This is a genomic window from Martinezella sp. CNPSo 3957, assembly GCF_057784395.1.
In genome coordinates, this window is the sequence record NZ_JBXSOU010000003.1 from 230,687 (window position 1) to 607,143 (window position 376,457).

At 60.2% G+C, this 376,457-nt stretch carries 368 protein-coding genes, 3 tRNA genes, 1 pseudogene and 1 riboswitch (1 of these 373 cut by a window edge); of the genes and pseudogenes, 181 read left to right on the forward strand and 191 right to left on the reverse strand.

Annotated features, from left to right (window positions below; genetic code table 11):
* The 5 genes from mltG to fabD form a co-directional block, all read right to left on the reverse strand.
* Positions 1-1,100: the 5' portion of an endolytic transglycosylase MltG gene (gene mltG / locus AC13QE_RS09555; RefSeq protein WP_112410674.1), read on the reverse strand. 115 nt of this gene lie to the left of the window's left edge; only the first 1,100 of its 1,215 coding nucleotides appear in the window; it begins with the start codon at positions 1,098-1,100; the stop codon falls past the left edge of the window.
* Between the two features lie 212 nt (positions 1,101-1,312).
* On the reverse strand, positions 1,313-2,575 hold the full coding sequence (fabF, locus tag AC13QE_RS09560) for a beta-ketoacyl-ACP synthase II (protein ID WP_488483468.1): 1,263 nt from the start codon (positions 2,573-2,575) through the stop codon (positions 1,313-1,315).
* A 114-nt stretch (positions 2,576-2,689) separates the two neighbouring features.
* On the reverse strand, positions 2,690-2,926 hold the full coding sequence (locus AC13QE_RS09565; RefSeq protein ID WP_004122114.1) for an acyl carrier protein: 237 nt from the start codon (positions 2,924-2,926) through the stop codon (positions 2,690-2,692).
* A 286-nt stretch (positions 2,927-3,212) separates the two neighbouring features.
* Positions 3,213-3,950 (reverse strand): 3-oxoacyl-[acyl-carrier-protein] reductase, encoded by a 738-nt coding sequence (gene fabG / locus AC13QE_RS09570; protein WP_015339359.1) that lies wholly within the window; start codon positions 3,948-3,950, stop codon positions 3,213-3,215.
* A gap of 25 nt (positions 3,951-3,975) precedes the next feature.
* The gene (gene fabD, locus AC13QE_RS09575) at positions 3,976-4,920 is read right to left on the reverse strand and encodes an ACP S-malonyltransferase (RefSeq protein ID WP_488483469.1); all 945 of its coding nucleotides are present in this window, start codon (positions 4,918-4,920) and stop codon (positions 3,976-3,978) included.
* Positions 4,921-5,114: 194 nt separating this feature from the next.
* On the opposite strand from fabD, the gene AC13QE_RS09580 reads away from it, so the two are divergent.
* Positions 5,115-6,158 carry an aldo/keto reductase gene (locus AC13QE_RS09580; RefSeq protein ID WP_488483470.1) on the forward strand — a complete coding sequence of 348 codons (1,044 nt, stop codon included), beginning with the start codon at positions 5,115-5,117 and terminating at the stop codon, positions 6,156-6,158.
* Between the two features lie 50 nt (positions 6,159-6,208).
* Here the strand turns inward: AC13QE_RS09580 and AC13QE_RS09585 are convergent, their stop codons facing one another.
* Together AC13QE_RS09585 and AC13QE_RS09590 are read right to left on the reverse strand one after the other, a co-directional pair.
* Positions 6,209-7,399 carry a hypothetical protein gene (locus tag AC13QE_RS09585; RefSeq protein ID WP_488483471.1) on the reverse strand — a complete coding sequence of 397 codons (1,191 nt, stop codon included), beginning with the start codon at positions 7,397-7,399 and terminating at the stop codon, positions 6,209-6,211.
* A 157-nt stretch (positions 7,400-7,556) separates the two neighbouring features.
* Positions 7,557-8,300 carry a histidine phosphatase family protein gene (locus tag AC13QE_RS09590; protein ID WP_488483472.1) on the reverse strand — a complete coding sequence of 248 codons (744 nt, stop codon included), beginning with the start codon at positions 8,298-8,300 and terminating at the stop codon, positions 7,557-7,559.
* A gap of 391 nt (positions 8,301-8,691) precedes the next feature.
* On the opposite strand from AC13QE_RS09590, the gene rpsF reads away from it, so the two are divergent.
* The 4 genes from rpsF to rplI all read left to right on the forward strand — a co-directional run bounded on the left by rpsF (position 8,692) and on the right by rplI (position 11,137).
* Positions 8,692-9,138: a 30S ribosomal protein S6 gene (rpsF, locus tag AC13QE_RS09595; RefSeq protein ID WP_015339354.1), complete on the forward strand. Its 447-nt coding sequence runs from the start codon at positions 8,692-8,694 to the stop codon at positions 9,136-9,138.
* 12 nt (positions 9,139-9,150) lie between these two features.
* A complete protein-coding gene (rpsR, locus tag AC13QE_RS09600) occupies positions 9,151-9,399 on the forward strand; it encodes a 30S ribosomal protein S18 (RefSeq protein WP_004122103.1) in 249 nt (82 codons plus the stop codon).
* 165 nt (positions 9,400-9,564) lie between these two features.
* Positions 9,565-10,539 (forward strand): DUF2232 domain-containing protein, encoded by a 975-nt coding sequence (locus AC13QE_RS09605; protein ID WP_488483473.1) that lies wholly within the window; start codon positions 9,565-9,567, stop codon positions 10,537-10,539.
* 19 nt (positions 10,540-10,558) lie between these two features.
* Positions 10,559-11,137 (forward strand): 50S ribosomal protein L9, encoded by a 579-nt coding sequence (gene rplI / locus AC13QE_RS09610; RefSeq protein WP_015339352.1) that lies wholly within the window; start codon positions 10,559-10,561, stop codon positions 11,135-11,137.
* 95 nt (positions 11,138-11,232) lie between these two features.
* On the opposite strand, the gene AC13QE_RS09615 is transcribed toward rplI, so the two are convergent.
* The 3 genes from AC13QE_RS09615 to AC13QE_RS09625 are packed head-to-tail and all read right to left on the reverse strand — an operon-like array spanning position 11,233 to position 14,416.
* A complete protein-coding gene (locus AC13QE_RS09615; protein WP_488483474.1) occupies positions 11,233-12,300 on the reverse strand; it encodes an HlyD family secretion protein in 1,068 nt (355 codons plus the stop codon).
* 17 nt (positions 12,301-12,317) lie between these two features.
* Positions 12,318-13,964: an MFS transporter gene (locus AC13QE_RS09620; protein WP_488483475.1), complete on the reverse strand. Its 1,647-nt coding sequence runs from the start codon at positions 13,962-13,964 to the stop codon at positions 12,318-12,320.
* An 8-nt stretch (positions 13,965-13,972) separates the two neighbouring features.
* Positions 13,973-14,416 (reverse strand): MarR family winged helix-turn-helix transcriptional regulator, encoded by a 444-nt coding sequence (locus AC13QE_RS09625; protein ID WP_112607325.1) that lies wholly within the window; start codon positions 14,414-14,416, stop codon positions 13,973-13,975.
* 349 nt (positions 14,417-14,765) lie between these two features.
* Between AC13QE_RS09625 and AC13QE_RS09630 the strand changes: the two genes are divergently transcribed.
* Positions 14,766-16,262, forward strand: coding sequence for a replicative DNA helicase (locus tag AC13QE_RS09630; RefSeq protein WP_112337927.1), 1,497 nt, complete (start codon positions 14,766-14,768; stop codon positions 16,260-16,262).
* Between the two features lie 67 nt (positions 16,263-16,329).
* Here AC13QE_RS09630 and AC13QE_RS09635 read toward each other — a convergent pair whose 3' ends face one another.
* The 3 genes from AC13QE_RS09635 to AC13QE_RS09645 form a co-directional block, all read right to left on the reverse strand.
* Complete coding sequence (locus AC13QE_RS09635; protein ID WP_488483476.1) at positions 16,330-16,632, reverse strand: AzlD family protein; 303 nt, start codon at positions 16,630-16,632, stop codon at positions 16,330-16,332.
* Complete coding sequence (locus AC13QE_RS09640; RefSeq protein ID WP_488483477.1) at positions 16,629-17,333, reverse strand: AzlC family ABC transporter permease; 705 nt, start codon at positions 17,331-17,333, stop codon at positions 16,629-16,631. Before AC13QE_RS09640 ends, AC13QE_RS09635 begins: the two co-directional genes overlap by 4 nt.
* A gap of 194 nt (positions 17,334-17,527) precedes the next feature.
* A complete protein-coding gene (locus AC13QE_RS09645; RefSeq protein ID WP_488483730.1) occupies positions 17,528-18,349 on the reverse strand; it encodes an AraC family transcriptional regulator in 822 nt (273 codons plus the stop codon).
* A gap of 224 nt (positions 18,350-18,573) precedes the next feature.
* Between AC13QE_RS09645 and AC13QE_RS09650 the strand changes: the two genes are divergently transcribed.
* Both AC13QE_RS09650 and alr read left to right on the forward strand, forming a co-directional pair.
* Positions 18,574-19,074 carry a GFA family protein gene (locus tag AC13QE_RS09650; RefSeq protein WP_488483478.1) on the forward strand — a complete coding sequence of 167 codons (501 nt, stop codon included), beginning with the start codon at positions 18,574-18,576 and terminating at the stop codon, positions 19,072-19,074.
* Positions 19,075-19,394: 320 nt separating this feature from the next.
* Entirely contained in the window at positions 19,395-20,558 is a 1,164-nt protein-coding gene (gene alr / locus AC13QE_RS09655) for an alanine racemase (RefSeq protein ID WP_488483479.1), read from the forward strand.
* A 21-nt stretch (positions 20,559-20,579) separates the two neighbouring features.
* Here alr and AC13QE_RS09660 read toward each other — a convergent pair whose 3' ends face one another.
* Entirely contained in the window at positions 20,580-21,215 is a 636-nt protein-coding gene (locus tag AC13QE_RS09660; RefSeq protein ID WP_488483480.1) for a LysE family translocator, read from the reverse strand.
* A 153-nt stretch (positions 21,216-21,368) separates the two neighbouring features.
* Between AC13QE_RS09660 and radA the strand changes: the two genes are divergently transcribed.
* The 12 genes from radA to rarD all read left to right on the forward strand — a co-directional run bounded on the left by radA (position 21,369) and on the right by rarD (position 33,231).
* Positions 21,369-22,772, forward strand: a complete 1,404-nt coding sequence (gene radA, locus AC13QE_RS09665) for a DNA repair protein RadA (protein ID WP_015339338.1) — start codon at positions 21,369-21,371, stop codon at positions 22,770-22,772.
* A 91-nt stretch (positions 22,773-22,863) separates the two neighbouring features.
* On the forward strand, positions 22,864-23,469 hold the full coding sequence (locus tag AC13QE_RS09670; protein ID WP_112337935.1) for a CvpA family protein: 606 nt from the start codon (positions 22,864-22,866) through the stop codon (positions 23,467-23,469).
* Between the two features lie 164 nt (positions 23,470-23,633).
* Positions 23,634-25,118 carry an amidophosphoribosyltransferase gene (gene purF / locus AC13QE_RS09675; RefSeq protein WP_132716232.1) on the forward strand — a complete coding sequence of 495 codons (1,485 nt, stop codon included), beginning with the start codon at positions 23,634-23,636 and terminating at the stop codon, positions 25,116-25,118.
* A 71-nt stretch (positions 25,119-25,189) separates the two neighbouring features.
* On the forward strand, positions 25,190-25,930 hold the full coding sequence (locus AC13QE_RS09680) for an SDR family NAD(P)-dependent oxidoreductase (protein WP_488483481.1): 741 nt from the start codon (positions 25,190-25,192) through the stop codon (positions 25,928-25,930).
* 221 nt (positions 25,931-26,151) lie between these two features.
* Positions 26,152-27,543 (forward strand): cysteine--tRNA ligase, encoded by a 1,392-nt coding sequence (gene cysS, locus AC13QE_RS09685; protein WP_488483482.1) that lies wholly within the window; start codon positions 26,152-26,154, stop codon positions 27,541-27,543.
* Between the two features lie 200 nt (positions 27,544-27,743).
* Positions 27,744-28,112, forward strand: coding sequence for a DUF559 domain-containing protein (locus AC13QE_RS09690; RefSeq protein WP_132716229.1), 369 nt, complete (start codon positions 27,744-27,746; stop codon positions 28,110-28,112).
* Positions 28,109-28,591, forward strand: a complete 483-nt coding sequence (locus AC13QE_RS09695; protein ID WP_488483483.1) for a GFA family protein — start codon at positions 28,109-28,111, stop codon at positions 28,589-28,591. The genes AC13QE_RS09690 and AC13QE_RS09695 overlap by 4 nt, the downstream gene beginning before the upstream one ends.
* On the forward strand, positions 28,588-29,079 hold the full coding sequence (locus tag AC13QE_RS09700) for a GFA family protein (protein ID WP_488483484.1): 492 nt from the start codon (positions 28,588-28,590) through the stop codon (positions 29,077-29,079). Before AC13QE_RS09695 ends, AC13QE_RS09700 begins: the two co-directional genes overlap by 4 nt.
* A complete protein-coding gene (locus AC13QE_RS09705) occupies positions 29,072-29,548 on the forward strand; it encodes a GFA family protein (RefSeq protein ID WP_488483485.1) in 477 nt (158 codons plus the stop codon). Before AC13QE_RS09700 ends, AC13QE_RS09705 begins: the two co-directional genes overlap by 8 nt.
* Positions 29,545-30,504, forward strand: a complete 960-nt coding sequence (pip, locus tag AC13QE_RS09710) for a prolyl aminopeptidase (RefSeq protein ID WP_488483486.1) — start codon at positions 29,545-29,547, stop codon at positions 30,502-30,504. The genes AC13QE_RS09705 and pip overlap by 4 nt, the downstream gene beginning before the upstream one ends.
* Positions 30,505-30,594: 90 nt before the next feature.
* A complete protein-coding gene (cimA, locus tag AC13QE_RS09715; protein WP_132716224.1) occupies positions 30,595-32,211 on the forward strand; it encodes a citramalate synthase in 1,617 nt (538 codons plus the stop codon).
* A 108-nt stretch (positions 32,212-32,319) separates the two neighbouring features.
* Positions 32,320-33,231: an EamA family transporter RarD gene (gene rarD, locus AC13QE_RS09720; protein WP_488483487.1), complete on the forward strand. Its 912-nt coding sequence runs from the start codon at positions 32,320-32,322 to the stop codon at positions 33,229-33,231.
* A gap of 38 nt (positions 33,232-33,269) precedes the next feature.
* Here rarD and AC13QE_RS09725 read toward each other — a convergent pair whose 3' ends face one another.
* Together AC13QE_RS09725 and AC13QE_RS09730 are read right to left on the reverse strand one after the other, a co-directional pair.
* Positions 33,270-33,611 (reverse strand): hypothetical protein, encoded by a 342-nt coding sequence (locus AC13QE_RS09725; RefSeq protein WP_488483488.1) that lies wholly within the window; start codon positions 33,609-33,611, stop codon positions 33,270-33,272.
* 98 nt (positions 33,612-33,709) lie between these two features.
* Positions 33,710-34,333: an LOG family protein gene (locus tag AC13QE_RS09730; protein ID WP_132716222.1), complete on the reverse strand. Its 624-nt coding sequence runs from the start codon at positions 34,331-34,333 to the stop codon at positions 33,710-33,712.
* 155 nt (positions 34,334-34,488) lie between these two features.
* Here AC13QE_RS09730 and AC13QE_RS09735 point away from each other — a divergent pair, with 155 nt between their 5' ends.
* From AC13QE_RS09735 to AC13QE_RS09760, 6 genes are all read left to right on the forward strand, one after another.
* The gene (locus AC13QE_RS09735; RefSeq protein ID WP_488483489.1) at positions 34,489-36,540 is read left to right on the forward strand and encodes a LysM peptidoglycan-binding domain-containing protein; all 2,052 of its coding nucleotides are present in this window, start codon (positions 34,489-34,491) and stop codon (positions 36,538-36,540) included.
* Positions 36,541-36,744: 204 nt separating this feature from the next.
* A complete protein-coding gene (locus AC13QE_RS09740) occupies positions 36,745-38,631 on the forward strand; it encodes an ABCB family ABC transporter ATP-binding protein/permease (RefSeq protein WP_488483490.1) in 1,887 nt (628 codons plus the stop codon).
* A gap of 129 nt (positions 38,632-38,760) precedes the next feature.
* Entirely contained in the window at positions 38,761-39,459 is a 699-nt protein-coding gene (locus AC13QE_RS09745) for an acid phosphatase (protein ID WP_132716220.1), read from the forward strand.
* Between the two features lie 306 nt (positions 39,460-39,765).
* Positions 39,766-40,464, forward strand: a complete 699-nt coding sequence (locus tag AC13QE_RS09750) for a phosphatidylserine decarboxylase (protein ID WP_132716218.1) — start codon at positions 39,766-39,768, stop codon at positions 40,462-40,464.
* A gap of 122 nt (positions 40,465-40,586) precedes the next feature.
* Positions 40,587-41,447, forward strand: a complete 861-nt coding sequence (pssA, locus tag AC13QE_RS09755; protein WP_015339321.1) for a CDP-diacylglycerol--serine O-phosphatidyltransferase — start codon at positions 40,587-40,589, stop codon at positions 41,445-41,447.
* A gap of 327 nt (positions 41,448-41,774) precedes the next feature.
* Positions 41,775-41,915 carry a hypothetical protein gene (locus AC13QE_RS09760; protein ID WP_015339320.1) on the forward strand — a complete coding sequence of 47 codons (141 nt, stop codon included), beginning with the start codon at positions 41,775-41,777 and terminating at the stop codon, positions 41,913-41,915.
* A gap of 75 nt (positions 41,916-41,990) precedes the next feature.
* Here the strand turns inward: AC13QE_RS09760 and AC13QE_RS09765 are convergent, their stop codons facing one another.
* Positions 41,991-42,755, reverse strand: coding sequence for an SOS response-associated peptidase (locus AC13QE_RS09765; RefSeq protein WP_488483491.1), 765 nt, complete (start codon positions 42,753-42,755; stop codon positions 41,991-41,993).
* 43 nt (positions 42,756-42,798) lie between these two features.
* Complete coding sequence (locus tag AC13QE_RS09770; protein ID WP_488483492.1) at positions 42,799-43,119, reverse strand: YnfA family protein; 321 nt, start codon at positions 43,117-43,119, stop codon at positions 42,799-42,801.
* A gap of 163 nt (positions 43,120-43,282) precedes the next feature.
* On the opposite strand from AC13QE_RS09770, the gene AC13QE_RS09775 reads away from it, so the two are divergent.
* The 7 genes from AC13QE_RS09775 to AC13QE_RS09805 all read left to right on the forward strand — a co-directional run bounded on the left by AC13QE_RS09775 (position 43,283) and on the right by AC13QE_RS09805 (position 47,513).
* Positions 43,283-43,702 (forward strand): NUDIX domain-containing protein, encoded by a 420-nt coding sequence (locus AC13QE_RS09775; RefSeq protein WP_112337949.1) that lies wholly within the window; start codon positions 43,283-43,285, stop codon positions 43,700-43,702.
* A 94-nt stretch (positions 43,703-43,796) separates the two neighbouring features.
* The gene (locus AC13QE_RS09780; RefSeq protein WP_488483493.1) at positions 43,797-44,231 is read left to right on the forward strand and encodes a TIGR02301 family protein; all 435 of its coding nucleotides are present in this window, start codon (positions 43,797-43,799) and stop codon (positions 44,229-44,231) included.
* A gap of 104 nt (positions 44,232-44,335) precedes the next feature.
* Positions 44,336-44,593: a hypothetical protein gene (locus AC13QE_RS09785; RefSeq protein WP_015339315.1), complete on the forward strand. Its 258-nt coding sequence runs from the start codon at positions 44,336-44,338 to the stop codon at positions 44,591-44,593.
* Between the two features lie 16 nt (positions 44,594-44,609).
* The gene (locus AC13QE_RS09790) at positions 44,610-45,368 is read left to right on the forward strand and encodes a hypothetical protein (RefSeq protein ID WP_488483494.1); all 759 of its coding nucleotides are present in this window, start codon (positions 44,610-44,612) and stop codon (positions 45,366-45,368) included.
* Between the two features lie 176 nt (positions 45,369-45,544).
* A complete protein-coding gene (gene ygfZ / locus AC13QE_RS09795; RefSeq protein WP_488483495.1) occupies positions 45,545-46,384 on the forward strand; it encodes a CAF17-like 4Fe-4S cluster assembly/insertion protein YgfZ in 840 nt (279 codons plus the stop codon).
* Positions 46,381-46,998: a YfbR-like 5'-deoxynucleotidase gene (locus AC13QE_RS09800; RefSeq protein WP_488483496.1), complete on the forward strand. Its 618-nt coding sequence runs from the start codon at positions 46,381-46,383 to the stop codon at positions 46,996-46,998. Before ygfZ ends, AC13QE_RS09800 begins: the two co-directional genes overlap by 4 nt.
* Positions 46,995-47,513: a tyrosine phosphatase family protein gene (locus AC13QE_RS09805; protein WP_488483497.1), complete on the forward strand. Its 519-nt coding sequence runs from the start codon at positions 46,995-46,997 to the stop codon at positions 47,511-47,513. Before AC13QE_RS09800 ends, AC13QE_RS09805 begins: the two co-directional genes overlap by 4 nt.
* A 116-nt stretch (positions 47,514-47,629) precedes the next feature.
* On the opposite strand, the gene AC13QE_RS09810 is transcribed toward AC13QE_RS09805, so the two are convergent.
* Positions 47,630-48,142: a superoxide dismutase family protein gene (locus AC13QE_RS09810; RefSeq protein ID WP_015339310.1), complete on the reverse strand. Its 513-nt coding sequence runs from the start codon at positions 48,140-48,142 to the stop codon at positions 47,630-47,632.
* A 151-nt stretch (positions 48,143-48,293) separates the two neighbouring features.
* A complete protein-coding gene (locus AC13QE_RS09815; protein WP_015339309.1) occupies positions 48,294-48,632 on the reverse strand; it encodes a hypothetical protein in 339 nt (112 codons plus the stop codon).
* 295 nt (positions 48,633-48,927) lie between these two features.
* Here AC13QE_RS09815 and AC13QE_RS09820 point away from each other — a divergent pair, with 295 nt between their 5' ends.
* The 5 genes from AC13QE_RS09820 to AC13QE_RS09840 all read left to right on the forward strand — a co-directional run bounded on the left by AC13QE_RS09820 (position 48,928) and on the right by AC13QE_RS09840 (position 57,376).
* Positions 48,928-51,672, forward strand: coding sequence for a DUF2339 domain-containing protein (locus tag AC13QE_RS09820; RefSeq protein WP_488483731.1), 2,745 nt, complete (start codon positions 48,928-48,930; stop codon positions 51,670-51,672).
* A gap of 70 nt (positions 51,673-51,742) precedes the next feature.
* Positions 51,743-52,396 carry an HD domain-containing protein gene (locus tag AC13QE_RS09825; RefSeq protein ID WP_488483498.1) on the forward strand — a complete coding sequence of 218 codons (654 nt, stop codon included), beginning with the start codon at positions 51,743-51,745 and terminating at the stop codon, positions 52,394-52,396.
* Positions 52,397-52,405: 9 nt separating this feature from the next.
* Entirely contained in the window at positions 52,406-53,254 is an 849-nt protein-coding gene (locus AC13QE_RS09830) for an MOSC domain-containing protein (protein WP_488483499.1), read from the forward strand.
* Positions 53,255-53,376: 122 nt separating this feature from the next.
* On the forward strand, positions 53,377-56,622 hold the full coding sequence (locus tag AC13QE_RS09835; protein ID WP_488483732.1) for an adenylate/guanylate cyclase domain-containing protein: 3,246 nt from the start codon (positions 53,377-53,379) through the stop codon (positions 56,620-56,622).
* Between the two features lie 73 nt (positions 56,623-56,695).
* Positions 56,696-57,376 (forward strand): peroxiredoxin-like family protein, encoded by a 681-nt coding sequence (locus AC13QE_RS09840; RefSeq protein WP_132716207.1) that lies wholly within the window; start codon positions 56,696-56,698, stop codon positions 57,374-57,376.
* 73 nt (positions 57,377-57,449) lie between these two features.
* Here AC13QE_RS09840 and recO read toward each other — a convergent pair whose 3' ends face one another.
* The 11 genes from recO to rpoZ form a co-directional block, all read right to left on the reverse strand.
* Positions 57,450-58,217 (reverse strand): DNA repair protein RecO, encoded by a 768-nt coding sequence (gene recO / locus AC13QE_RS09845; RefSeq protein ID WP_488483500.1) that lies wholly within the window; start codon positions 58,215-58,217, stop codon positions 57,450-57,452.
* Between the two features lie 58 nt (positions 58,218-58,275).
* A complete protein-coding gene (locus tag AC13QE_RS09850) occupies positions 58,276-58,647 on the reverse strand; it encodes a response regulator (RefSeq protein WP_015339302.1) in 372 nt (123 codons plus the stop codon).
* A 329-nt stretch (positions 58,648-58,976) separates the two neighbouring features.
* Positions 58,977-59,732: a Crp/Fnr family transcriptional regulator gene (locus AC13QE_RS09855; RefSeq protein WP_488483501.1), complete on the reverse strand. Its 756-nt coding sequence runs from the start codon at positions 59,730-59,732 to the stop codon at positions 58,977-58,979.
* Positions 59,733-59,815: 83 nt separating this feature from the next.
* Positions 59,816-60,760 (reverse strand): GTPase Era, encoded by a 945-nt coding sequence (gene era, locus AC13QE_RS09860; RefSeq protein ID WP_488483502.1) that lies wholly within the window; start codon positions 60,758-60,760, stop codon positions 59,816-59,818.
* Between the two features lie 20 nt (positions 60,761-60,780).
* Positions 60,781-61,500 carry a ribonuclease III gene (gene rnc / locus AC13QE_RS09865; RefSeq protein ID WP_015339299.1) on the reverse strand — a complete coding sequence of 240 codons (720 nt, stop codon included), beginning with the start codon at positions 61,498-61,500 and terminating at the stop codon, positions 60,781-60,783.
* Complete coding sequence (lepB, locus tag AC13QE_RS09870) at positions 61,497-62,243, reverse strand: signal peptidase I (protein WP_015339298.1); 747 nt, start codon at positions 62,241-62,243, stop codon at positions 61,497-61,499. The genes rnc and lepB overlap by 4 nt, the downstream gene beginning before the upstream one ends.
* Before the next feature lie 114 nt (positions 62,244-62,357).
* The gene (gene acpS / locus AC13QE_RS09875; protein WP_488483503.1) at positions 62,358-62,762 is read right to left on the reverse strand and encodes a holo-ACP synthase; all 405 of its coding nucleotides are present in this window, start codon (positions 62,760-62,762) and stop codon (positions 62,358-62,360) included.
* Between the two features lie 40 nt (positions 62,763-62,802).
* Positions 62,803-63,390: a DUF2062 domain-containing protein gene (locus AC13QE_RS09880; protein ID WP_488483504.1), complete on the reverse strand. Its 588-nt coding sequence runs from the start codon at positions 63,388-63,390 to the stop codon at positions 62,803-62,805.
* A 222-nt stretch (positions 63,391-63,612) separates the two neighbouring features.
* Positions 63,613-63,762, reverse strand: a complete 150-nt coding sequence (locus AC13QE_RS09885; protein ID WP_015339295.1) for a DUF3563 family protein — start codon at positions 63,760-63,762, stop codon at positions 63,613-63,615.
* 181 nt (positions 63,763-63,943) lie between these two features.
* A complete protein-coding gene (locus AC13QE_RS09890; protein ID WP_132716200.1) occupies positions 63,944-66,175 on the reverse strand; it encodes a RelA/SpoT family protein in 2,232 nt (743 codons plus the stop codon).
* 100 nt (positions 66,176-66,275) lie between these two features.
* Positions 66,276-66,674 (reverse strand): DNA-directed RNA polymerase subunit omega, encoded by a 399-nt coding sequence (rpoZ, locus tag AC13QE_RS09895; protein WP_015339293.1) that lies wholly within the window; start codon positions 66,672-66,674, stop codon positions 66,276-66,278.
* A 311-nt stretch (positions 66,675-66,985) separates the two neighbouring features.
* Between rpoZ and AC13QE_RS09900 the strand changes: the two genes are divergently transcribed.
* Positions 66,986-67,570, forward strand: a complete 585-nt coding sequence (locus AC13QE_RS09900) for a LabA-like NYN domain-containing protein (RefSeq protein ID WP_015339292.1) — start codon at positions 66,986-66,988, stop codon at positions 67,568-67,570.
* A gap of 262 nt (positions 67,571-67,832) precedes the next feature.
* Here AC13QE_RS09900 and smpB read toward each other — a convergent pair whose 3' ends face one another.
* Positions 67,833-68,312: an SsrA-binding protein SmpB gene (gene smpB, locus AC13QE_RS09905; RefSeq protein WP_015339291.1), complete on the reverse strand. Its 480-nt coding sequence runs from the start codon at positions 68,310-68,312 to the stop codon at positions 67,833-67,835.
* A gap of 132 nt (positions 68,313-68,444) precedes the next feature.
* Positions 68,445-69,329 (reverse strand): 4-hydroxy-tetrahydrodipicolinate synthase, encoded by an 885-nt coding sequence (gene dapA, locus AC13QE_RS09910; protein ID WP_015339290.1) that lies wholly within the window; start codon positions 69,327-69,329, stop codon positions 68,445-68,447.
* A 330-nt stretch (positions 69,330-69,659) separates the two neighbouring features.
* Between dapA and AC13QE_RS09915 the strand changes: the two genes are divergently transcribed.
* Positions 69,660-71,597: a lytic transglycosylase domain-containing protein gene (locus AC13QE_RS09915; protein ID WP_488483733.1), complete on the forward strand. Its 1,938-nt coding sequence runs from the start codon at positions 69,660-69,662 to the stop codon at positions 71,595-71,597.
* A 76-nt stretch (positions 71,598-71,673) separates the two neighbouring features.
* The gene (locus AC13QE_RS09920; RefSeq protein WP_488483505.1) at positions 71,674-72,567 is read left to right on the forward strand and encodes an alpha/beta fold hydrolase; all 894 of its coding nucleotides are present in this window, start codon (positions 71,674-71,676) and stop codon (positions 72,565-72,567) included.
* Positions 72,568-72,688: 121 nt separating this feature from the next.
* Here AC13QE_RS09920 and AC13QE_RS09925 read toward each other — a convergent pair whose 3' ends face one another.
* The 4 genes from AC13QE_RS09925 to AC13QE_RS09940 all read right to left on the reverse strand — a co-directional run bounded on the left by AC13QE_RS09925 (position 72,689) and on the right by AC13QE_RS09940 (position 76,860).
* On the reverse strand, positions 72,689-73,756 hold the full coding sequence (locus tag AC13QE_RS09925; RefSeq protein ID WP_132716197.1) for a porin: 1,068 nt from the start codon (positions 73,754-73,756) through the stop codon (positions 72,689-72,691).
* A gap of 462 nt (positions 73,757-74,218) precedes the next feature.
* Positions 74,219-75,268: a porin gene (locus AC13QE_RS09930; RefSeq protein WP_015339286.1), complete on the reverse strand. Its 1,050-nt coding sequence runs from the start codon at positions 75,266-75,268 to the stop codon at positions 74,219-74,221.
* Between the two features lie 540 nt (positions 75,269-75,808).
* On the reverse strand, positions 75,809-76,132 hold the full coding sequence (locus tag AC13QE_RS09935) for an Atu4866 domain-containing protein (RefSeq protein ID WP_488483734.1): 324 nt from the start codon (positions 76,130-76,132) through the stop codon (positions 75,809-75,811).
* On the reverse strand, positions 76,132-76,860 hold the full coding sequence (locus AC13QE_RS09940; protein WP_488483506.1) for an SDR family oxidoreductase: 729 nt from the start codon (positions 76,858-76,860) through the stop codon (positions 76,132-76,134). Before AC13QE_RS09940 ends, AC13QE_RS09935 begins: the two co-directional genes overlap by 1 nt.
* A gap of 118 nt (positions 76,861-76,978) precedes the next feature.
* Between AC13QE_RS09940 and AC13QE_RS09945 the strand changes: the two genes are divergently transcribed.
* Complete coding sequence (locus AC13QE_RS09945; RefSeq protein ID WP_488483507.1) at positions 76,979-77,890, forward strand: LysR family transcriptional regulator; 912 nt, start codon at positions 76,979-76,981, stop codon at positions 77,888-77,890.
* A gap of 67 nt (positions 77,891-77,957) precedes the next feature.
* Here AC13QE_RS09945 and AC13QE_RS09950 read toward each other — a convergent pair.
* The 3 genes from AC13QE_RS09950 to AC13QE_RS09960 all read right to left on the reverse strand — a co-directional run bounded on the left by AC13QE_RS09950 (position 77,958) and on the right by AC13QE_RS09960 (position 80,656).
* Positions 77,958-78,047 (reverse strand) — tRNA-Ser (locus AC13QE_RS09950).
* Between the two features lie 129 nt (positions 78,048-78,176).
* A complete protein-coding gene (locus tag AC13QE_RS09955) occupies positions 78,177-79,394 on the reverse strand; it encodes an NAD(P)/FAD-dependent oxidoreductase (RefSeq protein ID WP_488483508.1) in 1,218 nt (405 codons plus the stop codon).
* Between the two features lie 143 nt (positions 79,395-79,537).
* On the reverse strand, positions 79,538-80,656 hold the full coding sequence (locus AC13QE_RS09960) for a Gfo/Idh/MocA family protein (protein ID WP_488483509.1): 1,119 nt from the start codon (positions 80,654-80,656) through the stop codon (positions 79,538-79,540).
* A gap of 233 nt (positions 80,657-80,889) precedes the next feature.
* Here AC13QE_RS09960 and AC13QE_RS09965 point away from each other — a divergent pair, with 233 nt between their 5' ends.
* The 5 genes from AC13QE_RS09965 to iolB all read left to right on the forward strand — a co-directional run bounded on the left by AC13QE_RS09965 (position 80,890) and on the right by iolB (position 87,604).
* A complete protein-coding gene (locus AC13QE_RS09965; protein WP_132716191.1) occupies positions 80,890-81,762 on the forward strand; it encodes a MurR/RpiR family transcriptional regulator in 873 nt (290 codons plus the stop codon).
* A gap of 179 nt (positions 81,763-81,941) precedes the next feature.
* Positions 81,942-83,876: a bifunctional 5-dehydro-2-deoxygluconokinase/5-dehydro-2-deoxyphosphogluconate aldolase gene (locus AC13QE_RS09970; RefSeq protein ID WP_488483510.1), complete on the forward strand. Its 1,935-nt coding sequence runs from the start codon at positions 81,942-81,944 to the stop codon at positions 83,874-83,876.
* 25 nt (positions 83,877-83,901) lie between these two features.
* Positions 83,902-85,752 (forward strand): 3D-(3,5/4)-trihydroxycyclohexane-1,2-dione acylhydrolase (decyclizing), encoded by a 1,851-nt coding sequence (iolD, locus tag AC13QE_RS09975; RefSeq protein ID WP_488483511.1) that lies wholly within the window; start codon positions 83,902-83,904, stop codon positions 85,750-85,752.
* Positions 85,753-85,818: 66 nt separating this feature from the next.
* On the forward strand, positions 85,819-86,736 hold the full coding sequence (gene iolE, locus AC13QE_RS09980) for a myo-inosose-2 dehydratase (RefSeq protein WP_488483512.1): 918 nt from the start codon (positions 85,819-85,821) through the stop codon (positions 86,734-86,736).
* A gap of 70 nt (positions 86,737-86,806) precedes the next feature.
* Positions 86,807-87,604: a 5-deoxy-glucuronate isomerase gene (gene iolB / locus AC13QE_RS09985; protein WP_488483513.1), complete on the forward strand. Its 798-nt coding sequence runs from the start codon at positions 86,807-86,809 to the stop codon at positions 87,602-87,604.
* Between the two features lie 62 nt (positions 87,605-87,666).
* On the opposite strand, the gene AC13QE_RS09990 is transcribed toward iolB, so the two are convergent.
* Entirely contained in the window at positions 87,667-89,034 is a 1,368-nt protein-coding gene (locus tag AC13QE_RS09990) for an MATE family efflux transporter (RefSeq protein WP_488483514.1), read from the reverse strand.
* Positions 89,035-89,099: 65 nt separating this feature from the next.
* Positions 89,100-89,534, reverse strand: coding sequence for a glyoxalase superfamily protein (locus tag AC13QE_RS09995; RefSeq protein WP_310229199.1), 435 nt, complete (start codon positions 89,532-89,534; stop codon positions 89,100-89,102).
* Between the two features lie 310 nt (positions 89,535-89,844).
* On the opposite strand from AC13QE_RS09995, the gene AC13QE_RS10000 reads away from it, so the two are divergent.
* Positions 89,845-90,243: a PilZ domain-containing protein gene (locus AC13QE_RS10000; RefSeq protein ID WP_488483515.1), complete on the forward strand. Its 399-nt coding sequence runs from the start codon at positions 89,845-89,847 to the stop codon at positions 90,241-90,243.
* Between the two features lie 16 nt (positions 90,244-90,259).
* Here the strand turns inward: AC13QE_RS10000 and AC13QE_RS10005 are convergent, their stop codons facing one another.
* Positions 90,260-91,168, reverse strand: coding sequence for an AraC family transcriptional regulator (locus AC13QE_RS10005; RefSeq protein ID WP_488483516.1), 909 nt, complete (start codon positions 91,166-91,168; stop codon positions 90,260-90,262).
* 97 nt (positions 91,169-91,265) lie between these two features.
* Between AC13QE_RS10005 and AC13QE_RS10010 the strand changes: the two genes are divergently transcribed.
* Positions 91,266-92,018, forward strand: a complete 753-nt coding sequence (locus AC13QE_RS10010) for an SDR family oxidoreductase (protein ID WP_488483517.1) — start codon at positions 91,266-91,268, stop codon at positions 92,016-92,018.
* A 127-nt stretch (positions 92,019-92,145) separates the two neighbouring features.
* On the opposite strand, the gene purN is transcribed toward AC13QE_RS10010, so the two are convergent.
* The gene (gene purN / locus AC13QE_RS10015; protein WP_488483518.1) at positions 92,146-92,745 is read right to left on the reverse strand and encodes a phosphoribosylglycinamide formyltransferase; all 600 of its coding nucleotides are present in this window, start codon (positions 92,743-92,745) and stop codon (positions 92,146-92,148) included.
* A 178-nt stretch (positions 92,746-92,923) separates the two neighbouring features.
* Here purN and AC13QE_RS10020 point away from each other — a divergent pair, with 178 nt between their 5' ends.
* The gene (locus tag AC13QE_RS10020) at positions 92,924-94,036 is read left to right on the forward strand and encodes a pyridoxal phosphate-dependent aminotransferase (protein WP_488483519.1); all 1,113 of its coding nucleotides are present in this window, start codon (positions 92,924-92,926) and stop codon (positions 94,034-94,036) included.
* A gap of 131 nt (positions 94,037-94,167) precedes the next feature.
* Here the strand turns inward: AC13QE_RS10020 and AC13QE_RS10025 are convergent, their stop codons facing one another.
* Complete coding sequence (locus AC13QE_RS10025) at positions 94,168-94,431, reverse strand: sel1 repeat family protein (RefSeq protein WP_015339268.1); 264 nt, start codon at positions 94,429-94,431, stop codon at positions 94,168-94,170.
* A 464-nt stretch (positions 94,432-94,895) separates the two neighbouring features.
* Between AC13QE_RS10025 and AC13QE_RS10030 the strand changes: the two genes are divergently transcribed.
* The 3 genes from AC13QE_RS10030 to AC13QE_RS10040 all read left to right on the forward strand — a co-directional run bounded on the left by AC13QE_RS10030 (position 94,896) and on the right by AC13QE_RS10040 (position 97,238).
* The gene (locus AC13QE_RS10030; RefSeq protein WP_112335671.1) at positions 94,896-95,234 is read left to right on the forward strand and encodes a DUF2147 domain-containing protein; all 339 of its coding nucleotides are present in this window, start codon (positions 94,896-94,898) and stop codon (positions 95,232-95,234) included.
* A 205-nt stretch (positions 95,235-95,439) separates the two neighbouring features.
* On the forward strand, positions 95,440-95,616 hold the full coding sequence (locus AC13QE_RS10035) for a hypothetical protein (protein WP_015339266.1): 177 nt from the start codon (positions 95,440-95,442) through the stop codon (positions 95,614-95,616).
* 119 nt (positions 95,617-95,735) lie between these two features.
* On the forward strand, positions 95,736-97,238 hold the full coding sequence (locus AC13QE_RS10040; protein ID WP_112335670.1) for an AMP nucleosidase: 1,503 nt from the start codon (positions 95,736-95,738) through the stop codon (positions 97,236-97,238).
* A gap of 17 nt (positions 97,239-97,255) precedes the next feature.
* Here the strand turns inward: AC13QE_RS10040 and AC13QE_RS10045 are convergent, their stop codons facing one another.
* A complete protein-coding gene (locus tag AC13QE_RS10045; RefSeq protein ID WP_488483520.1) occupies positions 97,256-97,486 on the reverse strand; it encodes a hypothetical protein in 231 nt (76 codons plus the stop codon).
* Positions 97,487-97,641: 155 nt separating this feature from the next.
* Here AC13QE_RS10045 and AC13QE_RS10050 point away from each other — a divergent pair, with 155 nt between their 5' ends.
* The 4 genes from AC13QE_RS10050 to AC13QE_RS10065 are packed head-to-tail and all read left to right on the forward strand — an operon-like array spanning position 97,642 to position 100,024.
* On the forward strand, positions 97,642-98,001 hold the full coding sequence (locus tag AC13QE_RS10050) for a YciI family protein (protein ID WP_488483521.1): 360 nt from the start codon (positions 97,642-97,644) through the stop codon (positions 97,999-98,001).
* A 10-nt stretch (positions 98,002-98,011) separates the two neighbouring features.
* Complete coding sequence (locus AC13QE_RS10055; RefSeq protein WP_488483522.1) at positions 98,012-98,374, forward strand: YciI family protein; 363 nt, start codon at positions 98,012-98,014, stop codon at positions 98,372-98,374.
* Positions 98,375-98,391: 17 nt separating this feature from the next.
* Positions 98,392-98,772, forward strand: a complete 381-nt coding sequence (locus tag AC13QE_RS10060) for a YciI family protein (protein WP_488483523.1) — start codon at positions 98,392-98,394, stop codon at positions 98,770-98,772.
* A 10-nt stretch (positions 98,773-98,782) separates the two neighbouring features.
* Positions 98,783-100,024, forward strand: a complete 1,242-nt coding sequence (locus tag AC13QE_RS10065) for an RNA polymerase sigma factor (RefSeq protein ID WP_488483735.1) — start codon at positions 98,783-98,785, stop codon at positions 100,022-100,024.
* Between the two features lie 15 nt (positions 100,025-100,039).
* On the opposite strand, the gene AC13QE_RS10070 is transcribed toward AC13QE_RS10065, so the two are convergent.
* Positions 100,040-101,008 (reverse strand): lysylphosphatidylglycerol synthase domain-containing protein, encoded by a 969-nt coding sequence (locus tag AC13QE_RS10070; protein ID WP_488483524.1) that lies wholly within the window; start codon positions 101,006-101,008, stop codon positions 100,040-100,042.
* Positions 101,009-101,104: 96 nt separating this feature from the next.
* Here AC13QE_RS10070 and AC13QE_RS10075 point away from each other — a divergent pair, with 96 nt between their 5' ends.
* Both AC13QE_RS10075 and AC13QE_RS10080 read left to right on the forward strand, forming a co-directional pair.
* Positions 101,105-102,124 carry a glycosyltransferase family 2 protein gene (locus AC13QE_RS10075; protein WP_488483736.1) on the forward strand — a complete coding sequence of 340 codons (1,020 nt, stop codon included), beginning with the start codon at positions 101,105-101,107 and terminating at the stop codon, positions 102,122-102,124.
* 50 nt (positions 102,125-102,174) lie between these two features.
* Positions 102,175-102,789, forward strand: a complete 615-nt coding sequence (locus AC13QE_RS10080; protein ID WP_488483525.1) for an NUDIX hydrolase — start codon at positions 102,175-102,177, stop codon at positions 102,787-102,789.
* Here AC13QE_RS10080 and AC13QE_RS10085 read toward each other — a convergent pair whose 3' ends face one another.
* Positions 102,790-104,157 (reverse strand): aspartate aminotransferase family protein, encoded by a 1,368-nt coding sequence (locus AC13QE_RS10085; protein ID WP_488483526.1) that lies wholly within the window; start codon positions 104,155-104,157, stop codon positions 102,790-102,792.
* Positions 104,158-104,445: 288 nt separating this feature from the next.
* On the opposite strand from AC13QE_RS10085, the gene AC13QE_RS10090 reads away from it, so the two are divergent.
* Positions 104,446-105,786 (forward strand): glutamine synthetase family protein, encoded by a 1,341-nt coding sequence (locus AC13QE_RS10090; protein ID WP_488483527.1) that lies wholly within the window; start codon positions 104,446-104,448, stop codon positions 105,784-105,786.
* Between the two features lie 5 nt (positions 105,787-105,791).
* On the opposite strand, the gene AC13QE_RS10095 is transcribed toward AC13QE_RS10090, so the two are convergent.
* A complete protein-coding gene (locus tag AC13QE_RS10095) occupies positions 105,792-106,739 on the reverse strand; it encodes a diacylglycerol/lipid kinase family protein (protein WP_132716170.1) in 948 nt (315 codons plus the stop codon).
* Positions 106,740-107,058: 319 nt separating this feature from the next.
* Here AC13QE_RS10095 and AC13QE_RS10100 point away from each other — a divergent pair, with 319 nt between their 5' ends.
* Positions 107,059-108,276: an MFS transporter gene (locus AC13QE_RS10100; protein ID WP_132716169.1), complete on the forward strand. Its 1,218-nt coding sequence runs from the start codon at positions 107,059-107,061 to the stop codon at positions 108,274-108,276.
* Here the strand turns inward: AC13QE_RS10100 and AC13QE_RS10105 are convergent.
* The gene (locus AC13QE_RS10105) at positions 108,241-108,645 is read right to left on the reverse strand and encodes a winged helix-turn-helix transcriptional regulator (protein WP_488483737.1); all 405 of its coding nucleotides are present in this window, start codon (positions 108,643-108,645) and stop codon (positions 108,241-108,243) included. The two genes, AC13QE_RS10100 and AC13QE_RS10105, sit on opposite strands and share 36 nt — an antisense overlap.
* Positions 108,646-108,749: 104 nt before the next feature.
* On the opposite strand from AC13QE_RS10105, the gene AC13QE_RS10110 reads away from it, so the two are divergent.
* Both AC13QE_RS10110 and mgtE read left to right on the forward strand, forming a co-directional pair.
* Complete coding sequence (locus AC13QE_RS10110) at positions 108,750-109,763, forward strand: zinc-binding alcohol dehydrogenase family protein (RefSeq protein ID WP_488483528.1); 1,014 nt, start codon at positions 108,750-108,752, stop codon at positions 109,761-109,763.
* 354 nt (positions 109,764-110,117) lie between these two features.
* Entirely contained in the window at positions 110,118-111,491 is a 1,374-nt protein-coding gene (gene mgtE, locus AC13QE_RS10115; RefSeq protein ID WP_488483529.1) for a magnesium transporter, read from the forward strand.
* 51 nt (positions 111,492-111,542) lie between these two features.
* On the opposite strand, the gene AC13QE_RS10120 is transcribed toward mgtE, so the two are convergent.
* Positions 111,543-112,016 (reverse strand): Lrp/AsnC family transcriptional regulator, encoded by a 474-nt coding sequence (locus AC13QE_RS10120; RefSeq protein WP_488483530.1) that lies wholly within the window; start codon positions 112,014-112,016, stop codon positions 111,543-111,545.
* 144 nt (positions 112,017-112,160) lie between these two features.
* Between AC13QE_RS10120 and AC13QE_RS10125 the strand changes: the two genes are divergently transcribed.
* The gene (locus AC13QE_RS10125; protein ID WP_488483531.1) at positions 112,161-113,075 is read left to right on the forward strand and encodes a DMT family transporter; all 915 of its coding nucleotides are present in this window, start codon (positions 112,161-112,163) and stop codon (positions 113,073-113,075) included.
* An 83-nt stretch (positions 113,076-113,158) separates the two neighbouring features.
* Here the strand turns inward: AC13QE_RS10125 and AC13QE_RS10130 are convergent, their stop codons facing one another.
* Positions 113,159-113,686, reverse strand: coding sequence for a GNAT family N-acetyltransferase (locus AC13QE_RS10130; protein ID WP_488483532.1), 528 nt, complete (start codon positions 113,684-113,686; stop codon positions 113,159-113,161).
* Positions 113,687-113,692: 6 nt separating this feature from the next.
* Positions 113,693-115,357 (reverse strand): electron transfer flavoprotein-ubiquinone oxidoreductase, encoded by a 1,665-nt coding sequence (locus AC13QE_RS10135; protein WP_488483533.1) that lies wholly within the window; start codon positions 115,355-115,357, stop codon positions 113,693-113,695.
* A 291-nt stretch (positions 115,358-115,648) separates the two neighbouring features.
* On the opposite strand from AC13QE_RS10135, the gene AC13QE_RS10140 reads away from it, so the two are divergent.
* From AC13QE_RS10140 to AC13QE_RS10170, 7 genes are all read left to right on the forward strand, one after another.
* Positions 115,649-116,437, forward strand: coding sequence for an SDR family oxidoreductase (locus AC13QE_RS10140; protein ID WP_488483534.1), 789 nt, complete (start codon positions 115,649-115,651; stop codon positions 116,435-116,437).
* A gap of 426 nt (positions 116,438-116,863) precedes the next feature.
* The gene (locus tag AC13QE_RS10145) at positions 116,864-118,093 is read left to right on the forward strand and encodes an efflux RND transporter periplasmic adaptor subunit (RefSeq protein WP_488483535.1); all 1,230 of its coding nucleotides are present in this window, start codon (positions 116,864-116,866) and stop codon (positions 118,091-118,093) included.
* Positions 118,090-121,209: an efflux RND transporter permease subunit gene (locus tag AC13QE_RS10150; protein WP_132716159.1), complete on the forward strand. Its 3,120-nt coding sequence runs from the start codon at positions 118,090-118,092 to the stop codon at positions 121,207-121,209. The genes AC13QE_RS10145 and AC13QE_RS10150 overlap by 4 nt, the downstream gene beginning before the upstream one ends.
* Positions 121,210-121,426: 217 nt before the next feature.
* Positions 121,427-122,716 carry an Hsp70 family protein gene (locus AC13QE_RS10155; RefSeq protein ID WP_488483536.1) on the forward strand — a complete coding sequence of 430 codons (1,290 nt, stop codon included), beginning with the start codon at positions 121,427-121,429 and terminating at the stop codon, positions 122,714-122,716.
* A 54-nt stretch (positions 122,717-122,770) separates the two neighbouring features.
* On the forward strand, positions 122,771-123,658 hold the full coding sequence (locus AC13QE_RS10160; RefSeq protein WP_488483537.1) for a uracil-DNA glycosylase: 888 nt from the start codon (positions 122,771-122,773) through the stop codon (positions 123,656-123,658).
* Between the two features lie 140 nt (positions 123,659-123,798).
* A complete protein-coding gene (locus tag AC13QE_RS10165; RefSeq protein ID WP_488483538.1) occupies positions 123,799-123,990 on the forward strand; it encodes a hypothetical protein in 192 nt (63 codons plus the stop codon).
* Between the two features lie 60 nt (positions 123,991-124,050).
* Positions 124,051-124,206, forward strand: a complete 156-nt coding sequence (locus tag AC13QE_RS10170; protein ID WP_488483539.1) for a hypothetical protein — start codon at positions 124,051-124,053, stop codon at positions 124,204-124,206.
* A 9-nt stretch (positions 124,207-124,215) separates the two neighbouring features.
* Here the strand turns inward: AC13QE_RS10170 and AC13QE_RS10175 are convergent, their stop codons facing one another.
* Positions 124,216-125,073, reverse strand: a complete 858-nt coding sequence (locus AC13QE_RS10175) for a hypothetical protein (RefSeq protein ID WP_488483540.1) — start codon at positions 125,071-125,073, stop codon at positions 124,216-124,218.
* Positions 125,074-125,543: 470 nt separating this feature from the next.
* Here AC13QE_RS10175 and pepN point away from each other — a divergent pair, with 470 nt between their 5' ends.
* Both pepN and AC13QE_RS10185 read left to right on the forward strand, forming a co-directional pair.
* A complete protein-coding gene (gene pepN / locus AC13QE_RS10180; RefSeq protein WP_488483541.1) occupies positions 125,544-128,192 on the forward strand; it encodes an aminopeptidase N in 2,649 nt (882 codons plus the stop codon).
* Positions 128,193-128,421: 229 nt separating this feature from the next.
* Entirely contained in the window at positions 128,422-130,737 is a 2,316-nt protein-coding gene (locus AC13QE_RS10185; protein WP_488483542.1) for a PAS domain-containing sensor histidine kinase, read from the forward strand.
* Here the strand turns inward: AC13QE_RS10185 and AC13QE_RS10190 are convergent, their stop codons facing one another.
* From AC13QE_RS10190 to AC13QE_RS10250, 13 genes are all read right to left on the reverse strand, one after another.
* On the reverse strand, positions 130,738-133,698 hold the full coding sequence (locus AC13QE_RS10190) for a bifunctional [glutamine synthetase] adenylyltransferase/[glutamine synthetase]-adenylyl-L-tyrosine phosphorylase (RefSeq protein WP_488483543.1): 2,961 nt from the start codon (positions 133,696-133,698) through the stop codon (positions 130,738-130,740).
* A gap of 152 nt (positions 133,699-133,850) precedes the next feature.
* Positions 133,851-135,266 (reverse strand): sensor histidine kinase, encoded by a 1,416-nt coding sequence (locus AC13QE_RS10195; protein ID WP_488483544.1) that lies wholly within the window; start codon positions 135,264-135,266, stop codon positions 133,851-133,853.
* On the reverse strand, positions 135,263-136,021 hold the full coding sequence (locus AC13QE_RS10200) for a response regulator transcription factor (protein WP_488483545.1): 759 nt from the start codon (positions 136,019-136,021) through the stop codon (positions 135,263-135,265). Before AC13QE_RS10200 ends, AC13QE_RS10195 begins: the two co-directional genes overlap by 4 nt.
* Before the next feature lie 103 nt (positions 136,022-136,124).
* Positions 136,125-137,678: a Do family serine endopeptidase gene (locus AC13QE_RS10205; protein ID WP_488483546.1), complete on the reverse strand. Its 1,554-nt coding sequence runs from the start codon at positions 137,676-137,678 to the stop codon at positions 136,125-136,127.
* A gap of 168 nt (positions 137,679-137,846) precedes the next feature.
* Complete coding sequence (locus AC13QE_RS10210; RefSeq protein ID WP_488483547.1) at positions 137,847-138,353, reverse strand: cytochrome c-type biogenesis protein; 507 nt, start codon at positions 138,351-138,353, stop codon at positions 137,847-137,849.
* Positions 138,350-140,338, reverse strand: coding sequence for a heme lyase CcmF/NrfE family subunit (locus AC13QE_RS10215; protein WP_488483548.1), 1,989 nt, complete (start codon positions 140,336-140,338; stop codon positions 138,350-138,352). The genes AC13QE_RS10210 and AC13QE_RS10215 overlap by 4 nt, the downstream gene beginning before the upstream one ends.
* Entirely contained in the window at positions 140,335-140,784 is a 450-nt protein-coding gene (ccmE, locus tag AC13QE_RS10220) for a cytochrome c maturation protein CcmE (RefSeq protein WP_132716150.1), read from the reverse strand. Before ccmE ends, AC13QE_RS10215 begins: the two co-directional genes overlap by 4 nt.
* Positions 140,781-141,923, reverse strand: a complete 1,143-nt coding sequence (gene ccmI, locus AC13QE_RS10225; protein WP_488483549.1) for a c-type cytochrome biogenesis protein CcmI — start codon at positions 141,921-141,923, stop codon at positions 140,781-140,783. The genes ccmE and ccmI overlap by 4 nt, the downstream gene beginning before the upstream one ends.
* A gap of 95 nt (positions 141,924-142,018) precedes the next feature.
* Positions 142,019-142,450 carry an RT0821/Lpp0805 family surface protein gene (locus AC13QE_RS10230; protein WP_488483550.1) on the reverse strand — a complete coding sequence of 144 codons (432 nt, stop codon included), beginning with the start codon at positions 142,448-142,450 and terminating at the stop codon, positions 142,019-142,021.
* A gap of 91 nt (positions 142,451-142,541) precedes the next feature.
* On the reverse strand, positions 142,542-143,939 hold the full coding sequence (locus AC13QE_RS10235) for an ATP-binding protein (protein WP_488483551.1): 1,398 nt from the start codon (positions 143,937-143,939) through the stop codon (positions 142,542-142,544).
* Positions 143,929-144,600 (reverse strand): response regulator transcription factor, encoded by a 672-nt coding sequence (locus AC13QE_RS10240; RefSeq protein WP_015339225.1) that lies wholly within the window; start codon positions 144,598-144,600, stop codon positions 143,929-143,931. The genes AC13QE_RS10235 and AC13QE_RS10240 overlap by 11 nt, the downstream gene beginning before the upstream one ends.
* Before the next feature lie 123 nt (positions 144,601-144,723).
* Positions 144,724-144,978 carry a hypothetical protein gene (locus tag AC13QE_RS10245; protein ID WP_015339224.1) on the reverse strand — a complete coding sequence of 85 codons (255 nt, stop codon included), beginning with the start codon at positions 144,976-144,978 and terminating at the stop codon, positions 144,724-144,726.
* A gap of 566 nt (positions 144,979-145,544) precedes the next feature.
* Positions 145,545-145,853: a Dabb family protein gene (locus AC13QE_RS10250; protein WP_488483552.1), complete on the reverse strand. Its 309-nt coding sequence runs from the start codon at positions 145,851-145,853 to the stop codon at positions 145,545-145,547.
* Between the two features lie 126 nt (positions 145,854-145,979).
* On the opposite strand from AC13QE_RS10250, the gene AC13QE_RS10255 reads away from it, so the two are divergent.
* On the forward strand, positions 145,980-146,339 hold the full coding sequence (locus tag AC13QE_RS10255) for an MmcQ/YjbR family DNA-binding protein (protein ID WP_488483553.1): 360 nt from the start codon (positions 145,980-145,982) through the stop codon (positions 146,337-146,339).
* Here the strand turns inward: AC13QE_RS10255 and AC13QE_RS10260 are convergent.
* Complete coding sequence (locus tag AC13QE_RS10260) at positions 146,317-146,805, reverse strand: YcgN family cysteine cluster protein (RefSeq protein WP_488483554.1); 489 nt, start codon at positions 146,803-146,805, stop codon at positions 146,317-146,319. The genes AC13QE_RS10255 and AC13QE_RS10260 overlap by 23 nt on opposite strands.
* Positions 146,806-146,968: 163 nt before the next feature.
* Here AC13QE_RS10260 and AC13QE_RS10265 point away from each other — a divergent pair, with 163 nt between their 5' ends.
* The 3 genes from AC13QE_RS10265 (at position 146,969) to AC13QE_RS10275 (ending at position 150,532) form a co-directional block, all read left to right on the forward strand.
* The gene (locus AC13QE_RS10265; RefSeq protein ID WP_488483555.1) at positions 146,969-149,188 is read left to right on the forward strand and encodes a transglycosylase domain-containing protein; all 2,220 of its coding nucleotides are present in this window, start codon (positions 146,969-146,971) and stop codon (positions 149,186-149,188) included.
* 215 nt (positions 149,189-149,403) lie between these two features.
* The gene (locus AC13QE_RS10270) at positions 149,404-149,991 is read left to right on the forward strand and encodes a DUF1214 domain-containing protein (protein WP_488483556.1); all 588 of its coding nucleotides are present in this window, start codon (positions 149,404-149,406) and stop codon (positions 149,989-149,991) included.
* Positions 149,984-150,532: a DUF1254 domain-containing protein gene (locus AC13QE_RS10275; protein ID WP_488483557.1), complete on the forward strand. Its 549-nt coding sequence runs from the start codon at positions 149,984-149,986 to the stop codon at positions 150,530-150,532. The genes AC13QE_RS10270 and AC13QE_RS10275 overlap by 8 nt, the downstream gene beginning before the upstream one ends.
* 163 nt (positions 150,533-150,695) lie before the next feature.
* Here AC13QE_RS10275 and AC13QE_RS10280 read toward each other — a convergent pair whose 3' ends face one another.
* Complete coding sequence (locus AC13QE_RS10280; protein ID WP_015339217.1) at positions 150,696-150,863, reverse strand: hypothetical protein; 168 nt, start codon at positions 150,861-150,863, stop codon at positions 150,696-150,698.
* 523 nt (positions 150,864-151,386) lie between these two features.
* On the opposite strand from AC13QE_RS10280, the gene AC13QE_RS10285 reads away from it, so the two are divergent.
* On the forward strand, positions 151,387-151,593 hold the full coding sequence (locus tag AC13QE_RS10285; protein ID WP_015339216.1) for a hypothetical protein: 207 nt from the start codon (positions 151,387-151,389) through the stop codon (positions 151,591-151,593).
* Positions 151,594-152,022: 429 nt separating this feature from the next.
* On the forward strand, positions 152,023-153,042 hold the full coding sequence (locus AC13QE_RS10290) for a DUF2336 domain-containing protein (protein WP_132716143.1): 1,020 nt from the start codon (positions 152,023-152,025) through the stop codon (positions 153,040-153,042).
* A gap of 7 nt (positions 153,043-153,049) precedes the next feature.
* Here AC13QE_RS10290 and AC13QE_RS10295 read toward each other — a convergent pair whose 3' ends face one another.
* The 3 genes from AC13QE_RS10295 to AC13QE_RS10305 form a co-directional block, all read right to left on the reverse strand.
* Entirely contained in the window at positions 153,050-153,409 is a 360-nt protein-coding gene (locus AC13QE_RS10295; RefSeq protein ID WP_488483558.1) for a DUF1491 family protein, read from the reverse strand.
* Positions 153,410-153,503: 94 nt separating this feature from the next.
* Positions 153,504-154,529, reverse strand: coding sequence for a peptidoglycan-binding domain-containing protein (locus AC13QE_RS10300; protein ID WP_488483559.1), 1,026 nt, complete (start codon positions 154,527-154,529; stop codon positions 153,504-153,506).
* Positions 154,501-156,054, reverse strand: a complete 1,554-nt coding sequence (locus tag AC13QE_RS10305) for a sensor histidine kinase (RefSeq protein ID WP_488483560.1) — start codon at positions 156,052-156,054, stop codon at positions 154,501-154,503. The genes AC13QE_RS10300 and AC13QE_RS10305 overlap by 29 nt, the downstream gene beginning before the upstream one ends.
* 452 nt (positions 156,055-156,506) lie before the next feature.
* Between AC13QE_RS10305 and AC13QE_RS10310 the strand changes: the two genes are divergently transcribed.
* Both AC13QE_RS10310 and AC13QE_RS10315 read left to right on the forward strand, forming a co-directional pair.
* A complete protein-coding gene (locus AC13QE_RS10310; protein WP_488483561.1) occupies positions 156,507-156,971 on the forward strand; it encodes a DUF5330 domain-containing protein in 465 nt (154 codons plus the stop codon).
* Between the two features lie 130 nt (positions 156,972-157,101).
* Positions 157,102-157,524, forward strand: a complete 423-nt coding sequence (locus AC13QE_RS10315) for a SufE family protein (protein ID WP_132716139.1) — start codon at positions 157,102-157,104, stop codon at positions 157,522-157,524.
* A gap of 71 nt (positions 157,525-157,595) precedes the next feature.
* Here the strand turns inward: AC13QE_RS10315 and AC13QE_RS10320 are convergent, their stop codons facing one another.
* The 8 genes from AC13QE_RS10320 to AC13QE_RS10355 all read right to left on the reverse strand — a co-directional run bounded on the left by AC13QE_RS10320 (position 157,596) and on the right by AC13QE_RS10355 (position 164,515).
* A complete protein-coding gene (locus AC13QE_RS10320; protein ID WP_015339209.1) occupies positions 157,596-158,027 on the reverse strand; it encodes a Ros/MucR family transcriptional regulator in 432 nt (143 codons plus the stop codon).
* Positions 158,028-158,558: 531 nt separating this feature from the next.
* On the reverse strand, positions 158,559-158,918 hold the full coding sequence (gene mnhG / locus AC13QE_RS10325) for a monovalent cation/H(+) antiporter subunit G (RefSeq protein WP_488483738.1): 360 nt from the start codon (positions 158,916-158,918) through the stop codon (positions 158,559-158,561).
* Between the two features lie 5 nt (positions 158,919-158,923).
* Positions 158,924-159,298 carry a cation:proton antiporter gene (locus tag AC13QE_RS10330; RefSeq protein ID WP_488483562.1) on the reverse strand — a complete coding sequence of 125 codons (375 nt, stop codon included), beginning with the start codon at positions 159,296-159,298 and terminating at the stop codon, positions 158,924-158,926.
* Complete coding sequence (locus tag AC13QE_RS10335; protein WP_488483563.1) at positions 159,295-159,768, reverse strand: Na+/H+ antiporter subunit E; 474 nt, start codon at positions 159,766-159,768, stop codon at positions 159,295-159,297. Before AC13QE_RS10335 ends, AC13QE_RS10330 begins: the two co-directional genes overlap by 4 nt.
* Complete coding sequence (locus tag AC13QE_RS10340) at positions 159,765-161,321, reverse strand: Na+/H+ antiporter subunit D (protein WP_488483564.1); 1,557 nt, start codon at positions 161,319-161,321, stop codon at positions 159,765-159,767. Before AC13QE_RS10340 ends, AC13QE_RS10335 begins: the two co-directional genes overlap by 4 nt.
* 4 nt (positions 161,322-161,325) lie before the next feature.
* Positions 161,326-161,703 carry a Na+/H+ antiporter subunit C gene (locus tag AC13QE_RS10345; RefSeq protein ID WP_132716135.1) on the reverse strand — a complete coding sequence of 126 codons (378 nt, stop codon included), beginning with the start codon at positions 161,701-161,703 and terminating at the stop codon, positions 161,326-161,328.
* The gene (locus tag AC13QE_RS10350; protein ID WP_132716134.1) at positions 161,703-162,122 is read right to left on the reverse strand and encodes a Na+/H+ antiporter subunit B; all 420 of its coding nucleotides are present in this window, start codon (positions 162,120-162,122) and stop codon (positions 161,703-161,705) included. Before AC13QE_RS10350 ends, AC13QE_RS10345 begins: the two co-directional genes overlap by 1 nt.
* The gene (locus AC13QE_RS10355; RefSeq protein WP_488483565.1) at positions 162,119-164,515 is read right to left on the reverse strand and encodes a putative monovalent cation/H+ antiporter subunit A; all 2,397 of its coding nucleotides are present in this window, start codon (positions 164,513-164,515) and stop codon (positions 162,119-162,121) included. The genes AC13QE_RS10350 and AC13QE_RS10355 overlap by 4 nt, the downstream gene beginning before the upstream one ends.
* 359 nt (positions 164,516-164,874) lie before the next feature.
* Between AC13QE_RS10355 and AC13QE_RS10360 the strand changes: the two genes are divergently transcribed.
* Positions 164,875-165,390, forward strand: coding sequence for a hypothetical protein (locus AC13QE_RS10360; protein WP_488483566.1), 516 nt, complete (start codon positions 164,875-164,877; stop codon positions 165,388-165,390).
* Here the strand turns inward: AC13QE_RS10360 and trhA are convergent.
* Complete coding sequence (gene trhA / locus AC13QE_RS10365; RefSeq protein WP_015339200.1) at positions 165,365-166,033, reverse strand: PAQR family membrane homeostasis protein TrhA; 669 nt, start codon at positions 166,031-166,033, stop codon at positions 165,365-165,367. The genes AC13QE_RS10360 and trhA overlap by 26 nt on opposite strands.
* A 321-nt stretch (positions 166,034-166,354) precedes the next feature.
* Here trhA and AC13QE_RS10370 point away from each other — a divergent pair, with 321 nt between their 5' ends.
* Both AC13QE_RS10370 and AC13QE_RS10375 read left to right on the forward strand, forming a co-directional pair.
* Entirely contained in the window at positions 166,355-167,221 is an 867-nt protein-coding gene (locus tag AC13QE_RS10370; RefSeq protein ID WP_488483567.1) for a VOC family protein, read from the forward strand.
* A 101-nt stretch (positions 167,222-167,322) separates the two neighbouring features.
* On the forward strand, positions 167,323-168,492 hold the full coding sequence (locus tag AC13QE_RS10375) for an AI-2E family transporter (protein WP_488483568.1): 1,170 nt from the start codon (positions 167,323-167,325) through the stop codon (positions 168,490-168,492).
* Between the two features lie 41 nt (positions 168,493-168,533).
* On the opposite strand, the gene AC13QE_RS10380 is transcribed toward AC13QE_RS10375, so the two are convergent.
* Complete coding sequence (locus AC13QE_RS10380) at positions 168,534-169,325, reverse strand: polysaccharide deacetylase family protein (protein WP_488483569.1); 792 nt, start codon at positions 169,323-169,325, stop codon at positions 168,534-168,536.
* Positions 169,326-169,576: 251 nt separating this feature from the next.
* Here AC13QE_RS10380 and AC13QE_RS10385 point away from each other — a divergent pair, with 251 nt between their 5' ends.
* Together AC13QE_RS10385 and AC13QE_RS10390 are read left to right on the forward strand one after the other, a co-directional pair.
* Entirely contained in the window at positions 169,577-170,488 is a 912-nt protein-coding gene (locus AC13QE_RS10385; protein ID WP_488483570.1) for a DnaJ C-terminal domain-containing protein, read from the forward strand.
* Between the two features lie 3 nt (positions 170,489-170,491).
* On the forward strand, positions 170,492-170,824 hold the full coding sequence (locus AC13QE_RS10390; RefSeq protein WP_488483571.1) for a chaperone modulator CbpM: 333 nt from the start codon (positions 170,492-170,494) through the stop codon (positions 170,822-170,824).
* Between the two features lie 77 nt (positions 170,825-170,901).
* Here AC13QE_RS10390 and AC13QE_RS10395 read toward each other — a convergent pair whose 3' ends face one another.
* Positions 170,902-171,291, reverse strand: coding sequence for a DUF930 domain-containing protein (locus AC13QE_RS10395; RefSeq protein ID WP_488483572.1), 390 nt, complete (start codon positions 171,289-171,291; stop codon positions 170,902-170,904).
* A gap of 283 nt (positions 171,292-171,574) precedes the next feature.
* Between AC13QE_RS10395 and AC13QE_RS10400 the strand changes: the two genes are divergently transcribed.
* From AC13QE_RS10400 to AC13QE_RS10415, 4 genes are all read left to right on the forward strand, one after another.
* Positions 171,575-173,668: a S9 family peptidase gene (locus AC13QE_RS10400; protein ID WP_488483573.1), complete on the forward strand. Its 2,094-nt coding sequence runs from the start codon at positions 171,575-171,577 to the stop codon at positions 173,666-173,668.
* 21 nt (positions 173,669-173,689) lie between these two features.
* Positions 173,690-174,217, forward strand: coding sequence for a DUF1697 domain-containing protein (locus AC13QE_RS10405; RefSeq protein ID WP_488483574.1), 528 nt, complete (start codon positions 173,690-173,692; stop codon positions 174,215-174,217).
* Between the two features lie 70 nt (positions 174,218-174,287).
* Positions 174,288-175,793 (forward strand): protein adenylyltransferase SelO, encoded by a 1,506-nt coding sequence (locus AC13QE_RS10410; protein WP_488483575.1) that lies wholly within the window; start codon positions 174,288-174,290, stop codon positions 175,791-175,793.
* A 73-nt stretch (positions 175,794-175,866) separates the two neighbouring features.
* Entirely contained in the window at positions 175,867-176,400 is a 534-nt protein-coding gene (locus AC13QE_RS10415) for a hypothetical protein (protein ID WP_488483576.1), read from the forward strand.
* A gap of 83 nt (positions 176,401-176,483) precedes the next feature.
* On the opposite strand, the gene bla is transcribed toward AC13QE_RS10415, so the two are convergent.
* The 3 genes from bla to dmeR all read right to left on the reverse strand — a co-directional run bounded on the left by bla (position 176,484) and on the right by dmeR (position 178,881).
* Entirely contained in the window at positions 176,484-177,485 is a 1,002-nt protein-coding gene (gene bla, locus AC13QE_RS10420) for a class A beta-lactamase (RefSeq protein WP_488483577.1), read from the reverse strand.
* A gap of 85 nt (positions 177,486-177,570) precedes the next feature.
* On the reverse strand, positions 177,571-178,575 hold the full coding sequence (dmeF, locus tag AC13QE_RS10425; RefSeq protein ID WP_488483578.1) for a CDF family Co(II)/Ni(II) efflux transporter DmeF: 1,005 nt from the start codon (positions 178,573-178,575) through the stop codon (positions 177,571-177,573).
* A 33-nt stretch (positions 178,576-178,608) separates the two neighbouring features.
* Positions 178,609-178,881 (reverse strand): Ni(II)/Co(II)-sensing transcriptional repressor DmeR, encoded by a 273-nt coding sequence (dmeR, locus tag AC13QE_RS10430; protein WP_488483579.1) that lies wholly within the window; start codon positions 178,879-178,881, stop codon positions 178,609-178,611.
* Between the two features lie 192 nt (positions 178,882-179,073).
* Here dmeR and AC13QE_RS10435 point away from each other — a divergent pair, with 192 nt between their 5' ends.
* Entirely contained in the window at positions 179,074-179,487 is a 414-nt protein-coding gene (locus AC13QE_RS10435; RefSeq protein ID WP_132716119.1) for a MerR family transcriptional regulator, read from the forward strand.
* 199 nt (positions 179,488-179,686) lie between these two features.
* On the forward strand, positions 179,687-180,175 hold the full coding sequence (locus AC13QE_RS10440) for a GNAT family N-acetyltransferase (RefSeq protein WP_112340329.1): 489 nt from the start codon (positions 179,687-179,689) through the stop codon (positions 180,173-180,175).
* Positions 180,176-180,277: 102 nt separating this feature from the next.
* On the opposite strand, the gene AC13QE_RS10445 is transcribed toward AC13QE_RS10440, so the two are convergent.
* The gene (locus tag AC13QE_RS10445) at positions 180,278-180,847 is read right to left on the reverse strand and encodes a C39 family peptidase (protein ID WP_488483739.1); all 570 of its coding nucleotides are present in this window, start codon (positions 180,845-180,847) and stop codon (positions 180,278-180,280) included.
* Between the two features lie 156 nt (positions 180,848-181,003).
* Here AC13QE_RS10445 and AC13QE_RS10450 point away from each other — a divergent pair, with 156 nt between their 5' ends.
* Entirely contained in the window at positions 181,004-181,783 is a 780-nt protein-coding gene (locus tag AC13QE_RS10450; RefSeq protein WP_488483580.1) for a class I SAM-dependent methyltransferase, read from the forward strand.
* 12 nt (positions 181,784-181,795) lie between these two features.
* Here AC13QE_RS10450 and AC13QE_RS10455 read toward each other — a convergent pair whose 3' ends face one another.
* The 3 genes from AC13QE_RS10455 to AC13QE_RS10465 form a co-directional block, all read right to left on the reverse strand.
* Positions 181,796-182,710, reverse strand: a complete 915-nt coding sequence (locus AC13QE_RS10455) for a c-type cytochrome (RefSeq protein WP_488483581.1) — start codon at positions 182,708-182,710, stop codon at positions 181,796-181,798.
* 152 nt (positions 182,711-182,862) lie between these two features.
* A complete protein-coding gene (locus AC13QE_RS10460; RefSeq protein ID WP_132716115.1) occupies positions 182,863-183,306 on the reverse strand; it encodes a cytochrome c in 444 nt (147 codons plus the stop codon).
* Positions 183,307-183,472: 166 nt separating this feature from the next.
* Positions 183,473-184,108, reverse strand: coding sequence for a LysE family translocator (locus AC13QE_RS10465; protein ID WP_488483582.1), 636 nt, complete (start codon positions 184,106-184,108; stop codon positions 183,473-183,475).
* A 128-nt stretch (positions 184,109-184,236) separates the two neighbouring features.
* Here AC13QE_RS10465 and AC13QE_RS10470 point away from each other — a divergent pair, with 128 nt between their 5' ends.
* A complete protein-coding gene (locus AC13QE_RS10470; protein ID WP_488483583.1) occupies positions 184,237-184,938 on the forward strand; it encodes a helix-turn-helix transcriptional regulator in 702 nt (233 codons plus the stop codon).
* Between the two features lie 32 nt (positions 184,939-184,970).
* Here AC13QE_RS10470 and AC13QE_RS10475 read toward each other — a convergent pair whose 3' ends face one another.
* Complete coding sequence (locus AC13QE_RS10475) at positions 184,971-185,753, reverse strand: SDR family NAD(P)-dependent oxidoreductase (protein WP_488483584.1); 783 nt, start codon at positions 185,751-185,753, stop codon at positions 184,971-184,973.
* 163 nt (positions 185,754-185,916) lie between these two features.
* Between AC13QE_RS10475 and AC13QE_RS10480 the strand changes: the two genes are divergently transcribed.
* Positions 185,917-186,813 (forward strand): AraC family transcriptional regulator, encoded by an 897-nt coding sequence (locus tag AC13QE_RS10480; RefSeq protein ID WP_488483585.1) that lies wholly within the window; start codon positions 185,917-185,919, stop codon positions 186,811-186,813.
* A gap of 3 nt (positions 186,814-186,816) precedes the next feature.
* On the opposite strand, the gene AC13QE_RS10485 is transcribed toward AC13QE_RS10480, so the two are convergent.
* Both AC13QE_RS10485 and AC13QE_RS10490 read right to left on the reverse strand, forming a co-directional pair.
* On the reverse strand, positions 186,817-187,659 hold the full coding sequence (locus AC13QE_RS10485; RefSeq protein ID WP_488483586.1) for a metallophosphoesterase: 843 nt from the start codon (positions 187,657-187,659) through the stop codon (positions 186,817-186,819).
* Between the two features lie 124 nt (positions 187,660-187,783).
* Positions 187,784-188,386 (reverse strand): superoxide dismutase, encoded by a 603-nt coding sequence (locus tag AC13QE_RS10490; protein ID WP_488483587.1) that lies wholly within the window; start codon positions 188,384-188,386, stop codon positions 187,784-187,786.
* A 271-nt stretch (positions 188,387-188,657) separates the two neighbouring features.
* On the opposite strand from AC13QE_RS10490, the gene AC13QE_RS10495 reads away from it, so the two are divergent.
* Complete coding sequence (locus tag AC13QE_RS10495) at positions 188,658-189,308, forward strand: aspartate/glutamate racemase family protein (RefSeq protein WP_488483588.1); 651 nt, start codon at positions 188,658-188,660, stop codon at positions 189,306-189,308.
* A 4-nt stretch (positions 189,309-189,312) separates the two neighbouring features.
* Here the strand turns inward: AC13QE_RS10495 and AC13QE_RS10500 are convergent, their stop codons facing one another.
* Positions 189,313-189,657 carry a nuclear transport factor 2 family protein gene (locus AC13QE_RS10500; protein WP_015339175.1) on the reverse strand — a complete coding sequence of 115 codons (345 nt, stop codon included), beginning with the start codon at positions 189,655-189,657 and terminating at the stop codon, positions 189,313-189,315.
* Between the two features lie 176 nt (positions 189,658-189,833).
* Here AC13QE_RS10500 and AC13QE_RS10505 point away from each other — a divergent pair, with 176 nt between their 5' ends.
* The 5 genes and pseudogenes from AC13QE_RS10505 to AC13QE_RS10525 form a co-directional block, all read left to right on the forward strand.
* Positions 189,834-190,649: a helix-turn-helix domain-containing protein gene (locus AC13QE_RS10505; RefSeq protein ID WP_488483589.1), complete on the forward strand. Its 816-nt coding sequence runs from the start codon at positions 189,834-189,836 to the stop codon at positions 190,647-190,649.
* A gap of 96 nt (positions 190,650-190,745) precedes the next feature.
* Positions 190,746-191,432 (forward strand): YbhB/YbcL family Raf kinase inhibitor-like protein, encoded by a 687-nt coding sequence (locus AC13QE_RS10510; RefSeq protein ID WP_488483590.1) that lies wholly within the window; start codon positions 190,746-190,748, stop codon positions 191,430-191,432.
* Positions 191,429-192,658: an MFS transporter gene (locus AC13QE_RS10515; protein ID WP_488483591.1), complete on the forward strand. Its 1,230-nt coding sequence runs from the start codon at positions 191,429-191,431 to the stop codon at positions 192,656-192,658. The genes AC13QE_RS10510 and AC13QE_RS10515 overlap by 4 nt, the downstream gene beginning before the upstream one ends.
* A 126-nt stretch (positions 192,659-192,784) precedes the next feature.
* Complete coding sequence (locus AC13QE_RS10520; protein WP_488483592.1) at positions 192,785-193,324, forward strand: GNAT family N-acetyltransferase; 540 nt, start codon at positions 192,785-192,787, stop codon at positions 193,322-193,324.
* A gap of 39 nt (positions 193,325-193,363) precedes the next feature.
* Positions 193,364-193,495, forward strand: a pseudogene (locus AC13QE_RS10525) (MFS transporter); the annotation flags it as partial.
* Between the two features lie 63 nt (positions 193,496-193,558).
* Here AC13QE_RS10525 and AC13QE_RS10530 read toward each other — a convergent pair.
* Entirely contained in the window at positions 193,559-194,170 is a 612-nt protein-coding gene (locus tag AC13QE_RS10530; RefSeq protein ID WP_488483593.1) for a TetR/AcrR family transcriptional regulator, read from the reverse strand.
* 116 nt (positions 194,171-194,286) lie between these two features.
* Between AC13QE_RS10530 and AC13QE_RS10535 the strand changes: the two genes are divergently transcribed.
* Complete coding sequence (locus tag AC13QE_RS10535) at positions 194,287-194,970, forward strand: glutathione S-transferase N-terminal domain-containing protein (protein ID WP_488483594.1); 684 nt, start codon at positions 194,287-194,289, stop codon at positions 194,968-194,970.
* 42 nt (positions 194,971-195,012) lie between these two features.
* Here the strand turns inward: AC13QE_RS10535 and AC13QE_RS10540 are convergent, their stop codons facing one another.
* A complete protein-coding gene (locus AC13QE_RS10540) occupies positions 195,013-195,900 on the reverse strand; it encodes a branched-chain amino acid aminotransferase (RefSeq protein WP_488483595.1) in 888 nt (295 codons plus the stop codon).
* 308 nt (positions 195,901-196,208) lie between these two features.
* On the opposite strand from AC13QE_RS10540, the gene AC13QE_RS10545 reads away from it, so the two are divergent.
* The 3 genes from AC13QE_RS10545 to zwf all read left to right on the forward strand — a co-directional run bounded on the left by AC13QE_RS10545 (position 196,209) and on the right by zwf (position 199,874).
* Positions 196,209-197,249 carry a zinc-dependent alcohol dehydrogenase family protein gene (locus AC13QE_RS10545; RefSeq protein ID WP_488483596.1) on the forward strand — a complete coding sequence of 347 codons (1,041 nt, stop codon included), beginning with the start codon at positions 196,209-196,211 and terminating at the stop codon, positions 197,247-197,249.
* Between the two features lie 57 nt (positions 197,250-197,306).
* Positions 197,307-198,077, forward strand: a complete 771-nt coding sequence (tam, locus tag AC13QE_RS10550) for a trans-aconitate 2-methyltransferase (protein ID WP_488483597.1) — start codon at positions 197,307-197,309, stop codon at positions 198,075-198,077.
* Between the two features lie 276 nt (positions 198,078-198,353).
* Complete coding sequence (gene zwf / locus AC13QE_RS10555; protein ID WP_488483598.1) at positions 198,354-199,874, forward strand: glucose-6-phosphate dehydrogenase; 1,521 nt, start codon at positions 198,354-198,356, stop codon at positions 199,872-199,874.
* Between the two features lie 137 nt (positions 199,875-200,011).
* Here the strand turns inward: zwf and AC13QE_RS10560 are convergent, their stop codons facing one another.
* Positions 200,012-200,407, reverse strand: a complete 396-nt coding sequence (locus AC13QE_RS10560; RefSeq protein ID WP_132716098.1) for a hypothetical protein — start codon at positions 200,405-200,407, stop codon at positions 200,012-200,014.
* Positions 200,408-200,830: 423 nt separating this feature from the next.
* Between AC13QE_RS10560 and AC13QE_RS10565 the strand changes: the two genes are divergently transcribed.
* Positions 200,831-202,345, forward strand: a complete 1,515-nt coding sequence (locus AC13QE_RS10565) for a helicase HerA-like C-terminal domain-containing protein (RefSeq protein ID WP_488483599.1) — start codon at positions 200,831-200,833, stop codon at positions 202,343-202,345.
* A gap of 160 nt (positions 202,346-202,505) precedes the next feature.
* On the opposite strand, the gene AC13QE_RS10570 is transcribed toward AC13QE_RS10565, so the two are convergent.
* The gene (locus AC13QE_RS10570; protein WP_488483600.1) at positions 202,506-203,282 is read right to left on the reverse strand and encodes a VOC family protein; all 777 of its coding nucleotides are present in this window, start codon (positions 203,280-203,282) and stop codon (positions 202,506-202,508) included.
* A 218-nt stretch (positions 203,283-203,500) separates the two neighbouring features.
* Positions 203,501-204,229, reverse strand: coding sequence for a DUF899 domain-containing protein (locus AC13QE_RS10575; protein WP_488483740.1), 729 nt, complete (start codon positions 204,227-204,229; stop codon positions 203,501-203,503).
* A gap of 68 nt (positions 204,230-204,297) precedes the next feature.
* Between AC13QE_RS10575 and AC13QE_RS10580 the strand changes: the two genes are divergently transcribed.
* A complete protein-coding gene (locus AC13QE_RS10580) occupies positions 204,298-204,744 on the forward strand; it encodes a MarR family winged helix-turn-helix transcriptional regulator (RefSeq protein WP_112335582.1) in 447 nt (148 codons plus the stop codon).
* Here the strand turns inward: AC13QE_RS10580 and AC13QE_RS10585 are convergent.
* The 5 genes from AC13QE_RS10585 to AC13QE_RS10605 form a co-directional block, all read right to left on the reverse strand.
* Complete coding sequence (locus AC13QE_RS10585) at positions 204,731-205,501, reverse strand: RES family NAD+ phosphorylase (RefSeq protein ID WP_488483601.1); 771 nt, start codon at positions 205,499-205,501, stop codon at positions 204,731-204,733. The genes AC13QE_RS10580 and AC13QE_RS10585 overlap by 14 nt on opposite strands.
* Entirely contained in the window at positions 205,461-205,844 is a 384-nt protein-coding gene (locus AC13QE_RS10590) for an antitoxin Xre-like helix-turn-helix domain-containing protein (protein ID WP_488483602.1), read from the reverse strand. The genes AC13QE_RS10585 and AC13QE_RS10590 overlap by 41 nt, the downstream gene beginning before the upstream one ends.
* A gap of 131 nt (positions 205,845-205,975) precedes the next feature.
* Positions 205,976-206,398 (reverse strand): organic hydroperoxide resistance protein, encoded by a 423-nt coding sequence (locus AC13QE_RS10595; protein WP_132716091.1) that lies wholly within the window; start codon positions 206,396-206,398, stop codon positions 205,976-205,978.
* 278 nt (positions 206,399-206,676) lie between these two features.
* Complete coding sequence (locus tag AC13QE_RS10600) at positions 206,677-207,408, reverse strand: L,D-transpeptidase family protein (protein ID WP_015339157.1); 732 nt, start codon at positions 207,406-207,408, stop codon at positions 206,677-206,679.
* A 160-nt stretch (positions 207,409-207,568) separates the two neighbouring features.
* Positions 207,569-208,372: a L,D-transpeptidase gene (locus tag AC13QE_RS10605; RefSeq protein ID WP_488483603.1), complete on the reverse strand. Its 804-nt coding sequence runs from the start codon at positions 208,370-208,372 to the stop codon at positions 207,569-207,571.
* A 171-nt stretch (positions 208,373-208,543) separates the two neighbouring features.
* On the opposite strand from AC13QE_RS10605, the gene AC13QE_RS10610 reads away from it, so the two are divergent.
* Together AC13QE_RS10610 and scpA are read left to right on the forward strand one after the other, a co-directional pair.
* The gene (locus AC13QE_RS10610; RefSeq protein ID WP_488483604.1) at positions 208,544-209,893 is read left to right on the forward strand and encodes a methylmalonyl-CoA mutase family protein; all 1,350 of its coding nucleotides are present in this window, start codon (positions 208,544-208,546) and stop codon (positions 209,891-209,893) included.
* Positions 209,894-209,960: 67 nt separating this feature from the next.
* On the forward strand, positions 209,961-212,093 hold the full coding sequence (gene scpA, locus AC13QE_RS10615; RefSeq protein ID WP_488483605.1) for a methylmalonyl-CoA mutase: 2,133 nt from the start codon (positions 209,961-209,963) through the stop codon (positions 212,091-212,093).
* Between the two features lie 56 nt (positions 212,094-212,149).
* Here scpA and AC13QE_RS10620 read toward each other — a convergent pair whose 3' ends face one another.
* The 3 genes from AC13QE_RS10620 to AC13QE_RS10630 all read right to left on the reverse strand — a co-directional run bounded on the left by AC13QE_RS10620 (position 212,150) and on the right by AC13QE_RS10630 (position 215,870).
* The gene (locus AC13QE_RS10620) at positions 212,150-213,133 is read right to left on the reverse strand and encodes an alpha/beta hydrolase family protein (RefSeq protein ID WP_488483606.1); all 984 of its coding nucleotides are present in this window, start codon (positions 213,131-213,133) and stop codon (positions 212,150-212,152) included.
* Positions 213,134-213,222: 89 nt separating this feature from the next.
* On the reverse strand, positions 213,223-214,860 hold the full coding sequence (locus AC13QE_RS10625; protein WP_488483607.1) for a cisplatin damage response ATP-dependent DNA ligase: 1,638 nt from the start codon (positions 214,858-214,860) through the stop codon (positions 213,223-213,225).
* Positions 214,860-215,870, reverse strand: a complete 1,011-nt coding sequence (locus tag AC13QE_RS10630; protein ID WP_488483608.1) for a ligase-associated DNA damage response exonuclease — start codon at positions 215,868-215,870, stop codon at positions 214,860-214,862. The genes AC13QE_RS10625 and AC13QE_RS10630 overlap by 1 nt, the downstream gene beginning before the upstream one ends.
* Positions 215,871-216,118: 248 nt before the next feature.
* Here AC13QE_RS10630 and AC13QE_RS10635 point away from each other — a divergent pair, with 248 nt between their 5' ends.
* On the forward strand, positions 216,119-217,489 hold the full coding sequence (locus AC13QE_RS10635) for a TIGR03808 family TAT-translocated repetitive protein (protein ID WP_488483609.1): 1,371 nt from the start codon (positions 216,119-216,121) through the stop codon (positions 217,487-217,489).
* Positions 217,490-217,538: 49 nt separating this feature from the next.
* On the opposite strand, the gene AC13QE_RS10640 is transcribed toward AC13QE_RS10635, so the two are convergent.
* The 7 genes from AC13QE_RS10640 to AC13QE_RS10670 all read right to left on the reverse strand — a co-directional run bounded on the left by AC13QE_RS10640 (position 217,539) and on the right by AC13QE_RS10670 (position 227,983).
* On the reverse strand, positions 217,539-218,327 hold the full coding sequence (locus tag AC13QE_RS10640) for a crotonase/enoyl-CoA hydratase family protein (RefSeq protein WP_488483610.1): 789 nt from the start codon (positions 218,325-218,327) through the stop codon (positions 217,539-217,541).
* Positions 218,324-219,193, reverse strand: a complete 870-nt coding sequence (locus AC13QE_RS10645) for a hydroxymethylglutaryl-CoA lyase (protein ID WP_488483611.1) — start codon at positions 219,191-219,193, stop codon at positions 218,324-218,326. Before AC13QE_RS10645 ends, AC13QE_RS10640 begins: the two co-directional genes overlap by 4 nt.
* Complete coding sequence (locus AC13QE_RS10650; protein ID WP_488483612.1) at positions 219,190-221,178, reverse strand: acetyl/propionyl/methylcrotonyl-CoA carboxylase subunit alpha; 1,989 nt, start codon at positions 221,176-221,178, stop codon at positions 219,190-219,192. Before AC13QE_RS10650 ends, AC13QE_RS10645 begins: the two co-directional genes overlap by 4 nt.
* A 9-nt stretch (positions 221,179-221,187) precedes the next feature.
* Positions 221,188-221,571, reverse strand: coding sequence for a RidA family protein (locus AC13QE_RS10655; protein ID WP_488483613.1), 384 nt, complete (start codon positions 221,569-221,571; stop codon positions 221,188-221,190).
* Positions 221,572-221,581: 10 nt separating this feature from the next.
* Positions 221,582-223,189, reverse strand: coding sequence for a carboxyl transferase domain-containing protein (locus AC13QE_RS10660; RefSeq protein WP_488483614.1), 1,608 nt, complete (start codon positions 223,187-223,189; stop codon positions 221,582-221,584).
* Between the two features lie 34 nt (positions 223,190-223,223).
* Entirely contained in the window at positions 223,224-224,387 is a 1,164-nt protein-coding gene (locus AC13QE_RS10665) for an isovaleryl-CoA dehydrogenase (RefSeq protein WP_488483615.1), read from the reverse strand.
* Between the two features lie 86 nt (positions 224,388-224,473).
* Complete coding sequence (locus AC13QE_RS10670; protein WP_488483741.1) at positions 224,474-227,983, reverse strand: indolepyruvate ferredoxin oxidoreductase family protein; 3,510 nt, start codon at positions 227,981-227,983, stop codon at positions 224,474-224,476.
* 273 nt (positions 227,984-228,256) lie between these two features.
* Between AC13QE_RS10670 and AC13QE_RS10675 the strand changes: the two genes are divergently transcribed.
* On the forward strand, positions 228,257-228,916 hold the full coding sequence (locus tag AC13QE_RS10675; RefSeq protein WP_488483616.1) for a glutathione S-transferase family protein: 660 nt from the start codon (positions 228,257-228,259) through the stop codon (positions 228,914-228,916).
* 6 nt (positions 228,917-228,922) lie between these two features.
* Here AC13QE_RS10675 and AC13QE_RS10680 read toward each other — a convergent pair whose 3' ends face one another.
* On the reverse strand, positions 228,923-229,819 hold the full coding sequence (locus AC13QE_RS10680; protein ID WP_488483617.1) for a LysR substrate-binding domain-containing protein: 897 nt from the start codon (positions 229,817-229,819) through the stop codon (positions 228,923-228,925).
* 150 nt (positions 229,820-229,969) lie between these two features.
* On the opposite strand from AC13QE_RS10680, the gene AC13QE_RS10685 reads away from it, so the two are divergent.
* Together AC13QE_RS10685 and AC13QE_RS10690 are read left to right on the forward strand one after the other, a co-directional pair.
* Entirely contained in the window at positions 229,970-230,155 is a 186-nt protein-coding gene (locus AC13QE_RS10685; RefSeq protein ID WP_488483618.1) for a hypothetical protein, read from the forward strand.
* Between the two features lie 26 nt (positions 230,156-230,181).
* Positions 230,182-230,538, forward strand: coding sequence for an MmcQ/YjbR family DNA-binding protein (locus AC13QE_RS10690; protein ID WP_488483619.1), 357 nt, complete (start codon positions 230,182-230,184; stop codon positions 230,536-230,538).
* A gap of 4 nt (positions 230,539-230,542) precedes the next feature.
* Here the strand turns inward: AC13QE_RS10690 and AC13QE_RS10695 are convergent, their stop codons facing one another.
* Together AC13QE_RS10695 and AC13QE_RS10700 are read right to left on the reverse strand one after the other, a co-directional pair.
* Positions 230,543-231,163: a glutathione S-transferase family protein gene (locus AC13QE_RS10695; RefSeq protein ID WP_488483620.1), complete on the reverse strand. Its 621-nt coding sequence runs from the start codon at positions 231,161-231,163 to the stop codon at positions 230,543-230,545.
* Positions 231,164-231,317: 154 nt separating this feature from the next.
* Positions 231,318-231,674, reverse strand: a complete 357-nt coding sequence (locus AC13QE_RS10700) for a DUF4406 domain-containing protein (RefSeq protein WP_488483621.1) — start codon at positions 231,672-231,674, stop codon at positions 231,318-231,320.
* A gap of 126 nt (positions 231,675-231,800) precedes the next feature.
* On the opposite strand from AC13QE_RS10700, the gene AC13QE_RS10705 reads away from it, so the two are divergent.
* Positions 231,801-232,556, forward strand: coding sequence for a DeoR/GlpR family DNA-binding transcription regulator (locus tag AC13QE_RS10705; RefSeq protein ID WP_488483622.1), 756 nt, complete (start codon positions 231,801-231,803; stop codon positions 232,554-232,556).
* A 79-nt stretch (positions 232,557-232,635) separates the two neighbouring features.
* A complete protein-coding gene (locus AC13QE_RS10710; RefSeq protein ID WP_488483623.1) occupies positions 232,636-233,124 on the forward strand; it encodes a DUF2127 domain-containing protein in 489 nt (162 codons plus the stop codon).
* Between the two features lie 13 nt (positions 233,125-233,137).
* On the opposite strand, the gene AC13QE_RS10715 is transcribed toward AC13QE_RS10710, so the two are convergent.
* The gene (locus AC13QE_RS10715) at positions 233,138-234,145 is read right to left on the reverse strand and encodes an asparaginase (protein WP_488483624.1); all 1,008 of its coding nucleotides are present in this window, start codon (positions 234,143-234,145) and stop codon (positions 233,138-233,140) included.
* Positions 234,146-234,245: 100 nt separating this feature from the next.
* A complete protein-coding gene (locus AC13QE_RS10720) occupies positions 234,246-234,872 on the reverse strand; it encodes a helix-turn-helix transcriptional regulator (protein WP_488483625.1) in 627 nt (208 codons plus the stop codon).
* Positions 234,873-234,973: 101 nt separating this feature from the next.
* Between AC13QE_RS10720 and AC13QE_RS10725 the strand changes: the two genes are divergently transcribed.
* Positions 234,974-236,398 (forward strand): MFS transporter, encoded by a 1,425-nt coding sequence (locus AC13QE_RS10725; protein ID WP_488483626.1) that lies wholly within the window; start codon positions 234,974-234,976, stop codon positions 236,396-236,398.
* Here AC13QE_RS10725 and AC13QE_RS10730 read toward each other — a convergent pair.
* The 4 genes from AC13QE_RS10730 to AC13QE_RS10745 all read right to left on the reverse strand — a co-directional run bounded on the left by AC13QE_RS10730 (position 236,379) and on the right by AC13QE_RS10745 (position 240,500).
* Positions 236,379-237,377: an NAD(P)H-quinone oxidoreductase gene (locus tag AC13QE_RS10730; RefSeq protein ID WP_488483627.1), complete on the reverse strand. Its 999-nt coding sequence runs from the start codon at positions 237,375-237,377 to the stop codon at positions 236,379-236,381. The two genes, AC13QE_RS10725 and AC13QE_RS10730, sit on opposite strands and share 20 nt — an antisense overlap.
* A gap of 79 nt (positions 237,378-237,456) precedes the next feature.
* Positions 237,457-239,262 carry an EAL domain-containing protein gene (locus tag AC13QE_RS10735; RefSeq protein WP_132716068.1) on the reverse strand — a complete coding sequence of 602 codons (1,806 nt, stop codon included), beginning with the start codon at positions 239,260-239,262 and terminating at the stop codon, positions 237,457-237,459.
* Between the two features lie 204 nt (positions 239,263-239,466).
* Complete coding sequence (locus AC13QE_RS10740; RefSeq protein WP_488483628.1) at positions 239,467-239,724, reverse strand: ribbon-helix-helix domain-containing protein; 258 nt, start codon at positions 239,722-239,724, stop codon at positions 239,467-239,469.
* Positions 239,725-239,951: 227 nt separating this feature from the next.
* Positions 239,952-240,500: an HdeD family acid-resistance protein gene (locus tag AC13QE_RS10745; protein ID WP_488483629.1), complete on the reverse strand. Its 549-nt coding sequence runs from the start codon at positions 240,498-240,500 to the stop codon at positions 239,952-239,954.
* Positions 240,501-240,653: 153 nt separating this feature from the next.
* Between AC13QE_RS10745 and betI the strand changes: the two genes are divergently transcribed.
* The 3 genes from betI to betA all read left to right on the forward strand — a co-directional run bounded on the left by betI (position 240,654) and on the right by betA (position 244,551).
* Positions 240,654-241,268: a transcriptional regulator BetI gene (gene betI, locus AC13QE_RS10750; protein WP_015339127.1), complete on the forward strand. Its 615-nt coding sequence runs from the start codon at positions 240,654-240,656 to the stop codon at positions 241,266-241,268.
* Positions 241,265-242,734, forward strand: coding sequence for a betaine-aldehyde dehydrogenase (gene betB / locus AC13QE_RS10755; protein WP_488483630.1), 1,470 nt, complete (start codon positions 241,265-241,267; stop codon positions 242,732-242,734). The genes betI and betB overlap by 4 nt, the downstream gene beginning before the upstream one ends.
* A 167-nt stretch (positions 242,735-242,901) precedes the next feature.
* Positions 242,902-244,551: a choline dehydrogenase gene (betA, locus tag AC13QE_RS10760; RefSeq protein WP_488483631.1), complete on the forward strand. Its 1,650-nt coding sequence runs from the start codon at positions 242,902-242,904 to the stop codon at positions 244,549-244,551.
* A gap of 69 nt (positions 244,552-244,620) precedes the next feature.
* Here betA and AC13QE_RS10765 read toward each other — a convergent pair whose 3' ends face one another.
* The gene (locus tag AC13QE_RS10765; RefSeq protein WP_488483632.1) at positions 244,621-245,103 is read right to left on the reverse strand and encodes a cupin domain-containing protein; all 483 of its coding nucleotides are present in this window, start codon (positions 245,101-245,103) and stop codon (positions 244,621-244,623) included.
* A gap of 279 nt (positions 245,104-245,382) precedes the next feature.
* Between AC13QE_RS10765 and AC13QE_RS10770 the strand changes: the two genes are divergently transcribed.
* A complete protein-coding gene (locus AC13QE_RS10770) occupies positions 245,383-246,744 on the forward strand; it encodes a chloride channel protein (protein WP_488483633.1) in 1,362 nt (453 codons plus the stop codon).
* 59 nt (positions 246,745-246,803) lie between these two features.
* Here AC13QE_RS10770 and AC13QE_RS10775 read toward each other — a convergent pair whose 3' ends face one another.
* Positions 246,804-247,250, reverse strand: coding sequence for an RrF2 family transcriptional regulator (locus AC13QE_RS10775; protein WP_152093573.1), 447 nt, complete (start codon positions 247,248-247,250; stop codon positions 246,804-246,806).
* Positions 247,251-247,739: 489 nt separating this feature from the next.
* On the opposite strand from AC13QE_RS10775, the gene AC13QE_RS10780 reads away from it, so the two are divergent.
* The 3 genes from AC13QE_RS10780 (at position 247,740) to cysN (ending at position 251,052) form a co-directional block, all read left to right on the forward strand.
* Entirely contained in the window at positions 247,740-248,480 is a 741-nt protein-coding gene (locus AC13QE_RS10780) for a phosphoadenylyl-sulfate reductase (RefSeq protein WP_488483634.1), read from the forward strand.
* A gap of 126 nt (positions 248,481-248,606) precedes the next feature.
* On the forward strand, positions 248,607-249,560 hold the full coding sequence (cysD, locus tag AC13QE_RS10785; RefSeq protein WP_132716059.1) for a sulfate adenylyltransferase subunit CysD: 954 nt from the start codon (positions 248,607-248,609) through the stop codon (positions 249,558-249,560).
* A 1-nt stretch (position 249,561) separates the two neighbouring features.
* Positions 249,562-251,052 carry a sulfate adenylyltransferase subunit CysN gene (gene cysN / locus AC13QE_RS10790; protein WP_488483635.1) on the forward strand — a complete coding sequence of 497 codons (1,491 nt, stop codon included), beginning with the start codon at positions 249,562-249,564 and terminating at the stop codon, positions 251,050-251,052.
* Between the two features lie 116 nt (positions 251,053-251,168).
* Here the strand turns inward: cysN and hisC are convergent, their stop codons facing one another.
* Complete coding sequence (gene hisC, locus AC13QE_RS10795; protein WP_488483636.1) at positions 251,169-252,227, reverse strand: histidinol-phosphate transaminase; 1,059 nt, start codon at positions 252,225-252,227, stop codon at positions 251,169-251,171.
* A 165-nt stretch (positions 252,228-252,392) separates the two neighbouring features.
* Entirely contained in the window at positions 252,393-253,316 is a 924-nt protein-coding gene (locus tag AC13QE_RS10800) for a LysR family transcriptional regulator (RefSeq protein ID WP_488483637.1), read from the reverse strand.
* 180 nt (positions 253,317-253,496) lie between these two features.
* Here AC13QE_RS10800 and AC13QE_RS10805 point away from each other — a divergent pair, with 180 nt between their 5' ends.
* From AC13QE_RS10805 to AC13QE_RS10820, 4 genes are all read left to right on the forward strand, one after another.
* A complete protein-coding gene (locus tag AC13QE_RS10805; protein ID WP_488483638.1) occupies positions 253,497-255,047 on the forward strand; it encodes an MFS transporter in 1,551 nt (516 codons plus the stop codon).
* Positions 255,048-255,273: 226 nt separating this feature from the next.
* Positions 255,274-255,615, forward strand: a complete 342-nt coding sequence (locus AC13QE_RS10810) for a hypothetical protein (RefSeq protein ID WP_488483639.1) — start codon at positions 255,274-255,276, stop codon at positions 255,613-255,615.
* Between the two features lie 419 nt (positions 255,616-256,034).
* Positions 256,035-257,096, forward strand: coding sequence for a porin (locus AC13QE_RS10815; protein ID WP_132716053.1), 1,062 nt, complete (start codon positions 256,035-256,037; stop codon positions 257,094-257,096).
* A 416-nt stretch (positions 257,097-257,512) separates the two neighbouring features.
* Positions 257,513-258,595: a 3-deoxy-7-phosphoheptulonate synthase gene (locus AC13QE_RS10820; RefSeq protein WP_488483640.1), complete on the forward strand. Its 1,083-nt coding sequence runs from the start codon at positions 257,513-257,515 to the stop codon at positions 258,593-258,595.
* A 31-nt stretch (positions 258,596-258,626) separates the two neighbouring features.
* On the opposite strand, the gene AC13QE_RS10825 is transcribed toward AC13QE_RS10820, so the two are convergent.
* From AC13QE_RS10825 to AC13QE_RS10850, 6 genes are all read right to left on the reverse strand, one after another.
* Positions 258,627-259,043, reverse strand: coding sequence for a DUF6314 family protein (locus AC13QE_RS10825; RefSeq protein WP_488483641.1), 417 nt, complete (start codon positions 259,041-259,043; stop codon positions 258,627-258,629).
* Positions 259,040-259,567: a peptide-methionine (S)-S-oxide reductase MsrA gene (msrA, locus tag AC13QE_RS10830; protein WP_112335537.1), complete on the reverse strand. Its 528-nt coding sequence runs from the start codon at positions 259,565-259,567 to the stop codon at positions 259,040-259,042. The genes AC13QE_RS10825 and msrA overlap by 4 nt, the downstream gene beginning before the upstream one ends.
* Positions 259,564-260,013, reverse strand: a complete 450-nt coding sequence (gene msrB, locus AC13QE_RS10835; RefSeq protein ID WP_488483642.1) for a peptide-methionine (R)-S-oxide reductase MsrB — start codon at positions 260,011-260,013, stop codon at positions 259,564-259,566. The genes msrA and msrB overlap by 4 nt, the downstream gene beginning before the upstream one ends.
* A gap of 181 nt (positions 260,014-260,194) precedes the next feature.
* Positions 260,195-260,692 carry a GAF domain-containing protein gene (locus AC13QE_RS10840; protein ID WP_488483643.1) on the reverse strand — a complete coding sequence of 166 codons (498 nt, stop codon included), beginning with the start codon at positions 260,690-260,692 and terminating at the stop codon, positions 260,195-260,197.
* Between the two features lie 38 nt (positions 260,693-260,730).
* Positions 260,731-261,441, reverse strand: a complete 711-nt coding sequence (locus AC13QE_RS10845; protein WP_488483742.1) for a pentapeptide repeat-containing protein — start codon at positions 261,439-261,441, stop codon at positions 260,731-260,733.
* Positions 261,442-261,861: 420 nt separating this feature from the next.
* Positions 261,862-261,938 (reverse strand) — tRNA-Pro (locus AC13QE_RS10850).
* 302 nt (positions 261,939-262,240) lie between these two features.
* On the opposite strand from AC13QE_RS10850, the gene AC13QE_RS10855 reads away from it, so the two are divergent.
* A complete protein-coding gene (locus tag AC13QE_RS10855) occupies positions 262,241-262,666 on the forward strand; it encodes a hypothetical protein (protein ID WP_112412411.1) in 426 nt (141 codons plus the stop codon).
* Positions 262,667-262,853: 187 nt separating this feature from the next.
* Here AC13QE_RS10855 and AC13QE_RS10860 read toward each other — a convergent pair.
* Positions 262,854-262,928: transfer RNA gene (locus AC13QE_RS10860), tRNA-Gln, on the reverse strand.
* A gap of 158 nt (positions 262,929-263,086) precedes the next feature.
* Between AC13QE_RS10860 and AC13QE_RS10865 the strand changes: the two genes are divergently transcribed.
* A complete protein-coding gene (locus AC13QE_RS10865; RefSeq protein ID WP_132716048.1) occupies positions 263,087-263,383 on the forward strand; it encodes a cupin domain-containing protein in 297 nt (98 codons plus the stop codon).
* Between the two features lie 2 nt (positions 263,384-263,385).
* Complete coding sequence (locus AC13QE_RS10870; RefSeq protein ID WP_488483644.1) at positions 263,386-264,294, forward strand: MBL fold metallo-hydrolase; 909 nt, start codon at positions 263,386-263,388, stop codon at positions 264,292-264,294.
* 6 nt (positions 264,295-264,300) lie between these two features.
* Here AC13QE_RS10870 and AC13QE_RS10875 read toward each other — a convergent pair whose 3' ends face one another.
* Complete coding sequence (locus AC13QE_RS10875; protein WP_488483645.1) at positions 264,301-265,233, reverse strand: DUF1499 domain-containing protein; 933 nt, start codon at positions 265,231-265,233, stop codon at positions 264,301-264,303.
* A 241-nt stretch (positions 265,234-265,474) separates the two neighbouring features.
* Between AC13QE_RS10875 and AC13QE_RS10880 the strand changes: the two genes are divergently transcribed.
* Positions 265,475-265,891: a hypothetical protein gene (locus tag AC13QE_RS10880; protein ID WP_112606081.1), complete on the forward strand. Its 417-nt coding sequence runs from the start codon at positions 265,475-265,477 to the stop codon at positions 265,889-265,891.
* Positions 265,892-265,982: 91 nt separating this feature from the next.
* On the forward strand, positions 265,983-266,264 hold the full coding sequence (locus tag AC13QE_RS10885) for a hypothetical protein (protein WP_488483646.1): 282 nt from the start codon (positions 265,983-265,985) through the stop codon (positions 266,262-266,264).
* A 25-nt stretch (positions 266,265-266,289) separates the two neighbouring features.
* Here AC13QE_RS10885 and ppdK read toward each other — a convergent pair whose 3' ends face one another.
* The 5 genes from ppdK to AC13QE_RS10910 form a co-directional block, all read right to left on the reverse strand.
* On the reverse strand, positions 266,290-268,956 hold the full coding sequence (gene ppdK / locus AC13QE_RS10890; protein ID WP_488483647.1) for a pyruvate, phosphate dikinase: 2,667 nt from the start codon (positions 268,954-268,956) through the stop codon (positions 266,290-266,292).
* Positions 268,957-269,124: 168 nt separating this feature from the next.
* The gene (locus AC13QE_RS10895; protein WP_488483648.1) at positions 269,125-270,450 is read right to left on the reverse strand and encodes a hemolysin family protein; all 1,326 of its coding nucleotides are present in this window, start codon (positions 270,448-270,450) and stop codon (positions 269,125-269,127) included.
* A gap of 139 nt (positions 270,451-270,589) precedes the next feature.
* Positions 270,590-274,051, reverse strand: coding sequence for a chromosome segregation SMC family protein (locus AC13QE_RS10900; protein ID WP_488483649.1), 3,462 nt, complete (start codon positions 274,049-274,051; stop codon positions 270,590-270,592).
* 186 nt (positions 274,052-274,237) lie between these two features.
* Complete coding sequence (locus tag AC13QE_RS10905) at positions 274,238-274,927, reverse strand: DsbA family protein (RefSeq protein WP_015339097.1); 690 nt, start codon at positions 274,925-274,927, stop codon at positions 274,238-274,240.
* Positions 274,928-275,095: 168 nt separating this feature from the next.
* Positions 275,096-275,590: a DUF721 domain-containing protein gene (locus AC13QE_RS10910; protein ID WP_488483650.1), complete on the reverse strand. Its 495-nt coding sequence runs from the start codon at positions 275,588-275,590 to the stop codon at positions 275,096-275,098.
* Positions 275,591-275,685: 95 nt separating this feature from the next.
* Between AC13QE_RS10910 and mutY the strand changes: the two genes are divergently transcribed.
* From mutY to AC13QE_RS10925, 3 genes are read left to right on the forward strand one after another with little or no spacing between them, the layout of a single operon-like run.
* Complete coding sequence (mutY, locus tag AC13QE_RS10915; protein ID WP_488483743.1) at positions 275,686-276,801, forward strand: A/G-specific adenine glycosylase; 1,116 nt, start codon at positions 275,686-275,688, stop codon at positions 276,799-276,801.
* Entirely contained in the window at positions 276,798-277,412 is a 615-nt protein-coding gene (locus AC13QE_RS10920; RefSeq protein WP_488483651.1) for an HAD family hydrolase, read from the forward strand. Before mutY ends, AC13QE_RS10920 begins: the two co-directional genes overlap by 4 nt.
* Before the next feature lie 4 nt (positions 277,413-277,416).
* A complete protein-coding gene (locus AC13QE_RS10925) occupies positions 277,417-277,782 on the forward strand; it encodes a nuclear transport factor 2 family protein (RefSeq protein ID WP_015339092.1) in 366 nt (121 codons plus the stop codon).
* Between the two features lie 173 nt (positions 277,783-277,955).
* Here the strand turns inward: AC13QE_RS10925 and AC13QE_RS10930 are convergent, their stop codons facing one another.
* The 3 genes from AC13QE_RS10930 to AC13QE_RS10940 all read right to left on the reverse strand — a co-directional run bounded on the left by AC13QE_RS10930 (position 277,956) and on the right by AC13QE_RS10940 (position 279,917).
* On the reverse strand, positions 277,956-279,086 hold the full coding sequence (locus AC13QE_RS10930) for a site-specific DNA-methyltransferase (protein ID WP_113232078.1): 1,131 nt from the start codon (positions 279,084-279,086) through the stop codon (positions 277,956-277,958).
* A gap of 157 nt (positions 279,087-279,243) precedes the next feature.
* The gene (locus AC13QE_RS10935; protein WP_488483652.1) at positions 279,244-279,591 is read right to left on the reverse strand and encodes an antibiotic biosynthesis monooxygenase family protein; all 348 of its coding nucleotides are present in this window, start codon (positions 279,589-279,591) and stop codon (positions 279,244-279,246) included.
* Positions 279,588-279,917 carry an NIPSNAP family protein gene (locus AC13QE_RS10940; protein ID WP_488483653.1) on the reverse strand — a complete coding sequence of 110 codons (330 nt, stop codon included), beginning with the start codon at positions 279,915-279,917 and terminating at the stop codon, positions 279,588-279,590. The genes AC13QE_RS10935 and AC13QE_RS10940 overlap by 4 nt, the downstream gene beginning before the upstream one ends.
* A gap of 72 nt (positions 279,918-279,989) precedes the next feature.
* Here AC13QE_RS10940 and AC13QE_RS10945 point away from each other — a divergent pair, with 72 nt between their 5' ends.
* Positions 279,990-280,694, forward strand: a complete 705-nt coding sequence (locus AC13QE_RS10945; protein WP_488483654.1) for an ArsR/SmtB family transcription factor — start codon at positions 279,990-279,992, stop codon at positions 280,692-280,694.
* A 426-nt stretch (positions 280,695-281,120) separates the two neighbouring features.
* Positions 281,121-281,669, forward strand: a complete 549-nt coding sequence (locus tag AC13QE_RS10950; protein WP_488483655.1) for a hypothetical protein — start codon at positions 281,121-281,123, stop codon at positions 281,667-281,669.
* A 298-nt stretch (positions 281,670-281,967) separates the two neighbouring features.
* On the opposite strand, the gene AC13QE_RS10955 is transcribed toward AC13QE_RS10950, so the two are convergent.
* From AC13QE_RS10955 to AC13QE_RS10965, 3 genes are all read right to left on the reverse strand, one after another.
* Entirely contained in the window at positions 281,968-282,393 is a 426-nt protein-coding gene (locus AC13QE_RS10955) for a DUF1284 domain-containing protein (protein ID WP_488483656.1), read from the reverse strand.
* Complete coding sequence (locus tag AC13QE_RS10960) at positions 282,390-282,980, reverse strand: biotin transporter BioY (protein WP_488483657.1); 591 nt, start codon at positions 282,978-282,980, stop codon at positions 282,390-282,392. The genes AC13QE_RS10955 and AC13QE_RS10960 overlap by 4 nt, the downstream gene beginning before the upstream one ends.
* A gap of 263 nt (positions 282,981-283,243) precedes the next feature.
* A complete protein-coding gene (locus AC13QE_RS10965) occupies positions 283,244-283,912 on the reverse strand; it encodes a GntR family transcriptional regulator (RefSeq protein ID WP_488483658.1) in 669 nt (222 codons plus the stop codon).
* A gap of 243 nt (positions 283,913-284,155) precedes the next feature.
* On the opposite strand from AC13QE_RS10965, the gene AC13QE_RS10970 reads away from it, so the two are divergent.
* Positions 284,156-284,848, forward strand: a complete 693-nt coding sequence (locus AC13QE_RS10970; RefSeq protein ID WP_015339084.1) for an HAD family hydrolase — start codon at positions 284,156-284,158, stop codon at positions 284,846-284,848.
* Positions 284,849-284,957: 109 nt separating this feature from the next.
* On the opposite strand, the gene AC13QE_RS10975 is transcribed toward AC13QE_RS10970, so the two are convergent.
* A complete protein-coding gene (locus AC13QE_RS10975; RefSeq protein ID WP_132716030.1) occupies positions 284,958-285,578 on the reverse strand; it encodes a hypothetical protein in 621 nt (206 codons plus the stop codon).
* Positions 285,579-285,891: 313 nt separating this feature from the next.
* Here AC13QE_RS10975 and thrC point away from each other — a divergent pair, with 313 nt between their 5' ends.
* Genes thrC through AC13QE_RS10995 form a run of 4 tightly spaced genes read left to right on the forward strand, consistent with a single transcriptional unit; the run spans position 285,892 to position 292,182 of the window.
* Positions 285,892-287,289 carry a threonine synthase gene (thrC, locus tag AC13QE_RS10980; protein WP_488483659.1) on the forward strand — a complete coding sequence of 466 codons (1,398 nt, stop codon included), beginning with the start codon at positions 285,892-285,894 and terminating at the stop codon, positions 287,287-287,289.
* A gap of 20 nt (positions 287,290-287,309) precedes the next feature.
* On the forward strand, positions 287,310-288,608 hold the full coding sequence (locus tag AC13QE_RS10985; RefSeq protein WP_488483660.1) for a M16 family metallopeptidase: 1,299 nt from the start codon (positions 287,310-287,312) through the stop codon (positions 288,606-288,608).
* Positions 288,609-288,658: 50 nt separating this feature from the next.
* Entirely contained in the window at positions 288,659-289,273 is a 615-nt protein-coding gene (locus AC13QE_RS10990; protein ID WP_132716027.1) for a GNAT family N-acetyltransferase, read from the forward strand.
* Positions 289,270-292,182 (forward strand): EAL domain-containing protein, encoded by a 2,913-nt coding sequence (locus AC13QE_RS10995; RefSeq protein WP_488483661.1) that lies wholly within the window; start codon positions 289,270-289,272, stop codon positions 292,180-292,182. The genes AC13QE_RS10990 and AC13QE_RS10995 overlap by 4 nt, the downstream gene beginning before the upstream one ends.
* 8 nt (positions 292,183-292,190) lie before the next feature.
* On the opposite strand, the gene AC13QE_RS11000 is transcribed toward AC13QE_RS10995, so the two are convergent.
* From AC13QE_RS11000 to AC13QE_RS11010, 3 genes are all read right to left on the reverse strand, one after another.
* Complete coding sequence (locus AC13QE_RS11000; RefSeq protein WP_488483662.1) at positions 292,191-293,246, reverse strand: zinc-binding metallopeptidase family protein; 1,056 nt, start codon at positions 293,244-293,246, stop codon at positions 292,191-292,193.
* 133 nt (positions 293,247-293,379) lie between these two features.
* Positions 293,380-293,571, reverse strand: coding sequence for a CsbD family protein (locus AC13QE_RS11005; RefSeq protein WP_112397964.1), 192 nt, complete (start codon positions 293,569-293,571; stop codon positions 293,380-293,382).
* 94 nt (positions 293,572-293,665) lie between these two features.
* Positions 293,666-294,271, reverse strand: coding sequence for a YqgE/AlgH family protein (locus AC13QE_RS11010; protein ID WP_015339076.1), 606 nt, complete (start codon positions 294,269-294,271; stop codon positions 293,666-293,668).
* A 140-nt stretch (positions 294,272-294,411) separates the two neighbouring features.
* Between AC13QE_RS11010 and AC13QE_RS11015 the strand changes: the two genes are divergently transcribed.
* Positions 294,412-295,239, forward strand: a complete 828-nt coding sequence (locus AC13QE_RS11015) for a protein-disulfide reductase DsbD domain-containing protein (protein ID WP_488483663.1) — start codon at positions 294,412-294,414, stop codon at positions 295,237-295,239.
* A gap of 82 nt (positions 295,240-295,321) precedes the next feature.
* Complete coding sequence (locus tag AC13QE_RS11020; protein ID WP_112335510.1) at positions 295,322-295,807, forward strand: peroxiredoxin; 486 nt, start codon at positions 295,322-295,324, stop codon at positions 295,805-295,807.
* An 85-nt stretch (positions 295,808-295,892) separates the two neighbouring features.
* On the opposite strand, the gene AC13QE_RS11025 is transcribed toward AC13QE_RS11020, so the two are convergent.
* Positions 295,893-296,261: a VOC family protein gene (locus AC13QE_RS11025; RefSeq protein ID WP_488483664.1), complete on the reverse strand. Its 369-nt coding sequence runs from the start codon at positions 296,259-296,261 to the stop codon at positions 295,893-295,895.
* A gap of 46 nt (positions 296,262-296,307) precedes the next feature.
* Between AC13QE_RS11025 and AC13QE_RS11030 the strand changes: the two genes are divergently transcribed.
* Genes AC13QE_RS11030 through AC13QE_RS11045 form a run of 4 tightly spaced genes read left to right on the forward strand, consistent with a single transcriptional unit; the run spans position 296,308 to position 299,177 of the window.
* Positions 296,308-296,607, forward strand: coding sequence for a hypothetical protein (locus tag AC13QE_RS11030; protein ID WP_488483665.1), 300 nt, complete (start codon positions 296,308-296,310; stop codon positions 296,605-296,607).
* Positions 296,604-297,386, forward strand: a complete 783-nt coding sequence (locus AC13QE_RS11035; RefSeq protein ID WP_488483666.1) for a metal ABC transporter ATP-binding protein — start codon at positions 296,604-296,606, stop codon at positions 297,384-297,386. Before AC13QE_RS11030 ends, AC13QE_RS11035 begins: the two co-directional genes overlap by 4 nt.
* Positions 297,383-298,255 carry a metal ABC transporter permease gene (locus tag AC13QE_RS11040; protein WP_488483667.1) on the forward strand — a complete coding sequence of 291 codons (873 nt, stop codon included), beginning with the start codon at positions 297,383-297,385 and terminating at the stop codon, positions 298,253-298,255. Before AC13QE_RS11035 ends, AC13QE_RS11040 begins: the two co-directional genes overlap by 4 nt.
* Before the next feature lie 19 nt (positions 298,256-298,274).
* Entirely contained in the window at positions 298,275-299,177 is a 903-nt protein-coding gene (locus AC13QE_RS11045; RefSeq protein ID WP_488483668.1) for a metal ABC transporter solute-binding protein, Zn/Mn family, read from the forward strand.
* 48 nt (positions 299,178-299,225) lie between these two features.
* Here AC13QE_RS11045 and AC13QE_RS11050 read toward each other — a convergent pair whose 3' ends face one another.
* Positions 299,226-299,534: a Dabb family protein gene (locus tag AC13QE_RS11050; protein ID WP_488483669.1), complete on the reverse strand. Its 309-nt coding sequence runs from the start codon at positions 299,532-299,534 to the stop codon at positions 299,226-299,228.
* 222 nt (positions 299,535-299,756) lie between these two features.
* Positions 299,757-300,656: a LysR family transcriptional regulator ArgP gene (locus AC13QE_RS11055; protein ID WP_488483670.1), complete on the reverse strand. Its 900-nt coding sequence runs from the start codon at positions 300,654-300,656 to the stop codon at positions 299,757-299,759.
* A 100-nt stretch (positions 300,657-300,756) separates the two neighbouring features.
* Here AC13QE_RS11055 and AC13QE_RS11060 point away from each other — a divergent pair, with 100 nt between their 5' ends.
* From AC13QE_RS11060 to AC13QE_RS11070, 3 genes are all read left to right on the forward strand, one after another.
* Entirely contained in the window at positions 300,757-301,365 is a 609-nt protein-coding gene (locus tag AC13QE_RS11060; protein WP_488483671.1) for a LysE/ArgO family amino acid transporter, read from the forward strand.
* 111 nt (positions 301,366-301,476) lie between these two features.
* Positions 301,477-302,367 carry a dihydrodipicolinate synthase family protein gene (locus AC13QE_RS11065; RefSeq protein ID WP_488483672.1) on the forward strand — a complete coding sequence of 297 codons (891 nt, stop codon included), beginning with the start codon at positions 301,477-301,479 and terminating at the stop codon, positions 302,365-302,367.
* A gap of 195 nt (positions 302,368-302,562) precedes the next feature.
* Positions 302,563-303,228, forward strand: a complete 666-nt coding sequence (locus AC13QE_RS11070; protein ID WP_488483673.1) for a YiiX/YebB-like N1pC/P60 family cysteine hydrolase — start codon at positions 302,563-302,565, stop codon at positions 303,226-303,228.
* Between the two features lie 50 nt (positions 303,229-303,278).
* Here AC13QE_RS11070 and AC13QE_RS11075 read toward each other — a convergent pair whose 3' ends face one another.
* The 6 genes from AC13QE_RS11075 to AC13QE_RS11100 all read right to left on the reverse strand — a co-directional run bounded on the left by AC13QE_RS11075 (position 303,279) and on the right by AC13QE_RS11100 (position 307,640).
* Complete coding sequence (locus tag AC13QE_RS11075; RefSeq protein WP_488483674.1) at positions 303,279-303,779, reverse strand: GNAT family N-acetyltransferase; 501 nt, start codon at positions 303,777-303,779, stop codon at positions 303,279-303,281.
* Between the two features lie 81 nt (positions 303,780-303,860).
* On the reverse strand, positions 303,861-304,301 hold the full coding sequence (gene rnhA, locus AC13QE_RS11080; protein WP_095434161.1) for a ribonuclease HI: 441 nt from the start codon (positions 304,299-304,301) through the stop codon (positions 303,861-303,863).
* Positions 304,298-305,263, reverse strand: a complete 966-nt coding sequence (locus AC13QE_RS11085) for a homoserine kinase (protein WP_488483675.1) — start codon at positions 305,261-305,263, stop codon at positions 304,298-304,300. Before AC13QE_RS11085 ends, rnhA begins: the two co-directional genes overlap by 4 nt.
* 33 nt (positions 305,264-305,296) lie before the next feature.
* A complete protein-coding gene (gene ispH, locus AC13QE_RS11090; protein ID WP_112412432.1) occupies positions 305,297-306,304 on the reverse strand; it encodes a 4-hydroxy-3-methylbut-2-enyl diphosphate reductase in 1,008 nt (335 codons plus the stop codon).
* A gap of 162 nt (positions 306,305-306,466) precedes the next feature.
* Complete coding sequence (locus AC13QE_RS11095) at positions 306,467-307,228, reverse strand: SURF1 family protein (protein ID WP_488483676.1); 762 nt, start codon at positions 307,226-307,228, stop codon at positions 306,467-306,469.
* Complete coding sequence (locus AC13QE_RS11100; RefSeq protein ID WP_488483677.1) at positions 307,221-307,640, reverse strand: DUF983 domain-containing protein; 420 nt, start codon at positions 307,638-307,640, stop codon at positions 307,221-307,223. The genes AC13QE_RS11095 and AC13QE_RS11100 overlap by 8 nt, the downstream gene beginning before the upstream one ends.
* A 153-nt stretch (positions 307,641-307,793) precedes the next feature.
* Here AC13QE_RS11100 and AC13QE_RS11105 point away from each other — a divergent pair, with 153 nt between their 5' ends.
* Positions 307,794-308,444, forward strand: coding sequence for a chloramphenicol phosphotransferase CPT family protein (locus tag AC13QE_RS11105; protein ID WP_488483678.1), 651 nt, complete (start codon positions 307,794-307,796; stop codon positions 308,442-308,444).
* A 62-nt stretch (positions 308,445-308,506) separates the two neighbouring features.
* On the opposite strand, the gene AC13QE_RS11110 is transcribed toward AC13QE_RS11105, so the two are convergent.
* The 6 genes from AC13QE_RS11110 to coxB form a co-directional block, all read right to left on the reverse strand.
* Entirely contained in the window at positions 308,507-309,385 is an 879-nt protein-coding gene (locus AC13QE_RS11110; RefSeq protein WP_488483679.1) for a cytochrome c oxidase subunit 3, read from the reverse strand.
* A 63-nt stretch (positions 309,386-309,448) separates the two neighbouring features.
* The gene (locus tag AC13QE_RS11115; protein WP_041677261.1) at positions 309,449-310,060 is read right to left on the reverse strand and encodes a cytochrome c oxidase assembly protein; all 612 of its coding nucleotides are present in this window, start codon (positions 310,058-310,060) and stop codon (positions 309,449-309,451) included.
* 9 nt (positions 310,061-310,069) lie between these two features.
* On the reverse strand, positions 310,070-310,207 hold the full coding sequence (locus AC13QE_RS11120; RefSeq protein ID WP_085999192.1) for a hypothetical protein: 138 nt from the start codon (positions 310,205-310,207) through the stop codon (positions 310,070-310,072).
* Positions 310,207-311,166 carry a heme o synthase gene (locus AC13QE_RS11125; RefSeq protein ID WP_488483680.1) on the reverse strand — a complete coding sequence of 320 codons (960 nt, stop codon included), beginning with the start codon at positions 311,164-311,166 and terminating at the stop codon, positions 310,207-310,209. The genes AC13QE_RS11120 and AC13QE_RS11125 overlap by 1 nt, the downstream gene beginning before the upstream one ends.
* A gap of 58 nt (positions 311,167-311,224) precedes the next feature.
* Positions 311,225-312,919, reverse strand: a complete 1,695-nt coding sequence (gene ctaD, locus AC13QE_RS11130; protein ID WP_488483681.1) for a cytochrome c oxidase subunit I — start codon at positions 312,917-312,919, stop codon at positions 311,225-311,227.
* Positions 312,920-312,932: 13 nt separating this feature from the next.
* The gene (coxB, locus tag AC13QE_RS11135) at positions 312,933-313,820 is read right to left on the reverse strand and encodes a cytochrome c oxidase subunit II (RefSeq protein ID WP_132716688.1); all 888 of its coding nucleotides are present in this window, start codon (positions 313,818-313,820) and stop codon (positions 312,933-312,935) included.
* Positions 313,821-314,160: 340 nt separating this feature from the next.
* On the opposite strand from coxB, the gene AC13QE_RS11140 reads away from it, so the two are divergent.
* Together AC13QE_RS11140 and tldD are read left to right on the forward strand one after the other, a co-directional pair.
* The gene (locus AC13QE_RS11140) at positions 314,161-314,784 is read left to right on the forward strand and encodes an invasion associated locus B family protein (RefSeq protein WP_488483682.1); all 624 of its coding nucleotides are present in this window, start codon (positions 314,161-314,163) and stop codon (positions 314,782-314,784) included.
* Positions 314,785-314,847: 63 nt separating this feature from the next.
* Positions 314,848-316,263 carry a metalloprotease TldD gene (gene tldD / locus AC13QE_RS11145; RefSeq protein WP_488483683.1) on the forward strand — a complete coding sequence of 472 codons (1,416 nt, stop codon included), beginning with the start codon at positions 314,848-314,850 and terminating at the stop codon, positions 316,261-316,263.
* An 18-nt stretch (positions 316,264-316,281) separates the two neighbouring features.
* On the opposite strand, the gene AC13QE_RS11150 is transcribed toward tldD, so the two are convergent.
* Positions 316,282-316,587, reverse strand: coding sequence for a pyrophosphatase (locus AC13QE_RS11150; protein ID WP_488483684.1), 306 nt, complete (start codon positions 316,585-316,587; stop codon positions 316,282-316,284).
* A gap of 108 nt (positions 316,588-316,695) precedes the next feature.
* A complete protein-coding gene (locus tag AC13QE_RS11155; RefSeq protein ID WP_488483685.1) occupies positions 316,696-318,003 on the reverse strand; it encodes a serine hydrolase in 1,308 nt (435 codons plus the stop codon).
* A 227-nt stretch (positions 318,004-318,230) separates the two neighbouring features.
* Between AC13QE_RS11155 and AC13QE_RS11160 the strand changes: the two genes are divergently transcribed.
* Entirely contained in the window at positions 318,231-319,289 is a 1,059-nt protein-coding gene (locus AC13QE_RS11160) for a polysaccharide deacetylase family protein (protein WP_488483686.1), read from the forward strand.
* A 3-nt stretch (positions 319,290-319,292) separates the two neighbouring features.
* On the opposite strand, the gene pdxH is transcribed toward AC13QE_RS11160, so the two are convergent.
* A complete protein-coding gene (pdxH, locus tag AC13QE_RS11165) occupies positions 319,293-319,913 on the reverse strand; it encodes a pyridoxamine 5'-phosphate oxidase (protein WP_015339042.1) in 621 nt (206 codons plus the stop codon).
* 64 nt (positions 319,914-319,977) lie between these two features.
* Between pdxH and AC13QE_RS11170 the strand changes: the two genes are divergently transcribed.
* From AC13QE_RS11170 to AC13QE_RS11185, 4 genes are all read left to right on the forward strand, one after another.
* Positions 319,978-320,436: an RT0821/Lpp0805 family surface protein gene (locus tag AC13QE_RS11170; RefSeq protein WP_015339041.1), complete on the forward strand. Its 459-nt coding sequence runs from the start codon at positions 319,978-319,980 to the stop codon at positions 320,434-320,436.
* A 314-nt stretch (positions 320,437-320,750) separates the two neighbouring features.
* Positions 320,751-321,914 (forward strand): DnaJ domain-containing protein, encoded by a 1,164-nt coding sequence (locus tag AC13QE_RS11175; protein WP_488483687.1) that lies wholly within the window; start codon positions 320,751-320,753, stop codon positions 321,912-321,914.
* Positions 321,915-322,035: 121 nt separating this feature from the next.
* Positions 322,036-322,854, forward strand: coding sequence for an enoyl-ACP reductase FabI (gene fabI, locus AC13QE_RS11180; RefSeq protein ID WP_015339039.1), 819 nt, complete (start codon positions 322,036-322,038; stop codon positions 322,852-322,854).
* Between the two features lie 17 nt (positions 322,855-322,871).
* On the forward strand, positions 322,872-323,468 hold the full coding sequence (locus tag AC13QE_RS11185) for a histidine phosphatase family protein (RefSeq protein ID WP_488483688.1): 597 nt from the start codon (positions 322,872-322,874) through the stop codon (positions 323,466-323,468).
* 110 nt (positions 323,469-323,578) lie between these two features.
* Here AC13QE_RS11185 and AC13QE_RS11190 read toward each other — a convergent pair whose 3' ends face one another.
* Positions 323,579-323,839, reverse strand: a complete 261-nt coding sequence (locus AC13QE_RS11190; RefSeq protein WP_015339036.1) for a DUF1344 domain-containing protein — start codon at positions 323,837-323,839, stop codon at positions 323,579-323,581.
* A gap of 307 nt (positions 323,840-324,146) precedes the next feature.
* Here AC13QE_RS11190 and aroC point away from each other — a divergent pair, with 307 nt between their 5' ends.
* Positions 324,147-325,244, forward strand: a complete 1,098-nt coding sequence (gene aroC, locus AC13QE_RS11195) for a chorismate synthase (protein WP_488483689.1) — start codon at positions 324,147-324,149, stop codon at positions 325,242-325,244.
* A gap of 10 nt (positions 325,245-325,254) precedes the next feature.
* Positions 325,255-326,358 (forward strand): 3,4-dihydroxy-2-butanone-4-phosphate synthase, encoded by a 1,104-nt coding sequence (gene ribB, locus AC13QE_RS11200; RefSeq protein WP_112605961.1) that lies wholly within the window; start codon positions 325,255-325,257, stop codon positions 326,356-326,358.
* Positions 326,359-326,474: 116 nt separating this feature from the next.
* On the opposite strand, the gene AC13QE_RS11205 is transcribed toward ribB, so the two are convergent.
* The 3 genes from AC13QE_RS11205 to AC13QE_RS11215 all read right to left on the reverse strand — a co-directional run bounded on the left by AC13QE_RS11205 (position 326,475) and on the right by AC13QE_RS11215 (position 329,420).
* A complete protein-coding gene (locus tag AC13QE_RS11205) occupies positions 326,475-327,020 on the reverse strand; it encodes a GNAT family N-acetyltransferase (protein ID WP_488483690.1) in 546 nt (181 codons plus the stop codon).
* Positions 327,021-327,097: 77 nt separating this feature from the next.
* Complete coding sequence (locus AC13QE_RS11210) at positions 327,098-328,156, reverse strand: dipeptidase (RefSeq protein WP_488483691.1); 1,059 nt, start codon at positions 328,154-328,156, stop codon at positions 327,098-327,100.
* Between the two features lie 73 nt (positions 328,157-328,229).
* Positions 328,230-329,420 carry a winged helix-turn-helix domain-containing protein gene (locus AC13QE_RS11215; RefSeq protein WP_488483692.1) on the reverse strand — a complete coding sequence of 397 codons (1,191 nt, stop codon included), beginning with the start codon at positions 329,418-329,420 and terminating at the stop codon, positions 328,230-328,232.
* A gap of 208 nt (positions 329,421-329,628) precedes the next feature.
* On the opposite strand from AC13QE_RS11215, the gene AC13QE_RS11220 reads away from it, so the two are divergent.
* From AC13QE_RS11220 to AC13QE_RS11230, 3 genes are read left to right on the forward strand one after another with little or no spacing between them, the layout of a single operon-like run.
* Positions 329,629-330,306 (forward strand): energy-coupling factor ABC transporter ATP-binding protein, encoded by a 678-nt coding sequence (locus AC13QE_RS11220; RefSeq protein WP_488483693.1) that lies wholly within the window; start codon positions 329,629-329,631, stop codon positions 330,304-330,306.
* Positions 330,306-330,908, forward strand: a complete 603-nt coding sequence (locus tag AC13QE_RS11225) for an energy-coupling factor transporter transmembrane component T family protein (protein ID WP_488483694.1) — start codon at positions 330,306-330,308, stop codon at positions 330,906-330,908. Before AC13QE_RS11220 ends, AC13QE_RS11225 begins: the two co-directional genes overlap by 1 nt.
* A gap of 28 nt (positions 330,909-330,936) precedes the next feature.
* Positions 330,937-331,494 (forward strand): biotin transporter BioY, encoded by a 558-nt coding sequence (locus tag AC13QE_RS11230; protein ID WP_488483695.1) that lies wholly within the window; start codon positions 330,937-330,939, stop codon positions 331,492-331,494.
* Positions 331,495-331,502: 8 nt separating this feature from the next.
* Here AC13QE_RS11230 and AC13QE_RS11235 read toward each other — a convergent pair whose 3' ends face one another.
* Positions 331,503-331,904, reverse strand: a complete 402-nt coding sequence (locus AC13QE_RS11235; protein ID WP_112397994.1) for an acyl-CoA thioesterase — start codon at positions 331,902-331,904, stop codon at positions 331,503-331,505.
* Between the two features lie 168 nt (positions 331,905-332,072).
* Between AC13QE_RS11235 and AC13QE_RS11240 the strand changes: the two genes are divergently transcribed.
* From AC13QE_RS11240 to dxs, 4 genes are all read left to right on the forward strand, one after another.
* Complete coding sequence (locus tag AC13QE_RS11240) at positions 332,073-333,014, forward strand: histone deacetylase family protein (protein WP_488483696.1); 942 nt, start codon at positions 332,073-332,075, stop codon at positions 333,012-333,014.
* Between the two features lie 2 nt (positions 333,015-333,016).
* Positions 333,017-333,268 carry an exodeoxyribonuclease VII small subunit gene (locus AC13QE_RS11245; protein WP_095434136.1) on the forward strand — a complete coding sequence of 84 codons (252 nt, stop codon included), beginning with the start codon at positions 333,017-333,019 and terminating at the stop codon, positions 333,266-333,268.
* A 71-nt stretch (positions 333,269-333,339) separates the two neighbouring features.
* On the forward strand, positions 333,340-334,263 hold the full coding sequence (locus AC13QE_RS11250) for a pirin family protein (RefSeq protein ID WP_488483697.1): 924 nt from the start codon (positions 333,340-333,342) through the stop codon (positions 334,261-334,263).
* 125 nt (positions 334,264-334,388) lie between these two features.
* Complete coding sequence (gene dxs, locus AC13QE_RS11255; RefSeq protein WP_488483698.1) at positions 334,389-336,305, forward strand: 1-deoxy-D-xylulose-5-phosphate synthase; 1,917 nt, start codon at positions 334,389-334,391, stop codon at positions 336,303-336,305.
* Positions 336,306-336,505: 200 nt separating this feature from the next.
* On the opposite strand, the gene AC13QE_RS11260 is transcribed toward dxs, so the two are convergent.
* The gene (locus AC13QE_RS11260) at positions 336,506-338,452 is read right to left on the reverse strand and encodes a methyl-accepting chemotaxis protein (RefSeq protein ID WP_132715991.1); all 1,947 of its coding nucleotides are present in this window, start codon (positions 338,450-338,452) and stop codon (positions 336,506-336,508) included.
* Positions 338,453-338,769: 317 nt separating this feature from the next.
* The gene (locus AC13QE_RS11265) at positions 338,770-339,771 is read right to left on the reverse strand and encodes a DUF4424 domain-containing protein (protein ID WP_488483699.1); all 1,002 of its coding nucleotides are present in this window, start codon (positions 339,769-339,771) and stop codon (positions 338,770-338,772) included.
* A 111-nt stretch (positions 339,772-339,882) separates the two neighbouring features.
* Here AC13QE_RS11265 and AC13QE_RS11270 point away from each other — a divergent pair, with 111 nt between their 5' ends.
* Positions 339,883-340,623, forward strand: coding sequence for a TlyA family RNA methyltransferase (locus tag AC13QE_RS11270; RefSeq protein ID WP_488483700.1), 741 nt, complete (start codon positions 339,883-339,885; stop codon positions 340,621-340,623).
* Positions 340,620-341,870, forward strand: coding sequence for a class I SAM-dependent RNA methyltransferase (locus tag AC13QE_RS11275; protein WP_488483701.1), 1,251 nt, complete (start codon positions 340,620-340,622; stop codon positions 341,868-341,870). The genes AC13QE_RS11270 and AC13QE_RS11275 overlap by 4 nt, the downstream gene beginning before the upstream one ends.
* Positions 341,871-341,874: 4 nt before the next feature.
* On the opposite strand, the gene AC13QE_RS11280 is transcribed toward AC13QE_RS11275, so the two are convergent.
* Positions 341,875-342,627, reverse strand: a complete 753-nt coding sequence (locus AC13QE_RS11280) for a crotonase/enoyl-CoA hydratase family protein (protein WP_132715987.1) — start codon at positions 342,625-342,627, stop codon at positions 341,875-341,877.
* A 9-nt stretch (positions 342,628-342,636) separates the two neighbouring features.
* On the reverse strand, positions 342,637-344,415 hold the full coding sequence (locus AC13QE_RS11285; RefSeq protein ID WP_488483702.1) for an acyl-CoA dehydrogenase family protein: 1,779 nt from the start codon (positions 344,413-344,415) through the stop codon (positions 342,637-342,639).
* Positions 344,416-344,703: 288 nt separating this feature from the next.
* Here AC13QE_RS11285 and AC13QE_RS11290 point away from each other — a divergent pair, with 288 nt between their 5' ends.
* Entirely contained in the window at positions 344,704-345,705 is a 1,002-nt protein-coding gene (locus AC13QE_RS11290; protein ID WP_132715985.1) for a transporter, read from the forward strand.
* 171 nt (positions 345,706-345,876) lie between these two features.
* Here AC13QE_RS11290 and AC13QE_RS11295 read toward each other — a convergent pair whose 3' ends face one another.
* The gene (locus tag AC13QE_RS11295; RefSeq protein ID WP_488483703.1) at positions 345,877-346,347 is read right to left on the reverse strand and encodes a BA14K family protein; all 471 of its coding nucleotides are present in this window, start codon (positions 346,345-346,347) and stop codon (positions 345,877-345,879) included.
* Positions 346,348-346,594: 247 nt separating this feature from the next.
* Between AC13QE_RS11295 and AC13QE_RS11300 the strand changes: the two genes are divergently transcribed.
* Positions 346,595-347,605, forward strand: coding sequence for a glycoside hydrolase family 25 protein (locus tag AC13QE_RS11300; RefSeq protein WP_488483704.1), 1,011 nt, complete (start codon positions 346,595-346,597; stop codon positions 347,603-347,605).
* 109 nt (positions 347,606-347,714) lie between these two features.
* On the opposite strand, the gene AC13QE_RS11305 is transcribed toward AC13QE_RS11300, so the two are convergent.
* Positions 347,715-348,803 carry an FAD-binding oxidoreductase gene (locus tag AC13QE_RS11305; RefSeq protein WP_488483705.1) on the reverse strand — a complete coding sequence of 363 codons (1,089 nt, stop codon included), beginning with the start codon at positions 348,801-348,803 and terminating at the stop codon, positions 347,715-347,717.
* Between the two features lie 2 nt (positions 348,804-348,805).
* A complete protein-coding gene (locus AC13QE_RS11310; protein WP_488483706.1) occupies positions 348,806-350,050 on the reverse strand; it encodes an aromatic ring-hydroxylating oxygenase subunit alpha in 1,245 nt (414 codons plus the stop codon).
* Positions 350,051-350,147: 97 nt separating this feature from the next.
* Positions 350,148-350,351, reverse strand: a riboswitch (cobalamin riboswitch).
* A 349-nt stretch (positions 350,352-350,700) separates the two neighbouring features.
* Here AC13QE_RS11310 and AC13QE_RS11315 point away from each other — a divergent pair.
* The 3 genes from AC13QE_RS11315 to AC13QE_RS11325 are packed head-to-tail and all read left to right on the forward strand — an operon-like array spanning position 350,701 to position 353,806.
* On the forward strand, positions 350,701-351,318 hold the full coding sequence (locus AC13QE_RS11315) for a DUF6656 family protein (protein WP_488483707.1): 618 nt from the start codon (positions 350,701-350,703) through the stop codon (positions 351,316-351,318).
* A gap of 59 nt (positions 351,319-351,377) precedes the next feature.
* Entirely contained in the window at positions 351,378-352,352 is a 975-nt protein-coding gene (locus tag AC13QE_RS11320; RefSeq protein ID WP_132715979.1) for an L-threonylcarbamoyladenylate synthase, read from the forward strand.
* 23 nt (positions 352,353-352,375) lie between these two features.
* Positions 352,376-353,806: an FAD-binding oxidoreductase gene (locus AC13QE_RS11325; protein ID WP_488483708.1), complete on the forward strand. Its 1,431-nt coding sequence runs from the start codon at positions 352,376-352,378 to the stop codon at positions 353,804-353,806.
* Between the two features lie 3 nt (positions 353,807-353,809).
* Here AC13QE_RS11325 and phnF read toward each other — a convergent pair whose 3' ends face one another.
* On the reverse strand, positions 353,810-354,544 hold the full coding sequence (gene phnF, locus AC13QE_RS11330) for a phosphonate metabolism transcriptional regulator PhnF (protein ID WP_488483709.1): 735 nt from the start codon (positions 354,542-354,544) through the stop codon (positions 353,810-353,812).
* A gap of 72 nt (positions 354,545-354,616) precedes the next feature.
* Here phnF and AC13QE_RS11335 point away from each other — a divergent pair, with 72 nt between their 5' ends.
* Positions 354,617-355,168 carry an MOSC domain-containing protein gene (locus tag AC13QE_RS11335; RefSeq protein ID WP_132715976.1) on the forward strand — a complete coding sequence of 184 codons (552 nt, stop codon included), beginning with the start codon at positions 354,617-354,619 and terminating at the stop codon, positions 355,166-355,168.
* Between the two features lie 283 nt (positions 355,169-355,451).
* Here the strand turns inward: AC13QE_RS11335 and AC13QE_RS11340 are convergent, their stop codons facing one another.
* Together AC13QE_RS11340 and AC13QE_RS11345 are read right to left on the reverse strand one after the other, a co-directional pair.
* Complete coding sequence (locus AC13QE_RS11340; protein WP_488483710.1) at positions 355,452-358,409, reverse strand: DNA translocase FtsK; 2,958 nt, start codon at positions 358,407-358,409, stop codon at positions 355,452-355,454.
* A 219-nt stretch (positions 358,410-358,628) separates the two neighbouring features.
* Entirely contained in the window at positions 358,629-361,145 is a 2,517-nt protein-coding gene (locus tag AC13QE_RS11345) for a DUF1217 domain-containing protein (protein ID WP_488483711.1), read from the reverse strand.
* 318 nt (positions 361,146-361,463) lie between these two features.
* Here AC13QE_RS11345 and AC13QE_RS11350 point away from each other — a divergent pair, with 318 nt between their 5' ends.
* Complete coding sequence (locus AC13QE_RS11350) at positions 361,464-362,030, forward strand: DUF6101 family protein (protein ID WP_015339003.1); 567 nt, start codon at positions 361,464-361,466, stop codon at positions 362,028-362,030.
* A 76-nt stretch (positions 362,031-362,106) separates the two neighbouring features.
* Here the strand turns inward: AC13QE_RS11350 and AC13QE_RS11355 are convergent, their stop codons facing one another.
* From AC13QE_RS11355 to AC13QE_RS11365, 3 genes are all read right to left on the reverse strand, one after another.
* The gene (locus tag AC13QE_RS11355; protein ID WP_488483712.1) at positions 362,107-362,553 is read right to left on the reverse strand and encodes a GNAT family N-acetyltransferase; all 447 of its coding nucleotides are present in this window, start codon (positions 362,551-362,553) and stop codon (positions 362,107-362,109) included.
* Between the two features lie 39 nt (positions 362,554-362,592).
* Positions 362,593-363,555: a 4-hydroxybenzoate octaprenyltransferase gene (gene ubiA, locus AC13QE_RS11360; protein WP_488483713.1), complete on the reverse strand. Its 963-nt coding sequence runs from the start codon at positions 363,553-363,555 to the stop codon at positions 362,593-362,595.
* Between the two features lie 74 nt (positions 363,556-363,629).
* Positions 363,630-364,415, reverse strand: a complete 786-nt coding sequence (locus AC13QE_RS11365; RefSeq protein ID WP_488483744.1) for a MipA/OmpV family protein — start codon at positions 364,413-364,415, stop codon at positions 363,630-363,632.
* Between the two features lie 296 nt (positions 364,416-364,711).
* On the opposite strand from AC13QE_RS11365, the gene AC13QE_RS11370 reads away from it, so the two are divergent.
* On the forward strand, positions 364,712-365,146 hold the full coding sequence (locus AC13QE_RS11370) for a hypothetical protein (protein ID WP_488483714.1): 435 nt from the start codon (positions 364,712-364,714) through the stop codon (positions 365,144-365,146).
* A gap of 88 nt (positions 365,147-365,234) precedes the next feature.
* On the opposite strand, the gene AC13QE_RS11375 is transcribed toward AC13QE_RS11370, so the two are convergent.
* Entirely contained in the window at positions 365,235-366,494 is a 1,260-nt protein-coding gene (locus AC13QE_RS11375) for a cyclopropane fatty acid synthase (RefSeq protein ID WP_488483715.1), read from the reverse strand.
* 144 nt (positions 366,495-366,638) lie between these two features.
* Positions 366,639-368,948, reverse strand: coding sequence for a Tex family protein (locus AC13QE_RS11380; protein WP_488483716.1), 2,310 nt, complete (start codon positions 368,946-368,948; stop codon positions 366,639-366,641).
* A 246-nt stretch (positions 368,949-369,194) separates the two neighbouring features.
* Here AC13QE_RS11380 and purD point away from each other — a divergent pair, with 246 nt between their 5' ends.
* The 3 genes from purD to AC13QE_RS11395 all read left to right on the forward strand — a co-directional run bounded on the left by purD (position 369,195) and on the right by AC13QE_RS11395 (position 373,188).
* Positions 369,195-370,466: a phosphoribosylamine--glycine ligase gene (gene purD, locus AC13QE_RS11385; protein WP_488483717.1), complete on the forward strand. Its 1,272-nt coding sequence runs from the start codon at positions 369,195-369,197 to the stop codon at positions 370,464-370,466.
* A 112-nt stretch (positions 370,467-370,578) separates the two neighbouring features.
* Complete coding sequence (locus AC13QE_RS11390; protein ID WP_488483718.1) at positions 370,579-371,007, forward strand: plant virulence effector HPE1-like domain-containing protein; 429 nt, start codon at positions 370,579-370,581, stop codon at positions 371,005-371,007.
* A gap of 363 nt (positions 371,008-371,370) precedes the next feature.
* Entirely contained in the window at positions 371,371-373,188 is a 1,818-nt protein-coding gene (locus AC13QE_RS11395) for a methyl-accepting chemotaxis protein (RefSeq protein WP_488483719.1), read from the forward strand.
* 72 nt (positions 373,189-373,260) lie between these two features.
* Here the strand turns inward: AC13QE_RS11395 and AC13QE_RS11400 are convergent, their stop codons facing one another.
* The 3 genes from AC13QE_RS11400 to AC13QE_RS11410 are packed head-to-tail and all read right to left on the reverse strand — an operon-like array spanning position 373,261 to position 376,341.
* The gene (locus AC13QE_RS11400; protein WP_488483720.1) at positions 373,261-373,755 is read right to left on the reverse strand and encodes a 2-thiouracil desulfurase family protein; all 495 of its coding nucleotides are present in this window, start codon (positions 373,753-373,755) and stop codon (positions 373,261-373,263) included.
* Positions 373,756-373,769: 14 nt separating this feature from the next.
* Entirely contained in the window at positions 373,770-375,884 is a 2,115-nt protein-coding gene (glyS, locus tag AC13QE_RS11405; RefSeq protein WP_488483721.1) for a glycine--tRNA ligase subunit beta, read from the reverse strand.
* 1 nt (position 375,885) lies between these two features.
* On the reverse strand, positions 375,886-376,341 hold the full coding sequence (locus AC13QE_RS11410; RefSeq protein WP_488483722.1) for an endonuclease domain-containing protein: 456 nt from the start codon (positions 376,339-376,341) through the stop codon (positions 375,886-375,888).
* Positions 376,342-376,457: the final 116 nt, after the last annotated feature.

A 376,457-nucleotide genomic window follows, 5' to 3' on the forward strand; every position in this document is an offset into this window, starting at 1 on the left:
CGCCAACGCCTGACATTGGCGTTGTGCTCGTCCAGTGTCGCGGCGAAGACGTGTCCGCCCGTGCCGTCAGCGACGAAATAAAGGTCCTGCGTCTTCCACGGATTGGCAACAGCCTCCAGGGCGTCTCTCCCAGGATTTGCGATCGGCGTCGGCGGCAAACCCTTGATGAGGTAAGTATTATAAGGCGTGTCCTTCTTCAGGTCGGACTGATAGATCGGACGATCGGCCGGCTTCCCTTCGCCGCCGAAGAGGCCGTAAATGACGGTAGGGTCAGATTGCAGACGCATGCCCTTGCCGAGGCGGTTCAGGAAGACGGACGCGACGTGCGCACGCTCATCGGCAAGACCGGTTTCCTTTTCCACGATGGAGGCCAGCGTGACGAAATCCTGCTTATTCGCCAACTGCACGCTGGAGTCGCGCTTTTCCCAGATCTGCTCGACCAGCTTCGTCTGCGCGGCCTCCATCTGCTGAATGATTTCCGTGCGTTTGGTGCCGCGCGTGAACTTATAGGTGTCGGGCCTCAGGCTGCCCTCCGGCGGCAGCGCCGACGGCAGATCGCCTTCGAGCACGGTATCGGCCTGCAGCTTGTTGAACATCTGCCGAATCGTCAGGCCCTCAGGCAGGGTAACGGAATAGAGGATCGACTTGCCGGACTTCAGCAGTTCCATGATGTCCTTCATGGAAGCGCCAGCCTTGATCTCATATTCGCCGGCGCGAAGAGTTTCGCCGTCATGGAGATAGGTGGCCGTCAGCCACCGGAAAATGCGCTGATCGCTGATGATGTTATTGGATTCAAGGCGATTGGCGATCTCGCCGAGACCGGCACCATTCCGAACGATGAAATTCGTATTGGTCGTCAGCGGACCGGGGCCTTGATAGATCGAAAACGCGTAATAGGCGCCGCCGATCGCAACGACGGCAACAAAAACTGCCAGCGTCATCAGGAAGTTCAGGAAGATAACCATCTGGCTGCGGGCTTTGCGCGAACGCTTCGGCGGGTCCGGAACACGCTCCGGACGCAAGGCTTCATTGGCCGACTTCGGGATGATCGGCCCTTTCTGCCCGTTCGGAGTTCCATTGCTCTGGTTCGTATCGCTCACCGGCAATCCCTTCCCTTTTGTGATTGCCTGCTCTTTGGCCAAGCAATGCGGCAAAAAACAGGTTCAGAAGATAAGGCGGAACGCGAGCTCCGACTTCGACCGATCAGGCGTTCCCGCACCGCATTCCCGAAAAAGACGAAGGCGCAGCAACAATCAAGAATGCGGGCGAGGTTGCCAAAAGGCATCCCCGCTCTCATAGTTACGCGTTGTTATTAAGCCTCATAGCGACGCAGAACAAGCGACGCATTCGTGCCGCCGAAGCCGAAGGAGTTCGACAGCGCGACATTGATTTCGCGCTTGCGGGCCTTGTGCGGAACGAGATCGATGGCGGTTTCGCGTTCCGGATTGTCCAGATTGAGCGTCGGCGGGGCGATATTGTCGCGGATGGCGAGCGTGGCGAAGATCGCCTCGATCGCACCGGCGGCGCCGAGCAGATGGCCAGTGGCCGACTTGGTGGACGACATGGAGATCTTCGACGCGGCATTGCCGACCAGCCGCTCAACGGCGCCGAGCTCGATCGTATCCGCCATGGTCGAAGTGCCGTGGGCGTTGATGTAGTCGACATCATCAGGCGTCAGGCCGGCACGCTTCAGAGCCGACGTCATGCAGCGGAATGCGCCTTCGCCGTCTTCGGACGGAGCGGTGATATGATGAGCGTCGCCCGAGAGGCCGTAGCCAACGACTTCGGCATAGATCTTGGCGCCGCGTGCCTTGGCATGTTCGAGCTCTTCGAGCACGACGATGCCGGCACCCTCGCCCATGACGAAGCCGTCACGGTCGCGATCATAGGGGCGCGAAGCCTTCTGCGGTGTATCGTTGAAGTCCGTCGACAGCGCCTTGCAGGCGGCAAAGCCGGCAAGCGAAATGCGGCAGACCGGAGCTTCGGCACCGCCGGCAACCATGACATCGGCATCGCCGAGCATGATGAGGCGGGCGGCATCGCCGATCGCGTGCGCACCGGTCGAACATGCCGTGACGACGGCATGGTTCGGGCCGCGGAGCTTATGGCGGATCGAGACTTGCCCCGAAACGAGATTGATGAGACGCCCTGGGATGAAGAAGGGCGAGATGCGGCGCGGACCCTTGTCGCGCAGCGTATAGCCGGCTTCGACAATGCCTTCGAGGCCGCCGATGCCCGAGCCGATCATCACGCCCGTTGCAATCTGATCCTCGTCCGTTTCCGGGTGCCAGCCGGCATCGGCCAGCGCCATATCGGCGGCGGCCATGCCATAGATGATGAAGGGATCGACCTTGCGCTGTTCCTTCGGCTCCATCCAATCGTCAGCATTGAACGTACCGTGGGTGCCGTCGCCTACGGGAATTCGGCAGGCAATCTTTGCCGCAAGATCCTCGACCTCGAATTCAGTTACGAGGCGGGCGCCGTTGTGCCCAGCGAGCAACCGCGCCCAAGACACCTCGGTGCCACAGCCCAAAGGTGATACCATGCCGGTACCCGTGATAACGACACGTCTCATCGCCCGCAGACCCCCGTCTTTTTATGATGATATGCGTATAAATGGGTTTCGGCCGGCTTCGCCGGACGAAATAGGGCGGACTCTTCAGCCCGCCCTGTCAAAAAGCGCGAAAGATTAGGCCTGGGCCTTCTCAATGAACTTTACCGCGTCGCCGACCGTCAGGATCGAGTCGGCAGCATCGTCCGGAATTTCGACGCCGAATTCTTCTTCGAAGGCCATGACCAGTTCGACGGTGTCGAGCGAGTCCGCACCCAGATCGTCGATGAAGCTTGCGCTTTCAACAACCTTGTCGGCGTCAACGCCAAGATGATCAACAACAATTTTCTTTACGCGTTCTGCGATATCGCTCATGTCGGTTTCCTCGACCTTATATCCTGATGAGAATGCCTTGTGACATCCCTACCCTAATTCAAACCTGCAGCATCTGTTCCGACGCCGCTGGCAAACCCGTTCAATCCGGCATTGAGATCCGGCCCAGCGCCTTGAATATGGCCCAGTCCGCCTGAATTTTCCGGACGACTGTTCACAGTCATGGCCCGCTTAACACGGTTTAAGTCTGTCGCAAAGCCAGAAAATAGCCGGCTCCGGGTTGCTCAACATGCTATTGGCGGGAAAGCACCCTCCAACAGCAATTCCTTTAGATCATCGCCATGCCGCCATTGACGTGGATCGTCTGACCCGTGACGTAGCTGGCTTCCGAAGATGCAAGATAGGCGACGGCGGAAGCGACTTCCGCGCCAGTGCCCATGCGCTTCATGGGAATGGCACCCATGATGGCTTCCTTCTGCTTGTCGTTCAGCTTGCCCGTCATCGCGCTTTCGATGAAACCCGGGGCAACGCAGTTGACCGTAACGTTGCGCGTCGCGATTTCCTGGGCCAGCGACTTGGTGAAGCCGATCATGCCGGCCTTGGAGGCGCAATAGTTCGCCTGGCCCGGATTGCCGGTCACGCCGACGACCGAAGTGATGTTGATGATGCGGCCATAGCGGCGGCGCATCATCGGATGGGTCAGCTCGCGCGTCAGGCGGAAAACGGCCGTCAGGTTGACTTCCAGAACGGCGTCCCAGTCCTCGTCGCTCATGCGAACGAACAGGCCGTCCTTGGTGATGCCGGCATTGTTGACGAGAATATCGACGCCGCCAAGTTCCTCTTCGGCCTTGGCGCCGAGCGCCTTGACTTCGTCGCGGTCCGACAGGTTGGCCGGGAAGATCTTGACGCGATCGCCGAGTTCGGAGGCCAGCGTCTCGAGTTTTTCGACGCGCGTGCCGTGCAGGCCGACGATTGCGCCCTGCTTATGCAGGAGCCGGGCAATTTCTTCGCCGATGCCACCGGATGCACCGGTTACCAGGGCCTTGCGGCCGGTCAAATCAAGCATGTGTGTCCCTCGTTCCTTGAATATGTCAGGCAAGCAATGCGGCAAGCGCCGTATCTATATCTGCAGCGTTGTTGACGGCGATGCCGTTGACCGACTTGTCGATGCGGCGGGCAAGACCCGTCAGCACCTTGCCGGCGCCAATTTCATACAATGTCGTCACGTTGTTGGCGGCAAACCATTCCACCGTCTCGCGCCAGCGCACCTGTCCGGTGACCTGCTCAACGAGCAACCGCGCGATCTCATCGGCGTCGGCAACGGGAGCCGCCTTCACATTGGCGATAACAGGCACGACCGGGTTGCTCTTGGCGACGCCGGCAAGCGCTTCCCGCATGGCGTCCGCAGCAGGCGCCATCAATGCGGAATGGAACGGCGCGGAAACCGGCAGCAGGATCGCGCGTTTCGCGCCCTTGCCGGTCGCAAGTTCCGCTGCTTTTTCGACCGGGGCTTTCTCGCCGGAGATCACGATCTGGCCGCCGCCATTGTCATTGGCGATCTGGCAGGCGCCAAGCGTGGAAGCTTCTTCGCAAACCGCGATGACATCGGCATGTTCAAGGCCGATGATCGCAGCCATCGCGCCGACGCCGACCGGAACAGCCGCCTGCATGGCGTTGCCGCGGATACGGAGAAGCCGCGCCGTGTCGGCAAGCGAGAAGGTGCCGGCGGCACAGAGAGCGGAATATTCGCCGAGCGAATGACCAGCCACATAGGCGACCTTGCTCTTCAGATCGAGGCCACGCGCCTGCAGTACACGGATAACTGCCAGCGACACTGCCATTAGCGCAGGTTGCGCATTGGCCGTCAGGGTCAGCTTATCTTCCGGGCCGTTGAAGATAACGTCGGAGAGCTTTTCACCCAGCGCATCATCGACTTCCTCGAAGACGGCGCGCGCCTCGGCGAAATTGTCGGCAAGGTCCTTGCCCATGCCGACAGCTTGGCTGCCCTGGCCAGGAAATGTGAAAGCAACAGTCATTATAAAGCGTCCTTTTGGGGGTCGTTTTGCTTCCCAATGACATTGTTTGCAGCGGAGTCAATAGTGCAAGCCCCGCAGCCCCGCGCTTTTGCGCCTGCGAAGTGCAATGATTTTTTTCTTGCGCTCGCTCAGATCGGGCCTAAATTTGCGCGACCTCGTTCATTTTGACCTTCTCCCATCCCCAAGGTTTTCCCATGAAATATAAGAGATTAGGCCGCACCGATATTTCCGTTTCGCAGATCTGCCTGGGCACGATGACCTGGGGCACGCAGAATAGCGAAGCCGAAGCCCATGAACAGATGGACTATTCCGTCAATAAAGGCATCAATTTCTTCGACACCGCCGAAATGTATCCGACGACGCCCGTCGGACCAGAGACTCAAGGCCGCACCGAAGAATATATCGGCACCTGGTTCGAGAAGAGCGGCAAGCGCAAGGATGTCGTGCTCGCCACCAAGGTCGCCGGTCCGGGCCGCGAATATCTGCGCGGCGGACAAGGCCCGGATGCCGCCAATATCAATGCAGCTGTTGATGCCAGCCTGAAGCGATTGAAGACCGATTACATCGATCTCTATCAGGTTCACTGGCCGAACCGCGGCCATTTCCATTTCCGCCAGAACTGGCGTTATAACCCCTTCAACCAGGATCGCGAGAAAGTCATAGCCGAGATCACCGAGATCCTGGAAACGATGGGCGAACTGGTGAAGGCCGGCAAGATCCGCGCCGTCGGCCTTTCGAACGAGACGACTTGGGGCATCCAGAAATATCTGACGATTGCCGAGCAGAAGAGCCTGCCGCGCGTCGCCACCACGCAGAACGAGTACAACCTGCTCTACCGCCATTTCGACCTCGATCTGGCCGAACTGTCGCATCACGAAGATGTCGGCCTGCTCGCCTATTCGCCGCTCGCCGGCGGCATCCTCACCGGCAAATACGTCGGTGGCGCAAGGCCGGCCGGCTCGCGCGGCTCGATCAATCTCGATATCGGTGGCCGCCTGCAGCCGCTGCAGGAACCGCCGGTAAAGGCCTATCTCGAAATTGCCGCCAAATACGGTATCGATCCTTCGAAACTGGCGCTAGCCTATTGCCTCACCAAGCCCTTCATGACCTCGGTGATCATCGGCGCGACGACGATGGCGCAACTCGAGACCGATGTGGCCGCCGCTTATGTGACGCTGCCGGAAGAGGCACTTTCCGAGATCGAGCAGGTGCATCGCAAGTATCCGATGCCGATGTGAGGAAGCCTGCCGGTAGGATTCAAAACGGATAAGCGGGCAAGTTTGTCCGTTTATTCGGCCGTCGTGGTGGAAGCGCGGCAGCAGATTTCGCGAACGTAGTTGTTGCCGTGAGTGAGGATGGCACTGAGGGCGATCTTTTTACTCCCCGTGAGGTGCTGATACACCAGCGGCGCGATGTTTTTGTCATATGCGTCCTTAACGGTAACAGCATACCTGCCTTGTACAGTCAAATGGACCGCCATGGGAAGGTTTGACTCCCTGGCCAACTGCAGAGCTGTCTTCAACACCGGATCGACGGTTATTTCGATATATTGTTTGCCAAACCGGTTCTCTTCGAATTCGCGCACCCACACCGACGTCTGAAGCATATAGCCGGATTTCTTGCCGATCGACACACGATACCAGTCGCCAATGCTCTTATTGATCGTCAACTGGCTCCCATTCGGGAAAGTTGCAATCGTCTTGGCGCTCATGTTTCGGCTTGTCTTCAGCAGGGCTGCCCCTGCGTCGTTTTGAACAATGCCATTTCTGGGGATTGGAACTTGTAGAAGCGGCGATTCCTCGCTCGTTGGCTGAGCCGCCTTACGCGCTTCAGCACTCGCCGTCGGAGCGTTGTTAGATGACGACTTTGCCTCGAACTCCTGAAGCTCCTGATATGACACGGTCGTTACCCGAAACTGCGTCATTTCGCTCGAGGACAGGTAGCGCATATCGTTTCTGTCGTACTTGAGCGTGAGTTGCAGCAAACCTGGATCGACGCCCATTTCATTCATGTAAGCAATCACATCAGCGGTCTGTTGCTGAACGGCTGCAACAGCAGCCTCGACGTCCATCCCTCTTGTATCGCTGAACGAAGATTTGTGAACGCCGATCGAACCCGGGTGGGCAAAGCGGCCTACTCCGCCAAGAAATGACAGGGAACAAGCCGAGGAGCATTCGGCGCTTCTTACAGCGAGTGTGCTGAGCCCTAGAGACCTAATCAGCCGGCCGAGTTCCAATGCCTTGTAGACATTTCCACCGCCGCTATTGAAGCCAACGTAAATAGCATGGCTTGAAACAGCCTTATTGCGGAACAGGCTCAAATCATCGTCAGCCTCGAAGCTGCCAATTACCGTAATATAGGTAACGCCATCATCCGCAGTTCGAACGTCGTAGCTCAGCCGCGCCGCTGCATCTTGCGCAAGCAGGGCGAAGCCCAAAGCAAAACTCAGCAAAGCAAAGCTTTTCTTCACAGTCTTCACAGCCCACCCCCAATTGCAGCCAAGCCATGAATTCCATAGCTCCAGGCGCTTCACAAGCCATGATTGCAGCACACGTTCGAAAGATTCGGCCTTGCCGCCGGAATAAAAGCAGGCCTACACGGCAGCGGGAAGAGTCATACCTGCGGCAAGCGGCCGATTACTCCGCCTTCGGTGCAATCGCCAATTCGGAGCCATGGGGCCAGCGCAACGCGTCCTGCCCTTTTACACGGTCCGTGGACTTGTGAAGCAGGATCGACCGGTAACCTTCCGAACTCCGCCCTTCGATCAGGGTGACATCGGCATTTCCCGGATTGTCCGAGCGCTCGAACCAATCGACCGGGTGGTGCAGGCAGTTCATCTCGAAAGCGCGATTGGTGACGCCGTGGCCGACGATGATGACATTGTTTCTGCCGTTTTCGGCGTCATGCATGACGGTCTGCAGGAACAGACGGACGCGCTGGGCGACATCGGCGCGGCTCTCGCCATCCGGCGGACGCGCGTAGAACTTGCCGTTGTTGTTGCGCAGCCTGGCCCATTTCTCGAATTCGTCAGGGAATTTCCGCTTCTGTTCGGCGTGATCGTAGATTTCGGTGAAGAGCCCGAAATCCTGCTCGCGCAGCAGATAATCCTCTCTGGTATCCCCGATGAGCTCGACAGGCAGAACCTCCAGCAGGGCATCCTTGCTCTGCCGCGTTCTCAGGAAAGGCGAGTACCAGACGCTCAGCTTGCGCAATTCGGCTGATGGCAATGCCTTCAGATAGGCTGATATCGCCTCACCCGCCTCCAGCACCTGTCGATAGCCCCATTCCGTCAAGGGCACATTATGATCGCCGAACTGCCGATAGGCCCGGTCGTCGATATTACCAAGGGATTCGCCGTGCCGAACGAGAAAGATGCGCATGAACCATCCCTGTTGCTGCAATTCGCATGCTATCATATGGGAGAGTGCGGCTGGCGCAACGCTGCGGCGAACGGGAGCTCACGATTTGGCCCGAGCATCAACGCCGCTCACGGGCAAAACGGCATAATTTCGCCCGCACCCTTGCCTTTCGGAGAAAAATCCGTATAAGCCGCCCTGTTCGCAACCCGGTCTTCTGGCTGGTGGCTGAACGGAGGGCCGGTTTTCCGCAAGGGGAATCGTTCGGAACGGAAGCGTTCCAGCCTCCCGTGTCTCCGCTCTCGACCGTCTCGGAAACGCTTTTCTTGCTTGGGTTTACCCTCTCAGGAGCAGTCGTTGAGGCTTAGCCGCCGAATATCGGGTTCAGACCAACGCAAGAAAGGCAAAGCTATCCATGGCTCTTTACGAACATGTATTCCTTGCCCGGCAGGATATTTCCGCTCAGCAGGTCGACGCCCTCGTAGAACAGTACAAGGGTGTCATCGAAGCTCACGGCGGTAAAGTCGGGCGTATCGAGAACTGGGGCCTCAAGTCCCTCACCTACCGCATCAAGAAGAACCGCAAGGCTCACTACGCCCTGATGGACATCGATGCTCCGGCCGCTGCGATCCAGGAAATGGAACGCCAGATGCGCATCAGCGAAGACGTCCTGCGTTACATGACGATCGCTGTCGAGAAGCACGAAGACGGCCCGTCGGCCATGATGCAGAAGCGCGACCGTGACGACCGTCCGCGCCGCGATGGCGACCGTCCGGAGCGCAGCTTCGGCGATCGTGGTCCGCGCCCGGATCGTGGTGACCGCGAAGACCGTCCGCGCCGACCGCGCGAAGACCGCGTATAAGGAGATTTGAGAATGTCTGAAGTTTCCTCCGCACCGGTCCGCCGTCCGTTCCATCGCCGCCGCAAGACCTGCCCGTTCTCGGGCGCCAATGCGCCGCGCATCGACTACAAGGACGTTCGTCTCCTGCAGCGCTACATTTCCGAGCGCGGCAAGATCGTTCCGTCCCGCATCACGGCCGTTTCCCAGAAGAAGCAGCGCGAACTCGCCCAGGCGATCAAGCGCGCCCGTTTCCTCGGCCTGCTGCCTTACGTCGTCGCTTAATATAAGCTGACGCCGACTGAATTAGAGGGAAGGCAGCGATGCCTTCCCTTCTCCCTTTCGCGATGGGCGCGGATCGGAACCTTGAAACCCCATGTTGGGGATAAGCTTTCACGCCCGAGTGGCGAAGGCATCCTCTAACTGCTCGATACGAAGCAGGACAGCGACGTGAAAAAGTTGAACGCAAAAGAGCTTGGCATCGGCGCGCTCGCCGGTCTGACCGCCGCCTTACTCGTGTATGGCGCATTACGTCAGCCATTTCTTGCTATCGTGTTCATCAGTGCTTCCGCTCTCCCTATTTTGATCGTTGGTCTCGGCTGGGGAAATATTGCTGCCGCAACGGCGGTCGTTGCTGCCGGTATTTTGGGCAGCGTTATCGGTCCGCTGCCATTTGCAATGATCGCAATAGTCCTCGCCGCCGTCCCAGCTTGGCTCAGCCATCTTGCAAGTCTGGCGCGCCCGGCATCCGAGCTTGGTGGCCCGGATAATCTAATGGCGTGGTATCCGCTCTCGGACATCATGCTGCATCTCTGTGCAGTTGCCTCCGTCGCAATCGTCGTCGCGGGCATTCTTATGGGCTACGGTCCAGATCTCATCGGCAAGACGATCGCTTTCAATCTCGAACTGCTGAACGATCAGCAGCAGCAAGCGTTGGATGCTGCCTCGATCGAAAAGTTGAAGACTATCCTGCTCTACGCGGTCCCTTTCGCTTGGGGCGTGTGCTGGGTGTCCGCTGTTTTTGCAGCCTATTATTTTGCAACGCGTATTGTTGTCGCCTCTGGCCGCAGCCAGCGTCCGCGCGAAGACATTCCCTCGTCGCTGCGTATGAACCGCAATGCGATCTTCGTCTTTCTCGTGGCGATCGTCGCGATCTTCTTCGGTGGCATTCTCGGCCTCATCGCCGCCGCCGTGCTCGGTGCCTTCGGCGCTGGCTTCATCGTTTCCGGCTTTGCCTCGCTGCACTACCGGACGCGGGGCAAGGACTGGCGTCTGCCGGTTCTGATCATCTGCTACCTGGTATGCTTCTTTGTGACGCTGCCGCTCTTCATCATCCTTGTTCTCGGCCTCTACGATACTCGCAAGGCGATATCGCTCACCCCGAACAAGAATGCCGACACACCCAAACAAGACACGAAAATCTGACATCGAAAGGAACAAGAAAATGGAAGTCATTCTTCTCGAACGCATCTCCAAGCTCGGCCAGATGGGCGAAACCGTCAAGGTTCGCGACGGCTTTGCCCGTAACTACCTGCTGCCGCTCGGCAAGGCGCTGCGCGCCAACGCCGCCAACAAGGCTCGTTTCGAAGCCGAGCGCGCAACGCTCGAAGCCCGCAACCTTGAGCGCAAGAGCGAAGCCCAGAAGGTTGCCGACGTTCTCGGCGGCAAGTCCTTCATCGTCGTTCGCTCGGCTGGCGAAACCGGCCAGCTCTACGGTTCGGTCGCTGCTCGTGACGTCGTCGAAATCCTCGCCGCCGAAGGCTTCAACATCGGCCGCAGCCAGGTTCACATGAACACGCCGATCAAGGCTATCGGCCTGCACGATGTTGCCATCGGGCTTCACGCCGAAGTCGAAATCAAGGTTGAGCTCAACGTTGCCCGTTCCGCTGAAGAAGCCGAGCGTCAGGCCAAGGGCGAAACCCTCACCTCCGCAGACGCCATCTACGGCGTTGACGAAGACGCGCTGCGTCCGGAAGATTTCTTCGATCCGGAAGCTGACCGCGACGGCGAAGAAGAAGCTTGATCCTCAAGCCTTCTCCAAGACTGTGAATGAAAGAAAGCCTGGGTCCTCGACCCAGGCTTTTTGGTTATTGGCAGACGATAAAGCGAACGCCTCTGTCAGTCATTATTCCTAGGCTCCGGCAGCGGAGCCGAATCCTTGTCAATCGAAACGACGACGGACATGCCAGGCGCCAACTGGTCGGCGAGTGGCTGTCCATCCTCGATCTTGATCCTTACACCGAGACGCTGGGCGACCTTGGTGAAATTGCCCGTGGCGTTGTCGGGCCTGATGACAGCAAATTCGGAACCTGCTGCCGGGGAAAAGCGCTGGATGCGGCCCTTGATCTCGCGATGCCCCAGCGCATCCACGGAGATCGTGGCGGGCTGATCGAGCTTCATGCCATCGAGCTGCGTTTCCTTGAAATTGGCTATGACCCAGACGTCCTTCGGCACCAGGTTCATCAGCTGCGTACCTGGTGTCACATATTGGCCGAGACGTACGCCAACCTCCCCAATGCGGCCGTCCTGCGGCGCCCTGATGGTCGTGTTGTCGAGATCGATATCGGCAAGCTGCACGGCAGCCTCTGCGCCGCTGACGCCAGCTTCGAGCGAGGCGCGGTTAACAATGATCGTCGTCAGGTTCTGCTGAGAGACATCGAGACCTGCTTTCGCCTGATTGACCGATGCCTGAGCCTGCTGCAGCGTCGCTTGCGCCTGTTCGGAATCGCTCGTGGTCGAGACACCTCTGGAAACCAGTGTCGTGACGCGATCGAAGGCAAGCTGGGCACGCTTCAGGGCTGCGTTGGCGCTGTCGATCTGCGCCTGGCTGGAGGCGATGCCGGCCTTGGCGGCCTGCTCCTGCTGCTGCGAATTGGCAAGTGCCGCCTTCTGCCCGTCCAGCGTCGCGTGGGCCTGCGCGACCTTTTGCTTGTAGATACGATTATCGATCTGGGCGAGCACGTCGCCCTCCTTGACGAGCTTGTAGTCCTTGATCGGCACGTCGGTGATATAGCCGCTGACCTGCGGGCTGATGGTCGTGACATAGCCTTTGACGTAGGCGTCGTCCGTGGTCTCGACCGCGGTTTTGAACGGCGGCAGATGCCAGGCATAGAGAACCAGCATGACGCCGCCGATGCCGGCGAGAACCGCGATGACTTCGATGGGGGAGCGAACGAGCCTCGACATGGAGCTATTTCATATCCTCATGGGTTGGATGTCACGACCTCAGCCCGATCGTCGGCCAGGCGAGCCCTGACGAAGCGGAAGAAGACATGGATTGAGAGGCCGGCAAGCGACAGGAAAGCGATTACGGCGGCGACGAAGAACGCATCTCCATAGGCGAGCATATTGGCCTCGCGGCTGACCTGCGCGCCGAGCAGCGCCAGCCCCTCCCCCTTCAGGAGCACGCTATCCCCGATCACCTTGCCATAGGAGGATGAAAGCTGGCTGACGCGTGTGGCCACATGCGGATCCGTCAGCAGCACGCGCTCGGTCAGGACGGCAGAATGGAACTTCTCGCGAATGGTGATCAGCGTGCCGTAGAAGGCCGAGCCGATCAGGCCGCCGATGCTCTGCGTGAAGGTGAAGACGACAAAGAAGGTCACCAGATAGGGGGGACCCTTGGATATAGCCTCCTTGAAGCCTTGCGACATGGAGGGTGGCAGGAACAGGGCCGCGCCGGCTGCGACCAGCGCCTGGCTGAAATACATCTGTTCGGGACGGGTGAGGTTCGTCACCTGCGAATCCATCAGCGCGCCCACGCCCATCAGGATGAGCGCAACGAACTGGATCTGCCAGCTAAAGCCGTAGCTCATGAACACGGTGCAGATGAGGCCCCCGATGATGGAGAAGGCCAGGATGATCCAGTACAGAACGGAAAGCTGATCATAGAGCAGCCCGACCGCGTTCTGATAAAAGGTCATGATGACGGAGGTCTGCTCGGCGGCAATGATGCGAAAGACCAGCAGGATCGCCGTCAGATGCAGAATTTCCGGCCGGAGCAGCCAGCGAACGTCTATCAGTGGCGTTGCCCGTCTCAGGTCGACGACGATTGCGGCGGTGATCGAGGCGATGCCGACCGCCAGCACGACGCCGAGCCAGGGCACTTCCAGCCACCAATAAAGGCGACCGACCGACAGCGCGACAGCCAGACAGCCGAAACCGATCGCCACGAGAAGATAGCTGAAGATATCGCCCAGCACGATGACCTTGACGCGCGGCGGCGGTGCCAGCGGCAGCAGATAGATGATCGGCATGACGAGCAGCGCCAATGCCATCTCGAGCGTGTAGAGGCCACGCCATTCGCCATAGTCCAGCAGCGATGGCGACACGAGGCGCGTGATGGGAGCGGCAAGCAGCGTGTTCATCATCGCCAGGCTGACGCCGACAGTCATCTTCTTCGCCGGCTCGAAGGCCTCCAGCATATAAAGGAAGCCGAGCGTCGATAGCGGCGCGCCGGCAATCCCGCTCAGGAAGCGGACGACGATCGCAGAATGCAGGTCGGAGACGAAGAGATTGAGCAGCGAGGCGAGCACGAAGCCGAGAATGCTGACCTCGGCGAAATTGCGCACGCCATATTGAAGGCGAATCTTCACCAGCGCGATGGCGAGGCTGACATTGGGCGCCATATAGGCAGCAGATAGCCACGCCGACTCTGTGGTCGTCGCCGCAATGGTTCCCTGGATCTGCGTAAGGTTGGCGAAGGCAAGATTAAGACCCAGACCCTGGGTCAGGAAGAACAGAACGGATGCCGCAATATAGAGCGGCACTTTCCAGCCCGGCATAGGCGGTGGAGCGGGCGGGACGGCGTTAGCTTGCGCATTGGCGACCGGGCCCGGATCCCCGCTCATGCATTACCTCATGATTTGCCGATATTCTGAAGATTGGCAGTCATGGCGCGAATAACCTTCAGCGCCATGCCGACATCCTCGTCCGAAATCCCCTCCAAGATATCCGCGCGCACACCGGTGGCAAGAGCTTCGACTTCCGCGGCAACGACTTTTCCGGATTCCGTTATGAAGATCTGCTTGGCGCGGCGATCGGATACGGCGGCCCGACGTTCGATGAAATTCTGCGCCTCCATCGCATCGAGGATGCGTACGAGCGTCGGCGTTTCCAGCTCCAGCTCGTCGGCGAGCTCTCTCTGGTTTATCCCATCCCGGCGGGAGAGCTTGCGAAAAACCCTCGCGCGGGAAAGGGTCATGCCGTGCTCGCGAACGAGGGCGTCAAAAGCCGCCCTCAGCTTGCGATTGAACGAAGAGAGGTCGTCGAAGAGTTCTTGTCTTGATGGCGCACCTGGCATTATTGCAGCTTTATATAATTAGCGTCCTACCCTAATTTAAAGGGAATACCCGGATTTCCCCAGCTTTTCAAGCAGGATAGCCGCACCAATTGATGCATACGGCGAAAGACCCAGCTAAGATATTCCCCACAGATGGTTTGCATATGTGATTCGTGTGTCGATCTTTTCGTTGCAAAGTGGCCACAAGAGATTTTTTACGTGGCGGCAATCTGCGCCTGTGGACGAGTGGAAAAACGTTGATAGGCCGGACCTATTCGCCCCACTTCGGGTGGCTGTCCATTTGCCTGGTTGACCATGACATCGGAACGTCGCAAACCAGTCGACACCCTAAAGTACGAAGAGATGGAAAATGAACGAAGCTGCGCGCAAGCTCGCCGCCATTGCTCCCGCCGACCAGCATTATCGTGAAGCGCCCAATAACATTGAGGCGGAACAGGCTCTGCTCGGCGCCATCCTCGTCAACAACGATGCCTATTACCGCGTCTCCGACTTCCTGAAGCCGATTCATCTTTACGAACCGCTGCACCGCAAGATCTTCGAGGTCGCCGGCGACATCATTCGCATGGGCAAGACTGCCAACCCCGTCACCATCAAGAGCTTCGTGCCGGCTGACGAGAAGGTCGGCGACATGACGGTCGCGCAATATCTCGCGCGGCTTGCCGTCGAAGCCGTGTCGATCATCAATGCGGAAGACTATGGCCGCGCCATCTACGATCTGGCGCTGCGCCGCGCGCTGATCACCATCGGCGAGGATATGGTCAATATCGCCTATGACGCACCGCTCGACATGCCTCCGCAGACGCAGATCGAGGATACGGAGCGCCGGCTGTTCGAACTTGCCGAGAATGGCCGCTACGACGGCGGTTTCCAGTCCTTCAACGATGCCGTGGCGCTCGCAATCGACATGGCGGCCGTCGCCAAGGAGCGTGACGGCGGCCTCTCCGGCATCTCCACGGGCATCCACTCGCTTGATAGCAAGATGGGCGGCCTGCAGCGCTCCGACTTGATCGTCCTTGCCGGTCGCCCCGGCATGGGTAAGACCTCGCTTGCGACCAACATCGCCTACAATATCGCCGCCGCTTACGAGGGCGAAGTCCAGGCGGATGGCTCGATGAAGGCGAAGAACGGCGGCGTCGTCGGCTTCTACTCGCTGGAAATGTCGTCCGAACAGCTGGCTACCCGTATCATCTCCGAGCAGACGGAAGTCTCCTCGTCGAAGATCCGACGCGGCGATATCAATGACGCCGATTTCGAAAAGCTCGTTGCCTGCTCGATGATGATGCAGAAGGTGCCGCTTTACATCGACCAGACCGGCGGCATCTCCATCGCCCAGCTTTCCGCGCGTGCCCGACGCCTGAAACGCCAGCGTGGCCTCGACGTTCTGGTGGTCGACTACGTGCAGCTGATGACCGGCTCCGGCAAATCGAACGAGAACCGTGTTCAGGAAATCACCCAGATCACCACCGGCCTGAAGGCGCTCGGCAAAGAATTGAACGTGCCGATCATCGCGCTCTCCCAGCTCTCGCGCGCGGTCGAAAGCCGCGACGACAAGCGGCCTCAGCTTTCCGACCTGCGTGAATCCGGTTCGATCGAGCAGGACGCCGACGTGGTACTCTTCGTGTTCCGCGAGGAATATTACGTCAAAAACCAGGAGCCGCGCGATCCGAACGACCCGAAATATGGGGAATGGGAAGCCCTGTTCGACCGCGTCAAAGGCACGGCCGACGTCATCATCGCCAAGCAGCGCCACGGACCGACGGGTACGGTGAAGCTCGCCTTCCAGTCGGAATTCACCCGCTTTGCCGATCTCGCCGACCCGTCTTTCACGCAGTATGAGGAACATTGACACGAAGCTTGACGCGTCAATGTTTCGCTGAGACGAAGAAACGCTTCGCACTTTTCCCGGAGACGCTTCACAGTCCCGCAGCTCGCAGCAAAGCCACCGTCGTAACACCAACAACAACGCTTGCCAGCATCGGCAAGCGGCGGGAGGCGATTGCGGTGGCCGCGCAGGCCAGCGCCTCCGCCCAGCCGGTAGCAAAAGCTGTCGGGGCAATGACGGCCATCAGCACCGCCGGTGGAATGGCTTCGATTGCGGTTCGCCGGCGCTCGTCGATCTTCACGTAGCGAATCAAGACAAGACCGCCAACACGGGTGAAAATCGTTGCGGCAGCCATGGCGAGGACGGCGAGCAGCGTGTTGAGATCGAGCGTCATGCCGCCTGCTCCCGCGCCCTGCCTTTCCAGAAAGCCATTGCCAGCCCCGCCAGTGCGCCGGCTGCAATATGCCAGACACCGGGCACGAACTGGTGGACAGTAACGGCTGCAATTCCGCTTGCGGCAAGCACCGCGCCGGTTTCCGGTCCTTTCCAAAAGCCCATGACCAGCACGATGAAGACAGCCGGAAAGGCGAAGTCGAGACCGATGACAGCGGGATCGCCGAGAAAGGCGCCAAGCAGAGCACCCGCAAGCGACGAGCCGACCCAGGCCAGGTAGAAGGGCGTGGCGATGCCCGCATACCAGGCGGGTGTGAGCCGCGTTGCGCCGGCGCGGAATTCCGCCATGGCCCAAATCTCGTCGGCGAGAAACAGCATGGCGATATAGCGTTTGATGCCGGAGAAAGACTCCATCTTCGTGCCGATCGAAGCGCTCATCAGCAAGTGCCTGACATTGATGAGCAAGGCCGCGAAGCCGGCGCCAATCCAGCTTGCGGGATGTGTCCAGATATCCATCGCCACGAATTGCGAGCCGCCGGCGAAGACGAACGCGCTCATCAGTGTAGTCTCCAGCGGCGAAAGCCCCTTGGTCGCCGAAACCGCGCCAAACACGAGGCCGATCGGCAGGACGGCGACGATCAGCGGAAAAATGGCACGCATCCCGGCTTTGAATTCGCCGGCCGGCCGGCTTTGCTGCAACATGGGCAACCTCCACTTCAACAATGACGAAGAGGTAGCCGACGGCATCTGGCGCTGTATTGAACGAAAGTGACCAGAGCTCCATCCAGAATCAGCAAGGCGTTTTCACTGCTCGCGGAAAAGCGAAAATGCTCCATGTTCTTATTTCCCGGCGCATTCCGGATGGAAAACCGCTGCGCACTTTTCCTGGGGATGCTCTAGCCGACGCGGAATTGACCGGGGGTGATGCCGGTGCGCGATTTGAAGTGGCGCGTGAAATGAGCCTGATCGGCGAAACCGCATTCCATGGCGACATCGGCCGGCATGCGGCCTTCCCTGAGCAATCGGCGGGCAACGATGACGCGCCGGTCGGTCAGAAAGGCATGGGGCGTGATATGATACTCCCTGCGGAAAGCGCGGATCAGGTGCGTGCGGCTCAGTCCGGCGACCTTTGCCAACTCCTCCAATCCGATATCGCTGTCGAAATTCTCCGTGAGATAATCGCGGGCGCATGCAACGGCGCTACGTTCCTTGGTATCGACGGGAAGGATGGTCGTGCTACCGTAGCGCGCAAAGAGGGCGGCCAGCACCGTGAACATGCTTTCATCGGATTCCAGCGCGCCGGCGCCGCTCTCGAGTGTGCGATGCGCCTTGTGGAAGGCGTCGGCAAGCTGCGGATCGCGCAACAACGAACTGGCGAAAGATGGCGTCGCGTTGAAGGCTTTGCCCGTGACGTCTTCCAGAATGTCGACGAAGAGCTTCGTGTCCGGGTAGATCATGCGGTAGCGATAGCCCCCGCCGCCCGGAGCGCCGTCATGCACGATGCCAGGATTGATCAGATAGAGATCGCCCGGCCCGGTTTCTTCGCGCCTGCCGCGCAGTGTGGCGATCTGGCTACCGCTTTCGATCGCCCCGATACTGAACGTGTCGTGCGCATGCGGCGCATATTCATGCGTCACGAAGCTTGCGCTCAGGCATTCCATGCCGCGAAAGCGACCGTCCCGCCAGAAGCGGGTCGATTCCACCTTGGCAAGCGGCATGGCATCAGCCGCCTCTTTCTGCGAAACGTTCTGCATGTCAGCACATTATCGAGCCGGCTGCCGCGCGTCTTGAACAAAAGTGATCGCATGTGGGAAAGGCTGGTATCTGCCTGTCCGCGCTTTCTTGAGAAGGCGTGATCGGACCCGTCGTTCTGCTGGACGATCCAAAGATGAAAACCTAAAAAGCGTTAAGTCCAAACCCGCCCCTTGAAGGAGAAGACAAATTGAAACGCATCGAGATGAAGGTGAGCGGCGGCTGCCAGTGCGGTGCCGTGCGCTATCACGCAACTGCCATGCATGATAATTCGCATCTCTGCCATTGCCGTATGTGCCAGAAAGCCTCGGGTAACATCTTTGCCGCGCTCGTCGCCGCGCCCGATGATGCGCTCACCTGGACACGAGGCAAGCCGAGTGTCTGGAAGAGCTCGGAGCTTGTCGAGCGGGGCTTCTGCGCCAATTGCGGCACGCCATTGTTCTTCCATCACCTCGAAAACGGCCGCACCAACCTGATGATCGGTTCGCTGGACGATCCCCACGCCTTCCCGCCGCATGCCAACACCTGCACCGAGAACATGGTTAGATGGTTCGATACGATTACGGGCCTAGAAAATACCGGCGTGACTGAAAATAACGGCGCCGATTGGGCTGCGGCGATCAAGACGAGCAACAACCAGCACCCTGATCGCGATACCGCCTCATGGGCGGTGAGATGGCCTGACGACTGAGCCTATTCCGGCGATCGTCAGCGAGGCACTACTCGATGCCGCTATTTCGAAACAGCCGTCATCCCGGAAACTAAAGCCTACGACAGACTACCTTCAAGATGATGCGCGCAGCGTGCCTGAAGGCCAGCCCTTCAGCTAATTCGTGCCTCGAAGCAGCCTGTTGGCTTCCGATCCTCAGCCGGGAGCTGTCGTCAGAAATGTGGTGGCAGTTTTTGCCCGGTCCCGCATACATGCCTCGCAGCACTTTTTCTTTTCATCAACGATCAGTATCCTGACCCAAGCCAAATCACCTCCGGCCACTTCCTTATTCAGGGCGCCCCATGACAGATAATTTCAATGACGATGATGCTTTCGCTTCCGCCGGCCTGCGGCTGACGGTGGATCTCGGCGCGCTCGTCGAAAACTGGCGCGACCTCGCGCGCCGCTCGGGAAAGGCCCGCACGTCGGCCGTGGTCAAGGCCGATGCCTACGGGCTCGGGATCGAGGACGTCGGTGAAACGCTTTATGGCGCCGGCGCACGCGATTTCTTCGTTGCGACAGCGGATGAGGGCGCGACCTTGCGGCTCTATGCCCCCGAGGCCCGCATCTTCGTGCTCAGCGGCATCTGGCCGGGCATGGAGCGGCGGTTCTTCGAAAACGATCTCGTGCCCGTCATCGCTTCGGAGGAGCAGCTGACCTTCTGGATGTCCGTACTATCCGACTATGGCGACTATCCCTGTGCGCTGCAGGTCGACACTGGCTTCAACCGGCTCGGTCTGCCGATGGACGATGCGATCGCGCTGGCCGATGACGTTTCCCGCCCGGCAAGCTTTGCGCCAGTGCTTGTCATGAGCCATCTCGCCTGCGGCGACGATCCTTCCAATGCAATGAACAGGCAGCAGCTCGAGGCCTTTCGCAAGGTCAGCGCTGCCTTCGAAGGCATCGAGGCAAGCCTTGCCAATTCGGCCGGCATCTTTCTCGGGCCGGATTATCATTTCGATCTTACCCGCCCCGGTATCGCCACCTACGGCGGCGAGGCGGTGCCCGGCTTGGCCAATCCGATGCGCCCGGTGGCAACGGCGGAGGCTCGGGTCATCCAGACCCGATCGGTCAAATCAGGCGAGACGGTGGGATACGGTCGCGCCCTGCAATTGACCCGCGACAGCCGGCTGGCGATCGTCTCGGCAGGTTACGCTGACGGCTATATGCGCAGCCAGTCGAGCGCCGGTGTGCCATTGCGCCAGACCGGCATCCCAGGCGGTCATGGCTTTATCGCCGGTCATAAGGTGCCTGTTGCCGGCCGCATCACCATGGACCTGACCATCTTTGATATCACCGACCTGCCGGAAAACCTGGTCAGAGCCGGTGATTATGTCGAGCTTTTCGGCAGCAACATCTCGGTCGACGAGGCCGCAAGGGCGGCAGGCACGATCGGCTACGAGATGCTGACCAGCATGGGGCTGCGGCACGAGCGCCGGTATATCTCGGAGGAGACCGAAGAATAGCCTGACTACTCCTCAAAATATTTAGCGAACGCTGATCGCCAGCCGGACGCCAAGGGCGACGAAGAGCGTGCCGAGGCCGCGATCAAGCCACAGGCCGAGGCTCCGATTGCGCCGGAGCGCCTCGCTCAGACGGCCGCCGAGCAGGATGAGCGGCGGCTCAATGAAAGCGGCGACGACAATGATAAGGCTGCCATGCAGAAGAAGCTGCGCCCAGACTGGGCCGGCGCCTTCGACGACGAATTGCGGTAGAAAGGCCAGGAAGAAGATGGCAACCTTTGGGTTGAGCAGCGAGACCAGGATGCCTTGGCGATAGATGCGGCCAGAGGACAAGGTCTTGCCCGCCTCCTTGATCCATGCCGCCTCGCCCTTCGAGCGCAGGGCCTGGATGCCGAGCCAGATCAGATAGGCGGCACCGATCCATTTGACCGTCGAGAAGGCCAACGCGGAGGCAGCAAGGATCGCCGAAAGACCGGCAGCCGCCATCAGCACATGCAGGCACGCGCCGCTCCAGATGCCAAACAGCGCCGCAAAGCCGGAGCGCATGCCGCTTCTGATCGTATGGCCGAGAATGAAAGCGATATCCGGCCCCGGCGAAAGATTGAGAAGGGTTGCAGCGGTGAGAAAGGCGATCCAGTGCGCAAGCGAATAGTCAAACATCGGTCATCGTCCATAAAAACCCGGCATAAAACCTGACACGATCGCCATTGATACGGAAATCATTAGTTTTGATAGGCCGGGAAAGACATTATCTGTCAGCCGATCGCGATTCGTCGCGAAGAGCGAAGCATTTGAACTTGAGAACAGCATCCGATGGCTAAGGCCCGTACACAATTCATCTGCCAGAACTGCGGCACGGTCCACAATCGCTGGGTCGGCAAATGCGACAGTTGCGGCGCATGGAACACCATCGTCGAGGAAGATCCGATGGGCGGGATCGGCGGCGGACCGGCCAAGACACCCCGCAAGGGCAAGCCGGTGACGCTGACGACGCTTTCGGGCGAGATCGAAGAGGCGCCGCGCATCCATACCGGTATATCCGAGCTCGACCGCGCGACAGGCGGCGGCTTCGTGCGCGGCTCGGCCGTCCTTGTCGGCGGCGATCCCGGCATCGGCAAGTCGACTCTGCTGATGCAAGCCGCGGCCGCCCTCGCCCGGCAGGGGCACAAGATCGTCTATGTCTCCGGCGAAGAAGCCGTGGCGCAGGTTCGCCTGCGCGCCCAACGTCTGAAAGCGGCTGATACGGAAGTGCTGCTGGCCGCCGAGACCAATGTCGAGGACATTCTCGCGACGCTTTCCGAAGGCAAGCGGCCGGATCTCGTCATCATCGATTCCATCCAGACGCTGTGGAGCGAGCTTGCCGAGTCCGCGCCCGGCACGGTGACGCAGGTGCGCACCGGCGTGCAGGCGATGATCCGTTTCGCCAAGCAGACCGGCACGGCCATGGTGCTGGTTGGCCACGTCACCAAGGATGGCCAGATTGCAGGGCCGCGCGTCGTCGAGCACATGGTCGATGCCGTTCTCTATTTCGAAGGCGATCGCGGCCATCATTACCGCATCCTGCGCACGGTGAAGAACCGCTTCGGCCCCACCGACGAGATCGGCGTGTTCGAAATGTCCGATGCCGGCCTGCGCGATGTGCCCAATCCGTCCGAGCTCTTTCTCGGCGAGCGCAACGAAAAATCGCCCGGTGCGGCCGTCTTCGCCGGCATCGAGGGGACACGTCCGGTGCTGGTCGAAGTGCAGGCGCTGGTCGCGCCGACATCGCTCGGCACCCCGCGCCGCGCCATCGTCGGCTGGGATTCGGCGCGCCTCTCGATGATTCTGGCCGTTCTGGAAGCGCATTGCGGCGTGCGGCTCGGCCAGCACGATGTTTACCTCAATATTGCCGGTGGCTACCGCATTTCCGAGCCGGCTGCGGACCTTGCCGTCGCTTCTGCACTGGTTTCCTCCCTAGCCGGTCTTGCTCTGCCCGCCGATTGCGTCTATTTCGGCGAAGTCAGCCTGTCGGGCGCCGTCCGGCCGGTTGCGCACACCGCCCAGCGCCTCAAGGAAGCCGAGAAGCTGGGATTTTCCGGGGCTGTTCTGCCTGCCGCTTCCGCCGATCTGCCGAAGGTCAACGGCGGACGCTGGAGCGAGATCGACAGCCTGCCGGATCTGGTGGCGCGCATTGCCGGATCGAAGGGCGCGCTGAAACGCGCGGAAGATGAAGACTGAGCCTTACTTCAGCCGTTCTTGGCGAAGAAGAGGCTCCTGATTGAGGCCGATGCCGACCAAAAGGTCTGGCAAGTCTTGAAGTGGATTATAAATGCCCATTACGATTTTCGACGGTATTGTTATCGGCGTTATTCTCTTCTCCGCCGTTCTGGCGATGGTTCGTGGCTTCTCGCGCGAAATCCTCTCGATTGTCAGCTGGGGCGGCTCCGCAGTCGCCGCTTATTATCTTTATCCGCTGCTCGTTCCCTATGCCCTGCAATACAAGGCCGACACCAAGATCGCGACGATCGCGTCAGCCGCCGTCATCTTCCTGCTGGCGCTCATCATCATTTCCTTCATCACCATCCGGATCGCCGATTTCATCATCGACAGCCGCATCGGCGCGCTCGACCGCACGCTCGGCTTCCTCTTCGGCGCCGCTCGCGGCCTGCTGCTGATGGTCGTCGTCGTTGCCTTCTGGAACTGGCTGGTGGCACCGGCCGCACGTCCGGACTGGGTCAACAACGCCAAGTCGAAGCCATTCCTCGATTCGATGGTCGAGAAGCTGACCGCAGCGCTTCCGCAGGACATTCAGGCGAGGCTGCCAGCCGAGATCCTCAACAAGATCGCGCCGAAGCAGCAAGGAAATGGCGATAACGCCGCGCCGAACGATACCGCGCCCTCGGATGACGCACCGGCGCCGCAGACAAACAATTGACGGTGCGTTTACAGGCTTGACCTGCCGCTCGAGAAACTCCATTTGAGCGGCGTGACAATAGAAGATCCGACCGGATATTTTTTCCGGCCGGATTTTGAGCTATTTTAATGGTTACTCGTGACGCCGCCCCGATCCGCCCACGTTGAGAGCAAAGGCCCGCAGCCATGAATCATTCCCTTTCCTTCGAGGACGATATCGACGGCGACACGCTGCATGAAGAATGCGGCGTCTTCGGCATTCTGGGACACCCGGACGCGGCAGCGCTGACGGCGCTCGGCCTGCATGCCCTGCAGCATCGCGGCCAGGAAGCGGCCGGCATTGTTTCTTTCGATGGTCAGCGCTTCCATTCCGAGCGACGGATGGGTCTCGTCGGCGATCACTACACCGATCCCGCGACGCTTGCCCGCCTGCCCGGCGACCGATCTATGGGCCATGTGCGTTATTCGACGACGGGCGATGCCGTACTTCGCAATGTGCAGCCGCTATTCGCCGAACTGGAAGTCGGCGGCATCGCTATCGCTCACAACGGCAATTTCACCAACGGCCTGACCATGCGGCGGCAGCTGATCGCCGACGGTGCCATCTGTCAGTCGAATTCGGATACCGAAGTCGTCCTTCATCTCATTGCCCGCTCCAAGCAGGTTTCCTCTTCCGACCGCTTCATCGATGCCATCAGGCAGATGGAGGGCGGGTATTCGATGCTCGCCATGACGCGCACGAAGCTGATCGCCGCCCGAGACCCCATCGGCATCCGGCCGCTGGTCATGGGTGAACTCGACGGCAAGCCGATCTTCTGCTCGGAAACCTGCGCGCTCGACATCATCGGCGCAAAATATGTCCGCGATGTCGAAAACGGTGAGGTTGTCATCTGCGAGATCCAGCCCGATGGCTCGATCACCATCGATGCCCGCAAGCCCGACGCTCCGAAGCCCGAGCGGCTCTGCCTCTTCGAATACGTCTATTTCGCCCGCCCCGATTCCGTCGTCGGCGGCCGCAACGTCTATGTTGCCCGCAAGAACATGGGCATCAACCTCGCCAAGGAAGCGCCTGTTGCGGCCGACGTTGTCGTTCCCGTGCCGGACGGCGGCACGCCTGCTGCCATTGGCTTTGCCCAGGCGAGCGGCATTCCCTTCGAACTCGGCATCATCCGCAACCATTATGTCGGCCGTACCTTCATCGAGCCGACGCAACAGATTCGCGCCTTCGGCGTGAAGCTCAAGCATTCCGCCAACCGTGCCATCATCGAGGGCAAGCGCGTCGTGCTGGTCGACGATTCCATCGTGCGCGGCACGACGTCCGTGAAGATCGTGCAGATGATCCGCGATGCCGGCGCCAGCGAAGTGCATATCCGCGTCGCCAGCCCGATGATCTTCCATCCAGACTTCTACGGCATCGACACGCCGGACGCCGACAAGCTGCTCGCTAACCAGTACAGCAGCCTGAAGGCCATGTGCGATTTCATCGGCGCGGATTCGCTGGAATTCCTGTCGATCGATGGGCTCTACCGAGCCGTCGGCGGCGAGCCCCGCAACAACGCGCAGCCGCAGTTCACCGATCATTATTTCACCGGTGACTATCCGACGCGTCTGCTCGATAAGGAAAGCACCAGCAACGTGCGCAAGCTTTCCGTTCTCGCCAGCAACGGCTGACACGCCTAAGTAACGGCCGAGAGGGGCATTTCGCTCCTCTTCCTTCCCTTACATATCCGGATCCAGGCAGCATGAGCGTCAATCTCAAGGACAAGATCGCCCTCGTCACCGGCGCATCGCGCGGTATCGGCTATTTCACGGCACTGGAGCTGGCCAAGGCCGGCGCGCACGTGATCGCCTGCGCCCGCACGGTCGGCGGGCTTGAAGAGCTTGACGATGCCATCAAGGCTGCCGGCGGCTCGGCAACTCTCGTTCCTTTCGACCTTGCCGACATGAACGCCATCGACGCGCTCGGCGCCTCCATCTACGAGCGGTGGGGCAAACTCGATATTCTGGTCGCCAATGCGGGTGTCCTCGGCGTGATCTCGCCGATCGGCCATGTTGAGGCCAAGGTGTTCGAGAAGGTGATGACGATCAATGTCACCGCCACATGGCGGCTGATCCGTTCCGTGGAGCCGCTGCTGATGCGCTCCGATGCCGGTCGCGCCGTCATCCTCTCCTCGGCCGCCGCTCATCGCTGCCGGCCCTTCTGGGGTCCCTATTCCGCCTCCAAGGCGGCTGTCGAAGCTTTGGCCCGCACCTGGGCCGGGGAAACGCAGAGCACGCCGTTGCGCATTACCAGCGTCGATCCCGGTGCTACCCGCACCGCCATGCGCGCCCAGGCGATGCCCGGCGAAGATCCGGATACGCTGCCGCATCCGCGGGAGGTCGCCCAGGCGATCGTCCCGCTCACCGGCCCGGACGTCACTGAAACCGGCAAGCTTTTCGTCGTGCGCGAGAACAAGCTCGTCGACTATCGGATGCCGGAATAAAAACACCTCCTCCCCGTACCGGAGAGGCGCTGCCCCACTTGACCAAATTCATCCGGCGCGCGATAAAGCCGCCCATGAAAACGGTTATCTGCATTATCTGCCGGAAGATTATTCGCTAGCGTTTCGCTGGCCTGGCCGTTTTCGTCTCCCAAAATCCAAGATGACAAACGTCCGGCCTGCCGGTGACGGTATTTTTCGGATTTATGCCTTGGGAGAATGATATGGCCGCCGAGCCGCAATTGAAGTTCTACAACACGCTGACGCGCGAAAAGGTCGATTTTCAGCCGATCGACCGCAACAACGTCCGCATGTATGTCTGCGGTCCGACGGTCTATGACTTCGCTCATATCGGTAATGCCCGCCCGGCCATCGTCTTCGATGTACTGTTCCGGCTGCTGCGGCATGTCTACGGCGCGAGCCACGTCACCTACGTCCGCAACATCACCGACGTCGACGACAAGATCAACGCGCGCGCGCTGCGCGATCACCCCGGTCTGCCGCTCAACGATGCGATCCGGTTGGTGACGGAAAAGACCGAGCGGCAGTACCGCCAGGACACGACTGATCTCGGCTGCCTGGAACCGTCGGTACAGCCGCGGGCGACCGACAACATCGCGCAGATGATCGCGATCATCGAAACGCTGATCGACAAGGGCCATGCCTATCGGGCGGCCGGCGAGGTGCTGTTCGACACCAAGTCGATGGCCGACTACGGTCAACTTTCGAAGCGCAATCTCGACGAGCAGCAGGCTGGCGCCCGCGTCGCCGTCGACGAACACAAGAAGAGCCCCGGCGATTTCGTGCTGTGGAAACTGTCGGACGAGAACGAGCCCGGCTGGGAAAGTCCCTGGGGCCGCGGCCGTCCGGGCTGGCATATCGAATGCTCGGCCATGAGCGGACGCTATCTCGGCGATGTCTTCGACATTCACGGCGGCGGCCTCGACCTGATCTTCCCGCACCATGAAAACGAAATCGCCCAGTCGCGTTGCGCGCATGGCACGCATGCGATGGCGAATGTCTGGATGCATAACGGCTTCGTGCAGGTCGAAGGCCGCAAGATGTCGAAGTCGGAAGGCAATTTCGTCACCATCCACGAGCTGCTGCAGACGGAAAAGCTCGGCGGCCGGAGCTGGCCGGGTGAGGTGCTGAGGCTTGCCATGCTGATGACGCATTATCGCGAGCCGATCGACTTTTCCGTCAAGCGCCTCGAGGAAGCCGAACGGCTAATCGCGAAATGGCCGGCTGCCGACGTAAGTGGGGCGGCTCCGGATGAAACAGTGCTTGCCGCACTCGGCGACGATCTCAACACGGTCGCCGCCATCCAGGCACTGCATGCCCTGGCACAGGCCGCCAATGCCGATGCCAGCCTCCTGTCGGTCTTCGCGGCCAGCGCCGATCTTCTCGGCCTGCTGCCGAAGAAGGCGGAGATCGACGAAGCTGTGGTCGCAGAGATCGAGGCCAAGGTGCGCCAGCGTCTGGAGTTGCTGAAGGCGAAGAACTTCGCCGAGGCTGACAAGCTTCGCGAGGAGCTGACGGCAAGAGGTGTTCAGCTCAAGGACGGGAAGGATGCGGCGACGGGTGAGCGCATCACGACTTGGGAGATCAAGCGGTGAGTTTTTATACCCCCCTCTGTCACTTTCGTGACATCTCCCCCACAAGGGGGGAGATTGGGGGGAGTTTGCCGCTCTTGTGCACGCAAACACGAAGCCTAGTCTCTGCAAGTTCGATGTCCATTTGGGCCGAGCGAGCGCTGCGGGTTAACAATCTCCCCCCTTGTGGGGGAGATGTCCCGACAGGGACAGAGGGGGGTAACTTGCCGCATACTCCAGTCCCACCCAAAATCCGCAGCAATGCCCGCCGCATGCGCAAGGTCATGACGGACGCGGAACTTCGGCTCTGGAATGAATTGCGCGCACATCGCCTCATGGGTCTCGGCTTCCGCCGGCAATTCCCCATCGCCGGCTACATTGTCGATTTTGCTTGCCCGACCGAAAAGCTCATCGTTGAGGTCGATGGCTCGCAACACGGCAATGCGAGTGATCAAACCTATGACCGGGTCCGCACCCTACGCCTTCAAGCAGACGGCTGGACTGTTCTACGTTTCTGGAACGACGATGTCCTGAAGGATATCGATAACGTCTGCATGCATATTCTCATCGTCGCCGGAAAGGATAGATCATGACCGTCTCGACCTACACCGGCGGCTGTCAATGCGGCGCGGTTCGCTTCCGGGTGCGGGGCGAACTGAAGGATGCGTCGATCTGTCATTGCCGCATGTGTCAGAAAGCCTTCGGCGCCTATTATGCGCCCCTAGTCTCGACGCGTGGTGCCGAACTCGCATGGACGCGTGGCGAGCGGAAGGTGTTTCAATCATCCAACTATGTGAAGCGCGGCTTCTGCGGGGATTGCGGCACGCCGCTGACCTATGAGGCGCCCGATGGCATTGCAGTCGCGGCCGGCGCCTTCGACGATCCCTCGCAACTGCCGCCCGTCGTGCAATATGGTACGGAAGCCAAGATCGGCTTCATCGATCGGCTGCATCTGCTGCCTGGACACTCGACGGAGGAAGACGCTGCGCAAGCGCCCTTCGTGCTGAACATCGTGTCCAACCAGCATCCTGACTACGACACGGCGGCATGGCCACTGGAGAGCACCAAATGACAATGGTTGCAGGGCATAGTGGCGGATGTCAATGCGGCGCGGTTCGTTATCGCGCCGCCGGAGCGCTCGGCTATCCGCATCTTTGCCATTGCCGCATGTGCCAGAAGGCATCCGGCAATTACGCCCTCCCACTCGGGAGTACTAAGCGCGTCGATTTCGAACTGACACGCGGCGAACCCTCCTGGTTTCATTCGTCCGGTCTTGTGCGTCGCGGCTTTTGCGGCACTTGCGGTACGCCCTTGTTCTATGATGTGCCCGGCTCGGATTCCATCAATGTGACACTTGGCTCACTGGATGAGCCAGCGCTGGTCCAACCCGTCGCGCAATCGAACCGCGCAGGAAAGATGCCCTGGTTCCAGGCGCTCGATGCACTGCCGATGGAACCGGATGAGGATAGCTCGGATCGTGCGATATCGATCAAGCTCTCCAATCATCAGCACCCCGATTACGATACCCAAAGCTGGCCAGAGGAGAAGCACGATGAGTGAAGCTATCAGAAGCGGAGGATGCCAATGCGGTGCGGTGCGGTTTCGCATTCGCGGCGAGCTTGGCCGCCCGTCGATCTGCCATTGCCGCATGTGCCAAAAGCAGTTCGGCAACTTCTTCTCCGCCCTCGTTACGGCACCTGAAGATGGCCTGGAATGGACGCGCGGCGAACCGACCTATTTCCAGTCCTCCGTCAATATCGACCGCGGCTTCTGCAAGAACTGCGGCACACCGCTGACCTACCGTCATCCGGGCGGCCTCGAAATTGCCATCGGCGCCTTCGACGAGCGCGACGATCTCGCTCCGCAGATCCAGGTCAACCACGCCTATCGCCTGCCATGGGTGGAGACGATCTTCGAAAAACCCGTCTATCAGGATCCGGATTTCTATTCGCGGCAGGAGCAGATCATTTCCTTCCAGCATCCCGATCACGATACCAATGTCTGGCCGGCGGAGGGACTGAAAATATGACCGAAGTCCTGCGCACATTCTATCCGGAAATCGAACCCTATGCTTCCGGTCACCTCGATGTCGGCGACGGGCATGTGATCTATTGGGAACGGGTGGGAACGCCCGGCGCCAAGCCCGCCGTCTTCCTGCATGGCGGTCCGGGCGGCGGCATCTCGCCGAGCCATCGCCGCGTATTCGATCCCAGGCTCTACGACGTGACCCTGTTCGACCAGCGCGGCTGCGGGCGCTCGACGCCGCATGCGGGCCTGGAAGCCAACACCACCTGGCACCTCGTTGCTGACATCGAGCGGCTGCGCGAAATGGCCGGCGCGGAAAAATGGCTTGTATTCGGCGGCTCCTGGGGCTCGACGCTGGCGCTCGCCTATGCCGAAACGCATCCGGAGCGTGTTTCTGAGCTGGTCGTGCGCGGCATCTACACGCTGACGAAAGCCGAGCTCGACTGGTATTATCAGTTCGGCGTCTCCGAAATGTTCCCCGACAAATGGGAGCGTTTCATCGCCCCGATCCCGCCGGAAGAGCGTCATGAAATGATGGCCGCGTACCATCGGCTGCTGACGCATCCGGACAAGGCTGCCCGACTGGAAGCCGCCAAGGCATGGTCGATCTGGGAGGGAGAGACGATTACGCTGCTGCCGGAGCCGGCCACCAGCGACCACTTTGCCGATGCGGAATTTGCCCACGCCTTTGCCCGCATCGAAAACCATTTCTTCGTCAATGCCGGCTGGCTCGAAGAGGGCCAACTGCTGCGCGACGCCTACAAGCTGAAAGACATTCCCGGCGTCATCGTCCATGGCCGATACGACATGCCCTGCCCGGCCAAATATGCCTGGGCGCTGCACAAGGCTTGGCCGAAAGCGGAATTTCATCTGATCGAGGGCGCGGGCCATGCCTATTCGGAACCGGGCATTCTCGATCAGCTGATCCGCGCGACGGACAAGTTTGCTGGGAAAGTGTAGGCCGAATAACGCCCCTCACCCTAACCCTCTCCCCGCACGTGGGGAGAGGGAGCGACTGAGCAAGAAAACCGGTTCGCCGGAGGAAACAGTATGACACGCGAAAAAATCTATCTCTTCGACACGACGCTCCGCGATGGCCAGCAGACGCCCGGCATCGATTTCTCGGTCGAGGACAAGATTGCGATTGCGACCATGCTGGATGAGTTCGGCCTGGACTACATCGAAGGCGGTTACCCCGGCGCCAACCCGACCGATACGGCCTTCTTCGATGAGAAGCGCACGAGATCGGCCAGCTTCGTCGCCTTTGGCATGACGAAGCGCGCCGGGATCTCTGCCTCCAACGATCCCGGCCTTGCGAGCCTGCTGCAGGCGAAATCCGACGCGATCTGTTTCGTCGCCAAGAGCTGGGACTACCACGTCAAGGTGGCGCTCGGCTGTACCAACGAGGAGAACCTCGAAAGCATCGCCGAAAGCGTCAAGGCAGCCATCGCCGCGGGCAAGGAAGCTCTGGTCGATTGCGAACACTTCTTCGACGGTTACAAGGCCAATCCGACCTACGCGCTCGCCTGCGCCAAAACGGCCTATGATGCCGGAGCGCGCTGGGTCGTGCTCTGCGACACCAATGGCGGCACGCAGCCGCCGGAGGTCCGCGCCATCGTCGAGGCCGTCATCGCCTGCGGCGTTCCCGGGCACTGTCTTGGCATCCATGCTCATAACGACACCGGCCAGGCGGTTGCAAATTCGCTTGCCGCAGTCGAGGCGGGCGTTCGGCAGATCCAGGGCACGCTGAACGGCATCGGCGAGCGCTGCGGCAATGCCAACCTGATCACGCTGATCCCGACGCTGGCGCTGAAAAGAGCCTACAGCGAACGCTTCGAAACCACGATCGACGCCGAGCGGCTGGTTGGCCTGACCGGCCTTTCGCACGCCTTCGACGAGCTGCTGAACCGCTCGCCGGATCATCAGGCGCCTTATGTCGGCGCTTCGGCCTTTGCGACCAAGGCCGGCATCCACGCTTCGGCGCTGCTGAAGGATCCGCGCACTTACGAGCATGTGCCGCCGGAGAGCGTCGGTAACTTCCGTAAGGTCATGGTTTCCGACCAGGGCGGAAAGTCGAACTTCATCAACGCCCTGAAACGGCGCGGCATCGAGGTCGGCAAGGACGATCCTAAGCTCGACCAGCTGATCCAGATCGTCAAGGAGCGTGAAGCGACGGGCTATGCTTACGAAGGTGCGGATGCGAGCTTCGAACTTCTGGCGCGCCGCACGCTCGGCACCATCCCGGAATTCTTCGCAATCGACGGTTTCCGCGTCATGGTCGAACGCCGTTTCGATTCCCACGGCCGGGTGAAAATCGTCTCGGAAGCGGTGGTCAAGATCATCATCGATGGCGAGACCATTATGTCGGTTGCCGAAGGCGATGGCCCGGTCAACGCGCTCGACCTGGCGCTGCGGAAGAATTTCGGCAAATACCAGCACGAGATCGACGATCTGGAACTGGCCGACTTCAAGGTGCGTATCCTCAATGGCGGTACGGAGGCCATAACCCGAGTCCTGATCGAATCCACCGATAGCGACGGCGTACGCTGGTGGACTGTCGGCGTGTCCGAGAACATCATCGACGCATCGTTCCAGGCGTTGATGGATTCCGTGATCTACAAGCTGATGAAGAACCGGCACATGGCAGGCAGAATAGCGGCGGAGTAATCCGCCGCCCATCAAAAAGCTTGACGATGCCGTCAATGAAATGAATTAGCCATGCCGCATGCATTGGGGTAATCCCGTCTCAAATAACAGAGAATGACGGGAAAATTCATGGCCACCGACGCGGTCAAACCTGAAATCAAGAACAACGACGCAGTCCGGGGCTTCGGCTTCGCGATGACGGCCTATCTCTTCTGGGGCATTCTGCCACTCTATATGAAGGCGCTGGCGCATATCCCGGCTTTCGAGGTCATCGCCCATCGCATCGTCTGGTCGGTTCCCGTCGCGGGCATCGTGCTGCTGGCGCTGGGGCGCCTGGGTGACGTGAAGGCGGCGTTTCGTAATCCGCGCACGATCGCCATGGCATCGCTGACGGCAGCGCTCGTCACCATCAACTGGGGAACCTATGTCTGGGCGATCGGCGCCGGCCATTCGCTCGATGCTGCCCTCGGCTACTTCATCAATCCGCTATTCAGCATTGCGCTCGGCGCCATCCTGCTCAAGGAAAAGCTTGCGCCGACGCAGATCGTCGCGATCTGCCTTGCAGCCGCCGCCGTCATCATTCTGACGGTGAAAGCCGGCACCCTGCCCTGGGTCGCGTTGTCGCTGACCTTCTCCTGGGGCTTCTATGCCTTTTTCCGCAAGACCCTGCCTGTGGGAGCCAATCAGGGCTTCTTCATCGAGGTGCTGCTCCTCTGCATCCCGGCAGCATTTTACATCCTCTATCTGGAAGCGCGCGGCGAAGGCCACTTTTACCAGACCGGCATTTCGGATACCGCGCTTCTGCTCGGCTGCGGGCTCGTGACGGCGCTGCCGCTGATGATCTTCGCCAATGGCGCGAAGCTTCTGAGGATGTCGACCATCGGCATCATGCAATACATCGTGCCGACCATGGTCTTTCTGATCGCCGTCTTTCTGTTCAAGGAGCCCTTCGGCACGACGCAGCTGATTGCATTCTCGCTGATCTGGGCCGGTCTCATACTCTATAGCTGGTCGATGCTGCGTCAGAGCAGAGGGCGCTAGACATCAGGCAGAGCAGCTAAACAGCGCTTTGACAGCAATTATGCGATTTCGTTAGCGTCGCTATCCGAGGCACTCTCGCGAGCCTCCTGATATTTGCGCGCGAACTCGATGCACTCATTCAAGCTATCGCGAAGTCTGATGGCCGTATCAACATCGAAGTTGATATAATTTTTGACAGAGCCTTCCGGTCCCGCATAGCTGTCAGGTCGCATTTTAACGGCGATAAAGACGTCGGATTTATCAATGGCTTCTTTGACACGCCATTCGAAAAACGAGTGGCGAGAGATGCCGCTTTCTTGTGAAGTAGTGAGAATGACCTCGCCGGCCGTTACGTTTAACAACTTCGAGCCAGATAACAACGTCCTGAAGATCGGCCACATACTAGATCTCTCATCTTGAGATAGAACTGATCCGTATGTTACCCGATCGCATTCGGTCAGCAAGCTTTGATACTTGGCGGCAAAGTCCTGTTCTACAATCAAAGCTTGGAAATGACGGCCTCTTCGCCGCCGCGATCTCCGGGCACCTCCGCAGCGTGCTTGCGGATGGCGGGGATAATGTCGGCGATCTTGTCGATAACCAGCGGCTGGACGCGGTGGGCGGTATGGACGAAGCCCTCTTCCGTCATATGGCGGATGAGCTCCATCATCGGGTCCCAAAAACCGTTGATATTGGCGAAGACCATCGGCTTTTCGTGACGGCCGAGCTGACCCCAGGTCATGATCTCGACGATCTCTTCCAAGGTGCCGATGCCGCCTGGCAATGCCACGAAGGCGTCGGCGCGCTCGAACATGCCGTGTTTGCGCGCATGCATATCAGGCGTTATGATGAGCTCGTCGAGCTGCCCGAGCGAATGGCGCGTCGCTTCCATATCGACGAGGAATTCCGGAATGATGCCGGTAACCTGACCGCCGTGCGATAGCACGCCGCTCGCGACAGCGCCCATGATGCCCTTCGTTCCGCCGCCATAGATCAGGCGCAGGCCGTTTTCGGCAATGCTTTTGCCCAGTTCGCGGCCGGCAGCCATGTGAGAGGGATCGCGCCCCGGCCGTGAGCCGCAATAGACGCAAATGGTTCGAATTGGCGTGGATTCGTCGGTCATGGATGCAAACAACTATGCTGCAGATGCTCAGTCAAGATTTTTCAAAGGAAAACTTGTGCCGGGACATGCGAAAATGGCTGAGAAAGCTTGTAAAAGCAGCCGAAATCGCTAGCAATTTTAGGAGTTGCGACGACTTCGCCGCGTGGAGATGAATGATGATGAAGAACCGTGCCGGGTGGCTGGCTCTGTTGGTGTTGGCAATTGCGACCCTGTTGATGGTCTTCTTCGTGATGCCGCGCATCAACGGTGACAAGACCCCGATCGGCGATGCCGTCAATCAAGCCAGCAACACGGTTAAGAACACCATCGACGAGAACGCGCAGAAGGCCGGCGAGACTGCACAGAACGCGACGAAGACCGCGCAGAATGCCCTCAACACCGCAGATCTCACCAAGAAGCTGACCGAGCTGACGGGTGCGGCAACCACCTCGCTTGCCGATCTCAAGGCGCTGTTCAAGGATGGCAACACACCATCTCAGGATACCTTCACGGCCGCAAAGACGAAGGCAACCAACGCCCTGCAATCGATCGTCGGCTTCGCGCTTCCTGAGGGAATCGACGCAGCGACGACGGGGCTTGTGAAGAAGGTACAGGACGGCGCTGGCAAGGCGCTCACCATCATCCAGTCTCTCCCCGACAATACCGCCGAAGCGAGTGCAGCAATCGACAAGGCTTTCGCAGCGCTAACCGGCCAGCCGGCGCCTACGACGGCTTCTGCAGCCAATCCTCGCGTACCATCATTCGACGTGTTGCGCGTCGAGCCGGATGGCTCCACCGTCATCGCTGGTTCGGCCGAGCCGAATGCCAAGCTGGAAATCGTCGACGGCGAAAAGGTCGTCACCACCACCAATGCCGGCCCGAGCGGCGACTTTGCCGCCGTGCTCGACAATCCGCTGCCGCCTGGGGACCACGAACTGGTGCTGCGCGCCATCGGCAAGGACGGCAAGGCCGTCAATTCCGAGGAAGTCGCCACTGTCTCCGTGCCGAAAGACAATTCCACCCAGGTCCTTGCGATGGTGTCCAAGCCAGGCACTGCAAGCCGCATTATAACCGCGCCTTCCGCCAAGCAGGGCCGCGTGACCGCCGGCGAACAGGACGCGTCAGCAGCCGACGCACAGGCCAAGGCGACGGACAAGCCGGCAGCCACGGCAGACGCCAAGCTGCAACAGGATGGTACGGCGGTCGCATCCGCCAATCCGGCAGCCGGCACGGCAACGCCGCCGGCAGCAAAGGCGGAAGCGGATCAGGACGTCATGGTCAATGCGGTGGAGATCGAAAACGACCACATCTTCGTTGCCGGCACCGCGAAGCCGAATGCCAAGGTCCGCGCCTATGCCGACGACAAGCTCATCGGTGAGAACGTCGCGGGTGCGGATGGTCATTTCGTTGTGGACGGACCCATGCCTCTTGCCGTCGGCGATCACAAGATCCGCGTTGACGTGCTTGACGGCGCCGGCAAAGTCGTGGTGCGGACCAGCGTCAACTTCACGCGCCCCGAGGGCAATCAGGTGACGGTTGCGGCGCAGACGCCCGCCGCCAATGGTCAAGCGCAAGCGACCACGGCAAACATGGTACCGCTCGACGAGGGTGAGCTTGCCAAGCTCAAGGAAGGCGCCGGCAAGGCTTTTGCGCTGCTGAAGGGCCTGTTTACCGACGGTAAGCAACCGAATACGGAACAGCTCGCAGCCGCCCGCTCCGGCACGGAAATCGCGTTGAAGTCGCTCTCCGAATTCCGGCCGACCATCAACGCCAGCGCCGCGCTCAAGAAGGCGGCAGCCGATGCCTCCAGCGTGGCCGGCAAGGCGCTAGCTGCTCTCGTCGCCTTGCCGAAGGACCCGAAGTCGGTCGGCGCCGCCCTGCCTGGACTCGAACAGATGATCGCCGTTATCACGGAGCCTGCTCAGACAGCACCGGCACAGCCGAACACAGAGGTCTCATCCAACGACAGCGGCCCGAAGACGCTCGAGCAGGCGCCCCTCTCGCAAGATAGCAATGCCGTCATCATCCGTCGCGGCGATACGCTGTGGCAGATTTCGCGCCGCATCTACGGCGCGGGTGTGCGCTATACGACGATCTATTTGGCCAATGAGGACAAGATCAACAATCCGGACCGGATCCTGCCGGGTCAGGTCTTCGGTCTGCCGAAGGACGCATTGCCGAATGCCGAGGCGCTTCATCGCAAGCGGCTTTCGGGCGAGCATCTCTAGCAGCAACGACGGTCCATCGTGAACATTGACAGCGGCCAGGCTCATCAGCGCCTGGCCGCTGCTTTTATAGGGCATGAAAATAGTATAAGCGTCCCCCAACCTTTATAGCCTTCGCACGACAGCCAGTCTTGGCTGGGAAGGCTCGCCAGCCGGCTGGGCAAACATTGCCACGCCCGGCGGCCCAATCATTCGCCGGAGACGGACATGGCAGGCCAGAAGAAAACCATATCGGCGGATTCCAGCAATCCATTGAATACGATCGTCAATCTCTGGCCCTATATGTGGCCGAGCGGGCGTATGGATCTGAAGATGCGGGTGGTTTGGGCGACCGTCTTCCTGCTGGTCTCGAAATTCTTCCTGCTGCTGGTCCCCTACTTCTTCAAATGGTCCGTCGATGCGCTGAACGGCAAGCTCGACATGCAGGGCATACTGCCTGCCTTCCTGGTCGGCGCTGTCGCCTTGATCATCGCCACGAACGCGACGCGCCTGATCCAGCTCGGCCTCAACCAGCTGCGCGACGCGCTGTTTGCGAGTGTCGGCCAATATGCGGTGCGCCAGCTCGCCTACCGAACCTTCGTGCACATGCACGAGCTATCGCTGCGCTTCCATCTGGAGCGCAAGACCGGCGGCCTCTCGCGCATCATCGAGCGCGGCACCAAGGGCATCGAGACGATCGTCCGTTTCACGATCCTCAATACGTTTCCGACCTTCATCGAATTCCTGCTGACCGCCATCATCTTCTGGCGCGGCTACGGCTTTTCCTATCTCGCAGTCACGGCCGTCACGGTCTGGCTCTACATCTGGTTCACCGTCAAGGCGAGCGACTGGCGCATCTCCATCCGCCGGACGATGAACAACAGCGACACCGACGCCAACACCAAGGCGATCGATTCGCTGCTGAACTTCGAGACGGTCAAATATTTCGGCAACGAGGAGATGGAAGCCAAGCGCTTCGATCAATCGATGGAACGATACGAAAAGGCGGCCACCAGCGTCTGGACGTCACTTGGCTGGCTGAACTTCGGTCAGGGTCTGATTTTCGGCCTCGGCACGACAGTGATGATGGTCATGTCCGGCTGGTCGGTCCTCAACGGTCAACACACGGTCGGTGACTTCGTCTTCATCAATGCCATGCTGCTGCAGCTCTCCGTGCCGCTCAACTTCATCGGCTTCGTCTATCGCGAAATACGCCAGGGCCTGACCGATATCGAGGAGATGTTCGATCTGCTCGAGGTCAAGCCCGAGGTGGTCGATGCGCCTGACGCCAAGGAACTTGTCATCGGTAATGGCGCGATCGCGTTCAAGGACGTGCATTTCGCCTATGATCCGGCCCGGCCGATCCTGAAGGGCATTTCTTTCGAAGTTCCGGCCGGCAAGACCGTCGCTGTCGTCGGGCCTTCAGGCGCCGGGAAATCGACCCTGTCGCGCCTACTTTATCGTTTCTACGATGTGCAGAGCGGTACGATCACCATCGACGGCCAGGATCTGCGAACCGTGACGCAGAAGAGCCTGCGTAAGGTCATCGGCATGGTGCCGCAGGATACTGTGCTTTTCAACGACACCATCGCCTACAACGTCCGTTATGGCCGGCCGGGCTCAAGCGAGGCGGAAGTGACGGCGGCCGCGGAGATCGCGCAGATCGGCGACTTCATCCGCCAATTGCCGGAAGGCTTCGAGACCAAGGTCGGCGAACGCGGCCTCAAATTGTCCGGCGGCGAGAAGCAGCGCGTGGCGATCGCGCGCACCGTTCTTAAATCGCCGCCGGTTCTGATCCTCGACGAGGCGACCTCTGCGCTCGACACGACGACCGAGCGCGAAATACAGGCCGCCCTCGATGTCGTCTCCAAGAACCGCACGACACTTGTGATTGCTCATCGTCTGTCGACCGTCATCGGCGCGGATGAAATCATCGTGCTGAAAAGCGGTGTGATCGCCGAGCGCGGCACACATGCCGAACTGCTGGCACGGAACGGGCTTTATGCGTCCATGTGGAACCGCCAGCGCGAGGCGACGCAGGCCGAGGAGCATCTGAAGCAGGTGCGCGAGAACGACGACCTGGGCGTTATCGACCGGCTGGCGCCGGCGAGGTGAAAAACTGCGGATGCATTGAATTATGTCCCCACGGCAACGTCGAGTGCATAGTGTTTATGCACCGATTGCTGTCACGAGACTGAGATGACAGCTTGCTAGGTACGAGGGTCTTTTGAACGGAGCCCCCAAATGCGTACTTTTGCCAAAGCTTTAAGCCTGTTGCTCGTCGTCGGCCTGGCCTCGCCGGTTTTCGCCGAAGATGCCAAGCCTTTCGCCGATGCCAAGGAGATCAACCTTCTCGATCTGTTGCCTCCGCCACCCGCCAATGATTCCGCGCAGATGAAGGCGGAGCTCGGCGAAATCCTAACGATTCAGGTGACCCGCACGCCGGAAATGGCGGCTCGCGCTGTGGCCGATGCCGAAGAGAACGTCTGGCGCTTCTCCGACGTCATCGACAATCCGAAATTCACCAAGGAAAGCCTGCCGAAGTTTTCGGCCTTCTTCGATCGCGTCGTCGAGACCGAAGGCGCCGTCGTCGATCCAGCCAAGGACGTCTGGAAGCGTCCGCGCCCGCATCTCTACAGTGATCTCGTCAAGCCGATCGTACCGCTCTCCAAATCCGGCTCGTATCCGTCCGGCCACGCCACGGTCGGCACGCTGATGGGCATCGTGCTCGCGAACATGGTACCGGAGAAGCGCGCCGTCATCATGGCGCGTGCCTGGGAATACGGCCATAATCGCATCGTCGGCGGCATCCACTACGCCTCCGATATCGAAGCTGCCCATATTGCGGGTACCGTCATCGCCGAAACCATCATGACGCATGACGACTACAAGACCGAGTATGAAGGCGCCAAGGCTGAGCTACGCGCCGCCCTCGGCCTCTGATTTCCTGTCGACCGACGCAGAACATAGGAGGCCGCCGTCATCGGCGGCCTTTTCATTGCGTCCTACAGGGGTTTCTACAGGCTACACTTTTCAACTCCGGGGAACGTTGGCATCTTGCTCGACACGGATTGCGTTGAGGACGAGCGTGCGAAAGCATTGCCCATGACAGAGTTTGCCTGTAGTCACGCTCGACTGGTATTCAGAGCAAGACCGCTTATCTTGTTCTCATTCTTTTGACTGGCATGATCTTGACGGAGAACCGGAGCCTGGTTCCTGGCGGGAATGCCCTAACGGAGTAGGCCATAGATGAGCTTGATGAACAGCGTACGCAATGTCATCGTTCCCGTACACAAGGAAGGCTATCCCTTCGTTGCAGGTTTCTTCGTCGCGTCGCTGGTGCTCGGTTGGATCTTCAAGCCGCTCTTCTGGATCGGCCTGATCCTGACGCTGTGGTGCGCCTATTTCTTTCGCGATCCCGAACGCATGACGCCCCAGGACGATGATCTGGCGATATCGCCGGCCGACGGCAAGGTTTCGAGCGTGCAGATGGTGACGCCGCCGGCCGAGCTCAACCTCGGCAGCCAGCCGATGCTGCGTATCTCGATCTTCATGAACGTCTTCGATTGCCATGTGAACCGCTCGCCGATGCGCGGCCGCATCACCAACGTCGCCTATCGCCAGGGCAGCTTCCTCAATGCCGAACTCGACAAGGCCAGCGAACAGAACGAGCGCAACGGCCTCGTGATCGAAACGAAGCATGGCGAAATCGGCGTCGTGCAGATTGCCGGCCTCGTTGCCCGGCGCATTCTTTGCTTTGTCCATCCGAACGAGCCGCTGGATGCCGGCGAGCGCATCGGCCTCATCCGCTTCGGCTCGCGCCTCGATGTCTTCCTGCCGGAAGGTGCTTCGTCGCGCGTTGCCGTCGGCCAGCGGGCGATCGCCGGCGAAACCGTCATTGCCGAATTCGGTTCGGCCAAGGGCGCAACCCTTAGCCGCCGCAGCTGAAGCCGAGAGTATTTCCGCCCTAAACGGAGGTACGGAAATACTCTACACCATTGTTTTCACGCAATTTCGGACGCAAAGCTGCTTCGCACTTTTGCTGGAATTGCTCTAGGAACACGAGCGAGATGAAGACGCCTTTTCCGCCTTTCGAGCCACACGGGCCTAATGACGAAGCGCGCGGACCGCGTCTCCGGGAAATTCCGTTGCGGCTGATCGTGCCGAACATGATCACCGTGCTGGCGATCTGCTCGGGCCTGACGGGCATTCGTCTCGCTTTCGAAAATCGCTACGAACTCGCCGTCGTGGCCGTGCTGGTCGCCGCCTTCCTCGACGGCATCGACGGGCGCGTCGCGCGGCTGATGAAGGCCACCTCGAAGTTCGGCGCGCAGATGGATTCGCTCGCCGATATCGTCAACTTCGGCGTTGCGCCGGCGCTCGTCGTCTATGTGTTCCTGCTCGACCAGGCCCGCTCGCTGGGCTGGATCGCGGCACTGATCTACACGATCGCTGCCGGGCTGCGGCTCGCCCGCTTCAACGTCATGGCCGAGCGCGAGCACAAGGCCTCCTGGCAGTCGGAATATTTCGTCGGCGTCCCTGCGCCTGCCGGCGCCATGCTGGTGCTGCTGCCTGTTTATCTCGGTTTTCTCGGCCTGACGCCGGACCGCACCTTCGCCTTATGGGGTGCAGCCTACACCGTCCTCATCGGCTTTCTCCTGGTCAGCCGTCTGCCGGTATGGTCCGGCAAATCGGAAGGCAATGGCGTAAGACGTGATCTGGTGCTGCCGATCATGCTCGGTCTTGTCGTCTATGTCGCGCTGCTGATGAGCTATACGTGGCATGTCATGGTCGTGACCGTCGTCATCTATTTGCTGTCCCTGCCCTTCGGTGCGCGCTCCTGGGCGAAGAAATACGGCACCTACACCATTAACGGCCCCGCCGATCCCAATGTCGATGACTCCAACGACGACATAGGCCGGCATATCTAACGACGGCATATTAAATCGCCGCGCGGCAGCCCTTCGGCAGCTTCGCTGCGCTGCAACCACAAGTCTGCAAGTCTTCCTTATCAATCAAAGACATGGTGATCGCTCAGCGGCGCAATGGGGAGCCGGCGCGGCGCGATATTTCCGCAGATTCAAACGTTGCGGCAGTGCGGATTCTACACGAGGTTTTGGCGCTAATCTCTCGAAATATGGTCGTTGTTTACAAAAGCTGATTGGAAAACGCCTTCGATTTGTCATGATTTGCGACAAAAACCGCTACTCGACTGTGAATCGAAAAATGCTCCAGGGGAGCATGGTGAGGAGTGAAACATGACGCAGAAGAAAGACCAGCCGGCACAACCGCAGGCAAAGATCGACCCCAGTAAGCATTATCGCCCGCTGGGCCTGAAAGCCGTTCTTGCAGCACATCTGATGCTGAAGACGAAGCCTCTCAAGAAGAAGATCGCCTGAGACTACAGTTCTACCCGCCGCCGACCAATACCGGCAGGCAGCATTTCCGATCACTGGCCCCCGAATGGCGGCCGCTCAGAGAAGGCTTAGCTGGCCATCGTCCGGATCCGCCTTCTTCGGTGGTTTTCTGACCGGATCGTGCACTACGGGTGTCTGCACATCCGGCCCCATATTGGCAACTTTGTTGACGCGATCCGAAACCGGGATCGCCTCGAAAAAATCCTCCTGGACCGGCTTCATCAGATCAAGGACATCGCGCGGTTCCTGCGTCTTGCAATCGAGCCAGCGGGCGAAATCCTCCGGCTTGATGACGACGGGCATGCGGTCATGGATGGATCGGATAGCGCTGTTTGCCGCCGTCGTCAGGATCGCACCCGTATCGACCTCGGAACCGTCGGCCGACGACCAGGTTTCCATCAGCCCGGCAAAAGCGATGACGCCGCCACTGCGGGGCCGAATCCAGTAGGCTTGCGGCTTTTCGCCGCTTTCCTTCGGCGGTCGATGCCATTCGTAGAAACCGGATGCCGGGATGAGGATACGGCGATGGCGCATGGCCGCGCGAAAGGAGGCCTTGCCGATGGCCGTTTCCGCTCGCGCATTGATCAGCAGCGGGAAATCCTTGGGGTCCTTCACCCAATCGGGCATAAAGCCCCAGCGTACGAGCAGAGCACGGCGATCCGGCAGGTTGCTGCCCGGCCTCTGCCTGTCGCCCGATATCACGACAAGGATCGGCTGCGTCGGCGCGATATTGTAGCGCGCGGGAAAAGCCTCGTTCAGCAGGACGCCGAGCGCTTCCCCCACGTGATCTGCCGTCGATATCAAAGCGAAACGTCCGCACATGAGGCCTGTGTTGCACCCGAGAAGCGGGGGGTCAAGTCTGATGTCAGCCGCGCGGACCAAAGAGAATGATCCCCGCACCGGCAAGGCAGATGACGGCGCCCGAAATATCCCACCGGTCCGGCAGCCGCCCTTCGGCGAGCCAGAGCCAGAGAATGGAGGCAATGATATAGACACCGCCATAGGCAGCAAAGGTGCGCCCCGCCGCCTCGCTCGGCACCAGTGCCAGCAGCCAGGCGAAGAGCATCAACGACATCAGGCCAGGCGCCAGCCACCAGACGGGCTTCGACAGACGCAGCCACGCCCAGAAGGCAAAGCAGCCTGCAATTTCGGCAATAGCCGCCAAAGCATATAGCCCGTAGATCATCCCGGATCGGTCCCATATTCGGCGTTTTCAAAATCGCGGCTTCCGCGAGAAGCGAGTTAAGGGGCTTTCCCGCGGGACAGCAAGCGGCGTTTTCTGTAGAGATTGCTCGCCGATGACCTAGCATCCTTGCACCCCAACTTTCCATCCAAATGCAAAGCAACCTATGACTTCCAATCCTCGCCCTGCCTCCTCTGCCATTCTCGAGCGCAACGGCCGCTTCCTGCTTGTCTTGCGCAGCAATCCGCCGTCCGCCGACATGTATGCCTTTCCGGGCGGGCGGGCCGAAGACGGAGAGACGCCGGCCGACGCGGCACTGCGCGAGTTCAAGGAGGAGACCGGCATCTCAGCCCGCAATCCTCGCTTGTTCGAAACTTACGATCTCCGCTCCCATGCTGCAGACGGAACGCTGACGAGCCACTTCCTGCTCTCGGTCTTCCTCGTGGACGCCGATGAGGATGCCGTCGCCGAGGCCGCCGACGATGCGGCTGCCATCGGCTGGTACACCGTGGAGGAGGTGCGCGCCCTGCCCGTTCCGGCCAGCGTGCTCGAATGCGTGGAACGGCTTGCTGCAGAAAACGCATAGCTCAGCGCCGAAATTAACGATGCTGAGCAATATCGGGGTGGAAACCACCTGCCACGCCTTGTTCCCGTCATGCTTGTCCGGTCAACATGGTTACATGATTCATAACAACCTTGGCCGACCGCTTCTGATCTGCATCGCGCTTGCCGCCGCCTTTCCGGCTGCCGCACAGCCGGCAGCAAGCGCGCCGCCGGCACAGGTGCCCGATAGCGGGAGTGCGGAACAGCCGGTACCCTACGACGAACAGCTGTCGCGGCTCTCCGAAATCCTCGGCTCGATCGACTATCTGCGCAACCTCTGCAGTCCGACGCGGGAGGATGATTGGCGGGGCGATATGCAGCAATTGCTCGACACGGAAACCAAGAACGAGCCGAAACGAAGAGAAAGACTGACGGCGGCTTTCAACCGTGGGTATCGGTCCTTTGCGTCGGTTTACACGAATTGCACGCCGCAGGCCCGTACTGCGGAAGAGCGATACCGTAACGAAGGTGCAACACTGGCAACAGAAATCACCGCGCGCTTTGGAAATTGACGATTTATTAACCTCTTTTGACAGCGAGCCGTGTCGTTTTGAGAAAAGGCTGATAAAGTTATTAAGCAAGTGGTAAGGACATGAACGTCTCGAGGAAAGAAACAATGGAAGCCAGCCTGAACGAAATCGACGACATGATCGTTCATGAAAAGATGCAGGCAGCGCTGGAATACCAGAACGAAGCCTGGGCAGACGGCATGGCTGACGGTATCGAGCCTGAAATCATCGCCGACGCTGCCATTGCCCATGCAATTCGCGAGACGATCCGGATTCAGGGGGAACAGGGCGCCGAAGCCTTGCTCGAATCGCTGCGTGAACGCATGCTCGCAGGCGAATTCTCTCCGAACCGGACCCTGCAATAACAACCAGAGATTGCTTATGCGTATCTTTCCAGGCAATGCGCTCACCTGTTCCATTGCCTCCTTCGCTGCCGTAACCCTGTTTTTGGGCAGCGTGGCTCTGCCCATTCCGGCTAGCGCCTTTTCTCAGCTCAATCCGCCAGCCACCCAGGCGAGAGATACAGCAAAGTCCGCGCAACAGAAAAACGAGAAACCAATCGAGCAGGCGTTGGAAGCACCCGCTAACAATGCGCTGCCGACGCCCGATCCCTTGATCAACAAGCAGGCTACACAGAGCAGCGGTGGCGCTTCCAGTACCGGCAAATCGGTCGAATTCCTCTTCGATATCGACAAGGCGCCCGAGCCGGTAAAGAAGCTCCGTACCGCGATCGTCGAGGCCGCCGCTTCCGGCGATCTTGAGCGTCTGCGTCCGCTGATGAACATCGGAGGAGGTCTGAAACAGACCCAGGTTACGGCCGACGATCCCGGCGAAGATCCGATCAAGACGCTGCATGACCTTTCGGGCGATCCCGACGGCATAGAAATCCAGTCCATTCTCCTCGACATCATGTCGTCAGGCTTTGCCCATGTCGGCCAGGGAACCCCGGATGAGGTCTATGTCTGGCCCTATTTCGCCGAAAAGGACATCAAGACCCTCTCCACCCCGGAGAAGGTCGATCTGATGCGTATCGTGACGGCCGGCGACTATGCCGATATGCAGGAATTCGGCGGCTATAATTTCTATCGCGTCGGCATTACGCCGGACGGCCGCTGGAAATTCTTCACCTCGGGCGAATGATCCGGCCGGAGAACTTGCGGTTCTTCGCTGAAGGTCCTACCTCTGCGTGATGAAGCATGTCGCGCAAAAGTGCGCAGCGGTTTGCGACAACGACATGCGCAAGATCAAAGACCTGAAGTACAGGAAGCGAGTCTTAGAGATCGCGCCGTGCTTCAGGCCAAATCAGCGGAACCATCATGCCAGCCGTATTCCTCAGAGAGCGCTCCTTCATCCGCATCACCGGCGCGGAAGCAGAAGCGTTTCTGCACAATCTCATCACCACCGATCTCGTCTCGCTTGGCGCCGATGAGGCTCGCCCCGGCGCGTTGCTGACGCCGCAGGGCAAGATCCTGTTCGACTTCATGATCTGGCGGGATGGTGCAGGGTTTCTACTCGAAACCGACACGGCACAGCGGGAAGGTCTGCTGAAGCGGCTCACCATGTATCGACTGCGCGCCAAGGTCGATTTCGTCACAGAGGATACCCAGGGGGTCACGGTCGCCTGGGGAGATGCAGCGACGCATGGACCAAAGGACAGCCGCTTCGCCAAGGCGGGAATTGTGCTGAGCCGGACTCCCGGTGAACATGGCAGCGATCCCGATTCACTCTATGATGTGCTGCGGATCGCCAACGGCATTGCTGTTTCCGGCTCCGATTTCGCATTGCAGGATGTGTTCCCGCATGACGTACTGATGGATCTGAATGGCGGCCTCGGCTTCCGCAAGGGCTGCTATATCGGCCAGGAAGTGGTTTCGCGAATGCATCATCGCGGTACGGCACGCAGGCGTGTCGTCATCGTCAGCGGCGGTGCCGAATTGCCGGCCTCCGGCACGGAATTGACCGTCGGCAGCAAGCCGATCGGAACTCTCGGCTCGACCGCCGGCAACATGGGCCTTGCCATCGTTCGTATCGACCGGGCCGGCGAAGCCATTGCCGAAGAGGCTCCGATAAGGGCTGGCAATATCGATGTCACCGTGTCTCTGCCGGCCTGGTCCGGCCTCTCCTTCCCCGCGCGCGCCGATGAGGCGTCCGCATGACATCGGCGACGACTGCGCGCGCCTGGCAGCGCATGTTATCCGGGCGCAGGCTCGACCTGCTGGACCCGTCGCCGCTCGATGTCGAGATCAGTGACATTGCGCATGGGCTTGCCCGTGTCGCGCGCTGGAACGGCCAGACCTCCGGCGACCATGCCTTTTCGGTGGCGCAGCATAGCCTTGTAGTGGAAGCGATCTTTGGTCATCTCAACCCGGCAACGCCGGACGAACTGCTTGCCGCCCTGCTGCATGATGCACCGGAATATGTGATCGGCGACATGATCTCGCCCTTCAAGTCCGTTGTCGGCGGCGATTACAAGGTCGTGGAGAAGCGGCTCGAGGCGGCGATCTATAGGCGCTTCGCCCTGCCTCCGCATTGCGCGCCGAAGCTCAAGGAAAAGATCAAGAAAGCCGACACGATCTCTGCCTATTTCGAGGCAACGCTGCTTGCAGGCTTCACGCCCGATGAAGCCCGCAAATTCTTCGGCCAGCCGCGCGACATCACGCGCGAGATGCTGCCGATCGAGCCGATGCCGGCAATCGAGGCGCAACGGCTGTTTCTGAAGCGCTTCGAAGCGATCGAGGCGGAGCGCGCTGCCATGAGGGTTGGGGCGTGACCAGGATCGTCGTATCGCCGCTCGCGCGCATTGCCGAAATGGCCGTTCATCATGGCGCGCGCGAAATGATCAGTCTGATGGCCAAGGAGCACAGCTTCCACCGTCCCGCCGTCATCCAGGCGGATCGGCATCTGATGCTCCATATGAACGACATCAGTTTTGCCGGGACAGGCGATCTCGTCGCGCCACAGGAGGCGCATGTTCGCGCGATTATCGATTTTGCCTACGGATGGGATCGAAACGCGCCTTTGCTCATCCATTGCTGGATGGGCGTCTCCCGCTCGCCGGCGGCAGCGCTGATCGCGGCTTTGACCGTTCACCCCCAGCAAGACGATTTAGTGCTGGTGCGTCGGCTGCGGGTAAGCTCGCCATTCGTCACACCGAATGCCCGGCTGGTCGCCATCGGTGATGAACTACTGGGACGCCAGGGGCGCCTGGTCGCCGCAGTCAAAGAGATCGGCCGTGGCGCGGATGCCGACGGCAATGCGCCTTTCACACTGTCCTTGGATAGCTAGCACGTCGACGGCCATCAAATCATCACCAGCAGGCACGCCCTCGGCAGAACAATCGCTGCCGGACACCGACCGCTTCAATGACTGGACTCACTTTCGCTTTTCTGGCCGCCCGCCCCCTATTGAATGACGGCACATGCCAGACGCTTGCCCGCACCGCCAACGGGCTGGCTGCGGTAATCGTCCGACTCCGCATGGATCATCAGCGTGCGGCCGCGAATGCCGTCTTTGCCGTTCAGCGATACCATGCCATTGAAGACCTGGGCGCGCAGCTTGCCATCCTGGTCGACATACTGGTTGGGCATATCGCCGGCATGCGGCCCGCTGGCAGCCAGAAAGCCGTGTTCCGCCTTCGTGGGATTGAAATGCCCGCCGGCGGACTCGAAGCCGTGCGTATGCTCACACCGGCTATTTTCATGGATATGGAAGGCGACCCAGCGATTGGCGGGCATGCCTGACACTTCCAATTCGATCAGCACGCCCTTTTTACCTTCAGTCAACGTCGCCCGACCGGCCTGCTTACCGTCGAGGCCGACGAAATCGGCAGTAGCAGTATTTTGACTTTGGGTTTGTGCTGCCGCGGGCGCGGCTGCGGCAAGAGCGAGAATTGCAACGATCATTATCCGCTTCATGGAACACCCTCCCTGTTCTGCGTGGCTGTTGCCCAACGCATGGCAGGCATGACGGTTCCGGTAACTGGAAAAAATGATCCTACATCAAAATGATAAGGCAGCTTGCCGGTGTGCCGGCACGCCGCCCTCTCATCGGATGGTGAAGTACGTATCAGGCCGCTACGCTATCGGCGTCATATTGGCCGTAGGTACTGTTGTAGGCATCCATCGGCGACAGCAGATTAAGATCGTAGACGGCATTGGATTCCGGCGACTTTGCGGTAGAGGCAGCGTCGGCGCCCGGCAATTGAATGAGCTTGGCGATCAGATTACCCAAAGCGCTGCTGGAACCATCGGCTGCAGCGCCGGGATCGTCGGCTTCGAGAATGCCGGGGCGCTCGGCCGCCGCGCGCTCCCCTTCGCTCAAAAGACCGTCGTCATTCGCATCAAGGCGCGAGAGCGTGCCACGATACGGATAGGAGCTATTGGATATGGAAGAAACATGGGACATACAAACCTCCTAGGGTAGGAGCCGCCTCATGCGACGTCGTTTGTACTCAATACATTCAGAGCTAAACTATGAACTAGGTATTAAGCTGCTTCGCGCTGCCGGTAAAGACAAATTGTTAATGAGTATTAACCATAGTTCCCGAGCGGCAAATCCAGATTTTCTAATATTTGTTTTGTGATGCTTCGTCAGGCGATGGGGCATAATCCCCTGGAATCATAGGCAAATCCGGCTATCCAGCCTTACTCGACAAACAGTTTCGTATATGGTGCGACGGATTGCCCATGGAGGGGACATGATGGAATTGTTGCCGCTCGTCATCCTGATTGTCGGTATCGTGGTATTGCGGGGCCACAACCTAAGGATAAAGCAGCTTGAGGCACGCGTTCAGGAGCTGCAAAACGCTCTCGAGGGCAAGGTGCTGACGCCGGATACGGGCGAATCGATTCCGGCGGCTTATGCCGTCGCGCAACCCATGGACGACGAACCGAAAGTCGCGATCGAAGATACTTCCACGCCCGAAATCGAGGCGCCCGCTCTCGCTGCACGCAACATTGCGGATGCGGGCCAGGAAGAAGGCGCTCCTCTTGCGAGCCAGACCTCCATCCCACCGAAGGAAAGCCTGGAGAGTAAGATAGGCGCACGCTGGGCCGTCTGGGTCGGCGGCATCGCCCTGGCACTCGGCGGCGTCTTCATGGTCAAATATTCGATCGAGAGCGGCCTTCTCAGCCCCGGGGTGCGTCTGGCTCTTGCGGCGCTCTTCGGCCTTGTCCTGATTGCCGCGGGCGAAGTGATCCGCCGCCGCGCCGCGCCGGTTCTGAACAGCGCCTTTCAGAATGCGATGATCCCTGGCGTCTTGACGGCAGCCGGTGTCGTCGCCCTGTTCGGCTCAACCTATGCGGCGCATGCCATCTACGAATTCATCGGCCCCGCAACCGCCTTCATTCTTCTCGCTCTCATCTCGCTTGCCACGCTCGGACTATCGCTGTTGCATGGGCAAGCGCTTGCCGGCCTCGGCCTGCTGGCGTCGATGGCGACCCCTGCCCTCATCGCTTCTACCGCGCCGCGTCCCTGGACACTCTTCGGCTATCTCGTTCTGACCTGGCTTGCGACCCTTTTGGCATCGCGCCTGCGCCGCTGGCTGATCGCGCCATCGCTCGCAAATGGGCTTCTGAGCCTGTGGCCGCTGCTCTACATTACCTTCAGCCCGGTCGTCGATCTCGCGCCGGTCACGCTTTCCATGCTGGCCATGATCGGCGGCACCATCTTCCTGTGGCCGGGACGCTATCCAGTCTCGGAAGCAGCGAAAGAAGACGCGACAACGGCACCGGCCGAAGACACGCCCCAGCGAGTAAGCGCCGGTATGGAATGGGCGGCATTTCTCGCCCGACAGCCCCTCGGCATGACGCTGACGGCCGCCATCGGTGCACTCACGGTATCACTCTGCATCGTCAGCTTCAGCCTTCGATATGGATATCCAATCGTCGATGCGACGTTCATGTTTGCGGCGATCGTCGCAGCGGTTGCGGCCTTCGGTGCCGGCCGCCTGCATGCAGCTTGGGCAACGATCCTGTCCGCGCTCGTCGCCGTGCTCGGCACATCCGGCATTCTGACCAACTGGATCGCCGGGATCGAATCCACGGGGGATGGAACCGCCAGCCTGCAGAGCACGGTGCTTTACGAGGTCCTCGGCCTCGGCACCCTCTTCGTAGTCATCGGCGCCTTCTTCCTCCGGCGCTTCGCCCAGGCGGAGAAGCCATATGCCGCGCTTTGGAGCCTTGTCATGGCCACCACGCCCTTGGCAATCGCGACGATCAGCTTCATCAACTTCGGCAACTGGACGCTCGACTGGCTGCATGGGCTCTACGGCATCGGACTGGCCCTAGTTCTCATCGGGCTTGCGGAATGGCGGGATCGCAGCGACGGCGAAGAGCTGAACCTGCCGACGAACATCCTCGCGGCCGGCTCCTTCGCCGCAGCAGTCTTCGCCCTGCATACGCTTGCGCATCATGCCACAACGACGATCCTGCTGCCGGTTCTCGGCATCGCCTATCTTTTGGCCGGACGCCTGCGCAATTGGCCCGTTCTGCCATGGACCATGGTTGCCGCGCTTGTCATCACTATGGGGCGCATCGCCTGGCAACCGACGATCGTCGATCCCTCGGAGCTCGGCACGACGCCGGTCTTCAATATGCTGCTTGCCGGCTACGGCATTCCGGCCGCCCTTGCCGTCTTTGCGGCCTTCATTGTTCGCCACTCGCCGAGCCTGCGGCTGCGCAATGCGTTGCAGGCGCTCGCCTGCTTCCTCGTACTGCTAACGATCGCCATCCTCGTGCGCCACGCCATGAACGGCGGCGTTCTGAACGATGCGGCTCCAACGCTCGGGGAACAGTCGATCTATACGCTGCTGGCAATCGGTGCTTCGGCAACGCTGATGGCGCTCGATCTCAGCGCCGCGAGCCCTGTCTTCCGCTATGGTGGCATGGCCCTCGGCGTCATTTCGGTCGCAATGATCCTCACCCTGCATCTGCTGGGACTGAACCCGTTCATGACAGGCGAGAGCACGGGTCGCATACCACTCTTCAACCTGCTGCTGCTCGCCTATCTTCTGCCTGCTGCCGCCTATGGCGGATTGGCGCTCTTTGCTCGCAACCGGCGTCCTCTCCCCTATGTCGCAATGCTGGCTGTCGCGGCGGCCGCGATGGCCTTCGCATGGGCAACCTTGTCGGTGCGGCGCTTTTGGCAGGGCGAGTACATTCCCTTCTGGAACGGCTTCGTCCAGGGCGAGCTCTATTCCTACTCTGTCGTCTGGTTGCTGATCGGCATCGCGCTTCTCGGGCTCGGCGCCCGCTTCGAGGCCCGGAGCCTGCGCATCGCTTCGGCGGTGCTGGTCTTCATCGCCGTCGTCAAGGCCTTCCTCATCGACATGGCGAGCCTCGAAGGCTTCCTGCGGGCACTGTCCTTCATCGGCCTCGGCGCTGTCCTGATCGGTATCGGCCTGTTCTACCAAAAAATCCTGACGCGTAAGAAGGCGACGGAGTGATTGCAGCTGATACATTGACCCGGTAGGACAATGAAATCTGCCGACTAATCATTCCGGAGCGAGTGCGCAAATGAATACTGAAAAGATGGCGCAAGCCTTCGCGCCATTCGAAACGCTGGCTGCGGATCTCATTCCCCACGCCGCCGATGGTGACGACGGTTCGCACGATATCGCCCATATCCTGCGCGTCTTCCGCAATGCCATGGCCATCCAGGCCGAAGAAGGCGGCAATGCGCGCATTCTCGCCGCGGCCGTGCTGCTGCATGATTGCGTCGCCGTCGAAAAGAATTCGCCGCATCGCGCGCAGGCTTCGCGGCTCGCGGCTGAGAAAGCTTCGGGCATTCTGCAGCAGCTCGGCTGGGCGGAAGAAGATATCGCGGCCGCCGCGCATGCGATCACCACCCATAGTTTCTCCGCCAACCTGTCGCCGGAAACATTGGAAGCGAAGATCCTGCAGGATGCCGACCGGCTGGATGCCATCGGCATGGTGGGCGCTGCGCGTTGTTTCTATATTGCCGGGCGTCTCGGCTCCGGCCTGTACGACCCGTTCGATCCGCTTGCGACAGAGCGTCCGCTTGACGACAAGCGCTTCGCCATTGACCATTTCGAGACAAAGCTGTTCAAACTGGCGGGTGGATTCCAGACCGAGACCGGAGCCAGGTTTGCCGAAGCACGGCACGACCGGCTGAAGACCGTGCTGGCAATGTTCATTGACGAAATCTGAGGGCCACCTATGCGCGTCAGCGATCTTTTCATCTATCCCCTCAAGAGCGCGCGCGGCATCGCCATTCCGTCGGCCGCCGTCGATGCTTTCGGTCTCGCAGGCGACCGCCGCGCCATGCTGGTCGATCCCTCGGGCAACTTCATCACCCAACGCGAATTGCAGGCACTGGCCCGGATCGACATCCAGCCGGCGCCTTCCCATCTGCGCCTGAAGATGGAGGGCAGGCCCGACATCATCGTGCCGCCGCCGCATCCCGACAACCGTATGGACATCGTCGTCTGGAAATCAGCCGTCAACGCCTCCGTTGCCGACGAGGACACCAACAAGGCGCTGTCGACATGGATGGGCCGCGAAGTCAAAATGGTCTTCTTCGACAGGCTCGCGAAGCGCATCGCCAGTCCGGAATGGGCGGGAGAGGATACGCCCGTCACCTTTACCGATGGCTATCAGATTCTCGTTACTACCACCGGCTCGCTGAAGGCGCTCAACGCCAATCTCGCCGCTCACGGCGAAGGCGCCGTCGGCATGGAGCGCTTCCGCCCGAATATCGTCATCGATATCGACGAGGAGTGGCCGGAAGATCGCTGGGCGGCAATCGAGATCGGCGGCATTCGCCTCGATCTCGTCAAGCCCTGCTCGCGCTGCATCATGACGACGCAGGACCAGCAGACCGGCTCGCGCGATGTGCCCAATCCCATGCCCGCCATGGGCCGCATCCGCATGTCCGCCGATCGCCGCGTCCCCGGCCCGCTCTTCGGCTGGAATGCGGTGCCGCGCAGCGAAGGCTCGGTGAAGATCGGCGATGCAGTGACGGTACTTGAGGAACGGCCGGAGGGCTGGGCGCTCAAGCGGCGATAGTCGTTCCGCCGTTTGTTTAGCTTGCGGACCTAAGACAGCAGGCGCATGCTTATCGCTCATTTTGAACCCGGCGGTTACGGCTGAAACAGCCGTGGTGCGCGGGCTTGGTTGAGGTGCGTCCGATGGAGTGCGCCGGCTGCGGTTTCGATATTCAAAGCGGCTTTGCTTTCTGTCCGCGATGCGGCACAAAGCAGCCAATCTCCTGTGCCGCGTGTGGCAACCCTTGCCAGCCCGATTTTGCCTTCTGCCCCAAATGCGGCGCTGCGATTTCCGACAAGGCGCAACCCGCGGCCAAGCCGGTCATCAAGGCTGCATCGGCAAAATCCGAAGATGATGCCGACCGGCGGCCGGTGACCGTGCTTTTTGCAGATCTTTGCGGCTTTACGACGCTGAGCGAGCAGATCGACCCCGAAGTCATGCGGATGCTGCAGAACGAATTGTTCGAAGAGATGACCCAAGCAGTCGAGGCCTATGGCGGCTTCGTCGACAAGTTCGTCGGCGATGCGCTGCTGGCGCTGTTCGGCGCGCCGGTCGCCCATGAGGACGATCCAGTGCGGGCACTGAACGCAGCGCTCGATATGATCGATCGGGCAACGCAGGTGGGCGAGCGCTGGCAACCGCGCGCCGGCGTGCCGCTGCGTCTGCATATCGGCATCAATAGCGGCCCGGTCGTCACCGGCGGCTTCGGCGCGGTCAGTACCAAATCCTATTCCGTGACCGGCGACACGGTGAATACCGCCCAACGGCTGCAATCCATGGCGGGTGAAAACGATATCCTCGTCGGGCCGCTGACCTATCGCCTCACCCGCCATGCCTTCGCCTTCGACAGCCTCGGCGCCCAAGCCTTGCGCGGCAAAAGCGGCAATGTGCTTGTTCATCGGCTGACGGGACCGTTGGAAGCGCCGCATACGGCGCGCGGGCTCGAAAGTTTCGGCCTCCAGGCACCGATGATCGGACGAGATACGGAGCTGTCGCGGCTTTTAACCTGTCTCGACCTTGCCTGCGGTGGTGCGGCTCAACTTGTCCGCCTCATCGGCGAAGCGGGTATCGGCAAGTCGCGGCTGGCCAACGAGTTCATCGCCATTGCCGGCAATACGGCCCGCTTTCCAGGTCTCGCCATCCGCAAGGCGACCTGCTCGCCTCTCGGCGAACAATCCTATGGGACGCTTGCCGCGGTGGTGCGCAGCGCCTACGGCATCGGCGAGCGGGACAATCTCGACAGGACACGGCAATTGCTGGCGATGGGATTCCGCGCGCTCGATCTCACCCAGGAGGATATCGACGGGCTTCTGCCGCTTTTCCTGCATGTCCTCGGCCTCGGCGATCTCAACGGAGCGTTGCGACATATCGAGCCTGAACAGTTGCGGCGGCAGATCTTCTATGCGGTCCGCACCGTCTTCGAGCGGCGGCTGGCGCAAGGTCCGCTGCTGCTTGTCATCGAGGATCTGCATTGGGCAGACGCCGCCTCGCTGGAAGTACTTCGCTTCATGATGGATCGGTTGGAGCGCAGCCGGCTCATGCTGCTGGCGATCTATCGGCCGACATCGCGGATCGATCCGCTGGATTCCAATCGGGTCAGTGTTACCGTGCAACGTCTCGGCCCACTCGTCGCAGCCGACGGGCGGAAGCTGCTCGCGGCCTTTTTCGGCGAGAGCCATGGCAAGCTGCCGGTCCCGATGTGTCAGCGCATCCTCGATCGTGCCGGCGGCAATCCTCTCTTTATCGAGGAGATCCTTCGGGGATTGATCGACATGGGCAGGCTGCACAATGACGGTCAGCGCTGGCAAGTTGCGGCGGAAGACACGGATGTCGATATTCCGGTCAATCTGCAGGCCCTGTTGCTTGCCCGTGTCGATCGTCTGCCACAGGAGATCAGACGGTTGGCGCAGGAGGCGGCAGTGGTCGGCCCGAAGTTCGACACCGCTCTGCTCCGCAGCATCGCCACCGACCCGGCTGCCATCGATGCCGCATTGGACTATCTCTGCGATGCAGATATCGTCGAGGAATTGCGCGGGCCGGATGCCGGCGCCTCACCCACCTATCGTTTCAGCCAGTCCCTGCTGCACGATGTCATCTACCATAATCTCCTGTTGCAGCGGCGCACCGACCTTCATCACCGGATCGGTCAGGTTCTGGAACGCCAATATGGCTCGGCGCCCGATCGCCCCGAGCATCTGGCGCAGCTCGGCCATCACTTCAGCCTGACCACCGAGAAAGCCAAGGGAGCCACCTATCTGATGGCGGCGGGCGATCTGGCACGCATGACCTATGCCAATGACGATGCAATGCGCCTCTACCGTCAGGCTCTTGCCGCCTTCGCAGACGAGCCGGAGGTGACGTCGGAGCAATTGGCGCTTCTGGAGCGTCTTGCCGATCTCTGCGGCCCTGCCGGTCTCCGCGACGCTGCCCTGAACCATTATCAGCGAGCGCTTGCGATCCACCGCAAGAGAGACGATCGGATCGCTGCAGCGAGGATATTGCGAAAAATCGGCCGGCTGCATCACGAGGCGGGGCGCCGCGATCAGGCGGAAGCGCATTGCGCCGAGGCCGAGGCTTTGATCGCGACGATCGATGCCCCAGTCGAACACGCGCATCTCCTGCAAGAGCGCGGCCATATGGCCTTCCGCATGGGCGACCAGGCCGCCGCCGCCGAATGGGCGACGCAGGCCCTGCAACGGCTGGAAACGCTCCCCATCGACGGTTCGACCGAGGCCGGACGAGAGGCGGCGCGGGCGATGGCGGAGGCACTGAACACCAAGGGCGCGGCACTTGCGCGGCTCGGCCGCCGCCGCGATGCCGTGCAGGAAGTGGAGCGCAGCCTTGCTGTCGCCGAAAAGGCCGATCTGCAAAGTGCCGCCTGTCGCGCCTATTCCAACCTCGGCGTGCTCTACACCATTGTGGATCCGGCCCACGCCATCAAGATCTGCCGGCGCGGGCTTGAGGTCGCGACCCGCATCGGCGATCTCGGCTTCCAGGCTCGCCTTCTCGCCAACCTCGCCGTTTCCTGCTGTACCTTTACCGACCGCTGCGCCGCCGAAGGCGTGCCGGCGGCGGAGAAGGCAGTGGAAATCGACCGGGCGCTCGATCAGCGCGATCATCTCTCCGTACCGCTGATCGTCCTCGGACAGATTCATCAATGCCACGGGCAGCCGAAGCTAGCCCGCAGGTATTACGAGGAAGCCCTTGAGGTCGCAAAGGAGATCGATGAGCCGCAGCTGCTTTTTCCGTGCTATGATGGCTTAGCGACACTGAGCCTTGAGCATGACGACATGGATGAGGCGGAACGGTATTTCACGCTGGCACAGGATGTGTGCATCCGCCACAACCTCGATCCAGGCACACTCGTCGTATTGCCGTTTCTCGACTGACTGTCTTCATTGTGACGATCTTAGGCGATTGGTTGGGAGAACCGGTTCAAATACATAAAGGGAGGAACGAAACATGCAGGAGAACCACACCGAAAGACCATTGCAGCCTGGAGATCGCGCGCCAAATGTCGTGCTGGATGCAATCACTCGCCAGGGCAAGATCGCCATCGACGATTTTCGCGGCCAGAGGCCGGTCCTTGTCGGATTATTCCGTGGACTGCATTGTCCCTTCTGCCGCCGGCAGATCGCCGCGATGTCCGAACTCACCGGAGCCCTGCAGGAGAAAGGCATCGATAGCCTGACCGTCGTCAACACACCGATCGAACGCGCCCGGCTCTACTTCCGGTTTCATCCGCTTCCCAACCTACTGGCCGCTTCCGATCCTGAACGGGTATCGCACAGGGCCTTCGGCTTGCCGAATATCCAGTTCACCGAAGACGAGACCGACTGGCCGCGCAAGGTCGGAATGAATGCGGTGCGATCGATGCGCATCGAGATGCCGGGCGAGCTTCCCGAACCGATGGATCCGATGGCGGCGACGGAGTTCCTCGACAAGGCGGATGGCTACGAATTCACGCAGGACGACAAACATATGATTGCTACCGGCGAAGGTCAGCTCGTCGGCGAATTCCTGCTCGATCGGGATGGCGTCATCCGCTGGTGTTTCACGGAAGTCGAAGAGGCCGGTCGTCATATGTTCGGTATTCCCGCCCCGCGGGAGGTGATGTCGGCGGCGTCGAATATGGCGGTTTGAAGCGAGCGGTCTTTCGGCTCCGAACACGCCTTGAGCGCGATCCTATTTGCCGCGCACTTTTGCGCGGCTTGCTCTATCTTTTGGCTGCAACGGTTGACCGTTCCCGTGACACCATATTCAGTGCCTTCATTGCGGCCTGAATGAAGCCCTCGCGCGCCGCGGCGATCTCTATGCCGCGCGGTTCGTAGACATGGCGATGCAGGAAGAAGCCGGTCAGGCGGAAAGCGGCGGAAAGGCTTTCCCGATCCGCGGCGATCAGGGCTCCGGTCGTCAAAAACGGCGGCAATGCCAGCATCTTGTCCGCCCAGGGCATGCCGGCTGCCCGGCAAACGGCACGCCCGGATTTCGGCGAAACGAAAGCCAGATCTTCACGCACGCCGGTTGCTGCGCATTCCGTCAAATCGAGGCCGAAGCCGAGATCGTTCAGCACGGCAAGTTCGAAGCGCACGAAGAGTTCGCCGGCATCGGCAGGGTTCTGCAGGTTTTCCAGAATGACATCGAGCGCATCGTAGAGATGTGGATGCGGATCACGCTCCGGCAAGAGCCGCAACAATGCGGCCATTGCCTGCACGCCATAGACGGCGGTCGCGGTCTCCATCAACCGCGCGGCCCTGAGCGTGACCGGCTCCATGCGAAACTCGCCGAGATGTTCATGCAGCCTGGCCCGCCAAGTGACCTCGACGAGATTGCCGGCCTGCAGCACCGGCTGCATGGCGCGCGAGCGGCCGGATCGCACCAGCCCCATATGGCGGCCGCGGCCACGCGTCATCACCTCGGCGACGACACTAGTCTCGCCGAGACGTTTGACACCCAGAATGATCGCATGGTCCTGCCATTGCATCGGCCGGCTGCCCCGAAAAATTTCCGCGATTCGAGTTTAGGGCAAACGGCCGCGGCTGTCACATGGCAAGAGAGGAACCGCCGGCCAGGGCCTCGACAAAGAGACGCATGGATTGCTCGTCGAAGGGCTTGTTCAAAAGCGGCACATGCCGCAGATCGGCCGGAAAATCGAGCGTATCGGAATAACCGCTGACGAAGCCGAAGGAAATGCCGCGTTCCATCAGCAATCTGGCAAAGCCGAAGCTCGTCGACTCTCCAAGATTCACGTCAAGCATCGCAAAATCATAATGTTCGGAATGGATCGCGTTGACCGCCTGTTCCAGATTCGAAGCAATCTCAATCTGCTGGATACCTACGAGACGAAGGATTTCCTCAGTCTCCATTGCAATAATGAGATTATCTTCCAGTATAAGCACGCGCTGAAACGTCATATCAGCGCCATCCCTGCACGTATGCGCCAGTTGGCGCAGCCCGTAAAAAGTCCCGCATCTATCCCTCCGGCGCCAATCATCGGCCCGTATTGAATGGATGGTTTGCCCCATCCGCTTTGGCTCAGTCTCTTGTGACATGACCTTGCCTCCAACCCGCTTCGCACTTTTTGCACTGCGGTACTATGGGCTCGTCACCATTGCTCCAATCGCTTTTGTCGCCGGGGTTAGTAAAAGGTGAAACTGGTAGAAAAGTGACGATAACAGTAATCTATGCTGATACAGTTATTGCCGGCATTTAAAAAAGACATGCGTTTGCTAAAAAGCAGTGCCTAGATGAAGGGGCGCTTGCCCGAATCAAGACCGTCCCAGCCCGCAAGTTCTGCGAGCCCCTTCCCATCCAGAACTTCGCAGCCCTTCTCCTGCCAAAGGAGCAACCCTCGGGCCGCCAGCTTTTTCAAAGTCTTATTGGTATGGACGACGGAAAGGCCGAGTGTATCGGCGACATGCTGCTGCGTAATGGGGATAACCTTGCTGCCGTTGAAAAGGCGCAGAGTGCTGGCGCGCTGGTGCAGATACGCAATGAGATAAGCGGCACGCTCCATCGCGGAGCGGCGGCCGATGCTCAGCAGATGCTCATCGAGAATCCGCTCTTCACGCGATGCGATCCAGGTCAGATCATAGGCCAGCGAGGCATGAGAATTATAGAGTGTCATCAACTCCGTGCGCTCGAAAACACAGAGCGATATCGGCGAGAGCGCTTCCGTCGAATGCTGCATCTCCCCCATGATCGACCCCTGCAATCCGATAAGATCGCCGGGCATCACGTAATTCAGGATCTGGCGGCGGCCATCCTCCAGCGTCTTGTATCGAAAACCCCAGCCGGAGAGGATGGTGAAAAGGTGCGCGCTATGCGCGCCTTCGAGGAAGATCGTGGCACCGGCATCGACAAGAAGCTCACCCTTCTTGAAGCCGCTGATGAAATTCAGCTCGTCGCGCTGGAATTCCCGGAAATGCGGCAGTGATCTCAGCGGACATTGCTGGCAGGGCGTGCGTCGTCCATGCACCGTCGCTGCTGCCTTCGCCATGAAACACCCCTCAAGTTACAGCGGCAAACAGAATGCCCAATAAGCCACTGTAATATTAAGCGTTGCAGGAACGCAAACTCTCGTCAATGCGGGAAGTCGAGGCCCATTTCCCGGAAGCGCTCGGGGTCGTCTCCCCAGTTTTCACGGACCTTCACGAAGAGGAAGAGGTGCACAGGCTGCTCCAGGATCGCGGAGAGTTCCTTGCGTGATGCGGTCGAGATCGATTTGATCGCTTCGCCGCCCTTGCCGAGAGCGATCTTCTTCTGGCTTTCGCGCTCGACGTAGATCACCTGTTCGATGCGCACGGAGCCGTCCTTGCGCTCTTCCCACTTTTCCGTCTCGACATGCGAGGAATAGGGAAGCTCCTGATGCAGACGCAGAAACAGCTTTTCGCGGGTGATTTCGGCGGCAAGCTGGCGCATCGGCAGGTCGGAAATCTGATCTTCCGGATAATACCAGGGACCTTCCGGCAAGGTCTTCGCCAGATAATCCATGACGTCGTCGCAGCCGGAGCCGCTTTCCGCCGAGATCATGAAGGTCTGCTCGAAGGCGATCTTCTCGTTGGCGGCGGCGGCAAGCGCCAGCAGGTCCTCACGGCGGACGCGGTCGATCTTGTTCAAGACGAGGATCTTCGGCTGGGAAACATCTTTCAGCCCTTCCAGGATGGCCTCGGCATCGCCGCGCAGACCACGCTCGCTGTCGATCAGCAGCATGATGAGATCGGCATCCTTGGCGCCACCCCAGGCGGACGTCACCATGGCGCGATCAAGACGGCGGCGCGGCTTGAAGATGCCGGGCGTGTCCATGAAAACGATCTGTGCGTTGTTGTGAATGGCGATGCCGCGCACGATGGCGCGCGTCGTCTGCACCTTGTGGCTGACGATCGAGACCTTTGCGCCGACGAGCCGGTTGACGAGCGTCGACTTACCGGCATTGGTGGGGCCGATAAGGGCAACGAAGCCCGAATGCGTCGGGCCGATATGTTCAACCGCGCCGTCTTCGGCGGGCATGTCCTGCTGATTGGTCATTTTCCACTATTCCCCGGCAGTCACTTCTCAGTCAACTGAGGCTGCCAAATACCTTCGCGCTCCAGAATCCGTGTCGCCGCCATCTGTTCGGCCGCACGCTTGGAGCGTTCTATTCCCGTTTCAGGCGCCGTTCCCTTGACTTCCACGGTCACTGTAAAGCGAGGATCATGATCCGGTCCGCTGCGATCATCAACCCTGTAGACCGGGGTGACGCCGAATTTTGCATGCGCCCACTCCTGCAACTCCGTCTTGGCGTCGCGCCTTGCACCCTCCGGCCGGATGGCGCGGGGCTCCCAGAAGCGCAGGATGAAGGCCCGGGCGACTTCAAGTCCGCCATCCAGGTAGAGTGCTGCGATCAGGCTTTCGACGACATCGGCGCGCACGTTGAGCATCCGCTTGCCCGTCAACTTCTTCACGTCGGCGCCGGTGCGGATATAGAGATGCAGCTCCATTTCATCGGCAACCTCGGCGCAGGTCTCTGCACTCACGAGCTGGTTGAGGCGAACAGACAGCTCGCCTTCCGTCGCCGCACCGAAGGTCTTGAAAAGCAATTCCGCGATACAGAGGCCGAGAACACGGTCACCGAGAAATTCCAGCCGCTCGTAGTTGCCCGTCTTGTGCGTACGCGCGCTGGCATGGGTCAGCGCGCGGTCGAGACGCTCCTTTTCGGCGAATTCGTGGCCGATAACGACCTCAAGCCTGGCACGATCCGCCTGGGAGAGCGTCTGTGCCTTCGTCATTCGACAACCTTGAAAATACGGTCCCAACGCATATTGGTCGGCCATTTCCAGATTTCACGGAACGAGGTGTCGTGACCCAGCGAGAAGAAAATGACGCTGGCACGGCCGATCAGGTTCTCAGCGGGGACATAGCCGACATCGAAACGGCTATCGTCGGAATTGTCGCGATTGTCGCCCATCATGAAGTAATGGGCCGGCGGAACGACATATTCCTGGGTGTTGTCGCCACGCGAATTCGGCGAAAGATCCAGCGTGTCGAAGACCTTGCCGGTATCGGGCAGACGTTCGCTGTAGACGGCGATATGGTCACCCGGCTCCTGGCTATAGTCGGACGAGAAAGTCCCATGCGGCTCGCGCGGAACGGCCTGGCCGTTGATATAGAGAATGTCGTTCTTGACCTGGATGCGGTCGCCCGGCAGGCCGATCACGCGCTTGATGTAGTCAACATCCGGATTCGGCGGGAAGCGGAAGACCACGACATCGCCACGCTTCGGCTCGCTGCCCAAAATGCGGCCGCTGAACAGATCGGGCGAGAACGGCAGCGAGTACTTGGAGTAGCCGTAGGCGAACTTGTTGACGAAGATATAGTCCCCGACAAGAAGCGTCGGCATCATCGAGCCGGACGGAATGGTGAATGGCTGAAAGAGAACCGTGCGGATGATCATGGCCAGGACGAGCGCCTGAACGATGACCTTGATATTCTCCCACAGGGCGTTCTGCTGTTTTACGGCTTTCTCGGACACGCAGTCTTTTTCCTTTTTCGCACCCCACCGGCGCACTTATATTCAGGCACTGTCTACTCGCTTCATATCATCGCGGCAATGGCGCGGATGCCAAAAGCGACATACAGTCGTGATTCAGGCATCCATCGGCAGCGCTTCGATAATCACAAAGGCCTGAGCAAGAGGAAAATCATCCGTTATCGTCAAATGAATGGCAGCGCGGTGATTTGCTGGCAGCATGGAAACCAGCCTTTCTGCGGCACCGCCGGTCAATTGCATGGTCGGCTTTCCACTTGGCAGATTGACGACACCCATGTCGCGCCAGAAGACGCCCTGCGCCAATCCTGTGCCCAAAGCCTTGGAGCAGGCTTCCTTGGCGGCAAAGCGCTTGGCATAGGAGGCCGCCCTGTTCTTGCGACGCTCTGACTTGGCGCGCTCGATATCGGTAAAGCAGCGCTCCGTGAACCGGGCGCCGAAACGTTCGATCGTCTTCTCAACCCGGCGGATGTCGATAAGGTCGCTGCCTATGCCGATAATCATGGGAAGGCCCTCCTGGCGGCCCGGACAAGATCAGTCTGGGTCAGACGCTCGATGCGTTCTCGGCAATCGCCAGCCGCTCGCGGGCGCGCTCCATCAGGCGCTCCTTGCGGCGGGTCTTGAAGGTCTTCACACCATAATAAGTCAGCGCGTAGACGATCACGCCCGTCACGATGGCAGGCGGAATGCCGCCGATCAGCATCGGCTTCAACACCGGGTCCCAGATTTGCGAGAGATCGCCCTTATGCCAAAGCGCGGGCAGATCGATGCTGCCGCCCTGACCGCCGCTATCGCGTGACAGGATCAGATGGCCGATCTCCCACGTCAGGGCCCAGATGAAGGGGTAGGTAATCGGATTGCCGGCGGCCAGACAGCCCAACGCCGAAGCGATGACGTTGCCGCGGATCAGATATGCGATGATGATCGCCATGACGAAATGCACACCGATGAACGGCGTCCAGGACACAACAATACCCGCGGCAAAACCGGCCGCGACCGAATGCGGCGATGCGGCAAGGCGAACGAGGCGCTTGCCGAAATATTGGAACGAGCGGACAAAACCCTTGCGAGGCCAAAGGTGCTCCCGCAGTTTTTCCTTGAATGTCAGTGGTTTTCGGCGGCGAAACAGCATGCGGCTTATCTAGTGCAATGGGGGCCGTCGTGACAAGAGCGGCCAAGCGTATCATGCACCGATTAAGAACCGAAAGTACGGCTCTTTTTTGGAACACCAGCTGCTATTGAAGCAGAAAATGGACGTTCCCCTTCAGCGGCGGGCAGCAATCCCGCAAGATCGGGATGCTCCAAGGGCGCAACAACGACGCGCCCCTCCTGGTCTTTCAAGTATTAATGGCTGTTAACGCGTGCGGAACAGACCGCGGTCGACCTGACGCTGACGATACTCAAGGTCAAAACGGTCATGCGAACCATTCAGGTAAGCCATTTCGCGTTCTTCAACACTCGGAACACGCAGAGCACGGGCGATTTTCTTGATCGGGCTAAACATTGTCTTCTCTCATTTCAGTTTCGTTTCTTCGATGACCAGAAGATAGGCGCGACAAAGGCTAATTACCACCGCTTTGAAATATACGCAGCCATGCGCATAGCGCATACCTATCCGGAAATGCGCTCGAATTTGGTCATAAAATGATCACAAAATATGCAGGCTGCTTTGAGATCGGCCGACATCACTCGTAGAGGCGCTTTACCGTCGCAATGCAATCGAGTTCCTTGAGCTGCACCAGAAGCTGGTTGAGCTGGCGCAAATCCCAGACTTCGACGTCGAGGGCCATTTCGGTGAAATCGGCCGCAACCCGAACGGTATTGAGCACGCGAATGTTGACGTCGACGTCCGCTACGGTCTGCGCGACCTTTGCAAGCGTGCCCGGCTCGTTGAGAGCATTGATCAGGATGCGGGCGGCAAAGCGGGACTTGTTGGCTTCGTCCAGATCCCAGCGCACATCGATCCAGCGCTCGGGCTCATCGTCGAACCGCTGCAGGACCGGCGACTGGATCGGATATATGGTGATGCCCTTGCCCTTTTCCATGATGCCGACGATGCGGTCGCCCGGGACGGCGCCGGTCGGCGCGAAATGCACCTCTACATTCGAGGAGATACCGCGGATCGGCGGCGCATCGAGATCTGCGCCGTCGGAAACCTCGGCCTTGTTCTTGCCGGGGATCTTGAAGATCATGCCCGAGGCGCTGCGGACGTTGAACCAGCCCTCATCGCCCGCGGGCTTCACGGTCACGCGTTCATCCTGATGATCGGGATAGACGGCGCGCAAGACATCGAGCGACGACATCTCCCCTCGCCCGACAGCGGCGATCGCATCCTCGACATCCTTCTGGCCGAGGCGATGCAGGGCAGGCTTCAGGGCATCGCGCGAGAAGACCTTGCCGGCGCGCTCGAAGGTGCGCTCCAGAATGCGGTGGCCGAGGCCGGCATATTGCTTGCGGATGGCAAGACGGGTTGCGCGGCGAATGGCGGCGCGCGCCTTGCCGGTGACCACGATTTCTTCCCAGGCGGCCGGCGGCACCTGCACGCCCGAGCGGATGATCTCGACTTCGTCGCCGTTGTTCAGCCGCGTAACGAGCGGCATGATGCGGCCATTGATCTTGGCGCCTACTGTGGTGTCACCGATATTGGTATGGACGGCATAGGCAAAGTCGATCGGCGTCGCGCCGCGCGGCAGGGCAATCAGCTTGCCCTTGGGCGTGAAGCAGAAGACCTGATCCTGGAACAGCTCAAGCTTCGTGTGCTCGAGGAACTCTTCTGGACTATCGCCTTCCGCCAAGGCCTCGATCGTATGGCGCAGCCAGGAATAGGCGTTGCTTTCCCGCGACAGGAGCTCACCATCCGCACCATTGCCGTTGCTATTCGTGCCGTCCTTGTAGAGCGTGTGGGCGGCGATGCCGAATTCGGCGATCTCATGCATGCGCTTCGTGCGGATCTGCAGCTCGATGCGCTGACTGGAAGGGCCGACAATCGTCGTGTGCAGCGAGCGGTAGTCGTTCTGCTTCGGCGTCGAGATATAATCCTTGAAGCGGCCGGGAACGACGCGCCAGCGGGTGTGGACGATGCCGAGCGCCCGATAGCAGGACGGAATATCGTCGACGAGAAGACGGAAGCCGTAGATATCGGAAAGCTGCTCGAAAGAGAGCGACTTCGACTGCATCTTGCGGAAGACCGAATAGGGCTTCTTCAGCCGGCCCTTGACCATGGCATTGGCCAAGCCGTTGGCAACAAGCAGATCGCGCAGTTCGGTCTCGATCTTCTTGACGAGCCCTTCATTACGGCGCGACAGCTCCTCCAGGCGCTTGGTAACGGTCTCATGCGCTTCCGGATTGATATGGCGGAAGGAGAGCTCCTCCAGCTCCTCGCGCATGTCCTGCATACCCATGCGGCCGGCGAGCGGTGCATAGATTTCCATCGTCTCCTCGGAAATGCGCGCGCGCTTTTCCGGCGACATGTGATCGAGCGTGCGCATATTGTGCAGGCGGTCGGCAAGCTTGACCAGAAGCACGCGTACGTCGTCGGAAATGGCAAGCAGCAGCTTGCGCAGGTTTTCGGCCTGCTTGGCCTTCTTGGTGACGAGATCCAGCTTCTTGATCTTCGTCAGGCCCTCGACCAGGCGACCGATGTCCTCGCCGAACATCTCGTCGATTTCGGCGCGCGTCGCCGTCGTATCCTCGATCGTATCGTGGAGAAGAGCGACTGCGATGGTCGATTCATCCAGACGCATATCCGTCAGGATCGCAGCAACTTCGAGAGGATGGGAAATATAGGGATCGCCGCTGGCACGTTTCTGCTGGCCATGCTTCTGCATCGCATAAACATAGGCTTTGTTGAGAAGAGCTTCGTTGGCATCGGGCTTGTATTTCTGCACGCGCTCAACAAGCTCGTATTGCCGCATCATTCCGAAGCTACTCCCGCAAAAACAAAAGCGCGCCAGTCATCTGACCGGCGCACGCATCTTGTCATCATATCGCTCCTGCCCGGAGCATCAAGATCGACGATCAGTAATCGTCGCTTTTTTCCGGCGGAACCAGACCTTCGATGCCGGCCAGAAGTTCTTCTTCCGACATCTGGTCGAAAGTAACGGCTTCAGGAGCGTCCTCTTCCTCTTCGCTGGTGGTAGAAGCACCTGCTGCCAGGAGGCTTGCCGGATCGGGCTCAGGCTCATCCACTTCGACATGCTTCTGCAGCGAATGGATCAGGTCTTCCTTGAGATCATCAGGCGACAGCGTCTCGTCGGCGATTTCGCGCAGCGCGACGACCGGGTTCTTGTCGTTATCGCGGTCGATGGTGATCGACGAGCCCTGCGAAATCAGACGGGCGCGATGGCTGGCGAGCAGCACGAGCTCGAACCGGTTCTCTACTTTATCAATGCAATCTTCTACTGTGACACGGGCCATTGCCTGTCCTTTGCGGTCGTGATGTCGTCATCATGTCTCGGAGTAGCACGCCGATACAAGCAAACGATGGCAAATTCAAGTTTTTCCTGTTTCAGCGCCTTTGCAGCCCCCGGGAAAGTGCTAAAATTCCCCTAGACAAACGGCGATTTCCACCGGAAGTTGCTTGGAATATCCCATTGCGTGCCCTAAATCTCGGTTATATGAATAATTCATAAAGTAATACGAATTATTCTGCAACGCCTTACAAGGCATTGTTTTAGCTAGCGTTTGAATGAAGTGATTACGTTTTTATAACAGTGGATAAGTAAGCAATGTTTGACCCACGCGAAAAAATTGCACTCTTTATAGATGGCGCCAATCTCTACGCTGCGTCCAAGAGCCTCGGCTTCGATATCGATTACCGCAAGCTGCTGAAGGCATTTCAGAAACGCGGCTATCTGCTGCGGGCCTATTATTACACCGCTCTCATCGAAGATCAGGAATATTCCTCCATCCGCCCACTGATCGATTGGCTCGACTATAACGGCTACAAGGTCGTCACCAAGCCGGCCAAGGAATTTACGGATTCCATGGGACGCCGCAAGATCAAGGGCAACATGGACATCGAGCTGGCGATCGACGCCATGGAGCAATCCGAGACCGTCGACCATCTGGTGATCTTTTCCGGCGACGGCGACTTCACGACCCTCGTGGAAGCCCTCCAGCGCCGCGGACGCAAGGTTTCGGTGATCTCGACCATGTCGACTCAGCCGCCGATGATCGCCGACGATCTGCGTCGTCAGGCCGACCATTTCATCGACCTTGTCTCGCTGAAGGCCGAGATCGGCCGCGAAGCCTCGGAACGGCCTGCACGCGCTCCCGAGGGAGGTCACACCGCTGCGGAATCCGAGGAATAGTTAGGGACTGCATTAGGCGGGTTCGCTGCACGCGGCAGAAAGCGTTTCGCGTTTGCCGCGACAGCCGGCCTTCGCTAGGGCTCAGGGCGTTCGTCGCGCAATCGATTCATGCGCAGCTGTCTCTGCCCAGGGCTAGTTGCGCGCGGTGAAAGCGTTTTGCGTTTGCTGCGACAGCCAGCCCCTCGCTGAGGCTCAGGGCGCTCGTCGCTGCAATCGATTCACTGGATCGATTGCTCGGGCTTTGCCCGATCGCTTCTCACCCTCACCCATTGTCCTTGAGCAGGCGGCTCTTCTGCCTGTTCCAATCGCGCTCCTTCTCGGATTCGCGTTTGTCATGCAGCTTCTTGCCCTTGGCGAGAGCCAATTCCAACTTGGCGCGGCCCCGGTCGTTGAAGTAGATCTTCAGCGGCACCAGGGTCATGCCCTCGCGATTGATCGCCGAACGCAGCCGGCCAATTTCGCGGCTGGAAAGCAGCAGCTTGCGGCGACGGCGCGGCTCGTGATTGAAACGGTTCGCCTGCAGGTATTCCGGCAGATACGAGTTGATCAGCCAGATTTCGTCGCCTTCGTCCGAAGCGTAGGATTCGGCGATATTGGCCTTGCCTTCACGCAGCGACTTGACCTCGGTGCCCATCAGCACGAGACCAGCCTCATAGGTATCGATGATCTCGTAGTTGAAGCGGGCCTTGCGGTTTTCCGCCACGACCTTGTTCACCACGCGCTGGCTGCCTTTGGGTGCCATGATTCTTCTTCTTTTCCTGCGTCGTTCCGGCAGCAACCAGAGGTGCGCCACATCCTAGTCCCTAAATAAGCGAGACCGCCCTCCTTGTGAAGAGAGCGGTCCGGCAGAGTTTGGTAATGGCCTCGAATAGCGTCAGTTCAAGAGGCCGGCGTGGCGCAGGGCCGCATCGATCGCAGCCTCCGTGCCCGGCTCCAGGGTCGACAGCAGCGGTGAGCGGACATTGCGGCTCATGCGGCCAAGCCGGGAGAGACCGTATTTGGCACCGCAAAGGCCGGGCTCGAGGAAGATCGCCTTGTGCAGCGGCATCAATCGATCCTGATAGTCCAGAGCCTTGGCATAGTCACCGGCGAGCGTCGCCGCCTGGAATTCGGCGCAAAGACGCGGTGCGACGTTGGCCGTGACCGAGATGCAGCCGACGCCGCCATGGGCGTTGAAGCCGAGCGCCGTGGCATCCTCGCCGGAAAGCTGGCGGAAATCGCGGCCGCAGCTGATACGCTGCTCGGAGACACGCTCGATCTTGCCGGTCGCATCCTTGACACCGACGATATTGGAATAGGACTTGGCAAGCGCGCCCATCGTCTCCGGCGTCATGTCGACAACCGAACGGCCGGGAATGTTATAGATATAGATCGGCAGCTTCACCGCCTCCGCGATCGCGGCGAAATGCGCGTAAAGCCCCTTCTGGGTCGGCTTGTTGTAGTAGGGCGTGACGACAAGAACCGCATTGGCGCCAACCTTTTCGGCATGCTGCGCCAGCTCGATCGCCTCGCGGGTATTGTTCGAACCCGCGCCCGCCATGACAGGGACCCGCTTATTGGCGATCTCGATGCAGAGCTCGACGACGCGCTTGTGCTCGTCATGCGACAGGGTCGGCGATTCACCCGTCGTACCCACGGGCACCAGTCCCTTGCTGCCCTCTTTTATCTGCCAGTCGACATGCGAGGCGAAGGAAGCCTCATCCACCTTGCCGGCGTCAGTAAAGGGCGTAACGAGAGCGGGAATGGATCCCTGGAACATGCAAGTCTCCTAGCGGCGCGGCATTCATGCTTCAGCCGCAATCCATGGTTATGAATCCGCGCACCATAAAGCGCAGGCTTGACGGCGACAAGCACGCTTTGAATGGTAAAGGGCAGTTTCCGATATCATAATTGATTGAAATTCGGACCACCGGTAAGGTTTCGTTAATATTGCATTTGGCAAATGGAAGGGGCCTTTTGTTTTGTGAGTAGCCGGATGAAGAGACCTGTCATGATCTGGACCGCCGTGGGCTTGGCGGTCGCCTGGGGCGCCGTTGCCTCGCAATTTCCCGGCCAGCAGATACCGACGAGCGCCAACGCCTATGTCGCCATGGCGCCGGATCCCATGAGCACGGCCGCGATCCCGCGCAGCGGCGCTATCGCCCCCGTTAGCGGCGACCTGAAGGCAGGCCTCGACGCCCTTTCCAACAAGAACCCGATGCAGGCGCTCGCCATTCGCAATGGCATGAGCGAAGGCACGCTCGACCGCCATATCCTGACCTGGGCAATCGCCACTTCAGGCCAGCCGGGCATCCCCTCCGGCGAGATTGCCGCCGCCGCCCGCGAGCTTGTCGGCTGGCCGGGGCTTGGCAGCCTGCGCGCCAATTCCGAGCGGGCGCTTTACACGGAAAATCCGGCGACGGATCAGGTCCTGGCCGCCTTCGGCAACTCGCAGCCGGAGACCGTGGAGGGCAGCATCATCCTCTCGCGTGCTCTTATGGCACGCGGCGCGTCGGCGCAGGCCGGAAAGCTGATCCGCAAGATCTGGCGCGATGAGCCATTGGACAAGCCTCTCGAAGACAAGATCCTTGCGGAATTCGCCAGCCTGCTTTCGCCCGCCGATCACAAGGCTCGCATGGACTATCTGCTTTACCGCGACCGGACGGCACAGGCCAAACGCTTCGGCGATCTCGGCAGGGCGCAATCACTCTACAAGGCGTGGGCGGCCGTCAATGACCGCTCGCCGAAAGCCGATGCGCTGATTGCAGGCGTGGATGCGCAATTGCGCAAGGATCCCGCCTACCTCTTCATGCGGATCGAGAACCTGCGCCGCCAGAACAAATATGACGATGCCGCCAGTCTTCTGGCGCAGATGCCCAAAGACCGCAGCGTGCTTGTCAGCCCCGGCGCATGGTGGGCCGAGCAGCGCATCGTCAGCCGCGGATTGGTGGATCAGGGTGAATTCAAGGCCGCCTATCGCATCGTCGACGCCAGCGTTGCAGAAAGCCCGCAGGATATCGGCGAGGCCGAATTCCACGCCGGCTGGTACGCTCTGCGCGGCTTACAGGACGGCGCAAACGCGTCAGCCCATTTCCGCAAGATACTGCAGGTCTCGAACGGACCGATCTCGCAATCGCGCGGCTGGTATTGGCTCGGCCGGGCAGCAGAGGTAGGCGGACCGGGCAAGGCTGCCGATTTTTATGCGAAGGCCGCCTCCTATCCGAGCACTTTCTACGGCCAACTTGCCGCTGAGAAGCTTGGCCGCCCTACCCTTGATGTCACCTATCCCTCGCCCTCCGCTACGGATCGCCAGCGCTTCCAGACACGCGAGGCGGTGCAGGCGATTTCGCGGCTTGAGGCGGCTGGGCACGGATGGCGCGCCGACGCGCTCTATCGCGCTCTCGCCAAACAGCTGGATAGCCCCGGCGAAGTCGCCATGCTGACCGCCCGCGCCGAGCGTTCCGGCAATCACCAGCTTTCGCTGCAGATCGGCAAGATCGCCTATGGGCGCGGCATCGACGTTGCAGCCCTCGCCTTCCCGATCGGCGTCATTCCGGACAACGCCAATATTTCGGGCTCGGGCAAGGCACTCGCCTATGCCATCGCCCGGCAGGAAAGCGCCTTTAATCCGGCCGCCGTTTCCTCTGCCAATGCCCGTGGCCTGCTGCAGTTGCTGCCGAAGACGGCAAAGGCCGTTGCCGGCCGGCACGGCATAACCTATTCCGCCGACAAGCTGACGCAGGATGCCGGTTATAACGCCACGCTCGGCGCCCATTATCTCGGCGAGCAGATCGACACCTTCGGCGGATCTTACATCCTGACCTTCATCGCCTACAATGCAGGGCCGAACAAGGTGCCGGAATGGATCAGCCGCTATGGCGATCCGCGCGGCAAGTCGCTCGACGACGTGATCGACTGGATCGAGCGCATCCCCTTCCCGGAGACCCGCAACTACGTGCAGCGCGTGATGGAAAACTATCAGGTGTACAAGGCGCGACTGGGGCAGAAAGCCGACATCGTACACGATCTGATAAGCGGTCGCGGCTAGCCGGTAACCCTAGTTGTGCGTGCTGCGGAAATGCCGTTACATCCCTCGCAATATCCGAAACTTGAGGGAGTGATACATGCGCAGCGACGGTGAAAGCGGCTTCCTTGCCAGAACGATCGCGGCCGGGGACGGTTTGAAGCTTTATGTGCGGGATTATGCCTGCAGCGAAGCGACGGCGCACAACCGGCCGCCTGTCTTCTGCCTGCCGGGGCTCACACGCAACTCGCGCGATTTTCACCAGTTGTCGCTGCTTCTGTCGCAGGATTCCTTAGGCCCACACAGGGTGATTACACTCGACGCCCGCGGACGTGGCCTCTCCGAACGGGATCCCGACAAGTCCCACTACAATCTCGCCGTCGAAGCGCAGGACGTCCTGACCGTTTGCGCCGCTCTCGATATCTCGCAAGCCATCTTCATCGGCACCTCACGCGGTGGGCTGGTTCTGCATATGATCGCGGCCAGTCGGCCGGACATCCTGAAAGCGGTCATTCTCAACGATATTGGCCCCCTCCTGGAGAGGAATGGGCTGGCGGATATCCGCGATTATCTAAATCGTGACAAGAGGCCCGCCAACTGGAGCGAGGCGGTCGAAATCCTGCGCGAAAACCATGGGAATGCCTTTACCGCGCTTGCCGAAGAGGACTGGTGGGACATGGCCCGAGCGATCTACACGGTTGTCGACGAGAAACCTGTCGCTGACTACGATCCTGCCATCGCGCTCCAGATGCAGGTACTCGATCTGGACGCGCCGATTCCCGACTTATGGGCGCAGTTTCAAGGATTTCAGCATATTCCGCTGATGGTGATTCGCGGCGAGAATTCGAAGCTGCTGACGCAATCCACGATAGATGAAATGGCAAAACGCCATCCAGGCATCGTCGTTAAGATCGCCGACGGACAAGGACACGCTCCCATCCTGCATCTCGGCGACATTCCAGAGGCAATCGGCGCTTTCATCTCGGGGCTTTGAGGACAAAGCCTGAAATCGTTCAGTCCTTATGAAACAAGAAGGCCCGGTGGGAAACCGGGCCTTCCCTCTTCCGATCGGAGGTCTGATCGGAAGATCTGTCAAATTCGATTCGGCGACCGAATTAGAAGGTGCGCTGGAAGCGCAGGATACCAGCCCAGGTGTCCTTGTTGACGGCGTCATAGTTGACGTAGGTCACTTCCGGCTCGATCAGCAGGTCCTTGACGGGATTGAACTTGACGTTCGTCGTTGCAGCGAAAGTCTTCAGATCGTCGTAGGAAAGCTGCAGGTTCCACTTCAGCTTGTCGTTGATCGGAACGCCAACGCCGCCCCATACGGCCCAGTCACCCCAGCCGAGGCCAGCACCGCCAGCACCGGCATACTTGTTGAGCTTGTCGCCATCGGTGTTCCAGCCGCCCATAACGAAAGCGGTGAGAACGCCAAAGTCGGCATCGACGCGAGCCTTGACAGCGCCTTCTTCGACGATCGAGTCGTAGCCGCCGACGACGCGGAACTGCCATGCGCCGGCCTTGTAGCCAACACCGGCAACAACGTCAGGCAGGTAGTGGTTCGTGCTGTCTTCGCCGTTTGCACCCTTGGCGCCAGCGCCCGAGTTGCTGTCTTCAACCGAGATCACAGCCGTGAAGCCGTTGCCGGCGTCGTACTTGTAGGTGATCTGGTTCAGTTCGTCGGTGTTGTTGATGCCGTATTCGATCACGTCGTCGTTGATGACGTCGCCGGCGTAACCGGTGAAGGTCGAGTAGACCGAATCAGCCTTACCGACGAGGAAACCGCCGAGGCTGATGTTGGCCCAAAGCAGCTTGGTCGTGGTCGCGTTGCCGTCATTCCAGTCCCAACGAACAACGGTATTGGTCTTTAGCGGGCCGTATTCGGTGTCGGTCGCGGTGTCGAGAGAGAGTTCAGCGCGGGTATGCCAATAGGTGCCGCGGCCACCAGCGTCCTGGCCAGCCTTGTAGGCGTTGTACCAGCCGCCTTCGGTACGAACGCGGCCGCCGATCTTGAGGCAGGTTTCGGTGCCCGGGATGAAGAAGTAACCAGCACCGTATGCGTCGCAGATGCGAACGTATTCCAGCGGCTCGGGCTCGGCAGCGACGATCGCGTCAGCCGCGTGAGCACCGGATACTGCTGCCAGCGCAGCAGCGGAGCCGAGAAGAAGGCTCTTGATGTTCATAGTAACTCCAGTTTCAATATCAATTAGGTATGAGAAATCACATCGCAAAAAACGACGCGCCCTACCCCACCTAGCTTTAAAAGTTGACCCCTGATCCGGGAGAACCAAGACGCTAAGTCTTGCTTCCGATTTGGAACCTACAGATCGTTTTTTTCAGAGCAATATCAGAGACAAACTATGAGCAATTGTGACAGCTGTTTCAAAAGAGTGCGTTGCACAAAAATCACGTCGCAAATCTGTCATACTTCCGAAGCACCCGGAGCGAATTCTGCTTAAAATTACACGGAAAGAACTTTCGCGCGGAGGGCAATATCCGCAGAGAAAAATGCGCCATACCAAAATGGTCGCATCATCTTCAAGATCAGAAGAAATGCGGCTGCCGATAACGCAAAAAGCCCGGCCTTTCGACCGGGCTTTTCCTCACCGAAGTGAGAAATCTCATATGACCGAAGTCAAATCAGATTAGAACGAGCGCTCGAAGCGGAGGATACCAGCCCACTGGTCCTTGTTGATGGAGTCCCAGTTGGTGTAGGAGACTTCCGGCTCGATGAGCAGGTTCTTAACCGGGTTCCACTTGACGTTCGTGGTAGCGGCGAAGACCTTGGAGTCGGTGTAAGCGAGCTGGAGGTTCCACTTCAGCTTTTCGTTGACCGGTACGCCAACGCCGCCCCATACGGCCCAGTCGCCCCAGCCGATGCCTTCACTGCCAGCACCAGCGTACTTGTTGAGCTTGTCGCCGTCGGTGTTCCAGCCGCCCATCAAGAAGGCCGAGAATACGCCGAAGTCAGCGTCTACGCGAGCCTTGATAGCGCCTTCTTCGACGATCGAGTCGTAACCGCCAACGACCTTGAAGGCCCATGCGCCAGCCTTGTAGCCAACACCGGCAACAACGTCAGGCAGGTAGTGGTTCGTGCTGTCTTCGCCGTTTGCACCCGTGGCGCCAGCGCCCGAGTTGCTGTCTTCAACCGAGATCACAGCCGTGAAGCCGTTGCCGGCGTCGTAGTTGTAGGTGATCTGGTTCAGTTCGTACGGACCGTCATAGACCACGTCGTCGTTGATGACGTCGCCGGCGTAGCCGGTGAAGACGTTGAACTGCGAGTCTTCCTTACCAACGGTGAAGCCACCGAGGCTGATGCTGGCATGCAGCAGGTTGGTCGACGTCGCGTTGCCGTCGTTCCAGTCCCAACGCAGCTCAGTGTTGGTCTTCAGCGGACCGTATTCGGTGTCGGTTGCCGTCTGCAGCTGCAGCTCAGCACGCGTGTGCCAGAGAGTGCCATTGTGGCTGTCTGCGTCGTAAGCATCGTACCACTTACCTTCGGTACGAACCTTACCGCCGATCTTGAGGCAGGTTTCGGTGCCCGGGATGAAGAAGTAGCCAGCACCGTATGCGTCGCAGATGCGGACGTATTCCAACGGCTCGGGCTCAGCAGCGACGATTGCGTCAGCCGCGTGAGCACCGGATACTGCTGCCAGCGCAGCAGCGGAGCCGAGAAGAAGGCTCTTGATGTTCATATTGACCTCCAGTCAAAGTTTTATCTCAAGAATGAGAACTACCCGAAGGCATTCCCTGTCCCATCCTCGTGTTTCAAGAAGTGGACGATCAATCGCCCTCGCTTCCGAGAGTGAAAATACAAGACGCGGCCTGTCACGCAATCGACATCTTCTCCGAAAGGGGGATTTGGGTAAGCCTTCCGCAATTCCTGTTGCTGAAAGGACACAAGTCGGCGACACGGTGGCCACATTTATTTAGACTTCGTTAAGAAACGTCTTAATCTACGGGCACTTACGCCAACGGCTAGAATAGCTTCAGTCAGCTGGAAAAAGGCGGGGAAATGGCCATTCCATGGCTAATCGGCGGATTTTTGCGCGGTCCGGCAAGCTCTTTGCGGCACTAGCCTCGCTTCGTCGCCGGACAAATAGCCACTGGTGACGTCCACCCGCGTCCCAAAACGAAGCAAGGACGCGGGTGATTCCAGGATGAGCGATTCGGACAAGTGCGAGCAGCCATTGGAAAAGGAAGGGCGGCTGAGTACCAAACACCGCTCCGAATCATCATTTCCTTCGATAGAGGATCATCCCGGCGTGATGGAGCACGCCATGGATAAAGTCACCATCGGCGGTGAAACCGGTGTCGTCCCAGTAGTCGATATGATCCCCTGTCAACACGTAGCGCCCCTGATAGGCACGCTCACGGCTGCCCCGCGCCTCGATATAGCGGCCGTTCGGCAGGAGCTCATGGCGGATATGACCATCTGCGGTCACCCACATGCCGGCGTAAGCGTGAGTCGGTTTCTTCATTTGGATTCGATCCTCGGAAAGTGCCGGCGAAGCGAACAGGATGCCTGCCAGGATGAGAATGAGAGCAAGGGAGCGGATCAATGCGCCGCCCGCGTCGGGCGCACGACGACCTCATTGACATCGACATCATCTGGCTGCTCGACGGCGAAGCGCACCGCCCGACCGATGGCATCGGGAGTCAGCGCAACGGCTCGATAGGATTTCATCGCTTCGGCCGCCGCCGGATCGGTGATCGTATCGGCCAGCTCACTCTCGACGACACCCGGATGAATGCAGGTGACCCGGATGTCGCGGCATTCCTGCCGCAACCCATCGGAGATCGCCCGAACGGCATACTTGGTCGCGCAATAGACGGCGGCGGTCGGAGAGACGGCCAGCGCCCCGATCGAGGCGATATTGATGATGTGGCCGGAACCACGCGCCGTCATTTCCGGCAGGACCGCCGCAATGCCATGAAGCACGCCCTTGATGTTAACGTCGACCATTCTGTCCCACTCCTCGACCTTCATCGAAGCCATCAGGGAAAGCGGCATGATGCCGGCATTGTTGACGATCACATCGACACCTCCCCAGGCCAGGCGTGCCGTCTCTGCGAAAGCAGCTACGTCAGCCCTGTCGGTGACATCGAGCCTGCGGGTCATGACCGTGCCGCCCTTTTCTCGTATCTCGGCCGCCAATGCTTCCAATCTGTCGATGCGCCTGGCGCCCAGCATGACCCTTGCGCCGGCAGAAGCGAGTTCGCGGGCGATGCCCGCACCGATGCCGCTGGAGGCACCGGTGATGAGAATGACTTTATCGATAGGCATGCGATCACTCCTTAGCTATCTGAACGGTTCTCTTGGAACCGGCTACAGGAAGGATACAGAGCCTCATTGTCGTGATAAGACATCCATTCAGTGACAGCTTGGAAAGCAATAGTTACCAATGTGGCCCGATCTCAATGCTCTCTCCGTCTTCATCCTGGTCGCTCAGGAGCGCAATTTTCGCGCCGCTGCCGATAGGCTCGGTGTTACCCGCTCGGCAGTCAGCCAGACAATCCGGCGATTGGAGGAGAGTATGGGCATCGCGCTGCTGCAGCGCACAACCCGCAGCGTCAGCCTGACCGAGGCTGGCGAACGGCTCTATGCGGAGGTGGAGCCGGCAGTCTCGGACATACGCGCCGCGATGGAAAAGACGGAGACTTTGCGCACCCGACCTCGCGGTCAATTACGGCTTGCCGTCTCGTCGATCGCGGAGCGTTTTCTCGCCGGCGACTTTCTCGCAGGCTTTGCGGACGCCAATCCCGAGATTCAGCTCGACATCACCGTCACGGACGAGGAATTCGACATCGTATCGGAAGGCTACGACGCAGGCGTCCGGCTTGGCGAAGTCATCGAGCAGGACATGATTGCCGTACCCGTCGCCGGCAACGAGCGGCAATTGGCCGTCTGCTCCCCGGCCTATCGCGACCGATTCGGCATCCCCACGCATCCGAAAGAACTCTCGATGCATCGATGCATAGGCTGGCGATCCTCACCAAAGGCTGTCCCCTATCGTTGGGAGTTTGCCGAGGAAGGTAAGGAATTCCGGGTGGAGGTCGCGCCAGAGGTGACGACGAATGACATGGACGTGATGATCAGGCTGGCTGTCGCCGGAGCGGGAATCACTTTCGGGATGGAGGAAAGCTTCCGCGCCTTCATCGGCAGAAACGAACTGGTGCCGATCCTGGAGGAATATTGCCCCTATTTTCCGGGCTTCTACCTCTACTATCCCAATCGACGGAACATGGCTCCGAAGCTTAGAGCGCTGATAGCATATCTGAAGCGCTACGAAGGCTTTGCAGGCAGAAATAACTGACCTTGATCGACTTGGCGCAGCGCCAAGATCGCGGGCCGTCGCCTGTAGGATAGGATAATCAGGAAAATGGCGGAGAAGATGGGATTCGAACCCACGATACCATTTCTGGTATACTCCCTTAGCAGGGGAGCGCCTTCGACCACTCGGCCACCTCTCCGGTGCGGCCCTGATAGGGCCATTCATTTATCGACGCAAGCGCTTTTTCGCGCTTGTGTACGTTCTTTCCATGATTCAGCAACAGGCGATTGTCGACCGAACCACGCTCCGGCCGGCTCGAAAATTCACATCAAGCCAGCAGCTGCTTCAAATCCGCGGCCGGGTCGGCAAGGATCTCTCTGGATGGATTGGCGCCGGTTTCCAGCAGCTTCTTGCCGGTCACATAAGCCTTCGCGTCGTTTATCGCGTCGACAGCGATGAAGCGGCTCTGTTTGAAATACCAGACGGAAGCCGCGCCCTCGCGAGCACCGGGACGCAGAAGGGTCTCGTCGTAACCCAGATTGAAGCCGGCGATCTGCAGCTTGACGTCATATTGATCCGACCAGAACCAGGGCTTTGGATCATAGGCTTTTTCGCCGCCGGCTATGATTCCCGCCGCGGCCTCAGCCTGATCGACGGCGTTCTGCACCGATTCGAGCCGGATGCGGCCGCCCTCCCAGGGCAATTCTACGCAATCGCCCATAGCGAAGATCGTGGGATCGGAGGTGCGGGCGAACGAATCGACGACGATACCGTTGCCGACCTCGAGACCGGCCTCCTTGGCAAGCCTGTCATTCGGGGCGACGCCGATGCCGACGACGACGAAATCGACGTCGATGGTAGACCCGTCGGACAATTCGGCGGCGGTGACATGATCGTTACGCCCGATGAGCTGCTTCAGGCCGGTCTTCTCGCGAATGACGACATCGTGCTTTTGATGAATGGCTCTGAAAATATCGGCGGTTTCCTTGGCCGCCACTCGCTGCAATATCCGGTCGCCCATCTCGATGAGCGTGACCTCAAGGCCGCGATGGCGCGCGACAGCAGCGGCCTCAAGCCCGATATAGCCGCCACCGATGATGAGCACCCGGCGGCCTGGGCGCATTTCGCCGGCAAGAAGATCGGCGTCTCGCTTGTCACGGGCGAGATAGACGCCTTCGAGCGCGCCGCCGACGGAGGGCGGCAGGCGGCGCGGCGTCGAGCCAGTCGCAAGCGCTAGGGTCTCGTAATCCAGCCTGGAGCCGTCCTGCATGACGATCTGCTTTGCGGCGCGATCGATCTGCTCGACCCAGGTGGACACGCGGATCTCGACATTATTGTCGGTGTACCAATGTTCAGGCCGGAACAGCAGGCGATCGAAAGCCATCTCGCCGAGCAGGTACTTCTTGGTCAAAGGTGGGCGCTGGTAGGGAAGGTTTTCCTCGGCACCGACGATGGTGATCGGCCGCGAATCACCCAGCCCACGCAACTTGGCCGCAAGCGCGAAACCCGCCTGCCCGGCCCCGACAATGACCAATCTGCCCGTCACGATCCGTACTCCATTGTTATTATGGCGCTCCTTCCGCGTTGCGCGGAAGGCCGCCTTTGGACTTCAGGGGTAACGCCTGCATCCGCAAGCGTCAATCACGGCTGACCCTGCGCCCCGGATCGGGAGAAAATTAGGCCAAACGCTCAGCTTGATATTTCGACCCAGCGGTGTTCGTGGAAGGATTGGGCCATGGCGTGTACCGATTTTTCGATGCGCAGGCCGTCTTTGAAAGCCACGACTGACGCAGCCTCGCCTGATATGGCGCGGATCAACTCCCGGCACTCGATGATCTTCAGATCGTTGAAGCCGAGACCATGACCGGGTGCCGGGATGAAACGGTCATAGGGCTTGTGCGCGGGTGCGGCCAGCACCTTGCGGAAGCCCTGTTCACTGTCCCTGCCGTCGGCCTGATAGAGCTCGAATTCGTTCATGCGCTCCTGATCATAGGAGATCGAGCCCTTGGAGCCGAAGATCTGCAGGGCGATCCGGCCCTTGCGGCCCCAGGCAGAACGGTTGGCCATGAGCACGGCGGAAATGCCGCCGCCAAGCCGCATCAGCACATTCGCAAGATCGTGATTTTCGACGGTGCGGGTGCCGCCATCCTTCAGCGGCCGTTCGGCATAGGGCTTCACCATATCGGTGATGACAGCCTCGACATGGCCGAACAGGAACCAGAGAAGCGAAAGCGGATGCACCGCGAAATCATCCAAAGCGCCGTAACCGGAAGCAAGTTCGCTCTTCCAATAGAAGAGACCGTTCGGATCGGCCATGAAATCCTCATCCATCTCGACGCGGATGTGATTAACCGCGCCGATCGCCCCTTCTGCGATCAGCGCCTTGATGTGACGCATCACCGGGTTCTGGATATAATTGTAACCGAGGATGGCGACCTTGCCGGAGGCCTTGGCTGCGGCCAGCATGCGCTCGGCATCGCCATAGGACGGCGCCATCGGCTTTTCGCACCAAACGTGCTTGCCAGCTTCGAGGGCTGCGATCGCCATTTCCGGATGGAACTGGTTGGGGGTCGTGACCGAGACGACGTCGACATCAGGATCGGCGATGAGATCGCGCCAGTCGGCCGTTGCCTTTTCGAAGCCGAATTCGTCACCACGCGCCTTTGCCAGATCGGCATTGGCTTCGGCGAGATGCACGAGGCGCGGCCGCGCGACATCACCGAATACTGTTTTGACCGCATTCCAGGCTAGCGCATGGCATTTGCCCATATAACCGGTGCCGATCAATCCAACGCCCAATGGCTTCATTTGCCTTTCCTCCTCACATCTTCTCCCGAAGTGGATGATTTTTGGAATATTTAGACCGTTTTGACAAGCGCACTCATGGTATCGACTTCGATCCGAAATGACGAAAACCCGTATTTATATATGTAAATTCATTAGCTTAAAATTATTCGTGCCGAACGATTCAAAATCCGGTATCGTTGTAAATATGGAATATATGTTTCATTGCGGGCATGTGGGGAGCTGAAGGACGGCGCATGGACAATAATGTCGAGACGCAAACCAGGGTGCCGCGCGACTTCGAAAGCCTGCGCAGCATCATCATCGAGCGCAAGAACGCCATGCCAAAGCGCCTCGCGCAGGTCGCCGCCTTCGCGCTCGGCAATCCCGATGAGATCGCCTTCGGCACGACGGCGAGCATCGCCACTGCCGCCGAAGTTCAACCTTCCACGCTGGTGCGCCTTGCCCATCACCTCGGCTATGAGGGCTTTTCCGATCTTCAGAGCATCTTTCGCGAACGGCTGCGCGACCGGACGCTGAGCTATGAGGAGCGGCTGGTAACGCTCGAACGCTCCGGCGTAGAGAACGAAGAAGCCACTATTCTCTCGGGCTTCCTCTCTGCGGCGAGCCAATCCGTCAACAAGCTCGCCGCAACCATCGAGACCGACACTTTTGCCAAAGCCATCGACGTGCTTGCAGCGGCCGAGACGATCTATCTGATCGCCAAGCGCCGCTCCTATCCGCTGACGGCACATATGACCTATGCCTTTTCCAAGCTCAACATACGTCATCAGATCGTCGCCTCGCCGAACGGCATCGACGGCGAGATCACCCGCTTCGCCACAGAGAAGGACGCAGCGATCGCCGCGAGCTTTTCGCCCTATGCAGCCGACAGTTTGGCGCAGGCGCAGGACCTCGCTGCGCGCAACGTGCCCGTCATCGCCATTACCGATTCGGCCTTCTCGCCGCTTACCGCCTGCGCGGATTACTGGTTTGAAGTGGCGGAAGCCGATTTTGCCGGTTTCCGCTCGCTGTCGGCATCGATGGCGTTGATCATGGCCTTTCCGGTTGCCATTGCCGAGCGCCGGCGAAAAGCTGCGACAAAAGCCGATAAAACGAAAATGGAATAAACATTCCGAATTGACAAAATCTCGGAACCAATGTTTCACTACAACCAGGATCACGGCCGCGGGAGATGGCCGTCCAATCCATCGCAACCGGGACGAAATGCATACCGGCACTATCAATAACGCATGATCTCGGCGCAGGCTGAAAAGCAGAAGAGGTCATGCCCCGACGGGAGGACATCATGGCACACGACAATCCTGGCGCACAGCCGGAGACAAAACTCGATGTGATCACTATCGGCCGGTCCTCCGTCGACCTTTACGGCCAGCAGATCGGCTCGCGCCTGGAAGACATAGCCTCTTTTGCCAAGTCGGTTGGCGGCTGCCCGGCCAATATCGCCATCGGCACCGCGCGGCTCGGCCTGAAATCCGGCCTCATCACCCGCGTCGGCGACGAGCAGATGGGCCGCTTCATCCGTGAACAGGCGGCACGCGAGGGCGTGGCCGTCGATGGGATCGCGACGGACAAGGAGCGGCTGACGGCGCTGGTGCTGCTGGCGGTCGAGGCCGAAGGCGTCTCGCCGATGATCTTCTATCGCTCAGACTGCGCCGACATGGCGCTGAACGAAGACGATATCGACGAAGGCTTCATCAAGTCTTCGGGTGCCGTTCTCGTATCCGGCACGCATTTCTCCAAACCCAATACCGAAGCGGCACAGCGCAAGGCGATCCGCATCGCCAAGGCGAACGGCCGCAAGGTGATCTTCGACATCGACTACCGGCCAAATCTATGGGGTCTTGCCGGCCATGCCGAGGGCTTCGAGCGCTATGTGAAATCGGATCGCGTTTCCTCGAAGATGAGGGAGACGCTGCCGGATTGCGACCTGATCGTCGGCACGGAAGAAGAGATCATGATCGGCTCGGGCGTCGACAACGTGCTCGGCGCGCTCAAGGAAATCCGCCGCCTTTCTCCAGCGACCATCGTGCTCAAGCGCGGCGCGATGGGCTGCATCGTCTACGACGGCCCGATCTCCGACGATCTCGAAGCCGGCATCGTCGGCCAGGGTTTCCCGATCGAGGTCTTCAATGTTCTCGGTGCGGGCGATGCCTTCATGTCGGGCTTCCTGCGCGGCTATCTGCGCGGCGAGCCGCTGAAGACCTGCGCCACCTGGGCGAATGCCTGCGGCGCCTTCGCCGTCTCCCGCCTGCTCTGCTCACCGGAATATCCGACCTGGACGGAACTCGATTTCTTCCTGAAGACGGGCAGCAAACACAGGGCGCTACGCAAGGACGAGGCGATCAATCACATTCATTGGGCGACGACCCGTCGCGGCGACGAAATCCCGCTGCTGATGGCGCTTGCGATCGACCACCGCTCGCAGCTCGTCAGCGTCTGCGATGAGCTAAGCGTCGGTTACGACAGGATTGTCGCCTTCAAGCGGCTGGCCGTCGAGGCGGCAGCACGGGTGGCCGATGGCCGCCAGGGCTATGGCATGCTGATCGATGAACGCTTCGGGCGCGACGCCTTCTTCGATGCGGCAACCAAGAATTTCTCCTGGATCGGCCGCCCCGTCGAGCTGCCAGGATCGAAGCCGCTAAAGTTCGAGTTCAGCCAGGATATCGGCTCCCAACTCGTCGAATGGCCGCTCAATCACTGCATCAAATGCCTGTGCTTCTATCACCCCGACGATCCGAAGGAGCTCAAGGCGGAACAGCAAGAGAAGCTGCGGACACTGTTCGAGGCCGCGCGCAAGGTTGGCCGCGAGCTTCTGGTCGAAATCATTGCCAGCAAGAACGGACCGCTGACCGACGATACGATTCCGACGGCTATGGAAGAGCTCTACGCGCTCGGCATCAAGCCGGATTGGTGGAAGCTGGAGCCACAGGAATCGACGGCTGCCTGGAAAAAAATCGATGCCGTGATCGCCAAAAATGATCCATGGTGCCGAGGTATCGTGCTGCTTGGCCTGGAGGCACCGGCGGAGGAACTGATCCGCAGTTTCGAGGCGACGCTGGCCGCCCCCTCGGTCAAGGGTTTCGCCGTCGGGCGGACCATCTTCTCCGATGCGGCCCGCGCGTGGCTGTCGGGCGGCATGAACGACGAGGAAGCGATTGCCGATATGGCCGGCCGCTTCCGGCAATTGACGCAAGCGTGGCTTAAAACCCGCGGCCTGTAAGAAACAAGCATTTGGGAGGCGCCCGATGGGCAAGACGATCCGATTGACGATGGCACAGGCCGTCACGCATTTCCTCAAGAAGCAAATGACCATCATCGACGGGCAGAAGCAGCCGATTTTCGGCGGCGTCTGGGCGATCTTCGGTCACGGCAACGTCGCCGGCATCGGCGAGGCGCTCTATCAGGTACGCGAGGAGCTGCCGACCTTCCGCGCTCACAACGAGCAGGGCATGGCCCATGCTGCTATTGCCTATGCCAAGGCAAGCTTCCGCCAGCGCTTCATGGCCTGCACGACCTCCATCGGCCCCGGCGCACTGAATATGGTGACAGCCGCCGGCGTCGCACACGTCAATCGCATCCCCGTTCTCTTCCTGCCCGGCGACGTCTTTGCCAACCGCGCCCCCGATCCGGTACTGCAGCAGATCGAGGATTTCGGTGACGGCACCGTGTCGGCCAATGACGCCTTCCGCCCCGTCTCGCGCTATTTCGACCGCATCACGCGGCCGGAACAAATCATATCGGCGCTGAAGCGCGCCATGCAGGTGCTGACCGATCCCCTCGATTGCGGTCCTGTGACGCTTTCGCTGTGTCAGGACGTGCAGGCCGAAGCCTTCGATTATCCGGAAAGCTTCTTCGAGGAACATGTCTGGGTGCCGCGCCGTCCGCAGCCGGATACAGACGAACTTGCCAATGCCATTGCACTGATCCGCCGCTCCGAAAAGCCGGTCATTCTTGCCGGCGGCGGCGTGCTCTATTCGCAGGCGACGAAGGAACTGGCCGCTTTTGCCGAAGCTCATGGTATTCCCATCGTCGTCACGCAGGCCGGCAAATCGGCCATCGACGAGACGCATCCCCTGGCGCTCGGCTCCGTCGGCGTGACGGGCACATCGGCAGCCAATGCCATTGCCGAAGACACGGATCTGGTGATCGCCGTTGGAACCCGCTGCCAGGACTTCACCACCGGCTCCTGGGCCCTGTTCAAGAACGAAAAGCTGGCCATGATCGGCCTCAATATCGCGGCCTACGACGCTCTCAAGCACAACAGTCACCCGCTGGTGACGGATGCGCGCGAGGGGCTGAAGGCGCTTTCCGCCGGCCTTACGGGCTGGCGCGCGCCGGCTCAGCTTGCCGAAAAGGCGACACAGGAAAAGCAGGTCTGGATGGAGGCTGCAGCCAAGGCGATGGCGACCACGAACGCCGCTCTGCCCTCCGACGCCCAGGTCATCGGCGCCGTCACCCGCACACTCGGCGGCAAGGACAGCATTCTCGTTTGCGCAGCGGGCGGCCTGCCCGGCGAGCTGCACAAGCTCTGGCCGGCGACCGCACCCGGCAGCTACCACATGGAATACGGCTTCTCCTGTATGGGCTATGAGATTGCCGGCGGCCTTGGTGTGAAGATGGCGCGGCCGGAGAAGGATGTCGTCGTCATGGTCGGCGACGGCTCCTACATGATGATGAATTCCGAACTGGCGACCTCTGTCATGCTCGGCCTGAAGATCACCGTCGTGCTGCTCGACAACCGCGGCTATGGCTGCATCAACCGCCTGCAGATGGCGACCGGCGGCGCGAACTTCAACAACCTCTTGAAGGACTCGCGCTTCGAAGTGATGCCGGAGATCGACTTCCGGGCGCATGCTGCCAGCATGGGTGCGATCGCCGTGAAGGTCTCTTCCATCGCTGAGCTGGAACAGGCCATCAAAGCATCAAAGAAGAACGATCGCAGCTCGGTCATCGTCATCGACACCGATCCGCTGATCACGACGGACGAAGGCGGCCACTGGTGGGATGTCGCCGTTCCCGAGGTCAGCCCGCGTGCCGAGGTCAACAAGGCCCGCGCCGCCTACGAACAAGCCCGTGCCGCCCAGCGCATCGGCTGATCCATTTCCGTCATTTTTCTGGAGGAGCTTCAGGCTCCTCCAATAGCTTTTTCAAGGAGACCATTGATGAAGGCCAAACTCGGCATGTCGCCCATCGCCTGGTGGAACGACGATCTTCCGGAGCTCAGCGACGACGTATCCCTCGAGGAATGCCTTCGCCAGTCGCGCGGTGCGGGCTTCACCGGCATGGAACAGGGCCGGCGCTTCCCCAGCAACCCCGATGAGATGCTACCGATCCTGCGCGCCGCCGACGTGACGCTTTGCGGCGGCTGGTTCTCGGGTACGCTCGTCAATGAGGAGCTTGCGGCAAACAAGGACCGCATCGCGCCGATGATCGAACTGTTTAAGGCCGTCAACGCGCCTTGCATCGTTTATGGCGAAGTCGGCCGCTCGATCCAGGGCGATCGCTCCAAGCCGCTCGCCACCAAGCCGCGCCTTTCGGATGACGAGATGAAGGCCTATGCCCGCCGCGTCACCGAGTTCGGCGAATGGTGTGCCGACCAGGGCATGCCGCTCTCCTATCACCATCATATGGCAGCCGTGGTCGAAACCGAGCCGGAACTCGATGCCTTCATGCGCAATTCCGGCGAAGGCATTCCGCTGCTGCTCGATGCCGGCCATCTCGCATTTGCCGGCGGCGACGTGCTGCGCGCCATCGATAACCACCATGCCCGTATCAACCACGTTCACGTCAAGGATATCCGCAAGTCGGTCGTCGACGGGCTGGATCGCAGCAAGCAGTCCTTCCTCGATGCCGTCGCGCTCGGCGCATTCACGGTGCCGGGCGATGGATCGCTCGATTTCGGCGCGATCGTCCAGCGCTTCGCCGATTACGGCTATGAAGGCTGGTTCGTGGTCGAAGCCGAACAGGATCCGCGCAAGGCGCCGCCGCAAAAGATGGCCGAGATCGGCCATGCCGAGCTGATGCGCGTGATGACGGCCGCAGGCTACACGGTTGAAACCGAAGGCTTTCCCAAGGGATAACGGAAGACGAGCACCCCTCTCCTCCGTCACAGGTTGGCGAGGGGTACCGTCCAAGCAATGGAGCAAGACCATGCCCAATCTGAAGGTCAAACCTAGCGGCTCGCATGGCCGTGTCACCCATGTCACACCAGAAAGCGCCGGCTGGACCTATGTCGGCTTCGACCTGCATCGCCTGAAACCGGGCGAAACCGCTTCGGCCGAGACCGGTGATCGCGAGGTCTGCCTCGTATGGGTTAGCGGCAAGGGAAGCGCCAAGGCGGGTACAAAGGATTTCGGCTCGCTCGGCGGCCGCATGAGCCCCTTCGAGGGCGCACCCCATGCGCTTTATATTCCAGCAGGCTCGAGCTGGTCGGTGATCGCCGAGACCGATCTGGAACTGGCCGTCTGCTCGGCACCGGGCGGCGGCTCCTATGAAGCCCGCGCCATTCCGCCGGGCACGCATCCGGCGCTAACGCGCGGCAAGGGCACCAATGTCCGCCACGTCAACAACATCATGCCGGAAGACGATGGCGCGGCGCATTCGCTGCTGGTCGTGGAAGTGATCACGCCGGGCGGACACACCTCGTCCTACCCTCCACACAAACACGATCAGGACAATCTCCCGAACGAGAGCTTCCTGGAGGAGACCTATTATCACCGCCTAAACCCGCCGCAGGGCTTCGGCTTCCAGCGTGTCTACACCGACGACCGATCGCTGGACGAAGTCATGGTGCTGGAGGATGGCGACGTGACGCTGGTGCCGAAAGGGTATCACCCCTGCGCCGCCTGCCACGGCTACGATCTCTACTATCTAAACGTCATGGCCGGCCCGAAGCGCATTTGGAAATTCCACAATGCCGTGGAACATGAATGGCTGCTCAAGTCCTGAATGACGCCTGATATAGGCTCATAGCGAAAAGGCCGTGCTGGAAAGCGCGGCCTTTTCCATTCTCATGCCGGCAACAAGCCATAGCGCCATTTGCGATCCCTGGCATTGCGCGACAATACCAGCCAGGTGAGCAGGATCATTCCCATTTCAGCGAAGATCGGCGTCATCCAGATCCCGCGTTCGCCGAAGGCGAGCGGCAGGAGGAACGTCAGCGGCAAGGTGAACAGATAGGACCGTGACAGACCGAAAATCGCACCACGCTTCGCATCACCGATGGACTGGAAATAGGACGACAGGATGATCGCCTGACCGAACAGGAAATAGGCGCCGATCGTCCAGGGCAGGATGCGGCCGACTTCCGTGACGATCACAGGATCGCGTACGAAAATCGAACCCATATGCCCCGCCAGCAGCTCGACGATGAGTTCGACGGCGCCGCAATAGACCAGAGCTGAAATCAGGGCGATCAGGACGCTATGACCGACGCGGGCCGGAAGGGCGGCGCCATGATTGTGGCCTGATATGGTCTGCAACGCGATGCTCAAGCCCAGCAGCGGCAAATAGGCGAAGGTCATTACTCTTGTGACGATTCCGTAGGCGCCGACGGTCGCGACATAATCCCCCTCATGCCAGATCGACACGTTGAAGAGGATCGCCGCCGAGCTCAGCGAAATGCCGATGAAACCGAGGCTCATCGGAGCGCCGAAGGCGAAGATGTCGCGCCACTCGCGAACATGCAGCGCCATGTCGACCCAAAGGCCATTCGGCCGACGCAGGCGATAGATGATGACGATCATCAGGCAGATGAATTGCGCCAGCACCGAGCCGCCGGCTGAGCCGACCACGCCCCAGTGCGCAACGGCCATCAGCAGCCAGTTTGCCAGGATGTTGAGCAGCGTCGAGGCAAGCGTCACCAGCGTCATGAAGCCGAGCTTTCCTTCGCAACGCAGCCCGTCGAGATGGATCGAAAGGAAGAAGCTGATCGGCGCGAAGGCGACCATGACGCCCATGAAGGCCTCGGCGCTGCGGGCAACATCGGCGTTTCCCGCCGCTGCCACGGCAATGAACTGTCGCCCTACGAGCCAATAGATGAGATTGACCGCGACCACGACGGCGAGCGCCAGCGTATGGGCGCCGGTAAACACGGACTTCGCGGCGTCGCGATTTCCAGCGCCGAGGCAGCGGGCGAGAATGCTCGCCATGCCGTTTGAAACCAGCGTCTGCAGCGCGATCAGCAGCATCAGCGCGGGAAAGATGAGGCTGACGGCGGAGAGCGCCTCGGCGCCGACATAGACGCCGAGGAAATAGGCGTCGACGACGGCAAAGAGGCCGCTGACTGTCGTGATGACGATGATCGGCGCGGCTGTCTTGGCAAAGACGCCAGGCAGCCAGCCGGTGAGAAACATATTGTTTTCGAGGGTGTGCGTCATGGTGGTATCCGGACGGAATCGCTCGCGAGCGGCAAAGATAGCGGCGTAGCAAGCAGGGATGAAGATTAAAGGTCGAGAACCAGATGCGGCACGCCGTTCGATGTCCTGCGCGGCGAAATGCCGTCGGCATCGACCTGGGCGTTGATGCGCTGGCGAAACGCGGAGAAGCTCTCGAACTCCACCACATCGACCGGTTCGTCGAAGTGGATCGTAATCCTGTAGAGCCCGCCAGACTTCGCCGACATCGCAAGAACCTTGCCGGTAAACGGCTTGTTCAGATAGCGTCCACGCACGGCGGAGCCGACATCGAAGGGCGCATCAGGCCCGTCATTCGGTTTTGCCGCCAGCGCCGAAAGCGTGTTCCAATCGCGCAGCCCGTGTTGCTTCGCGATCAGCTCCAGCGCTGTCGAGTGGCTCATGTCGTCGCCGCGCTCGGCCATGGCCTGACGCAGACGCCGGGCCTGAGCCTTCAATTCATCTATGGACGGATACGTCGTCATAGGATCAGCCTTTGCTAAGGCATGCAATTACGACTGTGAAACGGAGCTCGCATTACCGTCAGTCAGCATGCCCTGAATGGCCGTGACCTAAAACAGCGAGGACTTCACCTTGGATTTTCATCCGCGAGCGGCAGGCGCCTCGAACCGCTCGTTCGTATGATCGAAGCCGATGCGCCTGTCAAGATGCGCCCAAATCGGTACAAAAGACGAACCCGTTAAAATTCTACCAATGCAATTGACGCTTCCGCAAAATCTCCGTGCAAGGTTCATGCTGTAACCGAGATGAATTCGGTCTGTTTTCCAACAGGGAATGACAATGCTTCGCGCAACCCATCTGGCGAAAGTCAAATCCGAAGTCTACGAACGCAGCTGGGAACGTTTCTACGTCCAGCGGCCGGCGCGTCTCGTGGCTGTTCGTCCCTGCCTAACAGGCATTTCGGTGCGCAGCGCCGAAATTACCGACATCTCGCGCGGCGGCGCCAGCTTCACCGTCGCCACGACGGTCGGCCTGCCGACCCACTACTATCTGAACATCCTCGGTCTCGCCTACCGCATCGCCTGCGCCGAGGTCAGCCGCATCGACAACCGCGTCCATGTCCGCTTTATCAACCTGATCGAACCGGAGACGCTTCGCCGCGTCGTGCGCGCCGATTTCATGATCGGCAATGTCGAAGCCCTGGCTGCACGCGGCAAGCGGCGGCCGGTATAAATTCGGCTTCACGTCCTCAATCGCTTCGCACGTCGCCGCGGGCATATCGTGCAGGCGGCATGCCTGCGTATCGCGCAAAGGCGACGCTGAAAGTGCTTGCCGATCCGTAGCCAACGCGTTCAGCTACCTGATCCATCCCCAATTCGCGGCTGCGCAATAGCTGCTTTGCAAGAGCCATGCGCCAAGCCAATAGATATTCCATTGGCGGCAGGCCAACGACGCGGCTGAAACGCGCAAAGAAAGCCGATCGGGACAGGGCCGCTTCGGTCGCAAGATCCGCGACAGTCCAAGGATGGGCAGGACGCGCATGCATTGCGTGAAGTGCTGCGGCTAGGCGGTCATCGGCAAGGCCGCGACTCAAGCTCGACGTCACGGTTGTTTCCGTGCCGGATCGCAATGCCTCGATCAACAACACCTCCAGCAGCCGTTCCAGCACGAGTTCGCGTGCCGGCCGGCGCTCGCGCGTTTCTTCACCGACCAATTGCATCAGCGTCGCGAGTCGGGGCTCGTCACGAACGATAACGACATCAGGCAAGAGGGAAACGAGCAAGGCCGCATCCGGTGCGCCGAAGCTGCAATGCCCTATGCGCATGCGCAGATCCGCCGGCCCCTCGAGGCGGCCGACACGGAAATGACCGCCACTCAACTGCGTTGGAACCATGGCGGACAGACCGGCCGGTGCGTCTACGCTCTCGCTGACAAGCTCGCGCATGGCCGGCACGAGCACGAAATCGCCGGCTCGCAGGATGAAAGGCTGATGTCCTACAAACGTTACGCGGCAACGCCCCTCAAGGATTGCGCAGTAGAATGGCTCGCCCGTGGCCTCGCGATGAATTCGCCAGGCGCCGGCGCATTCCACCAGCTTCGAAAAGCGTGCGGCCGGCTGCAGCAGCGTGACGATTTCGGCAAGGGGATCGACGGTCATAATCAGGACTAACGCTAAAGAAATGGAGACTATAGCATATATAAAGTCTCTCGCCCGGTCACTACCATGGCATCATTCCTTTTGTTTGGAGAGGCTCATGTCCACGATATTGATTACTGGTTGCTCGTCTGGCTTCGGCCTGGAGACTGCGAAACTGTTTTTTGAACGAGGGTGGGATGTCATCGCGACAATGCGCACGCCCAAACCCGAGCTGCTACCGGTTTCCGAACGCTTGCGTATTCTCGCGCTCGACGTCACCAATCCCGCAAGCATCGCGGACGCCGTGAAGGCCGCCGGTCCGATAGACGTATTGGTCAACAATGCCGGTTTCGGAGCGCCCTCACCGATCGAGCTGACTGCGCCGGAGACGGTGCAGTCGCTGTTCCAGACAAATACGATCGGCACATTGGCGATGGTTCAGGCCGTATTGCCCCAGATGCGTCAACGTCGGGCCGGAGTCATCGTCAACATCACCTCTACGGTGACGGTCAAGACTCTGCCGGTGATTGGGATCTACCGGGCGAGCAAGGCAGCGGTGAACGCCTTCACCGAGTCCTTATCGGTGGAGATGGAGCCATTTGGCGTGCGGGTACATATCGTCCTGCCAGGCCGGTCGCCGGAAACTCGCTTTGGGGAGAATGCGCGTCCCCATTTGCGTGGTCTGGACGATCCGGATTATGCTCCGCTCATTCAGCAATTCATCAAGAATGTGCAGGACGATACTGGTCCAGTGACTCACGCACCCGATGTCGCGGAAGCGGTTTGGCGGGCTGCCACCGATCCATCCGCCCCGCTGCGAATTCCGGGCGGTGCGGATGCTGAACTCTGGATGGCTGAAGCAGGTTTGTAACCGGAACCGGTGGCAGCCAAAAAGCTGCTGCCGTTCCGACTTCGACCGTGCATTAGAGGGAACACCCAGCCGTCGATGCCGGGAGTGCGTCCGGCGGCTGCGTTCGGCCTTTTGCGAACGTCTCATTTCATAACGGCAGGCGCAGTCTGCCTATTGATATGCGGCGTATGAGATCGGTGAAAAGATCGCATTCTGCAACCATGACCCGTTGTTCCAGCGAAACTACGCTATCGTCGGGATGGATCTGAACGGTCGTTGAGGCCACAGTTCTTCCGTGGTCATACTCTCCATCTACGAGATGGATCGTTGCGCCTGTTTCGGTCTCGCGATTATCGAGCACGGCTTGGTGAACTCTTCGCCCGTACATCCCCAATCCGCCGTATTTGGGTAGCAGCCCCGGATGAACATTCAATATTCGCCCATCAAACGCGGCTAGCGTAAGCGGGCCAAGTTTCTTGAGATAGCCGGATAAGATAATGAGTTCAGCTCCATGAGCGATTAGCGTGCCGCGAAGCTGTTTGTCCGCATCAGCTTCCCTGTCCTTGGTCGGAATGTGAAACGAGGGAATACCGTTGGCCTCAGCATAGGCTAGTGCTGTGGACGAAGCCCTATTGCTAACAAGCACGACGGCGGCAGCGTTCATTGTGTTCGCTCTGATGGCTTCGTTGACCGTCCGAAATGAGGTTCCATTGTTTGATGCAAGGAACGCAATTGCGAGCTTATCCATCAGTGGCCTCGTTGATCGATGCTATCGCGATGACGAGACTCCCTTTAATGGCAACTGATACGGATTTTCAATGAGTGCGACGACGCGATCCGAAGGCCGCGTCTTTCGGCTCTTGCAACCACCCGCCAAGCGCCTATTCTGCCGCACCCAGCAACCGAATTCGGGAAACAAAGCCAGCATGTCCGCCTTCTCGCGCTTCACGCCGCTGATCAGCGCCCTTCCCTCCACCGTTCCTTTCGTCGGCCCAGAAGCGTTGGAGCGTCAGCGCGGGCTGACAGTCAAGGCCCGTATCGGCGCCAATGAGAACGGCTTTGGGCCAGCGCCCTCCGTCATCGCGGCCATGCGCGAGCGGGCCGGCGATATCTGGATGTATAACGATCCGGAAAATTACGAGTTGAAGCAGGCGCTTGCGGCCCATCTCGGCGTTCAATCCGCCAATATCGCCGTCGGCGAAGGGATCGACAGCCTGCTTGGCCTGATCGCGCGTATGGTGATCGAACCGGGTACGCCCGTCGTCACCTCGCTTGGCGGCTATCCGACCTTCAATTTCCATGTCGCGGGCTTCGGCGGCCGTCTGGTTACCGTTCCCTATGTCGATGATCGTGAGGATCTCGATGGCTTGCTCGATGCGGTGAAGCGCGAGAATGCGCCGCTCGTCTATTTCGCCAATCCCGACAATCCGATGGGAAGCTGGTGGGATGCCGACAAGATCGTCGCCTTTGCCCGTGCGCTGCCGGAAAACTGCCTGCTGATCCTCGACGAAGCCTATAGCGAAACGGGCCCCACCAGCTCGCTTCCTGATATCACGGCCCTGATCGACCTGCCGAATGTCTTACGCACCCGCACCTTCTCCAAGGCCTATGGCCTTGCCGGCGCCCGCGTCGGCTATGTCATTGGCGCGCCGGAGACCGTGCTGGCCTTCGACAAGATCCGCAATCATTTCGGCATGAACAGGCTCGCGACTGTAGCGGCGCTCGCCGCGCTGAAGGATCAGGCCTATCTTGCCGAAGTAATCGGCAAGATCCGGGCTGCGCGGGAGGAGATCGGCACGATCGCTCGCGTCAACGGGCTGCTGCCTCTCGCCTCCGCCACCAATTTCGTCGCCATCGATTGCGGCCGCGACGGCACCTATGCCCGCGCCGTCGTCGACGGGCTGATCCAGCATGGCGTCTTCATCCGTATGCCGGGCGTTGCTCCGCTCAACCGCTGCATTCGCGTCAGCGTCGGCCCGAAGCAGGATCTCGACCTCTTGGCCGAGGCGCTGCCCAAAGTGTTGAAGGCGATCGGTTAAGCCCAAAACGACGAAACCGCGCCTGCCTTGTTCCGGCCGGTCGCGGTTTTCATCATTTCGGCTGGCATCTCCCTCGGCAGCCGACATCCCCTCTTTCGAGGTCAGAAAGTCTTATTGCCTACGCACGCGCCTCAGTGCGTGGTCATCCATTCGCGGGCGGCGCGCAGCGCCGCTGCGAGCTGCATCTTGGTCAAGGTCGCGGCAACGTCGGCGCGAAGCTCGGCGGCGCGCTCGCTGCCGCGGATGGCGGCGATATTCAACCATTTGTGGGCGGCAACGAGGTCCGCATTGCAGCCCCTGCCGGTCGCGTAGTTCACGCCCAGTTCGCAAAGGGCATCGGCGCTGTTACCACCCATCATGGCATTTCCAGACATCGGCGTTTCGAAGCGTGCCATTGCAATTATCCCTGTTTGACTTCTGTTCGTATCTGCCCTGTTTTCCGTCAGAACCTTGCCGTCATACGCGGCTTTCCGGTTCTTCCGGCCGGCGGGTTTACCCCGCTCGTTTGATGGCTTCACTATCGCAGACGGCTTTCAAAAAACGCCTAAAATGCATGATTAATTCGATGCAAACAAAGTGCAAATGCTTGGTAAACTTGGGATTTTGTTAAACATGGCTTCCCTTGCAAATTAAGGATTTTCGGGCGAGTTTAACCTTCCGTTAAGATTTGGATTTAAACTCTTTCTTCACCACAAAAAGAGCGCAGTTGAATTCGATGTCGTGTTTCGACGGCGCTCGGATACCCGCCGAAACGGGTATTTGAGCTCCGAAAACCATATTTACCTTTACGTTCGCGTTAGATAATCTCACTGCATTCCCGGTCACAGAACCGGATGCGCCTTGGGGGAGGAATGACACCATGATCCGCACTACCGTTCTCGCGATCGCATTGCTGATGAGTGCGAGTGCCGCTCTTGCCGAAGAGCCGATCGTCGGCAATTGGAAAACGGTGGCTGGCGACACGGCTGCCATCGCTCCCTGCGGCGACAGCTATTGCGTGACCCTGAAGACAGGCAAATATGCCGGCAAGCAGATCGGCAAGATGCAGGGCACAGGTAACAGCTATACGGGCGAGCTTACCGACCCCTCCGAAGACAAAACCTATAGCGGCTCCGGCACGGTCAGCGGCAACAAGATCAAGATGCAGGGCTGCGTGCTGAAGGTATTCTGCAAGTCGCAGACCTGGACGAAACTCTAAAACAGCACCTGCCTGTCCCAGAAAGCACTCGACGTGCCTGCCGCCTGACGTCGGCGGGCTCTTGTTATTCTGCCTGCGAGGAGTGGCCGGCGACCATTCGAAACCGGTAATATTTCTGAACGTCGGATGAACCGGTATCTCAGCACCTGTTCAGCCTGACCATGGCAAAACAGTGTCCAGTATAGGGCACGGGTAGGCCAGGAATATGGACTCGATCATCATCGCACGGCGCTTCGTTGTTATCATGCTGTTTGCTGCCGTCTTCGCATTCAGCTTCTCAGTTGCGGTCGAACACGCCGGTCGCAGCGGCGCACAATCGCACTTCGGCGCAAGCTTCACCTGCGTGCAGACCGGCGCGCCTTACTGCACGACGGTACAGTAACAAACGTCTGCGCGTAGTCCTCGCGCAGGCCAGTGGGCGGCTCTAAAAATAGCTGCGAGAATCCGGACCGCTTGTTGCAACGTCGTTTGCTTGTAACCAACGACACTCTATAATGGCGCATGAGCAACAGAATCTCTCCCTTTTCACCCCTCGACATTTCCTCTCCCAGCCCGTTCCAGCCACGGACCTTCGATGATCCGGGCAAGGCCGTGGAAGCGCTGACGGAGCTTTACGATCGCAACACCGCGTTCCTGATCGACAATTTCACCAAGCTTGCCAAAGGCGCGCCGATCACCGCGCGCTACCGCGCCTTCTATCCGCAGGTCAGCATTGAGACCACGAGCTTCGGCCATGTCGATTCGCGCCTCTCCTACGGCCATGTCACCGCGCCCGGCGTCTATACGACGACGATCACTCGCCCGCAGCTCTTCAAACATTATCTCAAGGAGCAGCTGACGCTCCTGATGCGCAGCCATAATGTTCCGGTGGTCGTGTCGGAATCGACGACACCCATTCCGATCCATTTCGCCTTCGGCGAAGGGGCTCACGTCGAAGCAACCGCCAGTATTTTCGAAGACATTCCGCTGCGCGACCTCTTCGACACGCCGGACTTGAACACCACGGACGACGAAATCGCCAATGGCGAATATATCCCGCCGCCGGGCGAGCCCTCGCCGCTTGCGCCGTTTACGGCGCAGCGCATCGACTATTCGCTGGCCCGCCTCGTCCACTACACGGCGACCAGTGCGGCGCATTTCCAGAATTTCGTGCTGTTCACGAACTATCAGTTCTATATCGACGAATTCTGCAAATGGGCACGCGACCTGATGGCGAGCGGCGGCGACGGCTATACCGAGTTCGTCGAACCGGGCAACATCATCACGAAGGCTGGCTCCAGCCAGCCCGAGGGCGATGTGACCGCGCCGCGGCTGCCGCAGATGCCGGCCTACCATCTGAAGAAGAAGGGCCATGCCGGGATCACCATGATCAATATCGGCGTCGGCCCCTCCAACGCCAAGACGATCACCGACCACGTGGCCGTGCTGCGTCCGCATGCCTGGCTGATGCTCGGCCATTGCGCCGGCCTGCGCAACAGTCAGCGGCTCGGCGACTATGTGCTCGCCCATGCCTACATGCGCGAGGACCATGTTCTTGACGACGACCTGCCGGTCTGGGTGCCGATCCCTGCGCTCGCCGAAGTGCAGGTCGCGCTTGAGGCCGCCGTTGCCGAGATCACCGGCTATGAGGGCTTCGAGCTGAAGCGCATCATGCGCACGGGTACCGTGGGCACCATCGACAACCGCAACTGGGAACTGCGCGATCAGGCCGGCCCGGTCAAGCGGTTGTCCCAGGCCCGCGCCGTCGCGCTCGATATGGAATCGGCAACGATCGCTGCCAACGGTTTCCGCTTCCGCGTTCCCTACGGCACGCTGCTCTGCGTTTCGGACAAGCCTCTGCATGGCGAACTGAAGCTGCCGGGCATGGCGACCGCCTTCTATCGCACCCAAGTGAACCAACATCTGCAGATCGGCATCCGCGCGATCCAGAAACTGGCCGCCATGCCGCCGGAAGCGCTGCATTCGCGCAAGCTGCGCAGTTTCTTCGAAACGGCGTTCCAGTAAACGACAGCGCTTGCTTTCTACTGCCCATCCACGGGCACCGAATATACATTAGCAGCGGCCGCGACTTGCGGCCGCTCGTCGTTTGGCTGCGCACCCCAGCTCAGGCACAGGATCAGCAGGGCAAAGCCCGCCAAACCGACCCAGATGCGGAACACGACCCTGCCGACATCGGCTGCGTCTAGCAGCTCCTCTTCCGACAGCGTCTTCTTTTGCCAGTAATGCACGATTGCGGCTTCCAGACTGTACATTTCCGTCTCTCCTTGTGGTGTTGACGGAACTGGTCGACCGGGCTCAGGCCTTTTCGACAGCATCAGAAATTTTTGTCATGCTGCAGATCGAGATGTCGATTTGCTTGGCAGCCACTCGTCTAGGGCTGTCAGCAAATTGAAGAGGAGACGCTGCGATGAAATATCTCTGCCAGGTCTGGTTCGATGGCACGAGGCTCGACCTCATGACCAAGGAGGAGAAGCACAAGCTCGATTCGGATTCGCTCGGCTATGATCGCGACCTCATGGCGAGCGGCAATATGATCCATGCCGAAGCGCTACAATCACCGAAGTCTGCGGTGACGGTGCGGGTCCGCAACGGCGAGACGGCGGTGACGGATGGACCTTTCATCGAGACCAAGGAGTATCTTGGCGGCTTCATCCTGATCGAGGCGAAGGATCTGAACGATGCGATCCGGATTGCCGCTGGCATCCCACTCGCCAAGCTCGGCGCGATCGAAGTACGGCCGATCTATAATTTCGGCCCGGACGTTTGAGGAGGTTATCATGAAATTTCTTTGCCAGGTCTGGTTCGAGACATCCGAGATCGCCAAGCTTTCCGAAGAGGAAGGACGAAAGCTGACGCAGGATTCGGTCGACAATGACAACCGGCTGCGCGAGAGCGGCCACCTCATCGTCGCCAATGCCCTGCGCGAACCGGAGACCGCGAAAACAGTCCGCGTGCGCCGGGGCGAAACCGCCATTACCGACGGCCCGTTCGCCGAGATCAAGGAACATCTCGGCGGCTTCGTGCTGATCGAAGCCCGAGATATGGAGGAAGCGACCGCGATCGCCGCCGCCTTCCCCGTTGCCCGCTACGGCATGATCGAGGTTCGCGCCGCCTTCGACATCCGCTTTCCGAATGAATAGCTGCGAGAGGAGAAGACATGCGGTTTCTATGCCTGATCTACACAACAGTCGATGTCGACGGACGATTGACGCCGAACGAGATGAACCATCTGATTGGCGAGCACTTCGTCTTCGACGAGGGCTTGCGGCGGGACGGCACCATGATCGTTTCCGATGCACTGGCGCTCCGAGACAAATCGATCGTCGTCCGTCCGGACGGCGACGACGGATTTTCAGTCACGGACGGACCGTTCGCGGAGACCAAGGAGCACCTGGCCGGCTTCTACCTCATCGAAGCCTCTGACCTCGATGGCGCTGTCGATATCGCCAAACGCATTCCCTCGGCGCGCTATGGCGCCGTCGAAATCCGCCCGGTTCGTATCTTGACCCTTCGGGGAGACCTGGCAGAGGAAGGCTGACGTCGTGTCGCTGAACCAGACCATCGACGGCATCTATCGCAGCCACTCTCGCCGCGTTCTTGCGACGCTGATCCGTTTGCTTGGCGATTTCGACCGAGCGGAGGAAGCCCTTCACGACGCCTTTACAGCAGCGGCGCAGCAATGGACGGCAGAGACGATCCCGGCCAATCCCTATGCGTGGCTCGTCTCCGCCGGACGCTTTCGCGCCATCGACAATATAAGGCGGCGCACGCGTTTCGACGCTGCCCAGGCCGACATTGCCGACAGCCTCTATCCGGAGGGCGAGATAATGGAGACATCGCAAAGCGAGGAGATCGAGGACGACATGCTGCGACTGATCTTCACCTGCTGTCACCCGCTTATTCCTGCCGAGGCACGGATGGCGATGGCCTTGCGAGAGGTCTGCGGCCTGACGACGGAAGAGATTGCCCATGCCTTTCTGATTCCGGCCCCGACCGTCGCCCAGCGCATCGTCCGCGCCAAGAACCGCATACGCACCGAACATATTCCCTATGAGGTTCCCAGCAAGACCGAGCTGCCGGAGCGGCTGGCGCAGGTGCTGCACGTCATCTACCTCGTCTTCAACGAAGGCTATTCGGCATCCTCCGGCTCTGCAATCGTGCGCGCCGATCTTGCCGCGGAGGCCATACGCCTCGGCAGGCTTTTGCTGCAGCTATTGCCGGATTCGGAAGTCGAAGGACTGCTGGCAATCATGCTGCTGCAGGATTCGCGGCGACATGCCCGCACCGATACCTCCGGCGATCTCGTGCTGCTCGTCGATCAGGATCGTGCGTTGTGGGATCATGGTCAGATCCGCGAAGGTTTGGCGCTGTCAGCAAAAGCGATGGCGGCAGATAGCGTCGGCAGCTATGCCCTGCAGGCGGCGATCGCCGCGGAGCATGCTCGCGCCATAACTGCAGGGGATACCGACTGGCGAAAGCTGGTGATGCTCTATGATCTGCTGCTGACGGCGAGCCCCTCCCCTGTGATCGAGCTTAATCGGGCGGTGGCAGTCTCTATGTGCGATGGTCCGGTGGCAGCGCTTTCCATCGTCGATGGGCTGCTGCAGGAGGAGCGCATGGCACGATATCACCTCACCCATGCCGCAAAAGCCGATTTTCTGCGCCAGCTTGGCCAGACGGATGAGGCGCGGCAATCCTATCAAACGGCGCTTTCGCTATGCCAGCAGGCGCCGGAGCAGGCATTCCTGCGCAAGCGATTGGCCGAGCTCGGCGACCAGATCCGGCACTAAAAATGCTGCTGTTTTTTAAGCCATGGGTACGCGCTTGCGCGAGATCAGCAATCCGATCGCCGTTCCCGTCAACGCAGAAACCACGATCAGCAGGTGAGCGTTGATGCTCGCCTGTGCGAGATTTTCGATTGCCTCCTTGGCGCTCGAAGCACCAAAAGCCATGGCGCCGGCAGTGATCCCGGCCGGATAGGTGCCGACGCCTCCGGGCGCATGCACGGGCAGCACGGATGACAGCTCGCCGCCGAGCGCGCCGCCGAAGCTTGCAGAAAGCGGCGTCACGTTCATGAGGCCGAGTGCCCAGGCAAGCACCACGACCTTGACGAGCCAGTTGACGATCGTCGTCAGCCAGGCGCGCGCAAAGGCGCCGGCATCAACCGGCAGGCCGCGCTCCAGCTCATGCACCAGCCCTTGCGCCTTCTTTGGCAGGGCGCGGGCGGCAAGGCGGATCAGGGGCCGACGAGAGGCGAAGCCCGCGACCGGCAGCAGCAGGAAGGCTGCCCATACGATCCAGGCCAGGACATGATAGGGCGAAGCAAGCGCAAGGCCGACGCCGGCTGCGGCCAGCAGCGCATGCAGATCGAGCAGCCGCATGACAAACAGCGCCGAAGTTCCCCGCGCCAGAGGAATGCCGAATTCGGAGCGCATCAGCACCGGGAAGCTGGTTTCCCCCGTTCGGAAGGGCATCATGATATTAAGCAGATTATGGACCTGCGTCACACGGAACAGCGCCGCAAAATGACCCGAAGTTTCCTTCGGGAAATAATCGTAGATGCGCCAGGTGCGCAGGAAGTAGGTGCTTGTCAGGAGCGCCAGCGCCAGAAGGATCGGCAGGGCGCCGACCTTACCCCATTGCGCCAGGATCGAGGTCCAGCCCCAGAACCATTCGATGAAGACGGCATAGGCAAGGACGACTGCGAGCGTCAGCAGCGTCATTCGGTTGCGAATAAACCAATTCTGTCGGCTGGCAACCGTCGGAGTCTTCATGTAGTTAGGGCACCCAAATGCGAGCGGAAGGCTGAAACCGGACTTTTCGCTCGTTTCGTCCGGCAAGTACTGCCGGTCTTTTAGGAGAAAGAAGTGTTGCAGACAACGGCAGAGTCGACCCTCCCCCAGGCCGATCCGGCAAGCCCTCTCGAGCTTTCGCTGGTCGTGCCCGTCTTCAACGAGGAAGAAAGCGTCGGACCGCTCATCGAGCGCATCTGTGCCGCCATGAGCGGATTTGCCAAATCCTGGGAACTGATCTTGGTTGATGACGGCAGCACGGACGCGACGCTCGTCAATGCCCGCCGGTCGCTTTCGCAGGAAGGGCTCACGCTGCGCATCGTCGAGCTTCAGCGTAATTTCGGGCAGACCGCGGCCATGCAGGCCGGTATCGATGCGGCCAACGGCCGCCTGATCGCCACCATGGACGGCGATCTGCAGAATGACCCGAAGGATATCCCTTCGATGGTCGACGAACTGGAGCGGCGCCAGCTCGACCTGCTCGTCGGCTGGCGCAAGAACCGCCAGGACGGGCTTCTACTGCGCAAGATTCCCTCCTGGTGTGCCAACTACCTGATCGGCCGCATTACAGGCGTCAAGCTACACGACTATGGCTGCAGTCTGAAGATCTATCGCTCCTCCATCATCAAGCAGGTGAAGCTGATGGGCGAAATGCACCGCTTCATCCCCGCCTGGGTCGCCGGCGTCGTGCCGAGCTCGCGCATCGGCGAAGTTCCGGTCACCCATCACGCCCGTCAGCACGGCACGTCGAAATACGGGATTTCGCGCACCTTCCGCGTCATCCTCGATCTGCTGTCGGTGATGTTCTTCATGCGCTACAAGGCGCGGCCAGGACACTTCTTCGGCTCGCTCGGCCTCGGCCTCGGCGCGCTTGCCGGCATCATCCTGCTCTGGCTCTTCATCGACAAGTTCATCTTCGGCGACGATATCGGCAGCCGCCCGCTGCTGATGGTCGGCGTCGTGCTGCTCCTGTCGTCGGTGCAAATGATCACGACAGGCATCCTCGCCGAAATGATCGCCCGCATCTATTATCGCGACGATCTCTCGCCGAACTATATCGTGCGCAAGATCTTCGATCGAGATCATCAGGACGCCTAGGCCTATCGTGCTTAGGCCCGCGTCTATCGGCAACAGGAGCTGAGCCGCGCATGAGCTCGAAAGACGACATCAACAGCCAGCTATCGGACACGGCAGACCTGCCACCATGGCGGACAACAAGCTCGACACGCCTTATTCATGATCGCTGGCTGAAGGTTCGTGCGGATAACTGCGTGACGGCGGAGGGCGTGGAGATCGCGCCCTATTACGTGCTGGAATATCCCGATTGGGTCGGGATCATCGCGCTTGATGCCGAGGATCATATCTATCTTGTTCAGCAGTATCGTCACGGCCTCGGCGTCGTGGCGCTCGAGCTCCCTGGCGGAGCCGTGGATGCGAATGATGCAAGTCCGGTCGAAGCGGCCGCGCGCGAGCTGCGCGAGGAAACCGGCCTTTCATCCACCGAATGGGATTATGTCGGTAAGCTTGCACCCAATCCTGCCACGCAGACAAACCACTCGCATATCGTTATTGCCCGCAATGTCGAACTTGCAAGCAGGCCGGCAGACGACCCGACCGAGCGCATCCGGTTGATCCGCATGCCGATCCGCCAAGCCATCGAGCTGGCGCTGGAAGGCAAGATGATCCAGGTCATCCATGTTGCGGCGCTGACCCTTGCCCTTCATAAGGCGGGCAAGTGGGACGTGCCGAAACCTAAGCCCTGACTACGATTTCCTCTCCGCCCACACGGCATTGAGCGCCCCACGCGCGATCCGCACCATGGTATCCACCTCCTCATGGCTGATGACGAGCGGCGGCGAGGCCAGCATGCGGTCGCCCGTGGCGCGCAGGACCAGGCCGTTCGCCAGGGCATAGTTGCGGACGGCGGAACCTATAGTGTCAGGCTTTTCGAAACGGCGACGCGTCGATTTATCGGCGGCGAGCTGCAGGCCGCCCATCAAGCCGATGCTGACGGCTTCGCCGACCATGTCGTGATCGGCAAGGCTGCCCCAAGCCTTGGCGAAGTAAGGGCCGATATCGTCGCGCACGCGCTCGACCAGCCTTTCCTCCTCGATGATCCGCAGATTTTCCAGCGCCGCTGCCGCACAGACCGGGTGGCCTGAATAGGTGAAGCCGTGATTGAATTCGCCGACTTCATTGATGAGCACATCGGCGATGCGGTCGCTGACGAGCACGCCGCCAATCGGAAGATAGCCCGACGACAGTCCCTTGGCGATCGGGGCCAGATCCGACTCGACGCCGAAGTGCTGATGGCCGAACCATGCGCCGAGACGGCCGAAGCCGCAGATCACCTCGTCGCAGACGAGCAGAATGTTCCTCGCCTTGCAGATGCGTGCGATCTCGGGCCAATAGGTCGACGGCGGAATAATGACACCGCCGGCACCCTGCACCGGCTCGGCGACGAAGGCTGCGACATTGTCTTCACCCAGCTCGTCGATCTTGGCTTCGAGTTCGCGAGCGACCTTGAGACCAAATTCCTCCGGCGGGAGATCGCCACCCTCGGCATACCAATAGGGCTGACCGATATGGACGACGCCAGGGATCGGCAGGTCGCCCTGCTCGTGCATATATTTCATGCCGCCCATGCTGGTGCCGGCGACCGTCGAGCCGTGATAGCCGTTCTTGCGGGCGATGATGGTCTTCTTCGTCGGCTTGCCGACCGCAGCCCAATAAACCCTCGCCATGCGAAACCAGGTATCGTTGGCCTCCGAGCCGGAATTGGTGAAGAAGACATGGTTGAACTGCGGCCCCGCATGGGCGCAGACCTTTTCGGCGAGAAGCGTCGCCGGCGTGGTCGTGGTGCCGAAAAAGGTGTTGTAGTAGGGCAGTTCGTTCATCTGCCTGGCGACAGCGTCGGCGATTTCGGTGCGGCCATAGCCGATATTCACGCACCAGAGGCCGGCAAAACCGTCGAGATATTTTCGCCCTTCCGCATCGAAAATATAGACACCCTCGCCGCGCTGGATGATGCGGGCACCCTCGGCATTGAGCTTGCGCATATCGGCAAAAGGATGGAGGTGATGGGCGGCATCGAGGGCGGCGAGATTGGAGCGGCTGGACGTATCGGACATGGTTGAAACTCACCTCATTGCGATTGGTGCCTGTCAGGCAAATCCTTGAGCGCCGCGACTCTGTGCATGGCCCCTCACCCCAGCCCTCTCCCCGTCGAACGGGGAGAGGGGGTTATCCTGCCCCATGCCGCTTTGAGCACAGCTGAGCACTGGAGAGTTCCCTCTCCCCGCATGTGCGGGGAGAGGGCTAGGGTGAGGGGCTAAGCACCGGAGCGCAACGCAGCCGGACTTGACTGCAAGCTATCTTGGTTTACGACCATGCCGTGAGCATTGGGGATTTACAAGAGCATGGCGGCCGACAACGCAACCGAAGGTAACGCGCGCATCGAAGTGCTGATCTCGGACATGAACGGCCGGCTGCGCGGCAAGCAGATCCCGATTTCAGCCGAAAAGAAGGTCTGGTCCGGCGCCGTGCGGCTGCCGACCTCGACGCAATCGCTCGATATCTGGGGTGACGACAATGACGATATCACAGGCCTGTCGCTGACGATCGGTGATCCGGACGGTACCTGTGTTGCCGATAAGCGCACGCTGGCTGATATGCCCTGGGCGACGGCGGGATCGAAGCAGGTGCTGGCGACCATGCACGAGCTCGACGGCAGCCCGAGCTTCCAGGACCCGCGCGCCATTCTTTCGGCCGTGGTCGATCGCTACAAGGCGCTCGGCCTGACGCCCGTCATCGCGACCGAACTGGAATTCTACCTTCTGGCCGGAGACTGGCGTGAGAAAGGCATTCCCTCGCCGCCGCCGGCCCTGACCTATCGGGGCGAACCGAACGGCTTTCAGCTCTACGATATGGATGCCGTCGATCTCCTTGACGATTACCTCGAAACGCTGCGCGCCTACGCTCGGGCGCAGGGGTTGCCGGCGGATGCGACGACGGCGGAGTTCGGCCCCGGCCAGTTCGAGGTCAACCTGCTGCATCGTCCGGATGCGCTGGCGGCTGCGGATGACTGCATCATGCTGAAGCGCGTGGCGGAACAGGCGGCACGCAAGCATGGCCTGAAATCGACCTGCATGGCAAAGCCCTATACCGACCATGCCGGCTCGGGGCTGCATGTGCATGCGAGTATCATCGACGCTCAGGGGCGCAATGTCCTCGATGCGGCCGGCGGCGAGCCGAAGAGGCTGAAGTCGATCTGCGCGGGCCTCCTGCAGACCTTGCAGGATGCTCAGCTGGTGTTTGCGCCTTATGCCAACTCCTACCGCCGCTTCCAGCCGGGCTCGTTTGCCCCGGTCGATCTCACCTGGGGCTTCGGCCATCGCGGCACGGCTGTGCGCATCCCGGAAAAAGACGGGCCGGGCGCGCGCATCGAGCACCGTGTCGCAGGTGCGGATGCCAATCCCTATCTGATGCTGGCGGCGATCCTGGGCGGTATGTTGCTGGGCCTTGAGAACGACCTCGATCCCGGTGAGGAGACGACGCCGGCTCACGTGCCGACTGATGCGCCCAAGCTGACGCATGATTTCCTGACTGCCGTCGAGCGTTTCCGCGCCTCGGCCTTCATCGCCGATGTTTTCGGTGAGCGGTATCGGAAGCTCTACGGCGAGACGAAGCATAAGGAAGCGCTCGGCCACCTGCGCACGGTTTCCGATTTCGATTACAGGACCTACCTGCCCCGCCTCTGAAGCCGTCAGAGGGCGACGCTGTCGACGGCGCCTTCGCGCGCAACGCTGGCGGCCGTCCCCTCTCGGACCATCACCTTGAGTTCGCCGGGATGCACTTTGAGCGTCACATCGCGCTCGAGCGGCAACAACTCGCCGTCCATCACACAATTGGCGAGCTGGCGCAGTTTCGGGAAGTGCAGATTCACTTCCGGCGCGTGCATAACCATGACATCGGCATTCTCGCGAACCCGGCCCCGCAGCATGTCGATGGCAAGCCGTGCGACACCGAGCGGTCGCAGCGGTTTCGCAGTGTAGAAGCCCAGCTCGCCGCTGCGCAGGCTGTCGGCATAAAGGAGCGCATTGGCGCCGAAGGGATTGTTGGAGACGGAGATCGCCGAGACATGCCGGCGCTCGCGAATGCCGACGGCCTCGAAGTCGACGTCGAATTCCGGCGGATTGGCGATGACGCCGAAGGCCGCGCGCGTGCTGGCCGACATCTTTCCGATGCGCGAGCGATAAGTGTAACCATTGCGGTAACGGACCATGCGCGCATGCAAGCCCGCTGAAAACTGATGAATGAAAGCGCGACCGTTGGCGCTGCCGATATCGACATTGTCGACCTCACCCGTCGCAAGAACGTTCAGCGTCTGCCATATATCGAGCGGCAGGCGCAGAGAACGAGCAAAGAGGTTCATGGTGCCGGCCGGAATGACGCCGAGAGCGACGCCGTTTTTCCAGGCAATGGCGGCGGCCGCCGAAATGGTGCCATCGCCGCCGCCGGCGACGATTCCGTCGATATCGTCGCGGCGTGCAGCACGCTCCATTGCCGATACGACGTTGCGCCCCTCCACGACAACAGCTTCGAAATCGTGACCGGCGTCGCGGAAGACCTGTTCCGCTTTCTTTTCATAGGCAGCCATGTCAGTCGTGCGGAACGTTCCGCCATCGCGATTGAAAAAGCCGATCAACTTCATTGGGGGCTCTCGGTCTTTCCGCAAATTGTATCAGGGGCTGAGGCCCCGTACGCTTCTTCTCAGATGGTTTTGGATGGACCGATTTCAAGCGTTATAGCCGTTTCGCCGATATCGACTGCAGCACACTTATGCGCGATCCGACATGCTGCACTGCAAAAAACGCACGCGACAGATGCGCCACGTTCATTGATAGTATCAACGAGGCATGTCCGTGCCTCGCCAGTCCCATATCCCAGTTTGATGCACTGAACACCGCATAACCGGAGTTTACCGTCTGATTCGCGGCATGTGATCTTCGTATGTCGCCCAAGGAGTTTTCGTGAGCGATATTGCCGTCGAGGCCCTCGACACCCAAACCGCCCTGGAAGCGCCGTCGCGCACCGCGATCGCGCTGGTAACTTTGGCGTTGGCCGTCGGCAGCTTCGGTATCGGCACGGGTGAATTCGTCATCATGGGACTTCTGCCGAATGTAGCCGACACCTTTGGCGTGACAACCCCGGAAGCGGGCCATGTCATCAGCGCCTATGCGCTCGGCGTCGTCGTCGGTGCGCCCATCATTGCCGTGCTTGCCGCCAAGATGGCGCGACGCACGCTGCTCCTTTTGATGATGGCGATCTTTGCTGCCGGCAATATTTCCAGCGCCTTTGCGCCGACCTTCGAAAGCTTCACGGCGCTTCGCTTCATCACCGGCCTGCCGCATGGCGCCTATTTCGGCGTCGCTGCACTCGTTGCCGCCTCGATGGTGCCGGTGCATCGCCGCGTGCGCGCCGTCGGCCAGGTCATGCTTGGTCTCACGATCGCGACGCTGATCGGCACGCCGATCGCCACCTTCCTGGGACAGCTTCTGAATTGGCGCGCGGCCTTCATGATGGTCGGCGCCATCGGCCTCGCCACCATGCTGCTGATCGCCCTCTTCCTTCCCAAGGACAGGGTCGAGGAAGGCGCCAGCATCGCCCGTGAACTCGGTGCGCTGAAGCGCATCCAGGTCTGGCTTTCGCTCGGCGTCGCTGCCGTCGGCTTCGGCGGCATGTTCTCGATCTTCAGCTATGTCGCAACGACGACGACCGATGTTGCCGGCCTCGGTTCCGCCATGGTGCCGGTTGTGCTGGCTCTCTTCGGCATCGGCATGAATGTCGGCAACATCGTCGGCTCGCGCCTCGGCGATATCTCGATCAAGGGCACGATCGGCGGCATGATGATCTTCAACATCGTCATCATGACGCTCTTCTCGCTGACGGCGGCTAACCCGATCATGCTCTGCATCTGCGTCTTCCTGATCGGCTGCGGCTTTGCAGCGTGCCCGGCCGTGCAGACGCGGCTGATGGATGTGGCCGCGGATGCACAGACGCTGGCCGCCGCCTCCAATCACTCCGCCTTCAACATCGCCAATGCGCTCGGCGCCTGGCTGGGCGGGCTGGTGATCTCCTGGGGCTTTACAGCGGCTGCGACCGGCTATGTCGGCGCAGTGCTTTCCGTCGCAGGCCTCGCAGTCTTCGCCGTTTCAGTTGGCCTGGAGCGCCGTACCGGGCGCGCATGACATGCCAGAGGCGCCCAGCTGCTGGCGCCCGTCATGGCAAAATACATTCTCCTCACCCCACACGGCCATCGCCTTGATGATCGGCCCCAAGCTGGCGCCGAGCGGCGTCAGCGCATACTCGACGCGAGGCGGCACCACCGGAAAGACGGTGCGTGACAGCAGCCCGGATTCTTCCAGTTCCCGCAGTTGCTTGGTCAGCATGCGCTGCGTCACCGACGGCAGCTTGCGACGGATTTCGTTGAAGCGCAGCGTTCCTTCCATCAGGTGAAACAGGATCACGCCCTTCCATTTTCCGTCAAGCACGCTCAGCGTCGCCTCGACCGGGCAACCTGGAAAATTTCCGACGAGCTTGGAGCGGGGAACCGACATCGACAGTATCCTTTTTGTACCTACGTACAGAAATTGTGCATTCTTGCGCCTTTTAAGGATAATGCGCATCTAGCCTCTGTGCAACCAACCCAGGAGCTTCTCCCATGCGCGCAGTCGCCTATAAGCAACCACAACCCATTTCCGCAGAGACATCGCTGATCGACATCGAACTGCCGACGCCCGAGGCAAAGGGCCATGACCTACTGGTCGAGGTGAAGGCGGTTTCGGTCAATCCGGTCGATATCAAGGTCCGCGCCAACGTTGCCCCGCCCGAGGGGGAATACAAGATCATTGGCTGGGATGCGGCGGGCATCGTCAAGGCGGTCGGACCCGACGTCACCATGTTCAAGCCGGGAGACGAAGTCTTCTATGCGGGTGCCATCAATCGCGACGGCTCGAATGCCGAATTCCATCTCGTCGACGAGCGCATCGTCGGCGCCAAGCCCAAGAGCCTCGATTTTCCGGCGGCTGCCGCACTGCCGCTAACCTCGATCACCGCCTATGAGGTGCTGTTCGACCGGCTGAAGGTGCAGGATCCGGTTCCCGGCGCGACCAATGCCATTCTCATCATCGGCGGGGCTGGCGGCGTCGGATCGATCGCCATCCAAATCGCCCGCGCGCTGACCGATCTCACCATCATCGCGACAGCATCCCGCCCGGAAACGCAGGCCTGGGTGAAGGAATTGGGCGCCCATTACGTCATCGACCATTCGAAGCCGCTTGCGCCGCAGATCGAGGCGCTCGGCATCGGCGCCCCCGCCTTCGTCTTCTCGACGACCAACACCTTGGATCACATCGCCTCTATCGCGGAGGCCATCGCGCCTCAGGGCCGGTTCGCCCTCATCGACGATCCGAAAACGCTCGATGTCGTGCCCTTCAAGTGGAAGGCGATATCGATCCATTGGGAGATGATGTTCACTCGCCCCCTCTACAACACTGCCGACATGATCGAGCAGCACAAGCTGTTGACGAAGATCGCCGAACTGGTAGATGCCGGTAAGATCAGGTCGACGCTGACCGAGACCGCGGGCACGATCAATGCCGCCAATCTCAAGAAGGCGCATGCCCTCGTCGAGACCGGCAAGATGAAGGGCAAGGTCGTTCTGGCGGGCTTCTGAGCGACCAATATTCGCGCCAGATCGGGCCGGGCGAATGTCGTCCGGCCGCATTGTTTTAACGCATTTGCACTAGGTTTTGTTGCATCGCAAAAATTTGCAGCCGCCTAAACAAATTTTTATCGCAGGATCGAGTGTTTAGGCACGTCCGCCTCTTGACTTTTTATGCCTTCGGCGCGACTTCTCCGCACGTGGCGAACAGCGTTTTCCATACCGATTAACCGGAGCCATCTTTCGATGCCTAGCGACAGTAGTAGTCGATTGCCTTTGCCGTCAGTAGCATTCGTGCACTAACCGACTCCTGTCGGCTCGCCACGATCCGCTGCGACGGCGGATCGACCGGAAAGGCGAGCTATAATGAACATCAACAGCTTTCCAGCGCGGGCCGGCAATGCCGCTCGTGCATTCATCAATAATAATCGCGCCGTCACCATCGCGGAACGCGTCGAGGCTCTGAACGCAACAGAGGTGGCAGAGGCTGCTCGCATTCTCGCCAAAATGCCGGAAGAGCGCGCCGTGCGCATTCTCGACCGGCCGGAACTGCGCAACGCACCCGCCATTCTCGAAGTCATGGGCAATGCGGATGCCGCCCGCCTGCTGCATGGCATGTCAAACGACCGCGTCGCCGACGTGCTGCTCGAAATGGATGTCGATACGCGCGCCCGTCTCTTCGCAACGTTCGACGAGCATGCAAGGCAGGCGATTCAGAGCCTGATGGGCTATCCGCCACGCACGGCCGGCGGCATCATGACGACGGAATTCGTCAGCGTTTTCGCGAGCTGGACCGTGGCCCAGACGCTCGATCACGTTCGCCAGGTCGAGCGCTCCCGCGAAACCGTCTATGCCATCTATGTGCTCGATGACGAAACGCACGTGCTGTTGCATGTCGTGACGCTGCGTCGCCTCATCACCGGTGAGCCGGATGCCTGCATCCTGACCGTGGCCCAGAAGGGCGTGCCCGTCACGGCACCGCCGCTGATGAAGCAGGAGGACGTCGCCCGCCTGATCCGCCGCCACGATCTGCTGGCGCTTCCTGTTGTCGACGAAAAGGGCCACATGCTCGGCATCGTCACGGTCGACGACGTCATCGACACGATGATCGCCGATACCACCGAGGACGCCCAAAAGTTCGGCGGTATGGAAGCCCTCGGCCAGCCCTATATGAAGATCAGCTTTGCGGGCATGATCCGCAAGCGCGCCGGCTGGCTTGCAGCCCTCTTCCTCGGCGAAATGCTGACCGCAAGCGCCATGCAGCATTTCGAAGGAGAGCTGGAGAAGGCTGTCGTGCTGACGCTCTTCATCCCGCTGATCATGAGCTCGGGCGGCAATTCCGGCTCGCAGGCGACATCGCTCATCATCCGGGCGCTGGCGCTCGGCGAACTCAAGCTCTCGGACTGGTGGCGTGTGGCCTTCCGCGAGCTGCCTACGGGCATTGTGCTCGGAGCGATCCTCGGCCTTGTCGGCTTTGCCCGCATCGTGCTCTGGCAGAACATCGGCCTCTTCGACTACGGCCCACATTGGCAGCTGGTCGCCCTTACGGTTTTCGCTGCCCTCATCGGCATCGTCACCTTCGGCTCGCTCGCCGGCTCGATGCTGCCATTCGTCTTGCAGAAGCTGCGGCTCGACCCAGCCAGCGCCTCGGCGCCCTTTGTCGCGACGCTGGTCGATGTCACCGGCCTTGTCATCTATTTCTCGGTCGCGCTGCTGATCCTCAGCGGCACGATGCTCTGAGGACAACAAACCTCTCACGACAAAGGGGCCGGCAACGGCCCCTTTTCATTTTCATTCAGGCTCTGGCAGTTTCAGAGCACCATTGGTCTTGATGGTGCGGATGGCGAAGTTCGAACGCAGATCCACCACGCCGGGAAGAACAAGCAGCTTTTCCGACATCACCTTTTCATAAGCCGCAAGATCCTCCACCACGACTTCAGCCAGGAAATCGGCCGTGCCCGAAATTAGATGGCAGGCGACGACCTCCGGAATGGCGAGCAATCCTGCCTGCTGCGTCTCGGAATTCTCCTTTGAATGATGACCGACCTTGAGTTCCACGAAGACCGTGAGGCCGAGGCCGGCCTGCTTGCGGTCGATATCCGCGCGGTAGCCGCGCAAGAGCCCGGATTTTTCCAGATTTCGGATGCGCCTGAGGCAGGGAGACGGCGAGAGATTTACGCGCTCGGCAATCTCGACATTGGTGGCGCGCGCGTCCTCCTGCAGGCAGTTGAGGATCGCAATATCGAATTTATCCAGTTTTGGCATTTCCGGGAAACTCAATCATGAATTTTGGCAGATCATTGCTCATAGCACGATTTTGGAGCCATAACTAGCAAGGACATGCCTCGGCCTTCGGCGCTATCTTCTCTTCATTCGAAAGATAACCGGATCGTTGGAAAGGATATGTCGATGACCGCTTTGTCTCTCTCCACCCGCAAGGCAACCCCCACCATGGTCGGCTATGCAGGTGCCATCGTGACCGTCTTGATCTGGGCAAACTGGATTCTTGCCACCCGTCATACAGCCGAAACGCAGATGGGCACCATCGATCTCGGCCTGATCCGCTACGGCGTGCCGGCCTTGGTACTGGCTCCCGTCTGGTGGCGGACAGGCCTGCTGCCGAAGGGCGTGCCTTTGAAGCTGCTGGCGCTGATGGTCTGCGGCTCCGGCGCCCTCTTCTTCCAGCTCACCACCTTCGCCATCCAGTTCACGCCGGCATCGTCGGCCGGCATTCTGCTCGGCGGCTCCATGCCGCTGGCAGCCGCCCTGATCGGCATGGCTTTGTTCCGCGAACGGCTCGACATCACGCGCTGGCTCGGTCTTGGCGGCATCGTCGCCGGCGTCGTCATCCTGCTTGTCCGCAGCCTCTATGGCGTGCAGATTTCCTGGGAGGGCTTTACGCTGCTGCCGCTTGCCGCCCTGCTCTGGGCAACCTATACTCACGCCTTCCGCCGCTCCGGGCTGAGCGCCGTGCAGTCGAGCGCCATCATCGCCGTCTGGTCGTTCCTGATCCATGTCGCACTGGCCGCCATCTTCGGCAGCTCGCTTGCCTCGGTGCCGCTACCGGAAATCGGTCTGCAGATCGTCAGCCAAGGGCTGCTGTCAGGTCTTGCCGCCACGCTTGCCTATGGTCTTGCCGTCCAGGCTCTCGGTGGCACGCAGGCCGCAGCCTTCACCGCAATTACGCCGGTTCTCGCCACCATCGGCGGCGGCTTTCTGCTCGGCGAGGAAATCGGAATGGCCGGCATTGCAGCCGCAATCGTGACCGGCGTCGGCGTTGCCCTTTCCACAGGCCTGCTCGCCCGGAAGGCCGTCCAGCATTAAATCGCATCTTGCGGAGATATGGAGCGGTTCAGCGAAGTGCTGAGCCGCTCTTTCTATTTGCCCTGAAATTCATGGAGCCAGGATCAAAATCGAAGCGCCATGGCCACGCGCCTGGCCGGATCGGCGCCGTGGGCCAATTCATTCTCCAGGATCTGCGTGAGAGCGGTCGGCCTTTCTCCATCATCGAGGATTTGAAATCCTACGGACGCATAGAATGGCGCGTTGAAAGCCACCTGCCGGTCCGTCGTCAAAGTGACGCCAGCGGCCCCTTGCGTTCTCGCCGCCGCAATCGCAGCTTCCATCAGCCGCCGTCCGACACCCTGTTTCTGTCGGCGCCTGACGACATCGACTTCGGCGATGTGAACCGAGCCATCTTTCATAACGCCGGCCAGAAAACCGAATGGCTGATCTTCATCGTCGACGGCAACGAACAGCAAGCCTTCCGCAAGGGATTGCTCCAACACGTCGAGAGGCAGCGACGTCGGCTCACAGGCGACCGCGCCGGCCCCATGCAGAGCCCAGAAGGCATCGATCTCGATGGCAGCGAGGAGATGCAGTTCGTCTACCCTGGCCGAACGGATCGTCCAGGCGCCTTGTTCGATCTCCGTCATTGCATCTCACATATTCGGATAGACCGGTCCTTCACCGCCCTGCGGGGGAACCCAGTTGATGTTCTGGTTGGGGTCCTTGATGTCGCAGGTCTTGCAGTGGACGCAGTTCTGGGCGTTGATGACGAAGGTTTCCTTGCCGTCTTTTTCGACCCATTCGTAAACGCCGGCCGGACAGTAGCGCGTCGACGGACCGGCGAAGACATCATGCTCCGACGACACCTGCAACGCCATGTCCCTGACCTGCAAGTGCACCGGCTGATCTTCCTCGTGGTTGGTGTTCGACAGGAACACCGAGGAGAGACGGTCGAAGGTCAGGACGCCATCCGGCTTCGGATAGTCGATCTTCTGGTGCTGGGCGGCAGGCTCCAGCGAGGCGGCATCCGTCTTGCCATGCTTCAGCGTGCCGAAGAAGGAGAAGCCGAACAGCTGGTTCGTCCACATGTCAAGGCCGCCGAGCGTTACGCCGACCGCTGTGCCGAACTTCGACCACAGCGGCTTGACGTTCCGGACGCGCTTCAGGTCCTTGCCGATATCCGAAGAGCGCCATTCGTTCTCGATCTCGACCACTTCGTCATTGCCGCGACCGGCCGCGATCGCCGCGGCGATCCTGTCGGCCGCGAGCATGCCCGACAGCACCGCATTGTGGCTGCCCTTGATGCGGGGAACGTTGACGAAGCCGGCCGAGCATCCAATCAGGGCGCCGCCCGGGAAGGTCAGCTTCGGCACCGACTGATATCCGCCTTCGGTGATGGCGCGCGCACCATAGGAAATGCGCTTGCCACCCTCGAAGGTGCCGCGGATCGCCGGATGCGTCTTGAAGCGCTGGAATTCCTCGAAGGGATAGAGATAGGGGTTCTTGTAGTTCAGGTGCACGACGAAGCCGACGGCGACGAGATTGTCCTCCAGATGATAGAGGAACGAGCCGCCACCGGTCTTCATGCCGAGCGGCCAGCCGAAGGAGTGCTGCACGAGGCCTTGTTTGTGGTTCTCCGGCTTGACCTCCCAGAGCTCCTTGATGCCGATGCCGAACTTCGGCACGTCGCTATTTCGCGCCAGATCGAACTTGGCGATGAGCTGCTTGGCGAGCGAGCCGCGCACGCCTTCGCCGATCAGCACGTATTTGCCTAAGAGCGCCATGCCGCGCGTATAGTTCGGGCCGGGTTCGCCGTTCTTCTCGATGCCCATATCGCCGGTGGCGACGCCGATGACGGCGCCCTCGTCATTATAGAGCACTTCGGTCGCGGCAAAGCCGGGATAGATCTCGACGCCAAGCGCCTCGGCCTTTTCGGCCAGCCAGCGACAGACGTTGCCGAGCGAGACGATGTAATTGCCGTGATTGTTCATCAGCGGCGGCATCAGGAAGTTCGGCAGGCGGACGGAGCCGGCGGGGCCTAGGAACAGGAAGTGATCCGATGTCACCTCGGTCTTGAAGGGATGCCCCTCCTCCTCGCGCCAACCCGGCAGCAGCCGGTCGATGCCGATCGGATCAACGACGGCGCCCGACAGGATATGCGCGCCGACTTCGGCTCCCTTCTCAAGCACGACGACGGTCAGATCCGGGTTGATCTGCTTCAGCCGGATCGCCGCCGACAGGCCCGCTGGACCTGCGCCGACAATCACAACGTCGAATTCCATGCTCTCGCGTTCCGGCAGCTCGCTGGCGTCAGTCATTCATCTTCTCCGCTTGGCCGGCGTCCGATGATCTCGGACCACGGCCTCATCCCCTTTGGGCGTCTTCCCCATTTCGGTTATCTCTTGTCAAAATGGGAGGGGATTGTCGAGCCGGGAAGCGACAGGCAATCCCCCAATTCGCCCAACACGTAAAACAAGTTAAATTACTCTTACGTTAACGTCAATATTCCGCTGGTATTTGCGACCACCTGCAAAGTGCGCCTTCCATAGTCCTCCGATGGCTCTATAAATGCCGATCAGACAATCCGAATAGCATGAAGGGTGATCAAGATGGATCTTGGTATTGGCGGAAAGCGCGCGCTGGTGCTCGCGTCGTCGAAGGGGCTGGGCCATGGCATCGCGGTAGCGCTGGCGCGCGAAGGCGCGAATGTCTTGCTCTGTGGCCGAAGCGGCGACAGGCTCGAGAACAATTGCAAGGCCATCAATGCCGAAGGCAAGGGTCGGGCAGACTGGATCTGGGCCGACCTCAATGATGAGAACTTCGTGGATGTCGTCACCAAGGCAGCCATAGAGAAGCTGGGCGGCATCGATATCCTCGTCAACAACAGCGGCGGGCCGACTCCGGGGACGACTGAGGATATGACTGCCGACCGGCTGGAGACCTATTTCATCTCGATGGTGTCGCGGATCATCACTCTGACCAATGCGCTCTTACCAGGCATGAAGGCACAAGGCTGGGGACGTATTCTCACCGTCGCCTCCTCCGGCGTCATCGAGCCCATTCCCAATCTCGCGCTTTCCAACACGCTACGCCCGGCGCTTGCCGGCTGGAGCAAGACGCTGGCCAGCGAAGTGGCCGCGCATGGCGTCACGGTTAACATGCTGCTGCCGGGCAGCATTGCGACCGACCGACTGGCGGAGCTCGATACCGCGACGGCCAAGCGCGGAGGCAGAAGCCTGGAAGATGTCAGCGCCGAACGCCAGCAGCGCATCCCGGCCGGCCGCTACGGACGCGTCGAGGAGTTCGCCGCTACAGCAGCATTCCTCTGCAGCCAACCGGCAAGCTATGTCACGGGCACCATGGTTCGCTGCGATGGGGGAGCTGCTCGCTCACTTTGAGGCTGCCACCGGCGAACAGAGTGCAGGCGCTTGCAATAGGGCCTGACAACACAATTCCGTGAGCGGCACGACGCTTCTTTACACGCTGCAGCACGTCCCCAGAGTATAAATGCTGCCTCAGGCTGTTTTTCCAGCCGAATATTACGCAATGGCAATCAAAAAATAGTCATTTGATTATTTGCTGCACTGCACAAACAGAACCTGTTCCAAAGCTTTCCAAGCTTTAATTTTTCGCCCTCCGGAACTGTGATAAATTGCACGGCAACAGCGTTCATGAATTCGCGTAAAAAGGGACAGAATTACCGAACGTTAGCGGCGACGGCGATGTGATGAACTGCGGCGAAGCGCGTCTTTGTTGTGCGGCGCGGCAGATACACTTCACCGTCACCGCGCTTCCTGCAACAAGCCCCGACCGGTTCTTTAAATATGAAAAAACTTTGGCTTCCCCTCGGCCTTCTTGTCGTCGCAGCCCTTGCAGCATGGAGCTATCGCGACCGTATTCCTTTCCTTTCCGCCTTTGTCGATCAAGCCTCCGCAGAAACCAAAGATGCCGGAAAGGCGGCAGGCAAGCACAAGGCGCTGTCTTCCGTCGTCAAGACGGCCGCGGTTGAGAAGAGAACTCTGCCGAACGATATTACAGCAACAGGCTCGGCTGTTGCACAGAATACGACGACCATCGCCGCGCAGGAATCCGGGATCATTACATCGATCGAAGCGCAGGATGGCGTGATGGTGAAGGCCGGCGACCTGATCGCCAAGCTCGATGCGCGAACCGCGCAGGCCGCCGTCGACAAGGACCAGGCGACCATCATCAAGGATCAGGCGACGCTCGTTGCGGCGGAAGCCGCGCTCACCCGCGCCAAGAGCCTGCTCAACAATGCCGGAACGCAGCAGACCGTCGATCAGGCCGTGGCGGCCCGCGATACCGCGGCGGCCGATGTCAATGCCGACAAGGCCCAACTCGCGTCCGACCAGGTTCTCCTGGAAAACACTGAGATCCGTGCCCCTTATGACGGGCGCCTCGGCAATGTCGTTCCTAGCCCCGGCGCCTATGTGACGCCGGGCACTGCCATCGTGACCATCACGCAATACAATCCGATCTACGTGCAATTTCACATGCAGGAGAATCAGCTGCGGGAATTGGAGGAAGCGATGAAGGCCGGCACGGTGCCGGTCAGCACCGTTCCGAATTCGAGCAAGGGCAAATCCCGCCAGGGCGCAGTCAGCTTCTTCGACAATTCCGTGGACACCGCCTCCGGCACCATCCTCGTCAAGGCAAAGTTCGACAATGCCAACGGCGCGATCTGGCCCGGCAGATCGGTCAACGTCGTCGTTCATCTGACCGATAACGAGCCGGTGATCGTCGCTCCGACGGTTGCGATCAGCCCCGGTCCGGATGGCTTCTATGCCTATGTCGTCAAGGACAACAAGGTTCATTTGACGCCCGTCACCGTAGAACGGCAGAACGGCAGCTTCACCGCAGTCGCCAAGGGACTTTCGGAAGGCGATCATGTCGTCACTGAAGGACAGGTGCAGCTGATCGACGGACAGACGGTCGTCGAGCAGTTCAATGACGAAAAGCCTGAGAAGGTGGCCGCCGCCAACGATCAGTCGAGCCAGAAGAGCGAAACGATTTCCGTTGGAGCACAGCAATGATCCCGCAATTCTGTATCCAGCGACCGGTCGCGACCACACTTCTGGCGTTGGGTGTAGTCATGGCCGGCCTCGCCGGCTATCAGCTCTTGCCCGTCGCTGCCCTGCCCCAGGTGGATTTTCCCACCATCAACGTGTCCGCACAGCTGACCGGCGCTTCGCCGCAGACAATGGCGACTTCGGTTTCCACGCCGCTGATCAAGCAGTTCGAGACCATCCCCGGCATCAGTGAAATCTCAGCCACGAACTCGCTCGGCAATACGAGCATCGTGCTGCAGTTCGATCTCAACCGCAGCATCGACGCCGCTGCGGCCGACGTTCAGGCAGCGATCTCGAACGCGACACGTCAATTGCCTAACAATCTGACGACGCCGCCCGGCTACAGGAAGACGAATCCGGCCGACGCGCCGATCATGCTGCTTGCCGTGCAGAGCGATACGATGCCGCGCAGCAAACTCGACGAAGTTGCCGAAGACATCATTTCACCATCGCTGTCGACCCTGCCCGGTGTCGCGCAGGTCACCGTCTATGGCGCTCAGACCTACGCAGTGCGGGTCGAGGTCGATCCGGACAAGCTGCTGGCTCGCGGTATCGGTATCGACACCGTCAACTCTGCAATCGTCAGCGCCAACAGCCAGGTCCCGGTCGGAACCCTGCAAAACAGCAAGCAGAGCATGACGCTCAATGCCAATACGCAGAGGACCAATGCTGAACAGTTCAAGTCGCTGGTCATTGCAAATCCTAAGGGCGCACCGATCCACCTGAGCGATGTCGCCGACGTGCAGGACAGCGTGCAGAACACCAATGCGGGCTCCTGGTATGACGGCAAGCAGGCGATCATTCTTGCGATCCAGCGTCAGCCGGATGCCAACACCGTCGACGTGGTCGATGCGATCAACGCCAAGCTGCCGCAGCTCCATGCGGAAATTCCGGCTTCGGTGCAGACGCATATCATGAACGACTCGGCACAGCCGATCCGCGATGCGATCAAGGACGTGAAATTCACCTTGATGCTGACCATCGGTCTGGTCGTGCTGGTGATCTATCTGTTCACCGGTCACGTCACGGCCACGATCATCCCCGGCCTTGCCGTGCCGTTGTCGCTGGTTTCGACCTTCGGCATGATGTATGTGCTCGGCTATAGCATCGACAACATATCATTGCTCGGCTTGACGCTCGCCGTCGGCCTTGTGGTGGATGATGCAATCGTCATGCTGGAAAACATATTGCGGCATGTCGAAGACGGCATGCCGGTGCTGCAGGCGGCGATCAAAGGATCGGCCGAAGTCAGCTACACCATCATTTCCATGTCCATCTCGCTGATCGCGGTGTTCATCCCGATCCTGCTGATGGGCGGCGTAGTCGGCCGTATCTTCAACGAGTTCGGTATGGTGGTTGCCATCGCCATCGTGTCTTCAGCGGTCGTGTCGCTCACGGTCACGCCGATGCTCAGCTCGCGTCTTTCGGCGGGCCACAGCCAGCCCCCCTATCCGGTACGCCTGTTCAATCGCGGCTTCGACTGGACTCAGCGCGGCTATGACAAGGGTGTGGCCTGGTGTCTGCGGAATCGCGGTTTCGTTCTCCTGAGCTTCCTCGGCTCGGTTGCACTCTCGGCCTATCTTTTTATGGTATTGCCGGCGAGCTTCTTTCCGACCGAGGACATCGGCCGCCTGCAGATAAGCACGCAGGCGCGCCAGGACATATCCTATCCGGCGATGCGTGACCTGCAGAACCAGGCCGCGGCACTCGTCCGGCAGAACCCCGCCGTCGACCACGTCATGTCGATCGTCGGCGGCAGCGTCCGTCAGCCGTTGAACAACGGCACCATGTTTGTCCAATTGAAACCGAAGGAGCAGCGGGCACCGCTGGACCAGACGCTACGCGAACTCCGCGCCAGCATCGGCAAGATAGCCGGCATAAAGGCCTATATTACGCCGCAGCAGAGCCTGCGCTTCGGCGGCCGTCAGACGGCCAGCCAATATCAGCTGGTCATTCAAGCCCTGAGTGCCGACCAGACCAACCTCTGGGCCGATAAGATGCTGGATGCGATGCGGCGCGATCCGCGCTTTACCGACGTTGCATCGGACGAACAGAACAACGCGCTGCAGGCAAACATCGTCGTCGACACGGAGAAAGCCGCGCAATACGGTATCAACAACAATCAGCTCCGCACGACGCTGCAAGAAGCGTTCGGTGGCTATGATGCGGCGCAGATTCAGACCACTGGCGACAGCTATGACGTGATGGTCGAATTCGACACCAGCAAGCCCTGGGATGACCAGAGACTGCAGGATATCCACGTTGCTTCGTCAAACGGCTCTCTGGTGCCGTTATCGAACTTCGCTCATGTGCAACGCACGACCGGCCCGGTCACCATCAACCAGACGGGTCAGCTCGTGTCGACGACGGTTTCCTTCAACCTGCCGGCCGGCGAAGCGCTTGGCGATGCGACTGCGCGGATCGATCAGATCAAGAAGGACATCAACATGCCGGCGGACATCTTCACGTCCTACGGCGGTACAGCACAGATCTTCCAGCAGTCGCAGGGCAGCACGCCTTACCTGATCCTGGCTGCCGTGCTGACGATCTACGTGGTCCTTGGCGTTCTCTATGAAAGCTTCATCCATCCGCTGACCATTCTTTCCGGCCTGCCGGCTGCTGCTCTCGGCGCCCTTCTCGCCTTGAAGGTGTTCGGCTTCGACCTCTCGATCATCGCGCTCATCGGCTTGCTGATGCTGATCGGCATCGTGAAGAAGAATGCGATCATGATGATCGACGTCGCGCTGGAAACGCTGCGTTCGACAACAGGCATATCGCCCGCTGAGGCCATCCATGAGGCCTGCGTGCGCCGCTTCCGCCCGATCATGATGACGACCTTCTGCGCGCTGCTCGGCGCGTTGCCGATCGCGGTCGGCGGCGGTGCGAGCTCCGAACTCCGGCAGCCGCTCGGTATCGCCGTTGTCGGCGGCCTGGTGGTCTCGCAGCTTCTCACGCTCTTCATCACACCCGTCATCTTCCTGGAGATGAATCGCCTCAACGACTTCCTTGCCCGTCTCACCAAGCGCAAGGAGGCGGACCCGCATCACAAGGATCCGCCAGCGGCCATCGCCGCCGAATAAGGTCAGCGGGCGCCAAAAGGCGCCCGTTCTTTTGCCAGTCAACCGGGTGCGGAAGCGCCGCCGGCTGACGTCGCTGCGGGCAAAAATAAAAGCATCATTCCGGCTTGAACTTGAAGCTTAGCCATGTCATGACGCGCCCTCTTTGCGACAGGGCGCGTCAGCGTCTCATAGGGGCTTGGCCCCAATCCAGACAATTTGGACGGAAGGGAGTGCGGGCATGGCTCGGGCGCTTGGTTTCGACTTCGGCACGACGAATACGGTTCTGGCGATGGCCGATGGACCCGCGACACAATCGGTCGCCTTCAACAGCGCTGCCGGCACGGCGGACAGCATGCGTACGGCGCTCTCTTTCATGAAGGATCCGGGATTGGGCGCGGCCGCACTCAAGGTCGAAGCCGGACACGCGGCCATCCAACAGTTCATCGACAATCCCGGTGACTGTCGCTTCCTGCAGTCGATCAAGACCTTTGCGGCGAGCGCCCTCTTCCAGGGCACGCTGATCTTCGCCAAGCGCCACAGCTTCGAAGACCTGATGGAGATCTTCGTGCGCCGTCTGCGCGCCTATGCCGGAGAGGGATGGCCGGAGAGTGTTTCGCGCATCGTTACCGGCCGGCCGGTGCACTTTGCCGGCGCCAATCCGAACCCTGCCCTTGCGACGGAGCGCTACAACGCCGCTCTTGCGCGTTTCGGCTTTCCGGAAATCCACTACGTCTACGAACCGGTAGCGGCAGCCTTCTACTTCGCGCAACACCTGAAAAAGGATGCGACCGTGCTGGTGGCCGACTTCGGCGGCGGCACGACCGACTATTCGCTGATCCGCTTCGAAACCCACGGCGGAAAGCTGACGGCGACGCCGATCGGCCATTCCGGTGTTGGCATCGCCGGCGATCATTTCGATTTCCGGATGATCGACAACGTCGTCTCGCCGGCCATCGGCAAGGGCAGCTTCTTCAAGAGCTTCGACAAGCTTTTGGAAGTGCCGACCTCATACTACGCCAATTTCGGCCGCTGGAACCAGCTCTCGATCTTCAAGACCTCGCGCGAATATGCCGACCTGAAGACGCTGGTGCGCAGCAGCCTGGAGCCGGAGAAGCTGGAGACCTTCATCGAGCTCGTCGAGCATGACGAAGGCTATCCGCTCTATCAGGCCGTATCGGCGACGAAGATGGCGCTTTCGAGCGAGGAAGAGGCCGAATTCAACTTCCCGCCGCTCGGCAAGGCCGGCCGCAAGCACGTTCGCCGCGCCGACTTCGAAAGCTGGATCGCCGACGATCTCGCTCGCATCGAAGGGGCGCTCGATGACGTGCTGACAACGACGAACACATCACCTGATGCGATCGACAAAGTATTTCTGACAGGAGGCACCTCCTTCGTGCCGGCCGTTCGGCGCATCTTCACGGAACGCTTCGGCCAGGAGCGGATCGAGACGGGCGGCGAACTGCTGTCCATCGCCCATGGCCTAGCCCTGATCGGCGAGCGCGACGATATCGCCCAGTGGACGGCCTGACATAGCGCCCACCCTGCCCTTTCGTTCATGCGCCGCATTGGATAGAGTTCGCGCATGATTTCCGCCAGCGACCTCACACCGGCCGAGCTTACCGCCCTTCTGCATTTCCATGCGGATGCCGGAGTCGACTGGCTGCTGGAAGATCAGCCGGTCGATCGGTTTGCCGAATTCGAGGCCATGCGCGCGGCGAGACAAGGCGCGCGGGCAGCGCAGCCTCGGCCTGAAGCTACAGCACCTGCCGCGCGGCCCCAAACCGAGCGACGCCCGGCAGCCAAGCCGGCGGCATCTCCAGCAGCAGCGCCGCCGCGTGCGACGCCCGCCATTCCTGACGAGCAAGCTGTAGAGCAGGCCCGCTTCGCCGCCGAAAGCGCGCGGTCACTCAGCGAGTTGAAAACTGCACTCGAAGCCTTCAACGGCTGCAATCTCAAGAACAGCGCACGCTCGACGATCTTTGCCAGCGGCACGCCGGAGGGCCGCATCATGGTAATCGGGCCGATGCCGAGTGCCGACGACGATCGTGAGGGGGCGCCGTTTGCCGGCCGCGCGGGACAGTTGCTCGACAGAATGCTTGCCGCGATCGGCCTGAAGCGCGATGAGATCCTGCTGACCAACGTCATTCCGTGGCGGCCGCCGGGCAACCGAGCCCCTTCCCCACCCGAAATCGAGATATGCCGTCCGTTCATAGAAAGGCAGATTGCGCTGGCCGAGCCCAAGGCAGTGCTTCTGCTGGGCAATTTCACCGCTCGGCACTTTTTCGGAAGTACTGAAACCATCCATGGATTGCGTGGAGAGTGGCGGGAAATAAGCGTTCTCGGTCGAGTAATACCGGCCATCGCCAGCCTTCATCCCCAGGAATTACTGACCGCACCGGTCAATAAGCGGCTGGCCTGGAGCGATCTTCTTACCTTCAAGAATTATATCGCCGCTGAAATATTAGGCTGATTCTCCCAATTACTAACGAAACATGATCATAGTCATGCATTTTTCGCATGGCAGTCTTCTTTTGTTGTGCATTGCGGAATCAATGTTGCATTGCAATATATACTGGTGTCTTGGGAGGAATCTCGAAAGGAACCAAGGCCATGACTGCACGTTTTCGTCCCATCCACTGCGGGTTTGATACCCTGCGCCGCGCGCTGGAGCCTGTGCGCGCATCAAATGGACATCGCAACCTCGGCATCGCTGCCAATGAGCAAATGACCGCGCGAGGCACCGGGCTGTCGGCTCGTGTGAGCCGCCCGACGACGATCTTCGCCGATTTCCGCACCTGCTGACCGACAGGCGCGACTAGGCCAGTAATTCAGCAAAAAAGTTCAAGTATCAGGAACGACACCATGTCTTCGGGTTTGCGTCCATTCATCGCCCTGTTCGATTCCGTCGGCCATATCGGCGCGGCGGTTCGCGCCGCCGAAGAATTCGAGCGCGCGCGCAACGTCAGCAAAGACGGCACCTCTCACGCACGAAGTGCGGCAGCCAGCATCCCACTTTAAGGATCGGGATCAGCCTCGGAAGGTTGATTGCGCCCAGGCAAAAGCCTCATCGACCGCCGCCAATTTTATGGCCTGCCAGCCGCAATATTGATCGAGAAAATTGCGCGAGATCCACATCTGGGTCTTCTTGGATTCATACCAGCCGACATCGCCGCGATCTGCCGACTTGCGCAGGATACGTTGCAGATGCGTTCGCGATATCATGAAATGGGTCGCCAAAGCGCGCGCATCGACGTGACCGATATCGATCCGATCACCCACCTGCCCCTCGAGCTCGAGCCTCGACATGATGTAATCGACGACCAGACCTCCCGATTCCGTCCAAAGAAACAGACCGACACTTTCCGACGGCTCACGCCAAAGATCGGCTCCTAAGCATGTGCGTGCCATGCGCGGCTGCGCCAGGTCCAGAAGCATCGGTGAGGCGACCAGCGCAGCAGCACGGCTACCATCGTCAATCAGATCGAGCGCCGCCAAATTGGCGAGATACCAGCCGAACATCGCCGAATAGGCAGTTTCAGTCGGCACGTAACGCCGCGGGCGGCGAGCCGGACCAGGAGCCAATTCCAGAAAGCGATAGGTCAACAACTCCTCGATAAAACTCAAGACCGTATTGCGGCTGGCAATGCGATAATGAGTGATGAGGTCACGCAGGGCGACGACAGTCAGCCCGGAGCGGGGACGATCTGGATCATGTTCAAGATGGAGCGCATAGGCGGATTGGCTTAGCAGCCAGCGCTGATGTGAGGCGAGCATACGCGCAATCCTCGGACCGTTGTCGTAACGGTTACGCAATGTCTCGGAGAGAAAGCGCAAGGACGCTACGAACTTGGGATGGCGAGCAAGTTGCTCGATGGGAAAACTCAATCGGGCCTCCCTGGGCGCCCTTCTTAAAAAGCAGCAGAAAGTTGATGTTTCATTTTTATGAACAAACTTGCCGGAATCGATCATAATTCCGATATCTAATAGCATGCTATAGTTATGCAAGCCTGCCAATATCACAAGAGGTTAAACGATAATTTACTTTAAATTATCGTTTCCTTACCGTAACGGTCAACATTTGATGGTAATGCAACCATGATGTTTAACCTAAACATTATGTTAGCAATTCTACTGTTGACCTGCAAATGCAGCTTCAGATTTTCTGTTTTTCGTTCGAATAGCTGAAACGGGAACAGCACAGCGGGCAAATACTTACCGTGCCATAACAAAACAAATTGATGTTGCGATATGACTTTAACTTTGGTTCAGATTTCGATGTAATGATGCGGCCACTTTCGGTTCGAAGGACAGCTTCGGACCGTGCCCGCCAAAGCATAGCCTGATCAGGATAGACCATGCGCACAGACACCGGCCAGATCATCAATCTGGCAGACTATCGTCCCACCGACTTCGTTCTGGAGCGCGTGGATCTCACCTTCGATCTCCATCCGACAGAAACGAAGGTAGAGGCGCGGCTGATCTTCCATCGGCGCGAGGGTGTCGATGCGAATGCGCCGCTCGTGCTTGATGGCGACGAGTTGGTTCTCTCCGGCCTGCTGCTCGATCAGAGCGAACTTCCGGCGGAGCAATATGATGCGACGCCAGAAAGCCTGACCGTCCGCAACCTGCCGGAAAGCGCACCTTTCGAACTGACGATCACGACCGTCATCAATCCGGAAGCCAACACCCAGCTGATGGGCCTTTACCGCACCGGCGGCATCTATTGCACGCAGTGCGAAGCCGAGGGCTTTCGCCGCATCACCTATTTCCCCGACAGGCCGGATGTGCTCGCCCCTTATACGGTCAATATCATCGCCGACAAGGAAGCAAACCCGCTGCTGCTGTCGAACGGCAATTTCCTCGGTGGCGCCGGCTATGGCGAAGGCAAGCATTTTGCTGCCTGGTTCGATCCGCATCCGAAGCCGAGCTATCTCTTTGCGCTCGTTGCCGGCGATCTTGGTGTCGTCGAGGACACGTTCACGACGTTATCCGGCCGTCAGGTGGCGCTGAAGATCTATGTTGAACACGGCAAGGAACCGCGCGCGACTTATGCCATGGATGCGCTGAAGCGTTCGATGAAGTGGGACGAAGAGCGGTTCGGCCGCGAATACGATCTCGACATCTTCATGATCGTCGCCGTGTCGGACTTCAATATGGGAGCGATGGAAAACAAAGGCCTCAACGTCTTCAACGACAAATATGTTTTGGCCGATCCCGAGACGGCAACTGACGCCGACTACGCCAATATCGAAGCCATCATCGCGCATGAATACTTCCACAACTGGACCGGCAATCGCATCACCTGCCGCGACTGGTTCCAGCTCTGCCTCAAGGAAGGCCTGACCGTCTATCGCGATCACGAATTTTCCGCCGACCAGCGCTCGCGTCCCGTCAAGCGGATTGCCGAAGTCCGCCATCTGAAATCGGAACAGTTTCCGGAAGACAGTGGCCCGCTTGCCCATCCCGTGCGGCCGACGACATACCGTGAAATCAACAACTTCTATACGACGACCGTCTATGAGAAGGGCAGCGAGGTCACCCGCATGATCGCGACGCTGCTTGGCCGCGATCTGTTCAAGAAAGGCATGGATCTCTATTTCGATCGGCACGACGGACAGGCGGTGACGATCGAAGATTTCGTCAGGTGTTTCGAGGATGTCAGCGGCCGCGATCTCAAGCAGTTTTCGCTGTGGTACCATCAGGCCGGTACGCCGCTTGTCACCGCATCGGGCGCTTATGATGCCAATGCCAAGACATTCACTCTGTCGCTCGAACAGATGGTGCCGGCAACGCCGGGCCAGACCATCAAAAAGCCGATGCACATTCCGCTCCGCCTGGGCTTGCTCGCCGAAGACGGCAGTCTCATCACGCCGGTATCCGTGACCGGAGCAGAGCTGACCGACGACGTGCTGCACCTGACAAAGAAGGCGCAAACGGCGACGTTCCACGGCGTTCCCTCCCGGCCGGTCCTCTCGCTCAATCGCAGCTTCTCGACGCCGATCAATCTGCAGTTCAGCCAGACCACTGAGGATCTCGCATTGATCGCCCGCTATGAGGCCGATCATTTCGCCCGCTGGCAGGCGCTGATCGATCTTGGCCTGCCCAACCTCTTGCAGGCGGCGCGAGATGCCCGCCAGGGTGCCGACATAACATGCGGCTCGGCCTTCACCGACGCCTTGCTGGCGGCTGCAACCGACGAAAGTCTGGAGCCGGCTTTCCGCGCCCAGGCGCTCGCCTTGCCGAGTGAATCCGACATTGCCCGCGAACTCGGCGGCAACAATGATCCTGATGCCATCCATGCAGCGCGCCAGACGATCATCAAGCGCATCGCCGAGGCCGGTAAGGACGCCTTCACCGCGCTTTACGATGGGATGCAGACGCCGGAGCCGTTCAGCCCCGACGCGGCAAGCGCCGGCTGCCGCGCCTTGCGCAATGCGGCACTGGGCTATCTGTCGCAGCTGGATGAAACGCCGGCGAGGGCGAAGGCCGCCTTTGATGCGGCAAACAACATGACCGATCTCAGCGCCGCGCTGACCATTCTCGCCCAGCGCTTCCCCGACACAGCGGAGACGGCGGCAGCGCTTGCGCATTTCCGTGACCGCTTCGCCGACAATGCGCTCGTCATCGACAAATGGTTCGCCATTCAGGCGGCAATCCCGGGCGCCGGGGCGCTGGAGCGCATCCGGCTGCTTATGGAAACGCCGCTCTTCAAACGGACCAACCCCAATCGCGTCCGCTCGCTTATCGGCACTTTTGTCTTTGCGAATCCCACGGGTTTCGGCCGGGCGGACGGCGCCGGATACAATTTCCTCGCCGACGAAATCCTCGAGATCGATCAGCGCAATCCGCAGCTTGCGGCCCGCATCCTGACCTCGATGCGCTCGTGGCGGTTGCTCGAACCCGTGCGCGCCGATCATGCCCGCTCGGCGCTGATGCGGATCGAGCGCGCGGCCGGTCTTTCGACCGACGTGCGTGACATCGTCGAACGTATCCTCAAGGAGTGATTTCGATCACCCGGCGCACTGATTTCAAAGGCTGATTTGCATCGGCCTTTTCAGCTTCAACGAGTCCCAAGCGCGTGCAACTTACCGCTGCGTGTGTAAAATATGCTGAAATCGCAGATGGTTAAGAAAGTTTTACCGCACCCTCTGGACAAGCCGAATCACGAATGATTCATTAAGGCAGATTCGGGCGAGCGGCGCAGCGAATCACACGAGGGACAAGGCTAAAGCGATGGTGGACGTGCGGCGGGCAACCGCGGCCGATGGACGGCTGCGTGTTAATTTCGACGGCCTGAAATCCTGGCATAGCGGCGTTACTGATCGAACCGGAGTGCGGATGGAGACGATTTCGCGTCGTTTTCCGCAGACGGAACATATTCTCAAGCGCATCATCCCCGTCCTCATCGTTTCCTTCCTGATGGTCGTTGCCGCCTCGCATTTCTTCGGCATGATCACGGAACATAGCCGCATGGCGGCTTCGGCCCGCCGAACGACCTCGCTTTCCATCGCAGCAGCAGCAGCCGCCTTTTCGAACGATCCCAGCCTGTTTCAAGCTGGCGACCGTCGTAGCGCGGAGCGAAAACTCGCCTCCTACCTGCCGCAGGATCGGCTGGACAGCGGCGCCTTCGTCCTGCTCGTGCAGTCGAGCGGCCGTGTATTCGGCTCGTCGGCCGCCGGCTCCGGCTATATCGGCATGCTGGTCTCCGATTTCTTTCCCGAAGTAACGGCCATCCGCAGTTTCGGCGATCATGCCGGCGTGATCGAAACCATGATCGGCGGTGAGCCCTATTATGCCGCCATTTCTCTGATCGGCGACAAAGGCGATTTCATTCTGTCGGCCGCATCGATGGATGAGATCGAAAAGCTCTGGCGCGACGAGCTGACCCTGAACGTCACGCTCTTTGCCGGCATCTCCTCCATCCTGCTCGTCATTCTCTATGCCTATTACACGCAGGTAAAGCGCGCCCGGGATGCGGATGAAATCTTTCTCGAATCCAACCTGCGGGTCGAAACGGCACTGTCGCGCGGCCGCTGCGGCCTCTGGGATTTCGATTTTACCAGTCGCCAGTTCTTCTGGTCGCGGTCGATGTACGACATGCTCGGGTTGCCGGTCGCCGACAAGCCGCTGGCCTTCACGGACGCGGCCCGGCTGATGCATCCGGACGACAACAGCCTGCATATGCTCGCCCGCACCGTCACCCGCGGCAATGCCGGCCAAGTGGACCAAATCCTGCGCATCCGCCATGCCAAGGGACATTATGTCTGGATGCGCGCCCGCGCCCAGGTGATCCGGACCAATTCCGGCCGCGTCCACATGATCGGCATCGCCATGGACGTGACTGAGCAGCATCGGCTGGCGCAGCGCTATGCAGAGGCCGATCAGCGCCTGGCCGACGCCATCGAGTGCACTTCCGAAGCCTTCGTGCTGTGGGACAAAAACGATCGCCTGGTCATGTGCAACGCCCATTTCCAGCAGGCATACGGTCTGCCGGACAACGTGCTCGTGCCGGGTACCGAGCGCGCCGTCGTCAATGCCGCTGCCGCACGGCCGGTCATCGAGCGCCGTATCGTCGATCCCGGCCGCTCCAATCACTCGCAGACGACGGAAGTGCAGCTTGCCGACGAGCGCTGGCTGCAGATCAACGAGCGGCGCACCCGCGACGGCGGCCTCGTCTCGGTCGGTACCGATATTACCCAACTCAAGCGCAATCAGGAGCGGCTTCGCGAATCGGAACGCCGGCTGATGGCGACCATCAACGACCTCTCGGCATCGCGGCGGATTCTGGAAAAGCAGAAGGCGGAGCTTTCGACTGCCAACACCAATTATCTTGCGGAGAAGGAACGCGCCGAAGCCGCCAACAAGGCGAAATCGGAGTTCCTGGCCAACATGTCGCATGAGCTGCGCACGCCGCTCAACGCCATTCTCGGCTTCTCGGAAATCCTGCAGGATCAGATGTTTGGTCCGCTCGGCTCGGCCCGCTACAATGAATATGCCAAGGACATTCACGACAGCGGCAAGCATCTGCTTAACGTCATCAACGACATCCTCGATATGTCGAAGATCGAAGCGGGGCATATGAAACTCAGCTGCGAGCGGATCAATCTCGCGCCGCTCATCGAGGAATGCCTGCGTTTTACCCGCATTCCGGCAGCGCAGAAGAACATTCTCGTCGAACAGCGCATCTCTTCCGACATCAAGCTGAGCGCTGACCGTCGGGCGATGAAGCAAATTGTGCTCAACCTGCTATCCAACGCGGTGAAATTCACCAACGACGGCGGCCGCATCTCGGTTCGCACGCGCAGGATCGGGGATGCCGTCATGCTCGTCATCGCCGATACAGGCATCGGCATTCCGAAATCGGCGATGAGCAAGATCGGCCAGCCCTTCGAACAGGTGCAGAGCCAATATGCGAAGAGCAAGGGAGGCTCCGGCCTCGGACTCGCCATTTCGCGCTCACTGACCGCTTTGCATCACGGCCGCATGCGCATCCGCTCCCGCGAGGGCATCGGCACCGTGATCGCGATCCGCATCACGGATCAGAGCTGATCAGCTTCCCACCGTCGCCTGGAATACTTTCCGCACCGCTTTCGACAGGCGCTTCAGCTCGGCTTCCAGCGTGCGGAGATCCGGGCAATCGCCGGCGCGGCAGACCAGTTCGATCAGGCCGGAAGGCGTGTTTTTCGGATCGAACGTACCGTCGATGCAAAGCCGGATAAGCTGCGATACTTCCGTGTAGAGCTGCAGAGCCTCCAGACAGACGTCGAGATCGTTGCGGTCCATCAGGCTGCCGCCCAGCAATTTCAACGCCTCGGCCGTGCTAAGGCCGTTTGCATCGATGCCGACGCCACGTGCAGGCGCGATCAGGCGCAGATATTGCGCGATGAATTCGATATCGATCAGCCCGCCAGGGATAAGCTTCAGATCCCAAATGCTCTCCGGCGGCTTTTCCTGTTCGATCAGGGTGCGCATCTCGCGAACATCTCTAGCGATCTTGGCGACATCTCTCTTGATCGAGAGAACCTCGCCGATGACGCGCTCCGCATCGTTCACCAATGCCTCGTCGCCGCAGATCAACCGCGCCCGCGAAAGCGCCATATGTTCCCAGGTCCAAGCCTCCTCGCGCTGGTACTTTTCGAAAGAGTTAATGCGCGTTGCGACCGGCCCCTTGTTGCCGGAGGGACGCAAACGCATGTCCACCTCGTAGAGTACGCCCTCGGCCGTCGGCGCCGAAAGGGCTGCGATTAGGCGCTGCGTGATGCGGGTGAAATAGCGTGTGGCATCGAGCGGCTTCGGACCATCGGATTCGCCGACCGTGTCGTCGTAATCGTAAAGCAGGATGATATCGATGTCGGAACCGGCCGAGAGCTCGAAACTGCCGAGCTTGCCCATTCCGACGACAGCGACGCGGCCTCCGGGATATTCGCCATGCGCCGCCCGGATTTCCTTCATGACGGCATCCAGAGCCGCCTCGACGATCAGATCGGCGAGGTAGGTAAAGGCGCGGGCCGCCATCGTTCCGCCAATTGCGCCCGTCAGCAGGCGAATGCCGATCAGGAAGCGCTGTTCGGACGCAAAGATGCGCAGCAGATCGAGCGTCTCTTCGTAATGCCTCGCCGGGGCCAGGAAGCTTTTCAGGCGTTCGGCGAGATAATCGCGCGTCGGCAGTTCGGCCATGAGCCGTGGGTCAAGCATGCCGTCGAAGACATGCGGCTTGGCCGCGATGATTTCGGCAAGCCTAGGTGCCGACGACATGATGTTGACGATGAGCGAGAGAAGCGCCGGATTGGTTCCGAGCAACGAGAAGAGCTGGATGCCTGCCGGCAGGCCGGAAATGAAGCTGTCAAAGCGCAGCAAAGCCTTGTCGGCACGCTTGCTTTCGCCAAAGACGCGCAACAGCTCCGGCGTCAGCTCCGTCAGCCGCTCGCGCGCTTCGACCGATTGCGTGGCGCGATACCGGCCGTAGTGCCAGGTGCGGATGACATTGGCGATGTCGGACGGTCGCTCGAAGCCGAGGCGCCGCAGCGTCTCCAGCGTATCCGGATCGTCGCCCTGGCCGGTGAAAACGAGGTTGCCGGTTTCGCTCGACAGCTTCGTTTCCTGTTCGAAGAGGCGCGCATAGCGGCGCTCAACCGTCTTCAATGTCGTCACCAGTGCTTCGGAGAAAGCCGACACATCGGCATAGCCCATCATATAGGCGATGCGCCTCAGCTCGGCATCGGTTTCCGGCAGGAGATGCGTCTGCTCGTCCCGCACCATCTGGATACGATGCTCGACATCACGCAGAAACCAGTACGCCGATGTCAGCTCGTCGCGGGTTTCCGCGTCAATCCACTTTGCCTCGGTCAATTCGACAAGCGTCCGCTCCGTCGATCGGCTGCGCAAGGCCGGCATTCTCCCGCCGGCGATCAGCTGCTGGGTCTGCACGAAGAACTCGATCTCGCGAATGCCGCCGCGGCCGAGCTTGACGTTATGACCTTTGACCGCGATCGCACCATGTCCCTTATGCGCGTGGATCTGCCGCTTGATGGAGTGGATGTCTGATATCGCGGCATAATCCAGATATTTACGAAAGACGAAGGGCACGAGATCGCGGATGAAGGCCTGACCGGCGGCGATATCGCCACCGACGGGCCGCGCCTTGATGAAGGCGGCGCGTTCCCAGTTCTGCCCCCTGCCCTCATAATAGATCATGGCTGCCTCGACCGGGATCGCCAGCGGCGTCGAGCCGGGATCGGGGCGCAGACGAAGATCGGTGCGGAAGACATAGCCATCCGCCGTGCGCTCCTGCAGGATCCGCACCAGCCGCCGCATCAGCCGTGGAAAAATGTCGATGGCATCGTCGGGATCGGGAACGATGCCCGCGGTCTCATCGAAGAAGACGACCAGATCGATATCGGAGGAATAGTTAAGTTCTTCTGCTCCGAGCTTACCCATGCCGAGCACGATTAGGCCGGAATTTTCGCTCGGAGTGGCGGGATCGGGAACCGTGATCTTGCCGGCCTCATGCGACGACAGCAGCAGATGGTCGATGGCCGCTGAAATAGAGGCCTCGGCGAGCCGGCTCAGCCAACGGGTGGTCTGCTTGCCATCATAAATGCGAGCGAGATCGGCGAGTGCGATGAGAAAGGCAGCGCGGCGCTTGGCGATGCGCAGGCGGCTCATCACCTCGGATTCGGAAGGCGAAACTCCCCCGTCCTCCCCCGGCAGCCAGGCTTGCCGGGCTTCCCCAACCAATGCTTCGATCTGCGGCGACAGCGGCTTCTCGATGGCGGCGACCAGAAGAGACGGTTCGAGATTGGCGGTTTCCCGCAGATGAGGAGAGAGAGTGAGGGCAGCGACGACAAAATCCCGCAACGCGCTTTCGCCCCCAAGCAGATCGGCAATGACGGGCTCGCCTCCGGCGATCTGCTTGAGATCCGCCAGTACAGACTTCGTCTCCGTCTGGCTCAACGCCCGCAGCCGCCCGGCCGAAACCTCCCGCAGCAAATCGCTTTGCGTCGTCGTCATGCAGTTCTCCCCAACAGCAAGCGGATAGAGCATTATGCCGAAAAGTGTCAGGGGTTTTCGGACAGCATCATGCTCAACTTCTTTGACGCTGGAGCGGTTCAGATCTTACGTCGTTTCGACCTAAGATCATCCGGCTCTAGTTGAGGATTAACCTATTGTTTCTGCATGGGGAAGATCATAGTGACCGTTAATCCCTTGGCGTCTGCATTTTCGGGATCGGTATCGGAAAGCTCCAGCCGGCCGCCATGCAGCTCCATTACGGCTTCCACCAGCGCCAGGCCAAGGCCGGTTCCCGGCTTGGAGCGGCTTTCGTCCAGCCGAAAGAAACGCTTGACCACATCGGCACGCTGATGGGCGGGAATGCCTGGCCCATGATCGGCAACGGCGAGCGTCACCGCGTCACTCGTGCGCGCCAGCTTGAAAGTAATCGCCGGTTTTCCGTTGCAGCCCGACGCGTATTTAAGGGCATTGTCGATGAGATTGAACAACGCCTGGCCGATCAGCTCGCGGTTTCCTTGCACCTCGACTTCCGGCTCTATCTCGGCCGTGAGCGCCAGACCCGCCTCTTCCGCCACCGGCTCGTAAAGTTCCGCCGTATCGGCAACGATGGAGGAAAGATCGACCGCAGTCATTTCTGCGGCCACGGAACCCGCCTCGACGCGGGAAATCATCAAAAGCGCATTGAAGGTGCGGATCAGCTGATCGGATTCGCCGATGATGCCCTCAAGCGCTGTGCGGCGGCCTTCGCTATCGGCATTGTCGAGCGCATCGGCCGCCTTGTTGCGCAGGCGCGTCAACGGGGTCTTGAGGTCGTGGGCGATATTGTCGGAGACCTGCCGCAGCCCTTCGTTCAGCTTTTCGATGCGCTCGAGCATGGCATTCAGCGAGGCGGACATCCGGTCGAACTCGTCGCCGGAACCGCCGACCGGCAGGCGCTGCGAGAGATCGCCCGCCATGATCTTGCGGCCAGCATCCGTCATCCGATCAATGCGCTTCAGCGCGTTTCGGCCGATACCGAACCAGATGACCAGCGCGCCGAGCCCCATAATCGCCAGTGCCAGCATCAGTGCCTGGCGTACCAGCACGCGGAAGCGCTCCGGCTCGCCGAGGTCGCGGCCGATGAGGATGCGCAAGCCATTGTCGAGAATGAAGATATTGGCAATTGCCAGATGACGGCGCTCCGGATCGTTGGAGGCGTCAGTGTAGCGCTCGTAGGAGAAGGGCAGCTCCGTCCAGCCGGCCTGGCCGAGCACGCCTGGCTGTACGGAAGCGACGTTACCGGCCAGGATGTCGCCGGAAGGACCGGCAATGACATAGAGATTGGCGCCCGGCTGGCGCGCGCGGCGCTCCATGGTGCGCAGAAGCAGGTTCAGGCCGCCGATGTCATAGGCACGCTTGACCTGGCTGACCTCCTGCTGAACGGCATCGCGGATCTGCCCGGTCAACAGCCGTTCGGACATGGCAGTGACGTAGAAGACCAGCGTCGCGGCGCAAAGCGAAAAAAGAAGGATGTAGAGGGCGGAAAGGCGAACTGCTGTGGACTTGAAGAGGACGCGGAAGCGACTCATCCCTCGTCCTTGATCATGTATCCAGCGCCGCGAATGGTCTTCAGCAGCGGCTGGCTGAAATCCTTCTCGATCTTGGAGCGCAGGCGCGAAACGTGGACGTCGATGACGTTCGTCTGCGGGTCGAAATGATAATCCCAGACATTCTCGAGCAGCATGGTGCGGGTGACGACCTGGCCGGCATTCTTCATCAGATATTCCAGGAGACGGAATTCGCGCGGCTGCAGCAGGATTTCCTTGCCGCCACGGCGCACCTCATGCGAGAGGCGGTCCAGTTCCAGATCTCCGACGCGATAGAGAACGTCCTGCTCCGGCGTTCCCTTGCGGCGGCCGAGTACTTCGACACGGGCAAGAAGCTCGCTGAAGGCATAGGGTTTCGGCAGGTAGTCGTCGCCGCCGGCACGCAAGCCGGTGACACGATCATCGACCTGGCCGAGCGCGGAAAGGATCAGAACAGGCGTATGCACGCCCTTGCGGCGCAATTCGCTGATGACCGACAGCCCGTCCCGACGCGGAAGCATGCGATCGATGATGGCGACATCATAGGTGTTCTCGGTGGCCATGAAGAGACCGCTCTCGCCGTCGCTCGCGTGATCGGCAACGATGCCGGCCTCGCGAAACGCCTTGGTAAGGTAAGCCGCCGCTTCAAGATCGTCTTCGATGATCAGAATCTTCATGTGAGCGACATTACCTGCCGACGTTGCCTCGGCACAACCAGAATCGGGAGAACTCACGGCATGTTGGCTAGCGGTTGTCATCTTTCACCTGCCTTGGAACCAGTCATTTGGCATATTCTAAAGGGAAAGCCGCACAAGCCGTGGCCTGCGCGGCTTTCCCAATGCATTTCATCCGTCTGAAGGATCAACCGGCGTTGATCGGCAAAGCAACGAAGCGGCTGCCGTCACCGGACTGAATCTGGAAGAGGGCGCGGGTGCGACCGTCCTTCTTCGCCTGCTCGATGATCTTGGCAATATCGCTGGCGTTGGAGACCTGCTGGTTGTTGACCGACGTGATCTTCTCGCCTTCCTTCACGCCCTTATCGGCAGCATCGGAGTCGGGATCGACAGCCGTGATCGCTACGCCCTTGCCATCATCGGAAGGGCCGACGGTAAGGCCAAGGTCAGCCAGCGCCTTCTCGGAGGACGGCTGCTGCGGCTGGCTCGGCTGCGAGTCGTCATTGGAGGCCTGGTTCTGATCGGCCGGAAGCGTGCCGAGCTCGACCGTGACCGACTGCGACTTGCCAGCGCGCCAGATGGAAACCTCGACCTTGGAGCCCGGCTGTATGGCGCCGATGCGGCGAGCGAGATCGCGCGGATCCTTGACCGGGTCGCCATTCACGGCGGTGACGACGTCTCCGTTCTTGATGCCGGCCTTCTGGCCCGGCGAACCATCCTGCGGAGAAACCACGAGGGCACCGCTCGCCTCGGACAGACCGAGAGATTCGGCGATATCCTTGGTGACGGGCTGGATCTGGACGCCGAGCCAACCGCGCGAAACCGTGCCGGTCTTGATCAGGTCAGCGACGACATCCTTGGCCGTGGTTGCCGGGATCGCGAAGGCGATGCCAACGCTGCCGCCCGACTGCGAGAAAATGGCGGTATTGATGCCGACCACCTGGCCGTTGAGGTTGAAGGTCGGGCCACCGGAATTGCCCTTGTTCACCGGTGCGTCGATCTGAATGTAATCGTCATAGGGGCCGGAATGGATATCGCGGCCCCGGGCCGAAACGATACCCGCGGTCACGGTGCCGCCGAGGCCGAACGGGTTACCGACGGCAACGACCCAGTCGCCGACGCGGACCTTGGAGTCATCGGCCCAGCCCACATAGGTGAACTTCTTGCCTTTGGGGTCGACTTTCAGGACAGCGAGATCGGTACGGCTATCCTTGCCGACGAGCTTGGCGTCGAGTTCGGTGCCGTCGTTGAGGACGACGACGAAAGCTGCACCATCGGAAACGACGTGGTTGTTGGTGACGATATAGCCATCTTCCGAAACGAAGAAGCCGGACCCTTGAGCGACCGGGCGCAGGTGGCCCTTGTCGTCGGAATTCTTCTGCTGGTTCTGGCCGTGCTGCTGGCCGCGGCCCTGCTGCTGCTCGAACTGGCGGAAGAACTTCTTCAGCGGGTGATCGTCCGGAAGGTCATCGAAGCCGCGGCCGAGACCGAAAGAATCGTCCTCGTCGGCAACCGGATTGACACGGGACTCGACGCGAACCGACACGACGGCCGGCGAAACGGCATCCACCACATTGGCAAAGCTCGGAACCTGCGGCGCCTGAACATTGACGGCATCGGCATAGGCACCGGTGACAACGGCCGGAACACCCGTTGCCAGAGCAGCGACAGCGAGGCCTGCGACGACGGAAGCCTTCATAGCCGTGCTGCGAGACAAAGTGTCCTTGATATTCCTGAACATATGCGAATTACCTTCTCGTTTCTCGTCAGATTTGCGCCGGGTGGAACCGGCTACGGTGCGTCGTAATGAAGATATAGGGCACGGCACCTTACAACGAACTGTCCGCCCCATGAAAAATTCGTAATGTAAGGTATCGATGCAACGTTATGACGAAAGACGACGGCCGCGTCACTTGCCGAGGATATCTTTCAACTGCGCCTCTTCATCGGCGTTCAGAGAGCTGCCGGCGGGCTTGCCCGCGCGGCGGCGCGCGTAAACGGCAAGAGCCAATGCGCCCGCTACGAAGAGCGCGATCGGCGCACCCCAGAGAATGTATGTCTTTTCGCTCAGGCGCGGCTTGAGCAGCACGAACTCGCCATAGCGGGAGACGATGTAATCGAGCACCTGCTGATCGGTGTCGCCATCGGTCAGGCGCTTGCGCACCAGCAAGCGCAGGTCCCGCGCGAGATCGGCATTGGAATCATCGATGGATTGATTCTGGCAGACCATGCAGCGCAGTTCGGCCGAGATCGTCCGCGCCCGCGCTTCCAAAGCCGGATCGGGCAGAACTTCATCCGGGTTGACCGCAAAGGCATTCATTGGCGCCAGAAGTGCAACAAGGCAAAGAACTAGCCGTATTGCGCCGCAAAGACTGCGGATTCCGGCAAAGCGCGATGTCTGCCGACGGCCGGTCATTCGGCCGGCTCCAGGGTCGGACGAACGGGTTTTGCCTTCCGGCTCGGGGCGCCGACGCGCAGACGTCGGTCGCTGAGCGACACGAAACCGCCGATCGCCATGATGAGCGCGCCAAGCCAGATGCAGAGAATGAACGGCTTCCACCAGATGCGCACGACCATGCCGCCATCCTTGCTGGCATCGCCGACCGATACATAGAGTTGGTTGAGACCTAGCGTGAGAATGCCGGATTCGGTGGTCGCCGTGCGGCTTGCAGTGAAGACGCGCTTGGCGGACGACATTTCTGCAAAGGCAACCCCGCCACGGCTGACCGTGAAGTGGGCGCGATCCTCGGTGAAATTGGGGCCAACGCCGGGCTGCACGCCGTCAAAGCGCAGGCTGTAGCCGCCGAGCTCGGCTGTCTCGCCCGGCTTCATGCTGGTGATGTGTTCCGCCTCGAAGGTCGTCACCGCGACAATGCCAAGCACGCTGATGCCGAGACCTGCATGGGCAAGTGCCGTGCCGAAAGCCGAGCGCGGCAACCCGCTCAGGCGACGCCAGGCGACACCCGCCGCCACCTTACCGACGCCGGCGCGATACCAGAGGTCGGCCAAGGCGCCGAAGACCAGGAAGAAGCCGGCGGCGAGGCCGAGAGCGGCAAGCACCGGCCCACCATGCTCGACATAGAACAGAACAAGGCCGGCCAGGAAGGCCAGGCCCGCAATGACATAGAGCCTCTGCAGCGCGCCGAGCAGATCGCCGCGCTTCCAGGCGAGCAGCGGGCCGAACGGCACGGCAATGAGGATCGGGGTCATCAATAGCCCGAAGGTCATGTTGAAGAAGGGCGGCCCGACGGAAATCTTGTCGCCGGTCAGCGTTTCGAGCGCCAGCGGATAGAGCGTGCCGGTCAAAACCGTGCCGCAGGCGACCGTAAGGATCAGGTTGTTCAGCACCAGCGCACCCTCGCGCGAGATCGGCGCGAACAGTCCGCCGGCGGCAAGCTTCGGTGCTCGCAGCGCGAAAAGCGAAAGGGCGCCGCCGATGAAGATCAGAAGAATGCAGAGGATGAAGATGCCGCGGGTCGGATCGCTGGCGAAGGAATGGACGGATGTCAGCACGCCCGAGCGGACGAGGAAGGTACCGAGCAGCGACAGCGAAAACGTCAGGATTGCCAGCAGCACCGTCCAAATCTTGAGGGCATCGCGCTTTTCCATGACAACAGCTGAATGCAGCAGGGCCGTGCCGGCAAGCCAGGGCATGAAGGACGCGTTTTCCACCGGATCCCAGAACCACCAGCCGCCCCAACCGAGCTCGTAATAGGCCCAATAGGAACCCATGGCGATGCCGAGCGTCAGGAAGCTCCAGGCAGCCAGCGTCCAGGGGCGGACCCAACGCGCCCAGGCGGCGTCGATACGCCCTTCCAAAAGTGCGGCGACGGCGAAGGAAAAGCAGACGGAGAAGCCGACATAGCCGAGATAGAGCAGCGGCGGATGGATCGCGAGGCCAATATCCTGGAGGACGGGATTGAGATCCTTGCCCTCCGCCGGCGCCGGGTTGAGCCGAATGAAGGGATTGGAGGTGAGCAGAATGAAGACCAGGAAGGCCGAGGAGATCCACGACTGCACGGCCAGCACGTTGGCGCGCAGCACGTCGGGCAGATTGCGCCCGAACAGTGCGACGAACGCACTGAACAGCGCCAGGATCAGCAGCCAGAGCATCATCGATCCCTCGTGATTGCCCCAGACGCCGGAGATCTTGAAGACCAGCGGCATCAGCGAATGGGAGTTGGCCCAGACATTGAGGACGGAGAAATCAGAGGCGACATAGGCATAGGTCAGCACGCCGAAAGAAAAGGCGACCAGCAGGAACATGACGATCGCGCCGACCGGGGCGATATCCATCATGGACACGTCGCCGCGCCGGGCGCCGATCACGGGAAGGATGGAGACGATGAGCGCGGTGGCGAGCGCCAGCACGAGGGCATAATGTCCAAGCTCGATGATCATCGGGTGGCCTCCTCGCCCTTCCAGACGCCATCGGCCTTCAGCTTATCGGCGACCTGCTTCGGCATATAGCGCTCATCATGCTTGGCGAGCACGCTGTCGGCAACAAAAACGTCGCTGCCCGGCTCGAACCTGCCTTCGGTCACCACACCCTGCCCTTCGCGGAACAGGTCTGGCAGAATGCCGTCGTACTTGACCTTGATCGTGTCGGTGCCGTCCGTGACGGAGAACTGCACTTGCGTACCCTGACCACGCACGATCGATCCCTCGCCGACAAGGCCGCCGAGGCGGATCAGCGTCCCGGCATTGACCGGCGTCTTCGCAAGATCCGCCGGCATATAGAAGTAGGCGACCGACTGGCTGAAGGCGAACAGCACGAGCAGCACGGCGGCGGCGATGAAACCCATGCCGCCGGCGATCACAGCCAGACGTTTCTGCTTGCGGGTCATTGCTGCGTCACCTCCGTCGGCAATCCCAATTCTTTCGCCAGTGCCAGAAGCTGCTGGCCCTCCCCGCCATCGGCCGGAAAGGCCGCGAGACCTCGCTTCAACGCATCCGCTGCACGCTCCCGATCATTCAGCACCGCATAGGAGCGGATCAGCCGCATCCAGCCTTCGAAATTCTTGGGATCTTGCTTGAGCTTGGCATCGAGACTATCGACCATGCCACGGATCATCTGCTGGCGGTCGCCGCTGCTCAGCGCATTGGCCGCAGCGACGTCCTCCGCCGTCGGATTGCCAGGGGCCTTGTCGTTCGCCGATACCGTCGGCTGGCCGCCATTCTTGACGATGTGCTGATCAACGACCGCAAGCCAGGGCGCGTCAGGCGGCGATTGTTTCGCGAGTGCCTCGAAGGCCGTTTTCGCATCGGCTGCCTTGCCCTCCTGCTCCAGCGCGAGCGCCAGATAGAAAAGCGTGCGCGGATTGGCGGCATCGAGCGCTAGGGATTGCTGCAGCACGCCCCGCGCCTCCGCCGTTACTATGCCATTGGCCTTGACGACCAGCACCTCGCCCAGATCGCCAAGCCGGGCCGCATTCGGCCCCAACAGACGGATGACATTGCGATAGGCAAGCTCCGCATCGCCGACACGGTTGGTCTTGAAATAGATGGGTGCCAGGACTTCCCAGCCCTTGGCGTCATCCGGGTTCTTGGCCAGATGCTGCTCGATCTTGACGATCGAGATGGCGAGATCGTTTCCTGGCTTCTCCAGCCGCGCTTCCAGCGGCTGCGCCGGCAGGCCGGGATCGCCATTGACAAGATAAAGACAGAGACCAACGGCCGGAAGAAGGACGATGATGAAGGCCTGAGCAAGACGATAGCTGCCACGCGCCGGCGATTTCGTTGCCGTCTTCTCGTCTTTGGCAGCAGCGATGAGGCGCCGTCCTATTTCGGCGCGGGCATAGCCTGCCTCCTGCGCGGAGATGAGGCCGCCGGCGAGATCGCGCTCCAGTTCACCAAGCTGATCGCGATAGACCTCAGCCTCGCCGGAACGACCGCCCTCCGCCTCCTTCGCACCACGCAGAAGAGGATAGAGCAGCACAGCGCCGACAACCGCCGTAAGAACGGCCACGAGAATCCAGAACAGCATAGACGCCCAATACTTTAACGGGGCGCTTATTCCAACCGGGAAAGGCCATCTGACGAAGATTTGAGGCGTTTGGCCGCGCCTTTCAGTGCAGACGCCTATTCAAGCGGCGTCCAGGTGCCGTCGTCATTGCGGCAGGCCGCGCCCCTTGCCGTCGTCGGCTTGCCGTCGACCGTGACGGTATGCGTATATTGCCGGCAATTCTGCGAGCCGACCTGATAGGGCGCGGCGGGAACGACCTCGCCACTCGCATTCCTGCCCTTCCATGCCACAGGCTGGCCGAGAGGCGAGGTCTCAAGCGCCCGATATTCGGCTTCCAGCGCGCGCTGCTTGTCGCTGTCGCTGAGCTTGACGCCGGTGCGCTCGACGATACCACCATCAAGGGCATTGATGAAGGTTGCGGAGGCTGGAGGCTTCGCGGATGAAAACAGACTCTTGCTGCCTCCCAGGCCGCCCGTCGTCGAGCAACCGGAAAGCGCAAGTGCGGTAAAAAGAGAGGGAACGACCAGGAAAAAGGTACGAAGCTTCATACAACCGAACCAGTATCAAAAAGCAAAACCAATAGGTACTGCGCTGCGGCATCATCATGACCCACAACGTCTTTTGGCATCATGCCGTTCCTCACGCAACATCCTTCATCAGGCCCGGCAAAATTAGGCTCGCCCGAAGCCCGCCCCAGCTCCCCCGGGAGAGTTCGAAACGGCCTTGATATTCGTTGGTGATCTCGCTGACGATCGAAAGCCCAAGCCCCGTGCCGGGCTTGCTCTCGTCCAGTCTGCGCCCGCGCTTCAGGGCTTCGCGGATCTGATCCGGCTCCAGCCCGGGACCGTCGTCCTCAACCACCAGTTCCACCCAGTGGCGCCGCGCCGGATCGATGCCCCTGATCTCGGCCGGCGCCTCGTTTGCAACCAGACGCACCTTGTGTTCGGCAAAGCGGGCGGCATTTTCGAGGAGATTGCCGACCGTCTCCTCGAGATCCTGTTGCTCCATAGCGAGCGCCAGATTGGGCGAGACGGAGAGTTCGAATTCCTTGTCGGCGTTCAGCCGCCGCATGACGCGGACAAGACGCTCCAGCGCCGGCTCGGCCTCGGTGCGTGCCAGCACGGATTCGCGCTGGGCGGCGATGCGGGCACGATTGAGATAGGATTGCACCTGCCCCTGCATGGCTTCTGCCTGGTTCTTCACCAAATCGCCATGTGAGCGCTCCAAGACGCGGGATTCGTTGAGCAGCACCGCAATCGGCGTTTTCAGCGAGTGCGCGAGATTGCCGACCTGCATGCGGGCGCGCTCGACGATACGCCGGTTGCTCTCGATCAGCGCGTTGATCTCATTGGCAAGCGGCAGGATCTCACGCGGGAAATCGCCCTGCAGGCGTTCGCTTTCACCGGCGCGGATGCGCTCCAGCGCGGCGCGCGCTTTATCGAGCGGTTTCAGGCCGTAGAGAATGGCGAGTGCATTGACGATCAAGCTTCCGACGCCGAAGCCGACGAGTGCGAAGTAGAGGCTGTGGGAAAAATTGCGGACGTCGTCCTCGACCACGGCGACATTGCCTGTTACGCGAAAGCGTGCGGCGCGGCCGTCCGTGTCGAGCACGACTTCGGTTTCGGCTACCTGGACGCGGTTTCCGAAGGCATCGGTGACGATGTAATAGCGTTCGTAATTCTTGTCGAAGGGCGCTTCCAGCACGGAGAGAACAGGCAGGTTCGATGCGCCGAGCGACGGCGAGACCAGCGGCGTCGCCGTATAGGTGCCAAGCGGCTCGACCATCCAGTACCAGCCGGTCTTCGGCTGGGCAAAACGCAAATCACCGAGCTGCGGGCTGCCTGACAATGTGCCCTGGTCGCCGATCGTCACCGAGTTGATGACGTTATAGAGCTGCGCGCGCAACAGGTCCTGGAAACCGCGCTCGGCGCTCTTGCGATAGATATTCGAGATGACGAGGCCGATCACCACCAGCGCCACGGCCGACCAAAGCGTGGTCAGCAGCAGGACGCGAGCGGTGAGCGACTTAATTCGCATTGGTCGGAGCTTGGATTCTGTAACCAAGGCCGCGAACCGTTTCGATCAGGTCAACACCCATCTTCTTGCGCAGACGACCGACAAATACCTCGATCGTATTGGAATCCCGATCGAAATCCTGATCGTACATATGCTCGACCAGCTCGGTGCGTGAGACGACCTCTCCCTTATGATGCATGAGATAGGCAAGTAGGCGATATTCATGCGAGGTGAGCTTCAGCGGCTTGCCGTCGACAGTTGCCTTCGAGCTCTTGGTGTCGAGCCGCACCGGGCCGCAGACGATTTCCGAAGAGGCATGGCCGGCGGCGCGGCGGATGAGAGCGCGGATGCGGGCGAGCACTTCCTCGACATGGAAAGGCTTGGCGACGTAGTCGTCGGCGCCGGCGTCGATGCCTGCCACCTTGTCGCTCCAGCGATCACGTGCGGTCAAGAGGAGCACTGGTACGGTGCGCCCAGCGCCGCGCCATTTCTCAAGCACTGTGATGCCATCCATTTCAGGCAGGCCGATATCGAGGATGATCGCATCGTAAGGCTCTGTATCGCCGAGGAAATGCCCTTCCTCGCCATCAAAGGCCGTATCGACCACATAGCCTGCCTCCTTCAAGGCCTCGGCGAGCTGACGGTTCAAGTTGATATCGTCTTCGACTATGAGAATGCGCATCTCTAAATCCAATTTCCCCGGTTCGAGAAACAGTACCGCAAATCGTGGTGCAGTGGAATCACGGAAACAATAAGATTTCGTGTAAGATTCAAGGCTTTAGGTTGGCACCAAAACGCGCGGGGATCACATCGGCACCTTCATCGTCACCTTGCGCGGACGCTGGCCGTTGCCCTGCACGAGGACAGTGATGATGCAGCTATCGCCGGATGGTTGTACGGAGAGAAGCTGGCCGCCGGTCTTGGCGACGACCTCGTCAGCGGCCTCACTGCAATCGCTGTTGGCGCGCGCGACCAGGGTCGACGTCGGCGCTGGCGCCGGCAGAACAGACGAGCCAGCCAGAACGAGGGCCGCTGCTGCTATGCTTGAAAATGAGGCCATGCTTCGGACTTCCCACAGGGATATGAACTTGGCCGATTATTTACCCAAACACGTCTGAATGGCAAATGAATGGGCTGTAATTTTTCGGCCCGCCATGCGTGAGGGCCACCTGACTGATGCCATAACCATTTGAAATTATTGAATGCGAATCTGCCGTAGCGTGACAACGGCAACCGGCTGTCGTTCCGAAGCGTCGCATCCGTACAATCTATCGGCGATCTGCGTGACTCGATACGTATCCGCGTTCGCACGCACCACACGCCCTGAGCCGAAGGCTTAGCCATTTTTAATCATTCTTGCTTATCATCGGTTCATAGAGGCGGGATGAAACGTCGCCTTTCGTGGCCAATGCAACCGGCCTGCAAGCGTCTTATCGACATAAGGCGTGGCGATTTCCTTGAGTCCTTTGAATCGCTTGCCGCGATTTCTTCTCAAGTTGAATCCGGAGCTTCAAAAGTTGATTCAAGAACCTCAAGCCGACAATCCGATTGCCGACAATCCGATTCCGCTCGCGTGCTCAATCCGTTGAAAGGGCTGGCGGGAAATGGTTCTGCGGGGCCAGACGTTCAGAAAGGCTCACGGACGGCTGTCACCGTCTCATAGTCTGCCGCAATGCGCATTTCGCGCAGCGGACGAACGCGCTCGATGGAGCGCTGGTAATTCGGATGGGCCTTGTAAGCCGCCAATGCCGCCTCGTCGTCGAATTCGCCGTAGACCACCAGATCGACTTCGGTTCCGAGCTGATCGGTCTTGACGTTCGTGCCGATCTCCAAAAGCCGCGCATGCGGAATGGCCGTGAGGATCGAGAGGCCGGAACGGACATCCTCAAGCTTGGCGCGATCGGGAACGGTGAAGAAGACGATATGACGGATCACGCGGCGGCTCCTTGTGCATATGCGAGGGCATCGCGCGATACCATGCGTATGGGTGCAATTCAATAAACAGGCCCCTTCGCTTCCCGAACCGTTTCGTCGCAGGTCACGCAGGCGCCCATTTACGGCATGGCGGCGCGGCGTGTTATCATCGCGGCCATGACCGACGAGGACCTTATATCCCTTGCCCTTGGCCTGCCGGAGGCAAAAGAAAGCTCACACTTCGGAACCCGTGACTTTCGCGTGCGGGGCAAGATCTTCATGACACTTCGGGGGCCGGATTTCTGCGTCGTCAAGCTAACGCCGGATCAGCAGCAGATGGCTTCGACCATCATACCTGAGCATGTCGCCGCCGTGGCCGGCAGCTGGGGCCTGAAAGAGTGGACGCGACTTTTCCATCGCGATGCCGGAAGCGAGGACATCAGAAGGCTGGTGCGTCAGGCCTGGCGGAATACAGCGCCGAAATCTATGGCTTTGCCGGAGGATTAGGCATCATGTCGTCCTCGACGGTCAGCGGCCAGTCGACGACATAATCCTCGAAATCATCGAGAGCGACATCGTTTTCGCTGATGGTGCGCCCTTGAGCGGAGACACCCGCTATATGCACCGTTTCCGGATCGCCCGAGATCAGCGGATGCCACCAATAGAGATCGCGGCCCTCGTTGACGAGGCGGTAGGCGCAGGTGGGCGGCAGCCATTGCAGCTCCGGCACTTTCTCCGGCGTCAGTTGCACGCAATCCGGCACGAAATCCCAGCGGTTCGGATAGCTGGTGCAACGACAGCTTTCGCTATCCATCAGCTTGCAGCGGATCGAGGTGAAATAGACGTCGCCGCTATCCCACTCCTCGAGTTTGTTGAGACAACAGAGGCCACAGCCGTCGCAAAGGCTCTCCCATTCCGACGAAGTCATCTCCGCCAGGGTCTTGTTTTTCCAGAAGGGCACTTCGTCTGTCATCGTCATCGTCCTCGCCACCCGAGAGGAATTCGGGCTGCGGCATGCATGTCTCTTGTTCTTTTCTCTAAATCAACCAATTATTCAATTAGCCGTTCTATGAGATAATGGGCTTTGCGTGTGCCACAAGGAGACACGCAGCAGTAATGTGGTCGGGAAGTAGAGCGTGGAAGACCCATCCAATCCAGAAAACGGGCCGAACAGAGAGCCCGAGACGCCTAGGGATAACGGGGCCGAAAAGCCACGGCGTCGAAAGCGCTATTTCTTCTTGCGCCTCGATTCATGGATCGATTCCACTTTATGGAATGCCGGCTTCGGTCTCGCCCAGGCATGGGAAGAGATCACCATCTTCTTCCGCCGCTTCCGCGTTCGCGGCTGGAAACGTATCTTTTTCGAATTGCTCGGTGAGGGCCTGACGCTGGGGACCGCCGGCTCCGTTGTCATGCTGATGCTCGCCATGCCGGCCTTCGAGGCCACCCAGGGCGACTGGCGCAACCGCGGCAATTTCGCCGTCACCTTCCTCGACCGCTACGGCAATGTCATCGGCCATCGCGGCATCATTCACGAAAATTCCGTGCCGGTCGACCAGCTGCCGGATTATTTCATCAAGGCGGTGCTGGCGACCGAGGACCGGCGCTTCTTCGACCATTTCGGCATCGATGTGATCGGCCTGTTCCGCGCGGTGACCGTCAATGCGCAAGCCGGTGGTGTCGTCCAAGGCGGTTCGACGCTGACGCAGCAGCTTGCCAAGAACATCTTCCTCAGCAACGAGCGCTCCATCGAACGCAAGGTCAAGGAAGCCTTCCTGGCGATCTGGCTCGAGGCCAATCTCTCCAAGAAGGAGATCCTGAGCCTCTATCTCGACCGCACCTATATGGGCGGCGGCACCTTCGGCGCAGCGGCGGCGGCGCAATTCTATTTCGGCAAGAGCATCACCGACGTCAATCTGGCCGAAGCTGCAATGCTCGCCGGCCTCTTCAAGGCGCCGGCGAAATATGCGCCGCATGTTAACCTGCCGGCGGCGCGTGCCCGCGCCAACGACGTGCTGTCCAATCTCGTGCAGAGCGGGCTTATGACCGAGGGACAGGTCGTCGCCGCGCGGCGCAACCCGGCTTCGGTGGTCGACCGCGCCCAGATCGAATCCCCGGATTATTTCCTCGATTGGGCCTTCGATGAAGTGCAGCGGCTTGCCACGCGTTTCCCCGAACGCTCGCTAATCGTGCGCACCACCATCGATATGGGGCTGCAGAAGGCGGCAGAGGATTCGGTTCAATCCAGTCTGATGGAGTTCGGCGAGCGCTATAAGGCCAAACAGGGCGCTTCCGTCGTCATCGAAAACGGCGGCGCTCTGCGCGCCATGGTCGGCGGCAGCGACTACGGCGAAAGCCAGTTCAACCGCGCGACCAAGGCGCTGCGCCAGCCCGGTTCATCCTTCAAGATCTATACCTACTCAGTGGCGATGGAGAATGGCATGACGCCGGCATCCACCATCGTCGATGCGCCGATCAGCTGGGGCAATTGGAGCCCGCATAATTACGAGAACCGCTACGAAGGCAAGGTGACGCTCACCCAGGCGCTGACGCAGTCGATCAACACCATCCCCGTACGGCTCGCCAAGGAGAAATTCGGCATTCAGCCGATCCGCAACATGGCCAAGGCCATGGGCGTCGAGACGCCGATCCGCAACGACAAGACCATTCCGATCGGCACATCGGAAGTGACCGTTCTCGACCAGGCGACCGCCTATGCCGTCTTCCCGGCCAACGGCATGCAGTCGCGGCGTCACGGCATCGAGCAGATCACCGGCTATGACGGCAAGGTGCTCTACGATTTCAGTCACGACGAGTTCCCTGCAAAACGGGTTCTCAGCGAAAAAGCCACGTCCTACATGAACCAGATGCTAACGCAGGTTCCGGTGATCGGCACCGGCCGGAAGGCAGCCCTCGACAATGGCATCGTGGTCGGCGGCAAGACCGGTACCACCCAGGCCTATCGCGACGCCTGGTTCATCGGCTTTACGGGCAATTACACCTGCGCCGTCTGGTTCGGCAACGACGACTATACCTCCACCAACAACATGACGGGCGGCACTCTGCCGGCCATGACCTTCAAGAAGATCATGGATTACGCCAATCAGGGCATCGTGCTGAAGCCGATCCCCGGCATCGCCAACCCCTTCCCTGTACAGAAACCACAAACGGTTGCGGCCAAGAAGCCCGCCGACCCTGCCAATAACGGCCTGCCGCCATTGGTGCGTCCGCGCTCGCTTTCGGTCGACTCCACGAGCATCCTGCGCGATATCGGCGAGAGGCTGAAGGCCGCGACGCCGCTCGGGGCGCAGAAGGTGGCGACGGCGGAGCATCGCAACACGACGGCGCCTGAATGACCAGTTTCCCCAGAAAATGCGCCGCGGCGCGACGCAGATGACAGTGGCAAATCCGCCGTCGAACTGAAGGACGGAGGCTGATGTTTTGTATGTCCGCTGCTATTCCCGATCTTCGCCATTGCTCTCAAGACAGCCGTAAATAGTGGCTTGCCCTTCCCCCTACCGCCAGAATCAGGAATAAATCGGCACTGATTTGTCACGAGGACGATCCCAGGGTGTTCCGAGTTCCCCTTCTTGTTGCGCTTTCGCTTGTCATCGCCTTTGGCGGCGGGATCGTGTTCACGCTTCTGGCGCTGGATGCCACCTCCGGCTTCGGCGCGATCAAGCTTGGCGCCTGGCAGGCTTTCCCCGAAATGCAGACGGCGGATGCGGACCCTTATGCGAAATCCCATAGAGCGCGTGCCGGGCGGCTGCTCTATGGCACCGCCGAAGGGCTTGTGTTTACCGCCTCCGACGACGATGGCGGCGCGAGATTGACGGCGAGCTGTACCTACCGCATCAGCGGCCAGACGCCGCCGGCGAGGCTATGGACCCTTTTCATCGCCGGCAATGACGGCCGGCCGATCGAGGATGCTGCCGGCCGCCCCTCCACCATCAATTCCTGGGTGGTGCTGCGCAAGCCGGATTCGACCTTCAACATCACCGTTTCATCCTCTGCGCAGGCGGGCAACTGGCTTGCCTTGCCCACGGCCGGGAATTTCCGTCTGGTATGGACGCTTCTGGATTCGCCGGCGGCCAGCAATTCCGGCCTGATTGACCTCGGCATGCCGAAACTCGAGAAGATCGGGTGCGGCAATGTTTAGATTCGTCTTCGCGATCCTGACCGGCCTATTCGGTGCGGTACTGCTGCATATCATCATCATTCTGTCGCTGCCGCACTTCTCCGATCGTGACGCCTATACGCGTGTGTCGGACGAAGGCGACGAGAACCATTTCTATATGCTCGACAACAAGGACGATGACGCGGGACTTTCCAATACCGATCCCTACATCCGTACGGCCGTCTGCGCTTTCGACATCGAGGATACGCCCGTTCACCTGACAGCGAAGGGCAAGGTGCCGTTCTGGTCGCTTGCCATCTATGACGCGGCATCCAATGAAGTGTTCAGCATGAGCGATCGCACATCGGTCGGCGGAGCGCTCGACCTGCTGCTTGCATCCCCCGTTCAGCTGACGGGCATACGCAAGGCACTACCGCCCACCCTTGCCCAATCGATCCTGGTGGAAGTGCCGCGGTCTCAAGGCTATGCGGTCCTACGCACGATGGCGCCGCAGGCAAGCTTCGACGATGCGGCGCGGGAATTTCTCTCACAGGCCGGATGCGATGAATTCGACAATGGCTGAGATATTGCTGGGGCTGAGATATTCTTGGAACCGCAGGCCGCCAATTAAGCGGCTGGAGCTAGGTTGATCCGGGATAGCTGCCGGTATGAGCGCGGAACAGCTGATTGCGGCCGCGGCCGGCAAGTGCGCGCGAATGTACTGCGCACTTGCTCGTTTGAAGTGATTATTTCCCTTTTGCCCGCTTCGGTCCCGCGCCGGGACGATGCGTTGGCGTATCAAGATGTTCGTAACGCACGCCGGTGAACAAGAGTATTCTCGCCTCCACCGGTTCCTTCTGGGCGCGCGGCGGCAGACGCAAACGCCAATCCGAAAGAGATATGATCTTTGCCATTCTCGTCTCCATTAACGTCTCGAGACGGATGAACCTGCGACTGGATTTCACCCTGCCCGCTGCTGAAGCGGGCTAGCGCTTCCCTCCATCCAGCCTCTCTGCTAGGGGCTTCGATGGAGGCATCTACGCCTTCTCACGGCATTTCGCTTACACCGTGGCATGAGCACCAATTTTTGGCTCCCATGCTGTCTTTACACTCGATCACATTCTGCTAATGGCTGCTGTCAATCGGAATTCATACATATCGCAGTTAACAGAATGCTAATTCTCGTCGCGTGTCATTTCCGGTATCGTTCGACATGCCCTATTAACGCTTCGGCGACAGTTTTGGTTTCATTACCAGCGGAAAAATTCCAACAACCGACTTCCGTATAAAGTCTAATAATATCAAATACTTAACCGCGACGATAAGCTTCCACGCAATAGAACGAGAGGCATCGCGTTGCAAAAAAGCGTCACACAAATATTATTTGCGCCCACGAAAAATTAACGTAATGTAAGAATTGAAATTCGAGGGCAATCAATGTTTGCGACGGGCAGTTCCGTCTTTTCGCCGGAGGATGTCACGGTCCTGCGTAATGCGCTGGACGGGTGGTGCTTGGAAAAGCGGATCGATATTAAAAGTACGGAAGCCCAGTTCGCGGCCACAGCGGCAATCGGCCTTTTTCAATCCGGCTACAACACCTCGGAAAAGCTGCTCGCGGCCTTGCGCGAGCATAAGGGCATCTAAAGAATCCCATCGGTATCGATAGGCCGGATCTCCGCTTTTGCAGCGGGTGACGTCGCTTTTGACTATCTCCGCACTGGAAACACCCATAGGTTGAATTTGCCTGTGGGCGCCTATGCCGAGAAAGGTTTTCCACAGGCCCGCTTGCGCCCAAACTGCCGTCCATACGGACAAAATGCCGCTGCGCTCCTCGCGCAAGCTTAACGCGCAATTTTTATTCGGATTTTAATAAAGTTTTCACGAACCATTAACCCTGCCGGCCTTAGTCTTTCGCGAAAGCCAGATAAGGACGACCGTGTCCATACCCGTTTCGACAGTCATTGCCGAGGATGCCCTCTTTATCGAAAGAGTCGTCAGGTTCGACTGGAGTGAATTGAAGCGGAAGCCATGGTCGATCTTGGGGCTCCCTGCTTTTTTGTTCGGCGTATCAGTATGGGTGTTGGCGTGCGTGATCGGTTTCGAGACCTTGAAGAGCCTGCGACTGTCCGCAAGAAGGACGTGGTTCTGATGGCGACGATCACCAGCTTCGAGGGCATGGGCCATCCGTCTAAATCGGAGCTTCGACAGTTCGCCGAGCTTTTCACCCCCGTTTTCCAGGCATCCTCCGACGAAGCGAAGCGACAGGCCGTTGCCGCCCTTTCCCAATGCGAAACAGTGCCGCAGGCCGTTGCCCTGTTCATCGGCTGTCAGCCGATCGCGATCGCCGCGCCCTTCCTGACAAGCTCGCAAGCGATTGATGACGATACGCTCATCACCATTGCCCGCACGCAAGGGGCCGCCCATGTGCGCGCGATCGTCCGCCGCGCGTCCCTGTCCCCGAAAGTCATAGACGCGCTCGTCGGTCTGCATCAGGCCGAACCGGAACGCGGTATGACAGTGGCGGAGCAGCCAGTTGATATGGTTTCATCGCAGGCCCAGGCGTCGGAAACCGAACGGCAATCGCGTGAGGAAATCCTGCGCCAGCAGATCAAACAGGCTGCGCGCCATCTGAGCCGCGACGACAGCGACCGGCTCGGTCTGCGCAGCCTCAGCGAGACGCAGGAGGCACTCCTCGTCCGCTTTGCGCGCGAGCGCGATGCGGTGCAATTCGCAACGACGCTCGCCGATGCCCTCTCCTCGAGCTATTGGCTCGCCGAACGCATCCTGCTCGACACTTCGGGGCAGCAACTCGCCGTCACACTCGTCAGCCTCGGCATGGGTATCGCCGATGCCGTCTATTCGCTCGAGCGCTTCTATCCGCACCTGGCCGAACGGCATGGCAGCGTCAGCCGGGCATGGCTGGTGCTCGATGATATCGATGCGGAAGAAAGTCAGGCGCGCGTCGAGGCCTGGCGCCGCGCCGACAGCTACACCTACCTGCCACAGGAAAAGCCTTCCCAGCGTCCTGCAACACCGCTGTTCGGGCCGAATTCGGCGTCCACACGCGCGTTACGCGTGGCGAACCGTCGATAAGGACGGCTCAATCCAACGGATTGGCGCGGAAACCGGCCAAGGGGACGATATCGCCGATATCGTCCGTCTCAAGCTCGACGATCCACAAATCGGGATCGAACTTCAACTCGCGATCAAGGGTTTCGCGGATTTCTTGCGGCTCCCTGCGGTCGACGCGGATTTCGAAAAGCCGCGTGCCGCTCTCCTCCTCATCGAAGAGGCTCTGCGGTGCCGGCGCGTAGAGGGTCTCTAATCCGTCGCGGAAACGCTGGCGGATGAAGATCGTGCCTGCCTGCTCCTCGCCCTTGCGCTCCACGGCAGCAAAATCGCCCCTGGCGAACAAGCGGCGGACAAGAGCCGAAACAAAGATGTCGCTGCGCAATCTCATAGGGGAGCTATAACGACGGGGGGCCGCCAAGGCAATCGAAGCCGTCCCCTACCCGATTGTACCAACTCGAGGGATAAGCGTTCGGACGACACGCTCAAAGCGCGCCGATATCCTGCAGCTTCTTGAGGACCGCCATGTTCGGCTCGCCGGTCTCCGGCAAGCGATAGTGCTTTTGGAACCGCCGGATAGCTGCCTTCGTCTGCTCTCCGGCAACACCGTCGATGCTGACGTTGCTGTAGGCGATGTTGCTCAGGCCCTTCTGGATCTGCATGACTATATTGACCGTGTTGACCGCATCGCTCGGCGTCGCCTTGGTCGCGACGGCGCCGGTCTTAATGTTCTTCTCGGCATTCTGGATGGCGGCGGCAACCGGGTCGATCGCATCCGCCGTAGCGGAAATATTGACGGGGCGTGCGGCGGGAACAACAGCTGTCGTATTCGTTCTGTAGCTGGCAGCCTGGGCGTTGGCGGCATTGCTGGCCTTGAGGGCGGCGAGAAGTTCCGGCGTCGGCGTGCCGGTCTGTGAGAGGCCCGAGGCCTCCTGGAAGAAAAGGATAGCCGATGTCGTGCGCGATCCCGGCTTTCCATCAACCGCGCCGTCGTAGAGGCCGTGTCGGATAAGTTCGCCCTGGATATCGGCAATGAGTTTCGATGGCGTGCTGGGCGATTGCGCTGCGACCTGGCCGGTTGACGACGACGGGGCGAGATCGGACGCCGAATCCTGCCGCTCGATCCGAAAGGTGGTGACATTGCCTGTGTCGGCCTGCTGTGCATGCAGGAAGGATTTGCGGCCGGGGATCTGATAGGGAGACGCCGGATCACGGGTCCGCAATATGGGCGATGGATGCGCGCCCGTCTGATACCAGAGCGCATTGGCGGTAACGAAACCGAAAACCCCGAAGAAGAGCGCAACGCCGCCGGCAATGGCGGGATGACGGCCGACTGCACTGCCGATCAGAGCGGCGAGCGCGCCCGCACCGCGAAGGCCAAGGCCGCCCAGCGCGGTGCTGCCGCGCAGGCTCAGGCTGCCAAGGGCAACCGCACCACGGGAAGCGAGGCCGGGCTGCTTGCGCTTGCCCCTTCCTCTTCCCTTAGGCGATTTTCGCTTTTGCGGAGCCATTCATCAGTTCCTTGTTTCGCCCTTCATCTATCTCCACAGTATGTTTCAGGCGCGGCGGAAAATCGACAGGCCGATTGACATCCACAGGCTGCTGCATCGTCACGGCACCGGAGCCGTCGAACGGAATGAGGACGGTAATGACCGTGCCTTCGCCCGGCGCGCTGGCAATCGAGAAGTTTCCGCCGTGCAGGCCGACGAGGCCCTTGACCAGCGACAGGCCGAGGCCGGTGCCGGCGTAACGACGGGTGTAATCGTTCTGGATCTGCACGAAGGGCTGGCCGAGCGAGGCAAGGCGCTCGCTGGCAATGCCGATGCCCGTGTCTCCGATCGACAATTTCAGCATGCCATCGGCTATGGCCGCGTCAATGGTGATCGCGCCGCCGGCATCAGTAAACTTGATGGCGTTGCCGACGAGGTTGATGAGGATCTGCTGGATCGCCCGCTGGTCAGCGACGATCTCGCCGAGACCGCGCTGGATACGGCTTGTCAGCGTCAACCCCTTCTCCTTCGCCTGCAGCCCCAGCATTGCTTCGCACGTCGCAATGGTGTCCTCGATCGCGAAGGATTCGAGCAGCAGTTCGTAGCGGCCAGCCTCGATCTTGCTCATGTCGAGCATGGTGTTGACGACCGACAGAAGATGGGCGCCCGACTGGCGGATCAAGCCGACATATTCGCGCTGGCGGTCATTTTCCAATTTGCCAAAATATTCGCCACTCAGAATATCGGAGAAGCCCAGGATGGCGTTGAGCGGCGTGCGCAGCTCGTGGCTGACGGCAGCGAGGAAGCGTGACTTGGCGTCGTTGGCGGATTCCGCTTCGGCTGCCTTGCGCGCCGCGTCATCGCGAAGCTGCTGGTCCTGCGAGATATCGCGCAATTGCCCGATGATCGCCGTCAGATGCCCTTCGGCATCGCGGCGTGCACTCAATTCCATCCGCACATGAACGAACTGCTGATCGCCACCCACGACCGCGGAGCGCTCCAGCCGCAAGTCGGCGCCATGGGCATCCCTGCCCTGGCGCAGCACATCGATTGCCTGCAGGAAGACGATTCTGTCCGAGACATGAATCTGCTCGACGAAACCACGCCCTGTGGGATCGCGCATCCAGCTCAGGAATTCTGCACGGTCCCGACCGCCGACCGTGGTCACATTGCCTTGGGAATCGAACAGCAGGACGAGACCGAAGGCCGACTCTAGCATCAGGTCGCGGTGCTCGACGACAACGGCCTCCGCAGGACGAGATTCGGGCCGCTGGCGCGACAGCGCGATGCTGCCGACGGCCGAGAAGAGGAAGGCCGCGCAGACTGTGGCCACACCGGCAGGCAACGCCACGGCGGGACTGGTGATAAAGGAAAGGCCGGCCGGAACAGCAAACAGCGCAACGGAAGAGGCGAGCGCGAGCCGGCGCAGGATCGCCAGTTCCTGTCCACGGACTTCACCATTCCCGCTCGTCCGGGAGAGCCAGCTTCGGCCTACCCGGTCCACGAGAGCTTCAGCCCCGACAGAAATGTCACTCAATACGCGCACGCTACAACCCGTCAAAACGGTCACTTATCGGACTGCACAATAGGCCCCGCCGGCTTAAGGAAAGAATAAAGAAGGAACGGGCCGGGCGGCCGAAAAGCCTTCAAAATCCCGTTTTGGCGCAGAACGAGCGACCTTTGCTTTTTGTGGTTAACAGCAGGTAAGCAACGGATTTTATTCATATTTCAGCTGCGCGTTAACTTTTGTGACGAGGCCGGCCGTCGCAAAGCCCTGCATATCAAAGGCATCGGGCGAGACATGCTTAACATCAATTGCTACAATTTGAACCAAAGTGTTCTTCAAAGTCGGAAAGCTAAAATTTGAATCAAAATTGCAGAAAATGCTGCCGAGTTTTGAAAAGCGCTGTTGTCCTCTGCCGAGTAGGTTCGAACCAGATCGGGCGGGCAAGTCCGAATCGGCGATCGAGCCGACCGACAGAGAGGATGGGCTAGGCGATGTGGTTTCTGATTAGAGCAGGGTTCTGGTTTTCGCTGGTTCTCATGTTCCTGCCGATCTTTGCAAAGCCCGAGGGTGCTCCCCGGCCGGCCGGCGAAACGACGCTACAGGTTTCCGATGCGATTTCAGCCGCCTCCGGTGTCGTGCAATATGTCGGCGCCATGTGCAATGAGAAGCCGGATGTCTGTGCCAAGGGCGGCGAAACCCTGACGGCCCTCGGCTATCAGGTTAGCGACGGCGCCCGCGTCGCCTACGATATGCTCGGCCGCCACTTCAAGGATCAGCAGTCTGCCGCCGAAGCCAATGTCGCGGCGCCTCACGCTAACACCGATCAGGTCGCTGCCATGGCCCAGCCGATGCCGGCCAAGCGCATTCCCGGCACCGAAACGGCCGATGTCGTCGTGACCGGCACGGTCAAGCTGCCGTCCTCCATTCCGCTGCCGATGCCGCGCCCACATATCTGACATTTCTTCCATTGGCCCCAACTTCTGCGCCGCGGACCTTTTAGGGTCAGCGGCGTTCTTTCTTGTCCCGGGTTCAAATCACGCATGGTTTCGCCTATATCCAAGGCAACGGACAATTTGGACTGCTGCAATGATACCGCTCGACAAGATCATCGAAGACTTTTCCTTCCTGGACGAATGGGAGGACCGCTATCGCTTTGTGATCGAACTCGGCAAGGCTTTGCCTGATCTGCCGGAGGAAAAGCGGACGCTTGAAAACAAGGTCCAGGGTTGCGCAAGCCAGGTTTGGCTCGTCACGCATGCGTCGGGCGATCCGGACAATCCGATATTGACCTTTGAAGGCGATTCAGACGCGCATATCGTGCGGGGGCTGGTGGCGATCGTGCTTGCAACCTATTCCGGAAAGCCGGCTTCGGAAATCGCCGCTCTCGACGCACTCGACGTCTTCGGCAAGATCGGCCTGGTGGAGCATCTCTCCTCGCAGCGCGCCAATGGATTGCGCTCGATGATTAAGCGTATTCGCGAAGAGGCTCGGGTCAGGACCGCAGCATAGATCGGATTTCAGCAATCCTTATGGATAACCCGGCTCGAAAGCCGGGTTATCTTCAGCCTGTCATGAAGCCCTTAGCGGGCGCCGCGCTTACGGCGCTGGCCCAGGCCCATTTCCTTTGCAAGGCGTGAACGGGCTTCCGCATAAGCCGGTGCTACCATCGGGTAATCGGCGGCGAGATCCCATTTTTCACGATATTCTTCCGGCGAGAGGCCGTGATGAGTCATGAGATGGCGCTTCAGAGACTTGAAGCTGCCACCGCATTCGAGGCAGGTAATCTGGTCATCCTGTACGGATTTACGAACGGATACGGCCGGCTTCTGCTTTTCGACCACGGTTACGGCAGGTGCCGGAGCCGAGGTGCTGCTCAAGGCGGAATGTACGTCGGAAATCAAATTCGGAAGGTCGCTGACCGGTACGACATGGTTGCTGACATAGGCCGCAACAATGTCGGCAGTCAGTTCAACCAGTAACTCCTGCCCGTTGCCGAGGGCCGCATCTGTCATTGTGTTCTCCTGTTCATCGGCTTGCCTGCTGCGTCCACGCCTCCGGAGAGCACGCGGCGCAACGTTGCTATATGATTTGCGCCTGGCTAATGAAATCTGTTGATTTCTCTATGTACCAGCGCCGAGCAATCCGCGCGAACGCACTGCTCGTATTCGTAGCAGTCGACAGCAAGAAAACGGTGGATAAAGCCAAATTTCCCACGAACATGAAATCCACCCCTAGACCTCATGCGAGAGAAAACCGCCCCTTGCCGCCTGACGTTAGAATTAGTGACCCGCGATAGCGATCTTTAATCGCTTACCGGAAGAAAGTTTTGCCCAGCGTTTCATCAAAGAAAGATAAAAGCATCGAGAGCTTAAACCCGGTCGAGACTAACTTAACATCAGAACTCTACTTGAATCTGAATTAGCACTCTTTACCCAAATGTCCAGTTTTTAATCCCTACATTTCTTTGCAAAAAATTCATCTATTAAAAAGCAGGTAACTAATAACGCGAAAAGTTATTCCTAATAGAACAATTTCCGCGTTTGTTAGCCCTTTTTTCTATACCCTCGTACTGCGATTTGCTCTCTTGCGAGGAGTTCATCCCGTACCGAAGGCGGCGTTAGCCGATGGCCTGCCTTGTGTGCCGCACGCGCGAGAAGATGCGCCGCAATGGGCGCCGTCAAGATGAAAAAAACAAACCCGGCCAATGCCCGCGCCAGAATAGACATGTCCTGCGAGTGGATGCCGACGGCAAGCAGCAACAGGCCGGAGCCGACGGTGCCCGCCTTCGACGCCGCATGCATGCGACTGTAGAGATCGGGGAGGCGCACGATGCCAATCGCCGCGATAAGCGAGAACAACGCACCCGAAAGTAGAAGCGCCGTTACTATGACGGCCCAAAGCATATCCACTATCGGCCTCCCTTCTTTCGCTTATGTTTTCGTATCTTTCCGCGCTCAGCAATGACGTCGGCATTCTGCCCGGCGCCGATTCGTTCGGCCGCATTCGATGGTGCCTGCGTCAGGATAAACCGCGCGAAGGCGACGGTGGCGAGAAAGCCGACAAGACCAAGCGAAATGGCGATATCGATATACAGCGTGAACCCGGTCTTGATGGCAATGACAGCGATGAAGCCGATGACGATCGCGACCAACATGTCGAGTGCCAGGACCCTGTCCGGCAATGTCGGGCCGGCTACGACACGATAGACGGTCAACAGGAACGCCATGCTCAGAATGCCGAGCGCCACCATGGCACCGGCCGAAACAACGGATGCGGCGATCATCGGAAAGCCTCCATGATCCGGCGTTCGAAACCATCCGCGATACTGCGCCGGATGGCCTCCGGATCGGAGCAATCAAGCGCGTGCACGTAGAGTATCTTATGGTCGTCGGAAACATCGACGGATAGGGTGCCGGGCGTCAGTGTGATCAGATTGGCAAGCAGGGTAATTTCGAAATCGCGATCGACCGTCAGCGGAAATGCAAAGATCCCGGGCTTCACGTCCATCTTCGGGCTCATGACCGCCACAGCGACCGCCCAGGCCGATTTGGCAAGCTCACCTAGAAACAGCAGCAACAGCGAAATTATCTTGCGCACCCGGCCCAGATAGAGTCCGCCTCCATAGGACGCCCGGACGATCGACAGGGCAACTGCCGCAAGGGCGAAGCCGAACAGGAGGTTGAGGAAAGAGGCGCTGCCAGTGATGGCCACCCAAACAATGGCAAGCAGCAGGTTGAAGATAAACAGGATCATTGAGCGCCTCCCGCCGGAAAGACGGATTGCAGGTAGGCCGTCGGCTGATCGAGGCCGAGAGCGGCCGCATGCGTCAGATGCAGGAGCCATTCCGGAAACAAGCCGAAGCCCACGACAAGCAGGGTCAGACCAAGAAGCGGCAGTGTGGCATGCCATTTCATCCGCTCTGCCGTGGCGCTGGCTGGGGCAGGACGCCAATAGGCAAGCAGAAACACCCGCCCAAAAACGATGGTCGTCAGGAATCCAACCAGAAGGATTGCCGCGGCGAGCCACCAGACCCCTGCCGCAAACGCCGCCTTGACGAGTACGACCTTAGGCCAGAAGCCCGAAAATGGCGGCAGGCCGCTGATGGCGAGGAACAGGACCAGCGAGAGGCCGGCAAACCAGCCGTTTTGGCGATAGAGGCCGCCAAGAACTGTCAATGAAAAGCCTCCGCCGAAATGCGCCGCCTGCCCGGCAATCAGGTAAAGCGCCGTCATCAACACCATCGAATGCAAGGCGTAGAAGATCGTTCCGCTGAGACCGTCGACGCTGCCGAGAGCCACGCCCGCCAGCATCGTGCCGATGCCGGATATGACGATGTAGCCCAGCATTCGGCGGATATCATTTGCACCCAGCGCGCCCATCACCCCGACAAGCATGGTCACGATGGCGATGATCGTGACAAGCGGGCCGAGCCCCGCCCGCTCGACAGGCAGCAGCATGACCAGAATCCGGATCAGCGCATAGATGCCGACCTTGGTCAGCAAGCCGGCAAACAAAGCCGAAACGGTGATGCGCGGGGTGTGGTAGGAGGCCGGAAGCCAGAAATTGACCGGGAAGGCGGCGGCCTTCATGCCGAAAGCCAGCAGGAACAGGCCGGCGAGCGTCATCAGCGGCGCGTTGCTGTCACCCGCCCTCACCTTCACCGCGATATCGGCCATGTTGAGCGTGCCGAAAACAGCGTAGAGATAACCCACGGAAACGAGGAAGAGCGTGGTCGCGATGAGGTTCAATACGGCATATTTCAGCGCGCCGTCGATCTGCTCCGGCTCCGAGCCGAGGATCAGTAGGCCGAAGGAAGAGATCAGGAGCACCTCGAACCATACGTAGAGATTGAAGACGTCGCCTGTCAGAAAGGCGCCGCTGACGCCGGCAAGCAGCAGCATCAGGAATGGAAAGAAACCATATCGCCGACCACTTACGGTCATTTCGCCGAGCGAATAGAAACTGGCCGCAAGCGCGACGAGCGCCGCCGCCAGAGCCATGAGGGCGCCGAAAATATCGACGGTGAAGGCAATGCCGAAGGGCGGCAGCCATCGTCCCATGACCATGGTCACGGCGCCGGCGCTGACGACCCTATAGAGCAAGGCGGCATCGATCAGAACCAACAGCACAAGGCCTGGAATGGCGACCGCCGCCTGCCATTCGGTGCGATTGCGCAGCATCAGAAGAAGCGCGCCGAGCCCGATGCACAAGACGATCGGCGAAATGACGAGCCAATGTCCCATCGGTATCGGCGCGACAACCAGCGCTTGGGAGAGATCAACTGCGGTATCCGTGGGTCCGGCCATCGCGTCAGTACCCCAAGGGCGGCAGTGGCCGCTCCTCCGGTTCGGCGAGCCGCATTTCGTCCGTGTCGTCGGTTTTCAAGGCCTGATAGGCCCGATAGGTCAGGACAAGCAGAAAGGCCAGGAACGAGAAGGAAATGACGATCGCAGTCAGGATCAATGCCTGCGGCAGCGGGTTGGCGGCTGCAAGATCGAGCGTGGTTGCCCCCCTTTGGATGATGGGCGGGACTTCGCGCGTGACCCGACCTGCCGTGAATAGCAGAAGGTTGACGGCATTACCGAGGATCGCGATGCCAAGCATGATGCGGATAGAGTACCGCGACAGCATGAGATAGATGGCAGCGGTGAAGAAGATGCCGACGACGACGGCGAAGACGGCCTCCATCAATCCACCTCCCGCTCTTCGAGCGCGAGCGCGATCGAGGTGATGGCGCCGACGACGACCAGATAGACACCTGTGTCGAAGAGCATGACGGTGGAAAGCGGTACTTCGATGCCGAACAGGCGCGGATAGATCCAGAGCCCGGTCATGAACGGTACGCCGGCAAAGACGGACACCATGCCGGCGATGGTCGCCGCAGCCAGGCCGAAGCCGGCAATCGACAGCGGATGGACGACAATCGCGCGGCGGACCGCCGTCACACCGCAGGCGATTCCATAGATCGCAAGCGCCGAAGCCGCGATCAAGCCTCCGATAAAGCCGCCGCCGGGCTCGTTATGGCCGCGCAGCAGCACGAAGATAGAGAAGAGCAACATCAAGGCCGTCAGAAACGGCGCGGCGGTGCGGAAGATCAGGGTGTTCACGGGCGTCCAGCCTCCGTCCTCTGATCAAGACCGGGCTTATCCTCAAGATCAGGATCATTTGTCGCAAGCTTGCGCTCCCCGCCGGCGCGGATGCGGATCAGCGCCAGGATGGCAAGCCCGGTCATGGCGACCACGGCAATCTCGCCCAGCGTATCCGTGCCGCGGAAATCGACGATGATGACGTTGACCACGTTGTCGCCATGCGCGATCAGCTTCGAATATTGATTGAAGAAGGCGGTCAGCGTCAGGTCGAACGGCGCCTCCGTCGCCTTCAGCAACAGGAGCGCAAAGCCGGCGCCGCAGGCTGTGGCGAGGGCGGCGTGGCCGATCCTTGCAAGCGGGGGACGCCTGTCGGAAGGCGAAAGACGCAGGCGCGTCATGACCAGCGCCAGGATCACCACCGCCAGCGTCTCGACCATGAACTGCGTGAAGGAAAGATCCGGCGCACCGAACAGCAGGAAGATGACGGCGACGGCAAAGCCCTGAATGCCGAGCGAAACGATCGCCGTCAGCCGGTCGCGCGCAAAGACCACCGCCGCAACGCCGATGACCGCGATCAGGAAGATCGTCGCCTCATGCCATTGCAGGTTCGGCAAGGCTGGCATGGCGGGCAGTTCGCCATGGATCATAGGAGGAATCAGCAGCATTGCCGCCAGGCAGAGGAAGGTGACAGTGACGTAGATTTCCAGCCGGCCGGGCTGCAGGAGACGGGAGACGCCATGCGACAGCCGCACCAGGCCGGAAATGAAGCCGTCGAACCCGCGATCCGGTCCAGGCCCGAGGGCGCGCAGCATGACGGACATCAGGAAACGGGCGCGATCGAGCTGCCAGTAGACGATGACGCCGATCAGGACAGTGACCAGCGAAAGCGCCAAAGGCAAGCCGATATGCGGGATCAAGGAGACCGAAATCTCCAATCCCTTGCCGCCGACCGCGCTCGCCATTGGCGAAGAGACATATGCGTGCCAAGGAGCCGAAAACAAAGCCGACAGGAGGCCGAGAAGAGCGAGCATCACCGGTCCCAGCCAGAGCAATGGTGGCGCCTCATGCGGCTGGTGAGGCGTTTCGGTTCGCGGCCCGATGAAGGGCTTCAACGCCACGGCAAAGGCGATGGCAAACATCAGCGCATTGCCGGCCACGGCAATAATGGTGAGGATGATCGCAGCCGGCGATGACTGGGCGAGCGCGGCATAGATTTCTTCCTTGGCGAGAAAGCCGAAAGCCGGCGGCAGACCACCCATCGACACCGCCGCAACGAGCGCGGTTGCAAAAGTCAGCGGCATGGCCGAACGCAGGCCGCCAAGCCGGGTGATATCGCGCGTTCCGGTTTCATGATCGACGATGCCGGCGACCATGAACAGGGCGCCCTTGAACAGCGAATGCGCGACGAGATAGAGGACGGAGGCCTCGACGGCATAATCCGTGCCGAAACCGGTGAGCATCACGAGCAGGCCGAGCGAGGAGACTGTCGTATAGGCAAGCTTCAGCTTCAGATCGGTCTGGCGAATGGCAAGTAGAGTTCCGACGAGTAGCGTCGCCGCGCCGAAGACCGGCAGGATCGTTTGCCAGGCCATGGTCCCGCCCATGACCGGATTGAGCCGCATCAGCAGATAGACGCCTGCCTTTACCATGGTTGCGGAGTGCAGATAGGCCGAGACCGGGGTCGGCGCCTCCATGGCATTCGGCAGCCAGAAGTGAAACGGGAACTGCGCCGATTTGGTAAAGGCGCCGCCGAGCACAAGAATGAGGGCTGCAAGATAGAACGGGCTTGCGCGCATGATATCGCCGGCCTTCAGGAGATCGGACATTGCACCGATACCGGTCACCTGCCAGATCAGCAGCAGGCCAGCCAGCAGCAGAAGCCCGCCGCCGCCAGTGACGACCAGCGCCTGCAGCGCCGCCCGTCGCGACGCTTCTCGATGATGATCGAAGCCGATCAGCAGGAAGGAGGTAATCGAAGTCAGCTCCCAGAAAACGAAGAGCGTCAGGAAACTGTCGGAGACCACGAGCCCGAGCATCGAGCCCATGAAAAGAAAGATGAACGAGAAGAATCGGCCGAGATCGACATGCCCCTTCAGATATCCGCCGGCATAGAGGACGATCAGCGTGCCGATGCCGGTGATGAGCAGAGCGAAGGTCAACGACAGGCCGTCAATCAGCCAGGAAAACCTAAGATCAAGGCTCGGCACCCAATCGAAACCGCCAAGCTGGACGCGACCGGCGGCGACAGTGGGAAGGAAGCTCGCAAAATGAAGGAAGGCGAAGCCGGGAAGCAGCGCCAGGAGCCACGCCGCATTTTGGCCCAAACGCCGAACGACAACCGGCGCGATCAGCGCACCGAGAAAGGGCAGGCATAGAGCCAGGAATGTCAGGCCCGCGGCGGCGGCGGCCATGCTCCCCCCTTATCGAATGATCATGCGGAATCCGGCAAAGCCGGAGCTGGTTTGAAGGGATAGGCGAAAGGGCACATGGCCTCAAGCCCTGCCGAGGGAAAACCGGACTTAAACCACTGAAATCGATTTTTGCTGCCAGCGGCCTTAGCGGTTGCCGGACATAACGGATCGTCCCGAAGTCCACGATGCCGGTTTGGACGTCGCATCATTGACGAATTCCCGTCATTCCTGCATGGCTCGCAATGAAGTTGTAATGAATTTGCGCTAATTTACCGGTATTTTCTGAACCGCCATGGAAATTGCGCTCAAAAAAGCGCTAATCTTGACCGGTTTGCAGATCCTGCCTCCCGGAAACCGCAATGCTCACCCGCGTCATTACCTTCCTGCTCCTTTCGACCATCCCGGTCTCTGCCGCGGACTGGTGGTCGTATGACAATGCAGGTCTTGGCTATGCGATCGAGCTGCCGTCGGAATTCCATCTTACCGCCCCTTCCGAGGATACCGACCGGCTTTCGCTATCGCCAGCGGATCGCTCGGCTTCGCTGCAGGTCTTCGGCACGATGATCGCCAATGGCGATTTCATTTCGGAGGCGAATGGGCGCGTGGCGCTCGCCAGGGACCAGGGCTGGAAAATTTCCTATTCGAAATCGAACTCGCGCGGCATCAGCTTTTCCGGCACGAGGCAGGGGCGCATCGTTTATGTGCGTGGGGTCGCGCTCTGCAACGGCGGCGCCGCCTTCTTCCAGATGGATTATTCAAAGGCTGATATGCAGCGCTACGACGCCGTCGTCATGCGCCTGGTGCGCAGCCTGCGTTCGACGAAGAAATGCGCGCCCACAGCCGAGCTCGTCAAAAATTTTCCGGCGACAGGCTGAAACAGGTCAGCACCGCAGAATAGTGTACGGCGGCCGCGGTAACGACGAAGCCGTGCCAGATGGCGTTCTGGAAACGCAGCCTTTCCCAGACGTGAAAGACCACGCCGAGCGAATAGATCACGCCGCCGATGACGATGAGCAGCATCGAGGCAAACGGGATATGCATGGAAACGGGCTTAGCGACGAGGATGCCGCTCCAGCCCATCGCAAGGTAGAGCAGGATCGCCAGCCGATCGAAGCGTCCCGGAAAAAGGACCTTTAGGATGATGCCGAAGGCCGCAAAGACCCAAACGGCGATCAGCACGCCCAAAAGCAGCGGATCTTCGGACCCCCGCTCCAGAAAAGGCGTATAGGTGGCGGCGATCAGGACATAGATGAAGGAATGATCGAAGCGACGGAGAAACCATTTCGTCCTAGACACGGGCCATAAATTGTAGGTGAAGGACATCCCAAGCGTCAGCACCAGACCGACGCCATAGATCCAGGCGGCGGCGATACCGCCATAGGAGCTCCAAACCGTCGCATAGAAGATCAATACGGTGGCGCCGATCAGCGCGAAGACCACGCCGACACCATTGACGATGCCGTCCGCGATAATCTCATATCGGTCATAGGCCCAACGGATGCCTCTATACTCGGTCATTTCATCCGGTTCCGTTTCCGCAGCGCATCGATCCTTGCACCGGAGCGAAGAGGACGCAACTGCGCCAAACGCGCGCATCGATCAATCTTCGTGAATGGCGCGCTGCGGGCCTGCTCGCCCCGTCAATGGAAAGCGAACGCTCAATCCGCAATTTATGGCCTTCTGTGAACAATCGAAATCCGCCATATGAATGTACAAGTACAGCGGGCCAGGGGATCAAAGAGGCATATCAACCGGCGAAACCCTCCTGCTCGCCGCTGGTGGCCATTGCCGTCGACGCCGGTTGCCTTTTTCAAGATTATCGAGGTTGGAACTTACCCCATGACCGAAGCCGCCCCCTCCTACGCCTTGACCCGTCCTGCCTATGTCGGCGGGTCCCACCTTGTCGTTACCGATCTGCCGCTCGTGTCGCGCTTCTACCAGGATATGCTTGGCCTGAAGGTCATCGAGAAGACCGCAAGCGGCGAGGTTCTGGGCGTCGCCGGTCATCCGCTTCTGACGCTGACGACGGATCGGGCCGCGACGCGTGCGCCGACAACGGCCGCTGGCCTTTTCCACACCGCCTTCCTGATGCCGAGCCGCGTCGAGCTGGCGCGCTGGCTTCGCCATGCCGCCCAAAACAATGTCGTGCTGGAAGGCGCTTCGGACCATATCGTCAGTGAAGCCATTTACCTGTCCGATCCGGAAGGCAATGGGATCGAGATATATGCCGACCGGCCGCATGAGCAATGGACGTTTCACGATGACGGCACGGTCGAGATGGCCACGCTCCGGCTCGATCTGCAGAAGCTCTACGAAAGCGCCCCGCAGGATCGCTGGGACGGCATGGCTGAGGGCTCGGCCATCGGCCATATCCACCTACAGGTCGGCGACGTAGCCGAAGCGAACGCCTTCTATCGCGATGTGCTCGGCATGCAGGTCATGGCGGCGCGCTATCCGGGCGCGACCTTCCTTGCCACCGGCGGCTACCACCATCATCTCGGCGCCAATACCTGGAACAGCCGAGGCGCCGGCGTGCGCAGCGAGCATATGACCGGCCTTTCCGACTATACGCTGCGGTTCAACGACAAAGCTGCGCTCGACAAGGCAGCAGCGGCTCTGGAGAAGCACGAAATCAAGACCGAGAAACGTGATGGCGGCATATCGCTGCGCGACCCCTGGGGCATTGGGCTGAACCTGATCGCCTGATTTGCTTCTATTCACTATCGCTTCATGCCCGTTACGGAACCGGAACAAGCTTTTCCGCGTTTGAATAGTGAGGCGATCGTGCCTTCAGGAGCCCGCAGGGCATGGAAGTCGATAAAATCGTCACGCAGCGATCGGAAGCAACAATTATACGCGAAGGCAGGCCCGACGCGGAACGCGATGCATCCGACGATGACGGCGGCGCGGACAGTATTTTCGACTTGTCCCATGGCTCGAGGCGCGGCAGGCTCGATGTCGCCGCCTCCTGGGCGACCATAGGCATCTTCCTCATGTTCGCCTTGGCGGGCGTCTACATGATGTCGCTGATCCTCATTCCGCTGACGCTGGCGGTCGTCGTCGGCATGATTCTTGGGCTTGCGGCAGAGAAGCTTAGCAAGCTCGGCGTGCCTCGCGTTCTGAACGCTGTCCTCCTTTCATCGGGCGTCGCGCTGGTTATCTTTCTCGTTGTCAATGCGCTTGCCGGACCTGTGGCCACGCTCGCGCAAGAGCTGCCCGATTTCGTCCAACGGACCTCCGATCGGCTGATGCCCTATCTCGGCCGTTTTAAATGGCTGCATATCTCGTCCGAAACATTTCAGGGCAACCCTGTCTCGATCAGCACCGTGCTCGAGAACAGCGGCAATGTGCTGCATCTCGTATCCACGAGTCTCACGCCCGCAATCGTACAGATCCTGATCTTCTTTGCTGCCTTGCTGCTGTTCCTCGCCGGCAGGGTGAGCTTGCGCAAGACCATCATCATGACCTTTTCCACGAGAGCTTCCCGCCTCGCTGCAATCCGCATCATCAATGCCGTGGAGCGAGTGCTGGGGTTTTACTTCGCGACCGCTTCGGTGATCTATGTCGGAATAGGCGTGGCGATGACTGTGATCGCCTATGTGGGTGGCATGAGCGTGCCGATTCTCTGGGGCGTTTTCGCCTTCGTATCCAGCTTCATCCCGTTCCTTGGCGTAACCGCGATGACGCTCTCGCTCGCAATCGCGGGCATTGTCACCCATTCGGACATCATTTTCGGTCTGGCACCAGCCATAGCCTTCTTCGGGGTGCATATGGCCGTGGAAAACCTCGTCTTTCCCGCAGTCATGGGACGCCAATTAGAGCTCAATCCCTTTGTCGTCTTCCTTGCCATCATCTTCTGGACATGGATGTGGGGCGCGGTCGGCGCCATGCTCGCTCTGCCGCTGTCTCTGATTGTCATGACCGTCATCGACGAGCTTTTCATCGAGGAAAAAGCCCAGCCGCAATTGCCGGGTTAGAGCATCGTCTTTTGCCGCCCCGCACGGAAAAGTGCCGCGCACTATTCCGTCGTGTCGTCATCGCCCTTTTCGGCGATATCCTGCAGGCGAACGAAATTAACGCCCTTTGCCTTTAGCGCTAGGATGCTGGCCGCTACCCCCTCACCCGCCGCGTGAGTCGGCTGATTGATATGGGAGATGATGACATCACCATCCCTCGCGGAGGCATATTGCTTTTCCACCATCTTGGCCGGCAGCAGCGACCCACTGTCGCCATTCACGGAATAGCCGGCAATCCGATAGCCCATGCCGCGGATCTGCATGATGGCAGCGGGTGTGTATTTCGCGGTCGCGCCGCGGAACCAGCGCGGCTGCGGGATGCCTGCGGCAGTCATCGCATCGGCGCCGCCCTGAACTTCCTGGGCGACCGCCTGCGGCGAACCGGCGGCGGCAATGCCATAGACCTTGGTCGGGACATCGACAGCCGGGATATGGTTCTGCCCGTGATTTTCCAGTTCGAAGAGATCGGGATGGGCAAGGAAAACCTTCAAAGCATCCGGATTGGTCCGAAGCCAGCGCGCGGTGACGAAGATGGTTGCCGGGATGCGCTGATCGACGAGCGTGCTCAAGATGCGCGGGTCCGTCTTGCCCATGCAGGCATCGAAGGTAAGTGCAATGCGGGGTGTGCCCTTGCCGGCACGATCGACGTGCAGATGTGGCTCGACGAGCTTGACCTTCGAAACCGGGGCCTTCGGCGGCAGCTGCGGCCAACCGGCAGGCGGCTGCTCCGGCTGGGCGGCAAAAGCAAGCTTTGCGGCAAACAAGAGCATGGATGTCAGCAAAAGGCGTTTCATCAGGCGGCCACCGGATCGATCAAGCAAACGAAATCTGGCGGCAGGAACATGATGCCATTCCCAGCCGCAATGCCCGCCATCATCCGGCAACACGCCGGAAATATGGCGGACCGGCGGCATTATGCCATTTCACATCGGAAATGCATCAGGCGTGAAACGGGCTTCAACCTCATCGCGTCTATGCTACGATTGATATGAGATTGGCGTGACACTATCTGCGTATTTTTCCGTGCTCCCAAAGAGAGACATGTATGAGTCGCGATCCCTATGAAGTTTTGGGCGTAAAGCGGGACGCCCCGCAAAAGGATATTCAAAGCGCCTATCGCAAGCTTGCCAAGAAGCTGCATCCAGACCTCAACCCCGGCGACAAGCAAGCCGAGGACAAGTTCAAGGAGGTCTCCTCAGCCTACGGCATCCTCGGCGACGAGCAGAAGCGTGCGCGATTCGACCGTGGCGAAATCGACAGCAGCGGCGCCGAACAGGCGCCGCGCAACTACTACCGCGATTATGCAGCGCAGGAAGGCCAGCGAGGCCGCTATCAGAATGCGGGCGGCTTTGCCGATTTTGGCGATTCCGACGATATATTTTCCAGCTTCTTCTCGCGGCGCAGCCGGGGCCAATCGCAAATGCAGGGTCAAGACCGTCACTATACGATGGAGGTCGATTTTCTCGACGCCATCAACGGCGCCAAGAAACAGATCAGCCTGCCGGACGGCCCCGCGCTGGACGTTCAGATTCCGCCGGGAACACGCGATGGGCAAACGCTTCGGCTGAAGGGTAAAGGTGATCCGGGCTTCAACGGCGGCAAGCCCGGCGATGCGCTGATCGCGGTGCATGTGCATCCGCACCGCTTCTATACCCGCGATGGCGACGATATCCGGCTGGAAGTGCCGATCTCGCTGGCCGAAGCTGTGCTCGGCGGCAAGATTCGCGTCCCGACGCCGTCTGGAGCTGTCACCGTCACGCTGCCGCCGAACTCCAATACGGGCAAGGTGTTGCGTTTGAAGGGCAAGGGCGCGCCCGTGCGCGGCAAAGACAATGGCGATGCCTATGTCTCGCTGAAGATCGTCCTCCCAGATGCGCCGGACCCCGAGCTGACGCGCTTCGTTTCCGAATGGGAGGCAGGCAAGGCGCAAGATCCCAGAAAGACCATGGGAGGATAAGCGATGAACGAGAACGAGTTTCGACTTCACCTCCAGATCGAAACCACGGTGTTGGAAGTCTGGATATCTCAGGGCTGGGTTGTCCCCGAAGTCACCGATCAGGGCCGCAACTTCCGTGACGCCGACATTGCCCGCGGCCGGCTCATCCTCGATCTCAGCAGCGCGATGGGCGTCAATGAGCCGGGCGTCGATGTCGTCATGGATCTGGTCGATCAGCTTCACAGCCTCAGAGCGACACTGCGCGACCTGACGGATGCCGTATGTCGGCAGCCGTCCAATATACAGGACCACATCCTGGCGGAGCTGACCCGTGTGGAATCGCTGAGACGGCGATAAGGCAGCGAGCTACCTCAGGATAGAACATGGCCGCCATGAAGTGATGTCCGGAGGCCCTTGGTGCTTCATCCGGACGCTCAATCGTAAAGATAATGCTCCTGCCAGGCGTCGCGCGGCACCTTGTCACCGATCTGATAGCTCAGATCGCGGACATGAATATGCTGCGGCCCGGTCACGCACGTGTATGAGAGGTGATACCAATCACCCTTGCTGCGAAAGACGGCGCCGGGCGCCTTCATGGCATCCGGCTGCATATCCGGATCGCCGAATGTATAGGCAATCACCTTGTCCGGCTTGAAACCCGTCTTGTCCGTGCCGATCCGCTTCATGGCCTCTGCGTCGCATGCCTGCTCCATTCGTTCCGAGGGATCGAGCTTCTCCAACTGCTTCTTGATAGCCGCATCAACGGCGAAGGCGGAGGTGGCAATACTAGCCAATGGAATCAGGATGGCGAAGAGTTTCAGCATGAAGACCGGTCCCTTGCATTGTTTTGGATTTGAGTGCGTTCGCTCCATCGGAGAAGGCTGACCGCCTTCGTGTCGACGCACTGTATGCCGACTTCGAGAAAGAATGTGGTCTCATCAAGGCAGCGCCGATGCGGGCTCCCGCAAGCTGCCAATTCGAGGGAGACTAATATCGGCTGCTTGCATGGAGCTTGAGGAACAGACTTGCCGCTTGAACCTCACGTCGCTGCCCTCTATTTCTCTCTTCACTTCACATCCGACTTTCACTCCAGAGAAAGCGCCCCTCGTGTCAGTTTTCAAGAACCTTCCCACTCCGCCTGCCGCTCCGAAAAAGCCGTTTACGGATACGCGTCACGGCATTACCCGCACCGACGATTATGCCTGGCTGCGGGCCGACAACTGGCAAGCCATGTTCAAGGACCCGTCGATCCTGGCGCCGGAAATCCGGTCGCATCTGGAGGCGGAGAACGCCTACATGAACGCCGCGATGGCGGACACGAAGGAGCTGCAGAAGGTTCTCTTCGGCGAAATGAAGGGCCGTATCAAGGAAGACGACAGCTCGATACCGATGAAGGATGGCCCCTATGCCTACGGCACGCTCTTCGTTACCGGCGGTGAGCAGCCCCACTTCTTCCGCGAACCGCGCAACGGCGGCGAACGCAAGCTGCTGCTGAATGGTGACAAGGAGAATGAGGGGAAATCCTATTTCCGTCTTTCAGGCCTCGATCATTCCTCCGATCACAGCCTCGGCATCTGGGGCTATGACGACAAGGGTTCTGAATATTTCACGCTGAAGATCCGCAATTTCGAGACCGGCGCAGATCTGCCCGACGTGATCGAGAATACCGGCGGCGACGCCGTCTGGGCGCCCGACGGCAAGAGCTTCTTCTACACGCTGCAGGACGAGAACCATCGTCCCTCGAAAATCTTCCATCACATCATCGGCACGCCGCAGTCGGACGACCGGCTCATCTATGAGGAGGAGGATCCGGGCTTCTTCATGGGCGTCGGCGGCTCGCTGCTCGACGATTACATCTTCATCGATATCCACGATCACGAGACCAGCGAATACCGCATCATCCCGACCTCGGATCTGACCGCCGAGCCCAAGATCGTGGCCGAGCGCGAAACCGAGATCGAATATGAGATCAGCGAAGGCGGCGACGTCTTCTACATTCTCACCAATGACGGCGACGCCAAGGATTTCAAGATCATGGAAGCGCCGGCGAAGAACCCAGGCAAGGAAAACTGGCGTGAAGTCGTGCCGCATAAGCCGGGCACGCTGATCCTCAGCCATCTCGCCTATGCCCGCCATCTCCTCTGGCTGGAGCGCAAGGACGGCCTGCCGCGCATCATCATCCGCGACCGTCGTACCGGCGAGGAACACGCGATCGCCTTCGAAGAGGAGGCCTATGCGCTCGGCCTGCAGGGTGCGGCAGAATACGATACGGATGTCATCCGCTTCTCCTACTCCTCGATGACGACGCCGAGCCAGCTCTACGACTACAATATGGTGACGCGCGAGCGCACCCTGCTGAAAACGCAGGAAGTGCCCTCTGGCCACAATCCGGAAGACTATGTGACGCGCCGCGTCTTCGCACCCGCTTGGGATGGCGAGACCGTGCCGGTAACGCTGCTTTATCGCAAGGACACGCCCCTCGACGGCTCAGCCCCTTGTCTGCTCTATGGTTACGGCGCCTATGGCGTCACCATCCCGGCCGGTTTCAACACCAATTGCCTGTCGCTTGCCGATCGCGGCTTCGTCTATGCCATCGCCCATATCCGCGGCGGCAAGGACAAGGGTTTTGCCTGGTACGAAGATGGCAAGATGGAAAAGAAGACCAATACCTTCAAGGACTTCATCGCAGCCGCCGACTATTTGAATCAGGAGAAGTTCACTTCTTACGCGAGGATCATTGCCGAGGGCGGATCGGCGGGCGGCATGCTGATGGGGGCCATCGCCAACATGGCGCCGGAGAAATTCGCCGGCATCATCGCCGCCGTGCCCTTCGTCGACGTGCTGAACACCATGCTCGACGACACTCTGCCGTTGACCCCTCCGGAATGGCCGGAATGGGGCAATCCGATCGAGAGCAAGGAAGAGTACGAGCAGATCGCCGCCTATAGTCCCTACGACAATGTCGCCGAGAAGCCCTACCCCCCGATCCTCGCGCTCGGTGGCCTCACCGATCCGCGCGTCACCTATTGGGAACCGGCAAAGTGGGCCGCCAAGCTGCGCGACAAGACGACGAGCGACGCGCCCATCCTGTTGAAGACGAACATGGATGCCGGCCATGGCGGCGCTTCCGGCCGCTTCCAGCGCCTGGAGGAAGTGGCGTTCGAATACGCCTTCGCCGTCAAGGTCGCTGAAAAGATGTAAACGGAACGGCGGGAGGAAACCATGACCGTCTTCGTCGCCCTGCTGCGTGCCGTCAATGTCGGCGGCACCGGCATGCTGTCCATGGCTGATCTCAAGGCGCTCTGCGAAGAGATCGGCTTCAAGGATGTGCGCACCTACATCCAGAGCGGCAATGTGGTCTTCCGCGCCGACGAGGACGAGATCACGGTGCAGGCTCGGCTTGAAAAGGCACTGGTGACCAAGATGGGCAAGTCTCCGGGCGTGATCCTACGCAGTCGCGAGGCTCTGGAAAGGGCGGCTGATAATTCGCCCTTCCCGCATACCAAGCCGAACTACCTGCTGGTGACTTTCCTACGGGAGGCGGCACCGGAGGATGCGCTCACCAGGCTCGTCGCACCCGGGGGCGAGGAAGTGCATATCACCGGCCGCGAAATCTACGTGCATTACCCCGATGGCTCCGGACGCTCGAAGCTGAAGCTGCCGGCCTTGAAGGCGGGCACGTCCAGAAATCTCAATACGGTGCGCAAGCTTGCGGAGATGGCGCGGGAACTGGAGGACAGCGGACTTTGAAATTGGCAACAGCAAAGCCGATTACGATATCCGCCTTGCGCCTCCCACGCACCGGCCCTACCTTAGGAGCATGAGCTCTCCTCTTCACGATGACACCGCGCTTCGGGCGCCGCCGATCGCCTTCGACAACAGCTACGCGCGCCTGCCGCCGCAGTTCTTTGCTGACCAGGCGCCGACCCCGGTCGCCGCGCCGCAGCTAATCAAATTCAACGAGGCGCTGGCGCGGGAACTCGGGCTGGATGTGGAGGCGCTCAAACAAAATGCGGCGGCAATCTTTTCGGGCAACGAGCTGCTGCCGGGATCGCAGCCGATCGCCATGGCCTATGCCGGCCATCAGTTCGGCAATTTCGTTCCGCAGCTTGGCGATGGCCGCGCGATCCTGCTTGGCGAGGTGAAGGATCGCAACGGCAAGCGCCGGGACATTCAGCTCAAGGGTCCGGGACCGACGCCGTTTTCCCGCCGCGGCGATGGGCGCGCGGCACTCGGGCCTGTTCTGCGCGAATATATCGTCAGCGAGGCCATGCATGCGTTCGGCATTCCGACGACGCGGGCGCTCGCAGCCGTGACGTCAGGAGAGCCTGTCTATCGCGAAGAGGTGCTGCCCGGTGCGGTATTTACCCGCGTGGCGGCGAGCCATATCCGCGTCGGCACCTTCCAGTTCTTTGCGGCGCGGGGCGATACGGAGAGTGTGCGGACCCTGGCGGATTACGTCATTGCCAGGCATTACCCGGAAATCAGAGATCGCAAAAACCCTTATCTTGCACTGCTAGAAGCCGTAGCCGATCGGCAAGCTTCATTGATCGCGCGCTGGCTCCATGTCGGCTTCATCCATGGGGTGATGAACACCGACAATATGACCGTATCGGGAGAGACGATCGATTTCGGTCCCTGCGCCTTCATGGATGCCTATGATCCGGCGACCGTGTTCTCGTCCATCGACCGCAACGGCCGCTATGCCTATGCCAACCAGCCGGCGATCGGCCAATGGAATCTTGCGCGCCTCGGCGAGACGCTGATCCCGCTGATCGACCCGTCCGTCGATGCGGCGATCGATCTGGCAAACACGGTCATCAAAGCCTATGGCGAACGCTTTCAGGCGTATTGGCTTGCCGGCATGCGCGCCAAGATTGGGCTTGTGAGCGAAGAGGACGACGATCTGGACCTGATCCAGTCGCTGCTGGCGACGATGCAGCAGCAGGGCGCTGATTTTACGCTCACCTTCCGCCGACTTGCGGCTCTCGCTGCAGACGAGGACGTGGCTGATTTCGCTGCCGCGTTCAACGGCCCGCAAGCAGCGGCACCTTGGCTCGAACGCTGGCGCGAGCGGCTTGCTCGCGATCCGCAGACGCCGGCAGCGCGATCGGCGGCGATGCGCAAGGTCAATCCGGCCTTCATTCCCCGCAATCACCGAATCGAACAGGCCATCGACGCTGCGGTCGAGGATGGTGATTTTTCGCTGTTCGAAGCGCTGCTGAAGGTGCTGGCAACTCCTTACCAGGATCAGCCTGCTTTTGCGCCTTACGCCGAGCCGCCATTGCCAACGGAACGGGTGCTTCAGACCTTCTGCGGCACCTGAGGAAACTTAACCGCACAAGCCCCGGACAGGCTTGCAGAGTCATCGTCGTCTCGACCCCCAGGGAGATATGACGATGAAAGTGCACAGCAGCACCCAAAATTATTTCAGCACGCCGATCCGCAGCCAGCAAAGCAGCGACAGTGACGACAGCACACCCTTCTCGCTGCCGGACGACGGCGACGGCCAGCAGGAGGATTCGCAGGGACCGTCCATCTCGTCCAGCGGCGTCCCCTCCTCGATTTCATCCGGCTTCTGGCTCAGCCAGTTTGGCAGCGCATCGTCTTCGACCTCGGGCGACGGTGGCGAGCAGGATAGCGTGGCGGCCGCGGACGGAAGCAGCTCGGCATCGTCAAGCGGGCAATCCGATCAGGACATTCTCGACGAGTTTGCCAAATGGGCGAACATGACGCCCGCGCAGAAGATCCGCGCGCAATATCTCGAGGCACATGGCCTGACGGAAGATTCGTTCAAGTCCTTGCCGGCCGACGAGCAGAAGGCAATCAACGACCAGATTGCCGATGAGATCAAGCAGAAGCTCGGAGCCGGCAACACTGATGATAGCGATCAGGAAACGGACAGCGCAGCTGCGGCATTGGCGCTGGTCTGAGTCAATTGCCAAACCACTTGAAGACGATACGGACCTGATTCACATCTTACTCTTATCATCTTGTTTTCATTAGCGATATCTCGCTATTGCCCGACCATGTCGACAACGATCTTGCCGATCTCGGCAAACACTGCCTCGACGTCCTTTGCAGGCGCGGTCGCCTCGGCAACAAAGGTCGTGACCAAGATCGCACCCCGGTCCGGCGGCCAGATGACGGCGATATCGGCATAGGAACCATTATTGCCCGTGCCGGTCTTATCGCCGACCTTCCAGTCCTTCGGCAGGCCGGCCCGCAAGCGATTATTTCCCGTCGTATTGGCGACGAGCCAGTTGACCAGCTGCTCCCTCGATGTGTCCGAGAGCGTATTGCCGAGTGTCAGAAGGCCGATCGAATCCAGCATCGCATCCGGCGTCGTCGTATCGCGTGGGTCGTCTTTTACGGCCTGATTGACATCCGGCTCGTTGCGATCAAGGCGGGTCTCGGTATCGCCTGTGGTGCGCAGCCACGAAGTCAAAGCCGCGGGTCCGCCGAAACTTTCGAGCAGAAGATTGCCGGCCGTATTGTCGCTCAGCGTGATTGCGGCTGCGCAGAGCTCGGCAATGGTCATGCCATCGCCGTCGGCGTGCTTTTCCGTTTCCGGCGAATAGGTGACGACCTTGTCCTTGCCGTAGGTGACGCGGCGGTCGAGCTTTTCCGTGCCCTGATCGACGCGCGCCAGCACGAAGCCGGCGGCGAGCGCCTTATAGGTGCTGCACAGCGGGAAATGCTCCTCCTCGCGGTGGCCAAGGGAAATATTGGTTTCGGTGTCGAGTACGGAGACGCCGAGGCGCCCGCCGGTCTTCTTTTCCAGATCGGCAAGCTGCTTGTCGACATCGTCGGACAGCTGCGAATTATCCTGCGTTCCGCTGCTGTCTTCCATTCCCTGGCCGCTGGCATCGGGTGCTGCCGAATTATCCGTTGTGGGCGGCATCTGTGGCGAGGCGCTGCTATTCTGGGCAAAGAGCGCGTCGGGTCCGAGCGTCAGGGCGGGAAGAAGCAGCGCCGAGCCAGCCATGAGGCGTCGGCGTGTGAGCAATGTGGACATATGAGAGGCCTCCAGCAGAATCGGCAGGTCTCGGGCTATGCGAGGAATATGGCAAGCCTCTGACCTTACCGATTGCTAGCGGATTCTATGCCGCCTTGTCGACGGTAACTTCGACCGTCACGTGCGAGAGCTCGTGGATCTCGGCAAGCCGCGCTTTGTAGAAGGACGGATCGCGCGAGACGGGCGTCGCGACCGCAACGATAGCCGCATGATGCCCAGGGCCCACCCGCCATACATGCAGATCGGTAATCCGATCCTCGTCCGTTTCGATCGCCTCGCGGATCTCCTCAGGCAGATCTTCACCGTGTGGGATAAAATCCAGGAGAACTGCGCCGGAGGCGCGCAGCAGACTCCAGGCCCATTGCAGGATGACCAGGCCGCCGACGATGCCCATGACGGGATCGAGGAAGGTCCAGCCGAAACGGCTTCCAAGCAGCAGGGCAGCGATGGCGAGAACCGAGGTCATCGCATCCGCGATGACATGGACGTAGACCGAGCGCAGATTGTTATCCCTGCCACCTTTTTGGCCATGATCATGATGGTGATCATCATGATGCTCATGATGATGGTCGTGATCGTGAGTATGGGCGTGGCCATGGCTGTGCCCGTGGCCGGCGTGACCGTGGTGATGATGGCTGTGATCGTCGCGCAGAAGCCATGCGCTGACCAGATTGACGATAAGGCCGATCACCGCGATCGCAATCGCCTCGCGGAAATTGATGGCCACGGGGTCGAGCAATCTCAAAATGCTCTCCCAGCCCATGATCAGTGCGATCAGTGCCAGCACGATGGCGCTGGCAAAGCCCGCGAGGTCGCCGAACTTGCCGGTGCCGAAGGTGAAGCGTGCATTATGCGCATGCCGGCGCGCGTAAAGATAGGCGAGCGCCGAAATCAGCATGGCGCTGACATGGGTCGACATATGCCAGCCATCGGCGAGCAGCGCCATCGAGCCGTAAATCGTGCCCGCGCCGATCTCGACCACCATCATGACCGCTGTGAGTGCGATAACGAGCCAGATGCGGCGTTCGTTGCGCTGGTGGTCGGAGCCTAGAAAAATATGGCTGTGGCCCATTTCGGAGGAAATACTCATGACATCACTCTCTTTTTGAACGCCTGAGGCCCGTCACCGCAGATAGGTCTTCAGCACGTCGGCTATCTCATCGACTGCCTGCCGGCGGGCCTCATCAGTTTCGGCATGCAGCACATGTTCATGCAGATGATCTTCCAACACTTCTCCGGTCAGCCCCGTCAGCGCACCGCGAATGGAGGCGAGGAGCTGCAAGATTTCCCCGCACGGCCGCTCGGCCTCGAGCGCGCGCTCCACCGCTTCCATCTGCCCCTTGAGGCGACGGACGCGCGAGAGAAGCTTGGCTTGCTGACGAATGGTATGGGACATCGTAGCCTCGATTTATAATATAGGGGGCTATACTATTTGTGATGATGAATTGGAAGCCAAATTTCGCGGCGACGACCGGACGATGAGGTGGCCGACAGTATCCCAGCCGGCGGTCACAGCTACCTGGCCTTGCAATTTCGACGAATGGCCTCATATATTGCTCTAGAGACTAGAGGTATTTGAGGCCATGCAATGCTGACCATCGGCGATCTATCCAGGCGGACCGGCGTGAAAGTGCCGACAATCCGCTACTACGAACAGATGGGCCTGATATCGGAGCCGGAACGCAGCGAAGGAAACCAGCGGCGTTACTCCAAAGCCGATCTTGAGCGCCTCGCCTTTATCAGGCATGGCCGCGACCTGGGCCTGACGATCGATGCCATCAAGGAGTTGATCTCGCTCAGCCAGCATCCGGACCGCCCCTGCGTCGGCGCCGACCGTATCGCCAAGGAGCATCTGGAGGACGTTCGCACCAAGATCGCACGACTGAAGAAGCTGGAGCATGAGCTGGAGCGCATCGTTTCGCATTGCGACGGCCATAGCATCGAAGACTGCTATGTCATCCGCGCACTCTCCGATCACGGCCTGTGCGAACACGAGCATTGAGGCCCCATTGACAAAAGCGCTGAACCAGATCATTGATGCGCCCATGATCACGCACGCGCTCCATAATTGCTCGTATTTTTGGCTGTACCTGTAACAGGCGGCCAAGACAGATCATATTGTCAACAAGCCGCCGTCAGGCGGCTTTGTTGTATCGGCAGCGTCCTGACGGCTCATTCAAAAAACAAGGACGCAAAATGCCATGCTAGACGATAGCGACATCTCACTTCTCCGCCCTCCGGTTCTGACCATCCGCAATGCCCAGCCACGCGACCTGCCTGAGCTCAACGACATGATCCGGCTGCTCGCCGCCCATCATGGCGACCCCTCCGGCACCACGCCCGAGCAGCTTGAGCGCGATCTCTTCGGTCCTATGCCGTGGATCACGGCGCTTGTTGCCGAAGGCGAACAGGGGCTGATCGGCTACGCCATCCTCGTGCCACTCTACAAGGCACAAGAGGGACAGCGAGGCATGGATCTGCACCATCTCTTCGTGCGCGACGGCCATCGCGGCCATGGCGTCGGGCAGCATCTCGTCGACCGCGCCCGCGATATCGCCCGCAAGGCGGGCTGCAGCTATCTTTCGGTCGGCGCTGCGACGGGGAATTTCCAGGCCCACCGCTTCTACGAAAACATGGATTTCAAGCCGCGTCCGGTCACTGGCATGCGCTACCTTCAGGCTCTGGCCTGATGCCGGCCTTTAAGAGGATCGCCATCCGACATTGATTTTTAGAGTGTTTCTGGTTTCGCGCATTCCGGACAGAAAACCGCTGCGCACTTTCCTGGAAATGCTTCAGTGATCGATGGCGATCCCGCGGCCTGCAAAGAACCTCTCGAACACCTCCAGCGGCATTTCGGCATTCTCGCGCGTCGCATCGACATGACCGGACGGATTGTGGAAGCGGATATTATTGCCGTCGATGGCCGTCACCAGCACCAGATGGCCACCCTTGGCCGGCGGCTCGGTCTCTGGCCAGCGGATCGAATGATGCACCGACGCGATGAAGAACTCCGATTGATCGAGGATATCAGCGATGTCGGCGACGGAAATGCCGGTGACGACGCGAGCATTCAGATCGAAGCGATCACGAACGAAGGGGACGAACGGCGCATAGATCAATCCCTTGATCCGGCCATCCGCCTCCTCGACATAGCCGCCATATTCCCGGCAACCCATGGCCAGATCCATGATCGGAATAGTTTTGCCGGTGCGGGCGGCGAGCACCATCTTCAGGCAGGCCATGCCGCAGAGATTGCCGGCCCAGCGCGCATAATCCTTGACGCTGCTTGCGCCGGATGACGCCCAAAGCGGGTCCTTCAGCAAGGCCGATTGTGCACCCTCGGCGACGACCGCCAGCGTCATGTCAGGCGTTTCCCATTGGCTGAAATAAGGAACCTTCCGCGCCACCCTTGCGTCCACGACCACACTCTCCTGTTGCCGAATCCGATGGCTACAAGCTTGACCGGAAATGCGCTAGAAAAATGGCTGTCGACTTCGATCTGCAACTGGAGATGCGACTTGGAACAGCGGTTCACATTCGATGGCGTCGCCAGCCTCTACAATGCTTCCCGCCCGCTCTATCCCGATGCGCTTTTTGCCGATGTCATCGATTTTGCCAGGCTGAAAGCCAAGGATCAGGTCCTCGAAGTCGGCTGCGGCACCGGACAAGCGACAGAGAGCTTTGCTCGCCGTGGCCTCTCGGTTCTCGCGCTTGATCCCGGCGCGGAACTGATTGCAGTTGCCCAGGAAAGATTGGCGGAATTTCCGCGAGTGCGGTTCGAGCAAACCACCTTCGAAGCATGGCCGGGCGAGCCGGAGAGCTTCGCGCTGATATTTGCGGCCCAATCCTTCCATTGGGTTTCGCCGGAACTGCGCTTCGTCAGGACGGCCGCCCTCCTCGCGCCGGAAGGAACACTCGCCGTCTTCGGCAATGTGCCGATGAAACCGGAACCGCCGCTGTCAGAAAAGTTCGCGGGGATCTACGCCCGCTATGCCCCGCAACTCGCCGGTCCGCCCGTGGAAGCCTGGTATCTGCCCGATGGTCCCTTTGCTCGGGAGTTGCTGCAGTCCGATTATTTCGAGGAACCAGTCCATCGCTCCTATCGCTGGAGCCGATCGCACACGGCACAAAGCTATACCGATCTCTTGCGGACGCTCTCGAGCTACCGGCTTTTGGCCGAGGATCAGCGGGAAGCGCTGCTTTCTGAGCTTGCCGATGCGATCAACGCGCATGGCGGGGCATTCGAGCTGCATTATGAAACGCATCTCTATCTCGCTAAGCGCTCGCACGCGGCTTGAGCATCTTGCGGCTTACTTCGCCGGCAGCGCCTTGAGATAGGCTGCAATCGCCTGGCGGTCGGCTGCAGGCAGATGCGCGATGTTCTGCTGGACTTCGGCCATCGAGCCGCCGGCGGAATCATAATCCGGGGTGAATCCGGTTTCGAGGTAATTGGCGATATCGCCGGCGCTCCAGCTGCCAATGGCCTTCGAACCGGGCGTGATATCCGGAATCTGGCCCTTGCCCTCCGGATTGGGTGCACCCGCCAGCCATTGGCCGCTCATGAAGCCACCGAGGCTGTCACGCGGCGTATGGCATTCGCCGCAATGGCCCGGCCCTTCCACAAGATACTGACCACGCTTGACCTTGTCGTCGGCGCTGGCAAGCACGACGCGCGGCTGATCGTTGAGATAAAGGAACTTCCAGCCGCCCAGCGCCAGCCGAATATTGAAGGGAAAGGGCAGCTCGTGCGGCGGCGCGACATTGCTGCTCTTCGGCAACGTCTTCAGGAAGGCCCAGAGATCGTTGATGTCCTTGTCGCCCATGCGGGTATAGGAGCCGTAGGGAAAGGACGGATAGAGATGTTCGCCGTTTTTACCGACGCCGCGCTTCATGGCATTGCCGAAATCGGCAAGCGTCCAGCTGCCAAGCCCCGCCTTCTCATCCGGCGAGATATTCGGGACATGGAAGGTGCCGAACGGGCTGGTAAGGGCGAGACCGCCCGAAAGCACCAGCTTGGCGTCGCCTTGCGCGCCGGGAGCGGCATGACAGCTCGTACAGCCGCCAGCCCAGAAGACCATCTCGCCGTTCTTGACATCTGGATCACCGAGATTGGCCCAATGACTCGCCGGCAAGGGCGACGGCGCGGTGATAACGTAAAACGCGCCGCTGCCGAGGATGATCACGCCGAAAAGGCAAAGCAGCCATCGAATAAACCGCGCCATCATTCCACCCCTTAGCCTTAGCTCCAAAACCAAAGAGGTCCGCAGCGGTTCTGCCGGTGCGGACGCCAAGATCGATTTTTGCCTTTACGCAATTCCGGACGGAAAACCGCTGCGCACTTTTCCTGGAATTGCTCTGGACGAGGCCGACCTACCGCTTAGTCTTTCTTGATGCGGTAGGCCTGATGACAGGCGCCACAGCTGCCGCCGAGGGTCTTCAGCGTCGCACCGACACCGGCCTTGTCGGCAGGAAGCTGGGCGAGCGCCGTCTCGGCATCGGTCGAAAGCTTGGCGGCATGCGCCTTGAAGTCATCGAGATTATCCCAGATCTTCGGATTGACCTCGGGATCGGTCTTGTCGCTCTGCGGGTTGAACTGATCCGGGAAGGCCTTGGCAGTTTCGGCGATCGTTGTCAGAGATGCCTTGACGATGTCGGCGTCATAGGGCTTGTCGCCCTTGGCAATCGCGCCGAGAGCACCCGCGGCGCCTCCGATCTTCTTCATCATGCCGATGCGGGAGTCATGCGTGCCGTCGGCCGCGACGACCGAACCCAGTGCGATGCCGGCCAGAGCCGTCGCCATCACAATCGCTTTCCACTTCATTTCGTTCTCCTACCTCTCCGAATGATCAAGACCGCCCAGGCGGCCTTGGCGCATGATTACGGCGACATGTTTGCCGGTTTCCTTTCCGGCAATGAAGTCACAAAGTGGTGAGAGCTGAGTGAAATCAGTGTCATACAATAGACACACGCATTCGCCTCATCAGCCCTCACGCCAATTTCAGGCCCTCCCATACCGTGAACACCGAAACTGCGACCAGCAACAACCCAGCCGCGCGGCCCGCGAGGACCGTTGCCTGCGGGTTGGCAACCAGCAGATCTCGGCTGCGCCCGGCAGTAATGGCAAGTCCGCCGTAAACGGCAAATTGGGTGGCGATGGTCATGGCTCCCATGATGACGGCCTGGATCCACATCGGGCCGTAATCCGGCTTCAGAAACTGCGGATACACGGCAAAGATGAAGAGATAGGCCTTGGGATTGATGAGGCAAGTGACCGCCCCCTGCCGGAAGGCTTTCCAGGCAGAACGGCTGCCGGCCGGTCCCTCGCCTCCCACCGTGATGGAACTGCGCATCAGCGTATAGCCGATGAAGGCCATATAGGCTCCGCCGATAACAAGCAGCGGATTGAAGAGAACGGGCACGAAATGCATCAGCAGGCCGATGCCGATGGCGCCGTTCAGAGAATGCACCGCGCCGCCCAGCATGATGCCGCCTGTCGCGGCAAGACCGCGATTGCTGCCGCCGGCCAGCGAATTGGCGAGCACGAACAGCATGTCCATGCCCGGTACGATGATGATGCCCAGAAGAAGGATGAAGAAGAGCCAGAGATTTTCTGCGTAACCCATGTCAGTTGCCTATCGAGCTCTCCATGGAAACAGGAGAGGAAATGGTTGATTTTCAAGTCGATAGGCAGTCTTATAAAATGAGCCAACTGACGGGGTATTGTCAGTAGCCTTCATCTTTGGGACAAGAAATGCGCAAGGCATCGCGCCTGTTCGAGATCATCCAGATCCTGCGGCTGGCGAAGCGGCCGGTGACGGGGGCCGATATTGCCGCCCGGCTGGAGGTGACGGTGCGTTCGGTTTATCGCGATATCGCCGCGTTGCAGGCGATGCGCGTGCCGATCGAGGGCGAACGCGGAATTGGGTATATCCTGCGGCCCGGCTTCGACCTGCCGCCGCTGATGTTCTCGATCGAAGAAATGGAAGCGATCGTGCTTTCGCTGGCGCTATTGGAGCGCACTGGCGACGCCGAACTCAAGCAGGCAGCCAAGCGCGTCACCGCCAAGATCGCCGGCGCGGTGCCGCCGCCGCTGCGCCAGACGCTCGATGCCAATGCGCTGCATGCCTGGGGCTTTGCAGCACCTTCGGCCGCGGCGATCGACCTCTCGCTGGTGCGTCGCGCCATTCGCGATGAGGAAAAGCTGGACCTCGCCTATCGCGACGAGCTCGGCCGCGCCACGGAACGCATCATCCGCCCGATCGCGCTGATCTACTATGCCGAAACCGCCAATATCGTTGCCTGGTGCGAGCTGCGTCAGGCCATCCGCAATTTCCGCAGCGACCGGATCGAAGGCTGCGAGGCGACGGGATTATGGTTCAAGGGCGAAGGCGACGGTTTGAGGCAGATCTGGGTGAATGGCTGGCAGACAAGCACCCCAGCCGCGGCCGGCTGAGGTGATAGAAAATTCAAGGATACGTTCGGACCTTAGACGAACATCCCGCCCGAGACTTCGATGCGTTGGCCATTGACCCAGCGATTGTCGTCCGACAGCAGCGAGGCGATCATCGGGCCGATATCGTCTGGCAGGCCAGCACGACCGAGCGCCGTCATGGAGGCGACCATCCTGTTGACCTCCGGATTGTCGCGAACAATGCCGCCGCTGAAATCCGTCTGGATCGCACCCGGCGCAACGGTATTGACGGCGATGCCGCGAGCGCCGAGCTCCTTGGCAAGATAGCGCGTCAGGACCTCCACTGCACCCTTCATCGCTGCATAAGCCGACGAGCCCGGATTGCTGAAACGGGCAAGACCGGAGGAAATATTGACGATGCGGCCACCATCCACGATGTACGGCAACAGCTTCTGCGTCAGGAAGAAGACGCCCTTGAGATGGACATTGTAGAGCTTGTCGAACTCGGCTTCCGTCGTTTCGGCGATGGAGGCGTGATAGGAGGTGCCGGCATTGTTGACGAGGAAATCGAAACGATCGCGGCCCCATACCTGCTGCAGCGCGCGGCCGACCTCGACAACGAAAGCGTCGAAGGAGGCCACATTGCCGGCATCGAGCCGTAGGGCCATGGCCTTTTGACCGAGCGCTTCGATCTCGGCTACGGCGCTATCAGCTTCTGCCCTATTTGAATTATAGGTCAGGATGGCATCGACACCGCGTTGGGCGAGATGAACGGCGGTGTTGCGACCGAGACCACGGCTGCCACCGGTGATGATCGCAATCTTTGTCTTTGATTTATCGATATTTTCAGTCGTCATTGCAGCGTCTCCAAGGAATGCTTGATGACGTAAAATTATGCCCGCAATGCCATTTCCTTGAATGCCGGAACTCTCGAATTTCTTGCCTATTCCTCCAACTGACTTGTCGAGCGGCAGCGCACTGCTATGATGACGCAATGGCACCCTGGCCCGGAGACCGCCGATGTCGTCAGCCCTTAAAGATGCGATCACGCAATTCATCGACGCCAGCGACGGCGGCGAGAACGGGCTGTTTTCGACCGGCATCGATGGCCTGCACATCATGCGTTCGACGGAACTGAAGATGCCGCATGCGATGGTCTACCGGCCGGCGCTCTGCGTCATCGTGCAGGGCGCAAAGCAATTGATGCTGAACGAAAGGGTGATCGACTATGCCGAGATGCAGGCGCTCATCATCAGCATAGAATTGCCCGCAGCCGGCAAGGTGGTTGAGGCCAGCGAGGAGAAGCCTTACATGGCAATCTCCCTCGAATTCGACGTCGGCATGATGCGCGAGGTGATGGAACAGCTCGACGCGCCGCCGAAGCCGACGGGCAGTGCCCGGCTCGGCATCTTTGTCGAGGATCTCAGTCAGCCGCTCGCCGATTGCCTTGTGCGATTGACCCGCCTGCTTGCAACGCCGAGCGCCATTCCGGTGCTCTATCCGGCGATCATGCGGGAAATCTGCTTTTGGCTGCTGACCGGCCCGAATGGCGGCGAGGTCTGCAAGCTGGTGCTGCCTGATGGACAGACCCGACGCATCGCCGACGCCATCCGCCTGTTGCGCGACAATTTCGCGGAGCCCGTGCGCATCGAGCAGCTGGCGGCGGCGGCACGGATGAGCCCCTCCTCCTTCCATCAGCATTTCAAGACGCTGACCTCGATGACCCCGCTGCAATATCAGAAGCAGATGCGGTTGCTCGAAGCTCGCCGCCTGATGGTCGCCGGCCAGGCCAATGTGGAGAGTGCTGCCTATCGCGTCGGCTATGAAAGTGCCTCGCAGTTCAGCCGCGAATATGCCCGCATGTTCGGCACGCCGCCGAAACGGGATGTGACCGAGATGCGGATGGCGGCGGAATAAGATTCAGCGCAGTGCCAGGGTTCTGCTTGTCTCGCGGCCAAAACCGCTGATCTCCAGCCGGTCCTCACAGACCGAGACAATCGCGTAGGCGCTCGTGTCTTCGGTGTCCACCATGCCCTTGAAGTTGACGAAGTAAGTGCCATCCGACACGCCGAAATTGCCGGCATGATTGTGACCGTTAAGATAAGCGACGACATGGTCATGCTCCGCCAAAAGAGCCAGCAAGCGGTCGCTGTTCAGGGCATTATGTCCATTCTCTGGGAAGACGGGATAGTGGTTCATGACGATGACCTTTTCGCCTGCCGCCTTTGCTTCCTTGAGTTTCGCGGCAAGCCAGTCATATTGTGTGTCGCCGATCGCCCCGTTCCAGCGCTGGCCGTTGAGCGCGCCGGCGATCTCTAGCGCCTTCATCAGATCCTTCGCCTCCTGCCGCCGCGGATCACCTTCCGGCGGGGCAAAGACGCTGATTTCATTGCCGTCGAGCGCGATGAAGCGATAACCGAAAAGGCTGAAATCGTAATAGGCCGACGACATGCCGACCCGCGCCGGCACCGTGCCGAGATGAGTGGGTGCCACGGCGAAATCATGGTTCCCGAGCAGAAAATACTTGCGATGACGCGAGGCTTCGTAGACCGGCAAAACGGCGTCGAAGCTCTTCCATTCGCGATCGATGATGTCACCAAGCGTGACGACGAAGGCGAGATCGTGCCGATTGAACTCCTCGATCGCCGCTCGAAGTTTGTCGAGACTGTTCGCGGGATAGCGATCGAGAGTGAGATTGGGCGCGAGATCGGCATATTGCGGATCGGCGATGACACCGAAGCGGAAAAGCGGCGCTGATGGCATTCAGCCTCCTGTGGCGATCTCCTGGGCCGCCAAGCGGCACGCGATACATCAATAAGGCCGGCAGACAAGAAAACACCCGACGCCAGGAAGACGCCGGGTGCGAAAGCCAGCCTGTGTGGCGAACTTACTTCGTAGCGGCTTCGTAGCGCTCCAGGACGTAGTCCCAGTTGATCAGGCTGTCGATGAAGGCTTCGAGGTACTTCGGGCGCAGGTTGCGGTAGTCGATGTAGTAGGAGTGTTCCCATACGTCGACGCCGAGGATCGGGTCGGCACCATGAACGAGCGGGTTTTCGCCGTTCGGGGTCTTGGAGATTTCGAGCTTGCCGTTCTTGACGGAAACCCATGCCCAGCCGGAGCCGAACTGCGTTGCGCCGGCAGCGGCGAAATCGGCCTTGAACTTGTCGTAGCCGCCGAGATCGGAAGCAAACGCAGCTTCGAGCTTGCCCGGCAGCTTGTTGCCGCCGCCGCCCTTCTTCATCCACTTCCAGAAATGGATGTGGTTGTAGTGCTGGGCAGCATTGTTGAAGAGGCCGGCATTGGTGCCGAAGGACTTCTTCACGATTTCGTCGAGCGAAAGATCGGCAAGACCTGCTTCCGCAGCGAGCTTGTTGCCGTTGTCGACATAGGCCTTGTGGTGCTTGTCGTGGTGATATTCGAGCGTCTCACGCGACATGAAGGGCGAAAGGGCGTCGTAATCGTAAGGAAGTTCAGGCAATTCGAAAGCCATGGTCATATCTCCTCTTGGCAAAAAATTGCGTCGGCAGGTGAAGCGGAACATAGGAGCCGTCGCCTGGAAGAGCAACCGGCGACATGCCAAAAAAGTTGCGTGCGGGAGCAAAAATTGCCCTATTTTTCAATCAGGTATAGCATAGACTTAGAAATTAACCTCGCCGCATATGATGATGCCCGAATACAGGGCGAACGACTGCAGCGAAATGTCGACAAGGCATGCTCCCCAGGTTAGTTTTGCGGTTCTCCCGTCGTAACGAGAAATATCTGTGACGATCGCCTGCCTGCACACCGCCGAAAGCAATATCGCCGTCTATGAAGCGGCGGCAAACGCGCTCGGGTTGCCTGATGGCATGCTGCGTCATCATGTCCGCGCCGATCTTCTTCTCGCCGCCGAAAAAGTAGGGCGTCTGACGGATGAGATTTCGGCCGAAACGGCGGCCCTCCTCTGGCATCTGGCGGAGGATGCCGATGCCGTCGTGCTGAACTGCTCGACGCTCGGCCCGGCGGCGTCGAAGATCGCGGCCGGTGCCGGAGCCCCGATCATCCAGGCGGATGCTGTGTTGGCAGAGCAGGCGGTCAAGGCGGGCGGCAAGGTTATCGTGCTGTGCACCGTCGAAACGACCATCGCCCCGACGACTGCACTTTTCGAAGCAGCGGCTAAGGCGAAGGGTGCCGAAATCGAGGTTCGGCTGGTGCCGGGTGCATGGGCGCACTTCCGGGCGGGCGATCTATCGGCCTATCTTGCGTCTATTGCCGATGCGGTAAAAGCGGCCAGCGGCGAAAGTGCTGTCGCGATCGCTTTCGCTCAAGCATCAATGACCGATGCAGCTCATCTTCTTCCGGAAAACCGCCCGCAACCTATGACCGGTCCGGCGGCCGCACTTGCCGCCGCAATGGCGAAGATTATGGGTAGCTGAAGCGCTACAAATTCCGCCCGAAATAGACGTTCACCTCAGCGATGCGGTCGCCGGCAAAGCGGATCAGCTCGACATTGCGAAAGCTGGCGCCATCCATCTTCTCGGCGCGATAGCCGACGATCACATCGTCGCCATCGGGTACAAGATGTTCGATATGAATGTCGCGGAACACCTTCTCCTTCGGCCAGCAGTGCTCGAAATACCGCTTCCGGTCGATATGATCGTCGCGCGGGCTGGAAAAGGTGAAATCCCGGGTCAGCATCGGATCGACGATATCGGGATGCTGCGCGACATAGGCGGCGAAGAGACGTTTAACCGCATCGCAACGGGCACTTTCGAGAGAATTCATGATCTGCCTCCTCCTTCGGACAAGGGTGATTTTTGCCGTTCACCACAGACCGATTGCAAAACGCAATCGGTTAATAACATAAGGCAGCCGAACCAACAAGCCGCTTTGCGGGCTTGGCAGCGTTGCCCGCGTGGTCCAAACTTCCCGGCAATCCTCATGATCAGGAAGCAACCGCAGTGTCCGAGGCTCATAACCACATGTTGGAAAAGCTGCGCCGCCTGGCGGCAAAGGATAACCGCCCGACCGTCGCGCCGAGCGGCATCGGCAGCTATTCCACGCTTTTTACCTTCGTCACGCGCGAACGCGAGCGCATTGCCGGCTCGGCCTTTTCACAGGTTTCAATCGTTGCCATCCTGGAAGGTTCCAAGGAAATCGTCAGCATGGGACGGCAGCGGCATTTTTCGGCCGGTACGGTGCTCGTGTTGCCGGCCGGTTGGAGTGGCGATGTCGTCAACGATCCCGATCCGCAGACCGGGGTCTATCGCGCGATCTTCATCACCTTTCCCGAGGAATTGACACGGCGGGCGGCAAAAGCCTTTCCGCCTGCGCAGACCGCATCGCAGATCGACCTGCCGCTCGATCCATTGCTGGCCGCTGCCATCGGCCATGCCGGCGAAGGCATTGCCGGTGGAAGCCTGCCGATCCCACTGATCGAGCACAGACTCGTGGAAATACTCATGGTGCTCGGCATGCGCGGTGCCCTGCCCGGTTCGCCGGAGACAACCGCCGAGGCGGTACGGGCGCTGGTGCGCTGGCAGCCGGACCGTGCCTGGACAGCCGATCTCATCGCCGCAGAACTCGGCACCAGCAACGCCACACTACGCCGGCGCTTGACACGCGAGGGCGCTTCCTTGCGAGAGGTACTGGCAAGCGAGCGCGTGGCGCTGGCAACGATCCTTCTCGCGGAGGACGGACTGTCACTGCGGGAAGCCGCCCTTGCAACAGGCTATCGCTCGCCGCGCCGCTTTGCCGATCGACTTCGCAGCGCGTGAGCGTTTTCGGACGCATTTTGAGCGCTTGTGTGCACCGAGGCTCAAGACGGATTTGTTAGACCCTGCCCTCAAGAGCCAAACGCGAAAGGGCAAATCATGAAATCCATGCTCAACCTTCTAAACGCCACCGTCATCGCAGCAGTTGTCGCCAGTCCAGCACTATCGGCCGATCTCAAGGTGACATTTGCAAAGAGCGATGGCCGGATGCTGCTGCCCGAAAATGCCTCCTGCATTTCGACATCATCCGACAAGTCGGCACCCGGTCCCAACAAGAGCCTTGCCGTCTCCTGGTCGAAAGGGCCGAAGGGCACGCGATCCTATGCGCTGACGATGGTCGATCCCGACGTGCCCGCCGATTTCTCGCTGTTCAATAAGGCCGACAAAACCATCCCGAAGGATTTCAAGCGGATGGAATTCGTTCACTGGGTGCTGGCCGATATTCCCCCATCGCGCACCGGCCTTGCCGAAGGCACGGACGGAAGCGGTCCCTCAGCCAATGGCCTGCCGCTCGAGCGCACGGCCTATGGGCGACGCGGCCAGAATGGCGCCGGTGGCGGCAACTTGAAGGATGGTCCGCATGGCGGTTATATGGGCGCCTGCCCGCCCTGGAATGACGCGCGTGTCCACAGCTATCACGTCACCGTCTATGCGCTCGATGTCGACCGACTGAACCTGCCCGATCTCTTCACCCGCACCGATCTCATCGCCGCCGCGAAAGGTCATATCCTCGCATCAGGCAGCCGCGAACTGTTTTACACATTGAATGCAAAGGCCGAGAAATGACCGAGACGAGATGGGATGCAGCAGCACCGGCCGAGCCGGAAACCGCGCATTGGATGCGGAACCTGATCATCTGCCTCGTCGGTTCGTTCACGACGATCGTGGCGATGACGCTGCTACTCCCCTTCCTGCCACTCTATGTCGAGGAACTCGGCGTCAGCGATAAAGCCGCGATCGTGCAATGGTCCGGCATCGCCTATGGCGCCACTTTCTTCGCCGCCGCTTTCGTCGCGCCGCTCTGGGGGCGGCTCGGCGATATCTATGGCCGCAAGCTGATGCTGATCCGCGCCAGCCTCGGCATGACGGTCGCCATCTCGCTGATGGGCATGGCCGGCAATGTGTGGCAGCTGGTGGCGCTGCGCCTCTTCACCGGCCTTGCCGGTGGCTATGCCTCGGGATCGATGGTGTTGGTGGCAGCCCAGACGCCGAAGCATCGCTCCGCCTGGGCGCTGGGTACGCTTTCGGCTGGTATCATGGCCGGCAATCTCGTCGGACCGCTGATCGGCGGCGCTCTGCCGCCTATTATCGGCATTCGCGGCACATTCCTGCTGGCAGGCGGCGTGATCTTCTTCACCTTCCTGGCGACGACCTTCCTGATCAAGGAGGAGAAGTCCACGGCACGGAAGAAGGCTGCGAAGGCCAGCGGCAGCTGGGCCTCCATTCCGGACAAGCGCCCCGTTATCGCCATGCTGTCGCTCGGCCTGCTGCTGATGCTCGCCAATATGTCGATCGAGCCGATCATCACGGTCTATGTCGCGCAATTCGTCACGGACGCCAATGTGACGATGGTCTCGGGCGTCGTCATGGCTGCCGCAGCGCTCGGGAGCATCCTGTCGTCCTCATGGCTCGGCAAGCTTGCCGACCGCATCGGCTATTGGAGCGTCATCATGGCGGCGCTTGCCGTGGCGGCGCTCCTGCTGATACCGCAGGCTTTCGTGACCTCTGCCTGGCAATTGATCGGCTTGCGCCTCCTGATGGGTGTGGCGCTCGGCGGACTTCTGCCCTGCATCACCGCCGTCATCCGGCATAATGTGCCCGATGCGGCGACGGGCAGCATCCTCGGGCTCTCCATCTCCTCGCAATATGTCGGTCAGGTGGCAGGTCCCGTGATGGGTGGCTTCGTCGGCGGCCATATCGGCATGCGTGCCGTGTTCCTCGGAACCTGCGTGCTGCTGGCGATCGGCGCGATCTATTGCTGGTGGGTCAGCCCGAAGAAGGAAGCGGGATAACTCCGCTGTCATCGCCTTCACTAGGATCAGAATCGCGGCCTGATTGCCGCGATTTTACCCAAGCCATGTTGAGCTGAAACAGGCTTTTGATATTCTTCCACCATTGGTAGTTGTGGGGATATCTCTATGCCGCTTCCAAGCTTCGAAACCGAGCGACTGATCCTTCTGCCTCGCACGATCGCCGACCTTGACGATTGCATCGCCATGGATCGCGACCCGGACGTGACGCGCTTCATTCCCGGCCCATGGCAGGACGCAGTCGCACATCGAACCTTCGTGAAAGGTCGGATCGAGGCGGATTTCGGCGATGGCCTGGGATATTGGTCGATCCGCGCCAAAGAGAATCCCAAGCAATTCCTCGGCTGGATACTATTGATACCCGCCGATGCCATCGGGCCTGATATTGAGATCGGATGGCGGCTGAACAGGCTTGCCTGGGGCAAGGGTTATGCGACGGAGGCGGCAAAGCCCGTTCTCGCCCATGCCTTCCAGACACTCGAACTTGATCGCGTGATTGCCGATATCGCCCCTGGGAACGCGGCATCCATCCGCGTCGCACAAAAGCTCGGCCTCTCACAACCGCGCAAGGCCGCGTATCACGATGAGCCCTTCGCCTCCTACAGCATGACGAGGGTCACCTTCGAGGCTGAGCTAACGAGGCAATGAACTCATTGCCCCGGCTGATGACGCGACGCGCGTGATGCCGGCCGGATAGCGGGTCCCGTCATCGGCGGCCATATCGGCATGCGCGTCGTGTTCCTCGGAACCTACGTGCTGCTGGCGATCGGCGCCGCCTATTGCTGGTGGGTCAGCCCGAAGAAGGAAGCTTCGATGTAAGGATCGATGACTTTGCTCTAGCTTGACGTCTGGAGATCGATCCGGGCAGCATTGCGCCGACCGTTATAGCCGACCACAGATAAAATCGACCCCAGAACGCGCGATCGCCTCCAGCGTTTCGCGCGTATCGCCTGCGCGCGCTCGAACGGCAAGCGAATGCATGACGGCGGATGCGAGCTTTGCGAGAGTTGCAGCATCCGTGTTATCAGGGAGTTCGCCCCGCTCAATCGCAAGCTCCACGCGTTCCTTGATCGCATCATCGAATTCATTCAGGCTGCGGCGCAACACCTCCCGCACTCGATCATGCTGAATAGCCTCTGCTGTGGCAGTGCCGATCAGGAAGCAGCCACGCGCCGCAGTCTCGCCATGCAGGTATATTTTCAGAGCCTCGGCATAGATGCGCGCCAGATTTTCTCGCAGCGGCAGAGCCGGGTTGAGTGCCTCAAACAATATATCGAGGCTGTCCTCACGGTAGCCTTCCAAGGTGTCAAGATAGAGGTCCTCCTTGTCGCCGAATGCGCCGTAGAGGCTCGGCCGGTTCAGTTTCGTCGCGACGCTCAAATTATCCAATGAGGCTGCGGAGAACCCCCTATCCCAAAAAACCTCCCGCGCCCGCCCGATGACTGCTTTGGCGTCAAAAGCGCGCGGACGACCCTGTTTTTTCTCACTCTTCATATTTTATACTACTTCGCACAAAAATCTTGACCGAATGAATTTTATGCGAAATGGTACAAATATTCAATAGATGCCGACGCCATATCTCGCGCCTGTATCGAAAAGGAGAGAAACCCATGAAACTCTATATGCACGCCGCCGCTTGCTCCCTGTCGCCGCACATCGTTTGTCGGGAATTAGGACTGGATGTTGAACTGGTCGAAGTTGATCGGAAGACTCATCGGACGAGTTCGGGCGAGGACTACCTTGCCATCAACGGCAACGGCTACGTGCCGGCATTGATGCTGGATGATGGGAGGGTGCTGACCGAAGGTCCTGCCATCGTGCAATTCCTCGCGGAATGTTCACCGGAAGGCTCGCGCCTCCTGCCGGAAGCCGGAACCTATGCCAGAAGCCAGGTTCAATCTTATCTGAATTTCATTACCGCCGAACTGCATAAGCCAATGGCGATGCTGTTCAATGCCGCTTATGAAGGCGCTCATGCCGGCATCCATGAGTTGGTGTCCAAACGACTGGATTGGCTGAACAGCCGGCTCATCGGCCCCTATCTGACCGGTGACGACTTCACAGTCGCCGACGCCTATCTCTTCGTCTGCTTGAACTGGTCGCCGTGGATCAAGATCGATGTTGCACGGAGGCCGGCGTTACAGGAGTTCATGGCTCGCGTCAGCGCAAGACCGAGCGTCCGCCACGCGCTCCAGGCCGAAGGCCTTGAGGCCTTCGAGACCAATGGTGTTTTCTTCGCGCCGCGATCCTACATTGCTTCGGCAGGTCGTGTAGCAACACCCGTGCGGCCATAAACGGCCGCACTCTTCTGCATGCCCTCTCCTTGTGAGAAGGGTTTATTCCTCGCTGGCACCGCGGCCGTGCGCCCAATCCATGTAAAGTTCCAGCGCCTTGCGGGCGACCGGCCCTTCCTGGAATTCGCGGCCATCGAGACGATTGACGCTGACGACTTTGGAATAGTTGCCGGTCGTGAAGATCTCGTCGGCGCCCATGAACTGCTCGACTGACAGGGTTTCCTCGCGCACGTCGAAGCCTTCCTGGCGCAGCAGGCCGATGACGCGGGCACGGGTGATGCCGGCAAGGAAGGTGCGGTTGGCGACCGGCGTATAGACGATGCCGTCCTTGACCATGAAGACGTTGGATGACGCCGTCTCGACGACATTGCCGTTCATGTCGCGGACGAGCGCATTGTTGAAACCGCGGCCTCTCGCCTCCAGGATCATGCGGCCGCTGTTCGGATAGAGCGAGCCGGCCTTGGCGTCGGTCATTGCCGTTTCCGGCGACGGACGGCGGAAGGGCGAGACCGTGAGCGTGATGCCGCCATTGCCACCAAGCGGCGCCTCGAACAGGCAGAGCGCGAAACGTGTCGATTCCGCATCGACGGCAACGACGCTGCCCGGCGAACCATGCTCGCCCCAATACATCGGCTTGATGTAGATCGGCGTCTTGCCGTCGAATTTCCTGATGCCCTCCCAGGCGAGCGCCTCGATCTCCCCAGCAGTCTTGATTGGCTTCAGCCCCATGGCGATGGCCGAACGATTGATGCGCTGGCAATGGAGGTCGAGATCAGGTGCGATGCCATCGAACCAGCGGGCACCATCGAACACGGTCGAGCCAAGCCACATGGCATGCGAAGTCGGCCCGATCAGCGGCGGATTGCCGGAGAGCCATTCTCCCTCGACATAGGTCCAGGTGGTGGTGCGGGGCGACGTATCGACGGACATGGTATTTCCTCCCTTTGAGCGGTTCAGCTTTCGCGGGATCGCGGAACCGCTCCATCTTTTTGTTTTCTCGCAATTCCGGACGGAAAGCCGTGACCGCGCTTTGGCGGAATTGCTTTAGATGGCGAAGAGCAAATAACCCAGCAACCCAAGGGTCAAGCAGAAACTGCGCGGCAAAATTCATTTGCAACAAAGCGCCCGATACCGCATTCATAACGCAATTTTCATGCGTCGAAACAACAGCTTGACGAATGGGTCCATCAGCAAAAGTGATGAACCATGGGGATTGTCAGGAGAGAGGGAGAACTGCCATGAAAGCGATGTACTACGAGGCCTTCGAGGCACCGCCCGAAATCCGCACCGTGCCAGATCCGACGCCGGGCGAAGATGGCGTTGTTATCGCCGTCGGCGCGACCGGCCTTTGCCGTAGCGACTGGCACGGCTGGATGGGTCATGATCCCGATATCAGGCTGCCGCATGTGCCGGGCCATGAGCTTGCCGGCAAGGTGGTGGCGGCCGGGCGCGGCGTCGTACGCTTCAAGGTCGGTGATCGCGTCACCGTTCCCTTCGTCTCCGGCTGTGGCCACTGCGCCGAGTGCCATTCCGGCAACCAGCAGGTCTGCCCCAGCCAGTTCCAGCCGGGCTTCACCCATTGGGGTTCGTTTGCCGAATATGTCGCCATCGACTATGCCGACACCAATCTCGTCCACCTGCCCGAGACGGTCGATGACGCAACGGCGGCAAGCCTCGGCTGCCGCTTCGCCACCTCCTTCCGCGCCGTTGCCGATCAGGCGAAGACGCGGCCAGGCGAATGGATCGCCGTGCATGGCTGCGGCGGCGTCGGGCTGTCGGCGATCATGATTGCCAGCGCCCTTGGCGCCAATGCCATCGCCATCGACATTTCCGACGAGAAGCTCGCCTTCGCCCGCGAATGTGGGGCAGTCGCAGCGATCAATGCGGCTGAGGTCGCCGATGTGGCCGAGGCGGTGCGCGAGATCACCAAGGGCGGCGCGCATGTCTCGATCGACGCGCTCGGCCATCCCACGACCTGCTTCAATTCCATCAAGAACTTGCGTCGCCGCGGCCGGCATGTGCAAGTTGGCCTCATGCTCGGCGATTATGCTACACCGCAGATCCCGATGGCGCAGGTCATCGGCCACGAACTGGAAATCTACGGCAGCCACGGCATGCAGGCCTGGCGCTACGATGCCATGCTCGACATGCTCGCCGCCGGCAAGATAGTGCCCCAGAAACTCATCGGCCGCAGGATCAGCCTGGAAGAAGCCGTTCCGGCGCTGATGTCTCTTGATAAAGCCGAGGGCAAGGGCATCAGCGTCATTACACGGTTCTGATATATCCCGGTGCTATGCGCATCGAGAGAAACGGCAATCCAGAAAGAGGAAACGCTCATGGCATGGTCTGCCGGCCAATATCTGAAATTCGAAGATGAACGCACGCGCCCCTCGCGCGACCTGCTGGCTCAGCTACCGCTGGATCGGATCGAACGCGCGATCGACCTCGGTTGCGGCCCCGGCAATTCGACCGAGCTGATCATCGAGCGCTATGGTGTTGCCGGCGTCTCCGGCCTCGACAGCGACGACAACATGCTGGAGGCGGCGCGCAAGCGCTTGCCCGGCACAAGCTTCGTCAAGGCGGATCTCGCCGCATGGCGGCCGGAAGAACCGGTGGATCTGCTCTTTGCGAATGCGGTCTTCCAATGGCTCCCAAATCATCTCGATATTCTCGATGGGCTGATGGACGGGCTGAAACCCGGCGGCGTGCTTGCCGTGCAGATGCCCGACAATCTGACGGAACAGAGCCATCTGATGATGGAAGAAACCGCAAAGAACGGTCCCTGGAGCGATGCCTTCGCTAGGAAGGGCATCCGGCGCGATCCGCTGCCTGCACCTTCGGTCTATTACAACAGGCTGATCGGCAAGTCACAGCGCGTCGATATCTGGCACACCAACTACAATCACGTATTGGCGAATGCAGCCGCGATCGTCGAATGGGTGAAAGCCACTGCCCTGCGCCCCTATCTCGACCATGCCGGCGACGAGCATCGCGATGCGTTCACCGCCGAGTATCTGAAGCATATCGAGAAAGCCTATCCGCCGCTTGTCGATGGCAAGGTGCTGTTGCGCTTCCCGCGGCTCTTCCTGGTCGCGGTGAAGAAATAGGTTATCTATCAGCCCCGATATGCCTATTGGCGGCGGTGCGTCGATCCCATCGACAACCGGCGCCGGCCCGCGCTACAGCGCCGCGCGCCATATGTGGCGCGCAAAGGTCGCTGTAACACTTTAAATCTGCTGCATAATTTTATCCTTAAATCGATTCCGATTTAAGGAATTATGCAGTAGAACATGACAAGCCAAAGCTGAAACAGCAATAGCTCCGAGGAGATAGTCGATGTCGTTCAGAAGCCCCGAATATGGCCTCCAGAAGGAGATCCGCGCATGACCACCCCCGACGTCGCACCGGCCCCGCCGCTGACATTCGTGATCTTCGGCGCCGCCGGCGATCTCACCCGGCGCCTGCTGATCCCGACACTGATCAACATGACCCGCAGCGGGCTTATCGGCGAGGACTTGCATATTCTCGGCATCGGCATCGAGACAGGCGGCGCCGACATGCTACTGGATCGCCTGGAATCGTTCCTGAAGACATCAGGCGATATGGACGATCCGGAGCGGCAGGCCGCATGGCAGAGCCTGCGCAAGCGCATCAGCTACATCTCCGGCGATTTCACCCAGAACGACGTCTACAAGGAAATCTCGGATTATCTCTCGCATGCGCCGAGCGCCAACGCAGCCTTTTATTTCGCCGTGCCACCTCGCTTCTTCGGCGATATCGCCGAGAAACTCTCTGAAAACGGGCTGATGAACGAGACGACTGGTGCCTTCCGCCGCATCGCGATCGAAAAACCCTTTGGCCATGATCTTGCCTCGGCACAGGCTTTGAATGCGCGGCTGCTGAACCATGTATCCGAAAGCCAAATCTACCGCATCGACCATTTCCTCGGCAAGGAAACCGTGCAGAACATCATGACGACGCGCTTCGCCAACATGATGATCGAGGCACTGTGGAACAACAACTATATCGACCACGTGCAGATCACGGCGGCCGAGCTTGTGGACGTCGGCACGCGCGGCAAATTCTACGATGGGACCGGCGCGCTACGTGACATGGTGCCGAACCACCTCTTCCAGTTGCTAGCAATGGTGGCGATGGAGCCGCCGAGCAGCTTCGATGCCGAATCCATCCGCAATGAAAAGGGCAAGGTGCTGAAGGCGCTGCGCGTCTATTCGCGGGAGGAAGCAATCAAGAACGGCGTGCGCGGCGCCTATACGGCCGGCCCGATTGCCGGCAGGGACCTGCCGGCCTTCACGCAGACACCCGATGTCGCGCCCGACAGCAACACCGAAACCTTCGTGGCGCTGAAACTCCTAGTCGATACCTGGCGCTGGGCCGGCGTGCCCTTCTATCTGCGCACGGGCAAGGCGATGAAGGCGCGCGATACGGAAGTGGTCATCACCTTCCGACCGGTACCCTTCGCCCAATTCCCCCGCCACGAATCCCGTCCCGAGCTGCCGCCGAACAGGCTCATCATCCAGGTGCAGCCCGACGAAGGCCTGGACATGGAAATCTCGATCAAATCGCCGGGGCTGGTGTTGAAAACCGCGCCGGTTTCGCTCGACTTCCGCTATGCCGACAGTTTCGATATCGGCAAGCAGACCGGTTACGAAAGCCTGTTCTACGAACTCTTCGTCGGCGATCAGACGCTCTTCCAGCGCGCCGACGGCATCGAAGCCGGCTGGGCGGCCGTACAGCCCTTCCTCGACCTCTGGGCAGAAGGCGGCAAACCCGACCCTTACGCCCCCGGCAGCACCGGCCCCGCCTGCGCCGACGAACTCATCGAGCGCGACGGCCGCAAATGGCATGAGATCGATGGGACGCCGAAGGGCAGGAAGATCTGATGCTGAAGAAGATCAGCCATAGGGGCCGACTGCCTGCCTTTCACGGGGCGCAACGTAGTGAGGTCGGTCCTGCCTTCTGAACAACGAAAAGCCGCCAGGAATTAACCGGCGGCTTTCTTTTCAAGGCAATAGCTGCCTCAAATGAACTGGTGCAGGCCCGGAACGGAATTGACGACCTGGTCGACTACCTCGTCGCCGGCATGCTGGCGGGCAGTTGCAATTGTCTCCTTGGCGAGCGAACCGATTTCGCTCATGCTGAGGCCGCTGCTCATCAACTGCTGGCCGAGGGCCATCAAGCCGCCACCGCCGCCGACTGCGCTGAGCAGGCCGCCGAGCAGGCCACCGCCACCCGTTTCCTCGCCGTTATATTGCGCAACGAGATCGGAGGCGCCGGGAATGGATTGGATCATCTTGGTGACGGGACCATCCGGAGCTTCGCGCTGCAGGAAACCGAGAATCATGCCGACGGCCTTTTCCGCAAGGTCGGGAGCGATGCCGGCTTTGGTCGCGATCTGATCAATAACTTCGTTCACTGTGGCCTCCTGCCTTTATAACGTTAACGTCAACGTAACTGAATGTGGCAATCGGCACAAGACGCGCCGGCGGCATCATTCTACCAGAAGCGGAACTGCGACGCGAATGGTTGTCCCTCTTCATAGGAGTTCTTATAACAGTGTCAGAACAAATCGATGAACGGCCCTGGCAGCTTTTGAAAGGCTGTTGTGCCGCCGCCCTAGTACCGGAAGATTTTGGATCGAATCGATCCAAAATCTCCCGGTACTAGAATCAAATAGGTAGAGCATGATGCCGAAAACCGGTGACCCTTTTCGGCATCATGCTCGAGCATTTCCGCTTTTCTTCGAATCGCGAAAACGCTCTATCTTTTGTTTTTTCGCAGTTCCGGACGCAAAACCGCTTCGCACTTTTGCTGGAAGTGCTCTAAGGGAGACGACACCATGCAGCAGCAGGATGGACAGATTTTCGTCGGCGCGAGCCGCAATCCGGATGAAAGCATCAACAAGGACGAGTTCCTGACGCTGAAATTCGGCAACCGCCACGGCCTCGTCACTGGCGCGACGGGCACCGGCAAGACGGTAACGCTGCAGGTGCTGGCGGAAGGATTCTCCAAGGCCGGCGTGCCCGTTTTCTGTGCCGACATCAAGGGCGATCTTTCGGGTATCGCCGTCAAGGGCGAGCCAAAGGATTTCCTGCTGAAGCGCGCCGAGGAAATCGGTCTCTCACCCTATGAATTCGATCAGTTCCCGGTCATCTTCTGGGATCTTTATGGCGAAAAGGGCCATCGCGTGCGCACAACCATCGCCGAGATGGGACCGCTGCTGCTGGCGCGCCTGATGGATGCGTCCGAGGCGCAGGAAGGCGTGCTCAACATCGCCTTCAAGATCGCCGATGAGAACGGCCTGGCGCTGCTCGATCTCAAGGATCTGCAGGCGCTGCTGAACTATATGGGCGACAATGCCAGCGAGCTTTCCAGCAAATACGGCCTGATCTCGAAATCGTCCGTCGGCTCAATCCAGCGGGCAATGCTCGTGCTCGAGCAGCAGGGCGCGGAAAACTTCTTCGGCGAACCGGCGCTGAAAATCTCCGACATCATGCGGGTCAGCAACGATGGCTACGGGCAGGTTTCGGTGCTTGCAGCCGACAAGCTGATGATGAACCCGCGCCTCTACGCCACCTTCCTGCTGTGGCTGCTCTCAGAACTGTTCGAGGAATTGCCCGAAGTCGGTGATCCGGAAAAGCCGAAGCTGGTCTTCTTCTTCGATGAAGCGCATCTGCTCTTCAACGACGCACCGAAGGTGCTGATCGAGCGCGTCGAACAGGTGGTGCGCCTGATCCGTTCCAAGGGCGTCGGTGTCTATTTCGTCACCCAGAACCCGCTCGACGTACCGGAAACGGTGCTGGCGCAGCTCGGTAATCGCGTGCAGCATGCGCTTCGCGCCTATACGCCGCGCGAGCAGAAGGCCGTGCAGACAGCAGCCTCGACATTCCGGCCCAATCCAGCTTTCGATTGCGCCAGCGTCATCACGACGCTCGGCACTGGCGAGGCGCTGGTGTCGATGCTTGAGGGCAAGGGTGCGCCTTCCGTCGTCGAACGCACGCTGATCCGCCCGCCATCGGGCCGTATCGGCCCCGTCACCGATGCCGAGCGCCAGGCCATCATCAACGGCAGTCCGGTTGCCGGCGTCTATGACGAGACGATCGACCGCGAATCCGCCTATGAGATCCTGACCGAACGGGCACGCAAGGCGGCTGCGCCGCAGAGCGAGAGCGCCGGCGATGGCTGGACCTTGCCCGGCTTCGGGGGCGACAGCAGCAAGCCGGCAAGCAGCGGCCGTTCGGGCTATCAGCGCGAGACGATCCTGGAAGCGACGATGAAGAGCATGGCCCGCACGGTGGCGACGCAAGTGGGGCGGGCGCTGGTGCGGGGTATTCTCGGCAGCCTGAAGCGGTAGAAGATTACCCTCCCCTTGAGGGGGAGGGTCGGAGCGAAGCTCCGGGGTGGGGTGATCCGCGACAATCTCTGCAGGTCCGAATGTCACCCCCACCCGCCGCTTTGCGGCGACCTCCCCCCTCAAGGGGGAGGTGTTAATTCCCTCAAGGGGAGGGTGAAGATCAGCGCACCGGCGCAACCAACGAGAAGAACGCGCCCTGAGGATCGGTCGCCTGGACGATCCAGCTGCCGCCGGGGACCTCCATCGGGCCGTTGACGATCCTGCCGCCGCCTTCCGTGATGCGGGTGATTGCAGCGTCGATCGCCGGGACGTTGATATAGAAATTCCAGGCAGCCATCGGCATTTCCGCCGGCTTGGTCATGATACCGCCGAAGTCGCGATCGCCGATCTTGAAGATCTTATACTTACCCATCGGCCCCATGTCGAAATCGGAGCTCAGCTCCCAACCGAACATCTCGCTATAGAAATCGAAGGCCCTCGGGCCGTCGTTAGAATAGAGCTCGTGCCAGCCGAAATAGCCGGGTGTTCCAGGAGCGGGCGGCTCCCAATCCTGACCCGGCAGCGGCGTGAACAGGCAGAAGGCTGCACCGTAGGGATCGGAGACGACGGAGAACCGGCCGACGCCTGGAATATCCGTAGGCTCGCGATAGGTCTTGCCGCCCTTGGCGACAACGGCCTTGGTGGCATCATCGACATTGGGAACGCCGATATAGCCCGTCCAGCAGGGCGGCGTGCCCATGGACTTCGCCTCGTCAGGCAGGATCATCAAACCGGCAACAGGGCCTGCACCGGCGCTGAAAAGCGTATAATCCATGCCAACATCAGGCATGCCGGCATCCGCCGCATCCCAGCCGACGACCTTGGTATAGAAGGCTTCCGCCGCCTTCATGTCCGTCGTCATCAGCTCGTACCAGACAAAATATCCCTTCTCTGCCATGATCTCTCTCCCTATTGTGATTGTGACGGTCATCCGTCTCATCCTGAGCCTGATGTCGGCGCAAGCACATCACGGCCGACGAACGTGACGGCCGAATGATGGTCAATCAGTTGATCCGTCGCTCCTTGGCGAGCAGGCTCCAGGTCTTAACTAGGCGCAGGGTGTAATAATTCGACCCCTTGCGCCGCATGGCATGAATTTGGCAGTCTCGTCATGCTTCAATGGCAGCAGGAGCCCGCCTTCGCCGCCTCCTGATATTCGTCGTGGCGTCGCACGAAATCCATGGTGTGGCCTTCATTCCGGCCCTTCGGCGCATTGTCGAGGATCATCAGCGTGCCGATCATTTCCTCGCCGCCGCGGGCATAGCTGGAATAGGTGTGGAAGATATTCCCGGCTTCATCCTTGTAGAAGGCGCTGAGACCAGGCAACTCGTCGTTGCCGTCGGCGGCGTTCATATCGTTGAAATTATAAAACACCTTTTCACCGGCGAGCTGCTCTTTGGTGAAAGAGACGTGATAATCGAAATTGAAATCGTTGGAGAATGACGACACCCATGGGAACTTCCAGCCCATGCGTTTCTTGTAGGCCTCTATCTTTTCGATTGGCGCGCGGGCAACGGCAACCAGCGTGACATCGTGATGGTTGAGATGCGGAAGCGTTCCATCGAAATGATCGGCAAGGAAGGAGCAGCCGGTACATCCGGCATCCCAATCCGGGCCGAGCATGAAATGATAGACAATCAGCTGACTGCGGCCATCGAAGAGATCTGCAAGTGTCTTCTTGCCGGCCGGCGTGTCAAAAACATAGTTCTTCTCGACCTTTACCCAGGGCAAAGCCAAACGCTCCGCATTGACGCGATCACGAAGATGCGTGGCCTCCTTTTCCCTGGCGAGCAGTTGACGGCGGGCCTCCAGCCACACTTCCCTGGAAACGACCTGGTTCATTATCCGCGCCCTCCTCCGGCGTTTTCATTTCCAAATCTTGACAAATATATTGATATCAATATTAATGAATCATGTCAAACGCAGTCGAAATCCCCTTTGAAACCACGCTGTTAGTGCGCGACACCTGCCTATGCCTGCATGTTCAGCGAGCAGCGCGCGCTCTTGCCCGTCGCTTTGACGAGGCGCTGCGGCCGTTCGGCCTTACCAACGGCCAGTTCTCCCTGATGATGTCCCTGAACCGGCCCGTGCCGGCATCCATGGGATCGGTCACAGCACTCCTTGCAATAGACCAGACGACGCTGACGGCGGCCTTAAAGCCGCTGGAACGGCGGGGGTGGGTCAATATTATGCCGAATCCAAAAGATCGACGCGCCCGCCTGCTCAGCCTCACCCCATCCGGCAAGGCAGCACTCGCCGCCGCCGTGCCAATCTGGAAGACGACGCACGCCGCGCTCGAAGAGCGACTGCCCGACGGCAGCGGTGACCGCCTGCGCAGCGATCTTGCTATTCTGCTTTGAATTGCGCCTCAGATAGCCGTGGATCGCCCTCGAAATCCTGTCTTTCGAAGCCGATGCGGCGTCGTGGGAATTCGCACAGCGCCTGTACCCCGACGCGCGACAGCCGGATGCGCCAGGTCTGGCGTTCAACGGGTTCGCGGGCGGAGAAGGCTCTGGCCGTGAGCAGCGCTATGTTCATACCTCCGCGAGGATCGCGGACGGAACGATAGAGGATTGCCTCGATGCCGCCGGTTCGCGCTGCCTCTGCAAGCGACTGGCACGCCTCGTAGTCGATCGGATCGGTCCACAGCTTCCGATCGCGATCCAAGGGAGACGCAGTCAGATCGATCGCCGCCTTCGTCGTAATCGCAGCAGCAAAGGCGGTATATTCGGCGGCATTGGCGGGCAACGGCGTATCGGGGGAATCACGGAAAAAGAGCAGCCGATAGAAGCTCATTTCAGCCAGCGCCGTCTCTACCTGCTCCGAGGCATAGAAGACCCCGAGCGTGCGGCCGGCGCGTCGAAAACGGGAACCGTGGGGATAGATCGCCCCATAGCGAAATGGGGTGGCAAGGAGATAGTCGAGCCCGGCGCATTCAGGCGGTAGAACCGGCTTGCTTTCCTCGAGGATGCTTTCGAGAAGCGCCTGCTCCTCCAACGTGTCCACGAGCTTCAGCGTCGAGACCTGATGCTGCGATTCCACCAGCCGCCAATATTGGCCGGAAATAGCCCTTGCCTCAGACGAGAGCGCGGCGGGCGTCCAGATAGGCAAGGACATCGGTCAAACCAGAAATCGAAATGATCTTGTCGATTGGCGCTGCGCCAAAGGCGATATTGCCGTTACGCAGCCATTGCCGCGCCACAGCCTCGTCGCCACCGACGATAGCGTCGAGCGAACGGAAGAGACGCACAAGAAGCACGGCAAGTTCGAAAGGCTTGCTATCGCGCTCCAATAGATGATCCTGCCGCTTCATGCGCGACACCGTCGCCTCAGACACACCGATGATGGCCGCCAGGATACGGGCGTTCAATCCCAGCCTTTCGGCAGCGTTGACGACGGCCTTGGTCATGACGAGTGCTTCGCCGGGCATCGTCTGGCCTATTGCCGGGGCTTTTATCATGACTACTTCCTTTCCTAAGAAAAGATATAGCATTTTTCTTGCAAAAGAAAAAGAGCGACAGATCAAACTGTCGCTCCTTTTCAATATATTCCGTATTTCCGGCCTTCAATCGGCCGGCGGCGTGTTTCGCGTCAGACAACAGCAACCGGCACTTCGGTCGAGGTGCGCAGGGCGTGGCTATAGGGGCATACGATATGGGCGGCGGCGGCGAGCTTTTCAGCTTCGGCCTTGTCCAGGCCGGGAATATGGACGGCCAGCGAAACTTCGATACCGAAGCCGGTGCCATCCGCGCGGGGACCGACGCCGACAGTCGCCGTGACCTTTGCATCTTCCGGAATCTTGACCTTCTGCTGGCCTGCGACAAATTTCAAAGCGCCGAGGAAGCAGGCGGAATAGCCGGCTGCAAAGAGCTGCTCAGGATTGGTGCCGGTGGCGCCATCACCACCAAGCTCCTTAGGAACAGTAAGAGTAACGTCAAGGACGCCATTTTCGGAAACTGCATGGCCGGCGCGGCCACCGGTGGCGGAAGCTTTGGTCGTATAGAGAATAGGCATGTCATGTCTCCTTCGGTTGGATGAGCTTTATATATAACACGATTTAATCGTGCGCAATATATTTTTTGCAAATGTTTCAAGAAAGTGAATGCGACAATGCCGTCAATACGAGGATAGCGATGGGGTGATATGACGGGGAGCCGGACTACGCGACCAGCGCCGGCAGCCGAGGGTCAAGTTGGCAGTGGTTTGAGATCGCTTTCGAGGCGCCGCGTAATTCCGGTCAGGACGGCAAACAAAAAGGGCGCCAGTGGCGCCCTTTTTTCAATGATGCGGTATCAGGCCGTGACCAGGATCGGCGCCCGCTCTGGAACGCGATCATAAAGATCGATGACATCCTGGTTCAGCAGACGGACGCAGCCAGAGGAAACGGCCTTGCCGATGGAGCGCCAGTCCGGGTTGCCATGCAGGCGGTAAAGCGAATCCTGCTTGTCCTCGAAAATATAGAGAGCACGCGCTCCTAGCGGGTTCTTCAGGCCCGGGTCCATGCCGCCGTTGGCGATGGAATATTTCACAAGCTCCGGCTGGCGGGCGACCATTTCATCCGGCGGATTCCAGCGCGGCCATTTCTTGCGCCACTGGATGACGCCCCGGCCCTGCCAGGCAAAGCCTTCGCGGCCAACGCCGATACCGTAGCGCATCGCCGTGCCCCCTTGCTCTGTGACATAGAGCATGCGCTGGGTAGTGTTGACGATCACGCTGCCGGGTGCCTCGCCGGTAGGGTCGACCACCCGCTGACGATAGAAGCGCGGATCGATCTGCTGGTAGGGAACCGCCGGAATGATGAAGCCGCCATCCTCGACGGAAGCGTAGATTACGGCCGGATCGGGTTGCTCACCGTCATAGCTGGAGAACCAGGTGCGGAACGGCCTCGGCGAGCCGGTATATTGAACCGGGCTGACGACGGGGCCGCTGTTGATGGTGGAGGCACAGCTGGCAAGCGTCGAAACAGCGCCGAGACCAGCAAGAGCGAGGAAATTACGTCGGGATAAGGATGAAGGAAGGCTCATGTCGACAGCATAGTTCCTTTGGTGGAGGAAGCGAAACCCGCATCAACAGGCTGATTCGGTTCCCCGAGAGGTTCGCAGAGACAGAGGCAAAACTAAAGAGCGCTAATCATCCCGACTATCGCACTTATGCAACATCACGAAAATTTGTGGTAAAATACCGCTACAGAACGACAATTTCCGCCTTTTCAGGCACTCGATTGTAGAGATCTATCACGTCCTGGTTGAGCATACGAACGCATCCAGAGGATGCGGCCTTGCCGATAGACTGCCAATCCGGCGTACCGTGAACCCGATAAAGCGTATCCCGGCCGCCCTGATAGATGTAGAGCGCACGCGCGCCAAGCGGGTTGGTCGGCCCCGGATTCATGCCGCCGCGCTCGGCCGATAGCGGCCTGATCTGCGGGTCGCGCGCGACCATTTCGGCCGGCGGAGTCCAGCGCGGCCATTTCTGCTTCCACTGGATCACGCCCCTGCCATGCCAGGCATATCCGGCAGCTCCGAGGCCGACACCATAGCGCATTGCCTTGCCGCCCGGTTCGACGAAATACAGGAAATGGTCGCGCGTATCGACAACGATGGTGCCGGGGCGCTCCTTGGTCTGGTAGTCCACTTCCTGCCGCAGGAAGCGCGTGTCGATGCGCTTATACGGGATGGCCGGCAGCGTGAAATCATCCTCGCTGCGTTGTGCATACATGGCCTGATGCACCGGATTGAAGGTCGGCAGACCATAGGTCTGATGGAATTGCGTCTGGAAGAGATCACGCGCCTGCGGCACGGGCTGCACCGGCAGGCGTTTTACCCTGTTCGGCTCGATACCCTCGGGACGATAGAAGACCGGCGTGGTTTCCTGCACGAAACGATCCGGGTCGGTGGCGCCCGTATCAGGAATGATGCTGCAGGCGGACAATGCTGCCAGAGAGGCAAGAGCGAGCAGGCGATAGGAAACGGGCAGCAGATCGACCATTCTCGGAAACCAGTTGGGACACATCGGATCGGCCGCATAATGACCGCCGCGGCTGGAGCGAGGCTGGCGTCGAGCACCAGATAGTGCGAGCGAAGATATTCCGCGGATCCGCCAAACTTCTGTTTTCCCGTGCGGCATCATGGGCTAGACCATTATCGGACGGAGGATCGCATGAATATCGACAGTCTCGACCCGGGCATTTTCGGCCAGACCGACCACAAGGTGTGGCTGAAGCTGGTGGAAAGGGCGCTGAAAGGCAAGGATTTCGAGGAAGCGCTGGGATCGCGAACGGATGATGGTATAGCCATCCAGCCGCTTTACGAGCGGCGGCGCGATTATGCCCCGCTCTCGCGCCGGCGGGCCGACCTTCCCTGGACGGTGACGCAGCGCATGGACGATCCGGACCCCGAGCGAGCAATGGCGCAGCTCAGCGACGATCTTGCCAACGGCGCAAGTGGTATCAGCCTCATCTCCAAAACCTCTGCTTCGGCCTTCGGCATCGGCATGGATGCTCAGTTGCCAATCTTTTCCGAGGTGCTGGCAGCAGCATCCGCCAAGACTACAACTTTGCGCCTTGATGGCTTTACTTCCGGCATCGCGAAAATGATGGCAGCCTCGATTGTTGATGGGGGTGCCCAAAGTCTGCATCTTGGACTCGACGCTTTCTTGTCAGCCGGAAATTTTGCCAATTTTTTGAGCGACATCAAATACTTCAAAGAATTGAAGCCGGCTGGGACGATCGTCAATGCAGACGGTCGCATAGTGCATAATGCCGGCGGGACCGAGGTGCAGGAGCTGGCGGTCATAGCCGCAAGCCTCGTCGGTCACCTGAGATTGCTCGAAGAGGCCGGCCTTTCGCCGGAAGCAGCGCTTGCGGCAACCAGCCTTTGCCTTTCGGCCGATCAGAACCAGTTCACGACGATCGCGAAGATGCGGGCGGCGCGGCTGATCTTCACCCGGATCGCCGCGGCCTGCGGCGTCGCCAATCCACAGCCGGCGCATCTCTTTGCGGAGACGAGCTATCGCATGCTGACCCGCCTCGATCCGGAGACGAATATTCTGCGCAATACGATCGCGGTCTTCTCAGCCGGCGTCGGCGGCGCCGACGAGATCTCCGTCCTGCCGCACAGCCTGACACATGGCATTCCCGATCCGCTGGCGCGGCGTCTGGCGCGCAATACGCAGACGATCCTCGTGGCAGAGAGCCACCTCGACCATGTCGTCGATCCCGCCGCTGGAGCCGGCGGCATCGAGGCGCTGACCAATGCACTGGCCGCGCGGGCATGGGACATCTTTATTGAAATCGAAGGCCAGGGTGGATTGGCGAAGGTCATTTCCAGCGGTCGCCTGGCGGCGATGGTTGCGGAGGCGCGCGAGAGCCGCATCGCCAAGCCTATCGTGGGGACGACGCTGTTTGCGATGAGGACCGAGCGGCCGGTGACGGTTTTGGGGCCTTTGGGTCCGATTGCCGGCGGGATGGGGTTGATGCCGATACGGCTGGATGAGGGGGTGGAGGGATGAGGATGAATATTGCGCTCGCGGCAAGTGCGATACCCCGCTCTGTCGCTTTCGCGGAGGCATCCGCTGCATGACCAAGATCCCCAACTTCGCCACCATCCCCTGGGCCAAGCTGAAAGCAACGGCGCCAACAATCGACGCCTCCGCCTGGGAAACTCCCGAAGGCATCGGCGTCAAGCGCGCTTACGACGAAAGCGACCTCGCCGGCCTGAAGTTTTTGGACACCTATCCCGGTGCTGCGCCATTTGTGCGCGGCCCCTATCCCACAATGTATGTCCAGCAGCCCTGGACCATCCGCCAATATGCCGGCTTCTCCACCGCCGAGGAGTCCAATGCCTTCTACCGCCGCAATCTCGCCGCCGGCCAAAAAGGGCTCTCGGTCGCTTTCGATCTTGCCACCCATCGCGGTTATGACAGTGATCACCCGCGGGTGGCGGGCGATGTCGGCATGGCGGGTGTGGCGATCGATTCCATCCTCGATATGCGCCAGCTCTTCGATGGCATTCCGCTCGACGAGATGAGCGTCTCGATGACCATGAACGGCGCGGTGCTGCCGATCATGGCGCTTTATATCGTCGCGGCGGAGGAACAGGGCGTTTCCGAGGACAAGCTGTCGGGCACGATTCAGAACGACATCCTGAAGGAGTTCATGGTCCGCAACACCTATATCTATCCGCCGCAGCCCTCGATGCGGATCGTCTCGGACATCTTCAGCTATACCAGCCGGCGCATGCCGAAGTTCAACTCGATCTCGATCTCCGGCTACCACATGCAGGAGGCCGGCGCGACCGCGGATCTGGAGCTCGCCTACACGATCGCCGACGGCATCGAATATGCGCGCGCAGGCGTTGCCGCCGGTCTCGATATAGACAGCTTCGCCCCCCGCCTCTCCTTCTTCTGGGCCGTCGGCATGAACTTCTTCATGGAGGTCGCCAAGATGCGCGCAGGACGGCTGATCTGGGCGGCGCTGATGCAGAAGAATTTCGCGCCGAAGGACCAGAAATCCCTTGCGCTCAGGACCCACAGCCAGACCTCCGGCTGGTCACTGACGGCGCAGGATCCGATGAACAACATCATTCGCACCATGGTCGAGGCGATGGCGGCCACACAGGGGCACACGCAATCGCTCCATACCAATTCCTTCGACGAGGCGCTGGCGTTGCCGACGGATCATTCCGCCCGCATCGCCCGCAACACGCAGATCCTGCTGCAGAAGGAATCGGGTACGACAGGGATCATCGATCCCTGGGGCGGTTCGGCCTATGTAGAGCGGCTGACCCATGACCTTGCGGCCCGCGCCCTTGCCCATATCGAGGAGGTCGAGGCGCTCGGCGGTATGGCGAAGGCGATCGAGAAAGGCATTCCGAAGCTTCGCATCGAGGAAGCCGCAGCCCGCACGCAGGCACGCATCGACAGCGGCCATCAGACCGTCGTCGGCGTGAATTTTTCCAAACCGGAGCAGGATATCGAAGTCGATGTCCTGAAGGTCGAGAATTCCGAGGTGCGGGCACGCCAGCTTTCCAAGCTGCAGCAACTGAAGGGCACCCGCGAGACGGCCGCCGTCGAGACTGCCCTTGACGCTCTGACGGAAGCCGCACGCAATGGCACCGGCAACCTGCTCGACTTCGCCGTGAAGGCAGCGAGAGCAAGAGCCACCGTCGGCGAAATCTCGCTGGCGCTCGAAAAAGCCTATGGACGTCATGTCGCCGAGATCAGGACCATCTCCGGCGTCTACCGCAAGGAAGTCGGCTCCGAAGATCCGGTCTTCAATACGGCAGTGACCAAAATCGAGGCGTTCCGCAGGGCGCGGGGCGAGAAACCCCGCATCCTCATCGCCAAGATGGGCCAGGATGGGCATGATCGCGGCCAGAAGGTCATCGCCACGGCCTTTGCCGATCTCGGCTTCGATGTCGTCGTCGGCGCGATGTTCCAGACGCCTGAGGAAGTCGCCGACGTCGCCGTGCGCGAGGGCGTCGACATCGTCGGCGCATCGTCGCTCGCCGCCGGTCATCTGACGCTGGTTCCGGAATTGAAGGAGGCGCTCATCCGGCGTCATGCCCGCAACATTCTGATTGCGGTCGGCGGCGTCATTCCGCAGCAGGATTTCGCGGCGCTGGAGGCAGCCGGCGCCGACGCAATCTTTCCGCCGGGAACCGTGATTGCGGAGGCGGCGACAGCACTGATCGAGAAGCTTATGGCGTAAACAGCGACGTGCGGAGAGGCTCCGGCTAATTTCCCGCACCGCTCTTAGGGGTTGGTTTAGACGGCCACGCTCTTGAAGAATTCGATACTCTGAGCGATTTCGCCCGGCAGAGCCGAATTGTGGCTGCCTGGCACCGTCGCCATGTCCATCTTCACGCCTGCGGCTGTCGCCCGCTTCGAAAGCAATGCCAAGCGCGAATCAAAATGCGCCTCTTCGGTCCCGTGGAACAGCTTTACAGGGCTTTTGAAACTGTGCGCATAGCAGAGCGGCGAGCGCATCTGGTATTCACGCGGGTTCCCGGTGTTGAAGCGGATATCCTGCGGATAGCGGCCGAAGAAGGCGTAGGCATCCGGATTGCCTGATATGGGCGCGACCGCCCTGAAGCGGTGGGTCGACATCGCAGCCAGCATGGCGAGCGTGCCGCCGATGCTGTGCCCGGCCAGGAACATGCGGTGCGGATCGACACCCGGCAGATGCCGCAGCCGGTTGGAAGCAGCCAGCACATCGGCAACCTCGTCGTAAAAACCCGAGAAATTGCCCTTCTGGCCGTTTTCTCCACGCATGGAGGGGATCATGACGACGTAGCCGGCCTCGACATAGGGCTTCATCAGCTGCCAATGCCCCTGCCCGATGGCGTTGCCGCCGTGCAGGAACAATACGGCCGGCTTCGGCTTCTCCGAGCGCGTATAGCGGGAAACCCAGGCAACGAGTTCCAATTCCTCGCCAACGCCGCTGCGATAGAAAAGCCGTTCGGCCGTCGATGGCGTAACGAGCCTCTCGTAGATATCGGGGGCCGGCCCCTTGCTCAGGAGATCGGTTCGAAACAGGTGGCGCTCCTTGGCATAGTCGCCCGAAAGCAGCGGCGGGGCATCCTCGGCCTTTTCATCGCTCCGAGCGATCGCCTTTGTCTCGGCGGGCTTGCTGCCTGTGGTGCTGTCATCAGCCGCCCTGACGATTGCGGGCGCAAAAAGCGTGGCGGCGATGCCGGCAAGAACGCTGCGGCGATTGGGACGAAATGCGTTGTCGTCAGACATGGTCATGAGCTCTGTCTAAATGTCCCGGCGCAGCGCAAATCTGCACGGGTTGAAAGGCAAGGCCAACTCACTTTGTGGTGAGGAATCGCCCCGCGCTATTCATCGACAACCGGAGCCTTGGCGTCAATCATCGCAATCAAAGTTTCCAGCCTGTCGGCCTCGTAGGGCGGCTTGTCTGGCCGTAGCCTTGCAATGCGGGGAAAGCGCATGGCAACGCCGGATTTATGGCGGGTGGAGCGATTGATGCCTTCGAAGGCGACCTCGAGCACGAAACCGAAATCGCGATCGGCACGCACGGCACGCACCGGGCCGAAACGATCGACCGTATTGTTGCGCACGAACTTGTCGAGCACTTCCAGCTCGGCATCGGTAAAGCCGAAATAGGCCTTGCCGACCGGAACAAGCTGCTCGCCCTCGGGCGTCATCGCCCAGACGCCGAAGGTGAAATCGGAATAGTAGCTGGAGCGCTTGCCATGGCCCCGCTGCGCATACATCAGCACGGCATCGACATTATAAGGATCGCGCTTCCACTTGAACCATGGGCCTTTGGCGCGGCCCGCGAGATAGGCGCTGTCCTTGCGCTTGATCATCACACCTTCGATGACCGGGTCGGGCGGCGAGGAGCGTAGCCGGTCGAGCTCCTCCCAAGAAATGAAATCGACGAGCGGCGATAGATCGAAACGGTCGTGCGGTGCCGAGTCGATGATCTCGGTCAGCCGCTCGCGCCGATCGAGGAAGCCGCGGGCGCGCACGTCCTCCGCGCCGTCAAAGAGGAGATCATAGGCGCGGATGAAAGCCGGAAACTCGTCGAGCATCTTCGAAGTCACGGTCTTGCGATTAAGGCGCTGCTGCAGATCGGAAAAGCTGCGTGTCGGGTTGCTGGAACGCACGGTGCCGCCGACCAGCAGCTCGCCATCCATAACACCCTCGAAGTTCATGGCGTCCACAACGTCGGGAAAGGCTCCGGATATGTCATCGCCGGAGCGAGAATAGAGCTTGCTCGTGGCGCCCGAGCGCGAAAGCTGGACGCGGATGCCGTCCCATTTCCATTCGGCGGCGAAATCGCGGGGGTCGAGCCCATGGAGATCGCCCGGTTCGACCGGGTTGGCAAGCATGACGGAATGGAAGATCGCCGGCGTCGCCAGAATCGGCTTCTCGCCCTTGCCCTCAAGCCAGTGGAACAGGCTTTCATAGGGCGGCTGCAGGCCATGCCACAACGTCTCGATTTCCGTTACATCCTTGCCGCTCATCTCAGCCAGCGCCTGCTTGGCAAGCCGAGCCGAGACGCCGATGCGCATCGCACCCGTCGCGAGCTTTAAGAATGCGAAACGGCCCGAAGTATCCAGCCGATCAAGCAGATCGCGGACGAAGCTGCGCACCTCCGTCCGCCCAAGCGCATTCATGCGTCTGATAACCTCGCCGAGTTTCGGCTGCGCGCCGGCAGGGCGCTCGATGTCGCTCTCCTTGTCCCAGACCAGCGAGATCGTTTCGGCGAGATCGCCGACATAATCGTAGGAGTAGCGGAACAGCACCTCGTCCATACGTTCGAGAACAAGCTCGCGCAGCATGGCGGGCTTGACGTTGCGCACCTCGAGCGTGCCGGCGATGGCCGCTAGACCATAGCCACGGTCGGGATCGGGTGTATCGCGGAAATAATCGGTCAGCAGCTTCAGCTTTCCGTTGCGGCTCGGCGTCAGCACCAGGCGGTCGAGAAGGTCGGCAAAGGCTTTCATCAATCGCCCTCGTCTTCATAGCCGATGAGATGCAGCGGCTTGGCGGCGATACCCTGCAGCTCGCACCAGCGCACCAGCGATTCCTCGCGGCCGTGGGTGACCCAGACCTCGCTCGGCTTCAGATCGGAGATCGTCTCCGTCAGTTCGGGCCAGTCGCAATGATCCGATATGACCAGCGGCAGCTCGACGCCGAGCTGTTTGGCGCGCTGGCGCACCATCATCCAGCCGGAGGCGAAAGCCGGCAGAGGATCGTGAAAGCGCCGCGCCCAGCGATCCTGAAACGCAGAAGGCGGGCCGACGACGACGGCGCCGTGGAAGATCGACTGATCGCGGCTTTCGATGGTGGCCGGCTTGAGTTCGCCGAGCGCGATGCCCTGGCTTACATAATAATCGCAGAGTGTTTCCAATGCGCCGTGAATATAGATCGGCTTATCATAGCCGGCATCGCGCAGCAGGCGGATGACGCGCTGCGCCTTGCCGAGCGCATAGGCGCCGACCAGATGTGTTCGTTCCGGAAACTGGCGAAGCGAAGCCAGGAGCTTGCGCGTCTCGGACATCGGATCCGGGTGATGGAAAACCGGCAGGCCGAAGGTCGCCTCGGTGATGAAGACGTCGCAGGGAACCGGGACATAGGCTTCACAGGTCGGGTCCGGCCGGCGTTTGTAGTCACCCGAGACCACGATGCGCAGCCCATCCTTCTCCACGGCGATCTGCGCCGAGCCGAGCACATGGCCGGCCGGATAGAACTGCACCTTTACGCCATTGATCGTCACTTCCTCGCCGAAGACAACCGCCTGCTCCGAGCCGGCAAAATCATCGCCGTAGCGGATGCGCATGATATCGAGCGTCTGGCGAGTGGCGAGCACATGGGCATGGCCAGAGCGGGCATGATCCGAATGACCATGCGTAACAAGAGCCCGCTCGACCGGTTGCACGGGGTCGATATGGAAGCCGCCGATCGGGCAAAACAAGCCCTCGGGCGCCGGATAAAGCAGTTGATCGGGTCTCATGATTAAAGAGGATAGCGCGATTTGCACGATTAGGTAGCGATGGCGGCAGCTTTTTGATCGAATCGTCGTTCGCGTTGCCGATCGGGCAGATCGAAGACGAGCACGGAGCCCTCTCTAAGCCAGTAAATGCAATGGAACCGTTCTGCTCTTTGGCCGCTCAGTGCAGGGATCAGCGCCATCTGTATCAAAACGGCACAGGCAGGCTTGGCACGATTTCTGCTTCGTAAACGCCGTTCCAGGAGCTCGCAATGATCCAACGCCGCACCTTCGTCGCTTCCCTCGCCGCCTCGGCAGCGACCGGCCTGCTTACGCCGCGCGTTTTCGCCGCGCCGCTGGCGAAGATGGCCGGTGCCGAGCTACGCGGACCGATCGATGCCGTTGCGCTGAAGACGACGCCGGGCGCGAGCGATTTCAAGAGCGGCAAGCTGCAAGCGATGATCGACAATGCGGCACGGACCGACATGCCGCTCTTCCTCCCGCCGGGCACATACAATATCTCCAACCTGACATTGCCCAATAATACGCGGATCACAGGCGTTCCCGGTGCTTCACGGCTGGTCTATAGCGGCGACGGCCATCTGATGAATGCCGACAAGGCCAAGCGCATCGAGCTTTCCGGCCTCGTGCTCGATGGCGGCAATCGCTGGCTCGCCGATTATGCCGGTGGCCTCCTGCAATTTACCGGCGTCGACGAGGTGCTGATCGACAATTGCGAAGTTACCGGCAGCCGCAAGCATGCTCTGCAGCTTGAGCGCTGCGGCGGCCGGATCGAGCGCAGCCGCATCTCCGGCGCGGCGGAAGCCGGCATCTATTCCGTCCAGTCAACCGGATTGACGGTGACAGGCAATCGCGTCGAGGATTGCGGCAATGGCGGTATTCTGATCCATCGTTGGAACAAGGCCGAGGATGGCAGCAGTGTCATCAACAATCGCATTGCCCGCATTCGCGCCAATGGCGGCGGCACCGGCCAGAACGGCAATGGCATCAACGTCTTCCGCGCCGATGGCGTCACGGTTTCAGGCAATCAGATCACCGATTGCGCCTTCACCGCCATCCGCGCCAATTCGGCCTCGAATGTACAGATCTCGAACAATCAGTGTCTGCGTTCGGGCGAAACGGCCATCTACTGCGAATTCGAATTCGTCGGCGCCACGATCAACAACAACCTTGTCGATGGCGCCGCCAACGGCATCTCGGTCACCAATTTCGACAAGGGCGGAAGGCTCGCCTCGGTAACAGGCAATGTCATCCGCAACCTGTCGCTGACGGCGCCCTATGCGCAGGATGGCGGCTTTGGCATCGGTATATCGGCTGAGGCCGATACGCTTGTTGCCGATAATGTCATCGAGAATGCGCCGCTCTGGGGCATGCGCCTCGGCTGGGGGCAATATCTCCGCAACGTCGTCGCGACAGGCAATATCGTCAGACATGCCGGCATCGGCTGCGTCGTCTCGGTTGCGGATGGTGCCGGCTCGGCGGTGATTGCGGGCAATCTCTTCCAGGAGATGCAGCAAGCTGCGATCATGGGCTTTCGCTGGGACAAGCCTACATCGGGCGACCTCACCAAGGGAAGCGCGCAGTTCCCGCAATTGACCATCGAAAACAACAGACTGGCTTAACGCACGCCGCGCAATGGTACGCAGCGGTTTTGCGATAACGGCATGCGCCTTAACCCGTTCGCCAGTTCGGCTGCCGCTTTTCGAAGAAGGCAGTAATGCCTTCCTTCGCCTCGTCGGTCTCCCAGGCGTCCGCCAGTTGCTCGACGACGTGATCGATCATGCTATCGGTGATCGGTCTGCCGACGGAACGCGCCAGGGCCTTGGCACGAGCGGCAGCCTGCGGTGACGCCGCTAGAAAATGGCGGACCTCCGACTCCGCGGCCTCGTCCAACGCCTCCTCCGCCACGACTCGTGACAGAAGACCTGTTGCATGTGCCTGCCAGGCATCGATGATCTTGCCGGAGAGGAAGAGCGGGCGGGCATTCGTCTCGCCGATCCGGGCGACGACATAGGGGCTGATGGTGGCGGGAATGATGCCGAGGCGTACTTCCGTTAGACCGAAGCGGGCTGTCGACGCCGCGATCACCATGTCGCAGACGCTGAGGATGCCGATGCCGCCGCCGAAGGCATTGCCGTGAACGCGGGCGATCAGCGGCTTGGGGAGCTCGTTCAACGCCTTGAACAACATGGCAAGCCGCCGCGCTTCCACCATGCGTCCGTCCCGCGTGGCGTCGAACTGGGCGCGCATCCAGCCGAGATCGCCGCCAGCGCAGAAACTGGCACCCTCACCGGTGAGCACGACGACACGCACCGCTTTGTCGTGGGCAAGCTCATTCGTTGCAGCCGTGAGATCATCGATCATCTCGGCCGACAGGGCATTGTGCTTTCCGGCGCGCGTCAGGGTCAGATAGGCGACACCGCGCTCGTCTGTGGTGATGCGGATCGTTTGCGATATCATGCGGTACTCCTGAGGCTGCGGGCGAAGGCGGCGGCGGCCGCAAGCTTGTCCTTGTCCAGGCCGGTTTCGTATCCCTGCGCCTCCAGATAGTCGCAGACCGCCAGCGTATCGACGTTACCCTTGGCACCAGGAGCGAAGGGGCAACCACCGAGGCCGCCGGCTGAAGCATCGAAGACGCGCAGGCCGCGCTCCAGGGCGACGGCGATATTCTCAAGCGCGCGTCCCGACGTATCGTGAAAATGCCCTGCCAGAACCATGGAGGGCAATTCGCCCAGCACTGCGGCAAGCATCCGGTCGACAGCCTCAGGCGTACCTTTGCCGATCGTGTCGCCGAGGCTGATTTCATAGCAGCCAAGGGCACGAAGCTGCCAGGCAACGCTGACGACATTCTGCGGCGGTATGGCGCCCTCATAGGGGCATTCGACGACGCAACTGACATAGCCGCGCAATGGGACACCACGATCCCGGCTGGCAGCGGCCACCGGCCGGAAGCGTTCAATGCTCTCGGCGATCGAGCAGTTGATGTTGCGCATGGAGAAGGTTTCGGAAGCCGACGCGAAGATCGCGACCTCATCGGCGCCGGCAGCGAGGGCGGCTTCGAAGCCCTGCATGTTGGGCGCCAGCGCTGCATAGCGGATGCCGGAACGCCGCTCTATGCCAGCCATGACATCGGCGGCATCGGCCAGTTGCGGCACCCATTTCGGACTGACGAAGCTCGTAACTTCGATGCGCTCGAAACCGCAATCGGAGAGCTGGTTTACCAGCTCGATCTTCCGCGCGGTATCAACCGGCTGCTTTTCATTCTGCAGGCCGTCGCGCGGCGCCATCTCGACGATGGTGACGTGGTTGGAGGGTTTGTCGATCATGCCGCATCCTCCGGTCGAAGCGACAGAAGCACGGCGCTTTCGCTGGTCTGGTCACCTTCGCCGACATTCAGGCTTTCGACGATGCCGTCGCGAGCCGCCGTCAGCGTCAGTTCCATCTTCATGGCCTCCATGACGATCAGCGCCTGTCCCTTGATCACCGGGTCTCCCTCGCGCACGCGGACGATCTTGACGAGGCCCGGCATCGGCGCGATCACGCGATCGCCGCCGCTAGCCGCCTCCTCTTCTCCGTCGAGAAGATCGAGGCGATGGAAATGATGCGTGTGCCCATCAAGGAACAAAGTCACACCTGACGATGTCTCGAAGACATCCAGTTGAGATTGCCGGCCGTCGATCTCGACGTGGCGGGCAAGGCCCTCACCTGCGAGCAAGCGAACGAGAATGATGCGATCGTCAAAGGCGACACTGAACAGCGACCGACTCTTTGCAGCCACGCGGCATTTCTGATGACCGCCAGCAAAATGCACCGTGACAGGACGGCTCGCCTCTCCCCAGAGCTGCCAAGCGCCGAGCGACAGCCAAGGATCATTGCCAGCGGCTTCTGCGAACCCACCCGCCTCGACAATAGCGGCAATGGTAAGAGCCGCATCGTCGGGCTGCCGCGCCGAAGTCAGCGCCTCCACGCCACGATCGATCAATCCCGTGTCCGGATGGCCGGCGGCGAACTCCGGCTGACGGCTGAGGCGAATGAGGAAATCGAGGTTGGTCGTGGTCCCGGCGACCTGCGTCTGCTCCAGGCCTCGCGTGAGCTTCGCCAGGGCGGCTGCCCGATCCGGCGCATGCACCGTCAGCTTGGCGATCAGCGGATCGTAATGTGGGGTGATGGTATCGCCCTCGCGCACGCCCGCATCGATGCGGACATCGCCTTCGGGAAAGCGTAAGCGAGAGAGCGTGCCGGTTGCCGGCAGGAAGCCGCGCGCCGGATCCTCCGCATAGATGCGCGCTTCGAAGGCCCAGCCGTTTATGGTGAGTTCATCCTGCGTTTTTGGCAAAGGCTCGCCGTTAGCGACCCGCAACTGCCACTCCACCAGATCGACGCCGGCGATCGCCTCGGTGACAGGGTGTTCGACCTGCAGGCGTGTATTCATTTCCATGAAGAAGAAGCGATCCGGCGACAGCCCGTCGGAGACATCGGCGATGAATTCGACCGTGCCGGCGCCGCGATAATCGATGGCGCGGGCGGCGCGAACAGCCGCTTCGCCCATGGCGTTGCGCATCTCCTCTGTCATACCGGGGGCCGGTGCCTCCTCGATCACCTTCTGGTGCCGGCGCTGCAGCGAGCAATCGCGCTCGAAGAGATGCACGGCATTGCCGTAGCTATCTCCGAAGACCTGGATCTCGATGTGACGCGGCTTGATCAGATATTTTTCGATGAGCACGGCATCGTCGCCGAAGGCGGATTTCGCCTCGCGCTTTGCCGCCTCCAGAAACGCGCCGAAATCTTCCGGACGGTCGACGCGGCGCATGCCCTTGCCGCCACCGCCCGCCCGCGCCTTGATAAGCACGGGAAAGCCGATTGCGGCCGCCTGATCGGTAAGAAAGCCGGCTTCCTGCCCATCGCCGTGATAGCCGGGGACGACAGGCACGCCCGCCCGCTCCATCAGCGCCTTAGCCGCATCCTTGAGGCCCATGGCACGGATGGAGGCCGGCGATGGGCCGATGAAGACGAGACCGGCAGCCTCGACCGCCTCGGCGAAATCGGCATTTTCCGAGAGGAAGCCATAGCCGGGGTGGATGGCCTCCGCTTGGGTGCGTTGAGCCGCCGCAATGATCTTCTCTTTCGAAAGATAACTTTCGCTCGCCGCCGCCGGGCCGATATGGACAGCCTCGTCGGCTAGCGCCACGTGCAGCGCATCCCGATCGGCGTCGGAATAGACGGCGACCGTGCGGATGCCGAGGCGCCTCGCCGTGCGGATGACGCGGCAGGCGATTTCGCCGCGATTGGCGATCAGTATCTTCGAAAACATCGGCAGACCCTATTGCGCGGCAATGACTTCGACTTCGAGCAGCCAGGCCGTATCGAAAATACCAGCGATCACCACAGTCATGGCCGGCGCGAGCGAGCCTAGATATTCGCTGCGAATCTCGCGGTTCTCGATCGTATGATGTCGATCGGCGAGAAAGGTGGTGACCTTGACGATATCTTCTTTCGTCATGCCGGCTGCTTTCAGCTGGGCGTCGATGTTGTGCCAGACTTGACGGGCCTGCGCCTTAAATCCCTCCGGCAAGGCATCATCGACATCGGTCGGTATCTGTCCGCTGATAAAAAGCAGTCGCTCGAAATTCTCGAGCTTCACGGCTTGGGCATAGCCGCCGCGGGGTTGCGGCGCATTCTTGGCATTGATGGCATCGCGTTTCATCTCCGTCTCCTCACATCCTGAACAGACCGAAGCGTGTGTCTTCGATCGGTGCGTTGAGTGCTGCTGAAAGCGACAGAGCCAGCACGTCGCGGCTCTTACGCGGATCGATGATGCCATCGTCCCAGAGGCGGGCAGAGGCATAGAGCGGGTGGCTCTGGGTTTCGAACATCTTGAGCGTCGGCGCCTTGAAGGCGGCCTCTTCTTCCAGCGTCCAAGGCTTGCCTGCACGCACCAGCGCCTCGCCGCGCACGGTGGCGAGCACACCCGCCGCCTGCTCCCCGCCCATGACGGAGATGCGGCTGTTGGGCCAGGTCCAAAGGAAGCGCGGCGAGTAGGCGCGACCGGCCATGCCGTAATTGCCGGCGCCGAAGGAGCCGCCGATCAGCATGGTGATCTTCGGAACCCTGGTTGTGGCCACAGCCGTCACCAGCTTGGCGCCATTCTTGGCGATGCCCTCGGTCTCATATTTGCGGCCGACCATGAAGCCGGTGATATTCTGCAGGAAGACGAGCGGGATCTTGCGCTGCGAGCAGAGCTCGACGAAATGGGCGCCCTTCAACGCCGATTCCGAGAAGAGGACGCCGTTGTTGGCGATAATCCCGACGGGAATGCCGTGGATATGAGCAAAGCCGCAGACCAGCGTCGTGCCATAGCGCGCCTTGAATTCATCGAGGCGGGAGCCGTCCACCATGCGGGCGATGATCTCGCGCACGTCATAGGGGGTGCGCAGATCCGAGGGGACGATGCCGAGAATATCCTCGGGATCGTAGAGCGGTGCCTCGGGCGTACGAAGCTCGACGCTTTCGGGTTTGCGGCGATTGAGATTGGCGACCGCCTGGCGGGCGAGCGCAAGTGCATGAGCATCGTCGTGCGCCAGATGATCGGCAACACCGGAGAGGCGCGTATGCACATCGCCGCCGCCGAGATCTTCGGCCGAGACCACCTCCCCTGTAGCCGCCTTGACGAGCGGCGGCCCGGCAAGAAAAATCGTTCCCTGCTTCTCGACGATGATGGTTTCATCCGACATGGCCGGCACATAGGCGCCGCCCGCCGTGCAGGAGCCCATGACGACGGCGATCTGCGGAATGCCGGCGGCCGACATATTGGCTTGATTGTAGAAGATGCGGCCGAAGTGATCGCGGTCCGGAAACACCTCGTCCTGGTTCGGCAGGTTGGCGCCGCCGGAATCGACGAGATAGATGCAGGGGAGATCGTTTTCGGCGGCGATTTCCTGCGCCCGCAGATGCTTCTTCACCGTGATCGGATAGTAAGTGCCGCCTTTGACCGTGGCATCGTTGCAGACAATCATGCAATCGCGGCCGGAAACGCGGCCGATGCCAGCGATCAGGCCGGCGCCCGGCGCGTCGCCGCTGTAGAGACCTTGCGCGGCAGTCATGCCGATTTCCAGAAACGGCGTGGCGGGATCGATCAAGTCGGCAACGCGATCGCGCGGCAGCATCTTGCCGCGGCTGACATGGCGCTCACGCGCCTGCACGCCGCCGCCTTCCGCCGCCTGTAATGCAGCGGCTTCTGCTACAGCGATCGCCTCGAGCATGGCGGCGCGATTATCGCGAAAGCGATCCGAATGCGTCGATATCTCTGACTTCAAAACGGTCATGCGGCCTCGCCGATCAGTGAAATGGAATTCGAAATCAGGCCGTTTCGCCGAACAGCTCGCGGCCGATCAGCATGCGCCGGATTTCGGACGTGCCGGCACCGATCTCGTAGAGCTTGGCGTCGCGCAGCAGCCGTCCGGCGGGATAGTCATTGGTATAGCCATTGCCGCCGAGCGCCTGGATGCATTCGAGCGCCAGCGCCGTCGCCTTCTCGGCGGAATAGAGGATGCAGCCGGCTGCATCCTTGCGGGTCGTCTCGCCGCGATCGCAGGCGGCCGCCACCGCATAGACATAGGCACGCGCGGCATTCATGGTTACATACATGTCGGCCAGCTTGCCCTGCATTAGCTGAAATTCACCGATCGACTGGCCGAACTGCTTGCGCTCATGCATGTAGGGCAGCACCACGTCCATGCAGGCCGCCATGATGCCGACGGGGCCGCCGGAGAGGACGACGCGCTCGTAATCGAGACCCGACATCAGCACCCGCACGCCGCCATCCACCTGACCGAGAACATTCTCCTCCGGCACCTCGCAATCGAGGAAGATCAGCTCCGAAGTGTTCGAGCCGCGCATGCCGAGCTTGTCGAGCTTTTGGCCGACGGAGAAGCCGGGGAAGCCTTTTTCGACGAGGAAGGCGGTGATCCCCCGCGGGCCGGCATCCGGCGAAGTCTTGGCGTAGACGACAAGAACATCGGCATCCGGGCCGTTGGTGATCCACATCTTGCTGCCGTTCAGCACATAGCGGTGGCTGCGTTTCTCCGCTTGCAGCTTCATGGAGACGACATCGGAGCCCGCGCCCGGTTCCGACATGGCGAGAGCCCCCACATGCTCGCCCGAAATCAGCTTCGGCAGATAGCGCTCCTTCTGCGCGGTCGTGCCGTTGCGGTAGATCTGGTTGACGCAGAGATTGGAATGGGCACCATAGCTTAGGCCGACGGAGGCGGAAGCCCGGCTGATTTCCTCCATCGCCACCGTATGGGCGAGATAGCCGAGGCCAGCCCCGCCATAGGCCTCATCGACGGTAATCCCCAGCAGCCCGAGATCGCCCATTTCCCGCCACAGATGCATCGGAAAATTGTTGTTGCGATCGATTTCGTCGGCAAACGGTGCGATACGGTTGGCAGCGAAACGGCGCACCTGCTCGCGCAATGCGTCGATGTCCTCTCCCAGCGCGAAGTTCAATCCCCCTGCAAACATCCGGCTTCTCCTCCCGATATTCCCGAACGCGCGATCCTTACGAACCTATACCTCTTTATGCCCGCTTCAAGTTTCGGCCGTCGCCATCATGCGGCGTCGGCAGGCATGGGCTGTTTGCCCTGCGTCTCCACAGGCGCCTCATAGGCCTTCAGCTTGTCAGCAATTCTCAGCATGATCTTGCGGGCGGCCTCCTCCTTGACCGGCCCGAACCCTCTTATCTCATCAAACAGCGAGAGGATGGCAAGGGCCTCGGCCTCGTTGTCATGTCGCAGACCGGCAAGTACCCGCTCGACAACCCCTTCATAGTCAGCAATCAGGCGACGCTCCAGCCGGCGTTCCGCCATATAGCCGAAGGGATCGAAGGGTGTGCCACGCAGGCGCTTCATCGGCGCAAGGACGCGGAGCAACGGCAGGATCCACGCGCCGAACTCGCGCTTCTTCGGCCGGCCGTTCGGATCCTTACCGCCAAGGATGGGCGGCGCGAGATTGAGGGCCAGCTTGAAATCCCCTTCCATCTCCTCGCGCAGATGCGTTTCGAAGGCCGGATCGGTCAGAAGACGCGCGACTTCGTATTCATCCTTGTAGGCGAGAACGCGTGCATAGGTGACGGCAACGGCAAAAGGCACCTTATCCGAAAGCCGCTCTTTTGCAGCCAGAGCGTTGGCATGGGCCACAAAGGCGGCATAGCGTTCGGCAAGCGCCGCATTCTGATAGGCGGTCAGATGCGCCTTGCGGTGTTTGATGAGTTCATCGAGGCTCATCTCCGCCAACGTCTTGCCGGCATCGGGTTCGGCCATTATGGCATGCACGGCCTGCGGATCATGCGCGAGAAGCCTGCCCCAATGGAACGCGGAAAGGCTTGCCTTGACGGCGACGCCGTTGAGCTCGATCGCCTTTTCGATCGCTTCCAAAGAGAGAGGCAGAAGGCCGCGCTGCCAGGCAAAGCCGGTCAGCAGGATATTGGTCGACATGGCATCGCCAGTCACCTCGGTCGCGACATGGCCGAAGTCGAGGAAGACAGACTTGTCGCTGACGGTCTTGGCGATCGCGTGCTGGATCGATCCGGTCTTGAAATCGAAATCGCGGTTTCGGACGAAATCGGCGACCGGCATCAGCCCGGTGTTGACGATGGCCGTGGTGCGCGTCGGCGAGCAGAGCGTGATCGCATCCTTGGAGGCACCCACCACCTCGTCCGCTGATAACAGCAGATCCGCGCCGCCATTGACGATGCGCGAGGAGGTGACATCGGCCTGATTGTGGCCGATGCGCAGGTGGCTCATGACCGCGCCGCCCTTCTGGGCGAGGCCGGCCATGTCGAGGATCATCGGCACCTTGCCGTCGAGATGCGCGGCCATACCGAGGATGGCGCCGATCGTCAGGATGCCCGTGCCGCCGACGCCGGCAATCGCGATATTCCACGGACGATCGCCGATGACGGGGATTTCGGGCATTGGGACATCGACATCGGCGTGATCAAGCGCCTTTCGCTTACGGCGCTTGCCGCCATGAACGGTGACGAAGGACGGGCAAAAGCCTTTGACGCAGGAGAAATCCTTGTTGCAGCTCGACTGGTTGATCCGGCGCTTGCGGCCGAATTCGGTTTCCAGCGGCTCGACCGAGATGCAGTTGGACTGCACCGAGCAATCGCCGCAGCCCTCGCAGACGGCCGGATTGATGAAGACGCGTTTGGCCGGGTCTTCCATCAGCCCGCGGCTGCGGCGACGGCGCTTCTCCGCGGCGCACGTCTGAACGTAGACGATCGCCGAGCAGCCTTCAGTCTCGCGCAGCGTCAGCATAACCTGATCGATATGGTCGCGATGCAGCACCTTGACACCAGGCGCAAGCTCTGAGGCGCGATAGGCATCGGGATTGTCCGATAGCAGGTAGATCGGCTTGACGCCTTCGTCATGCAGCTGCTTCGTCACCAGCTGCGGCGTCAGGTAGCCGTCGATCGGCTGGCCGCCGGTCATGGCGACGGCATCGTTGTAAAGCAGCTTGTAGGTGACGTTGACCTTGGAGGCGACGGACTGGCGGATGGCGAGAATGCCGGAGTGGAAATAGGTGCCGTCGCCGAGGTTGACGAACATATGCTTTTCGTCGGTATAGCGGGCGATCGCCGTCCATGGCACGCCTTCGCCGCCCATCTGGGTGAAAGTCTCGGTGTTGCGGTCCATCCAGGTGACCATGTAGTGGCAGCCGATGCCGGCAATAGCGCGGCTTCCTTCGGGAACCCTGGTGGACGTGTTGTGCGGACAGCCGGAGCAGAAGAAGGGTGTGCGGTTCAGCGGCGCCACATGGCTGCGGCTGATCTGGCCGCGCTCGGCGAGATAGGCGAGCTTGGCGGCGATGCGGTCATGCAGGCCCTGATCGAGATCGAGCTTGACGATACGCCCAGCAATCGCTCTGGCGACGGCGCCGACAGTCAACGCCGCCGAGAGGCTGAGATAGGGCTTATCGTGTTCGTCGAACTTGCCGACGATTCGCGGACGGACATCGGCCCGCCAGTTGAAGAGCTGCTGCTTGATCTGGTTCTCGATGATCTCGCGTCGCTCCTCGACGACGAGAACCTCGTCCAGCCCTTCGGAGAAATGCCTGACAGCCTCGGGCTCCAGCGGCCAGGGCATGCGCACTTTCAAGATACGCAGGCCGATCGCTGCCATTTCCTGTGGGCCGATCTCCAGCTCGCGCAGTGCCTGCAGCACATCCTCATAGGCCTTGCCGGACGAGATGATACCCAGACGGGCGTTCGGCACATCGTGGGTGATTTCGTCGACGCGATTGGCACGGGCAAAGGCGATGGCCGCATAGGCCTTGTAGGTCTGCAGACGATCGTCCTGGACCAAGGGTGGATCGGGCCAGCGTAGATTGAGGCCACCGGGCGGCATTTCGAAATCGGTCGGCAGGACGAATTGCCGCCTCTCGCCAGAGAGATCGACGGCCGCCGTCGTCTCGATGGTGTCGGCGATGAACTTCATGCCGACCCAGCAGCCGGAATAGCGCGACATGGCGATGCCGAGCAGGCCGTATTCGAGAAATTCGTGGATGGACGAGGGATATATGACCGGGATGACGGCAGACATGAAATCATGGTCGGTCTGATGCGGCATAGTCGAGGATTTGGCGGAATGGTCGTCGCCGGCAATACAGAGGACGCCGCCATATCTGGAGGTTCCAGCCGCATTAGCGTGCTTCAGCACATCGCCGGAACGGTCGACACCGGGACCCTTGCCGTACCAGATACCAAGTACGCCATCCTTGCGGGCGCCGGGGGAAAGACCGACCTGCTGCGAACCCCATACGGCCGTCGCAGCAAGATCCTCGTTGATCCCGGGCTGGAAGGTGACATCGTATGCGTCTAGGTAAGTCTTGGCTTTCAAGAGCTGCTGGTCGTAGCCGCCGAGCGGCGAGCCGCGATAACCTGAAATGAAAGCCGCCGTATTGAGGCCGGCAGCGCGGTCGCGGCGCATCTGCGTCATGGGCAGCCGCACCAGCGTCTGCAAGCCGGTCATGAAGACGCGACCTTCCTCTGCGGTATATTTGTCGTCTAGCGATACACTGGTCGCAAGCATCTGCTCTCCTCCCGAGATCGCAGTCACCACATTCGCTTTATCTCCGCTGGAAACCTCCTACCGCTTCCAACGAAAACCATGATGCAATTCTAACATGCAGCGGCGCTAATTTCCGAACGAAGGCTGGGCATCGGCCGCATGATTTGTAAAGAATTTGGGCTGCTGACAGATATTTTCGTGCTTCGACCCGTCGCATACGAGCATCCATCACGAGCTTTCATCGGAGATATCAGCCGCAAGGGGTTTTATGCATGCGATTCGCCCCCTAAGGTCCCGCTCACTCGAATCTGGGAGACGCATATGCTGACGATCTACGGTGTCTATCGCTCGCGCGCTTCGCGCAACTATTGGATGGCTGGGGAGCTCGGCGTCGAGTTCAAATCCGTGCCCGTCATCCAGGCCAGCCGGCTTGCCAATCCGCTGGCTGCTGATGCGCCGATCAACACGATGTCGCCAGAGTTTCTGGCAGTCAATCCGATGGGCATGATCCCCTGCATCAAGGATGGCGACCTCGTCCTGCATGAATCGCTCGCCATCAATCTTTACCTCGCGCGCAAATATGGCGGTCCTCTGGCCGGCAAGACGGTGGAGGAAGAAGGGCAGATGTCGATGTGGACCATGTGGGCGGCAACCGAAGTGGAGCCCTACAGCGTCGCGCTCGTGCGCATCTATGACAACGCCCAGGAAAACAGCGAGGCCGGCAAGGCCGGGATCGCGGTTGCCTGCCGCTCGCTGAAGAAGCCGCTCGATGTGCTGGAAAAGCATCTGCAAAGTCAGGATTATCTCGTCGGCAATCGCTTCACAGCCGCTGACTTGAACCTCGCGGAAGTGATGCGCTATGCCCAGACAGAACAGGAGTTGTTCGACGCGCGTCCGAAGATGAAGGCCTGGATCGAGCGCTGCCAGGCACGCGATGCCTACAAGGCCATGCAGGCGACCCGCGGTCACGAGCCGGTCTGATAGATCCTATCGGAAGAGACGCATGCTCTCTTCCATCTCCTCGCGAATCCAGGCCTTGAAGGCGGTCACCTTCTTCGGCTCCCGCACGCCGGGGGCGGTGACGAAATAATGGCCGAAGCCCGTCTTTACGCGGATGCCGAAGGGATCGACGAGGCATTTCTGCTGCAGAGCATAGCCAGCCAACGTCTGCCAGGCGAGCATCACCCCCTGCCCTGCTATGGCCGCATCCAGACAGAGCGACGCGTCGTTGAAGATGTGCCGCTCTTCCATGCAATGGCCCGATAGTCCCGCCTTGCGCAGCCACACCTCCCAGCCGAACATGGCGTGTGCATCGATGACGGCGGGGACTTTCAGAAGATCGGCAGGCTCCTGCAGCCCTGCGGCGATCTGCGGCGTGACGACCGGGAACACTTCCTGCGCCAAAAGCAGCTCAGACTTGACGCCGGGCCATTGCCCGCTGCCGACCCGGATGCCGATATCGACATCCGATGTCGCCGGATTGATCAGGCGCGTGGTGGCATCGATGCGTAGACGGATATCCGGGTGGCGGTTGGCGAAGCGATCCAGCCGATAGACCAGCCAGCGAGCCGCAAAGACCGGCGCGACCGAAATCGTAAGGATATTCTCATCCTCGTGCTGCGCAAGCGCGACTGCGGCCGTAAGCGCTTGGAAGCCCTCGTTAAGCCTCGTCAATATCGCCAGCCCCGATGCCATGGCCATCATGCCTTTTGGAGTTCGCTCGAACAGCGGCCGACCGAGCTGCGCCTCCGCCTTGATGACCTGCTGGCTGACTGCACCGACCGTTACACCGAGTTCGTCGGCGGCCGCCTGCAGCGAGCCCAGCCGGCCAACAGCTTCAACGGCGCGCAAGCCATTCAGATGAACATTGTTTAGGTTTCTCATTATAGAATATCTATATCAGTATCTCCGCATTCTCAATTGCATCGAGCGCATATTCGCGCGATTGTCGCACCATGAAATTGAAGACCGTCGCCACTTGCTCAGCTGATGCCCTCATGGTTGCATCGATGTGAGCATCCAAGGAGGCATACCATGTCGATCTTGAAGCTTTTCTTCAGTCATCTTCTCGAAGAGGATCGCAAACCGGACAGCGATCCGCTGCAGCATCCCATGCTTGCGGCCATGTCGCTGGAAGAACTGGCCGATCTGCCGCTGATGCCGGAAAATCTCGGGCGTCCGCTGGACAAGCGGTGCACTCAGCCGGAAGAATGCGCCTGAGAGAGACCTACTCCACGCGTGCAACCATGACATCGGCCATCGATATGGACGTTATCGCCGAACGATTGCAGCGGCTTATCGCGCAAGCCCGGCTGCCCGAGGTCGAATCTGGCCTGCACTATGGCCTGCCGGCCTTCAAGGTCGGAGGCAAGGCGTTCGTGACCGTCAAGAACAATGAGACCATCGTGCTGTCGCTGCCGATCGACCGGAAGGAGCAGCTGATGGAAATGGCGCCGGAGATCTATTTCCAGACGGATCACTATATCGGCTGGCCATCCCTGCCCCTGCACATCGGGGCGATCGGTGACGAGGAGTTGCAATTGCGCCTGATCGAGGCGTGGCGATACCGCGCCCCGAAAAAACTTCTGGCAGCATTCGGCTGATCGATCAGCCCTGTTCGACGGCAAGCGCCTTCTGAACGGCCGGACGCTCAAGCATGCGCTCATAATGCGCGTTGACCTTGGGGAACTGTTTGATATCGACATTGTCTCCCGGCAGCCACTTCTCCATGGTAAAGAGATAGCCGTCGGCGACGGTATATTGCTCGCCCATTACCCAGGGACCCTTCAGCATCTTGGCTTCGATCAGCGCGAAGCTTTCGGTCATGGTCTGCGGCACCTTGGCCTTCATCGTCTCGATGGCTGCCGCATCGTCGGTCCAGCGGTAACCGCGCCCCTTGTGCGAATGGTTCACATGAACGGTGGAGACGATGTAGCTGTTGAAGGATTGCATCTGCGCGAATTCGAAGGGGTCGTCGAGCGGTGCCAGCTTCGCGGCCGGCACGATCTGGGCGATGTAGGCCATGATCGCGATATTCTCGGTAATGACGCCGCGATCGGTCACCAGGGCCGGAACGCGACCCTTGGGATTGATGGCCAGATAGTCCGGCTGGCGCTGATCGCCATTGGCGAGGTTGAGGCGACGGTGCTCGTAGGCGAGACCGGATTCTTCCAGGGCGATGAGACTGGCGAGCGCGCAGCTTCCGGGCGCGAAATAGAATGTCAGCATGTTCCGTTCCTCGATTGAACTCCGTGAGGAAGCTAAAGCGAACCCGGCCGATACGGAAGTGGCTGACGCTGATGGGCGCCACAAAAGGTTTTGATCGGTCGGGCCGGCATGCCCATCCCCATGGGCTGGCGCGATGGGGATGGGCTGCTCGCGTTTAGGCGCAGCCGGGCACGTCTTCCAGTCTGTACCAGACGGGGATACCGCGCTCGCGGGCAATGCGGACATCATTGTCCGCGCCCTTGGAATCACCGGGCAACCTTAGAACACCCTCGCAAAGCTGCAGCAGTCGGCCGGCCGTTGGGTGGAAAATCTCCTCATAGAGATCGTCGCCGATGCTCTTGCCGCCGGCGGCGTGCCAGACCGGCAGGGCAACCCATTCGCCGATCATCGGCAGATGCCCGGCCTTGAACAGCGCATAGGACGGCTCCTCAAGGCGGTTGAGGTTTTCAGCCATCTTTTTCGGATCATCACCAGTGCCGGAGCGATAAGGCCCCGCGATCAGGATCAACATGTCTTGTCTCCGTTTTTAGCTCCTGCTTGCTGCAGGAATTTGCACGAATATGCGCATATTTTCTTGAATGTCGAATCGATTCTGATAAATTCGCGATTATTCGTGATATATCGTGCAGAGATCGGCATGCTGACCAGCCAACGGAAAACCCTCATCCTCGACAGATTGCGCCGGGACGGCCAGGTAATCGCCAAGGCATTGGCCGATGATCTCGGGCTATCCGAAGATACGATCCGTAGGGATCTGCGGGAAATGGCGACGGAAAAATTGCTGAAGCGGGTGCATGGCGGCGCACTGCCGCTGTCCCCGGAGCTGCCCGATTTTACCGCGCGGCAGACGGTCTCATCCGATGCGAAGCGACGGCTCGGTACCTATGCGGTCAGCATGATCCAGCCGGGCCAGACCGTGTTTCTCGATGGCGGCACCACCAATGCCGAGATCGCTCGTCAGCTCCCGAAGGATCTTGCCGTCACCATCGTCACCCACAGCCCGACGATCGCAGGCGAGCTGGAGCATCATCCGCTGGCCGAAGTGATCCTGATCGGCGGCAAGCTCTACAAGCATTCGATGGTCACGACGGGTGCCGTCGCCATGGCGGCCATCGCATCGATAAGGGCCGACATTTTCTTTCTGGGCGTCACCGCCATCCATCCCGCCCGCGGCTTTTCGACCGGCGATTTCGAGGAAGCGGCCATCAAGCGGTATATCGCGCAATGCGCGGCGGAAACCTATGTGCTGGCGACGATCGAGAAGCTCGACGCTGCCTCGCCATGCCAGATCCTGCCGATGAAGGATGTGTCCGGCCTGATCGTATCATCGGATGTTCCGGAGGAAAGCCTGGCGCCCTACCGGCATGCCGAGATGCCGATCTTCCTGGCCTGAGGCCAGCACTACATCTGTCCACCTTGCCGCCATCGCTGATCGGGCCTACTTCCATATGCGCCAGAGGTTACGATCGCCCATGAACGAACGACGCATTCATCAGCTCTTCGAAATCAGCATCCTTTTGAAGGGCGCGCATGCCCTGATCGAATGCCTGGGTGGTCTGGTGCTAGCGCTCGTCAGCACCGACTCGATCCTTCGGCTGGCGAACCGGATCACGCAGCCCGAGCTGCTCAACGACTCGCATGATTTCATCGCGACGCACCTGCTTACGTGGGCGCAGGATTTCTCGGTCAGTACGAAGAACTTCTATGCCTATTACCTGCTGAGCCACGGGCTGGTGAAGGTGCTGCTGGTCATCGGCCTGCTCCGGGGCAAGATGTGGGCCTATCCGGCCTCGCTGGTGGCCTTGGGCCTTTTCATCGCCTACCAGCTTTATCGCTTCACCGACACGCATGGCATCGGGCTCATCATCCTCACCATCTTCGACCTGGTGGTCATGGTTCTCATCTGGCAGGAATATAAGGTCGTCCGGCACCATGTACCGACTCAGAAAACGAGCGGCTGAGACGAAGAGTAAGCTATGCCCTCAACGCAGCTGCCGGCCTGATATCGCCGACCTGGATGCCGTTCCAGTTCTTAAAGGATCGGTCGGCCATTGCCATCAGTCCGGCATGAACGGGGCCGTCCTTCTCGAAGAAGCGGGCCAATGTTGCGGCCACCATGACCTCCGCCGCGCGAGTGGTGCCGTCATCGCATTTGAGCGCGATGGCAATACCCTGTTCGGGGATCGCCCCGCAAAATACGCCTTCCGCGCCGGTCTTCGCGAAGATGCGGCCGGGAGCGATCTGCATCAGCTTGGTGCAGGCGCGATCGGTGCCGGCAACGTAAAAGGGCTCGGCCATGCAGGCCTCGAACAGCCGGCGCGATGCCTTGGCGCGCAGGGGCTCCAGCCCGACACCGGTCGCCATTTTGGCAAAGCCATGCGCCAGTCCCTTCAGCGGCACCGCATAGGTCGGGATCGAGCAGCCGTCCGTGCCGCAATTGTCGTGCGCCAGAATAGCGCCGGTCAGGCTCTGCATCGTGTCGCGGATCTGCTGCTGCAGCGGATGGTCATAACCGACATAGCCCTGGGGATCGATGTCCTGATGGCAGCAGGCGCAGACGAAGCCGGCATGCTTGCCGGAGCAATTGTTATGCAGCGCCGTCGGCTTGTCGAGCATGCGGGCCTGATGAATCAATGTCTTCTGATCGAAAGACCAATGTGCGCCGCATTCGAGCGTGCCGACATCGCGGCCGGCGCGCGCCAGCATGGAGGCGGCGAGCGCCACATGCTCATCCTCGCCATTGTGAGATGAGCAGGCGAGCGCCAATTCCTTGTTGCCGAAGCCATAGGCGTCCGCGGCAGCGCTTTCGACCAACGGCAGGGCCTGCATCGCCTTGCAGGCCGAGCGTGGAAAGACGCCGCTTTCGATACCGCCGAGCGAGAAAACCAGCTTCCCATCGCCATCGACGACAACGACGGAGCCGCGATGATAGCTTTCCACCTGATTGCCACGGGTGACTTCGACGCAGATGGGATTGGACATGACGGAATGCAGCCTCTGATTTGCTAGACGGCCAGTGATAGCCGCTGCCCCCGGGATTGCCAATCGCCGATGCCGGCGGGCAACATCAAAAAGCGATCTCTCAGGCTGCGTCTCGGATCCTGTAGGCGCAACGCCGAGCACCGAGCAGAATATGCTCCTCCCGTTCGACATCAGCACCAAGCACCATGCGGAAAGTCTCCAGCTCCGATCGGCAGAAGCCGGCACAGGCAGATGCGGCAGCACAGATGGGGCAATGGTTCTCCACCAGCACCAGCGAGCCATCCTTGTCCTGCCAGTGATCGGCCATATAGCCTTCCCGCGTGCGGATGGCGGCGAGGTTTGCGACGCGCGACGGCAGATCGGCCGAAAGGTCGATCTCGCTGCGGTAACGTCGAAGCGTCTCCGTTTCGCGCGCCGAGATGACCGCATCGACGGCACCCTGCCCCAACTGGCTGACCATGGTCGCAAGCAGAGTGGCAGTCAGATCGGCATGGCCATCGGGAAATTGCCTGTTGCCGGCCGCCGTCAGATGCCAGAACTGGCGCGGCCTGCCGCGGCCGGATGAAGCCTCCGCCACCGGCTCGACCAACCCCTCCTCAGCCATCTTCATCAGCTGCTGGCGTGCCGCCTCTGACGATATGCCGAGCGCATCGCCAACGGCGGCCGCCAGTTGCGGCCCGTCGGTTTTCAACAGGATCAGAATTCGATTAGCGGATGACTGACGCATTTTTCCAAGTTTTCCCTTGTTTTAATCTGACAAGGATGTAATTTTCCAAATTATAACTTGGAAAATAATCAACCGCTAGGGAAAATACCGAGGATAGCCCGATGTCCAGCATCGAAAACACTACCCCTGCCTCATCCTCCTCCGTCTTCACATTGTTTTCGCCGAAACGTCTGCCCGCGACGCTGATGCTTGGTGGAGGTGTCACGCTTTATGCCGTTGAGTCCTACATCACGGCTACGATCGCGCCCTCGATCGTGCGGGACATCGGTGGCCTTGAACTATTCTCATGGATGACGACGCTCTTCGTCGCCGCCGGCGTGCTTGGCTCGATTACCGTTGCCATGCGGCCGAAGGGCATGGGCCTGCGCACGGTGTATGTCGGGGCGGCGCTTACTTTCGGCATCGGCAGCCTGGCCTGCGCCATCGCGCCGATAATGCCCGTATTGCTCGCGGGCCGTGCCATCCAGGGTTATGGGGCCGGCATGCTCTCCGGCCTCGCCTATGCCTTCATCCGTTTCGTCTATCCGGAGATATTGTGGCGCAAGGCCTCTACCCTCTATGCCGCCATCTGGGGTGTGGCGACCGTGCTCGGGCCAACCCTTGGCGGCCTCTTCGCAGCCGGAGGCGCATGGCGCGAGGCATTCATCATCCTCGTGCCGCTGACCATCATCATGGCGCTTTCCGCGCGCCGGCTGCTGCCCGATGTTGCGGATGACCGGATCGATACGAGGACGCCGCTCGCCCAGATCGGGCTTCTGCTGGCCGCCGTCCTATTCGTCAGCATCGCCGGCACCGTCGATCACGGAACCTACAAGGTAGTGTTAATTGCGGTTTCCATCATTTTGGTCGCGACGATGGTCGTGATCGAGCGCAAGAGCGAAGTGCGCCTCCTGCCCTATGGCGCCGTCATGCTCGGCAATCCGATTTCGCGACTCTATCTCACGATATTCACGATGATGCTTGTGCTGACGAGCGACATTTACATTCCCTATTTCCTACAGACCCTGCACGGTGTCACGCCGCTCGTCTCTGGTTATCTCGTTGCGCTCGTCGCATTGGGCTGGACCATAGCAGCCTTCTTCAGCGCCTCTTTTTCCGGCAGGCAGGCCGCCATTGCCATCATCAGCGGCTGCATTCTGGAAACGGCCGCGACCGCATCCTTGATCCCCTTCCTGGCAACGAACACACCTTTTGATACCGTCGCCAGGTTTGCGCCCGCCGTTATCACGATGTTCCTGATGGGATTCGGCGTCGGTCTCGGCTGGGCGCATCTTGTGACCAGGATCATCGGCATAGCCCGCAGGACCGAACAGGACAAGGCTTCGGCGGCGATCTCTATGACGCAGTCGCTGGGCGGCGCATTCGGTGCAGCGCTCGCAGGCGTCATCGTCAATGGAGCGGGCCTGACATATCCTGGCGGTATCAGCGGCGGCCTCTCTGCAGCAATGTGGCTCTATGCGCTGATGGCGATACCCGGCCTGATCGCGGTCATCCTGTCCTTCACGATCAAGCCAGCTTCAGCATGATCTTGCCGATGTGGTCGCTCGTTTCCATCAAACGATGCGCCTCGGCCACATCGTCGAAAGAGAAGGTCCGATAAATGACCGGGGCGACGGTGCCCTGGTCGAGCAGCGGCCAGACCTGGGCGAGAAGGTCGTCGCGAATGGCTCGCTTTTCCTCAGCCGTGCGTGGACGCATGGTCGATCCCGTCACCGTCAGGCGCTTGACCATGATCGGCGCAAGGTTGGCCTTCTCCGCCACCGCGCCGCCAAGGAAGGCAATGATGGAAAGGCAGCCGTCACGGGCAAGCGAGGCGAGGTTCTTCTCCAAATAGGCGGCGCCGATCATGTCGAGAATGATATCGACGCCATGTTCCGTCTCGGCCTTGATGACCTCGGCGAAATCTTCCTCCTTATAATTGATCGCCCGCTTGGCGCCGAGCTTCTCGCAGGCCTCGCATTTTTCCTTCGACCCGGCGGTCGCATAGACCGTCGCACCGAACGCGTGGGCAAGCTGGATCGCCGTCGTGCCGATGCCGCTGGAGCCGCCATGGATCAGCACGCTTTCGCCTTCAGTCAGCCCCGCCATCTGGAAGAGATTGGCCCATACGGTGAAGAAGGTCTCGGGGAGGGCGGCCGCGCGGACGGCGTCATAACCGTTCGGGAAGCGCAGCGCCTGGCCGACGGGAAGCACGCAATATTCGGCATAGCCGCCGCCATTGGCTAGGCCGCAGACCTTGTTGCCAATGGCAAATTCGGTCACGCCAGGCGCGACATCGACGACCTCGCCTGATATTTCGAGACCGAGGATCGGGCTTGCTTCCTTCGGCGGCGGATAGGTCCCCTGCCGTTGCGCCACATCCGGCCGGTTGACGCCGGCGGCCTCGACGCGGACCAGGATCTCGCCTGGCTTCAACACCGGAAGAGGCTTTCGGGCGATGGTCATGACTTCAGGTCCGCCAAAGGATGGCAAATCCACGAAACGCATTTCAGACGGCAAGGGCATGGCGCAATCTCCTCTCCCAGCAAAGCAGTGGAGATAGTTTAGCGCAGCGCGCTTGAAAAGATGGCACGGCGGAAAGGCGTCAATTCGTCTCGGCTAGACCGAGGAATGCGACGCCGGCAGCGCTTTCCTTCGCCTTGGTCTTGATGCCAGCGATGGAGGTGCTGACGCGATTGATATTGTCGATCACCAGTCCCTCCGGCAGCTGCAGGATACCGATCGAGCAGCGCATCAGCGGGAACTCGGCCTCGGCGCCGCTGCGGTCGTGGCCGCGAATGCGGCCTGCGGCACGATCCTCGGCCGAGTAAAGATCGAGAACATCGTCATGGAAATCGGCAAGCAGCCGGTCCAGAACTTCGCGCAGCTCCTGCATGCTCCAGCCGGTGACACCGATGAAGAAATCGTCGCCGCCGACATGACCGAGGAAATGGCGCTCAGCAAAGAAATAGCGGCGCATCAATGCGGCGAACAGCGAAATGGCATGGTCGCCGAGATGGAAACCATAGGCATCGTTGAACGGCTTGAAATTATCGAAGTCGCAATAGCAGAAATGCCTGACTTCATCACCATCGCGGCCGGTGCTCTGCATGAAATCATGGATCGCCCTGTTGCCGGGAAGGCCGGTCAGGGGGTTCTGGTCTTGGGCAATCTTCAGCTGCTTTTCGTTGATGACCTTGATGAGAGAAGCAGCAGAGACGATGCCCGCATAATGCGTGCCTTCGGTGACGATCAGGCAATCGCTGCTTTCCATGTTGGCGAAGATCGTCATCAGCGTATCGGCATCGGAATCGAGGCCGACGATCGGCGCCATTTCGACGAAATGCGAGATCGATCGCTTATAGACCTTGTTCTTCAAAAGGTCGCGGCCGAAGGGCTGATAGATATATTCCTTCAGCTGGTATTCGTGGATGATCCCACGCGGCTCGTCATTGGCATTCACGACCGGGAAATAAGCTCGGCGCGGATTGCGGCGGAAGAGCTCGAAGACGCTGTCGATGCTGTCGCTCTCGCGGATGGTCGGGAGCACTTCAATCTGCTTGCGGATAAGGATTTCATCGAGCGACTGGCTGTTGCGCGCCGTTTTGCCGAGATCCTGCAAATGCGGAAAGCTCGGCTTCAACTCGTTGACCAGTACGGTCGGGCGGGCAATGAACCAGCCCTGGACGAGATCGACGCCGAATTCGCGGCAGGTCAGGAATTCCGCCTCGGTCTCTATGCCTTCGGCGATGACGCGAGTACCGAGAACATGGGCGATGTTGACGAGATTTCGAAGGATATGGCGCTTGCGGGCGCTGCGATCGATATCGACGATGAAATGCCGGTCGATCTTGAGATAGTCGACCGGATAATCGGACAGCAGTTTCATTTCACCGTGACCGACGCCGAAGTCGTCGATGGCGAGCTTGAAACCGGCATCGCGCATCTTGGCAACCAGCGCCGAAAACTCCGGCACGACGGTATTGTCGAAACGTTCGGAGAATTCGAAGCAAACGGAGGAAGGGGCGATGCCAGCCTTTCTCATATGCTGCAGCAGGCCATCGACCAAGGCGGCGCCCTGCGGGATCAACCGGACATCTAAGTTGAGGAAAAGCGTAGCGGCAACCATATTGGGGAGAGTGGCAAACTTCGCAAGCGCGCGGCTGCTGACCATCTGCTCGAGCCCAAGAAGCTGGCCGCTGCGCTCGGCCTCGTCGAGGATATCGACCGGGCTGTCGAAACCGATACGCTCCTGGCCGCGTATGAGGGATTCATAGCCGAAAACCGCGCCCGTGCCGGCCTCCACGATCGGCTGAAATGCGTTTTCGATGACGAGTTTGGCGAGAGTAACGATCTGATCGCTGGCGTATCGGCGCAAGACGCCCGGTTCGGCTGCGGCAGTCAGGGACATGCCCATCTCCACTTGCGGATTCTAATCTAATTTATTTGAGTAAAACTTTGGGTTTACCGCGTTTTCAACGGAGGATGCGTCATAAAGCGTCAACGAAACCTTTCCCCTATGTGAAAGTTTCATGAATGGTAAAGCAATGTTAACCATTCGTCGGAGCACAGACCCGGCATACGGCAGCCGAGAGGCTGCCATGATGAGTGGGGTTCAGTGCTGATTGCTCGAGTGCCGCTCCGCCTCGTAGTCGGCAAACATATCGGCGACGCAGCGACCGCCCTTTGCCGTCTCCCCGCCATCGTTGGCGGCATGAGGCACATCGCAAATGTCGCCGCGCCTGCGGGCTGCATCCCACATGCGCAAGGCTTCCCGCACGACTTCGCTGCTCGAGGCATAAGTGCCGGTATCGACCGCTGCCCGGATGCCCGCGGCCTGAAGCGGAGAGATGGAAACCGTTACCATCGGCATGATATTCCTCCCTTGACGTTATCTAGCGGAAATTTGTCTGGAAGCATGTTCCGCGGCTTTGACCAGTTTCTTCACGCATGTCTGTCGACACACGCACTTTCGGATGAAGATACTGTCGTTACATCAACGCAACGCCGTTCTGCCCGACATGGCAGAGGCGCTAAGAGTAACGCCGCTCACGCTCCTTGTCAAAAAGTAGCAGTCCGTTACCCCTTTCGGGGGGTGCGCTACCGCCTAAGCACAAGGCCGAAGGCCACCAGCGTCCATCCTTGGAAAATCAGGTCAAAGGCCAGGAAAAGGCCGAGAATCCAGAGGCTGTTGACCGGCCAGCCAACTGCAATGGCAATGCCGGCCGCGGCGGTTGCAAGGCCGCTGATGACAATCCAGACCCAACCACGCTCCGGCTTCAGCTTGCGACCGACCCAGACGCGAAACGTGCCGGCGATGAGCAGTGCGATGGCGAGGAACAGGGTCAATGCCTCGGAGGCCAACAGCGGATTGACGAAGGCGAGGATACCGGCAACCGTATAGAGCAGGCCGCTCAACACCCAGAACAAAATGTGCTCCCAGCCCCTTACCTGAAAGGCATGGGCCAGATGCACGATGCCGCCGATCAGCATCAGCATGCCGACATAATAGACCGATGCCACCGTGGCGATGAACAGATTGCCAAGGGCGATGCCGCCGCAGATCAGCAGCAATATGCCAAGTCCGACAAACCAACCCCATTTGTCGCGCATCGCGGATGGGGGAACTTCATCAAGAATATCGACCATGACTGCACCTCCTCCTCTTCGGAATTATGGCACAGAAATGCTTTGCGGAAAGAGGTTGCGGATTTTTCCTAAAGGAGGGCTGGCCACGTGATTTTTTTATTGATTGATCAGTCAATCAAAAATACACTCGGCTCCAGCCTTGGGGATTGATGTATGCCGAAAGTCGGAATGGAACCGGTGCGCCGAAAGGCGCTGGTGGATGCTGCAATGCGCGTGATCGGCGATCACGGTTCGCTGACCGTCACCATGTCCGAGATCGCCAAGCAGGCCGGCGTTTCCCCTGCCCTTGCGCATCATTATTTCGGCAGCAAGGAACAGCTGCTGATCGAAACCGTCCGCGTGCATCTACAGCGGCTGCGCGACAGCGTCGTGACGGCGCTTCGGGCCGCCACGACACCTCGCGAAAAGCTTTCCGCCGTCATCCGCGTCAGTTTCCAGGCCGATCAGTTCGCGCCGGAGACGATCGCTGCCTGGCTCGCCTTCTATGCCGAGGCGCAGCGCTCAGAGGAGACGCGGCGCTTTCTCGTCATCTATGCGAGACGGCTGCGCTCCAACCTACTTGCCAATCTCAAGGCTCTATGTCCGGAGGAAGACGCAGAACGCATCGCCGAAGGCGCTGCCGCGATGATCGACGGCCTTTATATCCGTCAAAGTCTGAGATCAGCGCCGATCAGCATCAAGGCTTCGATCGCGCTTACGGAAGATTACATCAATTCACTGCTTGCGCCGCTTTCCAGAGAGGCCGCCGTTCAAAGGACTGAAACATGACCCTCAAAGCCCAGCCCACCGCCTCGCATTTCATCGACGGGGAATATGTCGAGGACACCGACGGCACTCTTATCGAAAGCATCTATCCGGCGACCGGCGAAGTCGTCGCCCGCCTGCACGCGGCAACGCCTGCCATCGTCGAAAAGGCGATCGCGGCCGCCAAGCGGGCGCAGCCCGAATGGGCCGCCATGAGCCCGACGGCGCGCGGCCGCATCCTGAAGCGAGCGGCCGAGATCATGCGCGAACGCAACCGCGAGCTTTCCGAACTGGAGACGCTGGATACGGGCAAGCCAATCCAGGAAACCATTGTCGCCGACCCCACTTCAGGCGCCGACAGCTTCGAATTCTTCGGCGGCATCGCGGCGGCAGGTCTCAACGGCTCCTATATCCCGCTCGGCGGCGATTTCGCCTATACCAAGCGCGTGCCGCTCGGCGTCTGCGTCGGCATCGGCGCATGGAACTACCCGCAGCAGATTGCCTGCTGGAAAGGCGCGCCGGCACTGGTCGCCGGCAACTCCATGGTGTTCAAGCCTTCGGAAAATACGCCGCTCGGCGCGCTGAAGATTGCCGAGATCCTCATCGAGGCCGGTCTGCCGAAGGGCCTCTACAATGTCATCCAGGGCGACCGCGAAACCGGGCCTCTGCTCATCAACCATCCCGACGTAGCGAAGGTATCGCTGACGGGCTCGGTGCCGACCGGCCGCAAGGTCGCGGCTTCGGCCGCCGGCAATCTCAAGCATGTCACCATGGAGCTCGGCGGCAAGTCGCCGCTGATCGTTTTCGAGGATGCCGATATCGACAGCGCCATCGGCGGCGCGATGCTCGGCAACTTCTATTCGACCGGCCAGGTCTGCTCCAACGGCACCCGCGTTTTCGTCAACCGCAAGATCAAGTCTGAATTCCTGAAGCGCCTGAAGGCCCGCACAGACGCCATGCTGATCGGCGACCCGATGGACGAGGCAACGCAGATCGGCCCGATGGTTTCCTGGGCGCAGCGCGAAAAGGTCCTTTCTTACATCGAAAAGGGCAAGGCCGAGGGCGCGACGCTTTTGACCGGTGGCGGCATCCCGAACAATGTCTCCGGCGAAGGTTATTACATCCAGCCGACCGTTTTTGCCGACGTCACTGACGACATGACGATCGCCCGCGAGGAGATTTTCGGACCGGTTATGTGCGTTCTCGATTTCGATGACGAGGCCGAGGTGATCGCCCGCGCCAATGCCACCGAATTCGGCCTCTCCGGCGGCGTCTTCACAGCCGATCTCACCCGCGCCCACCGCGTGGTCGACCAGCTCGAGGCCGGCACGCTCTGGATCAACACCTACAATCTCTGCCCGGTCGAAATTCCCTTCGGCGGCTCCAAGCAATCCGGCTTCGGCCGCGAGAATTCGCTGGCGGCGCTTGAGCACTATTCGGAATTGAAGACCGTCTATGTCGGCATGGGGCCGGTACAGGCACCTTATTGATCCACCTCCCCTTGAGGGGGAGGTCGCCGCTCAGCGGCGGGTGGGGTGACCAGCCGCCGCGCGTGTATCAGCAATCACCCCACCCCGGCCTGCGGCCGACCCTCCCCCTCAAGGGGAGGGTGTTGACTGCCTCGGTTTACGCCTGTTGCCATCTGGAGCACATCGTCATGCAAGCAGATTTCGTCATCGTCGGCTCGGGTTCGGCCGGTTCCGCCATGGCTTACCGCCTGTCGGAAGACGGCAAGCATTCCGTTATCGTTCTGGAGTTTGGTGGCAGCGACTTCGGCCCCTTTATCCAGATGCCGGCCGCCCTTGCCTGGCCAATGAGCATGGATCGCTACAATTGGGGCTATCTCTCCGAGCCGGAACCGCGGCTCAACAACCGCCGCATCACCGCCCCGCGCGGCAAGGTGATCGGCGGGTCCTCCTCGATCAACGGCATGGTCTATGTGCGCGGTCATGCGGAGGATTTCAACCGCTGGGAAGAACTCGGCGCCCAAGGCTGGGCCTATGCCGACGTGCTGCCCTACTTCAAGCGGATGGAGCATTCGCATGGCGGCGAAGAGGGTTGGCGCGGTACGGACGGCCCGCTGCACGTGCGCCGGGGCGATGCGCGTAATCCGCTCTTTCACGCTTTCATCGAGGCGGGCAAGCAGGCGGGCTTCGAGGCGACGGAGGATTATAATGGCAGCAAGCAGGAAGGCTTCGGCCTGATGGAGCAGACGACCTGGATGGGCCGGCGCTGGTCTGCGGCGACAGCCTATCTTAAGCCTGCCCTGAAGCGGCCGAATGTGACTCTCGTCCGCTGCTTTGCCCGCAAGGTCGTCATCGAAAACGGCCGCGCGACCGGCGTCGAAATCGAGCGCAATGGCAAGATCGAGGTGATCCGTGCGAACCGCGAGGTGATCGTCTCCGCCTCCTCGTTCAACTCTCCGAAGCTGCTGATGCTGTCAGGCATCGGACCTGGGCAACATCTGCGCGACATGGGGATCGAGGTGAAGGCCGATCGGCCGGGCGTCGGCGCCAACCTGCAGGACCATATGGAATTCTATTTCCAGCAGACGAGCCTGAAGCCGGTGTCGCTCTATTCCTGGCTGCCCTGGTACATGCAGGGGATCGCCGGCGCGCAATGGCTATTCTTCAAGAAGGGGCTCGGCACCTCGAACCAGTTCGAAGCCTGCGCCTTCCTGCGCTCGGCACCTGGCGTCAAGCAACCGGATATCCAGTATCACTTCCTGCCCGTCGCCATCAGCTATGACGGCAAGGCGGCGGCCAAGAGCCACGGCTTCCAGGTGCATGTCGGCTACAACCTATCGAAATCACGCGGCAACGTGACGCTGCGCTCGTCCGACCCGAAGGCCGATCCGGTGATCCGCTTCAACTATATGAGCCATCCGGAAGACTGGGAGAAATTCCGCCACTGCGTTCGCCTCACCCGCGAGATCTTCGGGCAGAAGGCCTTCGACGAGTACCGGGGCACGGAAATTCAGCCAGGGGCGAATATTCAGACCGACGACCAGATCGATGCCTTCCTGCGCGAGCACCTGGAAAGCGCCTATCACCCCTGCGGCACCTGCAAGATGGGCTCGAAGGACGATCCGATGGCGGTGGTCGATCCCGATACCCGCGTCATCGGCCTCGACGGCCTGCGCGTCGCCGACAGCTCGATCTTTCCGCATGTGACCTACGGCAATCTGAACGGACCTTCGATCATGACCGGCGAAAAGGCGGCCGACCATATCCTCGGCAAGCCGAAGCTGGCGCGTTCGAACCAGGAGCCTTGGATCAATCCGCGGTGGGAGACGAGCGATCGGTAGGTGTCGCGTGGGGCTATTTGCGGGATATACGGAAATACGTCTTTTCCAGCCCTTAGAGCACAGAACCAGTCAGTGCGAGACTGAGCCCGACAATCCGAGAGCCAATGTCATATCGTTGATGATCCCTAGGCGGGCCTCCAACACTGCAATTTCCTCGGGGGTAGTGGAACCAGACGTCTCGATGTCGATGAACAGTTGCTCGCAGCCACCCGGTATGACAGTGCCAAACATCTGGCCCGGTTCGTCGCTGATATTTCGCCAACTGTGTTGCACAAGCGGTGGCAGAACGACAACGGTACCCGGAGGCGCATCGAACTCGTCGTCACCACATTGGATTCGATAGAGACCACGGATTACGCGAAAGATTTCAGTCTCGCGGGTGTGCGTGTGAGGGGCCGGACCATGACCCGGCGGGGTGAAGGTTTCCCACATCCCGAATGCGCCCCCGGTCTCGGCGGCCGTGGCATGGATAACAATCTTGGCGCCAAAAGGCGTCCTTGCTATGCGCTCACTGCCGGGCAAAGAGACAATTGCATTCCGGAAAGTCGACATGGTCACCTCCTCATCGGCTGCAATCCCTACATATCACATCGCCGAAAGGCGGTTAATCTCGGTGATGCGAGGTGCGTTTCTTTCGTGATGAGGGCCCCTTTGCATTGCAATTGCGATACATTCCGTTCGATCGCTCGAAACGGTCAACACGTGGATTAAGCCTTGGCCGCACAAGGAAATTCTGCAAGAAAGATCGATATCGCAATTCTCCCCACGAGGTGAGCGGCCCGGAAAAATGCCTCCAAAGGGCAGCGGGCCAGCATAACGGTCACACGTCCCATGCCCCCCATCTACCGCAAGTCCAAGCTGCTCCGCCGTTCCCGCGTTTTCTGGGGATCTTTCAATCTCTGGCGGCCACGTCTGGTGTTCTGGACGGGCGCTCTGGCGATCGGCGTCATCAGCGTCGGCTTCGCCAAGCTCGCCGATCTGGCGCAGCGGGCTTTTACCGGCGTGACGCAATCGGGCGAGTGGATGTGGCTGCTGCCGCTCCTGCTGACGCCGCTCGGTTTCGTGTTGTCGGCTTATCTTGCAGCGACGCTGTTTCCCAATTCGCAAGGAAGCGGCATTCCGCAGGCGATCGCCGCACGGCATCTGCATCATGAAGAGGATCGAACGAAGCTGCTCTCGCTCAGGCTCGCCTTCGGCAAGATCGTGCTGACCATATTGGGGCTCTTAAGCGGTGCCTCGATCGGCCGCGAGGGGCCGACAGTGCAGGTCGGCGCGTCCTTCATGCTGGCGGTTGCCCGCTTCGGCGGGATGGCGCAGGCGAAGGGGCTGATCCTCGCGGGCTCTGCTGCCGGCATCGCGGCCGCCTTCAATACGCCGCTTGCGGGTATCGTTTTCGCTATCGAGGAAATGAGCCGCACCTATGAATCACGCGCCAATGGCCTTGTGCTGACCGCGGTCATTCTTTCCGGCCTCGCCGCACTCGGCCTTTCCGGCAGCTACAATTATTTCGGCACGGCCGATGCGGCGCCGACGATGTTTCGAGACTGGATCGTCATGCTGATCTGCGGTGTCGGCGGCGGTGCGCTCGGCGCCACCTTCAGCGGATTGGCGCTCTATGCCGGCATCCGCATCCGCCGCTGGGCGCAACCGCAGCCGTTGAAACGCATGCTGATCCTGGCCGGCCTCTGCGGTCTTGTCGTTGCCGCTGTCGGCGTGCTCTCCGGCGGCCAAACCTTCGGCACCGGTTACGAGCAAGCCCGCGGCGCGGTGGAAGGACATGCCCTGCCCCCGCTCTTCTTTGTCGAGAAGCTACTGGCAAGCTTCCTGTCGATGATATCGGCCATTCCCGGCGGCATTTTCGCGCCTTCGCTTGCCGTCGGCGCCGGCTTCGGCAGCACGGTCGGCACGCTGATCGGCGGCAGCATTGCTCTTGCGGCGATCCTCGGGATGGCCGGCTATTTCGCTGGTGTGGTTCAGGCACCTATGACCGCCTTCGTCATCATCCTCGAAATGACCGGCGACCATCAGGCCGTCATCCCGATCATGGCTGTATCGATGATCGGCTATGTTACCTCGCGGTTGCTGTCGCGCGAGCCCTTATATCATGGCCTATCCCGCGTCTTCATCGCAGCGGCGATCCGCGCCCGGCGCGCCATGGACAAGGAAGGCGGCGAGGAACACGCCGCCCATTGATTGTCGAAGCGCTGCGAGCCCGCAGGGAAGACCCGTGAGTTCCCTTGGACTCTGATCAGTCAGGCCATCAGCCTGGCAACTTCCGCATCCTCCGGCTGAGCGATGGCATCGGCGATGGTCGTCGAGAACAATACCTTGCGGGTCGCGTCCGCCACTCGGGCGAAGACGTGGCGGATTTCGCAGGTCTGCTCGCCGTCGCAATCGTCGCAGCGACGATAGGCTGTCAGTGACAGACAGGGCAGCGGCGCCAGCGGTCCGTCGATGACCCGCAGGATTTCGCCAAAGGTGATTTCATCCGCCGGCTTGCGCAGGAGATAGCCGCCCTGCTTGCCGCGGCGGCTGATGACGATGCCCTGATGCTTCAGGTCGAGAAGGATCTGTTCGAGGAATTTCTTCGGGATCTTCTGTTGGGCAGCGATGTCGGAAATCATCATCGGCTCACCCGCCTCGGATTGGGCCAAGGCAGATAGCGCCCGCAGCGCATATTTTGCTTTCTGAGTAATCATTTCGAACCGCTTCACACACACATGCGATACGTCCGGTCGAGCGATTCGGCCGGTACGTTGTAGAACTCCTCAGCCCTCGTCCCCGGGGCAATTTCGAAGCACTCACACCCTTGGCGCACGGCCAGGAAACGTTAGCAACCCAGACTTGTTATCATTCTTCGTCGCTATGCCCATGGTTTAGCACGAAATCCGCCGCAGCGCATCATTTCGGGCATCACTTCGGATTTCCATTTGACAAGCTATGTGTAACTCTACTATTTCTATAGACATTAAAGCAAGCACTTAAACATGGCCAGCCATATCAAGTGCTTTCGAAGGCCCGCTTCCGGGGGCAAATCGCCTTGGTTAACAGCCGAGGCGGTCGCTTTTTCTTATGGGCACTGCTTCATGGAGATATTTACCCTCCATCTGCATCCTTTCGAAATCTATTTTTCTGTCCGCTGCCGTTACGAACTGCGATACTCCCGGCAACATCAGGACAGGATCCCCATGACTGCCATTACCCTTATTGAAGATGCCGCGACGCTCAACAGCCAGCTTGCATCGCTCGACCTTGCCGGCCGTCTGTCTCTCGTGGCCGGTCTCGGTGGCCGCGCCGTATTCACGACGTCGCTCGGGATCGAAGATCAGGTGATCACGGCGGAGATAGGCAATCATCGCCTGCCGATCGAGGTGGCGACCCTACAGACCGGCCGCCTCTTCCCGGAAACGCTCGCTCTGATCGACGAGACGGAAAGCCAATACGATATCCACATCGTTCGTTACGAGCCGGAGCAGACCGATATCGACGCCTATGCTGCAAAATACGGTCTGAACGGTTTCTATGAGAGCGTCGAAGCCAGGCATGCCTGTTGTGGCGTGCGCAAGCTGAAGCCTCTTGCGCGCGCACTCTCCGGTGCCACCATCTGGATCACCGGCCTGCGCCGCGGCCAGTCCGCCAACCGCGCCGATACGCCCTTTGCCGAATTCGATCCCGAGCGCAACCTGATCAAGATCAACCCGCTTGCCGATTGGGATATCGATGTGATCCGCGCTTACGTCGCCGACAACGGCGTGCCGGTAAACCCGCTGCATGCACGAGGCTATCCCTCGATCGGCTGTGAGCCCTGCACCCGCGCCATCAAGCCCGGCGAGCCCGAGCGCGCCGGCCGCTGGTGGTGGGAGAACGACGAAAAGCGCGAATGCGGTCTGCATGTCCACGAAGAAGGTGCTGCCTCAGCAGCACAATAAAGCACCCGCTGGCTCCCGGCATCGATTCGAAGCGCGTTTCCTACGCCGCTGTTCAACCGGGAACCAACGCATCCATTCTTTCCGGCCAAGTTTCGGTCGGGACATTTGAAAGTTCTGGAGTGATAAATGCCTGATAGCCGTCCGGATACGGAAATCTCCCATCCGCAAAGCGCCAAGCCACCGCTCGATCCACATCTGAAGGCGCTGGAAAACGAGGCGATCCATATCTTCCGCGAGGTTGCGGCCGAGTTCGAGCGTCCTGTCATGCTCTATTCGATCGGCAAGGATTCGTCGGTGCTGCTGCATCTGGCGCGCAAGGCCTTCTATCCCGGCCGCGTGCCTTTCCCGCTCCTGCACGTGAATACCGGCTGGAAATTCGCGGAGATGATCACCTTCCGCGACGAGATCGTGAAGAAGTATGATCTCGACCTAATCGAGCACATCAATCCGCGTGGCAAGGCGGAGAACATCACGCCCTTCACCTATGGATCGGCGCGCTACACCGATATCATGAAGACGGAAGCGCTGCGTCATGCGCTCGATGCCGGCCAGTTCGACGCGGCTTTCGGCGGTGCGCGCCGCGACGAGGAAGCCTCGCGCGCCAAGGAACGCATCTATTCCTTCCGCACACCGGATCATCGCTGGGATCCGCGTAACCAGCGCCCGGAACTCTGGAACATCTATAACGGCCAGATCCGCAAGGGCGAAAGCGTTCGCGTCTTCCCGCTTTCCAACTGGACCGAAGTGGATATCTGGCGCTACATCCAGGCCGAGGAAATTCCGATCGTGCCGCTCTATTTCGCGGCGAAGCGCCCAATCGTCGAGCGCGACGGCATGATGATCATGGCCGCCGATCCGCGGCTCGAGCTGCTGCCGGGCGAGACCAAGCGCGAGGAACTCATCCGTTTCCGCACGCTCGGCTGCTTCCCGCTGACGGGAGCCATCCGCTCCACCGCCACGACCCTTGAAGAGATCATTGCAGAGCTGGAAATCGCCACGGTTTCCGAACGTCAGGGCCGCGCCATCGATCGCGACCAGTCCGGCTCCATGGAAAAGAAGAAGCGCGAAGGATATTTCTGAGATGACCGTCAACGCAAACGTCGTCACAATTCCCGCTGTCGGGCCTGCTGCCGAAACGGCCAAGGCTCTCCGCGATTCGCGCCCGCTTCGCCTGATTACCTGCGGCAGCGTCGATGACGGCAAGTCGACGCTGATCGGCCGTCTCCTATGGGATACCAAGGCGGTCAAGGAAGACCAGGCTGCCACGCTTCAGCGCGATTCCACCGGCAAGCAGAACGATCTCGGCCTGCCCGACTTTGCACTGCTGCTCGACGGTCTGCAGGCAGAGCGCGAACAGGGCATCACCATCGATGTCGCCTATCGCTATTTCTCGACCGACAAGCGCTCCTTTATCGTCGCCGACACGCCCGGCCATGAGCAGTACACCCGCAACATGGCAACCGGTGCCTCCACCGCCGATCTTGCCGTGCTGTTGGTCGATGCGCGCATGGGCATCCTCGAGCAGACCCGCCGTCATGCAACGATCGCGTCGCTGCTCGGCATCAAGCAGTTCGTGCTCGCCGTCAACAAGATTGACCTGACGAACTACGACCGCGCCGGCTTCGAGAAGATCTCCAACGACTTCCGCGAATTCGCCCTGTCGCTCGGCGTCAAGCAGATCACCGCCATTCCGATGTCGGCGCTGAAGGGTGAAAACGTCGTCTATTCCGGCCAGGCTGCCATGCCGTGGTACACCGGCCCGACGCTGGTCGAAACGCTGGAACTGGCGACCGTTCGCTCCGCCCAGACGGTCGGCTTCCGTCTTTCGGTACAGCGCGTCTCCCGCCCGGGTGAGAGCTTCCGCGGCTATCAGGGCACCGTTGCCGGCGGTTCGGTGAAGCCTGGTGACAGCGTCATGATTCTGCCGTCGGGCATGGTCGCCAATGTCTCGAAGATCGTCACCTTCGATCTCGTGCGCAACGCGGCGGTCGCCGGCGATGCGATCACGCTCGTTCTCGACCGCCAGGTCGACGTATCGCGTGGTGACATGATCGTCGCCATCGACAGCCAGCCGCAGACCGGCCTCTCCTTCGACGCGCAGATCGTCGCGCTGCAGCCTGAGGGCATCGAGCCTGGCAAGCGCTACTGGCTGAAGAGCGGCAGCCGCCGCCAGCGCGTGCAGGTGCAGCCGATCGCCCAGCTTGAGCTGAAGACCGGCGCATGGGCTCCGGCGCAAGCGCTATGGATGAACGCGATCGGCAAGGTCCGCCTGACCTTTGATGAGAGCGCCATCTTCGATCCCTATGAGCAGAACCGCTCGACCGGCTCCTTCATCCTGATCGATCCGGAAAGCAACAACACGGTTGCGGGCGGCATGATCACCGGCAAGCGTTCCGATGTCGGCGGCATTCACAAGGATGGCCAGCGCGTTCTCCTGTCCCTGCCCGCCGATCTCGCCGAGCAGATCATGGCAAGCGAGCTCTTCGCCAGCCGCCGCGATGAAACGGATGTGCGCCGCGTCACCGCCGCACAGGCCGCGGAAATCTGGGCGAACGCGGCAAGCGACATCTGATCGCTATCATATGTAATGACAGAAGGCGGCGGGCTCGGCTCCGCCGCCTTGTCATTTGTAGGGCTGCTCACCCAATCACCCCAATCAGCCGTGGAGCAATCGCTCAAAGCGTGAGATCACTGCAATATCTCGCCGAAAGCCGCCACCAGGCGGTCACACTCCTCATCCGTTCCAATCGTGATGCGCAGAAAGTCGTCGATACGCTCGGCGGAAAACCGTCTTACCAGAATGTTCCTGCTCCGAAGCTCTGCCGCCAGTTCCACACCCGGCCTGCTCGGATGCCGCGCGAAGAGAAAATTGGCGGATGACGGCAGAACGTGAAAGCCCAGCTCCCCGAGTTTGGCAGCCAGCCGTTCCCGGCTGGCGATGATCATGGCGCGATGGCGTTCGAACCAGTCCCGATCCTTCCAGGCCGCGACGGCACCTGCCTGCGCGAGCCGATCGAGAGGATAGGAATTGAAACTATCCTTGACCCTTTCCAGTGCCTCGATCAGCGGTCTCTGCCCAACAGCGAAACCGACACGCAGGCCGGCGAGCCCGCGCGACTTCGACAGGGTCTGGATTACCAAGAGGTTCGGATATGTCCGGACAAGTGGAACCGCGCTTTCGCCGCCGAAATCGACATAGGCTTCGTCGATGACGACGACCTGATCGGGATGATCCCTAAGAAGAGTTTCAATATCAGCCAGAGGCAGGCCGATGCCTGTCGGCGCATTGGGATTGGGCAGAATGATTGCACCGCAGGGCTGGCGATAATCCTCGAGGCGGACCCGCATTTCGGCATCAACCGGAACTTGCCGGTACGCCACGCCGAAGAGGCGGCAATAGGTCGGATAGAAGCTGTAGCTGATGTCGGGGAAAAGCAAGGGCTCATCATGGTTCAACAGCGCCTGGAACGTGTGGGCCAAAACCTCGTCCGATCCATTGCCGACGAAGACCTCGTCCTTGTCGAGCCCGAAACTCTCGGCGATTGTAACACGCAACTCGCGCGCCGTCGGATCCGGATAGAGCCGCAGTGTATCGGATGCAGCCTTCGAGATCGCCTCTAGGGCAAGCGGCGAAGGACCGTAAGGGCTCTCATTGGTGTTGAGCTTGATTATTCCGCCCGTGGCCGGCTGCTCGCCGGCGACATAGGGGATCAAGGAATGAACAATAGGGCTCCAGAAGCGGCTCATCGTGATTTCCAAAGTTAGCGATTGCAGACCGATCGTGCGGCAAGTCTGCATATGAGCAAACACCGTCGCAAACTCGAGCTCCCGCGACAACTGCCTCCCGAGCGATTCTGAAATTATCTCGCTCGGCAGGCAAGCGGACCTCAAGCCGATACGATGATCTGTCTCTCAGGCAGCGGTCGTCGCCGGCAAAACATCACAGCTCTTTGCAAACAACCGCTCGCTCAGAAAATCGACGAAAACCCGAACCTTGGGCGACATATGGCGATTGGACGGCCAGAGCAGATGGAAATGGCCGGGTTCGTCAATGAAATCGTCTAGAACGGTTCTGAGCGTTCCTTCGGCAAGCGTACTGCGCACGAGGAAATCCGGCATGCAGCCGATGCCGAGGCCGGCAACGGTCGCGCCGCGCACCGCCTCCATATTGTTGCAGGAGAAGGCCGTTCGCATCCTTAGATCCGGCTCGCCTTCCGGCGTGGTCAGCGGCCAATCCTGCAGCTTGCCGCTGTTGGGAAAGCGAAATCTGACGGCCAGATGCTCGTTGAGATCGCGCGGGCAACCGGGAGTACCGAAGCGTTCGAGATAGCCGGGCGCGCCGCAGAGCAACATTTGAAACGGCCGCAAGGTGCGCGATATCAGCCGCGAATCCGGCAGGTCGCCGCTTCGGATCGCAACATCGACGCCCTCCTCGATCATATCGACGATACGGTCGTTGAAATCGATGTCGAGTTCGACCTCGGGATAGCGGGCCACGAATTCCGGCACGACAGGCAAGAGGAAGTGGTAGCTGACGATCGGCACACTAACGCGCAACCGCCCGCGTGGCACGGCAACCGCCTGCGCAAGCGAGGCCTGCGCATCCTCGAGATCGTCGAGCACCCGCCGGCAGCGTTCATGAAAGAGACGCCCCTCCTCGGTCAACCGGATGCTGCGCGTGGAACGCTGCAGCAGCCGGACGCCAAGCTGATGCTCCAGATTGCTGACCGCCTTGCCGACGGCGGATGCCGAAAGGCCGAGCACGCGTCCAGCAGCGGCAAAGCTGCCGAGATCCGCGGTGCGAACAAAGGCCGTCAGGCCGCTCAAACGATCCATGGGCGCATTCCATTCGAGAGTTTTATTCCGGTATATATGGAAAACTAGCGCAATTATCATCCAATTACAGCAAATATATCCTGCTTGAGTCATTTGAAGCGCGCGAGCACCGGCCTTTGGCCAGCACCACTCCCAGGATTGCCCGCCACTTCCCCTTTGCTCAAACCTCATGGTAATCTGATGACTTCTCCCCAGACAAAGGTCGCAAGTCCGACCGAGAAATTCTTCGTCCTCGTCGCCGTCTGCTGCGCCGCAGCGGCGATGCCGCTGACATTCACCGGCCCCGCTGTTGCCTTGCCGGCCATCAGCCGCACGCTCGGCGGCAGCCCAATCGCGCTCAACTGGGTCACCAATGCCTTCATGCTGACCTTCGGCAGCTGCCTGATGGCATCCGGCGCGCTGGCAGACAGCTTTGGCCGGCGGCGTATCTTCCTGGCTGGCGTCGGCTGCTTCGCGCTCTTCTCAGCCGGCTTAGCGCTAGCCGGCAACATCGTCTGGTTTGATATATTGAGGGCACTGCAGGGCCTTGGCGCAGCCGCCGCTTTTTCCGGAGGCATGGCCTCGCTGGCGCAGGAGTTCGACGGCACGGCGCGGATGCGTGCTTTCAGCATCGTCGGCTCCAGCTTCGGCGTCGGTCTCGCCTTCGGGCCGATCGCATCCGGCCTGATGATCGATGCCTTTGGCTGGCCGTCCATCTTCATTCTCGTGGTCGCCCTGGCGTTGCTCGCACTTGGCCTCGGCGCCTGCTTCCTGCGCGAATCCAAAGATCCCGACGCGGCGGGGCTGGATTGGCCGGGCGCACTGAGCTTCACGCTTGCCTTGACGCTCTTCACCTATGGCGTGCTGCGTGCGCCGGAAACTGGCTGGAGCGATCCGCTCGTCCTCGCCCTGCTGACCGGCGCAGCACTGTTCTTCCTTGCCTTCGGCATCATTGAGCGCGTTGCGAAACGGCCCATGCTGGATCTCAGCCTCTTTCGCTATCCGCGTTTCGTCGGCGTGCAGCTTCTGGCGGCAGCACCCGCCTATGCCTTCGTCGTTTTGCTGATCCTGCTGCCCGTGCGCTTCGTCGGCATCGAGGGCATGAGCGAGATCGGTGCCGGGCGGATGATGGTTGCGCTTTCGGCGCCGCTGCTCGTCCTGCCGATCGTTGCAGGACTTCTCACCCGCTGGTTCAGCCCCGCAACGATCTGCGGCACCGGCCTCGTCATCTCGGCGGCAGGCCTTTTCTGGCTCAGCCATTTTGCAGCAGGCTCGGCTCCATTTGGCCTCATCGGCCCGCTGTTGACGATCGGCGTCGGCATCAGCCTGCCCTGGGGCTTGATGGATGGGCTCGCCGTCAGCGTTGTTCCCAAGGAGCGAGCCGGCATGGCAACCGGCATTTTCAGCACTACCCGCGTCGCCGGCGAAGGGGTCGCGCTTGCCATCGTCAGCGCCGTTCTCTCCGCCTTTATCCAGTCGAATCTCGGTGAACATGCCGCTATGGCTGCACAGCAGCTCGTAACCGGCAACCTGGCCGCAGCAGCATCGAATGTGCCCGCGATCGGGCACGACGCTCTTATCCAGAGCTATGGCGACGCCTTCAGCACGCTGCTCTGGCTACTAACCGGCATCACTGTCCTGACAGCCGTCGTCGTCTTTTCTTTCCTCGGCCGATCGTCAGCAAGTGCTGTAGCAGAAGATGCCGAGCAACCGGGAGAGGAAGAGGATACTATACGCGTATCGAACGCTTAAGTAATGTTGGCAGCTGACCGGAAAATTACTCGGTCAGCCCGCCCCGACCCGGCATAACAAGAAGGCCGATCGAAGGCCGAAAAACCTGCCACGCTGCAACAGAATGTTTCGAGGCCACATAAAATGTGCGCGCCAGATCCATCTACGAACGCTCCCCTGGGCAGCGCCCGGCTAGCGTTTATATCCACCGCTGCTATATCATATCCGCATGATATCAGACCGGTTTTTGAAGATTATTGCCTGGACCTATATAGCGGCGCTCGTTGGCGTGACGCTCGCACATTTCAATTGGCAGGGCACATTCGGCAATCCGTTCGACATTTTTCGCGCCGTCGCACTCTGTATCGCAGGCATGCTTGCACGCCTCGCTTATCCGCAATCCCCATCCTTCACCTGCCTTTTGATGATCGGTAGCGTATTGGCGCTTTCCGTTTCGCATCTCCTGGCGAACGGGAATTTTGGTTCGACGCTAGACATTATCGTTGGCATGACCAGCGGGCTTTGGGGAATTATGATCGGCTCGATGCTGAGCAAGCTCCTCATCCCGGCTTCGAAGCGACCCGCCTGATATCAACCCGCACAGGAAGAGCAACATCGATCGCACGGACATGCCTTCTTGGCCGTGGCCTCATTTGCGTTGGTGGGCAATTGTGCTCGATATCCGGACGGCGACAATATTTCCAAACAATAATAAACGAGCAAACGGGTTATTGTACATCAAAGTGACTATTGCGCAGCAAATATTATGCTTCGCTTAGCATCTTTATTTGCCAATGTTGCTTTCCTGCAACTGAAACTTAAATTTCACGAAAAAGTCATTCCGAGAAAAATATATCATATAACTTTCTAGGAATTGGTCTCTAATAAGGACCAGAAGCGGGTGGGGCCCGTTTCTCCCGAGTCGGGGTTTTAAACAGGGATAGGGTAAGGGCACGTCGATTTTCGGCGCGATAGCCTATGCCCAATCTATATTGGATTGGAGTTTTTATGAACATCAAGAGCCTTCTTCTCGGCTCCGCTGCTGCTCTGGCAGCAGTTTCTGGCGCTCACGCAGCCGACGCTATCGTTGCTGCCGAGCCGGAACCGCTCGAATACGTCCGCATCTGCGACGCATATGGCGCTGGCTACTTCTTCATCCCGGGCTCGGAAACCTGCCTCAAGATCGGCGGTTATGTCCGTACCGAAGGCAAGTGGTACGATGCCTACAACCCAGACAGCCACAATGGCACTCTCTGGCATACCCGTGCTCATCTGAGCCTCGACACTGCGACCGACACTGAATACGGTCCGCTGAAGACCAACACGGTCATCCGCTTCGACTGGCAGGATGGCGGCGCGACCACCACGAAGCTGCTGTTCGCAAACATCAGCCTCGGCGGTTTCCTGGTCGGTAAGGCTGACTCCCAGTACAACTCGTACATCGGTTATGCCGGCGGCGTCATCAACGACGACGTGGTCAATGACGGCCCGTACGAACTCAACCAGTTGACCTACAACTACGACGCCGGCAACGGCTTCACGGCTGTGGTCTCGGTTGAAGACAGCAACTCCGGTTCGGGCGCCAAGGGCGCTAACGGCGAAGACAGCACCAACCACTACCTGCCTGACGTCGTTGCCGGCGCTGGCTACAAGGCTGGCAACTTCGGCTTCAAGATCGTCGGTGGTTATGACTCCATCGTCGAAGAAGGCGCCATCAAGGCTCGCGTCGATGCCGACTTCGGCGTCTTCAAGGCCTTCTTGATGGGCGGCTGGAACACCGATGGCGACAAGCTGAACAAGTACGCAAACTCCAACGGCGCCGGCCCTGCCAAGGGTATCGGTTGGGGCGACTGGGCCGTTTGGGGCGGCGTCACCGTTCCGATCAACGAAAAGCTGCAGGCTAACGCTCAGGTTGCCTACACCGACTCGAAGATCTTCGCAGCGACGGCAAACGTCAAGTGGAACCCGGTCAAGAACCTCCAGATCACGCCGGAAGTTTCCTACACCAACTGGGACTCCATCAATCAGGACCAGTGGGCTGGCGTTCTTCGCTTCCAGCGCAGCTTCTAATAGCTCGTTTACGAGATCTGATCTGACTTGACCCCTGATCGGATGGGGATCGGCCTGACTTCCAGCGAAGTCGGGCCGATCCTTCCGAGCCAGGGGTTCGTTATTTCTCTCGGGCAGGCCTAGGGATTAACTTACCGAGGGCCTCGGCAAGAAGGGTGCGGGAGCGGGCAGGCAGGCATTTCGTTCCCAAATGAAGGCGTCATGACGCTGCGCTCTCAATTCTCATTCTCCCTCATCGACATCAGGCATTTTTTATCGTAGAGACGACCCATGTCTTTGACCTTCGCATATGCCTCGCGATTTTATTCGTACCGCTGCTCTCAGCGGAGGCGGGCCTGTGCGTAGTTAGAAGAGACACGACAGCAAAGACCCGAACCAGCCGCTAGTCTACCTGGCGGCTTTTTTGTCGCCACGGTATGACCCCAAAAGGAACCGATACCGTGTTGAATTCCACCGACGACTTGCGCATTGTCGAGATCACGGCGCTGACGCCGCCCTCTCGGATCATTGACGAAATCCCTCGCGACGAAGCCGTGACGGCGACCGTTACCGGCGCGCGCAACGCCGTTCACAACATTCTGCGTGACGAAGACGACCGGCTGATCGTCGTCATCGGCCCCTGCTCCATCCACGATCCGGCCGCAGCACTCGATTACGCCGCGCGACTGAAAGAACAGCGGGATCGCTTCGCCGACGATCTCGAAATCATCATGCGCGTCTATTTTGAGAAACCGCGCACGACGGTGGGCTGGAAGGGCCTGATCAACGACCCGCATCTCGACGGCAGCTACCGCATCGAGGAAGGTCTGCGCATTGCCCGCAAGCTGCTGTTTGATGTCAACGAGATCGGCTTGCCGGCAGGCTGCGAATATCTCGATACGATCACGCCGCAATATATTTCCGATCTGGTAAGCTGGGGGGCGATCGGCGCGAGGACGACGGAGAGCCAGGTGCATCGTCAGCTGGCATCCGGCCTCTCCTGCCCCGTTGGTTTCAAGAATGGCACGAATGGCGACGTGCGCATCGCGCTCGACGCGATCGTCGCCGCATCACAGCCGCATCACTTCCCCGCCGTGACCAAGGAAGGTCTTGCTGCGATCGCCTCGACCCGTGGCAATGAAGATTGTCACATCATCCTGCGCGGCGGCAAAGAGCCCAACTATGATGCAGCCAGCGTGCAGTCGACGGCGGAACAGTCTCTCAAAGTGGGTCTTGAGCCACGCATCATCATCGATGCCAGCCATGCCAACAGCAGCAAGAACCCCGAAAATCAGCCGCTCGTCGTCACCTCAGTCGCCGAGCAGGTTGCAGCCGGCGACCGACGGATCAAGGGCATGATGATGGAGAGCAATCTCGTTGCGGGTCGCCAGGATCTCGTGCCGGGCAAGCCGCTGGTCTATGGCCAGAGCATCACCGATGGCTGCATCGACTGGCCGACCTCGGTCCGCACGCTGAAAGATCTGGCAAAGGCCGTTCAGGCGCGGCGCCAGGCACGCTAACGCCGTCTCTCATTCGGGAGACAGGTTCAGGCTAAATGCGTCGGTAGTGCGCGAGGCTGAGATAGTTTTTTCTAGGCCCGCGCACACGCCACATCTCCGCCCAAGCATCCGGCGAGCGAAAGAACAGACGGCCCCGATAGAGATCGGGACCGCAATGATGGGTGACGCGCTGCGAGGCACTGTCTCCGATGCGAATGAATTCCGAAAGATTGGGGAAACGCACGACGAGATGCTTGTACGCGTCATCGAGCCGATAGGTGCGGCTACTTCTGAGCGTTGCGTGATCGCTTCGCGTATCACCGTGCTCCTCGAACTGGACAGGCGTGACGAACGCCTGCCCTTCGAATGTGAGCAGGGAGCCGTTGAAGCGATCGAGGATTCGCCGCCTCACCTCCCATGTGCCGAGATAGAGGTTCAGCCGGTCGGTACCGGCCGATCCTTTCATCATGAGGCCGCGCGCTGTGCTGCGTCGGCCTGCCGGCGGGGCAGTTTCCAGCCGGGCCGGACAAAATGGCAGGTATAGCCGTTCGGATAGCGCTCCAGATAATCCTGGTGCTCCGGCTCTGCCTGCCAGAAATCGCCGACGGGGGCAACCTCGGTGACGACCTTGCCGGGCCACAGGCCGGAGGCGTCGACATCGGCGATGGTATCCAGCGCGACCTGCTTCTGCTCTTCGCTGGTGTAGAAGATCGCCGAGCGATAGCTCAAGCCGACATCGTTGCCCTGGCGGTTGCGCGTGGAGGGATCATGGATCTGGAAGAAGAACTCCAGCAGATCGCGATAGCTGATCTTCTGCGGATCGAAAATGATTTCGATCGCCTCGGCATGGGTGCCATGGTTGCGATAGGTGGCGTTGCGGACATCGCCGCCGCTGTAGCCGACGCGCGTCGAGATGACGCCGTTGTAACGGCGGATGAGATCCTGCATACCCCAGAAGCAACCGCCGGCGAGAACTGCACGTTCCGTTGTCATCTTACATCCTCCACTTGATCGATGTAGTCACCATAGCCTTCTGCCTCCATGCGGTCACGCGGCACGAAGCGGAGCGAGGCGGAATTGATGCAATAGCGCAGGCCGCCGCGATCGATCGGCCCATCCGGGAAGACATGGCCCAGATGGCTATCGCCATTGGCCGAGCGTACTTCGACGCGGATCATGCCATGCGACTTGTCGGTCAATTCGCTGACATTGGCGGGTTCGATCGGTTTGGTAAAGCTCGGCCAGCCGCAGCCGGAATCGAACTTGTCGGCCGAGGCAAAAAGGGGCTCGCCGGAGACAATATCGACATAGATACCGGACTGCTTGTTGTAGAGATATTCACCGGAGCCAGGACGTTCCGTGCCGCTCTGCTGCGTCACGCGATACTGCTCAGGAGTGAGCTTGGCGATGGCTTCCGCCGTCTTGCTGTATTTGCCCATCGTTGTTCTCCTTGCCCTTGGCACGTCTTCCGAGCTTGGCCTGACGCCCTCAATGAGGACTGGAGAAGGCCGGAATAAGCTCGATCAGCGCTGAGGGAGTGGTTGCAGAGCCAATATAGGCATCGCATGATCGATTTGCCATATCGATCACGACGGCGTGACGCCCCGCCCTTCCCGCGCTTTACCTCTTCGCTTCGCTTGAGGCAGCATAAATCGCGGCAAGCGCCTCGATGCCGGCCTGATCGTCACCATCGAAGCGGCCGGGAAGCGGGCTGTCGAGATCGATGACGCCGAAGACCTTTCCATTGCGAAGGAGCGGCACGACCAGTTCCGAGCGCGAAGCCGCATCACAGGCAATGTGACCGGGAAAGGCATGCACATCCTCGACGAGGATCGACTGCGCCCTTTCGACCGCCGTCCCGCAGACGCCGCGCCCGACGGCAATGCGGACGCAGGCTGGCTTTCCCTGGAACGGCCCCAGCACAAGCTCGTCTTTCCGCTGAAGGAAATAGAAGCCCGCCCAATTGAGGTCCGGCAGCATCTGGTAGATCAATGCAGAGGTATTGGCCGCGTTGGCAATCCAATCGTGCTCACCATCAAGCAAGGCCTTCAGCTGATCCGCAAGTGCTCGATAGAATTCGGGCTTGCTGTCGTGCTGGACCGCTTTTTCTGCAAACATCGGCTTGGTCTTTCGAAGTTTCCGTGCTGGAGAGACTATCAGTCCTTATCGTCGGGAGGGCAAGGCCAGCTGGACGGCGCCTTCAGCCAAGACGGCAATATGGTCGTATTGTCCCCGCAAGCCAGATTGATCTGTGCCTGCTGCAGACCGCTTGCGTTCGACAGATCGAGACCCTCGATGCGCGTCAGATACATGAAGGCGCCGCTGAAGGAGGTCGACCCGTCCATCACCGCACCGTTCAAGGTCGCGCGCGAGAGATTAGCGAAGGAGAAATTCGCCCCCGTCAGTACGGCCTTGTCGAAATCGGCGCGGCCGAGCTCCGCTTTCTGAAAATCAGCGTTCTTCAGCTGCGCGCTGGCAAATTCGGCCCGCTGCAATTCGGCATTGGCAAAGGACGCGCCGTTGGCGGTAGCGTTGCTGAAATCGGAGCGGTATGCCTCGATCTTGGCGAAGTTAGCGCCATCGGCCTTGGCATTCTTCAGCCAGGCACGCACGAGGGTAGCCTTTTCGAGATTGGCCGAGGTCAGGTTGGTGTCGCTGAGATCGGTGCTGTCGAAATGCGCGCCTGCCAGATTGGCGCCCTTCAGATCGCTGCTCTGCAGCATGATATTGGCCTTACTGCAGCCACTCCAATCCAGTCCCGGCCCGGCGACATTGCCGCAATCGGCGGCGCGCAGGGCATTGCTGCTGGAACCCAGAAGAAATGCGGCGCTCAACGCCAGCACCCCAAAGAAGGTTGCGATTCTCAATCTCTTCCCGACAGCATCGTTACGCTGGCGCCACCCCATGATCGTCTCCCCAACCAATCTGGCCACCCCGTCCACAAGATCCATTCCGTTACTCCGCTCCAGCACCTGCCAGCCGAACTCTCGCCCTGAGTCGGATGCACGTCCCTCTTCCTTGTACATGGTGCCTCGGGCGACAAAAAGAGCCGGTTTTGCAAAAGCATATCTAAGACGTGGTTTGAATGTGAGCCGATGGAGTGGGGAAACGGCCGACGGGCATTAGAAGAATTGTAGCAAAACTCCATACGGCCCGCGGCGGGGAGCGGGACGGCGTGATAGAAATGCCCCGACGATATTGGTGGAACCACTCCGGCCTTTGCGCAAGCCAGCCAGACAGTCTTCTTAAACGGGAGATTTTTCGGGAACAGGATCAGTATTTTAAGCTGGTCGGAGTGGAGTGATTCGAACACTCGACCCCCACGTCCCGAACGTGGTGCGCTACCAGACTGCGCTACACTCCGTGACCAGCGGCGCTTCTATAGACCAGCCATTTTTGATGCACAAGCACCAATCTCAAAAAACCTTTTGATTTTTGACGAAAAAATTACACCCACATCTGCCTAGAAAATCGGCAGGAAACAGCGGCCGAAAATGCCGGCGTGCAAAAGACGCAACAGATCAAGTAAAATCCCGTTTGTACACAATGATAGGAATTTTCTTTTGCCGGCTTTGGCGCTAAAGCCCTAAGCGGGACAGGTGGAAATGTCGTGGGACAGCGCGGCTTTCCGCGACCTTTGCGTGACAGAAGCTCAAGGACGACACGATGAATATCCGCATGATCACCGCGGCTGGACTGTTGCTGGCGCTGGCCGGTTGCAGCACCACGACGACAACAACGACAGCGGCCCTGCCGCTGCTTGCGAAGAACCCCGTTCAGGATCGCTGGCAGGGCCAGTCTGCAGGCCGCTTCTTCGCGGCTTACGGACCGCCGCTCTCCGACCGCGACGAAGGCGGCAACCGCGTCTACACCTGGCGTGGCGGCTACAAGAACGTCACCGTCGTCAACAAGGAAGGCAAGAAAGCCGGCAAGCGCTCCCTCAGCTGCAAGGCCGACATCGTCACCAACCAGAGCTACGAAATCCGCTCGGTCAAGATTCTCGGCGACCAGCCGGGTGTCAGCGGTTCGTCCTATTGCGCCGAGCTTCTGGCGCCGCCGGAAAAGACTGCAAAAGCTGACCAAGCGGACTGAGGCCAAAAGCTTCATCCCGAGACAATATCAACGGGCGGCCTGCGAGGGCTGCCTGTTTTTGTTTGCAAGTCACCCGCCTAGCACCGCCCTAAGACTAAAGAGAGTGCTGCAAACCATCTAACAAAGGTCAGCCGAGGCCGAACAACGATATCGCGGCATGTTGTCTCAATGCAAAGAGGAGAGGATATGGCTGGGGCGCCAGGATTCGAACCTGGGAATGCCGGTACCAAAAACCGGTGCCTTACCGCTTGGCGACGCCCCAACATGGGAAATGGCTGTCATCCCAGCCAAACCGGCGTCTGATTAGCAAAGGTCGCATCGCGCTACAATGACTAAGTGATGCACGGACGCATATTTCTGTGTGCTTTCCAGGCGTCTATGATAGGTCTTGCTGCACCGCATTCGAAATAAGGAGGCTTGATGAGCCAGTTTCGCGCCCGCCCGCCGGCCCTGCCCACGGTGCTTCTCGACGATGCCGTCTGCCGCATCACCCGCTGGGATTTCGAGCCGGGCGCCGATACCGGGCATCATGTCCATGGCCTCGGCTATGTCGTGGTGCCGATGACCGATTGCCAGTTTCTGCTGGAGGAGCCGGGCGGCAACAGGCGGGTCGATATTGCCAAGGGCGCCGCCTATCGGCGTGAGGCAGGCGCCGAGCACAATGTCGTCAATGCCGGCACCGAGCCAATGTCATTCATCGAAATCGAATACAAGTAATCATGAGCACACCAGACTTCGACCTCGCCTTCGAACCCGCCTATGGCCGGGCCGTTCCCATTGCGCCCGGCATCGAGCGGATGACGGTCAACAATCCCAGCGCCTTCACGTTCCACGGCACCAACAGCTACATCGTCGGCACCTCCTCCGTCGCCGTCATCGATCCCGGTCCGGAGAGTGATGAGCATTTCGCTGCCCTGATGGCGGCGCTGAAGGGGCGCGAGGTCACGCATATCTTCGTCAGCCACACCCATCGCGATCACTCGCCGCTGGCCAAGCGATTGAAGGAGGCAACGGGGGCACTGACCGTCGGCGAAGGGCCGCACCGTGCTGCGCGCCCGCTCCATCAGGGCGAGGTTAATCCTTTTGCCGAAAGCTCCGACATGGAGTTTCAGCCTGACATCGTGCTTGCCGATGGCCAAAGCGTCGCCGGAGACGGCTGGCAGCTGACGGCGCTGCTGGCGCCGGGCCATACGGCGAACCACGCCTGTTTCGCGCTCGATGGCACAGGCATCGTCTTCTCGGCCGATCATGTCATGGCCTGGGCGACCTCGATCGTCGCGCCGCCGGATGGTTCGATGGCGGATTATATGACCTCGCTGGAACGTCTTCTTGCCCGCGACGACCGGCTGTTTCTGCCCGGCCACGGCGGTCCGGTAAAGGAGCCGGCCTCCTTCATGCGCGGCCTCAGAACCCACCGCCGCATGCGCGAGCGCGCCGTGCTGGAGCGCATCAAGGCCGGCGACCGGCTGATCCCGGACATGGTGAAAGCCATCTATCGCGATACCGACCCGCGCCTGCATGGCGCAGCCGCCCTTTCGGTGCTGGCACATCTGGAAGACCTGGTCGAGAAGGGTCAGGTGGAAACCGATGGACCGCCGGCGCTCCTGGGCGCCTATCGTCCGGCTTGAATCATCTCAGCTTCCGGCGATGCCGAGCAGTTCCGCATCCAGTGCCTTTAAATAGTCATCGGCCAGATCGGCGCTGACGCCGAGATCATCCTGGCCATAGCGGGAGGCGACCCGAATATCGACGAGCGTCGTTTCCGCCTCCTCGCGAATGCGGATCAATATATCGCATGGCAGGCCGAAGATGCGGGTTCGTGTTTCACCCTGCAGGATCACGTCGGTATTCTGGCGGATGAGTTCCGCCACTCCATCACGGAAAGGACGCGGGGTCGGCACGGGAACGATGGCAGGCACATCGCCGGCTACACTGTCACCCTGCGCCGGATTGACAGTCTGCGGGCGTGTACGGCGTTTCGGCTTCACGTTGCCGTTCGGGTCCGCGACATCGGCGCCTTCAGCCTTGACGATGGTGATGTGGCGATCATGCGCGACCTTGCGCACCGCTTCCAACACGCGGTCGGACGCACCTTCATAACGCCGACTAATCAACGCGGGATAGGCTTCGAACTGCGCCTCGCGTTCCTGCTGCGTGACCAGATGGCGCGGCGGCAGCCACAGTTGCCGCGCATCCGGGGTCGCCAGCCAGTCCGGCGGATCGTTGAGGTCGGTCGAAATCTCATAGATATGCGGGCGCGTCCAGTAGCGCTCAACACCGAGGCCGAGAATTGCGAGCGGCAGAGCGGCATAGACAAGCGCCTTGACGGCGGAGACGCCGCCAATGGCAGCGCTCTGCCAGAGCTGCGCCAGGCCGACCAGCGCCAGCAGCACCGCCAGGATCGCGCAGCCGGCAGAAATCAGTAGCAGCAGGACGAAATAAGGCGTTTCCAGCGGCGCAAAACGGTGGCCGATCAGCGTCACGCCACAGAGCACCAATGCAAATGAAGCGATCAAACGCGCGGCACGGGCGGCATGTGAAACAGGACGGTCGAAACGAATGGTCATCAAAGGCTCTTCGGCGCGTCGGATCGGAAGCCGGATGCACCGAATCCCGGAAAGCGACTTATGTTTAGATCAAGAAATGCCGAAAATAAATCGAATGTCACGGCATCGTCGTCCAATGTTTTGTCGAAGCTCAAACCAGTAACGCCTAGACCAAAAACGTGAGCACTTGCTTAAATTCCTAAAAAAGGCCATTCTTTAGCGTTTTATCGAGGCTGTGAAAGGACTTGATGAGATGGAACCGATGCTTTCTCAAGACGTCGCGGCCCAGTCGCTGCCGGGAGTAACGATTACCGGAGCCGAAGCGAGCGACCCGTTTCTGCCGCTGGAACTGCTTGAACTGGAGCTTTCGCTCGAGGGTTTTTCCGGTGGCGAGCCCGGCTTCTGCGAAGCCGTGCGCAAGGCCGCTTCGGCCGTACAGGGCGATTTCCTGTTCGATCTGCCGGCTGAAGGGCTGATACCGGATTGCCGCAGATTGGCGGTGCTGCGAATTCCGGAAGGAGACGCGACGATGCGCACCCTCTTCGCCGCGCTGGACGAAGATGGCGCGGAAATCCGCCTCCTGCAACCCGACGGGGAGACCGAGCACCTGCTGCGCTTCGCCGATGCCTTCGTCGATCTCTTGCAGCGGATGCCGGCAAAGCCGAGGGAAGCAGCGTAAGCAACCCTGCCTGCGGCGGAATACGCCTTTCGCGCCACCACGCGCGGCGCTATAGTTTTTGCCTGTAAATCCGCATTCAGGATAACATGTCATGCGTATCGCAGCTTCCGTACTATCTCTCCTCGCCATCATGCTTGTGCTCTCCTCCTGCCAGACGGCTGAGCAAATTCGAGCAGCCGACGAGTCCAGATGCAGCGGTTATGGCTTCAAGCCAGGCAGCCAGAATTTTGCCAATTGCCTGATGAATCAGGATCTTAGCCGGCGCGCGGATCAGCGGGCTTTCATGGAAAGCAATGACGACTTCTTCTGGGGTCCGACCGTCGTCGTTGGCGGCCCGGGATATTACTATCATCGCGGCTACTGGCGCCACTGATCCACGAACATCCAGATTTGGAAAATCACGCCCGCCCTTTGATCGCCGCCTGGGCTGCGGCTAACCGCGCAATCGGCACGCGGAAGGGGGAACAGGAGACGTAGTCCAGCCCGATATCCTCGCAGAAATGGATCGAGGCGGGGTCGCCGCCATGCTCGCCGCAGATGCCGAGCTTCATGTCGTTGCGCGTGCGGCGGCCGCGCTCGGACGCGATACGGATGAGCTCGCCAACCCCATCGAAATCGAGGGATATGAAGGGGTCGTGCTCGATGATGCCCTTGCGCTGATAGGTCGGAATGAAGGCAGCGGCGTCATCGCGTGACATGCCGAATGTCGTCTGGGTCAGGTCGTTCGTGCCGAAGGAGAAAAACTCGGCAGCCTCAGCGATGATGTGGGCGCGCAAGGCTGCGCGCGGCAGCTCGATCATCGTGCCGACGAGATAGTCGATCTTCATCTTCGCTTCGGTCATCACGGCGCGCGCCACCTCGTCGATGCAGGCCTTGACGTAATCCAGCTCAGAGCGCAGACCGACCAGCGGCACCATGATTTCCGGGACGACCGCCGCGCCTGTTTCGCGCGCAGCCAGAACCGCTGCCTCGAAAATCGCGCGTGCCTGCATTTCGACGATCTCCGGATAGGAAATTGCCAGGCGGCAGCCGCGATGGCCGAGCATGGGATTGAACTCGTGCAGCGCATCGACCCGCTGGCGCAGCGCAGTAGGCTCCATGCTCATGATCCCGGCCACTTCGGCGATCTCCTCATCCGTCTTCGGCAGGAATTCGTGCAGCGGCGGATCGAGCAGGCGGATCGTTACCGGCAGGCCATGCATGATGGTGAACAGGCCGGTGAAATCGAGCCGCTGCATCGGCATGAGCTTGGCAAGGGCGGCACGGCGCCCCGCTTCGTCCTCCGCAAGGATCATCTCACGCATCACATGGATACGGTCGCCTTCGAAGAACATGTGCTCGGTGCGGCAAAGGCCGATGCCCTCGGCGCCGAAAGAGCGAGCAGCCCGCGCATCGGCAGGCGTGTCGGCGTTGGTGCGCACCGTCATGCGGCGCGAGCGGTCTGCCCAGGCCATGATGCGCCCGAAGTCGCCCGAAAGCTCTGGCTGAATCATGGGCACTTCGCCCTTCAGCACCTGGCCGGTAGATCCGTCTATCGTGACGATGTCGCCCTTCTTCAAGGTGACGCCGATGCCTATCAGCTTTTCATTGCGAATGTCGATGCGCATGGTTCCGGCGCCGACGACGCAGGGAATGCCCATGCCGCGGGCAACGACGGCCGCGTGGCTCGTCATGCCGCCGCGGGTGGTCAGGATCGCCTCGGCGGCATGCATGCCATGAATATCTTCAGGGCTCGTCTCGATCCGCACGAGGATCGCCTTGCGGCCTTCTTCTTCGGCAACGATCGCCTCTTCTGCGGTGAAGACGATTTCGCCCGTCGCCGCACCCGGCGATGCTGGGAGACCGGAGCCGATGACCTCGCGAGGGACGCGCGGGTCGATCGTCGGATGCAGAAGCTGATCCAGCGACGTCGGATCGATGCGGGAAACCGCCTCGTCTTCGGTAATCAGCCCCTCGTCGACCATGTCGACGGCGATCTTCATCGCCGCCTTGGTGGTTCGCTTGGCATTGCGGGTCTGCAGCATCCAGAGCTTGCCGCGCTCGATGGTGAACTCCAGATCCTGCACGTCGCGGTAATGCGCTTCCAGCTGCGCGCAGATGCTGCGGAACTCGACAAAGGCTTCCGGCATCAGCTTTTCCATCGAGGGCTTTTCATAGCCGGAGGCAATACGGGCGACTTCCGTAATGCTTTGCGGTGTACGGATGCCGGCAACGACATCTTCGCCCTGCGCATTGACGAGGAATTCGCCGTAAAGCTCCTTCTCCCCCGTCGATGGATTGCGCGTGAAGGCGACGCCTGTCGCGGACGAATTGCCGAGATTGCCGAACACCATCGCCTGAATGTTGACGGCGGTTCCCCATGCCTCGGGAATATTGTGCAATTGGCGATAGGTGACGGCGCGCGCATTCATCCAGCTGGCAAAAACGGCACCGACAGCGCCCCAGAGCTGAACCTCCGGCTCCTGCGGAAAGGCTTCGCCCAACTCTTCCTCGATGACGCTCTTGTAGATCGAGACGACATGCTGCCATTCGACGGCGGTGAGATCTGTATCGAACTCATGGCCGAACCGCGCCTTTTCATCCTCCAGAATCTCTTCGAAGACCTCGTTGTCGAGGCCCATGACGACATCGGCATACATCTGGATGAAGCGGCGGTAGCTGTCCCAGGCAAAACGAGCATCGCCGGCATCGTGGCCCAGGGCCTGCACCGTCGCGTCGTTGAGGCCGAGATTGAGGACGGTATCCATCATGCCCGGCATCGAAGCACGGCCGCCGGAACGCACGGAAACCAGCAGCGGCCGCGCGGTATCGCCGAACCTGCGTCCGGTAATGGCCTCCATCCGCTGCAAACCCCGCATGACCTGCGGCTTCAGCTCTTCGGGAATCTTGCGGCCGTTCTTGTAATAGAAGGTGCAGACGTCGCTTACGATCGTCAGGCCCGGCGGAACCGGCAGGCCGAGATTGCACATTTCCGCAAGATTTGCGCCCTTGCCGCCGAGTCGCTCAAAATCGCCGGCGCCCCCCTCGGCCTTGCCGTCGCCGAATGTATAGACCCAATTCGTCATTGTCTCCGTCCAACTCCTCCGGTTGAACTTAATTCACTGCAGTACAAATGAAAATCGACAAATACGGCAAAATGTTGCACTGCACAATAAATATGCCCTGAATGCTCCCGATTTCAATCGATTGATCGAAATTGAGAGCCTCCGGGTCCATCCAGAGCGACTTGATGGCTAAGCCTGCGGTTCGCGCCGGGCCAGAATCTTGTCGATGCGCATGCCGTCGAGATCGACGATCTCGAAATGCCAGTCGCCGAAGGAGAAGCTTTCACCCACCTCGGGCAGATGACCGAGTTGATAGAGGGCAAAGCCCGCGAGCGTATGGAAATTGACCTCCTCCTCGCTGAAGCGAAGCCCCAGCCGCGCAAAGGCGTCATAGACGGGCATCATGCCTTCCATCAGCAGCGATCCGTCGGCCCGCTCGACGACATCGGGCGTGTCGTTGTCCATATCGGGCAGGTCGCCGGCGATCGCTTCCAGCAGATCCGTCTGGGTGACGATGCCTTCGAGGCTGCCATATTCGTCGATCACCATGGCGAGGCGGACCGGCGCGCGCTTGAAGTTTTCCAGCACCTTGAAGACGGCCGTTGACTCATGAACGACCAGCGGCTGGCGGATGACGGCCATCGGGTTCAGCGGTTCGCCGTTCAGAAGCTGGTCGAGCAGATCCTTCTTCAGGATCATACCGATCGGCTCGTCGATCGAGCCGCGGCCCACAAGAAGCTGCTCGAAGCGGCTTTCGCGGATGGTCTTCTGCATTTCCTCCGGCGGATCTTCGGCATCGATCCATTCGACCTCCAGCCGCGGCGTCATGATGTCGGAGACGTCGCGATCGCCGATGTTGAAGACGCGCTCGACCAGATCCTGCTGTGCCTGTTCCAACAGGCCCGCCTCCTGGCTTTCAGCGATCAGGAGCTTGATCTCGGCGGGCGAATGCAGCGAGCCCTCGCCTGCGCCCGGGCGCAGGCCGAAGAGACGAAGAACGAGATTGCCAAGGCCGTTCAGGACGGTGATTGCCGGACGCAGCAAGAAGAGGAACAGGCCGAGCGGCCGCACGACACCAAGAGCCGTGCCTTCGCTGCGCTGCAATGCCAGGCTCTTCGGCGCGAGTTCACCAAGCACGATATGAAGCGCGGTGATGATGATGAAGGAAATGGCAACGGCGATCGCATGCGATCCGGCCGCAGCCCACGTTCCGGGGAGAAAATCGAGCAGGGGTTCGAGCAGATGAGCAAGAGCGGGTTCACCGACCCAGCCAAGCGCCAGCGACGAAATGGTGATGCCGAGCTGCGTGGCCGCCAGATTGGCATCGAGATTATCGACCGCCTTCTGCAGCGCCTTGGAATTCATCCGCCCTTCGGCGACGAGTTCCGTCACGCGACTGCGGCGAACGGACACCAGAGAGAACTCCGCCGCAACGAAAAAGCCGTTGGCAGCGACGAGCAGCAATACGGCAAGTATTCCGAGGATATCGAAAATACCGCCAGTCGAGTCAGACATACTTCCCTTCCGGGCGGATCAGCGCCCATGTTGTTGATCGAAATACGAAACTAGCATGCTTTCATGATGCGCGGCAGCCAACGCAGCAATTTCTTGTCGAAACGGGAACAGTTTTCTCAATCCAGACGTGGAACAGCGCTCAAGCGATTTCGCGCAGCCGTTCGGCGGTCTGCAGATCGACGGACACGAGCTGCGAGACGCCCTGCTCCGCCATGGTGACACCGAAGAGTCGGTTCATGCGCGCCATGGTGATCGGATTATGGGTGATAACCACGAAACGGGTCTCGGTGGAGGCCGCCATTTCGTCCATGAGGTTACAGTAGCGCTCGACATTGTGGTCATCGAGCGGCGCGTCCACTTCGTCCAAAACGCAGATCGGCGCGGGATTGGTGAGGAACACCGCAAAGATCAGCGCCATGGCCGTCAGCGCCTGCTCGCCGCCCGAAAGCAGCGTCATGGTCTGCGGCTTCTTGCCCGGCGGGCGGGCGAGAATTTCGAGGCCGGCCTCCAGCGGATCGTCCGACTCAATCAGCTGCAGCTCCGCGGTGCCGCCGCCGAAAAGATGGGTGAACAGGCGCTGGAACTGCGCATTGACGACGTCGAAGGCAGCGATCAGGCGTTCGCGGCCCTCGCGATTGAGGCTCTGAATCGCGCCGCGCAGCTTCCGGATGGCGTCGATGACGTCGTCACGCTCCTTGATCAGCGCCTGCAGCCGCTCTGTCAGTTCCTTGCTCTCCTCCTCGGCACGCAGGTTGACGGCACCGAGACGCTCGCGCTCGATCTTCAGCCGCTCTAGTTCGCGTTCGACTTCACGGAGATCAGGTACATTCTGCGATGGCGAAAGGCCGGTCAGGCGCATGGCCTCATGCGGCTCGACATTCAGGGACTGGCGGATGCGCAATTCGCTTTCCTGCCGGCGCTCGCGCGCCGAGACCAGCCGCTCCTCGACACGACCGCGCTTCTCACGGCTTTCCGCCAGTTCAGAGAGGGCCGTGGTCGCATGACGATCGGCCTCGCGCTGAACGACCTCCGCTTCGGCAAGACGATCGGCAGCATGGCGGCGAGCCTCCTCAGCCTTCTGAAGCTCATTCATCAAGGCGCGGCGCTTGTCATCGAATTCATCGGGTGCCAAATCGAGTTCGGCCGCTTCCTCGCGCGCTTCCTCCTCACGGTCGCGCAGCGTCTGAATGTGCTCCTCGGCGCTGGCAGCGCGCTGGCGCCAGGTATCGCGCTCCTGCCGGATCGCCAGAAGACGGCGCTGCCGCGCCTCGTTTTCGCGGTTCAGGCCTTCGTGTCGCGCCCGAGCTTCGGCCAGGACGCCGCGATCTGTTGCGACTTCAGCCTGCTGATCGCGCAGCTTCAGATCGATAGCGTCGAGATTCGGCGCATCTTCCAGTTCGATGCGGGCATTCTCATCCTGCACGGCCACATCTTCCAGCTGCTCCTGCAGCCGGCTGACGGCCTCGACAATCACATCGCGGCGGCGGATGAGATCGCCGGACGCACGCTCCGCTGCAGCGAGCGCTTCGCGCGCCTCGGCCAGATGCCGGGCGGCAAGGCGGCTGGCGTCGCGGGCGGTGGCCAAACGACCCTCTTCGGCCCGGATCGCATCGGCGGCTGCCGCAAGGCGCTCCTCGGCCTCGGCTAGCACATCACGCGCAAGCTCGGCTTCGGCCTCCAACTCGGAAAGACGATTCTTCTGGGCGAGCCGCAGGGCAGCCGCGCTCGGCGCATCCGCTCCGGTCACATGGCCATCCCAGCGGAACACGGCGCCGTCCTTGGTCACCAGCCGCTGCCCCGGCTTCAGCTCGGGCATCAGTCGCAGCGCATCTTCCACCGAAACAATGCCGATCTGCCGCAGGCGCCGCGTCAGTGCCGCCGGCGCGCCGACATGGGTGATCAAGGGGGCGGCACCTTCCGGCAGAGCCGGGTCGCCGGCACCACTGCCATTGTCGGACCAATAGACCGGCGCCTTGGAATCGAGCGAGGACTCCAGATCGTCCCCGAGCGCTGCGCCAAGTGCCGTCTCGAAACCACGGTCGACGCGCAACTCCTCGGCCACAGACGAAAAGGCGCCGGAGGTATCGCCCGCCGCCAGCATCTTGGAAATGGTGCGCGCTTCAGTTTCGAGCGCGTTCAGGCGCGCCCTCGCCTGCTCGACCGGACCGCGGGACAGCGCCTCGGTTTCGCGCGCCCTAGCGAGAACCGCTTCGACACGCTGGATTTCGCCCTCCACATCGGCGACGACATTCTCAGCCGCCTCGACCATGTCGCGCTTTTCGCTTGGGTCGGGCAGATCCGCCATCTTTTCGTCGATGGCGGCAAGCTCGTTGTTTGCTTCGCCGGCCTGCCGCTCGAGCCGCATCTTACGATCGGCGAGATCGCGGATGGCGCGCTCCAGCTGATTGCGGGCGGCGGCAGCTTCGGCGCGTTCTGCGGTCAGAACAGTAAAAACCCGCTCGCTGTCGGCGAGCTTGGCAGCGGCTTCCTCGAAGGCGATACGCGTCTCTTCCGCGAGCCGGCCAGAATCGGCGAGGATGTCAGCAAGATCAGCCTCTTCGGCGTCCAGCTTGGCAAGGATGGACGCGTTATCGGCGACCAGGCGCTGTTCGCGGCTGATGTCCTCCGCCAACTGTGCCAGCCGACGGATCAATTCATCCCGCCGGCGCAGGATACGGTTGACATCCTCCTCCAGCTGAGAGCGAGCGATCTGCAGACGCTGCAGGGCGGCGGCGGCCTTTGCCTCATCCTCGCGCAGTTCCGGCAGCTTGAAGCTGGCGATGCCCTGCGCCTTTGCCGCTTCCATCTGGATCTGCGCCTTTTCGGCGACCAGCACAGTCGCCTGGTTGAGCGCGCTATCGGCCTCGGCCTCGGCTTCCTTGGCCTGCACCCAGCGGATATGCAGCAACATGGCCTCGCGGGCCCGAATCTCGGCCGAGAGCGTCTTGAAACGGTTGGCCTGCCGCGCCTGGCGCTTCAGGCTTTCGATCTGGCTTTCGAGCTGCGATGTCACATCATCCAGCCGCTCGAGATTGCTTTCGGCAGCGCGCAGGCGCAGCTCGGCTTCATGCCGGCGCGAATGCAGGCCGGAAATGCCTGCTGCCTCTTCCAGAAGCTGGCGTCTCGCCTGGGGCTTTGCCTGGATCAGCTCGCCGATACGCCCCTGCCCGACCATGGAAGGTGAACGCGCGCCGGTGGAGGCATCGGCGAACAGCAGCTGCACATCCTTGGCGCGCGCTTCCTTGCCGTTGATACGATAGATCGAGCCCTGCTCGCGTTCGATGCGGCGCGTGACCTGAATTTCGTCGCTGTCGTTGAAGGCGGCAGGTGCGGTGCGGTCGCTATTGTCGAGGTAGAGGCCGACTTCGGCGGTGTTACGGGCCGGGCGGTTGCCGGATCCGGAGAAGATCACGTCGTCCATGCCGGAGGCGCGCATGTTCTTGTAGGAATTCTCGCCCATCACCCAGCGCAGTGCTTCGACAAGATTGGACTTGCCGCAGCCGTTCGGGCCGACGACGCCGGTCAGGCCACGCTCGATGACGAATTCCGCCGGTTCGACGAAGGATTTGAAGCCGACGAGTCTCAGCCTGTTGAATTTCATAGGCTGGTCTCCACCCTTCCCTTGAGAGGGCGGATCGGACTGGAGGCGAGAGGTGGAACGATCAAGCGTTCACCCCGGAAATCATCCTCATTCGCGCGGTCCACGCAACCTCCTCCCTGGAGGGGGAGGTCATAAAAAACAGGCGTGCGGCCCCAGCCGCCCGCCTGTGATGTAAAAAGGCGCGGATCAGAGCAGGCTGTCGATAAGCTTCGACATGGCAGCAATAGACATGTCCCCTGCATAGCGCTTGCCATTGATCAGGAAGGTCGGCGTGGCATTCACGCCGAAATCCTTGGCTGCGCGTTCCCGTACAGAGTTGACATCATCCAGAAGCTTCTGGTTCGTCAAGCATTTCGTGAAGCTATCCTCAGTAAAACCAGCGAGTTTCGACATCTGGAGCAATGCGGCGCGGCCATCGACGTCAGGCGAGGCCCAGGCAATCTGCTGCTTGAACAGCATCTCGACCATCGGCATGTACTGTTCCTGTGGGGCGCAACGCGCCAGCATGAAGGCTGCGGCAGCGCGCGGATCGAACGGGAACTCGCGGATGATGAAGCGAACCTTGCCGGTATCGATGTATTTCTGCTTGATCGTGTCGAAAGTCGTGACGGCAAAATGCGCGCAGTGCGGGCAGGTCAGCGACATGTATTCGACGATCTTGACGGGCGCATCTTCCTTGCCGAGCGCAATCTCCGGCAGCGGGCCGGGCTTCAGCACTTCGTTCATGTCGACATTGCCGTCGGATGGCGGCACTTCATCTTCGGCAGTTGCGGCGGATGCGGTGCCGGCAACGGCAGAGAACGCCACGGAGAGGGCGGCAACGGCAGAGCCGCCCAGCAGGTGGCGTTTGGTCAAGAGCATGTCGGACATCGGCATAGAGTCACCCGTCGTTGAAAGAGGTCTTCGAATGTTTCATGCGATATAACGGCAGCTTGCCGCTAACAAGGCACGGTTGGCCAACTTTCTTCAAAGAATTGTGACCTGGGAAAGACAAACAACTTAAATTTCTTCCACAATTGGCGAAACCGGCCGTTCAGCCTGACCTTATCGCCGCTTCCAGGCCATGGCCGTGCCGAGCCGCTGAACGGCGGCCCTGATCTTTTCATCCTCGATGCCATCAATCATATCTGCCAACTTGCGCGCCGCCTCGCCCTTCAACGGCGGCGGCGTGCGGGAGCGTTTGGAGGCGACCGAGACCGGCTTCTGCACGATGCGGATCTGATTGACGGCATAGAAACCGAAGAAGCTGTTGATGCGCTGAATGAGTTCGCCTTGTGCATGGGTCAGGAAGAGTGCACGGGCGCCCTCGCAGGCGATCGTCAGCACGCCGGGTTGATAGCGGTCGTCCATGCCAGGGCCGGTTCGCCTGGCCCAGGCGATCTTTTCCGGCCGCGTGCAATCGGCAAAGTCCTCGCCGGCAATCTCATCCCAGCAGCCGAGCAGCGTCGTATTGATCCCGGCACGCTTTGCCAGCACCGGATCGACGATACCATTGGTCAGCTCGGATATCTGCTTTTCGCCTTTTCGGGGATAACTCATCTCAATCGGCTTCCGGTGCATGCTTTGTGCATCGCGGACCTTGATCGCCCGACGCAGCTTGGCCAAGTATAGAGCACTTCCCCTCGACGCGGCAAATCATGACCACGACTTTAGAATCCCCCACGGCCGCGCGCCTGCTTGCCTGGTACGACCGACACCACCGCGACTTGCCCTGGCGGGTCTCGCCGCCGATGGCCGCGCGCGGCGTCAAGCCCGATCCCTATCGCGTGTGGCTGTCAGAAGTGATGTTGCAACAGACGACGGTGCCGGCGGTTAAATCCTATTTCGCCAAATTCCTGGAGCGCTGGCCGACGGTCGATGATCTCGCTGCGGCTGCGAATGAAGATGTCATGGCGGCCTGGGCGGGGCTCGGCTACTACGCTCGCGCCCGCAACCTGAAGAAATGCGCCGAGGCAGTCGCAGCCGATCATGGCGGCCACTTTCCAGATACTGAAGAAGGCCTGCGCGCGCTGCCCGGCATCGGCGATTATACATCCGCCGCCGTCGCCGCCATCGCCTTCAATCGCCAGGCAGCCGTGATGGACGGCAATGTTGAGCGCGTCATTTCCCGCCTCTATGCGATTTCGGCGCCTTTGCCCCGCGCCAAGCCGCTGATGAAACAGAAGGTCGCCCTTCTGACGCCGGCGGACCGGCCGGGCGATTTCGCCCAGGCGATGATGGATCTCGGCGCGACAATCTGTACGCCAAAGCGTCCGGTCTGTTCGCTCTGTCCCTTCAACGGCGCCTGTCAGGCGCTGGCTGGGCATGATCCCGAGCAATTCCCGGTCAAGGCGGCAAAGAAGGAAAAGCCGGTGCGCCAGGGTGCGGCTTTCGTCGCCGTCAATGACGACGGGGAAATATTCCTGCGGCGGCGTGTCGAAAGCGGCTTGCTGGGCGGCATGACGGAAGTGCCGACGACGGGATGGACGGCGCGCATCGACGGCGAGACCGGCATCGAGGCGGCCCCCTTCCCGGCCGATTGGCAGCCGGCGGGCACGGTGACGCATGTCTTCACGCATTTCGAACTGCGGCTGTCGATCTGGCGTGCCAAGTCGGTCTCGCAGAATGACAACCATGACGGATGGTGGGCGCCGGTTACAAATCTTGAAGACCAGGCACTGCCTACAGTCATGAAAAAAGCGATCGCGCAGGCTATTCCCAATGCGTTCGCAAAAATGCCTTTAGAGCAAAAATCAGGAATTCATTCATGACGACGGAAATACGGCATATCGTTTTCGATATCGGCAAGGTTCTGCTGCATTACGATCCCAGCCTCCCCTATGGCCGCATCATTCCGGACCATGCCGAGCGCGAATGGTTTTTCGCCAATGTCTGCACTCATGAATGGAACCTTGAGCAGGATCGCGGCCGCACCTGGAGCGATGCCGAGGCGCTGCTGATCGCCGATCATCCCGAACGGGAAGAACAAATCCGCAGCTTCCGCAAATATTGGCATGAGATGGTTCCGCATGCCTATGACGACAGCGTCGCCATTCTGGAACAGCTTATCGCGGAAGGCCGCGACGTCACCATGCTGACCAATTTCGCCTCGGACACCTTCCGCGAGGCGCAGGAGCGCTATCCCTTCCTCAAGAAGCCACGCGGCGTGACGGTTTCCGGTGATATCGGGCTGATCAAGCCGGATGTCGCGATTTATGACACCCACGCCAAGAGCTTCGACCTCGATCCGGCCTCGACGATTTTCATCGACGATTCCTATCCGAACGTCGAAGGGGCGCGGGCTGCCGGCTGGCACGCAGTTCACTTCACCGGCGCCGAGAAGCTGCGCAGCGATCTCGCCGCCCATGGCATAAAGGTTTGAGCCGATGACCTTCGATCCCGCACAACGCATCGATCTGTTCCATGACGCAATCAATCGCCTCGACTATGAGGCGATCGAGAACTTCTTCGCCGAGGATGCCACCTATGTCTCCAACGGCGTCGGCAGCCTTGCCGGTCGTGCGGCGATCATGGAAGCCTTCCGCGGCTATTTCGACACCTATCCGGACCAGACGGCATCGAATTCCCTCGTAGAAACGCTGACGCCGCTGTCCGGCCGCGCCGTCTGGTCTGTCCGGGCCACCAACAGCAAGACGGGCAAGCCGCTGATCCGCGAAGGCGAGGAAACGATCACGTTTAACGAAGACGGCCGTGTCGTGCGCGTCGACGTCACGGATTATAAAGACTTCTGAGATCCGAAGCTAAAAACCCAGGGCCTTACCGTACAATATATCCGATAAGGCCCTGGGTGTTTCGTCTTCTTCCCAACTGGAGGTACACGACGGAAGAAGACGGATATGTCGATCTGAAAGGCGTCCGGCAGCCGTGGGGCGGCTTTGAAACCGGAACCGTCTAGCGGTTGAGACTATTCAACCTTGGCCAGATCGCTGCGGATGATGGCTCTGAGTTCGTCGATCGGACGCAGGGAACGGCCGTCGTCGAAATGCCAGAACATCCACCCATTGCATGCATCAAGACCCTGGACTTTCGCGCCAAGGCGATGAATGGAGCCGGCCTCGCCACCAGAGGCGACCGTGCCGTCGGCGCGGACGATAGCGCTATAGCGGCGCTTGGCATCCGTCAGCACCTGGCCGGGCTTGATGAGGCCGCTTTCGATGAGCACATTGAACGCCACGCGGACTTCGGCCTTCTTGCCGGTCATCACGGTCAGTTCCGCCTTGCCGAGCGGTTCTACGGCGGCGATGCGGGCGCTGGCCGCGTCGATATAATCCTGCTCGCGCTCGATGCCGACGAAGTGGCGGCCGAGACGCTTGGCGACCGCACCGGTCGTGCCCGATCCGAAAAAGGGATCGAGAATGATGTCGCCGGGCTTGGACGAAGCCATGATGACACGGGCCAGCAGCGCTTCCGGCTTCTGCGTCGGATGCACCTTCTTGCCGTCGTCGCCCTTCAGCCTCTCATTGCCGTTGCAGATCGGGAACAGCCAGTCCGAGCGCATCTGCACGTCGTCGTTGGCGGCCTTCATGGCATCGTAGTTGAAGGTATAGCCCTTGGCCTTGGCGTTCGGGCTCGCCCAGATCATCGTCTCATGCGCGTTCTGGAAGCGGCGGCCCTTGAAATTCGGCATCGGGTTGGTCTTGCGCCAAACGATGTCGTTGAGGATCCAGAAGTTCAGATCCTGCAGGGTCGCGCCGACGCGGAAGATATTGTGATAGGAGCCGATGACCCAGATCGTGCCCGTCGGCTTCAGAACGCGGCGGCAGGCGAGCAGCCAGGCGCGGGTGAAGGCATCATACGCTTCGAAGGAAGCAAACTGGTCCCACTCGTCATCGACGGCATCGACCAGCGATTGGTCCGGACGGTGCAGCGTGCCGCCGAGCTGGAGATTGTACGGCGGGTCGGCGAAGATGACGTCGACGGATTGATTGGGCAGTGCCTCAAGAGCGGCCACGCAATCGCCCTTGATGATCGTGTCGATCCAGGACCCCGGAACGGCTGAAGTCCTGAGGTCGGCAAGCGGGAAAACTGACGCCATTTGATACTCGCTGTTACACTTACTCGGTACTCTTAATTGAGTGTTATGGTTACCTAACTTGGTTACCAAAGACTAAAGCGGCGTCATATTTTCTGCATTTCCGATGAAGCCGCCGAGAATGCAGGCCTCGTCAAAAGGCGCTATCGCTTTGAAAACCCTAGATATCGTGCACTGCGTGGCTGTCGTCTGGCGCTTCTGCGCGTTCCGTCATCCCGTAATCGCGAAGCACCTGCGCGACACGCAAACGATAGTCGGCAAAGACCGTCTTGCGCCCCGCTTTCTGGGCGGCGCGATGCGCCTCACGGTTTCGCCATTCGCGAACGGTTCCCTCGTCGCGCCAGAAGGACAGCGACAGGATCTTACCCGGCTGAGTGAGGCTCTCGAAGCGTTCGATGGAGACGAAACCGTCGATGGCCTCCAGTTCCGAACGCAGCCTTGCGGCAATGTCGAGATAGCGCTGACGTTCGTCGGGTTGGGGAATGACTTCGAAAATGACTGCGATCATGGCGATATCCTTGGAGCGTGCGGCAGGGAGATATTTTTCAGGAAGATGCGATCCTCCTGCAAGATGAAACGCTCGCGTCGGGCTAGATCAAGATTGGCCCGCGCCAGCGGATCGGCGGCGAGGCTCTTGCGATAGGCCTCGTAGGCGGCGAGATTCTCGATGTTGTAGATGCCATAGGCCGTTGTCAGCGAGCCCTCGTGCGGTGCGAAATAGCCAATCAGGTCGGCGCCGTTGCGCGGAATGACCTGGCCCCAGGCCTTGCCATATTCCGCGAAGGCTTCCTGCTTGAACGGATCGATCTGATAGCGGATGAAACAGGTGATCATTGGCTTTCTCCTTTGCTGATGCAGAGGTTTTCGCACATTGCAGGACGGAGATGGTTCGGTTACGATCGAAGTATGAAAGAAGGTCCAGACATAGCACAGATCGGCTCGCTGATCGGCGACCCCGCGCGAGCGAACATTTTAACGGCGCTGATGGGCGGCCGGGCGTTGACGGCGACGGAACTGGCGGCCGCTGCCGGCGTGACGCTGCAGACTGCGAGCGCGCATCTTTCCAAGCTTGAAGCAGGCGGTCTGCTGGCACAGCGCAAGCAGGGCCGGCATCGCTATTTCACACTGGCCGACGATCGGGTCGGTAAGCTGCTCGAGGGCATCATGGGCTTTGCCGCAAGCCGCGGCCATCTGCGCCATCGTCCCGGCCCGAAGGAACCGGCGCTGCGAAAGGCGCGCATCTGCTACGATCATCTGGCCGGCGACTATGGTGTGCGCATGCTCGATAGCTTGATCGAGGCCGGGTCGATCTCCGCCGTGGGCGAAGGTCTGAGCCTGACGGCGAAAGGCGAAAGGCATCTGGGATCGATCGGCATCGATGTTTCCGGGTTGCGCTCGAGCCGCCGCCCGCTTTGCCGATCCTGCTTGGACTGGAGCGAGCGGCGTGCGCATCTTGCCGGCAGCCTCGGCAAGGCGTTGCTTTCGAATTTCCTCGACAAGGGTTGGGCACGACGAACGGAAAACAGCCGCTCGATCTTCTTCACGCCCGAGGGCGATCGCCGGTTTCTGGCGCTCTTTCCTGTCGAATCCGGTGCTATAAACGAAGAGTAGACCGGCATCGACACCTGAGCTTTAGGTCACTCTTCATGTTGCCAGAGATATAACAGCCCTAACTCGAACCGATCAACATTGCCCTGGAATTGCTTAAAGCGGTACGGCTGCAGAGCTCTTTCCGTTCGCGACCGCGCTGAGCACGGCGAATATTGCCGCTTGCAAAATTCTGTCGCGCCCGGCGCGGAGACCTGCAAGCCCCGCGGCTCGATTCGTTTCGGCAGATGACGCAATTTCACATAATAGAATAAAATAGGAACATCTTATCCCTATTGCTCTCCCTGCGCTTAACAGCACGCAAATATAACAAATATAGAACAAATAGTGAATATATTCTCTTTTCTTTCGCGAAATGCGAATCCTCTTGCAACGAAGCGGCTATTCCGCCAAATATGATGTCGCTTTACAAACCATTGGTGATGGGAAATGCCGGACAAACTCGATCTTATCTTGGCTAAGCGAGCGGAGGTAGAGAAGGAAATCTCTTTACTCCGTGAGCAGATCGCTGAGAGGGAAAGTCAGATTGAACGCCTCGATATTGCCGGGAAGGTGATCGCTGAACTAATCGATACCGAGTATTCTCCCACGCTCCCAACCGATTTGACTGCCAAGCCAAAAATTCGACTCCGAAAACGTGGACTCTTAAAAGTACCACGCCCAAACAAACCCAAGACCATGCCTGAGATGATTCTTTCCGCGCTGGAAGAAGCTCAACGCGAATTCAAGGTAGGTTTGAGGCCAAAAGAAATTCACCGAGCAATCATTAAAGCAGATGATCCCGACGCTGATGTTGGAAGGGTTAATGCTGTTGCTTGGCGAATGGAGCGACGCGGCCAGATAGTGAAGGACGATCAATCCCGATACTCTCTGCCCAAAATGGATAATGCCGTTGACACTGTGTCCCGCGAAGGCGCGTCAACGGCATTAGATTCCCAAGCGAAAGGCCGTGAAGCCGGTCCGGGAGGTGGCACATGAGAAGAGCGTAAAACTTTCACCATGGCGGCGGTCTGCATTCCTGTAGACCGCCGTTGCTTTTTAGCGTTTTTGCGAGAGTCGGTCAACAAACCCTGTTAGACAGTTCTTCGGAGAGTCGGGCAGAACCCTCTATCACCATTAGCGCCTTACTCTGTGGAGAGCTTTTGGCGCGACGCAACGGCATGTGTGCTATCGCTTTCGTCGGTTTCTGGCGCTATTCCTATCGACATGAATGCCACGAGGAAGGGAGAGCAGTGTCGACGCCTAGGTTTCATCGGCCTTGCTCCGCATCGCAGCTTTAGCTTGAAACGATCAATGCCTCTTTGAAATTGCCGCTGCCGATACGGCTGCAGAGCTCACCCCATTCGCAGCCGCGGCAGGCGTGACGGATTTCACCGCTGGCGAAATTGCGACGGAGTTTTGCAAGCAAGCTGGCATCAGGCACCAGCACCGCACCTATGCTCATCTCCTCGCCCAGCAATGTCGAGATATCGGCGAGAGCTACCGCATCCCGCTCGACGACCGAAGCCTTGAGGCAGTGCGGTTCTTCCTCGCCTAGTAGCGGCGCGCAGATGTCATCGGGGCCGGAGACCAGCTTGATCTCCTCCCCCTCCGACAGCCGCTCGGCGATCCGGCGATAATTGTCGGTGAAGGCTGAAGTATAGCCTTCACCGACAAAGGTCAGCATGCAGAGCAGATGATGGGCGCGAAGCCTGACGGTCAATTCAGACGCGCCTTGCCGCTATAGACCTGGATGGTCTTCAGCACGGCAGCTGCAAGCGCCGACTTGAGCACGGCGCCGAGAATGAAGGGCGCTATGCCAAGCAGCCAGCCCTTTTCTGCGCCGATCAGCGCTGCAAGCCATGCGCCGCCGATGGCAAGGCAAAGAATGTTAGCCGAGAGATGGGCGATGAAGCTGCGCACGATGCGGTTGCCACTCCAGCCGCGCTCCGCAAGCCAGCCGACAAGGGCTGCGATAATCGGGAAGGAGACCAGATAACCCGCCGTTGGCCCCATGAAGGGCGCAACGCCGCCTGCCCCGCCGGCAAGGACCGGAAAGCCGATCGCGGCTTCGCCCAACCAGGCGAGTACCGTAACCGCACCAAGACGCCAGCCATAGAGAACACCGATCATGGTGATCGCGAATGTCTGCATGGTGATCGGCACCGGCACCATCGGCACAGAGATTCGCGATGCAAGCGCCAGGATCAGCGTTCCGGCGAGAACGAACACGGTCTTGGCAACAAGCGAACGCTGCCCGAGGCGGAGCGGATCGAAAGCGACTTCATCATGATGCTGCAACAGTGACATGGGCTCTCCTTTTAAATTATAGATAATTTTTGAGTCTGATCTATTTTATGAGAGAGATCGCAAAATCAGGCAAGTAGTTGCAGCACCAAATTCCGATAAAGCTCGGGATTACGTTGAAAAATAAGGCTAATAAAATTCGGGAAAGGCAGTGGACGACAGCCGGGCATCGAACAAAATGCCGTGACACTGACGTAGTAGACATTCCCCCGGAGCACCGCTTCCAGAGGGCTTCCGGCCATTCACCTTAAAATTATCTATAATTTTTAGCCGACGATTGCGAAGGCGTCGCGTGTCGATCCGGAAGGCGTGCGCACTGGCGCGCGGCCGATCCATTGCACATGCTTCTGCAGGATCGCGGCAGCCTCGTCCGGTCGCCCCTGGCGGAGAGCTGCCAGAATAGCGCGGTGGTCATGATCCGTGCGCTTTTCCCAGCCGGATTGCCAGGCGGAGAAGAGAAAGCGGGCGCTCACGGCATGCAGATCGTCGATCGCCGCGAGCAGACGTGCCATGCCGCATGGCGCCAGGATCAGGCGATGGAAGCGCCGATTGGCCTCTTCCCAGGCGTGGACGTCACCGGCGGCATCGCCATCGCGCGTCGCCTGTTCCGCCTCATCCAGAATAGCTGAAGTCAGATGCGGGGCTGCGTGCTTGAGTGCAAGACCTTCGAGGGCTGCGCGCATTTCCGCAACCTCGCGGACTTCTTTCAGATCGAAAGAGGCGACACGGACGCCACGGCGCGGCAGGCTGATTGCCAGCCCCTGCGCCTCCAGCCGGCGGAATGCCTCGCGCACGGGCACATGGCTCGTGCCGAACTCTTCGGCGATGTGATCCTGCCGTAGGCGGGCATCGGGCGCGATCTCGCCGCGGATGATGCGGTCGGCAAGCACCCGGCTGATGCGGCTGGCAATGGTGTCGTCGCGCTCCTTGGCCATGGCCGATCCTTAAAGGCGGGCCCATCCGATGTCGAGGGCCGACGTCGAGCGACAAGAAACCCTCGTCGCCTCTTTTGCGCATTTCGACCCTTTCGCTCACTGCAGCGCAGCCATGCCCGCCGATTGGTTGAGCTTTGGCGACATATCGTGTAAAGCCCGGCGGTCGTTTTTCAGAGCGCCTCCCGAAACACCGATGGTTTCCCGGAGCGTGCCGATCCCAGCCACATCAAAGGCAGTAATTTCATGAGCAATGGTTTCGACCTCATCATTTTCGACTGCGACGGCGTTCTGGTCGATTCGGAAATCATCGCGGCCGAGGTCGAATCGAAGCTGCTGACCGATGCGGGCTATCCGATCAGCACCGAGGAAATGGGCGAGCGCTTCGCCGGCATGACCTGGCGCAACATCCTGTTCGAAGTCGAGCGCGAAGCCAGCATTCCGCTCTCTGCATCGCTGCTCGACAAATCCGAGAAGCTGCTCGACCTGAAGCTTGCCAGTGATGTCCAGGCTATACCGGGCGTGCCGCAGGCACTGTCGCGGCTGCCAATGCCGCGCTGCATCTGCTCGAATTCCAGCTCCGCCCGCCTCGAGATGATGCTGACGAAGGTCGGCTACATCAAGCTGTTTGCTCCGAACATCTTTTCCGCCAAGGACCTCGGTGCTGACCGCGTGAAGCCGAAACCGGACATCTTCCTGCATGGCGCCAAGCAGATGAATGTCAGCCCGGCCAATACGATCGTCGTCGAAGATTCAGTCCACGGCGTTCAGGCCGCGCGCGCCGCCGGCATGCGCGTCATCGGCTTCACCGGCGCATCGCACACCTATCCTTCGCATGCCGATCGTCTGACCGACGCCGGTGCCGAAACCGTCGTCAGCCGTATGGCCGACTTGCCGGGCGTCGTCATGGCGCTCGCCGAATGGGACGGCGTCCTCTAAGACGGATTGAAATACAGACCAAAAGAAAAGGCCCTGCCGATCGGCAGGGCCTTTTCTTTTCAATCCGTTGTCACCCTCGCATCGCTGCGCAAGGGCCGCAATCAAAAGCTTAGTGACGCTTCTTGCGCACCGGCTTCGCGCCCTTCACGGGCTTCTGCGGGCCTTGATCGAAGCCGATCTGGACGATGGTGAAGCCGCCGGAGCCCCCGGCAACCTGGATATCATTATCGGTGAAAAGGAACTGCGCCGTCGTCTCGCCCGGCGGGATTTCCGCCGTATACATGACGGTCTTGCTATAGAGCGCGTTGTCGTTATCCATGACGGCAACATGGATCGGCAGGGTTATCTTGCCGGAGCTGCCCATGGGGCCAGCAACCAGGCGTCCCTGCGCCACGACGTGAATGCCGAGGTTGGTGCCGTCCGTGGTGCACTGGCGGGTCGCCTCAGCCAGCGAAGCTTGGTAGATCAGCTGGTTCGGGTCGTCCTTGGCGCCTTTGGCGTAGGTGCGATAGACGGAATCCTCGTCGCGGATAACGGCCTGCGGGCACTTGCCCGCGACGTAAGACTGGCCGCCAGTCGGAGCAGCGGTTGCGGCTCCCGTTTGCGGCGCCACCGTTACATCAGTTGCCGGCTGTTTTTCACTGTTGCCGCCGATGCCGAGAGTGCTGCAGCCCGTCAGCAATGCCAGAAGCGAAGCGGAGAAAAGACGACGCGAAACCTTGCCAAACACTATTATTCCACCCTCTCCATATATTTCACATTATCGGCCCGCAGCCTGTCAAACGGGCCTTTTATGACACTTGGCGATGGTCTATACCAGCGACGCAGCGAAAAATCGATTGGGTAGACACCGTTTTGGCTCACTTTTCGAGATCGACAGATTGCCACAAACGGCCTCCGCCCGGCGCTGATCCCACGCGCCTTGCGCAAACGCGAAAACCACGCGGCTGATCCGACGCAAAAAGACCGGCCGCCGTCGCTTCGTTCCTCTACCCTCTCAATCGATCACTCAGGCAATTTTGCGACCAAAGGAATTCTAGACCGTGGACTACATTTCAACGCGGGGAGAAGCCCCTGCCCTTGGCTTCTGCGACGCCCTCCTGGCCGGCCTTGCTCGTGATAGCGGGCTTTATGTTCCCCGTGAATGGCCTGTCCTGACGAAGAAGGAAATCCGCGCGTTCCGCGGCAAGAGCTATCAGGATGTCGCCTTCGCCGTCCTTTCGCCCTTCACCAACGGCGAAATCCCGGCCGATGTCTTCCGCGGCATGATCGATGATGCCTATGCCACCTTCCGGCATCCGGCCGTGGCGCCGCTCGTCCAGACCGGGCCGAACAGCTTCGTCATGGAGCTCTTCCACGGCACGACGCTCGCCTTCAAGGATGTCGCCATGCAGCTGCTTGCGCGGCTAATGGACTATGCGCTGGAGAAGCGCGGCCAGCGAGCCACCATCGTCGGCGCAACCTCGGGCGACACCGGCGGCGCTGCAATCGACGCCTTTGCCGGACGCGAGCGCACCGATATCTTCATTCTCTTCCCGCATGAGAAAGTCTCGCCGGTGCAGCAGCGGCAGATGACCACCTCGACGGCGGCAAATGTGCATGCACTGGCGATCAAGGGCAATTTCGACGATTGCCAGAACCTCGTCAAAGCCATGTTCAACGACGCCGCCTTCCGCGACAGGGTCAAGCTTTCCGGCGTCAATTCCATCAACTGGGCGCGAATCATGGCGCAGGTGGTCTACTACTTCACGACAGCTGTCGCCCTTGGCGGTCCGGACCGGAAAATCTCGTTCACTGTGCCAACAGGCAATTTCGGTGATATTTTCGCCGGTTACGTCGCCAAGCGCATGGGCCTGCCGATCGAAAAGCTGGTCATCGCCACCAACGAGAACGACATCCTGGCACGCATGCTGAAGACCGGCCGCTATGAGATGCGCTCCGTCAAGGCCACGACCTCGCCGTCGATGGATATCCAGATCTCCTCCAACTTCGAGCGGCTTCTGTTCGAAGCGAACGGCCGGGACGCCTCCAAGGTGCGCGCCGCCATGGAAAGCCTGAAGCAGTCGAACGGATTTTCGGTCAGCGAAGAGGCACTGAAGCTCATCAAAAAGGACTTCCGCGCCGGCCGCGCCAGCGAGAAACAGGTGGCCGAAACGATCCGCAAAACCCTTGCCGATACGGGCTATCTTCTCGATCCGCATACGGCGATCGGCGTCTTCATTGCGGGCAAGAACGAGCGTCCCAGCAGCCCGATGGTGACACTGGCGACCGCGCACCCGGCAAAATTCCCTGCCGCAGTAAAATCCGCATCCGGTATTGACCCGGCGCTTCCGACGTGGCTTGCTGGTCTGATGACCAGGGAGGAGCGTTTCGACATTCTCGATCCGGAACTTAAAGCCGTCGAAAGCTTTATCGGCAAGCATATCCGGACCGGCGAATAGCAGACGCGGAAAGACAGGCGATGACAGTGGAGTGCACCCGGCTAGCGTCCGGGCTGACAGTAGCGACCCAATCGATGCCACACCTCGAAAGCGTGGCCCTCGGCGTTTGGATCAAGTCGGGTTCGCGTAACGAGACCGAAGCAGAACACGGTATCGCGCATCTGCTCGAGCATATGGCTTTTAAGGGTACGGCGCGGCGCTCCGCCCGGCAGATCGCCGAGGAAATCGAGAATGTCGGCGGCGAAGTCAACGCTGCCACCTCGACCGAAACCACGTCCTATTATGCCCGCGTGCTGAAGGACCATGTGCCGCTCGCCGTCGATATCCTTGCCGATATCCTGACGGAGTCGGCCTTCGACGAGGAAGAGCTGGCGCGCGAGAAACAGGTCATCCTGCAGGAAATCAATGCCGCCAACGACACGCCCGACGATGTCGTCTTCGACAAGTTTTCCGAAGTCGCCTATCGTGATCAGACGCTTGGGCGCGCCATTCTCGGCACGCCGGAAACCGTCGTCTCCTTCTCGCCGGAACAGATCCGCCATTATCTCGGCCGCAACTATACGACCGACCGCATGTTCGTCGTGGCGGCTGGCGCTGTCGACCATGAAAGCTTCGTGCGTCAGGTCGAGGAGCGCTTCTCCAGCCTGCCGACCAAACCGTCCGCTCCGCCCGTTATCGAGCCAGCGCGCTATATCGGCGGCAATATTCGCGAAACGCGCGACCTGATGGATGCGCAGATCCTGCTCGGCTTTGAAGGCCGCGCCTATCACACCCGCGATTTCTACTGTTCGCAGATTCTCGCCAACATCCTCGGCGGCGGCATGTCCTCGCGCCTTTTCCAGGAAGTGCGCGAATTCCGCGGCCTCTGTTATTCGGTCTATGCCTTCCATTGGGGCTTCTCCGACACGGGCATCTTCGGCATCCATGCCGCGACTGGCGGCGAGAACCTACCGGAACTGCTGCCCGTCATCGTCGACGAGCTGCATAAATCCTCCCATGACATTCAGCAGCAGGAAATCGAGCGCGCCCGCGCTCAGATCCGCGCACAGCTACTGATGGGTCAGGAAAGCCCGGCCGCTCGCGCTGGCCAGGTCGCCCGGCAGATGATGCTTTATGGTCGCCCCATCCCGAACCAGGAGATGCTGGAGCGCCTGGAAGGTATTACGATCGAGCGCCTGACGGATCTTGCCGGCCGCCTGTTCTTCGATACAGTACCGACGCTTTCTGCGATCGGGCCGCTGGAGCAGCTCGCGCCGATGGAGGACATCGTCACTTCGCTGTCGTCGCCGGCCCCTGCTTCCAGAAGCGCAAGCGGCTAAGGGCACGCCGCAGGCCTATGGGTGCAATTCTCGGGGGAGTGCTTGGCGGCATGCAAAAATCTGTCTTTCGGTTTCTCTCACGTCATTCGGACGCGGTTGAACTCGAAAACGACAATTATTTGCTGCGGCTGCCGCGCTACTCCGATTTCAACCAATGGCACAGGCTTCGGGCTGAAAGCCGCCGTTTTCTCGAACCTTGGGAGCCTACCTGGCGACATGACGAGCTGACCGAAGCCGCCTATCGGGCGCGCATCATTCGGGGCAAGCAGGAATACAGCTCCGGCCAGGCCATACCGCTCTTCATTTTTCTCAGGGAAAACACAACGCTGGTTGGCGGCATCACGATCGGCTATATTCGCCGAGGTGCTGCGCAGAGCTGCATGATCGGGTATTGGATGGGCGAGCGCTACTCCGGTCAGGGCCATATGTTCGCCGCACTTCAGTTGGTTATACCCTATATCTTTTCCGGACTTGAGTTGCACCGAATTGAAGCAGCCTGTATTCCGGATAACGAGCGTAGCATGCGGCTTTTGCAAAAAGCCGGTTTCCAGCGGGAAGGTCATTTGCGCGGTTATCTTAAAATCAACGGTCAGTGGCGCGACCATGTGATGTTTTCAAGGTTGGCATCCGACACCAACCCGAACCGAAACTTCGACCAGCGATGATCGCCGGAATGATGCAGACGTGGCCGATGGCCCGACGGCTATGCGCGCTGATCGCTACGCTTGCGGCCGCCATGCTGCTGTTTATCGCCGGAATGGCTGATGCAGCCGAGCCCGTGAAGATCTCGCGCGACGATACCGCTCTCGACCTGACGGCGACGACCGAGATCTATACCAATCAGGGTGAAGCCTTTCAGGTCTCTACAGCCGCAGGCGCCGACGGCATCCGACGCCGCATTGAGGTACGATCCTCCTCGCCGAACCATCAGGGTGACTGGGCCGTCTTTGCACTGGCTAATGTGTCCGAAGAGCAGCTGGAGCGCGTCATCGTCGCCCCGCATTTCCGCCTGGTGAATTCGAAAGTCTTCTGGCCGGATCTCGGCTCGCAGCGCATCGTCGCGATCACGCCGAGCGAAGGTTTCGCGCTCGACCGTCAGCCGAGCGACGAAGCGGACGTTTTCCGCATTACGCTGAACCCTGGCGCGGTCGTCACCTTCGTTGCCGAACTTTCGTCACCAAACCTGCCGCAGCTCTATCTGTGGGAACCGAACGCCTACAAGGATACGGTCAACGCCTTCACGCTCTATCGCGGCATCGTGCTCGGCATTGCCGGCCTGCTGGCGGTATTCCTGACCATTCTTTTCGTGGTCAAGGGAACCTCGATGCTGCCGGCAACGGCGGCGCTTGCCTGGGCGGTGCTCGGCTATATCTGCGTCGATTTCGGCTTCCTCGGCAAGCTCATCAGCATCACGTCCAGCGACCAGCGAGTATGGCGCGCCTGCGCGGAGGTGGCGCTCGCCTCCAGCCTGGTGATCTTCCTCTTCACCTATCTCAATCTCAATCGCTGGCACGCTCACCTCGGCTATGTGACGCTTGCCTGGGTGCTCGGCCTTGCCCTGCTCTTCGGTGTGGCGATCTACGATCCGTCGATTGCGGCCGGCATTGCGCGGCTGTCGCTGGCACTGACCGCGACGGCAGGTCTGCTGCTCATCATCTATCTCGGCTTCAGCCGTTATGATCGGGCCATTCTGCTCGTGCCCGCCTGGGCGCTGATCCTCGTCTGGCTGTTCGGGGCCTGGATGACGGTCATGGGCAAGCTCGACAACGACATCATCCAGCCGGCACTCGGCGGCGGACTCGTGCTGATCGTGCTCTTGATCGGCTTCACCGTCATGCAGCACGCCTTTGCCGGCGGCGCATTCCAGCAGGGCCTGTTCTCGGATCTGGAACGGCAATCCCTGGCGCTCACCGGCTCCGGCGATACCGTTTGGGATTGGGACGTGGCGCGCGACCGCGTGGTGACGACGCCCGATATCTCGATGAAGCTCGGCCTTTCGCCCGGCACCATGCACGGTGCGGCGCGCAACTGGCTGCCGCGGCTGCATCCCGACGATCGCGACCGCTTCCGCGCGACGCTCGACGTGCTTCTGGAACATCGACGCGGCCGGCTGAACCATGAATTCCGCATTCGCGCCGAAGACGGGCATTTCCACTGGCTGTCGATCCGCGCGCGGCCGGTCCTTGGCTCCAACGGCGAGATCATTCGCTGCGTCGGTACGATTGTCGACATTACCGAGCAGAAGAATTCGATCGAGCGGCTGTTGCACGACGCCGTGCACGACAATCTCACGGGACTGCCGAACCGCCAGGTCTTCCTCGATCGCCTGCAGGCGGTTCTAACACTTGCCTCGGATGGCAATCAGCTCAGGCCGACGGTCATCGTTATCGATATCGACCGGTACAAGCTCGTCAACGATACGCTTGGCTTTGCCGCTGGTGACAATATCCTGATCGCGCTGACGCGACGTCTTCGCCGGCTGATGAAGCCGCAGGATACGCTCGCTCGCCTTTCGGGCGACCAGTTCGGCCTCATCCTCGTTTCCGAACGCGATCCAGCCAAGGTCGCCGACTTCGCCGATGCGATCAGCAAGGCGATCATGGTGCCGATCAATTTCGCCAACCGCGAGATCATCCTGACGGCTTCGGTCGGACTGACGTCCTGGGTCGATCAGCAGGAGAATGCAACTGGTATGCTGAGCGATGCTGAGCTCGCCATGTACCGCGCCAAGCGCGCCGGCGGCAATCGTGTCGAACCCTTCCAGCCGGCCTTCCGCAGCTTCGGCACGGACCGGCTGCAGCTCGAAACCGATTTGCGCCGCGCCGTCGAACGCAAGGAGCTCTCGCTCGTCTATCAGCCGATCGTTCGGCTCGAAGATGCGGAGGTTGCCGGCTTCGAGGCGCTGATGCGCTGGGAGCATCCAAAGCGCGGCAATATCCCGCCATCGGAATTCATCCCGATCGCCGAGGCTTCCGATATCATTGGCCCGCTTGGCATGTTTGCGCTCGAGCAGGCAACGAATGACCTGATGGCATGGCAGCGACAGACCGGCGACCTGCCGCTGTTCGTCTCCATCAACCTTTCCAGCGTCCAGCTGCTCAACAACGAGCTTTACGACGATATCCGCGCCCTGCTCGCCAAAACCCATTGCGATCCGCACCGGATCAAGCTGGAGCTGACGGAATCGCAGGTGATGGAAAATCCGGAACAGGCACGGCTCGTGCTCGACAAGCTGCGAGATGCCGGTATCGGCCTGGCGCTCGACGACTTCGGCACCGGCTATTCCTCGCTCGCCTACCTCACCCGTTTCCCCTTCGATACAATCAAGCTCGACAAGGCGATGGTCCGCGACAATAGCGACAAGAAGGCGGTTCTATTGCGTTCGGTCATCTCCATGGCGCGTGAACTCAACATGCGCGTGGTCGCCGAAGGCATCGAATCGGAAGAGGATGCGCTGGAGCTCGCCAAGATCGGCTGCAGCTACGGCCAGAGCTTCATCTTCGGTCCGCCGATGGGTTCGGATTCGGTGATACGCCTGCTGAAGGAACGCTTTCCGCTGACGAAGCGCGCCTGAGTGGTCGATCACGCGCTGTCGATCAATTCCCTGATATAGTCGAGCTTAGCGACCACGGGCGGCGAGAGAATGAAGGGATAGGAATCCGGCTGCCCCATGCTGCGCTGGATGGAATTGATTGCCACGCTCAAAGGGATCCAGGCGCTGACGAGCTGCTCGGCGCTTTCCGCCGTGTAAGGATTGAAATCTACCTCGGCCGCCATGTCATGATAGCGATGGGGATCGATCACCACGCCGAAGGAGCGCGCCGTTTCCAGCGTATCGACGATGTGCAGATAATGCGCGAAGCATTCGGCAAAATCCTCCCAGGGATGGGAGCTGGCATAGGCGCTGATAAAGCTTTCCTGCCAATTCGCCGGTGGCCCGTTCTCGTAGTGAGTCTGAAGTGCTGCGCCATAATCGGCACGCTCGTCGCCGAAGACGGCGCGAAAGGCATCGAATTGCCCGCGGTCGCGGACAAGCTTATTCCAGATGAAATGGCCGGTCTCGTGGCGGAAGTGGCCGAGCAAAGTGCGATAAGGCTCGTTCATAGAGGTGCGCGCCTGTTCGCGCGTGACATCGTCCGCCTCGGCGGCACGGATGGCGATCAGTCCCTCCTCATGACCCGTCATCGCCGGAACCACAGTATTGCCCTGCACCTCATCCTCAAGGAAGTCGAAGACGAGCCCACCTTCGGGGTCTTGCTGACGGTCGGGATGCGGCAGGTTCCAGCGCAATAGCGAATAAAACAAATGCCGCTGCGCCTGGCTGATGCGCCGCCAGCGGTCTATGCCCTGTTCCGTGCCGGTGTTCGGCACGAGACGATTGTGCCGGCACGCCACGCAATAGGGTTGCGCGTCGTCCGCATCGATCAGCCAATTGCAGATATCGAGTTCGGCATTCGCGCAGAACCGAACGTGTTGTGCCGGCTCGGACACCGGATGCCAGCTGACAGTATTTTCAGCTTCCAAGGCGTATATCGCCAAGCGGTCGGGGATAAAACCAAGCTGATGGCCGCAACGCACGCACTGCCTGTTATCGAAGTGGACGGGCTGGCCGCAATGGTCACAAGTGAAAAGCCGCATGTCTCCCCTCGAAAAATCATTGGCCGATAGTAAAGAGCCTGCCACGTTTCCGTAACAGGCCCTTCCTCCCAATATCGCCGCTACAACATCAATTCCGATGGAGCGACGACCATGGATTTGAAAAATTCAGCAGTCACATCCGGTCGACTGCGCCCTTGACCTTATCCTTGGCCTTGCCAACGGCGGTCTGCACCTTGCCCTTAGCTTCCTGGGCGGCGCCCTTCGCGCGCATTTCCCTGTCATTGGTCGCCTTGCCGGCTGCCTGCTTTGCCTTGCCAGCGATTTCATTCACCTTACCGGATACCTTGTCGGTCGTGCTGCTCATATCTGGCGCCTCCTGGTCTGGCCCGGCGGAATTGCCGATGCTCTGTCAGGAAAACGTCACCACAGCTATTTCGTTCCAAAGTAACGCAATCGGCTCAGCTATGGCCCGCCTGCAGCGACAGCATCGCGGGATTGATGCCCATTAGAGCCAGCGCGCGATCATATTTGTTGTCGAGGCTGCGATCGAAGATCATTTCTTCGTTTGCCGGGCAGTTCAGCCAGCCATTATTGCCGATCTCGGCTTCGAGCTGGCCGGCCCCCCAGCCGGCATAGCCGAGCAACATGGTGGCGCGTTTCGGGCCGCTCCCTTTGGAAATCGCCCGCACGATGTCGAGCGTCGCCGTCAGGCTGATGTCATCGCTAACCGGGATGCTGCTGTCGCTGATGTAATCGTCCGAATGCAGAACGAAGCCGCGGCCGCTTTCGACAGGGCCGCCGGTCTGGATGGGGAAATCGCGCGCCCTCTGCGGCAGCACGATGGCATCGTCGTCCTTGATCATTTCGAGATGCAGCAGAACATCGGTGAATGTCAGCTTCTGAGCCCGATTGATGACGAAGCCCATGGCACCGGCATCGGAATGGGCGCAGATATAAATCACCGTTCGATGGAAGTTCCGATCCTCCATGCCCGGCATGGCGATCAGGAACTGACCGTCGAGAAAACCTCTTTCGCGTCTATTCTTCAGCGTCGATAGGGACATCGTGCCTCCTGACCGCAGTCCGCAACTGCACCGCCTGTAATCAAGATGGGGCAATGTCATAAATCAATCAACTGAAAATGATCATTTGCTTCTTCAGCCGTGCTGGCTCCAGGCCGCTCAATCGGCTAAATCCTTGTTGCATGATCGAATTCAATACCGTTGGCCGGCTGTCGGCCCTTCTCGCTACTTTGTTTTTCAGCGCCGTGGCAGTCCATGCCGCGACGAGCGACTGGGTAGACAATGAGGGCGGCAGGATGCGTCTGATCGCGCTGGCGCCGGACGCCGAAGGGCATATCCGCGCCGCCTTGCAGGTCGAACCGGAGCCGGGCTGGATCACCTACTGGCGCGAGCCAGGTCAGGGTGGAATTCCGCCGCAAATAACGCCGGCATCCGGCAGCGGCGTGACATTGGAAAGGGCGGCCTACCCGGCACCAAAACCGATCAGCGTCGGCCCTATCCAGGAAATCGGCTACGACGCGCCGGTGACGTTTCCGCTCGATCTTCGCGTCGCCGGCAAGGCGCCGGAAAAGCTTGAGCTGACAGCTTTCATCGGCCTCTGCAAAGATATCTGCATTCCTTTCCAGGCGGAATACTCCCTGCCCTTGCCGGCCAATGCACAGCCGACCTCGCGTGAGCTGGCCTTACTCGATGCGGCGAAAGCGGTGCTGCCCCAAGCTCCTTCCGCGGATTTCGCCATTCGGAGCCATCAGATCTCAGCCGACGCCAAGAGCCTTTCGCTGCAGCTGACGCTGCCGGAAGCGAGTGGAAAGGCACCTGAAATTTACGTCACCGGGCCGTCAGGCTATGTGTTCTTTCAGCAGGCGAATGCAAAGCGGGAGGGAACCGCCTTCTCGGCCGATATCGAGATCGGCAAGCTGCCGAAGGATTATGATCCGAAGGGCAAGAGCTGGGGCATCCTCGTCGTCGATGGCGATCGGGCAATGGAAACCACCCTTGCACTTGAATAGGCCCGGCCTATAGTTCCCTGAACCGTCTTCAAGCCATCGGCGGCCATTCGAGCGCCCCGACACACGACCCAAGGAGAGAGCCATGACCATCGCCATCGGCGACACACTGCCTGCCGCCACCTTCAAGGAAAAGACCGCCGACGGCCCGGTCGAGATCAGCACCGAGCAGCTCTTTGCCGGCAAGCGCGTGGTGCTGTTCGCCGTTCCCGGCGCGTTTACGCCCACCTGCTCGCTCAATCACCTGCCGGGCTTTCTCGAAAACCGCGACGCCATTCTTGCCAAGGGCATCGATGACATCGCCGTCGTTTCCATCAACGACTGGCACGTGATGGGCGCCTGGGCGCAATCGTCCGGTGGCCTCGGCAAGATCCATTTCCTCGCCGACTGGGATGGCTCCTTCACCAAGGCGCTCGGTCTTGAAGCCGACCTTTCCGCCGGCGGCCTTGGCATTCGTTCCAAGCGTTATTCCATGCTGGTGGAAGACGGCGTGGTGAAGACGCTGAATATCGAGGAAAGTCCCGGCCAGGCAACGGTTTCGGGCGCCGCTGCGATGATCGAGCAGCTTTAGGATTTTGATGGATTTGGAAAGGCTGGGAGCCCTGAACCCGGCCTTTCCCAACTAAAGGTAAGGTGTAAGCCCCTCCTCATTTCTTCTACCTGCTCGTTACCCGGATATAATAACCATCCGGATCCACGATACGGAAATCGCGCAACCCCCATGGCTGTAGGGCAAGCTCCGATACTGTATGGCCGCAGGTTCTGGCGGCGTCATAAAAGCTTTCCACATCCCCAACGCTCAACACGATTTCGACACCGAGACCTGGTCGTTCGCCATTGACAGCCCGAAGTGGATGATCAAGCCCAAGAGCCTCGCGCTTGTTGACGGAAATGATGGCCTCGCCATTCGAGAGCATCGTGTATTGCTCGCTTGTCTCGCCAACCACCTGGAAGTTCAGTGCCCGTCGATAGAATTCTATCGACGCCGCCACATCGGCGACAAACAGCTCAAGCCTTAGCTTCATGACATTCTCTCCTACCCGTCTCGTAAACTTTGTTGCTCGATACCGCGTGAAAATACAACTGACGATAAGCGTCGCGGTGATAACGCGCGGACATTATTACCGGCAAATATTCCAGCCTTGTTCACCGCAAATTCCCAGCGATTCGCCGCCCGCCTCTTTTTCGCCCAACTTCATCGGCTACAACATGTTATGTTATTACATAATTGAAAGCCCCGAAATGCCTTTTGATCGTGATCCCTTCGCGTCGTCCCTTATGGGGCGCTCGGCTTTGATGCGCCTAGCCTATGTAGCGGTTGGCATTGCTGTGCTTTGGGCGGCTATCGGCTGGGCGGTGGCGCTGGCATGAACGATCTGATCCGCCTCAACAATCTCACCGTTACCTATGAACGCCATCCGGCCGTTCACCACATCTCGGGCGCCTTTGCCGCCGGCAGTCTGACGGCAATTGCCGGGCCGAACGGTGCCGGCAAGTCGACATTGCTCAAGGCGATCGTCGGCGAACTGCGGCCGGCGGAAGGCTCGATCGATCGCGGGGCGCTAACGCGCAACGATTTCGGCTATCTGCCGCAAGCGGCCGATATCGTCAGACGCTTTCCGATTTCGGTGGCCGATACTGTCATGCTCGGCGCCTGGAAGAATGCTGGCGCCTTTGGCCGGTTCTCGCGCAAGGATGCCGAGCGGGCGCAAGAGGCGCTCGGCATCGTCGGGCTCTCGGGCTTCGAACGGCGGCATATCGGCTCGCTTTCGGCCGGACAGTTCCAGCGCGTGCTGTTCGCGCGGCTACTGCTGCAGGATGCCCGTGTCATCTTACTGGACGAACCCTTCACCGCGATCGACCAGCGGACAACGCGCGATCTTCTCGAACTCGTGCTGCGATGGAACCGGGAGGGACGCACGGTCATCGCCGTCCTGCACGATTTCGAGCAGGTGCGAAGCCATTTCCCGGAGACACTGCTGATCGCCCGCGAACTCGTCGGATGGGGCAGGACGGAGGAGGTCATGAGCCCAAAGAACCTCATCAAGGCACGTGCGATGGCCGAGCGCTGGGATGAGGAGGCCGCGACATGCCTTCCCGAAGAAGAGCATGACGAAGGCGGCCTCGTGAAGCGGGAGCCGGCCGAATGACCGTATACGACATCTTCCTCGCACCCTTTGCGGACTACGGTTTCATGCGGCGCGCCCTGATTGCCTGCGTCTGCCTCGGCCTCGGCTCCGGCCCGATCGGCGTCTTTCTGATGCTCCGGCGCATGAGCCTGATGGGCGATGCCATGAGCCATGCCGTCCTGCCTGGTGCCGCCATCGGCTATCTCATTGCCGGCTCGCTGTCGCTGACCGCGATGGGGCTTGGCGGTCTTATCGCCGGCCTTTCGGTGGCGCTGCTGTCCGGCCTCGTCAGTCGGGTGACCGTGCTGCAGGAGGATGCGAGCTTTGCCAGCTTCTACCTGACCTCGCTGGCGCTCGGCGTCCTGATCGTGTCGCTGCGCGGCTCCAATATCGATCTGCTGCATGTGCTCTTCGGCACAATCCTCGCAATCGACGCGCCGGCTCTCTACCAGATCGGTGCGATCACGACGGTGACGCTGCTGGCGCTCGCCGTCATCTACCGACCGCTGGTCATGGAATGCTTCGACCCCGGTTTCCTGCGCGCCGTCGGCGGGCGCGGGCCGCTCTATCATTTCCTGTTCCTGCTGCTGGTCGTGCTCAATCTCGTCGCCAGCTTCCAGGCGCTCGGCACGCTGATGGCCGTCGGGCTGATGATGCTGCCGGCGGCTGTGGCGCAGCTCTGGTCGCGCAGCCTGCCCGCCATGATGATGATCGCAACAGGAACGGCGATGGCTTCAGGTTATGTCGGCCTCATCGCCTCCTACCATCTCGAATTCGCCTCCGGCCCGACCATCATCATCACCGCCAGCCTGATCTACGGCTACTCCATTCTCTTCGCACCCTCGGGCCTTGCCCGGCGGTTCTTCCCCCGTCCCCATCTCCGGGGCTAATCCGAACAAGGAGACTCGCATGAACAAACAGAGACTGCTTCTCTCGGCGGCATCAGCAGCCTTCGTCGCCTTCGGCGTCGCCGCACCTGCTTCCGCCGAAACCCTCAATGTGGTCGCGTCCTTCACCGTGCTTGCCGATGTCGTCAAGCATGTCGGCGGCGACCATGTAAAGGTGTCGAGCCTCGTCGGCCCGAACGGCGATCCCCATGAATTCGAGCCCTCGCCGGCCGATGCCAAGACGCTGAACGCCGCCAAGGTCGTCTTCGTCAGCGGCGAAGGGCTTGAAGGATGGATGGACCGGCTGATCAGTGCATCCGGCTACAAGGGAACGCCTGTTGTCGCTTCGGACGGCATCAATACCCGCACGATGGTCGACGACGGCAAGACGGTCACTGATCCGCATGTCTGGAACAGCCCGGTCAATGTGAAGGTATGGGTCGCCAATATCGAGAAGGCGCTTTCTGCGGCGGATCCGGCCGATGCGGCTGACTTCAAGGCCAATGCCGAGCGCTATACCAAGGTGCTGACCGAGCTTGATGCCTATGCCCACAGCAAGTTCGACAAGATCGCCGACGATCGCCGCAAGGTGCTGACGAGCCATGACGCCTTCGGCTATTTCGGCCGCGAATATAAAGTAAACTTCCTTGCTCCGGTTGGCTTTTCGACAGAGACGGAAGCCTCGGCTGCCAAGGTCGCCCAGCTGATCGAGCAGATCAAGACCGAGCATGTGAAGACCTATTTCTTCGAAAACTCGAACGATCCGCGCCTCGTCAAGCAGGTCGCCAAGGCAACCGGCGCCGAGCCTGGCGGCGAGCTCTATGTCGAATCGCTGTCAAAGGCCAACGGACCGGCTTCGACTTACGAAAAAATGTTCCGTTATAACGTTGATCAACTCGCCGCAGCCATGGCTAAGTCGAGCTGATCACTCGATGATCGAGGTCGCAGGCGTACACCGCCTGCGACCATTCACTTAAATGTTGAAATCGAAGACCATCAGGCCGGCCAGACCGCCGTCCGTGGACGAAACGATCCGCTCGCCGACGGCGACATGATCGGGATGCACCAGATAGGCATCGCGCGCTTCGACACTCTCGAAGGTGACGACAAATCCATCGGCGAAGCCACCATGCAGGCCCTCGGGCGAGACGTTCGGCCCATATTTCACGTCAACAATGCCCGGGATGACCTTCTGCAGGGCGACGACGGAGTCGAAGAGCGACGCCTTCTCGTCCTGTGTCAGGGCGGACTTGAGTCTAAGAAAAACGCAATGCAGGATCATAAGGCAATCTCCCTGGAAGTCGGCGGCAGCATAGAGGGAAAGGGCAACCGGGCAAGGCATCAATTCGCGAACATTGCATTCCGGAAGCGCGGCGAATGGCGACGCGTTTAGAGCAATTCCAGGAAAAGTGCGCAGCGGTTTTCCGTCCGGGATTGCGTGAAAACAAAGAGATAGAGCGGCTCAGAGATTCCGTGAAAAACTGAACCGCTAGCGAAGCACAGCTCACGCTGACAAATGGGCTCTGGCTGTGGCAGTGATTTCGCGTGTCAATTCCGCAAGCCGGTCGGCTGCGAGACGGTTCACTTGCCAATATAATGGAATGTCCAGCGGCGTGTCGGGAATCAGCTCGATCAAGCGCCCGGTCTCCAGATGCTCCTGCACAAGCTGGATGGGATTCATGCCCCATCCCATGCCTGCGAGGCTGGCGTCGACGAAGCCTTGTGTCGAAGGCAGCCAGTGGCTCGGATAGGCAAAATCCTCTCCGAATGTCTGGCGTATCCAGCGGCTTTGAAGCCTGTCCTTCTGGTTGAAGGTCAGGGCTGGCGCGTTCTGGATCGCTTCCGGGGTAACACCTTTTGAAAAATGCCGGGCAATGAAAGCGGGGCTTGCCGTCGCATGGTAGCGAAGCGCGCCGAGGGACATACGCCGGCAGCCCTGAATCGGCTTTTCCAGGCCGGTGACGGCCGCAATCACCCGCCCCCGCTGCAGCCATTCGGCCGTATGATCCTGGTCGTCGATGGCGATATTCAGCAGATAGGAAGAGCGTTTGGCAAAACCGGATATGGCTTCCACGAACCACGTTCCGAGACTATCGGCATTCGTGGCAATGTGAAGTGTGACCCTTTGTTTGGGCTCGTGGGGATCGACGAGCGCCGGCAAACGTCCGAACAGTTCGTCTTCCAGCATGCCGACATTCTCCATATGGCGGCAGAGCCATTCGCCCTTTTCCGTCGCGATGCAGGGATTGCCCCTGACGATCAGGACGATGCCCAGGCGTTCTTCAAGCTGCTTCACCCGCTGCGAGACGGCCGAAGGCGTGACGTTGAGAATGCCGGCCGCCTTTTCGAAGCTGCCGGTTTGGGCGACCATGGAAACGGCACGGAGAGCGGAATAGTCGAGCATAGCTTAGTTTTTCTTAATCTGGATTATCAACATTAAGTAGCGTAAATCTTCATATGCCGATACCGGAAATGCTCACCGATTTTGGAGCATTTCGACAAGGATGAATTTTTCGATCTATATGACGGGCCTCACGATGGGGCTCAGCCTGATTGTCGCGATCGGCGCGCAAAACGCCTTCGTCCTGCGTCAGGGCCTTCGCAACGAGCATGTATTCGCCGTGTGCCTTGCATGCGCGCTCTCCGATGCGGCGCTCATCGTACTCGGGGTGACGAGCTTCCGCCAAATCTCCACGCTGCTGCCCTGGCTCGATCCAGTCATGCGCTATGCAGGAGCGGCCTTCCTGATCTGGTACGGAGCCAGGAGCCTCTATTCCGCCTTTCGTTCGTCCGCGGTGCTGGCCGCCGGAGAGGCGAAGTCATCGAGCTTCCGGCAGACGCTTGCCATGTGCCTGGCGCTCACCTGGCTCAACCCGCATGTCTATCTCGACACGGTCGCGCTACTTGGCACGATCTCGACCCGGTTTCCGGGGAATGAGGCTTCATTTGCGGTGGGTGCCATGACGGGCTCCTTCCTGTTCTTCTTTTCGCTCGGCTTTGGCGCGAGGTGGCTGAGGCCGATCTTCGCGAACCCCGCGTCCTGGCGCATTCTGGAAACGCTCATTGCTCTTACGATGTGGATGATCGCCACCAAGCTGCTGCGCGGAGTATGATTTCTGCGGCATATTCATGGACAGTCACACGGCGCCAAGCGTAGGACGATTTCAGCTTCTGCTTTTCGAGCGCTATCGCTGGTCGGAGCCTGACAGAGAAGGAAAACAATCGTGACGCTCTTTACCGGCCTTTCGGCCTTTCCGATTACCCCGACCGATGCTTCCGGACACGTTGATATTGTAGTGCTCGCCCGCCTGCTCGAACGCATCCAACTGGCGGGCGCTGATTCCATCGGGTTGCTCGGCAGTACGGGCGGTTACGCCTTCCTGTCACGCGACGAGCGCCGGCGGGCCGTACAGACGGCAATGACAAGTGTCGGCGGCAAGATCCCCGTCATCGTTGGGGTTGGAGCACTGCGAACGGACGAAGCGCAGGCTTTGGCGCGTGACGCCAAGGCGGCGGGTGCGGATGGGCTGCTGCTGGCCCCCATGTCCTATACGCCACTCACGGAGGAAGAGGTCTACCAGCACTTTGCAGCAGTCGCGGAGGCCGGCGAACTGCCGCTTTGCATCTACAACAATCCCGGAACGACAGAATTTACATTCAGCGATGGTCTGATTGCCCGCCTGGCGAAGGTGACAAATATCGTGGCGGTGAAGATGCCTCTACCGCAAGGAGGCGATTTCGAGGGAGAGATAGGGCGTCTGCACCAGGAAACGCCAAAGGGTTTCGCCATCGGCTATAGCGGTGATTGGGGAGCGGCAGCCGGGCTGTTGGCCGGTGCCGATGCCTGGTACAGCGTGGTTGCCGGCCTCCTGCCCGCCGAGGCGCTGGCGCTCACACGGGCTGCGCAAGCCGGCGACATTGCGGAAGCTCAGCGGCTCGATCAAAAGTTCCAGCCGCTATGGAGCCTGTTCAAGGAGTTCGGCAGCTTCCGGGTGATGTATGCGATTGCCGAAGCCCTCGATCTTTGCAGGATCGATCCGCCGCGCCCGATCCTACCTTTGCCCGCCGCCGAAAAGCCGAGAGTGCGAAGCGCGCTCGATCACATTCTGATGTGATCGAGTCCTGTGCGACGCGGCAATCTCTGCCTTATATCCGTGCCTCTAGGGGTATCCACTCGATGACTCTCGCCAGGATTGCGGCCGAATCGTCATCTGCTTTGTTGCAGGCCTTCCAGATGCCATCTTTCGGCGCGAAGGGTTCTTTCACGAAGGCAAATTGATCAAAAACTTTCAATCAGTTCCGGGGTTGGCATGAAGAAACTGATAGCCGCGGCGATCCTGTGCGCCTGTCTTGTTGCAGGAACACTCTATGCCACTGCTGGTGGCGATTATCCGCCGCTTAGGGATGGTGATCTGATTTTTCAGACATCGACCAGCAATCAATCAAGCGCCATCATATTCGCGACCCGTTCGACCTTTTCGCATATGGGCATCATAAAGAATGACCACGGTACCATCACAGTCATTGAGGCCGCAGAGAAGGTCAAAGAAACGCCGCTGAAGGCATGGGTCAGTCGCGGCTTGCTGAAGCGGGCAGCGATCTATCGCGATCAGCGCCTCACGCCAGAGATGGCGCAGCGGCTCATATCCTACTCTCGCACGCTTTACGGCAAACCCTACGACCTTTTCTTCTCCTTCAACAACGACGCGATCTATTGCAGCGAATTGCCCTATCTCGCTTACAAGGCCGTAGGTATGGAGATCGGCAAGGTGCAGAAAATATCGGAGCTGAACATCGACAATATGCTTGTCAGAAAGCTGGTCCAGTCGCGATGGAAGCGCGACAGCGAATGCACGGAGCGCGGTTTTGATTTCGATCAGTGCTACCGATATATTCTCAACCAGAGCCTGGTCACTCCGGTCAGCATCGCCAATGATCCAAGTCTCAAGATGATCTATTCGAACTATCCGCTTTGATGGCTATGAGCGTGGGAAAGTCGTCCCGTCCGCTCCGATCGCAGCCAGCATCAGGTCGCGCTGAAGCCCTCATGATAGTCGACGCGTCCCGAGAGCACGGCGCCCCCATTCAGGACCAGCCTCATGAAATATTCGGCAGGTACTCCATCGAGTACCAGGCCGGGATCATTGTCAAAACCGAAACGCTTGTAGTAATCCGGATTACCAAGAACAACGCAGCCTCTGGCATCTATCTTCGTCAGACGCGAAAGACCTTCGCGAACAAGCGCACCGCCAATGCCGTGTTTCTGGCGACTAGGCGTCACCGAGAGCGGGCCAAGCCCGTACCAGCCGCAATCTTTTCCATCGATCGTAACCGGCGAGAAAGCGATATGTCCGACGACGTCTCCATCCTCGATCGCCACGAGAGAAATCGTCAGCGCCTCAGCATTGCGAAGAGCATCGACGATTTGCGCTTCGGTTTGACTGCTGTGCTCCATCGAGGCGAAGGCCATCTTCGTTATACGGCGGATCGCTTCGGCGTCTCCCGGCTGCTCTGGGCGGATTTCCATTATGCATCCTTGTCGGTTGGCGGTCCAATGCTTGCGGGCCTAAAAGCGGCTGCGTATCGCGCGAGCGGACGATAGAAAATTCTACTTCCGCTTAAACGGCTCCATGCCCTTGCGCGCCAGCTCGTCGGCCCGCTCGTTCTCCGGGTGTCCCGCATGGCCCTTGACCCAATGAAGCGTCACTTTGTGCCTGTTATAGGCCTCGTCCAGCGCCTGCCAGAGCTCGGCATTCTTCACCGGTTTCTTGTCCGCGGTCTTCCAGCCGTTCTTCTTCCAACCGAAGATCCACTTGGTGATGCCGTCCTTGACGTAGACGCTATCGGTATAGAGATCGACCTCGCATGGGCTCTTCAGAGCGCCAAGCGCCGAGATTGCCGCCATCAGCTCCATGCGGTTGTTGGTCGTCTCCGCCTCGCCGCCGGAAAGTTCCTTCTCCACCTCGCCATAGCGAAGCACCGCACCCCAGCCGCCAGGACCGGGATTGCCGGAGCAGGCGCCGTCGGTAAAAATATCGACGTGCTTCATGCCTTCAGCCCGTATTCGGCTGCCGAAGCGATCTGGCGATGGAAGCGCAGCTTGCGCAGATATTCGATCGGGTCTTTCTTGGTGACCATCGCGCCGGCCGGGGTCGTCAGCCAGTCGTAGAGACGCGTCAGGAAGAAGCGCAGGGCCGAGCCGCGGGCAAGCGTCGGCAATGCGGCGATTTCGGCAGTGCTCAGCTGCCGCACACTCTGATAGCCCTCGAGCAGCGCCATGCCCTTGGTGATGTTGTAGGCGTGATCCTTCTCGAAGCACCAGGCGTTCAGGCAGATCGAGACGTCATAGGCGAGCTGATCGTTGCAGGCGAAATAGAAGTCGATCAGGCCGGATAGCGTGTCGCCGAGGAAGAAGACATTGTCCGGAAAAAGATCGGCATGGATGACGCCTTCGGGCAGATCCTTCGGCCAATGCTTTCCAAGGAAATCGAGTTCGCTGCGGATTTCGCTCTGCAGACCGGCTTCGACTTCGTCGGCGCGTGCCTCGGATTTTTCCCAGAGCGTCTGCCAGCCCTCGAGCGATAGCGCATTTGGGCGACGGATCTCGAAACCCTCGCCGGCAATATGCATGGCGGCCAGTGCCTTGCCGACTTCGCGGCAATGATGCGCCTCGGGCTTGCGCAGCCACATGCCCTCAAGAAAGGAAATCAGGGCGGCAGGACGGCCGGAGAGATGGCCGAGCAATTCGCCGTCGCGACGCGGCAGAGGCAGCGGGCACGACAGGCCACGGCTTGCGAGATGCTGCATCAGCCCCAGGAAGAACGGCAGGTCGCCCTTGTCGACGCGCTTCTCGTAAAGCGTCAGGATCAACGGATCGCGGCTCGTGTGCAGCAGGAAGTTCGAATTCTCGACGCCTTCGGCAATGCCCTTGTAGGAGAGCAACTCGCCGACATCATATTCGGTCAGGAACCACTTCAAATCGTCTTCGGTAATATCGGTATAAACGGCCACGAAACAGTCCTGAACTTGAGCGCCTTGGGTCGGCTATTCGCCGTTGACGAAAGCCATGTCTGCTGTCGTCAGCTCTATACTGCGAAGCTCGCGATTGACGAGGAAATTCTCCGTTTCCTTCACAGTTTCAGCGAGTTCCACCACGGCATTATAGCGGGCGCGGAAAGCTTCGATGATCTCGTTGACGATGACTTCTGGCGCAGATGCACCAGCCGAGAGGCCGACCGTCTTGATATCGCCGATATTGTCCCAGTCGATCTCCGAGGCGCGTTGCACAAGCACCGATTTCTTCGCCCCCGCCCGGAGCGCCACTTCGACGAGGCGCTTGGAATTGGAGGAATTCGGCGCCCCGACGACGATGAAGAGATCGCAGCCCGGTGCCGCCTCCTTTACCACTTCCTGACGGTTCGTCGTGGCATAGCAGATCGAATCGGCAGCCGGTGCCGTGAGATTGGGAAAACGCTCCTGCAGCCGCGCGATGACGCCGGCGGTATCGTCAACCGAGAGCGTCGTCTGCGTGACGAAGCCGAGATTGTCGGGATCGGCGGGCTCGTAGACGTCGGCATCCTCCACCGTCTCGATCAGCGACACAGCGCCTTCGGGCAGCTGGCCCATGGTGCCGATCACTTCCGGATGGCCGGCATGACCGATCAGCACGACGTGGCGGCCGAGACGATTGTGGCGCATGGCCTGCTTGTGCACCTTCGAAACCAGCGGACAGGTGGCATCAAGATAGAAGAGATTGCGCGCATCGGCATCGGCCGGCACGGACTTCGGCACACCATGCGCCGAGAAGACGACGGGCTGGGCGCGATGCTCGGCCGGGATCTCGTCCAGCTCCTCGACGAAGATGGCGCCCTTGGCTTCCAACCCCTCGACGACATAGCGGTTATGGACGATCTCGTGGCGGACATAAACCGGCGCGCCATAGGCCTTCAGCGCCAGAACGACGATCTGAATGGCGCGGTCGACGCCGGCGCAGAAGCCGCGCGGCCCGCAAAGCCGGATGGTCAGGTCAGGTTTGGAAACAGCTATGTTCATATCTCTTCCGAAATGCGCGACGATGGCTGAGCCATAGATAGGGCTGCCCTGCCGCCTGCTCCATTCAGTCCGCATGGTCTTATCCAAAAACCGCTGGCGCACTTTTGGGATCATGCTCTAGCCGAATATTTCATCGAAATGAAGCTATTCTATTGCATGCCTCTATTGTCGGGGCGCGTCCGGATGATGTTTGCGCCACCAGGATATGGCGACGATCGCTGCCAGCGCCGCTGCCAGCCCATACCAGGTCACCGCATATTGCAGGTGATTGTTCGGCAGATCGACGATGGTGACGCCGCCGATCGGCAGGCCCGCCGAATTGGGCGTCTTGTCGGCGTCGATGAAGAAGGGCAGTACCTTGTCCCTCGGCAGGCCGACGCTGGAGGCCATGGCGTCCAGATCCTTCCAGAAGAAGATGTTCTTGCCGAGATCATTGTCCGGCATGCCGTCGGGCCGGTCGACGAGCTTTGCCCGAGCAAGGCCGATAACGGTCTGTTCACCCATCAATTCGCCCTGCTTGCGCTTTTCGGGGTCCTTCGCCTCGGTGGGAACGAAGCCTCGATTGACGAAAATAAAGCGGCCATCGTCCAGCTGCAACGGCGTATAGATGTGATAGCCGGGATCGCCATCGTGGGTGGCGAGGAAATGTCGCTCCTTGTCGTTGAGGTAATGGCCAGTTGCCGTGACGACACGATATTCGATATCGCCACCAGATGCCGCCATGGCCTCGATCGCCGACAAGGGTACAGCAGGTGCATCCTTGCGGGCAGCGATGTCGGCGAGCAGGCCTTCCTTCCACTGCAGTCGCTCGACCTGCCAGGTGCCGAGCCCGATCAGGATGACGAAGGCAACGAGCAGAAGCAGTGCCTTGGCGATCTGCCACAAGGGATTGGCGCGGCGCACAGGCACTGCCGACTCAGTCACGGTGGACACGCCCTTCGGCGGCGTTGTTGCGATATTGCAGGGCGATCAGGATGCCCTTGCACCAGCGCAGGGACAATAGCGAAAGAATGATCGTCAGCGGGGCGAACAGCACTATATAGACCCAGATCGGCGGCGCATAATTGATCTGCATCCACAAGACCGAACCGATGATGATGAAGCCGACGATCAGGATGACGAAGACGGCTGGCCCATCGCCGGCATCGGCGAAGGCGTAATCGAGATCACAGGCGGCACAGCGTGGCTTCAGCGACAATAACCCATCGAAGAGCTTGCCCTGGCCGCAACGCGGGCAACATCCCTGTATGCCGACCTTGAACGGATCGACGGGCGCAAAGAGAGCGCTGTCGCTATGGGATGCCTCGTCCGGCGTATTGTCTTGCTCTGAGGTCAAAGTTCTGTCTCGATCGGTCTGCCATTTGCGAGCGAACCTATCGATCTCGCCCCTGTCACTATCAGTAAACGCGATGTGCGCGTCCGTCCAATCGAAAAGCGTGGATACGCCGCACCAGCAGCCTGGGAAAAGCATGCAGAAAGGATTGGATTCATGACAACCAGTGAAGGATCGCCTCTTGGTCAGATCATCATTCTCAATGGCGCGCCGCGATCCGGAAAAAGCAGCATCGTCGAGGTGATACAGGCTGATTTCGAAGGCGTGTGGGTCAATCTCGGCGTCGATGCCTATGTGCGGCATATCATGCCTCCACGCTATCGCCCGGGCATCGGCTTGCGCCCTGGCGGCGAGCGGCCTGATCTCGAGCCGCTGGTTCAGCGCCTTTATGCCGCACTCTATGCCTCGATCGCCGCACATAGCCGCATGGGATTGAATGTGGTCGCGGAATTCGGTCATCACAACAGTTATTCGCAACCGCTCGGCATTCTCGCCGATTGCGCCCGGTTGCTTGCAGAACTGCCCGTTTTGCTCGTCGGCGTGCGTTGTCCCCTCGATGTTGTGATGCAGCGGCGATTGGCGGAAGGGCCGGAAAGACAGGGCACTTACGTGAAGGTCGAGGTTGGCGTGCCTGCCCCTGCGCCGGTCATCGCATGGCAGGAAGAGGTCCACCGCCCGGGGATCTACGATCTGGAAGTCGATACTTCGGTGAATAGCCCCGAGGCCTGTGCCGAAGAAATCCGCCAATTGCTTGCCAAGGACCCGCCCCATCCCACTGCATTCGAGAGAATTGTCTCAAGGGATTGAGGACACAAAACAAAAGGCGGACGCTGAGCGCCCGCCTTTTATTTTCGAAAGATCGATAGCGATCAGCCGGCCGCGAGCGGTGCGCCCCAGCTGCCCCAGATGTAGATGCAGAAGAACAGGAACAGCCAGACGACGTCGACGAAGTGCCAGTACCAGGCGGCCGCCTCGAAGCCGAAATGCTGTTTCGGCGTGAAATCGCCGCGGATGGCACGAACCAGGCAAACCAGCAGGAAGATCGTCCCGATCAGAACGTGGAAACCGTGGAAGCCGGTCGCCATGAAGAAGGTCGCACCATAGATCGAGTTTTTGAACGCGAATGGAGCGTGGGCATATTCATAGGCCTGGACGCAGGAAAACAGCGCGCCAAGCAGCACGGTCAGCGTCAGGCCCTGGATCAGTCCCTTGCGGTCGCCGTGCAGAAGCGCATGGTGAGCCCAGGTAACCGTGGTGCCCGACAGCAGCAGGATGATGGTGTTGTAGATCGGCAGGTGCCAGGGATCGAGCACCTCAAGACCCTTCGGCGGGAATTGACCGCCGAGGAAGGCCGTGCGCGATGCCTGGATCGCCTCGTTCGGGAACAGGCTGACGTCGAAATAGGCCCAGAACCAGGCGACAAAGAACATCACCTCGGAGGCGATGAACATGATCATGCCGTAGCGCAGATGCAGCGAGACGACGCGGGTATGCGCGCCCTCATGTGCTTCCTTGATCGTATCGGCCCACCAGCCGTACATGACGTAGAGGATCACGGCGAGGCCGATGAAGAAAAGCCAGGGCTGCGCGAAATTGATCCCGAACAAATGCATTGCGCCACCATTCAGGTAACGCATGAAGCAGACACCGCCGAAGGTGATCACGAAGGCCCCGAGGGCCGCGGTAATCGGCCACGCGCTGGGCTCGATGATGTGATAATCGTGTTTTCTCTGATGCACTTCGGCCATATCAGCAATCCCCGAATAACTTTTTCCCATATTGCTTCCGGTCAGACCGAAAAGCACTCTCCATCAAAGCTTTTTTTCCACCGGCTTCGTACCGCCGTCATTGGATGCCACGGGCTTTGCGCCTTCCCGCGGGTAATAGGTGTAGGATAGTGTCAGCGCGTTGATCGTCTTGGTTTCCGGAGCCTTGGCGATCTCGGGATCGACATAGAAAACCACTGACATCTCGCGCTTTTCGCCGGGCGCGAGATCCGTCTCGTTGAAGCAGAAGCACTGGACCTTGTTGAAATAGACCCCGGCTTCGAGCGGCGTGACGTTGAAGATCGCCTGGCCGCGCTCCATCTTGTCCGACTTGTTCTCGATCTGGAACTTGACCTCGACCGTCTCGCCGATCTTCGGGCTCACAGACTTCTGCAGCGGCTTGAAATCCCACGGCAGGCCGGGCGCAACGTTGGCATCGAAGGAAACCTGGATCTGCTTGTCGAGGATGAGGTTCGACACCTGCTCGACGCGCTGCGTCGTGCCGTTATAGCCCGTCACCTGACAGAACATGCGATAGAGCGGCACGGCGGCGGCGCACATGGCGCTCATGCCGACGACGAAGCTCAGGCACATGGCAACGATCATCCCGTTGTTACGGGCGCCGTTCCTCGTGCTTTTTGTGACCTCCCCCTCCATCACGCCTCCTCAAACGTGTCCGGAACCGACCTTGATGATGGTGATTGCGTAGAACAGCACCACCAGACCGGCAAGCACCAGCCCGAGCGCGATATTGCGCCCTCGCCGCGATTTCTTCTGCGCTTCGGTCAGCTTGACGAGTTCGATCATAGCCAGCCTCCACCGCCGCCCGATATCAGCACGGCAACGAGCCGGTCGATCAGCAGCGCGGAAAAGATCGCGAAGAGATAGAAAATGGAGAAACCGAAGAGCTTCTTTGCTGGCACCATCTTCACGTCGCCATCGGCCATGCGCCAGACGGCGATGGAACAGTGCACGAAGATCGCGCCAAGCACCGCGGCAACGACGCCATAGCCGAAGCTAGCAAAGCCCATGAAAGCCGGCGCGACGCCGAAGATGGCGGTCAGCACCGCATAGACGACGATCTGATTCTTCGTCGTCTGGATGCCGGAGACATTCGGCAGCATCGGTACGCCGACGGCCTCGTAATCCCCCATTTTGAAGAGTGCCAGTGCCCAGAAATGGGCTGGCGTCCAGAGAAAGATGATGAGGAAGAGCACAATGCTTTCGACCGGCACGCTGCCGGTGACGCATGCCCAGCCGATGACAGGCGGGAAAGCGCCGGCTGCACCGCCGATGACGATGTTCTGTGGCGTCGAGCGCTTCAGCCACATCGTGTAGACGACGGCATAGAAGAAAATCGTGAAGGCGAGAATGCCGGCGGAAAGCCAATTGATCGCAAGACCGAGGATAACAACCGAAAAGCCCGACAGCACCAGGCCGAAGGCCAGCGCTTCCGATGGATTGATACGGCCTGAAGGTATCGGCCGGCTCTTGGTGCGGGTCATGACAGCGTCGATATCGGCATCATACCACATGTTCAGGGCGCCGGATGCACCCGCGCCGACCGCAATGCAGAGGATGGCGATGAAACCGAGAACGGGGTTGATATGGCCGGGAGCCAATACGAGGCCGGTAAAGGCGGTGAAGACGACCAGCGACATCACGCGCGGCTTCAGAAGCTCGAAATAATCGCGCGCACCCGCTTCCGACAGGCCGGTATCGCCTTGCTTTGCGAGTGCTTCGTGATTGTCGATGACCGTCATTCTTTCTTCCAATTATCCGTTGAAACGGACGCCGCTTATCACGGCGTCCGGAAATGAGCTACTTGATGCGCGGCAGCTCTTCCCACTGATGGTGCGGCGGCGGCGACGACAGCTGCCACTCGAGAGTGGTTGCGCCCTCACCCCAGGGATTATCGCCTGCGACGCGCTTCTTTGCGAAGGCATCTATAACGCCCCAGAAGAAGAAGCAAAGGCCAACGGCTGCGACATAGGAGCCGATGGAGGAGACGAAGTTCCAGCCGGCATAGGCATCCGGATAGTCGATGTAGCGGCGCGGCATGCCCGCACGACCCAGGAAGTGCTGCGGGAAGAACACCATGTTCACGCCGACGAAGGTGATCCAGAAGTGCCAGTTGCCGATCCGCTCATTGTACATGTAGCCGGTCATCTTCGGGAACCAGTAGTACCAGGCAGCGAAGATGGCGAAGACGGCGCCAAGCGACAGAACATAGTGGAAGTGTGCCACAACGAAGTAAGTCGCATGCAGTTCGCGGTCGAGGCCGGCATTGGCGAGCTGGACGCCGGTGACGCCGCCAAGCGTGAACAGGAAGATGAAGCCAAGCGCCCAGATCATCGGCGTGCGAAACTGGATCGAACCGCCCCACATCGTCGCAATCCACGAGAAGACCTTGACGCCCGTTGGAACCGCGATGACCATCGTTGCGAAGACGAAGTAGCGCTGCGTGTCGAGCGAGAGGCCGGTCACATACATGTGGTGGGCCCAGACGACGAAGCCGACGGCGCCGATCGCGACCATGGCGTAGGCCATGCCAAGATAACCGAAGATCGGCTTGCGCGAGAAGGTCGAGATGATGTGGCTGATCATGCCGAAACCGGGCAGGATCAGGATGTAGACTTCCGGATGGCCGAAGAACCAGAAGAGGTGCTGGTAGAGCAGCGGGTCACCGCCGCCTTCCGGCGCAAAGAAGGTCGTGCCGAAATTGCGGTCGGTCAACAGCATGGTGATGGCGCCGGCGAGAACCGGCAGCGACAGAAGCAGCAGGAAGGCGGTGATCAGAACCGACCAGGCAAACAGCGGCATCTTGTGTAGCGTCATGCCGGGAGCGCGCATGTTCAGGATCGTGGTGATGAAGTTGATCGCACCGAGGATCGACGAAGCGCCCGCAATATGCAGCGCGAAGATAACCAGATCGATCGCCGGGCCGGGATGGCCGACCGTGCCCGACAGGGGCGCATACATCGTCCAGCCGCCGCCCGCGCCGTAAGCGCCTGCCGGGCCTTCGACGAACATCGAGAGGATGAGCAACAGGAATGCCGGGACGAGCAGCCAGAAGGAGATGTTGTTGAGGCGCGGGAAAGCCATATCCGGCGCACCGATCATGATCGGCACCATCCAGTTGGCAAAGCCGCCGATCATCGCCGGCATGACCATGAAGAAGATCATGATCAGCGCGTGGGCGGTGACGAAGACGTTGTACATCTGCTTGCCGCCGTCGATGGCGGCATCGCCCGAAAAGCCATAGACCATCGATGCCAGACCGCTGAAGATCTGGATGCCGGGCTCCTGCAATTCCATGCGGATAGCAACGGAAAGGAGGAAGCCGATCACGCCCGCAAAGATCGCGAAGATCAGATAGAGCGTGCCGATGTCTTTGTGATTCGTCGAAAATAGCCAACGATCAGCGAAAGTTTGCTTGTGTGCGTGATGATCGTCGTGCGCGTGGGCGTCGTGAAGATCATGCGAGTGATCGTCGTGTGCCTTGGATCCAGCCATTGTTCCTACCCTCTTACTTCGCCGTGTTTTCCGCGACCTTGACGGTCGTCGGTTGGTCGACGGCGGCCATCAGAGCCTTGTTCGCCTTGCCGACATCGGTTGCAGCAGCGGCAAGCCACTGCTTGTACTGATCGTCGGAGACGACACGGATGGCGATCGGCATGAAAGAGTGATCCTTGCCGCAGAGCTCGGAACACTGTCCATAGTACAGGCCTTCGCGGTCGGCATTGAACCAGGTTTCGTTCAGACGGCCCGGAATGGCGTCAATCCTGACACCAAATGCAGGCAAGGCGAAGGAATGGATGACGTCGGTCGGTGCGGCGGTGATGAGAAGGCGCACATTCTTGCCGACGGGAACGACCATTTCGTTATCGACGGCGAGCAGCCGCGGATATTTCGACTTGTCGTCCTTGCCTGCGGCGGCGCGGTCCTGTTCCTTCAGCATGAAGGAGTCGAAGGCAACCGGCGTCGCGCCGCTGCCCTCATATTCATAATTCCACTGCCACTGCGTCGCCGTCGCCTTGACGGTGACATCCGTCTTTTCCGGGAAGGTCAGCTGATCGGTCAGAAGATTGAAGGAGGGAATAGCCAGGAAGAGAAGAATGAGGACCGGTCCGATGGTCCAGACGACTTCGATCAGCGTGTTGTGGCTCGTCTTGGACGGAACCGGGTTCTTGGACGCCCGGAACTTGACCATGACCACCACCAGCAGGACCAGAACAAGCAGCGTGATCGGAATGATAAACCAAAGCGTGTATGCCTCAAACCAGCGGATTTGATGCATGTTGCCGGTTGCAGCCTGCTGCATACCGGTTTCCCAAGGTCTCGGCTGATCGGCGTAGCTACCTGTCGCAAAAAGCAGACAGATCATAGCCGCCAGAGCCGCGTAAGCTCTTTTCATCACGATGTCTCTCCCTCCAGCGTTTGATCCCAGATCTTCCTCAAACGCAGTATCCCTACAATCCATTGCGCTTCAAACCACAGTTTGGGGTGCTCCGCAACAACTCACGACATTTGTTAGTGCGGCATTTTTGCGCGAATATCCCCCCAAGCTTGTCGCGGACATGGCAAGCATTTCATCATCATACGAAAAATTGCATCGCGGTCCATGGCGCCGCCGGGACAAAATGGAGTAGAGGTCGTATTTCCGCCGTAGTCGGTTGGAATCCAGCAGCCGGGGCTTTTCATTTGCCGGCCTGGGCTTCAACAATAGCGGCACTGATTCGAATCTAGAGGTTTCCATGGGTTTTCGTTCCCTCGCCCGGCTTTTGCTCGTTACCGGCGGTGTCGCTGCCGCAGTTGCCGCACCCGCATGGGCGCAGCAGGGCCAGCAGACTCAGCCGCCGGCGCAGCAGACCCAACAGTTGCAGCCGGACCAGCCGGGCCAGCAGCCGCCGCATACGCAGCAAGTTCCGACCAGCCAGGTTCCGCAACCGCCGGGTACGGTCCGCTCCAGCCACGGTGCATGGTCCGTCGTGTGCGACAAGCCGGCAGGTGCGGCGACCGAGCAGTGCGCGCTGATGCAGAACGTGATCGCCGAGGATCGTCCGGAAATCGGTCTGTCCGTCGTCGTGCTGAAGACGGCTGACCGCAAGTCCAAGATCCTGCGCGTACTGGCGCCGCTCGGCGTTCTGCTGCCAAACGGTCTCGGCCTCAATATCGACGGCAAGGATATCGGCCGCGCCTATTTCGTGCGCTGCTTCTCCGATGGCTGCTACGCCGAAGTCGTGCTGGAAGACCAGTTGCTGAAGACGCTGCGCAGCGGCGCCACGGCAACCTTCATCGTCTTCCAGTCGCCGGAAGAAGGCATCGGCATCCCTGTGGATTTGAAGGGCTTTGCGGACGGCTACGACGCCCTTCCCTGACCGGATGGGCTTGCTCTTGCGCGGTGCGAAGCCTACATCGGCTCTGAACGGAGCACATGATCCATGAATACCGACCTCCTTACACTTTTCGATGCCGATGAAGCCAAGCTGCGCGGCATCGTTGCCGAAGCTCTTTCCGGCGCCGATGACGGCGAGCTCTTCGTCGAGCATGTCCAGGCGGAATCGCTGACATTCGACAATGGCCGGATGAAGGGCGGCAGCTTCAATACCGAACAGGGCTTCGGCCTTCGCGCCGTCGCCGGCGAAGCGGTGGGCTATGCCCATGCGGGGGATCTTTCCGAGGCTGCATTGAAGCGCGCCGCCGATGCGGTGCGCGCGGTGACATCGGGCTATGCCGGCTCCTATGCGGCCGCGCCGCAGCGCACCAACAAGGTGCTCTATGGCGACGAGAACCCGATCGGCACGCCGAGCTTCGAGGAGAAGGCAAAGCTCCTGCAGCGGATCGACAGCTATCTGCGCGACAAGGACGACAAGGTCCGCCAGGTGACGGCATCCATCGCCGCAAGCTGGCAGGTGGTCGACATTCTGCGCGCGGACGGTCATCGCGTTCGCGATGTGAGGCCGATGACGCGTGTCAATATCTCCGTGATCGTGGGGGACGGCGACCGGCAGGAATCCGGCTCCTTCGGCACCGGCGGCCGGATCGGCTTCGGCGACTTTGTCACAGCGGACAATTGGCACCACGGCGCCGACGAGGCCCTGCGTCAGGCGCTTGTCAATCTGGAGGCGATCGAGGCGCCTGCCGGTACGATGGATGTCGTGCTCGGTTCTGGCTGGCCGGGCGTCATGCTGCACGAAGCCGTCGGGCATGGGCTCGAAGGCGACTTCAACCGCAAGAAGACATCAGCCTTCGCCGGCCTGCTAGGCCAGATGGTGGCCGCTCCCGGCGTCACGGTCGTCGATGACGGCACGATCGAGAACCGCCGCGGCTCGATTACGGTCGACGACGAAGGCACGCCCTCGGCCTATAACGTGCTGATCGAAAACGGCAAACTGGTCGGCTACATGCAGGACCGGCAGAATGCCCGGCTGATGGGTATGAAGGCGACCGGCAACGGCCGCCGCCAGGGCTATGCCCATACCCCGATGCCGCGCATGACCAACACCTATATGCTCGGGGGCGACAAGACGCCGGAAGAAATCATCGCCTCGGTGAAGAAGGGCATCTACGCCGTTTCCTTCGGCGGCGGTCAGGTTGATATCACCTCAGGCAAGTTCGTTTTCGGCTGCACCGAAGCCTATCTCATCGAGGACGGCAAGGTCGGCGCGCCGATCAAGGGCGCGATGCTGATCGGCAACGGCCCGGATGCGATGAAACGCGTCTCGATGATCGGCAACGACATGAAGCTCGATACCGGCATCGGCAATTGCGGCAAGGCAGGGCAATGGGTTCCTGTCGGCGTCGGTCAGCCGCATCTGCGCATGGATCAGATCACGGTGGGCGGCACCAAGACCTAATCGTTCTTGAGGCGCTTATCACGCCTCGGGACGAAAACGCCATTTGCGCTCCACCGCAGCGGTCAAATCCAGGCCGTTGCGATGCGCGAATAAAAGAATGTGGCCGAGCACATCGGCCGTTTCGTCGGCAAGTGCGGTTGCCAGTTCCACATCGCTCATGCCCTTGCGCCGTCCACGGCCGGTGACCTTGTTCCAGATCTGGATCAGCTCGCCCATCTCCTCCTGGAGTTTCAGCACGAACCAATCGTTGTCACGCTCCATGCCGTTATCGGCGGCGTAGCGCGCCGAAGCGGTTTCGAATTGCTCCATCAGATCTTTCAGCATCGAAATCGTTCCCTTTATGTTCTAGACATCAATGAACGATTCCCGCCAAAAAGTCGAGCCGGCGGAGATCGCTCCGCCGGCTCGCGTTTATCCAATTCAAGATTATGCTTAGCCCTTGCTTGGCAGCAGCATGCAATCGAAGTCCTTACGCTTCAAAGCAGAGCAGGCGGAATTCGCATCGTCGCGGCTTGCAAAGCCGGTGAAGCGGGCGCGATAGACCGTGCTGGCACCCTTGCCGACGGCCTCGGTATAGGGCGAGGCATTGGCGAGCGCATTGCCGGCCTTGGACTTCGCTTCCGAGAGAATATCCTTGGCAGCCTGGGCGGTCGGCGTCGCTGCGATCTGCACCTGCCAGCTTCCGGATACCACCGGCTTGCTGGCGGTTGCCGTCTGCTTGTTGTCGGCCAGGATCTCGTCCATCGCAGCCGGGCGATCCATCGGCACGGTGACGTTCGAGGCGGCAGCGAATGCCATCGGAACGACCTCCGCGCGTTTGCGTGGGGTGGCTGCGGTGGTCTGCGTATCGACATCCACGGCAACATCGTCCGATGCAGACGCCACTTCGACCTGCTTGGCCATCTTGCCGCCGCCGACGCTCGCCATCAGGCGCGATGTCGCGGCGGGGGCTGCCTTGGGCACATAGCGGTCCAGCAGCGACGCCATCATCGCATCGCGGCCACGCGCGGTGGCGCCGCCCATGACGACGCCAATCACACGGCGATTGCCCTGGCGCACGGCGCTGACGAGGTTGAAGCCGGAGGCATTGGTATAGCCGGTCTTAATACCGTCCATGCCTTCATAGCGATACATCAGATTGTTATGGCCGCGCACGTAATGGCCGCGGTAGTTAAAGCTCGTCTGCGAGAAGAGCCGGTATTCCTGGGGATAGTTGTTGATGAGCGCGACGGCGAGCGTCGACATATCTCGGGCCGTCGTCCACTGCTGCATGTTCGGAAGGCCCGAGGCATTCATGAAGGTGGTGCGGCGCATGCCGAGTTCGCGCGCCTTCTGCGTCATCATCCGCGCAAAGCCGCTTTCGCTGCCGCCAAGCGCTTCCGCCATGGCGGTGGCGGCGTCGTTGGCAGACTTGATGATCATGCCATCGACGGCTTCGCGGACGGTCACCGTGCCGCCGGGCTTGAGGCCCAGCTTGGTGGGCGGCTTGGCAGAGGCGAAGCGCGAAACCGGGATCCTGGTATTCCAGCTCAGCTTGCCGCGGTGGATCGCCTCGAAGGTCATGTACAGTGTCATCATCTTGGTCAGCGATGCCGGATGGTTGAGGTCATCCGCATTGCTGGATGCCAGCACGTTGCCGGTCTTTGCATCCATGATGAAATAGGCGCTGCCAGCGTAGCTCGCCACGGGAGCGCTCAACAGCAAGACGGCCGCAGACAAAGCCATCAGAAGTCGTTTCATAATTGTCCCCAACCGAAAGAATGCCAACACACCGCATCAATCCCTGTATGATTTTGCGACAAAAAGCCTGATACCGGTGCGATATTGAGGCAACAGCCTCGATAGTTCTTCAATTTTGCCTTTCCTGGTAAAATAAGCATTAACGCATTGGAAATTATGACAAAGATTCAGTAAGGTTTAACGGGGATGCGCTACAGCGTTGACATTGGTCAACCGGGTCGAGCCGCATGGAACAGGGCATCAAGGTCCGCCTCAAGCGCACGATGATCTCAAGCGGACTGGAAGCTGCCGCAATCTTGAAGGGCGCGGGGCTGATGCGCGACGTTGCCGGCCTCGGCACGATATTCACCCTTCATCACGTCCGCCCTGCCCTCCCCCGCCGTTTTGCGCCCAATGCGCATCTGGAGGTCTCGCCCGACTTTCTCGAACAGGCGATCGTCCGGCTGAAACAGGACGGTTACGAGTTCATCGCACTCGACGCTCTTACGTCACGGGCAAAAGAGGCTTCTGGCAGACAGCCCTTCGTCGCCCTCACCCTCGACGACGGCAACCGGGACAATCTCGATTATGCCCTGCCGATCTTTGCGCGCCACAATGTGCCCTTCACCGTCTTCGTCGCGCAGGGGCTTTCTGAACGGACCCATAGCATATGGTGGGAGACGCTGGCTGAGCTGCTTGGCCGGCTGGATCGGGTGACATTCGATTTCGGATCAGGAGACGAGTTTCTGCCGCTCGGCAAAGACAGCCAGAAGCATGCCGCATTCGCCCGCTTCGCCGCTTTCGTCCACAGCGACGAAGAAAGCGAAGCCGTCGGCCGGATCGATGAGCTTGCCCGGCGTCATGGCCTGGAACCACTCGACATCGTCCGCGCATCGATCATGGATCGTAACGAATTGCGGCAGCTCGCACGCCATCCCCTTGCCTCGCTCGGCGCTCATACGGTGAGCCATCGGGCGTTGGCAAGGCTCCCCGAGGCGGAGGCGGCCGCGGAAATAGCACTTTCGGCCGATTATGTCGCCGACATCACCGGAAAGCGGCCCACCACAATCGCCTACCCCTATGGCACGAACGAAGCCGCCTCGCCGCGCGAGGGCCGGCTTGCGGCAGAGCTCGGCTTTTCCGTCGGCGTCACCACGCGCCCCGGCACGATCACAACGACAAACGGCAATGCACCGCTGCTGCTGCCGCGGCTATCGCTGAACGGCCATTATCAGAAGCCTCGCTATGCGTCGGCGCTTGCATCCGGCATCCCCATGCGGCTGATGGGGCGCCGGGAGCCTGCATAAGGTTTACGGATACATCCGCACCTTTTGCCAAGCGCCTTCAGGCATATCGCGACGAAATTCGATACGATCATGCAGGCGGAACTGGCGGTCGTGCCAAAATTCGATCGACAGCGGCCGGATGCGGAATCCGGACCAGTAAGGCGGGCGCGGAATATCGCCGATCGCGTAACGGGCGGTATATTCGGCAACGGCCTTTTCCAGCGCGAAGCGGCCTTCCAGCGGTCGCGACTGCTTTGAGGCCCATGCCCCGATGCGGCTGCCGCGAGGCCTTGTCTTATAGTATTCGTCGGCTTCCTTATCGCTTACCACTTCAACCAGGCCACGCAAACGCACCTGGCGACGCAGCGACTTCCAGTGGAAGCACATGGCGGCTTTCTTCTGGGAAAGAATTTCTTGGCCTTTCTGGCTCTCGAAATTTGTATAGAATACGAATCCGTCGCTATCGAAACCTTTCAGAAGAACCATGCGGACATTTGGCAAACCATCCTTATCCACCGTTGCCAGCGCTACCGCATTCGGATCGTTCGGTTCGGTGGTCTCCGCCTCACGCAGCCAGGACGCAAAGAGACTGAAAGGTTCATTCTGCTCGGTGAAGTCACCGCTTGTTAACTCGTTTTCCGACATATTAATTCAAAAGCTCCGCAATTCCTAATAACCGCCGGCCCCTCTGGCTGGCCAAGAAGTTCGGGTGGAAGTCATAGCAAAGTCGATCGTTCATACAAAGCGCAAGCTTGCAAAAGGCGTGACGATGGCTGTCGCCCTCATCTCCCTTTTCACCCTTGGCGGCTGCGTCGGCGGCGGCATGGACTACCTGAGCTCGGCCAAAGTGGATCGCAGCGTATCGACGGGCACCGTGCCGACGGCACCGGTGACAGCGGACAGCATCTCCGACGAGACCACAGTGCGCAATGCCGTCACCTCGGCGGATCTCAATAAGCTCAACGGACAGCCCATACCCTGGGCAAACACCTCGACCGGCAGCGCCGGCGTCATCGACACGATTGTCGAAAGCAATGCATCCGGCGTGGTCTGCCGCCAATTCCGCACGAGCCGGCACTCCTATCAGGGCGTTGCCAACTTCTCTGGCAGGACTTGCCTTGTCGGCCTCGGCGAATGGCAGTTGCTGAGCTTCCAGCAGGCAGGCTGATCGCCTTTCTCCTGCTTCCATCGCCTCCAAAACATTTTTGGTTCCGTACGCGTGATGTTGACATCCGCGCTCTCCGTCCGACTGCGATTTTTGGCACCGCTTGTTAGCGATTGGCTAACCATGCCCCGAAATGGGGATCTGCTGCCCCTCTCCGCCGTAACGCCTGATTAGCAACTCTTCCCGCAGGATCGGCTCATCGGCGCATCACCCTTGCCTCCCATGACAGGAGGCAGGACGGCGAAGCGCTATCAATTGGTTCTTTGCTTGGGGTGCTGCGATGGGGCTGGGCACACCCACGAATGATGGCGGGAAAGATGCGGGATCCGTATAAGGTGCTGGGCGTTAGGAAGGATGCGGGGGCGGACGAAATCAAATCCGCCTGGCGCAGCCTGGCAAAGACTGCTCATCCCGATCACAATCCTGGCGATCCGACGGCGTCGGAGCGATTTGCCGAAATCGGCCGTGCTTACGAGACGTTGAAGGATCCCCAGAAGCGCAGCCGCTACGATCAGATCGCGCGTATGGCCGAGGCGAAGGCCCAGAGCCAGGAACAGACGATCATACAGCAGCGGCAGGCGGCACGGGAAGCCGCCGAACGAGCCAAGGCCGCGCGTGCCAATGCCGACAAGATCATGGAAGAGCTCGCCCGGGCCAATGCCCGCAAGGCAGCAGCCTCGGCGGCATCCGGCCAACATAGTAATGCCGCCGAATCGCCGGAAGATATGGTCGAGCGTATTTTCGGAGTGAAGACCGGCCAGGCGCAGCAGGCACAAGCCACGGCTGATGTCGGCGCACAGCAGGCGGAAAAGCCGCGGGAACAGGCCAATACCGCAGCAGCGGAAGAGCTGCAGATGGAAGAAGAACAGTTCGCAACGGTCTCCGCGTCGGCCGGCTCGCGCTCGGCCTTCGGCATTCTCGGCTCTCTGGTGCGGCGCATCACGGGCGGCACTGTGCCCGAAAAGCCACCGGAAAAAACCCCGGAGGTCGCTGCCGAAGCGACGGTGACGATCGACGACATGCTGAAGAGCCGTTGGATCACCGTGCCGCTGCCCGATGGCCGCGAGGCGCGCTTTCAGGCAACGACGGATATCTCCAACGGTCAGGTGCTGCACCTCAAGGGTCAGGGGCTGAAACTGCAGGGCATGCTGCGCGGCGATGTCGCCGTCACTGTGCATCTGTCGACCGACGGGCGCTTCACGCTCGAAGGCAGCGATGTGCGCACCATATTGCCTGTCAGCATCGAAAATGCGGTCCTTGGCTGCGAGACAACCGTCGAGGGATTGAACGGGCCGGTCCGGATCACGGTGCCGGCATGGTCCGGTTCGGATCAGACCATTCGCGTTTCCGGTGAAGGATTGCCCGACGGCAATGGCGCAAAAGGCGATCTCATTGTCGAATTGCGGTTGATGCTCTGGGAAAAACCCGACGACAAGGTCACGGATCTCATGCGTAGTATGCGCGAAGGGCTTTTCCTGTGAAATTTTGGTGACAACAGCACCCTTTGTTACGATCCCTAACAGTTGATGATCTTTACGATGCTTGAACCGGGGGTCGGCCTATGCCATAGGCAGGTTCATCTAAAGTTCAAGGGAGCATAATATGGCTCAAGCCACTGGCCTCATGGCAGGCAAACGCGGCGTCATCCTCGGCGTAGCAAACAACCGTTCGATAGCGTGGGGTATTGCCAAGGCCTGCTCGGATGCCGGAGCCGAAATCGCATTGACGTGGCAGGGCGATGCCCTGAAGAAGCGCGTCGAGCCGCTCGCTCAGGAACTCGGCGCCTTCATGGCCGGCCATTGCGACGTGACCGAGCCGGCAACGATCGATGCCGTCATGGACACGCTTGAGGCGAAATGGGGCAAGATCGATTTCGTCGTGCACGCCATTGCGTTTTCCGACAAGGACGAGCTGACCGGCCGTTATCTCGATACCAGCCGTGACAACTTCACGAAGACGATGGACATCTCCGTCTATTCCTTCACCGCGGTTGCACAGCGCGCCGAGCGAATCATGAATGACGGCGGCTCCATGATCACCCTCACCTATTACGGTGCGGAGAAGGTCATGCCGCATTACAACGTCATGGGCGTCGCCAAGGCCGCTCTCGAAGCAAGCGTGCGCTACCTCGCAGTCGATCTCGGCAGCCGCGGCATCCGCGTCAACGCGATCTCGGCAGGCCCGATCAAGACGCTCGCAGCGTCCGGCATCGGCGACTTCCGCTACATCCTGAAGTGGAACGAGTACAACGCGCCGCTGAAGCGGACTGTCACGATCGACGAAGTCGGCAATTCCGCCCTCTATCTGCTGTCGGATCTGTCGACGGCCGTGACCGGCGAAATCCACCACGTCGATTCCGGCTATCACACGGTCGGCATGAAGGCCGTGGACGCGCCCGACATTTCCGTCGCGAAGGACTGACCAACAGGAATCTGACCGTGTCGCCCATCCTCTATGTGATACGCCACGGTCAGACCGACTGGAATGCCGAGCGCCGGCTGCAAGGGCAGAAGGATATCGATCTGAATGCCATCGGCCGCGAACAGGCGCGGCAGAACGGCATCGATCTTGCGGAAATCCTTGCCTTCGAAAACATCCCCTTCGATTTCGTCGCAAGCCCGTTGCGGCGTACTCGCGAAACCATGGAAATCGTCCGGCAGGCCATGGGGCTGCCGCCCAAGGATTACAGCACCGACGACCGATTGGTCGAGGTGTCCTTCGGGGCCTGGGAAGGCTTTACTCTCAAGGAATTAAAGGCGACCGAGCCTGACCGTCTTGCCGAGCGCAAGGCCAATAAATGGGATTTCATCCCGCCCGGCGATGATGCCGAAAGCTACGAAATCCTCTCCTGGCGCGTTGGCTCCTGGCTGACGTCCATCGACCGGCCGACGGTCTGCGTTACGCATGGCGGCGTCATACGCACGCTGTTTCGCCTGATCGGGGATGTCGAAAAGGAAGAGGCGGCGGAAATCCCCATCCATCAGGACCAGATCCTGAAAGTCGATCCGGAAATGAAGATTATCGGCTGGATGTAACGCGGTTTGGGATTAGGCCGGGGACCGTTATTTCGGAGAACGCTTAAAATCGATCAATCGAAAGCTCTGGATTTCACCCGCGCCGGGTGAGTGCCTGGCGAAGCTGGGATTTATTGGACGATATCAAGATCATTGACGACGCGCTTGCCGTCGACTTCCGTATAGAAGACCACGACCTTCACACCGGCTTGCAGGCCGCTGAAATCGAAATCCTCCGGCACCTGATAGCTCTTGCCGTCATCGAGCGTGATGTTGAAGTTCTTCGCATCGACCTTCTTGATGACGGCCTCGACATCCGCGCTCTCAGCAAAACCAGCGACAGGAGCAAGCAGGCTTGCCGTGGCCAAAAGCGTCGCTACAAAGAAGCGCATCGTCGTCACCCTTCAGGTAAATTGATTATGATTTCTTATGAGGCCTAGAAAACACGTCGAATATGGCGGAAGTTGCCCCCAATAATGTCTTCGCCCGCCCAATTGGTGAATGCATCGTCACAATCCACAATTCGGATTAATCTTTGTTTACCATGCCGATGCTTGAGGAAGAAAATGGCCGGGCGCCGTTTCCGAGGCAACTGAAAGAAAGATTTTGTCTTGTCGGCATTTTGGCCTATGAGTGGGCCGCAATTGCAAGTGACAAGACGCGGCCTGCCGTCAGGCTGCGCTAATCCGGTCGTTTTACATGTCGCATAATACATTCGGTCACCTCTTCCGCGTCACCACCTGGGGCGAAAGCCACGGCCCGGCGCTCGGCTGCGTCGTCGATGGCTGCCCTCCGGGCCTCCGTTTCAAACTGCAGGACATTCAGACCTGGCTCGACAAGCGCAAGCCGGGGCAATCGCGCTTCGTCACGCAGCGGCGCGAGGACGATCTCGTGAAGGTTCTGTCGGGCGTCATGCTCGATGAGGACGGCGAGACGATGATCTCGACCGGAACGCCGATCTCGATGCTGATCGAGAATACCGATCAGCGCTCGAAGGATTATGGCGAAATCGCCCGACGCTATCGTCCCGGCCATGCCGACTATACCTATGACGTCAAATACGGCATTCGCGACTATCGCGGCGGCGGGCGCTCCTCGGCGCGCGAGACCGCAGCGCGTGTTGCCGCCGGCGGCATCGCCCGCCTCGTCGTGCCCGGCGTGACTATCCGCGGCGCGCTGGTGCAGATCGGCAAGCATAAGATCAACCGTGCCAATTGGGACTGGGCTCAGGTCGACCAAAATCCTTTCTTTGCGCCTGATCCGGACATCGTGCCTGTGTGGGAAGAGTATCTCGACGGCATCCGCAAGGCGGGCTCCTCGATCGGCGCAGTTGTCGAAGTCGTGGCTGAAGGCGTGCCGGCTGGGCTTGGCGCTCCGATCTACGGCAAGCTCGATCAGGATATCGCCTCGCTGCTGATGTCGATCAACGCCGTCAAGGGCGTCGAAATCGGCGAAGGCTTCGCCTCCGCCGAACTCACAGGTGAGGAAAATGCCGATGCTATGCGCATGGGCAATGACGGCAAGCGCATTTTCCTGTCCAATCATGCCGGCGGCATCCTGGGGGGCATTTCCACTGGCGAGCCCATCGTCGCGCGGTTTGCCATCAAGCCGACTTCGTCGATCCTGACGGAACGCCAATCGATCGATGCCGATGGCAACAATGTCGATGTCCGCACCAAGGGCCGCCACGATCCATGCGTCGGCATTCGTGCGGTGCCGATCGGCGAAGCCATGGTTGCCTGCGCGGTTGCCGACCATTATCTGAGAGATCGCGGCCAGACGGGCCAGCAGAGATAGGAATTTCGAGATGCCGTATGACCAGAAGCGCGTTGTCGATGCCATCCGGGCTTTTGAAGCCGGCGAGATCGTCGTCGTCATGGACGATAACGACCGCGAAAACGAAGGCGACCTGATCGTCGCCGCCGTTCACTGCACGCCCGATAAGATGGCTTTCATCGTTCGCCATACCTCCGGTATCGTCTGCACGCCGATGCCGCGCGAAGAAGCCAAGCGGCTCAACCTCAATGCCATGGTCGCAGAAAACGACTCAGCACATACGACCGCCTTCACCGTTTCCGTCGATTTCAAGCATGGGACCACGACCGGTATTTCCGCCGACGACCGCACGCTAACAGTGCGCAACCTCGCCAACCCGAATGTCGGTCCCACAGATTTCGTCCGCCCCGGCCATATTTTCCCGCTCGTTGCCCGCGAAGGCGGCGTGCTGATGCGTTCGGGCCATACGGAAGCTGCGGTCGATCTCTGCAAGCTTGCCGGCCTGCCGCCGATCGGCGTCATCTGCGAACTCGTCAATGACGATGGCACGGTCACGCGCGGTCAGCAGGTGGTGAGCTTCGCCGAGCAGCACGGGCTGAAGCTTGTTTCGGTCGCCGATCTCATCGCCTATCGCCAGCGCAAGGAAACGCTGATCGAACTCGGCGCCAGCTTTGATGTCGAAACGCCATTCGGAAAGGCGCGCGCTCATACCTATTCGCTGCCCTGGGATCCAATGCAGCACCTTGCCGTCGTCTTCGGCGACATCCGCGACGGTATCGACATTCCGGTCCGCCTGCATCCGGAGAACGTTGCCGAGGATATTTTCGGCAAGAACAGCCCGGTCGATTTCTACATGAAAAAGATCGCCGAAGAGGGCCGCGGCATCATCGTCTATCTGCGTGAGGGCTCTGTCGGCGTCGGCCATTTCGATAACGGCCGCAAATCGCGCCAAGCGGGCCGCGAGGCGCATGCCGAAGCGCAGACGCGGGATAGCGAGTGGCTGGAAATCGGCCTCGGTGCGCAGATCCTGAAGGATCTCGGCGTCAGCTCGATCAAGCTGCTCACCAGCCGCGAGCGGCACTATGTCGGCCTGGAAGGTTTCGGGATCAAGATCGCCAAGACGGAAATCTGCTGATCTTTCACCCTCCCCTTGATGGGGAGGGTCGGAGCAGCGCTCCGGGGTGGGGTGATCGCGTCGATGTCTGTAGCCAAACAATTGTCATCCCACCCGCCGCTTTGCGGCACCTCCCTTCACGGGGAAGGTGCCGAAAACTCGCGATCGAGCAGCCCCATCATGATGTCATCGTGCCAGCTGCCGTTGACATAGGCCGTCTCCCGCTCCCTTCCCTCGACAACGAAGCCGCATTTCTCATAGGCGCGGATGGCGCGCTTGTTGTAGGCGAGCACGCGTATTCCAATGCGGTGCAGCCCCATATCATTGAAGGCATGACGCAGTAAAAGCATGATCGCTTCCGTGCCAAAGCCTTTGCCAAGCAACGCCGGATCATAAATCCCGATCGCCATCGTCGCGCGCTTGTCCTGAAGATTGACGTTGTCCAATCTGATCACGCCGGCAAAGGCGCCCTTGATCTCGATGACCCATGCGTGAGGGTGATCGGCAATACCCTGAACCCATCTGATCGCAGTCTCCCGAGTGATGGGCTTGATGTCCTCTTTGTTGACGCCATACATCTCCGCGATCTCGGCATTGGTGCCCAAGAGGAGGCGCTCATCGGCGTCCTCAGCACATGGCGGGCGAAGTCTGACATTGTGGCCTTTTAGAATCAGCGACGACAACGAACTCTCCTCCTCGGGTGCTCTTCTGCCTATTGGACTTAGTTAGCTATGTCCTCTCAAGGAGGAGGTGACAAAGTTCATGATCGATCCGGCCATGTGAGGCTGAACACGCGAAGCCAATTGTCATACGCGAATTTTCGCAAGGTCAGCTCGTCGAAACCACTTTCGCGCATGGCGTCGAGGAGGCGCGGCAAGCCGCTTGCGTCCCCGATCTCGCGAGGCATTACGGCACCATCGAAATCCGATCCCAGAGCGACCCCCTCGGGCCCAACGCGAGCGATGAGGTAATCGATCTGACGAATGACGGCGTCGAGCGGCGTGTCCTCGTCAAGATTGGCATCCGCGCGGATATCGTTGACGGCAAGATTCAACCCGATGACGCCACCTGTATCGCGGATGGCGTCCAATTGCCGATCGGTGAGATTTCGCGTCGATGGACATATAGTATGGGCGCAGGCGTGGGTGGCGACGAGCGGAGCGGTACTCAATGCGGCCACGTCCCAAAATCCGCGCTCGTTCAGATGGGAAACATCGATCATGATCCCTAATTCATTGCATCTTCTGACCAGATTCTTTCCCAAATCCGTGAGCCCGGGTCCCGTGTCGGGCGATCTCGGATAGGCAAACGGAACGCCGTAACCAAAGATATTCGGGCGACTCCAGACGATGCCCAGGGATCGAAGGCCGGCATTGTGCAGGCTATCCAGATAGCCGAGATCGGGGCCGATGGCGTCGGCGCCCTCCATATGGAGCACGATGGCAAAGGCGCCGTCATATCGTGCCGTCTCGATCTCGCCGACGCTCGTTGCAAGGCGTATTTTATCGCCCGAGCGCCCGATCACCTTCCTTATGGCCGAGAGCTGCCCGTCGATTTGCCAGCGGGCATGGTCCGGATGCACCGCGTCGGCATAGCGAACTTCGTAGCCATCATGGGTGATCGTCAGATCATCCACCGGTTCGTGCTCCGGCGAGGCAAACATAGCAAACAATCCGCCGGCCAAGCCTCCCTCGAGCGCCCGCGGAAGATCGAGATGCCCTGTCTCGGACCGAGCCAGAAAATCACGGCCGTCGGATCTATAACCCAGCATGAACTGGACCGCATCATTGTGCCCGTCGAAGATCCGAACATTATCCATGCGATCGCTGTCCCCAAAAATCAGCGGCCGTTCCCCGGATGCCGCTCATCACTGATCTCTCGAAAAGCAAGGATCATCCCCGCCAGCCTTCGAGAAACACGACCTTCTCGACGCCGGTGAAACGGGCGATACGCTCCAGCTCCGCTTCCAGCTTCTCCAGCCGGCCGGCCGATGCCTTGACGCCCGGTTCGAGCCAAAGGCGCTTGACGTCAAGCGTTCCCGCCTTGCGATCAGCCTTCATATCGATCCGTCCGATCAGACGGTCTCCTTCGAGGAGCGGAAAAACGTAATAGCCATATTCGCGTTTCGGTTCGGGCACGAAGATCTCGATGCGGTAGAAGAAACCGAACAGGCGTTCGGTGCGGTTGCGATCGCGCAGCGTGGGATCGAAGGGGCTAAGCACACGGATACGCGCCGGCGCTTCGGGGTGATTATCGAGCGTGTCATGAAAGTCGAGGAAAGCAAGCGAAGGTCGAGGCTTGCCGCCGCCGGCAGGCTCGATCAGCACTTCGGTCAGTTCGTCGCGATGCGTTTCGACCCAGCTTTTGGCCTCCTGCGGCGTCATCAGATCCCAGAAGGCTGCGATTTCGCCTGAGGTCGCAAAGCCGAGACGCTGCAGCGCGCTGCGGCAGGCCCAGTCGACAAATTCGTCATGCTCCACTTCCGGCTCATGGAAATGGGCCGGCAGCACACGTTCGACGAGGTCATAGACCTTCTGGAAATTGGTGCGGCCGGCGATCGCGAACTTGCCGGTGCGCCAGAAATATTCGAGCGCTGTCTTGTTGGGATGCCAGTTCCACCAGCCGCCTGAGACATGATCCTCCGCCTTGACCTCGCGGGCGGTGATCGCGCCGTTCTTCAGCACGCGCTCGTAGGTTTCCTCGAAAGCCGCCTCGAACCCCTCGCCGCGCCATTTTCGCCAGCGTTCGATGATCGCCACTTCCTCGCGGCGAAAACGGTGCTTCCAGTAGACGAAGAATGCGCTCGGCAGGATGGAGGCGTCGTGCGTCCAGTTCTCGAAGAGCGCGCCGTCCTTTTCCAGAAGTTCCGTCAGGTGCTCGCGCCGATAGGTCTGGTTGCGCGAAAACAGGATCTGGTGATGGGCACGCTCGACGGTGCCTATGCTATCGACCTGCACGAAGCCGATGTCATGGATGAGCTGCAACAGCCCCGCCTTAGTCAAGGCGCGGTTCGGCGGATTGGCAAGCCCCTGCTTGGCAAGGAACACGCGGCGAGCGTCACGATTCGAGAGCAGATTCGTCATCCGCGGATCATAGGCATAAATTCCCATGCTTTCAAAGAGGCCCTGATTTGATAAATAGGCGCGATACGCTATAGCTCCGCGATAGAGCAATTCCAGGAAAAGTGCGTAGCGGTTTTCCGTCCGGGATTGCGAGACAATAAAAGGCTGTAGCGGCTCTGAGGTTCCGTGAAACGCTGAGCCGCTCCAGCTTACCGAACAAGGAAGCCGCTTGGACATCCGCTTCGAAAATGCCGGCGTCGATTACGGCAAGCGTACAGCGCTGTTTCCGCTGAGCCTGACGCTTCAAGAGCGTCGTATTGGCGTCGTCGGTCTCAACGGTTCGGGCAAGACGACCTTCGCGCGGTTGATTAATGGACTCGTCAAGCCGACAACCGGGCGCGTCGTGGTCGATGGGCTCGACACGGTCGGCGACGCCGCCAAAGTGCTCGGCAAGGTCGGCTATATCTTTCAGTCGCCGCAGAACCAGATCATCCTGCCCATCGTGCGCGACGACATCGCCTTTGGGCTCAAGGCGCGCGGATATGACAAGGCGCAGATCGAAACCGCGGTCGAGGGCATTCTTGACCGTTTTGGCGTTAGCCATCTCGGCGCGCGGCGGGCACACGAGCTTTCCGGTGGTGAGTTGCAGATGGCAGCACTCTGCTCGGTACTGGTCACCGGCCCGGATATCCTCATCCTGGACGAACCAACAAACCAGCTCGATCTGAAGAATCGGGCACTCGTGCAGAGGACCATGGCAACGCTTCCAGAAAATGTCATCGTCATCAGCCACGACGTGCCGCTGCTTGAGGATTTCGACCGCGTGCTACTGTTTGATCAGGGCCGGCTTGTTGCGGATGCGCCCGCAATGGAGGCCATCGCCCGCTACAAGGAGATGGCCGGCTGATGCACACACTGCATGTGGATGCGGATACATGGGTGCATCGGCTCTCGCCGCGCGTGAAGCTGCTTGCGCTTGCCGCATTCGGCGTATTGCTGTTTCTAACGCAGTCCATCGTGCTGCTCGCCTGCGCAAACCTTGTCGGTGCCGCCCTTTATCTTCGCAGCGGCCTTCCAGTTGCAGAGGCGCTCAAGCGGCTGCGACCTATCCTCGTCTCGATTGCCGTGCTCGCGATATTCGCTGCCCTCGTCGGTCCGCTGCACGCAGCGATCGTTACCGCCCTTCGTCTGACGGCGCTGGCGCTGTTCGCCGCCACAGTGACGGCAACGACATCGATGGCCGACTTCATCGATGAAATCACCGCGCTTGCCATGCCGCTCGAAAAGCTCGGCCTGCTGAAAGCCGCCGATATCGGCCTTGCGATCGGCCTCGTCATCCGTTTCGTGCCTGAAATTCTCGATCGCTACCGCTCAATCCGCGAAGCGCATCAGGCCCGCGGGATCAAGGTTCGCCTCGCAACCACGCTCGCGCCGCTGATCATCCTGACGCTGCGCGATGCGGACAACATCGCGGCGGCGATTGACGCGCGCGGCATTCGGCGTCAATGAACGTAAATCTCTTTCGGAAGGAGCCACCATGAACACCCGCGATCTCGTGCTTTCGGCGCTGTTTGCCGCCATTATCGTGGCTCTGGGCCTCTTGCCGCCGATCCCGATCGGCATCATTCCGGTTCCGATCACCGCTCAATCGCTCGGCGTTATGCTTGCCGGCGTCGTGTTAGGCGCCAAGCGCGGGACCATCGCGGTGCTGCTCGTGGTCGTTCTTGTCAGCATCGGCCTACCGGTGCTGTCGGGCGGACGCGGCGGCCTTGCGGTCTTTGCCGGCCCGACGGCCGGCTTCTTCGTCGGCTGGATCTTCGCAGCCTTCGTCACCGGCTATCTCTCTGAACGACTGGTGAAGCCGGAGCAGAGCAGCCTGTCCCAGGGTATCGGCTTCTTCATCGCTGCTGTTATCGGCGGCGTGGTGGTGCTCTATGCGTTCGGCATTGCCTGGCTGGCGATCAATATCGGCTTCAGCAAGGCATTTATCGGATCTCTGGGCTTCGTGCCGGGCGATATCATCAAGGCTGTGGTTGCAGCTCTTGTCGGCCGCGCCGTCATGGTCGGCTACCCGCTTCTGCCGCAGCGGAGCTAGGGCTCGGCTCAGGCCAGATATTTATAGAGCCAGTCGCGCGTGTCTTCCGGCAGCGGCACGGGATCATGCTCGTCGCCGCGCACCGCAAGCCAGAGGATTTCCACCTCCGCCGCCAGTTCGTTGCCGGTTTCGACCGCCACTACGAAACCAACCGACTTGCCGCCGATCTTGTTGACGCTGATCGAGTAGCGGGCGAGTTCATCATAGTGCAAGGCGCGGTGGAGTGAACAGGATACCTTCTTGGCGATGTAGACGGGCTCATCGTCGACAAGTGGCCGCGTGCGCCAGAAGTTCGAGAGTGCGGTCTCTGCCTGTGAGATATAGGATGCGATAAACATCTGGCCGTGCCTGTCGACATCGCGCGGCGGCACCCTTACCTCGATGACATCGGATCGTTCTACTCTTGCCATGACGCAATAACCCTGGCCGACGCCATACTGACCTTAATGAAAGCTTAACACCACGCTTCGATAAGTAAACGGGCGCCATTCCAAAGTGGTTAAGATGGATTGTTGACATTGTAGTGACATGGTCCATGTCCTGTAATAGGCGTCACACCTCATTTATAGATTGGCCCCATGAGCACACGTCTTTACGAACATCCGATCTTCCTTGAACACATCGTTCCGGCAGGTCACCCCGAACGGCCGGATCGGCTGCGATCGCTGAACATCGCGCTGGAGCATCCGAATTTCGAGCGGCTGGATCGGCGAAAAGCACCTGCCGCGCATGAGGATGCAGTCCTGCTTGCCCACCCCGAGGAGCATCTGGAGTTCGTGCTGCGCTCGATGCCGGACAGGGGCGACGACGGCGAGATCAACCAGCTGGAAGCCGATACCTATGCCAGTCCGAAGACGTTGCAGGCGATCATGCATGGTGTCGGTGGCGCCATGGCAGCGGTCGATGACGTCTTCTCCGGTGCGGCCGACAATGTCTTCGTCGCGGCCCGTCCACCGGGGCACCATGCCGAGAAGACCAAGGCCATGGGCTTCTGCTTCTTCAACAATGCCGCGATCGCCGCGCGCCATGCACAAAAGGCACATGGTGCAGAGCGTGTCGCCATCGTCGATTGGGACGTGCATCACGGCAACGGCACGCAGGACATCTTCTGGGACGATCCCTCCGTGCTCTTCTGTTCCACTCACCAGATGCCGCTCTATCCCGGCACGGGCAAAAAGGATGAAAGCGGCACGCACAATACCATCGTCAATGCACCGCTTTCGCCGAATACCGGCGGCGATCATTTCCGCGAGGCCTTCAAGTCGCGCATCCTGCCGGCGCTCGCCGACTTCAGCCCCGATCTCATCATCATCTCGGCCGGCTTCGACGCCCATCACCGCGATCCTCTGGCGCAACTGAACCTGACCGGCGAGGATTTCGACTGGGCGACGGGGCGGCTGCTTGAGGTTGCGGACCGCAGCGCGAAGAACCGGGTCGTCAGCCTGCTCGAAGGCGGCTATGATCTGGAAGGTCTCGCCGAGTCGGCGGGGATGCATATTCTACGCATGATGAGAGGTTGACGATGAGCGAGAGCGCCAAGGCAGATGTTTCGGGCTATTCCTTCGAGAAGGCCGTGGCGGAGCTTGAAAGCATCGTTGCACGGCTTGAGCGCGGCGACGTGGCGCTCGATGAATCCATTTCGATCTATGAGCGCGGCGAAGCACTGAAGAAGCATTGCGAGGCGCTACTGTCGGCTGCCGAGAACCGCATCGAGAAGATCCGGCTCGACCGTGCCGGCAAGCCTCAAGGTACAGAAGCGCTGGATGGCGCCTGAGACCCGATAGGAAAATTTGAGTTTGGGTGACATTGCCGGTAGGTTGCGTTCCGACCGAAAGGAGAGCCGTTATGTCCTTCTTCCCAGGCAACGATCCGCAGGCCGGTGATGCCTTCGCCTGCGACGCGATCGAAAATCTGATTATACCGCGCACCAGCGACCTCGGCGGCTTCTCCGTGCGGCGTGCGCTTCCGAGCAGCCGGCGCCGGCTGGTGGGGCCGTTCATCTTCTTCGATCGCATGGGGCCTGCCATTTTACGGCCGGGTCAGGCGCTCGACGTGCGGCCGCATCCGCATATCGGCCTTTCCACCGTCACCTATCTGTTCGACGGCGAAATCCGCCATATGGATAGCCTCGGCACCGCCAAGGTGATCCGCCCCGGCGACATCAACCTGATGACGGCCGGGCGCGGCATCGTGCATTCCGAGCGCACGCCGGAGAACCTGCGCGACCATCCGTTTTCCATGTCCGGCTTGCAGACGTGGCTGGCGCTGCCCGACGACAAGGAAGAGATCGATCCGTCATTCGCCCACACCGAGAAGGACGAGCTGCCTGTCATCGCCGATGGCGGCGTGACCGGGCGCGTGGTGATCGGCGATTTTGAAGGCCTGAAATCACCGGTGAAGTCCTTCACCGACACGCTTTATGTCGATCTGCAGCTACAGCCGAGCACGACGTTTCCTTTTGGGGCAGCGCATGAGGAGCGCGCGGTCTATATTCTCTCCGGTTCGCTCGTCGTCGCCGGTGACCGTTTCGAACAGGATCAGCTCCTCGTCTTCCGGCCGGGTGATGCGATTACACTGGAGGCCGCTGAAAAAGGCTGTCATCTCATGCTTTTTGGCGGTGCAGCGCTCAATTCGAAGCGCTATATCTGGTGGAATTTCGTCTCGTCATCAAAGGAGCGTATCGAAAAGGCCAAGGAAGAATGGCGCACGGGCCGCTTCGATATCGTGCCGGGTGACGAGGAAGAGTTCATTCCCCTGCCGGAGAGCTAACGGGTTCATAACATTCCCACATGTTTCTTGTTCGGGAACACCTTGAATTCGGCGTCTTTTGTCGCAATCTGTTTTGACGTAAAGGCGGACAACCGCCCAAGAATAGCAAGAAAGAGGCTTCAGCCTTGACACAAATGCCACAGACGCCCCTGCTGGACCGGGTTCAATATCCTTCCGACCTGCGAAAGCTGGAGGACCGGGAATTGCCGCAGCTCGCCCGCGAAGTCCGCGATGAGATGATCGATGCGGTATCGCGCACCGGCGGACATCTTGGCGCCGGCCTCGGCGTGGTCGAGCTGACCATTGCAATCCACAGCGTCTTCAATACGCCGAACGACCGCCTCATCTTCGATGTCGGGCACCAATGTTATCCGCACAAGATCCTGACCGGGCGCCGCGACCGCATTCGCACGCTGCGGCAGGAAGGCGGTCTCTCCGGTTTCACGCGCCGGGCCGAGAGCGAATATGATCCCTTCGGCGCCGCGCATTCCTCGACATCCATTTCGGCCGGTCTGGGCATGGCGGTTGCCGCCGAGCTCGATAATACCGACCGCCGCGTGATCGCCGTCATCGGCGACGGCGCAATGTCCGCCGGCATGGCCTACGAGGCCCTGAACAATGCCGGCGCGCTCGATGCGCGGCTGATCGTCATCCTCAACGACAACGATATGTCGATCGCCCCGCCGACGGGAGCGATGAGCGCCTATCTCGCGCGCCTCGCCTCCGGCCGCACCTATATGGGCTTCCGGGACTTTGGAAAGAAACTGACCGCCTATCTCGGCAAGAAGGTCGACCGCGCCATCACCCGGGCGGTCGAGCACGCACGGGGCTATGTGACCGGCGGCACCATGTTCGAGGAAATGGGCTTCTACCATATCGGCCCGATCGACGGCCATTCCTTCGAACATCTACTTCCGGTGCTGCGCAATGTGCGCGACAATGCACAAGGCCCTGTGCTGATCCATGTCGTGACGCAGAAGGGCAAGGGCTATGCGCCCGCCGAGGCGGCTGTGGACAAATATCATGGCGTCAACAAGTTCGACGTCATTACCGGCGCACAGACGAAAGTGAAGCCGAATGCGCCAAGCTACACAAGCGTCTTTGCGGACGCTTTGGTGCAGGAGGCGACCCTCGATGACAAGATTGTCGGCATCACCGCTGCCATGCCGAACGGCACCGGCCTCGACAAGCTGCAGGAACTCTTTCCCAAGCGCTGTTTCGATGTTGGCATTGCCGAGCAGCATGCGGTGACCTTCGCCGCCGGCCTTGCTGCCGAAGGCTACAAGCCCTTTGCCGCCCTTTACTCGACCTTCCTGCAACGCGCCTATGACCAAGTGGTGCATGATGTGGCGATCCAGGGCCTGCCGGTGCGCTTCCCGATCGACCGCGCCGGCTTCGTCGGCGCAGATGGGCCGACCCATGCCGGCTCCTTCGATGCAGCCTTCCTGGCCACCCTGCCTGGTTTCGTCGTCATGGCCGCCGCCGACGAGGCGGAACTCAAGCATATGGTGCGCACAGCCGCCGCCTATGATCTTGGCCCCATTTCCTTCCGCTATCCGCGCGGTGAAGGCGTCGGCGTCGATCTGCCAGAGCGCGGCCAGATCCTCGAAATCGGTAAGGGTCGCGTCATCAAGCAGGGCACGAAGGTCGCCCTGCTCTCCTTCGGTACGCGCCTTGCCGATAGCCTTGCCGCCGCCGAAGATCTGGACGCTGCCGGGCTTTCGACGACAGTTGCGGACGCACGCTTCGCCAAGCCGCTCGACCACGATCTCATCCGCCAGCTTGCCGCCCATCACGAGATCCTGATCACCATCGAGGAAGGCTCGGTCGGCGGTTTCGGCAGTCAGGTCATGCAGTTCCTTGCCAATGAAGGCCTGCTCGACAGCGGCCTGAAAATCCGCTCGCTGGTCATGCCCGATATCTGGATGGAACAGGCCAAGCCTGAGGCCATGAACGCCATGGCTGGCCTTGACCGTGCCGGCATCGTGCAAACGGTATTCCGTGCGCTCGGCCGCGGCCGCATCGTTGGAGCCGCCGGCTAGGTTTTTCCTTCTCCCCGAGGGGAGAAGGTGCCCGAAGGGCGGATGGGGGGCGTTCCGGCATACTCTAAGTCGCCTTTCGCTTACCGCTCAAGGCACTCGCGGCCGGTGCTCCGAGGCCCCCTCATCCGGTCCCTCGCGATTTCGTTTCACTCAATCGTTCGTGCCCACCTTCTCTCCGCCGGAGAGAAGGTGATCGGCAATCAGAACTCCTCCCAATCGTCGCGGGCAGCGACAGCGGTCGTCGCCGTTGCCTTGCCGCCGAAAGCCTTGGCGACGGTGCGCCCAAGAGCACGGGCCGGAGAGGCGGCCGGCCTCGAACGTGCTGTCGCCACGGCCGGACGCGCGGGTGCAGCCTTGCCGGTATTGCCGAGACGGAACTGCTGGAGCAGCTCGTTGAGTGCTGCAGCTTCGCGGGCGAGCGCATGGCTGGCCGCCGTCTGCTCCTCAACCATGGCGGCATTCTTCTGCGTGCCTTGATCCATGTTGTTGACGGCCGTGTTGATCTCCTGCAAGCCAGTCGACTGTTCGCGGGTCGCCGTCACGATTGCCCCGACATGGCGGTTGATCTCCTGCACCTCGGATACGATTAGCTCCAGCGCCTTGCCGGTCTCGCCGACCAGCGACACACCGGTATTGACCTGATCGCTCGACGTCGTGATCAGCGACTTGATTTCCTTGGCGGCATTGGCCGAGCGCTGCGCAAGCTCGCGCACTTCCTGGGCAACGACCGCAAAGCCCTTGCCGGCATCCCCGGCACGCGCTGCCTCGACGCCGGCATTCAGCGCCAGAAGATTGGTCTGGAACGCGATGTCGTCGATGACGCTGATGATGTTGCTGATCTCGCCCGAGGATTTTTCGATCTGCTGCATGGCCGAAACGGCTTTGCGAACCACTTCGCCCGAACGTTCCGCTCCGAGGCGGGCGCGCTCGACGAGATGGCCGACATCCTCGGCGCGCTTGGCCGAGTCGCGAACCGTGATCGTGACCTCTTCCAGTGCTGCGGCCGTCTCTTCGACGGCGGCGGCCTGCTGTTCGGTACGGTGCGCCAGATCGTCGGCGGCCGAACGGATTTCGTCAGCACCGGCATTGATGGCGGAGGCATTTTGGCCCACGGACCGCAAGGCCGCTTCGAGCTTTTCGACCGCATTGTTGAAATCGGCGCGGACGCTGTCGAACTGCGGCGCGAAGCCGTCATTGAGACGGGTTGCGACATTGCCCGCCGATAGGGCCGAGAGGCCGCCGGCGAGCGCTTCCATGGCGAAACGGATTTCGCCCTCTTCACGTGCCTTCTGCTCGTCATTCATCAGGCGCTGACGTTCGGCGTCGCCACGCATACGCTCGGTCTCGCCGGCAAGACGCAGCTTCTCGATGCCAGCCTGCTTGAAGACGAGGACGGCATCCGCCATGCGGCCGATTTCATCGCCGCGGCCAACAGCCGGGACTTCGACGTCATGCTCGCCGTTTGCCAGACGGCCCATGGCCGCCGTCATGCCGACGATAGGACGGACAATGATGCGCGAAAGCAGCCAGGCAAGTACAGCGGCGGCGAGCGAGGCGAAGACGCCGCCGATGATGAGGGTCAAGCGCAGATCGCCGTTGGCATCGTCCTGCATGGCTGCGAGACTGCTTGCCTTGGCGCGGGCAGCCTGCTTGATCTTGGCGGCGGCATCGCGAAAGCCGTCAAGCTGGCCCTTGGTTTCGTTCTGACCGATCTTGACGATCTGGTCGAGCGGCATCTCGGTTTCCTTGCGCGCCTTGGCCTGCGGCTCCGCGAGCTGGTGGAAATAGAGATCGGCCGCCTTCTGCATGTTGTCGATCGCCTGCAGCAGATCCGGCGAATCGGCAGCCGCCTGCTTGGCAGCAGCGATGCTCTTCAGCATCCGCTCGCGATTGTTGAAGATATCGTCATAGGTGCTGTTGCTGCGCAGAAGCAGAAAGCCCCGCAGATTGACGGCCTGTTCCAGCATGGCCTGCAGCGAATCATCGATCAGGCTGACGAGCTGCTGCGACCTTTCCTGCTCGACGGCAGCACCGGCGGAAACCTCTTGCTTGGAATAGACGAATGCGGAAACGCAGGCGAAAATGGCAATCAGGGCCGTAAATGTGATGGCAAGCTTGCCATTCAAAGAGAGCTTTTTCGCGGACATAAGCGGGCGCCTCCGGAGCGCAGGTCCTGGCGAGCATGTTTAAGGACCGCGCGAGGAAGAGACGCGGCTATGCTCGAAGAATTCAGGGAGGGGGCATGATTGGGACGCTGACGCGCGAAGCCTTCATGGCAGGCGGCGATCTTGAAACGGATCGCCGCAATCACGGGCATCAATAGAGGCTTCGGCTTTAAATTTATTTAATTTGTGCCGATGGCTTTTGGGCCACCCGGTGTTCATCTTGAACGGAGTCACGGAAACGCTCCACTCCTTTGCTTTCAGGCAAAACCGCTTCGCGCTTCTGATGGAATTGGTCTAATTCACCGCACGGCAGCGAGAATGAGAATATCCAGATCGTGTTCGGGATAGAAATCCCGCGCCGTTACCTGGAAGGTGGTCGAACTGGTCTTTTTCACGTCCTTGCCGCAGAAACTGATGTAGTTGTCAGGGCTGCCCTTATCGACCGTCAACTCGAAATGCTTGATCGGACCGGACCAGTTGGCGCCTGTCGTCAGCACGTAAGAAATCCAGCTTTCGGTATAGCCGCGCCCACCCTTGTCCACGGCGGCGGCAAGCTTGGTCGCTGTCTTCAGGAAAGATTCATCCAGGCAGTATTTGGCGCGATAGGCCTGCAGCTGCTGTTTCTGGTAATCCTCGTCGCCGGCGAAGGTGATGGCCACGGTGCCGCCGACACTTGGCTTGTAGCGATGTTCGACCGCAATCTTCGCCTTGGCCGGAAATTTCGTACGCCACCAATAGGTGGTATGCAGCGTCCACATCGGCGTCGGATGATGCTTCATGCCCTGGCCGTCATTGTCGTATTCGTCGTCGGCGATCAAACCGCGGGCAGTCCAGTCCTCGAGTAGATCGACGGGCAGCTTGGCGACGGCATCCATGGCCGCCTTGCTGAGCGGCAGCAGCGGCACGCCATGAGCCTTCAATTCATCCGTCATGTCGACGCCGGCCACCGATACGCGCTGCTGCAGGGTCGGCGTAATGGCCTTACCATCCTGGGTCACAGTGAAGCCGAGGAAATTGTCGGAATCAACATTTCCCGTATCGACCATGCTGTCTATGTCACCCTTGATATCGGGCATCGGGAAGGCGACGACGCTTTCGACGTCCCTGTCGGAGGTGTTTTCGAACACGTAATCGACGCGCACTTCGGTCTGCGAGATGAACAGTTTTTCCTGATCCATGCTGATATCGCCGGTGCGGACATAGGCAAGACCGCCCGTCTTCAGCTCGGCCATCGTATCATTTGCCATAGCCGGAACGGCGATCGTCGCCATCAGCGCTGCATAGCCACAGATCTTTCGCATGGTGCCCCTCACCGTTGATGTCGGCGATTATCGCCTGTCGCAATCCTGCGTCAACGCCGATATCAGCATAAAAGGCTTGCAACACAGCCGATTGCCCGGCATGGACAGCCCATGTCAGAACCACAACGCCTCGACCAGCTTCTCGTCACCCTTTCGCTCTTCGCCAGCCGCTCGCGCGCTCGCGATGCGATCCAGCGCGGCACGGTCACCGTGAACGGCAAGATCGTGACGAAGCCCGGGGCACTCTTCACCGAAGACGCACAGATCCGCATCGACGATCCGGCGCAGGATTATGTTTCCCGCGCGGCGCTGAAGCTGGTGGCGGCGCTTGATCATTTCGACCTCGATCCGCGCGGACAGCATTGTCTCGATGTCGGCGCATCGACCGGCGGCTTCACCGAGGTGCTGCTTGAGCGAGGTGCTGCACATGTCACGGCGATCGACGTCGGTCACGACCAGATGCATCCGCGCGTAGAAGCCGATCCGCGCGTGACCAACATCGAAGGGCTGAATGCGCGCAATCTGACCGCCGAGGACGTAGGCGAGCCCTTCTCCTTCATCGTTTCCGATGTCTCGTTCATTTCCCTCAAGCTGGCTCTCGCGCCGGCGCTTGCGCTTGCCGAACCGGGCGCACGGGCGGCACTGCTCGTAAAGCCGCAATTCGAGGCGGGCCGCGATGCGATCGGCAAGGCCGGGCTTTTGAAGGACCCCTCCTCCGCTCCGGCGGTGGCGGCCGAACTCGAGCGCTGGTTCACCGAAGACATGGGCTGGCAAAGCCTCGGCCTCATCGCCTCGCCGATTACAGGCGGCGACGGCAACCAGGAATTTCTTCTCGCAGGGATCAAGCCATGAGCACTGAAACCGTCACCATCCAGAAGCTCGGCGCCCAGGGCGACGGCATCGCGCAGGGCGCCGATGGCCCGATCTATGTACCCTTCACGCTGCCGGGCGAAAGCGTCGCCATCGCTCGGGTGAAGAGCCAGGGCACGCTGATGTCGGTCGCGTCCGCTTCGCCGGATCGCCAGGAGCCACACTGTCGGCACTTCGGCCCGCATGGCGTCAACGGCACCTGCGGCGGTTGCAGCCTGCAGCATTATGCCGATGCGCCCTACCGTGCCTTCAAACGCCAGCTCGTCATCGATGCGCTGCGCTCGAAGGGCCTGACGCCCGAAGTGGACGATATCGTCGCTGCGCATCCGGGCGAGCGGCGCAGGGTCGTCTTCGCCGCGCGCAAGACTGAAAAGGATATGCTGATCGGCTTCAATCAGGCCGAAAGCCATCACATCGTTGCCATCGACGAATGTCCCATCGCCTCGGCCGGCATCATGGCCCGCCTGCCGGCGATCAAGACGATCGCCGCTGCAATGGCCGTCAATGCCGAAGCCTTCCGCATCTCCGTGTTGGAAACGCAGACCGGCCTCGATCTTGCCGTCGACGGCATCAAGTCGCTTTCGGACAAGCAGCGCCGCAGCACCATCGAAACGGTTCTGTCGCTTCGCGGCATCGCCCGCGTTTCGCTGAACGGCGAGATCCTGGTCGAACCGGTAAAGCCGATGATCGATTTCGGCGGCGTCCAGGTCGCACCGCCGCCTGGTGCCTTCACGCAGGCGACCAAGCAGGCCGAGGACGCCATGGCCGAATTGGTTGCAACCCATGTCGGCAAGGCCAAGCGCATTGCCGATCTCTTCGCTGGCAGCGGCACCTTCTCGCTTCGCCTGGCGCGGATCGGGCGCGTGCATGCGGTGGAAAGCGAGGAAAAGCCGCTCGCGGCACTCGACCAGGCCGCACGCATCACACAGGGGCTGAAGCCGGTCTCCGTCGAACGCCGCGATCTCTTCCGCCGACCGCTGATGACGCAGGAACTGAAGGTCTACGACGCCGTCGTATTCGACCCGCCGCGCGCCGGCGCGGAATTCCAGAGCAAGGAACTGGCTCGATCGCAGGTCAAGAAGATCGTCGCCGTCTCCTGCAACCCGCTGACCCTCGCCCGTGACCTCGCTATCCTCGTCGAGGGCGGCTACCGCATCACACGCGTGACGCCGATCGACCAGTTCCTATGGACCTCGCATGTCGAGGTGGTTGCGGCGCTGGAGAAGTAAGCCTTCACCGCTTCATGAAAGCTTCGAAAGCCGCGCGGGCTTCGGCGCTTTTCAGTTGGGCGGCGAAATGCTCGGCCTCTTTCTGGATGCGGTCGAGGACGCCATCCGGAGGACCCCGCATGAGATCACGTGCGATCCGAAGGGCCTCGGGCGGCTTGGCGGCGAGTTTTGCGGCCAGAGACAGCGTTTCAGCCTCCACCGCGTCGGGTGACGTCACCTTCCAGATCAGGCCGGCTTCCTTGGCGTCAGCAGCGGAAAGGCCTTCGCCGAGCGCAAGCAGGGCGAAGGCGCGCTGATGGCCCATTACGCGTGGGGCAAGCAGGCTTGAAGCAGCCTCGGGAACGAGGGCAAGATCGACGAAGGGTGTCTTGAACAGGCTGCGGTCTGAGGCAACAGTCAGATCGCAATGCAGATGGATCGTCGTGCCGATGCCGATCGCCAGGCCATCGACGCCGGAGACGACCGGCTTCTTCGTGCTCGCCAGCGCGACGAGAAAATCAATCACTTCGCGCCCCATATTGCCGCTCATGGCGAAGGCAAGGAAATCGGCGAGATCATTGCCGGCAGAGAAGCAGCCTTCCGTGCCCAGGAAGGCATGGACGCGGATATCCGGCGCAGCTTCCGCCGCCTTCAGCGCGTCGGTCATCGTCTGATACATGGCGCGGGTGATGGCGTTCTTCTTTTCCGGCCGGTTGAACCGGATGATCTGGATATGCGGCGCGGACTCGGGTCGTTCGATAAGGATATGGTCGGTCATGGCTTTCCCTTAGGCTAATGCGGCGCGGGCGGCTTCGAGGCTGGATGCGCCGGCGATGACCCGGTCGGAGAGAGCGGCAGTCTCGGCTAAGAGGTTTTCGGCAACGAAGCGGCAAAGTGCGATGCGCTTGGACCCCTCACCGTCGCCGGCTTCAGCAAGACCGCCCTTGGCCAGATAGGAACCTGTTAGCACGAGACCGAAAAGCCGCTGGTAAGGCGTGGCGCCCGCCAGAGCTTCGGCAACGGCACCTTCTGCCTGTTTCGACAGGAGCCATTCGCTTGTCTTTTCGAGATCGGCAATGGCCGCCTGCAACCGCGACGCCGTTTCGCCGAAACCATCCAGATTGGACTTGGCGACGGAATCGGCGATCTCCCGCAGTTCACCAATGAAGCCGCGCATGTGGTCGCCATCGTCGATCGTCAGCTTTCGCGTCACCAGATCGATGGCCTGGATGCCGTTGGTGCCCTCGTAAATCGGTGCGATGCGGGCATCCCGAAGCAGGCGCGCGGCGCCTGTCTCCTCGATAAAGCCCATGCCGCCATGGACCTGAATGCCAAGCGAAGCGACATCGACGCCAGCATCGGTGGAGAAGGACTTGGCAATCGGCGTCAGCAATGCGGCGCGCTCCTGCCAATATTTTGCTCTCTCGGGATCGCGATGCGACATGTCGATCGCCTGCGCACAGGCGTAGCAGATCGCGCGCGAGCCCTGCGTCAAAGCCTTCATCGTCAGCAGCATACGCACGACATCTGGATGCTCGATGATCGGGCTCATGCCCGAGGATGTCGTACCCGGCGCGCGGCCCTGGGTCCGCTCCTGGGCATAGGCGATGGCCTTCTGGGTCGCGGCTTCAGCAATCGCGACACCTTGGATGCCGACAGCCAATCTGGCATTGTTCATCATCGTGAACATGCAGGCGAGGCCCTTGTTTTCCTCGCCCACCAGCCAGCCGACGGCGCCCTTTTCCGCACCATATTTGCCATCGCCATAGATCATCGTGCAGGTCGGTGAACCATGGATGCCGAGCTTATGTTCCAGCGAATGCACGAAAAGATCGTTGCGGGCACCGAGCGAGCCGTCCTCATTCACAAGGAATTTCGGCACGAGAAACAGCGAAATGCCGCGCGTGCCGGCAGGCGCATCCGGAAGGCGGGCGAGAACGAGATGGATGATGTTCTCGGTCGCCTCGTGATCGCCCCAGGTGATGAAAATCTTCTGGCCGAAGATGCGATAGGTACCGTCATCGCGGCGTTCGGCGCGGGAGCGCAGCGCGCCGACATCGGAGCCGGCATGGGGCTCCGTCAGGTTCATGGTTCCCGTCCACTCACCGGAGACGAGCTTTGCCAGATATGTCTTCTTGAGGCCTTCGCTGCCGTGTGCCCGGAGCGCTTCGACCGCCCCCATGGTCAGCGTCGGCGCCAGGCCGAAGGCCATCGAAGCGGAATTCCACATTTCCAGCGCAGCGATATTCAGCATGTGCGGCAAGTCCTGCCCGCCGAACTCCTCCGGCGCGGTCAAGCCATTCCATCCGCCAGCGATCCAGTCGCGATAGAGCTTCTCCCAGCCATCGGGAAGGACCACCTTGCCATCCACCAGCCTTGCGCCTTGCTTGTCACCGTTCTCGGCAAACGGCTCCACCGCCTCACCGGCGAAACGCCCGGCTTCCGACAGGATAGCGTCGACAACATCGGCGCCGAGATCGCCGAGAATGCCCTCTTCCATGGCACGTTCCATGCCGGCGACATGTTTCAGCGTGAACGCAATTTCTTCGACAGGCGCCTTGTACATGGTGATTTCCTCCGGATCGGTACTGGCAATGACCCGCCTCACCCGGACCATCGACCATTTATTGCTATAGCTAGTTGATTTTTACGTAAACGTCAATTTTTTCAAATGGCAGGAGGTGTCGATTTCCACCGTCTCGCGAACCCGAACGGGAGATGCGTCTTACGCGCGCCGAGCGGCTGTGACATCGCCGCCCATATCCACGATTATTCCGCCAAAGCGTGGACTTGAATAAAAAACCGTCATGAACGAAGACTAAGGCGACTGTTCAGACAAAGCGAACGATGCCCCATGAATACGCTCACGACAGCCAATACCATACCAGGCTTTATCTGGGCATACCGTCTTCGTCCCGGTGAAACCAAGCCGGAGCGCCTGCCCGACGATACCGATCGCTCGAGGTTGTTCGGCGACGACGGCTTTCTCTGGCTGCATCTCAATCTCGTGGATGCCCGGGTACCGGCTTTCCTAGAGGACGCTCCCGGACTGAACGAAGCCGCCCGCATAGCGCTGACCACGCATGAAACACATGCAACGCTTACGGTCGACGAGCAGATGCTGTTCGGCACGTTGGTCGATTTCCAGCGCGACTTTGCCCACAACACCCACGATATCGGCTGGCTGCATTTCGCGCTGACCGATCGCCTGCTGATAACCACCCGGCTGCAGCCGCTTCGCAGCCTGGACCGAACCCGGGTGTTGATCGAAAAGAACGCCGCACGATTTTCCAATCCCGTGGATATTTTCGAGCTGATCGTCGTCGAGTTCCAACGAACCCTGATCTCTGTCGTCATCGAGATCAGCGAAGAGTTAAATGCCATCGAGGACTTCGTCCACGGCAATACCTCACGCGACGAGCGCGCCAAGCTTCCGCCCATCCGCAGGACGATCGTGCGCCTGCATCGCCATCTGCGCACCGTTCTCTCGCTGATGCGCCATGCCGCCGCCTCGGACGATGAGGAAATGCCGCTCGGCTTCGAGGATGTCGCGGGCCGGCTGACCGGGCGGCTGGAAGCGGTCGAACACGACGTCTACGCTCTGCAGGAGCGGGCGAGGCTGTTGCACGAAGAAATCGATTCCAAGCTCGCCTCCGAAATCAATCGGCATCTCTATATCCTGTCGATCATGACCGCATTTCTGCTGCCGCCGACGCTGGTGACCGGCTTCTTCGGCATGAACACATCGGGGTTGCCGTTGGCGGGCGGCGCAAGCGGCACCGGGTATGCAGTAGGGTTCATCATCGCCTCCATGCTGCTGGCATGGTGGCTGCTCAAACGGGTCAATATTCTCTGACGTCGAATCATGCAAATAGCCGCCCGGCGGGAAACCGGACGGCTGGCATTGGCAGTTCTGGAAGCGCCGCTTAGAGCAATTCCAGGAAAAGTGCGCAGCGGTTTTCCGTCCGGAATTGCGTGAAAAAAGAGCTAGAGCGGTTTCAGAGATTCCGTGAAAAACTGAACCGCTTTAGAAATACGGCGAGTAGCACTGGCGGCGCGGGCCGGAGTTCGGCTGGAACGTATTGTCGTAAGCGCGGTAGGAACGATAGCGTCCCTCGCACCATTCGACATGACGCGGATTGATGCCGGCGCTCGGAGCCGGAGCCGGCTCGTAATAGCGCGGCTGGCTGGCGATTGCGCCGCCAATCAATGCGCCGGCGCCGAAGGCAGCCAGCGGGAACCAATAGCCGTCATGATAGCGATAACCATGACGATAGCCGCCGCGATAACCACGGTAGCCGCCATACCAGCCGCGGCGATAGTAACCACCATGACGCCACTGTACCTGCTCGACATTACCCGGCGCGGCCTGGGTGGGCGCGGACTGTTTTACGACCGGTGCGGTGGGCATCTGCATGGCGAAAGACGGTGTGAAGCTCGTCAGGGCGACGGCAGCCGTTAAGGCGACTGTCGCGATTTTTGCACGGAAACCAAGCATTTTCATCTCCATTCCCTGGTTCGGCTTTGTACTCAAGCCTGTAGGCGTTTCATGTCGGGAATGCTTCCCGAGCAAGGTTTCGCTGCCTGCTTCGTCGTATATCCGAATAGACGACAAGAAACGCGGCGGCGCGTTATTTAGTTCCTCAAATCCCTACCGATTTAAGGAGTTACGAGGGGCTCCACGATGAATTTATAGTGATTGCTTTCTTAACCCAAGATTAACCAGCAATCCTTACTATTATTTCATGAAAGGATACCGAAAGAGTAACCTCCTCATTTACAGCTTGCTGACGATCCTGGCCCTGATGGGGCCGGTCTCCAAGTCTTCGGCCGGTGAGAGCCAGCCCTGGGGCGATTCGAAAAACGCCCTGATTGTCGATGCTTACGAGCTGAACACCATCGACTGGGCCGCATTCCTGCAGGACAAGCGGATTGCCGGTTTCATCTCAAAGGCGTCCGACGGACTTCCTGAAAGCTTCAGTTGCACCGGCGACCATGGCGGCGATACCGTGGCCCATTGCAGGACAATGTGGCGCAAATACGCCGTCAGCCGTGAGCTGTTTCAAACGCGCCGCATGCTGGCAAAATCGAATGGCCTGTTATGGGGCGCCTATCATCTGGGGCGACCCGGCAATCCGATCGACCAGGCCAATCATTTTCTCGATTATGCCGATCCGCAACCCGATGAGCTGATGGTGCTCGATATCGACGGCATGGATGCGACGCAATTCATGTCGCTCGACGATGCGCAGATCTATGTCGCCCACATCAAGGTCAGAACCGGCCGCTATCCCATTCTCTACGTCAATCACAATACGGCACGCTATATCGCCGATCACCGAGGTACCTATCCGCTGCTGTCGCGGCTGCCCTTGTGGTATGCGCGCTACAAGCCTGATGTCAAAGGCACTTTCCCGCTCGGCAATTGGGACAATTATGCCATCTGGCAGTTTGCTTCGTCGGACAATTGTTCGGAGAAAAGCTGCCCCTATCGGGTCCCGGGCACGCTTACCGATATCGACGTCAGCGTCGTGCCGATGACAAAGGTCCAGCTCGCGAGGATCTGGCCGCAGGGTGATCTCCTGCCGGCGAAACCCCTGCCCGCGCCGGATCTGACGATCGCGCTCGCACAGATGTGCAGCGGGCCGCGGCAGATGCTCGTTTCCCTCATGCTCGAGATCGACCCCGTCGTCACGGCCTCGACCCCGCAAACCAAGCCTGTCGAGATCAACGAGCTGAACTACCAGGATTTCTAGAGCGTGATGCCGAAAAGTGTGGGCGGTTTTCGGACGACATCACGCTCTACTTCTTTGATGCTAGAGCGGATTCAGATTTTAGGTCGAATAGACCTAAAATCATCCGGCTCTAGGCCTCGATCTGCACATCCGTCTTCGGGCGCGAGCAGCAGGCGAGGATGTAGCCCTCGTCGATCTCGTCATCAAGGATGCCGCCATTGTGGCTCATTTCGACTTCGCCCGAAAGCTTCATGACCCGGCATGTGCCGCAGAGGCCGGATTCGCAGGCGGCGCCGATGCGCACACCGGCGCCGCGCGCCGCCTGAAGCACGGTCTGGCCCGGGGCGCAGGCCACATCCTTGCCCGCCATCGTGAAGCGGATCGTGGTCGCCGCCTCGCCGGAAGCATCGTCGGAGACTTCCGCAAGCGGTGTCGCCGCATTGGCCGGCTGGAAGCTTTCCTGATGGTAGCGTGACATGTCGAAGCCGTGCGCTTCCAGCATGGAGCGCACGGCATCCATGAAGACTTCCGGGCCGCAGCAGAAGATGGTGCGATCCATGAAATCGGGCGCCAGCAGGCCGATCTTCGCCTTGTCTATGCGGCCCTTCAGCCCCGACCAGAGATCGGTGCGGCCGCAGCCTTCGACGATGAAGCCGAGATCGAGGTTCGGCATGAAGCGAGCGAGATATTCGAGCTCGGAACGGAAGATGATGTCCGTCGGGCTGCGCGAGCAATTGACGAAAGTAATGTCAGACAGTGGTGCTATGTCCGACATATACCGCGTCATCGACATCATCGGCGTGATGCCGGAGCCGGCCGAGACGAACAGATATTTCTCGCCCGGATGACGGATGTGGCTGAAATCGCCGAGCGGGCCGAAAGCCTTGATGCGCATACCCGGCTTCAGGTTCTCGAACATCCAGCGCGTGCCGATGCTATCTTTCTGCGCCTTCACCGTCACGGCGACCGAGAAGGGCCGCGACGGGGTCGACGACAGCGTATAGGTGCGCATGACCGGCTCCGGAGCCGTCGGCAGCTCCAGCGTCACGAACTGGCCCGGCAGATAGCGGAACCAGTTGTCCTTGTCGGACCCGAAGGTGAAGGTCATCACATCGGGCGCTTCGGGCGTGATCGAGAGACATTCAAGCAGATGCTGCCTGTCGTTCCAGGGCTGCATCTGGTCGAGGTGTCGATGCGGATGGGAGACGGCCATGTTCATACTCAGGCTACCGCCGACAGCTTGGCCTGGTCGCCCTGCAGCCGGTTGATCATGAAAGTCGTGTACCATTCGACGAACTGCATGACGCCGCCTTCATGGATTTCCGAATAGGGACCGGGTTCATAGGCCGGCGAGCGGATACCGAAAGCATTTTCTTCAACGATGCGGCGATCCTGGTCGTTGGTTTCGGTCCAGACGTGGGTCAGCTCTTCCAGATTGTAATCGACACCTTCGACCGCATCCTTGTGAACGAGCCACTTCGTGGTGACGGCGGTTTCTTCGGCGCTGATCGGCAGGACGCGGAAGGAGATCGCGTGGTCGCCAAGGATGTGGTTCCATGTCGTCGGATAATGGAAGAGCAGCATCGTACCGATGCCATTGATCGTCACGTCTGGCGAGAGCGGCCGCTTGACGGCGTTCTGGCCGGACATGGTGTAGCTTTCGGCGCCTTCGATCAGCGGCATGCGGGCGGTGCGGAACTGTCCGTCAGGAGAGATCTTGAATTCGCTCGGCAGGCCGGCGGCTTCGCAGCGCGCCCAGTGCTCGGTAATGACGGGATCGCTCATCGCGCCCTGCACGCCGGTAACCGTCGGAGCTTCCGGGAAGGTGCGGCAGAGTTCGGGATGATTGGCCGCGCAATGGTAGCATTCGCGGTTGTTTTCCCAGACGAGCTTCCAGTTGCCCTTTTCGATGATCGTGCTCTGGAAGGCGACCTTGGCTTCGCTGATATGGTGCGGGGCCATGTAGGGCTCGATCGTGGCGCGAACCGGTGCGAAATCCGGAGCGTTCTGTGCCAGGCAGATGAAGATGTACCCAGCGACGCTTTCGCAGTGAACCGGCTTCAGCGAATGCTGGCTCTTGTCAAAATCTTCGGCCATCTGACGGGCAAAGAGCAGGGAGCCGTCAAGCTCGTAGGTCCATTGGTGATAGGGGCAGACGAGCTTTGCCGACGATCCGCGCTCGGTCGTGCAGACGCGCGAGCCGCGATGGCGGCAGCTATTGTGGAAGGCGCGGATGACCTGATCGCGACCACGGACGATCACGACGGGATAATCGCCGATCTGGACGGTGAAGTAATTGCCCGCCCGCGGCACTTCGCAATCATGGCCGATGAACAGCCAGTCGCGATAGTAGATCGTCTCCATGTCGAGCTTGAAGTAATCCGGATCAGTGTAGAAGGGTTGCTCCAGGCTCAAACCTACCCGGTGGTTCTTCAATTGCCGCAGAACTTTGCTGCCGATATCCATTTGCCTATCCTTGCGCAATACCGGAAGACGAGCAGAGGACATGCAAGGCCGTTGGGGACGGCCGAAAGCAATGCCCCGACCGCCCGCCGCGGTCAGTAAACCATATGTGCCCAAGGCTGGTTTCCGGGCTCTGGAGCGGCCCTGTTGCCAGGACCCCATGGCACCTTCCCAGACCAATCGGCCCAGTGGCTTTATCCGCCATGCCTCACTCCACCACCGTTGCGGGGGCAGCGCCGGATTTTGACCGGCTTCCCAATTCTCCGTCTCCCTAGCAGACGGCACCTTGAGATTGATATCATCATAGCTCTCGGCCGCGTCTGCCGCTGCGCTGCAATGCGACATCGGCTTCGAATTTGACGACAGGCGAAACAGGACGATAGGACGGTTGCATATCCTGAGAATATTGACAGGCAATTCAATTGCTTGGACGCATGCATCGGAGATGGTGAAAGCATCGCATATCCATTCCACCAATGACGCTTTATCCTGATTGCGACAGGTCAGCGAACGGCCGGTAATCAGGGGAATAATTGGGCGGCAGAAAGCGCCAACGGAGCCGCTATCGGGGCGCCTTCAATCCGGCACGATCAAGCTCGGCTCAAGCTCCGCGGTTCATCATGTCACCAAAGAGTTTTATAGCGAGATCCGGCATGGCCAAACTCAGATATTTCGACGCTGGGAAGCCCGCCGAGCCCGAACCGGCGCAGCCGGTATCGACGACGGGGTACACCGAATTCCTGCGCACCGGCCGTATCAACCGCAACAGGCCGCATTGGCTGGCGGAAGAGCGGGAATACCTCACCCACGAACAGGTGGCCGAACGCACGGCGCTGAAGCTCCGGGACGCCGGCGAGAAGACCCACGACCGGCTCAACAATTTCCATAGGTCCATCCGCTTCCCGAAGCTCATCTTTCATCACACGCTGAAGGACACGCCGCATCTCGGCTATTGCCACATTACCGCGGCGCGGACGCAGTTCGCGCATTATGAGGACGTGAACTGGGCTTTCTATATCGCCAATTTCTTTGCCCGGATCGGCCAGGAAGAGAACTTCTTCGAAGACATCAGCCTCAAATATTCGCGGATGTATTTCGCTGTCGCCATCCATCCGGACAAGGAGGCCGAAGACAAGAAACTGACGATCAACCGCGACGTCAGAGGCAACGGCGTGCTGTTCCACACCCACGATCCGCAGATCGCCATCCGCAATGTTCTTCTCCTCGGCGCCCGCAACGAGCAGCTCCGCGACATCATTCGACAGCTTTGACGATTGATCCGAAAACTCGAAGAGCATAAGAAACGGCCTGAACTGCAAGCAGGCAGGCCATGGCACGACACATAGACATTCTCGAACATCCGCAAATGGCGATCGAAGTTGCGACAGCGACTCTCGCCGAGGGTCTGCCGATCGGGCTGCCGACGGAGACGGTCTATGGCCTTGCCGCCGATGCTACCAATCCTGCCGCGATCACCCGGATCTACGAGACGAAGGGCCGGCCGCGCTTCAATCCGCTGATCTGCCATATGAGCGACCTCGCCATGGCCGAGCGCTATGCGATCTTCGACCCCATCTCGCGCAAGCTCGCCGAAGCCTTCTGGCCCGGTCCGCTGACGCTGGTGCTGCCGCTCAAACCCGATAGCGGCATCCATCCGCTGGCAACCGCCGGCCTCGACACGGTCGGCATCCGCGTGCCGCAGGGCTTTGCCGGCGAGCTGATCCGCGCCTTCGACCGGCCGCTTGCAGCACCCAGCGCCAATACCTCGGGCAAGATCAGCGCCACCAGCGCCGATCATGTGGACGACGACCTTGGAGAGCGGATTTCTCTTATTCTCGACGCCGGATCATCGGTTGTCGGCGTGGAGTCGACGATCGTCAAGGTCGAGGATGGCGAGATGCGCCTGCTGCGACCTGGTGGGCTGGCGGCGAGCGAGATCGAGCGGGTAGCCGGTAAGGCACTGAAGCGCAAGAAGAAGGCTTCCGCTGCCATCGAGGCGCCAGGCATGCTTGCTTCGCATTATGCGCCGGGAGCGGCGGTGCGGCTCGACGCCACGGAGGTTTCCGCAAGCGAGGCGCTGATTCGCTTCGGCACGCCAGACATTCCCGGCAGCGAGAACGCCGTTGCCGTGCTGGACTTGAGCGCCACCGGCGATCTCTCGGAAGCAGCGGCAAACCTCTTCGATTTCATGAAGCGCGCCGATGCCACCGGCGCTGCGACCATTGCTTTCTCGCATATTCCCGACGAGGGCCTCGGCGAGGCTATCAACGACCGGCTGCGCCGCGCGGCCGCGCCCAGAGACTAAAACCATCAGGCAAAGGAAACGCCATGAGCAGCTCCGCCTCCTCTTCCGACCTCCTCGATCGCTTCGCCGTCATCGTCGGCGAAAAACATGCCGTGCGGGACCCGGTGGAAATTGCGCCGCATCTGGTGGAAAACCGTGGGCTCTATCATGGCGCTTCGCCCATGCTGCTGAAGCCCGGCTCGGTGGAAGAGGTTTCGGCCATCCTCAAGCTTGCCAGCGAGACCGGAACGGCCATCGTGCCCCAGACCGGCAATACAGGGCTTGTCGGCGGCCAGACGCCGCGCGAGGGCGGCTCGGACATCATCCTATCGCTGGAACGCATGAACCGCGTGCGCGATATCGATCCCGTCGGCAATACGATGATCGTTGACGGCGGCTGCATCCTGGCCGATGTCCACAAGACGGCAGCCGAGCATGGCCGCATGTTTCCGCTCTCGCTCGGCTCGGAAGGCTCCTGCCGCATCGCCGGAAATCTTTCCACCAATGCCGGCGGCACGGCCGTTCTTGCCTATGGCAACATGCGCCAGCTCTGCCTCGGCCTTGAAGTCGTGCTGCCCACGGGCGAGATCTGGAACGGATTGCGCCGCCTGAAGAAGGACAATACCGGCTACGACCTGCGCGATCTCTTCATCGGCGCAGAAGGTACGCTCGGCGTCATCACCGGCGCGGTGCTGAAGCTCTTTCCGCAGCCACTCGGCCATCAGGTCGCCTTTGCCGGCCTGCGATCGGTCGATGACGCGCTGACTCTGTTCAAGAATGCCTCCAGCCTCTGCGGCACGGCGCTGACCGGCTTCGAGCTGATGCCGCGCATCGGCGTCGAATTCACCACGCGGCATATTCCGGGCGTGCGCGATCCGCTGGAGACGGTGCATCCCTGGTATGTGCTGATCGACATCTCCACCTCCGATTCGGCCGAAACCGCCGAGCGGATGATGTCGGCTCTGCTCGAACAGGGCTACGAGGCCGGCCTCATTCAGGATGCGACCATCGCCAGCTCGGAAGCACAACAAAAGGCCATCTGGCATATGCGCGAGAGCATGTCGGACGCGCAGAAGCCGGAAGGCGGCTCGATCAAGCACGACGTTTCCGTGCCGGTGGCGCAGATTCCGCAATTCATGGCCGAAGCCGAAAAGGCCGTTGTCGCCGCCATGCCTGGCGCCCGCGTCTGCGCCTTCGGCCACATGGGCGACGGCAATATCCACTACAACATCTCGCAGCCCGTCGGCGCCGACAAGGCCGAGTTCATCGGACGCTGGCGCGAGATCAACAAGATCGTGCACGGGCTTGTGCTGCAGCATGGCGGCTCGATCTCCGCCGAACATGGCATCGGCCAGCTGAAGCGCGACGAACTGGCTTCGATCCGCTCCGATATCGAGATGGACCTGATGCGCCGCATCAAGACGGCCTTCGACCCGGCAGGGATCATGAATCCGGGCAAGGTGTTGAAGGTCTGAAGTTTAGACCGTCACGACGACCCGCTCGGAAGCGAAGCAGCCGATCTGGCAGGAAATGACTGTGCCATTGGCATCGATATCTTCGCCGGCATAGGCAAGCACCGGCACGAGGCGCGATTGCTGCAGAAGCCGTGCCTCTACTTCCGTCGGCATCCGAGCCGCGATGTCCGTGGAGCGCCGCCAATAATCCATCACGCCATACTCCCTCAGGGCTGCCGTGAACGAGTTCATCGCAGCGAACTTCTCCGCCAAGCCCGGAAAACGCTTCGCCGAGCAGCTGCGCGTGACGACGGATACGGGAAGCGCGTCGGCATAGGCGATCACGCACATGTCCAGCACAGCCTCGCCCGGCTCGAGATTGAGCCTTGCGGCTATATCGACGCTTGCCGGAACTTCCCTGGCCGAAAAAACCTTGCGCGTGAGGTTCGCATCCGTCGCGGTCAGATCCTTGCTAAACCGTACCTTGTCGCCCAGTTGGAAACGAACGGGGATATCGGCGCGGACATAGGCGCCGCTGCCGCGCGCGACGCGTAGCAAGCCCTCCCCTTCCAGTTCTGCGATCGCACGCCGCATCGTCACCCTGGAGACGCCGAATTGTTCGGACAAAGCGCGCTCGCTCTGCAGGCGGCTGCCGGGCGCATACCTGCCCGTATCGATGGCAGTTCGCAACTCCGCAGCAACGCTCGCCCAGCCTCCGGCAGCTTTTGCGCCTTCGGCCTTTCGATTTTTCTCTTCCATCACAAATCTGTCGCCTTGAAATTGGCATATACCAATTTATAAAGATCCAGATCGTTTATGGAAGGGTTCGGCATGGGCGACAAGCGCATATATGTGACAACGGTCAGCAGCAGCGGCGTGCACGAGTTCAGCAAGCAGACCAAGGATCATATTCAACTGCTGACAGGGCTTGGCGTCGAAGGCGATGCGCATATGGGGGTGACGGTGAAGCATCGCTCGCGCGTCGCGGTCGATCCGACCCAGCCCAATCTGCGCCAGGTACACCTGATCCAGGAAGAGCTGTTCGACGAACTCACCGAAAAGGGATTTTCCGTTTCGCCGGGCGACATGGGCGAGAATATTGCCACCCGAGGGATAGACCTGCTTTCCCTGCCACAAGGGACACGCCTGCATATCGGCGCGGAAGCGATCGTCGAGGTGACGGGCCTACGCAATCCCTGCAAGCAGATCGACGATTTTCAGAAGGGACTGCTGCATGCGGTGCTCGATAAGGATGCCGATGGCGGGCTGGTTCGCAAGGCGGGGATCATGGGTATTGTCGTGCAGGGCGGCCGGGTAAAGCGCGAGGACGCCATTCGCGTCGAGCTGCCGCCGTTGCCGCATGTCAAGCTTGAGCGGGTTTGATGCGCTCCGTATGAAGAGAAGCTAGCCTTGAGCATGCTGAGCGTCTGATACCCCCCTCTGTCACTTACGTGACATCTCCCCCACAAGGGGGGAGATTGGTGGAAGTTTGACGCCCGCCCTCGTTAAGGCAGAAACGTCGATTTCAACAAATGAGCTATCAGCTTGAGGCGAAAGAGGGCTGCAAGCTAACAATCTCCCCCCTTGTGGGGGAGATGTCCCGAAAGGGACAGAGGGGTGCACACTCTCCACGACGATCGCAGCCAGCGTCATCCCCCAAATTGGATCAATCGAAATCCTCATTGCCCGAATTGCCGCCGCCATTGCGGTTGCCGGTGATGATCTCGCGCTTGCCGACATGGTTGGCGGGGCCGACAAGACCGTCCTTCTCCATGCGCTCGACGAGCGAGGCAGCGCGGTTGTAGCCGATGCCGAGGCGGCGCTGGATGTAGGAGGTCGAGCACTTCTTGTCGCGCATGACGACCTTGATCGCCTGTTCATAGAGATCGTCGCCGTCTTCCGAGGCAATCGCGCCCTTGTCGAAGACAGCCGTATCTTCTTCCTCGTCTTCTTCGTCCTCGTCGGCGGTCACCGTGTCGAGATATTCCGGACGGCCCTGCAGCTTCAGGTGCGCCACGACCTTCTCGACTTCCTCGTCGGACACAAAGGGGCCATGGACACGGGAGATGCGGCCGCCGCCGGCCATATGCAGCATGTCGCCCTGGCCGAGGAGCTGTTCGGCACCTTGCTCACCGAGGATGGTGCGGCTGTCGATCTTCGACGTCACCTGGAAGGAGATGCGCGTCGGGAAATTCGCCTTGATCGTGCCGGTGATGACGTCGACCGAGGGACGCTGCGTCGCCATAATCAGGTGGATGCCGGCGGCGCGCGCCATCTGTGCCAGACGCTGGATCGCGCCTTCGATTTCCTTGCCGGCCACCATCATCAGGTCGGCCATTTCATCGACGATGACGACGATATACGGCATCGGCGTCAGGTCCATTTCCTGTTGCTCTTCGATCGGGGCACCCGTGCCCTTGTCGAAGCCGGTCTGGACCATGACGTGGATCGTCTCGCCCTTTTCCTTGGCGGAGGCAACGCGGCTGTTGTAGCCGTCGATGTTGCGAACGCCGAGGCGTGACATCTTCTTGTAGCGATCCTCCATCTCGCGCACCGCCCATTTCAGCGCCATGACGGCCTTCTTCGGATCGGTGACGACAGGGGTCAGCAGATGCGGGATACCGTCATAGACAGAGAGTTCCAGCATCTTCGGATCGACCATGATCAGGCGGCACTGTTCCGGGGTCATGCGGTAGAGCAGCGACAGGATCATGGTGTTGATCGCGACCGACTTGCCCGAGCCGGTCGTACCGGCGACGAGCAGATGCGGCATCTTGGCGAGCTCGGCGATAACGGGTTCGCCGCCGATGGTCTTGCCGAGGCCGAGCGCCAGCTTGTAGCCGCTCTTCTCGAAATCGGGCGAATCGATCATCTCACGGAAATAGACGGTCTCGCGGTTGACGTTCGGCAGTTCGATGCCGATGACGTTGCGGCCGGGAACGACGGCGACGCGCGCAGAGAGAGCCGACATCGAGCGGGCGATATCGTCGGCAAGGTTGATGACGCGCGAGGATTTGACGCCTGGCGCCGGCTCGAATTCATAAAGGGTGACGACCGGGCCTGGACGGACATGGATGATCTCGCCCTTGACGCCGAAGTCCTCCAGCACGCTTTCCAGAAGGCCGGCATTCTGCTCCAGCGTTTCCTGCGTCATGATCACGCCGGAACGAACGGCAGGTTCCTGTAGCAGTTCGCGCGGCGGCAGCTCGTATTCGCCGTCAGCGGAGCGGGCGATCGGCCGCCATTCGGGCGGCGTCAGCGATGCGGGCCGGCGCGGCGAGATCCGGGATGGCGGTGCGTCGATCAAACGCTGAGCGGCGGCTTCGACCGCTGGGATCGTCGGCGCAGCCTTGGCGACCGGTTGGGCAGCAGCCGGCGCGGCGGCCTTCGTCGGCATCGGCGCCACGACCATGACAGGCGCGGGCCGGGTTTCAGCTTCGGCACCATAGACGGCGGTTACGAAAGCGGGCGGCACGAATGTTTCGGCTGGCGCCACCACAGTCTGCGGCTCGGCAGCAGGTGCTTCGACGATGACGGGGGCCGCCTCGACGACGGGGGCCAGAACGGCAGCCTCAAGCGCGGCAAGCTCGTCCATGGCCGGCGTGCTGATATCTGCTGCTGACGGTCTGGAAACGGTTTCGACGTGAGCTGCGATCTCGACTGCCGGCGGCTGCACGACAACGGGCTGCGGCTCGACCGCCGCTGCCGGGCGGCGGCACTCGACGACGCGGAACTTGGCGATGATCGATTCGGCATCGACTTCCGGCTTGGGCGTCGCCGGCTGCTTCGGCTCACCCTTGAGGGCAGAGACGAATTCGCCATCGAACGGCATCGCATCCCAGAAGGCAAAATCGGAAAGATGGACAAGACGCGACTCGACCACAGGCGCGGCTAGGGACTCGGGAACACTTGACTGAACAGGGGAAGCATCCAGCGCGATCGCAGGAGCTTTCGAGAATGCGGTAGCGATAACGGTCATCTCCAATGCGTCCGGCTCGGTTGCCGGGGAATTCTGAATTACTGTCGGAATATAGCCTTCCACCACCAGCGGCATGTCTTCGAGCGCTGGCAGATGGAACTCTGATGATTGCATCGGCTGCTGAATGACGGCGGCGATCGGCGCCGCGACGGCGGGCGGCTCCATGACCCGCATCGCGGCGTGCGCGGAAGCCTGCGGCCGGATCTCAGCCTTCGGCTCGACAGGCGGACGGCGGCTGATAATTTCATTTTCGCGAGTGCGGGTGAAGCGCACGTTCGGCCCCATCAGGAAGGCATTCTGCCAGCCGGGCGATGCGAGATCTTCCGCGGAGATTCCCTGCGGCAGAACCGGCATTTCCTGCTCGCTCGTAACGGCGGCAGCCTGCAGCGCCTCCACAACAGGCGGCGGGGCCGCGGCGGTGCGCTTCCTCACCTCTTCCGCAAGGCGCTTTTCCTCGGCGTGACGCTGCTCTTCAGCCTTACGCTTGGCTTCGCGGGCGTTGCGAATCTTCTCTTCCAGGAACGCGCGGCGAGCCGCGATCTGCTCGGCGCGGCGCGCCTCTTCGGCCGCCTGCTCCGGGTCGAGATCGCCCTCCGGCTGGACGCCTTGCGAGGCATTGGAAAGTGTCGTTCGGGAAAGACGCATGAGACCTGCAACCCAGTCATTGATATTGCCGTTGGCTTCTCAAATCGAATAGGGCAAGGATGGTTAATAAGTTCCTTCCTGCGCTTGTGGAAAGCAGCCATTCCGTACCCGGAAAACATGTCCGAATATTCTCGAAATCTCCGTGAAAACAATGGCATGATGCAGCTCAGCCGCACGGAAGTGCGGCAATGAGACAGGTTAAATTTTTTGTCGAGCCCGTTAGCGCGATGAGGACAGCTGCGCGATGGAAAGCAGCGTGTCGGCGCTGATACCCACGCCCGGGGAGGAACTCGTCAGAATCGAAAGCGCAGGGGATGTCGAGGAGGTCGTATTGTTCTGCAGGTCGTACATGGCCGAGAATCGCTGCAGCAGCCGATTGAGCTTGTCGGGATCGTGCAGGTCGCTCACATTGATAAAATTGCCGAGCATCTTGGCCTGGGTATCGACGTCCATATTGGAGATCGAGCTCGGCAGATTGAAGGTGGTCGTGACGACCTCATAAAGGGCGGCATCCCCCATGATGTCGTAGATCGAATTGATATCAGGCGCCTTGCGCTGGAAATAAAGCGCCAGGCGCACGCCGGGATTGCTGTCACCTTGCTGATCTTCCAGCGTCTGATGCAGGAAGAGATCATTGGTCGCTGAAAGCGCGCCCTGATTTTGCGCCGTGCCGAGCTTGCTGTCGGTCAGGTTGCCGTCGGTGCCGAAATTGAACGCCTCGACGATACTCTTGAACTTGGCACCGTCAGCCGTGTTGACGAAGCTCTTCGCATCGGACGGATCGGAGGCAAAAGCTTTCTTCAGCGTCGCCGAATCGACCGTCTTCGGATCGATACCGTTAGCCGTCAGGATGAAATTCGTAAGTTTGCTGTCGGCGAGCAGATCCGTGGCGCTGGTCACCTTGACGATGTTGGTGGCGAAATAAGTAGCGGCTGTCTTGGCGTCGTTGTTGGCCTTGGTCAGTTCGGCACCCGACAGCCCCGCCGTGCTGTGACGGGAATATTGCGAGATATAGCTGTTGATCTGCGTCTGCGACAGAGCCTGCACAGGCGCTTTCAGATTGCCTTTGCTGTCGAAATTGAAGGCCTTGGCAAGGGCCGTGAACCGCGGATCCTTGAGCGAGTTGACGTAGCTCTTCGGATCATAGGGATCGCTTTCGAGAATCCTGGTCAGCTGTGACTTCGTGACTTCGTTTTCGCCGATACCGTAGGCGCGCAGCGCCATCTGATATAGCTCCGGCGCGCTGTCGTTGGCGGCACTGCTGTCGGAGGTGTTGCTCGCAAAGAAATCCTTGATGGTCTTCACGTCGGCGATGCGGTTCTTGTAGTTGTTGACCGCATCCGTATTCAGGTTCGACTGCGACGACTGGTAGTTGCTCATATAGGCCTTGGAGGCCGCGTCGATCTCGCTTTGGGACTGTGCCGTCTGGCCGGAAGCAAGCGTCCCGTCCGACTGGAAATTGAATTGAGAGACAGCGTCGGTCAGACCGAAGATGGCGGCGGTCGTCGGATCGGCGAAGGCATTCTTGAAGACGGCGGCGGGTGTCGTCGGATCGATGCCGTAGGCCGTCTTGACGTAATCGAAGAGACGCGTATCCGATGTCAGCTGGTCGACCGACGTAATGGAGCCGATATGATTCTTGTAATAGAGATCGTTATCGGCCGCGCCGACGCTCGTAACGAACGAGGGCACGGTGAAATTATAGGCGCTCATCACATCGGCCTGCTGGCTGAGCGTCTGCGGCCCACCCGGGTAGTTCGCGGTATAGCCGGCCGTGGTGGCGCTTATCTGGCCGGACGTCTGCGCCTGCGAGCCGGATGCGACCGTGCCGTCGCTTTGGAAATTGAACTCGGCCATAACGGCGGTCAGTCCGTTCGAACTCGCGGTAGCGGCATCCTTGGCCGATGCATTGAACTGATCCGCGGTGATGTAGGACGGGATATTGAAAGCCGTCTTGACGTATTGGAACAGTTGCGGATTGGACGTCAGCTGGTCGACCGACGTGATGTTACCGATATTGGCCTGGTAATAGGCCGTGTCGCCGTCCGGCGTTGATGTCTTGACCGTGCCGTCGGCATTGAAATTGAATTCCGCCACCAGAGCCTTGTCAGCGGCGCTGCCATTCTGATTGACGTAGCTGTTCGGATCGCTGGGATCGCTCGTCAGCATCTGCTTCAGAGCTGAATTCGATACATAGGTCGGATCGATGCCGTAGGCCTGCAGCACGTAATTGCGCAGGCGGGTATTGCCGAGCAGGTCATCAACCGTCTTAACCGAGGCGATATTCTGGCTGTAATAGCTCGTTTCGGTCGCCGCCGACGTCTCCTCATTCGTAAACGACTGTTGGTAAAGCCCGATAAGGTCGTCTTCCTGTGTGCTGGTTTGCGCGGTATTCGTCGAGCCCGTCGCGCTCGTGCCGAAATTGAACGCCGCAGCGAATTCCTTATAGCGCGGATCGGTGAGCTTATTGGCGAAACTGCTGGAATCGCTGAGGTCGCTGGTCAAGACCTGTTTCATAAAGGCCTTGGCATAGGTCATATCGGAAAGCCCATAGGCTTCCATCGCATAACTGTATAACTGATAGTCATTCAGGAAGCTGTCGACGTCTTTTACTTTGCCGATATTGGCATTGTAATAGTCGATCAAACGCTTGTTTTGCGACTGCTGCGCCACCTGATTGAGCGACGTCGTCATATCTCTGGTTGCGATCGTATAACCAAGATAAGTGGAAATCATCAGCAGAATCCCAATAGATCTCTAATAAAAGCGGCGAATCTGGCTGACATTATTTCATATAAACCTTACCTGAGACTTACAGGCACTCATCCAATGCGTGCACTATATTGATGCACCACCCTGCCCTGTATTCACCTTATGGAAACCCTGATGCATTCAACTTTGCTAACCATTTGAGGACGCAAAGTTTTCTTAACCTCGATTTTTAAGCTGTCTGGAAGGGACGGCGCCTAATCTGCCCAACAACGAGAGGACAAAAGTTCTCCGAGAGAAGACCGGAACAACCGGCTCTCAGGTAAAGCAAGGGTAGAGAAATCGATGACTAATACCGTCCTGAAGCCCGACTGGGCTGGAACCACACTGCGGCTTGATCCGGCGCGCTTCCCGCAACAGGTCAGCTATGCCATGCGAGGTGCCGAGGGTGACGTCACCATTACGATCGATGAGCGCGGCGCAGTGCTGCGCAAGATCCTGCCGTCCAGCGGCCTGCCGCTGTCCGTCGCCTTGCCCAAGCGTGCATTCAAGGGTGTTGCAGCCCGCGCCATCGACCATGGCGATGGCGAAGTCACCGTCACGCTGGAACTGCATCACTCCGATCCGGATCTCTGCATTCCCCTTCTCGTCGCTCATGACCTGAGCGATATCGCCGCCGACTGGCGCTCCTGGTCGGAAGCCTTCCGTATTCCGATGCTGATGATCGAAGCCGACGGCGTGGCACGTCCGCTGGAAGAACATCTCGGCGGCGTCCGCTCGCAGGACAGCCAGCCGCGTCGTCGCCATTCCTACTTCGCAAACCGCCGCCCCCGCTTCCTCGTGCGCCGCACGACGGGCAAGCTCGGCATCAAGATGAAGATCCAGGGTCGCGAGATCATCGCAAGGCATTGAGCCGATAGGCTCGAAAACCGAATATCGCCATAAACCGGCCGTGGGAAACCAATCCCGCGGCCTAAATCCTATGGCGTCAACGAACGCTCCATGAGGATCGTTCGTTGACGCCATGGAAACTCTCGCCGACGGCATTGAAGCCCAGCTTTTCGTAAAAACCCTGCGCGGTGATCGACGAGGGGATGGACAGGGTGGCCATGCCCGCTGTCCTCGCCGCCTGTTCGATTGCAGCCATCAGGCTGGCGCCAATGCCTCGCTTCTGTGCGGAGGGAGAGACAAACACGGTGCGCACGACGGCACGATCAAGGCTCGCGGTGCCGACAAGGCGTCCGTCGTCGATCGCCACGAACACCGTTCTGCTGCTCATGAGACCGCGCACGCCAGCGGGACTAAAGCTTTCAGCAACGCGCGCTATGATATCCGCAGAATAGTCTTGTGCGTTACTCTCACGAAGCGCTGCAAGGATTACGCCGCTGATCGCCTCCGCGTCCGCCTCCAAGGCCAGACGGATTTCACATGCCATAACGCCCCCTCCGGAACCTTACGCGGCGCATCCCTCCCTTTAGGGAGCAAGAAGCAGAAACGACAGGAAGAGCCCTGCGAAAATGATCAAGCCGACGCGATTATTGGATTTGAATAGCGCAAGGCATTGTGCGCCATCGTTGATGTCGAGCACGGCGATCTGATAGGCGAACATGCCGCCGGCGACGATCAGGCCAAGATAGGCCAGCCAGCTTGTACCCACGAGCGCAAAGGATAGCAGCATCAAGAGCAGCGCCACCCCATAGAGCCCGACCAGCCAAAGGCGCGTCTGATCGCCGAAAAGCCGGGCAGTCGAGCGCACGCCGATCAGCTCGTCATCCTCCTTGTCCTGATGCGCGTAGATCGTGTCGTAGCCGATGGTCCAGAGGATGGCTGCGAGATAGAGCACGATCGAGGCAAGCGACAGGCTTCCGAAGAGACCCGCCCAGCCCATCAGGGCGCCCCAGGAAAAGGCAAGGCCGAGGAAGAATTGCGGCCAATCCGTGAAGCGCTTGGCAAAGGGATAGAGCGCGACGATGCCGAGCGACAGGACACCGAGCACGACGGCAAACCAATTGAACTGCAGCAGCACCAGCAGGCCTACCAGAGCCTGCAATGCGATAAATACCTTGGTCTGCAGGCGCGTTACGCGGCCCGATGGCAGCGGGCGCGAGCGCGTGCGCGCCACGGACATGTCGATCTCGTGGTCGACGAGGTCATTATAGGCACAGCCGGCACCGCGCATGGCAACGGCGCCGACGAAATAGAGGAGGAGGTGATAGATCACCACGAATCCGGGAGAGCCCTGCCCCGAGGCGACGGAGGCATTGGCAGCAAGCGCCACGGACCAGAAGCATGGCCACATCAGCAGCTGCCAGCCGATCGGCCTGTCCCAGCGCGCAAGCTGGGCGTATGGCCAGAGGGTCGGGGGCAGAACGCGGTAGACCCAGTTGCCGGATGGCGCGTCAGCGACGCGCCCGTTGATGTCGCCTGTGTTTTGCATAGGCGAGTAGTAGTGACATCCGGCACCGGAGGTCAAGCGGCGAGGCCATAACGAAACATGACCTCGCCCGTTGCTCAGTTCATCGTGAAATTGAACTTGTAGCTGGCGGAAACGCCGATCAGCAGCTGGTTGCGGTCGCCGCGCTCGCGCACGAGGCTGCTGTCGGCGGCGGGACCGGTGAGCCGGGTATATTCAAGGAAGGTACTGGTGGTCCAGTTCTGCGAGGCCTTCCAGGTCAGTGCGCCGCCGAAGCCAACGGATTTAACACCGCCGCCGGGCTTGTAGCCGCTGAGGCCGGAGGCAGCCGATTGACGCGCATTGACGCCGTAATAGGTGTCGAAATAATCGCTGCTGGCGAATGTCACGCGTGGACCTGCGGAGGCGCGAAGCTCCGGCGTGATGTCGGTAAAGGCATCGACCGCGGCATCGGCGACGATGCCGCTATGGGCACGAATACCCTGGCGAACTTCGACGCGAGCGCGCAGCCAATCCGTGGGATAGGCTTCGGCAAAGCCGCCGGCTTCCACACCCCACTTGACCTTCTTCAATCCCTTCAGCTCGCGGCCATCGCTGCTGTCGCGGCTCGGCACGAATTTGCCGACGATGCCGATGCGAAATGCATCGCTTTCGATCAGGGCAAAGGACGGATTGTCGTTACGCGAGGAAAAGCGCGGGCCTGGGCCTTGCCGGCCGATAGACACCAGCGGCGACCATTGCAGCTTGTTGTGCTTGCCGCCTTCGAACTTCGGCGCCGAGAAACCGGCCGCACCGACGCTTAAGTACCAGTCACCCGACCACAAATGCTGGCCATCGCCCGCCTCGGCAGCGCCGGCATAAGCGACGACGGAGAGCCCGCCAATGAAAAGGAAACTTAACTTTGCAAACACAACGAAACTCCATGATACGCAATACAAAGGGCCTTACGACCCGAGAGTTGCTGCAAGTTATGCGGATCGCGTTACCGCTCCCTTAACCACAAGACCGCGAATTCGGTCGGAACATCAAATTCAGGCTGCTCCAATCCGGACGCCGTTCGACATGCGGTGACCTATCGCGTTGATTTAATTTCTGTATAGATGCTCAATCGTGGGTAATGGCTGCAATTGCCAAGTGCCCGCCATCTCATAGCCCCCCAATTTCAAAAGATGAGAAACGAATGAAGAGCATATCCCTGATCTCCCTAGGTCTGATCCTGACTGCCGGCATGGCGCTTTCCGGCTGCGTCGGCACTCCGATCGGCGGAGCAAAGCAAAGCCAGTTTTCGGGAAATGCCGCCCCCGGCAAGAAGACGAAGATTACGAGTACTTCGCTCGTGAAACAGGACTGCACCTTTGCAGGATTTCCCTATACAGGCGTCATTAAGCAGCCTGCCCACGGCAAGGTTGACGTCGAGCACGGGCCGGTCGCGGCAAAGTTTCCGAAAGACAGCAATGCCTATCTATGCTCGGGCAAGACGGTCCAGGGCAACATCGTCTACTACACGCCGAACCCTGGTTTTGCGGGCACCGACCAGTTCACCCTGCGCCTTACGGGACTGAATACGGATGGTACGGTGCAAGACGGTACCTTTACCGTCCATGTCGGCAGATAGCGGCCGCAGCGACGTGCGGGCATGAATAGAAAGGCCGGACCGTGGCTTTCCACGGTCCGGCCCCGTCAAACGGGGCGATGACGGAGGCTCAGAACGTCACCTTCTCCAAAGGCGCGCGCCCTGCCTCGAATTCCTTCAGCTTCGCCTCGCGCTCCGCAATGTAATTGCGGTTGTCAGGAACGGCGAACTGGTTCTTGGTGATCTGGAGCTGCATAATGAACAGCTCGTCCCAGCGGAAGCCCATTTCGGAACCGGCCAGATAGAACTCCCACATGCGGAAGAACTTTTCGTCGTAGAGCGCGACGGCGTCGGCCTTGCGCGCCGCGAAGCGGTTGCGCCAATGCCTCAGCGTATAGGCGTAGTGCATCGGCAGGGTTTCGACGTCCCTGGTGAGCAAACCTGCCTTTTCCAGTGGCGGCGTGGTCTCGCCGATGGAGGGGATGTAGCCGCCGGGGAAAATATACTTTTCGATGAAGGCGTTGGTGGCAAAGCTCGGTTTCGGGCGGGCAATGGAGTGCAGCAGCATGACACCGTTGTCATCCAGAAGTTCAGAAACCTTGCGGAAGAACTTGCCATAGTCGCCGATGCCGACATGTTCGAACATGCCGACCGAGACGATGCGGTCGAACGTCTTGCCCGTCAGGTAGCGATAGTCCTGCAGCTCGAAGCGCACGCGATCGGAGAGACCGCGCTTGGCTGCCCGCTCGCGCGATACCTTCAGCTGCTCTTCGCTGAGCGTGATGCCTGTCACGTCGAGGCCTGGATAGGCTTCGGCAAGATACATGGCCATTCCGCCCCAGCCGGAGCCGATCTCCAACACCTTCTGACCGGGCTCGACCAGCAGCTTGGCGGCGATGTGACGCTTCTTGGCAACCTGCGCTTCGAAGAGGCTGATGCCAGGCGGATTGAAATAGGCGCAGGAATATTGCCAGTCCTCATCGAGGAAGAGATCGAAGAGCTTCGCCGAGAGATCGTAGTGATGCGCAACATTGTATTTGTTGCGATTGATCGGCGAGCGGCTCTTGATCTGCTGCCAGGCGATGCGGCCGAGCAGCAGCGCCGCCATGCGGAAATCGAAAATCTCGTTGGTGGTATTCTGCTTCACCAGCGACAGGAACTCGTAGATGTCCCCCTGCTCGAGGATGAAGCGACCCTCCATATACATTTCGCCAAGCTTGAGCGTCGGATCGCGGGCCACCGCATCTTCAGCCTGCTGATCGGCAAAACGGACGGCCACCGTCTCTCCGGTTCCGTCGCCGACCATATGGGTCTCGCCGGATGCGAGCGTAAGCCTGAGTGAACCTTTACGGATGATTTTCTTGACGAGAGAAAAGAGTGTCGACGCCATGGACGCCCCGAATGTTATGACATGACATTAAGGCAACTTTAACGCCTCACAGCATTGTGGCAAGCGCACCTTTTCACAGTCATTGGCACTCTGACAACAACGCTGCCAGAGTGTGACATTCTTGCACGAAGTTCCGCTAAGTCCTTATTTTCGTTTGAATGCGTCCGCCAACGCTGCCCCAAAACTACCCTGTTGTTCGGCCTTCGGACGGGTATTTCCCGTAACGCCAGCGCTGCGCGGACCACCCTGCTCGCGTGTGTTCCGCCCGGACGGGGCTGCCACAGTGCTGCCATCTTTGCGCATGGAGAGGCCGATTCGCTTACGCTTCGCATCGACTTCGACGACTCTGACCTTGACGACGTCGCCGGCCTTCACGACCTCATGCGGGTCCTTGATGAAGCGATCCGTCAGCTGCGAGACATGTACCAAACCGTCCTGATGGACGCCGATATCGACAAAGGCGCCGAAGGCGGCGACGTTGGTGACAGTTCCTTCCAGCAGCATTCCCGGCTTGAGGTCACCGATCTCGTTGACGCCCTCCGCAAAGGTTGCAGTCTTGAAGCTCGGGCGCGGATCGCGCCCCGGCTTTTCCAGTTCGGCGATGATGTCGCGCACGGTCGGCAGGCCGAACTTGTCGTCGATGAACTGACGGGGATCGACCGCCTTCAGCGCTGCCGTATCGCCCATCAGCGTGCGCAGGTCGCGGCCGCAGGCGGCTACGATCTTCTTGGCGACGCCATAGGCTTCCGGGTGTACCGAGGAAGCGTCGAGCGGCTCCTTGCCGTTCGGAATGCGCAGGAAGCCGGCGCATTGTTCGAAGGTGCGCTGGCCAAGACGCGCGACCTTCAGGAGATCGCGCCGCGTCTCGAAGGCGCCTTCGCCATCGCGATGCCGAACGATCGCTTCGGCAATCGAAGGCCCAAGGCCCGAAACGCGAGCAAGCAGCGGCACAGACGCCGTGTTCAGATCGACACCGACGGCATTCACCGCGTCTTCGACTACGGCATCCAGCGAGCGCGATAGCTTCTGCTGGTCGACATCGTGCTGGTACTGGCCCACGCCGATCGACTTCGGCTCGATCTTTACCAGCTCGGCCAGCGGATCCTGCAGGCGGCGGGCGATGGAGACGGCGCCGCGCAACGAGACATCGAGCCCGGGGAATTCCAGCGCCGCCGTTTCCGAGGCGGAATAGACCGATGCGCCGGCTTCGGAAACAATGACCTTGGTCGGCTTCGGCGCCGGCAGTTCGGCCAGCATGTCGGCCACAAGCTTCTCGGTTTCGCGGCTGCCTGTGCCGTTGCCGATCGCGATCAGTTCGACCTTGTGCTTGCGGATAAGTACGGCCAGCGTCGCCTGCGTGCCACGCACGTCGTTCTTCGGCGGGAAGGGATAGACGGTCGTCGTCTCCAGCAGCTTGCCCGTGCCATCGACCACGGCGACCTTGACGCCGGTGCGGATGCCCGGATCGAGGCCCATTGTGGCGCGCGAACCCGCAGGCGCGGCCAGCAGCAGATCCTTCAGATTGCGGGCGAAAACATGGATCGCTTCTTCTTCGGCACGTTCGCGCAGTTCCCGCATCAGGTCGAGCGACAGCGACATCGAAAGCTTCACACGCCAGGTCCAGCTCGCGACCTCCGTCAGCCAGCGGTCGCCGGGCCGGTTTGCGCCGATATCGTAGGCCGCAGTGATCATGCGTTCGACCGGCTTGTTGGGTGAGACGGCGTCGGTATCGATTTCGATATTCAGTGTCAGGACTTCCTCGTTCCAGCCGCGCAACATGGCAAGCGCGCGATGACCGGGAGCCGTCGCCCAGCGCTCCTGATGGGCGAAATAATCCGAGAATTTGGCGCCTGCCTCCTGCTTGCCGTCGACGACTGCAGCCTTCAGCGTGGCATTGGTCTTCATGTAATTGCGCAGCTTGCCAAGCAAATCGGCATTTTCGGCAATGCCTTCGGCGATGATATCGCGCGCCCCCTCCAACGCCGTTTTCACGTCAGGCACATCGGCCGTGATAAAGCCTTCGGCGAGAACCGCAGGCTCTTTGGAGCGATCCGCAAGGATCGTGTCGGCCAATGGGCCGAGGCCGCGTTCCCTCGCAATTTCGGCGCGCGTGCGGCGCTTCGGCTTATAGGGCAGATAAAGGTCTTCCAGCTCAGCCTTGGTGCCGACGGTTGCAACCTTGCTCATCAGCTCGTCGGTCATCTTGCCCTGGCTGGTGATGGATTCGATGATAGCGGCGCGGCGGGCTTCCAGCTCACGCAGATAGACCAGACGTTCCGACAGCGTACGAAGCTGCGTATCGTCGAGGCCGCCGGTCACTTCCTTGCGGTAGCGGGCGATAAAGGGCACCGTTGCACCTTCGTCCAAGAGCTCGATGGCGGCCTTGGCCTGATCCGGGCGGGAGTTGATCTCGGCGGCGATGGTAGCAGCAAGGGAACGGATATCGGCGGCCATGTGTCTCTCTGAACTGGACAATCGTAAAGGGGACCATAAGCATGATCCCGCGGACATAAGAAGCGGTTTTCGTCACGGAACACGCCAATCCGGGCGCGGAGATGGCGTGGAGGGCGAAGCCGCCTCCGCTTTAACGGGATAAAAAGGCATGGCAATGTTGCCAGCCCTGCCTCCACAGGATTTGCCGCTTGACCTTTGGCTCAAGCCCCCTTAACCGCGCAAAAGGACGCAACGAAAGGGCAAGCCATGAGAGTTCTGTTGATCGGATCGGGCGGACGCGAGCACGCATTGGCCTGGAAACTGGCGCAATCGCCTCTCATGACGGAATTCTATGCCGCACCCGGCAATCCCGGCATTGCTGAACATGCGGCGCTTGCGCCGATCGATATCGACAACCATGACGCTGTTGTCGCCTTCTGCAAGGACAAGGCCATCGACTTCGTCGTCGTCGGCCCCGAGGCACCCTTGGTCGCCGGCATCGCCGACAAGCTGCGCGCCGCCGACATTGCCGTTTTTGGCCCTTCTGCAGCCGCCGCCCAGCTCGAAGGGTCGAAGGGTTTCACCAAGGATATCTGCGCCCGCTACAATATTCCCACCGGCGCCTATCAACGCTTCAACAATGCACCGAAGGCGAAAGCCTATGTCCGCGCTCAAGGCGCGCCGATCGTCGTCAAGGCGGACGGCCTTGCGGCGGGCAAGGGCGTCACCGTCGCCATGACCATCGACGAAGCGCTGGCCGCAATCGACGATTGCTTCGAGGGTGCATTCGGCGAGGCTGGCGCGGAAGTGGTGATCGAAGCCTATCTCGATGGCGAAGAGGCAAGCTTCTTCTGCCTTTGCGACGGCAAGCATGCGCTGGCGCTTGCGACCGCACAGGACCACAAACGCGTCGGCGACGGCGATACCGGCCCGAACACCGGCGGCATGGGCGCCTATTCCCCTGCCCCCGTGATGACGCCCGAATTGGTTGAGCGCACCATGAAGGAAATCATCGAGCCGACGATGCGCGGCATGGCCGAAAGCGGCCATCCCTTCAGCGGCGTATTCTTCGCTGGGCTGATGATCACCGCCAAGGGTCCTGAACTCATCGAATACAATGTCCGCTTCGGCGATCCGGAATGCCAGGTGCTGATGATGCGGCTGAAGAGCGACCTCCTGCCGATGCTCTATGCCTGCGCCAAGGGTACGCTGGATCAGGTGACGGCCGAATGGAGCGAGGATCCGGCGCTAACCGTCGTCATGGCCTCCAAGGGCTATCCCGGCTCCTACGCCAAGAACACACCAATCGCGGCGCTGCCCGCCGACGACGACGAACGCGAGAAGGTGTTTCATGCCGGCACAGCCTTGAAAGACGGCGCACTCGTTGCGACGGGTGGGCGAGTCCTCAACATCACTGCGACAGGCAAGACTGTGGGCGAAGCAAAAGAACGCGCCTATGCCCTTGCCGGCGAAGTGAAATGGGACAACGGCTTCTATCGCAATGATATCGGATGGCGTGCAGTGGAGCGCGAAAAGTAAACATCACTTCGGTTCCGCAATCGCAAGTCCATTAAATTTTTACCTAATCTCCTGACGGGATGGAAATAAAGCCGCACTAATGTCTTCGTCACTATAGGCGGAGTTCTTGGTTATGCGTTCCTTCTTTGTGACCTTGGCGTGCATACTGGCCGGCGATTCCGCCATGGCCTCGTCGATCCAGCCGATCGACGGCACGATGATCGGCGGCAGGGGCAGCATTATCAACAAAAGCTGCGCCGAATGTCCTCCGCTGAAGCCTCCCGTCACAGAAAGAGAATACACCGTGCCGACGCTGGAACCCGGCACGCAATCCGTCGTCGTGCGTGATATCGATGGTCAGAAAAAGGTCGTCCGCACTGAAGCTTGGATGGGTGGCTCGCCTGTTAACTTCGTCAGCAAGCCTACGCCAGAAGCGCTTGCCGCCGCCGGTGAGCCCGTCGACGGCATCGACATCACGGCTCGGACGGCGGCCTTGCCGAACTCTTCCAAAACTCGCGAACCTGCGCCGCTCGATATCTCCGCCTTCCAGCTTCGCCAATAAGCCCCGCAAGCCGTCTTGGTAACGCTTGGCCGCTTGCGGGATGCCGACTATATTCACATTTATAAATATATCCTCATAATGTTCGATAAATCTAGATAACAGCCGGATATCTCAAAGTCTCCTCGACGGCATAGCCAAGTAAAATTTCGTATTACTTACAATTCCTGCGCACATCTCCGGTTTAATTCCAAATTAAATACAACCAAATCCCCACAATTAAAGCTTTCTTAGACATAAACAGCGATTTTACTGCCACCGGACAGCAGCATGTCATTTAAGCGGCGGCAAACGTATTGAGTATCTCTCAGGCGATCGCACAGGCGGTAGGATACCGCACCGGTATTCACCCCTGTGGGAGGCACCATGAAGAATCTCAAGATTTCGCGTCAATTATTTGCCCTGCTCGGCGTCCTGATGGCCGCCTTCGCCGTGGCGACCTATTTCCAGATCCGGTCGCAGGCCGATTCTATCTATAGCGACCGTTTCGACATGCTGCGCACGCAGGTCGAATCCGGCATTTCCATTTTGGACCAGTATTATCAGCGCGAAAAATCCGGCGAGATGACTCATGAGGCGGCTCAAGCCGAGGCCTTCAAGGTATTGTCGCATGTCAGCTTCGCGCCGGCGGGCTATTTCTTCGGCTTCGACTATAACGTCATACAGCGTATTCACCCGAGCCCGGTCAATATCGGCAAGGACATGTCCGGCCAAGTCGACAAGAACGGCACCCATTTCAGCAAGGAAATGGTCGAAAAGGCGATTAAGGGCGGCGGTCGCACGATCTATTACTGGAACAAGCCCGGCCATCCCGGCACCGACTTCTTCCTGAAGGGTAGCTATTCGGCTGCCTTCTCTCCCTGGCAGATCGTGCTCGGCTGCGGCGTCTACATGGACGACCTGGATGCGCAGATCAATGCAACGATGTGGCGCGCCCTGCTCATCTGCGGCATCGTCTTCCTGGTCGGCATCGGCGCCGCCATCTACTTCATCCGCGGCATCACGAAGCCGCTCGCCGACGTCCATGCCGCACTGAAGGCCGTGGCCGACGAAGATGTGAAGATGGCCATTCCGCATGCCGAGATGCGCAACGAAATCGGCCTGATGGCGAAAGCGACCCAGGCGCTGCAGGAAAAGATCCGCGAGCGCCACGTGCTGGCCGACCGCCAGGCTGCACAGGAACTCGAAATCAGCAATGAGCGCGAACAGAACCTGCGCCAGCAGCAGGATGAGGCCCACGAACAGGCGCGCGTCGTCTCGGTCATCGGCCGGGCGCTTGAAGACCTCGCCCAGGGGAACCTGACGATACGGTGCGGCGATCTCGGCGCAAGCTATGCCGGCCTTCGCAACAACTTCAACGAGGCGCTGTCGCATCTCGAAGCCGCGATGGGACGCGTCAACGCCAAGGGCAACGACATCGGCCTCAGCAAGGAAGAAATCCGTCGCGCCTCCAATGAGCTGTCGCAGCGTACCGAGCGCCAGGCCGCCAGTCTGGAAGAGACTTCGGCAGCGCTCGACGAACTCACCGTCGCTGTCCGCCAGACCGCGGAAGGCGCCGATGAAGCCAGCAAGCGCGTTCATGCCGTCAGCGCCGAAGCATCGCGCAGCGATGCCGTGGTTGCCCAGGCAATCGAGGCGATGAGCGGCATCGAGAAGTCCTCGGCCGAGATCGGCAAGATCATCGGCGTCATCGACGAGATCGCCTTCCAGACCAACCTTCTGGCGCTGAATGCCGGCGTCGAAGCGGCTCGCGCCGGCGAATCCGGCAAGGGCTTTGCCGTCGTCGCCCAGGAGGTGCGTGAACTCGCCCAGCGCTCCGCCGCAGCCGCCAAGGAGATCAAGGACCAGATCGCCCGCTCCTCCGGTCAAGTCGACCAGGGCGTTCGCCTCGTTGGCGAGGCTGGCGAAGCGCTGAAGCGCATTTCCGGTCAGATCAAGGCAGCCAACGAAATCGTCTCGAAGATCGCCCACAGCGCCTCCGAGCAGGATACGACGCTGCGCTCGATCTCCTCTTCGATGAACCAGCTCGATGCCGCCACGCAGCAGAACGCCGCCATGGCCGAAGAGACCACCGCATCGGCCGAGACACTCGCCGCCGACACGGAAGATCTCCTCGCCCTCATCCGCGGCTTCCGTGTCAACGAAGGCCAACCCGCTGCGGATCATCGTCGCCGGGCCGCCTGAGCTGCATAGGCCAGAAAACACGAAAGCGCCGGGCATGCGTCCGGCGGTTTTTATTTGGCTATGATGCTTGTGTCAGTCGATCGCCGCCAGCCGTTCGACCAACCTGTCGATCTCGCGATCGGAATAGACCTCGATGCCGGCCTGTTTAAGCAACGCCGCCGTAACGCCCCGGCCACTCTGCCGGTCACCCGAAAATGAGCCGTCATAGATGAAGCCCGAGCCGCAGGACGGGCTTCCGTCGATCAGGAGGGCATAGCGGCAGCCGGTTTCCGTTGCGAGCGCCAGCGCATTTTCCGCCGCCTGACGAAACTCCGCCGTGACATCGCCGCCGGTGATCTCCATCACCCTTGCGATGCCGGCAAGCACGTCCTCGCCAGTGGCGCCGCCGGCAATCTCGGCCGGTGGTCTTGGAACCGCCATGCCCGCAGACATTTCCGGGCAGATCGTCACCAACAGCCCCTCTTCGCGCCAGCGATCGATCGCCGGATGGACAAGCGGCTTGGAGCGGCCGTCATAGCGGACGGCATGGCCCATGAGGCAGGCGCTGACGAGGATCTTTCCGGTCATCGCGACCCCATGTCTTATCCCGCGATCTTCGAGAAGTCGGCGACCGTGCCGGTTGCTTCACGGATCATGCGCAGCAGCGCCAGACGATTGGCGCGGATGGCGGCGTCTTCGTCATTGACGAGCACGTCTTCGAAGAAGCGATCGACCGGTGCGCGCAGCTTGGAAAGGGCTGCCATGGCCGAGCGGAAATCTTCCTTGGCGATCGCGTCGGAGGCCTCGGCAGAGGCGGCCTTGACGGCGGCAAAGAGATCCTTCTCCGCATCGAGCTTCAGCAAGGCGTCCGAAACACCATCGGCAACGACGGTACCCTTCTTCTCCTCGGCGGCAAGAAGCTGGGTGGCACGCTTGGTGCCGGCGAGCAGGTTCTTGCCATCTTCGGAGGTGATGAAGGCCGTCAGCGCCTCGACGCGGCGGGCGACCATCAGCAGGTCGTCAGCTTCCGACGTCAGCACGGCGTCGATCAGGTCATGGCGGGCGCCGAGATCGCGCAGATAGACCTTGAGGCGATCATGGAAGAAGGCGAGCAGATCGGCATCCTTGGTGGTGGCGAGCAGCGGCAGGCGCACGCCCCGTTCCAGCAAAATACGGACGACACCGAGGGCGGCACGGCGCAGCGCGTAAGGGTCCTTCGAGCCCGTCGGCTTTTCGTCGATCGCCCAGAAGCCGACGAGCGTATCCAGCTTGTCGGCAAGCGCGACAGTGATTGCAACCTTGTCCTCGGGGACGCGGTCGGACGGGCCTTGCGGCTTGTAGTGATCTTCGATCGCCGTCGCGACCGAGGCGTTCTCGCCCTGCAGCGACGCGTATTTGCGGCCCATGACGCCCTGCAGCTCGGGGAATTCGCCGACGGCTTCGGTGCGCAGGTCGGCCTTGGCGAGCACGACGGCACGGTCGATCAGAGCGGCATCGGCGCCGGTAATCTTGGCGAGGTCAGCGGCCAGCGCTCGGATGCGGGCGACGCGCTCGCCCTGGCTGCCGAGCTTGGCATGGAAGGTGACGTTCAGAGCGTCGAGCTTTGCCATACGCTGGTCGAGCGGCTTCTTCAGATCGAGGCCGAACTTCTTGGCGGAGGCTTCCAGCGTTTCGAGATCGGGCAGATCGCCCTGGTCACGCTTCCAGAAATGCAGCGCGTCGGACAGACGGGCGCGCACGACCTTGCCGTTGCCGTGGATGATTTCCTTGCCGCCATCCGTCGCCTGGATATTGGCAACGAGAATGAAGCGGTTGGACAGCGTCTCACCGGCCGATGGCCGCGTGACGAAACACTTCTGGTTGGTCTTGATGGTCAGGCGGATGATCTCGGATGGGATCGAGAGATAGTCCTCCTCGAAGGAGCCCATCAGCACCTGCGGCCACTCGACGAGGCCGGAAACTTCCTCCAGCAGACCTTCGTCTTCGACCAGCTCGAGGCCATTGGCGAAAGCGACGTCGCGGGCATCATGCAGGATGATGTCCTTGCGGCGTTCGGCATCGAGAACGACATAGGCCTTTTCCAGGCTCGAGGCATAATCCTCGAAACGCTTGACCGTGATTGGGCCGGGGGCATGGAAGCGATGGCCGTAAGTCACGTTGGAGGCGACGATGCCGTCGATCTCGAAGGGGATGACGACAGTCTCTTCATGCTCTGTGCCGAAGGTGCAGACGATCGACTGCAGCGGGCGCACCCAGCGCAGCGAGCCGGGCTTTACCGAGGCCTTGCCCCAGCGCATGGATTTCGGCCAGGGGAAATTTCTTATGATGTCGGGCATCACCGCAGCAACGATTTCCTCCGCAGCACGGCCGGGCTTGGAAATGATCGCAACGTAGAAATCACCCTTCTTCGGGTCGCTTTGGACCTGGGCTTCCGAAATTGAAGAAAGGCCAGCGCCGCGCAGAAAGCCTTCGATTGCCTTCTCGTTGGCATCGGTGCGCGGACCCTTGCGCTCCTCGCGCACATCGGCCGAGCGCGCCGTCAGACCGCGAATATCGAGCGTCAGGCGCCGCGGCGTCCAATATTCCCTGGCACCCTCATAGGAAAGACCCGCTTCGACCAGGGCATCGGTCACCAGCTTCTTCAGGTCGCCGGCAGCCTTGCGCTGCATACGGGCGGGAATTTCCTCGGAGCGGAGTTCGAGAAGGAGATCGGGCATGTCAAGGTTCCTCACCCTCCCCTTGAGAGAGAGGGTCGGCACGGCGTGCCGGAGTGGGGTGAAAACGGTCGGCCTCTGCTAGCAAAATTTGCCGCTGCTGCACAATGGCAAATATCGTATCCAGAACAGCCTCGACCTCATCCATGACCTCGGCATTCCAGAATCGAACGACATGATAGCCTTGGCCTTCAAGAAAGGCCGTCCGCTCGACATCGTAACGCCTTGCCGCATCCTCCGCATGCTGGCTGCCATCAAGCTCGATAATCAGACCGATCTGATGACAGGCGAAATCAGCGAAATAGCGCCCGATCGGAACCTGGCGGCGAAAATGCGTGCCCTCAATCGGAATGCGCCACAGCTGTTTCCAGAGCTTGGCTTCCGCATCGGTTGAACCGGCGCGCAGGCGGCGGCTATTAGCGATTTTGAAGCGATCGAGTTTGGAGGGCTTTTGGGGCACTAAAGATCCATATCTCTTGGGTTTACAAAGTCGCTGTTCACACCCTCCCCTTGAGGGGGAGGGTCGGCACAAAGTGCCGGGGTGGGGTGATCATGGCAACCTCCGCAGCCAAACAA

Bases quoted from the DNA above. Each gene is read 5' to 3' on its own strand.
- fabF (WP_488483468.1), bottom strand. From the start codon at position 2,575: ATGAGACGTGTCGTTATCACGGGTACCGGCATGGTATCACCTTTGGGC.
- AC13QE_RS09565 (WP_004122114.1), bottom strand. From the start codon at position 2,926: ATGAGCGATATCGCAGAACGCGTAAAGAAAATTGTTGTTGATCATCTT.
- fabG (WP_015339359.1), bottom strand. From the start codon at position 3,950: ATGCTTGATTTGACCGGCCGCAAGGCCCTGGTAACCGGTGCATCCGGT.
- fabD (WP_488483469.1), bottom strand. From the start codon at position 4,920: ATGACTGTTGCTTTCACATTTCCTGGCCAGGGCAGCCAAGCTGTCGGC.
- AC13QE_RS09580 (WP_488483470.1), top strand. From the start codon at position 5,115: ATGAAATATAAGAGATTAGGCCGCACCGATATTTCCGTTTCGCAGATC.
- AC13QE_RS09590 (WP_488483472.1), bottom strand. From the start codon at position 8,300: ATGCGCATCTTTCTCGTTCGGCACGGCGAATCCCTTGGTAATATCGAC.
- rpsF (WP_015339354.1), top strand. From the start codon at position 8,692: ATGGCTCTTTACGAACATGTATTCCTTGCCCGGCAGGATATTTCCGCT.
- rpsR (WP_004122103.1), top strand. From the start codon at position 9,151: ATGTCTGAAGTTTCCTCCGCACCGGTCCGCCGTCCGTTCCATCGCCGC.
- rplI (WP_015339352.1), top strand. From the start codon at position 10,559: ATGGAAGTCATTCTTCTCGAACGCATCTCCAAGCTCGGCCAGATGGGC.
- AC13QE_RS09615 (WP_488483474.1), bottom strand. From the start codon at position 12,300: ATGTCGAGGCTCGTTCGCTCCCCCATCGAAGTCATCGCGGTTCTCGCC.
- AC13QE_RS09620 (WP_488483475.1), bottom strand. From the start codon at position 13,964: ATGAGCGGGGATCCGGGCCCGGTCGCCAATGCGCAAGCTAACGCCGTC.
- AC13QE_RS09625 (WP_112607325.1), bottom strand. From the start codon at position 14,416: ATGCCAGGTGCGCCATCAAGACAAGAACTCTTCGACGACCTCTCTTCG.
- AC13QE_RS09630 (WP_112337927.1), top strand. From the start codon at position 14,766: ATGAACGAAGCTGCGCGCAAGCTCGCCGCCATTGCTCCCGCCGACCAG.
- AC13QE_RS09635 (WP_488483476.1), bottom strand. From the start codon at position 16,632: ATGACGCTCGATCTCAACACGCTGCTCGCCGTCCTCGCCATGGCTGCC.
- AC13QE_RS09640 (WP_488483477.1), bottom strand. From the start codon at position 17,333: ATGTTGCAGCAAAGCCGGCCGGCCGGCGAATTCAAAGCCGGGATGCGT.
- AC13QE_RS09645 (WP_488483730.1), bottom strand. From the start codon at position 18,349: ATGCCGCTTGCCAAGGTGGAATCGACCCGCTTCTGGCGGGACGGTCGC.
- alr (WP_488483479.1), top strand. From the start codon at position 19,395: ATGACAGATAATTTCAATGACGATGATGCTTTCGCTTCCGCCGGCCTG.
- AC13QE_RS09660 (WP_488483480.1), bottom strand. From the start codon at position 21,215: ATGTTTGACTATTCGCTTGCGCACTGGATCGCCTTTCTCACCGCTGCA.
- radA (WP_015339338.1), top strand. From the start codon at position 21,369: ATGGCTAAGGCCCGTACACAATTCATCTGCCAGAACTGCGGCACGGTC.
- AC13QE_RS09670 (WP_112337935.1), top strand. From the start codon at position 22,864: ATGCCCATTACGATTTTCGACGGTATTGTTATCGGCGTTATTCTCTTC.
- purF (WP_132716232.1), top strand. From the start codon at position 23,634: ATGAATCATTCCCTTTCCTTCGAGGACGATATCGACGGCGACACGCTG.
- AC13QE_RS09680 (WP_488483481.1), top strand. From the start codon at position 25,190: ATGAGCGTCAATCTCAAGGACAAGATCGCCCTCGTCACCGGCGCATCG.
- cysS (WP_488483482.1), top strand. From the start codon at position 26,152: ATGGCCGCCGAGCCGCAATTGAAGTTCTACAACACGCTGACGCGCGAA.
- AC13QE_RS09695 (WP_488483483.1), top strand. From the start codon at position 28,109: ATGACCGTCTCGACCTACACCGGCGGCTGTCAATGCGGCGCGGTTCGC.
- AC13QE_RS09700 (WP_488483484.1), top strand. From the start codon at position 28,588: ATGACAATGGTTGCAGGGCATAGTGGCGGATGTCAATGCGGCGCGGTT.
- AC13QE_RS09705 (WP_488483485.1), top strand. From the start codon at position 29,072: ATGAGTGAAGCTATCAGAAGCGGAGGATGCCAATGCGGTGCGGTGCGG.
- pip (WP_488483486.1), top strand. From the start codon at position 29,545: ATGACCGAAGTCCTGCGCACATTCTATCCGGAAATCGAACCCTATGCT.
- cimA (WP_132716224.1), top strand. From the start codon at position 30,595: ATGACACGCGAAAAAATCTATCTCTTCGACACGACGCTCCGCGATGGC.
- rarD (WP_488483487.1), top strand. From the start codon at position 32,320: ATGGCCACCGACGCGGTCAAACCTGAAATCAAGAACAACGACGCAGTC.
- AC13QE_RS09725 (WP_488483488.1), bottom strand. From the start codon at position 33,611: ATGTGGCCGATCTTCAGGACGTTGTTATCTGGCTCGAAGTTGTTAAAC.
- AC13QE_RS09730 (WP_132716222.1), bottom strand. From the start codon at position 34,333: ATGACCGACGAATCCACGCCAATTCGAACCATTTGCGTCTATTGCGGC.
- AC13QE_RS09735 (WP_488483489.1), top strand. From the start codon at position 34,489: ATGATGAAGAACCGTGCCGGGTGGCTGGCTCTGTTGGTGTTGGCAATT.
- AC13QE_RS09740 (WP_488483490.1), top strand. From the start codon at position 36,745: ATGGCAGGCCAGAAGAAAACCATATCGGCGGATTCCAGCAATCCATTG.
- AC13QE_RS09745 (WP_132716220.1), top strand. From the start codon at position 38,761: ATGCGTACTTTTGCCAAAGCTTTAAGCCTGTTGCTCGTCGTCGGCCTG.
- AC13QE_RS09750 (WP_132716218.1), top strand. From the start codon at position 39,766: ATGAGCTTGATGAACAGCGTACGCAATGTCATCGTTCCCGTACACAAG.
- pssA (WP_015339321.1), top strand. From the start codon at position 40,587: ATGAAGACGCCTTTTCCGCCTTTCGAGCCACACGGGCCTAATGACGAA.
- AC13QE_RS09760 (WP_015339320.1), top strand. From the start codon at position 41,775: ATGACGCAGAAGAAAGACCAGCCGGCACAACCGCAGGCAAAGATCGAC.
- AC13QE_RS09765 (WP_488483491.1), bottom strand. From the start codon at position 42,755: ATGTGCGGACGTTTCGCTTTGATATCGACGGCAGATCACGTGGGGGAA.
- AC13QE_RS09770 (WP_488483492.1), bottom strand. From the start codon at position 43,119: ATGATCTACGGGCTATATGCTTTGGCGGCTATTGCCGAAATTGCAGGC.
- AC13QE_RS09775 (WP_112337949.1), top strand. From the start codon at position 43,283: ATGACTTCCAATCCTCGCCCTGCCTCCTCTGCCATTCTCGAGCGCAAC.
- AC13QE_RS09780 (WP_488483493.1), top strand. From the start codon at position 43,797: ATGATTCATAACAACCTTGGCCGACCGCTTCTGATCTGCATCGCGCTT.
- AC13QE_RS09785 (WP_015339315.1), top strand. From the start codon at position 44,336: ATGGAAGCCAGCCTGAACGAAATCGACGACATGATCGTTCATGAAAAG.
- AC13QE_RS09790 (WP_488483494.1), top strand. From the start codon at position 44,610: ATGCGTATCTTTCCAGGCAATGCGCTCACCTGTTCCATTGCCTCCTTC.
- ygfZ (WP_488483495.1), top strand. From the start codon at position 45,545: ATGCCAGCCGTATTCCTCAGAGAGCGCTCCTTCATCCGCATCACCGGC.
- AC13QE_RS09800 (WP_488483496.1), top strand. From the start codon at position 46,381: ATGACATCGGCGACGACTGCGCGCGCCTGGCAGCGCATGTTATCCGGG.
- AC13QE_RS09810 (WP_015339310.1), bottom strand. From the start codon at position 48,142: ATGAAGCGGATAATGATCGTTGCAATTCTCGCTCTTGCCGCAGCCGCG.
- AC13QE_RS09815 (WP_015339309.1), bottom strand. From the start codon at position 48,632: ATGTCCCATGTTTCTTCCATATCCAATAGCTCCTATCCGTATCGTGGC.
- AC13QE_RS09820 (WP_488483731.1), top strand. From the start codon at position 48,928: ATGGAATTGTTGCCGCTCGTCATCCTGATTGTCGGTATCGTGGTATTG.
- AC13QE_RS09825 (WP_488483498.1), top strand. From the start codon at position 51,743: ATGAATACTGAAAAGATGGCGCAAGCCTTCGCGCCATTCGAAACGCTG.
- AC13QE_RS09830 (WP_488483499.1), top strand. From the start codon at position 52,406: ATGCGCGTCAGCGATCTTTTCATCTATCCCCTCAAGAGCGCGCGCGGC.
- AC13QE_RS09835 (WP_488483732.1), top strand. From the start codon at position 53,377: ATGGAGTGCGCCGGCTGCGGTTTCGATATTCAAAGCGGCTTTGCTTTC.
- AC13QE_RS09840 (WP_132716207.1), top strand. From the start codon at position 56,696: ATGCAGGAGAACCACACCGAAAGACCATTGCAGCCTGGAGATCGCGCG.
- recO (WP_488483500.1), bottom strand. From the start codon at position 58,217: ATGCAATGGCAGGACCATGCGATCATTCTGGGTGTCAAACGTCTCGGC.
- AC13QE_RS09850 (WP_015339302.1), bottom strand. From the start codon at position 58,647: ATGACGTTTCAGCGCGTGCTTATACTGGAAGATAATCTCATTATTGCA.
- AC13QE_RS09855 (WP_488483501.1), bottom strand. From the start codon at position 59,732: ATGGCGAAGGCAGCAGCGACGGTGCATGGACGACGCACGCCCTGCCAG.
- era (WP_488483502.1), bottom strand. From the start codon at position 60,760: ATGACCAATCAGCAGGACATGCCCGCCGAAGACGGCGCGGTTGAACAT.
- rnc (WP_015339299.1), bottom strand. From the start codon at position 61,500: ATGACGAAGGCACAGACGCTCTCCCAGGCGGATCGTGCCAGGCTTGAG.
- acpS (WP_488483503.1), bottom strand. From the start codon at position 62,762: ATGATTATCGGCATAGGCAGCGACCTTATCGACATCCGCCGGGTTGAG.
- AC13QE_RS09880 (WP_488483504.1), bottom strand. From the start codon at position 63,390: ATGCTGTTTCGCCGCCGAAAACCACTGACATTCAAGGAAAAACTGCGG.
- AC13QE_RS09885 (WP_015339295.1), bottom strand. From the start codon at position 63,762: ATGTTTAGCCCGATCAAGAAAATCGCCCGTGCTCTGCGTGTTCCGAGT.
- AC13QE_RS09890 (WP_132716200.1), bottom strand. From the start codon at position 66,175: ATGATGCGGCAATACGAGCTTGTTGAGCGCGTGCAGAAATACAAGCCC.
- rpoZ (WP_015339293.1), bottom strand. From the start codon at position 66,674: ATGGCCCGTGTCACAGTAGAAGATTGCATTGATAAAGTAGAGAACCGG.
- AC13QE_RS09900 (WP_015339292.1), top strand. From the start codon at position 66,986: ATGTTTGACCCACGCGAAAAAATTGCACTCTTTATAGATGGCGCCAAT.
- smpB (WP_015339291.1), bottom strand. From the start codon at position 68,312: ATGGCACCCAAAGGCAGCCAGCGCGTGGTGAACAAGGTCGTGGCGGAA.
- dapA (WP_015339290.1), bottom strand. From the start codon at position 69,329: ATGTTCCAGGGATCCATTCCCGCTCTCGTTACGCCCTTTACTGACGCC.
- AC13QE_RS09915 (WP_488483733.1), top strand. From the start codon at position 69,660: ATGGCGCCGGATCCCATGAGCACGGCCGCGATCCCGCGCAGCGGCGCT.
- AC13QE_RS09920 (WP_488483505.1), top strand. From the start codon at position 71,674: ATGCGCAGCGACGGTGAAAGCGGCTTCCTTGCCAGAACGATCGCGGCC.
- AC13QE_RS09925 (WP_132716197.1), bottom strand. From the start codon at position 73,756: ATGAACATCAAGAGCCTTCTTCTCGGCTCCGCTGCTGCGCTGGCAGCA.
- AC13QE_RS09930 (WP_015339286.1), bottom strand. From the start codon at position 75,268: ATGAACATCAAGAGCCTTCTTCTCGGCTCCGCTGCTGCGCTGGCAGCA.
- AC13QE_RS09940 (WP_488483506.1), bottom strand. From the start codon at position 76,860: ATGCCTATCGATAAAGTCATTCTCATCACCGGTGCCTCCAGCGGCATC.
- AC13QE_RS09945 (WP_488483507.1), top strand. From the start codon at position 76,979: ATGTGGCCCGATCTCAATGCTCTCTCCGTCTTCATCCTGGTCGCTCAG.
- AC13QE_RS09960 (WP_488483509.1), bottom strand. From the start codon at position 80,656: ATGAAGCCATTGGGCGTTGGATTGATCGGCACCGGTTATATGGGCAAA.
- AC13QE_RS09965 (WP_132716191.1), top strand. From the start codon at position 80,890: ATGGACAATAATGTCGAGACGCAAACCAGGGTGCCGCGCGACTTCGAA.
- AC13QE_RS09970 (WP_488483510.1), top strand. From the start codon at position 81,942: ATGGCACACGACAATCCTGGCGCACAGCCGGAGACAAAACTCGATGTG.
- iolD (WP_488483511.1), top strand. From the start codon at position 83,902: ATGGGCAAGACGATCCGATTGACGATGGCACAGGCCGTCACGCATTTC.
- iolE (WP_488483512.1), top strand. From the start codon at position 85,819: ATGAAGGCCAAACTCGGCATGTCGCCCATCGCCTGGTGGAACGACGAT.
- iolB (WP_488483513.1), top strand. From the start codon at position 86,807: ATGCCCAATCTGAAGGTCAAACCTAGCGGCTCGCATGGCCGTGTCACC.
- AC13QE_RS09990 (WP_488483514.1), bottom strand. From the start codon at position 89,034: ATGACGCACACCCTCGAAAACAATATGTTTCTCACCGGCTGGCTGCCT.
- AC13QE_RS09995 (WP_310229199.1), bottom strand. From the start codon at position 89,534: ATGACGACGTATCCGTCCATAGATGAATTGAAGGCTCAGGCCCGGCGT.
- AC13QE_RS10000 (WP_488483515.1), top strand. From the start codon at position 89,845: ATGACAATGCTTCGCGCAACCCATCTGGCGAAAGTCAAATCCGAAGTC.
- AC13QE_RS10005 (WP_488483516.1), bottom strand. From the start codon at position 91,168: ATGACCGTCGATCCCCTTGCCGAAATCGTCACGCTGCTGCAGCCGGCC.
- AC13QE_RS10010 (WP_488483517.1), top strand. From the start codon at position 91,266: ATGTCCACGATATTGATTACTGGTTGCTCGTCTGGCTTCGGCCTGGAG.
- purN (WP_488483518.1), bottom strand. From the start codon at position 92,745: ATGGATAAGCTCGCAATTGCGTTCCTTGCATCAAACAATGGAACCTCA.
- AC13QE_RS10020 (WP_488483519.1), top strand. From the start codon at position 92,924: ATGTCCGCCTTCTCGCGCTTCACGCCGCTGATCAGCGCCCTTCCCTCC.
- AC13QE_RS10025 (WP_015339268.1), bottom strand. From the start codon at position 94,431: ATGGCACGCTTCGAAACGCCGATGTCTGGAAATGCCATGATGGGTGGT.
- AC13QE_RS10030 (WP_112335671.1), top strand. From the start codon at position 94,896: ATGATCCGCACTACCGTTCTCGCGATCGCATTGCTGATGAGTGCGAGT.
- AC13QE_RS10035 (WP_015339266.1), top strand. From the start codon at position 95,440: ATGGACTCGATCATCATCGCACGGCGCTTCGTTGTTATCATGCTGTTT.
- AC13QE_RS10040 (WP_112335670.1), top strand. From the start codon at position 95,736: ATGAGCAACAGAATCTCTCCCTTTTCACCCCTCGACATTTCCTCTCCC.
- AC13QE_RS10045 (WP_488483520.1), bottom strand. From the start codon at position 97,486: ATGTACAGTCTGGAAGCCGCAATCGTGCATTACTGGCAAAAGAAGACG.
- AC13QE_RS10050 (WP_488483521.1), top strand. From the start codon at position 97,642: ATGAAATATCTCTGCCAGGTCTGGTTCGATGGCACGAGGCTCGACCTC.
- AC13QE_RS10055 (WP_488483522.1), top strand. From the start codon at position 98,012: ATGAAATTTCTTTGCCAGGTCTGGTTCGAGACATCCGAGATCGCCAAG.
- AC13QE_RS10060 (WP_488483523.1), top strand. From the start codon at position 98,392: ATGCGGTTTCTATGCCTGATCTACACAACAGTCGATGTCGACGGACGA.
- AC13QE_RS10070 (WP_488483524.1), bottom strand. From the start codon at position 101,008: ATGAAGACTCCGACGGTTGCCAGCCGACAGAATTGGTTTATTCGCAAC.
- AC13QE_RS10080 (WP_488483525.1), top strand. From the start codon at position 102,175: ATGAGCTCGAAAGACGACATCAACAGCCAGCTATCGGACACGGCAGAC.
- AC13QE_RS10085 (WP_488483526.1), bottom strand. From the start codon at position 104,157: ATGTCCGATACGTCCAGCCGCTCCAATCTCGCCGCCCTCGATGCCGCC.
- AC13QE_RS10090 (WP_488483527.1), top strand. From the start codon at position 104,446: ATGGCGGCCGACAACGCAACCGAAGGTAACGCGCGCATCGAAGTGCTG.
- AC13QE_RS10095 (WP_132716170.1), bottom strand. From the start codon at position 106,739: ATGAAGTTGATCGGCTTTTTCAATCGCGATGGCGGAACGTTCCGCACG.
- AC13QE_RS10105 (WP_488483737.1), bottom strand. From the start codon at position 108,645: ATGTCGGTTCCCCGCTCCAAGCTCGTCGGAAATTTTCCAGGTTGCCCG.
- AC13QE_RS10110 (WP_488483528.1), top strand. From the start codon at position 108,750: ATGCGCGCAGTCGCCTATAAGCAACCACAACCCATTTCCGCAGAGACA.
- mgtE (WP_488483529.1), top strand. From the start codon at position 110,118: ATGAACATCAACAGCTTTCCAGCGCGGGCCGGCAATGCCGCTCGTGCA.
- AC13QE_RS10120 (WP_488483530.1), bottom strand. From the start codon at position 112,016: ATGCCAAAACTGGATAAATTCGATATTGCGATCCTCAACTGCCTGCAG.
- AC13QE_RS10125 (WP_488483531.1), top strand. From the start codon at position 112,161: ATGACCGCTTTGTCTCTCTCCACCCGCAAGGCAACCCCCACCATGGTC.
- AC13QE_RS10130 (WP_488483532.1), bottom strand. From the start codon at position 113,686: ATGACGGAGATCGAACAAGGCGCCTGGACGATCCGTTCGGCCAGGGTA.
- AC13QE_RS10135 (WP_488483533.1), bottom strand. From the start codon at position 115,357: ATGACTGACGCCAGCGAGCTGCCGGAACGCGAGAGCATGGAATTCGAC.
- AC13QE_RS10140 (WP_488483534.1), top strand. From the start codon at position 115,649: ATGGATCTTGGTATTGGCGGAAAGCGCGCGCTGGTGCTCGCGTCGTCG.
- AC13QE_RS10145 (WP_488483535.1), top strand. From the start codon at position 116,864: ATGAAAAAACTTTGGCTTCCCCTCGGCCTTCTTGTCGTCGCAGCCCTT.
- AC13QE_RS10150 (WP_132716159.1), top strand. From the start codon at position 118,090: ATGATCCCGCAATTCTGTATCCAGCGACCGGTCGCGACCACACTTCTG.
- AC13QE_RS10155 (WP_488483536.1), top strand. From the start codon at position 121,427: ATGGCTCGGGCGCTTGGTTTCGACTTCGGCACGACGAATACGGTTCTG.
- AC13QE_RS10160 (WP_488483537.1), top strand. From the start codon at position 122,771: ATGATTTCCGCCAGCGACCTCACACCGGCCGAGCTTACCGCCCTTCTG.
- AC13QE_RS10165 (WP_488483538.1), top strand. From the start codon at position 123,799: ATGACTGCACGTTTTCGTCCCATCCACTGCGGGTTTGATACCCTGCGC.
- AC13QE_RS10170 (WP_488483539.1), top strand. From the start codon at position 124,051: ATGTCTTCGGGTTTGCGTCCATTCATCGCCCTGTTCGATTCCGTCGGC.
- pepN (WP_488483541.1), top strand. From the start codon at position 125,544: ATGCGCACAGACACCGGCCAGATCATCAATCTGGCAGACTATCGTCCC.
- AC13QE_RS10185 (WP_488483542.1), top strand. From the start codon at position 128,422: ATGGTGGACGTGCGGCGGGCAACCGCGGCCGATGGACGGCTGCGTGTT.
- AC13QE_RS10190 (WP_488483543.1), bottom strand. From the start codon at position 133,698: ATGACGACGACGCAAAGCGATTTGCTGCGGGAGGTTTCGGCCGGGCGG.
- AC13QE_RS10195 (WP_488483544.1), bottom strand. From the start codon at position 135,266: ATGAGTCGCTTCCGCGTCCTCTTCAAGTCCACAGCAGTTCGCCTTTCC.
- AC13QE_RS10200 (WP_488483545.1), bottom strand. From the start codon at position 136,021: ATGACAACCGCTAGCCAACATGCCGTGAGTTCTCCCGATTCTGGTTGT.
- AC13QE_RS10205 (WP_488483546.1), bottom strand. From the start codon at position 137,678: ATGTTCAGGAATATCAAGGACACTTTGTCTCGCAGCACGGCTATGAAG.
- AC13QE_RS10210 (WP_488483547.1), bottom strand. From the start codon at position 138,353: ATGACCGGCCGTCGGCAGACATCGCGCTTTGCCGGAATCCGCAGTCTT.
- AC13QE_RS10215 (WP_488483548.1), bottom strand. From the start codon at position 140,338: ATGATCATCGAGCTTGGACATTATGCCCTCGTGCTGGCGCTCGCCACC.
- ccmE (WP_132716150.1), bottom strand. From the start codon at position 140,784: ATGACCCGCAAGCAGAAACGTCTGGCTGTGATCGCCGGCGGCATGGGT.
- ccmI (WP_488483549.1), bottom strand. From the start codon at position 141,923: ATGCTGTTCTGGATTCTCGTGGCCGTTCTTACGGCGGTTGTCGGCGCT.
- AC13QE_RS10230 (WP_488483550.1), bottom strand. From the start codon at position 142,450: ATGAAGCTTCGTACCTTTTTCCTGGTCGTTCCCTCTCTTTTTACCGCA.
- AC13QE_RS10235 (WP_488483551.1), bottom strand. From the start codon at position 143,939: ATGCGAATTAAGTCGCTCACCGCTCGCGTCCTGCTGCTGACCACGCTT.
- AC13QE_RS10240 (WP_015339225.1), bottom strand. From the start codon at position 144,600: ATGCGCATTCTCATAGTCGAAGACGATATCAACTTGAACCGTCAGCTC.
- AC13QE_RS10245 (WP_015339224.1), bottom strand. From the start codon at position 144,978: ATGGCCTCATTTTCAAGCATAGCAGCAGCGGCCCTCGTTCTGGCTGGC.
- AC13QE_RS10255 (WP_488483553.1), top strand. From the start codon at position 145,980: ATGGCGGCGCGGCGTGTTATCATCGCGGCCATGACCGACGAGGACCTT.
- AC13QE_RS10260 (WP_488483554.1), bottom strand. From the start codon at position 146,805: ATGACAGACGAAGTGCCCTTCTGGAAAAACAAGACCCTGGCGGAGATG.
- AC13QE_RS10275 (WP_488483557.1), top strand. From the start codon at position 149,984: ATGTTTAGATTCGTCTTCGCGATCCTGACCGGCCTATTCGGTGCGGTA.
- AC13QE_RS10280 (WP_015339217.1), bottom strand. From the start codon at position 150,863: ATGGCAAAGATCATATCTCTTTCGGATTGGCGTTTGCGTCTGCCGCCG.
- AC13QE_RS10285 (WP_015339216.1), top strand. From the start codon at position 151,387: ATGTTTGCGACGGGCAGTTCCGTCTTTTCGCCGGAGGATGTCACGGTC.
- AC13QE_RS10290 (WP_132716143.1), top strand. From the start codon at position 152,023: ATGGGTGTTGGCGTGCGTGATCGGTTTCGAGACCTTGAAGAGCCTGCG.
- AC13QE_RS10295 (WP_488483558.1), bottom strand. From the start codon at position 153,409: ATGAGATTGCGCAGCGACATCTTTGTTTCGGCTCTTGTCCGCCGCTTG.
- AC13QE_RS10300 (WP_488483559.1), bottom strand. From the start codon at position 154,529: ATGGCTCCGCAAAAGCGAAAATCGCCTAAGGGAAGAGGAAGGGGCAAG.
- AC13QE_RS10310 (WP_488483561.1), top strand. From the start codon at position 156,507: ATGTGGTTTCTGATTAGAGCAGGGTTCTGGTTTTCGCTGGTTCTCATG.
- AC13QE_RS10315 (WP_132716139.1), top strand. From the start codon at position 157,102: ATGATACCGCTCGACAAGATCATCGAAGACTTTTCCTTCCTGGACGAA.
- AC13QE_RS10320 (WP_015339209.1), bottom strand. From the start codon at position 158,027: ATGACAGATGCGGCCCTCGGCAACGGGCAGGAGTTACTGGTTGAACTG.
- mnhG (WP_488483738.1), bottom strand. From the start codon at position 158,918: ATGCTTTGGGCCGTCATAGTAACGGCGCTTCTACTTTCGGGTGCGTTG.
- AC13QE_RS10330 (WP_488483562.1), bottom strand. From the start codon at position 159,298: ATGATCGCCGCATCCGTTGTTTCGGCCGGTGCCATGGTGGCGCTCGGC.
- AC13QE_RS10335 (WP_488483563.1), bottom strand. From the start codon at position 159,768: ATGATCCTGTTTATCTTCAACCTGCTGCTTGCCATTGTTTGGGTGGCC.
- AC13QE_RS10340 (WP_488483564.1), bottom strand. From the start codon at position 161,321: ATGGCCGGACCCACGGATACCGCAGTTGATCTCTCCCAAGCGCTGGTT.
- AC13QE_RS10345 (WP_132716135.1), bottom strand. From the start codon at position 161,703: ATGGAGGCCGTCTTCGCCGTCGTCGTCGGCATCTTCTTCACCGCTGCC.
- AC13QE_RS10355 (WP_488483565.1), bottom strand. From the start codon at position 164,515: ATGGCCGCCGCCGCCGCGGGCCTGACATTCCTGGCTCTATGCCTGCCC.
- AC13QE_RS10360 (WP_488483566.1), top strand. From the start codon at position 164,875: ATGCTCACCCGCGTCATTACCTTCCTGCTCCTTTCGACCATCCCGGTC.
- trhA (WP_015339200.1), bottom strand. From the start codon at position 166,033: ATGACCGAGTATAGAGGCATCCGTTGGGCCTATGACCGATATGAGATT.
- AC13QE_RS10370 (WP_488483567.1), top strand. From the start codon at position 166,355: ATGACCGAAGCCGCCCCCTCCTACGCCTTGACCCGTCCTGCCTATGTC.
- AC13QE_RS10375 (WP_488483568.1), top strand. From the start codon at position 167,323: ATGGAAGTCGATAAAATCGTCACGCAGCGATCGGAAGCAACAATTATA.
- AC13QE_RS10380 (WP_488483569.1), bottom strand. From the start codon at position 169,325: ATGAAACGCCTTTTGCTGACATCCATGCTCTTGTTTGCCGCAAAGCTT.
- AC13QE_RS10385 (WP_488483570.1), top strand. From the start codon at position 169,577: ATGAGTCGCGATCCCTATGAAGTTTTGGGCGTAAAGCGGGACGCCCCG.
- AC13QE_RS10390 (WP_488483571.1), top strand. From the start codon at position 170,492: ATGAACGAGAACGAGTTTCGACTTCACCTCCAGATCGAAACCACGGTG.
- AC13QE_RS10395 (WP_488483572.1), bottom strand. From the start codon at position 171,291: ATGCTGAAACTCTTCGCCATCCTGATTCCATTGGCTAGTATTGCCACC.
- AC13QE_RS10405 (WP_488483574.1), top strand. From the start codon at position 173,690: ATGACCGTCTTCGTCGCCCTGCTGCGTGCCGTCAATGTCGGCGGCACC.
- AC13QE_RS10410 (WP_488483575.1), top strand. From the start codon at position 174,288: ATGAGCTCTCCTCTTCACGATGACACCGCGCTTCGGGCGCCGCCGATC.
- AC13QE_RS10415 (WP_488483576.1), top strand. From the start codon at position 175,867: ATGAAAGTGCACAGCAGCACCCAAAATTATTTCAGCACGCCGATCCGC.
- bla (WP_488483577.1), bottom strand. From the start codon at position 177,485: ATGTCCACATTGCTCACACGCCGACGCCTCATGGCTGGCTCGGCGCTG.
- dmeF (WP_488483578.1), bottom strand. From the start codon at position 178,575: ATGAGTATTTCCTCCGAAATGGGCCACAGCCATATTTTTCTAGGCTCC.
- dmeR (WP_488483579.1), bottom strand. From the start codon at position 178,881: ATGTCCCATACCATTCGTCAGCAAGCCAAGCTTCTCTCGCGCGTCCGT.
- AC13QE_RS10435 (WP_132716119.1), top strand. From the start codon at position 179,074: ATGCTGACCATCGGCGATCTATCCAGGCGGACCGGCGTGAAAGTGCCG.
- AC13QE_RS10440 (WP_112340329.1), top strand. From the start codon at position 179,687: ATGCTAGACGATAGCGACATCTCACTTCTCCGCCCTCCGGTTCTGACC.
- AC13QE_RS10445 (WP_488483739.1), bottom strand. From the start codon at position 180,847: ATGACGCTGGCGGTCGTCGCCGAGGGTGCACAATCGGCCTTGCTGAAG.
- AC13QE_RS10455 (WP_488483581.1), bottom strand. From the start codon at position 182,710: ATGATGGCGCGGTTTATTCGATGGCTGCTTTGCCTTTTCGGCGTGATC.
- AC13QE_RS10460 (WP_132716115.1), bottom strand. From the start codon at position 183,306: ATGAAGTGGAAAGCGATTGTGATGGCGACGGCTCTGGCCGGCATCGCA.
- AC13QE_RS10465 (WP_488483582.1), bottom strand. From the start codon at position 184,108: ATGGGTTACGCAGAAAATCTCTGGCTCTTCTTCATCCTTCTTCTGGGC.
- AC13QE_RS10470 (WP_488483583.1), top strand. From the start codon at position 184,237: ATGCGCAAGGCATCGCGCCTGTTCGAGATCATCCAGATCCTGCGGCTG.
- AC13QE_RS10475 (WP_488483584.1), bottom strand. From the start codon at position 185,753: ATGACGACTGAAAATATCGATAAATCAAAGACAAAGATTGCGATCATC.
- AC13QE_RS10480 (WP_488483585.1), top strand. From the start codon at position 185,917: ATGTCGTCAGCCCTTAAAGATGCGATCACGCAATTCATCGACGCCAGC.
- AC13QE_RS10485 (WP_488483586.1), bottom strand. From the start codon at position 187,659: ATGCCATCAGCGCCGCTTTTCCGCTTCGGTGTCATCGCCGATCCGCAA.
- AC13QE_RS10490 (WP_488483587.1), bottom strand. From the start codon at position 188,386: ATGGCTTTCGAATTGCCTGAACTTCCTTACGATTACGACGCCCTTTCG.
- AC13QE_RS10500 (WP_015339175.1), bottom strand. From the start codon at position 189,657: ATGAATTCTCTCGAAAGTGCCCGTTGCGATGCGGTTAAACGTCTCTTC.
- AC13QE_RS10510 (WP_488483590.1), top strand. From the start codon at position 190,746: ATGAAATCCATGCTCAACCTTCTAAACGCCACCGTCATCGCAGCAGTT.
- AC13QE_RS10515 (WP_488483591.1), top strand. From the start codon at position 191,429: ATGACCGAGACGAGATGGGATGCAGCAGCACCGGCCGAGCCGGAAACC.
- AC13QE_RS10520 (WP_488483592.1), top strand. From the start codon at position 192,785: ATGCCGCTTCCAAGCTTCGAAACCGAGCGACTGATCCTTCTGCCTCGC.
- AC13QE_RS10530 (WP_488483593.1), bottom strand. From the start codon at position 194,170: ATGAAGAGTGAGAAAAAACAGGGTCGTCCGCGCGCTTTTGACGCCAAA.
- AC13QE_RS10535 (WP_488483594.1), top strand. From the start codon at position 194,287: ATGAAACTCTATATGCACGCCGCCGCTTGCTCCCTGTCGCCGCACATC.
- AC13QE_RS10540 (WP_488483595.1), bottom strand. From the start codon at position 195,900: ATGTCCGTCGATACGTCGCCCCGCACCACCACCTGGACCTATGTCGAG.
- AC13QE_RS10545 (WP_488483596.1), top strand. From the start codon at position 196,209: ATGAAAGCGATGTACTACGAGGCCTTCGAGGCACCGCCCGAAATCCGC.
- tam (WP_488483597.1), top strand. From the start codon at position 197,307: ATGGCATGGTCTGCCGGCCAATATCTGAAATTCGAAGATGAACGCACG.
- zwf (WP_488483598.1), top strand. From the start codon at position 198,354: ATGACCACCCCCGACGTCGCACCGGCCCCGCCGCTGACATTCGTGATC.
- AC13QE_RS10565 (WP_488483599.1), top strand. From the start codon at position 200,831: ATGCAGCAGCAGGATGGACAGATTTTCGTCGGCGCGAGCCGCAATCCG.
- AC13QE_RS10570 (WP_488483600.1), bottom strand. From the start codon at position 203,282: ATGGCAGAGAAGGGATATTTTGTCTGGTACGAGCTGATGACGACGGAC.
- AC13QE_RS10580 (WP_112335582.1), top strand. From the start codon at position 204,298: ATGTCAAACGCAGTCGAAATCCCCTTTGAAACCACGCTGTTAGTGCGC.
- AC13QE_RS10585 (WP_488483601.1), bottom strand. From the start codon at position 205,501: ATGTCCTTGCCTATCTGGACGCCCGCCGCGCTCTCGTCTGAGGCAAGG.
- AC13QE_RS10590 (WP_488483602.1), bottom strand. From the start codon at position 205,844: ATGATAAAAGCCCCGGCAATAGGCCAGACGATGCCCGGCGAAGCACTC.
- AC13QE_RS10595 (WP_132716091.1), bottom strand. From the start codon at position 206,398: ATGCCTATTCTCTATACGACCAAAGCTTCCGCCACCGGTGGCCGCGCC.
- AC13QE_RS10600 (WP_015339157.1), bottom strand. From the start codon at position 207,408: ATGAGCCTTCCTTCATCCTTATCCCGACGTAATTTCCTCGCTCTTGCT.
- AC13QE_RS10605 (WP_488483603.1), bottom strand. From the start codon at position 208,372: ATGGTCGATCTGCTGCCCGTTTCCTATCGCCTGCTCGCTCTTGCCTCT.
- AC13QE_RS10610 (WP_488483604.1), top strand. From the start codon at position 208,544: ATGAATATCGACAGTCTCGACCCGGGCATTTTCGGCCAGACCGACCAC.
- scpA (WP_488483605.1), top strand. From the start codon at position 209,961: ATGACCAAGATCCCCAACTTCGCCACCATCCCCTGGGCCAAGCTGAAA.
- AC13QE_RS10620 (WP_488483606.1), bottom strand. From the start codon at position 213,133: ATGACCATGTCTGACGACAACGCATTTCGTCCCAATCGCCGCAGCGTT.
- AC13QE_RS10625 (WP_488483607.1), bottom strand. From the start codon at position 214,860: ATGAAAGCCTTTGCCGACCTTCTCGACCGCCTGGTGCTGACGCCGAGC.
- AC13QE_RS10630 (WP_488483608.1), bottom strand. From the start codon at position 215,870: ATGAGACCCGATCAACTGCTTTATCCGGCGCCCGAGGGCTTGTTTTGC.
- AC13QE_RS10635 (WP_488483609.1), top strand. From the start codon at position 216,119: ATGATCCAACGCCGCACCTTCGTCGCTTCCCTCGCCGCCTCGGCAGCG.
- AC13QE_RS10640 (WP_488483610.1), bottom strand. From the start codon at position 218,327: ATGATATCGCAAACGATCCGCATCACCACAGACGAGCGCGGTGTCGCC.
- AC13QE_RS10645 (WP_488483611.1), bottom strand. From the start codon at position 219,193: ATGATCGACAAACCCTCCAACCACGTCACCATCGTCGAGATGGCGCCG.
- AC13QE_RS10650 (WP_488483612.1), bottom strand. From the start codon at position 221,178: ATGTTTTCGAAGATACTGATCGCCAATCGCGGCGAAATCGCCTGCCGC.
- AC13QE_RS10655 (WP_488483613.1), bottom strand. From the start codon at position 221,571: ATGAAACGCGATGCCATCAATGCCAAGAATGCGCCGCAACCCCGCGGC.
- AC13QE_RS10660 (WP_488483614.1), bottom strand. From the start codon at position 223,189: ATGACCGTTTTGAAGTCAGAGATATCGACGCATTCGGATCGCTTTCGC.
- AC13QE_RS10665 (WP_488483615.1), bottom strand. From the start codon at position 224,387: ATGTTTGCAGGGGGATTGAACTTCGCGCTGGGAGAGGACATCGACGCA.
- AC13QE_RS10675 (WP_488483616.1), top strand. From the start codon at position 228,257: ATGCTGACGATCTACGGTGTCTATCGCTCGCGCGCTTCGCGCAACTAT.
- AC13QE_RS10680 (WP_488483617.1), bottom strand. From the start codon at position 229,819: ATGAGAAACCTAAACAATGTTCATCTGAATGGCTTGCGCGCCGTTGAA.
- AC13QE_RS10685 (WP_488483618.1), top strand. From the start codon at position 229,970: ATGTCGATCTTGAAGCTTTTCTTCAGTCATCTTCTCGAAGAGGATCGC.
- AC13QE_RS10690 (WP_488483619.1), top strand. From the start codon at position 230,182: ATGACATCGGCCATCGATATGGACGTTATCGCCGAACGATTGCAGCGG.
- AC13QE_RS10695 (WP_488483620.1), bottom strand. From the start codon at position 231,163: ATGCTGACATTCTATTTCGCGCCCGGAAGCTGCGCGCTCGCCAGTCTC.
- AC13QE_RS10700 (WP_488483621.1), bottom strand. From the start codon at position 231,674: ATGTTGATCCTGATCGCGGGGCCTTATCGCTCCGGCACTGGTGATGAT.
- AC13QE_RS10705 (WP_488483622.1), top strand. From the start codon at position 231,801: ATGCTGACCAGCCAACGGAAAACCCTCATCCTCGACAGATTGCGCCGG.
- AC13QE_RS10710 (WP_488483623.1), top strand. From the start codon at position 232,636: ATGAACGAACGACGCATTCATCAGCTCTTCGAAATCAGCATCCTTTTG.
- AC13QE_RS10715 (WP_488483624.1), bottom strand. From the start codon at position 234,145: ATGTCCAATCCCATCTGCGTCGAAGTCACCCGTGGCAATCAGGTGGAA.
- AC13QE_RS10720 (WP_488483625.1), bottom strand. From the start codon at position 234,872: ATGCGTCAGTCATCCGCTAATCGAATTCTGATCCTGTTGAAAACCGAC.
- AC13QE_RS10725 (WP_488483626.1), top strand. From the start codon at position 234,974: ATGTCCAGCATCGAAAACACTACCCCTGCCTCATCCTCCTCCGTCTTC.
- AC13QE_RS10730 (WP_488483627.1), bottom strand. From the start codon at position 237,377: ATGCCCTTGCCGTCTGAAATGCGTTTCGTGGATTTGCCATCCTTTGGC.
- AC13QE_RS10735 (WP_132716068.1), bottom strand. From the start codon at position 239,262: ATGTCCCTGACTGCCGCAGCCGAACCGGGCGTCTTGCGCCGATACGCC.
- AC13QE_RS10740 (WP_488483628.1), bottom strand. From the start codon at position 239,724: ATGCCGATGGTAACGGTTTCCATCTCTCCGCTTCAGGCCGCGGGCATC.
- AC13QE_RS10745 (WP_488483629.1), bottom strand. From the start codon at position 240,500: ATGGTCGATATTCTTGATGAAGTTCCCCCATCCGCGATGCGCGACAAA.
- betI (WP_015339127.1), top strand. From the start codon at position 240,654: ATGCCGAAAGTCGGAATGGAACCGGTGCGCCGAAAGGCGCTGGTGGAT.
- betB (WP_488483630.1), top strand. From the start codon at position 241,265: ATGACCCTCAAAGCCCAGCCCACCGCCTCGCATTTCATCGACGGGGAA.
- betA (WP_488483631.1), top strand. From the start codon at position 242,902: ATGCAAGCAGATTTCGTCATCGTCGGCTCGGGTTCGGCCGGTTCCGCC.
- AC13QE_RS10765 (WP_488483632.1), bottom strand. From the start codon at position 245,103: ATGTCGACTTTCCGGAATGCAATTGTCTCTTTGCCCGGCAGTGAGCGC.
- AC13QE_RS10770 (WP_488483633.1), top strand. From the start codon at position 245,383: ATGCCCCCCATCTACCGCAAGTCCAAGCTGCTCCGCCGTTCCCGCGTT.
- AC13QE_RS10775 (WP_152093573.1), bottom strand. From the start codon at position 247,250: ATGATTACTCAGAAAGCAAAATATGCGCTGCGGGCGCTATCTGCCTTG.
- AC13QE_RS10780 (WP_488483634.1), top strand. From the start codon at position 247,740: ATGACTGCCATTACCCTTATTGAAGATGCCGCGACGCTCAACAGCCAG.
- cysD (WP_132716059.1), top strand. From the start codon at position 248,607: ATGCCTGATAGCCGTCCGGATACGGAAATCTCCCATCCGCAAAGCGCC.
- cysN (WP_488483635.1), top strand. From the start codon at position 249,562: ATGACCGTCAACGCAAACGTCGTCACAATTCCCGCTGTCGGGCCTGCT.
- hisC (WP_488483636.1), bottom strand. From the start codon at position 252,227: ATGAGCCGCTTCTGGAGCCCTATTGTTCATTCCTTGATCCCCTATGTC.
- AC13QE_RS10800 (WP_488483637.1), bottom strand. From the start codon at position 253,316: ATGGATCGTTTGAGCGGCCTGACGGCCTTTGTTCGCACCGCGGATCTC.
- AC13QE_RS10805 (WP_488483638.1), top strand. From the start codon at position 253,497: ATGACTTCTCCCCAGACAAAGGTCGCAAGTCCGACCGAGAAATTCTTC.
- AC13QE_RS10815 (WP_132716053.1), top strand. From the start codon at position 256,035: ATGAACATCAAGAGCCTTCTTCTCGGCTCCGCTGCTGCTCTGGCAGCA.
- AC13QE_RS10820 (WP_488483640.1), top strand. From the start codon at position 257,513: ATGACCCCAAAAGGAACCGATACCGTGTTGAATTCCACCGACGACTTG.
- AC13QE_RS10825 (WP_488483641.1), bottom strand. From the start codon at position 259,043: ATGATGAAAGGATCGGCCGGTACCGACCGGCTGAACCTCTATCTCGGC.
- msrA (WP_112335537.1), bottom strand. From the start codon at position 259,567: ATGACAACGGAACGTGCAGTTCTCGCCGGCGGTTGCTTCTGGGGTATG.
- msrB (WP_488483642.1), bottom strand. From the start codon at position 260,013: ATGGGCAAATACAGCAAGACGGCGGAAGCCATCGCCAAGCTCACTCCT.
- AC13QE_RS10840 (WP_488483643.1), bottom strand. From the start codon at position 260,692: ATGTTTGCAGAAAAAGCGGTCCAGCACGACAGCAAGCCCGAATTCTAT.
- AC13QE_RS10855 (WP_112412411.1), top strand. From the start codon at position 262,241: ATGAATATCCGCATGATCACCGCGGCTGGACTGTTGCTGGCGCTGGCC.
- AC13QE_RS10865 (WP_132716048.1), top strand. From the start codon at position 263,087: ATGAGCCAGTTTCGCGCCCGCCCGCCGGCCCTGCCCACGGTGCTTCTC.
- AC13QE_RS10870 (WP_488483644.1), top strand. From the start codon at position 263,386: ATGAGCACACCAGACTTCGACCTCGCCTTCGAACCCGCCTATGGCCGG.
- AC13QE_RS10875 (WP_488483645.1), bottom strand. From the start codon at position 265,233: ATGACCATTCGTTTCGACCGTCCTGTTTCACATGCCGCCCGTGCCGCG.
- AC13QE_RS10880 (WP_112606081.1), top strand. From the start codon at position 265,475: ATGCTTTCTCAAGACGTCGCGGCCCAGTCGCTGCCGGGAGTAACGATT.
- AC13QE_RS10885 (WP_488483646.1), top strand. From the start codon at position 265,983: ATGCGTATCGCAGCTTCCGTACTATCTCTCCTCGCCATCATGCTTGTG.
- ppdK (WP_488483647.1), bottom strand. From the start codon at position 268,956: ATGACGAATTGGGTCTATACATTCGGCGACGGCAAGGCCGAGGGGGGC.
- AC13QE_RS10895 (WP_488483648.1), bottom strand. From the start codon at position 270,450: ATGTCTGACTCGACTGGCGGTATTTTCGATATCCTCGGAATACTTGCC.
- AC13QE_RS10900 (WP_488483649.1), bottom strand. From the start codon at position 274,051: ATGAAATTCAACAGGCTGAGACTCGTCGGCTTCAAATCCTTCGTCGAA.
- AC13QE_RS10905 (WP_015339097.1), bottom strand. From the start codon at position 274,927: ATGCCGATGTCCGACATGCTCTTGACCAAACGCCACCTGCTGGGCGGC.
- AC13QE_RS10910 (WP_488483650.1), bottom strand. From the start codon at position 275,590: ATGAGTTATCCCCGAAAAGGCGAAAAGCAGATATCCGAGCTGACCAAT.
- AC13QE_RS10920 (WP_488483651.1), top strand. From the start codon at position 276,798: ATGACGACGGAAATACGGCATATCGTTTTCGATATCGGCAAGGTTCTG.
- AC13QE_RS10925 (WP_015339092.1), top strand. From the start codon at position 277,417: ATGACCTTCGATCCCGCACAACGCATCGATCTGTTCCATGACGCAATC.
- AC13QE_RS10930 (WP_113232078.1), bottom strand. From the start codon at position 279,086: ATGGCGTCAGTTTTCCCGCTTGCCGACCTCAGGACTTCAGCCGTTCCG.
- AC13QE_RS10935 (WP_488483652.1), bottom strand. From the start codon at position 279,591: ATGATCGCAGTCATTTTCGAAGTCATTCCCCAACCCGACGAACGTCAG.
- AC13QE_RS10940 (WP_488483653.1), bottom strand. From the start codon at position 279,917: ATGATCACCTGTTTCATCCGCTATCAGATCGATCCGTTCAAGCAGGAA.
- AC13QE_RS10945 (WP_488483654.1), top strand. From the start codon at position 279,990: ATGAAAGAAGGTCCAGACATAGCACAGATCGGCTCGCTGATCGGCGAC.
- AC13QE_RS10950 (WP_488483655.1), top strand. From the start codon at position 281,121: ATGCCGGACAAACTCGATCTTATCTTGGCTAAGCGAGCGGAGGTAGAG.
- AC13QE_RS10960 (WP_488483657.1), bottom strand. From the start codon at position 282,980: ATGTCACTGTTGCAGCATCATGATGAAGTCGCTTTCGATCCGCTCCGC.
- AC13QE_RS10965 (WP_488483658.1), bottom strand. From the start codon at position 283,912: ATGGCCAAGGAGCGCGACGACACCATTGCCAGCCGCATCAGCCGGGTG.
- AC13QE_RS10970 (WP_015339084.1), top strand. From the start codon at position 284,156: ATGAGCAATGGTTTCGACCTCATCATTTTCGACTGCGACGGCGTTCTG.
- AC13QE_RS10985 (WP_488483660.1), top strand. From the start codon at position 287,310: ATGACAGTGGAGTGCACCCGGCTAGCGTCCGGGCTGACAGTAGCGACC.
- AC13QE_RS10990 (WP_132716027.1), top strand. From the start codon at position 288,659: ATGCAAAAATCTGTCTTTCGGTTTCTCTCACGTCATTCGGACGCGGTT.
- AC13QE_RS10995 (WP_488483661.1), top strand. From the start codon at position 289,270: ATGATCGCCGGAATGATGCAGACGTGGCCGATGGCCCGACGGCTATGC.
- AC13QE_RS11000 (WP_488483662.1), bottom strand. From the start codon at position 293,246: ATGCGGCTTTTCACTTGTGACCATTGCGGCCAGCCCGTCCACTTCGAT.
- AC13QE_RS11005 (WP_112397964.1), bottom strand. From the start codon at position 293,571: ATGAGCAGCACGACCGACAAGGTATCCGGTAAGGTGAATGAAATCGCT.
- AC13QE_RS11010 (WP_015339076.1), bottom strand. From the start codon at position 294,271: ATGTCCCTATCGACGCTGAAGAATAGACGCGAAAGAGGTTTTCTCGAC.
- AC13QE_RS11015 (WP_488483663.1), top strand. From the start codon at position 294,412: ATGATCGAATTCAATACCGTTGGCCGGCTGTCGGCCCTTCTCGCTACT.
- AC13QE_RS11020 (WP_112335510.1), top strand. From the start codon at position 295,322: ATGACCATCGCCATCGGCGACACACTGCCTGCCGCCACCTTCAAGGAA.
- AC13QE_RS11025 (WP_488483664.1), bottom strand. From the start codon at position 296,261: ATGAAGCTAAGGCTTGAGCTGTTTGTCGCCGATGTGGCGGCGTCGATA.
- AC13QE_RS11035 (WP_488483666.1), top strand. From the start codon at position 296,604: ATGAACGATCTGATCCGCCTCAACAATCTCACCGTTACCTATGAACGC.
- AC13QE_RS11040 (WP_488483667.1), top strand. From the start codon at position 297,383: ATGACCGTATACGACATCTTCCTCGCACCCTTTGCGGACTACGGTTTC.
- AC13QE_RS11045 (WP_488483668.1), top strand. From the start codon at position 298,275: ATGAACAAACAGAGACTGCTTCTCTCGGCGGCATCAGCAGCCTTCGTC.
- AC13QE_RS11050 (WP_488483669.1), bottom strand. From the start codon at position 299,534: ATGATCCTGCATTGCGTTTTTCTTAGACTCAAGTCCGCCCTGACACAG.
- AC13QE_RS11055 (WP_488483670.1), bottom strand. From the start codon at position 300,656: ATGCTCGACTATTCCGCTCTCCGTGCCGTTTCCATGGTCGCCCAAACC.
- AC13QE_RS11060 (WP_488483671.1), top strand. From the start codon at position 300,757: ATGAATTTTTCGATCTATATGACGGGCCTCACGATGGGGCTCAGCCTG.
- AC13QE_RS11070 (WP_488483673.1), top strand. From the start codon at position 302,563: ATGAAGAAACTGATAGCCGCGGCGATCCTGTGCGCCTGTCTTGTTGCA.
- AC13QE_RS11075 (WP_488483674.1), bottom strand. From the start codon at position 303,779: ATGGAAATCCGCCCAGAGCAGCCGGGAGACGCCGAAGCGATCCGCCGT.
- rnhA (WP_095434161.1), bottom strand. From the start codon at position 304,301: ATGAAGCACGTCGATATTTTTACCGACGGCGCCTGCTCCGGCAATCCC.
- ispH (WP_112412432.1), bottom strand. From the start codon at position 306,304: ATGAACATAGCTGTTTCCAAACCTGACCTGACCATCCGGCTTTGCGGG.
- AC13QE_RS11105 (WP_488483678.1), top strand. From the start codon at position 307,794: ATGACAACCAGTGAAGGATCGCCTCTTGGTCAGATCATCATTCTCAAT.
- AC13QE_RS11110 (WP_488483679.1), bottom strand. From the start codon at position 309,385: ATGGCCGAAGTGCATCAGAGAAAACACGATTATCACATCATCGAGCCC.
- AC13QE_RS11115 (WP_041677261.1), bottom strand. From the start codon at position 310,060: ATGGAGGGGGAGGTCACAAAAAGCACGAGGAACGGCGCCCGTAACAAC.
- AC13QE_RS11125 (WP_488483680.1), bottom strand. From the start codon at position 311,166: ATGACGGTCATCGACAATCACGAAGCACTCGCAAAGCAAGGCGATACC.
- ctaD (WP_488483681.1), bottom strand. From the start codon at position 312,919: ATGGCTGGATCCAAGGCACACGACGATCACTCGCATGATCTTCACGAC.
- coxB (WP_132716688.1), bottom strand. From the start codon at position 313,820: ATGAAAAGAGCTTACGCGGCTCTGGCGGCTATGATCTGTCTGCTTTTT.
- AC13QE_RS11140 (WP_488483682.1), top strand. From the start codon at position 314,161: ATGGGTTTTCGTTCCCTCGCCCGGCTTTTGCTCGTTACCGGCGGTGTC.
- tldD (WP_488483683.1), top strand. From the start codon at position 314,848: ATGAATACCGACCTCCTTACACTTTTCGATGCCGATGAAGCCAAGCTG.
- AC13QE_RS11150 (WP_488483684.1), bottom strand. From the start codon at position 316,587: ATGCTGAAAGATCTGATGGAGCAATTCGAAACCGCTTCGGCGCGCTAC.
- AC13QE_RS11155 (WP_488483685.1), bottom strand. From the start codon at position 318,003: ATGAAACGACTTCTGATGGCTTTGTCTGCGGCCGTCTTGCTGTTGAGC.
- AC13QE_RS11160 (WP_488483686.1), top strand. From the start codon at position 318,231: ATGGAACAGGGCATCAAGGTCCGCCTCAAGCGCACGATGATCTCAAGC.
- pdxH (WP_015339042.1), bottom strand. From the start codon at position 319,913: ATGTCGGAAAACGAGTTAACAAGCGGTGACTTCACCGAGCAGAATGAA.
- AC13QE_RS11175 (WP_488483687.1), top strand. From the start codon at position 320,751: ATGCGGGATCCGTATAAGGTGCTGGGCGTTAGGAAGGATGCGGGGGCG.
- fabI (WP_015339039.1), top strand. From the start codon at position 322,036: ATGGCTCAAGCCACTGGCCTCATGGCAGGCAAACGCGGCGTCATCCTC.
- AC13QE_RS11190 (WP_015339036.1), bottom strand. From the start codon at position 323,839: ATGCGCTTCTTTGTAGCGACGCTTTTGGCCACGGCAAGCCTGCTTGCT.
- aroC (WP_488483689.1), top strand. From the start codon at position 324,147: ATGTCGCATAATACATTCGGTCACCTCTTCCGCGTCACCACCTGGGGC.
- ribB (WP_112605961.1), top strand. From the start codon at position 325,255: ATGCCGTATGACCAGAAGCGCGTTGTCGATGCCATCCGGGCTTTTGAA.
- AC13QE_RS11210 (WP_488483691.1), bottom strand. From the start codon at position 328,156: ATGGATAATGTTCGGATCTTCGACGGGCACAATGATGCGGTCCAGTTC.
- AC13QE_RS11215 (WP_488483692.1), bottom strand. From the start codon at position 329,420: ATGACGAATCTGCTCTCGAATCGTGACGCTCGCCGCGTGTTCCTTGCC.
- AC13QE_RS11225 (WP_488483694.1), top strand. From the start codon at position 330,306: ATGCACACACTGCATGTGGATGCGGATACATGGGTGCATCGGCTCTCG.
- AC13QE_RS11230 (WP_488483695.1), top strand. From the start codon at position 330,937: ATGAACACCCGCGATCTCGTGCTTTCGGCGCTGTTTGCCGCCATTATC.
- AC13QE_RS11235 (WP_112397994.1), bottom strand. From the start codon at position 331,904: ATGGCAAGAGTAGAACGATCCGATGTCATCGAGGTAAGGGTGCCGCCG.
- AC13QE_RS11240 (WP_488483696.1), top strand. From the start codon at position 332,073: ATGAGCACACGTCTTTACGAACATCCGATCTTCCTTGAACACATCGTT.
- AC13QE_RS11245 (WP_095434136.1), top strand. From the start codon at position 333,017: ATGAGCGAGAGCGCCAAGGCAGATGTTTCGGGCTATTCCTTCGAGAAG.
- AC13QE_RS11250 (WP_488483697.1), top strand. From the start codon at position 333,340: ATGTCCTTCTTCCCAGGCAACGATCCGCAGGCCGGTGATGCCTTCGCC.
- AC13QE_RS11260 (WP_132715991.1), bottom strand. From the start codon at position 338,452: ATGTCCGCGAAAAAGCTCTCTTTGAATGGCAAGCTTGCCATCACATTT.
- AC13QE_RS11265 (WP_488483699.1), bottom strand. From the start codon at position 339,771: ATGCGAAAGATCTGTGGCTATGCAGCGCTGATGGCGACGATCGCCGTT.
- AC13QE_RS11270 (WP_488483700.1), top strand. From the start codon at position 339,883: ATGTCAGAACCACAACGCCTCGACCAGCTTCTCGTCACCCTTTCGCTC.
- AC13QE_RS11275 (WP_488483701.1), top strand. From the start codon at position 340,620: ATGAGCACTGAAACCGTCACCATCCAGAAGCTCGGCGCCCAGGGCGAC.
- AC13QE_RS11280 (WP_132715987.1), bottom strand. From the start codon at position 342,627: ATGACCGACCATATCCTTATCGAACGACCCGAGTCCGCGCCGCATATC.
- AC13QE_RS11285 (WP_488483702.1), bottom strand. From the start codon at position 344,415: ATGTACAAGGCGCCTGTCGAAGAAATTGCGTTCACGCTGAAACATGTC.
- AC13QE_RS11290 (WP_132715985.1), top strand. From the start codon at position 344,704: ATGAATACGCTCACGACAGCCAATACCATACCAGGCTTTATCTGGGCA.
- AC13QE_RS11295 (WP_488483703.1), bottom strand. From the start codon at position 346,347: ATGCTTGGTTTCCGTGCAAAAATCGCGACAGTCGCCTTAACGGCTGCC.
- AC13QE_RS11300 (WP_488483704.1), top strand. From the start codon at position 346,595: ATGAAAGGATACCGAAAGAGTAACCTCCTCATTTACAGCTTGCTGACG.
- AC13QE_RS11305 (WP_488483705.1), bottom strand. From the start codon at position 348,803: ATGAACATGGCCGTCTCCCATCCGCATCGACACCTCGACCAGATGCAG.
- AC13QE_RS11310 (WP_488483706.1), bottom strand. From the start codon at position 350,050: ATGGATATCGGCAGCAAAGTTCTGCGGCAATTGAAGAACCACCGGGTA.
- AC13QE_RS11315 (WP_488483707.1), top strand. From the start codon at position 350,701: ATGGCCAAACTCAGATATTTCGACGCTGGGAAGCCCGCCGAGCCCGAA.
- AC13QE_RS11320 (WP_132715979.1), top strand. From the start codon at position 351,378: ATGGCACGACACATAGACATTCTCGAACATCCGCAAATGGCGATCGAA.
- AC13QE_RS11325 (WP_488483708.1), top strand. From the start codon at position 352,376: ATGAGCAGCTCCGCCTCCTCTTCCGACCTCCTCGATCGCTTCGCCGTC.
- phnF (WP_488483709.1), bottom strand. From the start codon at position 354,544: ATGGAAGAGAAAAATCGAAAGGCCGAAGGCGCAAAAGCTGCCGGAGGC.
- AC13QE_RS11335 (WP_132715976.1), top strand. From the start codon at position 354,617: ATGGGCGACAAGCGCATATATGTGACAACGGTCAGCAGCAGCGGCGTG.
- AC13QE_RS11340 (WP_488483710.1), bottom strand. From the start codon at position 358,409: ATGCGTCTTTCCCGAACGACACTTTCCAATGCCTCGCAAGGCGTCCAG.
- AC13QE_RS11345 (WP_488483711.1), bottom strand. From the start codon at position 361,145: ATGATTTCCACTTATCTTGGTTATACGATCGCAACCAGAGATATGACG.
- AC13QE_RS11350 (WP_015339003.1), top strand. From the start codon at position 361,464: ATGACTAATACCGTCCTGAAGCCCGACTGGGCTGGAACCACACTGCGG.
- AC13QE_RS11355 (WP_488483712.1), bottom strand. From the start codon at position 362,553: ATGGCATGTGAAATCCGTCTGGCCTTGGAGGCGGACGCGGAGGCGATC.
- ubiA (WP_488483713.1), bottom strand. From the start codon at position 363,555: ATGCAAAACACAGGCGACATCAACGGGCGCGTCGCTGACGCGCCATCC.
- AC13QE_RS11370 (WP_488483714.1), top strand. From the start codon at position 364,712: ATGAAGAGCATATCCCTGATCTCCCTAGGTCTGATCCTGACTGCCGGC.
- AC13QE_RS11375 (WP_488483715.1), bottom strand. From the start codon at position 366,494: ATGGCGTCGACACTCTTTTCTCTCGTCAAGAAAATCATCCGTAAAGGT.
- AC13QE_RS11380 (WP_488483716.1), bottom strand. From the start codon at position 368,948: ATGGCCGCCGATATCCGTTCCCTTGCTGCTACCATCGCCGCCGAGATC.
- purD (WP_488483717.1), top strand. From the start codon at position 369,195: ATGAGAGTTCTGTTGATCGGATCGGGCGGACGCGAGCACGCATTGGCC.
- AC13QE_RS11390 (WP_488483718.1), top strand. From the start codon at position 370,579: ATGCGTTCCTTCTTTGTGACCTTGGCGTGCATACTGGCCGGCGATTCC.
- AC13QE_RS11395 (WP_488483719.1), top strand. From the start codon at position 371,371: ATGAAGAATCTCAAGATTTCGCGTCAATTATTTGCCCTGCTCGGCGTC.
- AC13QE_RS11400 (WP_488483720.1), bottom strand. From the start codon at position 373,755: ATGACCGGAAAGATCCTCGTCAGCGCCTGCCTCATGGGCCATGCCGTC.
- glyS (WP_488483721.1), bottom strand. From the start codon at position 375,884: ATGCCCGATCTCCTTCTCGAACTCCGCTCCGAGGAAATTCCCGCCCGT.